Origin of the sequence: Marinobacter sp. 1_MG-2023 (genome assembly GCF_030549045.1) — a bacterium.
Lineage (GTDB): Bacteria > Pseudomonadota > Gammaproteobacteria > Pseudomonadales > Oleiphilaceae > Marinobacter.
On sequence record NZ_JAUOST010000002.1, the window covers coordinates 1 to 461,373 of the forward strand.

Sequence of the window (461,373 nt, forward strand, 5' to 3'; positions counted from 1 at the left end):
GGTGGGTCGTGATGGATTCGAACCATCGACCAATTGGTTAAAAGCCAACTGCTCTACCAACTGAGCTAACGACCCAAAACTGGTGATCAGTGCCTGGGACCCTGATCGATCCCGGAGCGGCTCAGCAACTGCCCCGGAATATCGAATATGGTGGGTCGTGATGGATTCGAACCATCGACCAATTGGTTAAAAGCCAACTGCTCTACCAACTGAGCTAACGACCCAAGCGAGGCGCATATAGTAATGATTTTTCCCCGACGATCAACCCTTTCACACCATCTTCTTTAAACTTTTTTGAATCGCTCAACCTTATCCCTTGTCTGAGCCCAGAAATTTTCTGGCCAGACCGGCTGCATCGCTTTCCGGATAATCACTAATAACCTGCTCCATCTGTAGACGAGCCTCAGCTTTTTGATCAAGCCGGTCAAGCGTTACACCTAATTTGTAAACGGCGTCCGGCGCTTTGCGATGATCTGCATAACGGGTTGCTACAATAGAAAACGCCTGGCGGGCCTGCTCAAGCTGAGGCTTTACCAGATAAACCTCTCCCAGCCAGTAGTAGGCGTTCACCGTAAGATCCCCTTCAGGGTATTTATCGATAAACTCATAAAGCCGGCTAATGGCTTCATCGTATTTCTTCTGGCTATGAATGAGATCCTGAATAGCCTGGTACGCCTTTCGCTCATCGGCCTCAGGCGAGCGATACTCACGGATTTCAGCTTTAGTCTCTTCACTGGTACCGGCTTCACCACCTGGTGCTCCGGAAGCCTGAGGCTGGGCTGAAACCTTCTCAGAAAGATCAAGAATGCGTTGATCAAGATCGATGTAACGATCCCTACCCTGATCCTGCAAACGTTTGATGAGGTGCCGCTGCTCCTCGGTTTCACCCTGGAGCCGCCGAACTTCACCCTGGAGCTGCTGAATCATGTAAAAGAGCTCAGAGGTCGCCTGGCTGGTATTTGCCTTGCGCTGCGCCTCTGAGGCGTTGCTCTGGAATGCGGGCGTAGATGATTGCGCCAGTGTCATTCCCGCGTGCCCGAAGGCAAGCGGAAAGACAACTGCCGCCATGAGCTGTTTTCTCATGGGCTTAACCTGATGTTGTATGTGTGTTTACTCGAATACGAGTTCCACACGGCGGTTCTGTGCCCATGCACTTTTTGACGAACCCATAACCGCCGGCTTCTCTTCACCATAGCTTACGGTTTCCATCTGGCCCCGTGAAGCACCATTCACAATCAGGAAGCGCTGCACGGCGTTGGCCCGACGCTCACCCAGTGCCAGGTTGTATTCCTTGGAACCACGCTCGTCACCGTGACCTTCAAGCCGCACGTTCTGACCTGGGTTGTTGGACAGATAACGAGCGTGAGCCATTAGCACATCCCGGGCTTCCGGCTTGATCTCGGAGGTATCAAAATCAAAATAGAAGGTTGTGATATCCCGCAGGGCTTCCTGCTCGGCTTGCTGCTGAGCTTCCATCCGCTCTTCTTCGGTCATGGAAGAGGAAGAAATACCGTCCTGATCACTACCGCCATAAACGGTAGAGCCGCCATCCTGATCGATGGCCGCAACGTCAGAGCCGTAACCCTCTTCATCCATGTTTTCACCTGTAGTGCTACAACCCGCAAAGAGACCTGCGGAGAACAAAAGAGCGAGTACTTTGGTTTGAGCTGACAACTTCATGGTTCATTCCTTTCGGTTGATTAACTTACACTTCTGTTTTTCAGATGACTGCTCATGCACTCATCCACTACCGAACAATAGGCCCCCAGGCCGGGTCGCGTACGTCACCTTCCGAAGCAGGAAGACTATAAGCGGCACCGCCATCAGCGGAGATAACCGTCAGTACGCTTTCACCACTTTGCTTGGTGGCATAAATCAACATGCGGCCATTTGGCGACACGCTGGGGGACTCATCGGACCCTGTACGAGTGAGAACTGTTTCCTCATCGTTTTTAAGATTGGTACGGGCAATTGTGAAGGCACGGTCACGCTGGTGCACGTAGTACACATAGTTCCCGGAAGCATCCGGACGCGGCCTTGCGTTGTAACGGCTACCAAACGTGATCCGGCGCGGCTCGGCACCCGGTTTTGCCATGTAGTAGATCTGCGGGCCGCCAGACCGGTCTGAGGTAAAGAATATGCCATCGCCCGAGCTATCCCAAGCGGCCTCAGTGTCAATAGCCCAGTGATTAGTGAGTTTCGTCGCTTTCCGGGACTGAAGGTTCATCTGATAGATTTCAGCGTTGCCATCCTTCGATAAGGTCATCAACAGCGACTGCCCATCGGCCGACCAGGCCGGGGCTGAATTCAGGCCCGGAAAGTCAGCCACTTTCGAACGCTCACCAGAACCTATTTCATGCACAAAAATCACGGGTTTTCCGGTCTCGAACGAGACATACGCGAGCTTTTTACCGTCCGGTGACCAGGCGGGTGAAAGAATCGGCTCTTTGCTCTCCAGTCGGATTCGGGCACGCTTCCCATCAATATCACTCACTTGCAGCCGGTAACGGGGCTCCCCACTCGCCCTGTCGAGCGTTACGTAGGCCAGTTTGGTTGAGAAAGCGCCGGGAACCCCAGTAATGGATTCATACACCTTATCGCTAATATGGTGAGCCAGAGACCGCATATTCGAAGCGGGCGCGGCAGCCGTCTCTCCGAGAATCCGCTCTTCGCGGTTGACATCAAACAGCTCGTAGCGAGCCTGTACTCGATCCCCATTGCGGGTGAGTTCGCCTACGAGCACGTAGCGCTGACCAAGCAGGCGCCAATCGCGAAAATATACGTCGGACCGTTTTGACGGAAGGCTAAGCATTTTCTCAGGAGGCAAAGGGCGAAACTCGCCACTCATAGCCAGGTCTGCCTGCACAATGCTACTCACCTTGTCTCCGGCAGGCATGCTGCCATTTTCTGCAAAGGGTACTACGGACACAGGAATTGCTGAGTCGGCACCCTCGGTAACCCGGATCAACAGTTCAGCCTGGGCGCTGGTCACCACAACAAGCATCAGAACAAGCGCTGCAAACATAGCCTTCAAGGGTCTGAACGAAATTTCATGAATCATGATGTTACCCGCATCCTTATCTCAATCTTCGAGGATTGAATTCGATCGTAAACTGGCGGAAATAGGTTTCAAACGTGTCCCGCTCACTCGGCACCGGGTATCGGCTTAAGGACCTTACGGCGCCTAGTGCAGAGTTATCAAACGCTGTGTTTCCGCTGCTGGCCACAAGTTTGACGCCCGCCAACTCTCCGGTCGGCAGCAATGTAATCTGCAGGCGTGCAGTCATATCTTCCGTTGCTGAGGAAGGCGGATACCAGGCCTGACTGAGCCGCTCACGGATAAGTGCCTGATACTTCTCGCTCTCCGACAGCATCTGTGTTTGTCGGGCCTTGGCGGCGGCGGCCTGCTCTTGCCGTCGCGCTTCATCTGCACGCGCTTTTCTGGCTTGCTCGGCCTGAGCTTCAAGCTGCTGTTCCTGCAATCGACGCTCAGCCTCCAGCCGCTTGCGCTCGGCTTCCTGTCGCGCCTGCTCCTCTTTCTGCTTTCGTTCAGCTTCTTCCCGTTTGCGCTGCTCTTCCTGGCGTTGCTTTTCTTCCTCTGCCTTGCGCTTGGCCTCTTGCTGACGCTGTTTCTCCGCTTCGGCTTCTGCCTTACGGCGCTCACGCTCTTTCGCTTCAGCTTCCGCTTTCTGGCGTGCAGCTTCCGCCTCCCGGGCTTCGCGAGCCTTACGCTCTTCGACTTTTTTCTGCTCTTCAGCCTTACGCTCGGTTTCTTTGCGTTTCTTCTGCTCTGCGGCCTTCCTAGCCTCTTCTTCCTTCTGTTGCTGGCGCTTCTGCGCTTCTATCTGCTTCTGTTTTTCGAGCTCTTTTTGCTCTTGCTCTCGATCCGGCTGCTCTACCGGCTCAACAACCGGGCTGGGCTCCGGCTTCTGCTGGGTAATAAGGCGCGCGGAAATGCTGCTCGGTGGCGGCTCCTGTATTGAAGAAGACCACGACCAGCCAGCCAGGGCGACACCTACGATGAGCAGATGCAAAGCAACCGACAGCGCGACCGGCGATTTCCAGGGTGGCACTCCGGTGCTGGTAAACTCCCGCTCCTGACCTGTCACAACAATTCCACCTGAACTGATCTCACGTTTCGTCCGAGGCCGAGTCGGTAATCAGACCAATACTGGTTGCCCCCGCGCCCTGAAGTGTGGCCATCAAACGAACCACCGTGCCGTAATCCACATTCTCATCGCCGCGCACAAGTATGTCGCTCGACGTCCTCTGAGACAGAATTTTGGCCACTTGTTCACGAACTTCTGAGAGCGGCATTGGGTCGCTGCCCTTGTCACCAACTTCCACGTAATAGGCTCCATTCGCATCGACAGAGACGATAATGGATTCCACATTCTTGTCTGCCTGAATCGGGTCTGATGACGTCTCCGGCAGATCAACTTTCACCCCCTGAGTCAGCATGGGCGCTGTGACCATAAATATAATCAACAGCACCAGCATCACGTCGATGTATGGAACGACGTTGATTTCCGACATCGGCTTTTTCCGACTTTCGGGCATCATCCCCATGCCTTTCATAGCGCTGTACCCCGGCTGTTAAGGTTTAGCATCGGTGCTCTCGCCACTGCGCTCTTCACTATTCAGCGCCCCTGTCGGCACTGTTATTTGTACTATGAACACGACGATGCAGAATGCTGGAGAACTCGTCGGCAAAGGTTTCGTAGTTCTTCAGAAGTGCGTCCGACTTGGTAGAGAAACGGTTGTAGGCAACAACTGCGGGAATCGCTGCAAACAAACCCATGGCGGTTGCTATCAACGCTTCTGAAATACCCGGAGCCACCGTTGCCAAGGTCGCCTGCTGCACTTGCGCCAGCCCGCGAAACGAATTCATGATGCCCCAGACAGTACCAAACAGGCCGACATACGGGCTGGTAGAGCCTACAGTAGCCAAAAACGGCAAATGAGCTTCCAGACGCTCCTGCTCGCGGGAAAATGCGACGCGCATGGCGCGCTGGGTGCCCTCCATAACGGCATCCGCATCCCGGCTTTGCTGGCGCAGCCTGGAAAACTCTTTGAAACCCGCTCGAAACAAGGATTCCATGCCAGAGAAGGGGGTCGGTTCGGCATTCACCTCCCGGTAAAGCTGCCCCAGATCCATACCGGACCAAAAGCGCTCTTCAAACGCGAGCTGCGCCTGCCGGGCTTTGCGAAAGACCTGATAGCGCTGAAAAATCAGCGCCCATGACACCACCGATGCGGCCGCAAGTAGCAACATGACCAGTTGCACCAATACACCGGCATTTGAGATCAGACTCCAGACTGATAATTCCGAATCCACCGCTTACTCCTGGCTTGTTTCGTGTTCCGTTTCAGGGTGCGGCCTGCTCTGCTCAAGCAAGCCTCGCATATTTTCAGGTAGGCGCATTGGCCGCCCGCTGTCGAGGGCTATACACGCTACTTTTACATCTGCTTCACACAACAGTTTCTGGTCATGCACCCGCACAACCCTTTGCCTGAATTCCATCCAAACCCTGCCAAAGGCCACAGGTTCCGCTGTTACAACAAGCTCATCATCCAGCTTCGCAGGGGAGGCATAATGAATCGACAAGCGCTGTACAACATAACTTATGTTGTCGGCCAAACCTGCTCTGAGGCCTACCCCGCAGCTGCGAACCCACTCTGTACGGGCACGTTCCATGTAGTGCAGATAACGGGCATGAAAAACAATACCACCGGCGTCGGTATCTTCAATATAAACCCGGACGGGCCAACCGAACGCTGCTGTCACTTCACTGTTAATCAACAGGGCCTCCTTCCGCGTCTGTATCCGCCCTCACAATGCCAAAATGCTGATAAGCGTGAGAGGTCACCATACGACCTCTGGGGGTACGCATCATGAACCCCTGCTGAATCAAGAAAGGCTCAAGCACATCTTCAATGGTGCCGCGCTCCTCGCTGATTGCAGCGGCCAGGCTTTCAACCCCCACCGGACCACCGTCAAACTTCTCGATCATCGCCAGAAGCATGCGCCTGTCCATGTGGTCAAAGCCCTCGCTGTCCACTTTCAGCATGTTCAGAGCCTGATCCGCAATACCTGCGCTGATGTGCCCATCGGCCCGAACTTCCGCATAGTCTCTTACACGCCGCAACAGGCGGTTAGCTATCCGGGGCGTGCCGCGTGAGCGACGAGCTATCTCGTAGGCGCCCTCTTCATCAATATCGACACCTGAAAGCCGCGCCGAGCGAGCAATGATATGAGTAAGGTCCGCCGTATTATAGAATTCCAGGCGTTGCACAATGCCGAAACGATCCCGCAGTGGAGACGTTAGCAACCCTGCTCGAGTAGTTGCGCCGACCAGGGTAAAGGGGGGCAGATCCAACTTGATAGAGCGTGCTGCCGGCCCTTCGCCAATCATGATATCCAGCTGATAGTCTTCCATTGCCGGGTAGAGTATTTCTTCGACTACGGCACTGAGTCGGTGAATTTCATCAATAAAAAGAACATCGTTCTCTTCAAGATTGGTGAGCATCGCAGCCAGATCACCGGCTTTCTCGAGAACAGGGCCGGAGGTCGTCTTTATCGCCACGCCCATTTCATTGGCAATGATATTGGCAAGCGTGGTTTTACCTAGCCCCGGCGGCCCGAAAATAAGAACATGATCCAATGCTTCCCGGCGACCCCGGGCTGCAGAGATAAAAATGTCCATCTGCTCCCGCACCGCAGGCTGCCCCACATACTCGGAGAGCAACGCGGGCCGGATAGCACGATCCTGAACCTCTTCGTTGTCACCGGCCCGGGCTGAGATCAGTCGGTCGGATTCAATCATTTACTTTTCCGTTTATCGGGAATCAACAGATTGCCACTTAAAGCCAGAAGTGCACCAATTGTACAAACAGCCCTGCGCGTGTCACGTTACGCTCTCTACAGGTTTGGCGCTACATAAGCGACACATTAAAGTCATGTCATCATGCAGGGATCATATTTCTCAATGCAAGGCGAATCAGTGCTTCGCTGGACATGCCCTCTTCCGCCACCTTGGTGATTGCACGGGCGGCCTCCTGGGGCTTATAACCAAGCGCTATGAGCGCTGCCTCTGCTTCGTCTGCAGGATTGTGGGTGGCTACTGAAAGCTGGGGGGAATCTGTTATCGAGCCTGTTGTGCCAGCAGACTCAGGCACAAAATGGCCTTCCAGTTGCTTGATGCGGTCGGTCATCTCAATCAGCAAACGCTCGGCTGTCTTTTTACCAACACCCGGGAGCTTGACGAGAGAGTTGATATCACGCCCTTCAACACAACGAATAAACTGCTGGGCATCCAGGCCGGACAGAATACCGGCAGCCAGTTTGGGGCCAACGCCGTTTACTTTGATAAGCAATCGGAACAGATCGCGATCAAGACGCGCAGCAAAGCCGAAAAGACTCTGAGCATCTTCGCGCACCGCAAAATGTGTATGAAGGGTAATTTCCTGTCCGGGTTCGGGCAGGTGAAAGAAGGTGGTGTAAGGAATATCTACTTCATAACCCAGGCCGCCACATTCAACCAATGCCTGCCCGGGAGTCTTTTCGACCAGAATACCTCGGATACGACCTATCAAGGATTGCCTCCTGCCGCTCCGCAGAGCAGTTTATTGTTGTCGCACACGCCCGCTGCGCGCCTTGCCCGTAACACCGGCTACTCTCAGGATACTTTGATTCATGTGCGCATGGCACAGTGCAATTGCCAAGGCATCCGCGGCGTCAGCCTGTGGTTTACGGGAAAGTGACAGCAGCACCTGAACCATGTGCTGTACCTGGGATTTGTCAGCGCCGCCCTTGCCGACCACAGCTTGCTTGACTTGCCGTGCGGAATACTCGTGAACCGCAAGCCCACTGGTGGCTGCGCCAACAATCGCAGCTCCGCGAGCTTGCCCGAGCTTGAGCGCCGAGTCGGGATTGCGCGCCATAAAAACCTGTTCGATGGCAAATTCCTGGGGCCGATACTCACTGATCAGGCTCACCAGGCTCTGAAAAATGATTCGCAGGCGCTCCGCCATGGGCTTTTCGCCCACGCGTATGCACCCGCTATCGATATATTCTATGTGCCTGCCCTCAACACGGACAATACCGTAACCGGTGATCCTTGAGCCGGGGTCGACACCCAGAATAATCGCCACATCAGTGCCCTTCTATTGACCTGTCAGCGCCCCGCTTATTGTTCGCCAGCACCTGACGTGTTCCCTTCAGCCGCTTTCGCTGACTTACGCAAGCGGATGTGCAGTTCGCGCAGCTGCTTCTCATCCACTTCACCCGGCGCCTGAGTCATCAAACAGGTAGCGCTCTGGGTTTTCGGGAAAGCAATCACATCACGAATCGAGCTGGAATCGGTCATCAGCATAATCAGGCGATCCAGGCCAAATGCCAAGCCACCATGGGGCGGGCACCCGTACTTGAGTGCATCAAGCAGGAAGCCGAACTTGGCACGGGATTCTTCTTCGCCGATGCCCAGAATGCGGAACACTTCCTGCTGCATTTTATCGCTGTGAATACGAATGGAACCACCACCCAGCTCGGTGCCGTTCAGAACCATGTCATAAGCGCGAGACAAAGCCGTCGCCGGATTGGCCGCGAGCTCTTCCGGGCTGCAACTAGGTGCCGTGAACGGGTGGTGGATAGCGGTAAGGCCGCCATCCGGCAGCTCTTCGAACATCGGGAAATCAACGACCCACATCGGGGCCCATTCACAGGTCAGCAGGTTCAAGTCGTGCCCAACCTTGATACGCAGTGCGCCAAGGGCTTCATTCACAACCGTGGTTTTGTCGGCGCCAAAGAACACGATATCGCCGTCCTTCGCTCCGGTACGCTCAATAACGGCCATGGCGACGTCATCACCCAAAAACTTGACGATAGGCGACTGCAGCCCTTCAATACCTTTGGCAAGCTCATTTACCTTGATATAGGCCAGACCTTTGGCACCATAAATACCCACAAATTTCGTGTACTCATCAATCTGCTTGCGGCTCAGTGCGCTGCCCTGGGGTACACGCAGAGCTGCCACGCGTCCTTTTGGATCCTTGGCTGGCCCGGCAAACACCTTAAAATCAACACCGGCGACCAGATCGCCCACGTCCTGAAGCTCCAGAGGAATACGCAGATCCGGCTTATCACTGCCGAAGCGATCCATGGCTTCGGCATAAGGCATGCGAGGGAATGACGGCAAATCGACATCCATGACATCCTTGAACAGAGAACGAATCATGCCCTCATTCAGGCTCATCAGGTCTTCTTCATTGATGAACGAAGCTTCGATGTCCACCTGGGTGAATTCAGGCTGACGATCCGCTCGCAAGTCCTCGTCACGGAAGCACTTGGCAATCTGGTAGTAACGATCCACGCCCGACACCATCAGCATTTGCTTGAACAGTTGAGGCGATTGCGGCAGTGCGAAAAATGAGCCTTCATGGGTACGGCTTGGTACCAGGTAGTCCCGCGCGCCCTCTGGCGTCGCACGGGTCAGGATGGGTGTTTCCACATCCATGAAGCCGTTGCTGTCGAGGTAGTTGCGGATATAGCTGGTTACCCGTGAACGGAAGCGCAAACGGTTCAGCATTTCCGGGCGACGGAGATCGACAAAGCGGTAGCGCAGGCGAACATCCTCACCTACATCCACATGCTCATCCAACGGGAATGGTGGCGTAGCTGCTGCGTTCAGGATGGTAACTTCCTTACCCAACATCTCGACTTGCCCCGTGGGCATGTTGTTGTTCTCTGTGCCGGCAGGACGGCGACGTACAAGGCCTGTGACTTTCACCACATACTCGCTGCGTACTTTTTCTGCCAGCGCAAAGCTTTCCTCGGTGTCCGGGTCTACTACGACTTGCGCAATACCGTCCCGATCGCGCAGATCCAGGAAGATAACCCCACCATGGTCACGGCGGCGGTGTACCCATCCGCAAAGTGTAACTTCCTGATCAATGTGAGATTCGTTGATCCCACCGCAATAATGACTGCGCATACCGGTTCCCGTAGTGTCTGATGTTTGAGGTAAATGATGATGTCTGGCAAGCAAGTGGGCAGGGCTTTCCGAAACCGTGCGGAGCCATGGATGGCGGAGCCGAGCGTACACGGACGTATTTACAGCGTGTTTCGGAAAGCCCTGCCCACTTGCTTGTTACGCCAATCTGGCCTGCTCTGTAAACAGGCAGGAACCATACTGGAAAAGCCCGTCATTATAAACATATTGGCGCCGGAAATCAGGCGCGTTTGGACCGGAATAAAAGGGTTCGGGTGACTAGCAACAGGCAGATCGCTAGAATGCGGCATTCACACGTCATTGGAGCCACCACCTTGTCAACCAGAGCCGAGCAGAAACTTGCTACCCGACGCACGCTGATGGACGCAGCACTAAACCAGCTAAGTGCGGATCGTGGCTTCGGAAGTCTGAGCCTGCGGGAAGTCGCTCGAGAGGCTGGAATCGCACCAACATCCTTTTATCGACACTTTGCCGACCTGGATGAGCTAGGGCTGGTACTGGTCGACGAAGGCGGGGTGGCCCTGCGGCAACTGATGCGCCAGGCGCGCAAGAGGATTGCCCGGGACGGTAGCGCCATCTCCACTTCGGTTGAGACTTTCATGGAATATCTTGGCAACAATGCCAACGTATTCCGGTTAATGCTCCGGGAACGCACCGGCGGCTCCAAACCCTTTCGGACGGCCATCAAAGCCGAGATTGATCATTTTGTGACAGAGCTCGCCGACGACCTTCGACGCTTTGCCGAAGAGCAGCACAAGCCTTTGGCTGATGCCCGAGTAGTTGCCGAAGCCATGGTAACACTGGTATTCAACCAGGGAGCGGAAGCGCTGGACGCCACGCCAAAAGAACGGGAAGAACTGAAGATAAAATTGAAAACCGAACTTCGAATGATTCTGATCGGCTCCCAAATGATGGCCAAGCATGCATCGATTCGGTAAGCGAACCTGGCAGACGCAATTACTCAGCTGACACCCAACTCTGACAGAACAGGCGCGAGAGATCGCAGAACCTCTGCCAGGGTGCTTTCGTCGTAAGGGACTGCCGGCTGCTTACCCCACACAGGGCCGGGCCAGGCCGGGTCACCCTCAAAACGGACAATGTGATGCAGGTGCAACTGGGGAACCATGTTCCCGAGCGCAGCAACGTTCATCTTGTCTCCGCCAAACACTTCCATCATGCCACGACTAAGCGCAGAGGATTCCTGAATCAGCAGGTGCTGCTGCTCCGAATCCAGCTCATAGATTTCACGGATGCCGGCAAATGCCGGCACCAGAATAACCCAGGGCCAGGTCTGATCATTCATCAGGCGAATGTCACACAGTCCACTGCGCCCAAGGCTGATGGTATCTGCAGCCAACCGCTCGTGAAGCCTGTATTCCTGACCCTGACTCATCGTTGCCCCCCCTGCCCTGACTAATCAGCAATGAAACTGATTACGGCCACGCCCGATGGCGTAGTAAATCAGGTCGTGACGCTCCAGCATTTCCGGCTCATATAAGTTACGGCCGTCAAATACAGCAGGCTCACGCAATGCAGACGCAACAGCGGCGAAATCAGGCGAGCGGAACTCTTTCCACTCGGTGCAGATTGCCAGCACGTCTGCACCCCTGAGAGCTTGCTCTTTGGTGCCACACAAAGCCAGGCCTTCATGGTCACCATAAATACGCTGAGTCTCTTCCATTGCTTCCGGGTCAAACGCCTGAACAGTAGCGCCCGCCCTCCAAAGGTCATCCATCAGGGTACGGGCGGAGGCTTCACGCATGTCGTCTGTATTGGGTTTGAACGCCAGCCCCCAGATCGCAACGACTTTACCTTTCAGATCACCCCCGAAATAGTGGCTGATTTTGTCGAAAAGCACGTGCTTTTGCGCGTAGTTAACCGCCTCTACGGCATTCAGCAAACGCGCCTCGTAACCGCAGTCACTCGCCGTGCGGGCCAAGGCCTGTACATCCTTGGGAAAACAGGACCCCCCGTAACCACAACCGGGATAGATAAAGTGATAACCAATCCTCGGGTCAGAACCTATACCACGACGAACTGCTTCGATATCAGCACCCAGTCGTTCCGCCAGGTTTGCGATTTCATTCATGAAACTGATCTTGGTAGCCAGTAAGGAGTTAGCCGCGTACTTGGTCAGCTCTGCAGATCGAATGTCCATGAAGATCATGCGATCGTGGTTGCGGTTGAACGGATAGTAGACTTCCCGAAGCACATCCGCCGCTTTATCACTGTCGGTACCAATAATAATGCGATCCGGCTTCATGAAATCGTTGATCGCCGCCCCTTCTTTCAGGAATTCCGGGTTGGACACCACGTCAAATTCCAGCTCCAGGCCACGACTATCGAGCTGGGCCCGAACGGCGGCTTTAACCTTATCGCCTGTACCAACCGGAACGGTGGACTTATCCACGACGACTTTATAGTCGTCCATGTACTGCCCTATAGATCTGGCTACTGCGGTGACATACTGCAGGTCTGCTGAACCGTCTTCGTCCGGCGGCGTGCCCACTGCGATGAATTGAAGTTTACCGTGCTGGACCGCCTCCTGAGCATCAGTGGTGAACGCCAGACGCCCTGCTTCAACCGTGTGCTTGACGATGTCTTCAAGGCCAGGCTCATAAATGGGAATTTGGCCGTTCTTCAGCTTGTCGATCTTTACCTGATCAACGTCCATGCAGAGTACGTCATGCCCAACATCGGCCAGACAGGCTCCAGTAACAAGACCGACATAACCGGTACCAAAAATCGTTATTTTCATCCGTTAAATCCCGACATATCAGAAAGTTAAAATAGATTCTTACTGGCCAACTTCAGCTTTTTTCTTCTGCCAGATTGCTTCCCAGGCCAACGCGGTACCGACAATCGTTTCAAGATCGTCGTAGACAGGCTGCCAGCCCAGGGTCTTTTTAATGAGTGCATTATCTGCCATGAGCGCAGCCGGGTCACCCGCTCGGCGGCCGACTTCGGTCACCGGGAAAGTGCTACCGGACTGCTTGCGCACCACGTCGATCACTTCACGCACGGTGAAGCCGCGGCCATAGCCGCAGTTCATGATTTTTGATTCACCACCATTAGCCATATATTCAAGGGCCATAACGTGTGCGCTGGCGAGATCTTCCACATGAATGTAATCGCGGACACAGGTACCGTCGCTGGTGTCGTAATCCGTACCGAATATACTCATGCCGTCGCGTTGCCCGGTTACACACTCACAGGCCACCTTGATAAGGTGCGTCGCTTCCGGTGTCGCCTGCCCGAGCAAACCATCCGGGTTGGCTCCAGCGACGTTGAAGTAACGCAACACAACATAATTCAGGTCAGAAGCCGCGGCGAGATCTGTGATCATCCGCTCGCTCATCATCTTGGACGCGCCATAAGGGTTGATCGGAGCGAGAGGAAGGTCTTCTGTAAGAACTGTCTGCTCAGGCATACCGTAAACTGCAGCCGTTGAGGAAAATACCATGAACGGCACTTTGTACTTGTCCACAGCCTTAAGCAGATTCAGCGTATTACGGGTGTTATTGCTGTAGTACTTCAGCGGGTTGGTAACAGATTCTGGCACCACAATATTGGCGGCGAAGTGCAAAACCGCCTCAAACCGGTGCTTGGAAAATACCTGATCAATCTCGGCTTCGTTCGCCAGATCCCCTATTACCAGTTCACCCGCCGTGACAGCCCATCGGTAACCGGTCGAGAGGTTATCGAACACAACGACATCGTGCCCGGCTTTAGCCAACTGGCGCACCACATGGCTGCCGATGTATCCGGCTCCACCGGTTACTAGAACTTTCATGCAGAACTACTCCTTCCCTGAATTCTGTTTACGCCGCTGCCGGATCTCCGACCGCCGGCGGCTGAAAAAATCACTGATTATCCGGCTACAATCATCCTGAAGGATGCCACCCACCACGTCTACTTGCCAGTTCAAATGCGGCTCCTCCAGTGTTCGCCGGGCCGATTTAACAGCGCCCGCCTTGGGTTCGCTCGCACCGTAAACAAGCCGACTGATACGGCTATGCACAATGGCTCCGACACACATGGTGCAAGGCTCTAGTGTGACGTAAAGGGTTGCGCCGGTCAGTCGGTAATTTCCTGCTCTTGCCGCAGCATCACGCAACGCCCGCATCTCGGCATGGGCTGTCGGGTCACATCCGGTAATTGGCACATTAAAACCTGCACCCAGCTCTTTGCCTTCACAGACAACAACGGCGCCGACCGGGACCTCCCCCTGAGAAGCCCCGCGAGCTGCCAGTGTCAGTGCCCGGGCCATCCAGTATTCGTCGTCTTTTTCTAACTCCGACATAATTGCGGCTCTACTGAAAACTATCCCTGCGGGCCACCTGCTGGCGTGGCAGTGAAGGGCCAAGAAAATACCATTATTCGCTTTTTTAACCAAGCGGCCCGCTCGCTGGCGCTTATGTGAAACCGGCCAAGGAATAAAAACAGAATTTTATTTGCAGCTGTTTACCTCCCGACTCATTTTCCGATGTATTGATATGAATCAAGGACCAACAACACTGCGCGTGCATGCTTTGAATAGTTGCAGCCAGTACTGGCAACTTTGGCCGTTAAAGGAGAAAGTGTCATGAAAGCATTGGTATTTCACGGTCCCGGCAAACGCAGCTGGGAAGACAAGCCAAAACCCGCAATCGATAAGCCAACAGACGCAGTGGTTCGCATCACTCACACCACCATTTGCGGCACAGATCTGCACATTCTGAAAGGGGACGTACCCGCGGTAACGCCGGGCCGCATTCTTGGCCATGAAGGCTTGGGGGTTGTGGAAGAAGTCGGTGAAGGCGTAAGCAACATCAAGGTAGGCGATGAAGTCCTGATATCCTGCGTCACTTCCTGTGGTCGCTGTGACTACTGCAAACGCGGTGTTTACGCGCATTGCCGCGACGGTGGATGGATTCTCGGCCATCTGATCGACGGCACCCAGGCCGAGTATGTGCGCATACCCCACGCCGACAACAGCCTCTATGTACTACCCGAAGAAATGGATCGAGCTGCGGCCGTCATGCTCAGCGACATTCTACCCACCGGTCATGAGATTGGCGCCCTCAATGGCGAGGTCAAACTCGGGGATACAGTGGCCATCGTCGGCGCCGGACCTATAGGGCTGGCAGCCCTGATGACCTCCCGCTTCTACTCACCAGCACGGATCATCATGATCGATCCCGACGAGAATCGTCTGGCCATGGCAAAAATGCTTGGTGCTACAGACACAATTGCAAGGGATCCAATCGAAGCCATCAAAGAAATGACCAATGGTGAAGGCGTGGATGTGGCGATGGAAGCCGTCGGCATTCCCGAAACTTTCGATATTTGCCAGGACATTATCCGCGCTGGTGGTCACATCGCCAATATCGGCGTACATGGCAAGAGCGTCGAATTCAAGCTACAGGACTTGTGGATCAAGAACATCACCCTGCGCACTGGACTGGTGAACACCGACACCATTCCTGTGCTCATGCGATTTGTTGAAAGCGGCGGCGTAAAACCGGCAGACCTGGTAACCCACCGTTTCAAGCTAGACGATATCGAAAAAGCATACGATATCTTCAGCAATGCAGCGGAGGAGCAAGCTATCAAAATGCTGCTGACTGCAGAATAACCGAAACTTGCAAGACAAGGCTCTCCTGATTATAGTTGCTACTGACAACATATCAGGAAGAGCCTAACGCTATGCCATCCTCTGCGGATCGCGCCGAAGAGCTTTACGAAGCCATCAACCAGCTTATCCGGGTCCATCAGTTTCGGGACCGGGATTGCATCTGCCACCACGACGTTTCGGTAGCTCAGTGCTATGCGCTTGAAACACTTGTAAAGCGCGGCCCTTTGAGGCTTCAGGCTTTAGCCGCAGAGATGTACCTGGACAAGAGCACTACCAGCCGCGTGGTGGATTCACTGCTACGAAAGAAGTACGTACTTAAAGTGACCGATCCGTCAGACCAGCGTGCAATTCAGCTCTCGCTGACACCGGCCGGCGAGGAACTGTATAAAACGATACGACAGGACCTGGTCTCGGAAGAGACGTCAATGATCAAGGATTTACCGCCAGAAATCGTTGATGGGGCACTGACGTTGATTCGCCAATTGACCGTCGCAGCAAGAGCTCGCCTGGGCTCATAGCTCACTTTATTTTAACCATTTAGTTGTTACTAACAACTTGCTTACCGAGGAATCCCACATGCACACCGAATTCAATCACCTGCCTGTTGCTGTCATTGGCGCCGGCCCCATTGGCCTGAGTGCAGCCGTTCACTTGCTTGATCAAGGATATACCCCTATCGTTTTTGAAGCCGGAACGCAGGCAGGCGCCAATCTTGCCCGCTGGGGACATGTGCGAATGTTTTCACCCTGGTCATACAACCTTGACCCCGCAGCAGCCGAGTTACTTGAACAAGACGGCTGGCATGCGCCTGCTTCGGATACCTTCCCCACGGGACAGGAGCTGCTGCAGAAATATGTAACACCTCTGGCCGCGCACCCAGACATTAACCCCCACGTGCATCTGAATGCCCAGGTCAGGCAGGTCAGCCGACTCCACCATGACGTGCTACGAACCGAAGGACGAAATACGGCCCCGTTTGTACTACGGGTGAGCACGCCTGAAGGTGAACGCGACGTTCTCACACAGGCGGTGATTGATGCCTCCGGCACCTACCAAACACCCAACTGGCTCGGGGCTCATGGTATCCCCGCACTGGGGGAAAGCGCTGCAGCGGATGCGATCGCCTATGGTGTTCCCAATATTCTTGGTTCCCTGCGCAATCACTACGCCAACAAGTCGGTGCTTGTAATTGGCGGTGGCCATTCCGCGTTTAATGCTTTACAGGATTTAGTTCTGCTTGCCGACCAAAGCCCAGACACACGCATTCTCTGGGGCTTGCGGGGTGCGTCCGCGCCCAACGTCGTCCGGTCACCGGAGAACGACGAGCTAAAAGAGCGGCGGCAATTGGAAGTTCGCATTCAGGAGCTGCTGGAACAAGGGCGAATTGAAGTCTTCACGAACGTTGAAGTCGACGCCATCCTGCAAGAAGACGACAAGCTGGTCGTGCAAACCAGCTCTATCCAATTGCCGCCGGTGGATCGCATTATTGCTGCAACCGGCTTTCGCCCCGACCTCAGCCTACTTGCCGAACTGCGAACAGCGATTGATCCCGCGACGCAAAGCCCTACGCGCCTCGCACCTTTGATCGACCCCAACATGCACAGTTGCGGCTCGGTTCCCGAGCATGGTGCGGCAGAACTGTCTCACCCGGAGCCCGGACTTTTCATTTTGGGTATCAAAAGCTACGGGCGTGCGCCCACGTTCCTGTTAAGGACAGGATACAAACAGGTTCTTTCCGCAGTCGCCGCACTTGGATGCACCGACATCCCCGAAACAGTCCAACCATGCCCGGCAGCGACCTGCCAAGGATGAACCCCACACCGTCCAGGCGCGGATTCGTTGCTGCGCTAGGCCTTGGCCAACTCGTGTCCTGGGGAGCCTTGTATTACAGCTTCCCATTAATCGCTGAAGCCATGGCCAAGGACATGAGCTGGAGCCGCAACGACATCTATGGCGCCGCCACTCTGGGCTTACTGGCGGCAGCACTGATTGCATACCCTGTCGGCGCCATTATCGATCAAGGCCAGGGCCGCAAGGTTATGGTTGGGGCGACCGCCGCCACCTCCATAACCCTCGTGTTCTGGTCCGCCGTAACAAACATGCCCGCTCTGTATGCAGTGGTAGTTACCTTGGGAATGCTGCAAGCGGCATTGCTCTACGAACCCGCATTTGCGGTCGCCGTGCGCCAACTCGGCACCCTTCAGTCACGCTCGGCGATCACCACAATAACTCTGTGGGCAGGCTTCTCCAGCACCCTGTTTGTACCCCTGGTGCAATACATGCTGGACACCTTGGGATGGCGTGGGGCTCTGCTGGGTTTGGCGGCCATCAATGCAGCCATCGCTGTACCGCTATACCTGTGGGCCATACCGAGCGGCGACATTCAAGAGAAAGGAGACCACAAGGTGTCAGTGTCGGCGGGAAATCATATTCTTCCGATATTCCGAAACCCGGGGTTCTATCTACTGACAGCGTCGTTTTGCGCTTACATGGCCATGTTTTCCGGATTCACCTACCACATTTATCCACTACTCGTAGCCCTGTCAGCGGATACTCAGTCCGTGGTCTTCGCCATTGCACTCATCGGGCCGGCCCAGGTAGGCGCCAGAATTTTCATCTTGCTATTCAGGCAAATAACAATAAAACATCTTGGCTTGCTTACCGGCCTGGCATTTCCTCTTGCCATTTGGCTACTCAAAGCCCCCCCTTCTACCCTAAGCCTTGCAGTTTTGTGTGTGCTCTATGGTGGCGCGAATGGCATATTCACGATCGTTCGCGGCATGGCTGTCCCCGAACTTCTGTCTCGCCGAAACTATGGCAGAATTAATGGAATCATGTTGGTTCCCATGTCGCTTGCACGTGCTGTCGCACCCTGGGCTATTGCTGCCTACTGGACTCATTCAGGCACACCCGAAGGGGCAATTCACGTGATTCTGACTCTGGCCATTCTGGTGCCAGTGCTATTCGGCCTGGCAATCAAAGCCAACCGGATTCGCGAGGAAGGTCCAGCTTCCGGGAGGGAGGATCAAGATGGCTTTCCTGCTGAGAGATGATGCCCGGTGAGTCGCCAGTTACCCGCGCGAACCAGCCACCCGACAAATTCGCCAGCGCTCCATCTATCTCCTCATTGCGCTTCCAAAAGAAGCGGCACACATTGCTTTCGGAAAAGTTTGCGCAGTCTTCAACCGCTTCGGTTGGCTTTCATTACTGGTCTTTCGTGTACTGAAAATCGATCAACTCTCCAGGCCGTACGGGCTTGCTTAAGTAAAAACCTTGCGCAATGTCACACCCAAGCTCTTCCAACAAATCAAGTTGCTCTCGTGTTTCAACGCCTTCAGCCACAACACATAACCCCAAACTATGGGCCATCGCTATTGTTGCAGTTACCAGTGAGCGGTCTTCGCTTTTGTAAGTTATTCCATTGATAAAACTACGATCAATTTTAAGGATATCAAATGAGTACTGCCGCAAATAACTTAACGAGGAGTATCCTGTCCCAAAGTCATCCATGGAAAGCTGTACACCCAGGTCATGGAGTCGGTGTAGCGCGTCATCTACATAGGATTTTCCGATCATTAGAACGCCTTCGGTAATCTCGAACTCCAACCGCTCGGGACTCACGCCCGCTGAATCAAGGCTATTCTTTACGAAACCGATCAACTCCTCATCCCTGAATTGGCGCGGAGACAGGTTGACTGCCATCGTATAATTTCTTTGACTAACGCGTTCCCATTCAACTAAAAACTTAATTGACTGAGCAACTACATACTTCCCAATAGGCACGATTAAACCTGTATGTTCTGCAATTGGGATAAACTCATCTGGCCCGACATTACCCAGTTTTGGGCTGTGCCAGCGTAGAAGCGCTTCTGCACCTATAATACTTTTGTTTTTTAGATCAAATTTGGGCTGATAAAAAACCTCAAACTCGTTGCGCTCCAACGCGCCGTGTAGTTGATCTTCGACCTCAAGGCGGCGCAAGACCATGTCGTTCATGTCTTTTGTAAAAAACGAATGCGTATTTCGCCCTGAGGCTTTTGCCTGATACATTGCGGTATCGGCATTTCTCAACAAATCATTCGCACTGACCCCATTATCGGGATAAACAGCAATGCCAATGCTTATTGTCAGAACAAGCTCCCTCCCATCGATTCCAAAAGGCTCTCTGAATATCTTGAGCAGGTTTTCTACGACAGTTACGGTCTCAGCGTAATCGGTTAACGATCGTAGCAGAATAATAAATTCGTCACCGCCTAGACGACCTACGGTGTCTGATTTCCGAACAGCCTGATTTAATCGATTAGCAGCCTCAATGAGCAGCTTATCGCCTACTTCATGACCAAGCGAATCGTTAACTTTTTTGAAATCATCTATATCCAGAAAAAGAACTGCAAATTTTTCAGAATTTCTCTCCATATCCCGGATCATCTGCGATAAACGATCAAGGCAAAGAAACCGATTCGGTAGCGATGTCAAAGCGTCAAAATAAGCCTGTTTACGAATGAGCTCAGCAGAGTTGTGCTGCTCGGTAATATCGCGAACAATGATCAGAATTTGCTTGTTATCCTTCAAATGGCTAATTCGTGCTTCGAAATAACTAACACCACTTGGAAACTCTAAATCATATTCAAAACTTACAACATCTCCATAATCAATAGCTTTTTTAGTATTTACACTAAGGGTTTCTTTAATTTTATCAGGCAACAAATCTGAAAGATTATTCCCAATAATGTTATTCGGCATAGCGTAAAGCTTTTTACTATCGCCAGCGTGAAAGTTTATTACTACCCCCTCTTCCGACATCAGAAAAAACAGGTCTGGTGTCGCGGAAAAAACTGCTTTTAACAAATTTTCCCTCAAGGTGGCTTGGGCTTTTGCTTTTTTAACATCGGCGAGGTCGATATCGATGCAATACATCTCGCATTCGCCACTGGCATCAAAAAACATTACGTGGCTGGAAAAAACATTTACATCGCGATCGTTTTTATCTCGAAGAATAATTTCTGAAGCAGGGATTTCAACGCCTTTATCGACCCATTCTTTATGTGCGGCGATAATCTCCTCGCGCATGCTGCCAGGAATAATCAGCTCCTCCAGCTTCCTACCGATAGCCTCTTCTTTCGTGTAACCATAAAGCAGCTCACTACCTACATTCCAATAGACAACTCTGCGCTCTTCGTCGTACCCCTGGACAGATATGGCGTCAACAGCATCAAATAATTGATGAACAGAATCTCTGGTAGCTGCTTGGCGGTTTGTCATATTGCTAATCTGCCTGTCTCCTAGCTAAATGAACTATAGACGTTAAACACTCGACTAAAACAATACACAGGATGACTCGTTTTAGCGCTTTATACCGAACCTTAACAGACGCCTCTTACCTTCAGGTATGGTCAAATAGTCACAGCTTGTAAACCATTTCTAACCATTTTTTTACCACGCACAAAAAAAGCCTCCTGCTAAGAGGGCATTTTTCGCCATATTCCATTTTCTCGATTGCTCGACCTCTTCCAGCAAACGCCTGTCACCACCCGACAACAAAAAACAGAAATAATGCACTATAATCATTAACTTATTATCCCATAACTTTACAAGGTCATGGAAGAAACCAATCAACGCTCTAACTGAAGGTAATAGACCTCGACGAGAGAGTAGCACCACATGGATAATTTCTTTTGGATGACCCGTGACACGGCGTGGGATCGCATGACACAAGCCAGGGCACAACCGATGACTTGGTTTGGCACGGCCTGTGAGCTGCATTGTGCCTGGCGAAACGATCTAGAAGGGCTAGGAGCACTGTTCTCCAACCACACCCCCGACTATCGCAACCTGATTACCAGCTTCACCGCTTTAACCAGCGAAGACTGAGTTTTCGTGCCAGACTAAAGGGTGCCGCGCTCCCTTTTTTTCAAAGGTTTTCACAGGTTTTCATAGGAGCTGATTATGAGTAATCTCGCCTCTGAACTGATTCAGGATTGCAGCGTTATCAGTGGCTGCAGCGCGTTAGAGCTGGTACTCAAACCCAAGGATAAAGATCTGGGTGGCTTTCGTGTTCGCCGTACCCTGCCCACCAAGGAGTGTCGTAGCGTCGGCCCTTGGGTATTTTTCGATCATATGGGCCCGGCTCACTTCGAAAAAAATCAGGGCATAGACGTGCGACCTCATCCTCATATTGGCCTGGCAACGGTCACTTACCTGTTTGAAGGTGAAATGCTGCACCGGGATTCACTCGGCACTGAAGCGCGGGTATTGCCCGGAGATATAAATTTGATGGTGGCGGGTCGTGGCATTGTGCACTCCGAACGCCAGCGCGACGAGATTAAAGCGGGCCCGCAGAATATTCACGGCTTGCAATTATGGCTTGCATTACCCACTGACCTGGAGCAAACCGAGCCTGGCTTTTTCCATTATGACAAGACTGAAATTCCCAAGGTGGAACCAAACGGTGTGCCGGTAAGAGTCATGATGGGCTGCGCTTATGGCGTCACCTCGCCGGTAAAAACTTTATCTGAAACCCTGTACATAGAGGCGCGCCTGAAAGCCGGGCAAACCCTCGTATTGCCCGAAGCGGAGGAAAAGGCCCTGTATATTGTCAAAGGAACAGTGGCCTTACGCGAGACCAGATTGGACGAACACAGCATGGCAATCTTTGGCAATGAGTCCGGCATCACAGTGACTGCACAGCGCGATACCATGCTGGCGATAGTCGGTGGTGCACCAGTGGGCAAACGCTATATGGAATGGAATTTTGTCGCAAGCGACAGGTCACTGATTGAACAAGCCAAAGCCGACTGGAAGGCTAACCGCTTTGCCAAGGTTCCTGGCGACGAGCAGGCGTTTATTCCTCTTCCGGAATAACAATAAATATGACACCCGTTGCTCTGATAAAGGGCAGAGCAACGCTTTTGTACACCATCACTACCGAAGCAAAAGCAAATCTCACCAGTCGCCCCCTACCCCGCTTTTCGCTATGGTTAAGATTCGCGTTTCCAGCACACTTTAGGGCAAAAAAATCCGCCGCATACGTTAGATTACGGTTCCATGGATGCAGAAATCGACGCTGCCTAGACGATCGTCACCACGGATTATAAACTGCGGTATGAAAGCCCTTTCCGTTGAACAGCGTATTACAACAATCTATACCAACGAATCCCGCCGGGTGCTGGCCACCTTAATACGCCTATTGCAAGGAAACTTCGACCTCGCTGAGGAAGCCATGCAGGACGCCTTTGTCGCGGCCCTTGCACAGTGGCAACGCGATGGTGTTCCCGACAACCCCCGGGCCTGGCTGATATCTACCGGTCGGTTTAAAGCTATCGACCGGATACGAAAAAACACCAGCCAGGATCATCACCTGCAAGCTTTTGCTCACACACTGAGCGCCGAATTAGCAACCGAGCTCCCGGACGACGATGATGCCATTGAAGACGATCGCCTGCGGCTGATATTTACCTGCTGCCACCCCAGCCTGGCCATGGAGGCTCGTATCGCACTGACCCTACGAGAGGTTTGCGGGCTGACCACCGAGGCCATTGCCGCGGCCTTTCTCGTACCTGTGCCAACCCTGGCCCAGCGCATTGTGCGGGCAAAAAATAAAATCCGCGATGCGGTAATTCCCTACGATTTGCCTGAGCCGGAACAACTGCCAAAGCGCCTGGAAGCGGTCCTTCCGGTTATTTACCTGGTTTTTAATGAAGGCTACTCGGCGTCCAGCGGTGGCAAGGTGGTCCAGCGAGATTTATCGGCGGAGGCTATTCGCCTCGGCAGACTGCTGAGCGACTTACTGCCCCACGCCGACGCCGACGGCCTGCTGGCGCTCATGCTGTTACACGATGCCCGACGCGCAGGTCGCACCAACGCCAACGGTGATTTAATTCCCCTGGAGGAACAAGATCGCAGCCTATGGAACCGCGCACAGATCCGCGAAGGTTGTGAACTTGTGGTACAGGCGCTGAAGGCCGGCCCACCGGGGATCTACACCCTACAGGCTTCCATCGCAGCCGTTCATGCCGAGGCTCCGAGCGCAAAGGAGACCGACTGGGCGGAAATCACCGGTCTTTACGATATTCTTCTGCGCATCAACCCCTCCCCTGTGGTGCAGCTTAACCGCGCCGCCGCCCTAGCCATGCGCGATGGACCAGAGGCCGGCCTTGAAGCCATCGATAAGCTCATGGGGCTGAAGAACTTAAAACACTATTACCTGCTATACGCCGCCCGCGCGGACCTGTTTCGCCGAATGGGGCTGTCACAGGAAGCGACCTGCTGCTATCAGCAAGCACTGGATCTCACACAGCAGGAGCCGGAGCGCCGCTTTCTGCAACAGCGCCTGAGCACACTGCAAAATAATTAAATAAATTTCTCGACACTGTCGAAACTGCGGGTCAACCAACGACTATGAGGTAACAACACACTAATACTGACCCATAGCCAAGGAGGCTCTTGCAATGACCGACATAATTTTCGTCATGTTATTCACCCACGATAAATGGCGTCACTTCACCCGTCGTCCTATCCCGCTTTCCAGTAGCAGCGAAGTAATGCTCTGCGTGTCACTGAGCCGCCACATTATGAATAAGGCCGCCGTCCATGGCGGCACTGCAGACATCAATCCTGTTCAGGACCATGGGTTAATGCTTAGCCAATCCGGATGGCCATCTATGGAAAGCCATGTGGATGGGCCCTGAGACAATCTCCGCATAAGGAAACAATACTTAAAAAATTTGCCCTGTCCTGTCGATTTCCAAGGTGCTTCAACGACTACTTAGGGCTTATTGGTACCAGGTGCCACCAACAACCCGAGGAACCGAAACATGAGTTATATCGACGGAATTATTTTGGCTGTTCCCAAAGCCAATAAAGAAAAGTTTATTCGCCACGCTGAAACCGCCGACCCGGTTTTTTTGGAATGGGGCGCCACCCGTGTTCTCGAATGCTGGGAAGACGACGTGCCCGACGGCAAGGTCACAGACTTTCGCCGGGCGGTACAGGTAGCAGACGGCGAAGCGGTGGTGTTTTCCTGGATCGAATGGCCAGATAAAGCCACCCGAGATGCCGGGATGGAAAAAATGATGGCGGCAATGGATACCGACCCGCGCATCAACCCGGAGAACAACCCTATGCCTTTTAATGGTATGCGCATGATCTTCGGTGGCTTTACTCCCGTGGTAACACTCGAAAGATAGTCACCGCTCATTCACTGGCAATTGCAGGAGAATCCCATGCGCAATCGACATGGCGAGTTTATCTGGTACGAATTATTAACCGACAACTGTGATGCGGCATTCTCTTTTTACCGTGCACTACTGGGCTGGCAGGCTACGGATAGCGGTCAGGCGGGTATGGACTACAGGATTCTCCACGCCCAGGATAAAGACAGTGGCGAATATCACGATATTGGCGGCCTGATGCAGTTAACCGACGAAATGAAACAGGGCGGCGCCAGGCCCTTATGGTTGGGCTATATCGGCGTGGACGATGTGGATCAGACTCTTGCCCGCATCCTCGCCACCGGCGGGCAACTGCAAATGCCGGCCAGGGATATTCCCCGGGGTGGGCGTATCGCCATGGTGACCGACCCGCAGGGCACGCCATTTTATGTAATGGGGAGCCTGAGCGATGAAACCAGCTTGGCTTTTGCTTTCGACAAGCCCCGCGTCGGCCACTGCGCCTGGAATGAACTGGTCACCACCGACCCCGAAGCGGCAAAAAATTTCTACTTCACCGAATTTGGCTGGAGCAAAGATGGTGAGCTGGAGATGGGGCCGATGGGTGTCTACGAATTTATCCGCCACAACGGTGTAATCGGTGCCCTGATGCCCACAACTGACGCAACACCCACACCCATGTGGCACTACTACTTTCGCTGCGTGGATATTGATGACGCTTGCGAGGCTACCATTAAGAACGGCGGGCGAATTCTAAACGGGCCCGATGAAATTCCCGGCGGAGACTTTATCGCCAGAGGTATCGACCCACAGGGTGCACTGTTTGCTCTCGTAGGCACAAGAAGAGCTTAACACCGGGCGACGGTTGCTCCTGAACGAGACTAATAGTAGATAACAAAAAACACATGAGGCCAAAAATGAAATACTTATGTTTAGTGTATTACGACGAAAAGAAAATGCAGCAACTCTCCCAGCAGGACTGGGACACCCTCAATCGCGAATGCATCGAGTGCGTTGAGGGATTGACCCAAGGCGGCCACTTTCTCGATGGCGCGCCTCTGCTGTCCACCGACACCGCTACCACCCTGCGCATGCGGGATAACAAGCCATTGATTACCGATGGACCCTTCGCAGAGACAAAAGAGCAACTGGCCGGATTCTACATGCTTGAAGCCCGGGACATGAATGAAGCCATTCGCCTGGCGGAAAAAATTCCACCGGCACGCTACGGCTGCGTAGAGATCCGTCCTGTGCGGGAGCTGCTGGAGCAGGACAACAACCGTTAGTGAATGGCCAGCAATGTAAACAACAACCTCCGAGGAGAATCTCATGCCAGACCAACAAGAAACCGGCAGGAGTCTCTTGAGCAACTTGCCAAGCTGGTTGGGCCCGAGATTCCTGCTCATCCTTAAGCAATGAAATCGGCTGTCATCTACTGACTAATGCTGGTCACTCCCACTCGATTGTCGCTGGCGGTTTTGAAGACACGTCGTAGGTCACCCGAGAAACACCGGTGATCTCGTTAATAATGCGGTTCGACACTGTTTCCAGCAGTTCGTACGGCAAGTGCGCCCAGCGCGCGGTCATGAAATCGATAGTTTCCACGGCACGCAGTGCAATCACCCACTCATAGCGACGAGCGTCGCCCACTACACCAACCGACCGTACCGGCAGAAACACTGCGAAGGCCTGACTGGTCTTGTGGTACAGATCGGCACGATGGAGTTCTTCGAGGAAGATAGCATCGGCGCGGCGCAGGATATCGGCGTATTCCTTCTTCACTTCTCCCAGAATACGAACGCCCAAACCTGGCCCCGGGAATGGATGGCGGTAGACCATATCGTATGGCAAGCCCAGCTCAAGCCCGATTCGGCGAACTTCGTCTTTGAAAAGTTCCCGCAACGGCTCGACCAGTTTCATTTTCATGGTTTCTGGCAGGCCACCCACGTTGTGGTGCGATTTGATTACATGGGACTTGCCGGTTTTAGAGGCTGCAGACTCGATCACATCCGGATAGATAGTGCCCTGGGCCAACCAGTTTACATCTTTGATGCGCGTGGCCTCTTCATCGAACACGTCAATAAAGGTGTTACCGATAATCTTACGCTTTTGCTCCGGGTCGCTAACACCCTTCAGGTTGGTCAGGAAACGCTCTTCGGCATCGGCGCGAATGACTTTGACGCCCATGCTGCTACCGAACATGTCCATCACCTGGTCGCCTTCGTGCAAGCGAAGCAAACCGTTGTCCACGAATACACAGGTAAGCTGGTCACCAATGGCCTTGTGGAGAAGCGCTGCCGTTACAGACGAATCCACACCGCCAGACAAGCCCAGCAACACTTTGTCGGAGCCAACCTGTTCACGGATCTTTTGTACTGCGTCGTCGACAATCTTGGCGGGAGTCCATAGCGCTTCACAGCCACAGATGTCTCTCACGAAATGCTCAAGAATCCTTTTACCCTGCAGTGTATGGGTCACTTCCGGATGGAATTGCAGGCCGTAAAGATTACGCGACAGGTCCTGCATGGCGGCAACAGGCGCACTCTCAGTTGATGCCAAAAGCTCAAAGCCCTCAGGCATGGCCACAACCTTGTCACCGTGGCTCATCCACACATCCAGAAGGGATTCACCTGTGGCTGTCAGGTGATCAGTAATGTCCTGCAGAAGCGGGCCCTTGGCGCGCACTTTGACCTGTGCATAACCGAATTCACGCTTTTCGGAGCTGGCTACCCGTCCGCCCAGTTGTTCGGCCATAGTCTGCATGCCATAGCAGATACCCAACACCGGAATACCACGATCAAACAACCCTTCAGGCGCACGTGGGCCACCAAGTTCTGTGACCGATTCGGGGCCACCGGCCAGCAGAATGCCTTTGGGGTTGAACGCCTGCAGCTCTTCGTCAGTGATATCGAAAGCGCGAACTTCACAATACACACCGATTTCACGTACGCGGCGGGCAATCAACTGAGTGTATTGGGAACCAAAATCCAGAATCAGGATACGGTGGTCGTGAATGTTATGGGCCATAGAATCCTCGAAGAAAATAAACTGTGCGGCTCCGGTCGGAGCCGCACCCAGGCTGTCTGCTCTTAGCTGACGCGGTAGTTTGGCGCTTCTTTGGTAATGGTGACGTCGTGTACATGGCTTTCACGCATGCCGGCGCCGGTAATGCGCACAAAGCGGGGTTTGGTGCGCATCTCTGTTATATCTGCACTACCTGTATAGCCCATGGATGCACGCAGCCCACCGATTAGTTGGTGGATAATATTGCGCATCGGCCCCTTGCAGGCAACACGGCCCTCGATACCTTCCGGCACAAGCTTCTCAATACCTTTACTGGCATCCTGGAAGTAACGATCACTGGAGCCCTGCCCCATGGCACCCAATGAGCCCATGCCGCGGTACGCCTTGTAGCTGCGCCCCTGATAAAGTTCAATTTCACCAGGTGCTTCATCGGTACCAGCAAGCAGGCTACCGATCATCACACAATGGGCGCCAGCAACTATAGCTTTGGAAATATCGCCGGAGAAGCGTATGCCGCCATCAGCAATCAGCGGAACGTCCCGGTCTTTAAGCGCTTCTGCGACGCTGGAGACTGCCGAAATCTGCGGCACACCTACGCCCGCCACAATGCGGGTGGTACAGATAGATCCGGGGCCAATACCCACTTTAACAGCGTCAGCACCAGCATCGGCCAGAGCCACAGCCGCTTCACCCGTGGCAATATTGCCGCCGATCACCTGTACGTCAGGGTAGTTGTCCTTGATCCAGCGAACACGCTCAATCACGCCGCGAGAATGGCCGTGAGCAGTATCAACAACAATCACATCCACGCCAGCATCGGCCAGAGCAATTACACGGGCTTCTGTATCCCCTCCGGTACCAACCGCCGCGCCTACGCGCAAACGCCCCTGGCTGTCTTTACATGCCAGCGGATAATCCTTGGACTTCTGGATATCTTTCGCGGTAATAAGGCCCCGGAGCTGAAAATCGTCATTTACCACCAGTACTTTTTCGATACGGTTGCGATGCAACAGCTCTTTGACTTCGTCCAGGCTCGCGCCCTCGTTTACCGTCACGAGCTTCTCTTTCGGTGTCATTATCTGATGCACCGGTGTATCCATACTGCTCTCGAAACGGATATCCCGGCCGGTAACTATGCCAACCAGCTCGGTTCCGTCAACGACTGGCAAACCGGAAATGTTGTTCGCCAGGGTGATTTCTACCAGCTCACGAACAGTGTTTTTCGGGCTTACAGTGATCGGGTCTTTTACCACGCCGCTTTCGAACTTTTTCACCTTGCGTACTTCAGCAGCCTGCTGATCCGGGTTCATGTTCTTGTGCATAATGCCAATGCCGCCTTCCTGCGCCATGGCAATCGCCAACTCCGCATCCGTTACCGTGTCCATGGCCGAAGACACCAGCGGAATGTTCAGAGTAATGTTCCGGGTCAGTCTGGTGCGCAGGTCCGCCTGGTGGGGCAAAATATCGGAATAACCAGGCACCAGCAGAACGTCATCAAATGTGAGAGCTTCTTCGGCAATTCGCAGCATTGGGATAGGCCTTTTGAACGTGCTAAATTTGAACCTTCCGTGCGGCACCTATTGATGGAACTTATCCATTAAAAGGGTGCAGCCGCAAAGTAAAATGCGTAATCGAGCTATTATAAAGAGGTGTCGCAGGTCAGTAAACTGCACAGTTCACCGCTACAAACCGCATGCGATTGAAATTCCAGCACTTTACATTCATTATTTTCGGCTATTGCGTATAAGCCGGTCAGGAGTTTTTGGTGAACAACCTGTTTCAGGACACCCGGCCCAGAGCGCTGAGCGTCAGCGAACTTAACCACCAGGCCAGGCACCTGCTGGAATCCAGTTTTATGCAGGTCTGGGTAGAAGGCGAGTTATCAGGCTTTTCACGGCCTTCATCCGGCCACTGGTATTTTTCGCTGAAGGACCGTAAGTGCCAGATTCGCTGTGCCATGTTCCGAGGGCTGAACCAGCGTATTCGCGATATACCGAAAGAAGGTGACCAGGTTCGTATTCGCGGCAAAGTAACCCTGTACGAAAACCGGGGCGACTTCCAGATTATCGTTGAACATATTGAGCCCGCAGGCCTTGGCGCCTTGCAGCAGGCCTTCGAGGAGTTAAAGCGCAAACTACAGGCCGAAGGCCTGTTTGAGGCGGGACGAAAAAAAGACGTCCCTACACTGCCTGCTCACATTGGCGTTGTAACCTCTCCATCGGGTGCAGCCGTACACGATATTCTTACGGTTCTGGCGCGGCGCTGTCCTGCTATACCGGTTACGCTCTACCCGACAAGCGTGCAGGGCAAGCCAGCTACCGCAGAAATTGTTCGGGCTATTGGGCTGGCTCAGGCTCATGGCGTGGCCGATGTATTGATCATCGGGCGTGGCGGTGGCTCCCTGGAAGATCTTTGGTGCTTTAACGAAGAAGCTGTGGCACGTGCAATCTCATCCTGCACCATCCCTACCGTGAGTGCCGTTGGCCATGAGACTGACGTTACTATCGCAGACTTTGTGGCGGACCTTCGGGCACCGACACCCTCCGCCGCCGCGGAAAAAGTATCGCCCGACCAGCGAGATATGCTCCGGCAAATCAATGACCGGGAGTTCCGCTTGGCAAATGCCGCCCGCAGAGCACTCCAGCGACTGAACACAAGGCTTGAGCATCTTGCCGCGCGCTTGCGCGATCCCCGACGGGAACTACTGGAAAAGGCTCAGCGCCTGGATGATCTCGAACTTCGGCTGGGCAAGGCCATGGCACAACGCCTGGACCGCTCACAGGTGCGCAGAACCCACCTGGCCCAACGACTCGCCATGCAATCTCCCGGCAAACAGCTTGCAACCAGTCGCGAAGCACTGGAACGGTCTGCCTCACAGCTGGACAAAGCTCTCCAGCAAATCCTGGCCAGACTCCAGGAACGGCTGGAGTACACGGCAGCAAGCCTGAACCTTGTGAGCCCGCTGGCTACACTGGGACGCGGCTACGCTATCGTTCGCGATGAGCATGACAACATCGTCCGTAATGCAAGCGATGTCTCTACCGGCGACCGGATCTCCGCGCATCTGGCAAACGGAACTCTCGAGGCCGAAGTAAAATCTGCAAATACTGATAACCGGCAATCCCAAAACGCCGGGGACTAAGCCAATGGTCTACTGGATCACTGCCTCAAAGTGCCTACAGTTGGAGCTACTGAAAACAGAATAACAACTGGCACAACGAGGCAGAATGTATGGACTACAACTCTGAGTTCCGGAGATCCATTGATAAACCGGAAGAGTTCTGGCGTGAGCAAGCAGGTCAAATTGACTGGGCACAGTCACCGGAAACTATCTGGCAAGCTACCGACAACGGACATGGCCAGTGGTTTCCCGACGGCACACTCAATACTTCCGATATAGCACTGGACGCCAATGTCCGGGCTGGCCGAGGCGACCAGAAAGCTCTCATATACGACTCCCCCGTTACAGGTGCCAAGCTCAGCTATACCTACAGTGAACTGACAAATGAGGTCGCCCGCTTTGCTGGTGCCCTGAAAGCTCAGGGAATCAAAAAAGGTGATGTGGTCATCATCTATATGCCGATGATTCCGGAAGCGGCTATTGCGATGCTGGGCTGCGCCCGTATAGGCGCCGTCCACTCCGTGGTCTTTGGGGGCTTTGCAGCACATGAGCTTGCGGTACGAATTGAAGACGCTCAACCAAAAGCAGTGATTACAGCATCTTGTGGCATCGAAGTAACGAAAGTAATTGAATACAAACCGCTCGTCGATAAAGCCATTGAGCAAGCCTCACATAAGCCGGATTTCTGCGTTGTTTACCAACGTCCACAGGCGCAGGCCAAGATGCTGGATGGCCGGGATCACGACTGGAGTGATTTGATGGCAGAGGCTGTGCCGGCAGATCCCGTGCCAGTGAAAGCAACCGACCCGCTTTACGTGCTTTACACCTCCGGCACCACCGGCAAACCCAAAGGGGTTGTGCGAGATAACGGTGGGCACGCTGTCGCTCTCAAATACAGCATGAAGCTGGTATATGGCGCCAACCCGGGTGACATTTTCTGGGCAGCGTCGGATGTGGGCTGGGTAGTGGGCCATAGCTATATTGTGTATGCCCCATTGTTCGCAGGCTGCACAACGATACTCTATGAAGGCAAGCCGGTCAGGACACCCGATGCCGGGGCTTTCTGGCGGGTCGTTCAGGATCACGGTGTTAATCTTCTGTTTACCGCGCCTACGGCCTTCCGTGCCGTGCGCAAAGAAGACCCCGAAGCAGACCAGCTTTCACGTTACGACATCAGTTCGTTGCGCAGTATCTTCCTTGCCGGTGAACGCCTGGACCCCCCAACCTATGAGTGGCTCAGGGAGCACACTCAGCTCCCGATACTGGATCATTGGTGGCAAACCGAAACCGGCTGGGCGATATGCTGCAACCCGGTAGGAATCGAGACCATGGCAACCAAGCCGGGCTCGGCAACCGTTCCTTCCCCTGGCTACAACGTGCAGGTTGTGAGCCTTGATGGCAGTCAGATGCCAGCGGGCGAACAGGGTCAGATTGCGGTCAAACTACCACTGCCTCCGGGGTGCCTGACAACCGTTTGGGGTGATGACCAGCGCTTCCGGAACAGCTATCTCGACCCCATTCCCGGCTTCTACAGTTCAGGGGATGGCGGCTTTATTGACGAGGATGGCTATGTCTTTGTAATGGGGCGCACCGACGACGTGATCAACGTTGCAGGTCACAGACTTTCAACCGGCGAAATGGAAGAAGTGGTCGCGTCTCACCCGGCTATAGCAGAATGCTGCGTGGTAGGCGCGCACGATGACATGAAAGGTCAGATTCCGCTTGGCCTGGTGCTGATCAAAGACGGCGCTACTATCGATCATGATGAGCTGGAAGAAGAGCTTGTTGAGATGGTCCGGGACAAAATTGGTGCAATCGCGTGTTTCCGCAGAGCTTTGGTGGTCGATCGGTTACCCAAGACCCGTTCCGGCAAAATCCTGCGCCGGGTTATTCGACAGATTGCTGATGGCGAGGAATACGCCGTTCCAAGCACCATCGATGATCCGGCGATCCTGGAGGAGATCAGTGAACAGTTCGGTCGAGGCTCTTCCAAAAAAATATAAGGCATTGTTTTAAAAGGACTTAAAAGCGAATAAAAAACATTGACGACCCCCAAACTCGGTCTATACTGAAATTGCTGTGGAAAATCTTCAGTGCCCCGTGGGGGGGAAATCTCAGAAATACAGGAAAGATCAATGTCCGATACAAAGACAGGCACAGTAAAGTGGTTTAATGAATCAAAGGGCTTCGGCTTCATAGCTCAGGATGGCGGTAGTGACGTCTTCGTACACTACAGTGCTATTACCTCGAGCGGTTTCCGCACCCTGACAGAAGGTCAGCAGGTGCAGTTCACCGTCACACAGGGCCCCAAAGGCCCCCAGGCGGAGAACGTAACCCCAATTTGAGGCTACACCGTTCGCCCTCTGCCCCTCACGGGCATGAGAAAAAACGCCGGCATTTTTGCCGGCGTTTTTATATTCATATCAAGCGCTTATAGCACGCTCTTTTATATTTTCCTGAATGGGCTTTATCTCTCCCACCTGCCCTGCAACCTGAGCGACGGCGGAAAACAGCGCCTGCAGAGTTGCGGAAGTGGTATCCTCGGCCAGCGCAGCAGCACTGCAATGCTTTCCGTCTGCAGTCAGGCGTATACAAGCCAGAGCATTGGCACCTGTGCCTTCTCCAAGGGCAAATTCGTCATACGCTTCTACCGCTATTTTAAACCCGAAACGGTTCTCGAGCGCAGAAGAAACCGCCTCCACCGCACCGAGACCGCGACCTTCAAGGCGCACAGGAGCCGACTCAAAACCGAACGTAACTTCAGCACGCACGCCCTGGTCATCCCGGTGCAAATCATAGGCACGCAGCGCCCATTCGTCATGGACCTTCAAATAGCGTCGTTCGAACAGGCTGTGAATGGACATTGAGTCAATTTCGCCGCCGTTGGTTTCTGCAGCCTTCTGAACCACCTTACTGAACTCGATTTGCAACCAGCGTGGCAAGCTGATGTTGTAATCCCGTTCAAGGACATAAGCGACACCGCCCTTGCCCGACTGGCTGTTAATGCGCACAACTTCCTCATATCGGCGGCCCAGATCGAACGGATCGATTGGCAGATAAGCCACATTCCAGGTGTCTCCCTCTTTTCTTAGCGCCAGACACTTGCGAATCGCGTCCTGATGACTTCCGGAGAATGCAGTAAAGACCAGTTCGCCAGCGTAGGGGTGGCGTGGATGAGTCGAGATTTCAGTGCAAGCCTCAACAACCTCGGTAATCTCCGACATACCGGACAAATCCAGCTCAGGATCAATACCCTGGGAATACAGGTTCATGGCCATGGTCACCAGGTCCATATTACCTGTACGCTCTCCGTTGCCCATTAACGTTCCTTCAACACGGTCTGCACCGGCCATAACAGCAAGCTCTGCAGCAGCAACACCGCACCCTCTGTCGTTGTGGGTGTGCACACTGATGCTGACGTGCTCGCGCCGAAGAATTTTGTGACAAACCCACTCGATCTGATCGGCGAACACGTTTGGGGTAGCCATTTCTACAGTGGCAGGCAAGTTAATGATAACCGGCTGCCCCTCGTCCGGGCGCCATACCTCTGTCACCGCATCGATAACTTCAACAGCAAAGTCCAGCTCGGTTCCGGTAAAGCTCTCCGGGGAATACTGAAACGTCCATTCGGTGTCCGGATAGCGCGCCGCAAAATCCTTGACTACCTGAGCGCCGCGAACAGCGATATCACAGATGCCCCGACGATCCAGCCCGAACACCTGCTCCCGCTGAACAGTCGACGTAGAATTGTAGACGTGAACAATCGCGCTACGAGCACCGCGCAACGCCTCGTATGTACGTTCGATCAACTCTGGCCGGGCCTGGGTCAGCGCCTGAATTTTCACATCGTCGGGTATACGATTTTCTTCAATCAACTTACGACAGAAATCAAAATCCGGCTGGCTAGCCGCAGGAAATCCGATTTCGATTTCCTTGAAACCCAGCTTTACGAGCAAATCGAACATACGCTGTTTTTGCGCCACATTCATGGGCTTTACCAGAGCCTGGTTGCCATCGCGGAGATCCACAGCACACCAGGTCGGTGCCTTTTCGATAACCTTATCGGGCCAGCGGCGATCTTTTTTTGCTATCGGCCGGAAGGCTGGGTATTTGCGATGATCAAAAGCCATATCCTGGTACTCCGTTACGTTTCTCGGGTTTGCATCAATATGACTTAGCTTAACCTGTTCCTCGGGGCATTTGGTTGCTAAATTGAGGCCGAAAACGTACTTTTAGGGCTATATATTCCAACAATCTCTTCAATGCGGCCATTTTATGTCTCTAAAGCCCGAAATACTTGTTCAAATTGATAAAACCGACCGGCGTATTCTGGCCCAGATCCAGAAAGACGCTTCCCTCACCAACCAGCAGCTTGCAGAAAAAGTGGGGCTATCTCCTTCTCCGTGCCTGCGGCGGGTTCGGGCGCTTGAGGACGCAGGGATCATAGTGCGCACGGTAACGATTCTTGATCATAAAAAACTGGGGCTCTCCCTGACCGCCATTATCCTGATCGGAATGGACAGGCACACGCCTGAACGTTTCGCAGCCTTTGAAGAACAGGTCGGCGAATACCCTGAGGTTCTGGAGTGCTATCTGGTTACCGGGCACGATGCAGATTACATGTTGAAAGTGGTGGTGCCAGATATGGATCATTACCATCATTTTCTGCTCAACCGGATTACCCGGATCCAAGGCGTCAGCGGTGTTCACTCAAGCTTCGTACTAAAGCGTGTTATCGACAGCACCGCCCTGCCTCTTGGGTATCTGTCCTGAAGCCGAATACGCTTGCCCGATAACCACACTTGCCATCTGTACGTTATGCCGTCGGCTCCGTACAATAACCAACACTTTGCGAAACACCCTTCTATGAAACACCAATGAACGGAAACCACGATGCGAGCAAGCCGTTACCTGATTGCAACCCAGAAAGAGACACCTTCTGACGCTGAGGTTATCAGCCACCAGTTGATGCTGCGCGCCGGCATGATCCGAAAACTGGCGGCAGGCCTTTATACCTGGCTGCCCATGGGCCTGAGAACCCTGCGCAAGGTTGAGCGGATTGTACGGGAAGAAATGGACAAGAGCGGCGCGCAGGAAGTGCTCATGCCTGCAGTTCAGCCTGCGGAACTGTGGCAGGAGTCCGGTCGTTGGGAGCAATACGGTGGCGAACTGCTGCGAATGAACGACCGCCATGGCCGTGAATTCTGCTTCGGACCCACCCACGAGGAAGTTATTACCGATCTGATCCGCAATGAGCTGAAAAGCTACAAGGAGTTGCCCGCTAACTTCTATCAGATCCAAACCAAGTTCCGCGACGAACGCCGCCCCCGTTTCGGGGTTATGCGCGCCCGGGAGTTCATCATGAAGGATGCTTACTCCTTCCACGTTAGCGCAGAATCCCTGGATGAAACCTACCAGGTTATGCACCGCACCTACTGCGCCATTTTCGACCGCCTGGGCCTGGATTACCGTCCGGTTCAGGCAGACTCAGGCGCCATTGGTGGCAGCGCATCCCATGAGTTTCACGTTCTCGCTTCGTCGGGTGAAGACGACATAGTGTTCAGCACAGAGAGCGATTACGCTGCCAACATCGAAAAGGCCGAAGCGGTTGCCCCATCCGGCGAACGTGCTGCACCGACAGAAGAGCTTCAGGAAGTAGCAACCCCGGATCAGCGTACCATTGAGGCTATCTCACAATTTCTCAGTATTGACGCTGCCCGAACGGTAAAAACGATATTGGTTAAAGCCGAATCAGACGGCGAAGGCGATGCGGGCCTTATCGCCTTGATACTGCGCGGCGATCACACACTGAACGAAATCAAGGCGGAGAACCTGGAAGGAGTGGCAGAGCCTCTAACCATGGCAACCGACCAAGAGATCGAAGCGGCCGTTGGTTGCAAACCGGGCTCTATTGGCCCGATAAACCTGCAAGTGCCGGTTATCGTGGATCGCAGTGCAGCTCACGTGGCGGATTTCGTTTGCGGCGCCAACAAGGAAGGCTACCACCTGACTGGCGTTAACTGGGAGCGGGATATGCCACTTGGCCGGGTTGAAGACCTCCGCAACGTTGTAGAAGGCGACGCCAGCCCCGATGGCAAAGGCACACTAGAGATACGCAGAGGCATTGAAGTTGGCCATATTTTCAAACTGGGCAACAAATACAGCACCGCTATGAACGCCACGGTACTTGATGAAAATGGAAAAACCGTGATTATGGACATGGGCTGCTACGGTATTGGCGTTTCCCGCATTGTTGCCGCATCAATCGAACAGAACCACGATGACAAAGGCATTATCTGGCCCGATGCGATTGCTCCGTTCCAGGTGGCCATTGTTACGCTCAACGCCCATAAAACACCTGCTGTGGCCGAAGCCGGTGAGAAACTTTACGAGCAGCTAACGCAGGCAGGCTATGACGTGCTGCTGGACGACCGCAAGGAACGCCCCGGTGTAAAGTTCGCAGACATGGAGTTGATCGGCATCCCTCACCGTTTCGTGATTTCCGATCGCGGGCTTACCGCTGGCACTCTCGAGTACAAAGGGCGCAGAGACGCGGACAAGCAGGACATCGCAATCGAGGACGCTCTCCCGCTCCTCACCAAGGCATCGCCTGTCAAATAACCCCTGGTTCCGCCTGGCGGGCGGCTGCGTGTTCAGGTATGGACATTCAGCCGCCTACGATGCCCGGCTCCATTTCCAGATCTACACCAAAACGTTTCTTTACCGACTGGCGAATATCTGAGGCCAGCTCAAGCACATCCTGACCCGACCCACCCGAATGGTTGATTAACACCAACGCCTGGCGGTTGTGAACACCAACGCGGGCATTACGGTAACCTTTCCATCCACTCTGATCTATCAACCAGGCTGCTGCCAGCTTGACTGTCTCTTTCTGGGGGTAGCCGACGACACCAGGGTGCCCGGCCTGCAACCGGCTGAACTGCTCGCAAGAGACCACGGGGTTTTTGAAAAAGCTGCCAACGTTCGGAATAATATCCGGATCCGGCAGCTTGCGACGACGGACAGCCATCACGGCCTCGGCAACTGTCAGCGCATCCAGCCCCTGAGAAAGCGTGTTCCCCAGATATTCTTGAAGGTCTTTATAGCCAAGCTGTAAAGGTTTCTCGCGAGACAGACGAAGCCGGATCTCGGTAATGATGTAACGACCAGGCGAGCGCTTGAACAGGCTGTCACGGTAAGCAAAACCGCACTGCGCGTTATCGAGGCAAACAACTTCAGCGGATTTGCGGTCCAGTGCCGTCACTGAAACCAGCGTGTCACATAGCTCGACACCATAAGCACCTATATTCTGAACCGGCGCTGCGCCAGCAGTACCCGGTATCAAAGCGAGGTTTTCAATACCCCTGTACCCTGCACCAGCGGCATACAACACCGCTTCATGCCAGCTCTCACCGGCACCCAAAACAAGGGTTGCCCCGGTGTCGTCAACCTGTTCCCAACGACGCGCAGCTATCTGCATACGGATAACGAGGCCACTAAAGTCACCCCCAAAAACAAGGTTGCTTCCACCACCAAGCACCAGGGTTTCGAGCTCGTTCTTTTCCGCCCACGCCAGTGCCCGCCGTAAATCATCCAGGCTCACAACATCCATGTAATATCGTGCTGTTGCGGATACGCGCAGAGTATTGAGCTTTGTAAGCCCGACATTTTCCTGCAACTCCGCATGCTGGTTCACGCCAGACGCTCCTGAATATTACGGAGCAAGCCCTCACCTGCCTCTTCAATCAGATCAAGCACTTCTTCAAACCCGTCCTCGCCACCGAAATACGGGTCTGGAACCTCAGCCAGGCCGGAGCGGCCGTATTCCAGAAACAACTTAGGTTGCGTACCACCATTCTGGTGCCAGATGTCTTTCACATCAGCCAGATTTTGGCGATCCATCACAACCACGTAATCGAAGGTATCCAGGTCTTTTTCCGTGAATTGACGAGCCTTGAGCGCGCTTATGTCAAAGCCACGCTTTAATGCAGCTTCCTGTGACCGCTGATCTGGCCCCTTCCCTATGTGCCAGTTACTGGTACCACAGGAATCGATATAAATACGGTCCTGCAATCCGGCTTGCTCTACCAGTTTTCTAAAAACGCCTTCTGCAGTTGGAGAACGACAGATATTACCGAGACACACGAAAAGCACACTGGCAGGCTTACTCATACCCCGTTTTCTCCCTTCTCATCAGCTTTGGTCATCCAGGCTCTGACCCGCTGCAAATCTGCTTCGGTATCAACGCCTGCCGGTGGCGTACCGGCCGCTACCTCCACGTGAATCCTGGCACCATTATAAAGTGCTCGAAGCTGCTCCAATGACTCCACTTGTTCAGCAGGTGCCGGTGACCAGCTGACAAAACGACTGAGTACACTGGCCCGGTATCCGTAAATACCTATGTGCCGGAAATACCCGGCACCATCCCTGAGTGCAGCGCCAGCATTCAGGCCCGAAAGGTTACCTTCGCGCATATCGCTCCAGTGATCACGTGCCCAGGGAATGGGTGCCCGGCTGAAGTAATGCGCCATGCCATCCAGGTCAAACACCACTTTTACAACATTCGGGTTGAAAACCTGGTCGATGTCATGAAGGCGCTCGCAGAGTGTTGAGATGGCAGCCTCCGGGTAGCGCTCAAGGTTATCGGCAACCTGGTCTATCAAACGTGGCGGGATCAAGGGCTCATCGCCCTGAACATTAACAACGCGGTGGTCTGCATCGAGACCGAGTTTACGCACAACTTCTTCCAGCCGATCGGTACCGCTGACATGGTTGGATGACGTCATCACAACTTCGGCACCAAACGACTCGCAGGCGACCTGGATGCGCGGATCATCGGTCGCAACAACGACGCGGCTTGCCCGGCTTTCGGCCGCTCGCTCACATACGTGCTGGATCATCGGCTTGCCGGCGATATCAAGCAGTGGCTTACCGGGCAAACGGGTAGAGGCATATCGGGCCGGAATCACAACCGTAAAAGACATGGGGATTCGATCCTGCAGAGAGCTGTTTCAGTTTTTGTGAAGGCGTTCGTCGGTAGAAAGAGTGCGGGCCTCGGTGGCCAACATGACAGGAATGCCTTCGCGGATAGGAAAAGCCATGGCGTCCTGATAGCAAACCAGCTCAGTTCTGGCCTCATTGAGCTTCAGATCACCTTTACAGACCGGGCAGGCCAACAAGGCCAAGAGTTTTTTATCCATAGTTCAGTCTCACTGACAGTTAAGAAGTCGATGGCCCGCAGCACGCCCGCAATTTCGCAAGGACGGCTTCTGAGAACGCCGTTGGCAATTCAGCTTCAACATAAAGCACCCAGGCATTATCCGGGGCGAAGCCACGGCATTTGACCCCGTCTTTGGCCGTCATCACTAGCATGTGACCGGGCTCTGTGCCGAGATCCTCAGGGCGGAAGCGATGATGATCAGGAAAAGGCACGGCAATTGATTTTGCACCCAGGGCTTTGAGGGTATCGAAAAAGCGCGTCGGGTTTCCGATGCCCGCGATTGCACGAATTTTCTGACCTTGAAGGCTTTCGGGTGATCTGGTCTCACCTGTTTTCAGATTTACCAGGCGCGTTGGCTTGAGCCTCATGGCATACATTTGCGGATGTTTAATGCCTCCGAACGCGTGGGATGGGACAAGACCGTTTTCACCGGCGGTGTCAGTACCATTCACAACAACAAAATCCACGCTATTCAGACGGCTGACGGGTTCACGCAGAGGCCCGACCGGTATCAAGGCGCCGTTTCCTAAACCGCGGGCGCCATCAAAGACAGCCAACTCGATATCTCTCGGCAGCCGATAGTGCTGAAGACCATCATCACTAATGAGGACATCACCCAGGGCATTATCCAGCGCAAAGGCAGCACCCCGGCGGCGATCGGGATCAACCACAACCGGCACAGAGGTTGCCTGGGCGAGCATCACGGGCTCGTCCCCTGCAAGCGACGGCAGGGTGTCTTCGGTGACCAGAAGCGGATAGCCTGTCGCTTTGCCGCCATAGCCACGACTGAGAATAACCGGGCGCCAACCGGCAGACCGGATTTCATCAACAAGCCAGGCCGTTAACGGCGATTTCCCCGTACCACCTGCGGTGATGTTACCCACAACAACGACAGGAACAGGCAGCTTCTTTGAGAATGTATCACGGGCTTTTTGCCGCCGCGCTTCAGAGACCGCCCGGTACATCCAGGAAAACGGCGACAGAATAAGGAGTGGGCGACCCTTACCGTACCAAAGGCGCTCTATGAGAGAAGTCATGACTGCTCACGGAATTGCATCTGATGTAGCTGAGCATAGGCACCGCTACGGGCAAGAAGCTCGTCGTGAGCGCCAGATTCAATAATGCGACCGTTCTCCATAACAAGAATCCGGTCTGCCTTTTCAATGGTCGAGAGCCTGTGGGCGATCACCAGCGTAGTCCTACCCTGAATAACAGTTTCCAGCGCTTCCTGGATATGACGCTCCGATTCGCTGTCCAATGCTGATGTCGCCTCGTCCAGAATCAGGATAGGCGCGTCTTTAAGCAATGCCCTGGCAATTGCCAGGCGTTGTCGCTGTCCGCCTGAAAGCATAACGCCGTTATCTCCGATCATGGTATCCAGGCCATCCGGCATGCGATCGATGAATTCCAATGCATGAGCTTTCGCAGCGGCTTCGCGGATTTCATCCCGGGAGCAATTCCTGAGGGCACCGTAAGCTATATTGGCAGCGATAGAATCGTTAAACAGCACAACGTTCTGAGTGACCAAGGCAATCTGGGATCGCAGCGCCTTGAGAGAAAAGTCTTTAAGCGAATGCCCGTCTATCCTGATATCACCATCGGTGTACTCGTAAAATCTTGGCAGCAGGCTCACCATTGTTGACTTCCCGCTACCTGAACGCCCCACGAGCGCCACACTCTTCCCTGCCGGAATTTCGACAGAAACATCTTTCAGCACATCGTCGAGCTGATCCCGGTATCGGAAGGAAACCTTATCAAACTCGATATCCCCATCGACGCGTTCGGGCGCATAGGAACCCGGATCCTGCTCCGGAACCTCATCAACCGTTTCAAATACATCGTAGGCGGCCGCTACGCCTTTCTGGATCTTGGCGTGAACCGAGGTAACCTGACGGATTGGCTTGGCCATGGTTGTAGCAGCCGTGATAAACGCCACCAACTGACCTGTTGTCATCTCGCCGCGTATCTCTGGTGCAAGCATGGTCCAAACCAGCGCTGCAATCGCAATTGCCACCAGCGTCTGAATCACCGGAATACTGATTGCCTGGGTGGAAGCCATCTTCAGACTTTGCTTTAAGTTATTCTCGTTAACCTTCTGAAAACGCTGTTTTTCATACTCAGTTCCACCAAAAGTACGAACAACCCGATAGCCAGCAATAGACTCCGACGCCACATGGGTGATATCGCCCATAGAGCCTTGAATGCGCTGACTGATCTTGCGAAAGCGCTTGCTCGCATAGCTGACAACTGCTGCGATCAACGGACCAACGGCAAGAAATACCAGCGTCAGTTTCCAGTTTGTGTAGAGCATGAATCCGAGCAGACCTATGATTGTCAGGCCTTCCCTCAGCGTTATGGTTATAGCGTTGGTTGCAGCTTCCGCCACCTGCTCGACGTTAAAGGTCAGTTTTGATACCAGCCTCCCGGCCGCGTTCTCATCAAAATAACGAGATGGGAGTGTCATCAGACGATTGAATACATCATTGCGAAGCGCATTGATAACCTGCCGCCCCACGTAACTGATGAAATACTGGCTCATAAATGTTCCGACACCACGGAAAGAAAACACCCCGACAATCAGAAACGTCAGTAGCAAACGATTCTGATCCGTGGGGTTTTCGATGGCGGCGATGACATACTCCATGGCGGCTGCCATTCCAGTGGAGGCCGCGGCATAGATTACGTTGCCAACTACAGCGAGAGAAAATGCCAGCCAGAAGGGCTTTACATATGTCAGCAGTCGTTTGTAGGTCGGCCAGCTGTCACCAACCTTGAGGCTTTTGGGATCAGATAGCGACTCAGCACGACTCACTGGTTGTCTGCCTCACGCTCGGTGGTAATGCTCAGCCTGGAAAACCCCAGGCGACCTGCGACGTCCATCGCTCTTACAACATACTCATGGGGAGTACGGGCATCCGCAGTGATAATAAACGGCAGACCGGTGTCACCTTCAGCCAATTCTTTCACGCCCCGCTCCAGGGTCTCACGGCGGTTATTGACTAAGGTCTTGCTGTTTAGCACGTACTGACCTTCTGCGTTGATCACCACGTCGATTTGCTCCAACTCCGCGGGCGAAGCGGGCTCGCCACTGGCTTCAGGCAATTCCACCTGCAAATGACTTTCGCGAGTGAACGTCGTAGAGACCATAAAGAAAATCAGCAACAGGAAAACCACATCGATCAGCGGCGTCAGATCTACTCCGACTTCCTGGCTTCTCTGGCGTGTGAACTTCACGGTGCTCAGGCCCCTTCCACGTCGATTTCGCGGTCGCCATGAACAACTTCAACAAGCTTGATAGCTTCCTGCTCCATGCCCACAACCAGCTCGTCTACCCGCCTGATAAAATATCGGTGACATATCAAAGCCGGGATAGCGACACTCAAACCGGCCGCCGTAGTAATCAAGGCCTCGGAGATGCCACCGGCGAGGTTTCCGGCATTCCCTACACCGGCAAGCTGGATTTCAGCAAATACCTTGATCATGCCGATCACGGTACCCAGAAGACCAAGCAGAGGGGTGATTGTTGCAACGGTGCCCAAGGGGTTCAGGAAGCGCTCCAGATCGTGAATGACCTGGCTGGCCTCATGCTCAATGCTTTCCTTCATGATCTCACGGCCATGCTTGGCATTGATCAGGCCGCCGGCGAGAACACGACCCATCGGCGAAGAGCTTTGCAGCGCCTTCAGCTTTCGGCCATTAAGCTCTTTTTTCTTGATCCAGCGCCACAGCTCATTAATTGTCTGAGGCGGTGCAACCCTGGATGCTCTCAGCGTCCAGAAACGCTCCAGAATAATCGCAAGCGCCAAAATGGAACAGGCAACGATTGGCACCATCAGAATGCCACCAGCTTTCAACAGCTCGAACACGCTTGATCTCCCTGATTGTTTACAAGCCGCGCTACTTTAGCATAGCTGCCTGCCGAGGCCACACCCGGAATGTCACAGTATTTTACACTGATCTCTGGCCTGGCCCGGACCGCTGATCCAGAACGCGCTTTGGTTTCGAGTTTCCTCAATTTTAATGGTATCGCCAGTAATCGTCATAGTAAGCGCTCCCGAGCAGGCTGTATTGAATGCCTCGGCACCTGCCGCCCGGTAACGGGCTGTTATGTCCGGATGAGGGTGCCCGTAACGGTGGCGATAACCGGCGGTATAAACCACCTTGTCCGGGTTTAGTGCACTGACCCAGGCAATGGAAGATGAGGTTTTGCTACCGTGATGAGGCGCAATCATTACGAGTTCCGCCGGACGCTTCGCAGCCAATGTACTCTCTCGAGCTTGCAGGTACAGAGACTCTGTTGCCGCGCTGATATCGCCCGGAAAAATCCATTCAATGCCGGACGTCTCATGCCGGGCAGTCAGAACACAGGACGCATCATTGCCGGTCAACCCGTCGTTTGCCTGCCAGAAGTAAAGCGACAGTTCGCTTGTCAGGCTTTCTCCGCCGGCACAGCTTTGTACCTGTACCGATTTAAGCTTCTGATCCTTAGTGTGCCGCTCCAACTTTTCCCGAACAGCCTCAGGCTCACCAGTCAGGATTCGGCCTATGTCGTATGCATCAACAAGCACCCCGATACCGCCTGAATGATCGTTATCAGCGTGGCTTATAACCAACGTGTCAATTCGCCTTATACCCAGCGCCCGGAGGTTGGGCAGAAGTACCGACTCTACAGCCGAGAAAACACCTTCCACTTCGGGACCCGTGTCGTATAGCACTACTTTATCCCCAATTCGAAGCATCGCCGAGAGCCCCTGACCGACATCCCATATCCGCACTTCGGGGCTGGAGACACGAGGGTTTCCGGTATCCGAGGGCCCGCTGGCTAAAACCACCCACGCCAGCACGAAAACAGCGCCTGCAGCGCGAAACAACCTGATCGGAACGGTAATTACCAGCATGACCAGCAAAGCCAGGCCGGCAATCTCCGGTAGAGTCCCCCCAAGATCGGGCCATCTGATGCCCGCAACCCATTCGAGAAAGCTCCAGATCACCCCAAGCACCCCATCCATTGCCGGAATAATCAGGCCCGACAAGCCGGGAAAAAGAGCTACCGCAAGTCCGCCAGCAATCAGTGTCGGCATCACCACCAGCGAGACCCAGGGAATTGCAAGAACATTGGCAAGCAACCCGGCAACCGGCTGTCCCTGCCCCATGCCTTCAAGGATCGGCCAGAGCCCCGCGAACACAGCGCCTTGCGCGAGAACAAGGCCAGCGAGCCAGCCGGTACCGCCCAAACGGCCGGCAAAGACGCAAACAAGAACAGAAACCGCTCCGAAAGATAACCAGAAACCCTGGTCCAGAGGAGCAAAAGGATCAAGCAAGAGCACCAGCCCGAGCGCCACAACAATGGAATACCAGGTGGACACCTGCCTGGCCATCAACAGTAACCAGCCTCCGACCGTCACCATGACAAGCGCCCTGCGAGTAGGAACCGTAAAACCGGCAGCGAGCGCATAGAGCGTGCAACACAGGACAACCGCCAGGAAGACCCCAATACGCACGGAGCCCTCGCTCATGCTGTAAGTGGATACTGCAAGCAGGAGCCTGCGCGCCAAAAAGCCTGCACCCAGGGCCACCAACCCCAGGTGAAGCCCCGAGATAGCCACAAGATGAATGGTGCCGGTTGCTTTAAGCACTTCCCAATGCCGGGAGGAAAGGTGGCCCCGGTTCCCGATTAACAGCGAAGCAATCAACGGATAGTGCCGGGCGGCCGCAAACTGCCCATCAACCCACTGCGCCAGCCTGATATGAAAACGGTGATACTGGCACTGGAGTGAACAGGTTACAGAGGGATCCGGCTGGGCACTGCGCACGCTGCCAGTCGCACGATAGCCCTTCCGAAATAGCCAGTCTTCGTAGCGAAAACCCTCAGGATTCAGAGTGCCATGGGGCTGCTTGAGTACAACCTCCAGGCGCAAGCGGTGACCCGGAAGAGCACCTTCAGGCTGACCGTACCAGGCGAGACGTAGTTTTTTAGGCAGCGTATTGTTAGGCGCCGGGGTCAGTGAATGCCCGTACCATCGGGTTACACAGAAGCTGAAACGAATACTGTCAAAACTTCCGGTTTGGGGAAGATCACAAACGTAACCGGCAATGGCCGTTTTTTGACCTTCAAAACCGGAGGGAAGCCGCTCTTGAAGGCGCTCATACGCCCACAAGCCCGACCAGGCAACACCCAAAACGAGGCCGAACAAAAAGACCCTCACTAGCGGAAATGGTCGCAGATGATTCGGCAAGAACCATAATAAAGTTGGAAGTGTGAACACGAGCAGCCACACTGGAGGTGGCAACACCGTCAATCTATAAAGTAAGATGACGCCGCAGGAAAATGCGAAGGCGCACAGTACTGCACGAAAGACAGAGCCCTGCGAACCAGACCGGCCAGGGCCATTGAAAGAGCTACCGGACAATCCTTGTCCTCCCGATGATTTTATCCGTCGGCGGCATCCTTGGCGCCGGAGTTTCATTCTACTTAAAGGTAGAGCTTCCCAATGCCGAAGAAGTTCATGAAACGATATCTGCCATCACCTGAGAAGGTGCAAGCGATGCAATCGCTTGATTTTCTTGGCGATATCCTTCACGAACCCAACCTATGGCACATAAACCGTCACAGTGTCGCCAGGGCATTTCTGATCGGTGTCTTTTTTTGCTTTATTCCCATGCCCTTCCAGATGCTTGCAGCAGGCTTCTTTGCCATCTGGTTTAACGCCAACCTGCCTTTATCTGTGGTGCTGGTTTGGATCAGCAACCCCATTACCATGCCGCCCATGTTTTACTTCAACTATAAAATAGGCGCCTGGATTCTAAACCGGCCGGTCTTGAGCTTTGATTTTCAGCTTTCATGGTCGTGGATCAGCGAGCGCTTGCTCGACATCGGCATCCCGCTTTACCTGGGCTCACTGATCATAGCGACAATGTCAGCTTGCCTGGCGTACCTGGCAATACAGTTTATATGGCGTCGAAAAATTCGCACAGATTGGCAACTGCGTCGCCGAGCCCGTAAGGAGCTACGGCGCGCATCGCGCGATCAGGCCTCCTGAACCAGCCTGCCCTGCTCCAGCCTCAGTACCCGACCAAGGCTCTTGGCCATCTTCATATCGTGAGTAACCATAACAAAGGCAATCCCGAACTGATCGCGCAGAGACTCTATAAGCTCCCGCACGCCTTCGCCTGTATGCTCATCAAGATTGCCCGTGGGTTCGTCCATCAGCACACAATCAGGCTCATTAACCAGAGCACGGGCAATCGCTACACGTTGTCGCTCACCACCTGAAAGCTCACCGGGCTTGTGCTCCAAGCGCTCTGCAAGCCCTACCCTTTGTAAAATTCTCTGGGCGCGCGAACGTGCATCGCTAACGGCTACGCCGCCAAGGGCACACGGCATCATGACATTCTCAAGCGCTGTAAATTCCGGCAACAGGTGATGAAACTGGTAGACAAAGCCCAGATGACGGTTGCGAAAGCGCGCCCGCCCAGCCTCGGATAGACGGTGAATGTGCTTGCCGCAGATGGAAATTTCTCCGGACGACGGCTTGTCCAATCCGCCAAGGAGATTCAGCAACGTTGTTTTGCCTGCACCGCTGCTCCCCACGATTGCCACGGTTTCACCCGGTGTGACCTCTAACGAGATGTCAGAAAAGATGGTCAGCTTTTCCGGACCCTGAGTGTAAGTCCGCGTTACCTGACGGCAATCGATTACCAGCGGAACATCCTTCATGTCACGGTTTTCCTTATTCATAGCGCAGAGCCTCCGCAGGATCTATCCGCGACGCTCTCCAAGCCGGATAAATGGTTGCCAGCAAGCTCATGGCAAGGCCTGCGCCGCTAATAACCGCCACATCCTGCCATTGCAACTGGGAAGGCAGATAACTGATGAAATACACATCGGCACTCAGGAACTTGTGCCCAAGTGCACCCTCCAGCCAGGAAATAAACCCACTGATGTTAAGAGCACCCAGAACACCAAGACTGGTGCCGATCAATGTTCCGAATACTCCGATCACAGCCCCCTGCACAATAAAAATTCTCATGATGCGACCGGGTGTCGCCCCCATAGTACGCAAAATCGCAATATCCGCTGTCTTGTCGGTTACCACCATGACCAGTGTGGACACGATATTGAAAGCTGCCACCGCCACAATAAACATCAAGAGCAGGCCGATCATGGTTTTTTCCATGCGAATGGCCTGGAACAGGTTGCCATGGGTGCGTGTCCAGTCCGAAATATAGTATCGGCCAGAAAGCTCTCTGGCCGCTTCTTCCGCAACCTTGGGCGCAGCAAAGAGGTCATCAACAAGTAGCCGCACACCTTCAGCTTTACCGCCGGTTCGCATCAGTTTTGCTGCATCATCCATGTGGATGAGTGTGTAATTGCCATCCAGTTCGGCGCCAACACTGAAAACACCTTTAACCGTAAAGCGCTTGAGACGCGGCAAGACCCCGGCCGGTGTTACCGAGGCTTCTGGCAATACCACGGTTACTTTGTCACCTAACTGCAGGCGCAGGCTGGCCGCCATAGTGCGACCGATGATAATCCCGAACTCACCCGAAACCAGATCGTCCAGTTTCCCGTCAATCATGTGGTTCTCAATGATCGAAACCGTACGCTCTTCCTCCGGAAGAATGCCATTGAGCATCACTCCGCGTACATCACCGCCACCGGTAACCATTCCCTGACCCTGAATAAACGGAGCTGCAGCAAGAACCCTGGGATGCTGCTGTACCTGAGCATCCACTGTCTCCCAATCGTCCAGTGGTCCACTTCCCTGGATAATGGCATGGGGGACCATGCCGAGAATCCTCTGTTTAAGTTCGCGATCGAATCCGTTCATCACGGACAACACGATAATCAGTACGGCAACACCAAGCATCAACCCAATCATGGATGTGAGCGAGATGAACGAAATAAAGTGATTACGCCGTTTGGCCGCGGTATAGCGCAAGCCGATATAAAACGATAAGGGTCTGAACATGAAGAGGTGCCTGTCGCTACCTTCGGGTCAATCGTGGTCTGGAATTCCCGGCAGCCTTTCAGCATGACGGGAAACTGCTAAACTTTTACTAATGGCCATCATTCTTGATCCCGGAGTCCTGAATGCACACCCGAGACACACTGTCCGAACCGACCGCTTATGAGCCTGAGCGTCGGGAATTCTACCGAATCGAAGACCGGATTGGCCTGAAAGTCAATAAACTCGCGCTGTCAGCCGGGCTCGAGGAGAATGTTTTTAACGACAATCACCTCGAAATCCTGGAGGCAGAATTCAGGCGCCTGGATCAGGACATCAAATCCCAGCTTGCCAGCCTGGCAGATCAGGATCGCTTACTCACAGGGTTGGTGAAGTCACTGAATGGCAAGCTCGATACGCTTGCGCGCATTATGGCCTTTCAGCAAAATCCCTTGCAACCTGGGGACTGGCAGGACGTCACCCTGAGCGAGGGCGGACTTGCGTTTTGTGCCAGCCCGCAAGCATGGCAGACTGGTGACAGGTTGGCCGTTCACATGACCTTGCCGCCCGAACTTTCCCAACCCCGCGCGATCGCCCAGGTTCTGGATGTACAGGCTGATGAAACAGGCAGAGTAAGGGTTCATACCGGTTTTATCCGAATTCAGGATAGCGATCGCCAACAAATAGCCCGACATGTGATGCGGTGGCAGATTCGCCAGCGGCAAAAAGAGTAGACTGCCGAAAACATGTGACTTTTAACCGATTTTCTCGGATATTACGTTTTATCCATGTCCCCGGAGCATGTACCGGAGACCCCAGTATTAGTGGAGAACCCTAAATGACAGTAAAGCGAGCCCTGACTGGCACACTGGCGACGGCAATACTACTCACTTTGGCCCCGGTTTCCGGCGCGTTTGCTGAAGAGCTTCGTGTACCCGTTGGCAGCCAGGCAGATAGAAGCCAGCAAAGCGTACCCCGGACGGGCATGACTCAAGACTCAGTAAAAGCTTCATGGGGCGAACCGGCTAGCGTCGAAGGCCCTGTTGGGCACCCCCCGATCAGTCAGTGGCATTATGGTAAGTTTGTGGTCTATTTCGAAAATGACCGCGTTATTCACTCGGTACTGTCATCCAAGCGCTGATACTATCAAGCATAGCGATTTTCTCGCCCGCTATTCTGGGCAAACACCCTGACGATATGCCGCCCTTTCTATAGAATGGCGGCATTTGCAATTTTAAGGTGACTGTAAAGTGACATCCCTACGCGTGCTGCCCGCTGAGTGGGCGCCCCAAAGCGCCGTTGTGCTTACCTGGCCCCACCCCGGTACCGACTGGGCAGGGATGCTTGATGAAGTTGAACCGGTATTTCTTGAAATTTCCCGCTCTATTCTTCGCTTTGAGCACCTGGTCATCAGCTGTGAACATGTGATTCGACTGCAGGATCTTGAGCGCGATCTCAATGCCTGGGCAGGCCAACAAGGGCTGCCGGGGCGAGTGTATGCCGTGCCGGCACCAGCAAACGATACCTGGGCCCGCGACCATGGCCCCATAACCGTGCTCACCGATAACACACCCACCTTGCTGGATTTTCGCTTTAACGCCTGGGGAGGCAAATTCCCCTGGGAGAAGGACGATGCACTCAATCGCCATCTCGCCAATTTCGGAGTGTTCGGCACCGCTCCCATGGAAACAGTGGATTTCATACTGGAAGGCGGCTCCATTGAGTCTGATGGAGAAGGCACATTGCTCACCACTAGCGAATGCCTTTTGACGCCGTCGCGGAACGCCTCCATGGATCGCGGAGCCATTGAGCAATCGCTGTCCGAGATGTTGGGCGCAGAACGCATCCTGTGGCTTAACCATGGCTATCTGGCAGGGGATGACACCGACAGCCACATTGACACACTGGCCCGCTTTTGCGCGCCGGATCATATCTGCTACGTGGTCTGCCCAGATGTCGCCGATGAACACTACAGTGCGTTGGCTGCCATGGAAGAAGACCTTCGGGAATTCCGCCAGCGAGACGGGACGCCATACAGGCTTACCGCTCTGCCGTGGCCCGACCCGATATTCGGCGACGATAACGAACGCCTGCCGGCGACCTATGCCAACTTTTTGATCATCAATGGTGCTGTTCTGCTGCCAGTTTATGGAGTGCCCCAGGATGAGAAAGCCATCAGCATCATCAGCAAGATTTTCCCTGACCGGGAAATCATTCCGATAAATTGCCGGGCGCTGGTGCAACAACACGGCAGCTTGCATTGCGTCACCATGCAGATTCCGAAAGGAGTCGTTACTTTATGAGACACAACCCGGACCAATCTTCGCGCTCGGGCCTCCTGGCGGTCGCCGCCGTTCAGCAGGCATGTAGCGAAAACAAGGCTGCCAGCCTGGCAACAACTGAAATGCTGGTTCGCGAAGCGGCCGCAGGTGGAGCTCAGCTGATTGTCCTGCAGGAGCTTCACGCAACTCAGTACTTTTGCCAGACAGAAGACACCAGCATATTCGACTTGGCCGAGCCCATCCCCGGCCCTACCACTGAACGGCTTTCGGCCCTCGCAAAGGAATTGGGTGTCGTGCTCGTTGGCTCTGTTTTCGAGCGCCGCATGAACGGCGTTTACCACAACACCGCAGTAGTCATCGAGACCAATGGCTCGATCGCCGGCCTGTACCGAAAAATGCATATTCCGGACGACCCTGGCTTCTATGAGAAATTCTATTTCACACCAGGTGATGCACAGTTCAACGATGGCCGGAACGGCTTTTCACCTATAGAGACATCCGTGGGCAAACTGGGGGTTCTCGTGTGCTGGGACCAGTGGTACCCGGAAGCAGCCCGCCTGATGGCTCTTGCAGGTGCAGAGATACTGATTTACCCCACAGCCATCGGCTGGGACGTCACTGACGACCCGGACGAACAGGCCCGCCAACTAGAGGCCTGGGTGACCGTTCAGCGCGGCCATGCTGTGGCCAATAATCTCCCGGTAGTCGCTCCCAACCGGGTTGGTACCGAACCTGACCCCACCGGGCACTCCGATGGTATCCGCTTCTGGGGCCACAGCTTTATTTGCGGCCCCCAGGGCGAGTTTCTGGCCCGGGCCGACGACAGCACCGAGTGCATCCTGAGCGTTACACTCGATCGCAACCGCAGTGAATCGATTAGACGCATCTGGCCGTACCTTAGAGACCGACGTATCGACGCCTATGGCGACATTCTCAAAAGAGTAAGGGACTGAAAACGGCATGAAGAACCGGGTAGACACTGTTGTTTCCGAATTGAACCAGATTCTGCTTGGCAAGGAGCGCCAGGTGCGCCTTGCCCTCTGCGGCCTGCTGGCACGGGGGCACTTGCTGATTGAGGACATTCCCGGCATGGGAAAAACAACGCTGTCCCACGCTCTGGCCAAAGTTATGGGGCTCACCTACCAGCGTATCCAGTTCACCAACGACCTGCTTCCAGCCGATGTGCTGGGCTATTCCATGTACGACAAAGAAGCCGGTAGCCTGGTATTCCACCCCGGGCCCATTTTTGCTCAGGTTGTGCTGGCAGATGAGATCAACCGGGCCTCTCCACGAACACAGAGCGCCTTGCTGGAAGCCATGGAAGAGCGTCAGGTTTCCATCGAAGGCGAAACCCGCCCGCTACCCCACCCGTTCTTCGTTATCGCAACCCAGAATCCAACGGAACAAGGCGGTACCTATCCGCTACCGGAATCTCAACTTGATCGATTCCTGATGCGGATACGGCTGGGTTACCCTGATCCCAGAGCCGAGCGAGAACTTCTGGAAGGTGAAGATCGCCGGGTTATGACCGATCGGCTCGGCACACTGCTTTCAGAAGCCGACCTGGCAAAGCTGCAGGATGAAGTAAACCGCGTGACGGCAAGCCCGGCCCTGCTGGACTACATCCAGCGCTTGCTTGAACAGAGCCGCCGGATGCCAGGGCTGCTTTATGGCTTGTCACCGAGAGCCGGGCTAGGGTTGCTCCGGGCCTCAAAAGCCTGGGCCCTGATGGAAGGCCGCCAACACGTTCTACCCGATGATATTCAGGCCGTCTTCCCATCGGTTGCCGAACACCGTCTTGAGCAAGGTGAATCCGGCAAAAGCGCCGAGCGCATACGCCAACTGCTGACCACCGTATCCGTATTGGCATGAATAGCTAAGCTTTATCAGTGGAATTGGCCAAAACAAATGGCAGCCTGCTGCTTTCGTGATAGCCTTTTCGTCTTCCTCGTAATACTGGCCCTGAAAAAGCCTGACACGTACCAAATCAGTGAGAGACATTCATGAGCGAAACCAAGCATTCCCGGCTGATCATCCTCGGCTCCGGCCCTGCCGGATACACCGCTGCCGTCTATGCAGCCAGGGCGAACCTGAACCCGACCCTGATCACCGGTATTGAAGTTGGCGGCCAGCTCACCACCACCACCGACGTCGACAACTGGCCCGGCGATAATGATGGCGTACAAGGCCCGGAACTGATGCAGCGCATGCTCAAACACGCCGAACGCTTCGAAACCAGCATCGTTTACGACACCATTAACGAAGCCGACCTTAAAAACCGCCCTTTCCGCCTCAAGGGCGACGGCGGCGAATATACCTGCGACTCCCTCATTATCGCCACCGGTGCATCTGCCATGTACCTGGGCTTGGAGTCTGAAGAGAAATTCAAAGGCCAGGGCGTCTCGGCCTGTGCAACCTGCGACGGCTTCTTCTATAAAAAACAGAAAGTTGCTGTTATCGGTGGCGGTAACACCGCCGTAGAAGAAGCCCTGTACCTCTCAAACATCGCCGCAGAAGTCACCCTGGTTCATCGCCGTGACAGCCTGCGCGCCGAGAAAATCCTGCAGGACAAGCTTTTTGAAAAAGCCGAAAACGGCAACGTTAAAATCGTCTGGGATCACACCCTCGACGAAGTTCTGGGCGACGGCACTGGTGTGACTGGTATGCGCATCAAAAGCATGAAAGACAACTCCACACAGGAACTCGACCTGGCTGGCGTGTTCATTGCGATTGGCCACAAACCGAACACCAGCCTCTTTGAAGGCCAACTGAACATGGAAAACGGCTACATCCAGATCAACTCAGGCTTGCAGGGCATGGCCACCCAAACCAGCATCCCCGGCGTATTTGCCGCAGGCGACGTGGCAGACCACATATACCGCCAGGCTGTGACCTCAGCCGGTTTCGGTTGCATGGCCGCACTGGATGCGGAGAAATTCCTGGATCAGCAGGATTAAGACAGACTGAAAGCAGGCGAAATAAGAGCCTGACGAAGCCGGAGAGCTGGCCGTTCTGAAACTGTGCGAAGCCATGGATGGCGAAGCCAAGCGTACGGGAACGTATCCACAGCGTGTTTCAGAACGGCCTGCCCTGCGGCTGACACTCTCAAGCAAGCGAACTGAGTGATAGCCGAAGAACAGGATGACCTCACTACCCTGGCTAGACCCCGACCAACTCTGGTTCCCCCCAGCCGAAGAAGCCCTCGATGACCCGGATGGCCTACTCGCCCTGGGCGGTGACCTCTCCTCAGAGCGCCTGATCCTCGCATATCGCAGCGGCATATTCCCCTGGTACAGCGAAGAGCAGCCGATACTCTGGTGGTCTCCAGACCCTCGTTGCGTGCTTTACCCCAAAGACATCCACATATCTCGTAGCCTTCGCAGAACCCTGAATCAAGGGCGATTTCACGTCACCGCGGACCAGGCCTTTGGCCGCATCATTCGCTTGTGCGCTTCCACCCGCAGCGAAGGCACATGGATAACCGACGATATGATCGCCAGCTATTCTGACCTTCACCGACAGGGAATTGCCCACTCCATCGAGGTGTGGAACCGGAAGGGTGAGCTGGCCGGAGGAATGTACGGGATCGCCATAGGGCAATGCTTCTTTGGTGAGTCCATGTTCTCTCTGGAAACGAATGCATCCAAAGTGCTTATGGTTCACCTGGCTCACCAACTGCAAGATTGGGGCTATCAAGTCATAGATTGCCAGGTAGAAAGCAACCACCTTCTCACTATGGGCGCACACACCATACCCAGAAGCGAGTTTTTATCTATAATCGATACATACGCAGACCGAAAACCGGATCAGCCCGACTGGACATTCCAATGGCAATGGCGCAGGCCGGAGGCATGAATGAGTAGTCTCAGAACCCTGGTATTCTTTGCAACACCGGCCCACGATTGCAGCTACCTCCCCGATCGCGAAGCGACCACCATGTTCGTTGATCCGCAGGCGCACGTTGATAAAAAGCTCTACAGCCAACTGACGTCACTAGGCTTCCGGCGCAGCGGCTCCCATTATTACCGCCCTCATTGCGAACTCTGTAACGCTTGTATCCCGGTTCGGCTAAACGTAAACGACTTCCGCCCGGACCGCAGTCAGAGGCGGGTGCTTAAAAAGAACAGTGACCTGGAGTGCAAGCTCGTACCTGCAGCGTTCAGCGAAAGCTACTATACGCTCTACGCCAACTACGTTGAGTTGAGGCACAAAGATGGCGACATGTACCCTCCCTCTCGAGAACAGTTCACCTCTTTTCTTGTAGAGGGATCTACGGATTCCTGGTTTCTGGAGATGCGGATAGACGGGGAGCTGGTCGCCCTGGCGGCAGTGGATGCGCTGGATGACGGGCTCTCGGCCATATACACAGTGTTCGATCCGGCTTTTGAATACCGAAGCCTTGGGACCTATGCTGTGCTATGGCAAATCGAGGAGACCCGACGGCGCAACCTCCCTCACCTGTACCTCGGCTACTGGATAAAACAGTGCAGGAAAATGAATTACAAAACTCGCTTCAAGCCTATAGAGGCTCTACAGAATGGCCATTGGCGAGCTCTAGATGTCACCTAGGTGCCAGTTTCGGGATGCAAGTAGCCTGAAAATCGATGCCGCGGGCACCCTTTTTCCTGCTCTGCCACGCAACTCACTTTGCCAAACGGCTACAAATCAGGCAGAATTGCGCAATTTAAAATTACGGAAAGTATTCCAAATAGAGGTTTTTACTGAATGGCGAAGACAGATGCTATTGAAATGGAAGGGGTTATTCTTGATACCCTTCCAAATACCATGTTCCGGGTTGAGCTGAGCAACGGCCACGTTGTTACCGCTCACATTTCTGGCAAGATGCGTAAAAATTACATCCGCATCCTGACCGGCGACAAGGTCAAGGTTGAGTTGACGCCTTACGATCTGAGCAAAGGCCGGATTGTGTACCGCGCCCGCTAAGACACTAGCGACTGCCAGAAAGCATAAAAAAAACCGCTGCACGAATGCAGCGGTTTTTTTTGGACGGCCTTAAAACCTTTCGGGTAGCCGAATCAAACGGCTTCCGCAGGCTCGTCCTCATAGTCAAATACCAGCTCATCGCCCTTGAGGTGAATGAACACATCTCCGCCCTTCTCGGACAAACGTCCGAACAGAATCTGCTCTGCCAACGGACGTTTTATCTTATCCTGAATCAGACGGGACATTGGGCGTGCGCCCATGGTTACATCGTAACCCTTGCCTGCCAGCCAGGACTTGACCTCGTTATCCACATGCAGAACCACGTGTTTCTCATCCAGCTGCGCCTGCAACTCGGTGAGGAACTTGTCGACCACAAAAGTAATGGTCTCTTTTTGCAGGTCGCCAAACTGGATAATGCTATCCAGGCGGTTGCGGAACTCCGGCGTAAAGGTCTTGCCGATAATTTCCATACCATCGCTGCTGTGGTCCTGCTCGCTGAACCCCATCGAGCGACGGGCCATGCTTTCAGCCCCGGCGTTGGTTGTCATCACCAAAATGACATGACGGAAGTCCGCTTTGCGCCCGTTGTTATCGGTCAGGGTACCGTGATCCATCACCTGCAACAGCAGGTTGAAGACTTCCGGGTGAGCCTTCTCAATTTCGTCCAGCAGCAGAACGCAGTGTGGATGCTTGTTTACGGCTTCTGTTAACAAACCACCCTGGTCGTAGCCAACATACCCCGGAGGCGCGCCGATCAGACGGGACACCGTGTGGCGCTCCATATACTCGGACATATCGAATCGAACCAGCTCGACACCGAGCGCCTTCGCCAGTTGCTTGGTCACCTCTGTTTTACCAACACCTGTAGGCCCTGCAAACAGGAAGGAACCTTCCGGTTTCTCCGGAGCTTTCAGACCTGCGCGGGCAAGTTTAATCGCCATGGTCAGGGATTCGATGGCCGGATCCTGCCCGAACACCACCATCTTCAAGTCCCGCTCGAGATTACGCAGCAGGTCCTTGTCGCTGGTAGATACGTTCTTGGGTGGAATACGGGCTATCTTGGCGACCACTTCCTCAATCTCGGAGACATCCACCGTTTTCCGGCGTTTGTCCTCGGGCATCAGGCGCTGGCGCGCACCGGCTTCATCGATCACATCAATGGCTTTGTCCGGCAAGTGGCGATCTGTAATGTATCGGTCCGCCAGTTCCGCAGCCACGCGCAGTGCCTGGTCTGTATATTTGAGATCGTGATGCTTCTCAAAGTTCGGTTTCAGCCCTTTGAGAATCTGATAGGTGTCCTCAACGCTGGGCTCGTTGACATCAATTTTCTGGAAACGCCGGGCCAGCGCGCTATCTTTCTCGAAAATACCCCGGAATTCCTGGTATGTGGTGGAGCCAATGCAGCGAATTTCGCCTGAACTCAGCATCGGCTTGAGCAGGTTCGAGGCGTCCATTACGCCGCCTGACGCCGACCCGGCACCGATAATGGTGTGGATTTCATCGATGAACAGAATCGCATGCTTCTCTTTTTTAAGATCAGCCAGCAACCCCTTGAGACGCTTCTCAAAATCGCCACGGTACTTGGTTCCGGCAAGCAGGGCTCCAAGATCCAGAGAGTACACCACGCCATCAGCGATGATATCCGGCACCTGGCCATCAACAATACGTTTGGCCAACCCCTCTGCAATCGCAGTTTTACCCACACCGGCTTCACCGACCAGCAAGGGATTGTTCTTGCGACGGCGCACAAGAATCTGCACCACTCGTTCAACCTCATGCTCACGGCCAATCAGAGGGTCAATGCGCCCTTGACGAGCCTGCTCATTCAGGTTGGTTGCATAATTCTCCAGTGGTTTGGACTGGCCACCCTCTTCACCGGTTTCGTCATGAGAGATCTGCTCGTGCCCATCCTGATCTTCCGCTCCTTGCACCCTTGAAATACCGTGGGATACAAAGTTAACGACATCAATGCGTGCAACGCTCTGTTTTTTGAGCACATACACCGCCTGACTTTCCTGTTCACTAAAAATGGCAACCAGAACGTTGGCACCGGTAACCTCTTTCTTACCGGAGGATTGCACGTGGAAAACCGCGCGCTGTAACACTCGTTGAAAACCAAGCGTCGGCTGAGTCTCGCGCTCGTCGTCGCTGCTCGGAATTAACGGAGTCGTGGAGTCAACAAATTCGACCAACTCGTCATGGAGCTGCTTGAGGTCTGCCCCACAAGCTTTGAGCACACCAACCGCCGATTCGTTGTCCAGCAAGGCCAACATCAAATGCTCCACCGTCATAAACTCATGACGCTTGTCGCGGGCACTTTTGAAGGCCGTATTCAGCGTAATTTCAAGATCTTTGCTCAGCATGGGCCACCCCGCCGTCTGTCAGTCCGCACATTCAATCTCGCAAAGGAGCGGATGGTCGCATTCCGAGGAATACTGGTTCACCTGTGCCGCCTTTGTTTCCGCGATATCCCGGGTATACACCCCGCATACAGCCTTTCCCTGCGTATGGACGAGCAGCATCACCTGTGTCGCCTTTTCTTCATTCATCCCGAAGAATGTTGTCAACACATCCACAACAAAATCCATGGGCGTGTAATCGTCGTTCAGAAGCATCACTTTGTACTGAGATGGACGCTTCAGCGCAGGTTTTTCGGGAGCAACGCTGAGGTCATCGTGACGCCCCGGCTGTTCATCTTCTCCCTGGTTTAATATTAGTAGAGAATTTTCGATAGTCCGCATCATTCTTTACCGTTTATCGGTGCCTTTTATAAATGTGGTTGTCAGACCCCGGGTTTTCAAGTCAGATCCCTGCCCGAGGATGAGATAATTACCTATACGTCCATGATACCGCTTCCGGACTCTGTTCAACCACACATTACAGCAATAGAAGCTATTGACTCGACTACAGGTTTCGCCGACAGTTAGCTTGTAGTGTTAAATAATGTAAATACATGAGAGGTTCATGTAACAGGGACCTGACAAAATACGCGATTTCAGGGCTGGTCAGCACTAGGCGCAATTAATTGAACAACAACAAGTGACAGTGAAAGAACAGGGGAGTTCATCATGCCAAAAGGCAAAGTAAAGTGGTTCAACAATGCCAAAGGGTACGGTTTCATCATAGAAGATGGCTGCAGTGACGACCTGTTTGCCCACTTTTCGTCAGTCCAGATGGACGGTTACAAGACGTTAAAAGCAGGTCAGGCAGTCAGTTTCGATAAGAAACCCAGCGACAAGGGTGTGCACGCCGTGAACATCGTACCCGAGGAGCAGGCCGGGGCGCAGACCCAGGCAAACACCTCGGATTCCAGTGAACAGGCGACCCGAACCACAGACGCGGATGGCGGAGATTACCCTTCCCGCGCGGCAAACGCCTGACAGCCATATCACGTCGGCTTTCCGCCACTGAGCAACCCTGCCGGATAGTGCCGGCGGGACGGTGCTCTCAAGCCGGTAAAACGAAGCACAGGCTTTACCTTGCGCTTTCAAACGCAGGCATTTCTACGTACCCTTCCAGCTGATTTTCTTTAAACCTGCCCGGGAGACGCCTCCATGGCTGAACTCATCCTTTTTAACAAGCCCTTTCAGGTACTTTGCCAGTTTACGGATGAGGCTGTATCCGCCGGGCGGAAGCGTCGCTCCACGCTGGCGGACTGGATTAGCATTCCGGAGGTCTACCCGGCCGGGAGACTGGATTACGATTCCGAGGGACTGCTTCTGCTGACCAGTGACGGCGCCTTGCAGCATCGTATAGCCTCACCAGCTCTGAAAATGCCGAAAACATACTGGGTACAGGTCGAAGGTGAGATCACCCCAGGCGCCATAAAAGAGCTCTCCACAGGCGTTAAGCTTAAAGATGGCCACACCCGGCCGGCTCAGGCGCGCAAACTTGAGGATCCGGAGTTATGGCCCAGAGTTCCTCCCGTGCGCCGAAGAGAGACCGTACCTACCAGTTGGCTGGAGCTGACCATCACTGAGGGCCGTAACAGACAAGTACGGCGTATGACTGCGGCTGTCGGATTTCCAACGTTGCGGCTGATCCGCTATCGTATTGGCGACTGGACGCTGCATGGACTAAAGCCAGGCAAACACCGAAAACTTACGGTTAATCTGCCTACCGCAGCCCAGCCAGAAAAGCGTCCGATGCGTGCACGCCCTGCCAAGGTGCCACAGAGGGCCCGAAGATCATGACCTGGACGCCTCACGCCACAGTAGCCGTGGTTATTGAAGATGCGCATGGCCGCTTCCTGATGGTTGAAGAACGCAGCAGCGGACGGGTTGTCTTTAACCAACCAGCCGGACATGTCGAAGAAGACGAAGCCATTATTGATGCGGCACGACGGGAGACGCTCGAAGAAACCGGCTGGGAGATTGAACCGGAACACTTTCTCGGGCTCTACACCTATAAAGCCCCGTCCAATGGCGTAACCTACTATCGTTTCTGCTTCACAGGAAAAGCTCGAAAACGGGTAACCGAAGAGCTGGACACCGGCATAATTGCCGCCCACTGGTTGTCACTGGAAGACATACGCCGGTTGGGCGACAAGCTCCGCAGCCCTCTGGTTATCAAATGTATAGAGGATTACCGAAAAGGTCGATGTTACCCACTGGATGTGATTGTAAATCCGCAGACGTAACCGGCACAAAATGGTAAACTCCCGCGTTTTTCACCGGTGCCCGGAACTGTCATGACAAATCCAACCCCCGAAGCTCGCTCCCCGGAAGACACACACGTTATCGTTGGCATGTCTGGCGGTGTCGATTCGTCGGTTGCAGCCTGGTTACTCAAAGACCAGGGGTATCAGGTCGAAGGCCTGTTCATGAAGAACTGGGATGAAGACGACGGCACAGAGTACTGTACCGCCATGACCGATCTGGCCGATGCTCAGGCTGTTGCAGATGCGATGGGTATCAAACTCCATACCGCAAGCTTTGCCGCCGAGTACTGGGATCGCGTTTTCGAGCATTTTCTTTCCGAGTATCAGGCTGGTCGCACCCCGAACCCCGATATCCTTTGCAATAAAGAGGTCAAGTTCCGGGCTTTCCTGGATTATGCAGTCACACTCGGAGCGGATTACATCGCCACAGGCCACTATACACGGCAGCGGCCGCTCAATGACGGATCCGGGAAAGCGCTTCTTTTAAAAGGTCTGGATGCCAACAAGGATCAGAGTTATTTCCTTCACGCTGTATCCGGAGACCGAATCGCCCGCACCCTGTTCCCGGTTGGTGAGCTGGAAAAACCGGAAGTGCGCAAGATTGCCGAGCAGCAAGGATTCGTCACCCATGACAAGAAGGACTCCACCGGTATCTGTTTTATCGGCGAGCGCAAGTTCAGCGACTTTCTAAAACAGTACCTGCCGGCGCAGCCCGGTGATATTGAAACCCCTGAAGGCAAAAAGATTGGCCGACACCAAGGTTTGATGTACCACACCATTGGCCAACGTCAGGGACTCGGTATTGGTGGGCTCAGTGATTTTGGCGACGACCCCTGGTACGTCGCCGGGAAGGACCTGACGCACAATGTACTGACTGCCGTTCAGGGCAAGCATCACCCCCTACTCTTCTCCCGGGGCTTACTGTCCGATCCGATCGACTGGGTCGCCGGCGAGCCACCAGCACAATCCTTCCGCTGCAAAGCGAAAACCCGTTACCGCCAGCCTGACCAGGATTGCGAGGTAACGGTCATTGAAGGCGGCGTGAAGGTGGTGTTTGATGAAGCCCAGCGCGCTGTCACGCCCGGACAATCTGTGGTTTTCTATATTGATGACAATTGCCTGGGAGGCGGTGTGATCACGGAGACCTGGCGTGACGACGAACCTCTCCCGGCGCGCCTTTCTCACAATGATTCAACTCAGGAAGCCAGCCAATGAGCCGGTCGCTTCACGATCAGACGCTGGCTTTGGCGGGCGTATTCCAGGCTGCCAATCTGGTTCAGCAAATCGCCAACAACGGGCATTGCAACGAAACCAGCCTGGAGGCATGCCTGCGCTCGCTTTTTGCAACAAATCCTGCAACAACGCTCGACGTATACGGCGGCGAACTGACCGATGTGCGAGAAGGGTTGGTTACGCTTTCAACGGTTATGAGCGAACAAAGCAAACAGCAGGATGTTGAGGTTCTGCGTTATGTGCTCAATCTGATTCACCTGGAATCAAAGCTCAACCGAAAAAGTGACATGATGGACGTAATCGGCAGCCGTATTGAACAGGCCAGGCACACCGCCAGCCACTTTGGTTATGTCCACACAAACCTGATCAGTAACCTGGCCTCTATTTACACGGATACCATCAGCACCTTCCGCTTACGTATTCAGGTGAGCGGCAACCCCTCCCTGCTCCAACGCGACGAGAATGCTGCGAAAGTCAGGGCGCTCCTGCTGGCAGGTATTCGTTCGGCGGTGCTCTGGAGACAAAGCGGCGGTCGCCGTTGGCAACTGGTTATGTCACGCCGCAAGGTGATTCAACATGCGCGGGAACTTGCAGAGCAAGCGAACCGTTCATTCGATAAGTAATTGGTTGCCACTGATTCACCGGCGGCGCTGGTGTATTATGGTGCCTCCTTTTTTCTGAACCGATTCTTTGATTATTTGTGAGGTTTTCGATGGAACTCAACGCCCTGACCGCCATTTCCCCGGTCGATGGACGCTATGGCAGTAAAGTCAGCGTTTTCCGTGACATTTTCAGTGAATATGGCCTGATCAGGAACCGCGTGACGGTCGAAATCCGATGGCTGCAGCAATTGGCGGCCCATCCCGAAATCATTGAAGTGCCAGCATTTACGGCGGAGGCCATCGCTTTTCTGGACCAGATGATCAGTGAATTCAGCCTGCAGGATGCCGAGCGCATCAAGGAAATCGAGCGCACAACAAACCATGATGTAAAAGCGGTTGAGTACTTTATCAAGGAAAAAATCGCCGATATTCCCGAGCTGCATGCGGTCACCGAATTTGTTCACTTTGCCTGCACCTCTGAGGACATCAACAATCTCTCCCACGCCCTGATGCTTCGCGAGGGTCTGGATAACGGCCTGCTGCCCGCAATGGGCCGGGTTGTCGAGAAACTGGGCGAGCTTGCCCAGGAGCACGCTGAACAACCAATGCTTTCCCGTACACACGGCCAGACAGCATCACCAACAACCGTCGGCAAAGAACTCGCCAACGTTGTTTATCGCCTGCGCCGACAAATGAAACAAATCCGTGAGATTGAGGTTCTGGGCAAGATCAACGGCGCGGTTGGCAACTATAACGCCCACATCTCTGCCTATCCTGCTTTAGACTGGGCCGCCAACGCCCAGGCATTTATCGAAAGCCTGGGCCTGGACTTCAATCCTTACACCACACAGATTGAGCCTCACGACTACATCGCCGAACTTTTCGACGCGGTCGCGCGCTTCAACACCATCGTGATCGATCTCGACCGGGACGTGTGGGGTTACATCTCACTGGGCTATTTCAAGCAGAAGACTGTTGAAGGCGAAGTAGGCTCTTCAACCATGCCCCACAAAGTCAATCCGATCGATTTCGAAAACTCCGAGGGTAATCTGGGGATTGCCAACGCATTGCTTGGCCACCTGTCCGCCAAGCTACCGATCTCACGCTGGCAACGCGACCTTACCGACTCCACCGTACTGCGCAATCTGGGCGTTGGCTTTGCCCACAGCCTGATTGCCTACGAAGCCACCCTGAAAGGTCTGAGCAAACTGGAAATTAACCCGGCGCGCCTGAATGACGACCTCGACAAGGCCTGGGAAGTTCTTGCGGAGCCGATCCAGACTGTGATGCGCAGGTACAACATCGAGAAGCCCTATGAGAAGCTCAAGGCACTGACTCGCGGTAAGGCCATGACTCCGGAAGTTATCAGAAGCTTCGTGGAAACCCTGGAGATGCCCGATAGCGCCAAAGCGGAACTGATGGACCTGACCCCAGGCAACTACATTGGTAACGCCATCGATCAGGCCCGCAACATCTGAACCCAGGGAGCACAACAATGCATATGCTTGGCGGACTTTCGCCTTCTGAATTTCTGAGGGACTACTGGCAAAAGAAACCCTTTGTCATCCGCCAGGCGTTTCCCGGATTTCAGTGCCCGGTCGACGCTGACGAACTGGCCGGCCTTGCTTGTGAAGAAGGCGTGGAATCACGCATCGTCATCGAAAACGATGACGGCAAGCCCTGGCAGTTGCACAACGGTCCCTTCTCAGAAGAACGCTTCGGCCAACTACCCGACAAGGATTGGACCCTGCTGGTACAAGGGCTTGATCACTGGGTCCCCGAGGTCGCTGACCTGCTCGAACACTTCCGCTTCGTGCCCAACTGGCGCCTTGACGATATCATGGCAAGTTATGCGCCCAAGGGCGGCAGCGTAGGGCCCCATTACGACCAATATGATGTATTTCTGCTTCAGGCCCAGGGGCACAGACGCTGGACGTTTGGTGGCCGTTGCGACCAATCCTCGCCCCGCGTGGAGGGCACGCCATTGCGTATTCTCAGCAGCTGGGAAGGTGAAGAAACCGTTACTCTTGAGCCTGGCGATATGCTTTACCTGCCTCCGGGCATTGGCCACCACGGCATAGCCGAAGACGATTGCATTACACTCTCGATAGGTTTTCGAGCGCCGACTATTGAGGACCTGCTTACCGGCTTCACCGACTTCCTGTGTAACCAATCGGATGCCTCAGATCACATGAATGACCCGGACCTTCAGGTTCAGGACAACCCGGGCACGATTGCACCAGGCGTTATTGACCGCCTGCAATCCGTTCTGACTGAAAAACTTGAAGATAAACGCCAGCTGGCGCTGTGGTTTGGCCAGTATGCAACCGCTCCTAAAAATATGGATGTTGTGGTGCCGGCGGATGAGCCTGCCTCAGATGAAGATTTTGCCGAGGCCATTCGGGCCGGCGAGCAACTACGGTGGAACGAAGGTTCCCGCTTTGCCTACCATGAACAGAACGACGTAACCGCCCTTTTTGCAGACGGTGAGCAGTTTCTGCTCAAAGGTGATGCTCGCCCGCTGGCTCCTCTGTTGTGCGCGGGAGCACGCATCGACATGGGCGCCCTGGCCCAGTTTGCCGGCGACCCGGCTCTGCTTGGCCTGCTAACAAACCTCTATAATCAAGGCTCAGTGTATTTCGAGTGATGCTATGACGGTCCGGATTCGAAAATACAGCTGGCAGCTTGCCCCGGGGCATATTCGGGATATCCGCCAGAAAGTGTTCGTTGAAGAGCAACGTGTTCCACCTGAGCTTGAATGGGACGATACAGACGAAATTGCTGATCATTTTCTCGCAGTTATGCCAGACAATACGCCGGCTGGCGTAGCGCGGCTGTTCTCAACACTGAGCGAAACCGGCCACATCGGGCGCATGGCCATACTGCCGGAATTCCGGGGCCGGGGAATTGGTGAAGCCCTGCTCCAGCACCTGATAGCTGAATCTGCCGGGCAGTATCAGGAACTGAAACTTTCTGCCCAACAACATGCGGTCCCTTTCTACCAGCGCGCAGGGTTCCACGTATGCTCAGAGGCCTATGATGACGCAGGCATACCTCACCTGGATATGCGCTGCCTTGCTCCCGCACTTATTGCACAGCAACCTGGTGGCAATAGACCCCGCCCAATGCTACTCGGCACCGACACCCAGCCCTGGCTGTTCGACAGTGAAAACAGCATGCTCGAACTCATGGACTCCATGGTTGGCCAGGCTGGCCAGCGCCTATGGCTCTATGATCGCGTGCTGGACCATGATCGTTACGACCGCTACAGATTCAGGGAGCTGATATCCAGCCTGGCACGGCGCCACAGGCTTAGCGAGGTTCGCTTGCTCATCCATGATGACCAGCCTCTGATCAAACGTCGCCACCAATTGGTGGAACTGATGCGCCGCTTACCCAGCCGTATAGAGCTAAGGCTGGTCAATGGTGACTATCCCCATGAAGACCAGCCGTTCCTCATCGCAGACAGAGAAGGTGTTGTCTATCGACATGACTTCACTACCCCATCCGGGTTTGCCGGGTTTTCCGACAGCGGGCGCGTCAAGCTGCTGGCGGAAAACTTCCAGCGCATGTGGGACGCCGGGCGCCAATCCCTTGAGCTGCGCGAACTACCGCTCTGACGGATGCTTCAACGGGGCGCTTTCAGGTTCGAAGCGAGCCCCGAAAGGTGCAAATTCTTCATCCACCTCTTCCGCAACGTCTGAAATCAACCGGCGTAGCCACTGATGGTCAGCGTTGTGCTGTAACAAAGGGCTCCAGGCCATTTTAAGCTCGAAAGGCGGGATATCGAAGGGCGGGATCTTTACTACCAGGTTAGTGTTATCTTTTTGTAGCCAGGCCGCCCGGGATGGAAGCGTAGCTATCAGGTCGTGCTGCTCCGCCAGCAACATAGCCGACTGATAATGCCGGGTAAACACCGAGATCTGCCGCTTGCTTCCCATTTTCGACAAAGCTTCATCAACCCAACCCAGGCGTTGAACGTCTTTCGGATTTACCCCTACACCGACACCAAATCCGGTTTTACTAACCCAGATATGGCTGGCATCAAGGTAAGTATCCAGTGTGAAAGGCTCCTTCAGTATTGGATTTCGGGCATTCATCAGACAGGCGAAATATTCGGTCCAGAGCGTTTTTTGGTGAAACGATTGGGGAATCTTGTCGAACCGGTTGATCGCCATATCAAGGCGCCCTTGCTCAACATCCAGAAAACTCACATCGCTCGGAGTCAGTACATCCAGCGTGACGTGTGGCGCCTCCTGGCGAATCCGCCTCAAAACCCTGGGCATAAGACAGGATTCAGCATAATCACTGGCCATGATACGAAATACCCGTTGGCTCTCCAGTGCTGCAAACGGCGTCTTCTCCTGCACTGCTTGCTCAATATCCGAGAGGATACCTCTGACCATGGGCTGCAGTTCACGCGCTCGTTCTGTTGCTGTCATGCCCTCGCTCGTGCGCACCAGTAAAGGGTCACTGAACAGGTCCCGCAAACGTCGCAAACTATTACTCATGGCGGGCTGGGTAATGCCAAGATGGTTTGCTGCTTTGGTGACATTGCGCTCCCTGAGCAACACGTCCAGGTACACAAGAAGGTTGAGGTCGATACGGGAGATATCCATGAACAACTCCAAAGCTGGATAAAAGCAATCAGGCGGTCGCAACCCGAGCGCCCATTCACCAAAACAATATACAGAATAACATTGATTCACAAAATGAATATAATAAGCGGATCTTTCACATTTGATTTCAGCTTCAATGTCAAATTTCTGCTAACCTTTCTGACAGTTGCCGGATGTATCGGCATATCAGGTCGGAGCCCTGAACCAGGCATGACTCGCCTAAAAGCCGGAGCATTACCCAAACATGAATGCCATAACCATTGTCCTTGTCCTGTCGGCCATCGTTGTGATTTCGATCATCGTTCTTGTGATCAGTCAAATGCGCGAGAAAGCCAGGATCGAGCGTATTCGAAAAACAACGGCGCTTGAGGACAGCTACAAAAGATGCAACCGACTGCTCTCTGAGTTGCCAGGGCAATATCTCACATCAGATCTCAAGCTGTTACTGCTCAAGCGTATGGAAGATGTCTGCAATGAACTTGCGGCGCTTAAATCCGGGCTTCCGACCGAGCAATGGCGCGAAGCGATAACACAGAGGAAAATCCTGATTAAGGAAAACCGGGATGAAGTACCGCCGGTAAGGATCGACTCTCCGGAAAAATCCGCATACGTCAAAGAGCTACTGCAAAATCTGTTCAAGATGATCGAAGCCATGCACAAAGGTGGCCGGATAGACGGTGCAACTGCCAAGAAAAATCTGAAGCATGTACTGTTTCTGGTCCATAAAACGCACGCAGACCTTCACGTTTTTCAGGCCCGCGACCAGATTCGCCAGAATCAGATACGAAAAGCCATACACTCCTACCATCTTGCCAGCACCGAAATGGGTAAGTCCCGGGACAACCCACTTGCCATGAGAGCCGTCAAGAGTTTCCGCACCCGGATAAAAGAACTGGAAGCGGCGAGCGCAGGTGGCGACACCAGCGCATCCGTAGAACCCCAGTCAAACATGGACAAACAGTGGGACAGCTTTCTTCACGAGCAAGACTGGAAGAAAAAAGCCGACTACGACGACTGAATTCGTAAGTCCGGCAGATCAGCTACCCGCAAACAGGGACAGTAACACCAGTGACCAGAGGCTTCAGACACCGGCTTTCCTACCGGCTCACCCGCGACACCGTGCTGATCGCAATGCTTTTAGGGCTGGTGCTCAACGTCATACAGATCACCCTGGACTATTTTAGCGCCCGCGAATCCATGGAAGAAGACATCCAGGCGCTGATTGAAATCAGCCACAGTCCGGCCTCCCAGATTGCCTACAACATTGATGTACGCCTCGCTGAAGAGCTGCTCGACGGCCTTCTCCGGCACCCGGCCACCATCGACGCCAGAATTGTCGATAGTGAAAACAGCACTATGGCAGCGGCCAGCAAGAGCAGTCCGGATTCGCCCTATCGCTGGATCAGCGACAAACTGTTGGGCTCAAGCAGGGTCTTCAGCCGGGAACTTCGTGTCTCTCAGCTAAACAACCTACCTCTGGGTCAGCTTGTGGTGACGATTGACACTTTCCATTATGGCCTGCAGTTCCTGCAACGAGCGACTTACACTGTGGTCAGCGGGCTCTTGAAAAGCCTCATTCTTTCCGCTTCGCTACTGGGTATTTTCTACCTGATCCTTACCCGACCAATGCTCAGCGTTATAGGTGCATTGAACGAGGTCAAAGCCAGATCCCCGGAAAAAATCCGCTTGCCGATTCCTGCCGGCCATAAGCAGGACGAGATCGGAACAATGGTTGAGATCATCAATCAGCATCTCGAAACCGTAGATTTCACTCTGGCCCAACTCCGTGTAGCGGAAACGGCCATGAAAAACTACTCCAGCGAACTGGAGCATGAAGTCGAAAGTCGAACACGGGAAATATCGGAGAAAAACCAGGCTCTGCAACGGGGCAACCGGGCTCTGGTAAAAGCCAAAGAAGACGCCATGCGCAGAGCCAGGGCCCGGGCCAACTTTCTGGCCAGCATGAGCCACGAAATACGCACACCATTGAACGGCGTACTTGGCATGCTGGGGCTTATTCTGGAGAGCGAACAGGACTCCGCCAAGCGCCACCGCCTGCAGATCGCACTCTCTGCCGGTGAAAGCCTGCTCGGAATACTCAACGACATTCTGGACATCTCCAAAGTTGAGGCTGGAAAGCTCAAGCTGGAGAACATTCCCTTTGATATGCATGGTCTGATTGAAGAGTGCGCCATGCTGCATACCCAGCAAGCACGCAAGAAAGGAATCGATCTGATTGCAGAAACAGAACCGGGCTTTCCGCTTAGTTTTCTCGGCGACCCGACCCGTATTCGTCAGATACTGAACAACCTGCTGAGCAACTCCATCAAGTTTACCGATTCGGGAAGTGTGAGCATCAACGCTCGCTATTCAGCAGGTGTGCTGACCCTCGATGTGAGCGATACCGGCATAGGTATGAGCAAAGAAGGCCTTCGCCGGATATTTTCTCCTTTTACCCAGGCCGATACGCAAACCACACGGCTATACGGAGGCACCGGATTGGGCCTGACGCTGTGCCGCCAGCTCATTGAGCGTATGCATGGTGAAATAGATGTGGAGTCAAAGGAACACGAGGGAACCCGGTTCACCGTCACTCTGCCCTTGCCGGTCTACAGCAATTTGTCCGCCGGAGGGTCTCAAGAGGATTTTCAACCAAACTACCTGCGGCTTTCCGGACTGGCTGAACTTCATGGCAGCACAGAAACATCAGCAGAACCACCCCAGCATTCGCTAAAAATACTGGTAGTCGAAGACAACGAAGTGAACCAGATGGTGGCAAGCACTTTGCTGAAGAAAATGGGGCATCGTGCTGACGTAGCCGATAACGGTCAGTTGGCGATTGAGGCTCTGGAGCAACAACACTACGATCTGGTGCTTATGGACTGCCAGATGCCGGTAATGGACGGCTTTGAAACAACGCGAGAGATTCGCAAAAAACTGGAGTGGCGTGCCCTGCCTGTGATAGCCGTTACCGCCAATGTAATGCAAGGCGACAGGGATGACTGTCTTGCCTGCGGGATGAACGACTATATTACAAAGCCATATAACCGTAGCCAACTGAACGCCGTCATTATGCGCTGGGCACCGCCTCCTGAGCCTCAATAGCCCTTAGCACTGCATTAAGCTCATCCCTCAGCGCCAGCAACCGTTCGGGCGCAACGTCCAGACCACAGAGTAGCTTCTGTGGCACCTGTGCAGCATGAGCCCTCAGGTCAACGCCCTGCCCGGTCAATGATATGGTCACCACACGTTCGTCATCGACACTGCGCTCCCTGAGGATAAGCCCTCGCAAAGCCAGGCGTTTCAGCAGAGGAGTAAGCGTACCCGAATCCAGCCGCAGGCGCGCTCCAAGGTCAGAAACCCGCGTTACCTGACCTGCTCGGGCTCGCTCCCAGAGAACAAGCATGACAAGGTACTGCGGGTAGGTCAGATCCAGCTCTGCAAGCAATGGGCGATAGCGAGACGTAATCGCCCGGTTGGCCGCGTACAGACTGAAACAGATCTGGTTATCCAGTGCGAGGATGTCGTCCACAAGTCAGCTCACTAGCAGCTTTTCAATATCTGCCTTGATGCTTTCAGGCTTGGTCGTTGGTGGATACCGACGCACTACCGTGCCATCGCGTCCGATCAGGAATTTGGTGAAATTCCACTTTACCTTCTCTGACCCCATAAGCCCTTTCGCCTCTGCCTTCAGAAACTTGAACAGAGGATGTGCACTTTCTCCGTTGACATCGACCTTTGAGAACATAGGAAAATCCACACCGTAGTTCAGACTGCAAAACTGGCTGATGGCATCCTCGTCAGCAGGGTCCTGATTCATGAACTGGTTACAGGGGAACCCCAGAACCTCAAAGCCTCGCTCCCCGAGCTCTGCATGCAACGACTGAAGACCCTCAAACTGAGGCGTAAAGCCGCATTTGCTGGCTGTATTCACGACCAGCAGCACCTTGCCCTGATAGTCGGCCATCTTCTTCTCGTTGCCCTTGATGTCTCGAACCGTAAAATCATAAACCGAGTTACCAGCCATAGGCTTCTCCTACAAAAATTCAATACATGCCCGCAACAGGCAGGATTTTAGGCTCACACACTTAAATTGTGCACAACCTACCCAGAGAGTGTACACGACTATCGGCACATGCAATTGTTTTGTCGAGTATTAATTTATGGAATATAGAGCTACCTCGCCATAATTGATCACAATTCCTCTGTTGCCGTTGGCCCTGCCTCCGCTAGAATAGTGGTTTGCCTGAATCGCAGGCGCCTGTTTTACGTTTACCGACTGAGGAAGCCCGGGTCTTATGCAGAACTACTACAAATCCGCCAAGCTGGATAACGTGTGTTATGAAATACGTGGCGTAGTAATGCGAGAGGCGCGCCGCCTGGAAGAGGAAGGCCACCGGGTACTCAAGCTCAACATTGGAAACCCCGCCGTTTTTGACCTGAACGTTCCCGAAGAGATCCAGCAGGACGTCATATACAACATGCACCAGGCACAGGGATATGTTGAGTCAAAAGGGCTGTTTTCGGCCCGCAAGGCCGTTATGCACTACTGCCAGCAAAGAGGTATCGATAAAGTCGATATTGATGATATTTTTCTCGGCAACGGCGTCAGTGAATTGATCGTGATGACCATGCAGGCCATGCTCAATACCGGGGACGAGGTTCTCATTCCTGCGCCGGACTACCCGCTCTGGACAGCAGCTGTCACGCTTTCGAGCGGCAAGCCCGTGCACTACCACTGCGATGAAGAACAGAACTGGTTTCCCGATATAGATGATATCCGTAAAAAGATAACCCGCCGTACCCGTGCCATTGTGCTGATCAACCCCAACAATCCCACGGGGGCCGTATACAGCCAGGAACTACTGGAACAGGTCATTGAACTGGCACGCAAGCACAACCTGATCGTGCTCTCTGACGAGATTTACGACAAGATTCTCTATGACGGCACACAGCACATCCCAACAGCCTCCCTGGCTGATGACGTTCTGTTCTTCACCTATAACGGGCTTTCCAAGAATTACCGTGCAGCCGGCTATCGTTCGGGCTGGATGATCGTTAGTGGCGCCAAACACCTGGCCACAGATCTGATTGAAGGTATCGACATGCTTTCAAACATGCGCCTGTGCGCAAACGTACCTGCGCAGCTCGCCATACAGACAGCCCTGGGCGGCTACCAGTCAATAGATGATCTGGTGGCACCCGGCGGCAGACTTTTCGAGCAGCGCGATACCGCCTGGCGAATGCTCAATGACATCCCGGGGGTAAGCTGCGTCAAGCCTCAGGGCGCCCTGTATCTATTTCCGAAGCTGGATCCAAAAAAGTTTCCGATTGCGAACGATGAAAAACTGGTCCTCGATCTCTTGCTTCAGGAGAAAATTCTGCTCGTTCAGGGCTCTGCCTTCAATGTGGACGATAAACAGCATCTGCGTGTTGTGTTCCTTCCGCGCAAGGACACGCTGGAAGATGCAATGGGTCGGCTAGGTAACTTCCTCTCCAAATACAATCAATAAAGACAATGGCGGCAAAGGAAACTACACATGGCTGACATCCACGTTGAAGAGTTCTATAAAGACGCAGCCATAGCACTGACTCAGCTATATAGCGCCTTCCCCAGAAGGGTGAACCTGTTTGTAGAAGATATTGCAGGCCCTGATGAACCGGATGAGTTCGGTTTGCACAGCAAACGACATATGGCCTGTTTTGGTGCTCTGCTATGGTTGGCCGAGGAGGGGTTTCTTCGCTACGTCGATACCATTCGCCAAGAAGCCCTCGACCAGGCCGTTCTCTCGAAAGAGGCGTTCATTCGTTTGAGCTCCCCGGCACCGGAGGCTCTCGTGGAGGAGCTCAAAGGACCAGAAGACGACACAGAAACGCCGTTACCGCCTTCTTTGCGAGAGGATCTTTCCAGTCACATCCATTTGGTGCGTACGGCCTTGAAAAGTCGCCATTCTGTACGTATTGGCCACGCCCTGCGTGCGACACTCTTTGCAGACAGACCCAGCCATTAAATCACTGTAATATCGTTGAAGCGCTGAACCCGGACCCTATCTAGCTGTCTGAGACCCGGCTTTCATATCGAACATATCAGGAAAACACCATGCGCATTCTGTTATTTCTGGCTACCAACCTTGCGGTTATTCTTGTCGCCAGTTTTACCTTGAAGCTTCTGGGCGTAGACAGCTACCTCGCCCAGAATGGTATTCAATACGGCTCCCTATTGGCGTTTGCGGCTGTATTCGGTTTCGCAGGTGCCATTATTTCCCTGCTTATATCAAAACCTCTCGCCAAGTGGAGCACCAAAGCTCGCGTAATTGACACTCCCCGCACCCCTGCCGAACGCTGGCTAGTGCAAACTGTCGCGGAAATGTCAAAAAACGCAGGTATTGGGATGCCAGAGGTGGCCATATTCCCGGCAAGCCAATCCAACGCTTTTGCGACGGGATGGAACAAGAACAAAGCCCTGGTTGCCGTCAGTGAGGGACTACTGCAAAGGTTCAGCAAAGAAGAGATCCGGGCAGTCCTGGGGCATGAAATCGGCCACGTTGCCAACGGAGACATGGTGACACTTGCATTGATTCAGGGAGTTGTGAATACCTTCGTGATCTTTGCATCACGGGTAATTGGCTCTTTCGTCGACCGAGTGGTATTCAAGAATAACAACGGCCACGGCATCGGGTTTTTCGTGGTCAGCATGGTGGCGGAAGTGGTATTGGGCATCCTCGCCAGCACCATCGTATTCTGGTTCTCCCGCAGGCGTGAATACCGCGCGGATATCGCTGGCGCCCAACTGGCAGGACGCGCCTCCATGATCAGCGCTCTCGTACGCCTGAAACAGGAAAGCGAAGTACCGGATCAAATGCCCGATAGCCTCCAGGCTTTTGGCATCAATCGGGGAGCACGCAGTGGTCTGGGCGCATTGTTCATGACGCACCCACCTCTTGACGAGAGAATTGCAGCACTGCAGCAAGCGAACCTTGCGTAGTTCTCAGATTTTCAACTTGAAGCCGATGGCACGGAAGCTGTCCTGCAAGGATTTGCTGGAACCTTTGAGCTGCACTTTCAGACTGGAACATTCCCGGCGAACCGGATAATCGCGCCGCAGACGGTCAAACTCGGCACCACGCTCATCTTCCGGCGCTTTCATGATGTGCCTCAGACGCGCATCGTCCTGTCGCGGGTCATAGCAGGCCCGCAACGCTATCCGGATAGCTGCACACTCTTCAGCCGCTCTGGTAAACGAAACTTTACTGAGGGCAGGCTCCGGCAGAAACTGGCCTGCCTGCTTACGCGTCGGCAGCCCAAGAAACCTGCTCATCGCCTGATATATCATTTCCGTTCCCTGAACCTTGCCCTCAAGGCTATAACCCGCGATATGAGGCGTAGCCAGCCATACTTTGTCTACCAATTCCGGGTTTATCTGCGGCTCATTTTCCCAGACATCGAGAGCCAGCACAGGAGCCTTGGCCTGCCCCAGCCTTTCGCACAGTGCCCCAGTGTCGATAACTTCACCTCGCCCGGCATTGATCAACAATTGTGCAGACGTGAGCCCGGCAAGCTCCTGTTCACCAATCATGTGGTACGTGGGATGAGCAGAGTCACGGGTCAGAGGGGTATGCACTGAAACCACATCACACGCGAGCGCCTCAGCGAGATCGACAAAGGAATGCTCACCTTCCGGTTCACGTTCAGCGCGTGGAGGATCACAGAGCTTGATGCTGAAACCGAGTCGGTTGAGCTTGTCTGCCAACTCACCACCCACATTCCCGACCCCGACAATACCTACCGAGAGCCGCGACCAGTCTTCCAGACCACAACGCTCTGCATAAAGAGACAAAACTGAAAGCACGTATTCGGCAACGCTGTTGGCATTGCAACCAGGAGCCGCTGAAAAACGGATGCCATTTTGCTCAAGCCAGTCCAGATCAACATGGTCAGTTCCGATCGTCGTGGTTCCGACAAAGCGCACAGCACTGCCTTCAAGTAGTGCCCGGTTCACGCGGGTGACAGAGCGCACCAAAAGCATATCGGCGTCGCGGACGTCCTCAGCGCTCATGGTCCGGCCGGAGACACGACGAACGTCACCGATATCACCAAAAAAAGCTTCTAGCAGCGGAATATTCTCATCTGCGACGATCAACATAGTAAATTCCCGTCGAATCAGTTCCTGCGTGGCCTAGGGCTGCGTCCACCAGGCCCTCGTCCGCCCTGCCCCTGAGAGGGGCGGCGGCCGCGCTTGCGGGTAATCGGCGGATTATCCATTTCGGCCATCAACTCTTCTTCCGGAACGGTTGTTTTGAGCTTCTGGCCAATGTACTTCTCAATAGCCGGAAGGCCAAATGAATCGTCCTCGCCCGCAAAGCTGACAGATACACCGGTTTTTCCTGCCCTGCCCGTACGCCCTATGCGATGTACATAATCTTCAGCACTATCTGGCAGGTTATAATTAAAAACGTGGGTAACGCCATCCACATGAATACCACGCCCGGCAACATCCGTAGCCACCAGCACCTGTATACTGCCTGCTTTGAACTGATCCAGGGTTTTCAGGCGTTTGGCCTGGGCGATCTCACCGGACATCAGGGCTACTTTAACGCCCTGATTGCGCAGATCCTCTTCAAGATCTCGGCATTGATCCCTTCGATTGGCAAATACCAATGCCTTTTCTACTTCCGGCCGTTTAAGATAATTCACCAGCACAGGTAGTTTCTCGTCGTCACCCACCATGTAAACCGTTTGTTCGACCCGCTCAGCCGTTTTCTGCTCCGGCTCGATTTCCACAAACTCGGCGTTACTCGTCCACATGGATGCGAGATTCAGAACGTCCTGGTTGAACGTCGCGCTGAACAGCAACGTCTGACGCTCATCCTTCGGGGTGCATTTACGGATAATGCGCTTCACATCAGGGATGAACCCCATATCGAGCATCCGGTCCGCTTCATCAAGGATCAGGATGTCGAGCTGGTCAAGAAACACATCCTGCGAACCAAGGAAGTCGATCAGTCGGCCAGGTGTGGCAACAAGAATATCCACAATGCCGTTGTGCAGTTGCTCGCGTTGCTTATCGTAGTGCATGCCACCAACAACCGTGACTACTTTGTGACCGGTATGCTTGCACAGAGCCTCGGCGTCTTTGGCGATCTGCATGGCAAGCTCTCGGGTCGGCGCCAGCGCAAGCACCCGGGGCTCAGAAGCAAAACGGTCGCTTTCGGGTATCGGCGTCTCCAGAAGGCTCTGAATAGCAGTAATGAGAAACGCTGCCGTTTTACCGGTCCCGGTCTGGGCCTGACCAATCAGGTCTTCACACGCCAGCGTCCAAGGCAGAGTTTCTGCCTGTATCGGTGTGCAGTATTCGAAACCTATGGCAGCAATGGCGTCCAGGAGGCGCTTGTCCAGATTCAGGTCGCTGAATCTCAGATCGCCGGTGTGCTTTGGGTCAGATGTCATGGAGTCTCAGTTTGCCTCGTAATGTTCTTTTGCGGAATAAAAAGGAACCACACGCCCCACATCATCATGCCAGGCAGCCTTGAAGGTATCACCGGTTCCATAAAACGATTTCAGCGTATCAAAAAAGGACTGCGCACGCTCAGGAAGACCTTTGATCAGATAGTCTTCTGCCTGAGCAAGCACTTCACGCCGGAAGCTGCTTTCATCAGCCGCACCTTCTCCGGACAGATTATCCACGCTGATGTGAAAGCACGAGCCTGCGGCTACTGAAAAAAGCCACTCGATAGCCTGTGGCTTTATCTCTACCTGCTCGAAATATCGCTGCTCCGTGGGTGTCCGGCCGTCCGGACAGTACCAGTAACCATAATCGTGAAGTGTGCGCCTGTGCTCACCTGCAATACACCAATGACTTATTTCATGCAAAGCACTGGCATAATAGCCATGAGCAAAAACAACCTGCGCCAGTTCTGTGGCACTGCCTGCAGGCAAGTATTCGGGTTCTTCGCCGCCCCTGACCAGAGTTGTCCGGAAATCTTCCCGGAACAGGTCATTAAACAGCATGATAAGATCGTTTGTACTGTGATTCATTGGGAAGCTATTGTGCGACTTTAACGCGCCTATTGCCAGAGGGAACTTTCGCTGGGCTACCGTGTCCACTGGCTTCCTGAACATGACCGGACAGACCGCTTGCCCAATATCGCCGTCTGTTCTTTTCGACAAGACCAAACCGGGAAACCGTGCATTCCATGAGAGCTCTACCCACCATGTCCAGCAGTATCCACCGTCTCTCGCGACCATTCAGCCTTTACCTTCTACTGGTACTTCTGCTTGCAGCGGCAAATACATCCTGGGCTTTTGGCAACAACAGCTCCCTTTTCGGTGGACAGGGCAGTCAGTTTCTCCCGGTAGATGAGGCTCTGCCATTCAGCCACACCACCGACGGCAATGCTGTTGTACTGTCCTGGGACATAACACCCGAGCACTATCTTTACCAGGATCGTATCAGCATCAAAGCGCTGGATGATCGCGTCGGTACTGGCGCTATGGAGTTCTCAAGCCAGGGAACCGAAACTGAAGACGATTATTTTGGCAAAACCACCGTTTTCTTTGACCCTGTCACAGCCAGGGTTCCGGTAACGCTGCCTGACAATATTCGCGAAGCCCGGTTCGAAGTCACATACCAGGGCTGCGCCAAAGCGGGCCTCTGCTACCCGCCCCAAACCCGCGAAGTACTCTTTTACCAGAGCCAGGATTCCGGCACTGGCTCGCAGCAAACGGAGCAGAGCAACACTGCGCCCCAAACAGACACCAACTCTGCAACCGGGCTTGCAGGCTTTCTTTCAGAGCAGTCGACCTTAATGATTGCCGGTGTTTTCTTCCTGCTGGGCCTGGGGCTGACGTTCACACCCTGCGTCCTGCCGATGGTGCCGATCATTTCATCACTGGTGTCCGGGCAGAACACGCGAACAACCGGGCATGCCCTGTTACTTTCAGGCAGCTATGTACTGGGAATGGCTCTGACCTATGCAGGAGCCGGCGTACTGACCGGACTTCTCGGCGCGAGCTTCAATCTGCAGGCTCAACTTCAGTCACCCTGGGTACTCGGCGTTTTCGCGTTAATGTTTGTGGTGTTCGCACTGTCCATGTTCGACCTGTTCGAAATTCAGCTCCCTCGCTTTATCAGCCAGCCTCTGAATGACGCAAGCCAACGACTAACCGGCGGCCGGGTTGTCAGCATTTTCGGCATTGGTGCCCTCTCCGCGCTGATCGTATCGCCCTGCGTATCAGCACCGCTTGCTGGCAGCCTGCTTTATATCTCCACAACGCAGGATGCCGTGATTGGCGGCATTGCGCTTTTATCTCTTGGGCTCGGCATGGGCATCCCGCTTATTCTGGTGGCTGTAGGTGGGCGGACTCTTCTGCCAAAGACAGGGCACTGGATGACCACCGTCAAGCATTTCTATGGCGTTATGCTGATTGCCGTTGCCATCTGGTTGATTGAGCGCCTGGTTCCGGGCTGGCTGGGGCTGACACTCTGGGGCGGACTGCTAGCCATAACCGGCGTTCAACTGGGCGCCTTCGACGCAGCCAAGGCCGGCTGGGAACGTACCCGGAAAGGCCTCGGCCTGATCTTGTTTGCCTATGGTCTCGCCCTGCTGGCAGGGGCAATTGGTGGTGCCAATGACCCACTGGCCCCGCTGGACCCATTCATAGCCAAAACCGGCACGATCATGCCATCAGGCTCGGCTATCACATCCGACACCAGCCACGCTGATTTTACCCGGGTAGAAAATCCTGCCGAAATCGAGGCCATGTTGTTACAGGCCAGACAAGATGGCCGGCCAGTGGTACTTGACTTCTATGCTGACTGGTGCATTTCCTGCAAAGTCATGGAGCGCAACGTATTCAGTGATGCCAGTGTCGTTCGCGCGCTCAGCTCGTTCACACTGCTGCAGATTGATATGACAGACAACACGCCAGCCCAGCAGGCAATGCTGGATAGCATGGGGTTGTTCGGGCCACCAGCCATTCTGTTTTACGACACCACTGGTACAGAAATGACTCAACAGCGGGTTTTGGGAGAGATGGACAGGGATCAGTTCCTGAACCACATCAACGGCCTCAGCCCTGCCACCTGAGCACTTACGCCGCCGGGGAAATCGATTCAGGCGCCACGACGTATGTAATAAATAAAGCGCTCACCCTGCTCCGTGTGACTTACCAATTCATGCCCCAGGAACTGGCAGAATCTCGGCACATCCCGAGTCGTTGAAGGATCTGTTGCAGTAACTCTCAGGACCCCCCCCGGCGCCACGTCCTTGATGCGATTATGAAGCATCATCACAGGCTCCGGGCAAAACAACCCACACGCATCCAGCTCGGCGTCATATTCCACAGCGCTCACAAACCCCCTCCTTCTATTCAGTCTGTATTTTCAAAAATACGTGCTAAATTACTGTTTATACCATTAAAACAGCTGGAGGTTCACATGATCCGGGTTCTGATTGAACGACATATAGCGGAATCACTTGAGACTGCTTACGAGGAACGCTCCCGCAGGGTTCTGCAACGAGCAGTGGCCGCCCCGGGATTTATTTCCGGCGAAACACTGGTTGACAGCCACGATGCCAATCATCGCATCACTCTTGCCAACTGGCGCTCTGAGGCCGACTGGACCCGCTGGTACCAGTCTGCTGATCGTCGCAATCTGATGGCAGAACTGGTGCCGATGATGGACAAGGATGAAACCATAACGGTACTAGAACAAAGCGGTGTCTGACCAGAATAAGCACAGACCGGGCCGGCCATGCTCTCTACGAAACTAAAGCCCGTGGCAAAATCAAGCCGTTACTGCCTAAAAATAAAGCAATTTCTCCCTATAAAGGGGAGCGTCTTTGCTCTTAATCAATTTTACAAAGTTCAACTTGAACTCCTCCGGCGCTATCATAGAGCCTCAGCTTGCAGAGCGTTCCAAAACAACGCCATGCTACTGATTCGGGCGCATTTGATGAATGTCAGGAGTTGATCCGCGTCATTGCAAACAGCTAATGGTTTCTCCATACTTGCGCCCGCATAATTCCCCACTCTGAACCCATTGGTAAGGCTATGAGCACACAAAATCCGAACCTGACATATAACTACAAGGTGGTGAGACAATTCGCCATCATGACAGTGGTATGGGGTATTGTTGGCATGGCGCTGGGCGTGTTGATTGCAGCACAACTGGTTTGGCCATCCCTCAACCTCGATCTGCCGTTTACCCATTTCGGTCGTCTAAGACCGTTGCATACCAACGCCGTCATATTCGGCTTTGGTGGTAGTGCCCTGTTTGCGACATCATATTATGTGGTTCAGCGCACCTGCCAGACACGCCTGATTTCTGACAAACTTGCAGCCTTTACCTTCTGGGGCTGGACCGCGATCATCGTGTCTGCGGCAATTACCCTGCCAATGGGTTTAACCAGCACCAAAGAATACGCAGAACTGGAGTGGCCGATTGATATTGCCATTGCCGTGGTCTGGGTTACCTATGCTCTGGTGTTCTTCGGCACCATTACCAAACGCAGCACTCCACACATTTATGTGGCCAATTGGTTTTACGGCGCGTTCATCATTACCATTGCAGTACTGCATATTGGTAACAACCTGGCGTTGCCAGTCAGTGCATTCAAGTCTTACTCCGCTTATGCCGGTGTAACCGACGCAATGATGCAGTGGTGGTACGGCCATAACGCCGTAGGCTTCTTCCTCACTGCAGGCTTCCTGGGCATGATGTACTACTTCGTTCCCAAGCAGGCCGGACGCCCGGTTTACTCGTACCGCTTGTCAATTGTTCACTTCTGGGCACTGATCGCCACGTACGTATGGGCCGGTGGTCACCACCTGCACTACTCTGCTCTTCCTGACTGGGCCCAGACCGCCAGCATGGTCATGTCACTGATCCTGCTTGCTCCTTCCTGGGGTGGCATGATCAACGGCATGATGACCCTCTCTGGCGCGTGGCACAAACTGCGCACCGACCCTATCCTGCGTTTCCTCGTGGTTTCCCTGTCGTTCTACGGCATGTCCACCTTTGAAGGCCCGATGATGTCCATCAAGACAGTCAACGCGCTGTCTCACAACACTGACTGGACCATTGGCCACGTGCATTCCGGCGCTCTGGGCTGGGTTGCAATGATCAGTATCGGTGCAATTTACCACCTGATTCCCAAGCTTTGGGGCCTCAAGGAAATGTACAGCACAAGCCTGGTCAATGTGCACTTCTGGCTGGCGACAGTCGGCACCGTATTGTACATCGTTGCAATGTGGGTCAACGGCATCATGCAAGGCCTGATGTGGCGCGCAGTCAATGATGACGGCACCCTCACCTACAGCTTTGTGGAAAGCCTTGAAGCATCCTACCCGGGCTACTTCGTGCGCTTCCTTGGCGGTGTCATCTTCCTCGCCGGCATGCTGTTCATGGCTTATAACGTCTACATGACCGTGCGCCAGAAAGAAGCTGCTGCCCAGGACAACGCCGCAGTTCAGGCGGCGTAACGGAGAGAGACCAGATGAAACACGAAATTGTAGAAAAGAATCTAGGTCTGATGATTGTATTTATCATCCTGACCATCAGTGGTGGCTTTCTGGCCGAAGTAGTTCCTTTGTTCTTCCTGAAGAGCGTCAACGAGCCCATCGAAGGCCTGGAGCCGCTGTCGGCACTGGAACTCGAAGGTCGTGACATCTACATCCGCGAAGGCTGTCACGTGTGCCATACCCAGCAGATCCGTCCGTTCCGCGCGGAAACCGAGCGCTACGGGCACTACTCCGTTGCGGGCGAATTTGTCTACGAGCGCCCGTTCCTGTGGGGTTCCAAGCGCACGGGGCCAGACCTGGCCCGTGTTGGTGGTCGTTATTCGGATGCGTGGCAACGTCAGCATCTTTATAACCCGCGCAGCGTGGTCCCCGAGTCCAACATGCCTGCATTCCCGTGGCTGTTCGAAGATGTAGTAGATCACAAAGGCACTGCAGCCAAGCTTTCTACACTGCAAACACTGGGTGTGCCCTACACTGACGAGCAGATCGCAGCGGCAGCAGGTGAACTGGAAGGCACGTTTGAAATCGAGGCCCTGGTCGCATACCTGCAGCAGTTGGGCACCGTACTTTCAGAAAAACGGTGATTTGATGGACATTAACGAGTTACGCGGCATGCATACCCTTTTAGTGATGGCGGTTTTTATCGGCATCATCTGGTGGGCGTTCAGCGCCCATCGTAAAAAGGCAAATGAAGAAGCTGCCCACCTTCCATTCGATGATGACGAAGTGGAAAAGCGTACTCTTGAACAGGAAAAAACGGAGAAAAAACAATGAGTACCTTCTGGAGCATCTGGATCAGTGTGATCGTGCTCGGTACCGTTTTTGGTTGTGCCTGGCTACTCTTCGCAACCCGTAAGAGCCAGACAACCGATGTGGAAACCGACCGTACTATGGGTCACTCCTTCGACGGCATCGAAGAGTATGATAATCCACTGCCGAAATGGTGGTTCTATCTGTTCGTAGCTACCTGCATCTTCGCCCTTGGCTACCTCGCCCTCTATCCGGGCCTGGGCAACTACAAGGGTCTCCTGAACTGGACATCAACCAATCAGTGGGAAGCAGAAGTAGCCAACGCTGAAGAGCAGTACGGTCCGATCTTTGCCCAATACGGTCAAACCCCGGTACCAGAGCTTGCAGAGGACGAAGAGGCACTGAAGATCGGCCAACGCCTGTTTGCAAACAACTGTGCGGTCTGCCACGGCACTGCCGCTCGTGGCCAGGTTGGCTTTCCCAACCTGACCGATGGTGACTGGCTGTGGGGCGGCACTCCCGAGGCTATTCTGGAAACCCTGCATAATGGTCGAATGGGCAATATGCCAGCTAAAGGTGTGATGCCTAATATGACCAACGAACAGGTAGACCAGGTGGTCAACTATGTTCTCAGCTTCAGTGGTCGGGAAAAAGATGCCGATGCCGCTGCTGCCGGTGAAGCTGTATTTGCTCAGGGTTGCGTCGCTTGCCACGGCCCGGAAGGCAAGGGAATGGCAGCGCTTGGCGCACCTAACCTGACAGACAACGTCTGGCTGTATGGCTCCAATTACGAGTGGATCAAAGAGACTGTTCTACACGGTCGCCAGAACGAGATGCCTGCACAAGGTGGTCGCCTGTCCGGCGATCAGATTCAAATTCTGGCTGCGTACGTTTACAGCCTCTCCAACTGACTTTCCTGCCGGGCATCCAGCCCGGCTTGGTCTGTTCAACCCTGTGTCTGCGTGCGGGCACAGGCTTGAAAAGATCAGCACCAGCCAGCCTGAAAAGGCACCTGCGCCGGAATTAAGACTCCATCTGGAGATACCCATGAGCAATGAAATCCCTGTCAAACAGGTTGATCCCTCCTCGGAACCCTCGGGCAAAAAGAAGCCAGAAGAAACCGTAGAGCTATACGCCAGTCGCAAGAAAATCTACGTCAAAGAAGTTACGGGCCTGTTCCAGCGTATCCGTACGATCAGCCTGCTACTGCTCATGGGCATGTACTTTCTGTTCGTCTGGCTCACGCTCGACGGAAACCCGCTGATTCACTTCGACTTGCCGGCCCGGGAATTCCATCTGTACGGGGTTACTTTCTACCCCAAGGACTTTTTCCTGCTTTCAGGCATGCTGATCATCTGTGCCTTTGGCCTGTTTTTTATCACCACCCTGTTCGGCAGAGTATGGTGTGGCTATACCTGTCCTCAAACAGTGTGGACATTCATTTTCATGTGGGTTGAAGAGCGCATCGAAGGCAGTCGCAACAAGCGCATGAAACTGGACAAAGCACCTAACTCCAAAGAAAAACTGATCAAGAAATCAGCCAAACATGCAATATGGCTGGTCATTGCTCTCATGACCGGGCTGACATTTGTCGGGTACTTCTACCCGATTCGTGAGCTGATCGCTGACATTTTCACGTTCGAGGCAAACGGTTGGGCCTATTTTTGGGTGACTTTCTTCACCGTAGCCACCTATCTGAATGCGGGATGGATGCGTGAGCAGGTTTGCCTGTACATGTGCCCGTATGCCCGCTTTCAATCCGTCATGTTCGATCCGAACACCCGCATCGTGTCCTACGACCCCAACCGCGGTGAGCCTCGTGGTGGTCGTCGGAAGGAGGTCAAACCAGAAGAAGTTGGCCTTGGTGACTGCATTGATTGTGGACAATGCGTGCATGTGTGCCCTACAGGTATCGATATCCGTGACGGCCTTCAGTATGAGTGCATCGGTTGCGCCCTGTGTATTGATGCCTGTGACGAAATCATGGACAAAATGGACTACCCTCGCGGGCTGATTCGTTACACCACCGAAAATGAGCTCGAAGGGAAGCCCTCGAAACTTCTGCGGCCCCGTACATTTGGTTATGGTGCAGTTCTGACCGCCATGATCACTGCGATCATATTTGTGATCGCAACCCGTGTACCGGCGCAAATGGACGCTCTGAGAGATCGCGGCGCACTTTTCAATTTTAATGGCGAGGGACGTATTGAGAATTCCTACACCCTGAAAATTGCAAACATGTCAGAAGTTCCGCAGACCTTTACTTTGTCTGTAGCGGGCCTGGATGGCATTCGCATTCTGACGCAGGTGCAGATAACGGTAGACAGCGGCGAAAACCGTTCATTGCCAACCGTTGTGGACGTACCACCGGAGTCCATTCCACAATCAAATAACGAAATAATTTTCCATGCGCAGTCTGAAACGGATTCTTCACTGAAGCTGGAAACCGAAAGTCGATTTGTCGGTCCAACTCAGTGACCCACTTGGTCGCTGTTGGAAACCCGTAAAAAACGAGACTGAGCACTATGAAGCAAGAAGTACCTGTAGCACCCTGGTATCGGCAGCCCTGGTTCTGGTTTCTGACCATAGCGCCGCTATCGGCAATTACCTTCAGTATGTTCATGCTGGTCGTGGCATCGAACATGGACGATACGATGGTTACCGATGATTATTCAAAGGAAGGCCGGGGCATCAACCTTGAAATAGCCCGTGATCAGGCTGCCAAAGACATGGGTCTGAGCGCCGATATGGTGTTCGAGGACCGCAGCATCCTGTTGAACGTTAACACTCAGGAGGGGCCTGCGGATTTCCCCTATGTGGTGCTTAATCTGTTTCATCCAACGCTGTCACAAAAGGATCGAACCATTCAGTTCCGAAGTGACGGAAACGGCCATTATACTGGCACCATGCTGCAAGATATTGATGGCCGATGGTATTACGACCTCCGCGGACCGGACAATCAATGGCGCCTGAAAGGTGAAGCCTGGCTGCCCGCCAAAGCCAACCTTCATATGGGTCCCAAAGGCTCCGCGCAAGGGTGACCCCCCTGGATTGCTTCCATTGCGGCGAACCAGCAGGCGGTGAGCCGCCGATTACACTCCAGATTGATGGCCAGACCCGCTTTTTTTGCTGCCAGGGCTGTAAGGCCGTGTGCCAAACCATTTATAACGAAGGTTTGACCGGCTTTTATCAGCTCCGCACAGAAACAGCTGTCACACCCCGTCAGCTGACCGATTCCGAGCTGGACCGTCTCAGAGAGCTGGATCATCCCCTTGTACAGCAAGCCTTCGTTGCTCCGGTTAAAGGCGGGCAGGAAGCTCAGCTTTTGATCGGAGGCATTACCTGCGCTGCCTGCATATGGTTGCTGGAAAACCATATGAAAAATCAACCGGGCGTGCTCTCCTTTTCTGTAAACCATACAACCCAGCGGGCGCGACTCGTATGGGCTCAGGATAAAGCTGCGCTGAGTGATTTGCTGATCGCCATTCACGAACTCGGCTACACCGCCCGCCCCTATCAGTCAGATGCAGTTGAAGATCAGCTGAAAGCAGAACACCGATCTATGTTGATCCGGCTGGCCATTGCCGGTATTGGCAGTTTCCAGAGCATGATGCTGGCTTTCCCTCTTTACTTTGAACTGATCAGTGGTCTGTCGCCGGAGTTTGTGTCGTTTTTCCGTTGGTTCAGCCTGCTGGTAGCCACGCCGGTTGTGTTATACAGCGCTGCGCCTTTTTTCAAAAATGCAAAACGCGACATCAGAACCCGTCATCTGACCATGGATGTGCCTGTAGCAATCGCAATTGGGCTCGCTTACCTTGCCAGTGCCTGGGTCACCGTCATGGGCGGTGAAGAGGTCTATTTTGAATCCGTTTGTATGTTCACGTTTTTTCTGTTGCTCGGCCGCTATATTGAGGTGCAGGCCAGATATCGTGCGGGGCTCACAGGCAACGCGCTGGCAGGATTCCACCCCACCGTTGCAACGCGGGTGAACGGCGAAGACACTGAAATCATACCAGCCCATCAGGTAAAGCCAGGAGACGTAGTTCGAATCAGGCCTGGCGAAACTCTCCCAGTAGATGGCGTTATTCTTCGGGGGCAGTCCACTCTCAACGAATCCGCACTGACCGGCGAGTACCTGCCGGAAACCCGCGTATCTGGTGACAGGGTCCATGCCGGAAGCATCAATGGGGAAAACCCATTGGATGTTAAGGTGGAAAAATCCGGAGCCCAGACGCGCCTTTCGGGCATCTTGCGAATACTGGATCGCGTGCAATCTGAAAAGCCCCCCGTCGCCCGTATGGCCGACCGCATTGCCGGTAAGTTTGTCGGACGGGTGCTTATTCTTGCTCCCGTCGTATGGCTCGGCTGGTGGCTTGCGGGAGCGGACAATGCGTTCGATATTACACTTTCGGTTCTAGTCGTGACCTGCCCCTGCGCGCTCTCTCTCGCAACCCCTACCGCTATAACCTCGGCTACCGTGAAATTACGGCGTCTTGGGTTTCTGCCCACCCGGGGCCATGCGCTTGAGACCATGAATACTATCGATACGGTGGTTTTCGATAAAACCGGCACCCTGACCCGGGGCGAGCTGAGCCTCATTGATATCCACGTTGTCGGCAGCAAGGACAAAGATACCTGTTTGCGATTGGCAGCCGGCCTCGAGCGCCATTCAGAGCATCCGATTGCAAGGGTGTTCCACAACCGCCCGGCAGCGAGCATCGATCATGTGAGCAACCACCTAGGTGGCGGTCTCTCGGGCCGCTCTGGTGACCAGTCGTTTTTTATTGGCCACAGAGATTTCGTAGCGCAACACATGAGCGCGTCGGAACCTGAGTCTGAAGCGCATACAGGTATGGAAATCTGGCTGGCGTCAGATGATGAGTGGCTGGCCTGTTTCCGCCTGGATGACCAGCCGCGGACAGACGCCGCACAAGCGATTAAAGCCTTACAGGACGCAGGCATTCGAACGATTCTTCTGAGCGGTGACCGGTCCGGCCATGTCCGGCAGATTGCTGACATGTTGGGCATCAACGAAGCGATCGGCCAGGCCTCGCCGGAGGAAAAACTGGATGTCCTTAACAAGCTGAGATCCGAAGGGCGTCAGGTTATGATGGTCGGAGACGGCCTGAACGACCTCCCCTCCATGGCTGGAGCCGGCATTTCTGTCGCCATGGGCACCGCAGCGGATCTCACTCAGCTAAAAGCGGATGCGGTTCTTTTGAACGGACAGTTGATGCAATTGGTGGCAGCATTGAATACCAGCCGCCGCACACGGCGAATTATCCGTCAGAATATGACATGGGCGCTGGTATATAATGTCTGCGCTCTTCCGCTGGCAGCCGCCGGCCTGGTTCCGCCATGGCTGGCAGCAATTGGTATGTCACTCAGCTCATTGATTGTTGTATTGAATGCGTTACGCCTCGGCACAGAAAACCGCTCCGAAAGTCTCGGCAAACTGCGGAAAGAAGATTCGAAATTTGGCGCACAAGCAACGCCCTGATACCGTAAACTCCTGTCCCTAACTATGAGGTTTATTCCGTGGAAATCGTAATGTTCCTGGTCCCGGTGATGCTGATCCTGGTGGTGATGGGCATGCTATTGTTTTCCTGGGCAGTCAAAAATGGCCAGTACGATGACCTTGAGGGGCCGGCGCACCGCATTTTGTATGACGACGACAAAGACATGATCCCGGACGAAGCACGCACAGATAAGCGTGAACGGGCGGAGGCGCAGCCTGATGAGGACGCCAGTGCAAAAGAAACCGGGGAACAGGAAAATAGTACCGGGGAAAAACCTGGCCGCACATGAACCCGGAACTGTATCTTAGCTATCCCAGTGCATTCATTATCGGCCTGTTAGGCAGCACCCATTGCCTGGGCATGTGCGGGGGCATTAGTGCGTCTCTTTCCATGGCTTTGCCGGTCGGAAAGGGTTTTCGCCTGCGTCAGTCCCTGCTGCTAATGGCCTTCAATTCCGGTCGAATCGCAAGCTATGCATTGATTGCAACATTGGTGGCACTATTAAGCACATCCGCCGCGAATCAATGGACCGAACTGGGCCTCGCCTTGCGCACAATTGCGGGCTTGCTGCTGATATTCATGGGGCTATCCATGGGGCAATGGTGGCAAGGTATCCGTTATGTAGAGCGTATCGGAGCTCCGCTCTGGAAGCGGTTGTCGCCGATTACCCGCCGCCTCCTTCCAGTCAATAACGCTGGCCAGGCACTTGCCCTTGGAGCTCTTTGGGGATGGTTACCCTGTGGGCTCGTATACAGCACCCTTGGCTGGGCGGCTCTACAACCGACGGTGGGCTCGGCTGCGCTCACCATGGTATTTTTCGGGCTGGGAACCCTGCCCTCCATGCTGGCGACCGGTTATGCAGCAAGCTGGATCAGTGGTCTGAAAAGCAATCAGATGTTCCGTAAATTCACCGGAGCCATGTTGATTCTTTTCGGGCTATGGACGCTGCCGGTAATGTCTGTAATCGCCCATTAAACCAGACCTCCTGGCTCAACTTGCAACCGAGTTCTCAGCCCTCTTCTCAGATGTTTAAAACATCCAGGCGACCAAAGTTCTGCTCTGGCTCCTGCGTCGGCATGGCCGCCTGCACGGTAGCACCTGACGAGCCTGGGCGTTTGCCGCCACCGAAGTCGTACAGGCTGGTATCGGCGAGGTGTGATGGCTCTACATTGCGCAAGGCTCCGAACATGCTTTCAAGCCGTCCAGGGTGCTGTTTATCCCACTGCTGCAACATATCCTTGATAACCTGACGTTGCAGGTTTGCCTGAGAACCACAGAGATTGCAGGGAATAATAGGAAACTGCCTCAGCTCAGCGTAACGGGCAATATCTTTCTCACGACTATAAGCCAGCGGACGAATGACCGTATTCCGGCCATCATCACTATGCAGCACCGGCGGCATGGTTTTAAGCTTGCCGCCGTAGAACATATTGAGAAACAGAGTTTCCAGAAGATCGTCGCGGTGGTGCCCCAGCGCAATCTTGGTCACGCCCTGCTCTTCCGCGAAATTGTAAAGAATACCGCGGCGCAACCGCGAACATAGTCCACAGGTAGTTTTACCCTCAGGCACCTTGTCCTTGACTATACTGTAGGTATCCCGTTCGATGATGTGGTATTCGATACCCAGCTCAGCAAGATAACCCGGTAGAATCTCTTCCGGAAAACCCGGTTGTTTTTGATCGAGGTTGACTGCAATCAGCTCAAATGAAACCGGCGCACTTTTCTTCAGGTTGAGCAGGATGTCCAGCATGGCATAAGAGTCCTTGCCACCAGACAGGCAACACATTACCTTATCGCCTGCTTCAATCATCGAAAAGTCAGCGATCGCCTGACCAGCTTCCCGGCGCAGTCGTTTCTGCAGCTTATTCTGCTCTACTTTCCGGGAACGTTCGTATTCAGCGTCAGGGGTTTGATTTGAGCTTTCTGTTGTAGCGTCGAGCATATTGACCGTGTTCATCGGGAAAATGGTCACCAGATTATACGCATCACAGCATTTCATGGACAGGACACAGCAATGGATATGTTGAGTTCAAAAAAAGAAGTTATGGGTAAAAGGGAACAGAACAGCTTGCGCAACCGCCAGGCCATTCTGTCTGCTGCACGCGTCTGTTTTAAAGAGCTCGGGTACGAAAATACCACTATCCGCGATCTTATCAGAAAGACAGATCTGGCCTCTGGCACCTTTTACAATTACTTCCGAAGCAAGCGGGATATCTTTGCCGCGTTACTGGCTGACTTTCTGGGTGGTCTGAATGAGCACCTGATTCAATCCCGCCGCACAGCTAATACCGCAGAAGAATTTATTCATCGCTCATATTTGGCCCTCTATAGCGCAACCGCACGGGACCCCCTGGTTTATGAACTGGCTCACCGCAATGACCGTGCACTGAACGAGCTGTTTGGCTCCGGTATCCTCCGACTGATCATGATTTCTCTCGAAGATGATGTACGGGATGCTGTGGAAAGAAAAGTTCTGCCCGACGTAGACCAGGATTACCTCTGTACTGCATTCTTTGGAGTCGCCTATGAAGCCAGCCTGGTGCTTGCAGGGCGGGTTCATGATCATCCGGAACGGGGCGACGAAGAGGTTGCCATGGCAACCTGTTTTTCAACAACGCTGTTTATCGGTGGACTGGAGCGGCTAGCAGCTCTTCCCTGTGAGCGGCCACTGCCCTAACATTAGAGCCATGTTTACTTTCAGTATTACGGTCGAGCCGGGAGCGTGAAGAACACTCCGGCGTCCCCTGAGCGCTCCCGTCAGACCCCGTTAATCGAGTCTGGCGAAATGCTTGAGCAGCAAATCCAGCACCTGCTGATTGCCGTTGAGCATGAACTCCGCGTGTCTCCCAATGGCACAGACGAACTCAATCTGATCAAGCGGCTGCAACGTGCGCCCTGGTGCCTTGTTGGAGACCTCGAATTCAATAACCCCAGCGAGCTCTATCCAGTACACTTTTTACTCTTTCATGTGCTGTATCGCCTGAGGGATACTCTGGCTAAGGCCGGCGAAAGCCTGACCATCTCCCCCATGCGAATCAGTATCGACTGTCAGAAAACAGTCAGCGGCGACGGTCTGCCCGACGCTGTTGATAACCTGCGGAGTTTCTATCTGGATCTTTCTCAGTACGAACTTCCGAAAAATGCGATTGAGCAGATGATGGAGAGGTTCTGGGCTGGCTACCAAGGCGCAGCCCCCTCAGGCCCGGAAGTCCTGGCCGCTGCAAATACTCTCGGGTTCGAAGCAGTTCCAGACAGTTTCTCGACAACAAAGCAGGCGTTTCGACGCGCCGTGATGCAAGCACACCCGGACCGGGGTGGAGAAACGGAGGCAATCCAGACACTCAATGAGGCGTTTGCCGTTCTGAAAACACATTTCAGTCAGATGATGGAGCAGACATGAGACGACAAAAACTCTGGAAACCTGTAGCCCTGTGGTCACTCATGTTGGGGAGTTTTTGCACAAAAGCGGACCTCGTCGTTCTCCAGTATCATCACATCAGTGATGCCACACCGCCATCCACCAGTACCTCTGTATCCCTGTTCCAGGCTCAGATTGAACTGATCAGGGATCTCGGTATTGAGGTTGTCGATCTGCCCTCTGCAACGGAAACGGTGTTCTCCGGAAATCCGCCAGCTGGCCAACGCATCGCTATTACCTTCGATGATGCCTACGAGTCGGTTTACAGCGAAGGCGCAGATATCCTTGGTGAAAGCTCCCTGCCCTACACCATTTTCGTTGATACTCAAGCTGTCGGTAGCCACGGCTATATGACCTGGGATCAGTTACGGGAGCTTGCTGAGCGCGGCGGCGTTACCATTGCAAACCATACCGCCGGGCATGGACACCTGGCGAGAAAACCCGATGAAGCGAAAGAAGACTGGAAAAAACGGATAACCCATAGCCTGGATTATGCGCAGGCTACTCTTGAGAAACAGCTTGGAACAAGCGCGCCTCTGTTCGCGTACCCTTATGGCGAATTTGATCAAGCACTGGAGGCGGAGGTTGCGGAGCGTGGCTGGTTCGGGTTCGGGCAACAATCGGGAGCTATCGGCCCGCTATCGGGCAAGACCCGCCTACCGAGATTTCCCATGGCTAACGCTTACGGAAAACTTGACGGACTCGAAGAGAAGTTGAACAGCAAGTCATTTCCTATAGATACTAACAAGCTGCCCGATGGCATTATAACCTCCAACCCGCCAACGCTGACATTGCCACCTTCAGACGCAATTCAACCCGAAAGGCTGACGTGTTTTGCCTCAGGTATGGGGCGCATAGAATTTGATGCCACAGATAAGGGAGTGAGTATCAAGGCTCCGGAACCCTTCAACAGCCGGCGGTTTCGTTATAACTGTACCCATCCTGCCGAAGACGGGAGCTTCTACTGGCTTTCACAGCAGTGGCTGGATCTCAGCCAACCGGAAGACTGAATCGACTACTCAGTCTCCACCATGATCAGCCCGAACTCGCCGGTGTTTATATGTGGTATTTTGCGGGGGCCATGACGCGTTTCGATAACTGTTTGCCCTTCCAGGTCCTGGCGGCGGGTAAAGAGCACCATCCAGCGTTCTTCTTTGGATACCAGAACGGGAATCCGGGCTTCAAGATAGCCAAGGCGATGCCAGTTTTCGGGCTCAAAATCCGACACCAGATCCGTCACCAAACGAACAGGGTTGAGTTCGCTGTCCAGAAAAACTACCGAAGGCACAAAAACGCCTTTGGAAGCGTACGAACGCAAGCGCAAAATCCGGGCTTTGAATTTATCTCCGCGTGGCAGAGCAATCAGTTGATAGGGGCTTGCTCCGGTAAGAAACTGATGAACAGGAGAGTCGTCGGTCAGGCGGATACCGAATTCACGCCCTTCCTGCCATGATTCGTGATCTTGCGCATCCATTGCCTGGCAGCAAGTGTCGGAAAAATGCTCAAGGTAACCTTTACTACTCTCTTCGATTCCCAGAATCGCAAAGGCATCGGGGTCGCGACCATCTACGGTCTCAATCGCCAAATGCATGTCGCCGGCGCGGTAGACCGTTGCGGGAGTATTCCCGGCGGGAGTCTCATCACCCTCCTGTTTGTCGTCTTTCGGGGTTTCCGGTCGATAGTATGTGGTTCTGACGTTACCCTCGGAATCACGCCAGGTGAAATAGGGCTGGCCATCTTCTTCCCGCACATATCCTTTGCGCCTCAGTTCTTCCGCATCAGGGTAATTCGCAGACGTAAATTCGGTACTGTCTGGGCTCCGCTCAGGTTCGCCCTTGGGCGAGTAACGTACGCGACCTTGTTCATCTACCCAGGTAAAATAGCCTTCTCGGTCTGACACCGTAGAGCCACCAACCTGACAACCTGCCAATAAAGCCCCGAAAGCGGCGCAGATAACAGCTCTCCGTACCTTGTATGCGTTCACTCAGACGCCCTTTTTGAAAGCAACACAGAGTGTCCTCAGAATTTCTTTCTGAAACTTAAACCGGCCATGACAACTCGCAATGAAGTTTTAACATCCAGCCCGGCGTAGGGGTTATAGATAATATTAGTAATGTTATCGCAGTTGAGGTTGCAACTGGTATCTGCCGGAATACTCTCAACAGAGTGTAAATAGCTGAGGTTCATATCAATTTCAGTATTTTTATCCCACTGGTACCCCATACCAACACTATAGAGGTTGGCGCCGCCAAACGGTGCCATCACCGAGCGCTGATCATCCGGTATCACCGAATCACGGATCTCAACACCTGCTCTCAGGTCAAGCCGGGATGAAGCATGAAACTCCATACCAAAAGCCCAGTTCCACTGGCTTTTGAACCCGAGGGGCAGCTTGAGGGTGTTAGGCGTGGCGTTGTCCGGAGACAGAATGCGTGCAGCATTAAGGAATTCCAGGTTCCGGTCAAAGCGAAACAGAAACGCATCCCACTGCGCGTAATCTGTCCACCCAATATCGGCGTTAAGAGTTAGTTTGGGGTGTACATCCACGCTGATACCGGTCTGGAAATGCTGGGGATAGACCAGATCCATACTGACATTACCGGCTTCCCGAGGGGCGCCGGAAGGCAGACTGAGAATGGCCGACGTAATCGCACCCAGAACCGATCCGTTAACACTCTGCCAGAACCCGGACCAGTCATCGGTATACTCGATTTCGAAAGTGCCCTTCATATTCATTTCGGCTTCGGAGGTATAGCTTGCCCCCCAGGAAAACCAGTCTACCGGATCCCACATCACGCCAAGCGTATAGGTGGGCGAAAGTGTTTCCTGAACGTTGATACTCAAGGCGCCGATGTCGTCCCAGGGGCCAACGTTACCGCCGCAAAGCGCCAACCATGGCTGCAGTGGCTCGTCGCCGCTTTCACAGTTGAACGCATCCTGAAGAATTTCTGCCACGCCCAGCAACATATTAGGCGCCCGCATATATTGATCCGCGGCAATACCCATATGGGACAAATGGATTCCGGCGCCCACTGACCACTCGTCATTGATCTTGTAGCCAACCGTTGGCGACAGGTACGTAGTACGTTGCAAGGCCGTTGCCTGGGGCTGGTAGCGGCCTGGATCATCTGTATCGCGGTAGAAACCCGCAGCGAGCGGCATATAAAAAGCGGTACCGAAGGTCAGCTTTGAACCCGGAGGATTGATCGTGAACCCACCCGAAGGTGCTATCGCCGGGCCCGGAGGGGTGCGAAGAATCCCGAACCCGGGAACATAAAGCGCAACATTGTTGGTATGGCTGTGGGAGTTGGCAACAGGATCCCTCTGCTCGCCTGTATCCGGATCGATTTCCAGACCATCAATACCAAATATCTCATACCCATCCGGAGCCGTGAAATCGGCATCAATATCCAGATAGATGCTCATAAGATTCACTTCGAACTGACGACCTTCAAGCTTTGTCAGGCCCGCCGGGTTGTAGTGAATCGCCATGATTCCGGGTGGATCTGCCGTGACCGCATTACCCAAAGCCAATGCCTTCGGATGAATGGTCAGGTTTTGTGCGAGCTGAGCCTGTGCTCCATATGAAAGTGTCGTTGCGACCATTGCCACAAGAAGCTGCCGCTGGTAGCTGTTATGTCCCATGAAATCTTTCCCTTCCCGTTAAATCGTCAGCGGCGCCAATCACTCTTTGAGGCCGGAGAAATTAATGGGCAGGGACACACCCAGGGAGAAGTCCGGAGCGTCCTCAGTCAGGCCGATACCAAGACTGGTGTTCACGATAGTGGTATCACTGACCCGGGTTCCCAGTGACATGCTCAGGAAACCGGTCATCTGGTCCTGCGCCATGGCCCGTTCGCCATTGGAGAAGGTCAGGATAGTTTCATCGCTATAGCTCAGCTGCGCTGAAATACTCAGGGATATGTCGTAGGAAAGTGAATAGGCGAATCCGGCAGAGCCCGAAATGCCAAATCCTGGCTCAACCTCTTGCAGCAGGCGCGCACCGCGAACCTGCTGCAGGTCCTCCGCTGGCAGGTTGTAGGTTGCGCTCAAGGAACCGAATACAACGACAGGATCAAGCACCTTTGACAGGCTCAACCCAGCGCCAAGAGAGTAATACCCACTGCCGCTTGAAAGCTGTTCGGTGATATCTATTTCGTAGGGACTTACACCGGTCTTGGTGGTAAACGTCCCGAACAGGGTCGTCGACATCTTGCCCGGCACATAGGCAAACGGCTGCCAACGTCCGGTAAAGGAGATGTCACCAAAATCGTACAAATTCAGTTCGTCTTCAGTATCGTACTTAACGACCAGGGGAATCCTGGCGCCAACTGTGAGGTTATCCAGAAAGCCATAATCGTACGAGAATGAATTGGTAAAGTTATGGGTTGCCGAGGGCACCACATCAAGGTTGCGTACGGAGCCGTCGGTGATGGCAAGATCCAGTCTCTGATCTGCCGTATAGGAGTAATCAAACGAATAGTTGAGGGAGTGAGTGCCCTTTTTCTGAAGCGAATAGTTCTTTTCGGCCGCCTGAAAAACTTCCTCAAGCTGGCGCGACGAGTCTTTATCTCCCTCCTGTTTAGCGAGTGCGTCCCTCGCCTGATCTACATTTCCGTCCTGCGCCAGGGCCATGCCCGGAAGCAAACCTGTCGCGGAAACAAGGATAAGACCTCGCACAAACCAACGATTCATCCTGACTCCCTTAATTTTTATTGGTTATGATCCTGAACCAGGCAAGCCGCCTGGAAATCGCTAATTGCGACGGTAGTGCAATTGTTTTCGGGTATTTTCGACACTGCCGTCGGGGTTGTTCTTCTGGCGCTCAAGCAAATTCTGAACGCGCCGGGCCGTGGCCTCGTGGAAGTCCGGTATGCGCTCCAGTGCCAGCAGCGTCATCGTCTGATCGTCTATAAAACGCAGGTCTTCTTCTTTTAGTTCGAGGTTATCCAGGGGTTTATCACTGCCCGGGAAAACAATAAAAAGCACATTGTCATCCCACGTTTCTTCGAACTGGGCGAGCGTGAAAGACAGATTTCCAACCGCAGGATCTGCCAGGTATACACGGCCGTCCCGTATGGTTCTGAGCACAACAAAGTGTTTAAAGCCTGCATGCTGGATAGGGACGATTGCGGGGTGGTCCAGGTCAATCAGGTCGTCGATTGTCGCGCGGAAACCACCCGATGGATAACCCAGTGCGGTGACAAGGCGCTTCATATCAAGCATGGAAAAAGCCCGGCGCGAAACGATGCGCTCACTTTCCCCATAATGCAGCAGACCTTCCATCACTTGACGCTCCGAGAGCGTGCGGCCGAGATAGAAATTCAGAACGGTTGTCAGCGCAGCGCTACCGCAGCTGTAGTCATACGCCTGACGCACAATATTGCGAAATTTCTGCTCCACCAGCGGCTCAATACGAAAATCGGTACTCAGCTTTGCAGGACTGGAATCGACTTGCTGCTCAATAACAACGGCCCCCCTTTCGTAGGGCTCTACCACAGTAGCTTCCTGCACCATGGCAAATGTAAGAACGGATCCAGCGAGCACCAGCAGCATGTCGGACGAAATCCCTGTTTTTATTAAATGCGACTTTATCGGGTTACATATTGTTACGGTAAGATACCGAAATAGCAGGGGGCTTAAAGATAACTGTGCCTCAAATCTGGCGGTGCAGCTGCGCGCTGCCCTTCGTATCTATGGAAGGCAGGTGAAACGGGGCTTGGGGTGACGCAGGTGGTAAAAGTTCGGGAGAGCAGGCGCAAGGCATCTCGCGCCTGCCCGACTGTCAGATAGTAAAAATCATGTCCATAAGCAGGTAGCACAGCAGAGTCACCACCACGATGCCGGCTATGTTCAGCGCAAACCCTGCCCGGATCATATCGCGGATCTTCATGTGCCCACTGGAGAACACAATCGCATTGGGCGGTGTCGCAACCGGCATCATAAAGGCACAACTGGCAGCAATGGCAGCAGAGACCGTCAGGAGCAACGGCGAGCCGTCCTGCGACAGTGCAAGCGCCCCGAGTAATGGTAGAAAAGCTGCGGCTGTAGCCGTGTTGCTGGTTACCTCCGTGAGGAAAATAATCACCGTAACAACCAGCATGACCATGACGATCACAGGTAATGCGCTTGCAGCACCCATGCTCGAGGCAATCCAGTCTGCCAAACCGGAGCTACTGATAACACCCGCCATGGCCAAACCGCCACCGAAAAGCAAAAGAACATCCCAGGGAATGCCTTTGGCCGTTTCCCAATCAAGTACAAAACTCTGCTGGCGCACATTGACCGGAATGATGAACATGGCAATGGCCGCCGATACCGCGATCCCCGTATCCGTCAACCAGGGCGCGACGCTGGCCGACAGTAAGGGCCGGAAAATCCAGGCACTGGCTGTCAGTAAAAACACGACCGCAACCAGTTTCTCACCGCGGCTCATTTGGCCCATTGCCGTGAGCTCATCATTAATAGCCGAGCCGGCACCTTGCTGCGCCGTCAGACCAAAATCCGTGCGGGTCAGCCACCACCAGACGATACCCAGCATCACGATTGCAACTGGTACGCCGAGAAGCATCCACTGGGCAAATCCGACTGAAATTCCCTGAGTCTCATTGAGATAAGCTGCCAGTAGCGCATTGGGAGGCGTCCCTATCAGCGTAGCAATACCCCCAATACTGGCGGAGTATGCGATGGACAATAGCAGTGCCGTAGCATAACGCTGTACGTTCTCCGGCTCGCCATTACCCATCATGCCAATAACCGACAAACCAATAGGCAGCATCATGATCGCAGTCGCGGTATTGCTGACCCACATGCTCAGAAACGCTGTCGCCAGCATGAAACCTGCAATCTGGCGCTTTGGCTCGTTGCCAACGGCCTTCAGCGTCATCAGGGCAATACGACGATGGAGATTCCAACGTTGCATCGCAAGACCCAGAGTGAAACCACCCAGGAACAGAAAGATAATTGGGTGCGCATAGGGAGAGGTTGCCTCAGAGATACTTCCGAGGCCAAGCCCCGGCACAAGCACAATAGGCAGCAGAGCGGTTGCGGGAATCGGGATAGCTTCGGTTGACCACCAGGTTGCCATCAGTAGCATCAGACCCATTGCCGACCAGGCCTCCACCGACATGGATTCTGGTGGCGGTAGAATTACCGTCATCAGAAGAAATCCGGCGCCGAGAACCAGGCCGATAAACCGACTTCTGGGGTAACCTCCCGCCTCTTCCTTCATCTGTTGTTCAGTCATGCAAACACTCCACTCCTCTTCGGAACATTCGGAGCCGAATAATGCCTGAACTCAATCGCCAGAGCGATATCCCGCAGGCAGAAACCGGCCAAAACCGGAACTCTTGCCAAGCTCAGAGCCAAGAGCCCCCTCCGTCACCGCAAGCCGACCGTTGATCAATACGTGCTTTACACAGCCAGGCACCCGATTGACCATTCGGTCGAGGTCAAAATTTTCCATTTCTGCCCATTCGACGTCCTCCAGGTTCTGGTCGAGACCTTTTGGATCCAGCACGGTAATATCTGCGCGGTCACCCTCCCGGATACGACCTGCTTCTATTCCGAACCAGTCCGCCTGCTCGCCTGTCAGGCGATGCACCGCCCGTTCAAGAGACATCACGGGCTCGCCCTCTTCCACGCTTTCGAGAACCAGCTTGAGAAACCTTAAAGGCAGGTTGTAAAACGCCATATTACGGATGTGTGCCCCTGCATCCGAAAACGTGATCAGAGCATCAGGCTGGGCAACCATTTTACTTAGCCGATCCTTACGATGATTCCCTACTACGGTATACCAGCGCAGTGCACGCCCGTGGGTCACAACCATATCGAGGAAGAAATCCACCACGTGGATACCGCGCTCCAACGCCAACTCAGCGAAATTCTGGCCAACCACACTATGGTCCGGGCAATCGAGAATAACGGCATCACCAAAATCCCGCTGCCAGACTCGCGGCGAGAGTTTTTCCCGATAGAACTTACGGAATTTTCGGCGATACGCTTCGTCTTTGAGCAGTTCATTTCGTTCAAGTTGGTCTCGAAGATCCAGCGCCATCTCGCCAGCACCGAACTCCTCAAACAACACTATGTCCATGCCATCGGCATAGACCTTGAAAGGGGTAGGTAAAAGCTGCCAACGAAAATTTCCACCAAAGCTGTTTGCGATCCGGCTCACCAGGCTGGCCATGGGTCTGACCGTTGGGTTGCCCTTAAGATCAATCATCGCAATGAGGGTTGTTTTCAGCGGTTTGCGCAACCAGCCCAGGGTTTCCCGAAGATACTGTGTCACCTGTAAGGGGTTAGCGGCATTAGGCGCACCCTGATGCACACGGTCATACCGGCGCAGCAGACGATTAAGCCGGCTGACTTCGTTCCAGCGGGCATAGGTGCTGGGCAAGCTCTTGGACCATTCCCTGTCACCATCTACCTTGTCCCATTTCAGGCACATGGTCGATAAGCCCAGAAAACCTTCCTGCAACGCCTCTTCCAGCAGGTCTTCCATCCGCTGCTGTTCCTGTGGGCTCGGTTTTACTTCCCTATCTGTTGCCCGGTGCAACCCCATCACTGCTGTTCGAAGGTCGCTGTGACCGAGAAAACTGATTACATTGGGCCCCAGAGGGTGATTCCGGATAAAATCGACCCATTGCTTTGGCGTGCTCCAGCTCTTGTGCGCCTGCAGAATCGGCAACACTTTTTCCCGCGGCACTGTTTCGACCCGGGTAAAAATGTCTGAGGCATCTTCCGCCGCCGAACACACCATACTGAGAGAGCAGCTGCCTATCAGCACCGTTGTTACACCATGCCGCACCGACTCCGAAAGCGCAGGAGAAACCAGTAATTCGGCATCATAGTGTGTGTGGGTATCCAGGAATCCCGGCGTTACCCAACAGCCACTTGCATCAATAACCCTGCTCGCCAGGGCAGGGTCCGGCTCCTCTTCAAATACCCGAGCCACCCTGCCATCAAGAACCGCAACATGAGCAATACGCGAGGCGGCACCCGTACCATCGAAATAACGCCCTCCGATAATCAGCGTGTCATACTGGCTCACAGTGTTTGACTCCTTTTTTATTTTTATTGATTTTTAATTCTGAAAATCAGTCTAACCTTCTGCACATGCAACGCAAACGGTGGTGTAAGGCAGTACCTGAAGCCGTCGAGGATCAATAGTTTCACCACAGACTTCACACTCGTCACCCACGCCATGCTCAATTCGTTCGAGTGCTGTTTTTATCTGACTCAGTTCGGCCCGGGTCTCTTCTTCAAGCGAATCAACGACTTCATCGTTCTGTGTCTGCTGAGCACGTTCCTCGGAATCCTTGTCCAAAGCGCCTTCTTTGCGCTGCTGATGGGCTTCATAGCGTTCCAGCCGAGCAGTAAGATCGGCTCTCAGGGTTTCAAGCTCTGCTTTGCGATTACTCATTTCACATCTCCTGGTGTTTCAGACCTGTCGCGGACTCCATATAGACAACATTAGCGCCTAAGCCCTTCGCGAGATTGATGTTCGTCACAATTATGGCAATGTACTCAGGAGAGAATAGTACTTTACCCGCAATCAGAACAAAGGAGCTGCAAATGCTGGGTCTGAACAAGCTGGGAAAAACCGCTAATCGGTTAGTCAGTACATTTGAAACAAAGGTGCGCGACGGGCAGCAATACCTCGAAAAGTTGGTTGGAGATACCGGCGTTATGGATCACGCGAAAATCTCTACCATGTCAGAAATGTCAGATGCCTATCGCACCATGGCAAAAGACCTTCTGCTGAACCCGTGGCGCTTTGTGGGAGCAGAGCTGGACCTGGCCCGTAAACACGCGGATCTAGGCTCTTACACTTTCTCCCGGCTGACCGGGGTTGAGAAAGACCCGGTTGCACCACCAGATATCGATGACCGGCGTTTTAACGCGGAAGAATGGCACAAACACCTGCCGTTCGATGTATTGCACCAGGCCTACCTGATTAACTCCCGCGCTTTTCTGGATTGGGTAGAGAACATGCAAGGCGTTCCGCCTGCAGGCAAGGAACAGATGCTTTTCTACGCTCGCCAACTCACGAGCGCGCTGGCACCCTCCAACTTCCTGGCAACAAACCCAGAAGCTCTGAAAATAACCTGGGAGCGCAAGGGTATGAATCTGGTTGATGGCGGGCGACAGTTCATCGATGATTTCCGCCAGAACCCGAAACTTTTCAACGTCGGCATGACCGATCGATCTGCATTCGAGGTTGGCGAAAATCTGGCAACCACGCCTGGCAAAGTAGTCTTCCAGAACGATTTGATACAGCTCATCCAGTATACGCCAACCACGGAAACCGTCAGCAAGCGACCCTTACTTATCGTGCCGCCCTGGATCAACAAGTATTACATTCTTGACCTGACCACCAAGAAATCCTTTGTTCAATGGCTTGTGGATCAGGGGCAGACAGTCTTCATCATATCCTGGCGCAATCCCGGGCCTGAGTTTAGAGACAAAGGCTGGGACGACTACATGCTGGAAGGCCCGCTGGCAGCCATGGATGCTGTCACAGCCGCTACCGGCGAAGAACGGATGAACCTCCTGGGATACTGCATCGGGGGCACTCTTTTGGGCTCCACCCTGGCCTGGTTGAAGAAGAAAGGGAAAGACCCTGTTGTCAGTGCTACTTACCTGACCAGCCTGCTGGACTTCTCCGATCCGGGTGGCATTGGCGTGTTTATCAACGAGCACTCAATCCGTGGCATAGAACGGATGCTGGACAAAAAGGGCTACCTCGACGGCCGTGCCATGGCCTTTACCTTCAACCTGTTACGGGAAAACGAGCTGTTCTGGTCGTTCTGGACAAACAGCTATCTCAAGGGAAAGAAACCTGCAGCGTTTGACCTGTTGTACTGGAATACCGATGGCACCAACCTGCCCGCAAAAATGCACAGTTTTTACCTGCGGGAGATGTATCTCAATAACCGCCTGGTAGAGCCCGACTCTCTCAGCTTTGCTGGCGAAAGCATTAACCTCGCGGAGATAGAAGTCCCGTCGTTCTTTCTTTCAGCGCGTCAGGATCATATTGCCAAGTGGAAGTCCACCTACAAGGGTGCACTGGTTCATGGAGGGGATGTGCATTTCGTACTGTCTGGCTCCGGGCATATTGCAGGCGTCATAAACCCTCCGTACAAAGAAAAATACGGCTACTGGACAAATGACTCCATGACGCCGGATGCCGATGAGTGGCTCGAAAATGCGGATGAGCACGCTGGATCCTGGTGGCCACACTGGCTGGAGTGGATTCAGCAACACGCAGGTGAACAGGTTGCCGCCAGAATACCCGGGGACGGCAAGCTTGCCGTGCTGGAGGACGCTCCGGGGAGCTATGTTCGGGTAACGGCGGCAGAAGCCGCCAAATAAGCTTCAGACGAAAACAAATGCTGTCCGGCACCAACGGCTTAATCTCAGGCCGTTCGCCGGACAGTAATTATCAGCCAGACAGCAGTTCAATCGGGTAACGAATCGTCGTCTGGTCGACCCCTGGCCGGGCACCAAAGTCTACAAGCCGCAGACGATTACAGATCTTGTTCTCCAGGCCAGGCTCACCCAACGTTGACTCAACCACAGAACACTGCGACACGGCACCACTGGATTCGATTACCAGCTCAGGCGTAATACTGCCCTGAAGCGATGGCTTGCGACGAAGCTCCCGGTTGTAAATGCTGTAGATAGCCGATTTATTGGCATCCATTGTACGTCGCAACTCTTCTTTGCTGCGTGTTCGGGAAGCGGTTTCCTGCTTCTCGCGGCGGACGGCCTCTTTGACCTCCGCAACACGCTCAGTTTCTGCAACTTCCGTTCTTTCGCGCTCTTCCAGAACGACCTGACGGCTCTCACGCTCAAGTGTTGCGTCACTCACACCAGCACTGCGCTCATTTGTGGTGGCGCGGGCTGCCAGCGTGTCCGCTGTTGATTTCCGGGTAATGGATTTAGCTGTGCGCGTAACCGGCGCGTCAAGCTTCACCGAACTGGCCAACTCGCTAAGCTTGGACAGTTCATTGCCCATCGCAAGAATTCCCGTGCTCTTGGCTTTTTCACGAGCCTGGGCGACGGCTTCGGGTTTGGGCTTTTCCTTCACCTCGGGTTTCGGTGGCTCAGGTTTCGGCTTTGGTGCGGGCTTCGGCTCTGGTTCCGGTTCAGGCTTGGGCTGTTCAACCGGTTTCTCTTCGGTTTTTTTCTCAGGCTCTGGTTCTGGCTCGGGCACAACCGGTTTAGGCGGTTCTTTTTTTTCAATAACCAGCTTGGCCAGCTGCGGAGGCAAAGCCTCGCGCTCCTGCCGGTCCCTCTCGGGCAAATCGATCCAAGTGATGTAACCTGCAAAGATCACGAACAGCGGCGCGACAACCAGCGCCACGGATAGCAAGCGCCTGCGCTCGCCCCGCTCGTGACTCCAGGGTAATCCATACCGGTAATCCGTCATGCTCCGGCCCCCTCTTTTGCACGCTGGTTCACCGCCAGAGATATACTTGCGTATCCAGCGTCCACACAGGTAGACATAATTTTCTTGAGCAAATCGTAGGGAAGTTCACGGTCTGCCAGAATGGTAATCGCCCGCCCTGCCTCGGGCTCTGGCTGGCCTGAACGGCTGGCTTGATAGTCCAGTTCCTGTTTCAAACCTGGCTCAACCTGACCATCCAGTGCTTGCAATACATCGCGTTTGATGACCACTCGCCCGTTTACCAGAATATCCTGGTCGGTTACGGTCAGCGCGAGCACATCGCCGGGCGGTTGCACCGCTGACGAGTCTGGTAACTTGATGGAGCTGTTCTGGTTGAGCACCTGCACGTCAGATGAAGAATTTACCATCAGGAAGAACACAAGAATCGTAAAGATGTCCATCAGTGACACCAGGTTCATCTTGCTCTGATTCTTGTTTCGTCTGTGGTGGCGCTTCAGGCGGCGGGCTTTTGCAGATTCTTTCATGACTGCCCCCCTTCTTTCAGCGCCTCTCCAGCCTCTACTGTCGGCGCATCGCCCAGTGAGATTTCAGGGAACAGTTCCGCCTCAACCAGGTTACCGGCGACTACCGCATCATAGGAGCGAACCGTATCCATTACGGAAACCAGCGCCTGATATGACGTTTCCTGAGAGGGCATAATAATAATATCTTTCTTATCAGGAACTCGGCTTTTTATCTCTTTCATAACGTCTTTGAGCGCAACGAAGTCATACTCGCCATCGTTCTGGGCAATGGCCTTGATGACCCCACCCTGGTTATCAGCGACCACCAGTCGGTCCGAATGGATAACCACCTGTATCTGCAGTTCTTCAGCCTGATCCGGGGTAAGGCTTTCACCCGTTGGGAAGTTGAGCTCCAGAACGCTGGTGTGAGCAAACACCATATTCAAAAGCAGCACCGGCACCAGCACAATCATAAGGTTCATGAAGGGCGTGATATCGAGATCCGGCTCACTCTGTAATCGACGATGCTTCCGTCTCATAGCCTGAAATCCTTCAACTGATTATCAGGCCGGAGTACGGGCGGTAGCGCCTGCGAGAGCGCCGGACGGCGCTGCAGACGAAGCACTGGGTGATGTAGCCTGCCCTGCTGATGCAGAACCAGGACGCGTGCCAGAACCATCGCTGAGCAGGTTGAGCACTTTAATGCCCGCCATTTCAAAGCTGTCGACAATTTCATTGGTTTTGGTTTGCAGGACTGAATGAATCAACAGCATAGGAATAGCCGACATAAGACCGAATGCAGTGGTGTTCATGGCCACTGAAATACTCTGGGAGAGCAGGCTGGCCTTTTGCGCAGGGTCTGCAGCTGCAACAGCGGTGAATGCTGCAATCAGGCCGATGATCGTACCCAGAAGACCCAAAAGTGTTGCAATGTTCGCTAGTGTTGCGAGGTACTGGGTCCGCTTTTCGATGCGAGGCATAACATCAAGCAGACCCTCTTCCATGGCGTACTCGATGTCTTCACGTCCCTGTCGGCGAGCCAGTCGCTGCAAGCCAAAACCGATCATTGTTGACATGGCAGTGCCAGATTCCTGGGCGTAATTGAGTGCACCTTTGAAATCTCGCTTTGCAATCATCTGATGAAGGCGATTGAAGTCTCTGCGATTCGTGATCTTCTGGGCAGACAAGTATACATATCGCTCAATGGCTACAATGAGTCCGATAATCAGCACAACGGCAATCGGAAACATAAAAAAGCCACCTTCCTGAAAGAAGCGAACGGCGGTATCGATCATTTTCTAGGCACTCCATGGTCCGGGTTTTGAGTCAGTCTAAGCGCTGCTCTACCCCAAAGGGGTTAAGTTTGCGGAAGTCTTTGTTGCGGTTTGTTGTAGTTTGCACTCGGGCACAGAAACACTGTGACATACGTCTCACTAATTACCCTGTTTCACTTCAACCGGTTCGCTACTGAACGCCTCATGGTAGCGGACAAGTCTTTGAAATTCGTAGCGCTCCAGAGGTGAGAAAGCTTGTTCAACCATCAATTGCTCGTCTGGCGCCCGGAGTTCATCAACCTCCGGTGGTTGCCAGGGCACTATGTACATCACCGTAGGTACCTCCTGGTCGCCCCGAATGCGGGTGCCCTCGATGGTAACTATCCCTGTCTCCTGGGCTTGAGCTGCCGGCAGAGCAACCCATGAAGCAAGAGCCAGCAGAACTGACTTACCCAGTTGTCTCATGATCGGCTCCTTACATCAGATTCTGTTTTTTGCATCGAATATCCAATCGTCCAGCCTCGGATCGGGCTCGACGGCAAGCGCTTTGTACTGTTCATAAAGCAATAGCGCCTGCTCTGGTTCTCCGAGGTAAATATCCAGCAAAAACGCAAGGTTCAGAAGCGCAGGCAAATATTCCGGATTCGCCGCGAGGGCCTCACTGTACCGCTGCCTGGCGGTTGGGAAGTTACCGGCGTTACGCGCAATAACGCCGAGATGATTGAGCGCAACCGGGTGCGCCGGATCAAGGGCAAGCACCTCATTGAATCGCAACTGGGCCAGCTCGGTATCTCCCTCTTGAAACGCAATCACGCCCAGGTTCACCAGCGGGCCGGTGCGTTGCGGATGTTGCGCCGCAATCTGCTCAAAACGGTCCCTGGCGTCTTCGGTATCGCCGTTTTCCATTAATACGACGGCTTCGGAAAAGGCTTGCTTCAGAAGTGCTTCCGATTCCTCTGTGGCGTCTGCCATATTATCCGGTGTGTTCGATCGTTCCGGCCCCAGCGCGCAGCCAGACAGTACCAAAAGGCTCAAAACCATCGCATTCAGCTTTTTATCCCAGATCATGAACCGCTCCGGCTGTGACTTCGGGTTTGTTGTAGCGGCCGGGCAGCAAACGACGCAACGACTCATAGCTGCGCTTTACCCACTCATCGAAGATACCTTCACGGGCACGTCGGATATTCTGTTCATGAATATCAATGGCACTATCTTCGAAGGGATAAGCCTGTTCTTCAAGCAGCAACTCGTATTGGGAAAGCTCCAACTGACTCAGGCCCTCCGGCCGCTCGGAATCCATAAGATCGGCACCAAGACGGCTATAGATATGGGCGATCTGATAACCTGCTTCCGTTGAAAATGACGATAGCCCGTAACTTGCCGTGGTTTGATAGGCCTGCACAGCATCTTCAAGCGCATCTGTTTTGGCCACCATGCTCTCGTTCAGCGGCAGTGTCAGTCGGATACTGTCATAGTAAGACAGCGCTTCCCGGGCGAAGATGGCGGAGGCTGATGCTGCCAAGTAGCGCATGCGATCATCTGCAGCTTCAGGGTTCTCATCAACTTTCTCCATCTGCCTGCTTAGCCAGAAATTACGGCGCTCAATATCGCCACGAGAGTCGTAAAGCTCCGCCAGCCGGTTAGCAGCTTCCATATATTCAGGTGCCGGATCCGGGTAGTTATTGGCATATTCGCGCCAGGTATCGATTGCCTTGCCGTCGTTTCCGGCCTGATCATAGAGCTCGGCTGCAATCTGCAGATTCTCGCGCCGCTCTTCTGGCGTGGTCGCCATGGCAACCATGCGATTGAGCTCGTCGCCGGCTTTTTCCCACTGCCCGGTTTCCCGATAGGCGAACGCCAGCTTTGCCGGAACCGTATCAACCAGCTCGTGTTCAGGAAAACGTGAACGGAAGCCCGTGAGTACCTGTATGGCCTCATCCCAGCGCGCTGCGCTCACTAACAGAGATGCTGCGTCATATTGGGCATTGGCATTCAACACAGATGCTGGCGCTACCGCCCCCACCCGCAAATACTCACTGACAGCTGCATCAATATTGCCCACCTCTGCCAGTTGCTCTGCCTGGCGGAATACAGACGCCGCCATGTTTTCCTGTATCCCCGGCCGCCGCTCATCCTCAACGGACATCATGGCCAGAGCGTCTCGGTACGATTGTTCGGCCTCACCATAACGCGCAAGCTCAAATTGGCTGTGTCCCGCCATCAGCAGCGCCTCTGCAACCAGAGCCGGGTCTGCAGCCGGCTGCCAGGTTGCCAGCCGAGCGGCCATAGGAATGACCTCCTCCAGGTTCTGCTGATCAAATTCCCGCTGCAGGGCTATGTAATACACTCCCGGAGCGCGGGGGTCCTGCGGGAAGGCGTTCACGAATCTCAGGCGATTGAGTTGTTGGATTTCCTGTAGGGCGAAGAGATCTGCGCTGGTTTCATTCAGCCAGGTTTGCGAGTACTCACGAAATGCCAGAACCGAGGCATAGCCTGCCTCTGCGGCTCGCTCCGACACTTTGCCGGCAGCCGGATAATCATAGGCCACGCGCTCAAATGCCTGGATAGCATCCGGCCACTCCTGCAATTCGATGTAGGTTTCTGCCAACAGAAACAAGCGCTCAGGAGTGCGGGGATGATCCGGGAACGTAGCTGCAAATTCCGCGTAATAAGAGGCAGCCTGGCGATAGTGTTCATCCGCTCCAGGCCCGGGTTTCCTGGTGTTGCCGGGTTCACCATTCCCGCTCTTCGGGATGCTTTGCTGTTCCTTTCTGGCTTCGCCTGCCAGCAAATAATGGCGATCTGCCAGTTCCGGCAGCAGGATTTCAAGCTGGGTTTCGATGTAGGCCAGAGTCTCGGGTTCAGCCTGCGGCCAGTAAGCACTATAGATCCCGTAACGCTCGATAAACTTAGCCTTGCGATCAGGAATGACTTTCTGAAAGCCTGCCAGCTCAAGAGTATCGATTATCCGCATGTGATAGCGCGGGGCCCAGGGGCTGTCCGGATGCTCGTCAATGTATGCCTCAAATACCTCAACGGCGTCGCTGTAGCGCTCACGCTCGATCAGCAGCTTGCTATAGCGGTCGTAAACGAGGACTTCATAGGGTCGGCTACCCGTCTCCCGAAACAGAGTTTGCAAAGTCTCTGCGCCGTCAAGATAAGACAGTGAGAGGCCGACAACCCGGAACAAGTCTTCCGTGAGCGTCTTATACCGCTGGTCGGACGCTTCTGCATCCTGTGCACCCGGCATAATCAAATCCAGCACTTCGACGTAGCTGAGTAGTGCCTGCTGGTAATTACCTTGCTTGAACTGGCTCCAACCCTTCATGTAATAGGCATTCATCAAAAAGGTCGGATCGGCGCTTTCTTTGCTGCTGGCGCGTTCACCACCGGCGGAAGCAACCTCATCAAAAGCCTGCTCTGCCTCAGCATATCGCCCATTGATAAAGAGAATATCAGCACGCCGGAACTGAGCTTCGAGCCAGTAATCCGAATCCGGATACTGTGTTACCAGGGTATCCAGAGCAACCAGCTGTTCGCCGGTCATGCCGCGCAACTCCCAGGCTCTGGATAGCTGATAGTAAATCTGGTCGTTGCCCTCACGCTCAGGATATTCCGCCAACAGGTTGGTGTAGGCAGCAATCGCTCCGGACAGATCATCTTCTGCGGTGTCTGTCATGATGCGCTCGGCCCGCGCGAACTCGAGGTCGGCGAGACGGTGCCGGATGGTGACCTGCTTGACGGGGTCATCCACCAGCGGAAGTAAATCCCGGTAACTGCGCATCACTGATTCGAGGGAAACGGCCTCCTGCAGACTTTCATCAGGTTTGCCCTCCACCGCAACAGGATTTGCCTCACTCTTCGTACCTGCCGTGCCTATAGACGCCAGAGTTCCGGGCCGCGCTGCTGGCATTTCGTCGTCACCCTGCCCCCACCCAAGTACCTGGCATCCTGTAGCCAGCAGCGCACAAAACACAGGCGCCAGCATTTTTGCCGGAACCAAAGCTGAGCGCTGGACGTGTCGCAGAGTTTGGAGAGGCGTTTTAATCATTAGCAGCCTCCGCACTCTGGCCTTCCCGAAACAGCTGATCCGCCAGCCGCGCCTGGGCATGTCGGGATGCAACCAGGTAGCGACGTAGCTCACTGCTCTGTTGCTCAAGCGCTTCATCCAAACGACTCATCAGAATGCCCCGCGCCTGCTGCAATGCACCTTGCACCTGGGCTTTCAGTTCCTGAAGTTCGGTAGCTTTGCGGATCCGCCGGCGGGCAAGTTCGTCATGCTCCGCGTCCCCTGAAATCAGAGCTTCGATAGCAGCTCTTTGATTCCGAAACTGTTCCATTTCCCGGTTCAGCTCGCGCAACTGTTTCTGGGCTTCCCAACGATTGACGCCGTAATCGTTCGCCACTGTCCAGTCGAAATAGGCTTGCATCCGCTCATAGCTCGCTCGCTGTCTGGCCGTGTTCTGATCAACCGGAAGTTGCGCGAGCGTCGCCGCAACTTTAGTCAGCCGCGCCTTCAAGTCTTTCTGTTCCGTTGTCATGAAAAATTCAGCGTCTTCTCTGGCAAGTGCGGATTCAATATCCGTACGGAATGAATTCTGTGCATCCACCCAATCGTCTGCTTGCTGTCGCTCAAGCTCATAGCGTGCTTCACGGCTTCGGCGTTCGCGCTGTATCTTTCGTGTCTCGAGCATGGCTTCAAAGGTGCTGAGCTGCTCCTCCCGCTGAGCCAGCAAAGCCTGCATCCGGTAGAGTTCGTTGAGTTCCCCCAAAGCCTGCTGGAAGGCTTCTGTTGCGAGCACCTCCGAAAGCCCGAAATCAGCAGGCGTTACCCGGGGGCGCCCATAGGCATCGGTAATAATGTCATCGCTGTCGCGGAGAAAACTCAACCGCGCCATCAGATTCTCTTCGGTCAGTGCCCGCCGGGCTATTATCAGCTCCTCTCCCCGGTTTTCGTAATGTTCAGCAGCCTGCGTAAACGCGTTCAGCGCCCTGCGCGGCTGATTCATCTGTTCCAGCACATAACCTCGGGCATAAGGAACCTGCTCTCTCCAGGCTAGAAACAGCGTGCGCTGCGACAGGGCATCAAGTGCATCGAGAGCCCGCTGCATCCGGCCCTGACCGGCGGCAGCGACCGCATAGTCAAACAGGGCTCTGTCGGAAAACACTCCATCCAGAGGCATAGCGCCCAAGAGTGCCAGGGCATCATCAAAGCGGGAGTCTCTAAGGTAGAGCCTGGCAAGCGACAACCGGCTTTTATCCAGTAACGCACGATGCTCGGCAACCAGGTCTTCCTTTGGATCCTCATCTTCCATATCGGCAATAAGGGTGTTCAGACTTTGCTGTGCTCCCGTGACATCTCCGGCGGCAATCTCACCCATGGCCAGGTTGTAGCCCAGGTAGTGCGCCCATAAGCCTGATTTCCCTAGCTGCTGTCGCAGGCTCTCGACCAGAGCATTATCACCGAAGGCGTCGGATTTCATGGCTAGCCGGGCTCTCAGATAAAGCCATTCCGGGTAAAGCTCTGAATCACTTTCTTCGAAAACATCTGCATCTACTCGCTGAAGGCTCTCAAAAGCTGGGCCCTGCTCTCCTTCGAGATAGAACACTTTTCCCAGATAAAACCAGGCCTGGCTTCGCACATCAGGCGTCAGGCTTACACGCGGTTTTTTACTATCAGTTTCATCGTTTTCCGCGGTATTCGTTTCTTCAAGCAGTCGGGTGAACAGGTCGCTAGCTTCACGGGTCATGCCATAAGAGAGCATAAGCCCGCCTTCGACTAGTTCCGGGTAGGCGCCATGGCCAACGATGCCGCCGCGCTCTCGCGCCACATCCAGCAATGTCAGCGCATCAAAGGCATCGCCCTGGTAATAGTTGTATAACACCCAACCATATACCGGATCGCCGGCCCTTTCCGGAGCGTCGTCAGCAGTTAGTGCCGGTGCGCCAAGCATGAACGCTGCGGCGGCTGCCAGGCGCACCGCCAAACCGGAATGAAATACCCTTGCGATCAATGCCACAGGTCGTGTCACTCCCACTCCACGATGGAAACCATGGGCTGATAATCTGAGGAACGATCCTGAATACGAATCTCCAGAGCAGCGGTGTCAGTGCCCTTTTCAAAAGCCAGGCTCGCTGCCTGCTTATAGGCACGATTATCCGGCCCGATACCCTCCACAAACGCGGTTACCTCATGGGTACCGGTTTTCAGATTGCCGATAAACAAGCGCTGCATGCCGCCACGCTCAAGGGCTGACACCTGGCGATCTGTGTAAAGATGGGATGCCACAATATCGCCGTTCACCTTCAGCTTCACTGCGTCCAGTTTGAGAAACTCACCCGCATCAACACTGAGGAATACTGCAAATTGGGTGCTGGCCGGGAATAGAAGGTCTTCTTCCAGAATGAAAAGATCCCGATTAAGGCCGATGACTTTCTTTTTCAGGTCCTCTACGCGTTCCGCAACGGCCTGGCTGTCCTCAGCCGTGCCTGACTCTGCGTGCACCGCTGCACTCATGAACAGCATCATTGCTACGCATGCACCAGCCAACAGGGTTTTGAAAAAATCCGTCATAATCATGTTTCCTGCAAACTCAGTATTCGAGAATCAGCGATGCTCTGGTAACCAGCGCATCGAATGAGTAGAGAGGCTCTTCGCCCGGTAGATAGCTACCGCTCGCTGTGACATCCCGGAAGTTGTCATAGTCAAAGTTCAGCCAGTCCAGCAACAAACTGACCTGCACACGTTTGATGCCGGGCAACGAAGGCTGCTTCCATTCGTAGACGGCGCCGGTTGCCAGAGTTGTGCCCGAAAGGGAACTTAATTCTTTATCCCTTGCCAGGTGAGTCTGCGAGTTTTCATAAGCGTAAAGATCGCTGTAGAAGTCGGCCTCACCCTGGCGGTAATAGCGAATCGAGCCCTCGAGCGACCAACGCTCATTCAACGCATGCACATACCCCAGTTCTAAGGTGTGGGCGCTAATCCCCCAGGTGTCACTGAAATACCGGTATTCGCCATGAACCGATGCCCGATAAGGTAGATAGTAAATCGCCCGGGCAGCCACCGAGGTGCTGGTTCTGGTTTCCGGATAACGCTCTGGCTGATAGAGAAACGAGGTGGCGTCATTAGGGTCCAGGTAGCGGTTCTGACGGTATGGGTTCTGCAGGAAACCTTCGTCTGTCACTACCTCCAGGTCCAGGCCAACCAACATGTTTCGGGTGAGTACCTGGCTAAAGCCCAGCTGGTAATTTCTACGATCGGCATCTTCGTTAAAGTTGGAGTTGCCAATCTGGCCGACCTCATCCCAACCGCTCGCATAACCAAGAGTAACGGTCGACATGCCACCGAAGAATTCCTGGCTAACCGTAAAGTAGGCAGTATTTGCTTCGTAATCGTTCTCTGAGCTGTTGGTAAAGCCCAGACTCATGATCGCGCGATCGTAGAGATAATCGACACCGAGGGTGTATTCGGTCCGCTCTTCTGTATAGGCACTGGCCGTTGCAAGTACGTCGACAGAAGCCGCCGACACCGTATCCACATAGTATTGCCCGGTCACGGATAGCTGAGGCCCGGCACTCTTGCGCACCAGCACTGAGGGCCCATCAATCACCATACCGCCGCCGTCGTAGCGATGGTAAAGCACATCCACGTTATCGACCGGTAAGGTAGCGGCCTGCGTAAACGAACAGAAAACCGCCAGGGTAAGAAAAAACCAGGCCGCACGCGCCAGGCGTGAGCGATCAGTTACAACCACAACCACCTCCGGCTCCACCTTCTGCTCCACGGGCGGACTCCCGTGCTTGGTAAACATGGTGCATGTAGGAATCTGCCTTACCATGGCGGCTCAGGTTCATCACCGGATCAGCCAGCCGATCTCGCTCATAAGGCTTCACCCAGGGCTTTACAGAACTGCAGCCGGAGCTTGCTGACACTAACAACATCAACAGCAACGAGATGATGGTTGATTTGCTCATAACGCCTACCTGCCCCGGAATCACTCTCGCACCAGTTCCCTGATCTGGGTTTCATACTCGTCTTCGTAACCGGGCTTATAACCGTAATGAATGTAGCGGGCCTTGCCGTCGCGATCGATCATCACGGTTGTCGGCATGGCGGGCACTTCGTAAAGCTCGCTTACAGAGCTTTCCGGGTCGTAAAGGATCGGATAGTTCACTGGTACTTTATCCAGAAAACGCAACGCCTCGTCGCGGTTCTCGTCGACATTAACCGCAAGAATCGTGAAACCCAGATCCTGATAGCGACTGTAGATATCGTCCATCAAAGGCATTTCCTGCCGGCAGGGCCCACACCAGGACGCCCAGAAGTTCAGCATCACCACCTCACCACGGTGATCTTCAAGCCGAATATTGTCTCCGGAGCGACTTTCCAGCGTGAAATCCGGGGCCGGGACGTTTATAGCGTCCCCCTGGGCCGTGAATGCTGCGCCCGAAAGGGCAAGTGCCAATGCGATGGCTGTAACCGGGTTGTTCATTTCAAAGGCTCCTGTACTCAGAAAAAGACCGACAATCCGGAACTGATTTCGGTATTTATAGACGTCTTCTCGGGACCCACTACATCAATGCGATAGTAGTGCTGGCGCACACCCAGATGAATCGCAACACTGTCTGTCAGCAGAATCTGATAGCCGGCGCCGACATTCACGGTGAAACGGGTATCGCCGGCAAAATCAGTGGCGCCCGCTCCGGCAATCAGATAAAAGTTGGTGTTGAAGGCATAGTTTTCGGTAAGAAATGCCTCACCAGGCAAGACGTTATAACCGAGATTGATGTTGTAATAGCTGTAGTCGCGCTCACTGTCAGTCAGTACCTGCACGTTGCCAGCCAGATTCTCAAAGCTGGTTTCACCGCCCTCCGCAAAACCGATTCCGGCTTCGAAAAAGAACGATTCACTCAAGTGATAGGTGAGCTTGCCACCGTAAACCATTGATGATTCGAAATCTTCGATATTGAGCACCCCTACAAAGGCTCCTACCTCGAAGTTCTCCGTATCAATCAGCGCTTCGTCTACCGGCACCGGTTTTACATCCGGTTCGATCAAAGGCCGGTCATCACGCTCTGTCTCATCAGCCGCAAAGGTCTGAGGCGTAAACGTCATGATTTGTGCCAGGCAAAACCCGGTCAGAAAAAGATACTTAGTCCGATTTTCCATTCTGTCGCTTCTTCGTTGGTTGATCGGCTGGTAAAGACTTTGTAGTCCTTGAACTCGGCCCGGATAAAATAACGATCTGTGATGTAGACACGCAGGCCCAGGCCTGCATGGCCAATAGGGTTGTCACGTTCCTCAGGCTGAGCGAGCGTCGCTTTCGGATCCACCCATATATGGCCCACGCCAAGAGTGAAAAACGGTGAAACCCGCCAGTGAGGAAACGGTTGGTGCACAAGGTTGGCGTTCACCATGAGTATTTCCGAGGCGCTGCCCAGCACCTGTGAACCCCACAATTCTGCGGCCAGATTGGGTGTGAACCACCAGCCTCCATAACCAGAGGTTACCGAGGCCCCTTCAAACTCACCCATCATGATCCCGGTTTCCAGGCTCCGGGTACTGAATGATTCCAGATCCGGCACCTTGAGATCGACAAACTCACCGGTTGCGTCCCGGGTTTGCGCAATAGCCGCCACAGCCACCCAGCCTTCGCGACCTTTTTCATCCCGGACTTTCATCCAGCCAGTCTTGCGCTGTAGAAGCGTGAGCCATTCACCCTGTTCGCTGCTGTGAAAAACCGGATACCCCACCGCCGGGCCAGTTCGCCACTCAACGAAAGGCTCCACAACCTGAACCAAGGAAGCGGGTTCATCCTCACCCCACAACCAGCCGGCCCAGGCAGTTACAGGTAAACAGAGCGTCAGTATCAGAAAGGCAATGGGCATGGTTCTGGTATCAGTCCTGATCAGTCTTCCGGGGCGTCGAAGGGGTTGTTGTAGTACTGGGCGCCTATGTCGAGCCATTCGTATATGAGGCGGAGTTCGGCAGCGGACAGGAAATCCTCATGTGTTCCGCCGGGGGCAAATACAGCCCGGAATCGGGTACTGGCCAAAGCGCCATTCACAGACATGCTTTCTCTGACCGCAACCGGCGCAAAAATGGGCGTTGGCAGACCAGTTACTTCATCCAGTATCGGGTCTCCATTTTCATCCCTGAGGACATCCCCCGTATCAATCATTGTGTCCACCAGCACACCACCTGGAGTGAGCTCCTGCTCGTTATCCGGAAACAGCAGTTCTCGATAAGCCTTGAAATGCAATGGCTCGGCGTCTGAGGGACCATCTGTGAGATCCAGTTGTGCAGCCGCCACAGCATCGGCGCCTGCCGCATCACTGTTGGTATGGCAACCAGTGCAAGTGTAATCATCAATCACCTCTTCCTGACCGGCGACCATACCCAGAATTTCCCGATTCAGGCCCCAGAGCGGATGGATGTGCGATTCATAATTGATAACCGTGCGGCAATTGGCGGCCCAGTCGTTTTCGCACACACCGGAAATCGGCTTTGGAGTATCCAGTTCTTCGTATGCCAGAGAAAAATCCGCAACGCTGTTAGCAAAATCGACCCATTCATCTGCAAAGTACACTGGGTCAGGCGATGGCTCGCGGATACCGTTTACCCGGGAATAAACTTCGGCCATGGTCTCGCCTATATCAGCGAACAGTGTTGAATCTGTGTTAGGGAAAGGTGCACCCGTTGTGCTCGCGCCCGACCAGACAGGTGCCGGGCCGGCGCCCGGTCGGCCATGGGGGACAGGCGATCCGGCGTCGTGGCAGCCCTGACATTCCAGGGTTTCGCCGGGGCGAACCGACAGCCAGTTCTGGTGCCGGTCACTGGTTCGTCGGCCCTCGGCATCCAATACACTGACCGCAAAGGCAACGTTCGCGGGCACAGCTACTTTCACTGAGCCATCTGGCTCAATCGGGACGTAGCCCAGAATTTCCCGCATGAGCTGATTGCGACTGCGACCAAAGGCGCTGTTATCAAAGTCGTATACATTCTCATCGGGCATGGATACCGGTTTTTCCAGGCGTAAAAACCTTGCGGGGCGCTCTGCCGCCGTAGTTTGGACAGGGTCGGCAGTTGCTGCAACCCCATTCGGAGCCGTATCTACGCCATCCATGTCATATACACTTCGTATATGCAGAATACCGTAGCCTTCGTCGGCCAACTGTGCAGCATCATCAACAACCTGGGCATCGGAAATGAATCCTTCCAACGGGCGCTCACGCATCAGCAAAGCCCCATCAAACTGCTCACCCTCTGAAGGCTCCACCACGGGCCGTTGAGTGCCGCTTGCTACATCCAGTAGCCAAAGACCATAAACCGGGGGCGCGGGAACATAGTCAGCAGAAACCAGGCGTTCTTCTGTGCAGTTAACGATCCGGTTTGATGAGACCTCTGTGAGCCTGCAGGGCGTCCAACTTACGAGGTATCGACCAGTGCTATCCATCAATGGTGATATAGACCCGTAGCGGCCCTGCAATGACAGCTCACCGTCAAGCGAAATACCTGAAATCAGAGGGCGCTGCCCCGAACCGGCGCTGCCATCAATGCGCAACCCTGCTTCAACATAGTTTTCAATATCCACCAATGCTGGAGCCGACGCATAGTCGTCGCTTTCAAACGGGCGCAGTTGCACCAACAAATCGCCAGACTCGGTCTTCCGGGACTTCAGGTACTGAACGTTGTTCGCCCCCTCCACGGAATCATGAGAATTGCGTCCATATAAATAAGTAAGCCCGGTTCCGTCGGGATTCACCTTATAGAGATTGACGCCATTGTTACGGGTCTGACCCGCGTTGTCCCAACGGCTGAATACAATACTGCCATCGTCAGTAACCAGTGGATCAAGGTCGTGACTCTGGTTGAACGTTATCTGCTGAATATTTTCGCCGTCGTCATCCATGGTGTGAAGCACGAATGCAGGCGCATCCCGGTTCTCGTCAAGGCCGGCAAACTGGCCCTTGCCCTCATCCAGCAATACCGCTTTGGAGATACGTTGCCGGGTGGATGAAAACACAATGCGGCCATCGGGCAGATAGGCGGGCGCAACATCCTGACCGGCTTTGGCCGTTACGTCTGAAACGATAATTCTGCGTAACAGATCAGTTGTACGATCATATTCCCAAATGTTCCAGGTGGGCTGATCTTCCTCATCGGCGCCTTCGATTTCAGGTGCCCGCATGGCAAACAGAACGCGTTCACCATCATGGGAAACGTGCAGGTCTTTTACGTCGTAACGAAGGCGGCCAGAGTCGTCGAGAAACCCTGCGCCGGAAAAAGCTCTGGAGGAGATATCAACAGCGTCAGCATCTATCGCCGCACTGGACTTCAGAAATAGACGCGCCCCCGGACGAAACCCCGAAGGATCTGCCAGGTTATCTTCAATCAGCGCTCCGCTGTTGTCGTCGAAAAGTAATGGCCGCTTCACATAGGCAACCGGATTCTCAACCACCACGGGATCCGCTTGCTGGCTGTCAGTGCTGGACAGACAGCCGGTAAGTGCCACTGCCATGCTGAGGCAGAGCAGTGACCTGATAATCTCGCTCGGTTTATGAGGCACGTGCCCTGGCTCCGCTAAAAAAACTACGTAATTGCCCTGCGGCGAATGAAATTCATGACATAAATTAAGTCTGTGCCGCACTATAGCTCTACGGGTTTTACGTAAGTAAATGTAATTACGTGGCGCACCCCACAAAAATCCATGTTAATTGCAAGTATAAACTATTAACAATTGTCAAATTGGCCTATTGTGCCGAAGCCAAAAAACAAAGCCATCGAGGACAGCGACATGAAAGCCCCAGAAAGAATGCGCCCGAGCGCATTCAAGGCCTGCAGTATGTCACTCCTGATTCTGTTGACCGCAACCTACGCGGTTACTGCGAGCGCAGGAGCGCGGGAACAGGCCAAGCGGATTCACGACCGTATTGCAGGCGTGCCACCATCCGCAGAGGTTCTTGATGACATGGAAAGCTACATTACTGGGGGTAGTCCTATCGAAGCCGCCAGACTCGCAATGGATGATCCGGCCTTCTACGACGCAACTATCAAAAATTTCGCTGCGCCATGGACCAATGAGGCCATGACCCCGTTCGTGCCGCTTAATGATTACACAGCAACCGTAATCGGCCTGGTGCGGGATGGAGCAGATTTTCGCGAAGTCCTGTTTGGCGACGTGCTTTATGTGGGTGACTCAGCGCTCGGACTGCCCTCCTATTCACCCTCTAATAACACCCACTACGAAGAACTTGAAGAGAGCGGCGAGCCCCTGCAGGACGCCCTTCAGCGGGTAAACCAATCCACTTTTAACGGCCTTCCGCCCGACGCTACCGCCGGTGTTATCACTTCCCGGGCAGCAGCCCGAGCATTTTTCAGTGCCGGCACCAACCGGGCCATGTTCCGCTTTACCCTGATCAACCACATGTGCAGCGATCTGGAACAAGTTGCAGATACTTCTTTGCCCACGGACAGGATTCGTCAGGATGTTTCCCGAAGCCCTGGCGGCGACAGCCGGGTCTTCCTGAATAACTGCGTGGGCTGCCACACAGGCATGGATCCGATGACACAGGCTTTCGCCTACTACGATTACGAATACAACCAGGACAGCGATCCGGACGGGGCCCTTGGCAGGCTGGTTTATAACACGGTCAACGACATTGATCCTGAGACTCAATCGCGGGTGAAGGCCAAGTACCATATTAACTCTGCCACGTTTGAGGGGGGCTATGTGACACCTGATGACCAGTGGGACAACTATTGGCGACAGGGAGCTAATCGTCGCCTGGGCTGGGATGACGCCTTGCCCGGCTCAGGAAATGGTGCAAAAAGTCTTGGCGAGGAATGGGCTCACTCCAAGGCTTTCGCTGAGTGCCAGGTAAAAAAGGTGTTCAAAAACGTATGCCTGCGTCCGCCTTCGAACAGTATCGATCATAACCAGGTCTCGGCGATGGTAGCCAGCTTCGAGGCTAGCAATTTCGATCTGAAGCAGGTATTCGCCGAATCAGCCGTTTACTGTGCCGGGGAGTAAGAGCGCCATGACGACCAAAATCCGTAATCAAAGAAACGCTATGCGCTCTGTGGCAACGATCGCTACGCTGGTAATAACCACATTCCTGCTCAGCGCATGCGGCGGTGAATCTACAGAAACATTACCAAATACCGCCTCCAGCTCAGACTCTATCAACTACACCGGGCCCACCCCGGCAAGCGATGACGTGCAGAACTTCAAGCTCAGCGTCTGGGACAACCTAGTGCAAGACAACCGCTGCGGCTCTTGCCACGGCACCGGAGGGCAGTCACCCACATTCGTTGACAGTGAGAACATCAACACTGCCTACTCCCAGGCGAATTCCGTCGTGAGCCTGTCAAACCCCTCCCAATCTCTGATGGTGACCAAGGTTGCCGGCGGCCACAATTGCTGGACAAGCAGTGATGCAGTTTGTGCTGATATTCTTACAACCTACATATCAAACTGGGCCGGAGGCTCATCAAACTCAGCCAAGACCATCGAGCTTAGTGCACCTGCCATCAAAGATCCGGGGAATACTGTTCCCTTCCCTACTGACACAGATGATTTTGAAACTTACGTCTACACGCCCTTACTCGAGAAATACTGCAGTGATTGCCATGGTGACAGCGGTCAAACGCCCTATATTGCCAGCAGCAATATCGAAACCGCCTATGAGCAGTCCAAGAGCCGGATTAACCTGGCCACTCCTGAAAACTCCAGGTTTGTCGTGCGACTCGCGTTTGACGCCCACAATTGTTGGTCAGCAGACTGTCAGAGCGATGCAGCGGAAATGGAATCAGCTATTCTGGCGCTTTCTGCAGAGCAGGAACTCGAGCCAGTAGACGCGGATCTGGTTACCAGTAAAGCACTGGTTCTGGACAACGATGGTCTGCTGGCAAATGCCGGCGGACGCTTTGAAGACAACATCATTGCCCTTTACGAATTCAAGGCTGGCGATGGCCAGACCGCGTTCGATACCAGTGGTGTATCCCCCGCCCTGAACCTGACGCTCAGCGGAAATGTGGACTGGGTCGGCGGATGGGGCGTAGATATGGGCCCGGCCGTGCAAACGGACCAGGGCGGCACTGTGCCAGCAGGTAAAGCTCAGGGCTCTACCGCAGACAGTCGCAAACTACACACCTTGCTGACCGGTACTGGCGAATACGCCATCGAGGCCTGGGTGGCCCCCGGCAATATCACGCAGGAAGACGCCAGAATCGTCACCTATTCCGGCTCTGCCAGCACTCGTAACATGACACTGAGCCAGTCTCTGCAGCGCTACGAAGTACTGCACCGCAGCAGTACAAGCGACGAGAACACTCCATTCGCAACGCAAGACGGCGACAAACTCCTGCAGGCCACCCTGCAACATGTTGTTGTGAACTATTCCCCCGGTACAGGCCGACAGATCTTCGTAAATGGTCAACAGTCCGGTGATATAGACCCGGATGACGCCGGCCTGCTCTCAGAGTGGGACAACAGTTTTGCACTGGTTCTGGGTAACGAAACCGATGGCAAATCAGCCTGGCAGGGGGCCATCCGTATGGTGGCCATCCACGACCGGGCTTTGACCCCGTCTCAGATTCAGGCCAACTTTGAAGTGGGCGTCGGCCAGAAGTTCTTCTTGCTATTCAGCGTGTCTGAACTTGTTGGACTTAACGACAGCTTTATTGTTTTCGAAGTCAGTCAGTTTGACAGTTTCAGCTATCGATTCACCAGCCCGTTCTTTATCAGCCTTGATGAAACGGTTGAGCCTTCCAACATTCCGCTCCAGGGGATGCGTCTCGGCATAAACGGCAAAGAGGCCACCGTAGGTCAAGCCTGGGCCAATCTGGATCTGGTTCTGGATAGCGAATTCTATGAGCCCGGAACGGGCCAGCCCTTATCAAGACTAGGCACCATTATCGCCCTGGAAAACGGGCCTGAAAGCGATGAATTTTTCCTGACATTTGATCGTTTGGGCTCTGAGGAATACTCACGTACAGAGCCTGTACTGCCACAGACGGCTTCACCGGCCGACCTGCCAGCTTCATCAAGCATTGGTTTGAAAACCTTCGACGAGATCAACGAATCTATGGCTCGCATGACCGGCGTCTCCAAAACTCAGGCCGCTGTTACCAGCACCTTCAACACGGTTAAACAACAGCTACCCACCATTGAGAATATTGATGGCTTCCTGTCCTCGCACCAGATGGCTGTCACTCAAATGGCCATTCAGTACTGCGATGCTCTTATATCGGACGGTCAAGCCAGAGCGGACTTTTTCCCCGGTTTTAATTTTTCTGCTCCTCCCGCAACAGCGTTTGAGCACGGTGGTAAGAGCCTTATAACAGACCGGCTGTTAGAGCGCTTCGTGGGTGTCAATCTATCTACCCAACCTACCGCACTGGAAGTTGAGACGGAAGTGGGCGACCTGATAGCCAAGCTGTCTGACTGTGGAGTAGACGGTTGCGCCGAAGACCGTACCGAAACAATTGTTAAAGCAAGCTGTGCCGCTGTGCTTGGCAGCGCCACAACCCTGGTTCAGTAGAGGACAACGCTCATGTTCATTCGTAAATCCCGTAAACGGCCTCTGGCCAATGGCGAGCCCCTCTTCCACAGCGACCACTCCCGGCCACGCTCCCGCAGGGAGTTCATTGCCCAGGGTATGATGGCAGGCACCGCAACGGTGTTCGGGGCCTCGGTGTTCAGCCTGTTCTCCAGCCCTGCACAGGCTGCAGTTGCGCTTTCCCCGGACCTAGAAAGCCTTAAAAGTGGCTGTGGCATCGCAGTCCAGGGGGCCGGCAAGATACCATTTATCTGTTTCGATCTGGCCGGAGGTGCAAATATTGCCGGCTCCAATGTGCTAATGGGGAAATCCGGTGGTCAGAAGGACTTTCTGAGTACCGCTGGCTACAGCAAGCTGGGCTTGCCCGGTGACATGCTGCCCAACGATCCATCGTTCGTGAATGAAGAACTGGGGTTGGCATTTCACTCAGACAGCGCCTTTCTGCGCGGTATTCAACAGAGCACCAGTGCCGGCACCCGCGCCGCAACTAACGGCGCGATCATCGCGGCCCGTTCGGAGAACGATACCGGCAACAACCCTCACAACCCCATGTACGGAATTCACAAAGCCGGTGCGGATGGCTCTCTGCTCTCTCTGGTTGGTTCGCAAAGCACCGACTCGGGAGGTAACTCTCTGGCACCTATGGACCTGATCAACCCGCAAGCAAGACCTACCAAGATTGACAGGCCATCGGACGTAACCGGCCTGGTCGACGTTGGCGATCTGATTGGCATATTGGATCAGGGCGATGCGGTGGCGGTTATGGAGTCTATCCAGCGCATCAGTGATAAAAAAATGCACAGGATGGACACCGGCATTTCGACAGACGATATCGTTAAGGACCTGGTTCGCTGTGGGTACGTCAAGAGTGCCGACCTGGCTGCCCGCTTTGGCAACCCGTCATCTTTGGACCCGGTGGCCGATACGGACATCGTTGGGCCCGGCGGAATATTCTCGAGCACTGAGTTTAATAGTAATCGTGAGTTCCAGAAAACTGCCTCTGTAATGAAGCTGGTTCTCAGCGGCTATGCTGGCGCAGGCACAGTTACTATGGGTGGCTACGACTACCACACAGGTGAAAGGGCAACCGGCGAGCGACGGGACGAACTTGCAGGCCGCTGCATGGGCGCCTGCCTCGAATACGCAGCAAGGTTGGGAGTACCATTAATGCTGTACGTGTTCAGTGATGGCTCAGTTTCCAGTAATGGCCGCCTGGATGATTCACCGGATGGACGGGGTAAAGGCGAGTGGACAGGCGACAACCAGCAAACGGCCGCCTCCTTTTTCCTGGTTTACAACCCAAACGGACGCCCGACCCCCATCCGTAACCAGGTCGGCTTCATGCGCGCGGATGCGTCCGTGGAAACCGCCTCCAGCCCGGCAGCCAACAATGTAAATCAGCTGGTGCAAACCGTTTTGCTTAATTACATGGCACTGCATGGTGAACAGAATGATTTCGCTTCGAAGTTCATGGGGCATGGCCTCGGCAATTCAGACAGTCGGGACAGATTGATCGCGTTTGAAAATGTAGTCAGCGGTACAATCCCACCCAAAACGCCTACTCCATAGAGCAAGATCGCGATAACCGGGCCTCCTGAATCGACGTCACGATTCGGGAGGCGCCAGGCCCTCAGAAAAATGCATCACCCGTTTATCATCAATGATAATCGCATCAATGCCGGGCAGCCGCTCAATCATCTCCAACCCCTTCTCCGGCCCAAGCACAAAGACCGCTGTAGACAACCCATCCGTTGTCAGTGCATCGTCTCCAATAATCGTAACACTCTGCACGCCGCGCACTGATTTCCCGGTGCCCGGCGACAGTATGTGGTGTACACGCTCACCCTGATCATTGATAAAAAAACGCTCGTAATCTCCAGACGTGGAAATCGCAACGTTAGCCAACGGCAGCACAACCGCATTACGCTCCCCGGACCGAGGGTCACGCACGCCCACAAGCCATGGGCTCCCGCGTTTATCGCCTAACAGGCGCAGGTCACCGCCAGCGCTCAGCCGGGCGTGACGAACACCTGCCCGCACCAAGCGCTCGATACCGAGATCGACGGCGAAGCCTTTGGCAATACCCCCTAAATCAACGAGCAGTCCTTGCTGACGATAGAATACCGTGCGCTCTGCCTCGTCCAGGATAATATCCTGATAATTGATATGACCAAGCTTTGAGCGGATATCTTCTTCGGAGGGCTGCTGGTGCTCACGGTAATCGTAAAGGAAGCCAACGGACCCGAAACTAACATCAAAAGCACCATCGCTGAGTTCCGCCACCTCGCCCGCTTTCTTGAGTACCAAGAAAAGGTCGGGGCTTACGTTGACCGGTTTATCTGCGGCACGGCGGTTAATGGCTGAGAGTTCGGAGTCATCCTTATATCGGCTCATGCTCCGGTCTACCTGATGGAACACCGCCAGAACATCCTCGGCAATAGCGTCAGCAGCGCTACGGTCGCTGAACCAGAACTCCAACTCTACCGGTGTTGTCATCGCGGTATCCGTATACCTGTACCATTGCGCCTGGACCGCAGTAGGCAACAAGGCTAGCAAAAATACCCACGCACACACTCGAAAACGGAAGGGCGCAAAACAAATCAGACGGTTTATGGAATCGAATTTTTCCATCAGCGTTCAGACAACCCCTGCTCATGACTCAGTAGCGCCTGCTTGCGCTTTATCCCCCAGCGATACCCTGAAAGGCTACCATCACCACGAAGTACCCGATGACAGGGCACAACCACAGCAAGGGGATTGGCAGCACAGGCTCCCGCTATTGCCCGCGAGGCCGTGGGTATCCCCATGCGTTGGGCAATTTCACCATAGCTTGACGAGCTTCCCGACGGAATCTCCTGCAGCGCGCGCCAGACCCTGCACTGAAACTCTGTGCCGCGGAGGTCAAGTTGCACAGCTAGCGGCCTGCGACTATCAATCAGATAGCGCATGACCTCAGCAAACCAATCCGCCCGGGAATTATTTGCGTGCTCAAGCGTGGCATTCGGGAAACGACGAGCCAGTTCCATGACCAGTTCTTCACGAGACCCACCCGGCAGCACGGCGCAAACACCGCTCTGGGTGCTCGCAACCAGAATTTCACCGAGGTAACAGTGGCCTGTCTGCCAGGTGATCGTTTCGTCTTGTGCATTACTACCCGCCATGAAAGGCTCCTGTGCCTGGGTTCCTCTGTTTCCCGGTCATTCTGGGTGTGCATTCGCAGTATGGCTCATGTCGGCGCGCGTGCAAACGTACAATACTTTACGCAAATTTCCACTTTAGTCTGATTGCCGGTTTGGCCACAGGCTAAGAAACTAACCCTCTTCACGACCAATAAACAAACAATAATATTCAGAGTACTGAGTCTAAGTGGCAACCGCTTGGCCGTGCCCTGTCACTGGAGACTTCATGAAACCCGTAAACGCACTTTTCACTGCCTGCCTGCTATTGCTTGGCGCAAGCACAGTTGCCGCCGAAACACTCAAAATTGGCCTTAACTATCCGCAAACCGGCCGTTACAAAGATCAAGGCTTGCAACAGAGGCTGGGTGCTTTCCTGGCCGTCGACGAAATCAACAAAACAGGCGGCATTCTGGGGCAGCCCCTCGAGTTGGTTATCCGGAACACTCGTGGAGACCCCTCCAAGGGCGCAGAGAACACAGCTGAATTGATTGATGGGGAAGGAGCTCAAATGGTCTTCGGTGGCGTATCCAGCGCTGTAGCCATAGCCTCTGGAAAAGCCGCCCGCCAGCGCAACAAACTTTATTTCGGCACACTCACCTACTCCAACGCGACGACCGGAAGCGAGGCCCACAGCCATATGTTCCGGGAACCCTACAATGCATGGATGACAGCCAAGGCTCTCAGCCAGTACCTGAAGCGTAATCACGCCGATGAAGGCTACTTCTACATCACGGCAGACTATACATGGGGTTGGTCGGTTGAAGAATCTGTACGCAAATTTTCTGACACCGAAGATGCTCAACGCCATCCTGGTGTAAAAACACCCTTTCCCCGCGCCCTGGTGAGCGACTTCCAGAGTGCCCTGGAGCAGGCAGACGCCAGCGGTGCCAAGGTGCTGATGTTGGTGCTGTTTGGTGATGACATGGTCCGTGCTCTCAACACAGCTTACGAAATGGGCCTGACCCAAAAAATGCAGGTTGTTGTGCCCAACCTCACCCTGGGCATGGCACGCCAGGTAGGGCCCACCATTATGGAAGGTATCGTAGGAGGTAGCCCCTGGGTGTGGAATGTGCCTTATGAATTGGACTATCCCCGCGGCAAGGAGTTTGTCGAAGCCTTTTCCCAACGTTACGAAATGCGGCCTTCCACCGCCGCGGCTTCCGCCTACAGCATTGTATATCAGTACAAGAGTGCCGTTGAACGCGCCGGAACCACCAATACCCGGGCATTGATTCGCGCCCTCGAAGGCCACAGGTATTCCTTCCTCAAAGATGAACAGTACTGGCGCGATTTTGACCACCAGAATGTCCAGTCTGTTTACGTGGTCAAAATCAAACCGCGGGAAACTATTATGGCCGATCAATACGGCTCGGATTACTTCAGTATCATCGATTCCATGTCGGGTGATAATGCCGCCCAGACCCGGGAAGAATGGGAGGCTCGCCGTAAAGAGGCCGGCAAACCGCTGACTTTGTGACAACCTTGCCTGATTTTCAGGCACAATGGCTGCTGTAAAAACTCTCTGATGGAGATTCCTCTTTGCAGCAGCACTCGTTCGACCTTGTCGTTATTGGTGGTGGCGTCAATGGCACCGGAATTGCCATGGATGCCGCAGGGCGGGGGCTAAGAGTCCTGCTCTGCGAAATGAATGACCTGGCCTCGGCGACATCCTCCAGCAGTAGCAAACTGATCCATGGCGGTTTGCGCTACCTGGAGCATTATGAATTCGGTCTGGTGCGAAAAGCTCTGGCAGAGCGTGAAGCTCTTTTGCGAAACTCACCGCATATCATGTGGCCCATGCGCTTTCGTCTTCCCCACCAGCCACATCTGCGCCCCGGCTGGATGATCCGGACAGGCCTGTTTCTGTATGACCACCTTGCAAAGCGGGAACTGCTCCCTGGCTCCCGGTCCATTACGTTTGGCAGTGACAGTCCTCTGAAGCCCGAAATAACCAAGGGTTTTGAATACTCTGATGGATGGGTCGATGACGCCCGTCTCGTTGTGCTCATGGCTCGTAAGGCCCAGCAGATGGGTGCCGTTATCCGGCCCCGGACTCGCTGTACTCAGGCAACCCGTGACAATAAAACCTGGACGATAACTCTTCAGGACAGTCTTTCAGGAGCCGAAACTGAAATTTCAGCAAGTGTACTGGTAAACGCAGCAGGGCCTTGGGCCAGTGCACTCTTTGCCGGGACGATTGCAGCCCCCGCACCAAAACAGATTCGCTTGGTGAAAGGCAGCCATCTGGTCGTTCCTCGCCTCAACAATGGCGACGAAGCCTACATACTGCAGAATGAAGATGAACGCATTGTCTTTGTGATTCCCTACGAAGAACGCTTTTCCCTGATAGGCACAACCGATGTCGACTACGAAGGCGACCCGTCGCTTGCCCGCATTTCTCAGGAAGAGACCGATTACCTTCTAAAAATTGTGAACGCCTATTTCAGGCGTCAGACGAGCAACGAAGACGTTGTCTGGTCCTATTCCGGAGTAAGGCCGCTCATCGATGATGAAGGTGAGGAAAATGCACAGAAAGCATCCAGGGATTACTCCTATGAAGTCGATGACAACCAGGGCCTGGCACCACTAATCTCTATTTTTGGCGGCAAGATAACTACCTACAGAAAGCTTGCAGAGGTTGCCACAGACAAGGTCTGTGAGTTTTTCCCTCAGGCAGGTAAGCCCTGGACCGGGAATGCCGTGTTGCCGGGCGGGGACTTCACCAGTAAAACGCTACTTCTGGCGGAGTTGAAAATCGAATTCCCCTGGCTGCCAACGGAACTGACACAGCGCTACGTACGGACTTATGGCACAGAATGCCGCAACCTGCTTGCCGGCGCGGTTTCAATTGAAGATATGGGGACGCTTTTTGCCGGCAACCTGTTCCAGAAAGAGGTCGACTACCTTATTGCTCAGGAATGGGCGTGGACAGCCGAAGATATACTCTGGCGCCGTACGAAGCAGGGGCTCTATGCATCGGAAGCGCAAACCCTGGCACTGAAAGCCTACCTGTCTGACTCAGACAAAAGCTCGGACACCCGTTTCTGAAGCTCGGGAATCACCTCCTTTTCAAACCAGGGGTTCCGACGCAACCAAAGATTGTTTCGCGGGCTGGGGTGAGGCATGGGCAGGAGGTCCGGCCAATATTTGCGCCAGTTTTTGACGTTTTCAGTAACCGATTTTTTACCATTCGGAAGGTGCCAGGCATGAGCATATTGGCCTATAACCAGAGTCAAGCCGATATTGGTTAAGCGCTCAAGCAAAACGCTTCGCCACGCTGGGGCGCATTCAGGCCGAGGTGGCAGATCGCCGGACTTTCCCGTTCCGGGGTAGCAGAACCCCATGGGCAAAATGGCCAGCTTGCGGTCGTCGTAAAAGGTCTCTCGCGTTATGCCCATCCACTGCCGGAGACGGTCACCACTTGGATCATTAAACGGAAGCCCTGTTTCATGTACCCGCCTTCCCGGGGCCTGCCCCACCACCAGAATTCGCGACGACGGTGACAGCTGCACAATCGGTCGCGGGCCATATGGCAGACTCTCTGCACAAATCGTGCAGGCGCGCACCTCCCGAACCAGTTCATCAAAAGGCAGCTGAGCAAGAATATCCGTCATGGGATCAACGTCACCAGGGCAATTGCATATGAAGGGATTTCCCGTAACCTTATAGCTCTGATGACAATGCGGCAAGCCAACAGAGTGGCCGCGTTAAGTACCCACCGTGGCATACCTGGGAGTATACATGAACGCAAAAGCAGGCCCTCTTCCTCTGCCGGAGATCGATGTTGAAGAATTCCGAAAGGTCGTTCGAAGCCGGCGCTCCGTGCGGCGCTTTAAGGACGAGCCCATTCCGGATGCGGTGCTTGAGGACTGCCTCGAACTGGCCACACTGGCCCCGAACTCCAGCAACCTGCAGCCCTGGGAATTTTTTGTCGTCAGAACACCCGAACTAAAAGAGAAACTTGCCGAGGCCTGCCTGGGACAAAACGCGGCGAGAACCGCTCCGGTATTGATCGCGATTGTTGCGCGCCCGGACACCTGGCGCAAACACGCCCGCCTTGCACTGGAAGACTGGCCAAAAGAGGAAAAGCTGCCCTCCATTGTTGAAAAGTATTACAAAAAGATCGCACCCATCCATTATAACCAGGGCCCACTTGGGCTTATGGGCGCAGCCAAGAAAACAGCAGGACTCATAGCCGGGTTGAAGCGTCCGGTTCCCCGAGGGCCCTACTCAATAAATGAAATGAAGGTCTGGGCCACGAAATCCACGGCACTGGCAGCAGAAAACCTGATGCTGGCGCTACGCGCCCACGGTTACGACTCCTGTCCAATGGAGGGGTTTGACGAATACCGGGTAAGAAAACTCCTGAAGCTGCACCGTAAAGGGCTTGTGACCATGGTTCTGGCAGCCGGCCGGCGCGCGGAAAACGGCGTGTATAACCGCCAGTACAGATTCGACCAGAAAACGCTGATCCACTATCTGTGAACGCTGTTGCCGGAGGGTAATTTTTCGCATAAACGCCCGGGGTATGGCCTTATATTTCGGGATTACCCAGAGCTTCAGCGGCACCCAACAACCCGGTGTAGGGCTCTGCTACCAGGTGAACCGGTGTAAATTCCAATATAGGGCGCATGCGCCCCTTGTCTTCAAAGCCTCGCCGGAATCGGCTTGCAAGAAAAAAATCCGTAATCCGCGGCAAGATACCACCGCACAGATAGACACCACCGGAGCTTCCCAGCGTCAGGACAGCATCGCCCGCTGTCCGGCCAAGCAATTCACAGAAGTGTTGGAGGGTTTGACACGCAAGGGGATCGTTCCGCTCCAGCGCCGCGGCTGTTATTTTCTCCGGCGCGTCCAGCGGCGCCGAGACCTTCTGAATGGCTGCGTGGGCCTGGTATAGATTCAGCAACCCCTGACCACACAGTATTCGTTCCACCGACACCCTTCCAAACCTGGCCTGGAGTATCCGGAGGATTGCCATCTCGGTATCGTCCCTGGGCGCAAAATCGACATGCCCGCCCTCGGTTGTCAACGCCGTCCATCCACTTCTGACCGGCACCAGAGCCGATGCGCCCAGGCCCGTACCAGGGCCCATCACCAACCTGGGGCGGCGCCTGTCACCCGGGCCTCCGCAGACATGCACCAGCTTCCCCTCCGGAACATGGAGCACGCCCAGGGCCATGGCCATAAAATCGTTGATAACCTTGAACGTCTGCCAACCAAACTGCGTGCGGATCTCTTCGATATCAAAGCGCCAGAGATTATTGGTCATCTGCACCCTGGTACCGCGAACCGGTGAGGCAACTGCAAGGCAAGCTTCACGGACTCTGTCGACACCGCATTTGTCCAGATAACATGAGAGCGCATCATCGAGATTAGCGTAATCATCACAAGCCAAAGTTTCGATTGCACACAGCTCAACACTGCCCCGCTCCACCAGCGCAAACCGCGCATTGGTACCACCGACATCACCGACCAGAGAGTATTCGCCTTGTGTCATGCTTCGTGATTCCAGAAAACGCTGGCTCCTTCTTCAGATGTACCTGCCGCACGCCGCATCCAGCCGAACAGTTCTCTGCCATAGCCCTGGTGATACCGGGATAAATCAGGGCTGGCCGGCTCACGCTGTGCAAAGTCCGCCTCATCAGCAATAATCGACAAGGCGCCTTTTTCCGCATCGAGGCATATCAGATCACCGTCCCGAACTCTTGCAAGGGGCCCACCATTCAGGGCTTCGGGATAAACGTGAATAGCCGCCGGAACCTTGCCCGACGCACCGGACATGCGACCATCCGTAACCAGGCCAACGCTGAACCCCCTATCCTGCAGCACCCCAAGATAGGGAGTGAGCTTGTGCAACTCGGGCATGCCATTGGACCTTGGCCCCTGGAAGCGGACAATAACCACGCAGTCTTTGTTCAGCTCACCCGCATCGAAGGCAGCTTTCAGTTCGTTCTGGTCGTTAAAAACCACAGCGGGAGCTTCTATCCTGTAGTGTTCCCGGGCAACAGCGGACACCTTTATAACGCCTCTTCCGAGATTGCCATCCAGGACTTTTAGCCCGCCGTCGGGCGCGAACGGCTCCGATACTGTACTCAATACATCGGGGTGCCGGCTTTTTTCCGGAGCGGGCTGCCAGACCAGTGCACCACCGTCCAGCTCAGGCGTCCGGGTGTATCTCTCAAGGCCGTAACCGACAACAGTCTCTACGTCGTTGTGCAGGTAACCCCCATCCAGGAGTTCACGGATCAGAAATGGCGTGCCTCCGGCCTCATGAAAAGCATTTACATCTTCCTCACCGTTGGGATAAATACGGGTCATGGATGGAACAACGGAAGACAGCTCCGCATAGTCATTCCAGTCAATGATGATGCCGGCGGCACGAGCAATCGCAACCCAGTGCAGCGTGTGATTGGTGGAACCTCCGGTCACCAGAAGCGCGACCAGCGCATTGACGATGCTTTTCTCGTCAACCATATCGCCAAGACCGAGTTCGCCGCCCTGAGGCCTCGACAACCGAATAACCTGCTCCGTCGCTGCACGCGTCAACTGGTCCCGCAATGGCGTGCCCGGATTCACAAACGCAGCTCCCGGTAGATGCAGCCCCATCACTTCAACCAGAAGCTGATTACTGTTGGCCGTACCGTAAAAGGTGCAGGTACCCGCACTATGGTAGGATTTGCTTTCAGCTTCCAATAGTTCATCTTTTCCTAGTTTTCCCTCTGCATAAAGCTGACGGATACGCTGTTTTTCCTTGTTTGGCAGCCCTGAGGGCATAGGACCAGCGGGCACAAGAATACTGGGCAGATAACCGAAGCTGAGGGCACCAATTAGCAACCCGGGTACTATCTTGTCGCAGATACCCAGCAAAACAGTGGCATCAAACATATTGTGGCTCAGTGCCACTGCCGTGCTCATGGCGATGGTATCCCGTGAAAACAGGCTGAGTTCCATGCCAGGCTGCCCCTGGGTCACCCCATCGCACATAGCGGGTGTGCCGCCAGCAAACTGGGCTACGGACCCCATCCCATGAGCAGCCTCGCGGATAATATCCGGATATGTGGCATAGGGATTATGTGCAGAAAGCATGTCATTGTATGCCGACACTATGGCCAGGTTCGCTTTATTCATCAGCTTCAGAGTGTCTTTATCATCCTGATGACAAGCCGCAAAACCATGGGCAAGATTACCGCAGGAAAGAGAATTGCGATGGGGGGATTGGGATTTAAGCTCAGTCATTCGAGCCAGATAATTCTGCCGGGATGGTCGACTGCGATCAATGATTCGCCGGGTGACTCTGTCTACGACAGCATGCATATCAGACTCCTTTGCCCAAGGCAGATTTAATGATATTTGGAAGTAATTTTACGTTCTTTTTTTGCTATCATCACCCTAACGTCACAATTAATTCATAATTTGTTGATACATTTACTACCTATCAAACCCTTGAAGGATAACAGCATGCTCAGGCGTACCAAGATTGTCGCTACCCTAGGCCCCGCTACAGACTCTTCGGAATCTCTGGCTGACATTATAGCCGCTGGCATTGATGTAGCCCGTCTCAACTTCTCTCATGGAAGCGCCGACGAGCACATCAAGCGTGCACAACGGGTTCGCCAGGCTGCAGCAGCTCAAGGTCGTTTTGTAGCCCTGCTTGCAGACCTTCAGGGGCCTAAACTCCGTATTGCCCGCTTCACTGACAATAAAGTTATCCTTAAAGCAGGGCAAACTTTTGTCCTGGATGCCGCAATGGACAAGGAAGCCGGCACAGACGAACGTGTAGGCATTGATTATGAGCAGCTCATTGAAGATGTTTCGCCCGGAGACATTCTGGTTCTGGATGATGGTCGTATCGAAATGGAAGTGCAGTCGGTCGACGATCACAGCATCACATCTTCAGTTCTGATTGGCGGCCCACTCTCCAATAATAAGGGCCTGAACAAGCGTGGCGGCGGGCTTTCCGCCGATGCCCTGACGGACAAAGATAAGCAAGATATCGTGACGGCTGCGCGGCTTGGAGCCGACTATGTTGCGGTATCCTTTGTCCGAACAGCCGAAGATATGCACACAGCCCGCCGGCTTCTTGAAGAAGCCGGGTCAGATGCCGGCCTGGTTGCCAAAATCGAACGCGCGGAACTTGCACACGACGTGGCAGCACTGGACGCAGTTATCGAAGCTTCCGACGTTGTGATGGTGGCCCGCGGCGATCTCGCCGTTGAGATCGGTGACGCTGAGCTCGTGGGTGTACAGAAGCACATCATTGCCAGGGCCCGGGTCCTGGATCGCGCTGTGATTACAGCAACACAAATGATGGAGTCTATGATCACCAGCCCCATGCCGACCCGCGCTGAAGTATCTGATGTGGCGAACGCGGTTATGGACTACACAGATGCGGTTATGCTGTCAGCAGAAACGGCAGTAGGCGATTACCCGGTAGAAGCTGTAGAAGCAATGGTGCGTATTTGTATCGGCGCGGAAAAACACCCGACGATGCACCAGTCCAATCACCGGATTCACGAAAGCATGGAGCTTGTTGATGAAGCCATTGCCCTGTCCGCCATGTATGCAGCAAACCACCTGAACGGAGTTCGGGCGATCATTTGCATGACGGAAACAGGCGCGACGCCCCGGCTGATGTCCCGCATCAAATCCAGCCTGCCAATCTTCGCGTATTCCCGACACCATTCCACGCAACACAGGGTTGTGATGTACCGTGGTGTTCAGACGATTCCGTTTGATTCGGCAAAAATTCCGAATGAGCGAACCAATGCGCTGGCCATATCAGAGCTGGTTAATCGGAACGTGGTAAGCAAGGGCGACCTGGTAGTTATCACCAAAGGTGACTACGTGAACGCCCAGGGCGGAACCAACACTATGAAAATTGTTCGGGTTGGTTCCGAGATCAGCTGATCTCGGAAAGGCTATCACGGGCGATATCGACAATCGCCGCCCAATCTTTATTCGCAATAGCATCCGCGGGCGTAAGCCAACTGCCACCAACAGTCTGCACATTGCGCAAGGACAGGTAGTCCTTAGCAGTGTTGCGGCGGATCCCACCCGTCGGGCAAAAAGTCACATCCGGGAATGGGCCCCCAAAGGCTTTCAGTGCGGAGGTGCCTCCCGCCACTTCTGCAGGAAAAAATTTAAACTCACGGTAGCCTAAACCGTAACCGAGCATCAGCTCGGAAGCTGTTGAAATACCAGGCAAAAGAGGCACCTCGGCGGTTAAAGCAAATTTCAAAAGCTCATCCGTTACTCCGGGAGTCACTATGAACTGGGCACCGGCCGCTACTGCCTCGCGATACTGGGAGACACACGTCACCGTTCCAGCACCCACCCAGGCCTCGGGTATGGCTTCGCGTACACGCTCAATCGCCTTGAGCCCGTGCTCTGTCCGCAAGGTTATCTCCATCACACCAATCCCGCCATCAAACAGAGCCTGACACAATGGTACCGCCTCAGCCAGGTGCTCTATAGTGATAACAGGCATCAAAGGTGAAGCCTCCAAGACAGATCTGATCCGACCCCGCTGAAAATCCGATATCTGGCTCATGCTTCTCTCCATACGTGATTTTAAAGGTCTTAAGGGCTCCAGAAGACCTGTAAGCCCGGATTCAGGAAGCCGCGCACCGGCATTGCGAGAAGATCCTCCGGCAGAGCAAAAGCCCGCTTCAGCGTTTCCAGCTTATCATTGCCTTTAAGGTGTAACGCCGTAAAACGGGCCTCACACATCAAAGCATAGGTCAGTGTGATGCGTGATTGCCCCTGTGATGGCGGTGTCATCGCCGCAACCACTTCCCGGCTTTCTAGATCCATGGCACGAACAAGTTCAGGGGCATCCGGAAACAGGGACGCCGTATGACCATCATTCCCCATACCCAAAATCAACACATCCAACGGACGTGTCAGAGTCGCCAGGCCGGCACTGACTGCCTCAACACCTGCGTGAGGAGTATTCCCGCTCTGCTTCAAAGGAAAATACTTCGCAACGGCTGCGTTATTCCGGAGCAAGTTTTCTTTTACCAGCCTGGTATTACTGACCGCATCGGTTTCATCCACCCAGCGCTCATCTGCCAAAACAACGTCCACCCTGCCCCAATCCAGGCTTTTGAGGGACAATGCATGAAAAAATGGCAGAGGGGTGGACCCACCTGAAACCGCAAGACTTGCCCGCTCAGCTACCAAAAGCCGGGCGTTGAGAAACTCTGCGACTGCATCGGCAAGCTCCAGCGCTACATGTTGCGCCGATTCGCCAATATGAGCCTCGATACCGGCCGGCCAAACTATGTCAGGCATCTTCATACCAACTCCTTCCATCACGAGTGATCATCGCAATAGAAGCAACCGGTCCCCAGGTTCCCGCGGCATATCGCTTGGGCGGATCACCTCCGTCACTCCAGTTCTGGATAATCTGGTCCACCCAGCGCCAGGCATACTCAACTTCATCACGCCGCACAAACAGGTACTGATTCCCTTTCATAATTTCCCACAACAGGCGTTCGTATGCATCGGGAATCCGGTCGGCCTCAAAGGTCTCCGAAAACGTCAGCTCCAGTGGCCCCTGACGCAGCCGCATGCCCTTGTGCAAACCCTGATCTTTGGTGAGTATTTTGAGTGACATTCCTTCATCCGGCTGCAAACGGATGATCAGTTTGTTATTCGCCAGGTGCTTCTGGTCGGGATCAAAAATGTAATGGGGGGCCGGCTTGAAGTGAATAATAATCTGGGACAGCTTTTCCGGCAGGCGTTTACCCGTGCGTATGTAGAATGGAACTCCCGACCAACGCCAGTTATCGATTTCCACTTTCAGAGCCACAAACGTCTCGGTTGCACTTCTCTTGTTGGCCCCCTCTTCTTCGAGGTATCCGGGGACCGGCTTCCCAATACTGGTGCCCGCTGTGTACTGGCCCCGCACAACGTAACTTTCCATCATGTCCGGTGTAATTGTGCGAAGAGCTTTAAGTACCTTCACCTTTTCATCACGGATGCTGTCGGCGGACAGATCGGAGGGTGGGTCCATGGCAATCAGACACAACAACTGAAGCATGTGATTCTGAATCATGTCCCGGATCTGGCCCGCTTTATCAAAATAGCCCCAGCGACCTTCAATACCCACGCTCTCGGCAACCGTTATTTCCACATGAGAAATATGATTCTGGTCCCATTGAGATGCAAAAAGGTTATTGGCAAAGCGCAGAGCAATCAGGTTCTGAACGGTCTCTTTGCCCAGATAATGGTCGATCCGGAAGAGCTGGCTTTCTTTATAGACTTCTGCGAGTTCATCGTTTATGACCTTGGAGGACTCAAGGTCATGACCTATGGGCTTCTCAACAACAACACGTGTCTTTTCTGTGCAACAACTGGCTGAATGGAGGTTTCGGGCAATGACACCGTACATCGCTGGCGGGGTGGCCATATAAACAATCAGCTCATTACTTCTCTCATGGCTTCCACCCTCGCGCCAACTGTTGAGAACCCCAAACGCATCTTCATCCTGGAAGTCCAGAACCTGATATTCCACCCTCTGCAAAAAGGCTTCGGCTACTGAAAGATCAAATTCCTCTGCCTTCACATTCCGCTTCAGCTTTTGAAGCAACTGGCCACGAACTTCTGTGGTGTCGAGGTCCTGACGAGCGAGTGCCAATATTCTACTGTCGCTAGCCAGAAGACCAGCTCGCTCCAACTGGTAGAACGCAGGAAACAGCTTGCGCTGGGCAAGATCGCCCAGAGCCCCGAACAACATAATGTCGCAGCGGTTAATCATCCTGTTGACCATCGGGCACGCCTCTCTGGTGAATCAAGCCATAGAAAACCAAGCTGTATTCACGCATAAATGTAGTAATTTTATCCAAATAATGACATTGCCCATGGATTAAGCCAAGGGCAATATCGGGTTATTGATACGTTTACTACCCAAAACATGTTGAAATCCCGGTATAATCGGCTCGAGTTGAACAACCATCCCACCAAAGATTGAGGGAGTAGCTTTGATGGCTGTAAACCAGTCGCATCGTGACGAGAACCTACTGGAAGATATCCAGTCACGGCTAGACACGCTTAACAAGTCGGAACGCAAGGTAGCAGAGGCTATTCTGCGGGATCCCAGCGCAGCCACCCGGTACAGCATTGCGGCTCTGGCCAGAGCTTCAAACGTCAGCGAACCAACCGTAAACCGGTTTTGCCGTGGATTTTCGGCCACAGGTTTTCCGGATTTCAAGATCCGGCTCGCGCAGAGCATCGCTACGGGCATACCCTATATCGGGCAGAACATAGAGCCGGAAGATACGGTTGCAGAGTTTGCCGACAAGATCATGATGAGCACCATCGCCAACCTGGACAAGGCCCGTCAGGCGCTGAACCCCCGCGCACTGGCAACCGCCATTGACTATCTGATCCAGGCAAAACAAATCAACTTTTTTGGCATGGGGGGCTCAGCGTCTGTTGCGCTTGACGCACAACACAAGTTTTTCCGCTTTAACCTTCCAGTCATGTCCTATGATGACGCCCTCATGCAGCGCATGGTTGCTGCAGGTGCCAGTGTTGGAGACGTCATAGTGATGATTTCCTATACCGGACGCACCCGGGAAACCGTCGATATCGCCCGAATTGCCCGGGACAATGGCGCAACCGTTATCGGCATCACAACTCCGGACTCTCCGTTGGCAGACGTTTGCACCGTTGCTTTGGAGGTTACCGCACCAGAAGACATAGAGGTTTATATGCCAATGTCTTCCAGAATTATCCACCTTACTGTTATAGATATTCTGGCCACCGGCGTAACACTCAAGCGCGGTACCGACTTTCTGGGGCATCTCAAGAAAATCAAAGACAGCCTGATGCCTACACGCTACCCATCAAGCCTTGACTGACGAGAAGTTCAGCAGGCAACAAAAAACCCGGACAACCTGCGTTGTCCGGGTTTTTTGTTAATGCAGTATCCTGGTTATGGCCGGGATACTTCAGCGTTGCTCCTTAGGAACTGCTGATACGCTGCGTATTCACGCTGTCCTTCAAGGGATGCCATGAACCTGCGCAACTGTCCCAGGTCGGCGTCGCTGCCCTCTGCATCACCCTCGTTCACTGCGTCCAGGGCAATAACGGCAACACCGCTGCGCGTCATTGCAATGCCATAGCTCGAACCGCTGTCACCCGGACGGGAGAGCGAGAAAACGGTCTGTACTACCTGCGATTCCACACCTCCAGCATCCCTGGCCTGGTTTTCAAACTGCTCCCAATCACCCGCGTTCAGCGAATCAAGAGACTCACCCTTCTCCAAGCTGGCAAGGATGTTCTGGGCACGCTCATTCAGCGCTTCCCGGATCTTACGGTCTTCCAGGTTGCTACGAATGCTGTCCTGCACATCCGCAAGGGGCAGTTGCTGGGCTTCGCGATATTCACGGGCCCGCGCAACGACGGAAACATTATCGCCCACGTCAATCAGCTCGGTGTTATACCCACTCTCCATAACATCTTCCGAGAAAAGCTGACGAACAAGCCCAGCGTGGTCGAACGGTGCCTGGCCACCCTCTCTGGTAACGGCCTCAGCCACACGAATTTCCAGCCCAAGCTCTTCGGCCGGCCCAATCAGGTCATCTGCAGCATAAGCGGAGTCAGCAAGCTCTGAACGCACCTCTGCATACCTTTCCTGAGCACGTTCGCGGGCGAGCTCGGTCCGAAGCTGCTGCTCAAGCTCTTCCATGGGAGGAACTTCTGATCGGCGAACGTCGTCAAGGCGAATCAGGTGTACGCCAAAACTTGTCTGCACAGGCCCGGAAACTTCACCTTCCTCCAATGCGAACAAAGCCTTTTCAAAAGCTTCGTCGTAGACACCTCGCCCAGCAAAGCCAAGGTCACCGCCCTCTTTTGCAGACACAGTATCAATCGAAAGTTCCTGGGCCAGATCTTCAAAGCTCTCGCCGGCTTCCAGGCGCTCTTGAATAGCCACCATGGTCTGCTCGGAATCCGCGCCATCCTCGATCAGGATATGAGATGCACGACGCTCTTCACGAGCCAGATCGCCAGCACGCTGTGCGTAGTAGGCCTCAAGCTCTTCCTGGCTAATTTCAATTTTTTCAGCCAGGGCTCCCAGGGATAAGGTTATGTAAGCTGCGTCTATCTGCTCTGGCTGACTAAACGCATTTTTGTTTTCCTGGTAGAAAGCCTCAATCTCTGCGTCAGTCACCTCAACTCCTTCAGAAACCGCGCTGGCAGGAATCTGAACAACACGGAAGTTACGGGTCTGGTTCTGGATTCGCAGAAGTTGTGAGGCATTTGCATCGGCAACAAGGCCGCTTTGCATAATGCCACCACGAATTTGATTGACTACATACTGTTTGCGCATGGCTTCACGGAATTCGCCTACACCCATACCCAGGTTGCGCACGGAAGCCACAAAGCGATCACGATTAAACTGTCCATCAACCTGAAACTGCGGCATCTGAGTAATCAGAGCATCGATATCCGCATCAGTGAGTGCAAGCCCCTGGGCGCTGGCATCCTGAATAAGCACCTGCTCCTGGACAAGGGAGTCAAGCACATCCTTGCGAATCTGATCCTCATTCAGCATGGCGGGATCGGGACGCTCCATAGCGGAAAGACGACGCTGGCTCTCCATCTGAACCACGCGCAGGAACTCCCGCTCGGTAATATCCTCACCATTGACTGTTGCCACCTCCGGTTCGCCGGAGAAGCCCCCAACAATGGCGTCCATTCCCCAGATGGAGAGGGACACGACCAACAGACCAATTATGATCTTGGCAATCGTTCCTTGGGAATTTTCCCGTATATCTTGAAGCATGTTTCTCCCGAGCCTCTATTGGTGCTCTCAACGTAAAAAGGCGCACCCTGTTGGAATGCGCCTTGAATTCTTCTTGGCGACTCCGTTTAACGGGAGCCGCCGGAGAAAGAACCGTTACTTAACGGCGTCTTTCAGAGCTTTACCTGCTTTGAACCCGGGCACTTTTGACGCAGCGATCTTGATCTCGGCGCCAGTTTGCGGGTTACGACCAGTGCGCGCAGCACGATCTTTCACGGAGAAAGTACCAAAACCGATCAGAGTAACCTGATCGCCTTTTTTGAGGGCACCGGTGATAGAGTTGGTCATTGCGTCCAGAGCACGGCCAGCGGCTGCTTTGGAAATATCTGCTGATTCTGCAATTGCATCGATAAGTTCGGACTTGTTCACACTAAACCCCTTCGCTTTCAGGTTGAAGATGTTCTAGGTTGGATTGTTTTTTCTCGGACGTTCTCGACTATCGCATAAGCGGTCGGAGAATTCCATTCTTCGGTTTTCTTATTCCTTTCGGCGTTCAACCGGTGTTCGGAATAGGCACATACTGCGCGGGAGCCCTTGGTATTGGCTGCTTCACGGCGAAACAGTTATACCAATGGGCTCTCTGGCATGTCAACAACTCATCCAGGGTTTAATGTGTATTTATGCGTTCTGCACTGTCACTTTCATCGTCATGCGGCTTACCTGAGCTCGCCTTTGACCCTTTACCTGCCTTGTGTGGCTCAGGTGCATAAGCCAGAGCAATATCAAGAACTTCATCAATCCATTTGACTGGAATTATCTCCAGCGACTCTTTGATGTTGCCGGGTATCTCCTTGAGATCCCTAACATTTTCATCAGGTATAACAATGGTTTTTATACCGCCCCGATGCGCCGCGAGAAGCTTTTCCTTCAGCCCGCCGATGGGCAGAACCCGACCCCTGAGCGTGATTTCACCGGTCATCGCAACGTCTGCACGAACTGGAATTTTGGTCAGTGCAGAAACCAGTGCTGTACACATGCCAATACCGGCACTTGGACCGTCTTTGGGAGTTGCGCCTTCCGGTACGTGCACATGCAAGTCGTGTTTTTCATGGAAGTCATCGGCAATACCAAGCCCCGGAGCGCGACTTCTGACGACCGTAAGGGCCGTTTGAATCGACTCCTGCATCACATCACCAAGGGAGCCGGTTTTAACAACCCTGCCCTTACCTGGAGTCAGAGCGCATTCAATTGTAAGAAGCTCACCACCTACCTGGGTCCACGCCAGGCCAGTTACCTGGCCGACCTGATTGGTCTCTTCCGCCAGCCCGTAGTTGAACTTGCGAACACCCGAGTAATGCTCCAGCAACTCTGGCTTAATAACCATGGTCGCTTTCTCATTGGCGACCACGTGCTCTCGCACTACCTTCCTGCAGATTTTCGCGATTTCCCGCTCCAAGCCTCGAACACCGGCCTCCCGGGTGTAATAGCGCACGATATCCCGTAGGGTTTCCTCGGGTAGTGTGAGCTCATCCTTGCGCAGTCCGTTTGCCTTGATTTGCTTGGGCAACAAGTACCGCAACGCGATGTTCACTTTCTCGTCTTCGGTGTAACCCGGAATCCGGATAACCTCCATGCGATCCAGCAGGGCTGACGGAATGTCCATGGAGTTGGACGTGCATACAAACATGACATCGGAAAGATCGTAGTCCACTTCCAGATAATGGTCGTTGAACGTATGATTCTGCTCAGGGTCCAGAACTTCCAGCAAAGCAGACGCGGGATCACCACGATGATCCATGCCCATCTTGTCGATTTCATCAAACAGAAACAGCGGGTTTTTTACGCCCACTTTGGATAGCTTCTGCAACAACTTGCCAGGCAGCGCGCCAATGTAGGTTTTGCGGTGGCCACGAATTTCGGCTTCATCACGCACACCACCAAGAGCCATCCGGGTGTACTTGCGGTTGGTGGCCCGGGCAATAGACTGACCAAGGGATGTTTTACCAACACCAGGAGGCCCCACAAGGCAAAGCACAGGACCTTTAACTTTTTTCACGCGGCTCTGCACAGCAAGATATTCGAGAATGCGCTTCTTGACCTCATCAAGGCCGTAGTGGTCCTGGTCTAGAATCTCACGCGCTTTTTCAATGTCGTGGCGCACCCGACTGCGTTTTTTCCAGGGAACGGCCAGCATCCAGTCTATATAACCACGTACAACCGTGGCCTCCGCAGACATGGGTGACATCATCTTCAGCTTGTTCAGCTCAGCTTCTGTCTTTTTACGAGCTTCTTCGGGCAGGCCGGCTTCTTCAAGCTTCTGTTCCAGCTCTTCAAAATCGTTATTACCCTCGCCAAGGTTACCCATTTCTTTCTGGATAGCCTTCATCTGCTCATTGAGATAGTACTCGCGCTGACTGCGCTCCATCTGCTTTTTAACGCGGCCACGGATGCGTTTTTCAACCTCGATCAGGTCAATTTCTCCATCCAGCTTGCCGAGCAAAAGCTCTACTCGATTATTAACGTTAAGGGCTTCCAGCAGTTCCTGCTTTTCCGGAATACGCATCTCAAGGTGTGCAGCCATGGTGTCCGCCAGGCGTTCCAACTCTTCGATACCGGTCAGGGCATTAGAGACTTCCGAAGGCACCTTGCGGGACAGCTTCACATACTTTTCAAACTCATCCATCAGCGTTTTCAGGAGCACTTCTTCCTCGCGCTCGGGCAGACCTTCTTCGTCCATCAGCGTTGCGCCGCCAGACAAATAGTCAGCTTCTGTAATATTACTGATTGCAGCCCGGGCATTACCCTCAACCAACACTTTAACTGTGCCGTCAGGAAGCCTCAGCAACTGCAGTACGGTAGCAAGCGTGCCCATTTCAAACACATCATCGGGGCCGGGCTCATCAGTTGCGGCATCCCGCTGGGCAACCAGAAGGATTTCCTTGCTTCCTTCCATCGCGGCTTCCAGAGCCTGAATGGATTTCTCGCGGCCCACAAACAGGGGGACCACCATGTGCGGGAACACCACGACGTCGCGGAGAGGCAGCAGCGGGTATTCTTGCACGATATTTTCGGGTGTCCGGGTCATAAGGAATCCTCTGACGGTGTTTCATTCAGCATATCACCCTTCATTGGGGCAGCTGTTTAAATTGCAATATCTTTACCAAACAACACAGCACTGGCGTTTGCTGATACAAACCAACAAAAAAGGGGCGTTTCCGCCCCTTTTTTGTTTATCACTCAACAGTGCATGCCGCCTTAGTCATCCGGCACAGCTTTGGCGTGATCCGTGTTCGCGTATATCTTGAAGGGCTCCGAATCTCCCCGGATAACGCTCTCATCAATAACAACCTTGGATATATCGTGCTCTGACGGTATCTGGTACATAGTGTCGAGCAACGTAGCTTCCATAATCGAGCGCAAGCCACGGGCACCGGTTCTACGCTCCAAAGCCTTGTTGGCAACAGCGCGCAACGCCTCGTCGCGGAAATCCAGCTCAACTCCCTCCATATCGAACAACTTCTGATACTGCTTGGTCAGAGAGTTTTTCGGCTCAGTGAGAATCTGGACAAGCGCATCTTCATCAAGCTCGTTGAGGGTGGCAACCACTGGCAGACGACCAACGAATTCCGGGATCAAGCCATACTTGACCAGATCTTCCGTTTCGACATTCTTCACGACATCTCCAATATTTTTGGAGTCATCGCGGGCAGCCACTGCAGCTGAGAAGCCAATACTGCTTTTTTCAGTGCGGTCGCGGATTACCTTATCCAGGCCGGCAAATGCCCCACCGCAAATAAACAGCATGTTACCTGTATCAACCTGCAAAAACTCCTGTTGCGGGTGTTTGCGACCGCCCTGAGGAGGTACTGAGGCAACGGTGCCTTCGATTAATTTCAGTAACGCCTGCTGCACACCCTCACCCGAAACATCACGAGTTATGGAGGGGTTGTCAGACTTGCGTGAAATCTTGTCGATTTCATCAATGTAAACAATGCCTCGCTGGGCTTTCTCTACATCATAGTCGCACTTTTGGAGCAGTTTCTGGATGATGTTCTCAACATCTTCACCAACATAACCAGCTTCTGTAAGCGTTGTGGCGTCAGCAATAGTAAAGGGAACATTAAGCATCCGCGCCAGAGTTTCTGCCAGCAGCGTCTTACCACTACCGGTCGGGCCAATCAGCAGAATGTTGCTCTTACCAAGCTCAACATCGCCCTTGCCCTCACCGTACCTAAGGCGTTTGTAATGGTTGTAAACCGCTACCGAGAGTACAACTTTGGCGCGATCCTGACCGATGACATACTCATCAAGCGTATTGCGGATTTCAGCCGGCGTCGGAAGACGATCGCTCGGCTCCTCCTGTGCGTTTTCCTGAATCTCTTCACGGATAATATCGTTGCACAGGTCTACGCACTCGTCGCAGATGAACACCGAGGGCCCTGCAATGAGCTTGCGGACTTCATGCTGGCTCTTTCCGCAAAACGAGCAGTAGAGCAACTTGCCGTTATCGTCGCTTCTGCCGTTTCTTTCATCTGCCATTGAAATACCTCTGATCTCGTTTTGCTGGCGCTTAAGATACCCAAGCGCCAGCCAGGGGTGATGCAATTACTTCCAGTATTATTTATTCGGCACGCGCTTATCAAGTATCGAGTCAATTAGCCCGTACTCTTTCGCCTGTGCAGGATCCATAAAATTATCACGATCCGTATCCCTGGAGATGGTTTCCAGATCCTGACCGGTGTGATGGGCCAGAATGGAATTCAGGGTATGGCGAATTTTGAGTATCTCGCGGGTATGGATCTCAATATCCGTCGCCTGGCCCTGATAACCTCCCAAAGGCTGATGAATCATTACCCGGGAATTAGGCAAGCACGCACGTTTACCCTCAGCACCACCAGCCAGAAGAAAGGCGCCCATACTGGCAGCCTGACCTACACACAGTGTGGATACGTCAGGCTTGATGAACTGCATAGTATCGTAGATAGACATACCCGCAGTCACAGAACCGCCAGGACTGTTGATGTACAGATGGATGTCTTTGTCCGGGTTTTCCGATTCCAGGAACAGAAGCTGCGCCACGATCAGGTTGGCCATGTGATCTTCCACCTGTCCAACCATGAAAATCACCCGCTCCTTAAGCAGCCGGGAATAAATATCGAACGAACGCTCCCCGCGGGCAGTCTGCTCGATAACCATTGGCACCAGGGCAGACCTGGCATCCATTGCGGGACCATCAAATGGATTCTGCGTCATGATACGCCTGAACTCCTTATGGACAAATGGGACGTAGCGTTTAACCACGGCATCTTCAATATTCTTGCATCTTATACTTTGCCAGCCGCAAGCCAAGATGAAAACAGCCGGACATGCCGGCTGTTAACTCTGTTCGGCCAGCGGAGCCAGAAACTGATCCGGCTCCGTCACTATTACGCCACCAAACTCAGCGCTGGGGTTGACCCGCCTGAATGGCTTCTTCGTATTTGACCTTCTTTTCTGTGACCTTGGCCTGTGACAGCACATAGTCGACAACCTGATCTTCCAGCACAGAAGATTCGATCTGGCTCTTCTGCTCAGGGTTGCCACTGAAATGCGCAATCACTTCTTCTGGTTGTTCATACGTTGACGCGATCTCTTGGATCTTTTCATCAACTTTGGCCGGATCCACTTTCAGGTCGTTCGCCTTTACAACTTCCTGGAACAACAGACCGGTTTTCACGCGACGTTCAGCCTGCTCCTGGAAGATCTCCTTCGGAAGCTGCTGGAAATCTACCTGGCCGCCGAAGCGCTGAACAGCGTCCTGACGCAGGCGATCAATTTCCTGATCAGCCAATGCTGAAGGAATGTCGACTTCCGTAGTCTCAAGAAGACCGTCTACAACGTCATTTTTGACCTTGTTAGATACCGCCTGCTTAAGCTCGCGCTCCATGTTCTTTTTCACTTCTTCACGGAATGCAGTTTCATCTTCGGCTTCAATACCAAACTTGGTGAAAAACTCAGCATCCAACTCAGGCAGCTGCGGCTCTTCAACCTCGTGAATCTTGATATCGAACTTGGCTGGCTTACCCTTGAGATCTTCGTTGTGATAATCCTCAGGGAAAGTCACTTCGATTTCTAGATCTTCGCCGGCCTTGCCGCCAACGATGGCTTTCTCGAAGCCCGGAATCATCTGACCAGAGCCCAGGGTCAGCTTGTGGCCTTCAGCGGCACCGCCCTCGAACTCTTCACCGTCGATAGAGCCTTTGAAATCAATGGTCAGCACATCCTTGTTCTTGGACTTGCGCTTGACCGACTTCATGGTGGCCTGCTGGCGACGCAGGTTATCGATCATTGTGTCGATATCCTTGTCGGTAATTTCAGAGGTCAGCTTCTCAATGGAAACCTTGCTCAGATCACCCAGTTCAATTTCAGGCATAACTTCGAAAACAGCAACAAACTCAAGGTCTTTGCCTGCTTCCATGGTTTTTGGCTCAAGCTTGGGCCAACCCGCTGGATTAATATCCTGCTCCTGCAGTGCCTTGATGTAGTTGTCACGCATGATGTCGCCAACAATTTCCTGGCGCACGCTGTCACCGAAACGACGCTTGACCACGCTCATGGGCACCTTGCCTGGACGGAAACCATTAAGGCGCACAGTACGCGCGGTTTCCTGCAGGCGTTTCTGGACCGCCTGTTCAATTTCCTGGGCGGGCACACCAATCGTCATGCGACGCTCGATGTTGGAGGTCGTTTCTACAGACACTTGCATGGAAAATCCTCAAATTTCGGGTTCGGTATATGAATGAAATTAAAACCAAAAGTCCTTTCCAGAGCTGATTCCCCGGAAAAGACCCAAAATTAAAAGCCGATAGTTTATCACGGATTGCCCTGACGAGAGAATCACCTCCCTCGTGTAGTTTCAGAGTTCGCGACTGGATCGACGACCCGATACGTGAGTTGGGGGCAAAAAGAGAAAAACAAAGGGGGAAAACCTGGACAACAGGAAAAATTCGAGCACTCACGAACGCACTAAAACAAAAAAGGCCCTCAGAGAAACTCTAAGGGCCTTCAAAGTGGTACTCCGGGAGGGACTTGAACCCCCACGCCTTGCGGCAACAGGACCTAAACCTATCGTGTCTACCAATTCCACCACCGGAGCAAAAAACCTGGAAACAAGCAGAGTATCGGCCGCTACAATCGTAATACCTGATAAAGCGGAAAACACTTAAAGAAATTGGGGTGGACGAAGGGGATCGAACCCTCGACCGCAGGAGTCACAATCCTGAGCTCTACCAACTGAGCTACGCCCACCACATCGTGATATACCTTGCGGTACATTCGACAAACCACTGTTTCTTAACTTTGCTGGCTGCGGTTCCGATCAAGCCGGCGGCTATTATGGCGCGCCCGGCAGGACTCGAACCTGCGACCCTCGGCTTAGAAGGCCGATGCTCTATCCAGCTGAGCTACGGGCGCTTGACCGTTCGCCTAGCTGAACATTCAGAAAATGGTCGGGGTAGAGAGATTCGAACTCCCGACATCCTGCTCCCAAAGCAGGCGCGCTACCAGACTGCGCTATACCCCGTCTGAACTGAACAACACGTGCATCAGCAAAGTTGGTGCGGATATTACTGGCGCCAAATGCTTCCGTCAACAGGGAAATTGAAATTCTCTTACAAATCCGCTGTTTTAACGTTTCACTGATCACTAAACCGCCAATATTCACCAGAGCTCACTGATTGGCGTAAGCCTGCAGGCGTGAGACAATACAAGTCCTCTTACGTTTACCAATGTCCAACCTACAAGACGAATCATGAGCGCCAAACTGATCAACGGAAAAGAAATTGCTGCCGAAGTCCGCCAACAAGTCGCATCCGGCGTAGAAGCCCGTATCCGCCAGGGACTGCGTGCGCCTGGTCTTGCCGTAGTGCTGGTGGGCAACGACCCGGCTTCGGAAGTGTACGTGGGCAACAAACGCAAAGCCTGCGATGCCGCGGGTATCCTCTCACTGTCTTACGACCTGCCGGAAGACACCACCCAGCAGACCCTGGAAGCGCTGATTGACGAGCTTAACGAAAACCCCGTCGTCGACGGCATCCTGGTGCAACTTCCTCTACCACAACATCTGGATGCAGACCCTATCCTGCTGAAAATCCGCCCCGACAAAGACGTGGACGGGTTTCACCCATACAATATCGGCCGCCTGGTCCAGCGTAAGCCGGCTCTGCGGCCCTGTACTCCCGCAGGTGTGATTACCCTGCTGGACAGCGTCGGCACCCCTTACAAGGGCCAGCATGCCGTAATCGTGGGTGCATCCAACATCGTTGGGCGTCCGATGACGATGGAGTTGCTACTCAAAGGCGCAACCCCCACCGTATGTCACCGCTTCACACCTGATCTGGAAAAATATGTTCGTGACGCCGACATTCTTATTGCTGCGGTGGGCAAACCAGGCCTTATCAAAGGCGAATGGGTCAAGCCCGGCGCCACAGTAATTGATGTGGGCATCAATCGAATGGAAAACGGCAAACTTCAGGGCGATGTGGATTTTGAAGCCGCCTCAGCGCGGGCTGCGTACATTACGCCTGTTCCTGGTGGCGTCGGCCCGATGACGATTGCAACACTCCTGCAGAATACCCTGTATGCGGCGAATGAGCTCCACAAGGAGTAATCGAACCGCTTCTATGCTTACCGAGCAGCCGTAAAAAAACCCGCCTAAGCGGGTTTTTTTATACTGCAGACCAATCTTACTGGCCAAACTTCGCTTTCGCCTTCAGGCGATAGGCATGCAACAACGGCTCAGTATAACCACTGGGCTGCTCGCGGCCTTTGAGAACCAGATCCATAGCGGCCTGGAAGGCAATGCTGTCGGCAAAGTCCGGCGCCATTGCCCGGTACGTTGGATCATTGGCATTCTGCTTGTCAACAACCTGCGCCATGCGCTTCATGGTCTCTTCAACCTGTGCCTCGTTGCAGATACCGTGATACAACCAGTTTGCCAGATGCTGCGATGAAATACGCAGGGTGGCACGATCTTCCATCAAGCCGACATCGTTGATGTCGGGGACCTTGGAACAGCCCACGCCGCTGTCAATCCAGCGTACAACATAGCCGAGAATACCCTGGGCATTGTTATCCAGCTCCTGCTGAATAGCTTCTGCAGTCAGCTTGGACGGATCATCCATAACCGGCACAGTAAGAATGTCATCCAGGTTGGCACGGGGGCGACTCTCAAGCTCTTTCTGAATATCTGCAACACACACCTGATGGTAGTGAGTTGCGTGCAGGGTTGCAGCGGTGGGCGAAGGTACCCAGGCCGTATTGGCACCTGCTTTCGGGTGACCGATCTTCTGTACCAGCATGTCGGCCATCAGATCCGGCATGGCCCACATGCCTTTACCAATCTGGGCCACGCCACGGAAGCCGGTTTCCAGACCGATATCAACGTTCCACTGCTCGTATGCACCAATCCAGGCAGCCTGCTTCATCTCGCCTTTGCGAATGAAGGGGCCAAGCTCCATGGAGGTGTGCATTTCGTCGCCGGTGCGATCCAGGAAGCCGGTGTTGATGAACACGGCACGTTCCTTGGCAGCATGAATACAGGCTTTCAGGTTCACGGTGGTGCGACGCTCTTCGTCCATAATGCCGACTTTCAAGGTGAAACGCGGCAGGCCAAGCGCATCTTCAACGCGACCGAAAAACTCGTTAGTAAACGCAACCTCTTCGGGGCCGTGCATCTTCGGCTTAACAATGTACACAGAGCCAGAAGTGCTGTTCTGGAAGCGACCGTCGCCCTTGAGATCATGAATGGCGATCAGCGAAGTCAGAATGCCGTCCATGAGACCTTCAGGCACTTCACTGCCGTCTTTCAACAGAATGGCCGGGTTGGTCATCAGGTGCCCGACGTTACGAATAAACATCAGACTACGGCCTTTCAACTTCAACGAGCCACCATCGGCGGCGGTGTATTCGCGATCCGCTTTCATTTTCCGGGTCAGGCGCTCTCCACCTTTCTCGAAAGTCTCTTCCAGATCGCCTTTCATCAGGCCCAGCCAGTTGCTGTAAGCCAGTGTTTTGTCGTCGGCATCCACGGCTGCAACGGAGTCTTCGCAATCCATGATGGTGGTCAGCGCAGATTCCATCAGCACGTCTTTTACATGCGCCCCGTCGTCTTTTCCAATCGGATGGCTGGCATCGATCTGAATTTCGAAGTGCATGCCATTCTTGACCAGAAGAATCCCTGTGGGCGAATCGGCAGCGCCGGTGTAGCCTACAAAGCCGGACTCATCTTTCAGGCCGGTTACATCACCATTCTGCAGTTTAACGACCAGCTTGCCTTCTGAAACCTGGTACAGAGCTGCATCTTTGTGGCTGCCCGCTGCCAAAGGCGCGGAGCTGTCGAGCAGATTACGTGCAAACTCGATAACCTTGGCGCCACGCACCGGGTTATAGCCACGGCCTTTTTCAGCGCCGTTCTCTTCAGAGATCGCGTCGGTGCCGTAAAGCGCATCGTACAGACTACCCCAGCGTGCGTTTGCAGCGTTCAGTGCAAAGCGGGCATTCATGATAGGCACCACAAGCTGCGGGCCAGCCATGGTCGCAACTTCGGGGTCAACATTAGAAGTAGATATACGGAAATCCGCTGGCTCGTCTACCAGGTAGCCTATTTCCTTCAGGAAGGACTTATAGGCAGCCATGTCCAGCTTCTGACCTTTGTGATCACGATTCCAGCTGTCCATTTTTTCCTGGATTGCATCGCGCTTTGCCAGCAATTCCCGGTTGCGCGGCGCCAGATCGTTGACGATCTTGTCGAATTCCGTCCAGAATTTTTCTGCATCCACTCCGGTGCCCGGAATTGCTTCGTTATTAACGAAGTCATACAAGTTCTTTGCGACCTGAATGCCGCCGAGTTGTACGCGCTCTGTCATCGTTCTTAGCCTCAGTGGGTTAGACCTGTCCCGAAAGCCGCTCAGCGGTCGGGCCTGAAAAATCGAAGGCGCATTATACGGGAAGTTCCTTATAAGGTCATTTCCCTGAATACAACACGACCTTGGTAATAGCGTTAACTGCGCCGCCAGCTCGTTCCCTCGCGGGAGTCGTCCAGAATAATGCCCTGCTCTGCCAATTCATCGCGAATGCGGTCAGCACCGGCGAAATCTTTGGCTTTGCGCGCATCGGCACGAGCCTGAATTTTCGCTTCAATATCTTCTGCGCTCAGCTCGCTGCCGGAGTCGGCCTGAAAAAAGGCATCCGGATCTTGCTGTAAAAGGCCGAGAACCGCGCCAAGCCTGATCATTACAGCGGCTGCGTCTCTTGCCTCATCATCCCTACCCTCACGGCGGTGCTGATTGATGTCGTTGGCGAGGGCATGTAAGACCGAAATCGCCCCGGGACAATTGAAATCATCGTCCATAAGCTCGGCAAAACGCCGGTCATACTCGGTCTCAGGCAACTGTCCGGACTCTGCAGGCGTGATGCCGCGCAGCGCGTGATATAGCCTGGCAAGCGATCGACCCGCCTCAGCCAGGTTATCCTCGGAATAATCGACCTGGCTGCGATAGTGGCTGGAAACCAGAAAGAAACGCACCACTTCGGACGGATAAGTCTCCAGAATTTCCCGGATGGTGAAAAAATTGCCGAGAGATTTGGACATTTTTTCCTTGTTCACTCGAATCGCACCTGCGTGCATCCAGGTATTCACAAAAGTGTGCCCTGTCGCACATTCGGACTGTGCAATTTCATTTTCATGATGCGGGAACAACAGGTCCGGACCACCGCCATGAATATCGAAGGTATCGCCCAGGCAACGGGTCGACATGGCAGAGCACTCAATGTGCCAGCCAGGGCGTCCATTACCCCAGGGAGACGGCCAGCTCACTTCGCCTTCGCCGGCGGCTTTCCACAAGGCAAAATCCGCCGGGCTGCGCTTGGCTTCGTGTACGTCGATGCGCGCGCCAGCAAGCAAGTCTTCAAGCTTTTTCTTGCTGAGCTTTCCGTAGCCTTTGAAGGACTCAACGGAAAAATACACATCTCCGTTATCAGCAGCGTAAGCATGATCAGATTCAATGAGTGTGTTGATCATGGCAGTGATTTCGGAAATATAATCCGTCGCACGGGGTTCGGCGCTGGGCGGCAGCACTCCCAGCCTGGCCTCATCCTCATGCATTGCGGCAATCATGCGCTCTGTCAGGTCAGTAAACGGCTCCCCGTTTTCCTCAGCCCGCCGCAGAATTTTGTCGTCGATATCGGTTATGTTGCGCACATAGGTTACATCGTAACCGCGGTCGCGCAGATAGCGTGTTACCACGTCAAAAGCCACCAGCACTCGGGCGTGGCCCAAGTGGCAGTAGTCATAAACCGTCATTCCGCACACGTACATGCGAACCTTGCCCGGCTCAATTGGCGTAAAGGCTTCTTTCTGCTGGGTTAGCGTGTTGTAAATCCTGATCACAGCTGGTCTCCCGAATGCTGACCCTTCTTCATTCTTCATTTACCCCAGGAATCCCGCAAGGTAACCGTACGATTGAATACCGGCTTACCGGCTTTGGCGGTCAGTTCCTGATCACAGAAAAAATAACCTTCCCGCTCGAACTGGTACGGCAGGTCCATCAGAGGTGTAGCCAGACTCTGTTCGACCCGCGCGCCCTGGAGCACCACAAGTGATTGCGGGTTAATGTGGTCAACGAAGTCGCCTTCCTTGTCGATGTCCGGTGATTCGTGGTTAAACAATCGGTCGTACAGGTTGATGTCACAATCCACACTGTTACTCGCAGATACCCAGTGGATAACGCCATTAGGCTTATAACCCTCGGGGTTCACGCCCAGCGTGGCTGGATCGTATTCGCAACGCAACTCCACGATCTCGCCGCTGGCATCCCGTACGATTTCTTTGCACGTCATCACATAGCCGCCACGCAGGCGAACTGCCTGCTCTGGTGCCAGACGCTTCCACTTGCGCGGTGCCTCTTCCACGAAATCTTCCCGGTCGATATAGAGGGTCTGGCTCCAGGTGACTTCGCGCTGCCCCATTTCCGGGTTCTGCGGATGTACCGGCAATACCAGGGTTTCGGTCTTGTCCGCCGGGTAATTGGTGATCGTGACTTTCAAAGGACGCATCACACACATGGCGCGGGGCGAGCGGGTGTTCAGGTCTTCCCTGATGGCGAACTCCAGCATGCCCATATCCACTGTGCCGCCAGCTTTGTTCACACCGATCATGTCGCAGAAGGTACGCAGGGATTCCGGAGTGTAGCCCCGGCGACGCATGCCCGAAATGGTAGGCATTCGTGGGTCGTCCCAGCCATCGACAAGGTGCTCATCCACCAGGCGCTTGAGTTTACGTTTGCTGGTGATGGTGTAGTTCAGGTTAAGACGGGCAAACTCGATCTGTCTCGGCTGACAGGGAGCACTGATGTTATCCAGAACCCAGTCATAGAGCGGTCGGTGGTCCTCAAACTCCAGCGTGCACAACGAGTGCGTAATCCCTTCCATGGCATCCGAGATAGGATGAGTGAAATCGTACATCGGGTAGATGCACCATTTATTTCCTGTCTGGTGATGCTCAGCGTAACGAATGCGGTAGAGAATGGGATCTCGCATATTGATGTTGGGCGACGCCATATCAATTTTCGCCCGCAGCACCAACTCACCGTTTTGATACTTCCCATCGCGCATATCACGGAAAAGCTTAAGGCTTTCATCCGTCGGCCGATCGCGGTACGGACTGTTTCTGCCAGGCTCTTTCAGGCTGCCACGATATTCCGCCATTTCGTCAGCAGATAACGCACACACATAGGCCTTACCCTTCTCTATGAGCTCTTCGGCAAAGCCATAAATGATGTCAAAGTAGTCAGAGGCGTAACGCACGTCGCCCGCCCAGGTGAAGCCCAGCCATTTCACATCCTTTTTGATGGCGTCAATGTACTCCTGGCTTTCCTTTTCCGGATTGGTATCGTCAAACCTAAGAGTGCACTCGCCGGCAAATGTCTCGGCAATACCAAAATTGAGGCAGATGGATTTCGCGTGACCAACGTGCAGGTAGCCATTGGGCTCAGGCGGGAAGCGTGTCACCACCTGACCGACGTGCTCACCTTTGTTAATGGCGTCTTCAATCAGGCTCTGAATAAAGTTATGGGCTTTCTTCGACTCGGCGCTCATACAATCTCTGTTAAAAGAAGTGGGTCGGAAACCGACTATTATACTCACAAATCAGGGCCGGACTCATGCATCGCCGGAAACTCTTGAGTACAATACTGGCATTAACCGATTAAAACTCAACGAACAGGAAACCCTGATGATTCTGCTGACAACCAATCACGGCGATATCAAGATCGAACTGGATTACGAAAAAGCCCCCGAAACCGCGAAAAACTTTGAGCAGTATGTTCGTGACGGTTTTTATGACGGCCTGATTTTTCACAGGGTAATCAGCAACTTCATGGTTCAGGGCGGCGGCTTTGAGCCCGGCATGAACGCACGTAAAACCCGCGAACCCATCAAGAACGAAGCTGACAACGGTCTGAGCAATATGAAGGGCACCGTCGCCATGGCCCGCACAATGGATCCGCATTCGGCCTCTGCCCAGTTCTTCATCAACGTTGAGAACAATGGCTTTCTGGACCACACCGCAAAAAATGCTGAAGGCTGGGGCTACTGCGTATTTGGCAAGGTAGTGGAAGGAATGGAGACAGTGGACGCCATCCGTGCTGTACGAACCACTATGGCCGCAGGCCACCAGGACGTTCCTCACGAAGACGTGGTAATTGTAAACGCCACTGTTCTAGAGGACGGAGACGCAGCGTGAACACGCTGTTCATCTCCGACCTACATCTGGAAGAGTCACGCCCCGACATTACCGGGGCGTTTCTTGGTTTTCTGGATAAAACCGCTCCGGGCGCAGAGCGGTTATACATTCTGGGAGACTTTTTCGAAGCCTGGATCGGCGACGACGAACGCACCCCGCTACAAAACCAGATTGCAGCTGCGCTACGCAAACTCAGTGACAGTGGCACTGAAATATACCTGATGCACGGTAACCGCGATTTTTTGCTGGGCGAGGATTTTTGCGCCCGGGCCGGCGCGACATTACTGGACGACCCCACGCTGATTGATCTTTACGGTACGCCTACCCTGCTGATGCACGGTGACAGCCTTTGCACCGCCGATGTCGAGTACCAGAAATTCCGCGCTAACATGCGCAACCCTCAAACGCAGAAACTCATTCTGGCCCGCCCTCTCAAAGACCGCCAGCAAATGGCCCGGCAACTCCGGGAAATGAGCATGGCAACAAACCGAGGCAAAGCCGAAGACATTATGGATGTAACGCCAGAGGAAGTGGTGCGCGTTATGGCAGCCTACGATGTGCCGTTACTGATCCATGGCCACACCCACAGGCCTGCCGAGCACAGCCTGGAAGTAAACGGAAAAGCTGCAAAACGAATCGTTCTAGGGGACTGGGGTCAACACCTGTGGTGGTTGGAAGCAAAACCCGGGTTAACGCATGAGTTGAAAAAAGCGTCGCTCTGATCGTTCCCGATAACCTTTCCCAGCAATTAAATCTGCGACACAGAGCCCCTTGGACGGGGCTCAATAGTTGAATGCCTGCACGTCCGACACATACTGTATGAAGACACTGTATGCAGGACACCCATCATTATGAGACTCTTCGCGATCCTTACAGATCGCCGTTTTTTGATCACCCTTGGGCTCGCCTGGTGCTGGCTACTGATAATCCGAGCCGCTCTGGTTATGCAAAGTGGCGTGTGGCCCAGCCCCATCGGAATGGTCGGAGGCGACGTGATCGGTGCGCTTATCCTCGCAATTCTGCTGACAATGGCACGCGGCCCCCTGCGTATTATCATGGTCATCTTACTTGGCTGTGCTGTTTATGTTGCCGGCATGCACCTTGCTGCACACGGTACCTTGTTTCAGCTGGCTTTCGCCGCCAAGAGTATCGACCCTACCTTCATAAGTGGGAGTCTGATCAACGCATATCTGGCCCTACTACCTTTCTATCTCTTTCTCGCATGGCTTCTGCACCGGCTGCATCTGGCGCTGGTTCCCAGACCGCCCCGCGGTACAGCCGGCTTGCTCGCACTTGGCGCTGGAGCGCTCCTGGTATACACAGCGGCGTTCCCAAGCCTGACAACACCTGCGAACAACGTCGTCGCCAGCGCGCTGGCTCAGATCCCCGGCACTGTGATCACCCCCCTGGGCACGGCAATCAGCGATGAAGCCGTCGAGGTTGTCGGACCGCCGCCGGAAACCCCCGAGACACAGCTCAATTTCTTCCATCAGCGGGTCAAGGGCGCACCTGTAGACGACCCTCCTAATGTACTGCTGATCATGATTGAAGGGCTGTCGGCCGGCTATTTTCCCGAAATCAGCCAGTACCACGGGCTCCAGCCTCTGGTGACTCTGGAGAACCTTGAAAGCACCTTGAAAGCACAGGGGTTCCGGATGTATCGCAATCATTTGAGCCTGGAGCGACAGACAGATCGTGGTACGTTTTCCATCGTGTGTGGCCGTTATCCGGATTTCCGGAGAGTCGCTACAAAGCTTTCGGACGTGACTGAGGAGCGTGCCTCGCCGGATTGTCTTCCTGCCAAACTAAGCCACACGGGATATCACACCGCTTACTGGCAGGCAGCGCCAACAGACTACATGCAGAAAGACAAATTTATGCCGAAAGCGGGCTTCCTCGATGTCACCGGCGCCGAGGTGTTCGATAACGCCGAAGATATAGAAGGCTGGGGCCCGGCAGATCCAGTATATTTCGCCAATATTGCGAAACGCTTGAAGCGCCTCGACCAACGCGACTCCCCTTGGTTTGTGACTCTCCTTAACATCGGCACACATCACCCCTTCGATATAGGCGAAGAAGCAGAAGAGCAACTCGAAGAAGCGCGCGCGGAAGATGCAGAGAGCTCCGATGACACTCCGTTGCTACAGCCCCAGCAAGCACGACGAGACGCCATGAAAGTAATGGAGACCTCGCTCGGGCATTTTCTTGAAGAGCTGACACGCAACGGAACCCTGGATAATACCCTGGTCATACTGACCTCCGATGAGTCGGGAGGTTTTGTGCGCGCAGACCATGAAACGCTTCCTCTGAACAGCAACCTGGGAATGCTCGCTGTGCGCCCGCCTGACCCACGGGATCTGGCCGGATATGCGAACGAGAGCGCCATCACGGCACAACTGGATATCCCCATGACTGTTCTGGATGCGACCGGTCGGGGCATGTACGCAGGCGATATGATTGGCCGCAGCCTGCTGGCCGTGAATGACAAAGAGCAGCGAGACATACTCCTGGCAGACACCTATACCGGGCTCAAGTACTTTTTCCGGGACCGGGGCGAACTGCTTGCATGCACGGAGTTGCTGGCTCGCTGTACTTCGTGGACATTCGACCCCGACCGGGTCTTCGGATCATTCAAGGAATCAGACAGTCCACCTTTTCTGACGCTGGACGAACGCCTGACACTGTTCAAAAACGCGACCAAGCTGACACCAGATGATTAGCATGCAAGGCCCGCGAACCAGAACTCTCAACCCCAACAGCTGTTATCTATGAAACCACTGATAGCCAGCACACTGAAGATTATCCACTGCCATCGCCGGGCGCTGCTGACTTACTATCTGTTTTTTTCCGGCCTCGCGCTGGCAGTCATTACCCCAACCCTCACCTGGGCTCTGGCAGTCATGCGGCCGGTAACTGGAGACGGGGCTATCAGTACAGGTGGCATTGTTGAATTTCTGGTTTCGCCGGGCGGAATGCTCTGGGTGGTTGTGAGCCTTAACCTTTCGGCGTTGATCTTCCTGTTGCAACAGGCCGGGATTATCCTCATCGCGGCAGCACCCCGACACCAACAATACCGGACTGCGCTGAGCGCACTCTGGCGCGTCGCCCGCACGTTCGGGAAACTGCTTAAGCTATCAATGCTTCAGGTTTTCGGTCAGTTGCTCGTTGCCTTGCCCTTCCTGGCCTTTGTCGGGTTTGCATGGACATGGCTGATCGACTTATATGACCCCTACCTGTTGCGCCTTGAGAAGCCCCCTGAACTTTGGTGGTTTATCGCTTGCACGACGCTGGCATGCCTGGGAACCCTCTACTGCAACGGCCGTCTTTACTTGCGCTGGATACTGGCAGTACCTTGTCTGATGCTCAACAACCTGTCCGCCACCGGGGCGCTTCGGGAAAGCCGTCGTCTCACTCAGGGCCAGATGAGAGTAACCAGCGGCGTGCTGCTCTTCGGGCTGGCTGCTCTGTTGTTAATGCCGGTGCTGGTCACGTTTACCTTCGGTCGGCTCGCCACGGGCCTATTTGTTTTTTTACCCCCCGACACCGACATACTGGTCGCCGTGCTCCTGGTTTTTATTGCGACCTACATTCTGATCACCATGATGATCACGTTTCTGGGCACAGTGGTCTACGGCACATTCGTTTTCAATCTTTACCACAGAGCGCGCGACAGCCTGCCTGCAGAACACCTCCCGCTGGCAGGCCAACCAACACCTCAATCCGCATTCGACACTGCGCCGAAAAATGCTGGCTTAAAAGCCTGGACCGTCGAGTTCATTGTCATCATGCTTGCGCTGGGGCAGGCCTGGTTTGTGATTGCTACGTTGGAACAACAAGATGACGTTGCAGTAACCGCGCACCGAGGCAGTGCATTCAAGGCGCCAGAGAACACGATACAGGCGATCGAGCAGGCAATCGAAGATGGTGCCGACTATGTTGAAATCGATGTACAGCTGACCTCAGACGACGTTCCGGTACTCTGGCATGATGCCGATATGAACCGGATATTCGGTTTAAAACAACGAATCAGTGAAGTTAGCTACCAGGATATCCGGAATCTTGACGCCGGAAGCTGGTTCAGCACGGACTTTGCAGGTGAACAGGTCGCAACTCTGAGCCAGGCTCTGGAAATTGCCCGTGGCCGCACGAAGCTCTTTATTGAGTTAAAGCCAGACCGGAACACACCGCATCTCACATCAACCGTCGTAAAGCTCCTTCAGCACAAGGATGCGGTCGACGGAACCATCATCGCAGCGGCGGACTGGGTGACCCTTCAGGAGGTAAAGCGCTCAGAACCGGGGCTCAGAACTGCGTTAATTGCACAGTTTGTGATTGGACCTCTGTGGGAAGACAACTACGACATTCTGGCGCTGCGCACAAACCGGGTAACGCCGGCAAGGATCGCCAGAGCCCATCGTGCTGGAAACGAGCTTCATGTCTGGACGGTAAACCAACCGGCCGAGATGAGGCGATTCATCGATATGGGGGTGGATAGCATTATTACCGATCGACCGGGATTGCTGACAGAAATTCTCCAGCAACGTGAAAGCCTCAGCAGCACCCAACTACTGGCGACCAAACTCCAGAGCTGGCTGCATTGATATCGACTAAAATAGGCTTATCGTGAATTGAAACTCAATCGCGAAAACCCACGCAAGGAACGCACGTTCATGACGCAAGGCTCCATCCGTTCTGCATTTACTGCCACACTTTGGCTCTGGGCTCTGCTGCTGTGCTTTTCCACCGCGCCGGCGTTGGCCGAGCGCTCTGAAGAGGCGCCGGAGAAGGCAGAAGAAGCGCGCCCGGCAGTACAGCCAGAGCTGGAGGCCGCTACGGATGCGCCACCGGAAATTAAACTGCCGGCCGCAGACAACTCGGATATTCAGTCGCAGGCTCATGCGCTGCAAACATCGCTTGAGCAGCGCCAGGAAGCTGTAAGGGACAGCCGGGAGCGATTGAATTACGCTGACTCGGTCCTGACCCGCCTCACGGATGAATACGAAAGTTTTGAGCTACGTCTGGAAAAGGCCGGGCTCAACCTGACCGCCAGTTACGCCAACCTGCTAAAACAACGTCTCGAGCGCCTGCAGAGGCAGAGTATCGCCAGTGATCTTATTGAAGGAATCGAGACCAAGCTCTCTAAGGCAAGAGAAGAGCAACTACGACTGGAGGAGTTTGAGGCTATTACCGAACCGAATGGAGACGCGCGTAGCCAGTTGCGTAGCCACCGCTCAGCCTTGTTGCGTGAACTACACAAAGTTGTTACCGAACACATCGGCGTGCTCAATGAATACTACAGCACGGTCACCGCCCTGCAGGATCAGGTTGTACAGTATCAGAAGCTTTTACAGCAACGTCTGTTCTGGCTCCCCAGTGCGTCTGCTATCGATAAAGACACCGCCAGGGAGCTCTACGAATCCGCGAAGTGGTTTATCTCCCAACTGAGTTTCGCGTCATTGAGCCAAGCCATGAACGATTCAATCAGCGAGCGCGGAGCACGCGCGGGACTCGTGGCATTGCTACTCATCGTGCTGCTTGTAAAGCGCAAGACCCTTAAACGTAACCTGGTGTCCAACAGCCGCTATATCGGAAACGTTGGCCACGATCGAACAGCTTTTACCCTGGCGGCACTGATCAACAGCGTACTGCTGGCATTGCCCGGGGTACTTGGTTTTTCTCTTGCGGCCTTACTGCTCATGGAAGGTAATGCTTTCTATGCCGCACTTTCAAAAGGCTTTACAGCCGCTGCGTTTATCATGTTTTTGCTGGCTTTCATCCGCAATGTTGCTCGCAAGCAGGGCCTCGGAGAAAGCCACTTCCACTGGAACGCCAACTCCTTGCGCGTTATTCGTCGAGAATTGCCGTTGCTGATGGCGTTTGTCATACCGGTAGCCGTCATCACTACGTCGACAAGTTCAACACCTGAAGGCACCCAATTTGACGACAGCCTTGGGCGCCTTCTATTCACTCTGGTGTCCATTGCATTGGCCGTCTTTGCATTTCACATCATGAGAGCGGTGCGGGCCGATAAACCTCGCAGTAACCTGTTGCTTATGCTCCACGTCATAGCGGTTGCAGCCCCACTGGTACTGGCCTCGGCATCCTTGATCGGCTATCACTACACTGCTCTGCAACTTGAACGAAACATATTTATAACGATCTGCTGGCTCGCCTTTAATTCACTGCTTTACTATGTGGGCTTAAGAGCGCTGTCCGTTCGCGAGCGCAGGCTCACCCTTGAGCGCTTAAGGGACCAGCGAGCAGCCGAGCAAAAGATGGCGGCAGCCAGAGAGGAGGCTGATTCTACCGGCGACGGCACGCTTCAGAATCTGGACATGCCCGAAATGGACCTGAAAGATATTAGCCAACAGAGCTCTTCGCTGCTTCGTATAATGGTCTCGGCACTAGCGCTGACCGGCCTGTTTTTCCTTTGGGCCAGCGTTATTCCAGCCCTGCAACTGTTCAACGACATCACACTTTGGACGATTGCTACCGACCTGCAGGGGGGCGACCCGTTACCTATCACGCTCGCAGATGTTCTGCTTTCCATACTGGTAGCCGCGGGCACAGTTCTGGCAGCGAAAAACCTTCCCGGCACCCTGGAAGTGACGATACTGAGCAGGATGAACCTTGAGCCTGGCACAGGCTACGCGATCACCACCATCACTACATACATATTGGTACTTTTGGGTGTGGTCATTTGTCTTGGGGTAATTGGCGTTCAATGGTCGAAACTGCAGTGGTTGATTGCTGCCCTGGGCGTGGGCCTTGGCTTTGGCCTTCAGGAGATAGTGGCGAACTTTGTATCGGGCATTATTCTTCTGTTTGAGCGCCCGATCCGCGTGGGGGATACGGTCACTATTGACGGCATCACCGGCACGGTGTCACGCATTCGCATTCGCGCAACAACCCTTATCGACTGGGACAGAAAGGAACAGATCATTCCCAACAAGACCTTTGTTACCGAAGATCTTACCAACTGGACGCTTTCGGATCCGATTACTCGTGTCGTCCTTCGCGTTGACGTTGCGCACGGATCCGATGTCGATAAAGTCCAGGACATACTCACCAACGTTGCCCACAACAACGCACGAGTTGTGGGCGACCCTGGGCCTGAAGTGTTCTGTATTGGGCTCGCAGACAGCAGTATCAACTTTGAAATCCGGGCTTTTGTCAAAGATCTGATCGACATCATGCCACTTTCCCACGAAATACACGCCGCAATCACAATAGCCTTGAAGGATGCAGGTATCCGCATACCCTTTCCGCAGCGGGACATTCATGTTCGCACCCTGCCCGAGTCCGGCCAATAGGATTCCGGCAGGGTGCCCTACCCGGTCAGTGTTGCAGAATCTGTTGCAGGAACTGCTGAGTCCGCGGCTCCCTCGGGTTACCGAAAAATTCACTGGGTGGCGCCTCTTCGACAATTTCGCCGCCATCCATGAAGATCACCCGATCCGCAACCGTTTTGGCAAAACCCATTTCATGGGTCACACAGATCATGGTCATGCCGCTTTCAGCGAGCTCGATCATGACATCCAGCACTTCCTTGATCATTTCCGGGTCAAGCGCCGATGTGGGTTCATCGAACAACATGATTTTTGGTTTCATACACAACGCCCTGGCAATAGCCACGCGCTGCTGCTGACCTCCCGATAACTGCCCCGGATACTTGTTGGCCTGGTCCGGAATTTTCACTCGCTCAAGATACTCCATGGCGGCTGCCTCTGCCTCCCGACGGGGTACCTTGCGCACCCATATGGGCGACAGGCAACAGTTCTCCAGCACCGTGAGGTGGGGAAAGAGATTGAAGTGCTGAAACACCATCCCTACTTCCCGGCGAACACTGTCAATGTGGCGGACATCATCGGTGAGTTCAACGTCATCGACGATAATCTTGCCCTGCTGATGCTCTTCAAGACGGTTGATACAGCGGATAAACGTAGACTTTCCTGAGCCTGAAGGGCCACAGATGACGATGCGCTCCCCCTGATCAATCGTCAGGTTCAGGTCTTTTAGAACGTGGAAATCGCCATACCATTTGTGCATGCCTTCCACTCGAATAATGCCCGGCTTATTCTCAGCCTGTACGTCCATGGATTCGGTGTGTTGTGTCATAGTCTCACCATCAGGTTTTGTGACCGGTATCAAGCTTGCGTTCAAGGTTCTGGCTATAGCGCGAAATGCCAAAACAGAAGACCCAGAAACAGAAAGCCACGAAGACATACCCCTCAATTGCAACGTTCTGCCACGCGGGGTCCGCTATGGTCGACTGAACGGCACCAAGAATGTCGAACAAACCAATGATCAACACCAGGGTGGTGTCCTTGAACAGTGATATGAATGTGTTCACGATACCCGGGATTACCAGCTTCAGTGCCTGGGGCAGAATGACCAGCCCCATCTTGCGCCAGTACCCCAGCCCCAGGGCACCCGCCGCCTCGTACTGACCCCGCGGAATAGCCTGAAGCCCGCCTCTGATCACTTCCGCCATATAAGCCGACTGCCACAGCGTGATGCCAATGAGCGCTCGCACCAGCTTTTCAAAGCTGACTCCGTCCGGAAGAAACAGGGGTAACATCACAGAAGCCATGAACAGCACTGTAATCAAAGGCACCGCTCGCCAGACTTCGATGAACACCACGCAAAGTCCGCGGATAATCGGCATGTCCGACCTACGCCCGAGGGCAAGCAGAACCCCGATCGGCAGCGAGGCAAGAATCCCGATATAAGCCAGAATAAGCGTGAGCATCAAGCCGCCCCACTTCGAGCTCCCCACCTCTTCCAGCCCCAGAACGCCACCAGGAATCAACACGTAGCCAATGATTGGCAAGCCAGTAATACCGAAGATTCCGAGCCATTTCCGACCAGGGAAGCGCTCAATGAATTGGGGCACAAACGCGACCGCCAGCAGAGCGAACATGACATCGACCCGCCACTGAAGCTCATCCGGGTAAAAGCCATAGATAAAGAAATTCAGGCGCTGCTTCACAAACAACCAGCAGGCGCCCGCCCCGACACAGTCGTCCGGGCCATTGCCTAGAAAAGTCGCGTCCAGTATCAGCCAGTTCAACAACGGGCCCACACTTGTGACAAGCAGATAGCCAACCGCCAGAGTCAGCAAGGAGTTGTACCAGTTGGAAAACAGATGCGTCCGCATCCACTTGACTGGCCCGAGGTTTCTTTTCGGGGGTTTCATCATCGGTTCAGTCATCATCGCTCCTTGATGGCCACGGCCCGGTTATACAGGTTCATGAACAGCGAAATCAGCAGACTGATGGTTAGGTACACAGCCATGGTGATCGCCACCACCTCCACTGCCTGACCTGTCTGGTTCAAAGTAGTGCCCATAAACACAGCAACCAGATCCGGATAACCGATGGCGGTTGCAAGTGAGGAGTTTTTCACAAGGTTCAGGTATTGGCTGGTCAGAGGCGGAATGATTACCCGCATAGCCTGGGGAATAACCACCAATCTCAGGGTAAGCCCGTTTGGCAAACCCAGGGCCTTGGACGCTTCGGTCTGCCCCTGACTGACCGACAGGATGCCCGACCGCACGATTTCCGCGATAAAGCTGGCAGTGTAGAGAGAAAGCGCAATCCAAAGGGCTACCAATTCAGGAATCAACGTAATCCCGCCGCCAAAATTAAATCCTTTGAGCGCAGGCACATCCCATTCCAGCGGCTGGCCTGCACTGAAAAACACCATGAGCGGCAGCAAAATCAGAATCGCGACACTAACCTTGAATGTGGGGAATATTTGCCCGGTTGCCATCTGACGTTTCTTCGCCCACATCCGGACGCCCACAACCGCCACAATGGCTACCAGAATTGCCGCCCAAACCAACCCGAAACCCTCCTGGGTTACCGGCCCGGGCAAATACAAACCCCGGTTGTTCAGAAACAGCGCTTCGCCAACCTCCACGCTTTGTCTCGGCGACGGAAGGTTGCTCAGGACTGCGAAGTACCAGAAAAATATCTGTAGCAGAAGGGGTATGTTTCGAATGACCTCGATATACACCAGCGAGATCTTGGCCACCAACCAGTTACTGGACAGGCGTGCAACACCAATTACAAACCCCAGAATGGTTGCGGCCACCACACCCATGGCAGATACCAACAGTGTGTTGGTCAAACCTACCCAAAATGTGCGTCCGTAGCTCATGGTGGCGTCGAATGGCACCAGGTGCATGATAATACCGAAGCCGGCAGACTCACCAAGAAACCCGAAACCGGTACTTATGCCCCGGCTCTGCATATTGGAGAGTGTATTATCGATAAGCACCCAGCCGAACCAGAAAACCACGGCCAGCGAAATAACCTGAAAAAAAAGAGCTCGAACCCGCGGGTCGTACCAGGGCTTCGGCCCGGCAGGTCTGGAATTAACAGTTTGTTTTTTCATGCACCATCCCGAAAAGCTTCCCTGCAAAACACAGCTTCAGAGTTAACGCCGGAGGCGTTACATGAACACCTCCGACGCAGCCTTTCAGGTATCAGCGTACCGGCGGTGCGTACAGAATGCCGCCATCTGTCCAGAGGGCGTTGATGCCACGCTCAAGACCAAGAGCAGTGTCAGGTCCTACGTTACGGTCGTACATCTCCGCGTAGTTACCCACCTGTTTCACAATGGCGTGACCAAAATCATCCGGAAGCCCCAGTTTGGCCCCCATATCGCCGTCGGTGCCCAACAGGCGCTGCACACTAGGGTTATCAGACTTCAGCATCTCATCCGCATTGGCCATGGTAATGCCGAGTTCCTCAGCGTTGATCTGAACGCTCAAAACCCATTTGACGATGTTGAACCACTGGTCGTCACCCTGACGAACAACGGGGCCAAGAGGTTCCTTTGATATGGTGTTCGGCAGGATCTTTGCGGAACTCGGATCGGTGAGCTTGGAGCGCAAAGCCGCAAGCTGGGAGCGATCGGAGGTCAACACATCACAGCGACCGGCCGCAAAACCCTGGACAGTCTGTTCCGATGTATCAAATACGATCGGCTTGAACTCCATACCCTTGGTCCGGAAATAATCCGAGAGATTCAATTCGGTGGTCGTGCCAGCCTGGATACACACGGTTGCGCCATCAAGCTGCGTCGCGTCGTCCACGCCAATGTCTTTATTTACAAGGAAACCTTGACCGTCGTAATAGTTCACGCCCGCAAAGTTGAGTCCCAACGAGACATCACGGGTAAGGGTCCAGGTGGTGTTTCTGGACAGCATGTCAATCTCACCTGACTGCAACGCAGTGAAACGTTCCTTGGCCGTCAAAGGAGTAAACTCCACTGCCTTGGCGTCGCCGAAGATAGCTGCAGCTACTGCCCGGCAAGTATCAACGTCGATACCAGTCCAGGCACCTTTTTCATCCGGCTGGGAAAACCCGGGGAGACCACTGGTCACACCACACTGCAGGTGGCCTTTTTCCTTTACGCTTTCCAGAGTTGTCGCCGCGAAAACGCTTGTGGTCGTCAGGGCACCTGCAACACAGGCCATTCCAAAGGCTACCGATCTCATGCTCTTCATTGTCGTTTCTCCGAACGTTTGCTGGTTACTTCGTAATAACTGCCGGGGAACTACCCCAGCAAATTACGAGCCACGCAGGGCAAGTTATTGTTTATTATGAATTCTTCTTACGTTCCAGGCTCTAACCAATATTCCGGAGCAGTTGAGATACTATTCCGGCCCCAAAATGGCACGCGTCGCCAAACAATACGCACCGTTTTGAGACATCACGAAGGAGCCTTGTTATTACAAGGTAGATCAAAGTTCGGAAATGTAACTAATTTATACCGGTTTTTTCTGCAGAACTGACAACATCGTCCGGTTGCTTGTAGGTTTCCAGGCGTTTCAGCCACCCTTTCAGCCAGCGTGTTTTTTCGATTGGATTGTCGGCATTGTTGGCCCTCGTGGTAAGAACCTGTGCGGCAGCTTCACGGAATCGTGCCAGCGTTACTACGTTCGGGTCGGGCTCCATGGCCAGAAGCACCTGCCTGAGCCCCCAGCCCACGCCGTCATAGCGCTCAGAGGGTGAGAGCCCCTCCCCTTTGAAGTTGACATAATCCATCAATGCATAGGTGCCGCCGGGCGTACGGCTCAGCGCTTTCAGATCGGCCCTTACCTGAGCTTTGCGATCTTCAGGTAGAGACTCGACGATCTCCACCAGCGAGGATTTGGCGCGCCGGAAGATGAACTCTGCCTGAATTCCTTGCGTGCCCGCCAGAAATTCACGAAGTTCAGCCACCCTTACGGAGTCATCGACAGCCTCAAACGATGACTTATCTGGCCAGGGAGCATCAAACGGTTCGAGCTCTCTCAACCATCCAGGGATGTTGACCTGGCGCTGCTTCATATATTCAACCAGCGCTGGAAAGCTCTCTACGAATCGCTCATTTACCCCTTCCGGGTACCAGATAAAGTGGCCAATACCCAGCGAAGGAAACGCCTCCCCGTCATTCCAGTGAACAAGGCACTGAAACTGGCCTGCGCATTCATTCTGAAATATTTTCTGACCAACCCAGTCCATCTGTGCAGGCTTCAGAGCAATAGAAATATCGACGGAGGTCTCCCCGGAAGCCAGAGCAGCAGGATTCGTGTCACCCGCTTCTGCTTCGGTATTTCCAGTATTGTTTTCGGATTCACAACCGGAAAGCACCAACATGCTAACCAGAAAGATCAGACCGAGCGCCTTATTAAACAAGTCATCACCTCATTAGAACGTCGTTTATATCTACTCATGGCGAAGGGCGTCGATAGGATTGAGTCTTGCGGCTTTGCGCGCCGGGAAAAACCCGAAAATAACACCAATCGCAACAGAAAAGAAAAACCCCAGCAACATAACGCCTGGCGCCAGTAAAAACGGCATATCAAGGCGGGACGTTACCAACCAGGTACCTCCAATACCCAGTAACAGCCCGATAAGTCCACCCAGAGTCGACAAAGCTATAGATTCGACCAGAAACTGGGTCAGCACATCGCGGGTTCTCGCGCCGATTGCCAGGCGAATACCTATTTCCCGCGTCCGCTCGGTAACCGACACCAGCATAATGTTCATGATCCCTATACCACCCACAAGAAGGCTAACGGCGGCAATGGCACCCAACAAAATGGTCATGGTATTGGTAGTACTCGCCAAAGCATTTGCAATATCCTGAGTATCGCGGACATAAAAATCATCGTCTTCCGGGGAGGCAATATGGCGTCGCTGGCGAAGCAGCGATTCGATATCTTTCTGGACTCTGCCAGTGCTTCCATCGATGAGCGCCGACACAAAAATTGTTTGCACATCGAGGCTTCCCAGCAATCGTCGTTGCACCGCCTTGACTGGCATAAGAATCGTTTTGTCCCGATCCTGCCCCATGGACTGCCCTTTCTCTTCTAGCACAGCGATCACCCGACAGGCGGTGCGCCCAACTCGAAGCGTTGTTCCCAAGGGCTCCTGGTCGAGGTACATCTCATCAATCAAAGTGGTGCCGATAATGCACACTGCTGACCCGGCGTTCAGTTCGTCGGGATCGAAGGCCCTGCCGTATGCAATCCCGTGATTGCGCACAGCAAAGTAATTGTTATCTGTTCCTACGACCGGTATCGTCTCGTTGGCGTTGCCGATGACCACCGTCGGATTGACGGTAATTGCAGGTGCTACAAGAATTTCCGGTACTTCCTGTGCAATGGCCTCTACATCTTCAAGATCAAAAGGCTCAGCTGAAGTGCGCACTCCCCCCGGGCCACGCTGAGCAGTTCCCGGCATAACGAACAGCAGATTAGAGCCAATGCTGGCAATCTCGTCAGTAACGCTGCGAGTAGCGGACTGGCCCAAGTGAACCATGGCCACCACACTACCGACACCAATGATGATGCCCAGCGTCGTCAGAAACGAACGCAGCTTGTTCCGCACGATTGCCTGAAATGCCATGACAAAGATGTCCAGCCACCTCATGATAAAACCTCGTCCGGGGTTCCATCCTTAACGAGCTTTCCGTCGACGAAGTACAGGACTCTATCGGCATACCGGGCGATGTCCGGCTCATGGGTGACCATGACAATCGTGATACCGCGCTCAGCGCGGATCTGAGCCAGTTGCACCATGATGCTATCTGCCATGCCGGTATCCAGGTTCCCGGTAGGCTCATCCGCCAACAATACAGGCGGCTCAGTGACCAGCGCCCGGGCAATGGCTACCCTTTGCTGCTGGCCACCGGAAAGTTGATTGGGAGTAGCAGGTTCACGCCCGGAGAGGCCAACAATTCGCAACGCTTCCCTGGCCCGGGCTTTGCGTTCTGAGCGCCGGACGCCATCATAGATCAAAGGCAGTTCCACATTAGCCAGCGCGGTGACCCTTGGCAGAAGATTAAAGCTCTGGAAAATAAACCCCATAAAATGGCGGCGTAAGAGAGCGAGTTCGTCACGGTCCAGACCACCCACATTTACGCCCCGGAACAGGTATTCGCCGGCTGAAGGCACATCAAGGCAGCCAATCATGTTCATACAGGTAGATTTGCCCGAGCCACTCGGCCCCATGATTGCGACAAATTCCCCCTCTCGAATGGTCAGATCAACACCATCCAGCGCTCTCACCTCAGCAGATCCGCTTCCATAGATCTTGAAGATGTTACGCATGCGAATAACAGCCGGCGGCAAATCACGCGCATCCAAGTCATGATTTCCAAAACGGGCGCTGTTACTCAACGGAACCGCTCACGATTCCGGTCAGTATTTCGTCGCCTTCGGACAGCTCATCGCTCAGAACTTCCGTGTACCGGCCATCGGTATAGCCGCTGCGGACAAGCACCCGACGGGGCTTATCGCCCTCAAGCACCCAGAGAGTATTTGAGGAGGCCAACGCGTTCCCCCTTGAGCGGTCGGCCGGATGACTGAACATACCTCCACCCTCTGCATCGGTTGTGGGGGGCGTAAAACGGAAAGCGATGTTTGGAACCCTCAAAGCCTGATCGCGCTGCCCTGTGTTGATGGTTGCGGTGGCAGTCATACCCGGCTGAAGGAGATGCTCGGAATTGTCGACCGCCAGTACAGTGGTATAGGTAACAACATTGTTTTCAACCGTGGGGTAAAGGTAAACCTTCAATACCTCGGCCTCAAACTCCCTGCCCGACCAGGCATCCACGGTAAACGTCGCAAGCTGGCCGGCTTTCACCAAGCCCACATCCGCTTCATCCATCGAGACATGAAGTTCCATCTGCCCCAGATCCTCAGCCAGCAAGAAAAGTACAGGTGTCTGGAAGTTTGCAGCCACTGTCGCGCCTGGTTCGATACTGCGCTGAAGCACCACGCCATCAATAGGAGACGTTATTACAGCTTTCTCCAGTCGCGTCTGAGCCTGAGAAACCGTCGCTTCAGCCTGGCGCACAGTAGCCCGGGCATAGGCGGATCTCGCGACAGCACGCTTCCGGGTGGCAACGGCCTTATCCAGCGTTGCCTGGGGCGAGGTTCCCCGCTGCACCAGAGACTCCGTTCTTCGTTCATCTACCAAGGCCTCTTCCTGAGTAGCTGCGGCCTCGGCGAGAGACGCACGTGCCAGTTCAAGGCCCGCGGCGGCTTGCAGCAGTGCGACTTCAAGCTCTTCAGTATCAAAAAGAGCAAGAACCTGACCCCGCTGGATTTCATCATTTTCTGAAACCAGAACCTCGCTCACCAAACCTGAAATTTCGGCGCCGACCGACACTTCACTCTTGGGCTGAAGATTCCCGGTCGCCATGGCAGTGAGGACCATATCGGCTCTGTCGAGCTTGTGAGTCTGCCACTGTATGTGAGTATCCTCTGGCCACAACCACCATGCCAATCCAGCGATAAGGGCCGCACCAAGCACAACCCAGATCACAACAGTGAATCGCCCCCGGTTCTTTTCAGCCCGGATGACCGAGTTCACTTCGTCCGCCATGCTTTGCAAAGAAGGATCGGTTTCAGATGCCATTGGTTACTCGATTCGGTGGTTGGCCAATTGGTTGCGAATTTCCTCAGGGATGGGGACCGCTTTATCAGTTCCATAATCGAAGTGGATCAGAACGGCCTGGCCCCGCGCAATCTGCTTGCCATCCTGCCAGGCTTCCTGAACAGCCTGAAACGAACTGTTGCCGATTTTTCCGACGCCTGTGCGAACCTCGACCGGAAGGTGCCAATAGCTTTGCGCGACAAAATCGATTTCAACGCGAGCAATGATGAGAGGCCAGGTTTTCAAATCCAGCGTCGGATGGAAGATACTGAACAAAGGCATCCTGGCCTGTTCGAACCATACTGGCAGCGTTGTATTACTGATGTGACCAAGGGCATCTGTGTCGCTGAATCGGGGCTGAAGTTCATAATAGAACATGCAAAATTCCTAATGGTTAAAACCAGATACTATACGCTTAGTTTCTGGGTACATAAAAAAACCCGAAGCTTTCGCTCCGGGTTTCGGGTCTAAAATTCAAGCCAGAATGTAAGGAGTTTACTTTTCCACAAAAGCCCGCTCAATCACGTAGTGCCCCATGTCACCACCTCTGGCCTCCTTGAAGCCCATTTCATCAAGGATGGAGCAGGTATCCTTAAGCATGCTCGGACTACCACAAATCATGAACCGATCATCTTCAGGGTTTAAGTCGGGCAGACCAAAATCACCGGTTATCTTGCCACTCTGCATTGCGTGGGTAAGTCTACCCTCATTTCGGAACGGCTCGCGGGTAACCGTGGGGTAGTATTCCAGCTTGCCCTTGACCATCTCTCCAAAGAATTCATTTTCCGGCAATTCTTCAATCTCTTGCTGATAGGCAAGCTCCGAGATATATCGCACGCCGTGGGTCAGAATAACCTTATCGAAGGCATCGTATACGTCCGGGTCTTTGATGATACTCATAAATGGAGCAAGGCCGGTGCCAGTACTGATTAGCCAGAGATTCTTGCCGGGCAGCAGATTATCCAGAATCAACGTGCCCGTAGGCTTCCGGCTAACGAGGATTTCATCCCCTACCTGAATCTTCTGAAGACGCGAAGTGAGCGGACCGTCTTGTACCTTGATAGAAAAAAACTCCAGCTCTTCTTCATAGTTGGCGCTGGCAATGCTGTAGGCACGCATCAGCGGTTTACCTTCAGTTTCCAGACCAATCATCACAAAGTGACCATTCTTGAACCGGAACCCCGGATCACGACTGGTCTTGAAGCTGAACAGAGTATCGTTCCAGTGATGCACGCTGGTTACAGTTTCTTTTATCAGGTTGCTCATTTAAACCTCTGGCCTGTCCGGTTTGTTATCGGCGGCGAATGTTGCAAATATGAATTGCCTAAAGTCTACCCCATCTCTAACCTATCGATGAAATGGGTTATTCTCATAACCTTATTCGGGTACATCGATTTAGAGCATTTTGTTATGAAATACAGCTTCAGGCAGCTCGAAGTATTCCTGGCGGCCGCTCACTTCCAAAACATTACCCGCGCCGCGGAATCTTTGGCCATGTCCCAGTCTGCCGCGAGCAGCGCGCTCAAAGAGCTGGAGAACCAATTCGACATCCAGCTATTCGATCGTGTTGGCAAACGCCTGCAGCTGAACGAACTTGGGCGACTCTACCGACCCAAGGTGGAAGCAGTTCTTGCTCAGGCAACCGAACTCGAACAGGCCTTCAGCAAACATTCTGAAGTAGGTGCCCTGAAAGTCGGCGCCACCTTGACTATCGGTAACTATCTGGCCGTAGGCGTTATGGCCCAATACATGAATACCCCTACCCGGCCACGCGTTTCGCTGGAAGTAGCCAATACGAGCACCATCGCTCGTCGGGTCAAAGATTTTGAACTGGATATCGGCCTGATTGAGGGCGAGCTGCAATCCTCAGAACTTGAGGTTATACCCTGGCGCGGTGACAAACTGGTGGTCTTCTGCTCGCCTACCCACCCATTAGCAGCGAAGAAGGAAATTTCGGACGAAGACCTTCGGAGCGCTACCTGGATTATGAGAGAGCAGGGTTCCGGAACAAGACAGACCTTCGAACGGGGCATGCACGGCCTGCTTCCGGACCTGAACGTACTGCTGGAACTGGAGCATACCGAAGCCATCAAGCGAGCCGTGGAAGCTGATCTCGGTATAGGATGCCTGTCGGAAGTTGTGCTTGCCGACGCCTTCAAGCGTGGCAGCCTGATGCCTCTCAAAACACCGTTAAACCGGAACTTTGAGCGCCAGTTCTATTTTATTTTGCACCGGCAGAAATACCGGAGCGCGGGAATTGATGCCTGGATTAGCCTTTGCCGTGCGCTTGCCTGAAAGACCCTAGCCAAGAGGGCCGCTGTGAAACCTGAACTCGCTATCTGGCTCGAGAATCAGCTCTTTTTCAATAGCCAGAAACTCTGCAACCCTGGCGTCAACAGGTTCACCGTTTGCTTGCTCTGCCAGAGCCAGATAATCGCGGTAATGACGAGCTTCGGATTTGAGCAGGCTACTATAGAAATCCGCCAGCTCTGCATCCAGAAACGGAACAAGTGCAGCAAAGCGTTCGCATGAACGAGCCTCAATGATTGCACCTACCACCATTACATCGACCAGGCGACCCGGATCATCCGTGCGCACGTCTTTACGCAGCCCCGCTGCGTAGCGCGCCGGAGTCAGGTGGCAATAGGATATTCCCCGCTTGTTGATAATGGCCAGAACCTGCTCGAAATGACGAAGCTCCTCCCGGGCCAGACGAGACATTTTGTTAAGCAGGTCGGTGTTATCGACATACCGGTACATAAGGCTGAGCGCTGTAGATGCCGCCTTTTTCTCGCAATGGGCATGGTCGATCAGCATCAGATCCTGATTGGCAAGCGCGTCGTCAATCCACCGCTGAGGCGTTGCGCAAGGCAAAAAGTCGTGGATCTCCTGCAAGGCCTGAGCCATCGTGTCGGTTTTGCTGTTCATGGTGAGTAACTACGTGAATAAATTGGGTGCGCGATTATAACCTAGCTAACAGACTTCTCCGACCTCTGTCCAACTTAACTTTATAAGGGGTTTCCTATAGAATGCAGCGCCAACTTAAGGTCTTTCCGCCAAAGAACTCCCGCCAGGCGTATTGCCAAAGCGCGGGACATACCAACTGATGAGGGTCCATATCGTGTTAGAAGCCTACCGTGAACACGTTGCAGAACGTGCGGCTCTGAATATTCCGCCGAAGCCGCTGAACGCTGAACAGACCGCTGCTCTGGTTGAGCTGCTGAAGAACCCGCCGGCCGGCGAAGAAGAAACACTTGTTGATCTGCTGGAAAACCGTATTCCACCAGGCGTAGACGAAGCAGCGTATGTAAAAGCTGCCTTCCTGAGCGCTATTGTCAAAGGTGAAGCTTCATCTCCACTGATCGACAACAAAAAAGCTGTCCAGTTACTGGGCATGATGCAGGGTGGCTACAACATTGCCACGTTGGTTGACCTGCTCGACAACGCTGAACTGGCTGAACTGGCAGGCAAAGAACTCAAGCACACCCTGCTTATGTTTGACGCATTCAACGACGTCAAAGAAAAAATGGATGCCGGCAACGAAGTTGCTAAATCCGTTGTTGAATCCTGGGCCAACGCAGAATGGTTCACCAACAAAAACAAGGTTGCCGAGAGCACCAAAATGGTGGTTTTCAAGGTAACCGGCGAAACCAACACTGACGACCTGTCCCCTGCCCCCGATGCCTGGTCCCGTCCGGACATCCCGCTACACGCCCGCGCCGCCTATAAAATGGAACGCGATGGCCTGAAGCCAGAGGAGCCAGGTGTAACTGGCCCGATGAGCCAGATTGACGAAATCAAATCCAAAGGACTGCCTGTTGTCTTCGTTGGTGACGTCGTAGGTACTGGTTCTTCCCGTAAATCTGCCACCAACTCGGTTCTGTGGTTCTTCGGTGACGACATTCCTGGTGTGCCGAACAAGCGTGCTGGCGGTGTGTGTATCGGCAACAAAGTTGCTCCTATCTTCTTCAACACCATGGAAGATGCCGGCGCTCTGGTATTTGAAGCACCTGTAGACGACATGAACATGGGCGACGTGATTGAAATCCGTCCATACGAAGGCAAGATCCTGAACGAAGCCGGTGAAACCATCTCCGAATTCAACTTCAAGTCTGACGTTATCCTGGACGAAGTTCAGGCTGGCGGCCGCATTCCTCTGATCATCGGTCGTGGCTTGACCGCGAAAGCTCGTGCAGCTCTGGGCCTGGGCGCAACAGATCTGTTCCGTCTTCCGAACGATCCTGAAGCCGGCACCAAGGGCTTTACCCTGGGTCAGAAGATGGTTGGTAAAGCATGTGGACTGGAAGAAGGCCAAGGCGTTCGTCCGGGCACCTATTGCGAGCCACACATGACGACCGTTGGCTCCCAGGACACCACTGGCCCGATGACCCGTGACGAGCTGAAAGATCTGGCTTGCCTGGGCTTCCAGGCTGATCTGGTTATGCAGTCTTTCTGTCACACAGCGGCTTACCCGAAGCCTGTTGACGTTGAAATGCAGCACACCATGCCGGACTTCATTCGTAACCGTGGTGGCGTTTCCCTGCGCCCGGGCGACGGTATCATCCACTCATGGCTGAACCGTATGCTGCTGCCAGATACTGTTGGCACCGGTGGTGACTCACACACCCGTTTCCCGATGGGCATTTCCTTCCCGGCCGGTTCTGGCCTGGTCGCGTTTGCCGCGGCTACCGGTGTTATGCCACTGGATATGCCAGAGTCTGTGCTGGTTCGTTTCAAAGGCGAAATGCAGCCAGGCATCACTCTTCGTGATCTGGTACACGCAATTCCCCTTTACGGCATCAAACAGGGCATGCTGACCGTTGAGAAGAAAGGCAAGATCAACGAATTCTCAGGTCGCATTCTGGAAATTGAAGGCCTTGAACAACTGACCGTTGAGCAGGCATTTGAGCTTTCTGACGCATCTGCTGAGCGCTCTGCAGCGGGTTGCACCATCAACCTGTCTGAAGAATCTGTCGCTGAATACCTGCGCTCCAACATCACCATGCTGCGCTGGATGATTGCCGAAGGTTACGGCGATGCACGTACACTTGAACGTCGTGCCACGCAGATGGAAGAGTGGATTGCCGATCCGAAGCTGATGCGCGCTGACAAGGACGCTGAGTACGCTCACGTTGTCGAGATCGACCTGGCTGATATCAAAGAGCCTATCGTGTGCTGCCCGAACGATCCAGACGATGCCCGCTTCCTGTCCGAAGTAGCTGGCGACAAGGTCGACGAAGTATTCATCGGCTCATGCATGACCAACATTGGCCACTTCCGTGCCGCTGGCAAGCTGCTTGATCAGAACAAGTCGCCTCTGAAAACACGTCTGTGGATGTCTCCTCCGACCAAAATGGACCAGGCACAGTTGATGGAGGAAGGCTACTTCAACATCTACGGCACGGCCGGTGTACGTACTGAAATGCCAGGCTGCTCACTGTGCATGGGTAACCAGGCACGAGTGGCTGCAAAGAGCACTGTACTGTCTACCTCAACCCGTAACTTCCCGAACCGTCTTGGCGATGGTGCCAACGTGTACCTGACATCGGCGGAACTGGCAGCTGTAGGCGCGATACTTGGCAAACTCCCAAGCCCTGCGGAGTACATGGAGTACGCCAAAGATCTGAACAGCATGTCGAAAGAGATTTACAAGTATCTGAACTTCGACCAGATGGAGAACTACACCACGAAGGCGTCTGAAGCGAACGTTGCTTAAGTCCTGACCTTCAAGGTTCAGCTCCACGAAAAACGCCAGCCTCCGGGCTGGCGTTTTTTTATGACCGGTAAACAAGCTTTGAACTAATAGACCACAAGCCGGATCAGTATCGCGCCTGCCATCACAAGGGTAATCCACTTCACCCAGAGCGCCCCCTTCTGACTCAGATTCACTTTAACCGCCACAAATGCGCCAGTGATATTACCAATCGCTAATACCAGCCCCATACCCCAACGCACCTGGTCGTTGAGGGCAAAAATCAGCAACGCCGGCAAGGTATAAAGCAAAATGATCGACACTTTGAACACATTCACCTGGGGCAGATCAATGCGCAGCATTCGATACAAAACCACAATAAACAACGCCCCTACACCTACCTGAATAAAGCCTCCATAGACACCGATCAGGAACATGGCAATATAGATCACCGGCCCAAGCCGGTCCGGCGTCAGCGGGTTGGTGTCCAGCCTCGGTTGAGGCAACAGCATGAACACTGAAGCACCGATCATGGCAATGATCAGCACCCACTCGAATATCGCGTCCGCAACCCAGGTTGCTACCCAGGCACCCAGTAAAGAGCCCAGAACCGCAGGCACAGCAAGATGTAGGCTGACCCGAAGATTTCCATGACCCATACGCCTGAAGCCTGCCACTGCAGTAGTACTCTGCAGAATGATGGCAACCCGGTTAGTGCCATTTGCGACCTGCGGTGGCAGCCCAAGAAACATCAACAGCGGCAAGGTCAACATAGAACCTCCCGCTGAGAGTACGTTTATAAATCCGGCAATACCGCCCAGTGCGAGCAATGCTGTTACTTCAACTGCAGTCATGTAGAGCTCGAAATTCCCGGCTTGCCAGCCTCATTTACGATAGCTGAACGCTTCCCGCAACGGCTGCTCCAAACCAGAACAATAAGAAAAATCACCAGCCCCGCGCCATCTACCAATATCTGTCCATGGGGCCAAAGCATCAGGGCGCCAAGTGGAAACATCAATAGCCGTACAAGCCAATTAAGTTTGTGTTCAAGGTAGCCCTCTAGCCCGGCAATGATCGCGTAAATACCAAACAGAGCAAAACAGAATACCCGGATCATTTCGGTGAAGTCTCCGGTGATCAGCGGCGAATATGCAAAAAGCAGCGGCACAATATATAACCCCTTGGCCAACTTCCAGGCGGTAAACCCGGTGCGCATCTGAGGCGTGCCCGCGATCGCTGCAGCGGCAAAAGCTGTGAGGCAGACCGGCGGCGTTACGTTTGAATCCTGGGACAGCCAGAAGATGACCATATGGGCAGCCACCAGGAGCATGGAAAGAGCCTCCGCCGATAATGCCTGCTCAAGAAGCTGGCTGCTGAAAGTATCCGGCACCACAGAGAGCATCTGCTGAGCGGTTACAGCATCCATGGGCGCGTCGAGCAGCGACAGTTTTTCGGGTGCAGCCAGCATGAAGATGGCTTTGGCCTGATCTGGCAAATTACCGTTAACCATCAGTTCAACCAATTGGCTCTGCGCGATCAGATTATAGATAGCCGGTGCAGAGAGGGTGGCAAGCACGATATAAGCAGCCGTTACCGGTAATCCCATGCCCAGAATCAGCGAAGCCAGGGCAACCAGAAAAATCGTTATCAGCAGGCTCCCACCGGCCCAATCGGTAATCATCAGTGAGAAGGTGTTGCCGATGCCGGTGGTGGATACAACCATAACGACGAGGCCCACAGTAATCAGCAGGATCGCGGTAGTCGTGATGTTTCGTGTCCCCATCGCAAGAGCATCGAGAATATCCGCAACGCCCATCGGTTGTTTTGATAGCCAGGACGCCACCACCACTGAAACGATTGCAATTCCCGCCGCATAGGTCGGCGTAAATCCATATACAAGAGCGGCAACGAGAACGACCAGGGGCAACAGGTAATGCCACCCCCCCTTGAGAACCTCTCTGAGTGAGGGCGCCGCATCGTCTTCCAGCTTGACCGCGTGACTGCGCTTGGCCTCGATGCGCACAAACATTGCCACCGAAATGAAATAAAGAAGGGCAGGCAAAGCAGCAACGCCAATGATGGTGAGATAGGACACCTGGGTATAGGAAGCCATGATAAACGCACCGGCTCCCATCACTGGCGGCATCAGCTGGCCACCGGTGGAGGCCGCCGCTTCAACGCCTGCAGAAAAACGTGCCGGGAAACCGGCTTTACGCATCAGCGGGATAGTAATGACGCCGGTGGAAACCGTGTTCGCGACGCTGGAGCCCGAGACCGACCCCATAAGGCCGGACGCGAACACCGCTACGAATCCGGGGCCACCGACAAACCGCCCTGCGGCACAGCGTGCCAACTCTATAATAAAGTCCCCTGCCCCGGACTTTACCAGGAAGGCACCAAATAAAATAAACATGAACACGTAGGTCCAGGAAATCCGGGCAATGGACCCAAGCATGCCCTGACCACCGATATAAGAGCGGTAAAGAACGGTCTCCCAGGATAGGCCGGGGAAATTGAAAATGCCATCCACATACTGGCCCCACCAGGCCACATACGTCAGTGCAACCACACAAAGCAGGGGAATAAACCAGCCAACCGTTCTGCGAGCCAGTTCCAGTATCAGCCCGACAGATACAATGGAGACAACCCAGTCACCTGTATCAAAACTGAATCCGCGCTGATACAGATCGTCTTCAAACATAATCAGGTAAAAAGCACAGGCAAGCGCAGCAAACCCAAAGACCACATCAACACCCAGAACGAGCCGCCGCCCGCCGGTTGAACCTGCCTTGAGCATAGGAGTCGTCAGTGTGCATATCAGACCGAAAAGGCCGAAGTGCAAGGCGGAACTCCACAACTCCGACATTGTTGAGATGGTATTGAAGTAGAGATGAACGAGCGCCGTGCCGATAGCAAGCCAGAAGATCACCGGCCCGATCAGCCGGTGCTCCAGACGCTCGCTCGCCTCGCTGGCACTTTCATCACGAACCGCAGCAGCAGGTTCATGCTCTGTATTACCAACAACCATTATTGTGCAATCAAACGATCAGGAATCTTCAATCCCTGTTCCTGATAGAAACGTGCTGCACCGGGATGGAGCGGCATGGGCAGGCCCGCAATAGCCTTTTCCAACGCCATCGCTTTCGTTGCCGGATGAATATTGTTCAGGAACGGCAGGTTTTCGTAAATTGTCCTGGTAATCTCATAAACATCTTTCTCTGGCACATCATCGCGGACGGCCAGAATATTCGGCTGAGCAATAGTATTGATATCCTCATCCTGGTTTGGGTAGGTGCCTGCGGGAATTTTGTATGCTGTCCAGAGCTCAAAATCGCTGTTGACCTGAGCAACTTGCTCCGGGGTGAAGTCCAGGGTCGTGATTTCATCACCCATATTGGCATAAGCCCGTGTTACGGCAGCCGCAGGCACACCTGCCGGTATGTTCATACCGTCAATATTGCCATTCTGCAAAGCATCAGCACTCGGACCATAGCCCTGATACGCAAGGTTTACCTTTTCCAGATCGATACCAACCTTTCCGAGAATGAAGCGGCCGGAACCTTCTGTACCTGAGTTTCTGGCCCCGATGGAGAAGCTTTCTCCATACAGGTTACTCATGTCTTCGATCGTCCCAGTTTTCGTGACTTTTTTGGTCACGACAAAGTGCTCCACGTTTTGCCAAAGCATGGAAACGGAACGGAGGTTTTTATAAGCCTTGGGAACCGGCCCTGACCCATTCCAGGCATAAGCACCATAAAGCCCCTGGAGAATACCGAACTGAATCTGATCCTCATCCATCAGCTTGAGGTTTTCGCCGGAGCCGGCCGAGCTGATCGCCGAAACCGATATACTGGTTGAAGGCTCAAGCTTGACTTTGATGAGCGTTGAAATAGCGACGCCTACGGGATAATAGGTTCCACCCGTTGTGGCTGTGCCCATTACATAATTACCTTCCGCCTGAACGCCGGCAGAAAAAGAAACCACCGCAGCTGTTAACAGCCCCGAGGCATATTTCAAAACACTGTTTTTACTCATGAAGCGGATCCCTTTTATCATTGTTCTGATTCACATCTTGAAGGCTAACCATCTAAAGATAGCTGCATGCTACCGGATCTACCAGCCCAGCCTTAAAGCCTGCCTCATAAACGAAAAAAGGGCCCCCTGAGGAGCCCTTTTCAACATCAAACGTTAAACGTTTTTAGGTGTGATCCACCGCCTGATACTCGTTTGCATCGGAAGTTGCAAGACTCACCACTATAATGGCAATAAAGGAGGCAATGAAGCCCGGAATGATCTCATAGACGCCAGGGCCACCCATGAACTCACCGTTCCAGCCCAGCGACACCCAGATCATTGCGGTGCCTGCGCCCACAATCAGACCCGCCAGCGCACCTGCACCATTGGTACGCGACCACATCAGAGACAGGATGATCAGCGGACCAAACGCGGAACCAAAACCTGCCCAGGCGTTACCTACGAGAGCCAGAACCTGTGAGTTCGGGTCAGAGGCGATAACGGAGGCAACAAGACCTACAAGCACTACACATACACGACCAACGTTTACGCATTCCTTGTCGCCAGCTTCCTTACGCAGGAACAAGCGATAAAAGTCTTCTGTCAGGGACGACGAAGACACCAGCAGCTGGCTGGAAATGGTACTCATTACCGCGGCTAACAGAGCTGCATACAGGAAGCCCGTGATTAGCGGATGGAAAAGCAGGTCCGCAAGAATGATAAAGATGGTTTCCGGGTCGGCAATGTCCATCCCGTTACGCACCGCGTAAGCTCGGCCGAAAATACCCAGACCAATTGCGCCAATCAGTGAAATTGCCATCCAAGACATACCGATGTTACGGGCAGCAGGAACTTCTTTCACAGAACGGATCGCCATAAAGCGAACAATGATGTGTGGCTGGCCGAAATAACCCAGACCCCAGGTTACAGCGGAGAGCCACCCGATAAATGTTAGCCCTTGAGTCCAGGATAGGAGCTTGGGGTCTACCTCATTCAGTGTTTGGGTTGCCTGAGCGAAACCACCACCGCCTTCGCCAAACAGAACAACAGCCGGCATGAGAACCAGCGCAACCATCATGATGCAACCTTGTACAAAGTCGGTCATGCTCACGGCCAGGAACCCGCCAACAACCGTGTAGGCTAATACAACGCCCAGTGTGATAACGATGCCAACGCTGTAGTCACTCAGACCACCAAAGTTGAAGATTCCAGCGAATGCACTTTCAAACAGCTTGCCACCCGCTACCAGACCAGATGCGGTATAAACAGCGAAGAACACGACGATAACGATTGCCGACACTGTTCTCAATGGCAGTGCCTGGGTAGGAAAACGGTTCGCAAGGAAAGCCGGAATAGTTAAAGCATTACCGTAGTGAACGGTTTGCGCACGCAGCCTGGGTGCAACAAGTACCCAGTTAAAGAACGCACCCACAAACAGACCAACGCCGATCCAGGCAGAAGCCAGACCCGAGACATACATGGCGCCCGGCAAGCCCAGAAGCAACCAGCCACTCATGTCAGAAGCACCAGCAGACAAAGCCGCTACTTTCGGACTAAGCCCCCTGCCACCAAGCATATAGTCTTCCGATGAAGACGTAGATGTGCGCATCGCATAAACGCCAATAGCGATCATGAGCGCAAAATAACCAATCAGACTAATCCATACACCAATAGCCATGGGGTTCCTCCGGTTTAAAGAGCAGACAATATCTGCTCACAAAGCACAGACCTGACAGGTGCGTCAGCTTACTGTGTCATTCTTCTTGTGTACTGGAATGCCTTCCGAATCTGAGAGAGGCAAGGTATCGCAAACTCGACCTTAACTATAGTCAAGTGTTGCCAATTTGCGACCGCAACAACCCTCAGCCCGGCAGGATGATATTTGACATAACAAGCCTAGTATTACTACGTATTATCGGCTTACAAAATCCTACGATTTTTTTATGGAATTCTACGGGAGTCAGATACTCACAAAGCAGATCAGGCAACGTTATCGCGAACTTGCAACCTCGTAGGGGTCGTCCCCTTGTGTTTTCTCAGAGCATTGGTCAAAGCGCTTTGTGAAGAGAAGCCAACCCGGTAACTGATTTCCGACACAGAAAGTTGTGTCGAGGCAAGGAGGTTCATAGCTTGATTCAGACGGGCCTGTAACAAGAATTGGTGGGGTGTGGTTCCGACCACGTCACGGAAAACTTCATGAAAGCGGCTTACGCTCAGACAGGCCTCACTGGCCAATTCCTGCACCGTAATTTTTCGATGGAGATTGTCCCTTATGTAAGTCTGCATGGCGTCCGGGCTAAGGCTATGGCGGCTGGGTACGCTCACCTTGCGGTCAACAACCCTGTCTGCCATACAGTAGAGGATACTGGCGGCAAGATGGCCATGCATTGCCAGATTACCGGGAGAACGATCAAACTCTCCGGCTGCAAACTGAACCAGCCCCTGTAAACGACTGTCCATATGAATCGTACGCGGCTTTTCGAAGACACGCACCATACGTTCATAGTCTGCGTGGTGTGGCGAAGTAATAACAGGGGTTGAGGGGTCCAGGTTGATAACCATCACGTGATTCTGGTGATCACCGCAATAGTCGTGCCTTGCTTCCGTCGGAACCAGGCACGCTTTCCAGGTATCAAGGTGAGATCCGGTTCCGTCAACACTCAAATCCGCCTCGCCCCGAACACCAATCACTATCTGATGATGCTCATGGCGGTGCTGATGAGATGCGGTTGGCAGTTTGAGCAAACGGGCATCCAGCATAGACGCGACCGGAACCTTTAATTGAGAATATGACTCAATTAAAGCAGATCTGACTGGAACTTGCACATAAGTTCACTAACTTGGGCACTTACAGCCTCTAATGGAGCAGCAGCGTCCACGATATTGTAGCGAGCTGGCTCGGCAGCAGCACGGGCCAGATAGGTATCGCGAATACGTTGAAAAAAAGACACAGCTTCCTGCTCAAAGCGATCCAGCTGTCCGCGATTCCTGGCCCGGGTCATGCCGGTTTCAACCGGTGCGTCCAGCAAGACCACATGATCGGGGCGCACGTCTCCCTGTACCAGGTTTTCGAGCAGCGCAATCCGCTCAAGCGGAACACCCCGCCCGCCGCCCTGGTAAGCGAAAGTTGCATCGGTAAAGCGGTCACAGAGGACCCACTGCCCCTTTTCAAGCGCCGGAAGAATAAGCGTATGCAGGTGCTGTGCCCTGGCAGCGAACATCAGTAGCAGTTCGGTGAGATCGTTAACAGGTTCATCCCGTGGGGCCAGGAGCAACTCACGAATTGCTTCAGCCATAGGCGTGCCACCTGGCTCACGGGTAACAATACAATCAACGCCAACCGCTTTCAGAGTTTCGGCTGCATTCGAAATCTGGGTAGATTTACCCACACCCTCAGTGCCCTCAAAGGTAATAAACCGGCCAGCTGAACTCATTCTTTTTCCTCCACCTCAGGAGCGGGTGAAGACCGGTAATCGGACCGCCGATTCAGCTGAAACGCCCGCACCGCCTTCTGGTGCTCTGCCAATGTTCTGGAGAACTTATGGGTGCCATCGCCCCGTGCTACAAAATAGAGAGTGTCACCCGGTTCCGGATGCAACGAAGCATGGATTGCCTCGCGCCCCGGCAATGCTATGGGTGTAGGCGGAAGACCGTTAATGCGATAGGTGTTATAAGGCGTGTGAGCACGCAAGTCCCGACTGCCGATCTTGCCTTTGTATTTGTCGCCCATGCCATAAATCACGGTAGGGTCTGTTTGTAAGCGCATACCTTTTTCCAGGCGCCGGACAAACACCCCTGCAACCTGCCCCCGCTCATGGGGAGCGCCGGTTTCGCGCTCAACAATGGAGGCCATGATCAGCGCCTCATAGGCATTGTCGTATGGCAGACCTTCTTCCCGCTCTTTCCACTCTTCCGCAAGAACACCCTCCATACGCTGGAACGATCGCCGGAGCAGGTCGAGATCAGACTCACTACTCGTAAACAGGTAAGTATCCGGGAAAAAGCGTCCCTCTGGATGCTCACCTTCCGCCCCGACGGCTTCCATAATCTGTGCATCCGACCACTCCGAGGTAAGCCCCTCAAGACGCTCGGTTGCTGAAAGCGCCGCGCGCATATCGCTGAACGTCCAGCCTTCAATAAACTGCACAGACCAGTGCTTGGTATCACCTGCCACCATTTTGCCGAGCATCGCTTCCACGGTCATACCGTCAGTAAACTCATACTCTCCGGCCTTGATTCTTGCCTGATCAGGAAACAAGCGACCGTAAATACGCACCCAAAGGCTCTTTTCAATCAGGCCACGCGTCTCCAACTGCCTGGCAACCCCACTGAAAGCCGTACCGCCAGGCACGTTGAACAAAACCGGTTCAGCCAGGACTACCGGCTTAGACAGCGAACCCAGCCCTTGCCAGACCCACAAACCAGTGCCCGCGCCAACCAGCACAGCAGCGCAAATTCCTGCAATCAAAAGTTTTTTAAACAAACGGATTATTCCAGCAGTTCGAGAGGATTAAAGATTGTCGCAAGTCCATCATCGACAGGCAAATCCTGCCCCGCCAGACTGCGCGCAGGTACAACTCCGATAACGCTGTTGAGGAGGAAAAGCCCTCGGCAATGAGCCCCCAATGCATCTTCGACACTCACATCACGCTCGAGGACAAGCTCCCCCTTGGCTCTGAGCCTTTCCAGCGCCCACTGCCGCAGTACACCGGCGACAGCAAGGCTTCTTACAGGCGGTGTCACCCAGCCGTCAGACATTTTCAAGAGTAGATTGGTTCGAGTGCCCTCAACCAGATTACCGGCACTGTCAGACATGATGACTTCGAACAGATCACCCTCAATCTCCCGGGCAGCCATAACCTGTTCCAGCCGGTTGAGCGACTTGATCCCAGCAAGAAGCGAATTTACTGTCAGGGGTACCCGAGAGAAGTCAACCGCAACACCAGAGGCCGTCGGAGCCTCAGGCATTGGCCCGGCAGATACCATAAGATTCGGGCTGACTCCCGGGCCCGGTCGATATCCCCGCCCACCCTCTCCGCGGGTAAGAGTCAATTTGAGTACCCAGGCGCCGTCCTCCTGCTCGCTCGCATACCGGCCAGAATAATGGCTGATTGCGGCAGTAGTGGCTTTTCGAAGCTCTGTCAGAGAAACCGGAATACCCAACCGCCCCGCATCACGAACCATCCGGTCAAGGTGACGGGAAAGCAGCACACCCCGAGTTCCGTGCATTCTTATGGTTTCGAACAAGCCATCCCCGTACGCTGCACCCCGGTCACGGGCAGGGAAACCACCTTCATCAGCCCAACGCAGGTTGAACATACCTACTCAGCCTTCGTAGCGGCTGACAATCAAAGTACCGTTGGTGCCGCCAAAGCCAAATGAATTGGACAAAGCCACGCGGACATCTGCCTTACGGCAGGCATTGGGCACAAGATCGAGATCGCAGCCTTCAGCCGGGTTATCGAGGTTGATGGTTGGCGGCAATACGCCATCACGTATCGCAAGCAGGGAAAAAATCGCCTCCACGGCGCCCGCCGCACCAAGCAAGTGTCCAGTCATGGACTTTGTACTGCTCATGGCCACCCGGCTTGCGTGGTCACCAAGCACACGTTTGACCGCCGCAACTTCAGCCACATCGCCCACAAGCGTCGATGTTCCGTGTGCATTGATGTAATCGACACTTTCAGGCTCCAAGCCGGCATCCCGCAGCGCATTGCTCATGGAGCGTGCAGCGCCTTCTCCATCTTCCGGCGGCGCTGTAATGTGGTGGGCATCATCACTCATACCAAATCCGACCAACTCACCGTAGATGGTTGCACCACGTTTTTTAGCGTGCTCCAGCTCTTCCAGTACCAGCACCCCGGCACCGTCACTGAGCACAAATCCATCTCTGTCTCTATCCCACGGCCGGCTGGCTTTCTCAGGCTCGTCATTACGGGTAGACAGTGCCCGGGCGGATGAAAATGCAGCTATGCCTGTGCGCGTTGTGGCCATTTCAGAGCCACCGGCCAGCATCACGTCTGCATCGCCATAAGCAATGGTTCGGGCGGCGTAGCCAATATTATGCGTCCCCGTGGTGCAGGCGGTAACAATGGCGATATTTGGCCCCCGGTAACCAAACCTTATTGCGGCATTTCCGGAAATCATGTTGATGACGGACGCCGGGACAAAAAACGGTGATACTTTGCGTGGGCCCGATTTCTCCATCGTCAACACGCTCTTCTCGATATACTCCAGCCCACCAATACCTGAACCTATTGCTATACCTGCACGGTCACGATCCAGCTCGTCATATTCAGTAAGCCCACTGTCATCGACGGCTTGCTGGGCCGCAATCAGACCATAATGAATAAACGCATCAAGCTTTCTGGCTTCTTTGGTGGAAAGATAGGGGGCCAGATCCAAATTCCTGATCGCACCACCAATACGGGTGCTGTATTCGGAGGCATCAAAGCGATCGATCTTTCCAATTCCGCTACGACCTGCCTGAATAGCCTCCCAGGAAGAAGCCACATCGTTTCCCAAAGGAGACAACATACCCATGCCAGTGACCACAACCCGCCGTTTACTCATACCGTTTACCCATACCGTTTACCCATACCATTTACCCGTAAGCCGTTCACCTGCTCTTTCAACTTCCGCTGTTACTGAATGAACCCGAAGCACGGATAATTCTCAGGCAATAAAAAAGCCGTCCCTCGCTGAATAACAAGGACGGCTTTTTGCCTGACTTACTTAAATGCAGAGTATCAGGTATGCGCGACGATATAGTCGATCGCGTCCTGTACACTGGCAAGCTTCTCGGCTTCTTCATCCGGAATTTCAGTTTCAAATTCCTCTTCCAGTGCCATGACGAGCTCAACGGTGTCCAGTGAGTCAGCGCCAAGATCCTCTACAAAAGAAGATGAGTTCTGAACTTCGGACTCTTTAACGCCCAACTGTTCACAAACAATCTTCTTCACGCGCTCTTCAACTGTACTCATAATATCCTCACTTTGTGTATCAACCAAGCAACTCAATTGCTGCCAGTTTAGTGTAAACCCTACCTGCAGACAAGCAGGGATTCGGTTAAACATGTTGTGCGACAAGGGGTTGCGCACGAGCCCCGGAACCGGAGCTTATCCCATGTACATTCCGCCATTTACGTGAATGGTTTCACCAGTCACATAGCCGGCAATATCAGACGCAAGAAACGCAACCAGAGCCGCCACTTCTTCAGGCTGACCCAGGCGACCAGCAGGTATAATTCCCAGCATAGCCTCACGCTGCCCGTCGTCCAGTTTTTTCGTCATATCTGTATCAATAAATCCAGGCGCGACACAGTTAGCAGTAATGCCACGGTTCGACATTTCCTTAGCCAGGCTACGGGTAAAGCCTTCTACGCCAGCCTTTGCGGCACAATAGTTAGCTTGCCCGGGGTTTCCCATACTGGCGACCACCGAGCTGACATTGATAACCCTGCCCCACCGGGCCTTTGCCATGCCTCGCAAAACAGCTTTACTGGTACGGTACACGCTTGAAAGGTTAGTTTCGAGCACCGAACCCCAGTCATCATCCTTTAAACGCATCAGCAAGTTGTCACGGGTTATACCCGCATTATTCACCAGAATCAGAGGTGCGCCGGATTTCCCGGCAATCTCTTTCAGCCCTGTTTCGATACTTTCAGGGTCAGCGACATTCATCACTATGCCATAACCGCTAACACCTGCAGCCTGAAGGCTATCCGTAATGGACGCTGCTCCCTCGGCGCTGGTCGCGGTGCCAACCACCTCTGCGCCCTGTTTTCCAAGCGCCAGAGCGATAGCTTTACCAATTCCTCGGGTAGCACCAGTTACCAGTGCTGTTTTGCCTTCCAGAGACATGCGCAACTCCCTTTCTTCAAGACGGTTCAAATGCCGCAAGTGCAGCTGTCAGAGCCTCGGGATCTTCGATCCCGTAAACAGCGAGCCCACGGTCAATTCGCTTGGCCAGCCCGGCAAGCACTTTACCGGTACCACACTCAATTGCGACAGTAACATCGCTATTCACCAGAGCGCGAACCGAGTCGGTCCATAACACCGGGGAATACAGCTGTTTGAGAAGATTGGCTTTCAGTGTAACCGAATCTGTTACGGCTGCAGCGTTAACATTCTGTATAACCGGTGTGACGGCATCATTAAACCGCACCTCATCAAGTGCCTGAGCCAATTCCTCGGCAGCGCCTTTCATCAACGCGCAATGTGATGGAACGCTAACCGGCAAAAGCATGGCTTTACGCGCGCCCTTTGATTTACAGGCCTCGATAGCCCGATCAACAGCAGTCGCGGAGCCGGCAATAACTACCTGGCCTGGCGCGTTAAAATTCACGGCTGATACGACGTCACCGTTAGCCGCCTCTTCACAGGCTGACACAACGTCAGCATCTTCAAGACCGAGAATGGCTGCCATCTTACCCTCACCGGCGGGCACAGCTTCCTGCATGAGCTCACCGCGCAGACGCACCAACTTGACAGCTTCCACGAAATCCAGGCTTTCAGCGGCAACAAGAGCACTGTATTCACCCAGGCTGTGTCCAGCAACAAAATCGGGTTTCGGCCCCCCTGCGACTAGCCACTGACGCCATAATGCAATACTTGCTGTCAGAAGTGCAGGCTGGGTAACCATCGTCTGGTTAAGCTCTTCTGCCGGCCCTTTCTGGCAAAGCTGCCAGAGATCGTAGCCCAGCACATTAGAAGCTTCAGCGAAGGTTTTGTTGATCATGGGCCAAGACTCAGCGGCCGCGGAAAGCATGCCAACTGACTGGGAGCCCTGTCCGGGAAATATAAAGGCTGATTTCATAAGCGGGATCTTATCGTCAATGGGAGTTTCAGGAGATTAGCCAATAGTACAAGCTGGCCTGATTTTGCGCGAGTCTGCCGCAAATGCGATAACGACTTTAGTCTGAGGCAGTCAGAGCATCAGGTCATCAAGGCGCTCATTGATACGCCGGGGCACTTCCAGTTCGACTTCTCGCACGGCTTGCCGGATAGCAGCCAGCATGGCACGCTCGTTGGCATTGCCATGGCTTTTTATGACCACACCCTGCAGACCAAGAAGACTGGCACCATTATGACGGGAGGGATCCATCAGCCGCAGGAGTCGCCCGACGATAGGGCGGGCCAGAGCACCCACAAAACGGCCGTAAAGCGTGCGAGTGAACGCCTGCTCCATGAGCTCAATAAGCAGCCCGGCAACACCTTCGCCGGTTTTCAGCGCAATATTGCCGACAAAACCATCGCACACCACAACATCAGCAACATCGCGAAACAGATCGCTGCCTTCCACATACCCTATGTAGTTAATAGAATCGCACTGGGCAAGCATGTGAGAGGCAAGGCGAACCTGTTCGTTACCCTTTATTTCTTCTTCGCCAACGTTCAATAAGGCAACTCGCGGCTCACCCTGGCTGCAGATTGCTGAGGCCATAAGAGAGCCCATCAGGGCATACTGGTAAAGGTTTTCTGCGCTGGAATCCACATTGGCGCCAAGATCGAGAACATGACACCGTCCTCGAAGCGAGGGAATCAGTTTCGCAATTGCCGGGCGCTCAATACCAGGATACATACGAATAATGGATCGACCGAAAGCCATAAGAGCCCCGGTATTTCCGGCACTGACACAACCCTCAGCCTCGCCATCACGAACCAACCCCAGGGCGATGGCCATGGAAGAATTTTTCTTGTGTCGCAACGCATGGGAGGGGCGCTCATTCATGCGGACAACATCCGCAGCCTCCACTATACGAATTCGCGGGTGCCCTTCACGCAAAAAAGCCTCGAGCTCGCTCCGGATTCCCACCAGAATGAAACTCAAGGCTTTATTTTCACGCACCGCTTCGAGAGCCGCGGCAACCACTACTGCAGGCCCCCGATCGCCACTCATAGCATCAACCGCTATGGTGACCGGCTTCACCGTACTTCCACCCGTCTGAGTGTTGATGCGGCTATGCAACGAGATTACTCGTCGTTAGCTTCGATTACCTGCTTGCCACGGTAGAACCCATCAGGGGACACGTGGTGACGACGGTGAACTTCGCCAGTTGTTGAATCTGTGCTCAGAGCAACAGGGCTCAAAGCATCGTGGGCACGGCGCATGCCACGCTTGGAACGGGTCTTACGGTTCTTCTGTACAGCCATGGTTATACTCCTGACCTGTTAACGTAAACTTTGCTTGAATATCGTTACAAGTAACGTGTGTTCGTTTAATTGCGCCGGCACCCGTGAAGATACCCACGCCCGTATTAATGCTTTGTTTTTCCGAGACCCGCCAGCACGCTGAACGGGTTATCCTTCGACTTCGCCTCGGCCTCTGCCGAGGCGTGGTCTGGCTCGTAGGCTTCCAGATCTTCTTTTGCCGGACACTCGCTCCGATCGTGAAGCGGATACGGGGGCAGAACCAGTAACAACTCGTCCTCCACCATAGACCAAAGGTCTGCACTGAAATCATCCGTCAGAAACGGCTCGAGATCCTTTGGCAACCGTTCTGCCTGCTCATCGCTCGTGACCAGCCCAAGTGTAAACGTGGAGGCCAGCACAGAATCCATGGACCCCATGCAACGCTGACATTCCAGTTTAACCGGAGCCTCCAACTCACCAGAGACGATGCGGCGGCGCTCGCTATCCTGATAAAAGGACAATTTCACACGACAAGCGGCACTGTCTTCGAACCCTAAAACAGATTCACGGAAACGAGACAAAGCACTGATAGGAATTTCTCCCTCCAGCACACTGTTATGCTCCGCCAACCGGTACGGGTCGACTATTTTCGGCAATTCGGCACTAGACGCATTTGACATAGGCGCGCAATTCTAGGGGCCAAGCTCGCTGCTGTCAAAGACTTCGTCGGGTTTTGATCAGGGGTTCCGGTTTCCGTAGGTGTATTCTACGATAAGCGCACTGAAAAATGGTGCACAATCCATACAAGGACCAACCTCATGCTCCGAAACCCTCTGCTGCTGGCGTCTTCATCGCGGTATCGCAAAGAACTGCTAACAAGGCTTGGCCTACCCTTCTCCAGCGCCAGCCCGGATATTGATGAATCACCCCTTGATGGAGAGGCGCCAGAAGATCTCGCTATCCGCCTGGCCACATCGAAAGCCAAAGCCCTGGCCTCCGCTTACCCGAAACACTGGATTATCGGCTCAGATCAGGTGGCCGCCTTGCCAGACGGCACCCTGCTCAGCAAGCCCGGGAATCACCAGAATGCCCGCGAACAACTAGCCCGAAGTAGCGGCCAGAACGTTAACTTCATGACCGGACTGGTGCTGCTCGATGCAAATAGCGGAAAACTGCAAACTTCCTGCGATCACTTTAAGGTCCATTTCAGGGACCTGACTGCCCCGGAAATCGACGCCTACCTTTTAAAAGAGGAACCTTATGACTGTGCCGGCAGCTTCAAGATGGAGGGCCTGGGCATTACCCTGTTCCGGCAACTAGAAGGCCAGGACCCCAACAGCTTGATCGGGCTACCATTAATCACCCTGACAGACATGCTGAGAGCCTGGGGCAGAAACCCGCTGCTTGAGCCTGCCCCGAAATTGCCAGCCTGAACCCTGCCGCTCTAACGCAGCTCCAGTCGAGATTCAACCAGTTGCCCGGCAATTCCCTGACCAAAAGACACTCCCAACTGGTCGACAAGGTCACGCAGCGCACCTTTCCGATGGCTGTAGTCGACGAGATCTTCCTGACCAACCACCTGCCTCGCAACATGTGAAGTGCTGCCAAGTCCATCGATAAGCCCCAACTCCAACGCCTGTTGACCGCTCCAAACCAGACCGCTAAACAAGCGCTCGTCATCTGCGAGGCGATCACCACGCCCCTCCTTTACTGCCTCTATGAACTGCTGATGAGTGTTCTCCAGAACGCTTTGCCAGAAGTCGACCTCCTGCTCCTGTTGAGGCGAAAAGGGGTCCAGAAAGGCCTTGTTTTCGCCTGCCGTATAAAGCCGACGCTCTACTCCCAGCTTTTCCATGGCGCCGGTAAACCCGAAACCACCCGCCACGACACCGATAGAACCCACCAGGCTCGCCCGGTTTGCATAGATTTCATCTGCCGCAGATGCAATATAGTAAGCACCGGATGCCCCGATATCCGAGATCACCGCATAAAGCTTCTTACCCGGGTATTCCTCCCGCAGTCGCTTGATCTCATCGTAAACATAACCCGACTGTACCGGACTTCCACCAGGGCTATTGATGCGAAGAACAACCGCCACAGCGTCCTCCTGCTCGAAGGCTGAACGGAGCGAGCCCACAATGTTGTCCGCACTGGCGAGCTCGTCTGCAGCGATAGGACCGTTCACTTCAACAACCGCTGTATGCTTACCAACAGTTGCGTCCAGACTACCCCCAAACGGCGACCAGACAATCGCCAGCAACGCAAACAGATAGGCAAAAGTGAGAAATTTGAAAAAGATCCCCCACCGCCGACTCCGCCGCTGCTCGGACTGCAGAGACATCACCAATTTTTCAATCAACCTCCAATCACGCCCCGATTCGGGCGGCAAACGCGGTTGATTTCTGCCTGGACGAGGCTCTGCAGGCTTATCACCCCATTCTGGCGATTTGTCGGAATCCCAGTCACTCATGCATTTTTCCCTGTCAGAAATTAAATCACTAAAATTGGCTTACAAACCGAGCACGCTACGCAGGTCCGGCACTGAATCAACAATGGCTCGGGGAGCATATCCACCAAGCACATCACGCTTGTGAACCCCCCACTCAACACCAATAGAGGGCATACCAATGCGCTGGGCCATTTCGAGATCATAGCGGGTATCGCCGATCATAACGGCCTCCGAAGGCTCAGCGCCGTAGAAGAACAGTATCTCTTCAAGCATTTTCGGATCTGGCTTGGACCGGGTTTCGTCGGCACAGCGTGTAATATCAAAATGCGTTCCCAGCCCACTGGAAACAAGTGCTGACTCCAGACCTCTACGACTTTTACCTGTGGCCACTGAACACCCTCGCCCGGCACCACGAAGATCTGCTACCACATCAGCCATACCTTCAAACACGTTCTGGGGCGTCGTAACCTTGCGGAAGAAATAATTCCCGTACCCCTCCCGGATAGCCGTCATTTCTTCGCGAGTGATACCCGGGTAAAGCCGCTCAAGAGCCTCAACCATGCCCAAACCAATAATGTCACGATAGGCCTCTCTCTCCAGCGCAGGATACCCCAGCTCAGTGGCAGCCCGATGCAGGCTGTCCGCAATATGATCTACGGAGTCGACAAGCGTCCCATCCCAATCAAAAATTACAACTTTAACTTCCATCAACCTGCTCCCATTGCACGCGCTTCAAGCCTACTCAACACTTGACTGAATGCTTCATCATAAGGCGCCTCGAATCTAACCGCCTCCCCTGTAACAGGCAGCAAAAGCTCAAGAGCCCTGGCGTGCAGCATGAGGCGCTGACCGCCCACCGACCGGAATGCCTTCAGACTAACATCATCCATATACTTATCATCGCCCGCTATCGGATGACCCGCGCAGGCGCTATGAACGCGAATCTGATGGGTGCGACCGGTAACCGGCGATGCCTCCACCAGACTGTAACCGTCATAGCGCGCAAGGCATCGGAAGGTTGTGAGCGAGGCCTTTCCGGCCTCGTCCACCCTTACCCTGCGCTCGCCATTTGGCATCTCATACCGCAACAGCGGCTCATCAACCCGACCCAACTTGTCTGGCCAACTCCCAGCTACCAGGGCATGGTAGTGTTTACGAATCCGCCTCTGCCTGAGTTCATCCTGCAGATAACGAAGCGCTGATCGCTTTTTGGCTACCATCACGAGCCCGGAGGTATCTCGGTCAAGGCGGTGCACCAACTCAAGAAAGCGGGCCTCCGGGCGAGCGGCTCGCAGCACCTCAATCAGGCCAAAGCTGAGACCGCTGCCACCATGCACTGCAATACCCGATGGCTTGTTGACGACCAACATCTGATCATTCTCAAATACAACAGCAGCCTCGACCACGCCCTGCACCCGGCTACCGGGTGCGGCTTGAGGAGCCTTCTCCTTGCGAACAACCGGTGGAATGCGCACCTGGTCACCCGTCGCAAGTCGTGTGTCGGGCTTCACCCGCCCTTTGTTCACACGCACCTCACCTTTGCGGACAATGCGGTAGATAATGCTTCTGGGCACGCCACGAAGCTGCGCCAGAAGGAAATTGTCCAGGCGCTGCCCATGATTATCTTCGTCAACCGTGACCCAAAGAACCCCCTGCTGAACCACTTCTCGGCCGCCACTTCCCTGCCTTGCATTGGCACTACTGCCCGGGCGTGACACCGGTTTTCTGACCCTGGCACTTGTAGGCTTTCCGGTAGCAGATTTGCGGGACATAAGGTTCCTTTCTCGGGTGGTATAGCTGGTGATACGAGCGGGATTGAACGACTCCCTGAATGCTGTTATATTCCGGCGTGATCTGTCGTTTGTCTACGGCCTGACCAATTCGAGTCAGAAGCCGGAGCGGCAGAAGTATACCGACACTATTCAAGAGTTTGAACGCCGAACGCCCAATCACTATCGGGCCCGGCGCAAGAAATGCTTCCGAAGCGCCAGGGAATACCCGCTCAAAAAACGGCGAACTGGCACCGGAATGATTGCAACCGTGCGGAAAACCGCCGGGCGATATCGCGAAGATTCACTGCCATGCAAGGCCGGGCCGTCCAGCTTACGAATAAGACGTGAGACCCAGGCACTTGTGTGAACCTGAAAACGGATTATATGCGCCAACAGACACGAACCCTACGCGACACTTCCCTGCCAGCAGGCATTAGGGATGTCGGCGGTGGTCTCAGATCAACAGGATCTTACCCCAACAGGGTATGATCCGTCTGTCCGTCGCTTGGCCTCTGATTCAGCGGGGCCCGCGGCACGCACATCCTGCTTCGCAGATGCGACGCCCACTGGTTTTCTGTCAAAATTAAACGACAGGAAAATCCTCTTTCCATGAAAAGAATGCTTATTAATGCAACTCACCCAGAAGAGTTGCGCGTCGCCCTGGTTGACGGCCAGCGCCTGTTCGACCTCGATATCGAATCCAGCTCCCGTGAACAGAAAAAATCAAACATCTACAAAGGGCGCATTACCCGTGTAGAACCAAGCCTGGAAGCAGCTTTTGTTGATTTTGGCGCCGATCGTCACGGCTTCCTTCCCTTGAAGGAAATCTCCAGAGATTACTTTAAAAAATCTCCGGGACAGATCGAAGGCAAGGTCAATATCAAAGAAGTGGTTTCCGAAGGCCAAGAAGTGATCGTTCAGGTCGACAAGGAAGAGCGTGGCAATAAAGGCGCCGCCCTCACCACTTTCATCTCCCTTGCTGGTCGCTACCTCGTCTTAATGCCCAACAACCCTCGCGCAGGCGGCATTTCACGTCGCATTGAAGGCGAAGAACGAGCCCAACTCAAGGAAGCGATGAACAGCGTGCAGGTGCCCAAGTCCATGGGCATCATCGTGCGCACCGCGGGTATTGGCCGTACCTCCGAGGAACTTCAATGGGACCTCGATTACCTGGTGCAGTTCTGGGAAGCCATTACCCAGGCAGCAGGAGAGCGCAAAGCGCCCTTCCTTATCCACCAGGAAAGCAACGTCATTATCCGTGCCGTTCGTGATTACCTTCGCCAGGACATCGGAGAGGTATTGATCGACTCGGAAAGCGTTTACGAGGACGTACTGAACTTCGTCCGCGCAGTCATGCCTACGTTCGAGAACAAGATCAAGCTGTACAAGGACGAAATCCCCCTGTTCAGCCGTTACCAGATAGAAGGCCAGATCGAAACTGCATTCCAGCGGGAAGTCCGGCTCCCTTCTGGCGGCTCTATCGTTATCGATCCTACCGAGGCCCTGGTGTCTATCGACATCAACTCCTCCCGAGCCACCAAAGGCCAGGATATAGAAGAAACTGCCTTCCAGACTAATCTGGAAGCAGCAGAAGAGATCGCCCGCCAGCTACGCCTGCGCGATATGGGCGGCCTGATTGTAATCGACTTTATCGACATGACCCCCGCAAGACACCAGCGCGAAGTCGAGCAAAAGATGCGCGAAGCGCTGGAAATCGACCGGGCCCGGGTTCAAGTGGGCAAAATCTCCCGCTTCGGCCTGCTCGAAATGTCCCGCCAACGGCTGAGACCTTCGTTGGGCGAAACCCGTAGCGAAGTGTGCCCCCGCTGTGAAGGCCAGGGCACAATTCGTGGTATCGAATCTCTGGCGCTGAGCATTATGCGCCTGATCTACGAAGAATCCTCTAAAGAAAAGACCGGCGAAGTACGGGCCATCGTGCCAGTATCAGTAGCTACTTTCCTGCTGAACGAAAAGCGCAAACAACTCGCGGATATCGAAGCGCGCCAGGAAGTCAGCGTCGTGATTGTGCCGGTTCCTCATATGGAAACACCGCACTTTGAAATTCTGCGTATGCGCGATGATGAAACAGCGCCAGAGCATATTTCAAGCCACCAGGTAGCGCAGGAATACAGCGAGCGCGAAGAAGAGGTGCTTGAAGTTCCCGCAGCAGAAAAGCCAGTTCGTGAGCAGGCGGCAGTCAGAGCTATTCGCCCGAACGCCGCCGCACCGACTGCAAAAGCAGAAGAGGTCAACGTCTCTGAAGAGCAGGACGACGGACTGTTCCGTCGCATTGGTCGCAAGATTGCGTGCTTCTTTAACAATGAGGAAGAGGAGCCGACCAATGCCCGTGACAACTCAGAAGCCAGAAGCGGAGACCAGCGTAATCAAGCGCGCCAGGATCGTCGCAAAACACGCGTAGCGCGTGATGGCCAAAGCTCTAGCGGCAACAATCGCACCGGTAACGAGCGCCGTCAGGGCAATAACCAGGCAAACCGCAGCGATGATAACCGCTCGCGGGGACGCAACCGCAACGACGATCAGAACCGTTCAAACCCGAATCGCCAGAATGCCAATAAAGGCGCCGAGAACAAAGGCTCTGACAACCGTGGTGACGATAATCGCAGGGACGGGCGTAAAGAAGGCCAGAGCCGCGGCCAAAACCGCAACCGGCCCCAGCGCGACAACAGAAATAACGGCGATCAAAAAGACACAAATCAGCAGGAAGCCCGTCAAAAGGCACCGACAACCGAAAAATCCGGTTCTGATGAAAGCCGTCGTAAGCCGCGCCGCCCACGTAATCGGGACGGCTCATCGTCCGAGGCTCCCGCTTCCAGCCCTGCAGCTCGCAAGAATGCACGCAATGAGAAGCATCAGAAAGATACTCAGCCTGAAAGAAGCCGGGATAACGCCAGTGCGGATGTGAAAACACCTACCGCGACGGAAAAGAGCGCAGATCAAGCCAGCGCAAAATCCCAAGCGGCCTCACAGAGCCAAAAGAAGCAACCGGAACAGAAGGCATCCGCTGAGCCTAAACCGGCACAAAAAACCGAGACCGTCACTGACACGGCTAACGCCGATGCTGCTACTGACAAGACGAAACTGGCCTCGGCACCTAAACCTGAAGAACAAGAGGCTCCGGAAGCTCCTAAGCCCGCAGTCAAGGCCCCTACCGATGCCCCCGTTCAGGCAGAACCAACTGCGCAAGCGGAAGCACCGGTAGCCAAGCCGAAAGCAGCACCCAAGGCCAAGACACCTGAGCCTGAGGCAAAAGCTGCGGTAAGCGAGGAGACGACCGCAGAAACCACTCCGAAACCGGCCGATAAAGTCAGTGGGGCTACTGAGGCGAGTAAACCCGCTGCCGGGGATAAAGCGCCCTCAGCTCCTGAAAAAGAGCCTTCAGCCGCGGATAAAAAGCCCTCAGCCCCGGGTAAAGAGCCCTCAGCCCCGGAAAAAGAACCTTCAGCTTCGGTAAAAGAGCCTTCAGCTGCGGATAAAAAGCCCTCAGCAGTGGAAAAAGAGCCTTCGCTTTCAGCCGAGACTGAACAAAAGCCGGCAGCCGAAGCAGAGAAAGCACCGGTGGTGCCCGAGAAGCCTTTAGCCAAAGAAGACGAAAAAGAACCTTCAAACGCCGAAGCAAGCTCTTCTGAAGACGAGAGCAAAGCCGCTCCTGCTGCGAAAAAGCAAAGGTCAGTACCCGCCAGAAGCCGGAGAAAAACGCCAGCAGCGGATAAATCTGCAGAGAAAGCACCTGAAGACAAGCCTGAGGCCGAACCGACCAAGACTGCTTCTGAAGCTTCAGAAAAGCCTGTAGAACAAGCGGTGGCTCCGGTAACACCCGGTCGCGCTTACAACGACCCGCGCGAGGTTCGTAAACGCCAGAGAGCAGCTGAAGAAGCAAAAAAGTCCGGGGGTAACTAAAGGATGTTGTCCGATTCCGACATTGAAGCTCTGGAAGACATCCTCTTTGCCGAGCCATGGGGGGATGAAGCACTCGACTTTTTCGGCTTCCATGGCGCAGTTTGCGCCAGCGTTGTAGGGCCAACGAAGCTGAGTGTCGAAACGGTGTTTCGCCTGGTTACAGGCACCGATGAGACACCCGGCGGTGGAATTCCTGAAACCTTCCGTCAGTGCGTTACACAGCTGGCAGCCAGCATGGTCAAGGCGCTGGATATGGGCCAGGCTCTGGAGCTACCAGAACCGGAGGATGGTGATCCGATTAACGCTCTGGAAAACTGGTGCGCGGGCTTCGTGGACACCTTCCTGGAAAACGAGGATGAGTGGTTGGATGCTGCCAGCGAACAGGACACCGCCGACCTGATGGTGCCCATGCTGACGTTGTCGGGTCTTTTTGACGACGAAGACTTCCAGAACGTCCGCAACAGCGAAAAACTGTCACGTCAGATGGCCGACGCTATCCCCGACTCGCTAACTGACTTGTACCTGCTGTTCCACGCGCCGGATTAAACTCGCGCGTCAACGCCAGGAACCTGCCTGAAATGATGCCAGACCGGCTCCAGCCCGTCTGGCATTTTCATAATCCGGCCAAGCTCACACCAGGGGGCCCCCGGAAAGTGGAAATCACTGCCCTGGGAGGCTAACAGCTTTTCCCGCCTACACAGCTCAGCCAGAAACCCGAGATCCCCACTGGATTGTCCTGACGTGGACACCTCAATAGACTGCCCTCCAGCTCGCCGGAAATCAGCAACAAGATCCCGGAGTTTCGTTGCAGTAAGCTGGTACTTCCGGGGGTGAGCCAACACAGCGAGTCCGCCGGCCGAGTTAATCCACTGCACGACCTCCTGCAGCTCTGGCCAGTAAGCCTTGACGTCACCCACCTTTCCACTGCCCAGATAGCGCTTGAACGCCTGCGCGGCATTTTTCACGATACCTGCTTCCACCATTACTTTCGCGAAGTGCGGGCGCCCGGGAACATCACCGCCGGATTCGGCGACGGCACGATCAAGTAAATCCGGAATGGCAAGCTTGTTGAGACGCTCAGCAATCATGGCAGCCCTTGCCCAGCGATTGCGGTTCTGCTGCTTCAGTGCCTCGAGGAAATGGGTATTACTGATATCAAAGTCCAGACCAACGATGTGGATTGTATGGCTCCGCCATAAACAGGAAAGCTCAATACCCGGAACCAGTACTACACCATTGGCTTCTGCTGCAGCCTGCGCCTCTTCCAGGCCATCAATCGTATCGTGATCTGTGAGCGCAAGGTGCGTGACCTTTTGATCCGCAGCGCGGACCACCAACTCCGTAGGCGTGAGCGCACCATCTGATGCGGTGCTATGGCAATGCAGATCAATGCACAAAACAGGGTCTTGCGGTATAGTCACAGAAATTCCAGCGTGAAGTGAGTGGCAGTATGCGCCTGAACCAGCTTACGCAGGCCAGGAGCAACAGTGTATCAGCCATTCCGCTGCATGCATTATTAATCGGTAGCTGCCACAAAACCGGAGAGCAGTATGTACTACGCCATTATCAGTGAAGATATCGACAATAGCCTGCCTCTGCGCCAGGCAGCCAGACCCGCCCACCTCGAACGACTGCAGCAACTCAAGGCCGCAGGTCGGCTCCTGGTAGCAGGGCCCCACCCTGCTGTCGATACGGCTGATCCGGGTGAAGCAGGTTTCTCGGGCAGCCTCGTAGTTGCCGAGTTCGACTCCCTGAGTGCAGCACAGGCTTGGGCAGACAGCGACCCCTATGTTGATGCTGGCGTTTATCAGAAAGTGACGGTTAAGCCCTTTAAAGTTGTACTGCCCTGAAACAACTGAACCTGATCCATGAGCTTATTGTAATGACAGCGCGCTTGAATGGTCGCAGATCTGTGACAAAATTGTTGCTTTAGTAGTTACTCTCTTCCAGAACCACCCTTTTAACCTGAACACCGTGGGAATATTGCCAGTGACGCTTTTTCGCCTTGCCATCAGTGCGCTTTTTATACTGTCTTCTATTGCCGCTGCCCAGGCAAAAACCGCCTGGGTTGATGATCAGCTTTATCTCCCTGTCAGGTCCGGCGCCGGCTCCCAATTCCGTATCATTGAAAACGCAGTTCCCAGCGGCACCGCTCTTGAAGTTATTGAAACATCAGACTCCGGCTATACCCGCGTACGTACCCCTAAGGGCAACGACGGCTGGGTTTCAAGCCAGTATCTTAGCGATACGCCAATTGCCGCAGACCGACTGAAAACTGTTAGCAGGCAACTTGAGCAGGCCCAAACTGAGCTATCCTCTCTAAAAGCGCAGCTATCAGAAGTATCCAATGAAAGAGACTCATTGAGTAACGCGGAAACTACCTTATCTACCCGCACCGAGGAGTTACAGGAAGAGCTCAGGCGCATCAAGAGCATTTCTTCAGATTCGATCAACCTGAAGCGTCGGAACGGCGAGTTGTTGGGTGAGAATCAGAAGCTGCGTAACGATCTGGAAGTGTTAACCGCAGAGAACGAGCGGTTGGAAGCCAGCAAAGAATCAGACTTCATGCTCGTAGGCGCCGGTCTCGTGCTCGGAGGGGTATTCCTCGCTTTGGTTATTCCGATGCTCAAACCGACAAGAAAAACCGATAACTGGGCGTAAACGCTATGAAGGACTATTCAGAAAAGCGTGACTTTCATCGAATGCAGGTTGAGTCGGAAATCGAGATTACCGACAGCAAGGGAAATGTTTTTACAGGCACCTGCAAGGATCTGAGTGCAACAGGAATGCAGCTGCTTGTAAGAAACCCGGTAATGGTGGGGGAAGAGCTGAGCACGGTGCTCCATCCGAGCAACGATCAGTTCCCTCCGCTGGAGACGATCTGCGAGGTAATCCGGTGCGAGCCGGAGGGCGAGGGTTTCTTGCTGGGAACCAATATCAGCGAAGTCACCCGCTAACCTCCCCTCACGCCTGCCCCTGGCTCCGAAAAACCAGGGGTAAGGCAGTTAAACCAACGGCTTTTCTGACACGATGATGCCGTTGTTATCAGCGTATACATAGTGGCCCGGACGGAAGGTCACGCCATGGAATGTCACAGGCACATCCAGATCGCCTAGCCCGCGCTTTTCACTTTTCCGAGGGTAAGTAGCCAGCGCCTGGACCCCCAGATCCGTTTTGCCGATCTCGTCAACATCCCGCACGCACCCATAGATGATCAACCCTGCCCAACCATTGCTGGCCGCTTTTTCAGCGAGCATATCGCCCAGTAGCGCGTGGCGCATGGAACCGCCACCATCAACTACCATAACGCGACCATTGCCAGGCAAGCCAACCTGCTCTTTCACCACAGAGTTGTCTTCAAAGCACTTTACGGTAACGATTTCGCCACCGAAGGCCTTTATACCACCATAGTTATTGAAGCCAGGTGCGACCACTTCAACTTCCGGAAACTCATCACACAAATCCGGGGTAATAATCGTTGTCACCTTATCGCTCTCCTTACGTACAGAGTTAAATCAGTCGATTTTTTCATCGGCCAGGAAGAACCAGGTATCCAACACCGAATCCGGGTTAAGGGATACAGTATCAATGCCCTGATTCATCAACCACTTTGCAAGATCGGGATGGTCCGATGGTCCTTGACCACAGATGCCGATGTACTTGCCTGCTTTTTTACAGGCCTGAATAGCACTGGAAAGCAGTATTTTAACGGCCTCGTCCCGCTCGTCGAAAAGGTGCGCAATAATGCCCGAGTCACGGTCCAGGCCGAGGGTCAGCTGAGTGAGGTCATTGGAACCAATAGAAAAACCATCAAAGTGCTCTAGGAACTTCTCGGCCAGCAACGCATTGCCCGGCAGTTCGCACATCATGATTACACGAAGACCATTCTCTCCGCGCTTGAGACCATTCTCAGCCAAAAGTTTGACCACCTGCTCGGCTTCACCGACAGTGCGCACAAAAGGCACCATAACCTCAACGTTGGTCAAACCCATTACATCGCGTACTTTTTTGAGCGCACGGCATTCCAGCTCAAAACAGTCACGGAATGTTTCCGAGATATAACGTGAAGCACCGCGGAACCCCAGCATCGGGTTTTCTTCGTCCGGCTCGTATAAGGTACCGCCGATCAGGTTGGCATACTCGTTGGATTTGAAGTCAGACAACCGCACGATAACCTTTTTCGGCCAGAAGGCGGCGGCCAGAGTAGAAATACCTTCAACCAGCTTGTCGACGTAAAAATCAACCGGAGAACTATAACCGGAAATACGCTTCTCGACGGTTTGCTTGATATCCCTCGGCAAGCCTTCAAAGTTCAGAAGGGCCTTCGGGTGCACACCAATCATGCGGTTAATAATAAACTCAAGACGGGCCAGACCAACCCCTTCATTAGGCAGGGACTGGAAATCAAAAGCACGATCCGGGTTACCTACGTTCATCATAATCTTGAACGGGATATTGGGCATGGAGTCCACGGTATTTTCACGCAGCTCGAAGTCCAGAGCACCTTCGTAGATCAGCCCGGTATCGCCCTCAGCGCATGACACGGTTACTTCCTGCCCATCCTTCAGGACTTCCGTTGCATCACCACAGCCCACTACTGCGGGGATACCCAGTTCGCGGGCAATGATAGCGGCGTGACAGGTCCGGCCACCACGGTCCGTAACAATCGCGGAAGCACGTTTCATAACAGGCTCCCAATCCGGATCTGTCATGTCAGTCACCAACACATCACCAGCCTGCACGCGATCCATTTCTTTTATGCTGGTAATGATCTTGACCGGGCCGGCACCAATTTTGTGGCCAATACTGCGGCCTTCAACCAGCACGGTGCCGGTTTCATTCAGCAGGTAACGCTCCATTACGTTGGCAGAAGCCCGGCTTTTAACCGTTTCCGGACGGGCCTGCACGATATAAATTTTCCCATCATCACCATCTTTGGCCCATTCAATATCCATTGGGCGCTGATAGTGCTTCTCGATGATCATGGCCTGCCGGGCCAACTCTTCGACTTCGGCATCTGAAACACAGAACAGGCCACGCTCTTCCGGGTCCACTTTAACGGTTTCAACAAGCTGGCCTTCACCGGGCTCGGAGTGATACACCATCTTGATGGCTTTGCTGCCGAGGTTCCTGCGCAAAACGGCTGGCCGGCCGGCATCGAGTGTGGGTTTATGAACGTAGAACTCGTCCGGGTTAACGGCACCCTGAACAACCGTCTCACCAAGGCCATAAGAGCCTGTAATGAATACAACGTCCCGGAAGCCGGATTCAGTATCCAGCGTAAACATAACGCCGCTTGAGGCGGTTTCGCTACGCACCATCTTCTGTATACCCGCAGACAGGGCTACAAGTTTGTGGTCGAAACCATGGTGAACACGGTAAGAAATCGCGCGGTCATTAAACAAAGAGGCAAACACCTCTTTAACCGACGTGCGAACCTGCTCAAGCCCGACCACATTCAGAAAGGTTTCCTGCTGACCGGCAAACGAAGCATCGGGCAGATCTTCAGCCGTTGCTGACGACCGCACGGCGACCGCCATCTGGTCGTTGCCATTGAGTATTTGCGCGTAGGCATCCTTGAGCGCGACTTCCAGTGCATCAGGAAAGGGAGTTTCGATAATCCACTGGCGAATCTTCGCACCTACCCTGGCCAGTTCGTTCACATCGTTTATATCGAGGGTGTCGAGGACGTTATCAATCTTGCCCTTCAAGCCATCTTTGGCCAGGAACTCACGGTAAGCATGAGCCGTGGTGGCGAAACCACCAGGAACCGTTACACCTGCATTGGCGAGATTACTGATCATTTCACCGAGGGAGGCGTTTTTGCCACCTACCCGGTCAACATCGGACATTCCCAGGTGATCAAACCAGATTATGTAATCTTCCAAAGCGTGTCTCCCTTGAATCTGTGAGGCTAAGAATTAAACCGGGCCAGCGGTATCAAGCGCAAAAATCGGATAACAACCACTGCGGAGTATCGAGCATGGCGTGTATGATACTGTAACCATCGGATTTTACCTAGGGAGCCGGACCAACACCATGAAACGTACAGCCTTCTTTATCTCCGATGGCACCGGCCTGACCGCCGAGGCCCTCGGTCACAGCCTACTGGCCCAATTCGAAAAAATTGAGTTTGAGCGTATTACCGTACCCTATATTGACGATGTTGAAAAAGCCCGGGATATGGTCAAACGCATTAACAGCGCCGCTGAAACCGACGGTACCCGGCCTTTGATCTTCGACACAATCCTGGACGGCAAAATCCGTGAAATTATCTCGGATGCCCAGGGGTTCATGGTGGATATTTTTGGAACCTTCCTGAGCCCTCTGGAACAGGAATTACAGTCTTCTTCATCCTATTCCGTGGGCAAGTCCCATGCGATCAATAATGAAGGTGTGTACGAGCGGCGCATACACGCAGTGAACTTTGCACTGGACAACGATGACGGTGCACGCACGCGACATTACGATGAGGCAGACCTGATTCTTGTCGGTGCGTCCCGCAGCGGCAAAACACCCACCTGCCTGTATTTAGCGCTCCAATATGGCGTTAAAGCCGCCAACTACCCGATTACCGAGGAGGATCTGCTGGATCAGCAGATGCCAAAAGCTCTACGCCCCCATAAACAAAAGATCTTTGGCCTGACGATTGAGCCGGAGCGATTAGCCACCATCCGTAATGAGCGTCGACCAAATTCCCGTTATTCGTCCATCCAGCAATGCATGCACGAAATCGAAGAGATTGAATTGATGTACCGGCGAGAGCGCATCTCTTTCCTGAATACGACTGCGTATTCAGTCGAAGAAATCTCGACACGCATCATGGTTGCTACCGGCCTGAAGCGAAACCGATAGCAGTAATTTCTGGGAAAAGAATCGTATCTGGAATAGTTCTTGGGAAGCTGGCAGGCCATAACTAGCCTGCCAGCTTTTTATCTACAGCTCCTGAATATCCAGACCAAGCTCTGTCACAAGATTACGGTTTTCAGGCCCGGTGACAACGGCTGTGCTTGCCTTTTCCGGAGCCAACCAGATTTGCGCAACCCGTTTCAGATCATCCAGCGTTACCGCCAGCACCCTCTCACGGAAACGCATTCTCTGCTCCGGGCTGCGCCCGAACAACTTGTTATGAAACGCGTGGCGCGCAGCGCCAGCCGGAGAACGGGGGCGGTCCAACTGACCAATCACCCCAAGGATAGACTCCTCCAGTTCCTGATATTCGTGATCAGTTTCCTGAAGCCAGGCCAGCGCCTTGTCAAAATCATCCAGGGTTTCAGCCAAACGAGGATCCCGATAAGAAAAGAACCGGAAGTTGCCATTCACGCTGTCCTGGGCGGCACCGCCGCCATAGGCACCGCCTTTCTCCCGAATGGCTCTGTGCAGATACCCGTTGCGCAGGAACCCTCCGAGCACCGTAAGTGCGGCTGCATCCGGGTGGTCAACTGGCACAGTGCTATAGGCCCGGGCGCAAAAGTTTACCTGCGTGGATGTCAGCCAGGCTTCACGGGTTACAAAGCTCACCGGCTCCATGCTCCAACGAGATGATTCAACGCCCTTTTCACTGCCCCAGCAGGTTTTAAGGTCGTCGATCAGCGCAGGAAGGTGCTCATCCTCACCAATGACCAGGAACTCTCGCGCCTGCTCACTGATTCTCTTGTGCAAGCCAGCCAGTTGCTGACAAAAAGCTTCCAGCGCAGCAGGATCTTTCAAGGACTGATCAAGCTTTTTGGTACCTCGGATTCCAGCCAGACCACCCAGCCGGAAGGACAGCCAGGCTCCGGGGCTCATACCCTGGGCTGCAGCCCCCATAGCCAGAGCGTGACCGCTGCCTGTTACCGCCTGCTCTCGGCGGGCACGAATCTGGGCAACAATTTCACGAATGCGATCTTTTTCATCAAACCGGGCACTGGTGTAAACATCCCGGAGCAGCTTGGTGAGAGCCGTACGATTGCGGGACAGCGCTTTACCGCTGAAGATCACATAGCCTGAAAGGTTCTGGACGTCATCAATGCGAGCTTTAGCCGAAAACGAGGCTCCAATACCACCGGATTCCGCCGAGATCCGGTCCTGCATTTGCAGATAATCCAGGTCGCCGCAACCCACCTCTGAAATCAGAGCACCGTAATAGGGTAACAGCAGCAGTTCTTCTTCCGTCAGATCCGGCAGAGGCACCACAACCTGCTCGTACACCAGACCGTTGGTGCCCCGTGCAAATATGCTTGCAGAAATATCACCATCAAAGCGACCTTCAGGTTCCGGCATTTGCAGCGGTACGTCGGTCAGATCCACTTTCGGCAGAATCGAGTCATCATCCTTGCGCATCTGGCGCTCTTCCAACGCTTTGGCGCGATCAACGATATGGGCAACTTCCTCACTGGAAAGCTCAGCCTTGCGTTTTGCAAGTGCTTCGCGGATTGCCTGCTGGCGCCGTGCGTCAAGCTTGTCGTCCGGACGCAAGGTAAGCGTTACCCGATGCGGATTATCCAACAGCTTGCGACGTATCAGGTTCGGAATATATTGCGGATCATGGATCTTCTCGCGGAGACTAGCCAGAACCGGTTCCAGATCCAGCAATTCAACAGGGTCACCGCCGTGAACCATGGGAGCAATGGCACTCATGATCAATTGAAGACCATAGGGGAAACTGTCTCCGGCAATTTCACGCTGATGCAATTCGAGCTGATGAAGAATCGCCTCCAGGCGCTCCTCGCTGACGCCTTCTTCGACCACCTTGTTCAGCGTGCTCTCGATCAGGATTTCCAGATCGCCCTGCTTCTCGGGCTCGCTGCCTTCAATACCGCAAACAAACGTCATTTCACGGTTGGAATCTTCCAGACCGCACATTGGTGAAGGAGCCTGACCAATATCGGTTGTTTCCAGGGCGCGCATCAGCGGAGAGGCGCTGTTTTCCAGCAACACAGCCGACAACAACTGCCCTTCGAGGTTTTCCTGAAGATCAAAGCTATGGCCCAACAGCCAACCCATTACGATATGGGTTTTGTTGGCCGTGTCTTCGCCCTCATTTACCCCGTAGCCCTGCTCAACACGAACCGGCGCGAATATGCGCTTTTCATCCCTGACTGGCAGTTCAATATCCAGCCGGTCGAAACGCTTGAGTGCCAGCTCTTCAAAACGCTCCTGATGCTCATGGGCAGGAATATTTCCGTAGGTGGCAAAAATTGCGTTGCTGGGGTGATAGTGATGCCGGTAAAAGCGGATAAGATCCTCGTAGCTCAGATCAACAATCTGATCCGGCTCGCCACCACTGTTGTAATGATAGGTGGTTGTCGGGAACAAATGGCTGCTCAGGTTCTGCCAGAGCTGTGAGGTGGGCGCGCTCATGGCACCTTTCATTTCATTGTAAACAACTCCCCGGTATACCAGCTCCGTACTGGGGTCATCCGGCTTTTCAAACTCCAGGCGATGGCCTTCCTGTGCGAAATCCAGCGGATCCAGTTTGGAGAAGAACACGGAGTCCAGATACACCGATAGCAGATTATCAAAATCCTTTCGATTCATGCTCGCGAAGGGGTACGCCGTCCAGTCGCTGCTTGTAAAGGCGTTCATGAACGTATTCAGGGAACGACGAATCATCATGAAGAAGGGATCGCGGACAGGATAGCGTTCACTGCCACACAAGGCCGTGTGTTCAAGAATATGGGCAACGCCTGTAGAATCCATCGGAAAGGTTCTGAGCGCCACAAAAAACACGTTCTCGTCGTTATCCGCCGCGAGATGAAGATGGCGGGCACCGGTTTTCCTGTGACGATACTCCTCAACATCGAGATTAAGCGTATCAATCCGGTGACTGCGAAGCTTCTCAAAAGCCGGATGGGTTGCGTTGTCGATCACTGCAGCCATTCAAACTATCCTGTCGTTAAACAATTGGAGAATTGTAGGGTAACACGTAGTATCGATTATCATGCATCCGTCCCCAAGCGATAAGGTAGCCCACTGATCCATGAGCACAACTCCAGGCCCAGCAAGTTCAGGCCCAGCAAAAGCCGAGCAGGCTCCCGAAGTCGCAGCCTATTGGGCGGAGCGACGCCGGTATCTAGAGCGCATAAGGAAATCCCCTGAACTACGACAGAGGTTCTGGCGCGAAGTTGCCATATACCTGGCCCGGCGTATCCTCTGGTCGTTTGGCTTCTTCCCTGTATTCATGGCCTTCTGGGTGCCGCTGGTGCTATCCAGCTTCAACCCGGTAGTTCTGGCGTCCGACCTCATCCCCCTGCTTCAGGATTTTGTAAACTCGAATCCTGAAGTACAGGCTACAACCCTCAGCACTTTCTCCATCGCCTGGGCATCGGTTGGTTTTTTCTTTCTGATCTTCGATTTCGTGTTAACCCCGTTCAAATCACCTTACGAATACGAAGCCGATGTATACATGAGGGCATGGGAACAGCTCAATCATGAACAACTTCCAGCGAAAATGTGATTTGCCCAGCATTCTCAACAAGTTCAGGCACTTTCAGTTACATAACCCGGCCTGCGCTGGGTAAGATAAAACGACGATCAATGTGAAAAGTGCTGGATCAAGAGGTTCCACCATGGTCGACTTCAGACCACTTCTGTTTCTGAATGCCCTGGCTCTTATGCTCTTGGTGACAGCTGGCTTTGCTTCGATTCGCAATGATCAGCCCAGTGGTGAGGTCGTTGAAGCTGCCGCACCTACGATTGAAAATACTGCGCAGACATCAACAGCTGTCATTAAAGCTGTTTCATTGCCTCCAGCCGAATCTGAAGCTGTATACGAGCCACCTAAGGTAAACACTGAGCCATTCCTTATTCCCGAACTGGCGGAAGCCCCCCCGGCAATTGCTTCAGCCGAACTGCCTAAAACCCTGAACACCCACGCTGCCGATACAGCCGAGTCCTCTTCAGAGCCTGTTCCAGCTCCAAAAACAGGCACACTTACCTTGCGCTCAAACGTGGCAGATGATCAGGTTGAAATCAACGGCAAAGCCTATGGTGCAACGCGCCTGGACCTCGAGCTGGCCCCGGGGAAATATGACATCACCATAACTAAAAACGGTTTCCAGCCCTGGCAGCAAAGCGTCGTTCTCAATGCAGGCAAGGAGCTGACGTTGGTGGGCAAACTGGAAGCCTACACTTCCGTCGATCATCAGAACGGGGTATGGCGAGGTAACGTGAAAACCGGCGACGGAACCTATATAGATAGCGACAATCTCCGGTACGAAGGTCACTTTGTTGATGGTGCTTTTCATGGCACAGGTACCGCCTGGTATGCGGACGGCTCCCGCTACGAGGGCGATTGGGAGAACGGCAGGCGTAGCGGTGAGGGTGTATGGCGCGATGCGGATGGCTCCCGCTATACAGGCCAATTCAGTGCGGATGCATTTCACGGCCAGGGCACGCTCACACTTGAAAACGGTGATATTCTTACCGGGGGGTGGTCGCAGAACCAACTTAACGGCCACGGTTCTCTGACCACAGCCGACGGCATGTTATATGTCGGCAGCTTTCGCAACAGCGACTTTCACGGGCGAGGCACTCTCACCTACCCCGACGGCCGCCACTACGAAGGCGATTTTTCCAATGGTTCCTTCCATGGTGACGGATCGGAAGTATTCGCCAACGGAAAGAAATACGAAGGCGAGTACATCGAAGGCAAGTTCCACGGAAACGGTTTGCTGCGCAACCCGAATGGCAGCTCCATCGAGGCGACGTTCCGCCACGGTGAGCCCTACGGGCAGGTTCGCCTGACCACAGCGGCCGGCGAAATATTCACGGCCCGCACCACAGAGCCCGGCGTGTGTTATCGGGACAAAAGCTATCGGGCAACACAATGCCCGACACTGGAAGGCTGGTAATAGCGGCCCGATAACCAACGCGATTGAAGTAACAGCTTGAGGTAGTTAGATGGCGATCAAAAATGCTCTTCTGGTGGATGATTCTAAAGTAGCCCGGTTTGCCCTGAGCAAACTGCTCGAAGGCCGCGACATGAATATAAGCATGGCCAGTTCTGCAGAAGAGGCCCTGGAACTCCTCAACACCGGCGAACACCCGGATGTCATTTTCATGGACCACCTCATGCCCGGGATGAACGGCGTGGAGGCTACCAAAGCCATAAAAGGTAACCCGGACACTTCCAGCATCCCCATCATAATGTGCACGTCCCAGAAATCCTCATCGTTCACGAAAGAAGCCATGAACTTCGGCGTCTACAACATCCTTACCAAGCCGACGCAGCCTGATGGACTGGGCCTGGTACTGGACCAATTGGCGAGTGATCTTCTCCAGGGCGCGCTTCCCGAGGCACCCCGGATTGACCCGGAGCCCGACACCGACGAATACCTTCACGACATGACAGATAATGCAGCGCTGAAAATTCCACCAGAGCAGCCCCATCCGGAGATTACCCAAAACGGCAGCGCTCCCACCAGTGTTGTTCCGCTGACCAGCGAGCTGATTGAACAGATTTCACGCTCCGCCGTCAAAACGCACATCAACAACCGCCTTCATGAGTTGCTGAGCTCTTTGTTTGACGAGCAGTTTGACCATCTGAAACGGGCGCTGGACGAGTCACGAAGCAAACAGGAAAGCGCCATGGAAGCGCGCCTGAATTCGATGAGCGAGATGATCGATGAGCGCACCCGCAACCTTCGAGACGAGGTTGCGGCTGAGGTAAACCTTAACTTGGGCAGGGAGCTGGCAGGCCTTAAAAAAGAGCTCTCACGTAACTCCGGATTCACCAGTGACCATATGGCGGAGCTGAAAGATCATATTACCAGCGTGCAGACCATAGACACCGAGTTCTGGCAAACGCTGCAATCTGAAGCCATCCAACAGGCTAACGAGGTTTCCCGTGAGACAGCTGAAGATATTGCCCAGCGTACTATTGACTTGTTTGTCGCTCAGCAGCGTTCTGCGTCATCCAAAATATATACCATTGGCCTGACTTTGAGCCTTGGGGTATTCAGCCTTGGGATTGCCTGGCTTGCAGGCCTGTTCGGGTAAACTCCTCGCGAATCCTGCGCCAGTCATCCGGAGTGTCTATATCGTCATGAACACCCGGAATGGCCAGCCTCGTCGCATTTGCTCCAACCAACAACTGACCCGCCCCCCGATCACCCTCCAGCGCAAGAATGTCGGGCCATAACCAGCGAGGCAAATAAGCCGGAACGCCCGGGCGGCCCCCGTAGTCTGCTGCAAGAGCCTGGTCCGGAAAACACCGCGCTGTTTCACCCAACGCTGCAAGAGCATGGTGATCCAGCAGCGGCTGATCCGCCAACAATACAAATGCACCTTTTGCATAGGGTCCCAGGCTGCGAATACCTGCCGAAAGCGATGCCGCCATCCCCTTGTGCCAGTCTGCCACGTGGACCCAGCGAGACGGCTGCGCCTGGCAACGAAAGCGAACCAATGGATACCAGGCGCCACACACAACATGAACATCCCGGCTAAGAAGCCTGCCCTGAGCAATGGCGTGATCCAGAAGCGTGCGGCTCTGACCGTTCCCTTCACTCAGGGCCATCATAGCCTTGGGACGCCCAAAACGGCTGGAAGCACCCGCCGCGAGAACAAGTGCCGGAAACTCCTGATCGTGATTATGGCGAGAAGCAGTTATGGTTTCGTTCCTTATAAAATGAGACAAATGGAATCAGTGGCGAGAATAAGCTCAGACTAATACGCTGGCAGGTCACTCATTCCGGATTTTTGCTAGAATCCCCACATCATTCAACCATACCCGCTCGGAAACTTAATGAACCAGCTGTTTGTAGACAACCTCACCGTTATCGATTTCGCTTACCTGGACCCCACCCGGGGATTAGTGGGGGAAAGCTGGATTGCCGACGTTGTACTGGGAGGCGAGCTTGATGACCAGGGCATGGTATTCGATTTCAGCAACGTAAAGCGCACCATAAAGCGCATCATTGATGAGCGTGTGGATCACAGGCTGGTGATACCCCGCGGTTACGAAGGCCTCTCCTGGAACCAGGATACACCCGACACCTTCACCTGGGCCCTAACTGACGGCAGCCACATAGTGCACCGCTCGCCGGATGAAGCCATCGTATGGCTTTCTGCAGAGCGGGTTGTTCCGTCGGCAGTAGCGGCTCTGCTTGAGCGTGAGCTGATGGCGGTACTACCGGCAAATGTGACTTCGGTGGAAATCAATCTTCGGGAAGAGGAAATTGATGGGGCTTACTACCATTACGTTCACGGTCTGAAAAAGCACCTGGGTAACTGCCAGCGCATAGCACACGGCCACCGCTCACCTATTCGCATCGATCGGAACGGACGCAGAGATTATGACCTGGAGCGCTCCTGGGCCAGGCTTTGGCAGGATATCTACGTGGGGTCTGAAGAAGACGTTGCGCGCAGGCAGGTAGCGGAAAACGGCGTCCCGTACATCACCTTTGAGTACGAGGCCAACCAGGGCGAGTTTGCCCTGACCCTGCCGGAAAAGCGTGTTTATATGATGGCCACTGACACCACGGTTGAATTGATTGCCGCGCACATTGCTGGCCAGCTGAAATCAGAATTCCCTGCCGACACGATCCTTGTGAAAGCTTATGAGGGCGTTGGCAAAGGAGCCCTAGCCTCTCGTTAATGCCGGCCACTCCAGAGGCAAGTGACCAGGGCGCCACCTTCCAAAACTGTGTGTTGCCAGGGATGGCAACACCAAGCCCCCATGGATGGGTTTACGGCGTGTTTTGGAAGGTGGCGCCCTGCTCACGGTTCGCGGCACATAACTAGACTGCCTTTTCCATACAGGCACAAAAAAACCGCCCGAAGGCGGTTTTTTTGATGGCTATCCGGTGGACTAAACCGTCAAGCCGTATTGGCGTCCCCTAGGGGGTTCGAACCCCTGTTGCCGCCGTGAAAGGGCGGAGTCCTAGGCCACTAGACGAAGGGGACTAGAAATTGGTGGAGCCAGGCGGGATCGAACCGCCGACCTCAACACTGCCAGTGTTGCGCTCTCCCAGCTGAGCTATGGCCCCTCAACGGATGCGTATATTAAGGATCCACCCCATGGGCGTCAACCTTTCACCCCACTTTTTTCCAGTTTTCTGAACATCCTTGTCCAGACCGCTTACTTCTTCACCAAAGTGGCTATTAAGCACCCAATGCTGCGTACTCTTTTTCCACTTTCTTCGTTTCTTTCTTGGAGAAACCTCCAAGCACTTCAAGAGCCTGCCGCAAACGCGCTCGGGTCATATCCGGGCCCAGCACATCCATGGAGTCCATAACAGACCAGGAGTTCGGCGTGCCTGCAATTGCAACGAACACAGAGAACATGAAGTCGCCCATTTTCAGATCCATAGCCTTGGCCAGGAATTTTATATCGGCAAAAATTGTGTCCTTACTCCAATGGCGTTGAGCCTCAAGCTTCCACAAAGTAAATTGGAGCACCCGTTTAATCTGGCCTTCTTCCAGTTTGTTGTGAACAAAGTCTTCCGGCTTCAGATTAAGCATGCCCGAGAACATGAACTGCGCCATAGGCGCCACATCAGAGAAGACTTCCGCCCTGCCCTTGATATGCGGCACCAACGCCTTGAGTGCGTCTTCGTTGAACCACCATTGGCGCATGCGTTCAATAAACTGTTCTTCCGTAAGCTCATCACGCAGCCACTGGCCGTTGAGCCAGCGAAGTTTTTCCACATCGAAAACCGGCCCGCCAAGAGAGACACGCTGGATGTCGAAGTTTGCGATCATTTCATCCAGAGTAAACTTTTCGCGCTCATCCGGCATGGACCAACCCATGCGGCCAAGGTAGTTGGTAACGGCTTCCGGCAAGAAACCCATGCGCTCATAGAAATTAATGCTCGTGGGGTTCTTACGCTTCGACAGTTTGCTTTTATCCGGATTGCGCAGTAACGGGAGGTGACACAGCACGGGCATTTCCCAGCCAAAATACTGGTACAGCAATTTGTGCTTGGGCGCAGAGTTAATCCACTCTTCGCCACGCAGCACGTGGGTAATTTCCATCAGATGGTCGTCAACCACGTTAGCCAGATGGTAAGTCGGCATGCCATCTGATTTCAGCAGAATCTGGCAGTCCACCTGTGCCCAGTCTATTTCAATGGTGCCACGGAGCATGTCTTCAATTTCGCAGACGCCCTCATCTGGCACCTTCATACGGATCACGTAGGATTCACCCGCCTCCAGGCGACGTTTCACCTCTTCCTGGGACAGTTCAAGGTTGCCCTTGATGCCAGGGTTCAGGCCTTGCGCCTTGCGCTCTTCACGAATCGCATCCAGCTCTTCTGGCGTACGGAAACAATAAAAAGCATGGCCGGCAGTCACCAGGTCTTCCGCGTACTGAGCGTACGAATGCTTGCGCTCAGACTGGCGATAGGGGCCATGTGGACCTCCCACATCAGGGCCTTCGTCCCAGTTGAGGCCCAGCCAACGCAGTGCCTTGAGGATATCCTGTTCAGATTCCGCAGTACTGCGTGCCTGATCGGTATCCTCAATACGCAAGATAAACTGCCCGCCGTGTTGCCGGGCAAAGCAGAGGTTGAACAGGGCCACGTAGGCGGTACCAACGTGTGGGTCACCGGTAGGTGATGGAGCAATTCGGGTACGTACAGTCATGAAACCTTCCTGAAAATCAGTGGCCGTGTGATAAACCCGGCATTATACCGGCCCGGGCATAATTTCGCATGGCCCCAGCGCATCAATGCACGGCCACCCGCCAAGTCAAATGAGGTTTTGCGAACTTTTAATGTTTGGTGTTACATTATAACGTTTCAACCACATAGTAGGACTCAGATAGCCATGCGCATCGCCAAAACAGCTCTTTCTATAACTCTGAGCGCCAGCGCCCTCCTTTACGGAAGTAACACGCTTGCAGATACCCAGATACTTACCTCCATCAAGCCACTGGAGCTTCTGGTACGCGCAGTTGCGACAGATGACATGCACACAACTACACTGGTACCCCCGGGCTCCAGCCCGCACAACTATTCAATGACACCTTCGAAGCGCCGGGCGCTGGAAAGCGCAGATGTCATATTCTGGGTTGGCCCCGAAATGGAGACGTTTTTGACCCGACTCCTGACAGGCAGTGAATTTGGTGAACGCTCAGTCGCACTTATGAGCTCAGATGTCGAAAGTACAGAAGAAGATCACGACCATGCCCACCATGACGACCACGAAGAACATCACGAGCACGAAGCGCATGACGAACACGAGGCTCATCACGAACAGGAAGAACAAGTCACCCACGATGATCATGGGCATGGGCACGATCATGGAGACGGAGAAGACCCACACATCTGGGTAGACCCCCAAATGGCGATTACCATGGCAGAAAGTATCCGGGATGCTCTGGCCCAACTGGACGGTGCAGACCAAACGACTCTGGATCGTAACCTGGAAAAATTTAAAGCCTCCGTAGCACGGAAAGAAGAGCAAATCCGGAAGCAACTGGAACCCTTGAAGGATATAAGCCTGTTTGCCTATCACAGTGCCTTCACCCCTTTCGGAGAACATTACAACCTGAACGTTGAAGGCGTCCTGACGCTCAACCCGGAACTCTCGCCGGGAGCACGACACATAGCTGAGGTTCAAGAGACGCTGCGGAGTGCCAACCACCCATGCCTGCTGACCGAGCCGCAATTCAACCGTCAGTGGTGGCACTCAGTCACTGAGGGACTGGATGTAACATTCAGCACCTGGGATCCACTGGCGACCGACATAGCTGCAACCGCAAACGGCTACGAGGCTTTCCAGCAAAGCATCGCAGATGCCGTGCTCAAATGCTTACCAGAGAATGCTGAGCATTAATGGAACAGACACCATAGCCAGAAGCGTCTGGCCACTGATTATGCCCGCCATAAGCGGCGCATCACCGCCTAACTGCCTGGCCAGAATATAGGCGGATGTCGCGGTTGGCAGGGTGGCCAGCAACACGGCTACCTGTACAAGGGTGCCTTCAAGCCCGAGCAGAACGGCAAGCCCCATTGCCATCAGCGGAAAAAGCAGCAGTTTGAGAACCGATGACAGAATAAAGGGCGCAGACCCGCCCCGCAGGGCCTTCAATTGAAGCCCTGCGCCAACTGTCATCAGCCCCATCGGCAGCGCAAGATTACTCAAAGGCTCAAGCGTGCCCGCGAGAAGCGGATGAAAGCCAATCTCGAAAAAGCTCCAGACTACCCCTAGGACCGACCCGATAATCAGAGGATTCGACACAATGGCGCGTAGCACCGGCTTGATTCTCAACGGGCCCTGGGTTACCACCAAAGAAAACATAAGAATACACATCAGGTTCAACATCGGCACCATGACGGCGACAGCGATCGCGGTCAGAGAAAGGCCTTCGTCACCCAGCAACATTCCTCCTGCCGCTAGCCCCACATAAGAGTTAAACCGGATTGCACCTTGATAGACCGAAGAAAAGACGGGACCTTCCCAGCGCCAGAAAAACTGCACAACCACTAACAACACAGTCATCGCCACCAACATGGAACCAATCAGCATGGCCGTATCGCCGTAGGCAGAAGCCGGCAGGCGAGCCTGGCCAAGCTTGTACACCAACATGGCAGGAAAGAGCACGTAGTAGGTAAACCGCTCGGCCTGTGGCCAGAACTCAACTGATGGGAATGCCCAGCGCCGGAACAGATGACCTAGCACTATCAGCGCAAAAACAGGCACCAACGCCTGAACCATAACCGGCATATCGAAAACTCCAGCATCAGTGATTTTTACGGGGACCCGTCCGGCTCGTAAGCCAGGCAATCGTCAAGGATATCAGATGGCCCCTAAACCGTCTCCGAACTTGGGCTGACAGAACGTCTCTTGCCGCTGATCATCTCGCCCAGTGGTCAGCCTGAACCGGGCCTGCCAGAATAAATCCCACTAAGCCGCCACATCCGGTTGAGCGCCATATTCAGCATCAGGAAGAACCCATGCACCCCGATCCCAAAACGAAACAGGGTAAAGCAACCCGGATTATTCATAACCGCCGCCATAAAGACAGCCTTGGCAGCCCCTATTCTCCGGTGTACAACACCACCACTTACCGATTTGCGGACACAGACTCGCTGCGAAACGTAATTGAGGGGCATACACAGGGAAATCTTTACACACGCTGGGGCAGCAACCCCACCATCCGGGAGCTTGAACAAGGCCTGGCGAGCCTTGAAGACGCAGAAGATGCACTGGCGTTTGCCTCAGGCATGGCTGCCATTTCAGCAACATTATTTGCTCACGGACGCAGCGGCATCGTCTGTATCGGTGACCTTTACGGCGGCACTCAGGAGCTGCTGATCAATCACCTGCGGCCTCTGGGTATTCCTGTTACCTTCCTGCTGAAGAACGAATGCGAACAACTGGCCAGTGTTCTCAACATGCCCGGCATGCTGGTTTACTGTGAAACCCCGGCCAACCCGACACTGGGCATACTGGATATCCGGAAACTGGCACAGCGAACCCACTCCAGAGGCGCCCTTCTTGCAGTCGATAGTACATTTGCCTCACCAGTGAATCAGCGCCCTCTGCTGCTGGGTGCCGACTTCAGTATCCACAGTGCCACCAAATTCCTGGGTGGCCACAGCGACCTCACCGCGGGTGCCGTTATGGCCTCCGCTGACCACGTCAGACCCATTGCCCAGTGGCGCAAAAACCTCGGCCAGATACTGGCACCGGAAACCGCAGCTCTGCTCTCACGCAGCCTCAGAACCCTACCTGTGCGAGTGCGACAGCATAATGAGAACGCTATGGCAGTAGCCTGTGCGATGCAAAATCACCCGGCAATCAAGCGGGTACTCTACCCGGGGTTACCCGACTTTTCCGATCACAGCCTTGCCTCGCAACAAATGGAGGGGTTTGGCGGGGTATTGACGCTGGAGCTAAAGGGAGGCCGCGAACAGGCTGAAAAAGTGGCCGACAGCCTTAAGGTTTTTCTGTTAGCTACCAGCCTGGGAGGCGTCGAAAGCCTGGTGTCCCAACCCTGCGCCACCAGTCACCACGGCATCAGCCGAGAGGAGCGCGAGCGCCGCGGAATAACTGACGGAATGCTGCGACTGTCTGTTGGGCTCGAAGATGCGGATGACCTGATCGCAGACCTGCAACAGGCTTTGAACCAGTTATAGATCACCATTCTTGAGAAAGTCGCGAAGGGCTGCCGCGTTGTTGTGCTCGGTATCCTTTGCGGCAAAAACAAGTGTTATTCGCTTGTGGGCGTTCACGATCGACTGCAACTCTTTCAGATCATCAGCCGCGTCAGTTTTTTTCAACTCCTTCAGATACCGCTGCTGGAATTCACCCCATTTTTCAGGGTCATGATCAAACCACTTGCGCAAATCGGAAGACGGGGCGAGCCCTTTCAGCCAGGTTTCAAGTTCGGCATCTTCCTTGGCAACACCGCGGGGCCATAGTCTATCGACCAGTATGCGTGGTCCATCGGAACGCGCAGATTCTTCGTAAGCTCTTTTGATTCGAATTTCCATCATCAAGCCTCCGTTCTATTGATCAGACAAGGTCACCCGCGTTCAACTGTTCTACCGAATTTTTACCCAAGAGTGCAAGTGTCAACTCTACCTCGTACCGGAAGTTATCCAGCATCCGGGAGACAGCCTCTTCTCCACCTGCCGCCAACGCATATGCCCATGCGCGGCCTACCAGACAGGCATTTGCACCCAGGCAAAGTGCCCGCACAATGTCTTGCCCGGATTGCACACCGCCATCAAACAGAATCTCGGTTTTTCCTGACACCGCTTCAACAATGCCCGGTAGTGCCGAAATAGTTGAAGGCGCACCATCCAGCTGCCGCCCACCGTGATTAGAGACAACGATTCCATCAGCCCCGACATCCACTGCAGAACGGGCGTCGTCCGGGTCCATAATGCCTTTTATTACCAGCTTGCCTGGCCAATGCTGGCGCACCCAATCCAGATCTTTCCAGGTAACGGATGCATCAAACTGTTGGTCTACCCAGGCCTTGAAGTCTTCAGGGTTGCGACCCGAGGGTACCGCATCGGCGAGATTGCCAAAGGTCAGGGGTTTGCCTTTGATGGCCACATCCCAAAGCCAGAGAGGATGGGAAAGTATGTCGGACAACTTCTGAACTTTTCCCCAGGGAGAAAGCCCCCCATTCATGCCGTTACGCACGTCGCGGTAGCGTACACCGAGCTTCGGAAGATCCACCGTAAACACCAGAGTGGAATAACCAGCCTTGTGTGCACGATTGAGCAGAGCTTCGGAGTAACCCCGGTCTTTCAGTACGTATAGTTGGAACCAGTTATCCGCGCCGGCCGCCCCGGCAACCTCCTCCAGTGAACAGATCGAGACGGTACTCAAGCAAAACGGCACGCCACTGCTCTTTGCTCCGCGTGCAGCCTGAACCTCACCTCGCCGCGCAAGCATCCCGGCAAGACCGACAGGAGCCAACACCAGTGGCAGTGACGCAGCCTGTCCCAGGATCTGCGTTGCAGCCGAAACGCTGGATACGTCCCGCATAACACGCTGACGAAAATGCAGGTTCTGAAAGTCTGCCGTGTTCTCTCTGAGTGTCTGTTCAGAGAAAGCACCACCATCAAAGTAGTCGAACATCATCCGCGGCAAACGAGCTTTGGCAAGCTGGCGGTTATCGGTTGTATTTGCAGGTGTAATCATTGTTATATTTTTTCTCCAGAAGACCACTCAGGGTAGGTTTTCCATTCATCTTTCCAGGCGCCCATTTTCTCCGGTTCCATCGGCCTGGAAATGGCGTATCCCTGTGCATAATAGCAACCAAGGCTAATCAGAAGTTCGCCGTGTTCGCGGGTTTCTACGCCCTCTGCAACAAGCTTCCTGTCAAAGGCATGGGACAATCCGATGATACCTTTAAGAATGGAAATATCGTCCTCATTCGACAGTGCGCCTCTCACAAAACCCTGATCTATTTTCAAGGTCTTCACTGGCAATTGCTTGAGATAGGATAACGACGAATACCCGGTACCAAAATCATCAAGAGAAAAGGTAACGCCAAGGCCCTCACAGCTACAAATAATGCTGCTTGCCTTATCAAGTTCGCCAAGTCCAGCCGTTTCGAGTATTTCGAGGTCAAGCCGTTGCGGAGCCACATGAGGATATCGGGCGAGAATTTCTTCGAGTTTCTCCACGAAGCCCGGCTGCTGGAGATGCATCGCCGCAATGTTAACGCCCACATCAAGATGCAACCCTTCGCTATCCCAGACTGCCATCTGCCTGAAAGCCTCTTCAATAACCCACTCGCCAATTTCAATGTTTAGCGGATGGTGCTCCAGCGCCGGCAAAAAATGAATCGGGCTCAACATACCCTCAACGGGATGATCCCAGCGGATTAGCGCTTCAACACCAATAATCTCACCCGAGCGCATGTTTACCTTGGGCTGGTACGCTAACCAGAACTGATTATCAGCCAGCCCGGTTCGGATATCCGCCAGCAGGAGTTGGCGCTCGGCAGACTGACGCTGCTCACTCGCATCCACGAACAGCCAGCCGCCCTTTTGTTCCTGCTTGGCGCGGAACAGCGCATGATCCGCCTGCCTCAATACTGTATCGGCATCGCAAGCGCCATCATGGGGGAACAGAGCAACACCTGCCGTGAAACCCATTGAGACGCTGTCACCACTCAAAACAAACGGTTGCTCCGCCGTCAGCCTCATGGTGTGGAGCTGGGCCTCGACCTTTCTGCTATCCAGCAGCAACACCACAAACTCGTCTCCGCTGATGCGGGCAAGCTGTCCACCTTGCGCCAGGACATCTGACCAACGCTTCGCAAGCAGGCCAAGGAGCCGGTCGGCATATTCCTCCCCGAAACGAGCATTCACCTTGCCGAAATTATCCAGATCAATAGAGACCAGTGCGACGGACTCAGCCTCCAAATGACTTTGCTGCATGACACTCCGGATTTCCCTGACAATGCCATTGCGATTCATCAGGCCGGTAAGCGGATCTGAATAAGCAAGAAACTGGAGCTGGCGTTCGTGGTCCGAAGCCTGCCTTTCCAGAGCCGCATCAATTTTTTCCCTCTGTAAACCTGCCAGTTCATCCTCGGCCCTGAGCCTCGCCATTTTCTCTCGCATAAGCTGTATCGTGCTGGCGGAGAGCTTGCCGTATATTTCGAGAAAGGCCGAGACCATCACGGAGACCGAACCGCTCAGCTGGCCGTCAACCTCTCTTTTCGCCTCTGACATGGGAACACCGCGTTCAAGCGCCTTGGCTGTCAGGGCCATCCTGCGATCCGACTCAAGGATATGAAACGCCAACCAGCGGGTCAGATAATCGAACAGATCCCCCATTACCTTCTCTTCCGGCTCATTGCTGGAGCGATACATCTGAATCTGCACAAAGAACAGCTGATGACCATCGTGATGGTTTTTTACCATTTCCTCTTGCCCAAGCACCGATTTCCAGATGTCTTCCTCGGTTTTGAAGTGATACGCAGCGTAAGAAAGCAGTTCATCCAGGATATGGCCAAAATCAAGCTCCGACGCACTGGACGCGAAGTGCCAGGCAAGACGGTTCAGGATCTCGACGAGCACTTTGTGCTGATCGTCAATCTTCTCGATACCTGTCTCGAAATTTCGGTTCCATGGAAAAATTTCGAAAGCTGTCGAGTCAGCATCAAACATAATGGGAGGGTCCGACGATGAAAGAAGGTATTTTTCAACAGCATAGCTTATGCAAGTGCACCTTACATCGAGCTTATCCGATTTAAGGTGGGGTGGAACAATCTGGCAGAGGCCTTGGCCAGGCAAGGCCTCCCAAAGGTGTCTGATTAACCCACGTCGGTTGGGCTATCCATTTCAGATCCTTCACTTAAAAACAGTTTCTCCAGATTCAGGAGGCCGTCCTGGATAAGGTCGAAACCCTCGTCTATTTCTGCGCCCAGGGTTTCATTCATCATGCCCAGGGCCACAATCTGTTCCCGCGCTTCGGCATAACCTTTTTCAATTCCAGCCCTTGCCTGCTCCATCAGGCCTGCCAGTGTTTCAAGATCTGCACCGGCGTCTGTCTCTTGCTGCAGGCGATTCTGCACAAAGCCTAGAATCACGCCAGCAACATCAGAAGCGGAAGGAGGCTGCGCCTGCGCAGCGTATTGATCGGCACCCGATACGGCTTTGCTCTGGCCGCCCATGGCTTCCTGCAGTCTCTGCTCCATGCGTACGCGCATAACGTTGATTGCGTCCGCTGGCGTGCGGATCTCAGTCTGTTTATCGACACGTACTTCTGTGGAAACCTGGCCTGCAGGCCTGACCTCACCCGGGCCCGTATTCACTCGACCGGTCACATCCGGCCCGCGACCAATGATTGGCGCTACCATAACTTTCTCCTCCTGAAAGGATGTATATGTAATGGTTATCGGCAGATGCTTACCCGGCATTAAGATCGGTTGGTTATAAATCGACCAAACCACCCATGATTCGCTCTACTTCTTGATCCAGTGCTCATCCACCTGGATGTATTGCCCGGATGGCGTCTTCTCAACCGCTTTCTGGCCAGCAACCGTCTCTACCTTGGTTACTGCAATACCGTGTTTCTCTGCGATGGCCTTGTAGGCTTCGCGCCGGGCATCGTTAATAGCACTCACGATCTCTTTCGCTCTCTGGTCCGAGCTTACAGCAGCCAGATACCCCGCCGGTGTCTCACCCACCAAGCCATCGCTCTTGGCAGATTCGAGGGCATTTTTCGCTTCATCCAGGCTCATGGCCATTGCCGGCAGAGCCAGGCAAAGCGCTAGAATCAGGGCACTGAATCGCGTAAATAACGTCATGTTCAACTCCTTAATAATTCGCTAAATACAGAATGCCAAGACAATCAGAACAGGCCCTTTTCACTGAACAGTTCGTCTACGTCTTTATCAACCTTCACGTAAATTTCATGCTGGATTTTCACGTTCAGGTTCACGGTTATCGGCTCCTTGGGCGCGGCTACCTGAACGGTCGGGGTACAAGCTGCCAGCAGACCACCCATCGTCAGACCCGCACACAGGGCGAACACACACCGGGAACACCTGGAACCAGATTGCGTCATATCGTTTTACTCCTTTGTTAGCCTTCACTCTAACAGGTCGCCTGACCTATGGTCAGGATTTCATTCCCGCTTGTTGAATAACTCTTTGACTCTCTCTGTCACAGCATCGTTCACCTTGCCACTCAGTTGCAGGCTCCGGAGCAGCGCCGGAATGTTCTCCTCCAGATTGATATTCAACACCACCGGCTGGCCTTCACCAACGTTCGGGCTGTTGCCTTTCAGATGAAGCGCCAAAACCAGAGTGCCGTTCTCATCGTAATCAATACCGCTGTCCAGAACCGAGTAACGGAAATCCTCAAGGGCTTGAGCCACCAGCTTCATAGAATCATTCTGGCTGGCGAGCGCCTTCAGCCGTTCGGCCGTCAACTGTAACCGCCCGCCGGGCTCCAGGGCAGCAATGCGTCCACTCTCTACTCTTATCCCGGTCGCAGGGTCGAACAGCACGGGCACGGTGCCGCTTAGAATACCAGTGCCTGCAAGCCCTTCGGTTGGGTATAACTGCAAAAGGTAGGCAAGACTGAGCTCCGTGAGCTCAACAGGAATCGTCACTGGTGCCTGCGCCAGATTCCAGCGGCCCGGCTGAATGCGTACCTTACCGTCCAGGGCATTGGTATTGGCCTGCGCCAACACCAAGGTTCCTGCAGCCAGTTGCGCCAGCGGTGCTTCGTAGGTTCCGGCCAAGAGCAAGGGGCCGATGGGGAGCCCGGAGTTCACCTCCTCCACGGTCAATTCCGGCACGGATATCTTGATGTTGTCTTCCTCCAACCGAAACTCCGCAGAGCCGTTCATTTTGCTCCAGGCTGTTCGATCATAGATACCGCTCCAATCGGTAAAAACAAACCTCCCATCCAGCAGCATCGGACCGGCTTGCGGTTGCTTATATGTGGCATTGGCACTGACCGTGCCGCCCGATACCGTAAGCAGGGATGGCCAGGCTGAAAAAATTCGAGACAGCGCCTCGGCTTCCTGCTTGCCACTCACCCTCGTCTCGCCCTCAAGTGTTAAAAGCCCACTGTATGGAAACTTCAGGTCCAGGTTTATCGTAGCCCCTGCATCGGCCCCCAGAACACCTGCAACATCGGTATGAGCGAGATCGCTTTCAACCCTGCCATTGAACTGCCAGGATTGTGGCAACAATTGCGGATGCCTGACCTCTTTGGCATCCACGCTGACGGGCCCTTCAAGATGTAAACTGTCGAGCTGGCTCTTCTCTATCGCGTAGCTTGCATTCAACGTCGTTTTGCCGAGTTCCGCGCGCAGGCCTTTAAGCAGCGACTCATTCGCAGATGCCAAAGCACTTCCGGAAACCGGCTCTAACCTATCAACCTCAAAAAACGTGGACTCACCAAACCTCAGTGTCCCGCTGTTGGTGTCCAGCTGACCGGTCAGCGCAATTTCCACTCTTGGTTTGGTCAGTCGCCAGCCTGCAACCTCAAGTTCTGGCATTGCTGCATTAAGCTGAGTTTCGCCCAGTTGCATCATCCACGGCGCTTTGGTCGTTACCGAAAGATGGGAACGTAAAGAAACATTTGCGCCGCCACGGCTGTTCAGCTCCACGTTCAGTGGCATTTTCGCCTCAGGCGCTTCTCCCGGAGCTGTAGGTAAGATAGCGGAAAGCGGCGCCAATGCAGGGGCTGGCCGTACCGACAAGGTTAGCGAGTCTGGTTGCATCAGCTCTGGCACCGTTCGGATCCACGCTGCCGGATGGCTCAGCACAAGATCTGCCTGAAGAGTTTCGGGCTGCCATCGGCCCTGATTTGCCTTCAGAGCGACTTCCAGATTGCCTCCGATCGTTCCCACCCCGGGCGCAGGCCAGGGCTGCGGTAGTTGTGCCTGAACCTTGGCGCTCCCCGTTACATACGCCAGAAAGTTCTCGTCGCCCGGGCCCTGCAACTCCCAGCTGGCTTCCATAGACCCGGTTTCAGGTTGTTCCGGCCACTGATCCGCGGGAATGCTCTGCCAGGTTTGCAGCCAGGCCAGTAACCAGTCGGTCTGCGGTAAATCGGGTACCGCCACTGAGCCGCGCCAGGACACCAGGCCGTTAACGCCCTGTTTCAGGTAGCCAGACGTTGCAGACAGGTAGCGAGTGCCATCAATCGCCAGCTCTGCAGATAAATCCAGATCCGTATCCCAGACACCATCAAGCGTGGCCAGCAAAGCGACCTGATGGCCGTCATGGTCAAGGTGTACACTGGCAGTGACTGGAACCAAACCGGATTCAGGGCCGGTAATCGACAGGCCTCCGGTCAGAGGACAACGCCCTGCTTCACACGGCAGAGTCACCCTAAACTGCTGAACAGTGATTTCCGAAGGTAACCAGCTGGGCATTTCTGGCGGCCACTGATTCTCTTCTTGCTGGCCACCGGCAGATTGTTCTCCGGGTTTCGTGTGCCAATCCAGCTCAAGATACCCTGCCGTCAGCGCCGTTAGTTGTGGCAGCCACCCCTCTCCCCATTCAGGGCTCCTCCACCCCAAATTCAGCTCCCTGCTTTTCAATTCAAGTTTTCGCGTCGGCAAGGACTGCACGAGTTCCAGTTCACGCACAGACACGCCACTGAACGAAAGGCGCAGCCCCTGCCATTCAAGCGTTTCAATGCCATTCTGTTGCAGCGTCTCGTTCAAGAGATGGCGGGCGGCCAGAATGCCGGACAGTATGGTGAGCACCAATACCGCGAATATTCCCCATCCGATCGGTTTCCATGCAATGCGCATTGCGGGCTATCTCCTGACCCGTTACCGGTTTTATATGAATCCTACCGTACATTGGTTGATATAACTGAAACAGTTACAGTATCGGCATCTGTTGAGCAGGAAACGCATATTCCATGACAATCTCAGACATTGATTTCGGGCAGCTATACCGCGACCAGATGGCTCAGGCCGGCGGCAGAGAAAAGCCCCCCAGCGCATGGGATGCCAAAGCGGCCAGCATGCCGAAAACGCCCATCGACAGCCCCTACAGTCAGGCATTTATCGACCTCACAAACCTAAGCGGTTGCGACACGCTGCTGGACATGGGTTGCGGCACAGGCGCCATCGGGCTGGCACTGGCGCCTAAAATGAAGCAGGTTACGGGCGTGGACTACAGTGCAGGAATGTTGCAGGCTTTTCAGGACAACGCTCTTGCGCTCGGCCTTAACAATACCCGCACGATTCAATGCGCCTGGGAAGACAGCTGGGATAACATCCCCCAGTGCGACCTGGTGATCGCCTCCCGCTCAACGGCGGTGATGGACATGGCGGATGCCCTGCAAAAACTCGATCAAACAGCCCGCAAACGGGTCTGCCTCACCAATCTTGTTGGCGGCAGGTTCATCGACCGCAGCCTTCACAAAGCCATTGGCCGGGAAGTGTGCCCAATACCGGATTATATATATATCCTGAACATTCTCTATCAGATGGGGCGTTACCCCCGCCTGGATTATATTGAAGCAAGAGGCCGTCTTGCGGGAGCGGCGAATGTTGATGAGTTTTTGGCAAAAGCGGAATCCGCTCTGGGCCAGTTGAGCGATACTGAAAAAGAACGTTTGACAGGCTGGTATCATGCAGACCCAGAGCGTGCGCATCGTGGCGGAGAGGATTTTAGATGGGCATTTGTTTCATGGGATACGGATCATAACTGACTTTGCCCGGGCCACCTCGCTCCCTTTGTGTAAAGAGTATTGCCTGCCGGCACCCCAAAGAGTACCGGCAGAGTTGAATCACACCAGGTTATAAAGAAACACGATCGCGATACCCGCCGGTGTCACAAATTTCAGCACAAACATAAAGGCCTTGAAGGCACCACCTTTCAGACCAACATCCTCAGCCAGCCCTTCGCGACGGATAACCCAGCCCGCAAACAGGGCAATCGCAAGCCCACCCAAAGGCATCATGAGGTTGGAGACCAGAAAGTCGAGCAGGTCGAATACCGTTTTACCCTCGAAAAAGCCGAGGAAGCCCAGGGGATGCACATCACTCCAGAGGTTGAAGGACAATACAGTGCCAATACCAATGAACCAGACAGCAAGTCCTCCGCCTACGGCGCTTTTGATCCGACTTGCACCCTTGTGTTCTTCCAGCCATTCAACAACCGGCTCCAGCATGGAAATGGCCGAAGTGATAGCGGCTACAAACAAAAGCGCGAAAAAGATAGCGCCAAAGACAATGCCGCCACTCATCTGACCGAACGCCAGGGGTAGAGTCACGAAAATCAGCCCCGGCCCGGCGCCCGCCTCAAGGCCGTTGGCAAATACCAGCGGGAAAATGGCAAGCCCTGCAAGCAAAGCCACGCTGACATCCAACACCGCAATAGTCATGGCAGTTCTGGCGATGTTGACGTTTTTGGGCAGATAAGAGCCATAGGCCATCAGCACGCCAATACCAATACTGAGCGTAAAAGCAGCATGACCAAGGGCGACCAGAACACCTTCAGCGGTAAGGCGGCTGAAATCCGGTGAAAACATGAAGCTGACAGCACGACCAAAGCTGCCGCTGCTCATGGCATAAAACACCATCACAATCAGCAGAACGAACAGCAATGGCATCAGCATATTGACCGCTTTTTCCAGGCCAGACCGAATGCCCCGCCCCACAATAAACACCACAATAGCCATGAAGACCGTATGCCAGAGCAACAATTCCCAGGGATTCGCCAGCAAATTATTGAACTGCCCGCCGATAGCTTCTGCATCCGCGCCAACGAACAGGCCAAACGCTGCTTTTCCGATGTAAACCAGAGACCAGCCGCCGATTACCGCATAAAAAGAAAGCACCAGGAAAGAAGCAACCACACCGTTCCAGCCGATAATGCGCCAGCTTTTAGATGCGTTCTCGGTTTTCGTCAGGGAGCGCATGGTTGCAATTGGGCTTTGACCGCCACGGCGGCCGATCATGATTTCTGCAATAAGCACCGGCACACCGATCAGAAAAATACAGGCGAGGTAAACCAGAACAAAAGCACCGCCTCCATTTTCACCCGTGATATAGGGAAACTTCCAGATATTACCCAGCCCGACGGCAGAGCCGGCAGCAGCCAGAATGAAGGCCATTTTAGAGGTCCAGAGGTTACTGGCCTGCTGGTGGGGATGAACCGATTCAGTCATTGCGTTCTCCGAATAGTTGTTTTTGTCGGATCGTCATAATGTAGAGCCTCTGAGAAAGAGGCTCTGATTGAATACTTAAAAGGGGGAGCGGGCTGCTACATGACGCTGCGTATGGCGCTGGCAACTTGCGGCAACACCCGTTCATTCAGACCAGCCACGTTCACACGACTGCTTTCCAGCATGTATATGCCGTGTTCTTCCCGCAGCCGGCCAACCTGTTCCGGAGTGATGCCAAGAAACGAGAACATACCCCGCTGCCGTGAGATAAAGCCAAAATCACCCACAGGCGCCAAGGCATCCGCAAAGGCATGCCGCAGGCCCAGAATTCGCTCGCACATGCCACCCAGCTCAAGCTGCCATTCGGCGCGCAATACGTCATCGTCCAGAATGGTTTCAACGATCGCTGCACCATGGGCCGGCGGCATGGAGTAGTGGGCGCGAACAACGCTCAGCAGCTGGCGGGTTGCCGCCTTGTTAATGGCCTCGGTAGCCGAGATTAACACCAGGCCCCCCGTGCGCTCCCGGTACAAGCCAAAGTTCTTGGAGCAGGAGGCAGCAACCACCATTTCCGGAACCTGGCCAGCCAGATAACGCAGGCCTGCGGCATCTGCATCAAGCCCTTCGCCCAAGCCCTGGTAAGCCATATCCACAAAGGGCAATAGCCCCTTACGCAGGATCAGTTGGGTAACGGCTCTCCATTGATCAAACGTAAGATCCGCGCCGGAGGGGTTGTGACAGCATCCGTGAAGCAGAACCACATCCCCCGCTTCGGCACTCTCCAGAGTGTCGAGCATGGCGGAGAAATTTACCGTTAATGTCTCTCGATTGAGATAGGGATATTCGCGAATTTTCAGGCCGGCGCCGCCCAGCAATGGCATGTGGTTCGCCCAAGTGGGCGTGCTGACCCAGACCGTGGTGTCCGGCTGGCACAGCCGCAGAAACTCCGCCGCCATGCGTAAGGCTCCGCAACCGCCCGGCGTTTGAATCACCGACGTGCGGCCATCGCGAATCAGACTGTTGCTGCCTCCCAGAATAAGACGCGCCATGGCATCATTGAAGCCTGCCGCTCCGGCTGGGCCGACATAGCTCTTGGTGGTTTCACCCTCAAGCAGACGCCGCTCTGCCTCATGAACCGCAGTCATAATGGGCGTATTGCCTTCGTCGTCCTTGTAGACCCCGATCCCCAGATCTACCTTGTCGGGCCGGGTATCCGCACGAAACGTCTGCATCAATTGCAGAATCGGGTCCTGAGGTAACTGTTCAAGCGCCTCAAACATGGTCGGCCTCCTTGTGGTCTGCCTGGCTGGTTCGAATCAGTGTCGGCCGGCCGGTATTCAGCGCTTTGATCAGCTGTGAGTGTTTTTCCTGAACAGCTTCAGCCGCCTGTTCACGCACCGGTCCATAGCCCCGGATCTCGCTGCCCAGTTCCGCCAGCTGCAGGAAGGTATCGTAATTGCTGGCGTCCAATTCACTGACAATCCGCTCCACCAGTTGCTGGTACTCTTTCAGCTGGGCGCGGTCCATCTTGCGATCGGCTGAATAGCTGAACGGATCGACAGGCGTTCCACGCAGCACGCGGAACTTTGCCAGCAGCCTGAATACCCGGAACATCCAGGGGCCAAACTGACGCTTCCTGGGCCGGCCCTGGGCATCAGTGCCCCGGTTCATGATGGGCGGCGCCAGATGGAAGTGAACCTTGAAGTCACCTTCGAAGGTGTTGTTCACTTCCTTCATGAAGTCGGTTTCGGCGAACAGACGGGCCACTTCGTATTCGTCCTTGAACGCCATAAACCGATACAACTGCTGCGCCACAGCGCGGGTCAGCAAATTATTGGTCTCACCCAGCTTTTCCTCTGCTTCACGCACCTGTTTTACAAGCGTGGTATAGCGATCTGCCCAGCGACGGCTCTGATAGCCCACCAGATGTTTATGGCGAATGTTGATCAGCTCATCCAGGCCAGGCTCAGCTTTTACTTCTTCTACTCTCGCCTCACCGGTATTCAACAGGTCGGTGATAACCTTCACGTCTGTCGCCGCAACCCGGCCCCAGCCAAAGGCTTCCTTATTGCGCTCGACGGCAACGCCATTCAGCTCAATGGCTTTCATCAGCGCAGCCTGCGACAGCGGCAACAAACCCCGCTGCCAGGCAAAGCCCAACATCATCACGTTGGAGAACACGGTGTCGCCCATCAGCTTCTCGGCGATGCCGTTAGCATCCAACCGCGCGAAATTGTGATCACCGACCGCGTCACGGATCAGGTCCAGACGCTTTTCAGATTTCATGTCCGCATCGCGGAACAGCACGTAATCACCGGTAGGCAGTTCCGCTTCGTTGGCAACCACACGGGTATGATCCGGGCGCAGAACGCTCAGCGCTTTCTGGGACGATGCAACGACAAGATCGCAGGCAATCACTGCATCTGCCTGGCCCTGACTGATCCGGACCTGGTGCAGTTTATCCGGGGAAGGCGCCATGCGAACGTAACTGAGAACCGTGCCACCCTTCTGGGCAAAGCCAGTGAAATCCAGCACCGAAGTACCCTTGGCTTCAAGGTGCGCCGCCATGGTGATGAGCTGCCCTACGGTTACGACACCTGTGCCACCAACGCCACCCACCAGCACATCGTAGGAGCCTGAGAGCTCTGGCCGAGCTGGATCTGGAATATTCGCGAGTTTGCCTGTGAGAACAGAACCGGTATCCATACCCCGGGATTTGCGCAACTGGCCGCCTTCGATGGTGACAAAACTCGGGCAGAAGCCGTTAACGCAGGAATAATCCTTGTTGCAGGAGGACTGGTCGATCTTGCGTTTGCGACCCAGCTCCGTCTGGCGCGGCACCACAGAAAGGCAGTTCGACTGCACGGAACAGTCGCCGCAGCCTTCGCAAACGTGATGGTTAATAAACGCCCGCTTGGCGGGATCCGGGTACAGATTCCGCTTACGCCGGCGACGCTTTTCCGCAGCGCAGGTCTGATCGTAAATCAGTACCGTGCAACCGGAAATGTCGCGCAGCTCTCGCTGCACCTTATCCAGCTCTGAACGGTCGTGGAAGGTTACGTCATCCGGGAAGAGTTTCTTGTGGCCATCGTACTTTTCCGGCTCATCACTGAGCACCACAACCCGGCGCACACCTTCTGCGGCAACCTGCTGCGCAATCATCGGCACGGTAATCTGACCGTCCACAGGCTGACCACCGGTCATGGCGACCGCATCATTGAACAGAATCTTGTAGGTGATGTTGATGCCGGCAGCAACGGCCTGGCGAATGGCCATGGAGCCCGAATGGAAATAGGTGCCCTCCCCCAGATTCTGGAACACGTGAGGATTACCGGTGTAACGGCTCTTGCCGATCCAGTTGACCCCTTCGCCACCCATCTGGATCAGGGATTCCGTGTTGCGGCCCATCCAGGAAGCCATGAAGTGACAACCGATCCCGGCCAGTGCCTTGCTACCTTCCGGCACTTTGGTGGAAGTATTGTGAGGACAACCTGAACAGAAATACGGCAGACGCTTTACGCCACCCGGATCCTGAGCGTTGCTCATGCTGTTGATGGCCATCAGGCGTTCATTGTAGTCCTCGCCGAAAAATCGCCCAAGGCGGGCGGCCAGAAAACCGGCGACTAATTTGGGGCTCAATTCGCCAACATAGGGAATCAGGGGCCGGCCCAGCTCGTCCTGTTTACCGGTAATCAGAACCTCGCCGGGGCGATCCGGCTCAGACATAGCTTCCTTGATCTGGCTCTCGATAATGCCCCGTTTTTCCTCGATAACCAGCACTTCTTCCTTGCTATGAACAAAGTTGAGCATGCCCCGGCGCTCGATTGGCCACACAAGACCTACTTTGTAGATATCCAACCCCATCTCACGGGCACCGTGTTCATCAATGCCCAGCAGGTCAAGCGCTTCGAGTAGATCCAAATGGCCTTTGCCGGTGGTGACAATGCCGAAGCGCGCCTCAGCATTATTGAACAGGCAACGGTCGATAGGGTTGGCCCGGGCAAACGCCTGCACAGCCGCCAGTTTGTGCTCGATGCGGGTTTCCAACTGCGGGCCCGGCAGGTCTGGCCAGCGATAGTGCAGACCGGTTTCAGGCGGAGTGAAATCGTCCGGGGTAACAAACTCAGGCAGCGGCGGCAGCTCAACCGAGGCAGCGCTTTCTACCGTTTCCGAAACTGCTTTAAAACCCACCCAACAGCCACTGTAACGGGACAATGCAATACCCCAGAGGCCAAAGTCCAGATACTCGGCAACGTTGGCCGGATTTATTGTGGGCATGAAAAAGCTCATGAATGCCACATCAGACTGGTGCGGCATAGAGGAAGACACACAACCATGGTCATCCCCGGCAACCACCAGCACACCACCGTGGGGCGAACTGCCGTATGTGGTGCCATGCTTCAGCGCATCACCGGCGCGATCAACTCCTGGCCCCTTGCCATACCAGATCCCGAACACGCCATCCACCTGGCGGTCGTCATCGGTTTCTACCTGCTGAGTCCCCAACATTATGGTTGCTGCAAGGTCTTCATTGATGGCAGGCACAAAGTCGATGCGACTCTCGTCAAGGTAGTTTTTCGCCTGCCACAACGCCTGATCGTATGCGCCCAGGGGCGACCCCCTGTAACCACTCACCATGCCCGCGGTTTTCAGGCCCAACTTGCGATCGAGGGCAGCCTGCATCAAAGGTATGCGCACCAGTGCCTGGGTGCCTGTCAGGAATACCCGCCCTGAGTCTCTGAGGTATCGGTCTTCAAGGCTGTAATTGTCGAGTTGAGAATTGTCTGGTCGAGAGAGATCGGCGGACATGACGCCCTCCTTTTTGTCGATTTTATAACCAAAATTCTAGAGGGAAGTCGGCAAAAGGTGCTTGCTAATTGGAAGGAAATACCGAGAGTTTGCGAAAGGATGTTCGATAAATAACAATATGACCGAATATCCTTTGATAAAAATCAGGTGTTACTAAATGAAACACGTAGAGCTGGACAAACTCGACCAACGCATTCTTGCCATACTTCAGAGCGATGGGCGGATCAGTAACCAGCAACTGGCGGAAGAAGTGGGCCTGTCACCGGCAGCTTGCTGGCGAAGGGTGAGAGCGCTTGAAGAGTCCGGCGTTATAACCGGATATACGGCGCACCTGGCGCCGGAACGTATCGGACAGGGACTCTGTGTACTGATCAACCTATCCCTTCAACGCCACACCATTGACAGCACGGCAGAGATCGAACAACAGGTGAGCAGCTACCCGGAGGTACTTCAGTGTTTCGCGGTGACCGGTAATGCAGATTTTGTATTGCGAGTGATCGTACCGGATATGGCCAGCTACGATCGTTTTCTGAACGAAAAGATTTTCACCCTGCAGGGCATCGCGCAGGTAAATTCCAACTTTGTACTGCGGGAAATCAAAAACACCCAGACAGTTCCGCTGGGAGGCCCTACCTGAATCTTTGCTGGCTCTGAAGCCACATCAGCACCACGACAACCAGAGCTATAAACAGACCCGAAAGCCCAAAGGACAAACGAAAACCACTAACACCGAGAACCGCACCAAACATAAGCGGCGCCACGAAGTGAACAGCCCGATTGGCCATCAGGCGCATGCCCAATGCTCCCGACCTCTGTTCGCGCTCAACGCTTTCAGCCAGAACTACCATCGACAGGGGCTGCGTAAGTCCACCGCCCAGCCCTACCAAAACGGACAAAAGGCCAATAACCAGCGCGTTGCCCGCGAACCCCATACAGACCAGGCCGCCAGACAAAGTGCACAGCGCCAGAATCGTTGCCTTTTCGCGCCCGCCCACAGCGCTTATGATCTTTGGAATAAACGGGCGAATCACCATGGATACGCCCGATCGCAAACTAACCAGCACGCCAATCATCACCGCGCTCATTTCCAGGCTATCAAGATAAACAGGCAGATAGCTGCCGTAGACGCCCAAAGCAAACATTCCTGCAACCGTAATCGCGATGGAAACCTGAACGCCGGTATTATTGCGGATCAGACCCGCCTGAGCGCGGAATCCGGTCTGTTTTCGGGTCACCGATATGCCCAGGGTTGCATCTCCGGTCAGCGCTAGCCCCGACAGCCAACCCAACAAAGCAATGCCTGCCATAACCAGAAACAGGTTGTCGACGCCACCGGCCCAATGAATCCAGCCGCCAGCCAGTAAAGGGCCAACCACCTGCCCGCCAGACAGCCAGGTGGAATACCAGCCAAAATAGCCTTCCAGTTTAGGCCCGGTGGCCAATGAAGAAATGATCGTCTGGGCCGATAACACCATTTGAAGGTGTGCCAGCCCAATTAGCAGCTGGCCACCAATGAGCCCGTAATAACCGGGCAGAATCTGCATCAACAGCAGCCCCCCGGTCATCACAAGCGCGCCGGCCAGCAGTGTAACCCGGCCTCCGTGGCGCGCCACCACGCCGCCCAGAGGAATGGCCAGCAAAAAGGGAAGCAGATACTGGGAGCTGAGAATGACACCCAACATGAGGGGGGACGCGCCAAGTTCAAGCCCGTACACCGGCACGGTTACGAGCAGCATCGAGTAGACAACGAAGCAGAATGTGAGCGACACACACAAAGCTACAAAGTTCTGGCCGGCTTCATCAGCCGGCCGTCTCAGAGCGTTTTTCAGGGTTGGTCTTTTAATAGGTCACCGGGCAGTAGCTTTGAGAAATCCACCAACCCGCAGTTTATTACTTCTGGATTAATATTTCAGAGCGCCGTTGCCCCGCTTCATCGTCGCTACAACAGACCCGGCAACCACCAGCAGCGCGGCCAGGGGCAATCGCCAATCCGGAGCCGCCACGCCGGCAATCACCAGAAATGTAGCCGCCAGAACAGGCACACCATAGGCGAGGCTACCCACCAGCGCGGTCGGCCCGGTGCGAAGTGCCAGGTCCCAGGCCATCATCGCAAGCCCATAGGGCCCGACTCCAAGCGCGACACCTGCAACAAGCGCCAGGCCTGAAGGCAACCCGAAGGGGCTACCAGAAAGAACATCGGCGATTGCAGCGCCGAACGCCGCTAGCAGAAACAGCCCCGGCATCATCGGCGCAATCGCAACAGGTGCCGCCTGGCAGATCCACGAATACAGGGCCCAGCAGCAACCGGCCATCAGCGCCAACGCATAACCTGCCAGGTATTGCGAATGCCCCACACTCTCCGTTTCCGGGGAAAGTAATACCGCAGCGCCAGAAAATGCAATGAGAGCGCCACACAAAACAGGCAACGGCAGGCGGCGATGAAATAGCCACTGACTGATGACAATAAACATCACAGGCCAGGTGTAAGTTATCAATGCCGCTTCTGCCGTCGGCGCCATGCCAACACCCGTAAGATAGCCACCGATCGCTCCGAGTATCAAGGCCGGCAAAAGCCCATAAATCGCCAGCCTCCACTTCAGGGAAACCGGCGCCTGAACCGGTTGGCCACCGCGATGGCGCCGCTTACGAAGACTCACCGGCAAAGCCACTATGGCTCCACTGATTAACGCGATGGCGGTAAGCTGGAAGGGCGGCACCGAACTGGCAATGTCCACCAGCAAAGGCGCGCCGGCCCAGAGCACAACGGCAAAAAGCGCGGCAATGATACTGATGAAAAATGGGCGGGAGGGGTTAGTCAATATGCGCACCGTCGTGGCTCCTGTTGCTGTGGGTGAATTGGATTCGACAGCTACAGGCTATACACTGACCACTCATCACAAAATCAATTATTTTTGATAGAACACATCACAAGGGCTGATACATTGAGAAACCGGATTCTGGACCTGAACATGCTTCTGACTCTGGTTACCATCGCAGACACCGGAACCGTGACGGCCGCAGCGGAAAGACTGGCATACACACAATCCACCGTGAGCATGCAGTTGAACCGCCTTGAGGCTGCTCTCGGTGTTCCGTTGCACGAAAAAGACGGGCGCCGCATACGGTTTACGGCGGAAGGCCAGAAGCTGGTGGGATATGCCAGGAAAATGCTGGAATTAAACAACGAAGCTATTGATGATGTGCAGCAGCGCCAGGTTTCCGGGGAGCTGAACCTTGGCATTCCGGAAGACTATGCCTTCCTGCTGACCTCGGTACTGTCTCACTTCAACCGGCAGTTTCCTGCAGTGCAGCTGCAGGTTACCTGCAGGTCAAGCGTTGAGCTGGTAAAACAGGTGCAGGCAGGAAACATGGACCTGGCTGTGGTGACCCGGCAGGCGCGCTCACCTGGCGGTGAGGTTATCCGACGCGAGCCCCTTATGTGGGCTGTCGGCGCCAACGCCCAGCCATCGCTGACTGACCCGATACCTCTGGCGTTCTACTCACCGGGAGCCGATGTATTCCGGGACGTCGCCGAACAGGCGTTAACGAACGCAGGGCGGGATTGGCGAATGGCCTACTCGAGCCAGTCCATGACGGGCCTGATGCCCGTAGTCGCAGCTGGGCTGGCAGTTGCGGTTATCACCCGAAACATGCTTACACCCCAGTTGCGAGTGCTGGATGAGCGTAGCGGCATGCCCACACTTCAACACGTGGAGATTGCCCTGCACCGGCCAGCCGGCCGGCCCTCAGAACCAGTGAAGCAGTTGGCCGAACTGATTCAGAGCCACCTGGCGACAGGCGATTGAGCGAGCTGGTCGAGGCACTCAGGCAAACGGCGACGGTGCTTCCTTGAACTCAGCATAAAGCTCAGGATAGTCCTCACGAAGCCTCGACAGATTGGACTGCGCACTATCCGGCAGCATTTCCAATAACTCCTGCTGTTCTGCATCGGTCAAGTATAAACGAAGGAACGGAAACAATTTCTCCCGTTCTGCCTTCAGGTACGCTTGGTGAGCATCCAGATAGGCTTTGAAATCGTCAATAAACCGTTCCATAGGCACCACAGCATCCATCAGGATCATATCGAGCGTCTCGGAAAGCAGTTTCAAGCGCTTATGCAAGGCCTGATAGTCTTCAGTCATTCGACGGCTCAACGCCTCACCATCGGGTTTTCCGGACAGCAGGTTCTCACTATACAGACGCTCCAGTGGCTTCAAGAAGCCATCCATATAATCGAGAATATAATCCACAATCTCGCGTATCTGACGAAAGTCCGGGCGCTCGCCCTCCTCCAGCGTCGTATGCCGGAGCGAGAGCACGTACAGCAACCGAGCCATATTGCCGTGATCGCGGCGCAGTTTGTTAAGCGTAGCCATGTGAAAACCTCCTGAGCTAATGGGCCGTGTCTTGCCTATCCTTAGGCCCCATATTGAATCGTTCGTTACTGTAATACCATAGCCAGCAAGTTACGCAATCTTACACTTCCTTTGCTCCTTCAAACAAAACGCTTATCCAGCGTAGGTTTTGACGCTGCCAGTCGCTAATCAACGATTACCCCGTCCTGTTGGATATGCAAGGTTGCATCATTGCCACCATTTGAAGCAGTGTAGACGTCGTAGCCTGCAACCCCCGCCCCCGTCTGAAGCTCCCAGCCACTCGCAGCATCCAGCGAGATACTATCGTCGGCATCACCCGAAATGGTCAAAAGGTTATCTTCATCAGTCATAGAGATAACATCCTCCACGCTGAGGCCTTCGATTTTATTATCGCCAGAACCTTGCATATCGATGGTTTCGATGTCCTTCAGGTTGTTGGCCAGATCGGTGCTGGTGAGAGATTCGCCGAAGCGGAGCTGAATCGTATCCTCGCCACCGAAGGCATCGATCGCCTCTCCGGTCCAGAGCAGGCTGTCATCACCTGTGGTGCCGTACTGTTGGGTTACACCGCTGGTGTCAATATCTTCCCATTCGGTCCAGGCAGAAGCATTGCCATTGCCACTTTCCACGGTTTGCGCCCTGACCTGTACACTATTCAGCTCATTGGCCGCCTGCACAAAGCCCAGGGTCTCCGCCTCTTCCGAGGTCAATCCACTAACGGTATAGCTACCAGCGCCATGATCAGTTACCTGGCTTGTACCACTGATCAGCGTATCGCCCAGGTAAAGGGCGGCATGTTCGCCCATGCCGGAGAGCTCTAGCGTCAGGGTTTCGGTAGATGCGTCACTAGCCCCGGCGGATACCGGGTCTTTGAGTTCATGGTTAAGGTTGAGTGGAATAATATCTCCCTCCTCGCCAAAGCTGGGGGTGGGAGCCAGCGTCAGGCCGTCGGCCTGGGCTTCTACCGTCAGATTGAAGGTTTGAGTGCTCACCTCCTCAGCGGAAAGAATCTCTTCGCCCGAGGTGACCTGAAGAGTAAGTCCATTGACCGTACCACTCCAGTACTGGGGCGGCATAATGCCAATATAATTCGGGATTTCGCCATTCCCCAGCAACCAGGTGTTAGTGGTGCCGCCACCACCGGCGTTGTTAGACAGTTCCGCCGCAGTTGCATTTGCGGCGCTGTCACCCACGTAAACCAGAAAACCATTCGGCACGTTGCTCAACAATACCGCGCCAGGGGCTTCGGAGCCGTCGCTATCCGAGAGGCCGTTGTCCGTCACGGGTATCTGAATAACATTGGGCTTGTCGTCTTCCGCCAACTGGCTGGCGTTTTCTGCGCCGGATATATTCTCCACAGTAAAGTCATAGCCGCTGTTGACTGGCTTGATTACCCCGGTCTGGGTCACCTCGCCGGTCACGATGTCAGTTGAATCGTCTTCCTGGCTCTGAGCCCAGGCCGAGAGGCTGACTGAGCCATTCACATAATCCGTCGATGGCGTGTAGGTCAGTTGAACAGGACTACTCAGGTCAACTGAGTCAATCACGTAATAGTCGCCCCCTGGCAGCCCATTGCCCCCGCTGACGGACGTGGCATTCAAGGCGGCCCCGCCTTGTTTAAGTACGCCTGAACCATCAATACCTGACTCATCCAGCTGCAAATAAAGTTTGCCATCCACCAGAGTCCAGTTGGGATCATCCGCCGTATTGGACAAATCAACGGTAAATACCAGATCGTTGCCTTCATCCACAGCCGGTGCGCTGATGGTGATCTCCGGCTCATCACTGACCGGCTGTACCCCATCAAAACTGGCATTAACGGTCTCGTCATCTCTCAAACCACTAGGCACATAGGTGGTCAGTTTGGCATCAAAGTCAAAGTTGCCCTTATTACTATTCCAGTCAGCCGGCGGGGTTACCGTGATGCTGTCCATAAGGGTCTGCAGCTCGCTATTTCCCCCAGTTCCTGAAGCCGTCCACACCGTTTCGCCACCGATAACGGTTGAGGTCATGCCGGTTACAACCGTGCCTACCGGCAGGTTGGACAGAGTGATATTGAAGCCGTTATCGGTAACACCGTCTTCAATCTCGCCATTGAAGGCTTCATTCAGTGTAAATGCGGTGTCCTCAGTGGGGTCAAACTCACTTTGCTCCCAGGCAACAATCTCCGCTGGCTCCTGGCTTTCATCTCCAGCCGGGAAATTCGTAGTCAACGAGACAGTTGTGCTATCTGTCTTCAGCTGACCATTGCTGGCATCTTCCGTGGTAACCGTAATGGAGATTTCGTGGTCAGTCAGACCACCCGCTTCCGACTGAACTTTAAGACTAATTAACGGAGTCAGAGCTGAATCAAAGCTGTCACTAGTGATAAACAACCACTGATTACCACCGATAAAATCGGCTCCCTCTACGATTACACCTTCAGGTACATTATCCAGCAGGATACGAGTCAGCTGTTCACTGCCATCGAAGTCGCTGCCCTGATTCGCAATATTCAGGTCGATGGTGGCTGTGCCCGGGTAATCCAGATCGATGTTACTACCGGCTGGAACTGTCAGCTCCGGCTGGTCGGTTACGGCGGCCACGCTGACGTTGTAGGTTTGATCCCCGGACATTTCGGATACCGCTGAAACCGTGCCATCATCACCCGGGTCTCCAACCCGGTACTGCACCGTGAAGCTGCCATTGCCGTGCCAGTTGTCATCACCATTGAGGTAGATATTGTCCATGGCGGTGCTATCAAGCTTGTACCAGTCGCCATCAACTGTTACACCAGTCTGTGCTTCCGCCCCCAACGCAGAACCATTCTCACCATAGGTTAGAGTGAAGTTCTTTCCAGCCAGATCACTGGCCTTGATCCAGACTTCGGTGATGGTTTCATCGGTTTCACCGTTCTGCTGCTGGGCGCTGAAGTCCAGTTTTGCAGGCGTATCCTCAACCCCACCAGTGCTCAGATTCATGGTCGCTTCCGGCGACGGAGTGATCCTGACCTGAACTTTGTGCTCTGCCGTGAGCGAGTCACCATCGTTTTCGGTGGTGACCGCAGCCAGAGTGAACTCGGCCGAGGTGCCACTGAAATTGGTCGGGGTGGTGATTTTGACATTACCCAGCTCGCTGGCTGCAAAGACCCATTCGCCATTGCCCAGGGAGGTGGCACCCTCAACGCCGAAGCCAGCCGGCAGATTGGAGAGCTTAAAGCTCAAGGTTTCGGAGCCGTCGGTATCAGTCAGTGAGGGTGTATAGACCAGTAGATCTTCCAGCATCACGCCGCCATTGCTGTCCACGTCGGCTTCGGTGAAGCTCTGATCTTCAACCGCTTTCACAGCAACATCCGCCGAGTCTGCTACCCCTTTGGGGGTTACATTGATAGACAGCTCAAAGGGCGGTGTGGATTCGTGGGAATGCTCAGTACCATTCACCTCCAGAGTGTCTACTGAAACCGTTGCAACCTCTAAGGTAAAGGGTTTATTGGAGTGTTCTGGCGGCGTCAGGGTCATGTTTCCGCCCTTATCCGGATCAAACCCTTCGATCTCTACTTTCCAAGTGTCGTTCCCATTATCCGTAATGGTCATACCCGCTGGCAGGCCTGTAGCCCCCGAACTCAGGATCTGACCATCGTAGACAATCTCCGCCCCATCAGGAATTGCATTGATAGTGACGTTAAAGGTCTCAGACAGATCAGAGCTGCTGGGTCGGATGGACAGCGGCACACTCTCGTCTTCATTACCGTTAACGCGCGCCGTAACGGTGGTGGTCGGAGTATCGGCTGAAGGTTTGATCAGAATATTGGTCAGGGTCGATTCACCACTGATCTTCTCGCTGACTGAGCCATCATCAGGATCCGTATCACGAGTCAACGCTTCAACCTTGATCTCAAACATGCCTGCAAAGTCCGGCGGCGCCAGGAACTCCAGCGTATCCAGATACTCAACAGGTACCTCAATGGCCTCACCACCATAGGTTTGAGTAACTAAGCCACTGCCGTCGTTATATCTGAACTGGGATCCGTTAGCATCCGCCTGGCTGCCATCACCCTCAACAAGTTCAGGCGTCAGTAGAGCGAAGGTCTCCTCGGAATCGTCTGAATCTTCATTGTTCCAGTCGCCTTGCAGGTTAAAACCAGCCTCAGTACCTAAAGTAAACCAGCTATCTTCTTCACCAGCAGAAGAGTAGTCATGATCCCCTACCATGGTGAGATCATTGGTGCTATTGGAATCGCTGTCGCTTCCAATAATTTCGCCTTGCGGGGTTACCGTTACCTTGACATCCTGCTCCACCGTTTTGGTGTCACTGACTTCTGTACCATTGACAGTCTGAGTATCCGTGGTGGTGATATTAAGATTAATCTCTGCATCCGCACTACTGTGAGCTGGCGGAGTGATAGTAAAGCCGTCCAACACGGCTTCGCGTGCGGCTTCATCCAACACGGTAACGCCGCCGGCACCATCGTCATTGAAAGTAATTGTATAAGGATTGCCGGCAGAACCGTCGCCCGAAACACTCCAACCGCTGCTGCTGACAGGCGCGGTGACGACCCAATTTTCCGGAATTTCAAAAGACACTGAATTAATCACTTCGGTGCCGGTTCCCGTATCGGTAACCCGTACATTCTCAAGGAAGTTAACCGCAGTATCTTCTTCGGTTTCGACATCACCTGCGGTGACATCCCCAGCCACCGGGGTGACGGTCAGCTCCAGGTCTATACTGACCGATTCGGTGTCTGGGTTTACGCCAATGCTGTCGCTGTCGCTGTCGAGGGTGTTCAGCGCAATGGTGGCGCTGATCACCTCATCGCTGGAATAATCCTTCGGCGGTGTGATGCTAAAGCTTGGGTCAGCTCCATTATCTCCGCTCAGGTATTCGCCCTCAGGAATACTGATATTGCCGCTGGCGTCCGCGGTATAGTCGTTACCGCCGATGCTCACCTTAGTCCCTTCCGGCAGGCCGCTGATGCTATACCAGTAGGATTCTGAGCCATCTGTATCGGCAAGGCTTTCAATCAGTACAGATTGCAGGTCCAGCGTTGTGTCTTCCGACATGGAGACGGCGATCTTGCCGTTGGTACCACCTGAAGGCTGAGTGACGCTCAGCGAATCGGCTCCAATAGTTGATGGGGCAGGTGCGGCCAGCGTTATTTCCGGTGCATCAGTCACTGCCTGCACATCAACACTTATAGACTGCTGACTGTGGGCGCCATCGACCCCACCCAGTTTCTTACCGTCGCTATCCACTTCATAGCTGGTGACGCTGACGGTCACCTCCACGTTTTCGTGACGATCCTCTGCCGGCTCGATCTTAAGCGCTTCGTATTCATCCTTAGTCAGGTAGTTGACGTTTGCTGTCGGCAGACCCTCGGACAGGTGCAGATCGGTATCCGCAACGGTGTCACCGGAGTTTTCCACGATAACAACGGTGTAACCGCCCTCTGCATCGGCGGTCAGCGACGCACCATCAGATTTTGTCAGCACAGTGCCCGTTGGCGCGTCATCATCCAGCGTCAAGGTAATGGCGCCCAGACGTTCAGGGTTGTCTCCTTCAGTGCCATCACCGTTCTGATCGGTATCATCCACGATCACGGGCGCCGTCAGACCCAGTGCAACTGCAGTGTCTTCCGGAGTGGAGATGGATTTATCATCCTCCAGACCGGGTGCATCGGAGACCGGGTTGACGGTTACATCCACCTCAGTCACTGTGGTCGAACCGTCATCATTGGTAATGGTGACCTGGAAATTATCCATAGACCCCTCATTGCTGTAATCAGCATCCGGGTAAAAGGTCAGTTTTCCATCGGTGTCTACCACAACCACGCCGTGACCCACATCATATCCCAATGTACTGGTAGGGATAGCCGATCCATCAGGCAAGATGGTTACACTTGTGGCCGGATTATCATCAGTATCCTGAATGCTGACATTACTCTGAGTTGAGTCCGCCGAAGTAGTAAAGGGCCCATAAGCCGTATCTTCATCCGTAGTGATAGATACGCTCGTCTTCGGCACATCATCCACGAGGTTAACAACGAAGGTGCCCGTGGCTGAGTCATCATCGGCATCCTGTACCTGATAGGCGAACTCCATTGCCATGGTTCCGTTGACGGAAACCGGATGCGCAAGCGCACCTTTAAGCTCAAAGGTGTACTTACCCGTATTTTTATCCAGGGTTACGACAAAAACTTCTTCACCGCCCCGGGTACCGGTAAGGGTCTCATCGGTTACATCAATCGTAATGCCTGAGTTACCCGTGCTCGCCAGCAGGCTTTGCAGCGCAGTCTGATTCGTAGCGAACGTCAGGCTGCCCATGCCGTCTTCACCGGTATCTATCGGCAAGGACGCTGTAACACTGGTGCTGCCCTGCCCTGCTTCACTGCCTGAATCGAGGTATTTTTCATCAACATTTGTCGCGGTCGGCTGACCGCTGACAGCCGGGCCATCGTCCTGAAATACGAACCGGTCACCAATATTTACTGTATTGCTGATTTCGTCGCCATCGCCATCTTTGGCCGTGGCTTTCAGGTCAATCGCACCGTTGGTGATTTTAACGAAGTCGTTCGGGGTGAGCGGGTCCTCGTGCTCCAGAGCGCGATTTTGAACCAGTGTTACTTGGCCTGTCGCCGCATCCACTGTGATGGTAAAAACCACATCGCCATTGTCATTACGACCTTCAATTACGCCGCTATTGTCAAAAAGCATGACTGCATCACCACTGGCCGTATCCACAAGGCCAGAAGCACTGTTATCAATCACCAATTCATAAGCGACACCGTTGTTTCCATCGACGCCATATTTAATATCGAAAGCCCCGGAGAAATTAACGGTCGCCTCAGCGCCTTGCGCACCAATTTGCGCTTCTTTCACTTGAGCTTCGTCCAGTTCTACGCCAGTAAGATCCACTTCGGGCAGATCATCAATCACCAATACGCCAAGGCTGCCAGAGCCGATAACGCTGTTAGCGGCGTCCTGCGGGTCTGTGGCAGTCACTGTTAAATCAATATCTTTCAGTGCATCATCAGCACCTTGGGCACTGTGCGCTTGTGCGTCGGTTAACTTGTAGTCGAAATCAACTTCCCACACAGCGGGTTGACCATTGGCGGTTTCCACCATGGCAGAGCTGTTCAGGGTGATCACGCCGTGGCCGGAAACTGTGATGGTCTGAGTGCCATCCAGAGCTTCGATGTCCGCCAGGGTGAATTCCTGCCCACCAATTTCGATGGAATCAAGTCCGGACGGTGCGGTAACACGCAGTACGCCACTAACTGTATTTGAGCCATCGCCGGTGTTCAGGCCCTGCTCATGCACGGTGAGCTGGCCATCAGCAGCACCGTTATCGTCCAGCACTTCGATGGTCGGGGCGTCTACTATGTGGGCGGTGGCGCTGTCGTTGCCTGAATCTACTTGCAGGTTTTCAAAGCCGGGATCTATGCCGGCATTATCTACAACGCTTTCAATTGTGGCAGCGACAGGCTCACTCAGTTCAGCTGTCATGTCCGCGGTAGTATTAACTTCGAAACTCGCTGAGGCATTGCCGCCGGTAATGGTAATGCTGGCGGGCAAGGCATCCACGTCACCCGTATTGGCGGCTGCGCCACTCCAGTCAAGGTTCACGGTTACGTCTTTTCCAGACTCAACGTTAACCGGGTCGCCATTTTCATCGACAAGATTAACGGTGTAATTGAGCGTGCCACCTTCAAGGACAGAGTCCTGGTCGACGGTGATTTGTGCGTATACAGGGTCGATGGTGTCGGTGACCGTCACCGTTGACGTATCCGTATCAACGACTTGCTCGAAGTTTCCACCAGTCACGCTATCGATGGAGAGGTCGTAGGTTTCTCCATCTACATAAACGTCGTCGCTCTGAACCTGGAACGGATCAGACGTACCACTGGTCGCGCCCACGGCGATGGTGATGGTTTCACCATTGCTCAGGCTAATGACCAGATCGTTCTCTGTAACCGGGTGATCAACCGTTGCGGTGATGGTCTGGCTTTCGCCTTCTTCACTTGTAATGTCACTCAGGGTGATGGTGACAGGTGTATCTGTATCAGCGATGGTGATGCCCGTACTGTCGTTCACCAAATCGAGTTGCTCAAAGTTCCCGCCATTACCAACGGCAGCGAAATCATCCACGGTCAGGGCAACGTCATCTTCTACGTAAACATCGCCATCAGGGTAACCATCCAACGCCTGGGTGCCAGCTACAGCACCAGTGCCCCAGCCAAAGGCAACTTCACCGCTGGTTGCGCCGGCGGCTATCTGAATGCTGGCTGTCTGGCCATTGCTCAAGGTAATACTGAATGACTGATCTGCTTGCGGCGCGTTATCCAGGTTAATGGTGTAGGTAATGGAACCGTTGTCTTCATCGCCGCTGCCGCTGGAAGTTAGCGTGGCAGTGGTGATGTCGATACTGTCAGTAATTTCAACCGTACCCACACTCGGAGCGCCCAGGTTCTCAAAATCGGAACCACCACTAACCGCTACATCCGTAGCCACCACAATGTCTTGTGGATCGTCTTTATACACCCCTTCAAACAGACTCGGCGGGATGATCACATCCACGGTGCCAGTAGTGTTCCCACCACCGATGGTGATGATTTGATCATCGCCATTAAGGTCTTTGAACGTTACTTCAACGGGGTCGTCACCTGCGCGCACCTCGCCGCCCAAGGTCACGGTATAGGTGAGCGTGCCACCGGATTCCGTCAGACCAGGGCCAGCAGTCAGGCTAACACTGGTGGTATCGATCGTATCGCTAACCACCGTATTTACGGCAGCGCCATTGAAGGTCAGATCTTCGAAACTATCAGCGGCACCCGCATTCTGTTCGCTAATATCCGTAATGGCAGTACTTATGGTCTCGCCATCCACATAAACATCATCACTTTGCATCGCTAAGTTAAAGCTCTCACTGCTGCTACCAGCGGCGATGGTGATGCTGCTGCCATCTGACAAGGTCACTGTTATATCGTTTTTGGCATCTACTGCATTGCCATTGGCATCCATCAGCGTGACTGTGTAGGCCAAGTCTGACCCGCCTTCATTCACTGTTGTGCTGTCTACGCTCAATTCCGCGGTAACGGCATCGATCGTGTCGGCGATCTGCGCTGTGGCAGTGGCGCCAGACAGATCTGTTGCCTCAAAGTTTCCACCATTGATAGCGGTAACTTCTGCAGTCACGCTGTCAGGATCAAGGTAAACGTCCGGGTTCTGAGTGTTGATAAACAAGTCGCCACCGCCATTGGCATCAACGACTACGGTGTGCTCAGTGCCAGCAACGTCTACCGTCAGCGTAACGGTTTCGCCCGTTTGTGGTGGGTTGCTCAGCTGGAAATTAAAGGTAACGCCGGTAGCATCTTCAGTCACATCGGCGGTTGAAACGCTGACGGTGGTTGCATCACCGTTATCGACAACTTCCGTGCTGGTTGTGCTGCCAAAGCTTGAATCATTAATATGTCCGCTGCCACCGCTAGCGCCGACCACTTCAAACTCTGCCGTCGTACTGCCTTGTGTGTAAGCGTCATCCAGGCGGCTATCTACCTCAGCGCTGCCACTAGTCTGGCCCACCGGAATGGTGATTGTCTGGCCATTGTCCAAAATGACGTAGAGCGGATTGTCCTGCACCGGTGTTTCAACAGTTGCGGTGACAGTAATCTTATCGCCTTCATTAACCTGCGCCGGCGCGCTCAAAGTAATGTCCAGTACGGGCTCAACCGTGATATGTAAATCCGCAGTGCTCGTGCCGCCATCGGCATCAGAGACTGTATAAGTCACTGCTGGCACTGTGCCGCTATAATCAGGCTCAGGCACAAACTCATAACTGCCATCAGCATTAAGTGTTAGCTCGCCAACACCGGCAATCGTTGCTGCATCGCCCGCGCTATAAGTTTGGCCATCTACCGCAAATTCGGTAACACCCAGCGGGTTATCGCCATCAGGGTCGGAATCGTTGGCCAGAACACCGTTGGCGCTATCAACCGTAAGCGTGATGCCTTCAACAGCTGTGATGGCGTCGTCTACAGCATCCGGCAGTGGATTGCTCACGCTCCAGGCAAACTCAGTATCTGCACTATTTCCTGATTGATCGGTCACACTGATGGTGACGGTATGCTCGCCGTTGCCGCCAAACTGACTGGCAGATTTGTCGATAGTGCCGCTAATAACGCCGGTATCTGGGTCGATGGTTAGCCCATCGGGCAAGCCGTTGGCGCTGTAGCTGATGTCGCTGCCATCAACGATGTCATTGAAGTTCCCGCTGACATCCAGGTTGATCACATCCGCATCGAGATCACTCTGGTCAGCGATAGGCGTATTGATATCCGGCGCGAGATTGTCTACGAGTTTGCTATCAGTTGCGCTGCTGGTGTTGCCCGCCGGGTCGGTAACGGTGGCGTTCAGTTCCACATCGGTTTGACCGGAGGTGACGGGCACATCTACCGTAATGCCGTTGTCGATATCATCCTGTGTTATTGGGCGGTTGATTAATTCGTTGCCCTGGGCATCGGTAATGACCACCGTATCGCCCGGTTTGGTGGTGCCGGGGTCCAGCGTAACTGTGCCTTCAACCGTGCCATCACTGGTATCGTCTTCGTTGTAGCTGCCGTTAGGGCCACTACCCTGCTCTAGTTCAACCTCAACGGTGGGCGTCACGTTGTCTACAGTTTTGTTATCGGCATCGTCACTGGTGTTACCCGAGGGGTCGGTAATGGTGGCGCTGATCTCTACCTCGGTGGCACCGGATGACACGGAGATATCGACGCTAACGCCATCATTAATATCGTCCTGCGTGACCGGGCGGTCGATCAGGACGCTGCCGGAACCGTCCTGAATCACCAGGCGGTCGCCCACTTCAACGGTGTTCGGATCCAGCGTTACTTTGCCGGTGACTTTACCGTCGGTGATTTCGTCAACGCTGTATACGCCATCACTGCCGGCGCCTTCAAGCTCCGCCGTCAGCGTGGGTGTCACCGCATCGACCGGTTTATCGTCCGATGCATTGCTGGTGTTACCAGCTTCGTCGGTGATCTCAGCGTTTAATTCTAATTGAGTATCGGTGTCGGTAATTGGAACCTGAACGATAACGCCGTTATCAATATCGGCTTGTGTCACTGGGGCATCAAACAGCGTATTACCTTTGCCGTCGGTGACTACAAGGTGGTCACCGACCGAGACCGTTGGGTCCAGGTTGATAGTGCCTTCAACGGTGCCATTATCGGCATCGTCTTTGTTATAGCTGCCATCCGGACTGGAGCCCGTTGCCAGTTCAACCTCAACGGTGGGCGTAACGTTGTCTACGTCTTTGTTGTCGGTCGCCGTGCCGGTGTTGCCTGAGGGGTCCGTCAGTTCAACATTGATCTCAACGTCCGGCTGGCCGGGTTCTACCGGTACCTCCACACTGACGCCGTTGTCGATGTCGTCCTGGGTGACGGGGCGATTGATCAGCTCATTGCCGTTGCCATCGGTGACCACCAGGGTGTCGCCAGGCACAGTCTCTGGTGTCAGGGTGATCTTGCCCGTGACCGTACCGTCGGTGATGTCACCCTCGTTATAGCTGCCACCCGGGCCTGTGCCCGGCGCCAGCTCCACGCTTGCTCCGGGGCCGACGTTATCGACGTCGTTTTCGTCTTTACCACCACTGGTATTCCCCGCCGGGTCGGTAACGGTGGCGTTCAGTTCCACTTCGGTGCGACCGGAGGTGACGGGCACGTCTACAGAGATGCCGTTGTCGATATCGTCCTGAGTCACCGGGCGGTTAATCAGTTCGTTGCCCTGGCCGTCGGTAATCACCACCGTATCACCCGGTTTGGTGGTGCCGGGGTCCAGCGTGATGGTGCCTTCAACGGTACCATCACTGGTATCGGCTTCGTTGTAGCTGCCGTTAGGGCCACTACCCGGCTCAAGCTCTACCTCAAGCGTAGGAGTGATGTTGTCTACCGGCTTGGTATCCGATCCGTTGCCGGTGTTGCCCGCCGGATCAACAACTTCCACGTTCAGGTCGACACTGGTCTGGCCGTCGCTGACTGGCACATCTACGGTAATGCCATTGTTGATTTCATCCTCAGTGACCGGCCGTTCGATAATGACATTGCCATCTTTATCGGTGATTTTGACGGTATCACCCGGTTCAGTGGTGCCGGGCTTAAAGGTGATGGTGCCAGTAACTTTACCGTCGCTGGTGTCGTCTTCGTTATAGGCGCCATTCGGGCCAGAACCGTCTTCAAGTTCTACGATTACTTCCGGAGCTATATTATCTTTCGGGTTTTTATCGAAACCTGTGCTGGTATTACCCGCTGGGTCGGAGACTTCAACATTCAGCTCAACATCGATTTGGCCTTCCGCGACGGGCACGTCCACAACAATGCCGTTGTCGATATCGTCTTCGGTAAGCTCGTAATCCACGATCGGATCGCCGTTTTTATCTGTAATCGGGTTACCGTCGATATCCGTTACTGTCACCTTGTCGCCGGGAAGTGTGGTGTTCGGATCAAAGGTGATCGTGCCCGTAACTTTTCCGTCTTGCGTATCGGCTTCGTTGTAGTCGCCGTTCGGGCCAGAGCCCGGTTCAAGCACTGCATCTACACCCGGGGTAACATTATCCACCGGTTTGGCGTCTGATCCGGTGCCGGTATTGCCAACAGGGTCGGTGATGGTAACGTTGAGTTCGACATCGGTCTGTCCCTCAGACACAGGCACGTCGACGATAATGCCATTGGTGATGTCATCCTCGGTGACCGGGCGTTCAATAATCACTTCACCGTCTTTGTCGGTGATTATGACGGTGTCACCAGGTTCTGTGGTGTCGGGGTCGAAAGTCACTTTGCCCGTGACTTTGCCGTCTTTCGTGTCGTCTTCGTTGTATCCGCCATTGGTGCCAGAGCCTGGCTCTAACTCAACCGTAACCGTTGGTGCGACACTATCCACCTCGTAGGGCCGCTCTGCCTGTTCAGAAACAGGCGTACCATTTGGCTCTACACTGGCAATCGTTGCCTGAACATTATTGTCTTGCGCCAACTCACTGCCCGGCACATCCACTTGCCAGGTTTTGCCATCTGCATTAACGGTTGTTTCATACAGTTGGCCGTTGACAGTTACAGTAACACGATCGCCTGGTTCTACTCCGCCGCCCACTGTCCCTGTCAGAGTAATAGACTGCCCGGCTTCCGTTGCGTCTACGATATCGTTGCCAGCAATCACATCGATGGAAATGCTCAGTTTTGGGAGCTTAGAGCCAGTCTGAGGGTAGTCATTATTTGTTTCGTGACGGTCAGTAGAACCCTGGTGATCACGTATCTCAACACGTACAAACGTTGATTGCGGCAGGCTCATACCGAATGGCCGCAACACTTCCTGAATGCGCGCAACGGTCACCGGCGTGTAACCATCCGCTTCGATAATTTCGCCAATACGAACCAGCTGAACAAAACCATGTCCTTCTGGCGTGGCACTCTGGTATAGCGTAGGGCTCGCATCCGCCGGCGCCTGGTCTGAAGACGGCTGAGGCCGCACGTCTTCATTCTGCTCCATGAACTCGCCGCGCTGGTCGGCTGAGACTTGCTGCTCGCCCACAAACGTCAGTTGCTGGTTATCACCGAAGTCCAAATCAACGCGTGCGCCTTCTTCCATGATCAGCGTTTCATCAACGCCAAGTTGATCACCCACGCTGAGTAAACGACGTTCGCCGTTCGCGTTCTCCGCCCAGGCCTGTCCGATCAGTGAAACAACAATTGCCAGAGTAGTCATAAGGACCTCACAAAGTAGCTATCCATGCGGCATGCGCGCATGTGCAGAATCTGGTTTAACGCTCGCTCAAAGCATTGGCTTTGGCGCGCAGTAAAGGCTTTAGCAGGTACGATAAAATGCTTTTCTTCCCGGTCATGATGTCGAGTTGAGCTGTCATCCCGGGAATAACGGAAAATTTCTGCGCCGAATCTGTGTCATTGGTAACAGCACGCACCAGATAAAAGGTGTTATCGCGCTCATCGGTAATGGTGTCGGCACTGATGTGCTGGAGCGTTGCGGAAATGCCACCATAAACGGAGAAATCATAGGCATGGAGCTTTATGGTGGCTGGCAGCCCGGGGCGCAGGAAGGCAATGTCTTTGGGTGCTATTTTGGCTTCGACAAGCAGGCGATCGTCACTGGGCACAATTTCAACAACTGCATTCCCGGGCTGAACAACCCCACCAATAGTATTCAGGAGTACCCGCTGAACTGTGCCGTTCACGGGAGAACGAATTTCAGAGAGCCTTACCTTATCCGCCAGACCCGCAACACTCCTCTCCAGACTGTTCAATTGGGAACTGGCATCACTAAGTTCCGCGCGCCACTGGTTACGCGCAGTAGACTCAATCTCTAGTAGTCGGGAGTCCGCTTCCTTGATGCTGGCCTTGACCTGCCTGACACGAGCCGCCGCCTGAAGCTGCTCACCGTCTGCGGCGGCCTGGTCTCGTTGCAAGCGCAGAACTTCTATTTCGGAAACAGCACCAGAGCCTAACAAGGGCCGAGTGGCCTGCAACTCCCGCGTCGACATGCGGTAAGACTTCTCTGCCGCAGACAACCGCGCCTGAACTTCTCCCAGCTCTTGCTGCCGCTGGGCGCGCTGTTCCCGCGCGACAGAGAGCCGATCGCTCAGCTCTTTCAGACTGGCCTGGTAATAACCCTGCTCCTGGCGCAGAACCTGCTGTTGCTCGGCGGTTACAGCTTCGCTGAAGTTTAGTTGAAGTGGTTCGTTGTTGATCTGCGCCCGCAACCGCTCAACTTTCGCCGCCAATGCAAACGCCCGCACACTGCCTTCCTGAAAGCTGGCAACAAAGCGGGTGGGATCTATGCGCACCAGAAGGTCGCCCTGCTTCACCGTTGCGCCTTCCTCAACGAAAAGTTCGTCGATAACACCGCCATCCGCAGACTGTATGATTTGCAGTTGCCGCGACGGTATCACCTTGCCTTCCCCCCGGGTTACTTCATCTATGGGAGCAACCGCAGCCCAGATGATCAACCCGATGCAGGTCAGCGCAATACCATATAGAAGGCTACGGGCACGGAGGGTGCTCTGCTGCTCCATTGCCTGGTCTGCATCGTCGGGCCATTGCCTTGAGTTGTTGCGAAACGCTGAGAAAAACGGCCGGAACAGGCGATCAATGAAGCCTCTGCCCCGGGCGCCTACCGCATCAGCCAACTGCAAACGTTCAAATGCTTGTTGTTCAACGTGCTTCTGAGCCGTTTTTTCTACAACGTCGGGCTTGTCTTTCATCTCGCCCCCCGCTGAATACTTCCTTGCTGAAGCGCCTGAAGCACGCTCTGTTTCGGGCCGTCGGCAACGACTTTGCCAGCATCCATAACAATCAGTCGATCAACCAGGTCCAGCAAGCCGGTGCGATGAGTTATCAGCAGCAACGTTTTGCCCTGGCCAAGCTGGCTCAGGCCTTTGCTTACATGGTTCTCCAACATGCTATCCATGGCACTGGTGGGCTCATCAAGCAACAAAATGCTGCTATCGGCCATAACAGCGCGGGCCACCGCAATAGTCTGACGCTGCCCACCCGACAGACGATTACCCCCTTCTCCGACGGGCATCGATAAACCATCGGCGTGATCACCCACCAAACCTTTCAGGCCGGAAATATTGATCGCCTGCATCAGACGTTCGTTGCTTGGGTGCTCTATGCCCAGCGTAATGTTGTCGTAGACAGTGCCACTGAGTAACTGAACGTCTTGAGGGATGTAACCGATATTGCGGCGTAGCTCTGTCGGATCTATCTGCCCGATATTCACGCCATCAACCAGGAGGCTGCCCGAGGTTGGCCGATACAAACCCAGAATGAGTTTTTCCAGTGTGCTCTTGCCGGAACCCACACGGCCAAGAATCCCCACTCGCTCGCCCGCCCGGATATGCAGTGAAACTTCAGACAAAGCGTCACGATCTTCATCCGGATACTGAAAAGAGACGTTGCGAAGTTCTATTTCACCGCGCAGCTTGCCCCGACTGATTAGATGTTTTCCGGGATCTCGGTCCTGCTCAGCGTCCATGATCTGCTCAACAGATGTCAGAGCGGTGGCCGCCTGGTAATACTGAGTCAAGAGCGAGGCTGTTTGCGAAACAGGCGCCATGGCACGGGACGACAACATATAAGCTGCGATGAGCCCGCCCTGGCTCAAATCACCACTTATCACCAGGTAAACACCGGTGATAATCATTACTACCGAGACAACCTGTTGTACCCAGGACGCACCCGCACCAACTGACATACCGAGCATGCGCTGCTTCCCCGAGCAGCCAGACAAAAACCGGGTAGACTGCTCCCAGGCACTTTGCATGCGGCTTGTGGCATTGAAGCTCTTGAGCGTGGGCGCAGCAACCAGGCTTTCAATTAAGCCCGAATTACGCTGGGCGCTGGCCTGGCTCATGGTTTCTGAAAGCTGGTGCATGGTCGCCTGTACCGAAAGGGCGTAAAAAATAATCAGCGTTGCGCCAATCACCACGGGAACCATCATCACTGGCGAAATCAGGGCAATGATGATCACAAAAAGCAGAAAGAACGGAAGGTCAACAAGCGCAGTAACGGTCATCGAGCCGATAAACGAGCGCACGGATTCAAACGACTGTACATTGGCTGCAAACGAGCCTACTGAAGGCGGCGCATGCTCAAGCCGGGCGCCCAGAATCCTCTCCATGATCCGGGCCGACACCTTAATATCAGCCCTGCTCGCAGCCAACTCCACAAACCAGCTGCGCAGCAACCGCAAAGCCAAGTCGGCACATATAATGAAAAGCGCACCCAGAGCGAGAACCCAGAGTGTATCCGTCGCGTGATTGGGAACCACTCGGTCATAGACGTTCATGACGAACAGCGGCATTGTCAGGGCGAACAGATTAATAAAAAAAGCCGCGATCAGGATATCTCGATACACCGGCCGGTTTGCCTTGATGACACTCCAGAACCAATGACCCTTATCTGTAGCAGCGGAGCCTGCACCTGTCTTATTCGAATCCAGGCGAAAATCCGGGCGACAGTACAGGGCGATCCCCGTATAGCTGTCTTTGAAGCTGTCCAGTTCCAGCTCCTGGGGTTGCATACCGAGTTCCGGCAACAGTACCTGAACTTTCTGCTTCTGGACGTCAATGCTTGTTAGCAGGCAAGCGCGGTTACCCTCCAACAAGACGACGCAGGGGAACAGCAGACGGTTAAGGCGACTCAAGGGCTGCCGTACCAGTGTCACCTTCATATCTACCCGCTCCGCGGCGCGGGCAAATACAGAAGGCGACAGGCGTCCGTCCACTAATGGCAAACCTGAAACCAGCGCATCGTGGCTGGTCGCAGTGCCATTTTCAGCGGCCAGCCATAGCAGGCAAGCGCCTAAGGGGTCATCGGTCAGATCCATGACAGCCTTTCATGCCTATTTACGGGCATGAGTAACACGCACCTCAACACGGCGGTTCAATGCCCGGCCTTCGGCTGTGTCGTTGCTTGCATTGGGTTGATACGCACCTACGCCGGAGACCAGCATAACGGTATCCGTAACACCGCTATCAACAAGAGCATCCCGCACTGCTATTGCTCGGGCCAGAGATAGCTCACGATTCAGTGCATCAGTGCCGGTGCTGTCGGTATGACCCACAATATTGATGGACTTCGCCGTTCCACGCTCCAGCAAACGCCGGGCAAACTGCTGCAGGCGAGCCATTGCCTCGGGTTTGAATTCGGCACTGCCGATGTCGAACAGCGTATCGCTGCCCAGATTCAAGACCTCTTCGGTATCTGCCGTTTGCAGGTAGCGATCGAAGCTTACGGCGCCATCATCGGGCAGCGTGCAGTAACGACTGGAGCCAGGGTTAACCGACTGATTGATGTCACCAAGATCTGGAAGCTCTTCACTACCAACGGCAAGGGTGTCCAGCAGCCGCCCCATACTGTGAAGTGTTTGCAGGCGGTTGATTTCCAGGTCGTATGTCCCGTTGATATAAGCACGCTCCGCCTGGAAAAACTCGTTTTCGGAGTCGAGTACATCCAGCAACGAACGACGCCCGATATCGAACTGCTCGCGATAGGCGGCAAGCACTCCCCCTGCTTCTTCGCGGTGATTCGCTAAAGAGGCAAGTTTTACCTGAAGGTTAAGTACATCGCTGTGTGCAATGGTTGCAGTCTGGCGCAAATCGACGCAGGTTTTGTCCCGCATACTTTCAGCCTGGCTGATCCGGCGATTTGCTGCGCGCTCGGCCGCGCGGTCACTGCCACCGCGATACAAATTATAACGCGCACGCAGCTCGATCACTGTTTCATCGCCATAGGAGTGCGGGTCTGATCGCGTATCGAAGCTATTGTTATTTTTATAGGTACCGTGGCGAGCGCCCAGTTCTAGCGTTGGGTAGCGGCCAGACTTGGCTTCACCGTAAGAGGCCTCGGAAGCCTGAATCTCCTCAAACGCTGCAAACAAGGCCGGGTTATTGGCATAGACCGTCTTTAGAACCTGCCATAACCCTTCAGGCACAGCCTGCGCTTCTACTTCGAAAGGGGTTAGATTCTCGGCGGGGAAGCGACCAACCAAACGCTGAAAACGAGCAGTAACACTCTGCAGGTTTGCCACCTCAGTCATTAAATTAGAGCGTGCGAGAGATAAACGCCCATCAATTTGCTGCAGGTCGGCCCGATTGCTAATACCTCGACCGACACGATCGCTCACATGGCGTTGCACCCGCTGATGGTTTGCAACGTTTTGCTGTGCGAGTGCCACCAGCTCGCGGTGGCGGAGAACGCTCAGATAAACCTCACTGGCCTCGAGCGCCTTGGTTTCTGCCTCATCCAGCAGTTCGTAATAGCGCGCACGACTACTATGCTCGGCTCTCGCGACGGCGTTACGCACTCGAAATCCGTCGAACAGCATTTGTGTGAGCGACACTTCTGCATAATTGCGGTTGTAGCTGCCACGGTCATCGTAGTCACGGGCGCCAATACCACCGGACGCACTTACATCAATAGATGGCAAGTATCCGCCGAAAGCTTCACGCTGGTCATAAGTCGAGGCCTGGAACGCATGCAACCGAATCTGCAATTCCGGGTTAGTGTCCAGTGTTTCCTGAACAACACTTAACAAGTCGTCGTGTGGCTTCTCTGCAGCTGAAATAAATGCTGTAAAGCTCAAAGAATACGCAAGGGCAAGTTTGGCGGCAAAGGGTGTTCTGGCCATAAAATCCTCTAAGCAATCCGTTCGAGCTTTTGGCTAAGCAACGGATAAGGTCGTTAGGCTGGTGATTTAGATAAAAGGCCCGCACTCATCAAGTTATGAAGTACCATCAAAGGCATGGAACAGCCTGAAATTGATAGCGTTTCATACAGAGCGACGAACGCAGAGAGACGTAATTAACTGACCGTAACACTGCTTTCATCGCGAACATTTGCCTACGCGAAAAAAGTTGTGTTCGAGGGAAATATCTTTGGCCCGATATCACAAGGCCACTTTAGAGGGATTAGTAAATTCGGCTAAACTTCGCCGTTAAATTGTTTTGCAACAAACACCCTGCATGCTGTGCTGTTAAAATTCTTGCAAGGTTCGACCTATAAACGCGACGCCGAAAAACGCGAAAGGGCAAACATGGGTGCTTTGAGACACACACGGATCCTGATTGTCGAGGATGAAGAAGCAGATCGCATGCTGCTTTCGGCATATCTCCAGCGTCAGGGTTGCCAGTTGTTTTATGCTTGTGATGGCCTTGAGGGCATCGAACAGGCACGCGCAAGACAACCTGACATCATCCTGATGGACTCTGAGATGCCTCGCTGCAATGGCCGGGACGCCTGCAAAATCATCACTCAGGATCCTAGGACCCGGGATATCCCGGTAGTGTTTATTTCCTGCATGACCGCAGCCGAGCAGCGAGTTCGAGGTCTACTCGCCGGTGCTGTTGATTACATCAACAAGCCCTTTGATTTCAATGAAGTAAAGTTGAGACTGGTCATTCATTTGCGCAACCGCGCACCCTCGGCGAATAATAAAGAAGCGCAAAAAACAGATGCACCACCAACAAACAATCTGCATTCGATCCTGTTCCACTCAGCGCGCACCCACCTTCTCAGGTCACTGTCGTCGACTCTATCGATGAATGAACTGGAAACACTGACAGGAACGAACAGCAAGAAACTGAATATGGCGTTCAAGGTTTGTGCCGGGGCAACCGTATACGAATACCTCAGAGAAGAGCGGATGAAGGAAGCCAGGATTCTTCTTCAAGAAACCCGGCTCCCGGTGCAAGATATAGCGCACCAGGTGGGTTTTAAAGACAGCGCCAACTTTTCCACCGCGTTCAAAGAGCGATTCAAATCGTCGCCCAGAGAGTTTCGCCAACAGCATAACTAACCTTAGAGGCTCTTTTGATTCACAGCTTGTGGAAACCCGTTCTTTTAGTCGCCATCGCAACATTGTGTTTTGGCATTACCCCACACACGTTGGCCGATACCAGCGTAGTTCAAGGCACTCCTATAGATCTTGCCACAGCGCCGGACAATCATGAGCTCACAGGCGCGATGACAACCATTTCTGGAAGCAGAAATGTCCAGAACTATCATGATGCCCTGAACTCCACCGACTGGGCTCACCCCGGTGAAGATACCTTCAACGCACCACGACAGCACACGACCACTTGGTTAAACGCCACCCTACACAACAGCAGCGGCCAGGCTTTAACACGCTGGTTGGTACTGGAACCCTGGAGAATGACGCGGGTAGATGCGTTCTTTCTCTCCCCGACCAGCAAGGCACTCCTCTGGCAGAAAACCACAGGTTTAGCCCAGCCCTTGCAGGATCGCACCATAAGCAATGGAAAAAGCGTTATTCCGGTGAAGCTCAATGCAGGGGAAACCCAGCAACTTCTCCTGAAAATTGATAGTGACAGCCTCCCCTTTGTCAGTGTGAAAAGTTGGGAACCAGCCTCATACGCTCAAAGCATCCATGAAAAGCGGGTATTTCAGATCGTTCTTTTTGCATGCATCGTAATGCTGCTGACCGTTCTGACACTCAAATTCAACGCCGGCTTATTCATCACTGGCCTATGGCTATTGATTGCGTTCATATTTGAAACAGAAAAGGATGGTTTTTTCAGCTTATACCTGCTGCCTGTCCTTGAGAATTACTCAACCAATCTCAGAGTTTCCGCATGGGTGTTTACGGAACAGCTGTTCCTGACAACGTCTGTGTTCTTGCTGGGGCTTCACCAGCATCGATTCTGGCGCCGGTTCCTGGCCCTGACGGCCATATCTGCCGTCGTTACAGCGTGTCTCACCTTTGTTCTGGATGGGGTGAGTATCCGCAGCTGGGGAATTCTGATCACGGGCCTGTATGCCTTAAGCTGGCCATTCATGATCCCCCCCACCCTTCAAGCCAAGCGTCCCGGACAGACCCCGATACTGCTCCTGCTCTTCGCATACTGGGTTACGTCTTCATTCTTGTTGCTCGGCTACACATTCAATTTCTATTACACCTCTGCCTTCGCAGGCGTACGAATTTACGTCGAGATCTTTATCGTTCTGGCATTGATACTCACATACAACTGGCAGCAGAAACGTCAACTGGAAATAGCTGCAACCGCGCTCAGGGTAAAAGAATCAGAAAGCCGTGAACTTCTGGAAAAAGCCGTCGAAAACCGGACAAAAGAACTGAACCATGCCCTAGAGACAGCAAAAAAAGCCAACACAGCCAAAGTGAACTTTTTGGGACAGATCACTCATGATTTGCGATCTCCGCTAACAGCCATCCTGGGCTACGCGCAACTGCAGGCGGTTGACGCAGTGAGCCGCCAGAAAGCAAATCAGGTTATCCAGGACCGAGCACTGTACATGAAGGATCTGGTAGATGGCTTGATGGACTATGCGCGGGACATCACAGCGTATAACGATGAGCTACGGGACGTTTACCTGATTGCTTTTATCGACAATCTCGTCAATCAAGCCCACATTATCGCCGGCAAGCAAAATAACGATTTTCAATTCAATATCGAAACGGAATTGCCAACAGTCATCCAGTGCAACAGCACCCAGCTGCAGCGTGTTTTGCTCAATCTGCTGGACAATGCCGCGAAATACACTGATAACGGAAAAATCACCTTATCCATTGCATTCGACAACAATCAGGACGGTGAGCCATCGCTTGTTTTCCGTGTCACTGACACTGGCCGTGGCATAACCCCCCATCAGCTTGAAAAAATCTATACACCTTTTTATCAAAGCTCCAAAAGTAATCCCGGCGCTGGTCTGGGCCTGGCCATCTGCTTCGAACTGACCAAAAAGCTGGGGGGCAAACTTCATCTTGATAGTGAACCGGGCAAAGGAACGACTGCGACATGCACCATTCCCTACATTGCCGGAAACGAGCAGCTTGTGAGCCCCGCACTTCCGGTGATGCATGATTTTCTGCCTGTTTTTGACGCCCAGGGCAAAATAGCCTGGGTGGTAGAGGATTCATTACAGATTCGCGACCTATTAGACGACGAACTCACCAACATGGGATTTCGGGTAGAGCTTTTCACTACAGCAGAAATGTTTATGGAAGCTGTGACGCCTGGCGGCAATGTGCCCGATATTATCATTACCGACTATCACTTACCGGGTGCTTCAGGTGCCGAAGTTCTGAACGCTGCACGATCCTGCTGGCCTGGTGTGTCGGTGATTCTGCTCTCGGGCAAACAGGAACTGAGTTCAGAGCCCATGGAAAATACTTCAGAAACGTTCAACGCATACTTATCGAAACCCGTCGACCTGCGGGAGATGCGCCTGACGCTTGCGGAACTTTGCAATCTTACCTCGTATAACCCAGACCAGTTTGGTGAGATCATCACCAGGTAACACGCATACAATGGTCTGTGTTGCATAATACGCTTGGGACCCGATCCTCCGTGATTTGCATTCTGATACGCGCAAAAAAGGAACGCCCTGCCGATGCCCTACCCCATCGAACAAAAGCTCGTTATTGCGGTTGCATCCAGCGCCTTGTTTGATCTTTCCGGATCGGACCAGGTCTTCCGGGAACAGGGTGAAAAAGCCTATCGGAAATATCAGGAGGCGCATCTGGAAGAACCCTTGCGCAAGGGCGTCGCCTTTCCTTTCGTAAAGCGTTTTCTCAGTGTGAATCAGAAGTTTCCGGAGCAATGCCCCGTAGAAGTGGTTTTACTGTCACGAAACTCGGTGATTACCGGTAAGCGGGTTTTCCACTCGATTCATCATCACGGGCTGGACATTACCCGAGCGGCATTTCTGGAGGGCAAGTCGCCCTATGCGTATATTCCTGCGTTCAATGCTTCGCTGTTTCTTTCTGCTAATGCCAAGGATGTGTCACAGGCCATCGATTACGGCCACCCGGCGGGCACGGTACTGCCGAGTCACGTAGTCGATGATGAGGGCGATGCAGAACTGCGGATTGCTTTCGACTTTGACGGAGTGATAGCAGATGATGCCTCAGAGCGGGTATTCAAGGCAGGCTCCCTGGAAGACTTTCAGGAACACGAGTCCTCCCGATCACAAATCCCCCACAGCCCTGGCCCTCTGGCGGATTTATTCCGCAAGCTTTCACATCTGCAAAAACTGGAGGACCGCGCAGTACTGGATGATCCGGATTACCGGCGGGTATTAAGAATCGCCATAGTGACGGCCCGCAATGCGCCTTCCCATGAACGGGTGATTACAACTCTGGAGCACTGGGGCGTGGATGCCAACGAGGTTTTCTTCCTGGGTGGGATGAAAAAAGACCGGATCCTGAACGTGCTCAAACCCCACATGTTTTTTGATGACCAACGCTCCCACCTGGAGTCTGATGCTGGGGACATTTCAATGGTGCATATCCCGTTTGGGGTGGCGAATCTGGGAGAATAATCAAGAAAAATCCTACCCTGCCTCCACTTCAGGGCCTGCTGCGGCCCAGCGCGAACTGCGCTGCGATAACACCGCCTGCGCCACACCCGAGACGATAATCAACGCACTCCCGGACAACTGCAACGTATTCAGGCTTTGATCAAACAGAAACCATGCCAGCGCGACTACGGTAATAGGCTCCAGATAAGCCAGGGTACCAAAGGTAGCGGCCGGGAGCGCTCTTAACGCGACCACTGCCAACATTATAGCCAGGAACCCCGGAACGATACCCGCTGCAATCAACCAGCCCCACTGCACAGCGCCGATGCTCTCACTCTGCTGAAGCATAAAAGGCAACACGCACATGGCCCCCACAAGCATCTGAAAGCCACTGCGAGTCAGCACATGCACCCGTTCATGGATTAGTCGGTTGGTCAGAATAAAGGCCGCATAGCACAACATGGCACACAGTGCGTAAAAGAGACCGATCGATTCCTGCTTTCGCCCTGTAAGGTTAAAGTTGAACTCCATCATCATGGCAAAGCCAAACAGCGCCACTCCGATCAGCGCCGCACTTGGCCCTGATAGCCGCTCACCCATAAAAAAGTGGGCAACGGCGGACGCGGTTACCGGTGCCAGATACAACAACATGACCGCATTGGCCATGCTCGTATAGTTCAACGCCATTACATAAAAGACGACAAAGCATGCGAGGAACGCGCCCGTTACCAAAACCTTGAAACCCGGCCAGGTAAATATTTTATCTTTCTGGCCTGTAAACAACAGGAAGCAACCCATTAAAACGGCGCCAATAAACAGGCGGTAAAAGGTAACCGTTTCAGCGCTGACATCGGCGTAAACAGAAATTGCGCCAATGGTACCCATGAAAACAGCAGAGAGAACTGCCGCCAGTATGTGCGAGTTCATTCGTTTAACTTTCCTTTAAGGTCTGGACGAACCAAGTTCTGGTGGCGGGAGGGTACCAGTGGTGGGAGCAAGAGGTAATACGTGTTATCCAGAGAAAATCTGAACCGGTCGCTGCCAAAAGGAAATCTCACAAAACGGATTACAAATCAAAATCATTCGCATATCATGCTCCCTGCTTTTCTCTGTGCCCTCCGGGCCAGGTTACTGAAATTTACCAGGAGCTGATTATGCGTTTGAGCCTTTTTTCGATATTCCGAACGATTTCGTTCTTTAGCCTTTTGTTGATTGGCGCGATCGCACCAGCGTATGCAAACGCCCTGTTAACGATTGAACATGCAAAGGGTGAAACTCAGATACCCAAGCTACCAAAGACCGTCGCCGTGCTTGATTGGTCAACCCTGGACACCATGGCTGCGCTGGGGGTTGAAGCCCAGGGCATTCCCCGCTCCAACATCATGCCGCCCATGCTCGACCAATACGACGATGCCCGCTTTGTTCAGATTGGCAGCCTGTTTGAGCCAGACTACGAGGCATTGCAAAACCTCAAACCTGACTTGATCATTCTGGGCCGGCGCGCCAGTAGTCAATATGAAAAGGTTGCTGAATATGGCCCGACTCTCGACCTGACTCCCGATCCAAAAGACATGCTGGGAAGTGTCGTGCGCAACACAGAAATCCTTGGGCAAATTTTCGACCGGGAGGAGCAAGCTGCTGAACTGACCGCCAAACTGAAAGCCTCTGTGAAACAATTGCAAACGCTTGCGGCCAAACAGGGCTCCGGGCTGACGTTGTTGACCTCGGGCGGAAAAATGCGTGCGTTTGGCATTGGCACTCGCTTTGGCATGATCCACGATGTATTCGGGGTAACGCCGGCCGTTGCAGATCTGAAAGTCGGCCGTCATGGACAGGCGGTTTCCTACGAGTTTCTGCTGGAGGCAAACCCTGACTGGTTGTTCGTGATGGACAGGGACGCAGCGATTGGCCGTGAAGGTGTTGCCGCAAAACAAATGATGGATAACGAGCTGGTTCAGGCCACAGAAGCCGGTGCAAAAGGTCAGATCGTTTACCTGGAGCCGGTCAGTTGGTATTTACTGGATAACAGCGGTTTGAGAGTGCTACAGAGCAACGTCGATCGCCTGCTGGAAGTGTTCTCTAACTAAGCACCCACCGTATGAACACAACCTCCACCCGACTCTCCACCACATCATGGCTGGTGGGGCTGGCGCTACTCGTGTTCGCGCTGGCCATTGTCAGCCTGAATGTGGGTGCCAGCCGCATGAACCTGCTGCACCTGTTCACTCAGCCGGATGATCGGATCACCCAGCTGCTGTTCGTCAGCCGCTGGCCGCGAACCCTGGCCCTGGTACTGGCGGGAGCCTCTCTGGCTGTCGCTGGTCTGCTTTTGCAAATGATGGCACGCAACCGCCTGGTAGATCCCTCTATGATGGGGACGGCGGATGCTGCTGCGCTCGGAGTATTGTTCTGTGCCATAGCAGCACCCGGTATGGCCCTGTGGCTGAAGTTTGGCGTGGCGACCCTTTGTGCTGCTGGCGGAACCCTGCTGTTTCTGGCCGTACTCGAACGTATCCCGTTGCGGTCGGCTTTGATTGTGCCCCTGGTCGGGCTGGTTCTGGCAGGCGTAATTCATGCAGGCAGTAGTTTGCTGGCGTACCAGTTTGAGCTGGCGCAGGCCCTGCGCTCCTGGAACAGCGGCGACTTCTCGGCGATTCTGCGCGGGCGCTATGAATTGCTTTGGGTTGCTGCGGGCATTACCGTCCTTGCGATGCTGTTGGCGGATCGCTTTACCGTGATCGGTATGGGCAAAGACTTCGCCACCAATGTAGGCGTTAACTATCGGTGGTTGATTGCCCTGGGGGTTTTACTGGTCTCCATGGTGGTGGCCAGTGTGGTGGTCATCGCCGGCGCCTTGCCTTTTATAGGCTTAATTGTTCCTAACCTGATTCGCCGAATTACCGGTGATCATTTGCGCCACGCCATTCCTCTGGTGGCTCTGGGTGGTGCTGTATTAATGCTCGTGGCAGATCTGCTGGCTCGCGTACTGATTCACCCCTACGAAATACCCTCCGCTAATATTCTGGCCATCTCCGGCTGCCTGGTGTTCCTGGTCATTCTGATACGGGGGCGCAAACAATGGGCCTGAACCTGCGCGCCAAATTGCTGCTGAGCCTTACCACCGTACTGGCCGTGCTGAGCATTGTGGGCTTTATGACCCTGAATGTTCAAAGTGACTGGGGCTTTATCGTCCAGCACCGTGGCAGCCGGTTGCTGGGCATGTTGCTGGTTGCTATCACCATGGGCCTGGCAACAGTCGTGTTTCAGACCATTACTCATAACCGCATTTTAACGCCATCTCTGATGGGCTTTGATGTGTTGTATGTGCTGGTGCATTCACTGGCTTTATTGGTGTGGGGTGTGGGGCAGAATACTGGCTGGCCAGTGGAGTTGCGCTTCATTGTCGAAGTTGCGGTGATGGTAAGCATTGCTCTGGTGATCTTTCGCCTGTTATTCACCGATTCGGTCCGTGGACTGCATGTGCTCATTTTACTGGGCATGGTCACTGGCTTGTTATTCCGGGAGCTGGCGGAACTGGCCCAGAGAGTTTTTGACCCCAGCGAGTTTTCCATTCAGCAAGGCAGTGGTATTGCCAACTTTAATCGCATCAACGTGCAATTGTTATGGGTCGGCTTGATCGGTGTTGGCTTGTGTAGCGCACTGCTGTTTCGGTTTCGCCATCAGCTTGATGTACTAATTCTGGGGCGTGACGTGGCGATCAATCTGGGCATCCCTTACACAAAAACCATCACCCTCCTGATGCTGGCTATCTGTGTGCTTGTCTCCATCAGCACCGCGCTGGTCGGCCCCATGCTGTTTTTTGGTTTGTTGGTGGCCAATCTCGCCTATTGGATAACCGGCAGCCACCAACATCGCTGGACCCTGCCTACGAGTGTATTGGCAGGAATAGTCTGTCTGGTCGGCGGGCAGCTTGTATTCGAGCACCTACTGAATTCGGGACTGCCTTTGGCCATGATCATTGAATTGTGCGGTGGCGTGCTTTTTATTGTTTTGTTGTTGCGAGGAGTCAAACAATGATTGAAGCCCGTGGGCTGAGCAAAAAGTACCAGGATACCCTGGTGGTCGAAGATGTCAGCCTGCAAATCCCCAAAGGTGGGCTAACCTCGATTATCGGCCCCAACGGTGCCGGTAAATCCACCTTGTTGTCGATGATTAGCCGCCTGACACCCATGAGCGTCGGCACGGTGGAAATTGACGGGTTGGACGTAACACGCACATCTGGGCCGGAATTGGCCAGGCGCCTGTCAATCTTGCGCCAGCACAATGAGTCCAGCCTGCGCCTGACCGTTCGGGATCTGGTTGCCTTTGGCCGCTTCCCCCATTCTGGCGGGCGTTTGACCACGGAAGACCAAAAGCATATTGACGAAGCCATCCAGTATCTCGAACTGGAAGAATACCAGCAACGCCATCTGGACGAACTTTCAGGTGGCCAACGCCAGCGGGCTTACGTGGCCATGGTGATGTGCCAGGACACGGAATACGTGCTGCTGGACGAACCCCTGAACAACATAGATATGCGCCACGCTGTTGGCATGATGCAACTGTTGCGCCGCGCTGCGGATGAAAAAGGTAAAACCGTAGTCGTCGTACTGCACGACATCAACTTCGCCTCCTGCTATTCCGACCATATTATTGCCATGCGTCGCGGCCAACTGGCCTACCAGGGCACGCCGGAACAAATTATCCGGAACGAGGTTCTGACCGATCTTTACGATATCCCCACGAGTGTCCACGAACTGAACGGACAAAGGATCTGCACGTATTTCCGCTAATCGCTCTATTTTTATGGCGAGAAACACTCATACTCCGAGGAACCAACAAATCCGATTTCCTGATAGAATCGTCCCCTCATACAACCCGTTCGAGTGAAGGCATAAGACCACAAACCTGCCTTCGAGTTGTGGCCACACACAACCGGTCAGAATTGAGCACTTAATGATCAAAGACGCAACTTCAGAAAGCGCCAGAAAGCCCTCCGGAACCCCTGGTGGAATCGGGTCTGAACCCTCCCGCCGCTTTTGCGTGGCGCCGATGATGGATTGGACGACTCCGCAATATCGCTACCTTGCCCGACTGCTGAGCCGGCATACCCTGCTTTATACCGAGATGGTCACAACCGGTGCGCTGATTCACGGCGATACGGAGCGTTTTTTGCACCACAACTCTGCCGAGTACCCGCTGGCCCTGCAACTGGGTGGTAGTGATGCGGGTGAACTGGCACATTGCGCACGACTGGCGGAGCAATTCGGTTTCAGTGAGGTAAACCTGAACGTTGGTTGCCCCAGCGACCGGGTTCAGAACAACATGATTGGCGCCTGCCTGATGGGGCATCCGGACAAGGTGGCTGAAGGCGTTCGCGCCATGATCGAAGCCACCAGCCTTCCGGTCACGGTTAAGCACCGCATTGGTATCAATGGCCGGGAGTCTTGGGAGGATCTTTGTGAATTCGTCGACAAAGTCAGTGCTGCAGGTTGTCGTACGTTTATTGTCCATGCACGTATAGCCATTCTCGAAGGGCTAAGCCCGAAGGAAAACCGGGATGTGCCGCCATTAAAATACGATTGGGCATACCGGCTGAAACAGGAATACCCTCACCTTGAGATCATTATCAACGGTGGCATCAAAACCTTTGCTGAGTGTCACGAGCACCTGGAACATACTGACGGCGTTATGCTGGGCCGCGAGGCATACCATAACCCCTGGCTTCTGGCGGGCGTGGATCCGGAGTTCTTTGGCAGCGAGGCTCCCGTTGCTTCGCGCCACGACGCACTCAGGGCCATGTATCCTTATATCCAGAGCGAACTGGAACGCGGTGTTTTTCTCGGTCACATATCCCGACACATCCTGGGGCTTTTCCACGGTGTTCCCGGTGGACGCCAGTTTCGCCGGTATATCAGCGAGAACGCTCATAAGCCGGGCGCCGACCTGGAGGTCATCCAGACCGCTCTGGATAAGGTCCGGGAGCCTGCTCAGCCAGCAATGACTGAAACGACGGAGAACGCCTGACCGCGACCTTAAGGCATTATTACCAACACCTTACTTTTTGCTGTCTTGTTCCTGTCTTTTCAGCCCGCTATTGTAGAAGCACAATCCACATCCGGGATTCGGATGTACCGAAAAAATAACTCGGACGACAGCCCTAATGACCAACAAGCTAGACCAACTGAAAACCATGACCACGGTAGTGGCGGATACGGGTGACATTGGCGCCATTGCCCAGTGGCGCCCTCAGGACGCCACAACAAATCCATCACTGCTGCTCAAGGCAGCTGCTTCCGACGCCTATCGCCCTATGCTCGATAAAGCAGTTACGATGGCACGGAAACGAGGCGGCTCTGATACCGAACAGTTAACGGTGGCAACTGATATGTTGGCGGTTCTGGCGGGCCAGGAAATACTCAGTCTGATACCCGGTGTGGTTTCGACGGAAGTTGATGCACGCTTGTCATTCGATACAGAGGCTACGCTCAGGCGCGCCCGGCGCCTTATCGAACTCTACGACCAGCAGGGAGTCGATACCAGCAGGGTTCTTATCAAGATTGCGTCGACCTGGGAAGGCATCCGCGCGGCGGAGATACTTGAGCAGGAAGGCATTCATTGCAACCTCACGCTTCTGTTTTCATTTGTGCAGGCTGCAGCTTGCGCCCAGGCAGGGGCATTCCTGATTTCCCCTTTCGTTGGGCGCATACTCGACTGGCATCTCGCCAGCAGTGGCCGGGATAGTTTTCCCGCCGCCGAGGACCCAGGTGTGCTATCGGTCGCCCGGATCTATAATTACTACAAGGCCAATGGTTTCAGCACGGTAGTCATGGGTGCGAGTTTCCGAAACACCGGGGAAATTGAAATGTTGGCAGGCTGCGATCGTCTGACCATCAGCCCTGCGTTACTGCAGGAGCTGCAAGACGACACCGGCACCCTGGAGCAAAAGCTTTCGGCCTCTGCAGCCACTTCATCCGACGGTTTCGGAGTTCTGGATGAGAAGCGGTTTCGCTGGGAGTCTAATGAAGACGCCATGGCCACCGAAAAACTGGCAGACGGCATTCGGCGCTTTACCAACGACCAGATTGAGCTGGAGAACCAGGTTCGCCAGCTCGCCAGTAAAGCGGCCTGATTTTCAATGCACCGGAATGGTCATGTCCGATTATGATTGAGAGCCTGAAAAAACTGTTTAGTGCACCGAAAACAGAGCATCATGAGTTTGATGCCCACCAGCTTGCGGTCGCTGCAACCGCTTTGATGGTGCAGCTTTCGCGGGTAGATCACCACGAAGACGAACGAGAACTAAAGGCTATCGTAGAGTGTGCAATAAAAGCCCACCAGGTAACCCGGGAAGAAGCGGAAGAGATTCTCAACGATGCACTGGCCCATGCTGAGGATGCTACTTCACTGTATGAATTTACCGGGCAGATAAATGAACACCTGGATCAGGAAGGCAAACAGTCGCTGCTGGAAAATATCTGGCAGGTTGCGCTCGCAGATGACCGCATAGACAAATACGAAGAACACCTTATTCGCCGTATGGCAGATCTGCTGCATCTTAACCATCGGGAGTTCATACAGGCGCGACACAAGGCAGAGAGTGCTCGCTCCTGACCGAGACATAACAAAGGAAATCGCATGCTAGCTATTCTTCATCCCAACACAGCTCTGGACAGTGAAGCTTATCGCCAGACGATGCACTTTCTGGAGAACCTGCCAGGCGTATCGGTGCGGGTGCATGAAATACAGGGCGTCAGCCAGCGTCTGACCGAGATATATCTGCTGGGCGACACCAAACCCCTCGACAAGGCAGAAATCGAAGCTTTGCCGGCAGTAGAACGGGCCATTCGGATATCCGACGACTACCGGATTCTGGGGCGTCATAAAGACGACAACCGTCAGACAGGCTTTAGCTATAACGGCGTGGACTTCAACCAGTCCAACCTGAATATCTTCGCCGGTCTCTGCGCCGTGGACGTGCCCGAGCATGTAGAAATGATGCTGAAAGCCCTGGAAGAGAATGGCCAGGTTTGCACACGCATGGGTGCCTACAAGCCTCGCACCAATCCCTATTCATTTCAGGGGCATGGCAAAGGCTGTCTACCATGGGTATTTGAAAAAGCGGGCAAACACGGTATCAAAGTGGTCGCCATGGAGATCACCCATGAAAGCCACATTGAAGAAATCGATACCTGCCTGGAGAAACTCGGGCGCCCTACGGGTGTCATGCTTCAGGTAGGGACCCGGAACACTCAGAACTTTGAGCTGCTAAAAGCCATTGGTCGTCAGAGTACTTATCCGGTTCTGCTCAAGCGCGGGTTCGGTATTACCTTGAACGAATCCCTGAATGCTGCGGAATACCTTGCCAGCGAAGGCAATGCAAACGTCATTTTTTGCCTGCGAGGGATGAAGACCGAGGCTGGTCAACCGCACCGCAACATGGTGGATTTTGCTCACGTGCCGGCCGTTAAACGGCTTACGCGCATGCCTGTCTGCGTCGACCCTTCTCATTCCGTAGGCACTCGCGAGAAGTCGCCAGACGGCATTCTGGACGTTATGCACGCAACGGCACAGGGTGTGATCTCCGGGGCCAACATGGTTCTGGTGGACTTCCACCCCAAGCCGGAAAAAGCACTTGTAGACGGCCCTCAAGCGCTCTTGATGAACGAGCTACCCGCCTATCTTGAAGATATACACCTCTGCCACGATACCTGGATAAAACGCCAGGCCATTTACCAACGCCTGAAAGGTGAATCATCAAAATGATCGTCTACGGACATCGGGGCGCGAAAGGCGAAGCCCCAGAGAACACTCTTGCCGGTTTCAAGCACGCCTACCGGCAGGGTGTTCGACATTTTGAGCTGGATCTGGTGCTATCGAAAGATGGCAAACCTGTGCTGGTGCATGATCTGACGACCGATCGGACGACTGACCAGAAAGGCCATGTGAGCCAGTATACGGCAGCAGAGCTTGCGGCCATGGACGCCCGTCGCAACACAGTTTCATGGCCGGTAAGAACCGGAATCCCTTCGCTGGAAGACCTCCTTGATGAGTTCGGTGATATTGAGCATTTTCAGCTGGAGGTAAAGAAGGATTCCCGTGCCAGGCTGAACATTCTCTGCAATCGTTTAACGGAAGTTATCCAGCACCGTAACCTCTACCAGACGGCAGCCATTACGTCGGCAGATACCTGGTTTCTGAAAGAAATACGCAGAAGAAACAAACGCATTCGCACCGGGCTGGTAGCAGAGCGGCGGTTCCCTCGCCCCCTGGGCGTAGCAACGCGTTTAGGCTGCGACTACTTGTGTATCAACTGGAAGCTTTGTTCACCAGAGTTGGTCGAGAATGCTCGTAGAAGAGAAATGCATGTCTCCTGCTGGACGGTTAACCGTATTCAGGACATGCTTCAGCTGGAAGCCATGGGCGTAAACAGCATCATTACAGATTACCCCACAAGCACACGCATGTTTTTTGATAACCGCGCACGTGCTGCCGTTTCACTGCCTGACCGCCAGGAAAGCACAGCGGCGGGTAATGAGGCATTACCCGCCAACTGATCATCAGCCCGCTCAGAAGATCCGGTTCAGGCCATTCAATGCAGCTACCCGATAAGCTTCCGCCATGGTCGGGTAGTTAAAGGTTGTGTTGATAAAGTAATCGAGAGAGTTGGCTTCACCCTTCTGGTTCATGATGGCCTGGCCGATATGAACGATCTCGGCAGCCTGGTCACCAAAGCAATGAATGCCCAGAATCTGCTTGGTCTCACGATGAAACAGGATTTTCAGCATACCGACCGCCTCGCCGGTTATCTGCGCCCTTGCCAGATGTTTGAAAAAAGCCTGCCCGACTTCATAGGGCACCTTGGCTTCTGTTAGCTCACGCTCGGTTTTACCAACAGAACTGATTTCAGGGATCGTGTAAATGCCCGTGGGTACATCTGAAACAAACCGGAAGTACTCATCATGCACGATATCCGAGGATGCAGAACGGCCCTGGTCATAAGCAGCACTCGCAAGGCTTGGCCAGCCGATAACATCCCCGGCGGCGTAGACGTTCTCTACCTCTGTGCGGTAATGCTCATCAACGGACAGCTGACCACGGCTATTAGGTGTCAGGCCAATATTCTCGAGCGCCAGGCTGTCGGTGTTACCGCTCCGGCCATTACACCAGAGAAACGCATCCGCGCGAATTTTCTTGCCCGACTGCAACGAGAGGACCACCCCGTGGTCATCTCCATCTACCGATTCGTATTGCTCATTGTGACGCACCAGCACACCGTTGTTACGCAGGTGGTAGCTCAGAGCGTCTGATATTTCATCATCAAGGAACGACAGCAGGCGACTACCCGGATTAATCAGATCAACCTTTACACCAAGCCCGGCAAAAATAGACGCATACTCTGAACCGATTACACCAGCGCCATAGATAATCAGAGTCCGCGGTGTATGGGAGAGATTCAGGATGGTATCCGAGTTGTAGATCCGATGGTGTCTGAAATCCAGATCAGGCGGCAGATACGGGCGTGAGCCGGTTGCGATGATGACTTGCTTGAAGTGCAGCGTCTCAACCGACTTGTTACCACGGACCTCTAGACGATTGTTGTCAAGGAAGGACGCGCGGCCGTTGATCAAATCGACCCGGTTACGGGAGTAAAACTGGGTTCTGAGCTTTACCTGTTTACCAATAACCTTCTGTGCGCTTTGCAGCACCCGGGGAAACGAGAACCAGCGAGGCTCTCCGATATCCCGGAACATCTGATTGGTGTTAAAGGTAATGATTTGTTTGACCGAGTGACGCAAAGCCTTGGAAGGAATCGTTCCCCAATGGGTGCAGTTGCCCCCCACTGTGGGCTTGTCTTCAACGATAGCAACACGCTTGCCATGCTTGGTCGCATTCATTGCCGCTCCTTCACCGGAAGGACCAGCACCGATAACGACGACGTCGTAATGATGTTCTGCCATGCGCGCATTGACTCCTTATTTGCGTCGGAAAAAATAGTTGTGATTATGAAATCTACCAGCGTTTACTACTTGCGACCTGTTTTGGTCGCATCATAAGCCAGTTCCTCGGGAGCCAGTGCCTCCGAAGCAACGCGCTGGTTTTCCTCTTCACACTTCTGGGTGTTGCCACCACAAATATCACAGGACGAGCTGATGCCAAGGGCACCAATACCGCCACAGGTACCGCTGATCGGTTTACGCCCGAAAATCACGCCAACAGACATGCCGGCAACCAATAGAACCACAATCAACAAAACCAGAAGAAAGGTACCCATACTGCCCTCCCCTTACTGAGTAACGTAGGACGAAAACGCTGGAGTCTGATGCCCTTCAAACCCGTTTTCAGTCCGGATAATAAAATAGGCCGGAATATTTTCCCGTGTTGCGAGCGCACTCGCCCGCTCAAAACCCATTACGGTGAAACCGGTCGCCAGAGCGTCTGCACTCATGCTGTCATCTGCGATAACCGTTACAGAAGCCAGGTTATGCGTTATGGGCTTTCCGGTCTCAGGGTCTATTGTATGGGAGAAACGCCGCCCTTCCGATTCGTAATAGTTACGATAGTCTCCCGACGTGGCCATTGCGCGAGAAGGCAAAGAAACAATCAGGTTTATCGTATGCTCAGCAGCTTCCACCGGCTGCTCGATAGCTAGCCTCCACACATTGCCATCAGGCTTAGCCCCGCTGGTACGGACCTCTCCACCGATTTCGACAAGATATGACTCTATTCCCTCGCTATCCAGATAGCGGGCCACCGCATCAACACCATAACCTTTTGCGATGGCGGAAAGATCGATGTACTGGGGCAAAGCCGCCTTTACTGCAGGCGGGCTGGCCCGGAGTGCAAGCTGCTCGTAACCCGTTCTGGACAGAACCTGAGCCAGACGTTGCTCTGAGGGAATCTGTTCTGGTCTTGCTTCCGGTCCGAAGCCCCAGAGATTCACCACTGGCCCTATGGTTACGTCAAATGCTCCATCTGTCAGCCGTGAAATCTCATCGGCTTTAGCCAGAACCTCATAAAGTCCTTTCGATAACGGAACCCAGTCCGACTGATCTTCCCGACGATTCAGCTTCGACAGTTCGGAATCTTTCCGCCAGGTCGACATGGAAGCATCGACATCTTCAAGAGCTTCATCAATACCTTTAGCAAGAACTTCCAGCTTTTTACGATCTTCCGGTGCTACAACACTGATGTGGTAGGTGGTGCCAAACACAGGGCCTGAGATTTCCCAGACTTCTTCGTCCGGCTGAAACGAACAACCCGCCAGGGCCGCCAAGGCCAGCATCATAAAGACACTGGTCAAGACCGCCCTGGCGGGTTGAAGCATGCGGAATGTCATCTGAAAGGTTTAACCTCCGAAGTCATCCAGCATGATGTTCTCGTCTTCAACACCCATATCTTTTAGCATCTTGATAACCGATGCGTTCATGATAGGGGGGCCGCACATGTAGAACTCACAGTCTTCAGGAGCAGGATGATCCTTCAGGTAGTTCTCATAGAGTACGTTATGGATAAAGCCTGTAGGGCCGTCCCAGTTGTCCTCGGGTTGTGCGTCGGACAGGGCAACGTGCCATTCGAAGTTATCGTTCTCTTCGGCAAGCCCGTCGAAGTCTTCCACGTAGAACATCTCGCGGACACTTCGGGCACCATACCAGAAGCTGATCTTGCGCTTCGAATTCAGGCGCTTAAGTTGGTCAAAGATGTGCGAACGCATAGGCGCCATGCCAGCGCCACCACCAACGAACACCATTTCCGCCTCGGTTTTCTTGGCGAAAAACTCACCAAACGGCCCCATCACCGTAACCTTGTCACCTGGCTTCAGGTTGAACACGTAGCTGGACATGATGCCCGGCAGGTGATCAGTTCCCGGAGGCGGAGTAGCGATACGGATATTGAACTTGAGGACACCCTTCTCTTCCGGATAGTTCGCCATGGAATAGGCGCGGATGGTCTCTTCCTTGTTGATCGCTTTGTAGCGCCAAATATCCAGCTTGTCCCAATCACCGTGAAAATCCTTCTCGATATCAAAATCTTTGAAGTCAATTTCGTATGGAGGGCATTCAAGCTGAACATAGCCGCCGGCGCGGAAGTCAACTTCCTCACCTTCTGGCAGTTTCAACACAAGTTCTTTAATAAAGGTGGCTACGTTATGGTTGGAAACAACCTCACACTCCCACTTTTTAACACCAAAGAACTCTTCAGGAACCTCAATTTTCATGTCCTGCTTGACCGGAACCTGACACGACAGACGCCAGCCTTCCTTCTCTTCACGGTTCGTGAAGTGAGTTTTTTCCGTAGGCAGCATAGCGCCGCCGCCATCAAACACCTTGCACTTGCACTGGGCACAGGTACCGCCGCCGCCACAGGCTGACGACAGGAAAATACCGTTGTTAGCCAGGGTACCCAGAAGCTTCCCACCGGCTTCCGTTTTCACGGTATGTTCCGGATCGTCATTGATTTCGATAGTCACATCACCGGTGCTTACCAGTTTGGATCTTGCCGCGAGGATGATCGCCACAAGCGCCAGAACGATAACGGTGAACATGACCACGCCGAGTATGATTTCTGTATACATGGTCTCGCCTTTTCGTTAAACCGAATCACCGGATGAATTACAGGGAAATCCCCGAGAAGGACATAAAGCCAAGGGACATCAAACCTACAGTAATGAAGGTGATACCCAGACCGCGCAGACCATCCGGAACATCGCTGTACTTCAGCTTTTCGCGGATTCCGGCCAGAGCAATAATGGCCAAAGCCCAGCCTACGCCAGCACCAAAGCCATATACCACACTCTCACTGAAGGTGTAGTCACGTTCCACCATGAACAGTGCCGCACCCATGATGGCGCAGTTAACCGTAATCAGCGGAAGGAACACGCCCAGTGCGGAATAGAGTGCCGGGATATACTTGTCCAGAATCATCTCCATGATCTGAACAATGGCTGCAATAACACCAATGTAAGTAATCAACCCAAGGAAACTCAGATCGACATTGGGCAAGCCTGCCCATGCCAGAGCGCCTTCGCGCAGTATGTTGTTGTAGATCAGATTGTTAACCGGAACGGTCAACGTCAGAACCACAATTACGGCAATACCCAGACCGGTAGCGGCCTCTATCTTCTTGGAAATGGCAAGAAAGGTGCACATACCCAGGAAGAACGCGAGTGCCATGTTCTCAATGAAAATAGCCTTGAGAAGCAGGCTGATATAGTGCTCCATCAGAACGCCTCCTTATGGGTGTGGCGGGACATTTTGTAATCCGGCTCTTCTACCTGCTCAGGTTTCCAGGCACGCAGACCCCAGATCGCCAGGCCAATAATGAAGAAGGCACTCGGTGGCAGCAGCAGCAGACCGTTGGTGATATACCAGCCGCCTTCGTTAACCGGAGTCAGCAGGGTTACCCCAAACAGTGAACCAGCACCCAACAGTTCGCGGAAAAAGGCCACGAACAACAGCATAATCGAGTAACCCATGCCGTTACCGACACCATCCAGGAAGCTCAGCCAGGGGCCATTCTTCATGGCAAAGCCTTCAGCACGCCCCATTACGATACAGTTGGTAATGATCAGACCAACAAATACAGAAAGCTGTTTGCTGATCTCATAGGCATAGGCCTTGAGTATCTGATCGACCACAATAACCAGGGAGGCGATAATGGTCATCTGCACAATGATCCGGATACTCCCCGGAATCTGGGTGCGAACCAGTGATACAGCCAGGTTGGAAAACGCGGTAACAGCGATAACAGACAGACACATAACGATGGTAACGTTCATGCTGGTGGTTACCGCCAGCGCTGAACAGATACCGAGGATCTGTAGTCCGATCGGGTTGTTACTGAATATCGGTTCGAAAAGAACCTGTTTGGCATTTACGTCAGCCATGATCAGACCTCCCCTTCACGAAGTTTCTTGAGGAACGGTGCATAACCCCGGTCACCCATCCAGTAGTTAACCAGCTGCTGAACGCCACGACTGGTCAGTGTTGCACCGGAAAGCGCATCGACCTTGTGTTCTTTATCGGCAGCATTGGCACCCACTCCGCCTTTCACAAGACGAATTTGCGGTTCCGTTTTATCATCTCCGTAAAGCTCTTTACCAACCCACTGGCTCTTCCAGCGGGGGTTATCCACTTCACCGCCAAGACCCGGTGTTTCTGCGTGAGCGTAGAAACCCAGACCTTCAATGGTGTTCAGATCACCTTCAAGAGACACAAAGCCATACAGAGTAGACCAAAGCCCGTAGCCATGAATCGGGAGTACCACACGCGTGAGATTTCCGTTCTCGCTCAGAGTGTAAATCTTGGCAATATTCGGACGACGCTTGATGCCTGCCTTGTCTTCTGAGGAAGGTATGTTTGTGGACATCTCGGGATCCGACGCGGCTTTGTACATATCGTACTTCATTGGATCCTGCACATTTACGTAAGACGGTTCCACGTAGTCACCAGTCTCCAGGTCCACCAGGCGCACTTCGAATTGCGAAAAAATCTCTTCGATTTCTTCAGCACCCGCTCCCTGAGGCAACATTCCCGCAGCAGAAAGGATATTGGTTTTGATATCCAGATTCTGGTTCTGGATCTGCGCAGGACGAAGCACTACCGCCGCCGTAGAAACCACAACGGAGAAGACGATACTCAGCACCAACGCAACAATCAGCGTTCTCGAGACAGTTTCTTTACTTTTAGCCACGAGCGAGCCTCCTTTTAACGTTGGCCTGAACCACGTAATGATCCATAAGCGGAGCAAAGAGGTTAGCAAACAGAATTGCCAGCATGATGCCTTCCGGGAAGGCCGGGTTGATGACCCGGATCAGGATGGTCATTACACCCACCAGAATACCGAAGCACCAGCGGCCAGTGTTGGTCATCGCCGCAGAGACAGGGTCCGTCGCCATAAACATCATACCGAAGGCAAACCCACCCATAACCAGATGCCAGTGGGCAGGGATTGCAAACATCGGATTGGTTTCAGAACCAACGACATTCAGCAAAACAGACATGCCGATCATACCGATCAGGACACCGCCAACAATCCGGTAGCTGGCGATACGCATTGCAACCAGCGCCAACCCACCGATAAGCACAGCCAAGGTAGAGGTTTCGCCCATGGAGCCTTGAATAGAGCCCATGAATGCGTTCATCCAGCCGATGTTGTTTTCCAGTGCTTCCATGCCGCCGCTAGCGGCCCAGCTCAGAGCCGTGGCGCCACTAAAGCCGTCAACCGCGGTCCAAACCGTATCACCGGAAATTTGAGCCGGATAGGCAAAGTACAGGAATGCCCGACCGGTCAGCGCAGGGTTCAGGAAGTTCTTTCCGGTTCCACCGAAAACTTCCTTACCAATCACAACACCAAAGGTGATACCCAGAGCTACCTGCCAAAGCGGAATAGACGGTGGGCAGATCAGTGCAAACAGGATAGAGGTTACAAAGAAGCCTTCATTCACCTCGTGACGACGCACGGTTGCGAACAGAACCTCCCAGAAACCACCAACCACGAAGGTCACTGCGTAAACAGGAATGAAGTACGCCATCCCGTATACGAAATTATCCCAGACACCCGCACCAGAGCCTGTGACGGCAAGCGCCTGTATAAAGGCAGCACGCAGGCCACCGTCAGCAATCAGCGCATCAGGGTTGGATGCCAGAAAGCTGTTAGCCTGAAAGCCAATATTCCACATCCCAAAGAACATTGCCGGAAAGGTACACATCCAAACCGTGATCATGATGCGCTTGAGATCAACGCCATCACGCACGTGAGAGGTCGTAGAAGTTACCGAACTGGGCGTGTAGAAAATGGTATCGGCAGCTTCGTAGAGCGCATACCAGCGCTCATACTTTCCGCCTTTTTCAAAATGATGCTCGATTCCATCGAGAAACTGTCTGATAGCCATCGTGTTAGCCCTCGATCTCGATTCGGGTCAGGTTCTCACGGAGAATCGGACCATATTCATATTTACCCGGGCACACGAAGGTGCACAGCGCCAGATCCTCTTCATCCAGTTCCAGAGCGCCGAGCTTCTGAGCCATTTCGGTATCACCGACAATCAGCGCACGCAGCAACTGGGTAGGCAGGATATCCAGAGGCATAACCTTCTCATAAGCACCTACCGGCACCATCGCTCTTTCACTACCATTGGTCGTGGTGGTGAAATTGAACAGCTTGCCGCCAGTGAACTTGGACAGGTAGATATTCAGAACCGAGAACTTGTTAACTCCAGGAGACAACCATCCCATAAAGTGACGCTTGTTGCCTTCTTCGAGCAAAGACACCTGGTTGGCAAAACGGCCAAGGTAAGCGCAGGGTCCTTCGCCACGGCGGCCACCAAAAACCGAACCGGAGATCGCGCGCACGTCGCAATCTGTAGCCACTTCACCGTCAAGCAGCTCTGCCAGGCTGGCGCCCAGACGTGTGCGTACCAGACGCGGCTTCAAGGCTTTAGGCCCACCAAGGGCAACAATCCGGCCAACGTTCAGCTCGCCAGTTGTAAAAAGCTGCCCCACATCAATCACGTCCTGGTAATTGATAGTCCAGACACTCTTGGTGACAGATACCGGGTCAAGGTGATGAATGTGAGTCCCTACGTTCCCGGCGGGATGCACGCCATCAAACTGCTGTACGTCAATGTTGTCCGCTTTTGGAACAGACACATTGGAGCCAGGCCGACCGGTCACAAACACTTTGCCAGAAGTAAGCCTGCCCAGAACTGTCAGGCCGTTCTCGAACGCAGCAGCATTTTCTGCGATCACAAGCGTGGGATCAGCTGCCAGCGGGTTGGTGTCCATGACGGATACGAAAATGGAATGCGGAGCGCTATCGATGGCCGGCACTTTGCTGTAAGGACGGGTCTTGAGCGCCGTCCACAGCCCGGACTCGACCAGGTTATCAACCACCTGTTGACGTTCCAGACCAGCAAGATCCGATTCACTGAAGCGGGCGAAGGTTTCAGCTTCGTCACCATCAATTTCGATGACAACTGACTGAAAAACCCGACGATCGCCGCGATTAATTTCTTTCACCACACCTGCAGCGGGTGATGTATAACGAACGCCTTCGGTCTTCTTGTCCGTGAACAGCAGCGTACCGCGCTTGACACGGTCCCCTTCTTGAACAGCCATCGTCGGCTTCATGCCGGTGTAGTCAAAACCGATTAGCGCCACATGGCGAATCGGCTTGCCGTCTGTAATGGTCTGTTCGGGAGCGCCGCTGATGGGAAGATCCAGGCCTTTTTTGATCTTGATCATTAGCCTCATCCAATCATCAGAAACTATTCGATGCATTTGTATCATCCGCCCCCTGCGGCCCAGAAACGGTCGAGAAACGGGGGGACAGACATACCCAAAATCGCGCCAATTATAGAGTCTAAGGCAAGCTATTTCCACCTGAAACGAGAACAGGTTTATACCGGAGCCTAATCCCTCAGCAGCCAGCCACAGTTAATAAAAAACCCGACGCCTTCCGACGCCGGGTTTTCAGAGTTGCCTGCGCCAACTCAGGCGCATCAATCTCAGTCGCGTGTACGCTTCGGGAAGATGGGGTAATCGATACCGGCCATCTGGTTCACCACCCGGATAACCTGGGCACTGTACCCGAACTCGTTGTCGTACCAAACGTAGAGAATCAGGCGTTTGCCTGCGGCAATTGTCGCCTGAGCGTCAACGACACCGGCGTGCCGGGAACCGACAAAATCGGTAGATACCACTTCCGGAGAATTCACAAAGTCGATCTGTTTCTGCAATTCCGAGTGCAATGCCATCTCACGCAAGTAGTCATTGACACTTTCTACATCAACCTCTTTCTTCAGGTTGAGATTAAGAATCGCCATGGAAACGTTCGGGGTAGGCACCCTGATAGCATTACCCGTAAGCTTGCCCTTCAGCTCCGGCAGAGCTTTGGAGACTGCCTTCGCCGCCCCAGTCTCGGTAAGCACCATATTGAGTGCGGCGCTTCGCCCGCGACGGCTGCCCTTGTGGTAGTTATCGATCAGGTTCTGGTCGTTGGTATAAGAGTGCACTGTTTCAACGTGCCCGTCTTCAATACCGTACTCGTCGTAAATCGCTTTCAGAACCGGAGTAATGGCGTTGGTGGTACACGAAGCAGCTGACAGGATCTTGTCTTCATCAGTAATCCAGTCACTGTTGATGCCGTAAACAATATTCTTGATATCGCCCTTACCCGGCGCAGTCAACAGCACCCGGCTGACACCTTTGGATTTCAGGTGCATACCCAGGCCTTCCTCGTCACGCCACATACCGGTGTTATCGACAACAATAGCGTTGTTAATGCCGTACTGGGTGTAATCCACCTTGTCCGGGCCGTCCGAGTAGATCACCTTGATAAAGTTACCGTTAGCGATCAGCGCCGACTCTTCCTCGTCCACACGAATTGTGCCATCAAAGGGGCCGTGGACGGAGTCTCTGCGTAACAGGCTGGCGCGCTTTTCCAGATCGCTTTCCGCACCACCATGACGAACAACAATGGCTCTCAGCCGCAGATTATTACCGCCACCAGCCTTCTCGATCAGAATACGTGCAAGCAAACGCCCGATGCGTCCGAAACCATAAAGCACAACGTCTTTGGTTTCGTTGCTTGCGTCTTCTTTTGACTGGGATGCATACAGCCCTGCTACAGAGCCAATTTCTCTTTTGAGAAACTCGGCCAGATCACCACCTTCTTCCTTGAATTTTACCGCCAGCTTCCCGATATCAACGTGAGCACGCCCAAGGTCCATAGTGTCCATAACCTGCAGAATCGGCAGGGTATCGTGAACGGACAACTCACTGTGCTCCACCTGACGCACAAATCGGTGGGCGCGGATAATATCGATAACCGACTGGTTGATGATCGCGCGGCCGTAAACGGAGGTAACAACATTGTTTTTACGGTAAAGACGGCCAATCAGCGGAATCATAGCCTCCGCAGTGGATTCTCTGTCCATCCAGTTGGACAAGCACTGGTTCATCTGTTCGTGACTCACGGTAGGGACCCCTATGTTTCGCACGTGGAATAATCAAGGTCGGGCATTATCCAACTTAAAGTGTCTTACGGCAAATACGAACTGGCACGGACATCGTACATTCGCCGCCATGACACCGTCATCTGTGGGCGTTAGAATAGCGGCCTCACCGGCTCCCACAACCTTCCACCAACCCACTGCAGGAGAAAACAGCTGCCCATGAATCAAGGTGCCCCGACTTCCGCTTCACCGCAAACGCTGATTGCGCCGCAATTTCCTGTAAAACAGGCCGATCACCGTACCTGGGGACAATTACATGGAAGCAGCGACGCCCTGGCTATCTGTGAAAGCGCCCGGGCTCACAAAGGGCTGACTCTGGTGATTACCCGCAGCACCGCCGATGCAATACGGCTGGAGCAGTCCATGCGCTTCTTTCTGGGGCTGCCACCAGAAGAAGACGGCGCCACTGTCACAGCAGATGGGCTAGAGCTGCTCTCGCTCCCAGACTGGGAAACCCTGCCCTACGATCTGTTTTCACCGCACCAGGATATAACCTCCAGGCGGATTCGCACCTTGCACCGGCTGCCCGGCATCCGGCATGGCGTGATCGTGGTCCCTGCTCGCACCCTGATGCACCGGCTTCCCCCGGTAGACTACCTCCAGGGCAACACCCTGCTGTTGGAAACCGGCCAGTCTCTGGATATAGATAATTGGCGCATGCAGTTGGCAACCGCGGGATACCGGCACTCTGAAAACGTTTACGAACACGGCGAGTACGCCGTTCGCGGCTCCATACTCGACATATTCCCTATGGGTTCTAACCTGCCCTATCGAATCGACCTGTTCGATGACGAAGTTGAAACACTGCGCACGTTCGACCCGGAAACCCAGCGCTCCATCGACCGGATCGAGCGCATTGAACTCCTCCCGGCCTATGAGTTCCCATGGCACAAAGAAGCCAGATCCGCCTTCCGGGGCCGCTGGTTCGAACAGTTTCCGAACGCAGACAAAGACGCACCTATCTATCAGGACGTCACCCATGGCATCACTCCGCCGGGCATCGAATATTACCTGCCATTGTTTTTCGACCAGACCGCAACTCTGTTCGATTATTTGCCAGACACCACCCATGTCTTTACAGCCGAAGGCCTTAACGAAGCAGTCAACCTCTTCGATACAGAAACCCGTAATCGCCATGAAGACCGCCGACATGACCGAATGCGACCGATTCTTCCACCTGCAAGCCTGTTTTTGCAGCAGGACGAGCTCTTTGGCCATCTCAAAGCTTTCCCCCGAGTAACCACAAAGCTCGGGACCGCAGAAGGCAGCGGCACGGTGAATTGCGCCAGTGAAGCGCTACCGGATATCGCAATGAACGCAAGGGCCGCCGACCCTGCAGGTCGGCTAAAACGCTTTATAAAGGATTTTGCCGGGCGGATACTGATTTGTGCCGAATCTTCGGGCCGGCGCGAAGCCCTGGTCGAAAATCTGGGCGAGTACCAGCTTAAGCCACAGAGTTTTGAGAACTGGAAGGACTTCCTCGCTGATGACAAGGGTTCTCTGGGCATCACCATTGCGCCCATGGAGCAGGGATTGGTGCTGCCAGAACATAACCTGGCCCTGATTACTGAAACGGCTTTGTTTGGCGAACGAGTGCTACAGCGCCGGCGTCGTGACAAGCCCACCGAGGCCAATGATGATGGCTATCGCGACCTGTCTGAGTTGCGAATCGGGTCACCCGTTGTGCATATTGATCATGGCGTTGGGCGCTACCTGGGCCTGGAAACCATTGCCGTTGAAGGTGAATCCAGCGAGTTCCTGATGCTCGAATACGCCGGCGGCTCGAAGTTGTATGTTCCAGTCTCCAGTCTGCACCTGATTTCACGTTATGCCGGCACAGACACAGAGCATGCGCCACTGCACAAGCTGGGCACCGAACGCTGGAGCAACGCCAAGCAGAAGGCTCTGGAAAAAATTCGTGACACTGCGGCCGAACTGCTTGATGTCTATGCCCGCCGGGAGGCTCGCAAAGGCTTTGCCTTTGAAGATCCCAAAGAAGCCTACCGCGCCTTTGCGGCCGGATTCCCTTTCGAAGAAACTCCGGACCAGCAAATTGCCATTCAGGCTGTTTTTGAAGACATGACCAACGAGAAGCCTATGGACAGGCTGGTATGTGGCGATGTCGGCTTCGGCAAAACCGAAGTGGCCATGCGCGCTGCCTTCCTGGCAACCTGGTCAGGAAAGCAGGTCGCGGTGCTCGTTCCAACTACGCTACTGGCTCAGCAACATTACGAATCCTTTCGCGACCGTTTCTCGGATACGCCGGCAAATGTCGAGCTGCTGAGCCGTTTTCGTAGCTCGAGCCAGACATCCAAGGCAATGGAGGCTATTGAAAGCGGTAAAGCCGATATCGTCATCGGCACCCACAAGTTGCTTCAGGGCGATATCCGGTTCAAGAATCTGGGTCTGGTCATCATCGACGAGGAGCACAGGTTCGGTGTTGGACAGAAAGAAAAACTGAAGGCTCTGCGTGCTGAAGTCGACATGCTCAACCTTACGGCGACCCCCATTCCAAGAACCCTCAACATGGCCATGGGGCACCTAAGAGATCTTTCCATCATCGCCACTCCACCAGCCAGACGTCTCTCGGTGAAAACCTTTGTGCGCCAGCGCGACGATGCAATGGTTAAAGAAGCCATCCTGCGTGAGGTTTTGCGTGGTGGTCAGGTATATGTCCTACATAATGATGTAGCAAGTATCGAAAAAACTGCCGAGGATCTGCGGAGTCTTGTACCGGAAGCCCGTGTGGGTGTAGCGCATGGTCAGATGCGTGAGAGACAGCTTGAGCAGATCATGTCGGATTTTTACCACAAGCGTTTCAACGTATTGGTGTGCACCACCATCATCGAAACCGGTATCGATATCCCGAGCGCCAACACCATCATTATTGAACGCGCCGACAAATTCGGCCTGGCCCAGTTGCACCAACTGCGCGGCCGCGTTGGCCGATCACACCACCAGGCCTATGCATACCTGCTAACACCGCCACCGAAAGCCATTTCTGCGGATGCCAAAAAACGGCTCGAAGCCATTTCCGAAGCCCAGGAACTGGGCGCCGGCTTTATGCTGGCTACCCACGACCTCGAAATTCGAGGCGCCGGCGAATTGCTCGGTGACGAACAGAGTGGCCAGATAGAAAGCATCGGCTTTACCCTGTACATGCAATTACTCGATGAGGCGGTCAAAGCCATCCGCGACGGTCGAACGCCCAACGCGGAACTGCCCCTCAGCCATGGAACAGAAATGAACCTTCGGATACCAGCACTGATTCCGGAAGATTATTTGCCAGACGTCCACAACCGCCTGATGCTTTACAAACGCATTGCCAGCGTCAGCAACCGCGATGCATTAAAAGAACTTCAGGTTGAAATGATTGATCGCTTCGGATTATTACCAGAGCCGGCAAAAAATCTGGTTCGGCAGACCGAACTCCGGCTCAAGGCAGAAGCTCTGGGCATAGTTAAAGTAGACGCCGGAAAGGAGTGGGCCCGCCTTGAATTTGGCAGTTCCACCCCAGTGGATCCATTGATACTGGTTAAGAAAATGCAATCTTCACCGGACACATACCGCCTTGAAGGGGCCAACAGCTTTCGTTTTCGGCTGAAGGACACATCAACCAATGGTAAACTCGACGGAATTTCCGGAATGCTGGGCGAACTGGTGCCTGAACCAAGCACCGCTACCGCCTGAAAAAGGCCCTGAATTAACTGGAGCAACCTCTTGCAGACTGATGGTAATCGCTTGTGCCGGCTATTGGCACGCACACTACTGACGGCTTTCTTGCTCACAACCGCCATGGCGGGCTATGCGCAACAAACGCCCGACGACTATTACCGGGCAGAGTTCGTGATTCTGGAGCGCATAATCGATCCGGACGCGGTTAACGAGCGCATGGTTAACCAAAAAGTGGCGGCACCGACAAATACCAACAAGGATCTTTATAGCGTAACCGGTGACGGCAACGTGATCTCGTCGCTTAAACTCCAGCCTCGCAGCCAGCTTCACCTGGGGAGCGCGGCAAACCGCCTTGAAGCGAGCGGGCGTTACCGGGTGCTTATGTCCGCCGGCTGGTACGAAGCCTTCCCACCCAACTACAAAGGTCAGCCGCTTCGGGTGGAAATCGGGGACTGGCTGGCACAGGCAGGCCAAAGAGAGATTGAAGGGCATATCACGATTGATCGGCAACGCTACTTGCACGTCGCCGTTCATCTCAATCACTGGCAAGAAGCAAGCGTTGCGGCCTCTCCTATCGCCCAGGGAAATCCAGATCAGGCCTCCGATAGCAGTACTGCAGCAAACGCAGAGCTGGCTATCAAGCCCGACATACCCTTGGAGCTGCTAACCTGGATTCGCGAAACCCGCAGGATGCGGAGTGAGGAAATTCATTTCCTGGATTCCCCCACCATAGGTGTTCTTGTGTTTTTCAGGAAGATTGAGGCAAATTAGCAAGGGCTCCCAAGCCGGCCATCGAGATTTCAAGCATGCGTCTCACACCAGACATGCCCTGCTCGATGGCCAATTCGATTTCTTCCATTGTAATGATGTGCTCTGATTTCCCTGCTGCCCGATTCACCACCAGACCAAGACACACATAACGCATGCCCAACTCTGCAGCCAGGGCAGCTTCGGGCATTCCGGTCATCCCTACCAGGTCACAACCGTCCCGTTCCATACGCCGTATTTCCGCCGCTGTTTCCAGCCTCGGGCCCTGAGTGGCTCCATAAACGCCAAACCCGGTAAACGCGACTTTGTGAGCTGCAGCTGCCTTAATCAGGATATCCCGTGCTGCCTGGTCGTATGGCCAGGTAAAATCTATGTGGGTGACCGTTTCCAGCTCCCCTTCAAAAAAGGTACCCGCCCTTCCCCAGGTGTAATCAATAATCTGGTCCGGGATAACCACGCAGGCGGGGCCCATATCCGGATGTATCCCGCCCACCGCATTCACGCCGATTACCGTGCGCACACCGGCGTCGTAAAGCGCCTTGATGTTCGCCCGGTAGTTCACCTCATGAGGCGGTATTCTATGGGGGTTGCCATGCCGGGAAAGAAATACAACAGGCTGGCCATCGAGGTGCCCTTCAGTCAACTCGGATGAAGGAGCCCCCCATGGCGTCTCCAGGGTTCGCGTCCCTGAAATTTCCAGGCCCGATAGGGTCGTCAGGCCTGTACCACCAATAATCCCAACTGCACCGCTGGCTTCAGACATCAATCTCCACCCTCTTCTCCATATCCCGCATCCCGCGATTGCTCGCCTACGTCACCCTCTTGAGTATCGTGACGGCGACTACGTTGGCGTTTGGCTGCGTCGTCTTTGTTACGCGACGCCCGTTTTTCATTCTTGTCCTTTTTATCGCCTTCCTTTCCATCACCTTCCTTGTGGTCTTCAGCTTGCTTGCCACGAGCGCTTTCCCGTTCCGGAAGCTGACTATCATCACTGATATGCAAAGTTTGTGTCGGGAAGGCTATCTCGCCACCATAGCCAACAATAACGTCACTGATTTTAAGCAGCACGTCCTGCTTCACCTCGTGAAACCTTACCCACTGGGTGGTCTTGGTGAACGCATAAACCATGATATCCAGCGATGAATGATTGAAAGCCAGAAAATTCACAATCAGGGTTTGATTGCTATCTATATCCTCGTGCTCTTCCAGCATTGAGCGGATGTCTGCAACTATGGCTGCCATTTCACTGACATCCGCATAGCGGATTCCGATGGTCTCTGAGATACGCCGGTTAGTCATCCGCGAGGGGTTCTCTACCGCAATGGTTGTAAATGCAGCGTTGGGAACATACAGAGGACGTTTATCAAACGTCCGGATGGTCGTAAGCCTCCACCCGATCTGCTCCACGGTTCCCTCAATATTACGATCCGGTGAGCGAACCCAGTCTCCGACTTTGAATGGCCGGTCCAGGTGAATGATAAAACCACCAAAAAAGTTGGCCAGCAGGTCTTTGGCCGCAAAACCTACAGCGATACCGCCTACGCCACCAAAAGCAAGCACGCCCGAAAGGCTATACCCCAGCGACTGCAAACTGATCAGTACGGCCGTAATCAACACCACAGCTCTGGACAGCTTGCTGATCGCATTAACCGTGGTGTAGTCCATAGGCTTTTTCATTCTTACCGGAGAGATGAGAATTCCCTCCACTTCTTTGATCATCCGGAGTACGGACCAAACAAAGATAAAAATGAAGCCTACCTGGAGCAGGGTCTCGTTAGCTGTGAAGATCTCTGCCGACGAATAATGGTGCGCCACCTCAGCGGCCCAATAAACCCCCTGAAGCCAAACGAACGCCACAACCGGAGAACGAGTAGCATGAAGCAGCGAATCATCCCAGATATTCTTGGTTTTCGAGAACTTGCGTTCCAGGGCACGGATGATATGGCTGGCAATATACGCAATCAGAGCCGTACCAAACACCAACGCGAAAACCACAATGGCTGCGCGCCACGCCTCAGAAAGCACACCAAAGCTCTCTATCCAGCCATTTACGGTGGACATCATTTCGCCAATCATCGGAATCCTCTAGTCGCTGTCATAAATCTGGTTTCAACGGATCATAACCGGCATACCCGATCGGGCACACTCGAACAGTTCTATAACGTCGGTATTTCGCATACGAATGCATCCATGAGAAAGCGCCAGCCCCATAGGCTCTGTATCAGGAGTACCATGTATGTATATAAAACGTCGGAAGGTATCGACACCAGCACCACGATTTTTCCCCGATTCCAAACCGCAAAGCCAGAGAATGCGACTCAGGATCCAGTCGCGACCCGGGTGCCTGGCTGCGAGTTCCGGGGTATAGATTTCGCCAGTGGGTCGACGGGCTCGAAAAACCGTATTTTCTGGGAGTCCGGAGCCCACCATAGCGCGGATGTAGTGCTCACCTCTCGGTGTACAACCACTACCATTGAGCTCACCTGCGCCGTTAAGCGCGGTAGAAACAGCGTAGCGTTCAATAAGGCGCCCGTTTGCACCAAGCACAGACAGGCTCTGGTCATCCAGGCTGATATCGATTGAACAGGCACTGCAGTTGCTTTGATTCAAAACGGGTTGGGCTCCCTCCGGGACTGTTGGGGAAGCCTAACCGAGAGGGTGCAAGTCAGGCAACCGGCATCTTGTCGGGGGCGGGAGGAACGAGCAAGGCATCCTGCGCCTGCATGCCGGCTGCAAGGAAGGGCACAAGGCGTGCGGCAATTTCCTGTACTGTGGTTTCTACACCCAACTTGTTCCGCAAAATGTCCTGCAGGGCATCGCTGCTGGACATGGTGAACGCGGTAGCTCCAAGCATGAACTGAATGCGCCAGTAACGATCAACGGCGGAAAGCTGCGGTGTAGCTTCCTTTAAAAGCCGCATAAAGCGACTGAAAGGCTGACTGTATTCCTGCTCAAGGAACTTGCGCAGGTGCCCTTGTGACTGGGTATATGCCAGCCCAAGAAGCCTCATGAAAATCGAAATACCCTTTTCATTCCTTTGTGGCATGCGCACGGCACTCTCAGTGAGAGCCCACAAAGTCTGATTCAACGTAGGGGGCGTACCTTTACAGCGGGCTTCCAGCTCATCAAATGCGTTTTCAAGCGTCGCCGAGAACGGCGTCAGAAAACGACCAAAGACTGCATGGATCAGCGCATTTTTGGAACCGAAATGGTAGTTTACGGCGGCCAGGTTTACTTTGGCCTTGCTGGTAATCATCCGCAATGAAGTCTCTGAAAAACCACGCTCAGCGAACAATTCTTCTGCGGCATCAAGAATTCTGTCAACAGTATCTGACTGGGCCATTTTGTTTTCAGTGCCTCTAGCAAACGTCTGTTTGAAACATACGTTTGAAGCACATTTATGTCAAGCTCTCTCCTCCGGCTCCGCCACCGCTTCCTGCCAGCCGCGGTCGATGGCATTCTGATTCCCTTCCAGAAAAGCAGCCTGAACCCGACTGTAAGCCTTTTCAGCTTCAAGAAGATAAATCAGATAGACCCGGACATGCTCACGTCGGGATAAAGCTCGAGGCAGGGCTTTCTGCTCAGACAAACGCAAAAGCCTGCTGAACCGGGTATTTTTCAGGGCGGGATTAAAGTCGGCCATGCGTGCACACTGCCAGATAAGTCCTTCTTTACCCTCCAGATGCTCGGCGTGTTTCCGGGCATCACGTATCATACGCTGGCGCCTGATCAGTAAATCGAGATAAGAAGGCTCCGAGGTGTAAATCCGGCGAACGGCTGGGATACCCAACAGAATTATAATAACGAAGGCACCAAAGCCGCCTCCTGCAACCCAGGCCGGCACGAAACCTGTCAGTCCACTCAGGAATATAACTGCCGCCACCAGCGCACTGAAGATCCACAGGTCACGACTGCGTCGTGCAGACGCAACACTGAAATTATCTGGCCAGTCATTCATTGCCAGCAAGTCAAAATCCATCAATAGCACGCGGTCACACTGACGCAACATCAGTCTAAGCGTGCGCTGCCTGGATTCAACCTGGACGGGATCTGCGCTCTGTGCTTCGACATCGCCGGCCAACCTGCCCTCAGCGTTCGCAAGGACCTCTTTTGGGGAGTCAGTTGCAGAGGTTTCCTGATGGGCATCCGGCTGCTCACTGACGGGGACAGGAACAGGGTCCGCCGACCGCCCGGGATGCAATACAGCCCCCTGCGCGGCACCAGTTAAAGTTTCTGCGGCATTCTGATTTTGAGCCATGACCTTATATCCAGTGCGTTATGGAATCTCGGTAAACAAATCTGTTAAAAAATGTATCGGCAGGCTTGCACAGATCTTGAACCATGATGTTTCCGATGGCACTTCCCGCCTCTGAACTTGGCAACGGCAAGCTTGCTCGCTATCCTTTCCGTCCGTTTTCGCTCTCTACTCTCTATAAGAGGCCTGCTTATGTTCACCGGTATTGTTCAGGGTATTGCCGTTGTTGAAGATATCGCCGCCGCGACCGGATTGAGTACGTTCGCAATCCGCTTGCCGGAAAACAGCGCAGAAGGCGTGGACATTGGCGCATCGGTGGCAATCAATGGCACCTGCCTTACCGTTACCCGCCAAACCGGCAACATACTGTTTTTCGACGCCATGCAGGAAACCTTGAGTTTGACAACGCTTGGCACCCTGGAGCCGGGGCACAAGATCAACTTTGAGCGGGCCGCGCGGATTGGCGATGAAATTGGCGGCCATTTGTTGTCGGGACACATTCACACAACGGCAAATGTTATTAAGATACTGCGGCCGGAAAACAACGTGACGATCTGGTTTGAAGTGCCGGATGAGTGGGCTCGCTACATTTTTGCCAAAGGCTACATTGCGATCAATGGCGCGAGCCTCACCATTGGTGAGGTGGATGGCAACCGCTTCAACGTTCACCTGATTCCCGAAACCTTGAGAGCTACCACCTTTGGTGTCATTGAAGAAGGCATGAAGGTCAATATCGAAATCGACAGCCAGACACAAACCATTGTGGATACGCTGACGCGATTGGGTTACGACAACCAGGCCTCGAAGACCACAAACCTGGGATCAGCATCCAGCTGACGCACCTGCGGAAAGAAACGCCGCAAACTTCGGTGATACCCAAGATGCCGGTTGCCCACCATAATCAGGCGGCCGGTTGCAGACAGATTCTGCGACGCCTGCTCAAACAACCTCAAAGCGATATGGTCAGCGACTACACCACCCTCGTGGAACGGTGGATTTAACAGGATCCGCTCAAACGGTCCCTTGCCTTTGGCAATTCCATCCGCATGCAGAAATGAACCCCTGACATCGGGAAATGCCGCCTCTGTATTACTGCGGGCACTCAAGACCGCCTGGCTGGACACGTCGCTGAAGGTCACTTCAAGATCCGGCCGCATAGCCAAAGCACTCAGGCCAAGCACGCCGTTACCGCAAGCCAAATCCAGTACCTGGGAACCTGCATGGCAGTGCTCCAGGGCAGACTTCAGATGCGGCAGCATCAGCCGCGTGCCTATATCCAGCTTTTCCCGCGCAAAAACAGCGGGCATAGCGGCGACACGAAGGTCTTTGCCGTGCAGTTTGCCCGCCAGGTCATAGCCTTTCCAGGTCCCGGGCCAGCCGTTCAGCGTCGCCTCACCGCAACCACAGGTCATCATGCGAGCTTTCTTTACTGCCCGGCTCACGCTCTGGACTTCCACAGTTTTGGCAAAGACATCAACACTTCGATCTGGAAGATGCTTGATCATTCCTGCGGCCAATATAGTCCCATCCGGCTTGATCGCACCATTAGCCCAGCGCAGCAACCACTCCAGGTAGTCGGTTTCGCGGGGAATCTTCAGCAGAATCAAATCATAAGACTTATCGGGAGGCTGCAACCAGCTGTGTATATCCTCCGGTGCCGAATAGCCAGGGTTCTGCTCCGCATTCTCCGTCAACGCACCGCTGAGTTGAGCCCCATCGGCAACCACATCCGGTGCATACCGGGACAAAGCCAGCGTCAGGGCGCCGAACTGATCATCCACAATCAGTACCCTGGTATCCGGCGACGCTTCCAGCCGGGTGCATGCCTCTTGCAACAGCAGCTCGTCGGCAGCGTTCCAGGCGCGCAAGCTCGGATCATCTGTGCCAGGACGGCTCAGAAGAAGGCTACCACAGGGAAAATCCAGCACAGCGGTTGTCATATCAGGCATCCAGAGGGGAATTCGCTAGAAAGATGCCATTTTAGGCTGATTACTCTAAAAAATAACCCTATCGTTCATTCTGTCTACTTCAAGAAGTGTTCTCTCAATGAGAGCTCTTTTTAAACACTTTCACGGTTAGCTTCGTTGTTACCGGAAGCGGACCTTTTGCCCCTAACCCCTGGGGCTTTTTTCGTTATTGACCACGGAAAGCACGGTAAACGGTAAAACGCTTGTCTTCCCGCAAACGTTCGACGCGCCCAATATAGCGTTTTATCAGAGCCTCATAGGGTAGAAAACTGTTCGCCACCAGCCGCAACTCACCGCCAGGCTGCAAGTGTCGCTTCACGTCCTGAAGAAACTGTTCCGTCATGGAGGTATCGGTTTTTACACCGGTATGAAAGGGCGGATTGCTGATAATTCCCGACCAGAGGCCATCGATGCCGGAAAGGCCGTCAGACGCGAAAATCGTGCCTTCTGCCCTGTTACGCCGGTAGGTTTCCCTCGCGCAGATAACCGCTTGGGACTGGACATCAACACCGTCAACGCTGGCAACAGGCTTCCCCTCAGCGCTCTGGTGCGCCTGGATCCAGGCACCAATAACGCCCGCGCCACAGGCAAAATCCAGTAACCGGTCACCGCAAACCGGCTGTTCTGCAAGCGTTTCCAGGAGCATCCGTGTTCCATCATCCAGGCCATTTTGGCTGAAGATACCCGGCAAGCCGGCAACGTCAATAGCTATTCCCGAACACTCGATTCTGTTCCAGCCCAACCAGTCCTGAACCCGGAATCCGGGTACAGGATCAATCGCCTCTGCACGCCAGACCTGGCAATGACGTGCGCTATCTATCTTGGAAGCCTGCGGGGCAACGGCTTTAAGCTGTTTGATGGCGCCAGCAATGCCTTCCTTCTTTTCACCGATCAATATCATTCGGGCATTTTCAGCTGCCAGTGAACGCGCCAGTGCCAGGCGCATTTCCAGCTCGGCACGGGCCTTGGGTAAAAACACCACCACGCTGTCGTAGCTGCTATCTGCCAGCGCCGGGGCGTCATAACCAAAGCAGGCCTGCCAGTTTTCATGGCGTTCCAGCGCGTGGAAAACACCCGCGTGCTCACTCAAGGCAAGGCCACTAAAAGGAAGTTCTGACAGCAGATGTGCCGATGCGACACCCAGCAATGCTACCCGACCGGATAGCAGGTTACGGTTTCTGAGCAGTGCCTGATGAGAATTAGGTAAGCCGGAGCCGGATAAACTCTGCATGAGTTGAATAGTGCCGTTTTGCGGTGGAGACTAAGTTGTTTGCTGGCGACCCGAACGTACCGGGCGCACTATCAGCTCATCCAGACTGTTCTGCTTGATGGTTTCCCAGCTTTCAGCATCGGAAACCGATAAGCCCATATCCCGGAGTATGCCGTCTGCTACATCATACACGAAGCCGTGAACACTCAGACGCTGGCCGCGCTTCCAGGCTTCCTGAACAATATTGTTCTGGCACACATGCCCGACCTGTTCAACCACATTCAGTTCACACAACCGGTCAACCCGGTCAAGCTCACTGCCACAAACATCCAGTACGGGCTGATGACGATCACGTACGTCCTGCACATGCCTCAGCCAATTGCTTATCAAACCAAAGCCCTCGTTGCGAAGAGCCGCTCGGACACCACCGCAACCATAGTGACCAACCACAAGAATGTGCTTAACCTTGAGCACTTCTATGGCGAACTGCAATACAGACAGGCAATTGAAGTCTGTATGCACCACCACGTTCGCCACGTTCCTGTGGACGAACAGTTCGCCAGGCATCAGGTCAACTATCTGGTTCGCGGGCACACGACTGTCGGCACAACCAATCCACAGATATTCCGGCGCCTGCTGGTTCGACAGACGATGGAAAAACTGCGGGTCTTCGGCCTTGATGCTATCGGCCCAAGACCGGTTTTTTTCCAGCAGATGGTCAAGTTGACCCATTAAAAATCTCCAGTTCATGATTCCCGGTCAGGATTGAACGGGAATCAGGGCTCCAACGCAATACTCAGTTTGTCTGAATCATGTCATGAAGTTTTTTCCAACGGTCCGTCACTGTGGGGCTGATGCAGTGTGCTTTGTGCCAAATCAAGCAGCTCCCTGAGAGCCACGGAGAACATCGCGTATTCCGGCTCCCTTACACTTTTGAGTTCGAGCAGCATAGTTTTCCAGCGCTCGACCATGTGCTCGTGACGCTGCAGCCAACCCTCGACGCAAGCAGGCACATCTTCTGGCTTAGCTGCAAGATTGAGCACGCCACTGGTCAGGGCACGCTGTTGCCAGTCCAGATCCTCACGGAAGCTCTCCCGTGCCAGTGCCTGCCAATGCGATGCGGGCATGAGTTTGGCAATCGCGGAAGCAAACCAGTTCAGATCAAGACGGTCACCCAGCTCATAATACAAATTCGCCACGGTTTTCAGCGGCATGCCCGAGGCTTCTTGCGCCTCAATAATACCCAGTGACGAATACAGATATCCTGTACCGGACACGACGGACGCCAGTTCCGCCGGTAACCCGACGCCGACCAGCGCCTCGTTGCGTTTCTCCCAGTCACTGCGGGCCTGGTCACCCAGGTACTCCGGCAGGCCTGAGGTGATCGCCCAGACGCTATCAGCAAAGCGCTCCATATGGCTCTGGATGCTCAGCTCTGCCCGACGATTACGTAGCAACCAGCGCACAGAGCGGCGCATAAGGCGCATAAGGTCTCGCATCAGGTCCATCTGTAGTTGAGCCGGAATGTGGAAGTCGAGATCTTCAATCTTGTCCCACCAGTTATCAATCCGGAAGACGTCCCGCGTGATCAGCCATGCCAGCGCAATAGATGCGGCATCTGCCCCAGTGGACTGGTTCAGTCGCTCCACAAAGGTAATGCCCATATGGTTAACCATATCGTTGGCGACCTGCATGGCAATAATTTCCCTACGCAACTGGTGGTCACCGAGCTCTTTCGAGAATTTCTTGGTCAGTTCCCGCGGGAACACTTTGTACATTTCACGGGCAAGCAGCGGATCATCCGGCAGGCTACTGTCGATCAAAGCCTGTTTCAGGTCCCCTTTGACATAGGAAATCAGAACCGACAACTCGGGCCGAGTCAGCCCTTTCTTGCTCAGCTTACGCTCGGACAGGGTTTCATCATCGGGCAGGAATTCCAGCGACCTGTTAAGTTTCCCTTCACTCTCAAAGGTATTCATCAGCCGGCGATATTCCTCGAGGCGAGTTGCGACATCCTCGTTAGCAATACTGATGGCCTGGGTTTGACGGTAATTGTTCTTGAGCACCAGCGCCGCCACATCGTCTGTCATCTCTTCCAGCATGACATTCCGCTGCTTGGACGTAAGGTCCCCCATGGCAACGGCGCGATTGAGCAGGATCTTCATATTGACTTCGTGGTCCGAGCAATCAACACCGCCAGAGTTGTCAATAAAGTCTGTATTCAGCCGCCCGCCCTTCAGGGCGAAATCAATGCGGCCCAACTGGGTCATACCCAGATTACCGCCCTCACCTACGATCTTGCAGCGCAGCTCTCCACCGTTGATACGCAGACCATCATTCGCCTTGTCTCCCACATCACTGTGGGATTCGCTGCTGCCTTTGATGTATGTACCGATGCCGCCAATCCAGAGCAGGTCAACCTGAGCTTTGAGGATGTGGGAGATCAGCATGTTCGGAGGTACACGATCAGAATTGATACCCAACAGCTTCTTGATTTCCGGGCTCACCGGAATGGATTTCGTGTTACGGCTGAATACGCCACCGCCTTTGGATATCAACTTGGTGTCGTAATCAGTCCAGGCTGAGCGAGGCTTTTCGAACAGGCGCTTGCGCTCTTTATAACTCCTGGCTGCATCCGGTGACGGGTCCACAAAGATGTGAATATGGTTAAATGCGGCCACCAGGCGGGTTTTTTCGGAGCTTAACAGGCCATTGCCGAATACGTCCCCTGCCATATCGCCAATACCTATGGCAGTGAATTCGTCTTCAGCCGGGTTAACACCCAGCTCACGGAAGTGGCGCTCAACAGAAACCCAGGCGCCGCGGGCGGTAATGCCCATCTTTTTATGGTCATAGCCATTGCTGCCACCAGAGGCAAAGGCGTCGCCCATCCAGAAATTATATTCTGCGGCAAGACCATTAGCGATATCAGAGAAGGTAGCCGTTCCTTTATCCGCAGCAACAACCAGGTAATGATCATCCGAATCGTGACGAACCACGCGTTCAGGGGGCTGGATACCCGCATCCACCAGGTTGTCGGTAATGTCGAGCAACCCCCGGATGAACGTCTTGTAGGCAGCAATACCTTCCGCCTGAAACGCTTCGCGATCCGAGGAGTCCGGAAGGCGCTTGGCCACAAAGCCACCTTTGGCGCCCACCGGAACGATCACAGCGTTCTTGACCTGCTGGGCCTTCACCAGGCCCAGAACTTCGGTGCGATAATCCTCAAAGCGATCTGACCAACGCAAACCGCCCCGTGCGACCTTGCCACCCCGCAAGTGAACGCCCTCAACCCTGGGCGAATACACGAATATCTCGTATACAGGTAACGGTAGCGGCATATCCGGAATTCCGGAAGGATCGAACTTCACACTGATATAAGGCTTGGGGCCGCCTACTTCATCATACTGGTAGAAGTTAGTGCGCAGCGTAGCCTGCATCAGCTCCAGATAGAGGCGAAGCACACGGTCTTCACTGAGGTTTTCTACCTCCTCCAGTCCCGCATTGAATTCAATTTCCAGTTTCTGCTGGGCCGCCTGGCTTTTGCCCGCACTCTGATATCGATCCGGGTTGAAACGTACCTCGAAGTACTCCAGCAAAATCCGGGTAAGTTCAACATGGTTCACCAGTGTATTGGAGATGAACGTCTGGCTGTTTGAAAAACGGATCTGGCGCATATAGCGGGCATAGGTGCGCAGCAATGCAATTTCCCGCCAGCTCATGTATGAGGAAACCAGCATGCGGTTGAAAGCGTCATTTTCCGCTTCGCCGTACCACACTCGATGGAACAGCTCCTCAAAAATAGGCCTTATCTGGTGGATATCCACCACTTTGCCGCTGTGAGCGTAGAGGGTGAAGTCGTGTATCCACACGGTTTTATTGTTGCGATCGGTTACTTCAAACGGATGTTCTCCCAAAACACGGAAACCGAGATTGTCGAAGATAGGCATCACATCGGAGAGCGGCAACTGCCCATCGGGGTAGAACAGCTTGAAATGCAGAGTGCTTTCGTCTTCTTCCAGCGCCCGGTAGAAGCTCATCATCAGGTCTTGGCGAGTCGAAGCCGCCGAAATATGTTCAAGATCTATAGCCGCCCGGCGCGCGGAGAACATCTCGGTGTAGCTCGCGGGAAAACCGGCGGCCCAAAGGCGATAGAGCTCATTACCTTGCTCCTCACCGTAGGTCTCGCTCAGGGAATCCGAAAGACCGTCGCGCCAAGACTGAGCCATCTCGATCACTTTTTCCCGTATTTCTGCAATTGGCAGCTTGCGGTTTTCGACCTGGGGAACACGGATAGTGAACTGGACCCGGGCCAGCACAGACTCCGAGAAGTGCGTAACAAACTCGATGTCTTCAGCTTCCAGCCTGTCCATGAGTACTTTTTCCACCTTCAGGCGAAGCTCGGTGTTATAGATATCCCTCGGGAAAAAGGCGAGACAGGTAACGAACTGGCCGTATACATCTTCGCGCATGAACAACTCGATACGGCGTCGCTCCTGTATGTACAGGATATTTTTTGCTACATCCAGCAACTCATCCTCGGCGATCTGAAACAGCTCGTCGCGAGGATAAAGTGTAAGAATCTGTTCCAGTTCCTTACCTGCGTAGTCCGCGCGCAGAAAGCCGGAGCGTTTCATGACATTCTGGAACTTGCGCTTGAGCAGTGGAATTTCGTCAGGGCGCTCATTGTAGGCACGAGCCGTGTATAGGCCCAGAAAGCGGCGTTCACCAACCACCTCGCCCTTCTTGTTGAACTTCTTGACGGCGATGTAATCCGGGTAGGCAGGGCGGTGAACCCGCGAGCGCTGGGAGGACTTGGCGAAAATAAAGACATCATCGGCCCGTGTCATCTCCTGGCGCGTTCGCTGGGGCAGCTCATTGAGACGAACCCGGTCTGGCCGCTCGTTGTTTACGCGCAGAATGCCCAGCTCGGAATTTTCCACACGGCGAACCACCATGCCTGACTTGTCGCTGGCAAAGTCATACTCATCGTAGCCAAGAAAGGTGAAGTGATCCCGCATGAGCCAGCTCAGAAAGGCCTGCGCCTCTTCCTTTTGCTCGCTGTTGATGCCGGCAGTCGTATTATCCAGTTCTTTAATGGCCTGGCTGACCTTGTCGGTGACAACCGGGAAGTCCGAAACCGCGATTCTCACCTCGTGCAGAACGGTTTGCAGCGTCTGCTCCAGGTCTTTCAGGTCCTCCGGGCTGCTATGTCTGTCGATTTCAAGAACGATGAAAGCTTCATAAGCAGAGGCAGAATCGCTTTTTTTAGTCGCCAGCAATTTTTTGAGCTTGCCGGTATTGTCACGCTCTACCTGAAGTATGGAGTGCTGTATCGAGTGTGTTCCGATTTCGCGTTGGTTAACCGCAATACGCAGAGAATCAATCAGAAACGGTATATTCGGGTGCAGAATAAACACCACGGTATGAGTGGATTGCCACCCATCACTCTCCAGGTCCGGATTGAATACCGCGACAGGACTTTCCTCGGCGCTGCGTTTCTGCAGAAATTGCCAGGCTGCCAATGCTGCGCCGTAGGTATCGGAGAGCCGCCGCCTCATGAGCTCATCCAGTGGAATATGGGCGTAATGTTGTTTTACAAACTCGCTGATTTTCTTGGCTTCGGCCTTGGCGATTTTCCTGGAAAATTCTTCAGCCAAAAGCTCAAAAAACTGATCTTTGCTGGCCACTGTCAGCGCATTCATGGGCGACCTCAAATAGTGTGAAATAAACGTAATCGGGATATCGTGAGATAAGCATAGTCAAACCCTTGATTTTTGCCGGTCAGACACCAAAACTGCGGCAACTACTTACGCACGAGAGCAATCACTTCCAATGTCTTTACAGCATACGTTTGGCGAGTTACGAACACATTTAGCTAAAAGGATCATCGGGCAGGAGAAACTGGTTGACCGTCTTCTCATCACATTACTTGCCGATGGACACCTTCTGGTAGAGGGTGCACCGGGCCTGGCCAAAACCACAGCTATTAAGGCTCTGGCAGATCACCTGACCGGTGACTTTCATCGCATCCAGTTCACCCCGGATCTGCTGCCATCAGATGTCACGGGCAGTGAAATTTACCGCGCGGAAACCGGGCTGTTCGAGTTCCAGCGCGGGCCGATTTTCCATAACCTGGTCCTGGCAGATGAAATCAACCGGGCACCGGCCAAAGTGCAATCAGCTTTGCTGGAGGCCATGGGTGAGCGCCAGGTCAGCGTAGGCATGCGCACCTTCCCGCTTGAACAGCCTTTTATGGTAATGGCAACCCAAAACCCCATTGAGCAGGAGGGCACTTACCCCCTGCCCGAAGCCCAGCTTGACCGTTTTCTGATGCATGTGGTGATTGGTTATCCCTCCGCACAGGCCGAACAGGCTATTCTTCATCTGGCCAGAAACGACTATCGACAGGGCCAGCCTGCCGCTGATGTTCGCTTGACTGCCGATCAGGTATTTGACGCCCGGACAGAAGTAGCGGACATCTTCATGGCCGAACCCGTTGAGCAGTACCTGTTGGCTCTGGTACTGGCAACAAGGGATCCGGGCGCACTCGACCCGGAACTGGCACGCTGGACAGCCTTTGGTGCCAGCCCGCGTGGCACCATTGCTCTTGATCGCTGTGCCCGAGCGATGGCCTGGCTTGAAGGCAGGGACTATGTAACCCCCGATGACGTGCGAGCGGTGTCCTTCGATGTACTCCGACACCGCATTCTGCTTACCTTTGAAGCCGAGGCAGAAGGCGTGACAGCCGACACCGTGATAGAGCGCCTGATTGCCCGTGTGCCAGTGAGCGCCTGAGGCTGGCTATGATCGCAACCGACAGTGATGCAATAACCAGCATCGGCCTGCAGGCACTCATTCGCCTGCAGGCCGATGCCAGGGCTTTGAAACTGCCATCGGCTCGTCCGGCACGAGCCCGGCAGGCAGGCCTTCAACAATCATCGCAACGCGGGCGTGGGATGGCGTTTGCTGAAGTGCGGCTTTACCAGCCCGGGGATGATATACGCAGCATCGACTGGCGTGTAACGGCCCGGCGCCAGGCACCCCACACAAAGCTCTACGAAGAAGAACGGGAGCGCCCGGTATTGCTATTGTGCGATCTTGGCCCCACCCTTTTCTTTGCCAGCACCGGCGCGTTCAAGCAGGTACGCAGCGCCCAACTTGCCGCTATTCTTGCCTGGCTCGCACTTTCAGCAGGCGACCAGGTAGGCGGCATTGTTTTTAACGGCAACGCCTTAACCGTGCAACGCCCGGCTCGACGCAAAAAATCCGTACTGCGGCTGCTGGATACGCTTGCCAGCCAGCAACACACATCCTTGGATGGCTCAGCGCCAGACATCACACTTGATAACGCCCTTGCCGAAGCCCGCAGAGTTGCTCATACCGGCAGCCGGATTTTTGTCATCAGCGACTTCCTTGGTATCTCGGAGAACACCACTTCCCTCCTTGGTGCGCTTGCTCGCCATAACAGCGTAAGTGCACTGCGGGTAGTCGATCCGCTGGAGCAGGAGTTGCCGCAAAGTGGCCGTTTTGCCATTGCAGGAAGCGAAGGCCCGGTCTGGTTTGATGCCTCCAACAAAGGTTTTCAACGCGCCTGGCAGGAAAAGATCACCCGCCATGAAACTGCACTGGCAGAGTGCTTCCGCTTGTCTGGCGTGCGAGCAACCGATGTTTCAACCCGTGAGGCACCCGCTATAAGTCTTCAATCCATACTTGGACCGGGAGGACGGATTGGATGATGCCGGATGATCCCCTGAGCCAACTCCGGGATATTCACCTGCCACATACGGGAGGCTTCTGGCCGCCGGCTTTGGGCTGGTGGGCTCTGGCTTTTGCACTTCTTATCGCACTCGCGGCCCTGGCGTGGCTGGTGCGCCGCCACCGGCGCCGGAACCGCTGGCTGAAACTGGCGAGGGCCGAGCTGGCCGAGCTTGAGCGCACAGCGGCAAAAGAATCACGGTGGTTTACTCAACTAAACACCTTACTCAAACGAGTCGCAAGGGAGCGCTATCCGGAACAGCATCCTGAAGCCCTGTCCGGAGAACAGTGGGCTGCCTATCTGTTACGCCACCTCCCCGAGGGCCAGATTTCACATCAGCCCATTGTCGAAGCGCTGGTCTACAGCCCCTGGCATCCAGTGCCTCTGGCAGAGCCTCATCAGGCTCTCGCCTTCGCCCGAACCTGGCTGGAGGCTCAAAAATGCTGAGTCTTGAATACCCCTGGCTCCTGCTGCTGATTCTGGTACCAATACTTCTGCAATGGCGAAAACCGGCCGCCCATACGGTAGATGCTCCGGTCCTCCCTGTTGGCCACTGGCTCTCGGACCTGCCGGGTGTAACCCGCCAGGGCAACGCTGTGCCTCGCTGGCAAACTCTCGTACTGCTACTTGTGTGGTCTTTACTCGTGCTGGCACTGGCAAGACCACAACATGTCGGCGAGCAGGTGCAAATGCCCATAACCGGACGCGACCTGATGTTGGTTGTGGACATTTCACCCAGCATGGAAGAACAGGATATGGTTCTTCAGGGCCGCAGCATTAACCGCCTGCAGGCCGTCAAAAAGGTACTGAACGAATTCATTGCCCGTCGGGAAGGCGATCGGCTTGGCCTGATACTATTCGGAACAGAGCCCTACGTTCAGGCGCCTCTTACATTTGATCTCGCAACACTCGAAACGCTTCTACAAGAGTCAGGCATTGGTATGGCCGGTCGTGCAACCGCCATTGGAGATGCCGTGGGTCTGGCCACCAAGCGTTTGAGAGACAGGCCCCAGGAGCAACGGGTTGTTGTGTTGCTCACGGATGGCGCCAACACCGCTGGAGAGATCTCGCCTGACAAAGCCACTGAGATAGCCGCTGCCACCAGCATTCGCCTCTACACCATTGGTATTGGCGCTGACTCAATGATCCAGCGAGGGCTTCTGGGCTCACGCAGGGTAAACCCTTCCAGAGATCTCGACGAAGGCCTGCTGACCCGAATGGCACAGCAAACAGGTGGTGAATATTTTCGCGCCCGCAGCCTGCCAGAGTTGGAGCTGATTTACGAAACCATCAACCAGCTGGAGCCCATCGAGTTGGAGGGCAAATCCTATCGCCCGGTTAGCGATCTGTTTTTCTGGCCAGCGGGCCTTGCTGCGTTGCTGTGGTTAAGCCTCTTCCTTTTCCGTCGCATCGCCGGCCGGCTGACTGGCGCCCGTCAGCCGACAGACGGGAGTGTAAACAATGGCTGACTTCCATTTCCTTCGGCCACTCTGGCTGCTGCTATTGCTGGTTGCACCATTGCTTTATATGGTTTTGAAAAAGAAAAACTCCGGCGACAGCGGCTGGTCCGGCCGTATCCCCGAGCAATTTTTATCTCCGGTGATCCGGCGTTACGGCGGCGCTTCAAAAAATCATGGTTCCGCCCTTGTACCTGCAATCAGCGCAGTCGTTATCCTGGCAGTTGCGCTCGCAGGGCCCGCCTGGCGTGAAGCCCCCACACCCCTGAAAAAGCCGGGGGACAGTCTGGTGATAGCGCTCGACCTCTCTCTGTCCATGCTGGCCACAGATATAGAACCCGACCGACTTACCCGTGCAAAGCGCAAGATCCGCGATATTCTGGAAATCCGTGACGGCAGCCTCACCGGACTAGTGGTCTATTCGGGGGATGCAAATGTGGTAGCGCCTCTGACCGATGACAGTAATACTCTTACTGGCATGCTCAATGTGCTCGACCCGATTATTATGCCGGCTCAGGGCAATCGTGCCGACCTGGCTGTTGTCAGAGCCCGGGACCTTCTGGATCAGGGCGCTCCCGGCAAAGGCCGTATTCTGCTGATTACCGATGGCGTGTCCGAACGCTACCTGGCACCCATCAGTAACACTCTGGCTGGCACAGGGTTCACCCTGAGCACGCTGGCGGTCGGCACTCGGGACGGCGGCCCTATTCCCCTTGCACGACGCGGCTTTATCCGCGACAAGAATAAGATCGTCATAACTCGAACTGACTTCGAGACGCTGGCGAAGCTTGCGCGCAACAACAATGGCACAAGCCATGAAATGACTCTGGATGATAGCGATATAGCGGCACTGAGCCTCAGCCCCGAAGAATCAGACGAATGGCAGGACACAAACTCCGAGCTCACGATCGACCGTTGGAAAGACGACGGTTACTGGTTGTTATGGCTGGCACTGCCTTTATTACTGCTCGGATGGCGCCGAAGCGCGTTTACTGCGGTGGCCCTGGTACTCCTGCCAGCGATACCACAACCCGCAACAGCCATGGATTGGGGCGGCCTCTGGCAACGGGAGGATCAGAGGGCGGCGGAACTGATCTCAAAGGACCCGGCTACAGCCGCGAACATGCTTGAATTACCCGAATGGCAAGGTTCTGCGCTTTACAGAGCTGAACGCTACGATGAAGCAGCGGATGCTTTCTCCAGAGCGAACACCCCCCTCGCCCACTACAATCGTGGCAACGCTCTCGCCCGGGCCGGCAAACTGGAGGAAGCCCTCGAAGCCTATGACAGCGCTATCGATAGCAACCCGGAAATGGAAGACGCTCGCGTAAACCGACAGCTTGTGGAGGATCTCCTCGACCAGCAGAAACAGAACTCTGATCAGAATCAGAGCAGCAGCGATCAAAACTCTTCCGATTCCGACAACGATCAAGGCCAGCAGCAGGAACCCAATTCTGATTCATCCAGCAACAATCAGAACCAGAACCAGGATCAGAGCCAACCTCAGAATTCTGGCGAAGAATCTGAGCAGCCCCCAAGTGATGATCAGACACAGGAGCACAGCGGCGAGCAGGAAGAATCTGGCGAGCAAGAGCCTGCCTCCGCAGAAGAAAGTAACGGGGAGAGCAATGACGCAGATGCCGGCAATGCAGAAGCACAGGCACCGCCACCCCTATCCGAAACGCCTCTGACCCAGAGCCAGGAGCAATCGCTGCGACGAGTGCCAGACAACCCGGGCGGCCTTCTACAGCGGAAATTTCTGCAGCAATATCAGGAACGCCAGACACCATCTGATGAGGGCGATACACCATGGTAAAACGGTTCATCATGCCGACAATCTGGCTGCTAATGTTGATGATGCCTGGATTAACGGCACATGCGAGTGAACTCACCGTCGAACCAGACCGGACCCGACTCTACGAAGGCGAAGTCCTGACACTGACGGTAAAAGGCACCACAGAAATTGATATCAACCTGAGCAACCTTTTCGATTTTGACATCTCGAGCCTACCCTCACCAGATATTGAAAAGGTGTCTTCAGATTTTGAAATACTTGGCCGCAATCAGCAGTACAGCATTCGCACGATAAACGGCGACATGGTCGGAGAAATAACCTGGACGTACCAGCTTTCACCCAGATCAACCGGAGAGATCGTCATCCCGGCGCTTAGCTTCAAGGATTCCATATCCCGCCCGGTAACCATAGAAGTGGTCGACGGCAACCCTCCAGAGCAGGCGAACGCCAATCGGGACGTCTTCATTGAACTTTCGGCAGACAAGGCGGAAGTATACGTTCAGGAACAACTGATACTGACGGTGAGGCTGTTCTTCCGGGGCAACCTTATCCGTGGCGAGCTATCAGACCCCCAGCACCCTAATGCAATCATAGAAAGCCTGGGCAAGCAGCGCGAGCTTTCCAGTGATCGTAATGGTGTCAGGTACAGGGTGGTAGAAAGACGCTATGCGCTATTCCCACAAAAACCCGGATCTCTGAACCTGCCCGCTATTCGTTTTGAAGGTCAGACCAGAGATCCTGATGGCTCACTCAGGTTTTTACGAGACAGTGCAGAACTGTTTGAGATTCCTGTTAAAGATGTACCGGCAGATTTCAGCGGCTCCACCTGGCTGCCAGCTACCAGCCTTAGCCTCGCAGAAGCAGGCATGCCGCCAACGCTGAACCTTAAAACCGGAGACAACCTCACGCGGACACTCAGCCTGCAAGCAAACGGCCTACCTTCGGAAGCCCTGCCTCCCTTGCCGGACTCTGTGCCGGATGGGCTGCGCAGCTATCCCGAGGAACCTCAGCGCAACACCAGCGTCGGCCCCGATGGTATTACCTCTACCCTCACGCAGACACGAGCCCTGGTTCCAGTGCAAGCTGGCAAACTCGTACTGCCGGCGATACGTGTTCCCTGGTGGGATACAGAATCCAACAGCGAAAAGGTCGCCGTAATCCCAGCCCAAACCCTGAATGTAACGACTGCAGATGGCGCAGCTATACCATCTGTCTCCTCTACCGATAGCCAGAACACAGCAACGGAAATCGACAGAGAACTAGAGGCTACCGACATGAGCGCTGGGCCTGAAAACAGCAGGTTCTGGCAATGGGCAAGCATCGTACTCGCCGTAATCTGGGTTCTGACCCTGCTGGCCTGGTGGCGAACTCGCAGAATCCCACCCCGGGCACCGGACAACACTGGCTCTGCAGGTGCCGAGACCGAAGACGCTGTATTTGAACAATTACTCGATGCTGCACAGGAAGGCCGCGCGTCAACACCTGGGCTACTAGTACGCTGGGCAAACTTACGTTGGCCAGGCCATAATTTGCGCTCGGCAAAGGACATTTTTGCCGTTTGCCCAGCCGCAGACCTTGCGCAGGAGCTCGACCGGTTGCAGGCGCACCTGTTCAGCCGGAATCACTCAGGCGGCGAGAGAAGCAATAAAACGTGGGATGGTAGCGCCATGACAGACGCACTCAAAAAAGCCAGGAAGAAAGCGGGCAATACACCTTCAGAAGCAGGTTTGCCGCCACTCTACCCCGGCAACCTCTCGGTATAAGGGCAGGCCTGGCGGCAACTCGAAGTGCTTTAAAACTCTATGGGCTTTTACTCGCCAGCTTAGTTAATCAACTGCTGATCAATCACTAGAGCTACTGGCGAATCCGAAACCGCAGAAACGGCAACAGGCGAGTCCGTACTGCCCTGCCAATCGCCAGGCTGTGCGTTGATGTCGCCGGAGCGGGTCAGGCGAGCGGTAACAACGACCTCTTCTACGCCCGATATAACCGATTGTGGCGCCATCGCATGACGGTCATCCAGGCGTATCTCTACAGGCAATGCGCCCGCCGTTAATCTCACAACGGCCAAAGGCGGTCCGCTTTGGGTATTGGCAGCGCGGGCAAAGAGAAACAGCGTGGTATCTTCCGGGATATCCTGCTTGAATGCTTCATCGAGCGTTACCCGTACGGTTACGCCTACGCTTTCCTGTGCTGCGTCATCGGATTGTGGGAGTGCGGAACTTTCAGCCGGTGCCTGTTCACCCAGGCGCGCGTAAGCCTCCCTGATACCACCCTGAATCGAAGCCAGCTGCGGATGGTCGGGAGCCACTGTCTGGATACGCTCCCAATAACCGATCGCCTCACGATAGTTACCTTGGCTGAATGAATGGATTCCCAAAAGCCCAAGCGAGTTAACTTCGTCCGGGTTCAGCGCCCTCGCCTCATCAATCGCAGACGTTACCGCATCGGTCATGGCACCCTGGCTGCGGAAAAACTGTGCCTGAGCCGCAAGACCCAGAGCTACAGCCCGGGAGCCGTCGTCAGAGCGAACACTGTCAGCCAGTTGCCGGAATGCCCAGGCCGCATCTTCATGTCGTTCGAGACGCATGTAGGTCTGGCCCAGCATGGCCCAGCCGTCGGGGTTATCAGGGCTGGCTTCAAGCCGCGCGCGCAGTTGCTGTGTAAGTTCATTCATCTGCGCAACGCGGGCATCATCCGTGTTGCCCAGTTCCTGCATGGCAATGAAAGATTCAACCCTTTCCATTGCGCCCCACTCGTCATAGAGCAGAACCGTGGCCGCAGGAATAAGGAGGATGGAAACCAGGGCAACGCCAATGGCAGCCTTTCGGCCAGGTACGGTTTTGGCCGGGGCTTCATTTTCCGGAACATCGTCCAACATGGCACCGGCAAGTTCGTCGCGAAGTTGCCCGTAAGTTTCCTGATCAATAATGCCTGACTGATGTTCCTTCTCCAGCTCTGCCATCCGGCTGCGATACGCCATCAGGTTCTGGTTTCTGACATCCGTTTGCTGCCGGGCGTCCCGGCGATGGAACATAACGGGGTAGAGTACAAACGCCAGGGCAAAAATGATCAGTACCGTTGCGGCAATCCAGAAAGTTTCAGTCATGGAGATATCGTCACACGTTCAAAAATGAATAAAGCGGCGGGTGTTGTTACCAGGTCAGAAGGCTGCTCTGCACATGCATCACCCGTTATCGTTCTGGTCAGATTTTGCAAGCATTTCATCAATCCGGGCCTGCTCTTCCTTACTCAGTGCTGGCCCTGACGTGCCGGCCCGGCGGGAACGAACAACAACGCCCGCGACCACAAAGAGACCACCCAGAACGGCAATCGCTGGCGTTGCCCAGAGCATGAAGGTGCGGCTATCGAGGTCTGGCTTGTATTTCACAAACTCGCCAAAGCGACCCACCAGAGAGTCGACGATTTCCTCGTTGCTGGCACCATCCTGCATCATCTGATAAACCGCATTTCTCATGTCCTTGGAAATTGGCGCATTTGAATCCGCAATATTCTGGTTCTGACACTTCGGGCACCGCAGTTCCGCAATCAGGTTCTGATAACGCTGCTCTTCACTACGGGTATCAAAATCGTAGACCGCGGATACATCTGCAATAGACAGTCCTGAGGCAAGAACAGCCATGAGAAAACAGATCATACGGAGCATCAGCCATTCTCCTGTGCGTCGTTAATGACCGGCAACAGAATCTCTTCCCATACCTTGCCGTTGACCACTCCCACATGGCGGTAGCGGACCACACCGGAGGCATCAATAACGAAGGTTTCCGGTGCACCATAAACACCAAGATCAAAACCCAGCGTGCCTTTGGGATCATAGATTACCGTACGATATGGATCACCCAGCCGGTCCAGCCAAACCAGTGCATCGTCGCGGTTATCTTTGTAGTTGAGACCAATAATCGTCACGTTCTTTTCCCGCGCAAGCCACAACAGGTCGTCGTGCTCATCCCGACACGCGGGGCACCAGGTCCCCCAAACATTCAGCAGGGTAATCTCGCCACGAAACAGGCTCTCATCGAGGGAGGCATCCGGCGCTTTCAGATTTTTAAGACTGAATGCAGGAACAGGCTTTCCAATCAGCGCTGAGTCCAGCTTTGTTGGATCTTTACCAATCCCCGCAAACAGCACAACACCGACGACAAGGGCTACGATCAAGGGCATGAACAACCAGAAACGCTTCATGAAACCGCTCCGGCGGTACCCTGTGCAGGGGCTTTCGATGGCGGCGATGTCGCTAACGGTTCATTGGCGCGATCACGAATCCGGTACCTGCGATCTGAAATGGCCAGGAACCCGCCGGCGGCCATAAACAAGGCGCCAAGCCAGAGCCAACGGATCAACGGCTTATACTGGAGGCGAATAGCCCAGGCGTCGTCAGAGATTCTTTCACCTACAGCCACAAAGATATCCCGGAAAAGGCCGGCATCAATATCCGCTTCGGTCATAACGCTCATGCCTACAGCGTACTGGCGTTTTTCAGGGTGCAATTCTGCAATACGATCCCCATCCAGCATGACATCGAAACTGCCATACTGCGCAGTGAAGTTCTGCCCACGCCGTTCACCTATGTCTACAAAAACGAACTGATAGTCACCCACCTCGGCCACATCGCCAGGCACCATGCGCACATCACGCTCGATACCATAATTGGAGACCACAGTTGCGCCAGCCATAGTGATCGCCAGCCCAAGATGACCCAGTACCATACCGTAGTAACTGCGTGACTGGCGCTTGAGGCCATGGATTCGGCCTTTCCTCGAAGAGGATTTGTCCCATAGATCCCAGAACGTAGCCATGGTCACCCAAACCGCTGTGAAGACACCAAGAAACGCCCAAGGGGTGAAGCCGCCATAGCCAACCATAACCGCCGTGGTGAGCAGCATGCTCACTGCCAGTGGCCACAGTAGCTTGCGCGCGAGCCAGCCAGCATCCGTTTTCTTCCAGCGAGAGAAGGTACCAACGCCAAGCAAAAGGCCGGTTGCCACTGCAAGCGGGCTGAAGGTGAGATTAAAGAACGGCTCACCAATGGAAATTTTACCCAGCTCGAAGAAATCAAGAACCAGCGGATACAAGGTACCCACTGCGACCAACAGCGTTGCAGAAACCAGCAATACGTTATTCAAAAGCAGGAATATTTCCCGCGAAAGGGAGCCATACCGGGAGCGCACATGAACCACAGGGGCCCTGAAGGCATAAAGCATCAGGCTTGCGAGAACAGTGATCGCGAGCAAAATCAGAAGGAAAGTACCGCGCTCAGGATCCGATGCAAACGCATGAACCGAGGTAAGTACGCCCGAACGAACCAGGAAGGTACCCAGCAGGCTCAACGCAAAGGTGACAATAGCCAGCAGTACTGTCCAGCTTTTGAATACACCGCGCTTCTCTGTGACTGCAAGCGAGTGCATAAGGGCCGTGCCCGACAACCATGGCAGCAGGGAGGCATTCTCAACCGGATCCCAGAACCACCAGCCGCCCCAGCCGAGCTCGTAATAGGCCCACCAGCTTCCGAGGGCGATACCGATGGACAGGAATGCCCAGGCAACGGTTGTCCAGGGTCGGGACCACCTGGCCCATGCGGCGTCCAGGCGACCGTTGATCAATGCAGCAATAGCAAACGCAAACGCTACCGCAAAACCCACATAGCCCATGTAGAGCATAGGCGGGTGGACAATAAGTCCGAAGTCCTGCAATAACGGATTCAGGTCCGCCCCGTCGGCCGGCACATTGGGCAGCAAACGGTCAAACGGGTTTGATGTAACAACAATGAAGAGCATGAACCCGACACTGACCATGCCGAGAACCGACAATACCTGTGAAACCATAATGGAAGGCAAACGGCGACTGAAAATGGCGACCGCCAGAGTCCAGCCGGTCAGCATCAATATCCAAAGCAGAAGCGAGCCCTCATGCCCGCCCCACACAGCGCTGAACTTGTAATACCAGGGCAGCATGCTGTTGCTGTTGTTAGCAACGTAGGCAACCGAGAAGTCGTCCGTTAAAAAGGCATGGGTAAGTAAGGCGAAGGCCAGCCCGACAAACACGAACATGCCCGCCGCGAGAGGCCTGGCAAACGCCTGGAGGTTGTCCCGGCCGGTGAGTGATCCGGCAAGGGGTACAACCGAAAGTAGCACCGCCAGCAACAGCGAAAGTATCAGTGCAAGCTGTCCGAGTTCGGGATACATCAAAGCTCTCCAGGAATCAGGCTGTTGGTTTTTAGGTGTTTAGTAGGATGCCGGTTGGGCGCTGGCGGGCATCGACGAGCCCTCGTTTTTTGACGCCTTCTCCAGGGCATCAGCGACTTCCGGGGGCATGTAGTTTTCATCATGCTTGGCCAGAACCTGATCTGCCACAAAGCGACCTTCGTTATTCAACCTACCCATCGCAACAATGCCCTGACCTTCTGCAAACAGATCCGGCAAAATCCCCACGTACTCAACTGGAACGGATGCGTTGTAATCGGTTACGTGGAATACCACTTTAAGGCTGTCCGGATCTCGCACAACCGTGCCCGCCTCTACCATGCCACCGGCACGAATTCGTACATCCATCGGTGCCTCACCAGCCGAAATCTGGGTAGGATCGTAAAACAGGTTGATATTCTGACGTAACGCATAAGTGGTAAGCGCTACCGCGATGGAAAGCCCTGCCAGAAGAAACAGAACAATGGTCAGCCGCTTTTTACGGATCGGATGCATTTAAGTACCTGTCAGTCAGTCTTGGGAAACGTTCACGCGCGCGAAGGACGCGGAGGGTGGCGGAGACGCCGCTACTTTACTCTTGTCAGCCTGAAACTCGTAACCGCGGCGGCAGGACTCGACAATTGCCTTTCGGCTCCGGACCGACCCGATCATCATCAATAGCATCAATACGAAAAACACAGCGTAACAGGCCCACACATAAGGGCCGTGACCTTCCATCGCGATAAAGGCAGAAAAGGAATCAAATGCCATTGGTCAGACCCTCCCTTTCATAACGAATTCTCTTACCCAGCGGGTTCGTTGCTCCCGGGACAGAATCTCTGTCTGCATACGAACACAGGCCAGCCAGCCAAAAATCAGGTACAAACCTAACACGGACAGCAGCAGCGGCACCCACATTTCCGCCGGCATCGAGGGCTTTTCCGTGAGCTTGAATGTTGCGGGCTGATGAAGTGTATTCCACCATTCCACGGAGTATTTGATAATGGGGATATTCACTACCCCCACCAACACCAGCACCGCAACCGCCCTGGCGGCAGACTTCTCATCATTGATGGCACGATCCAACGCTATAACACCACCATACAGAAACATCAGTATCAGCATGGAGGTAAGCCGGGCGTCCCAGATCCACCAGGTGCCCCATGTCGGCTTGCCCCAGACAGCACCGGTAAAGAGGGCCAGAAACGTCAGAACCAGCCCCACAGGCGCAACCGCCTTGACGAAGACATCGGCAAGCTTCATGCGCCAGACCAGCGTTACAAGAGCCGCGGACGCCATCATGATGTAAACCGACTGCGCCATAAATGCTGTCGGAACGTGAATAAAAATGATGCGGTAGCTATTGCCCTGCAGGTAATCCTTGGGCGCAAAGGCGAGTCCCCATACCACCCCGGCCATCAATAGTATTACGCCACCTGCCAACAGCCAGGGCATGAACCGGGTGGATATCCCGAAAAACCATTTTGGGGAACCCAGTTTGTGAAAAAATTGCCACATCAGATGGTCACCGTCCTAACGTTTACCTTGTTTTACCCGTTCGACAAGCTGATTTTAAGGGCTGCGGCCGCTGCAAACGGCGCCAGTGTCAGCGCCAGCACCAGAAAAGCACCCAGCAGTGCCAGGTAGGCTCCCACAGTTGCGCCCTCCGCTGCTGCTGCAACGGTGCCCGTGCCAAAAATCAGCACCGGAATGTACAGTGGAATGATCAGCAGAGACAAGAGCACCCCTGCCGAACGCAATCCGAGGGTCAGCGCAGCGCCAATAGCACCAATAAGACTCAGTACCGGTGTACCAATCAGCAGCGTTAGACACAAAATACCAATAGAGTTCCCGTCGAGATGCATCATTACACCAAGAACGGGGGTCAGAATGACCAGAGGCAAGCCTGTAAGCATCCAGTGCACCAGGGTTTTTGCCAAAATCAGTAGAAACAGCGGCTGCGGCTGGAGCACAAGCTGTTCCAGAGTGCCATCGTCAAAATCATGGCGAAACAGGTGATCCAGTGACAGCAATACAGAAAGCAACGCCGCTACCCAAAGGATACCGGCTCCCGCTTCACGCAAAAATGATACTTCCGGGCTGACTCCGAGCGGAAAAAGAGTAACAACCATAACGAAAAACAGCAGCGGGTTGAGGAGGTCCTGGCGCTGCCGGAACGCCACCTTCATATCCCGCACAAAAACGCCTTTCATTGCAGCCAGAGCACCAACACTATTACTGGCGAGCCGGACCACCGGGCGGGCTTCAGCGTTCATCAGGCAAGCCTCCCGCGCCAAGAGTCAGTCTTTTCATGCCCGGCAATGCCAGGTCATGGTGAGTGGTAACCAGCACGGCGCCACCTTCAGCTGCACGCTGTTGCAATAGTGATTCGAGTGCTTTGACGCCCTCTGCGTCGATAGCCGTAAACACTTCATCAAGTAACCACAGGGGTTCATCAGCAACCAGCAGGCGCGCCAGAGCCACCCTGCGTTGCTGGCCCGCAGACAGATTACGACAAGGTACATCTTCATAGCCTCCCAGGCCGGTACCTTGCAAGGCCTGCCTCAAAGCTGCATCAGATAGAGGGTTGCGACCGGCCATCAGGGCCCGGAGATTTTCCAAAGGTGTAAGCAAGGGTTTGATTCCCGGGCGATGCCCGAGATAGAGCATGTTCCGAAGAAATGCCTCTCTCTGACTGGCTAGCGGCGCACCACACCACTTGAGTTCGCCTGTCCACGCATCATTCAGACCTGCCAGTATTCTCAGCAGCGTTGTCTTGCCGGAGCCATTCGGCCCCTCGACACGGGTTAGCGTACCGGGCAGTATGGAGAAGGATAACTCGCGAAAAAGTATCCGCTTGTCCCGTTCACACTGAAGATTGACAGCCTGTAGTAACGGCTCGGACATCAGGGCCCCGAAGTCAGGACGATGCACAAATTGCATCGGGTGTATTCACAGCAATAGTTGCCAGCGCGGCGTATTATAACTAAAGCGTTTGCAGATTACTCTTGTCTGGTATCAAGTTAGCAGCGATGAAACTACCCAGCAGCCAACAGCCTCCTACTCCTCCGGCACCGGCCACTGCGCAACCAGCGCAGCCCCGGGATGCTGGTCAAATTGGCCGTGAAACCGCCACGCTCTCTGCCAGACAGCAACTGGATCAGCTCCAGCTTGCAAACCGGGAAACCATACTGGCCCGCGTGGCAGAAGTCATCAATCGCCAGGGCAGTGGTAATGCAGACCTGTTGCTGGACGTGCGAGGAAAATCACTTCAGGTAAGCGCCGCGATTGGTGCGACTGAGTTGACCCCGGGCGACTGGGTAAAAGTGATGCGTGCGGGCAATGAACTGCAATTGATGGGAAAGCTTGCCGCAGCTCCCGAAGCAATCATCACCCGGGCTCTGGCGCAGCGTATGCCGTGGCAGCAAAGCCTGGACAGCGGCCTCGCAAAATTGATGACAGCACTGAACCGGGGCGTGATTCCCGAACTGACACCTGGCCAGCTACCCGGGGCCCGAAGCCCACAGCCGCTGCCAGAAGCCGCCCGCCAGGCGGCCGAAACATTACTTGCGAGACTGCCCGCCAGCAACACATTGGCGCCTGGAGCTGGCACGCAGAACAATAGCGTGCAGCAAATACGACAGTGGGTGGCTGAAAGCGGGTTGTTTGCAGAGTCCCGCCTTACCCAGGCACCCTCCCCCGCGTTGCCGGATCTCAAGCTTGCTATCGGGCGCATGATTACTGCGCTCTTGGCCGAGCAAACCGGAGATGCCACGACCACGTTTAACCGCCTATCACCGCTGGCCAGCCCCGGGCTGGTTCAGGCGCCGCTGCAGTTCCCACAGGTGCCCGCTTCACCGGCACCTGCGAACAACTCAGAACCCACATCGGTGGGCCAGACACTGCGAATGCTCGCCGGTATGCTGAACCGAATAACGGTTAACCAGTTGCACAGCCAGATCCTCACTGCGAGAGGCGGGGCTGATGCGCCTGCCCCGACCTCTACCATGCTCATGGACTTACCCTGGGTGACGCCTCAGAACGAACCCAGGCTGGCACAACTGCGCATAGAGCAACATAAAGATGAATCGCCATCAAAGGATCGCGGACTCAAGCGGGCAGCCATCAGCGAATGGCGCCTCAATCTTGCCATTGATCTGGAACGGGCCGGAGCTCTGAATTTTGAGGTTTCCCTGCGCCAGCAGGATATAAGCGCGCGGGTGTGGGCAGAAAAGCAGGACACGCTGAGACAGGTCAACGAAGAGCTACCGCTTCTGCGGCAAAGTCTTACGGAGCTGGGACTGGAAGTAACCGATCTCGAGTGCCGCCGGGGCAGCCCCTCTTATCCGGCAACAAAGTTGGAGCATAGACTGGTGGATACACGGGCATGAAAGACCAAAATGAACACCCTTCATCCAGCGCAGCCGTTGCTCTTAAATACGACGGCGAGAAGGCTCCGACGATAACTGCCACGGGAACGTACGAACTGGCGGATGAAATCATCAGAATCGCCAGAGAGCACAACGTGCCCCTGTACGAAAATGCAGAGCTGGCCGGCATTCTCGCGCGCCTGTCCCTGAACGATGAAATCCCCGAAAACCTATACCGGGTTATCGCAGAAATTCTTGCCTTCGCCTTCCACATTCGCGGCCGAACGCCCGAAGACGCCGGCCGGGATAATACCGCGCCTTCATCATCACCCCTAGTGGATAAGTGAGCGCAGCGCCCATACCTGAGCCCAGACCTCACCCTCGCGTTGTGCGATTGCGGTCTCAAAATAGTGCTTGAGGCGCCGGCGGTCGTCCGGATGATCCTTGAGTGCCGAGCCGATAATGTGGTGCATCAACTGCTCCACCGTCATGCTTCCGCCACCGTAATACCAGGCATTGAGACTCGCCGCGTGGGCAACGGATACAGCCTCAGCCGTGGATAGCGCTGCGCCCGCAAGCCTGTCAGTGCTTCGGCCATCCATGGTCTGGCCGTTACGCAACTCATGGAACATGGTAACCAGAAACTCAATGATTTCTGCATCCAGATCCACGCTGATACCCGCGCGGTCATTGGCCCTACGCACTTCTCGCAAAACCACACCTATTTCATCCGACAGGCTCTTGATCGGCCGGATTTCTTCGAAGTCCATTCGGCGTTTAAGTGCAGCGCTCATCTGGTGAACGCCTGCGTCGAGGCTGTTGGATGTGGCTACCAGATTGAAGCCTTCACGAGCCAGTATTACGCCATCATCACCGGAAATTTCCGGCACCACCAGAACCCGGTCAGAAAGCACCGACAAGAGTGCATCCTGCAAAGCCTGAGGGCAGCGGGCAATTTCCTCGAAGCGAACTAGCCGGCCCTCTATCATGCCCCGCATAAGCGGGCTTGGAACCAGGGCTTCCAGACACGGCCCTTTGGCAGCGAGAACTGCCTCGTTCCAGCCGTAAAGAAGTTGCCTGACCTGGGTTATGGCACCGCCCTGCAGAGCAAGAGTCGAGTTGCCGGATATGGCCGCCGTAAGCAGCTCAGAAAGCCAGGATTTTGCGGTGCCGGGCTCGCCAACCAGTAAACAACCCCTGCTCGTACACAGAGAAATGATAATACGGACAACCATGGCGCGATCCGCAACAAACTTGCGCTCAATACCCAGGCTGTCATCGCCCAACACAAATTTCTCAACCGCCCTCGGTGACAGTTGCCACCCTGGTGGCACCGGACCAAGATCCATTGCTGCAAGTTTTTTCAGCTCATCCCTGAAAACAACTTCCGCGGGCTGCCGCTGCGCCGCTTTTTTCGGCTGGCTTGCTGCGCTCATAACGGGCTCCTGCGGCCACCACGGACTTCAGGCGCCATGCGCTCCCGGGGCAGAATACGCGGCAATTCAGACATAGGAATAATACCCTCGATAACATGATCCAATGCACTGTCTCGCATGGTGATCAGGCCGGAATCCAACGCGCGCCAGCGCAATTCTCCGATCGGGGGCTGGCTGGAAATAGCATTCCTGATATCGGAATCCACCTCCATATATTCCACAATAGCCACCCTACCGTGAGTTCCCCGACCATTACACTTGGCGCAACCCGCACCTTCAAAACAACGGAAGTTATCCGGCGCGCCATTGGGAAACAGCTCTTCAAGAATGACAGGGTCCGGTGTTGCAGGCTGCCGGCAATGGGTACAGATTCGCTTGGCAAGGCGCTGGGCGATCACGGCCAGCAGCTCACCGGCAATGGAATTCGGGTGAATACCCAGATCGTACAAACGTTGCAGGGAATCCACCGCGTCGTTGCAGTGCAGTGTCGAAAGTACAACGTGGCCCGTCTGGGATGCACGAACCGCCTCCAGTGCCGTTTCATGGTCGCGGATCTCACCGACCAGAATCACATCGGGGTCTTCACGCACGAAAGCACGCATGGCATCCGCGAAGTTGAAACCGATTTCGCCCCGCACACGGGTTTGCTGGATATTATCAATGGAGTACTCGATAGGGTCCTCCACCGTAATAACTTTTCTGCGACCATCGTCTGCCAGCGTTTGCAGGCCGGCGTAGAGTGTTGTGGACTTGCCTGAACCGGTTGGCCCGACGACCAGAACCAGGCCGGCAGGGTTATCGAGCAGGCGCTGGTAGTGGGAGCCAATCATTGGCGACATGCCCAGTTCGGCAATCGTCATGGCCCGGCCGGTCTGCGGCAGTAACCGGATCACCGCATGCTCACCGTGCAGCGACGGCTGGGTCTGTACCCTGAGGTCGTAGGACATGTCACCCAGTTGCAGGCGGGAGCGCCCACCCTGCGGCAAACGGCGCTCGGCAATGTTCAGCTCTGCCCGCAACTTGATAACGTTGATAACACCTTTTATTTCCCGGGGCGTAAGTTGGTACTGGCCCAGATCACGAAGATCGCCATCCACTCGCAAACGGATCCTTACCCGCTCACCATATTGTTCAATGTGAATGTCGCTGGCTTTTTCGCTGACTGCATCCAGCAGAATCGCCTCATATACCGATACCAGATACGGACTGACATGATCGTTAGCCGCTTCACGACCCAAAGGTTTGTCGCGGTGACGGCTTGAACCCTGCCCGGCCGTCGATAACACTGCTTCGTCGGCAGCAAACCGGTTACCCTTGGCCGACAAATCCAAAGACGACCAGATTCTCCGGAAATCCGTAGGCGTAACCAGCCAGAGCTCTACGGCACGTTTGGGGCTCATACGCTCCAGCTGATCGGTGCGCGCATCCGGGTCATCGGTTACAAATGAGACCTTTCCACTACTTTGCGCCACAGGAATGATTCGGGACAAATCCAAAAACGTGCGGGAAAAGGTCCGGAAGAGTTCAACCTTCAGCGTTGGCAGAAGCCCATCGGCATCGACAAAGGTCATGCCTCTTTGCTGGGCCAGCGAACGATAAAGATCGGTTTCTTCGATATTCAGATTACGACGCAAGACATCGAGCACGCGGCAGTTCTCTGCCGCCGCCTCGGTTTTCGCCTTCGCCAGTACACCTTCATCAATCACGCCCAGATCAATCAGAATCTGTTCCGAGTTCCGGTTAAAATCCACCCAGCCAAGCGTGCGGACACGCTCAAGCTTGTCTGCACGTTTTACAAACATCGCCATACTGGGAACTGGTCCGGCCTTACCCTCTAGGCAAATCAGATTGCCGCCCTCGCGAAGGTAGCTCGACAAAACATCACGATCTGCCATAAACGTGGTGCAAAGAACAAGGTCGCAGGGCTGGTCGATGTCAAACCCGCTTTCCGCAGGCTTCGCCAGAACATCTACGTTGTACATGCCCAAACGAAAAAACCTTGCCCTCGCGGCTTCAGCAACGTCCGGGTTTTTTTCAATATAGATAACACGATGAGCCAGACGGGATAACACGGCAGCCAGATAACCAGAGCCGCCTCCCACATGCATCACGTTATCAGCCGGCGTCACTTCCGGCATGATGGACAGAATATGGCTGACGGTTTCTTCGCGGGGAATAGAGTGCCCGGTTATGGAAGGAATCAGATCCGAACCGGTGACAAAATCATGACGGGATACAGAAAGAAGGGCCTCATGGGCCCTTTGGTAAACTTTCTTCATTCAGCAACGTCCATAGCAGCGCAGTTTTCAGGCCGCCTGACGTTTTTTCAACGCTGACACCAGCTCGGCCTCGGGACGGGATATCCCACATGTGTTCATAAGATCGTCGATATCTGCTCCGAGATCAACAAGCCGCGACGCTTCATCGTAGGAAATACGCAGAGGGTCATTTTGACGCATCTCATCCATGGTTGAGCGCAGCTCATGCAGTTGTCGCTCGCATACCACAAGCCGCTGGCCCACTCCCATGCTACCACTCGCAGTGGCATGCAACTCCCGGCCCAGCGTATCGCAGCGTTCTTTAAGTGAGGCTTTCAGTTGTCGGTTCTGGCGACCAAGTATCAGGCCCTGCACAAAAACCAGAGCAAGCGCGACTGAAGTCAGCACCCAGGGAACATAGGAAGGCATTTCAGCAAACATGATGGACGTCTCCGGTTTATTAACCACGGAAGGCGCCCATCATCAGATCCGACCGGTACAACTCCGGTTCACAGCCCTGCGATTTCAGCCCATTCGTGGTCTGTCAGCATTTTGTCGAACTCGACCAATATGATCAGTTCACCATCTTTATTACATACACCCTGGATAAACCTGGCACTTTCCTCGTTACCCACATTTGGTGCGGTCTCAATTTCACTGGCTTTCAGGTACACAACCTCGGCTACAGAATCCACCAGGATACCCATCACCTGATCGGCCGATTCCATTACCACTATCCGGGTCGCGTCTGTAACGTCTGCATCTGCCAAACCGAAACGGCGACGGGTATCGATTACCGTTACCACGTTGCCCCGCAGGTTGATGATGCCCAACACGTAATCCGGAGCACCCGGTACTGGCGCGATTTCCGTGTATCTCAGCACTTCCTGGATCTGCATAACGTTCAGACCGTAGGTCTCGTTATCCAGCCGAAAAGTCACATACTGCAGTACCTGATCGTCCTGGGACTGACTTTGCTGTCCGCTCGGGGATGCCATAACCTGTATCTCCTGTTAGGCCGCCCGGCGCGGGCAACCTGATCGTCAAAAAAACATCATCAGTGCCCAATACTATAAGCAAGGGCACAAACCGTGCCAGCACGGCACCGTTTCATTCAGTAACTGGCCCGACGGGACACCCGCGGTCAGCTCAGATCAAGATGCTGCTCGCGTTCGGCACGCACCAGCAAATTCGCCATGGTGCTCACATCAACCAGAGCACACATCTGCTCAATAACCGTTCCTGCCAGCCAGGGCCGCTTACTACGCGCCGTGCGCCAGCGCACATCATCTGGGCTAAGAGTGAACGACTGAGCTACGTCGTCGCATGCCAGCCCCCATTCGCTGTTATCCAGACGGATCACAAACTGGTAGTTGTCCCGGGCATTGGCCGGGACCCTTCCAGCCATAATCCACTCTGCCGTATCCACAACTCTCAGATTCTGATGAGTACTCGAACGAATACCCATATACCAGCGCGGGCTGCCGGGAATTGGTCGGATACCCTCTTCAATCCGGTGGATAGCACCCAGAAGAACAAGAGGAACCGCAAGCTGCAAGCCGGCCACAGTAAAAATCAGGCACTCAAACGGGCGCTCCGACCACTCCGGGCGCAATACCGGCGAATCCGGCGCAGGCTCCGGTGACGGTTCCGGCGCGGGCTCCTCCACAACAACAGTCTCGCGCACCCGCAAGGGTTGCGGCTGCAGTTCCACTCTGGGCGCCGGTTCGGGTCTCGACACCGGCTTCGACACTGGCGCCGGCTTCCGCTCAGGCTTTAATACGGGCGTAGGCTCCGGCTCGCGGATCTCTTCACGCGATGCAGTGTCCGTTGCCGTGTGCAACAATTCATCCAGATAGCTGGCGATGGCGTTTGCTGGATCCGCCAGCTTTGTCAATTTCTCGTCAGCCATGCTGACGTACCTTCAATGAACCAGTCCTTGCCAGCAAATCATCCAACAGATGCCGGTATGCCCGGACACCATGAGTCTGTGAATCCAGTTTTGACGGTATAACGCCCGCTTGGCTGGCGTCGCGGAATTTTGTGTCAACTGGCACCGCAAACTTCCACAAATTGTCCTGGTAGATTCTACGTAGCTGATTCAGGCTCTTTACCGATGCCTGGGTGCGCCGATCAAACATGGTGGGCACGATGGTATAAGGCAGTTGGTTTTTCTGGGAGCGCATGATCATCTGCAGTGTATGCAGCATACGCTCGAGACCTTTGATAGCGAGGAATTCGGTTTGTACGGGGATAACCAGATGCTGCGCGGCTGCCAGTGCGTTGACCATAAGTACACCCAGTGAAGGCGTGTTATCGAGGATGACGTAGTCAAAATCATCCCATAACTGGGCAAGAGCTCGGGACACAATCAGCCCCATACCTTCAACGCCGACCATTCGGCGCTCCAGCGTAGCCAGCGCCGTGCTCGCAGGCAGCAGAGCCAGCCCGGGGCAGCTTGTTTCCGTAATCAGCTGGGCCGGAAGGCCTTCAGGTACCTTGCCCTGATGCTGAAACAGATCGAAAACACTGTGCGCAAGCGTATCGGGGTCGTACCCGAACCAGCTGGTCAGAGAGCCATGGGGGTCCAGATCTACCACCAGCACGCGCTTACCACGCTCAGCCAGCAGGCCGCCCAAAGCGACTACCGAGGTGGTTTTACCCACACCACCTTTCTGATTGGCTACTGCCCAGATTCGCACGGCTTCTCTCCGGAAAATACGTTATCGCAAACTTCTGAAATCCACTGTATTCCGTTTTAACGGCCAGCGGCGGGACAACTTGAATGGAACCGGAGCACTAGCGCATAACGCCCCGTATACTGGCATCGCGAGAAATAAGAAGCACCACACGCCGGTTACGCCGCCGCCCTTCCTCGGTGTCGTTACGCGCCACAGGCTGGTGCTGCCCGTACCCGACCGCCGCCAGCCGTTCAGGCTCAATGCCTTCCATACCCAGCATGCGCACAACCGCCGCTGCACGGGCCGCCGAAAGCTCCCAGTTGGAAGGGAAGCGGGTAGTACGAATAGGCTGATTGTCGGTGAAGCCTTCAACCTTTACGGCGTTATCCCGGTCTCTCAGAACCCTGGCTATTTTTTCGATCACCTCAAACGAATCGTAGTGCGGCTCGGCATCGCCGCTGCCAAACAACAAGCTGTCAGGCAAGTTCAGCGCCAACCAACGTTCATTGGTTTCGAGAGTAACCACCCCCCGATTAATCAGGTCATCAAACTCCAGTGCAAGCTGATCCGCCATGTCACGCAGATCATCTGAGCGTTCCCGGGTATCCTGTTCATCATTGCGGGGAGCTTCAGTTACCGCAGGAGCAATAACATCTTCTGATTCAGTCACCGCCGCACGCTGCGGCTGGTCGCCTACTGCAATAGGCTGAAAGGACCGTTGAGGCGCATTGAAAACGCCTGTGAGCGTTTCTGAGAGCACCTTGTATTTGCCCTCATTTACCGACGACACCGAGTACATCACCACAAAAAAAGCGAACAAAAGCGTGATGAAATCCGCGTAAGAAATCAGCCAACGCTCTTTGTTGTGTAAATCGTCCTGTGATTGCCTGCGACGCCGCATAAATAGGGACCGGGGGTGATTACTGCAGGAAACCCCGCAGACGCAATTCAATGGATTTAGGGTTCTCACCCTCGGCTATGGCGATAATGCCATCGATCATCATGTCTTCGTACCTGGAACGTTCCTTAACCAGCCCCCTGAGCTTGTTGGCAATCGGAAAAAACAACAGATTTGCCAGAGCCACACCATAGATGGTCGCCACAAACGCGGTGGCAATGCCGCTCCCGAGGGACTCGGGGTCTTCGAGGTTGGTCATTACCTGGATCAACCCCATGACAGCGCCGATTATGCCAATCGTTGGCGAGTAGCCGCCCATGGCTTCAAACACCTTCGCAGATTCCAGATCCCGCTGTTCCCGGCAATCCAGATCAATTTCCATGATGCTACGGATAGTTTCCGTTTCAGCCCCGTCGACCAAAAGCTGCAGGCCTTTACGGGAAAAGTTTTCCGGCTCTTTTTCAGCCAGTCCCTCGAGCCCGAGCAGACCTTGTTTGCGAGCCTTCACGCTCCAGTCAATCACCTTGCCAATGCCATCTTCAATATTGATGTACGGTGGAACAAATACCCATCGAACTTGAGCAGAAGCCCGTTTCAATGTGGGCCAGGAGGTCTGAAGAATAGTTGCGGCAAGCGTACCGCCAATAACGATAATGGCGGCAGGAGCGTTGAACAGCGAGCTGAGCGCCCCTCCTTCAAGAAGGTTGCCACCAAGAATGGCGGCGAATGCCAGAACAACACCAAGCAGGCTAAGAACATCCATCAGCAAACGCCCTCCACCAGTCGTGGACCTACGTCATCGAGAGACAGAACTTCATCACTCAGGCCTGCCTTGGCAACGGCCATGGGCATGCCGTAGATCACTGATGTTTTTTCATCCTGCGACCAGATTGGAGAACCGCTCTGTTTCATCATACGGCAGCCTTCCCTTCCGTCTGACCCCATTCCGGTAAGGATCACTCCGAGGGTTTTTCCGGGAAACGAACGGGCCAGAGAACCAAAGGTAACATCTACACAGGGCCGGTAATTCAAGCGCTCATCCCCCGGCAGAATACGCACCCGTGGCTGGCCACCGCGGTTTTCTACCATCATTTGTTTGCCACCCGGAGCAAGCAATGCCAGCCCGGGGCGCAGAATGTCTCCGTCTTCCGCCTGGCGCACCTCTATCTTGCAAAGTTTATTAAGCCGCTCTGCAAACGCCGGTGTGAAACTCGCGGGCATATGTTGTACAAGCACAATGGGCGAGGGAAAAGATGCGGGCAATGCCGCCAGCACGCGCTGGAGTGCCACTGGCCCACCGGTCGAAGTGCCGATACCGACAACAGCATAGCGCCTTGCCGGACTCTTACGGGAGCCGCGCCCTGACGGCGCAACCTGCGGCCCTGAAGCAGCCGGGCTAGCCTCCGTACGACCAGATACAACAGATCTGGGTCCGGTTTGCCGGTGAGCCGTAGCGGCCTGCTGTGGGGATTGCCGTGGAGCATCCGGTTGAGCGCTCGCTGAGGAGTGCGGAGAGGAATGCTGTGGAGAGGAATGCTGTGGAGAACGAGGGGAAGATTGCTTTAGTGAGCGCTGAGCGCGACTGGCCGGCCGGCTGCGGGCCACGTCCAGTACACGGTCTATCAGAATTTTCTGCAACTGGCTGCCATCCCGGGCAATTTCCTCGAAGTTTTTGGGCAGAAAATCTACCGCCCCGGCCTCAAGCGCGTCCAGTGTAATTCTGGCCCCCTCATAGGTAAGGGAAGAAAACATCAATACCGGCACAGGATGCTTGCTCATGATCTCGCGCACGGCTGAAATACCGTCCATTATCGGCATTTCGTAATCCATGGTAATAACATCCGGGCGCAGTGATTCAGCCAGCTCAACACCTTCGCGGCCATTCGCAGCAGCACCCACCACCCGGATCTGCCCGGACGCAGTCAGTATCTCCGTCAGCCGTTTGCGGAAGAACCCTGAATCATCAACGACCAGGACAGACACTGTCATCCGTTTCTCCTACCAAACATACGTTGTCCCACAGAACCCTTCAGTTGTTGAATAGCCCTCAGCCGCGGTATAGCACCCAGCTGCCATGAGGACCATTCAACTGTAATGCTGGAGCAGGCTGGGAACGTCAATAATGAGTGCGATACGGCCGTCACCGGTGATTGTCGCGCCAGCCATGCCCGGTGTGCCTTGAAGCCCACGCCCAAGAGGCTTTATCACTACTTCTTCCTGCCCCACTAATTGGTCAACAACAAAGCCGACCTGTCGGGTGCCCATGGCCACGATTACAACGTGACCGTTTTCGCGATCAGGAGTACCGGCCGAACCTTTAACCAACCAGCGTTTTATATGGAACAAGGGGAACACTTTATCGCGCACAACAATACATTCACGGCCATCGACAATGTTGGTGCGGCTCAGGTTCAGATGGAAAATCTCCACCACGTTCACAAGAGGCAACGCAAACGACTGATCACCAAGCATGATCATCAGCGTTGGCATGATCGCCAGTGTCAGAGGCACCTTGATGATGATGCGTGAGCCTTTGCCCAGTTCTGAAACAATGCTGAGCTGGCCGTTGAGCTGACCAATTTTGGTCTTGACCACGTCCATACCCACACCGCGGCCAGAGACGTCAGAAATCTGCTCTTTGGTGGAGAAGCCGGCAGCAAAAATCAGATTGAAACACTCAGTATCTGTCAGGCGATCGGCTGCATCCTGATCGTAAATTCCTTTTTCTACCGCTTTGCGTCGGAGCACTTCCGGATCCATACCGGCGCCATCATCATCGATGGACAGAAGAATGTGATCCCCTTCCTGCTCAGCAGACAACGTAACTGTCCCCTGTCGCGGCTTGCCGGCTTTCTCCCGCACATCCGGCGCTTCAATACCATGATCCACCGAGTTGCGCACCAGATGGACAAGTGGATCCGATAGCGCTTCGACGAGGTTTTTGTCGAGATCCGTATCTTCGCCGTGCATGACCAGGTTCACTTCTTTTTTCATATTCCTGGCAAGATCGCGAACAACACGCGGGAAACGACCGAATACTTTCTTGATAGGCTGCATTCGGGTTTGCATTACAGCCGTTTGCAGATCGGTAGTCACAACGTCAAGGCTGGAGACCGCCTTGTGCATATGCTCGTCTTCACTTGCAGAACCCAACCGCTGCAACCGATTACGGACCAGTACCAACTCACCTACCATATTCATGATATCGTCCAGGCGCTTGGTATCAACGCGGACGGTGGTTTCTGCAACCGGAGCTTGTTCTCTGGCGGCTGGGGCCGGGGTAGTTTGTTTAGCTGGCGCTCTGTCAGCCGGCTGCGCGGCTACCTTCTTTTCCGGTTGCCCGGCCTCACCTATTTCAGTTTTTTCCTGCGAAGGCTCTGCTTGCTTGCTACTTGCATCGCTGGTTGTCGGGCTACCGCCCTTGCCGTGTAGCTCGTCCAGCAACTTTTCAAATTCGTCGTCGCTGATCAACTCAGAATCGCTGCCCGCAACCGGCCCTGTCGAAGATGCCGAGTCCTCTGCGTCTGCGCCGGGAGCAGTTGGTGCTACAAATCTGCCTTTGCCATGGAGCTCATCCAGCAAGGCTTCAAATTCGTCGTCGGTGATGTCGTCGCCTGACCCGTCGTTCCCGACAGCTGCAGGCTCCTGAGTCGGGCTGGGCACTGTTGCGGCGGCAGGTGCTTCTCCGTGAAGGGCATCCAGTAGTTGCTCGAACTCATCATCGGTAATGTCACCGTCGTCCAGGCTTGCTCCCGACGGTTCCTCCAGGGGGACAGGGGCCTCGGGAGAAGCCGCATCCTGAGGCAAAGCCAGAGCATCCAGCGCCGCAATCAGCTCATCCGGCGCAGGCGTCAACTCCTCATGGTTGCGCACCTGTTCAAACATGGCATTCACATGATCCAGAACCTCAAGGACAACGTCCATAAGCTCCGAATCAACCCGCCGCTTATGGTTGCGCAGAATGTCGAATACGTTCTCTGCTGAGTGGCAGCAATTAACAAGGGCGTCCAGCTGCAAGAAGCCAGCACCACCTTTAACCGTATGAAATCCACGGAATATGGCGTTGAGCAGATTGCTGTCGTCAGGATGCTGTTCAAGATCGACAAGTTGCTCAGACAGCTTTTCGAGAATTTCTCCGGCCTCTACAAGAAAGTCCTGAAGAATCTCATCATCGGCATCAAACGCCATGGGTTAACCTCTTATATTCAGAAACCGAGACTGGACAACAGGTCATCTACGTCGTTTTGTCCCGAAACTACATCTTCACGCTCTTCAGGCTTTATCTGCGGGCCCACGCCCTGCTCAGCGGATACTTCCTGGCCATCAATGTGATGAACCGTCCCGGTAAGCTGGTCAACATGGCTGGCCATGACAACAAGGCTGAGCATCTGCTCTTCCACGTCCTTGACCAACGTCGTAACGCGCTGAATGACCTGACCGGTCAAGTCCTGAAAATCCTGTGCCAAAAGAATTTCAGACAGGCTCCCATAAATGGTGTCGGCGTCCTGGGACAGGCCCACAAAAAACTTATCGATACGGCCGTACAGCTCACGAAACTCAGCGGGCTGCATTTCACGACGGCGCAAACGCTGCCACTCATCACGCAAGGCAGACGCTTCATCGCGCATTGCGTTGGCAACGGGCATGCTTTCTTCAACCAGATCCATCGTGCGGTTGGCGGCCTGACCTGTCATCTGCACGACGTAGGCAAGTCGGTCTGAAGCATCTGTCATCATCGACAGAACTTCCTTCTGTTCGGGGCTGCGCGGATCTATCTGAAAGTTACGGATTGATTCATGAAGCGTTCGGGTCAACCGACCCACTTCCTGGTAAAGACTCTGATCCCTAACATCGCCCATTTCATTGATCAGGGCCATAGCACGGACATAGTCTTCCCTTTCAACGCATTGATTGAGCTCAGCCGCTTGGTGCCGAAGCTTTTCAGTCACTTCCGGCTCAAGACCCCGGTGGATCTTTTTGTTATCGCTCATACGATCCATCCAATCTCTGCTTACTGGATTCGTTCAAAAATTTTCTCAATCTTTTCCTTGAGAACGGCGGCGGTAAAAGGCTTGACCACATACCCATTAACACCCGCCTGGGCGGCCGCGACGATCTGATCGCGCTTGGCCTCGGCAGTAACCATCAAAACCGGGAGAGATTTCAGATTGTCGTCGGCCCGCACGGCCTTGAGCAGATCGAAGCCCGACATTCCAGGCATGTTCCAGTCTGTCACCAGGAAATCGTACTTGCCGCTTTTCAACATGGGCAGAGCCGTGTTGCCATCATCCGCTTCATCCGTGTTTGTGAAGCCCAGATCACGGAGCAGGTTCTTGATAATCCGTCGCATTGTGGAGAAATCATCCACAATGAGAATTTTCATGTTTTTGTCCAAAGGGACCTCCAGTTAATAACACCCGGAAATGGTGTGACCTTTGTGCTCAAATTTTGGCAGGCCGCTAATTTAAGCACTTATTGTCTGATCTTTATGACGGTTGTAAAGCATCGGTTACCAAATACTACACTCCAGTACGATCCGGAAACCTGAGCCGGGCCTATTCGCCATCCTCATGACGCCATTCCGACAGCCTGCCGCGCAACCGCAGTGCGGCCTGGCTGTGAATCTGGCTGACCCTGCTTTCGCTAACGCCCAGCACTGCGCCAATTTCCTTGAGGTTCAGTTCTTCCTGGTAATACAGGCTCAGAACCAGTTTTTCCCGCTCGGGCAGCTGCTCAATAGCAGCTGCCAAATTGCTCCGAAAAGAATCAGAAGCCAGTCCGTCCAGGGGATTATCACTGGTCTCTGTTTCTTCTATCGGCAGCTCTCCGGATTCATTGAGCTCATCAAGGCTAAAAAGTCTGCCGCTGTTCGAATCAGCCAGAGTGGCGTGGTACTCAGAAAGCTCCATACCGAGCTCTTCGGCAACTTCGGCGTCCTGAGCTTCACGCCCCAGCCTGTTTTCAACAGCCTTGATCGCCTTGGCCACCCGGCGGCTATTCCTGTGAACAGAGCGCGGTACCCAGTCGCCTTTACGGATTTCATCCACCATGGCACCCCGGATGCGGATACCGGCATAGGTCTCGAAGGTTGCGCCTTTGGTTGAACTGTAGCGTTGGGCAGCTTCCAGCAATCCAATCATGCCAGCCTGCATAAGGTCGTCCAGCTGCACAGAGGCTGGCAGCCGGGCCAGAAGGTGAAGAGCAATTTTCTTGACCAGGGGGGCGTGCGTCTCAATCAGTTCTGAAGAACTTTTTACGCCAGCCTGGTGATAGATTCCCAGATTTTTCGTCAATGTCGTGTATCCGGTATTGTTTGACGGGATCCGTTTCAGACTTCGACGAGCCGCTCCACAAAAAACTCCAGATGTCCGCGGGGAGATGACGGCAACGGCCAGCTTTCGACTTTGTCGGCCAATGCCTTGATCGCGAGCGAGGCTTTAGCCCGGGGATAGGCATCCAGCACAGCTTTCTGACGCTGAACGGCTTTCTTTACGGCTTCGTCGTAAGGCACCATACCAACATATTGTAATGCTACATCCAGAAAGCGTTCAGTAACCCGGGTCAGTTTTTCGAACAGATGACGACCCTCCTGCTCGCTACCCACCTGATTGGCAAGGATGCGAAAACGGTTGGTGTCGTAGTCGCGATTCATCAGTTTAATCAGGGCGTACGCATCGGTAATCGATGTAGGCTCATCACACACCACCAGAAGCAATTCCTGGGACGCCCTGAGAAAACTCACCACCGACTCTGAAATTCCAGCCGCGGTGTCCACAATAAGCACATCGATCTGATCACCTAACTCACTGAAGGCGTTAATCAGGCCGGCGTGCTCCATCGAGCTGAGCTGGGTCATGCGTTGGGTGCCGGAGGACGCCGGTACAATTTTGATACCGCCAGGGCCATTGACCAATACGTCCCTGAGGTCACACTCTCCTGCCAGCACATCTTTTAAGGTGCGGTTGGCAGTAATGCCGAGCAGCACATCGATGTTACCCAAGCCGAGATCGGCATCAAGCAAAACCACACGCCTGCCCTTCTGCGCCAGAGCAATGCCGAGATTGACCGACACATTACTTTTGCCGACTCCACCCTTGCCGCCGGAAACTGCGATCACCTGTACCGGATGTGCTTTGCTCATAACTGTTATTATCTCTCGCAACGTTTAGCCGGATATGACTCATAGCTGAAACAAATCAGACCTTCAGAACCTCATGCCATTTCGCGGGGGCGTTCTTCACCCGACAACTGTTCTGCAGTAGCCTGTTGCTGGAGCGCTTTAAGTCGCTCGACAGCCAAACGTACCAGCGGAACCGCTTCGGCGTGGTGCAGATCTCCAGGAATCTTTTGTCCATCTGTGTAATAGGCTACCGGCAATCCGGTTTCCATCACAAAGCCCAGAGATTCGCCCAGAGTCAGCGCCTCGTCGATCTTTGTCATCACGCAGCCCGTGAGACCTGCCATCTTATAGCAATGCCATACGGATTTCATAATACGCGGCTGGCTGGTTGCTGAAACCACCAGGTGCGTACGCACGTTATGGTGACTGCGGGCCAGCTCTGCAAGTTGCTCCTGGTAGCCTTTCTCAGAACTGGTCAGCCCTGCCGTATCGATCAACACCAGATGGCGATCTGACAACTCATCAAGAATATCGTCCAGAGTGTGGCTTTCGTCCACCACTCGAACCGGCACATTAAGAATTCGGCCGAACACGAAAAGCTGCTCATGCGCCGCAACCCGATAGCGATCTGTCGTGACCAGCGCCAGAGAATCGGCGCCATGCTTCAAAACATAACGAGCCGCCAGCTTGCCAATGGTCGTTGTCTTACCGGAGCCGGTAGGGCCGACCAGTGCATATACGCCGCCCTCATCAAGCCACTCCTGCCGGGCTGTACGCACCCCGGTAACAAGCATTTTCAGGGTCTGCTTCCAACCGTCCTCGAGTTTTCCGCTTTTGTGCCGACGTGACAGCGAGCCTGCCAGATCCTGACTCAGACCAAATTCCTGCAAACGCTCTGCAAGTCGTTGCTGGATCGCGTTGGAGCCGGGCTTTTCCGGCTCACCGCGCTGGCTGCTCATGAGATCACGCAAAGAGCTGATTTCTGCACGCATGCTGGCCAGCTCGTCAGAATAACCTGTATTACTGGCGACGTTTGCAGCGGCAGGCTCGTCAAAACCCTCACTCGCGGCTTCGTGGAGTTCCGCGAATGACGCTTCGGCATAGCCCTGGGTTCGCGCTGCCCGGCTTTCACGAACATCACGGATACGTGAACGGGAGCGGCTCAGCTCATCTTCCAGACGGCGGTGCTGCTCTGCCTGCATTTCACCAAGTCGGGCGCCGTTGGTGGCCTCGCTGGCTTTTTCGCCAAGACTCTGGCGCGCCATATTTTCGTCGTAATCCAGCGCGGCGACGATTTCAACGCCGCCATCTACTCGCCGGTTGGAAAGGATGACAGCATCCGGCCCCAATTGCTCACTGATCTGCTTCAGCGCTTCGGCCATGCTCTTGGCAAAAAATCGTTTAACTTTCATGTTATTGCATCCTCCACCGGTAACGCTGCATTGACGTTATCCGTTCTTTCATCCGCACGCTTACTGGCCTACGGACGCCACGATCGTAATCTGTTTGTTATCCGGTATTTCCTGATATGAAAGCACGTGCAACCGCTCCACACCGTAACTGGCAAACTTGGCCAACACCGGCCTTAACGGCCCGGATACCAGCAGGATGGCGGGCTTACCCAGCATTTCCTGGCGCTGCACACTGTCTTGCAAAGAACGCTGCAACTTTTCCACCATATTGGGTTCCAGAACCATCCCGATATCTTCCTGTCCGCCGGATTGTTGACTCTGCTGAACAGACTTTAGCAATAACTGTTCCAGATCCGGATCCAGGGTGATCACCGGTATCTCCTGATCATTGCCACAGATACTCTGAACGATCATTCGACGCAGTGCCTGACGCGCCACCGTAGTCAACAACCTGGGGTCCTGGCTCTTCGGATGCAGGTTCACCATGGCTTCTGCAATAGAGCGCATATCACGGATGGGAACTTCTTCTTTAAGCAGGTTCTGGAGCACCTTCAGTAAAAGGCTGATGGACACAGTCGTCGGTACCAACTCTTCCGCCAGTTTCGGTGAGACTTTTTCCAGCTGATCCAGCCATTTCTGAACTTCCTCGTGCCCTAGCAGTTCATGGGCATGCTTTTGCAGAACCTGGTTAAGGTGCGTTGCAACAACGGTGCTGGCATCAACCACGGTATAACCCAGTGTCTGTGCCTGGTCTTTCTTTTCAGGTTCGATCCAGCTCGCATCAAGACCAAAAGCAGGGTCTTTGCCTTCTATACCCTCTATCTTTCCGAATACCTGACCAGGGTCGATTGCCAGTTCGCGATCAGGGTGTATTTCCGCCTCTGCGATCGTTACCCCCATCAGCGTGATCCGGTACACGTTGGGCATGAGATCCAGGTTGTCGCGAATGTGCACCGAAGGCATCAAAAAGCCCATGTCCTGGGACAACTTTTTACGGACACCCTTGATGCGGCTCAATAGTTGACCACCCTGGGACTTATCGACCAACGGAATCAAGCGATAACCGACTTCCAGCCCGACAATATCCACCGTTGCCACATCATCCCAACCCAGCTCCCGGGTTTCTCCCGGCGCAGGCAACTGACGGCCCGCGTCGCCGCCAGCGTCACCTGCCAGTGGCACATCCCGGCCACCTGAGCCGGGCAAAACAGCAGCACCACCCCGACCCGGGAAAGCGCCACCCTCCTCTACACTCTGCTGATCTTTCTTCCAGATAAACCAGGCTCCCGCAGCGGCGAGGCCTCCCAGCCCCAAAAAAGCAACATGGGGCATACCTGGAATCAGACCCAGAAGCAGGAGAATACCCGCCGCTATCGCCAGAGCCTTGGGTGCGTTGAACATCTGCTGGATAATCTGCCCACCCATGTCCTGGCTGGAAGTAACCCGGGTGACCATGATGGCCGCAGAGGTTGAAAGCAGCAGTGAAGGAATCTGGGCAACCAGGCCATCACCGATGGTTAACAGCGCATAGCGCTCCATCGCGAGCCCGAAACCCAGACCATGCTGAACCATGCCTATGGCAACACCGCCGATAATGTTGATGGCCAGAATCAACAAACCAGCGACCGCGTCGCCTTTTACGAACTTGGACGCACCGTCCATCGAGCCATAAAAGTCAGCTTCTTGCGCTATCTCTGCGCGACGATGTTTAGCTTCTTCCTGATTTACAAGGCCAGCATTCAGATCTGCATCGATCGCCATCTGCTTGCCCGGCATTGCATCCAGTGTGAAGCGTGCACTGACTTCCGAAACCCGGCCGGCGCCCTTGGTAACAACAAGGAAGTTGATGATCATCAGAATGGCAAATACCACGAGACCAACCGCGTAGTTGCCGCCGATCAGCACGGCACCAAAGGATTCGATGACCTTACCCGCAGCATCCCCGCCCTCATGGCCTTCCAGCAACACAATCCGGGTGGACGCCACATTCAACGCCAGTCGCAGTAGAGTGGCTACCAACAATACGGTCGGGAAGGACGCAAACTCCATCGGCCTCAGCGCGTATACACAGACCAAAAGAATGACGATCGAAAGCGTGATGTTGAATGTGAAGAATACGTCCAGCAAAAACGCGGGCATGGGCAGAATCATCATGCCCAGCAAGCCCATCAGCATAACGGGTACACCGAGGTTTCCCCGCGTCAGGGATTTGACGTTATTAAGGACTAAAGCTCTGTCCATGCCGGAAGCTTCTCCGATTCACTGTTTCTGAGGGCGTTTTCAGGGTCGAAATTCTGACGCCGGAGTATCTTTCACAGTGTTACCGCAAGATCCATACCACCGTGAGACGATTTTCAATCGCAAGCTGCCTTTACCTGCCTGACTCACATTCTAAGATGCGGTATCCTTGCGCCACTCAATCGCAAAATTGCACCTTCAATCCAACACCATCAGACCCAAAACAGGTGAGCCCATGCCGATCCACGAGGTAAAACACCCCCTGATCAGACACAAACTCGGCCTGATGCGCCGTGCAGACATCAGTACCAAGAACTTCCGTGAACTGGCGCAGGAAGTTGGTTCGCTGCTCACATACGAAGCTACCAAAGACTTCAACCTGCAGGAAAAGACCATCGAAGGTTGGGCCGGCCCGGTTAACGTGGAGCAGATCCACGGTAAAAAAATTACGATCGTCCCGATCTTGAGGGCCGGACTTGGTATGCTCGATGGTGTGCTGAGCCTGATCCCTGTTGCCCGGGTGAGCGTGGTTGGTCAGATCCGCGATGAGGAAACTCTCGAAGCCAATACCTACCTGGAAAAACTGGTAGGTGAACTGGACCAGAGAATGGCATTGATTGTTGATCCTATGGTTGCGACCGGAGGCTCAATGATCTCCACCATCGACGTGCTCAAAAAGGCCGGAAGTACTGAGATCCGCGCTCTCGTACTGGTAGCTGCGCCCGAAGGTATAAAGAATGTTCTGGATAAGCATCCCGATGTGTCTATCTACACAGCATCTGTGGACGAATGCTTGAATGAGAAAGGTTATATCCTCCCCGGGCTTGGCGACGCCGGCGACAAGATCTTCGGCACCAAGCAGAAGGACGTCTGATAATGGAAGGTCACACCAAAGACCCCATCTGGAAGCAGGCGATTGCCGGTTCCCAGATGCTGCTGGTAGCTTTCGGCGCATTGGTGCTGATGCCGCTGATTACCGGGCTTGATCCCAATGTTGCCCTGTTTACTGCCGGCGTAGGCACGCTGATATTTCACATTGTGACCGGTGGTCAGATTCCGATTTTCCTGGCCTCATCTTTTGCGTTTATCGCGCCGGTTATCGCCTCCAAAGGCAAATTCGGCCTTGAAGAAACTCTGGGCGGTCTGATGGCAGCGGGTATTCTCTATGTCCTGCTCAGCGGTGCGATACGCCTGCGTGGTACCGGGTTCGTAACCCGCCTTCTGCCTCCAGTGGTTATCGGGCCCGTCATCATGGTGATCGGCCTTGGGCTGGCACCCGTGGCCGTCCACATGGCCTCTGGCCGCACCGGCGATGGTGCGGTACAACTGATTCCGCAGGAAACGGCACTGTGGATCGCAATGATCTCGTTGGCGGTGACCATCATTGCATCAGTCTGGTCCAAGGGTATCTTCCGCCTGATTCCGATCATGTTTGGTGTAATAGTTGGGTATATCCTGTCTGCATTCGCCGGCATTGTGGATACCACCCCCGTCCAGGAGGCAGCCTGGCTTGCGGTTCCCAACTTTGTAGCGCCAGCATTCAGCTGGGGCGCCATCCTGTTCATGATCCCGGTGGCTATTGCGCCAGCCATTGAGCACATTGGCGATATCCTGGCGATTGGTAACGTTACCCGCAAAAACTACCTGGAAAAACCGGGCCTGCACCGCACTCTGCTGGGCGACGGCCTGGCTACCAGCACTGCCGCTTTGCTGGGCGGGCCACCAAACACAACCTACTCAGAAGTAACTGGTGCGGTGATGCTGACTCGTAACTTCAACCCGAAGGTTATGTGGTGGGCGGCCTGTACAGCGATCGTTCTGGCCTTTGTAGGCAAGTTCGGCGCGGTCCTGCAGACAATCCCTGTTCCGGTTATGGGTGGCATCCTGTGCCTGCTGTTTGGCTCCATTGCCGTTGTAGGCATGAGCACTCTGATCCGCCATCAGGTTGACCTATCTCAGGCGCGGAACCTGGTTATCGTGGGTGTAACTCTGGTGTTCGGCATCGGCGGCATGGTTCTGGGCCACCTTGAAGGTATCGCCCTGTGTGCGGTAGCGGCCATCATCCTCAACCTGATACTTCCGGGCAGCCGCGAGGCATGGGGCAAGGCTATTTACGAGCACAAAGAAGACTGACTAAAACGTTAATGCTAGCCACTGGTGTCTTCGGGCACTGGTGGCAGTTCTCCTTCCCTCTGTGTGCCCTCGTCTTCTGTAGCCTGATAGTCTCGGTGCCGGCTGCCATGCGGAGCCTCCTCCCAAAAACCGCTACGAGCCCATCCATGGGGGCTTGACGGTGGCCGTCCATGGCCACCGACATTTTTGGGAGGAGGCTCCGCATAACAGCTACCTGAGCTTTTCGATATCGCAAAATAAAGCAAGTACATAGAGTGCTTACTTCTTAAAGCTAGCAAGTATTGCCAGCGATATCGTGAGGCTGAAAGAGTGGTGGTGGGTGGCCTTTTCAGGACTGTCGGTGGCCAAGGACGGCCACCGTCAAGCGCCCATGGATGGGCTCGTAGCGTGTCCTGAAAAGGCCACCCACCATCACTCCTCCCCCAAAACCAGAAAGCTAGGGACCAAACTAAATATCCCGACGCAGGTCAGAAGGAATCGGTAAATCAGGCATCCCCGGCTTGGGCCCACGCCCTTTGCGGAACTGCCGGAGCTGGAACACGTAGGCCAGCACCTGGGCAATGGCCATGTACAGCCCGTCGGGAATTTCATCGCCTATATCGCTGTTGTGGTAAACAGCGCGAGTAAGAGGCGGCGTGCGGAGGATCTCGACTTTATGCTCACGAGCAATTTCCATGATTTTGAAAGCCGTTTCATCATTGCCCTTGGCGACGACCACAGGGGCAGCCATAGAGTTGGAATCATACTTGAGCGCGACGGCGTAGTGAGTCGGGTTGGTGATAACAACATCAGCAGTGGGTACATCCTGCATCATGCGGCGCTGAGCCATTTCGCGCTGGAGTTGGCGGATCTTGCCTTTAACCTCCGGTTTGCCCTCCGTGTCTTTGTACTCGTCTTTGACTTCCTGCTTGGTCATTCGCAGTTTTTTCTGATGATCAAAAATCTGGAACGGCACGTCGATCACCGCGATGATGATGGTGGCGCAAGAGAGCAAAAAGAAGCTCCAGCCCAGTGTCCAGAGCACGTGTTCCATAGCAGGGACGGCAGGCTCTTCGGCGATGGCGAGCAGGTCTTCGGTGCGGAGGTTCAGTATGAGAATTGCCAACGCCATAACCAGGCTAACTTTGGCAATGGCTTTGACCAGCTCAATCAAGGAGCGCATGGAGAACATCCGCCCCAGCCCTTTAATGGGATCCATGCGGTTAAGTTTGGGCGCTATGGCTTTGCCGCTGAACAGTAGGCCCCCAATACCGATCGAGCCGGCGATAGCGGCAACAAGAAGCAGTGCAAGAATGGGTGAAAGAGCCCAGGCAGCTTCTTTCGCAGACGCCATCAGCTGAATACTCATATGCCGGGTGTCGAAGATCGCAGAACGTTCCAGCGTAAAGCTGTCGCGCATGATAGCTTCCAGAGAAGCACCCAGATGGGTTCCGAACACCAAGAGTCCACCGGCGCCAGTGATCAGTACGGCCATGGTGGCCAGCTCTTTTGATCGGGCGGTCTGGCCATCCTCCTTCGCTTTTTCAAGCCTTCGGGGGGTAGCCTCTTCGGTTTTTTCCTGACTGTTGTCGTTCTCTTCTGCCATGCTTCAGGGTTGTCCTTGAAGGCCCCTCATGAACTCAAAGGTCTGCCGTGTGTATTGTTCGAAGTGCGGCAGAAAATTGGCGTGCAGCACCCATATAGCAAACAATCCAAAAATCAGGCCAATCGGGAAGCCCAGTGCGAAGATGTTCATCTGGGGCGCAGCCCGAGTCATTACGCCAAAGGAAATGCTCACAATGAGCACGGCGGTCACGGCCGGCAATGCCAGCAACATGGCGGAGGCGAACATCCAGCTAATGCGATGCGCGAGCTCCCATACTCCGGCCTGGCCCAGGCCTTCCATTCCGATGGGCAAGGATCGGAAACTTTCAATGAACACTTCAAACGCGACCAGGTGGCCGTTCATCGCAAGAAACAGCAAAGTCACAGTGATGGTGTAGATCTGGGACAGCACAGGTACGTTAACACCGTTGGCCGGATCAACCATGGACGCAAAGCCGAGACCCATTTGCATCGCGATCATCTGACCAGCAACGACAAACAGCTGCCAAAGGGCTGTCAACGCAAAGCCCATCCCGACACCAATCAGGATCTGCTGCAAAGTAATGATTACCGCATCGGCACTCAGGGCTTCAACCTGCGGCACTTCCGGGATCATGGGGACAATCAGGATGGTCATTAGCAAGGCCAGCCCGAGGCGCACCCGGGCGGGCACAAGCTGGGTACCGAAAATTGGGATAACCATCAAAAAACTGGCCAGACGAAACAATGGCCAGAGGTGCTGCCCGACCCACTGGCCGAGCACGTCTGCACTGAGTTCGGCAGGGATCATAGGTCAGCCAATCAGGAAGGGAATGCTGGATATAAGCCGGTGTGCATGATCCAGTAGTTTGGTGAGCATCCATGGCCCCATCACGATAATAACAATGAGCGTGACCAGCAGCCGTGGCAGGAAACTGAGCGTTTGTTCGTTGATCTGAGTGGCAGCTTGAAACGTGCTTACCACCAAACCAATAACCAGCCCCGGCCCGATAATGACAGAAGCCAGGAGCACAATCATCCACAAGGCTTCCCGCAGAATATCGATAACGGTTTCCGGAGTCATGACTTGCTCCCCTTTCCCATAACCGGACTATATTCCATAACTGGCGGCCAGAGTGCCCATAATCAGGGCCCAACCATCCACCAGAACAAACAGCATTATCTTGAATGGTAGCGAGATAATGATGGGTGACAACATCATCATACCCATTGCCATCAGGACGCTGGCGACCACCATGTCAATTATCAGAAACGGAATGAACAGAATGAACCCTATCTGGAACGCAGTTTTGAGTTCGCTGGTCACGAACGCAGGCATAAGAATCCAGAAGGAAACATCCTGTGCGGTATCGTACTGAACGTCAGCGATACGCATGAACAACGCCAGGTCATCTTCCCGGGTCTGTTCCAGCATAAACTTCTTGAAGGGCTGGCTGGCGAGCTCAACCGCCTCCAGCGATGTAACTTCTTCCTGAAGATAAGGCTGTAACCCGACCTGATTGGCCTCCTCGAGGACCGGTTTCATAATAAAAATACTGAGAAACAGGGCCAGGCCGAGCAGTATCTGGTTTGAGGGAGTTGCCTGCAGGCCGAGCGCCTGGCGCAGAATCGCAAACACCACGATGATGCGGGTGAAGGATGTCATCATCATCAGCATAGCCGGCAAAAACGTCAGCGCGGTCATCAGCGCCAGAATCTGCAGAGTTACCGAGTATTCCTCAACACCCTCACCTTCACCTGGCTGTACGGTAAACGCCGGGATGCCTGGCAGGTCTGCAAGTGCCAGCGGCGCCCAGAACAGGCCGCCGAGCAGAACAGACAGCGGGATGAGTTGTCTAAGCGTTGCCACCATCATGGGCCTGTTCATTCCTTGTTCGGGGCTGTCCAGGATTTACCGATCATGCCTTGCAGACGGCGGGCAAAATCTCCGGAATTCGGGTTGCTCGCATCCACGATTGGCTCTTCAAATACCTGCAGCGTGCGGATAGCCGATGGAGTAATGCCCAAAAGAATCTGCTGCCCGCCCACCTCAATCAGAGCGATCCGTTCGCGAGCGCCGATCGCCATTACAGACACAACTTTGATCGCATTATTGTTCATACCCGTCATCCCGTTCATGCGACGGATAATCCAGGCACAACCGTATATCACGGCGATCACTGCAACCAGGCCGGCACCGAGGCTGAACAGAGTGCCAAGTGTGTCCGGTGCCCGCCCAGGGCTCCCCTCCACTGCCCTGGAAGTTTCTTCGGCAAGCACCGGCATGGCTGCAAGCAGCAAGAATAGACCCGCGGTTTTCATCACCATTCTATTTCTGCAGCCGTTTGATGCGTTCGCCGGGGCTGATGACATCGGTCAGACGAATACCGAACTTTTCATTAACCATAACAACTTCGCCATGGGCAATAAGCGTGCCGTTGACCAGAACATCCAATGGCTCACCGGCCAACCGGTCCAACTCGATAACCGACCCCTGGTTCAACTGCAGAAGGTTACGAATGGGGATCTGGGTATTCCCCACCTCCATGGAAATACTGACAGGAATGTCGAGAATGACGTCAAGGTCCGGTGGCGGCCCGCTAGCCTGAGTCGACGCTGAAACCTCATCAAACTCTTCCATCGGGGCTGTTCGCACATTGCTTTTAGCGCCAGCGCCGCTCTCCCCGGCCTCTTCCATAGCCTCGGCCCACTCGTCATCCCGGGACTCTTCTGCCCCTTCCTCACCAGTCTCTTCCATGGCAGCCTCCCATTCGGCTGCCAGCTTTTCGTCCTCGCTCAGCTCCTGACCGTCTTTTTTGTCGTCAGCCATTGCGTCCTACCTTCGGTTGTTTTTTTAACTTGGGCCGCGTCGCCCGCTCATGAATTCTAAGCGCCAGTTTTCCGTCCCGTGTTCCCATGGTTGCCTTGTACACGGGAATACCATTGGCAGTTACGGTCAGATACTCAGGCACCTCTACGGGAATAATATCGCCGGTTTTAAGCTTGGCGATCTCTCTCAAGGAAATCCTGCGGCGGCAAACGGTCGTGTTAACTGGAACATCTACCTCTCTGATATCCTCCTGCAACGCATTGACCCAACGCTCGTCCACATCATCTACGTCACTCTGTACACCAGAATCAAGAACATCCCGGATTGGCTCGATCATTGAGTAGGGCAAGGCAAAATGCAACTCACCACCGCCGCCATCCAGTTCAATGTGAAAGGTGCTGACAACCACCACTTCGCTGGGGCTGACAATGTTTGCCATCGCGGGGTTTACTTCGGAGCTCAGGTAGTCAAAATCGACGTTGACGACTGCTTGCCAAGCCTCCTGCATGTCCTTGAAAACCTGGTTAAGCACCATCTGAACAATTCGGTTTTCTGTGGGCGTAAACTCCCGACCCTCGATTTTGGCATGCCGCCCTTCACCCCCGAAAAAGTTGTCCACCAGCTTGAACACCAGCTTGGCGTCCAGAACAAACAGGGATGTGCCGCGCAAGGGGCGAACCTTGCACAGATTCAGACTGGTAGGCACATAGAGAGTGTGAATGTACTCGCCGAATTTCATGATCTGGACGCCACCGGTGGAGACATCCGCATTGCGGCGTAGAAGATTGAACAGACTGATGCGAGTGTAACGCGCAAAACGCTCGTTGATCATCTCCAGTGTCGGCATCCGGCCGCGGACGATGCGATCCTGGCTAGCCAGATCGTAGTTTTTTACACCGGTTTCGTCAGCTTCTTCATACGTATCAATGTCACCGTCATCCACGCCGTGGAGGAGCGCATCGATTTCGTCCTGTGACAGTAAATCCTGCATACTTTGTCCTGCCGCTGAAAAGCCTTGCCCAAATCAGGGGGCTGTTACACCCGTTGTCGTATTCTTTATTGAACTACAAAGTTCCTGAACAAAACCTGGTTGACGCCGGGCTCGCCCTCCTGCTCCAGCACCTCGTTCACCGTTGCAAGCATAGTTTCCGCCAGGCCTTGCCGACCCTCGGGCGTCTGCAGTTCGATAAAGCCGCTGCTACCAAGCACCATAACCAACTGGCTTCGAATCAAAGGTAAATGTAGCTTGGCTGCGGTAAGCGCTTGTGGATCAGTTGCACCCAAAGCCACATAGGCCTGCGCATAACGCTGACGGCCCTCACCTTGTACCGTTGTCACCAGGGCTTTCTCAATCTCCAGATAGACAGTTGGAGAGAAGGTTTCACCCGCCACCTCTTCCTCAGTTTCAGTGTCATCACCCATTCCAGGCAATCCGCCACCAAGAAACCACAGGGTGCCCGCAACCGACAGGGCAATGGCCAGTATCAACCCCACCGTAATGAGGATGATCAGTTTCAGTTTACCTTTCTTGGCCGGTGCAGCCTCAGGTGCGCTATTTTCTGCCATAGTGTTTTCGCCAGAAATCCGTCAGTGAAAATGCTTTTCCATGACTTTTAGAGATTGACTGCAAAGGGCGGGCCAGAAGGCCCACTCCTCCCGCTAAGAACCGCAGTTTAGCGTTGCATGAAGGGATGGGCAAAGCAGATTGGCGAGGAACGCTCAGCAGGGTGGTTCGGCCATTCAGGCAAAAATGTCAACCGCGCCATTCCAGCTCAGGTCAAGACTGCCGCTCTGATTATCCATGTCGCTTCCGCCTGCAGATGCGAACTCTGCGCCTGAACCCGACGATGCGCTTTCTCCGTCACCTGAACCCTGCTCTCCACGCTGGTTTTGTGAATTATCAGAGACGTCGAACTGAGCCAGTGAAAGACCTTGTTCGCCCAACATGTCTCGCAGGCGTTGCGAGTGCAATTCAAGTTGATCCCGCACCACCGGGTTAGCCGCATGAACGGTAATGTTAGCCTGCTCATTTTGAACACGAACCCGCACCTCCATAGGCCCCATGTCAGGCGGAGTGAGGTGAATCTCGGCTACCGACAGATTTTTGGCTGTCAGCCAGCTAAGCTTCCCCATCAGCTTGTCACCCCACTCTGCATGGTTTACAGGAACATCAACCGATGTAGCATAGCTCCTCAGAGGCACCTGGGCTTCGGCTGCAAGCTTGCCGGCGGAACTATGGGTGCTTTGTTGAGAAACCAGCTCCATGGCAGCTTCCAATCGAGTGCCGGTGAAGAGGCTGGAGGTATCAGCGACTCTGGCACTTTCTCCAGAACCCGGCATAAGCGCGTCGGTCAGTTGCAGTCCAGCCACTGCCCCACCATTACCGACATTCATTAGCTGACCTGTCTGGCCTGGCTTACCGCCCGTAAGCCCGGCAAAAAGCTCAGTGGCCGGGCTGCTCGTAGCAGTACCTCCGGCACTGCCAGCGACCCCAACCTGGCTGGCCGCAGGCAATAACAGAGCCTGCAATTCCGCAAAGGTCAGCGGAGTTGTAACGGCTTCCATTTCAGTGGCTGGCTCTGCATTCTTGCCAGCCCCAGGCTTATCAGCCGCTTTGTCCTTGCCTGCCAAAGCCGGCTTATCTGGCTTGCCCGCTTCAGCGGTTTTGCTCGCGGAATCAGCCCGAGTTGCTGATTGCGAGTTTTCTTGGCGCTCGGAGTTTCTGGCGTCGGCTTGCCGTTTGTCGAGACGTTTCTGCTCCGCACGGGAGACGGCTTCATACCGGCTTTCATCCGCGCCACTATCTCGAGCAGAATCAGGTTTCGGTGCGCCGGCATCTTTCTGAGCCCCGGGCGCTGGAGTCTGGGGAAGAACCATCTGTGTCATGGCAACCTCTTGCCGCTTTTGATCGGAAGTCGCACTGTTCAGTCCGTTTCAGAGCTGATTTTCAGGCTGTTTCCCAAATAGCTGCAAAAGCGATGCCAGCCACCGTCTCTGCCAGGCCCGCCATTACCAAGGCCCCAAGTTCCTATCCTGTTCCGCGCTCCATCAGAGCACCAAATGCCTCGGTAACCTGCTGAAATTCATATTCAATTGCTTCGAGAACGGGCGGTACTTCGGCCAGATTCTCATTCTGCCCAATTTTTTCCGCATTCCGACAAAGTTCTCCAAGGCGCGGCGCCCCGATATTAATGCAGCTGCCCTTGAAACTGTGGGCGGTTTTAGCGAACGCGTCTGAATCCCCAGCCATCGCAGCCCCCTTCAGGCTATCAATTCGCTCTTTCGAATCGACAAGGTAGGTCTGGATCAGCATCTCGAATTCATCTTCCATTACGTCTCGAAGCTCTGCCAAAGCTTCTTTATCAAGGTGTGGTTTATCAACCATGACCAACTCCCTTGTTCCTGTATAAATGCCGATTAAAAGTACCAGTCATAAATAATATCCACCCGGCTCCCCTGTTCATGAAACCTGATGGATTCAGCCAGCCGTTTCAGCAGAACCAATCCGCGCCCCGCATATCGGGGCCCACTCTGCGCCATCTCCGTGGCTTGCAGAACCGGGTGATTCTCGAAGTCAAACCCCTGGCCGCTATCTTCACACACAACCCTCAACCGACCGCCCCACTGCTTGGGCTCGTGATGAAAACTGAACCGGATGTAATGGCCACTCACCATGCTCAAACGTGCGGTACGCTCAGAATAATAGCGGCCAAATCCCTCCGGAGTGTATTTCCACTCTGAAGGTAGCTCAAGTACACCATGTTCCAGAGCGTTATTGTACAGTTCTGAGAGCAGGGTATAAATTTCTCCACTTTTTCTCCGAAGCCCGGGTACCTCCATACAGATGTGCAACAGAAGTGGCAGGGGGCTGAACTCCCCCAAGGTGCGCTCCCGGATTTCATAAACACACTTCCACTCAGTAGGCCCGGCGAGCGTAGAAGGCGCAGTTCCCTCGGGCAGCGCCGACAGTCCCTCCTGATCAACCATTTCCAGACAGCAAAGCGTGAGGTCGTCTCCGAATTTCTGGCGCCCGGTAAAACCTTGTATTGCGTTCATAAGAGCATCGAATGGGTGCTGCCCGGCAGCAGCACTCTCGACTGCACGCCGCACCCCCTGTTCTCCAAAAGGCTGACCCTCCTCGCTGCTGCATTCAAGCACACCATCCGTCATCAGTATCAGACGGTCTCCAGGCAGGGTCCTGATGATCTCCATATCAGCATTGAACTCATCAGCGTTAAGTATCCCTAGCGGCAAGTGGCGTGATGGCAAGCTAAACCCTTCCCCAGAGGCGCGCACCAGCCATCCGTCGGGCAGACCACCGTTCCAGACTTTCAGTTGGCTGAGTGTGAAGTCCGCCTCAAGCATCGTTCCGCAGCAGAACATATCCTTCGGCAGAATGCGTACGAGCTTTTGGTTGATCTCCTGCAGAATATCGGAGCCATCAAACCCCTTGCTTGCCATGCCATAAAATGTTTCTGCAACGGGCATGGCGCCAATAGCCGCTGGTAGGCCATGGCCTGTAAAATCACCAGTAAAAACAAGCATTCCACCAGCAGGGCGAGGCGAAGCGAAGAGCACGTCACCACTGAAAACCGAAAGAGGAGACGCGTGATAGCGGATGTTGGGTGCATCCAGACAGCCAGTGTGAGCAACGTTATCAAAGACTCGCCGCGCCACATACTGCTCCTCGAGCAGTTGCCGATTGCGTTCATGCATCAGGTCTCTCTGATCCGACAAGGCCTGATGCATCAGGCGCATCCGGTTAAACGCGTTGATTTTGGCTTTTATCATTACCCGGTTATAGGGTTTGCTGAGAAAGCCATCGCCACCTGCCTCAAGACACCGGGCCAGATCTTCCGCTTCCGATAGCGAGGAAATAAAAATCACCGGAACCATGCGCTCACCGGCAAGTCGTTTGATCTCCTGCGCTGCCTCCAAGCCATCCATTGCAGGCATCATCGCGTCCAAAAGAACGAGGTCCGGTGCGCCGGAGCGAAAAAGCGCAACAGCCTCCTCACCATTGGCTGCATCCAGCACCAAATGGCCGAGGCGTCGCAACAGTGTTTTCAATATCAGCCGATCGCTGTCGCTGTCATCTGCTATGAGGATTTTCAGCGGGCCACTTTCTACAGCAGGCTCATCCATGAAAGGTTCCGGCGGCCTGAGCAATCACCGAATGGTGAAAAGTTGCTCGAAATTGGAAATGGTCAGAATCTTGCGGACATCGTTATTGCAGTTCTCAATAGCAATACTGGCATTGTCACCCCCGGCATAGTCCCTCAGTAACAGAAGCATGCCGAGGGCTGAGCTGTCGAGATAGGTTGCATCGGACAAATCCACAACATAGTTGCGGACATCCGTTCCGCCATGCTCGTAAGCATCGCGAAAGGCTTGATGCGTACTGAAATCGAAGCGCCCTTCAATTCTGATAATCAGAGCCTGACCGTCGTGACTGCGGCGGGTATGGATAGGCATCCGCAAAACCTCCGGTGGTATTCACTTCAAGATTCAGCGGCTCGTTTTGAAGCCGCCCAAGTTCTTACAAGGATAGCTCAGCGCAGTCAGTTTGCATGGCATCACCATTGATTCCGCACAAATTCAGCGACGACGCCGCGAAAAAGCCCGGCCTGCGGCTTCATCGGACAGTTTCTGTTCTTGCGCGTCCTGTGCGACCTGCTCTTGCTTACGACAGGTTTCGATGTATTTCTCCATCCCTCGCCGACGCTCCCAGGCTTGCTGCCACTCCAGTCGGCGGGACTCGAACACGGCTTCAGCCTGATCCAGCTGCTTTTGTTGCTGCAGGATAACCTGGTCAAGCTGAGCTATAAATGCCTGCCAGGCTTGTAAACGACTGACCTGAACCACACCATGCTGGCTGCCACGAATCTGATCCCGGTATTCCTGCTGATAGCGGTTGAGGTTTTCGACCTGGCTGCTGTGCTGCTCCATGATTTCGCGGGCTTTACCCATCCGCTCGAGTGCCGCCTGCTCCTTGCGCTCTTCCACCGTGAGCACTACGGCCAGACGTTGCGAGCGCAACATTAACCGGCACCTCTACTGGTGTTGATGGCGGACGGGTCCGGAACGGCTGACTTGCGACGCTCCGGCGAACGGCGCTCGGGAACCACAGCCAATAACCCTTCGATGCTTTCGGCCAGCGAGGCCCGTTCGTTCAGGCCCTGCTGCAAAAACTGGCGCATATTCCCGATATGAGTAATAGCGAAGTCAGTTTCCGGATCGGAGCCCTTCACGTAGGCACCTACGCTGATCAGATCCCTGGCCTGCTGATAGCGGGAATAGACCTGCTTGAAACGCTGCGACCGGGAAAAGTGCTCAGCTTCGGTAACCTGTGGCATAACCCGGCTGATGGAAGCTTCCACGTCGATAGCTGGGTAATGTCCTTCTTCTGCAAGCCTGCGAGAAAGTACAATGTGACCATCGAGAATTGCCCTGGCAGCGTCCGCAATCGGGTCCTGCTGGTCATCACCTTCGGTGAGAACGGTATAAAATGCGGTGATGGAGCCACCTCCGGGCAAACCATTGCCGGTGCGCTCAACCAACTGCGGAAGTTTAGCAAATACGGAAGGTGGATAACCTTTGGTGGCCGGTGGCTCACCAACCGCCAGCGCAATCTCACGCTGGGCCTGTGCGTATCGGGTTAGCGAATCCATCAGCAACAGAACGCGCTTGCCCTTGTCCCGATAATACTCAGCAATACGGGTAGTCAGCATGGCCGCTCGCAGGCGCATAAGGGGGGAGTCATCCGCTGGCGCGGCAACCACAACCGACCTGGAGAGGCCTTCTTCGCCCAGAATGTCCTCTATAAATTCCTTGACCTCCCGGCCCCGCTCACCTATCAACCCTACCACGATGACATCGGCATCCGTGAACCGGGTCATCATGCCAAGCAGCATACTTTTACCAACGCCACTGCCAGCAAAAAGGCCCAGACGCTGCCCCTGACCAACGGTCAGTAAGGCATTGATAGCCCGGATACCCACATCCATGGACTGCCTTACCGGAGCACGGTTGAGGGGGTTGATAATCTCTCCCGTAAGCGGAACTCTGGATTCGGCCTGAAGCGGGCCTTTGCCATCAAGAGGTTCGCCACTGCCATCGACCACCCGGCCCAGCATAAGAGGGCCAACAGGAACACGGCTTGCGGCAGATAAGGGAACCACCCTGGCGCCCGGTTTGAGGCCTTCGATAGCGGTCAGGGGCATTAGGTAGACCTTGTCATCCTCAAAACCTACAACCTCGGCTTCAACCGTTCCGGCACCCTGGCCTTTAATCACACAGCGGTCGCCCACCACCATGGGGCATCCAACGCACTCCAGCGTCAGCCCTACCATTCTGGTCAGGCGCCCGGATAGTTCTGGCTCAGGATCAGTTTGCAGATAAGCTTTGTATCGATCCAGACGGTCAGCCAGGGAGGATGTCATCACGCTCACCTTCGGTGGGATCATCTTCGTCAGAATCTTTGCCAGTGCTTTCGACAGCGTCGTCCTTTGGGGAGTGACCCGGCGTACTCAACACATCCCTCTGGAAGTCCGTCAGATCATCCATTATGGCATTCAGCTCTTCAGCCTCACCCACTTCACCGTCATCCGTCTGCCGTTCCAACATACTCTGGACAGCGCGCTGAAAGCGTTTTTCAACGGTAAAGTCGACCAGGCTGTTACGGGTTTCAACCCGGCATCCGCCAGGTAACACTTTACTATCCTCCACAACTGAAGCTGTTGCCTCCAAACGCTCGGCCACATCGCGAACCGCACTGAAGTCGTCCGGATGAACATGAATCCGGACGTTATCCGCCGTTGAAGGCAGAGCTTCTACGGCCTCGCGTACCACCTGACGTATCTGTGAGGAATCGATAGTCAGCTCGCGGTAAACAACGGCGCGAGCAAGGACCATGGTGAGATTGAGTAGCGAGGTTTCAAGTTCATCCTGATGTTTTCGGATGGGCAACAACAGCTCTTCCAGTATGGGTTCGAGGCGATCCAGGCTTGCACTTACTTCCGCACGGGTTTCGTCATAGCCTTCAGCCTGCCCCCGTTCCCTTCCCTCGGCAAGGCCGGTTTCCAGCCCTTCCTTGTGGCCCAGTTCGTAACCTTCAGCCCGCCCCTCCTGCAGCCCCTGATCCCGGCCTTCGTTAAAGCCATCTTCCCGTGCCGCCTGACGAATTTCCGCAAGATCAGCTGCCGTCAGAGGTTTGACATCCCGCTCCTCTTCACGCGCAACCTCATTGCCACTGGCATCCAGTAACGGAAGTTCCCAGCGCTCATAGGCAGTCAACTGCTCCTTGGGAATGCGGCTGGTGTCTCTGGAGGAATCGTTGGAGGAGTCTTTCATCACATCATTTCTTCACCGGCACCGCCAAGCGTAATTTCTCCCGCTTCAGCCATGCGACGGGCAATGGTAATTATGTCTTTCTGGGCAGCTTCCACATCGCTGACCTTCACCGGGCCCTTCGCCTCAAGGTCATCCTGCAGCAACTCGGCAGCGCGCTTGGACATGTTCTTGAAAATCTTTTCCTGAACCGCATCATCGGCACCCTTCAGAGCGACTACAAGCACTTCAGACGACACTTCACGCAGCAATGCCTGAATACCTCTGTCATCAATGTCCTTGAGGTTATCAAATACGAACATGAGGTCTTCGATGGTGGTGGCCAGATCGGGATCCATATCCTTGATCGAATCCAACAGAGTGCCCTCGATGCTGCGGTCCATAAAGTTCATTATATCCGCAGCACGCCGTACACCGCCTATCCGGCTGGTCTGGGCCGAGGCTCCTCCGGAGAACTGCTTCTCCAAAATGTCGTTCAGTTCCTGCAAAGCCTGGGGCTGAATGCTTTCAAGCGAAGCAACCCGCATCATGACATCGAGACGCACCTTCTCATCCAGCGTTGCGAGAATTTCAGCCGCCTGATCAGGATCAAGGTATGAGATAACAATGGCCTGAATCTGTGGGTGTTCATAGCGGATTATGTCACCAACCGCTCTTGGCTCCATCCATTTGAGCGTATCCAACCCGGTGGTATTGCCGCCGATGAGAATGCGGTCAATGAGGCTGGCGGCTTTGTCGTCACCCAGAGCCTGAGTGAGCATGGCGCGGATGTAGTCGTCATTGCCAACGCCCAGTCCGGTCTGGCCACCCACAGCGTCCACGAACTGATTCAATACGTAGGTCACTTCATCTTTGCTAACGTCTTTCATCTGGGCCATGGCAACGCCTACCCGTTGGACCTCTTTCGGGCCCATATGCTTGAGCACTTCGGCGGCATCCGCTTCGCCCAGAGACATCAGCAAGATCGCAGCCTGCTCTACCCGCGGAATCTTCCGCGCAGGTTTTTGGGGCGTATCACCGCCCGACTGCCTGGATTGATCAGTCATCAACATTCACCCACTGGCGCATTACTTGAGATACCCTCGCCGGGTCTTCGGCAATCAAGCCTTTAAGAGCATTCAGCTGCCTATCATAACTATCTGTAGCGCCGGGCAAAAGCAAGTCATCCTGAGAAGACATCGCCTGGCGCAAAGCATCATTGCCGCCAACGTCGTCGTACCCGTCATAGCCTGCGGAGCCAGCTTCATCGTCGCGCTCACGACGCCCACCACCGGAAAGGCTCTTCAGCGTCGGACGCAGCAAGCCAAGCACGAGTACCAGGATAACCAATCCGGCCAGTACCTGCTTCATCAGGTCCCAGAACCAGGGCTGTTCCCAGAACCCCGGGGTTTCAAACTCAAATGCTTCTTCCGGAGCAAACGCTGTGTTCATTACGGTCACGCTGTCACCGCGTGCGGCGGAATAGCCGACGGCATCGCGTACGAGCATACTCAGGCGTTGCAACTCCTGCTCGGGCCAAGGCTCATAAGTTACCGCGCCGGTTTCCGGGTTAACCACTTTCATATCATCGACTGCGAGCGCGACGGTCACACGCCTTATGCGTCCCAACTCCTGCCGGGTGTAGCTGACCGTTCGATCCATCTCATAGTTTCGGGTAGATTCCGTGCGCACATTAACCGGTGGGGCCGCCGGCGCGCCTTCATCAGCATCGCCCGCTTGTGCGTTCGCCTGTTCAGGCACTGTTGCATCTGCAGGAGGCTGATTGGACAAGGCCCCGGGTATACCGCCATTGAACCCGGCAACGCGCTGCTCTGTTAGATCACGTTCACTGCGAACGGCCTGTTGTTCGGGATTAAACAGCTCTTCGGCCTGCTCCACAGACGAGAAGTCCAGGTCCGCAGACACTTCTGCCCGGTACCGACCTTCGCCCACAATGGGAGCAATCAACGAGGAAACGCGGCGGGTCAGCCCCTCTTCCAGACGCGAGGTATAATCGTACTGATCCTGCATGCGCTCGCCATCACCCCGGTTTTCTTTCCCGGTAAGCAGGTTCCCGTTCTGATCAACTACCGTTACGTGATCCTTATTCATCATCGGAATGCTGCCGGCAACCAGATTCACAATCGCTGCAATTTGCTCCTGCTCGGGGCGACGACCGGCAAAGACTTCGAGAAAAACCGAGGCTGTAGGATCTCTGGCATCCCGCACGAACACGGAGCGCTCTGGAATCGCCAGGTGAACCCTGGCACCACGAACGCCACGCATGCTGCTGATGGTTCGCGCCAGTTCGCCCTCGAGACCACGGCGATAGCTTACGGTTTCCATGAACTGCGATGTACCTAAACCGCGATCTTTGTCGAGAAGCTCGTAGCCCATGGTTTTCTGGTCTGTTACGCCTTCAGCAGCCAACTTGAGCCGCGCATTGTAGACCTGATCGGAAGGCACTAATAAGGCGCCTGAACGCGTATCCATTTTGTAATCGATGCCGTTGCTATCGAGGATAGTGGTGACATCCTGAGGGTTGTAAGCCGACAAGTCGCCCACGACTGGCTGGTAATTCGGCTCCTGAGCCCAGAGCACAACCGCAACACCCAACGCAACGCTGGCAGCGAGGCCGACCATCAGGCCAACCTGGCGCAGAAGGTTCAATCGGTTAAACCCCAGAAACAAATCGCTGTTGCTGTCGGAGCCAGCACCATCTTGAGCGGTTGGCATGTTTGAGGTAGTTTCGGCGGGAACGCTGGCCATGTCTGTGCTCCGTTATCAGATAGGCATATTCATGATGTCTTCGTAAGCCCTGACCACGCGGTTACGCACCTGGGTCAAGGCTTCAAAAGACACAGAAGACTTCTGGGCAGCAATCATCACCCGAGTGATGTCCACATTGGGGTCGCCCATATCGTATGCCGTGCGCAGCTCGCTGGCATTTTGCTGAACTTCATTGACACTATTAACAGCCTTACCGAGCATATCGCCAAAATTCGATGTCTCCCGGGCCTGGTCAACCTGACGCGGTCCATCAATGCGGCCACGCACCGACTGGTCCTGCTCAACACGCTGGTTCTGCATCATTTGTGAACGCAGTGAACGGATATCGGACAGTACACTGTTGATGTCGGCACGCTGAACCATAAATTTCTCCTGACACCACCCCGTTAGAGGCAGGATTGCTGGACTGACTGTAATAGTTAAAACTAAGCAATGGTCAGGCCAAAATTATTTTTTTAATGTTTAACAGATAGTTAAAGGAGACTCCAAACCAAAACCAATCTCTACCGACAAGGTTTTGACAGAAGCAAATGGGCGATTTTACGATGACTCAGAACTGGAATATCCAAGCATCAAGGTTACCCACAATACCTGTGGATAAAGTTGTTAGCACGATGAGGATAGGTGCCCTACAACCCCAAAGAACGAGGATTTCCGGAGACTGGCGCAAAACTGATCAGAGTGCGCGCCGCACTGGAGCACATAAAAAAAGGCACCCATGAAGGGTGCCGCAATGAAGGGGTACTACGATAAAGAGCTACTACAATCAAGGATCACTACAAAAAAAGACTACTGAAGAACTCATCACGCAATCGCTAACTCTGCATCCAGATCAATGCCCGCTTCACGCATCTGGGCCAGTTTATATCTCAGAGTTCTCGGGCTGATGCCCAATTGCTCCGCTGCCCTGTTACGACGCCCGCGCTCATTTCTGAGTGTCTGAATGATTATACGGAACTCCTGCTGGCGTAGATCATCACCAAGCGAGCCGGCTTCGATCGATGCCGGTGCCAGGGCATCCGCCTCACCAACTGCAGCTTGCTCAGCGGATTGCGTATACGCCTCGTCAAAGGGCTCGGAAGTACGAGGAGATGCCATAGGTGCTTCGGCAAGGCCATCGAAACGTCGGCTGGTACCAATATCAAGGCACAGGTCGTCAACGTGAATCACATTACCCTGGTGCAAAACCAATGATCGCTGGATGGCGTTATCCAACTCCCTTACATTACCAGGCCATGAGTGTTGCATCAGCGCATTGCGGGCATCAGCAGCAAAGCTGATGCCGGTAAGCTTCATCTTGCGACAGTGCTTTTTAAGCAGCGACATTGCCATCGGAAGGATATCCAGTGGGCGCTCTCGCAGCGGCTGCCAGTGCATAGGAAATACGCTAAGCCGATAGTAGAGATCTTCCCGGAATCGCCCTTCCCGCACAAAATCGGCCAGATCCCGGTTAGTGGTGGCAATCACACGAACATCCAGCGCGATGGTTTTGCGCCCTCCTACCCGCTCAACTTCCCGCTCCTGCAATACGCGAAGCAGCTTGGACTGCAATGCCGGATCCATTTCAGACACTTCGTCCAGAAGAATCGTTCCGCCATTAGCCTGTTCGAACTTCCCTGGTGCAGATGCAACCGCTCCGGTAAAGGCACCTTTCTCATGGCCAAACAGGATCGCCTCAAGCATATTCTCGGGAATAGCTGCACAGTTAATAGCAACAAAGGGCTGATCTGCCCGAGGCGACTGCTGATGAATATACCGTGCCAAAACTTCTTTGCCGGTCCCACTTTCCCCGGAGATCATCACTGTAGATTCACTGCCAGCCACCTTGGCTGCCAACTGGAAAACACGCCTGCTGGCTGGATCCTCCGCAACGGGCTCATCGCCGGATTTCTGACGGCTACCACCCACTACCTTGGTGACTGCATCAACCAGCACCTTCGGCTCAAACGGTTTAACCAGATAATCCACCGCACCGGACTGCATCGCAGAAACCGCATGACTGATTTGCCCGTACGCCGTGATCAGCATCATCGGCAACCCCGGATGCAGGCGTTGCACCTCGCTCAGCAACTCATGACCGGAAAGCCCGGGCATATTGACATCACTGACCACCATATCAACTGGAGCTTCTGCAAGCCGTGCCAGGGCTTCGTGAGCATTCGAGGCCTCGCGCACGCGAAACTTCGCCAGTTCCAGGGTAGTCACCAGCGCCTCGCGCAGGTCACGATCATCTTCAACAATCAGAATCTGTGCCTTGGCCATGGTTGCCTCCGATCAGACTTTATTATGCAATAGCGGCAGACGCAGAGTAGCGACAGCACCACCCTGCTCTGGCGACTCAATAAAAAATTTACCCTGGTGGGCCTTAACAACCGCCTGCACAACCGCCAGGCCAAGCCCGGTACCATGGGATTTAGTGGTATAAAAAGCTTCAGATAGCCGGCTTGCTTCAGCCTTGCCAAACCCCGGGCCGTTATCCATAACCCGAATCAACAGCTCACCAGCTTCTGATACAACCTGCACGACAACCGCAGTGGCGCCCGCTTCAACACTATTGTTCACGAGGTTGGTACAGGCTCCGACCAGCGCATCCCGGTTACATAACAGCCGGCAATCTTCCGGCAGGTCGGTTCTCAAAATCACATCAGCACCGGCAGCGGTCTTAATCCCTTCCAGGGCAGACTCCAGAGCCGAAACCAGCGTTTCTGCAGACAGCTCTTCCGCCAGCCGGGTTTCGCCCCGGGCGAAAATCAACATATCCCGCACCTGTTGCTCAAGATGCGTAAGCCGGGACATCAGGCGCGAGGCACAGCGCTGGCGCATCTCCTCATCCAGGTCATCCTGCGTCAAATGGCCACCATAAAGAATGGCTGCAGACAGGGGCGTACGAATCTGGTGCGCAAGCGAAGCCACCATCTTGCCCATGGCCGAAAGCCGCTGGGCATGAGCGAGTTGCGACTGCAAATGACGGGTTTCCGTCAGGTCGGTAAGCAGAATCAACTGGCCTGGCTGGTTATCCATAGTACGAATTTCGATACTCACACGGCGTCCATCTTTCAAAGACACCTCATGACCGTCATCCCGGCGTGGCGAGAAGCAGCGGCGAATCACATCCACCCAGCGCTCACCGTCCAGCGGTTCACCCAATAACGCGATAGCCGCAGGATTGCTCTGCGACACAACCCCCTGACTATCAAGAACCACCACACCAGCTGGCAGCGCTTTCAGAAGCGTAGAGAGACGGTCAGCCAACTGCTCTTTCTCTTCCAGCTCCTGCTGGCGCTGTAAAGACTCCTGGCTCAGTTCGCCGGACAACTGATTAACCCGAGACTCCAGAGTGCGATAGGAATCGGTGATCTGCCTAGACATCTGATTGAACATTTCTAACGCAGAATCCACCGCCTCATCATTCTGCTGCGGAAACAGCGCCCTCACCTTATCGTTAGCATCCGCCGCTGCATTGGCCCGCGCCTCATGCTCTGCTGATGAAATGACAAACTGTGCCTGACTCATAACCTGACTCCCGATCAGTCCGTTACATCGGACCACACCCATAGGATGATTCGTTTACAAGCCACTAAGCCAGCTTCGTGCCAACTCATATTTTTTCATAAATATCAGAAGCTAAGAAAAGCAACAGAAAGGTGAACGACAGTTTTACGTCGCCCGTAACGAAAAAAACGCCAAGGGCCTGGGACCCTTGACGTCTTATTGTCACAACCAGCAACAGAATAAAAATCAGACACCGCAGCGGCAATAAAATATGTACAGGTGGGATTGGGGAGGTCTTTTTAAAAAGGGCCGCTTGTCTGAGCGAAGCGAGTTGTACGGCACTTTTTCAAAAGACCTCCCCAGTCCCGCACCACCGCGACCACGCCGCCACCTAACTGTAATTGGTCAGGACTCCTCAGACTCCTCCTCTTCCCGAAGCCCATACTTCCGAACCTTCTCCACAAGCGTAGTCCGCCGAATCCGCAGCTTCTCCGCAGCCCGAGCAACTACCCCCCCTGCCTCGTCCAAAGCCTGCTGGATCAGTTGCCTCTCCAGGTTCGAAAGATAATCCTTGAGATCAATACCATTCACTGGCAATAAAGCCGGAGAATCCAGTCCCACAAGGCCAGGAATACCAGAAGGCATCCCCGAATCCTCAACCGGCCGATTCTCATCGAAATCATCTACATACCTGAACTTCTTTGGCAATTCCTGCACCCCGATTACCGAGTAAGGATGCATGATTGCCAGCCGCTCAACCAGATTCGCCAGCTCACGAACATTACCCGGCCAGTCGTGCCGGCACAGGCTCATGATCGCCGCCGAATTCAGGCGTAAGGAACCGCGTTTTTCCTTCTCCATGCGGGAAATCAGCTCGTTGATCAGCAGTGGAATGTCCTCCACCCGATCCCGCAATGACGGTACCTCAATCGGAAAAACGTTCAATCGATAGTAGAGATCCTCTCGAAACTCACCCGATTCAATCATGTCCTCAAGGTGCTTGTGAGTCGCTGCGATAACACGCACATCGGCAGAAATTGTCCGGTTACTGCCCACCCGTTCGAATGTCCGCTCTTGCAGCACACGAAGTATTTTTACCTGCATATTGAGCGGCATATCGCCGATCTCATCCAGAAACAGGGTGCCCCCTTCTGCCAGTTCGAAACGGCCGACTCGCGCCGTAATTGCACCAGTGAACGCGCCCTTTTCATGCCCGAAAAGCTCGCTCTCAAGCAGCTCTGCGGGAATGGCGCCGCAGTTAACGGGCACGAACGGCTTGTCACGACGTGAAGAGTGATAATGAAGGTTTCTTGCGACAACTTCTTTGCCGGTCCCCGACGGCCCGGTAACCAGAACGCTCACATCCTTATCCGCAACCTGTTCCATAAGCTGGCGAACTTGCTGAACCTTGCGACTGGTACCCACCAGACTGCGGAACAACTGCAGACCACGCTGCTGGCCCCGCTCCTTTGAGCGCCGGAACTGATCATAGAAAATTTGAGCGCGATAAAGTGAATCTACAAACTTCGTGTAATGCAGAGGCCATTCCAAGCGGGCAATTATGCGGGCAGAATCTGTCTCCGCCAGGCCTTTCAGTTCGGGATCACCCACCACCAGCAACGGAACACCCTGGGCAGCCCGACAAAGAGATTCAATCGTCTTTACAACACCGGTGTCGACACCGTTAACGATGGCAACGGAAATGTCCGCAAGACTCTCTTGATCTCCAGATTCAAGGAGCGCCCAGGCATCATCGCCTGCAACCACTTGCTCTTCGCCAATGAATTCCAGGATCGTCGCCAAGTCATGAAGCCTCGACTCATCCTCACTCAGCACCAGAACCTTGTTATTTTTGGACATTCACAAGAATCTCTTTGGGGATTTGTGCGGTATTTAAGACGGTAAAGCCAGTAGAGTCAATTTTATGACACTATTTAGGTCGAGACGTTGAAATATTTTGGTAGGCCTTGGCTGCACTGCGGTTACGGTTCATGCCTTTTAGAGCCAGCTCCGCTTCAGCTTTGGACCGAGCGGCACCTTCTCCGGCTGCGTCCAGAAACTGACGCAACTCTTCAATCCGTGTCCGGACGGGCTCCGGTTCTACCTGCCCAGCCTCAAGCGCAACCATCATGGGCTCTATAGTGGTCTTTATCCCGGAGTTGAGACTGACCAGAGCATCCCAGTCCTCTTTGGCCAGAGCGCGACCCAGTTTCGCCATAAGTTGATCGAAACTTGCCAGACAGGCCTGCGGATCGGAGTGAAAAGTATCTTGAGCGTCGGCCATGACGTTTTCTCCTTGCACAAAGAGATGAAGAACGAACGACCCCGAGGAGCGCCAGCGATTGCCGGCGCTCCATACCGCTACAGCTCAATCAGCGGCGAGCAGCCCTTCTCGCAGAGGAAGCAGTAAACTCACTGCCACGAAAACCGGGGTTGTAATCGTAGGCCGGATAATTGTCATCCAGACCATCAATGTAATAACGCTTCGACTTGAGGTCGTACGTCATCTCCATAGTAGTCCAGAACACAGGCTCTTGGTAATAGCTGATATTGTGAGCTTCGGAAACCCGCCACAAATCACCGTTTTCGTCATACTCTTCGGACATGAGGATCTGCCAGCTATCTTCATCTACATAGAACACACGACGGTCGTAGATATGTTTGATACCAGTGCGACGCTTTGCCTCAACTACCCACACCCGATGTAGTTCATAACGTGTGAGCTGCTGGTTAATGTGACCGGCGCGAATCACATCATCCGGGCTGACATCTTCATCGTGTAACTTGTAAGCGTTATAAGGAACAAAGAGCTCACGCTTACCTTTCAAAACCCAGTCATACTGGTTGGGAGCACCGTTATACATATCTTTCTGGTCAACAGAACGCAGAGAAGACGAGTTCGGTAAATCTGTCTCATAGGCCAGGTTCGGAGAACGCCTCAGGCGCCGAGATCCAGAATCATAGCGCCAGGCTAAACGCGGCGAGCGAACCTGATCCAGTGTTTCGTGCACAAGCGTGATAGTACCTGCCAATGTTGAGGGCGAGATCGTATCGGTCTTGAGGTAGAAAATTTTGTTATCGATATCGGCAAGTTCTGTATTCTTCTTGCTGTAAGCAAAGTAATAATCGTATTGATTTACTACCGGGTTAAAAGAACCGTCCACCTGAGGCGTGGCTGAGCCACTTCGGAACGAGACCTCTTCACCACGGTAACGCAGAATATGGTTCCATATAACTTCGAGCCCGTTTGCGGGGATCGGAAACGGACTGGTCATGATCGTGTTGCGAACACCATTTCCGTTATCCAGTACTTCAGCGCTCAGAGCGTTCTCGTAGAATTTGTCGTACACATGCTCCGGAAACGCCGCTGTGCGACGAGTCTGGTAAACCGGCATGAAAAAATCCGGGCCATACTGACGGAGCATCTGGAGAGAGCCTTCGGAGAGCTTATCCTTGTAGAGGTGCATATTGTTCGATGTTATTACGAACAACGTCTCATCTTGAGGAAACGGATCTGTCTCCACCTGACCCTTGCGCCAGCTTGCAGGTGCTTCTGACAGCCCACCTGTCCATTCGGGAATGCTGCCAGAGGCATTGGCCAAACGCTCGGCACCAACCGGCGTCAGATCCTGCTTGAGCCGTTCTGCTTCCGCTAACGATACTCCTGACAGCGCCTGCCCGGAAAACCCGAGCGAAAGCACTGCAACACATGCGACAACTTGGCCCCGCATTTCAAACCCTCCAGACAATCGAAAACCCAAAATTCAATGCTGCTTTTTCCCAAATTCAAACAGCCGTTTCAAGTGAATGTTTGTGTTTTATTGTCACCTGGGGGCTTGGAGCTAAGGGTTGAAGAAATCTGCGCGCTGGAATGCTACAATGGTGGGCTGTTTTATTCACGGGCAGTTCGGGCGGAGAAATTCCCGCAATCGAGAACGCACGAAAGCCCCCAAATGCACGGCAGACACGATCAATGGCATCTCAATGGTATTCGCTGGTTTCTCAAAAGCTGTTTCTTGCAAGAACGCTTCTGGAAATGCCGGAGAAGCTTGCCGATAGCGGAAATGCTAATCATGCTCCAGCGCAGAAACTGCAGCATGAGGCGGCTATTCAGGGCTCTATCGAGCTCCTGCTAAGGGCAAGACGGCTATTATTGATAATGATTACCAGGTTCTACCAGAAGCGTTCGGAGGAGCCTTCGACATTGGGGGAGTTGGCAAATCTGATCGGCGAACAAGCCACCGAAATCAGAAGATTAAGAGCTCTTGAGCAGGAGGCGGATAGTTGGTGGAACTATCTTGACCAGCTGGAAGCCACTCAAAGCAGGCCGCCCGCAGCACGAAAAACGGTTAATGCAGAAAATATCATTGCCGTATCAGCTGACGCAGGACCCGACCGTTCCGCACAAACGCTCCTGAAGACTATGAATGCGATAAAACAGTTTGCCGACAACCTGGAAGAGCAACACGGCGAGTGGTAACTACCCTCGATCACTGCAGCAATCACCGCTACTTCCGGTTCTCAACATGATAAAGGTTAATGAAATGTCACCATCGTTTTTCGAAATTGTACAACTAAGCAACGGCGACTATGCCCTGCGACGCATCGACGATGACAGTGAGCCGCTGGTCAAAATTTCCTTTTCAGGTGAAGCTCGCGAAATGCTGGAAGATCGGGATATGTCTGTTGCCAAAGCCATGATTGCCGCGGGAATAGAAGCCGCTGGCAACATCACTCACGACATTGACTGGGAAGAAGACGAGCTGGACGCTTCAGACGCTCAGCCCGCATACACTCTGCACTGAAGGCAGGCTTTACCGCTGCCGGAGCACAACACCATGGCTGTTGCCCTCCGCCGCAGCCTTCTGCAGAGAGTCAAAGGCTGTCTTACCCAGTTTACGGGTCCACATCACTACCGCATGACAGGTACCTGCGCTCAGGGCTCTTTCCGCAAGCTGACGTGCCGGGTACTCTGCGGTAGAGCGCAGCACCAAAAGCTCTCCAGCAACAATCCCGTGCATTTTCTGCCACTTGCTCACGAGCGCCTGGGGAGGATCAATCCAGGCCAGCCAGCGCTTTTCCTGGTTAAGCTGAGTCAGCATCGGCAACAGTAATTGAAAATTCTCCACCTGCCCTTCTGGCATTATGATTTCCGTAACGTTGCCAGCAGGCGCGGATTCCCTGATATCCGGTTTATGCCGGGCCCGAATGACTGTGCGCTGCTTTCGGGCGGTATACTCCGGCACAGGGCAAGGTAAAATAGCTTGCTGCCACGCCATGTTCTGATTAAAGCTTAGCTGTTCCATAATTCACCCGTTTTTCAATGCGTCTGTGGTTTATACCAGCCCGATCAGTGCAGATCAGAGCGCCGGATAACACCTACACCCAGCCCTTCAATGAACAGCTCCTGCTCCGTAAGATCGACTTCAATCGGCGCAAACTCTTCATTTTCGGCAATCAGATAGACCTTCGAACCCTCTTTCCGGAAACGCTTTACAGTCACTTCCTCACCCACTCTGGCGACAACAACCTGCCCGTTATGCACATCCTGAGTGCTGTGAACTGCCAGAAGATCGCCGTCAAGAATCCCGATGTCCTTCATACTCATGCCCCGGACCCGCAGGAGATAATCGGCCGAAGGCGAGAAAAACTCCGGCTTCAGCGTACAATGATCTTCAATATGTTCCTGGGCCAGGATCGGACTGCCCGCCGCCACCTGACCGATCACAGGCAGCCCCAGATCTTCAGCGGCTTCTGGCAGACGTATGCCCCGGCTCGCACCCGGCACCATCTCAATAGCGCCCTTACGTGCCAGTGCCCGCAGGTGTTCCTCAGCGGCATTCGCCGAACGAAATCCAAGCTCTGCGGCTATTTCTGCGCGAGTGGGCGGGTAACCGGTTTCATCCACGGATCGGCGAATAATTTCCAGTACCTGAGTCTGTCTTGCTGTCAGCTTCATTGTTGCGCTGCTCCGCTTGCTGCATGCAGGGCTTATACATGCCGGGTCTGATATCTGCTGGCAGATACGGCCCGCCAGCATTCCTGTTTGTTTATACAGTGTTTTGACTATATACAGTGTTTTATCCAGTGTAAAGTCGCGCACCCTAATTTCTTTCAACCCCTTAACCGACGCTCTTAAGTGAGTGTGATATGGTAAAAAGATCGCAAATTCATCCCAGTGAGTCCTATGAACAACGCTACGTCCTGCAAAATGCCAGACATACTGAAAACAACCGATGGAAAAGAACGCCGTGTCGGTGTTGAAATCGAACTGTCCGGGCTTGGGTATGAGCAACTTGTCAGTATCGTTGCGGAACTTCTCGATGGAACCCCGACACTCGAATCCCGCTATGTGAGCAAGCTTCAGACATCGATGGGTGATTTCATCATTGAACTTGATTCCGAGCAGGTGAAAGAGTTCGATCTTACGGATGACAGAGTTCCAGAGGTACTGCGTGAACTTGGCGGGCAAGCCATGGAGGTTATCGACGCGGCAGCTGAGCGCATTGTTCCGCTAGAGATTGTGAGTCCTCCTTTACCGTTCTCCGAAATTCAACAGATCGAATATCTGGTCAAGGAGCTACGCGAAGCCGGCGCACTGGGTAGCCGGGAGGCTATCTATTTTGCATTCGGCTTACAGTTGAACCCGGAACTACCGGATCTTACACCAGCAACACTGATTCGCTATTTCCAGGCTTTTGCCGTGCTCTATGACTGGCTCAAAGCTCACCACCAACTGGATATCAGCAGAAAGTTCACGCCCTATATCGAACCCTGGAGCAGCCGCTATACAGACCTACTGGTGACGGAGGGCTATTCGCCGGACCAACACCAGATGATGGTTGACTACCTGGAATCCAATCCTACGCGCAACCGTGCTCTGGACCTTTTGCCTTTGTTTGCCCATCTGGACAAACCCCTTCTCGATCAGTACGTCAAAGATCCACGCATCAAGAGCAGGCCTACTCTGCACTACCGATTGCCGGACTGTGACATCGACAATCCGGAATGGAACTTCTCCAGTGTGTGGAATGACTGGGTGGTGGTCGAGCAGATCGCCAATAATGCAGACGATCTGGCGGAGCTGAGAGCCTTGTTCCGGGAAAGCCGAAAGATCAGCCTGCGCAATCTCACACATAGCTGGCAGGAAACTTCAGCAAAGTGGCTACAAAGCAAAGGCTATGTCTGAACAGGACCTTACAGAAAACAACTTGCCCGGCCTGACAATTGGCATCAGCGGTCCCGCCCGCAGGCGCGTCGCGCAACAGTTGATCAGTTTCGGCCTCAGATTGCAGGGTGTTCGCCCTTACTACATCCGCCCCGGCACCCGCGTAGACGTATCGATGTTAGACGGGCTGGTGCTCTCAGGTGGCACACACGTTCATCCGGGGCGTTACGGCCAGGAACCCCAAGTGAGCGCCCATTACGACAAGGCCCGGGATAAAACCGATTTTCAATTACTGGAACAAGCTGAGTCTGTCGGCATTCCGGTGCTGGGTATCTGCCGTGGCGCTCAGTTTATCAACATATTTCACGGTGGCTCGCTGTGCCAGAACGTAACGCCTCTCAGGGTAAATACCCGCCACAGGCCACTTTTACTGCCCATGCAGACTGTCCGGCTAGTAAAGTCCAGCCGGCTGGGAAAGCTCATGCGAGCCCCGGTAATCGGAGCCAACCGGATCCACAGTCAGGCCATAAAGCGCCTTGGCAAAAATCTGCAGGTAACAGCCGTAGACAATGATCTTTTCGTCCAAGCTATAGAAAGCACCCGTGGCCAATGGCTTATGGGGCTGCAGTGGCATCCCGAGTACCTGCTTTATCACAGTGGCCACCGGCGGATCTTCAGCGAGTTCGTGCAAGCAGCCCTCTCATTCAAACTGGCCCGACTGGAACCTGCATCCTGACGAGCCTGACGTTAAACCCGAATTCGGAGACCAAGTGTTATGGCGAGAAACAACAGGAAAACCCGTTCTCTTTGGGTCCTGCCACTGTTGGTGCCAGGTTTGGCCCTGGCTGGCGAGGTTACACTCACCGGAGAGGGAAGTGTCCGGTATGAGCCGGACAGTGCACGCCTGAAGTTTACCGCCAGCGCGGAGCATGAACAGCCGCAGCAAGCTACTGCTCAGGTAGCATCAATGATAGAACAATGGCACCAGGGGATCAGCGAGTACAGGGCGCAACTCCATGAGTACACGGATGCATCGGTCAACCTTTATAGCCGCACACTGCCTGCCGAAACCCGGGAGGCAGAGCCGGAAAAACGGGCAGTTGCCTCCCAGACCGTCAGCTTCACCGTCACTGACTTATCACTGCTGAACCCGGTCCTACAACAGGCACAAGCTCTGGGGCTTAATTACAACCTGGGCCCGCATCAGTTTTTCCACTCTGAAGAAGCTCGCATGGAACGCGAAGCGCTGGCACTGGCACTGGCCGACGCGAAATCCCGTTGCGATTTTGTTGCGCAGCAAATGAACCAGCGCTGCGGGGAGGTGGTATCTCTCAACATTAACGGTGGTCACCGCCCCATGCCAATGATGATGGCGGCCGAAACAAGGGGCGCGGACTCCATTTCGAGTGTTGGAGAACGGGAAATCAGCGCATCTGTAAGCGCAACCTTTGAACTGGACTGAGGCTAGAAGTCCCGGGTGTAGAAGATATCCAGAGAAGCTGCCAACCCACTGGCAGCTTCTAGATAGAAGTATTTGCCCAGATCATAACGCAACGCCACGGTACTTATGGGTTCAAAAATACCCACTCCGTAACGAATGCTCAGGTCGTCTGTCAGGTAACCACTGGCTACAACGGATGTCTGGTCGCCGCTACCCTCCGCCTCCAGCATGAGCTCGCGAATACCAAAACCTTCTCCAATCTGGCCGGTAACCTTGTTTACCTGGGTCAGTCCCAGAGAAATGGCTGCTCGCCCCATTTGACCATCATCAGCCTGTCCTCCCGGAGCCCGCCCAAGAATCACATAAGATAAGGCATCGGATTGCGGCATATCGGGGCTGGAGAACACCTCGGTCGTAGGTGACTGAATCGGGCCACTCAGTCGAATTCCGGCGACCACAGTGTCCACCTGCCTTACGGCTTCAATGTCCAGGTACGGCTGAGCCAGGTTACCGACAAACAGCAACCTGGCCTGCCGTATTTCAAGCTCCTGGCCATAGGCATCGTATTGACCGTCCACCAACTGAAGGGTACCCCGGGCGTCCATGTCGTTACCGATCCGCAGTGTACCCTCCAGATCGCCGGTCACACCAAACCCGGCAAAGGTCACCTGATCAGCACCTACAACAACCGTAACATCCATATTGATAGACCGAACAAAAGGCTCTCCCTGCTCCACTCCGACAATGACTTCATCTTCAGATACTGAGACAGCCTGCGCCGGCAGCGCTTCTATTAAAATGTCCCCCCGGGGCACTTCAATACGGCCTTCAACACGCAGCCCTCCATCACGGAATGCAATGGTCAGGTCGGGTGCCACTTCGAGATGGGCGTAGGGTTCAATACTAAAGGGTAGTCTTTCACCAGTAATGCGAACCTCACCGCCCGGGGTATCCTGCCAGTCAATATCGCCCCGGATAACGGCTTCGCTTCGAGCGTTGCTACTTACCCGCCCCCGAATATCCGCAGAATATCCGTCAAGCTCAACACTGATAACCACTTCATCCATGGGCAGAGGCAAGCGCGGATCTACCACGTGGCCGTTGGTTAAAGCCACCTCCCCGTGCACAGCAGGCCTCATCAGCGGGCCAGATATGGTCCCTTCACCGTTTACTTCCCCGGCAACTTCTTCAAGACCGGTAAACAAACCGGCTAGAGCAATATCGAGATCACTCAGTTTGAAGCTTCCTTCAACCTGGCGGTCTTCGCTCATAGGGTCCAGCCTCATATCCACAGCAAGCTTACCAAGCTCAGGCCCAGACAAGCGCACCGCGAGATCCGCCTGATCCGGCTTGAGGTCCAGCTCCGTTGTCAGAGTCTCGTAACTCAGGTTCTCCCACTCACCATCCAGCAGCAGCGCAAACCTGCCCTTACCCGCATCCAGCGTTATACGGCCATCGGGGCCATTTCCGTTTGAGGTGAAGTCAATTTTGCCATTGATATCGGAATGCCAACGCATCGTCTCCGGCAGAACCGGGGCCAGAGCTGCAGCAGGAAAATCGTTAATTCGATAGGCTATATCAGGTACAGGCAACAGGGTCTGGTCATCCGCGCAAACAGAACTTTGCTGCCAGCGCCAGCAATGGGCCGCAAAATTAAGTTCGCCATCATCGCCGTATTCCAGCCCTGCGGGAGCCTCCAGCACCCAACTCTGCTCCTGACCGGGTAGATCAATCACGCCCTGTGCGAGCTCACCTTTCCAGGTCGCCCAGCCATCACCCGCAGAGCCTTCAAAGTCCAGCTGCAACCCCATTTCTTCGCGCCGGGCATCAATAGCTACTTCGTGCTCACCCGGGGTGCCCTCAACCCTGACGGCAAGCGACTCGATATTTTGCCCAGCAACGCTAATTCCTTTGCTCTGCAGCTCGGTGTTGAGGCGGAATCCGGAGTCCAGCCTCGCATCAAGACTCAGCGCATCAACCACCAGAAAGTCCTGCCAGCGCAGCTCGGTCGCACTTGCGCTTAATGCCCCAAGGGGGTCATCAGACGTTCCTGTAAGCTCCAGCTGTAGCTCAACCTTGCCACCAAGGCCTGGCAGAACTTTTCCAGGATCTGGCAGTTCCAGGTCCAGGTCAGCTTGCAACTCCTCGCCCCATTGGCCGCTGCCTTCCAGGCGATTATCACCAACAACCAGCTTCAGCTCCGGCACGACCCAGGCACCGGTTGAGGTATCAAGTCGACCGGCCGCAACAGTGGGGCTGGAACGCCATTGGCCCTCCAGGTCCCAGCTGGCTTCCATCGTCGGCACCGACCCATCGGTAAGCTGCCCCTCTGTGGTGACCTGACCACTAAGACTGGCCTCAAGAACCGGCACCCAGTAGCCGGGATTAAAGTCTTTTGCCTCCAGCGCCGCACGCCAGCTCAGCGGCCCGGAAAAATCTACTGCGCCCTCGCCAGAGAGAGAGCCGGCACCCGTCACTGCTGAGAACTCTGTCAGCCGTGCCTGGCTGGCATCGCCTTCAATAACTGTTGCCAACTCCGCGAGACCCTGAGGACCATCTACTTCAGCCGTCAGATTGGCCTGATAGCGACCATCACGCCAGGAAGCACTTCCGTCCAGTGTATGAAGCGAAACAATCGGCTCATTCAGGCCAGGTAGCAGTGAATACCAGGGGAAATCTCTTAGCTGGATATCAGACTGCGCACTGACACCGCCCTGCCACCGCGTGTTGCCGGCGAGCACCAGGGTTTGAGGCGATTTACCGGCCTTATCCTGTGTGGAAAGTTGTAACCGAATATCCCGTGCCTCAGCGGCTGTCACCAAGCCTGCAAGCGCCAGGTCTATCGGCCCTTGCGTACCCTCAAGCATGGCCTGCCCTTGGGTTTTAAATCCGCCCTGCAGGCTACCTGAAGCTTCGACAAACCAATCGTTCAGAACCAGTGTGTCCGGCAAAGCTTCGGCCGCACGGAACTGTTGTGACTCGACTCGCACGCGTGCCGGCAGACTCGAGGCCAGCGGCTGGACCTCCCCCTCTAGTGTTGCATCGAGATAGCCGCGACTCTGGCCCGCGATCGAAAGATCCCGAACGCTGCCGGAAAGCACCAGATCGATTGCCCAGGCATCTCCATAGGGCGGCGGCAAATTCGCGCTTATCTCAAGGCTGACCGGCCAGTCCCGGCGGGTTTCCACGCGACCAGACGCAGTTACGGTATAGTCATCGAGCTGGTAGAAGACGCGTTCAAGTTGCCAGTCAGCTCCCGAACCATCTGCCTCTAACTCAAATCTGTCCCAAACCTTACTGCCATTGAACGTGAAAGTGCCCAAGCTTACATTGTTGACCCTCAGTCCCAGTGGTAGCTCAAGCTCCGGCAGGCTGATATCTCCACTCGAGCTCTGCCCCTCCTCGGATGGCTGCACGCTAACATCCAGCTGCTCTACCTGAAGGGTCTCAAGGCACAGGTGCAGATCAAAAAGACAGGAGGGAGACCAGTCTATGAACGGTGACTCAACCGCCACATCAACACCATACCCCCGCCACTGGAGGCTATCCGCCTGCCAGATTCCGAACAGGGAGCCACGATCATTAACCGCTTCAAGCCCGGGTATCTGATTGATAACCCAGGCGGTCCCCGTCTCGGAGCGCAACGCCAGCAAAATTGCCGACACCAGTACAACCGGCAAAAGCACCAACAATCCAAGCAGCAAAAGAAGCCAGAACCTGATGCGACCACCACGCTTGCGCTGAGGCTTCTGTGCGCCTTCCGGAGTCCCGTGGCCTTCAAGAGCTTTGGTCACAGTTCAGGCCCCATCGAAAAGTGAATCCGCCACCCACCACCGAATTCGGGGTTCAAACCCTTGGCGATATCAAGACGCAGGGGCCCAAGTGGGCTGAGCCAGCGAATACCGGCACCCGCGCCAGTAGCAAGGGGATCAAGCAGATCATTGATAGCGTTGCCATGATCAACAAACAACGCGGCTCGCCATTTGTCTGCGAACTGATACTGATATTCAGCACTACCCACCAGAATGTAACGCCCGCCAACTTTGACACCGTTCTCGTTCTCCGGGGACAGGCTCTCGTAGGCATACCCGCGCACACTCTGGTCACCACCGGCGAAGAAGCGCAGTGAAGGAGGCACATCCTCAAACCGGCTAGTCGCAACGCCGCCCAACTGAAAACGGGATAAAAAGCGGTGCTTGTCAGCCAATGTGAACAAACCCTTGGCAATGGCGTTCACGTGCAATATGTCCACACTGGAAAGGACTGCCCTGTGAGAGCCGCTCACATCGGCCTGCAAACGATACCCCTTGGTCGGGTCCAGCGCAGAGTCAACATGCAGCTTGGAATAGCCGACACCCGGCAACAGCAGCGAGCTCGTTCCTTTTTCATCATCGCCAATATTGAAGCGCTCCCCCTCCCAACGCAGGGACAACACCTGCAACCACCCATGATCAAGTTGGTGTTGCCATTGCTGCCCAAACGTCAGCAGCTCAGACTCGACGTTCTCGATGTCTTCGCGCTGATAGCCTGCAGTAAAACGAATCAGGTCCGTCATGGGAGGGTCCAGCGGCAGCTCATACCAGGTGCTCAGGTTCTGCCTGGGTTCGGATAACTCTGTTTCGGCCCCACGCCGGTGCCCCATCGGGTTGATCCAGTGCTCGCGCCAAGTGCCCCGAAAGCGAGGCCCGACATCCGTGGAAAACCCAAGGCCAGCTGCCAGCGACCGGGGATCTCTTCGGGTCACGTCGACCCGCACTGGAATAACACCATCCTCTGCGCTCCCCGGTGTCGCATCGATATCCACGCCCGAGAAATAACCGCTGCCGAGAAGATCACTGTTGAGCTTGGCGATTTCGTCCGCGTGATAGGGAATGCCTGGCTCAAACGTAACAAAATCATCAAGAAGACCAGTTTCAAACCAGTGTCCTTCCCCATACGTAACGTCACCGAGCCGATAGCGTTCACCGCTTTCAAACACAATAACAATATTGGCAATGCCAGCCTCCGGATCAACCTCCAGAGTACGAGTCTCGAAGCGGCCATCAAAGTACCCGCGACGCCGGGCCCGGGTCTGAAGCGCATTCCTGAGGTTAGTGTATTCACCATGATTGAGAATATCGCCTTCTGCAGGGTGCACAGGCAGATCGTCGGTAAAGCTTTCGTCTGAAGCTCCCGCACCTCGAATCTCGACCACTCGGGATTTGATTCGCACCGGATCTCCGGGAGTAATATCCAGGACCAGTCGGGCAAGTTCTTCTGACTCGCTCTCTTCGACTTTCCAGTTCACCGTTGGGCTGTAATAGCCCAGAGCGCGCAATGCCTTACTGGCCTGCTTCACTGCCGTCGATGCATAACGGCGCAAATTGTCAGCACTTCGACCCTCGACCTCGCCAATAAACGCTTCAGCGTTATCCTCAAGCCCCGGATAGTCACCTTTAACCTGAACTTCAACTTGTTGCGCCTGGCTCAAAGAGGACCACAGGAGCAGCAGCCCAAAAAGCCGGATTCGGCCCGATTTCAAATTGTGATCAAGTGATTGCATCCGGCTGTTTCAGTGTTGGTCGTGATGGGAACGATGAAAGTGATTATCGGTCAAGCGTGAGAGTTTAATGCCAGGCGGTCAAGTTAATCCACGCTCGAGCAAGTCGTCCGCCGGGTTCAAATACGCTAACCTGTCAGATGAACGATAACCGCTATTACACCACAGAGGACGGATGCCAGCGAATGCTGAAAATTAACCGCGAGAACCTGAAGTCCAGCCATCAACTTATCTGGTTCATTATTGACTTCCTGATGCTGGGACTGCTCATCATCAACCTCGCATTCATTATCTGGGACTCCGTCTATAACTTCGTTGCCATCCAGAACGCGTTAAAAGAACATCTGCCAGCATTCCAGGCCGCTTATCACCCAGTGCACGAAAACTTCATCCTATACGATGCAGTGTTCGTTGCGATCTTCCTGACCGAGTTTTTCGTGCGCTGGGGCTATGCAATCAGGGCCAAGGTGTACGACCGCTGGTACTTTTATCCCTTTATCCACTGGTATGACGTGATTGGATGTATACCCGTAGGAAGCCTGAGGTTCTTAAGGATTCTGCGGGTTATTTCCATTATCTACCGCCTGCATCAGTACAAGATAATCGATGTTACCAGCACCGGAGTTTTCCGCTTTGTAAATTTCTACTACGAAGCTTTTATGGAAGAACTTTCCGATCGCATCGTGAACAAGGTATTGAGCGGCGTTCAACACGAAATAACGCTCGGCTCACCTCTCTTCGAGAAAGTCCAGAACGAGATCCTCTACCCGCGGCGAGACATGCTGACTGAATGGATCTCCCAACGCGTGGCTCAGGCCGCAAAAGAAGGTTATGTCCCCAACCGCGGTGCACTGAGAACTTATCTTGAGGACAGGGTTGACCATGCATTGAAGCAGAACGTGGAACTTTCACGGCTGAAATACCTACCGGTTGTGGGATCAACGATCAAGGAAACCCTTGAAGATGCGGTGGGCGATATTGTTGCCAATGTTATCCAGCAGATTCTGGAAGACCTGGCCTCTTCTTCGAACCATGCGTTTATCGAGGACATAGTAAACGCGTTTATCCGCGGGCCGGGGCAACCTGATAGTAAAGACGCAAGGAACGAAGCGCTGATCGCACTCATTATTGAAATTATTGACGCCATCAAAGGGCAGGTCAGAGTCAAGCGCTGGCGAGAGCAGCTTCCCTAGAGCCTGAACCTGAATCAAACCCCGCTTCTTGCATATCGGGAACAAATAAGCGCCTAATGCAAGCTGGTTTCCGGAACAGCGAGCAATCGACCTATGGATTACCGCACCTACCGTAAAAGACTGCAGAACCAGTTTCCCGAGCCCGTTCTCGCATTTGAGCCTGGCGAATATGAGGCACGGCTTGCTTCAGTTCGCCGAAAAATGGCTAAAGCCGATCTTGACCTATTATTGCTGACGGAAGCCGGAGAGTTGTGTTATCTGACCGGGTACACCACCTTCGAGGTTTCGGTTCAGTGCGTTCTTCTTGTTTCAGCTGATCGAACCGTGCTGTTCGTACCGGCCATCGAAATCGGGCCCGCGGTTTATCTGAGCCGGGTGGACGAGGTTATCGGTTATCCATGGCAGGCACCCGAGACGGTAGCCCGCGAACTCGCTGTGCAGGTACGTCGAGCGGCCACTAAACCTGCCCCTCGAATAGGGTTCAATCCTTGGGCGGGTTCCTTTCGACCAGGGCTGCTTGTGGCTCTCAAAAATGAGTTGGACACAGCAAAGTTTATGGATTTCGGCACGCTGATCGATCGTGTCCGCCTGGTGAAATCCCCTGCCGAAATAGACTATCTCGCTGAAAGCGCAACCATCACAGGTGCCGGCCTGGACGCGGCAGCGGCTGTCATACGAGCAGGTATCATTGACCACGAAATCGCGCAGGCTGGTGCCAGCACCATGCTGGGGGCTGGCAGCGAGTTCATGAGCATGCAACCCATTGTGACGACCGGCGCCCGTAGCGGAATCATTCATACCAACCATGCCGGTTATGAGGTCGCTCGGGGTGATGTGGTATTCACCGAATTTGGTGCGGTTCGCCGGCGCTATACCGCACCAATGATGCGAACGGCCGTAGTCGGTGAAGCTTCGGCTGAGATTCGTGAATTCCATGAAACTTGTATACAGGTGCTCGAAGCGGTGATGTCAGCCGCACGAGCCGGTTCAAGCTTCGCCTCAGCTGCCCGAGCCGGAGAGACCGCACTCGAGCCGATTGCCGATCGAGCCTTTTTCTCCGGCGTATTTGGCTATCCGGTCGGCGTGGCATTTCCACCATCCTGGGTGGCCGGTTCGATGTTTATCGCAACTGACAACGAGGCCATTCTGGAAGAAAATATGGTATTTCATTTGCCGATCTGCCTGCGCAAGCCGGGGGAATTTGGCATTGGATTCAGCGAAACTGTGCGGATCACCGCAACAGGGGCCGAACGGATCACAACAAATTCCCTGTCCCTCCAGGAGATTTTTTTATAGCCACGGGAACTCTGACAGGCAAATTTGAACCCTGCCTGGTAAGACAGGATACGGACGGAGAGGAAATTCGAGACTCGAAAAGCAAAAAGGCAGATCAGTAAGTTACTGATCTGCCTTTTTATATGGTAGCGGGGGCTGGATTCGAACCAACGACCTTCGGGTTATGAGCCCGACGAGCTACCAGACTGCTCCACCCCGCATCAAACTGGTTGTTGCCGGGTTGCCCCGATCAACGTGCGCGTATATTAAGGACTCGTGAGAGCTTTGTCAACTCAAGTTTTCAAACAGGTCATTGGGGTAATGCAGAGCTTCCTCAACCGTTGCAAGGTAAGGTTTACAGAACCCCACTTGCTCTATCGCTTCTTGCACAGGCCGAAAAGATTTTCGGTGTTCTGGCGTCACGCCCAGACGGAATAAGGCTTCCAGATGCACAGGGGTGGGATAGCCTTTGTGTTGTGCAAAACCAAAGCCCGGGTATTTCAGCTCGAAAGCTTCCATCTCCCTGTCGCGGGTTACTTTGGCAAGTATGGATGCCGCACTGATCGCTTCTACCCGGCTATCCCCTTTTACCACGGGTTCTGAGGGCCAGTGCCACTCCGGGCACTTGTTTCCGTCCACAAGCACATATTCAGGCGATACACCAAGGCCTGCGACAGCCCGTTCCATCGCGATCATCGTGGCCTGATAGATATTGATCTGATCAATCTCGCTTGCTTCACAGCGGCCTAGACTCCAGGCTGTGGCGTGCTCGAGGATTTCGTCATAGAGCGCATTGCGCTTTTTCTCTGTGAGCTTTTTCGAGTCCGCCAGCCCCGTAATGGGCCGCTCGGGATCGAGAATCACAGCGGCAGTTACCACCGCGCCTACAAGGGGCCCACGACCTACTTCATCAACACCGGCCAGAAGCCTTCCTTGATAGGCACATTCAAAAGGTGGTAGCGCTGGAGCCTTGGCCATCTAGTGAACCCTCTCTTCAACAAGCCGGGAAATTGCCTGGGCCGCCTTCTCATCGGCATCCTGTCTCAAGGTATGGTGGAGCTCTGTGAACGCTTCGACAAGTCGTTCACGCTCCTGCTGATTCTCCATGCATTCCAGCACAGCTGCGCCAAGGGATTCGGGCGTTGCGTCATCCTGCAGGAGCTCCGGAACCAAGGGTTTCCTTGCCAGCAAATTGGGTAATGAAACGTGAGGCACTTTAACCAGACGGGAAACGAGCGCGTAGCTGAAGTTGCTCAGCCGATAACCCACCACCATAGGTTTCTTCAGCAACATGGCTTCAAGGGTCGCGGTTCCGGAAGCGAGCAACACAACGTCTGAAGCAGCCATAACTTCACGCGAGCGCCCCCTCACTATGGTGACCTGTAGTTTTACCTCAAGTGCTTCGATAAGGTCGCGCACTTGTTGCTCCCGCTCACGGTTAACACAAGGAATGACCAGCTGCACATCCGGGCGCTTACTCTGAATCCAACGCGCAGCTTCCAGAAATAGAGTCCCCAGGCGCTCAACTTCTCCAGCTCGGCTTCCTGGTAAAACAGCCAACAAGGGAACATTCTCATCAAGTCCCAGTTCCTGGCGAGCCCTGCCCGTCTCTGGAACGATAGGGATTCGGTCTGCAAGCGGATGCCCTACAAAAGCAACGGGCACCTTGTGCTCTTCATAAAACCTGGCCTCAAATGGCAACAGGGTGAGCATGAGATCAACGGATTTGGCAATTTTAAATATCCGCTTCTGCCGCCATGCCCAAACAGACGGACTGACGTAATGAACAGATGGGATACCCGCTTCACGGCAACGCCCCTCAATGGCAAGAGTGAAATCCGGGGAATCAATACCAATAACCACATCTGGCGGCGTAGCAAAGAAATAACTTAAAAGGCGGGCCCGGATACTGAAGAGTTCTCGTATGCGGCCAAGAACTTCCACCAGCCCCATTATGGACAGGCGTTCCATGGGAACCAGAGAGTGAAAGCCTTCGGCGATCATCTCATCGCCGCCGATGCCGACAAAGCGCGCATTCGGATACCGGTTGCGAAGCGAGCGAATCAGGCCTGCGCCGAGAATATCCCCCGACGCCTCACCTGCAATAATTCCAAAGGTTATCCTACGATCACTGACAACCGGGGTCAGAGGCTGGTCCATCTAGAAGGGCTCCTGCCCGCTCAGCGGATTATTCCGCGATGAGCTCCTCGCAGGGAGTCAATTAGCACGCGCACTTCCGGCGTATCCGAATAAGCATCTTCCAGCGCTTCGACGGCCTGTTCTGTGGTAAGACCCTGACGGTAGATAACCTTATAGGCACGCCTCAGGGTCATCAGTACTTCTTTACTGAATCCGCGCCGCTTTAGACCTTCGACATTCATACCGTGGGGCTCCGCTGACTGTCCAGCAGCCATGACGTAGGCCGGAATATCCTTCAGAACGATACTTCCCCCCGCCGCCATGCTATGAGGCCCTATATGGCAGAATTGGTGCACCATGGTGCCGCCACCAAGAATAGCGTAATCGCCGACCGTTACATGGCCAGCAAGCGTTGCGCAGTTGGCAAGAATTATGTTGTCGCCGATAACACAGTCATGGGCCACATGCACATAGGCCATCAGCAGATTGTCACTGCCAATACGGGTTTCACCCTGATCCTGTACAGTACCCCTGTGGATCGTACAATTTTCGCGGATCACGTTATTGTCGCCGATAATCAGCGTGGTCGGCTCTCCGGCGTATTTTTTGTCCTGGCACTCTTCACCGACACTGCAAAACTGAAAAACCCGGTTATTCCGACCAATTACGGTTGGCCCTTTAACAACCACATGGGAAAGAATTTCTGTACCTTCACCAATCTCTACATTTGGGCCGATATAGCTCCACGGGCCAACCGTTACGTTATCCGCAAGTTTGGCTGACGGGTCTACAATCGCCTGTGGATGGACACCCGACCAATCATTTGTCGCCATCAAACTTCTCTCTCAGCGGTCAGTATCTCTGCCACACAAACGACTCCACCGTCGACCAGTGCGCGGCAATCGAATTTATAAATTCCACGTTTGCCCGAAATAAGTTCCGACTCCATACACAGGCGGTCGCCCGGCCGCACCGGGCGCTTGAAGCGCGCCTTACTGGACCCGGCTAAATACTGTACCACTCCGTCTGCAGGTTTCCGACCCACAGTCACAAAACCAAGAATACCGGAAAGCTGAGCCATGGCCTCAATAAGCAATACACCCGGCATAATCGGGTTTTCCGGGAAATGACCAGTAAAGAACGGCTCGTTAAAGGAGATATTTTTGTAGCCTTTGATCGATTTGGACTTTTCAATCTCGGTAACCCGATCCACCAGCAAAAACGGGTAGCGGTGCGGCAGATACTCCAGTATTTCATTGATATACATCATTTTATCGGCCTCAGCCCTCTAATTTCTTTTCCAACTCTTTAATGCGCCGCGCCAGAGCATCGAGCTGGCGGAAACGAACGGCGTTTTTACGCCATTGCCGGTTCTTGTCTGCGCTGGTTCCGGAGGAGTAGACACCAGGCTCCCGAATGTCGCCGGTCACCAGAGTCATACCCGTCAGGTGAACCTGGCTTGCAATATCCAGGTGCCCAGCCACTCCGGAGGCTCCTCCGAACACACAGTGGCTGCCAATCTTCGTGCTGCCCGCAATCCCGACCATAGCCGCCATCGCGCTATGATCACCGATACGAACGTTATGAGCGATCTGAATAAGGTTATCAAGTTTGACGCCATTTCCGATCACTGTGTCATCAAGGGCGCCACGGTCAATCGTAGTATTCGCACCAACTTCAACGTCATTACCAAGAATAACGCGCCCGAGTTGCGCGATCCTGTGCCACTGACCTTTTTCATTAGCAAAGCCGAACCCGTCGGAGCCTATCACTGCGCCGCTAAGGATATGGCACCGCTCCCCTACAACCACATCGTGAGCCAGGGTGACCCTGGAACGGAGAACAGAACCAGCTCCGATCCTGCTCCGAGCCCCGATTACACTGCCAGGTCCAATAACAACTTGCTCATCAACCACAACGCCGGCTTCGATAACAGCATTGGGGCCAACACTGGCGCTGGCCGCTACTTTTGCCGTCGCATCAACCACGGCGGCAGGATGAATACCTGGCGGCGCGACGGGGGCTGGGTCGAACCAGTGGCTAAGACGAGCATAGCCCAGGTACGGATTATCGAGTAACAGGACATTGGTCTGACCGTCACCCGCGGCCACAGGCGACATAATAACGGCCGCAGCCCGGGTATCTGCCAGGTGCTTGGCATAGGTAGGATTCGCCAGAAAACTGATCTGCTCGGGGCCAGCTGCCTGAAGAGTCGCAAGGCCCGAAACCCGGATCTCAGGATCTCCGCGAAGCTCTGCCCCCAGAGCATTTGCGATCTCTCCAAGCCGGTAAGACTGTTCTGTCATCACTCGCTCCACAAGCGCTCGCAAGCCCGAGGGCTCTCCGGCAGGAATTAACGGTTCAGCTTATCCAGAAGCTGTGAGGTCAGGTTCATGTCCGGCTTCACGTAAACAACGGCTTCGCTCGGCAGAATCAGATCAAGATCGTTTTCGTCTACCAGCTCTTTTACCGCCGCGTCTACTTCCGGACGAGCCTCTTCAAGAAATGCTTGTTTGCGCTGATTAACAGTAGAATCCAGACGCTGTTTGAGAAAGTTAAACTCTTTGACCTTCTCCTGGAATTCACTTGCAAGCTTGTTACGCTCACTTTCGTTCATCATTGCACCGTCTTTTTCCAGACGCTCTTTGAGTTCGCGAGCAAACTCCTGGGTTGCGCGAACTTTTTCCTCATCGCCAGCAAAGTCTTTCTGAAGACTTTCACTGAAAATCTTGGCATCGTTCGAAGAGAACAGAGCCTGACGCAGGTCTACAACGCCAATGCGGGTTTCAGCCATTGCGGGTAATGCCAGCGCCATCGCTGCAACAAACATCAACACGGTTCTGAACATAATGGGTCTCCTGAGTTTCACTCGTTATTGTTTCACGTATTTCTGGTTCAGAATGTCTGACCAAGCGAGAATTGGAATATCTGGGTATCGTCACCATCCTTGTCGTTGAGCGGCTTGGCAAGGCTGAATGCCAGAGGACCTACTGCCGTAATCCACTGAAACCCAATACCTGCGGACAAACGCAATTCCGACAATTCCGCGTCATAACCTCGATCCGTATCAAATACCTGCCCTGCATCGACAAAGAACGCCGTGCGCATAGACCGGGTATCACCGGCAAATGGAGTCGGGAAAATCAGCTCCATAGAACCTTCGGTGAGAAAATTACCACCAAAAGGATCCGGGTCCGAAAAATCATTAGCCGCATTGGTGGCGAGTGGACCGAGCGAGTTAGCCTGATAACCTCTTACCGAACCATACCCGCCTGCATAGAAGTGTTCGTAGAACGGCATCACCGAACGGTCACCGTAGCCATCACCATAGCCGATATCCGTTCTTGTCCGAAACACCCATCGACCAGTGTCTGACAGAGGGAAGTAGAAGTCGGTTTTGTGGCTGGCCTTGTAGAACGTAAGGTCGCTTCCGGGCACAGCAACATCCAACGACAGCGAGTGACTGTAACCTTTTGTCGGCAACACACCCCGGTTGAGGGTACTGCGGCGCCAGCTACCGAACAAAAAGTAATTGTTAAAGGAGTCGCCCTCCTCCTCTATGAAGTCAGTCACTTCTTGCGAAGTATATGTACCGCCTTTGACTTTAGAAAGTGTGTATCCAACGCCGAAGTTCAGCCGCGTAATATTGTCAGTAGGATAGCCAAACGTAAGGCGACCACCGTACTCATCCAGGAGGTAGGAAGTAATGTCTTCTTCTTCGAAGTCGGTTTCACGACCAAAGATACTGAACCCGCGGCTTACACCATCTACGGTGTAGTAGGGGTCTGTATAACCAATATTGGCACTCTTGACCGAATCACTGACATTCACACCGAACGACACACGTTTACCCGTGCCGAAGAAGTTATTTTCGGAAACGTTGGCGCCAAGAATCACACCGGAATCCTGAGAGAAACCCACGGATGCGGAGAGACTGCCCGTAGGCTGCTCTTCTACCGAATAGTTCACATCGACCAGATCGTCAGTTCCAGGCACCGGAACAGTTTCCACATTGACCGTCTGGAAGAAACCCAACCGCTCCAGCCGGGTCTTGGAAAACTCGATGCGATCCGAGGAGGCAATCCCGCCCTCCATCTGGGTCATTTCCTGGCGCAGGACGTCATCGCGAGTGGAAACGTTGCCGTCGAAGTTAATGCGGCGAACATAAGCCCGCTTACCTGGCTCAACATAAAACGTAACGGCAGCGGTGTTACCTTCACCTGGTTCAGGCACGGCATTCACATTGGCAAAGGCATAACCTTCTCTACCCAACCGGAACGACAGTGTTTCAGAAATTGCGGTCATGCGGGCACGGGAGAAAACATCTCCCTCACTCACGGGAATCAGCTCACGCAGCTCCTCTTCATCAACAATGAGATTACCGCGAAGCCGGATCTCGGATATTGTGTACTGAGGCCCTTCGTTCAATGCTATTGCGATAAAGACCTGGCGTTTGTCCGGCGAAATGGACACCTGGCTGGACTCTACATTGAAATCCAGGTAGCCGCGATCGAGGTAGAACGAGCGCAGTGTTTCAAGGTCGCCACTCAGGCGTTCCCGGGCATACTTGTCTGCGTTGGTTAGAGAATTCCACCAGCTGCTGGTTTGCAGCTCGAACAGGTCGCGCAATTGCTCATCGCTGAATTCCTGGTTACCCACCAGGTTGATGTGCCGGATAGCAGCAACCGTACCTTCGTTAATATCCAGCCGAATGGCTACTCGATTACGCGGCAGCACTTCAGCGGATGCCTTTACCCTGGCGTTATAGCGACCTTGGCCAATGTAGGAGCGCAAAATCTCCAGCTCAAGTCGCTCCAGCGTTGCCCGCCTGAAAACCTGGCCTTCCTGAAGGCCGGCACCCGCCAGCGCATCCATAAGCATGTCGGTTTCGATATTCTTGTTACCTTCGATTTCGATCGAAGCGATCGAAGGCCGCTCGCGTACCGACAGGATAAGAATACCGGCGTCACGGCTGGCCTCTATATCGGTGAACAGCCCGGTCCGGAACAGTGATTTGATTGCATCTGCCAGTTCGGCTTCGTCCATCTGTTCGCCGATATTGACGGGAAAAGCGGAAAACACAGAACCCGCAGAAACACGCTGCAAGCCTTCCACCTCGATGTCTGCAACCGTAAATTCATCTGCAAGTGCTGGCGTCATGCCGGTTGCGGCAACAGCGAGGCCAACGGCTAAACCTAGAAGAGAACGTCTCATTCAATTATTTCGCCTGGTTAATGCGCGTAAGGAGCCCGCAATTCTCACAACCGCATCAGGTCGTTGTAAAGAGCAAACACCATTAATGTAAGGATCATTGCCATACCAATTCGTAATCCTATGGCCTGAACCTCGTCCGATAGCGGTTTTTTGCGGATTGCCTCGATCGTGTAGTAAACGATGTGACCACCATCCAGAACCGGTACAGGCAACAAATTAAGAATACCCAGACTGACACTGAGATAAGCCAGGAAACGAATAAAACCTTCAAACCCGGAACTGACACTGGCCTCTGCCACCCGGGCTATCGTTATCGGGCCACTGAGGTTACTGGGGGAAAGTAGCCCTGTAACCATTTTTTTGATGGCAACAAGCGTGAGGCGGGTATCCGCCCAGGTTTCATCCAGAGCAACGGGAATTGCCGCCAGAGGGCCATAGCGGACATCGCGCAACACATGTTCAGGCCAGGAAACAGTCTCAACCCCCGCACCGACAAATCCGATTATTTCTCCATTATCCTGTTTTTTTGCTTCTGGCGTAATCTGCACAGATTGCTCAGAGCCTGCTCGCTGGATGACAAGGGCCAGTGTTTGCCCAGGCGCATTGCGAATAAAATCAACGAGCTCAAACCAGTTTGCCACGGGCTGTTCATTCACAGCCAGAATACGATCTCCAGTGCGCAAGCCTGCCGCCTGGGCACGACCGCCATCTGAAATTTGCCCGAGAACGGCTGGCACATCCGGTCGCCAGGGCGTAATGCCGAACTCTGCTAGTGGGTCAGGTGTATCTTCACTCAGACGCCAGCCGCCAAGTTCACCACTCACGGTTCCACGAGCGCCACCACTGGATACATCCAGAGTTATCACTCCCTGCTCACCCGCTCGCTCAAGAATTCGCATGTTCACGTCGCGCCAGGAACTTATCCGGTGCCCGTCAACCGCGTGAATCTCCATACCTTCCTGCAACCCAACCTGCCGGGCAACGCTTTTATCAGCAACATCCCCGACAATTGGTGCAATGTGAGTAACGCCCACTACACTGAGCAGCCAGTATGCAAAAATTGCGAACATAAAATTAGCAACAGGGCCAGCTGCCGCAATGGCAATCCGCTGGGATGGAGGCTTGGAGGTGAAAGCCTGATCTCTGAGCTCTTCAGGAACCGGCCCTTCTCGCTCATCAAGCATTTTGACGTAACCGCCCAGCGGGATAGCCGCTATGGCGAACTCGGTACCATGACGGTCAAACCACGAAAACAGCGGCTTACCAAAGCCCACTGAAAAGCGAAGTACCTTCACACCACAACGACGCGCTACCCAGAAATGGCCATACTCATGGAGGGTGACGAGTATGCCCAGGGTAAGCGCAAGGGCGAGTACGGTTTGAATAATTTGCATATCTTTCCTGGTATTGGCGCCAGCCCGGTGAAATTCTTTGCCTTACATCAGACAGTTAACAAAGCTATCTGTTCCTGCGCCCTTTGCCGCGCTTCTGAGTTTTTCGCGAAGATGATATCAAAACTGTCTGCGGGCACCACCGGCGTTGCCGCAAGAGTTCTCTGAATAACAACCGGTATGTCCGTAAAAGCCAGATTTCCCTTAAGGAACTCAGCTACCGCAACCTCATTTGCTGCGTTCAGTACCGCAGGCGCTGTGCCACCCACCTCAAAAGCTTCAGCCGCCAAGCGCAGACAGGGAAACCGTTCCAGATCCGGCCGCTCAAAGTGAAACCGTCCAATACGGAACAGGTCCAGCGGCGCTACCCCGGCATCAATACGTTCGGGCCACGCCAGCCCATTGGCAATCGGTGTACGCATATCCGGGCTGCCCAACTGAGCCAGCACAGAACCATCGGCATACTCTACCATGGAGTGAATGATACTTTCCGGATGTACATGAACCTCGATCCGGTCTGGCGTGACGTTAAACAGCCAGCAAGCCTCAATCAGCTCAAGCCCCTTATTCATCAGGGTTGCCGAGTCCACGGAGATCTTCTGTCCCATGGACCAGTTCGGGTGAGCGCAGGCCTGAGCCGGCGTAACAGAGCGCAGGGCTTCTGAGGTGTGCTCGCGGAAAGGCCCTCCGGACGCTGTCAGCAGAACGCGGGTGATGCCCGCGGCGTCTGGATCCCGGATCTTATCGGGGGGCAAACACTGGAAGATGGCGTTGTGCTCGGAGTCGATGGGCAACAACTCGGCGCCAGAAGCAGATACAGCGTCCATAAAAAGCTTGCCGGACATCACCAACGCTTCTTTGTTGGCCAGCAAAACCCGTTTACCAGCGCGAACAGCTGCAAGAGTAGGCGCAAGCCCCGCTGCACCCACTATGGCCGCCATAACGGTACAGGCTTCCGGAGCGGAAGCAACGTCACACAACCCGGGCTCACCACTCAGGACGGAAATATCTGGGAGATCCCAAAGCAGTTCTGTCAGTTTTTCCGCCGCTTGCGCATCTGCCATTACAGCTACTTTGGGACGGAACTCACGGCATAGCGCGGCGAGTTCCTCAGAACGGGTTCCAGCCGTCAGGGCATAAACGGAGAATCGTCCGGGGTGACGGCGAACAACATCCAGAGTGGAGAGCCCGATTGACCCTGTGGCCCCGAGAATCGTAATAGAGCGAGAGGCCATGCTCAAAAGTGCCCGACCGTCGTCAGCCAGCCAATTTGAATAATAATGAGCGTAAATACCGGAATTGCAGCGGTAAGGCTGTCGATACGATCCATAATTCCCCCGTGCCCAGGTAGCAACCGACTACTGTCCTTTATGCCCCTGAAGCGCTTGAGCATGCTCTCGAGCAGATCACCAAGCACGGAGACCATTCCCGTTATAAGGCTCGCGACCACCAGCATAATGGTTTCGGCTACGCCAGCGGAGGCCAGAATACTGATAATGACTGCAAATGTGCCAACAGCGACGAGCCCGCCCCAAACGCCAGCCCAGGATTTTCCGGGGCTTACCCTCGGGGCCAGCTTGGATTTACCAAAGGCCCTACCGGCGAAGTAAGCACCAATATCCGCCACCCAGACAACACAGAGCACATATAGAATAACCAGAAGATTGTTGTCTGTATTTCCGAACTGAAAGTCCCCTGCCCTGAGATGATTCAGACCAACCCATGCGGGCACCAGAACAAACACTCCCATAAGGGCTCTGATTGGGACGCTGCCCCAGCGTGCTGAGCCCGAAGGATAACTGCGAACCAGCAAAAAACAGACGACCCACCAGGCCAGCGCGAGCCAAAGCACCGCAACGCCAGGAATATCAAGAAGGCCATATAGGATGAGTGCAATCACTGCCGCATAGCCTATGCGCCCTGCCTGATGCTCGAAACCAGACATGTTGGCCCACTCCCAGGCACCCAGCGTGATAATCGCAGCGGTAAAAAGCGCAAAGCCCAGAGGCGGCAGGAAAAATATGCCACCAATAGCGATGGGAGCAAGGATAAGAGCGGTAATAACTCGGGTTTTTAGCACAATGGGGGTCGCTATGGTTCGTTATTGTTGTAACGGCCTGGCCGTAATCTGGTCATCCGTCTGACCAAAGCGGCGCTGACGGCCGGCATAGGCCTGCAACGCTTTACACATCTCGTCTTCTTTGAAATCGGGCCAGAATACAGGCGAAAAGTAAAGTTCGGTATAGGCCAGATGCCAAAGCATGAAATTACTTATCCGCTGCTCGCCCGCGGTGCGAATCATAAGATCTGGCATGGGGAGATCACCGATGCTCAGGTGCTGCTGAATCAGATCATCGGTGATATCCGATGGCTGGAGCCCACCCTCTTTCACCTTTTCGGCCACCTGCCTGACGGCCTGGGCGATATCCCAATGACCTCCGTAGTTGGCGGCAATAACGAGCGTCATTCGGGTGTTGTTGCTGGTGAGCTGCTCCGCCTTGGCCATTAGCTCTTGCAGAGTCGAATTAAAAGCAGAACGATCCCCGATGATGCGCAGGCGTATGTCGTTGCGGTGCAGCTTTCTGACTTCCCGCTCCAGCGCAAAAACAAACAGCTTCATCAGAGCCGACACTTCGTCCTTGGGCCGGCGCCAGTTTTCGCTTGAGAAAGCAAACAACGTGAGCACCTCTACCCCTTCGCGGGCACAGGTTTCCACAACAGCTTTTACCGCATCCACTCCAGCCTTGTGCCCTGCAACCCCTTTCAATCGGCGTGCCTTGGCCCACCGATTATTACCGTCCATGATAATGGCGACATGCCGGGGCCGGCTATCAGCCGACACCGGAATCTCTGCGGATACTGTTCCCGTCATGAAATCCCCTGTACAGCCAGCAGAAATACCCCGCCAGCCGCATGTTTCGCTTGTAAGTGAACCCAGGCGATCAGACCGCCATCAGATCCTCTTCTTTAGCTTTGAGCATCTTCTCGATTTCAGCGATATAGCGATCGGTCAGCTTCTGGACTTCGTCTTCGCCCCGGCGCTCGTCATCTTCATTGATTTCTTTGTCTTTCAGCAGCTCTTTCATCATGCTGTTTGCATCACGACGGGCGTTACGGATAGAGACACGACCGTTCTCTGCGTCTGCTTTTGCCTGCTTGACCATGCTCTTACGGGTTTCTTCCGTCAACATCGGCATGGGGATACGGATCAGGTCGCCACTTGTGGCCGGATTCAGGCCCAGATCGGCAGTCATGATCGCCTTTTCAATGACCGGAACCAGATTCTTCTCCCAGGGAGACACGGCCAACGTACGGTTATCTTCCACGTTAACGCTCGCAACCTGCTTCAGCGGCGTTTCCTGACCGTAGTAGTTAACCATCACGCTGTCCAGAATAGACGGGTGGGCACGGCCAGTGCGGATTTTGTTGAACGCCGAGTGCAGAGCCTCAAGGCTCTTTTTCATCTTCGTTTCGGCTTCGGCTTTAATATCGTTAATCACGTAGTCATCCTCAATTCGTTCATCAGGGTGTTGTGATACCCGCTATTCAATCAGTGTACCTTCTTTCTCACCAGTCACGATGCGCGTCAGGGCACCAGCCCGGTTCATATCAAAAACACGCAGTGGCATACCATGATCCCGCGCCAGGCAGATGGCAGTCAGATCCATCACGCCCAGTTTTTTGTCGAGCACTTCATCATAAGTCAGTTTGTCGTACTTTTCTGCCGTCGGGTCAAGATGCGGATCTGCAGAGTAAACACCATCTACTTTGGTTGCTTTCAACACTGCGTCGGCTTCAATCTCGATGCCACGCAGGCAGGCCGCCGAATCTGTTGTAAAGAAGGGGTTGCCAGTACCTGCACAAAATATAACCACATCGCCGTCTTTCAGATCGCGAACCGCACGGCGGCGATCGTAATGCTCAACAATACCGCTCATGGGAATGGCTGACATAACCCGGGTGCGGATGTTCGAGCGCTCAAGAGCATCGCGCATGGCCAGACCATTCATAACGGTTGCCAGCATACCCATGTGATCTCCAGTAACCCGATCCATACCGGCAGCACTGAGAGATGCGCCCCGGAACAGATTACCACCACCAATAACGAGCCCGACCTGAATACCGATGCCAATCAGCGCACCGATTTCGAGAGCCATGCGGTCAAGAACTTTAGGATCAATGCCAAAATCGTGCTCGCCCATCAGGGCCTCGCCACTGAGTTTGAGCAAAACACGATTGTATCTTGGTGGGTTTTTCGGTGTTGTCGGCATACTGATCCCCTTTTCGTCTGTTAACTGCTATCCGGCGTGATACGCATTGCAGGCTTGCATCTGACATACCCCTTGGAAAAGGGGGATCTCAGATACAAGCCCGCCACGAGAGCCGGAAAAATCCAACTAACGTGGCAGACTCAAGGGGCACTGCGACTGGCTGTCACAGCGCCCAGAAAAATCAGGCTTTACCTGTACCGGCTGCCGCAGCAACCTCAGCAGCAAAGTCTACTTCTTCTTTTTCAATGCCTTCACCCACTTCCAGGCGAATGAAACCGACCAGTTCGCCACCGGCGGACTTGATCAACTCACCCACGGTCTGCTCAGGGTTTTTAACAAAAGGCTGCTCTACAAGGCTGTGCTCCTTGAGGAACTTTTTGATACGCCCACCCATCATTTTTTCAACGATCTCAGCGGGCTTGCCTGCCATATCCGGCTGGGCCTTGATGACGTCTTTCTCTTTCTCGAGCTCGTCAGCTGGCATATCTTCTGGCCTTGCAACACGCGGGTTAACCGCAGCAGCGTGCATAGCGATGTCGCGAGCCAGCTCGGCGTCGCCTGCTGTCAGCGCAACAACAGCGGCAATTTTATTGGTGCTGTGAACATAGCCACCAACAACCGCGCCTTTGATTTCAACAATACGACGTACGGTGATGTTTTCACCGATTTTCTGAACCAGAGCTTCGCGCTTGGCTTCAAGATCGCCATCCATCAGTTTCGCAACATCAGTCTCGCCTTTCTCGAAGGCAACGTTCAGAACGTCGTTGGCGAAGTTGATGAAGTTATCGTCGCGTGCAACGAAGTCGGTTTCGGAGTTGACTTCGATGATGTAAGCAGCAGTGTTGTCATCAGAAATCTTGATCAGCGACACACCTTCAGCGGCTGTGCGACCAGCTTTTTTGGCGGCTTTGAGGCCGGAAGACTTACGCAATTCTTCAATTGCGGCATCTACACTGCCTTCAGATTCAACCAGAGCCTTTTTGCACTCCATCATGCCAAGACCAGTGCGCTCGCGCAGTTCTTTGACCATTGCAGCGGTAATTGCAGCCATGTTCAATCCTCTTAACTTGTTCGAATACGGTGGGAAGCCCGCCCAGAGAAACCTCCGGACGGGCCTTACATCTCAAACGTGACGCTGAAGCATCACTCAGCAGCCGGGGTGGTTCCTGCAGCTTCTTCACTGACTTCTACAAACTCGTCAGCGCCTGCGCCGCCGGCCTGTGCTGATTCAAGGCACGTATCAGCTACAGCTTTCACATAGATCTGGATCGCACGGATGGCATCGTCGTTGCCCGGGATCACGAAATCTACGCCGTCAGGGTTACTGTTGGTATCGACTACACCGATAACGGGGATACCCAGCTTGTTCGCCTCTTTAATGGCAATGCGCTCGTGATCAACGTCGATAACAAACAACGCGTCAGGCAGACCACCCATGTCCTTGATACCACCGATGGAACGCTCGAGCTTGTCCATTTCACGGGTGCGTTCAAGAGCTTCTTTCTTGGTCAGCTTATCGAAGGTACCGTCTTTGCTCTGGGCTTCCAGATCACGGTAACGACGAATGGACTGGCGAATGGTCTTGTAGTTGGTCAGCATGCCACCGAGCCAGCGGTGATTAACAAAAGGCTGGCTGGAACGCTCTGCTTCTTCCTTGATGACCTTGGCCGCGGCGCGCTTGGTGCCAACGAACAGGATCTTGTTCTTGTTCTCTGTCAGTTTCTGAACGAAGTCGAGTGCTTCATTCATGGCAGGAACAGTCTGTTCAAGGTTGATGATATGAATCTTGTTACGGGCGCCGAAGATGAACTTCGACATTTTCGGGTTCCAGTAGCGAGTCTGGTGACCGAAGTGAGCACCTGCCTTTAGCAGGTCACGCATATTTACCTGAGCCATGATATTACCTTAGTTTAGCTTCGGGTTAGTCCTCCACGCGTCCGATTGCCCCAACCAGACTCCTTTACAACTCTAAAGCAGGAGCAGGCACCCTGGGACAACGTGCTGACACGTGTGCGAATTTGCCGGATTCGTTTCCAGCGGGCGCGTTTATATCACAAAACACAGGCATCCCGCCATTATTTTTGCGCTCAAGCTTCCTTGTACCCTGAGCCCCGCCCCCTTAAAATACCGTTTTGACACAAATCAACAGGAAACCCAATGCAGGTATCGATCAAGACTCCGGAAGAAATTGAAAAGATGCGCGTGGCCGGTCGCCTGGCAGCTGACGTTCTCGAGATGATTGGAGAACACGTCAAGCCTGGTGTTTCCACCGAAGAGCTCAACCAGATATGCCACAACTATATTGTTAACGAGAGGGAAGCGATTCCGGCTCCACTTAATTATAAAGGTTTCCCCAAATCTGTTTGCATATCCGTTAACCACGTTATCTGCCACGGCATACCTTCAGAAAAAAAGATCCTGAAAGATGGCGACATCGTCAATATAGATGTCACTGTAATCAAGGATGAATACCACGGCGATACCAGCAAGATGTGGATTGTAGGCAAACCCAAGCCGGGAACAGAACGACTGATCAAGATCACCCAGGAATGCCTGTATAAAGGCATCGAACTGGTCAAGCCCGGCACGCGCCTGGGAGATATCGGCCACGTGATACAGCAGCACGCTGAAAAACATCGGTATTCCGTGGTGCGGGATTACTGCGGCCATGGCATCGGCAAGGTGTTTCATGAAGAGCCGCAGGTTATGCACTATGGCAAGCCTGGCACCGGCATGGAGCTCCAGGAAGGCATGACCTTTACGATCGAGCCAATGATCAATCAGGGCAAGTACCAAACCAAACTGCTCCCGGATCAGTGGACCGTCGTCACCAAAGATCACAAGCTTTCAGCCCAGTGGGAACACACCATCCTTGTTACCGCTGATGGCTATGAAGTGCTGACCAAGCGATCGGAGGAGTCCTTCTAAGTGGACCGTCAGGAACTGGAAGCCAGGATCAGCGGTGACACATCCCCTGTCATGGCAGCCAGGGAGTTGCTGAAACAGCGCTACGATGCAGATGCCGAGGCCTTTCGACAAGGCGCCGACGTGAGGGCTCTGGTTCACTCCAGAGCCGATACTGTCGACACAGCACTCAGACTGATATGGAACCGGTACCCTTTCTCCAGCTCACCCGATATTGCCTTGGTCGCTGTGGGCGGATACGGCCGCGGCGAGCTGCACCCACACTCTGACATCGACCTGCTGATTCTGACCCGCGACGGTATTGATCCCGGCTGGCAGGACGACCTTGGCGCTTTCGTTACTCTGCTGTGGGACCTGAAACTCGACATTGGTCACAGCGTCCGCAGCATTGAAGAAAGTAAAGCAGCGGCACGAGATGATATATCGACACTGACCAACCTTCTGGAAACCCGCACGATTGCCGGCCCGGACGAGCTGCGCGAAGAGCTCAGTGAACAAGCCTACTCAGACAACATCATTACCGACCGCGACTATTTTATAGCCAAGCGTAAAGAGCAAGAGCAACGCCACAAAAAATACAGCGACACCGAGTACAACCTGGAGCCTAATGTAAAAAGCTCCCCGGGTGCCCTGCGAGACATCCAGACCATTGGGTGGATTACCAAACGGCACTTCGGCCTGCAGAACATTGCCGACCTCACCCGCTTCAGCATCCTCACCGACGAGGAACACCAGATTCTGGTTCAGGGTGAAACCCTGCTTTGGAAACTGCGCTACGGACTGCAGCTGATCGCGGATCGGAACGAGAACCGGTTGCTGTTCGATCATCAACGAGCCCTGGCGCAAATGCTGGGCTATAAAGATGAAGGCAAGAGGCTGGATGTCGAGCTCATGATGCAGTCCTATTATCGCACTGTACTGGCATTGGCAGAGCTCGCCGACGTTATCCTTCAGTTTTACGACGAAGCCATACTCGGCTCAGGCACTGAAGACAATATTCAGCCAATCAATAAACGCTTTCAGATTCGCAACAACTATATAGAGGCAGTAAACAACCAGGTATTTGCTTACTCCCCCTATGCAATCATGGAAATCTTTGTGTTGATGGCCCAACACCCGGAAATCAAGGGTATCAGGGCTACAACCATAAGGTCTTTGCGGGCGCACAGGCATCTGATTGATGATGCATTCCGGTCTGACCTGGCGGTGACTTCTCTGTTTATGGAACTGCTGCGAACGCCCCATGCGCTGGATGAAACCCTCTCAGCCATGAAAAAATACAATGTTCTGGGCCGCTATCTGCCGGAGTTCGGCCAGATTATCGGCCAGATGCAGCACGATCTTTTTCATATTTACACTGTTGATGCCCACACCATGCGGGTTGTGCGCAATATGGTGCGGCTGAATGGCAAGGATGCCCGAGACGACTACCCACTGGCAGCGCGACTGATTCACGGCCTTCCAAAACGCGAAATTCTTTATATTGCGGGTTTGTATCACGACGTTGCCAAGGGCCGTGGCGGAGATCATTCAGAGCTTGGCGCCGAGGATGCCGAATCCTTCTGCAAGCGCCACCACCTTAGTGAGCGAGATACCCAGCTGGCATCCTGGTTGGTGGAGAACCACCTGCTCATGTCCATGACGGCCCAACGCAAGGATATTTCCGACCCGGATATCATCCAGTCCTTTGCTCGTTCCATACCCAGCCAGGCCCACCTGGATTACTTGTATATCCTCACTGTGTGCGATATCAGCGCTACCAACCCCAAGCTATGGAATACCTGGCGGGCTTCCCTTCTGCGCCAGTTATATATAGAGGCCAAACGTGCCTTAAGACGAGGCACAGAGATCCCTGTTGACAGACAGGCCTGGGTTCAGGCCACCCAGTCCGAGGCCAGGGGAATTCTCCATGCCCAAAGCATTACCGATGAACAGATAGATGCCATCTGGGATACGGTCGATGAAGACTACTTCCTGCAGGACTCAACCATTGATATTGCCTGGCAAACTGCGGCGATCATCAACCATGGCGATACGCCAGGACCGCTTGTGCTTATCCGGGATACCCACGGCGGTCCTACCGATGGCTACTCCCAAATCATTATTTACATGAACGACCGGCCAACGCTATTTGCCGCAACGACCGCGGTGTTGGAGCAGCTCAACCTGAACATTGTGGATGCTCGCATCAGCTCGAACGAAGGCCCCTACACCATCAGCTCTTATGTAGTACTGGATGAAAAAGGCCAACCTCTGGGAACGGATCCGGCCCGCAAAGAACGAGTGCGCAGGCGCCTGATCGAAGAGTTGGACGACCCGGAAGACTATCCCGACATAATCCACCGCCGCACACCACGGCAACTCAGGCACTTCTCGTTTCCAACGGAGGTGGTGTTTTCCAATGATACTGTCAACGATCGCACGGTCATTGAAGTGGTTACACCAGACCGCCCCGGTCTTCTGGCGTGGGTCGGACAAGTTTTCCTGCACCATCATATACGCCTGAGCAACGCTAAAATCGCAACGCTAGGTGAGCGGGTGGAAGACGTGTTCTTTGTTACCGACGAAGATGGGGAACCGATCAGCGACCCTGCCGTGTGCCACGCCCTGCAACAAGACTTATGCAAAACGCTGGATGACATCCAATGAATCCGAACCTGAACAAGCTTCACCCCTATCCATTTGAAAAACTGGCAAAGCTCAAGGCTGACATATCGGTACCGGCTAACCTGCCACCTATTTCCCTTGGTATTGGAGAGCCCAAGCACCCTTCTCCTGAATTCGTGAAGCAAGTGATTGCCGCCAACCTCGACCGGCTGGCAAATTACCCTACAACCAAGGGCATGGATGAACTCAGGGAGGCCATTGGTGAATGGGCTACCCGCCGATTCCACCTGCAACCAGGATCCCTGAGCCCGGATCACAACATCGTGCCGGTGAACGGTACCCGGGAAGCAATATTTTCGCTGGTACAGGCCGTGGTCGATGCAAGCAAACAGGCAACGGTTGTAAGTCCGAATCCGTTTTATCAGGTATATGAAGGGGCGGCATTCCTGGCCGGCGCTACACCCGTGTACCTGCCGTGCGATGGATCCAACGGTTTTATTCCGGATTTTGACGCAGTACCAGAAACGGTATGGAGGGAATGCCAGGTTCTGTTCCTGTGCTCCCCGGGTAACCCCAGCGGCGCAGTGATGCCTCGGGCAACTCTGAAAAAGGTCATCGAACTGGCGGACAAGTATGACTTCATTGTTGCTTCCGACGAGTGCTACTCCGAACTGTATCCTGATGAAAACAAGCCGCCAGAAGGTTTGCTGCAAACCTGTGCAGCGATTGGCCGGCATGACTTCGCCCGCTGTGTTGTTTTTCACAGCCTCTCGAAGCGTAGTAACCTTCCAGGCCTGAGATCGGGCTTTGTCGCCGGAGATGCGAATATATTAAAAGGCTACCTTAACTATCGCACCTATCATGGTTGCGCCATGCCAGTTCACAACCAACTTGCCAGTATTGCTGCCTGGCAGGATGAAAGCCATGTACGGGATAACCGGGCGGCTTACCGCGCTAAATTTGAGGCCGTGGTACCCATATTACGCGAAGTCATGGACGTGAATTTCCCCGACGCTGGCTTCTATCTCTGGCCGGTTACTCCAATGGATGATGAAACCTTTGCAAAAGAGCTGTCTGCCCAGCAGAACGTTCATGTGCTCCCCGGCCGCTACCTGTCCCGCACAGTGAACGGCCACAACCCGGGAGAAAACAGGGTGCGCATGGCATTGGTTGCGCCACTGGAGGAGTGCGTTGAAGCCGCAAAGCGCATTGTTGAATTTGTAAAGGCGAACTGATTTATGAAGTTATATGGCATCCGAAACTGCGATACCGTCAAAAAGGCCCGCAAGTGGCTTGATGAACAGGGCGTTCCCTATGAGTTTCACGACTTCAAAAAAGATGGGCTCAATGAGGCCCGCCTTAGCGAATGGGAAAAAGCGGTTGGCTGGGAGCTTCTGCTGAACCGCCGCGGCACCACCTGGCGTAAACTCAGTGAAGAAGTTCGTGATACCATTAGCGCCCAATCTGCCCACGACATCATGCTGGAAAACACCTCCATCATTAAACGGCCAGTGGTCGAGCATGAGGGATCCGTTTATGTCGGCTTTAACGCCGACGACTGGGCAACACTGATTAACTAAAACAGGAGCAACCACTACATGAGCTTTGCATTCGGTATCGGTATCGGCACCCAAAACAATCAGGGCGAATGGCTGGAGGTTTTTTACCAGCAGCCGACAATGACCCCCGAAAGAGAGCTAATCGATGTGGTAGAAGCTACTCTCGACTACAAAGGTGGCAACCAGGCTATCCAGGCAACCACCGAGCAGCTGACACAGCTTGCCAACGCCCTGCGCCAGACCGGCGCAACGGATCAGGCCTCCCTAGCGGAAAAAGCATCCGGCAGCAAACGCCCGGTGGTCGTTACAGTTCTGGAGACAGATGACACTGCATCCAGCACACCGGAGGTCTACCTCAAGCTGCACCTGATTTCCCATCGCCAAGCCAAGCCTCATGGTCTTAAACTCGATGGCATCTTCGGACTGCTGCCCAACCTGGCCTGGACGAATGAAGGCGCTATCGACCTGAACGAACTGCCAGAGCGTCAACTGAAAGCACGTTTGGAAGGGCGCACTCTGGAAGTCAAATCCGTAGACAAGTTCCCGCAAATGACAGACTACGTGGTGCCAAAAGGTGTTCGTATTGCAGACACCGCCCGCGTGCGTTTGGGTGCCTATGTAGGCGAAGGCACAACCGTCATGCATGAAGGCTTTATCAACTTCAATGCCGGCACCGAAGGTACCAGCATGATTGAGGGCCGTATCTCTGCAGGCGTTATGGTAAGCAAAGGATCCGATCTTGGTGGCGGTTGCTCTACCATGGGCACCCTGTCTGGCGGCGGCAATATGGTGATTGCTGTTGGCGAAAACTGCCTTATTGGCGCCAATGCAGGTATCGGTATCCCACTGGGCGACCGCTGCAAAGTTGAGGCTGGCCTGTACATAACTGCAGGTACCAAGGTTGCCCTGTTGGATGACAACAATGCGCTCGTGGAAGTCATCAAAGCTCGTGACCTATCCAACAAGCCCGACCTTCTTTTCCGCCGCAATAGCCAGACCGGCGCGGTTGAATGCAAAACTAACAAATCCGCCATCGAGCTGAACGAAGAGCTGCATGCAAACAACTGATTCTCAAACACTCGAACTGGCTATCGACCTGATCAGCCGGCCATCGGTAACACCGGATGACGCCGGCTGCCAGGAACTGATGATGTCCCGGCTGGCGCCTCTGGGTTTTACCGGGGAACACATGCGCTTTGGCGACACAGACAACCTCTGGGCCCGCAAGGGTTCAGAGGGGCCAGTGCTCGCTTTTGCCGGGCACACTGATGTGGTGCCCACAGGGCCTGAAAGCAAATGGGCAAACCCACCCTTTGACCCTGTCATCAAAGATGGTTTTTTGCATGGCCGTGGCGCCGCTGACATGAAAGGAAGCCTTGCGGCTTTCATCACCGCCTGCGAGCGCTTTGTCACTAATCATCCAAACCATCACGGCTCTATTGCCTTGCTGATCACAAGCGATGAAGAAGGCCCTGCCCAGAACGGTACCGTGAAAGTGGTTGAAGCTCTGGAAGCCCGCTCGGAAAAAATGGACTGGTGTCTGATAGGCGAGCCCTCCAGCACTCGAGACGTCGGCGACGTGATTAAAAACGGCCGTCGCGGCTCACTGCACGGCTATCTTACGGTGCAAGGGGTTCAGGGCCACGTGGCCTATCCGCACCTCGCGGAGAACGCCGTTCATGCGGTTGCGCCTGCCCTGCATACGCTGGCCAATGAGTTCTGGGACAACGGTAACGATTATTTCCCGCCAACGACCTTTCAGATTACGAAAGTGGAAGCAGGCACGGGCAGCAATATCATTCCTGGTGAATGCCTTGTGCACTTCAATTTTCGGTACTGTACGGAAAATACAGCAGAGAGCCTTGAGGAGCGGGTAGTAGCCGTTCTTGACAGGCACAACCTTAAATACGACCTGCAATGGCATCTCAGTGGCCGCCCCTTCCTGACGGACAAGGGCGCACTGGTTGCAGCCTGCCAAAGCGCGATCCGAAATGTAACCGGGCGTGAAACGGAATTATCCACCTCAGGTGGCACATCCGACGGACGCTTTATTGCTCCTACGGGAGCCCAGGTTGTGGAACTTGGCCCGATCAACGCGACTATCCACAAGATAGATGAGTGCGTGAAAGCCGATGATCTGGATACCCTGTCCCAGATCTACGAACGCATACTTGAAGAGCTGCTGACCTGAACAGGTCCTTCGCAGGATGACAGAAGTACCCGAAATGCCGGAGCAATTACTCCGGCATTTTCGTTCACTGGATCAATAGTGAGGCGGAGGTGTTTCTTCCTCTTCCGTTTTCAAGTTGGAAGGAGACACATCTTTCAACTGGTTATGCAACAACCGCTTTGCATTCCAGAGTTCGCGGATATCCATTTCCTGTTTAGTCACCTGTTCGCTCAGGGTATTAATAATGTCGTCCTGAAACGCCAGCCGCGTTTCTAGCTCGTCCAGTCTGGCTTGCAGATCGTTATGGCTCATCGGGTACTGAAACTCCCTCGCATCAATCGCCCACATGGATGATTGAAGAATGTGATCAAAAGCACTCTATAAAAGGCAATGCGTAGTATGACAGCTTGGTAAGCGGTCGGGATAATCTGTTATCATGCCGCTTTTGACCGCCAGCGCTTCCGTTTTCCCGGAAACCAAGCGGTATTCACTGGCCGGATGTGCGATTTTACCCGATATCCGGTTTTTTATCGTCAGCGTTAATAAATAACGGAGAATTCTCAATCAATGCGTAATCCAGCCAAAGCGATCCTTGTTGCTCTCCTGATCGCTATTCCAGCACCGTTGGTACTTGCTCTGCTGCTCTCGTTTACTCCTGAGCCACTCCGCCTGATCGCCGTGGGCGAATTTGTAGAGGCCCTGGGCAGCACTCGCGGCATAGCCGCATACATCATCACTTTCATCGTATTCGGCATTGCAGGCTTTCTGGCCGTTACATTTTCCGCCAAGCAACAAACGGCCCGTAGCACATCTCAGCGCGGGAGTTCACCGTCACGCAGCCAGAGCTCCAATCAAAGCTCCGGCCAAAACTACATCGACGAAGATGACGGCTACGACGACAACAGCCCGGAAGGCGACGAGGAAGGCACTGTTAAGTGGTTCAACGTTAAAAAGGGCTTCGGCTTTATTGTTCGGGAAAGTGGAGACGAAGTCTTTGTACACTTCCGCGCCATTCGTGGAAGTGGTCGTCGGGTACTACGCCAAGGCCAACTGGTTCGTTTCAGTGTGGTTGATGCGGATAAAGGCTTGCAGGCAGATAACGTTTCTATTCTGAGCGAATAAAACGTCGATTGATGTAAAAAAGGCAGCCCTCTCGTTAAACAAGGGGCTGCCTTTTTTCGTTCGCGGGTGGTCAATTCCCAGCTATTCAATTCCAGACTACGAGTTGTTCGCCCCGAGCATCCAGTCGCCACCATTTCTCATCTTCCGCAGGCTCGCCCTCTTTCCATTCTCCGGGGCTGCAGCGCACCTCCGTATCAAGAGTTCTCCAGGCACTGCGCGCGCACTCCAGATCACTGTTCCAGGGCAGCTGTGTGCCTTCAATAATCAGTGAGGTATACCGCTTACCAAATGCTTGCGGATACAGCGTTATTTTCAAGGGGGCGTCGTCGAAAGAAGCAGAGCCTTTGACGACGGATGAAACATCGCTGTCATCAAGAACTAACTGATCAACGTGACTTTCCAGCCAGCGGCACACCATGCCCGCTTCCAGGTCACGAATGTAGATTTCCAGGTCCTGCACTCGCAGATTCTCCATACTGATGATCACAATGCAGCACATAGTGAACCGGCCCGCGTCGCGCTGCAACCCAACGCTCCAGTTCCTGGCGCATGTCATCCAGGGTAAGACAGCGCAGCGTACCCGCAGCTTTGCGTTCATGCCATGCCACTTCAGTGGCAGCATGTAGCAGACTTACCTCTGTAAGTGAGGCTTCTATCTCGCTCACAGACTCCTGCCGTGCCATGGCGACCAGACTTTCACGCCGAAGAGTATGCGCCTGACCGGAAAGCGCTACCGAACTGGCAGAGCCGCGCCGTGCAAAAAGGTCGAGCCGTGCCGCTGCGCGCTCGACCCACTGCAACATTCCGCCCGGCGAACTGACGCAGCGACTGCGCCGGGAAGATGCAAACTGGGTGACCGGATCCGGTAGCTGAATGTTCCAGCGACGTTCAATAGCTGCCTGGTGGGCGACCAGAATAGCCTTACGCTGCCCAACACTCGAAAGCGGCATATCGAACGTTTCCAGCGTGCGGCCCAGGCGCTGCTCCAACAAACTGCAACATTCATCGCTGCCTGAGGCATCAGGCCCCAGAAGCACCACCGGCCCCTTCCAGCGTAGAACCAGTTCCGATGCAAGGCCGCAAGGGAGGCTCATCAGGGACAACAAGTCCGCAGGTGTCACGTTATCAAGGACAAGAGCAGGCCAGGAGCTCCCGGCAGCCCTTGGAATCACTGCGAGATCACTGTCCATCAGCTCAGCTTCACGGCGTAAATCTATTTCGATATAAGGTTGCGCCAGTGACGACAGCAGCGACCTCAGCCATGAGGACTTGCCGGCGCCCCGCCCCCCTCTGACCCACACCAGCGCGTGTGGCGTTGCGGCAAGTGTTACAGCCACGTCTTCCGCCAGTTCAATCCACTCCGGATCGGTAATCACAACTGGCGCGTCGTCATGCTCTTCAATACCAGATTGCTCGGTATTTGCGTCGATGTGGGCAGCACCCGGGTCAGGCCAGCGTGAAACCAGTTCAAGCACCGCAACATAAGCTTTTCCCTGCAAACGCTCCGCATTTCGCGCAAGCACTTCCAGAAGTTGCGGCCAGTCCAACCAGGCGGGCGTGCCAAAAGCTTCGCGCGCCGTCGCCAGCCAGTAGATCAACTGGGAGGAAAGCAGATCTTCACCGCCCACCTCAGTCACAATGGGTTGCTCGCACTGGATCGTCCGGATCAGCTCATCCATATCCACGCCGGAGCCTCGCAGAAAGCCAGTTATGCAGGGGCTGCACTCCAGTAGTGCTAGCAGGAAATCTTCAACCGTGATCACTGCTCCACCGCGGCGATCAACATCATCACGGGCGCTCAGTAACGCAGCCTGGCATTGAGGTGTGAGGCATCCTTGCCAATCTTCCATAAAACGTTTCCCTGTTTAATCGCATCATCCTGATGCTATAAGATTTATTCTGATGAAGTTTGCTTTAAAGACTTGGTGATTTCTGAACGATTCCCGAATTCTTCAGCGCGTTCAAACTGAACAGCCGCTTTTACCAGCTTCCCGTATTTTCCATACTGGCCCAAGGTTCTCTGGAGGCCAGCGCTTCGCCTTTCTGCAACAATTCAATCGATACATTATCGGGACTGCGAACGAACGCCATGTGACCATCCCGAGGCGGCCTGTTAATGGTTACGCCATTTGCCTGCAGAGTCTCGCACAAAGCATAGATATCATCCACGCGGTAAGCCAGATGACCAAAGTTACGACCTTCGGAGTATTCTTCCGGGTCCCAGTTATAGGTTAACTCAAGCATTGGTGCCTTGTTTTCACGAGCACAGGATTCATCTTCCGGCGCCGCTAGAAACACCAGCGTGAAGCGGCCCTTCTCACTGCTTTTTCGGTCGATCTCAACCATACCGAGTAGATCGCAGAAAAAATGCAAGGTTTGATCAAGATTACTTACACGGATCATTGTATGTAGGTATTGCATATTTTCTCCTGTCAGCTCGACTTTATTAAGTAACAGTTTACGGTACTCTGGGGGAATGAATGCAAACCTTGCCTCTGAGCTGATTAATTCTTACCACACGCCAGCGATACGACACCTTGCGTGGTTGTGCCAGGCGCCGCAGTTGATACACTCGCCAATCACCTTTGTGCCTGCCCGGTATCTGCCAGCGCACTACGCTGACATCCTAAAAGCCTGGGACCGAAACATCGAGCCTGCTCCGGCATTGCTCAGTGAACCACCACAACGCCGCCTGGGCTTCTACTTCGAGCGACTCTATCAGGTTTTGCTGGAAGACCTGATTGGCTGGCCCATTCTGCTGAAAAACCAGCAGATTCAGTCAAGCGGGCGCACCATCGGCGAACTGGATTTTGTGGTGCACAACGTGAAAGACAATCGCGTCGAGCACCACGAAATCGCAATCAAATTCTATCTCGGTGTTTCAGAGCTCGACGGTTCCACGCTCTGGTACGGCCCAAATGCCCGAGACCGGCTGGATTTGAAAACAACCAACCTGCTCGAAAAGCAGAGTCGCCGAACGGAACTACCCGAAACAATCGCACTGCTTTCGGAATCCCATATAACCGGCCCGTTAACAGCTCGAATTTTCATGCCCGGGTATCTGTTCTATCCCGACGACCAACCCGCGATAACGCCTGAGTATGTTCCGGCGGATCACCTGCGTGGGCGCTGGATGTATGCCCATGACGCGAGGGCGAAAGACACCTCACAATGGGTTGTACTCAACAAACCGCACTGGATTGGCAACTGGTTCCAGACAGAGCCACCGGATACTGAACACACTCAGGAAGCCCTGGAGCGTGTCGAGAATAAATCTGTCCCGCAACTGTTTGCTGTGATGCGGCAAGACCAACAAACGGAGCACTGGCTTGAGACAGACCGGGTGTTCGTGGTGCCGGGAACCTGGCCGTGAGTTCTCTCATTTGGGACTTAAAGCCAGCAGGTATATTCAAATAGGCCAGGCTTCCGCCGGACGCTGTTTTCGATATTCCTCCATGGAAATTTTGCCAAGCTGCGGTGTCAGCCTGCAGCTACGTTTCCCCCAGGGGTACTCCGTTTGCCGCTTCAGCCATTCAGCCCCATCGCCTTGCATCCAGGCTTCCAGATTCAGGTCGCGCCAAAACCGGGGATTTCGTCCCGTGCGCTGATCATGCTCCACGGTTACCGGATCAAGGTGACGGAAGGGTTCTAGCCTTGGCACATCAGGCAAAGGCTGGGACACATCCATGTAGCGTTGGAGCATGTCCCAAAGCGCCATCACTTCTTCTTTCGACGGCTCTACACGGCTCAAGGACGTTTGACTGAATTGCTTACCGGTGTAGCGATGCACGAACATCAGGCGATAAAAGATACCACCCGCTTCGATCACGCGTTCCACATAGGCATCGAACTCTTCAAAGGGGGCCGTCAGTTTCTTGCCCCCCGATACAGCGAAACTCACTTCGCCGGTCTCGCGACTGAAAAAGCTTTCGCCTGCATCCAGGCCTCGATCCAGAAGCTTGGCAAGGAATTTGTCGAAAGGCCTGAGTAGTAGAGCAAAGGCGCCCATGATCCAGGGCATGGTTTTTATGAGGATATATATGGAGCTGGGTATCCAAATAACCACGGCAAGCAGCATTGCCAGCATAAAAACAATATCGGATGTATCAACCACCAGAAGATACAAATAGTAATAAAATAACCATCCCCCCCCAACTAGAACTAATCCGCCCCATATGTAGGGCACTAGTAATAACACAACAGAGAGACCAATGAGTGCCTTTCCATTGAGGAACTGAATCCGTCGCTGATCCCACCAATACTCACCGGATGTAAATGCCTCGGGTTCGCTCTGCTCCTGATGCTGGACGTTACGAACATCCTCACACACACGGTAATAGGGTTCGATTCCTGCGTAATCGCCGACGGGTTGAATATCCTGACCTAGCTGTTTTCTGCTTCTTTCAGGGTTAGGAAGATTCGGAATTTGCCCTGCGCCAGCCTTCTTTTGTTGACTGATATTTTCACGGTTTCCGTTCACAAGGTGACCTCTTTGACGAGCCAATAGGGAACGGGATCATTTTTGAATGGATTGAATTGCTGAAACATCTTATCTGGCAATTCCTCATGACGTGTTGCATCAAACGGCTCGTAATCATCAAGTACCGGCATGGGAAACCTGAAGTCTCCGATCTCACTCTGGATACGTGCCTGCAAGACAACCCTCAAACTAATGGAGCGTTGTTCCCGACGACCAAATGCCTGGGTTTCACCACCAACAAGACCCCGTTCTATCAGAAAATGCACTGCGTGATCTTCCGGCAGGGCAACCCACGTTGTTATCTTTTTCAACGCCGCTTTGCGGGTTATATTAACCTCATCGACTCTGCCAACGGGCGTTTCAATCGTGCTATAAGTGTACTCAAGCTCTTGAACTCCTAATCTCAAGCCTGGTTTTTCACCCTTGGCACTGCTTTCTTTCTGGCTCTTCTGACCAAGTTTAAAACGACTGATCAGAGGGGAAGTCACCGTCACTCGGTAGTCGTTTGCGGATGGGTTGTGATCGGAAAACATTGCCTTTTCAGCATCACTCAAGTCACCGTAACGCTTAGCGGATACAGATATCGGTGAAAACAGGCTAAGCAACTGCGGATAGTAAACCGCATCGTCGTTTGGCAGCCCATCATGGCTTGGACCACGACCCAAGGGCCCTTGTTTTAGCACCCTTTCCATTTCACTGTCGGTGGCAATGGCTGCAAACACACTGCCTCCAACCACGAGCCCGAGTCCCAACAAAGCCCAACCCCAGCCGGGTAGCGCCAGCAGCCCGCTCATCAACTTCGAAACCACAAAAATGCTGCCCCCAGCTACTGCCAGTCCGTGCCCTACCGCAGCATCCAGATCTCCACGGCTTACACTATTACGGTAATCCCAGGCACTAATGCCAACCATCACGCCACCCGCAAAGAAATTAACCAATGACATAGAGCGCACAATGGTACCCGCTCCAACATGCAAAAGTCGTTTCTGGATAAGCGGGCCAAATATTGGCAGGGATTTTATTTCAAAGAGTGGTCGGAGTATTACTTTTGAAACCAGTTTACTGTCCGCCGGGGAGCTAACAATGTGAAGCTTCATCAATGCAGCGGAAAGATCTAATCCCGCACTCAGAAACCTGGCAATAGAATAATTAACTTCGCCAGACCTTAACTGTCTTAGCATCCGAATTTCGGAAACAAGGTTAAATACAGCCAACCCCACCAAAACCCGAGACAATCCCGGCCCATCAGCAATGGCCTTCGCCTTATTCGCCCAATCAAATTTGAATGCACTGAATTTAAGCGCCTCAGGGTGATCGACGGGCAACACAAATACCCAAGTATGAGCTGCAGCCTTCACAGCGGCTTCGCCGATCTCATCAACCAGTCGCGCCGGACTGGTAGACGCCACCGTTTGGCCTGCCGCGTTTGCCCTATCCGCGAACAAATAGTCATTGCGCCTTGTTAGCGCTTCGCTTTGGAGGTCTGCATCGGTCAAGCCAAAAGAGAGCCCTTTCCCATGCAGACCCACGATACTGTATCGGTTGAGATCTACGGACCCTCGGCGCATTACTCGCAATTCGCCACCCAGGTTGGGGTCTGCTATATCGGCCACTTCTGCTACAGACGTAAAAACTCGATCCAGCTTTATAGCTGTCAGGTCACCACTTTCACGCAACTGCTCGGCAGCTTTCAGAACAGCGCCACTCCACCCTCCCAGCGCAGTTTGAATCATTCCTCCAACGGTTCCCGCTGCACTGCTGGGGACTGGTGACCCGTTATTGCCATTGGCGATGGAATCGCTGTCGTCCTGTGGCAGTTGCTGTGCCAAAGCACCGATGGAAGAAAGGCCTACTTCATTCAGGTGGTCTTCCGTGAGGGTATCTTGCGTCCGGGCCAATTCCTTTAATTGAGTCAGCATGGAGGAGAGTTCATTGTTTACGCTCGCGCCTCCTGCCAAAGCCTCTATAAGAAGACTCTTGTCCAAACCCAGCTTTAGCAATCGTGGCACGATGGTCGGCGATTCCAGACCATTGGCACTCAGCACCCCGGGTATTTGCTGAGTCAGATCGAGCAGGGTCGCATGAAGAGAAAAAGCTTCACAAGGCCCAAGGCCCTTCTGATGAAGGTAATCTCCCCAGGTCACATCAAGCTCGCTGCTATCAAGTAATGCTTCCAGCGCTTGCATGTGAACCGTCATTTTTTCAAGCACCGCCCGGCGCTCGGAGTGCTCCAGAATTTTGTGGAGTTTCTCCTGATCCACGGCCGCTCGCAGCGCCCTAACGTCGTTACTGGCTGTCGGTGTTTTTGGGTCAAACAAAGCCTGCCGTATCAACATGGCCGAATGAATCAAAGGCTTGTCTTTTATCGATACATCAATGGCATCAAGATAATGCAAAGCCAACTGTAACTGAGCTAAAGAATGTCGCAGATTGAACAGCGGGTCCGGCAAAGCAACACAGGCCAGCCCTCGTTGTCCTCTCAGTCCAGCCAATCGGTCTTCTTCGGGATCACAACGGATGTCGAGCTCAACAGGTTCTTCATCCGCTTCTTGCACCTCCCGTAGCCGGGCTGTTAGCTTTGCGCAGAGCTCTGCGTCAGATGGCTTTTCGAATGTAGGGATGAAATCCCTGGGGTTCTCCAGCATCAGCTCAACACCCAGATCCCTTGTGCGGAGTTCTGGTACATCTTCCACCCTGGATGCCGGAAATCCGGTCTGGAATCTAAGGCCCTCCACGGTAGTCACGGCCCAGGCGTGCCCTATGCCTGTCGTGCGGGTATTTCTGGCCTTTTCGTCTGCTTCCAGCTTCTGAATATATCCCCAATCCCACTGCACTTCGCTGTAAGCCATGCGGATATCATGCATTACCGCTTGCCCCTGTAGAAAAACCGGAACAAGCACATCATCAAGCCATTCACCTTCCGCTGGCCTTACTATCCGCAACTGGCTTTCCGGGGTATCTACAGCTTTCCGAACGGTAGCCAGATCCACATCACTCACCTTCGAATCAGCCCCGATCTCCAGTTCACGCCAAAGCCTGTTCCGGCGATAGATATACAAATAACCCGGCCGAAGCATTGCTACGCCCTTGCCCTGAAAAACCGGAGCACCACCGGTGGAGACGGGCAATGCGCTTTCAGTTTCCGCCAAAGGTTTAATTCTTATCAGAGTATTCTCCTGGTGCTCTTCCTGTTCAATATTTGATCGGGCACTTTTCAGGAGAGGGATAGTGATCTGCCCACCCTCACGCTTGTTTACTGTGAGAACCAGATCGTGAGGATTGCTGTCATCGTATTCTGCTTTGCGCCGAATTGAGCGATCTTTGGGCTCGTCTGCAAAAGCTACGGAATCCGTCATAGCCCATCTCCGTCTGAAGACTCTTTGATGACATCAACGGAACCCCTGCTAGCATTCCCCCCAATCACATCAACAATCAGCTTTCGGTCAGTAATTGGCAGCTCCTCCATAAGAAGCGCATCTGCAAGAGCACTTGTGCGAGCATTGACATTCCCATGAGTGGCTGCCGACGAAGAAACGGACGGGGCGCCATCTAACCGGTTTGGCAAATCTGCGAGTTCAGGGCTCGCGCCACTTCCACTACCGGCGCTCCCGCCCGAATTAATCTTTATCCCCGGCCCACTCAGGGTTACCCCACTGGGGTCCAGTTTGATAAAGCTGCCGCCACCGGCAATGGTGAGTTCGACGCCGGCATCCAGCACTACTTTGGCTCCGGCCTTGTGGTGAATCTCATCGCCGGCCTCGCACAAGGTGGCGCGGCCGGACTTTTGATGGAACGTGCCACCAATGGTCTGGCTGCAATCGGCTCCGATGAACTGGCGTTTTTCGCCATCTATGGTGTTGTGATCGTTGCGCTTTACGTGGGTGAAGCGGCCAGTGCCAACCGTCAGATGACTATCATTGTTGATAACTTCCGTGCGATTGTTTTCGATAAGCAGGTCCAGGTCTTTCTGAGCGTGGATGTAAATCTGTTCCTTATCGGCTTCGTCTTCAAACCGCAATTCGTTGCTGCCCTCACCCTTGTGAGTCTGGGTTTTCAGGGTAGTGCGGGTTTTGTGTTCTGGCAGCGCGTAGGGCGGCATGTTGGCAGCGTGGTAGGTTCGCCCGGTGATGATGGGCTGGTCCGGGTCGCCGTCGAGAAAGGAAACGATGACCTCGTTGCCGATCCTGGGTAACGCCATAAAGCCATATCGCCCGCCGGCCCATCCCTGACTGACTCGCAGCCAGGCACTGCTGTGCTCATCATATTGACTGTATCTGTCCCAGGGAAACCTTACCTTTACCCGGCCATATTCATCGCAGTGAATTTCTTCTCCTACTGGGCCGGTCACGATGGCAATTTGCGGGCCGTCCATCAGTGGGCGATGGGTGGGCTTGGGCCGCCATGTTTTGTCGGCGGGCACGGCACCGAAGGTGTTGTGATAGGTGGTCGGTTCACAACCACCCTCTTCTTCCATGGCCTGTGGCTGTTTGCCCGTGTGAGTAACGGCCGTGAGCAGCCAGTCCAGGTTCAGGCTGGGGCTGTCGTGCTCGGTCAGGGCGACTTTGGCGCCGCAGGTGAAATCTGCACGATTGCTTTCTCCGAAGGCCGTGCTGGCATCGTTCCTGAGAGCGTCGAGGCGGGATTCGGTATACGGCTGGCCGGTGGCGTCCGCTTTGAACCGGCCCGGGTAATCGAAGTGCTGATAGTCATGGCGTTGGTTCGCACTCACGCCCTGTTCGTGCAGCAAGTCGTACGCGGGGTTTTTGAAGGTGTAATCTTTCAGGGCGACGGAGCCAGCCCGAACTCGCTCTTCATAGCGGAAACGGAATACCACAGGTTGGTGGGTGCTCCCACCAGCTTTGCCGTTGTATTCGGCGCCCCTAAGGCGAGGTGCATCACCATGGTGGTCAGCAAAGATCAGGCCCGGCTGCTCGTTTCCGCCGACGCTGCTGTGTTGGTAGCGGTAATGCCAGCCCTCTTCTGCAGCCAACCGCTCAAGGAACGCCAGATCGCTTTCCCGATGCTGGACGCAGTATTCCCGTTCCCGTGGTGCGAGCTTGAGGTCAAACACCGAATCCAGGATGCCCCGCTCTGCCAGGAGGGTGCTCAAGATCGTCTTCGTAGTTTGGGTCTGGAAGATGCGACTGTTGTGCATTAACCCTGAACGCCACATCGGCGGCTGGATAATCACTTCATAACGGGTGCGACGATAGCCGGAATCACCCAGGGCAAACTCGTTTACCACGCCTGTGAAACGGCGAAGGGGCACGCCATCCTGCCAGAACAACAGGTCCACTGGCTGCTCCAGAACCTCGGACGCATCAATAGCAGGATCAGTACTGGTCAGCTCAAGGCGGCCATAAAAAAGCTCGGATAGCCGCTCAGTCAGCGTAAAGCCTACAACGGAAAATAAATCAGAGGGGAGTTCGCCAACACGGGCGGTAAACTGCAGTCCGCTTGCCTGGGGCATATCTTCGTTCCCTGAAGATTGGAGTATTAATCATGCTCTTCCTGAGCCAGCGTTCAATTATAACCCTCAGATTCCGTAATGGAACCCCACTGTAAAGACGCACAGCTAACATGAGAGGTTGACCACAAGACCAATCTGCTTCACGCTAATCTGGTTTCGTTATGCAACCCAAGGAGCAGAATGGCTCCTAACGACCTCACTACAGATAGGGAGGAACACCATGAGCAACTATCAAAACCGCGCCATTGTTCTGAAGAAACGCCCCAACGGCGAAATCCAGGAAGGCGATCTGGTTATGGAAGAACGGCCTGTACGGGAGCCGGAAGAGGGCGAAGTCGTTGCACAGATTTTATGGCTGTCGCTGGATCCGTATATGCGCCCGCGCATGAATGATGCCAAAGGGTATATGGACCCTATCGCCATTGGTGACCCCATCACCGGCGAAAGTGTCGCGCGAGTAGTAGAGTCCCGCTCAGACAAGCTGAAAGTCGGCGATCTGGTAACGTGCTATTCCGGATGGCAGGAATACGTAACCTTCCCTGCAGATGCGCCGATGGTTTATAAAATCCACCAAAAAGAAGGCGTTCCCCTTCAGACATATCTTGGCGTTGCCGGCATGCCAGGCCGCACCGGATACTGTGGCCTTACCTACGTGGGCAAGCCCAAAGCGGGCGAAACCGTTGTGGTCTCCGCGGCGTCCGGCCCAGTGGGTACCGTTGTTGGCCAAACCGCCAAAACGAACGGCTGCCGCGTGGTCGGTGTTGCCGGCGGCCCGGAAAAATGCAGTTATGTGGTAGATGAGCTCGGATTTGATGCCTGCGTGGATTACAAGGCAGGGAATCTGGAAGCCGACCTGAAAGCAGCCTGCCCCGACGGGATCGACATCTACTATGAAAACGTGGGTGGCGACGTTACCAGGGCCGTTGCTCCGTTACTGAACGCAGGCGCACGGGTACCCATTTGCGGTTATGTCTCGGCTTACAATGCAAAGAGCACAGAAAAAGTGGAGACTCCGTTCGATATTCTCAAGCGCCTCGACCCGGTTCCAGAGCATCGTTTTTTCCTGGTAACCGAGTGGCAGGATAAGCACCAGGAGATTACCGACATCCTTACAAGCCGCATTGCTTCAGGTCAGATCAAATACCGGGAAACGGTTGCTGAAGGCCTCGAAAACGCAGTTGAGGCCTTCAAGGGCATGCTGAAGGGGAAGAACTTCGGTAAGCAACTGGTACATATCGCCGACTAAGACAAATTAACGCTTAATGCCGGGAAGGTTATTCTCCTATATTCAGGAGCACCTTCCCGGTGTTTCTATTGGCTGCCACATGCGCCATAGCGTCTTCAACTCGCTCGATGGGCCAGATGCTGTCAATCAGAGGCTCTATCTGCCCTGCCACCAGCAAAGGCCATACATTGCGATACAGCGCCTGCATAACACGCCCTTTATCCTCTACTGAGCGGGATCTCAGTGTAGAGCCAATCAAACGATGGCGCTTCATCAACATGAGCCCCAGATCAACTTCCGCAAAGCGACCTCCCATTAGGCCGATCAGATTGATTCTTCCATCGGCACTCAGAACTTTCTGGTTCTCTTTGATGTAACTTCCACCAACCGGGTCCAGCACCATATCGACGCCGCCCCACTTTTTAACCGCCTCTACAAAAGAACCGTGTTTACGATTCCAGGTACCCGTTGCACCCAGCTTTCGGCACACATCAAGCTTTTCCTCATCTCCAGCTGTCGCAAATACCGGGTTACCAAACGCTGTGGCAATCTGGATGACAGTGGTGCCCAAACCACTGGCCGCTGCATGCAAAAGCACTCTCTCACCGGGCTTAAGATCCGCTTCCTGGTATAGGTTCAGCCAGGCCGTCGCAAAAACCTCAGGAAGAGCCGCTGCTTTTTCCAACGAGAACCCCTTTGGAACCGGAAGTACCTGAACGGCAGGAACAACAACCCTGGTCGCGTAACCGCCCCCCGTGAGCAATGCACACACGTCATCGCCGGGCTTGAAAGTTGTCACGGCTTCGCCAACCCTGGCAATGCGGCCGCTCACTTCCAGCCCAAGAATGTTCGACGCACCTGGAGGTGGGGGATATACACCAGCCCGTTGCGAAAGATCTGCACGATTAACCGCAGTCCAGACAACATCAATCTCTACGGAATCTGCCGGCAATTCCTCAAAGCCCGCGCAGGTTTCCCATACCAGGGCGTCACCGTCTATCTTGATTGCTTTCATCATGTATCAAATCTCGGCGCTTTCGAGTATCCAGTCATGAAGCGAGTGACCGGTCAGGAATATCCCGTCAGGATACCCCATGTAGCTGGAACGATGTAATGAGTATGTTTTCACAATCCTGTAACCACCCGAACCTCCCACTCAGCCCTGGAATCAGGCGCTGCCTGTAATTGTTTTTGCCAGCAAAGCCTTGTATTTCGGCATCAATGCGCCTCCACTGAAACGCTGCACATCCGGCACGGTTAATCGTTTCGGGCCAGTGCCCGCAGCCTGGTTTTCAATCAGCGCCGCTGCGTAGGCTGCCTCGGCGGGAATGTCGTCACCACAGTCCGGATACAAATATTCCGGTGCAAATAACTCGGGATAGACTTCCCTTTCCGGGGCAATGGGGACACAACCAGCGGCTACCGCCTCAAGCACCGCCAGCCCTTGAAACTCATGCAACGCGGTCGAAAGAATGACGTCTGCACTCCCTAACCACCCGTAATATTGAGTGCGGCTTGACGCGTATCCGAATTGAACCAGCCGGTGGGAAAACTGCTCCCGGATTGATGCCAGTGCTTCGGGTATTTTTCGGAAGCTCTCTCCAAGGATGCACACCTGAAAGTTCACAGCCCTGCGGTCAAGTTCCTGTAGAATCGCGAGCAGCCGATCAGGGCCCTTGTCATATTCCCAGCGGGCTGCCCATAAGATCCTCAGCGGTGAAGAACAAAGCCTGGGTTGGTGATCATTGCCCCATAAATGCTCGCCCGGTTCAGGGTACCGGCGCCCTGCCTCTGCCTCGTTGATAAACGCGTGATCATCGATAGGGACGGGCAAGACACAGGACTTCCCAGTAAGGCGTTCAAGTGTTCCCTGCGGAATGCCATCGGGCAGGCGGCGGAAAAGTTTTTGGATGCCGTTAAGAAAGCTACGCTGATTCCACTCGCTGTTGAACACAACGGCATCTGCGGCAATAGCGCTGTAAAGGTTTACCATTTGGGGGTCGACACTGCTGTGCTGATCATCAGATGCCGGATAGGCAAACTGATTTTCATGCATATAGAGAAGCGCCGGCGTCGCGGCCAGGTTCGGGTGAAATCCCCGGATCGACGCCAGGTCGACCATCGATGTTACAAGCAGGAGGTCCCAGGCTTCCTTCAACAAGGGTTCGTTCAACCAGGTAAGCGCGTTACCCCGGATTCGCCAGCGAAAAAACCTCGGAGACAAAGAAAGCACATGCCACTCGAATTCCGGCTGGCTGTGTACCACCTGCTCTCTCCAGCGGCGATGGCTGCCAGCGTCGTAGGCAGAGAGCAGGAGTATTCTGGGTTTTCGGAAGGAAGGCGTGTTGAGCATCCGGGCATTCTGCCCTACTCCCGATTAGACAACCAGACGCTTTGGTAGGGCTTGAGGGTAATACAGCCTGAGAGATCGTCAATCGTCGCACCCGCAATAAGATCAACCCAATGATCAGTACCGATAAGGTTGATGTCACTCAAGGCCACCTGCTGCACCTCGTCGCTGATATTGTGAATGCAGAAAATAGACTGATCCCGGCGCATACTCTGACGCCAGAAACCAAACAACTGCAGCCCCAGGTGCAGGGTGAACTGGGTCGCATTGGGGTGGAAGGCCGGCTGCCTGCGGCGAATGGCAATGAGGCGCTTTAGTTCGTGGTAAGCCTTGCTGTGATGACTCAAAGGGTTATCCAGTGCCTGCTTCAGATCTGCAAGCTGCCACTGGCTGCGATTAATGGAACGCAGGCGCCCGGTGTGTTCAACCCGTTCAGTATCATTTTCGGTTGCCAGCAGGCTGTGCAGGTAAAAGGCAGGAATTCCTTCAAGTGCGAGCATCACCGTGTGGGCGCAAATGAACCGCTGCAGTTGCCAGTGGTCCGCGCCGTTCCCTGCGGTGCCCTTCAATGCATCATAAAGGGCGATATTGATTTCATAGGGCTGATCCCGGCCATCCGCTGTCCGCCGATAGGAAACCTTGCCCCCGAACGAGTCCATGGTGTTGATCAACCGCTGCTTTTCCTCTTCACTCAGCAAGCCGTCCGTAGGGCGCATTCCTATGCCATCATGGGAGGCTATGAAATTGAGGTAAGTGGTGCCCATCTGGGCAGGCGGCATACTCATCAGCCAGGTTTTGAGGTGCTTGCAGTCACCTGTAACCAAGGTGTTGATCAGGAGTGGCGGCAGCGAGAAATTGTAGACCGCATGAGCTTCGTTGGCGTTGCCGAAGTATGTGAGATTCTCACGGTTTGGTACGTTCGTTTCGGTTATGATCACAGCATCCGGGCTGTGGTGCTCAATCAACAAGCGCAAAATCTTGATCAGCTCATGGGTCTGCTGCAAGTGAATGCAGGCAGTACCTGGCTCTTTCCAGAGGAACGCCACGGCATCCAGCCGGAAGATCAAAACGCCGCGCTCAAGGTAATAACGGATGATAGCCGCAAACTCGATCAGAACCCTGGGGTTGGCAAAATTGAGGTCGACCTGATCCTCACTGAAAGTGCACCAGACATAGCGTTCACCATCGTCCGTCTGGACCGGCGTCAGTAGCGGTGAGGTGCGAGGTCTCACCACTGCGCTCAAATCGTCCCGCGGATTACCCTCGTAAAAATAGTCTTTGCCTGGATCAATCCGCTTCTTGAAATTTTCAAACCACCGGCTGCGGGCTGACATATGGTTGATCACCAGGTCCGCCATGAGCTTGAAGTCCTTCGCGATGTTTTCAATATCGTCCCAGCCTCCGTGGGATTCATTAACCGCGAGATAGTCCATGACCGAAAAGCCGTCATCGGAACTGTAAGGAAAAAAAGGCAGGATATGCACGCCCGAAATGGTGTCAGACAAACACCGATTCAAAAACTGATGCAAGGTCGCCAACGGCTTTTCGTCAGCTTGCTGCACCGTATCTGCATAGGTAATCAGAATTATATCCGACTCACTCCAATGATTCTGGTGTGCAGGTGGCGCCGGCTGATCCGGGCTCAGACCCAGCGTAGCGAGCAACTCCTCTGCGAGAAAATTGCAATCCAGTGCCGGATAGACCACTTCAAGCATGCTGAGGAGTTTTGCCTTAAGCGGATGGCTCATGGTCGGTATTCCTCATTATCCAGTTCCACCGCCTCAAGCAACTGCTGCTTGATATCAGGAATCGCACTGGTGACCCTGTTCCAACTCGGAATGAAGGGCGTATCCATTGGATTATCAAGAAAGTAAGCACCTGCGCTCATTACATTCTGGGCGAACAGTTCAACGGCTTTCTCTTCCTTATGCCGATCAAACTCTAGCCCGTTGATGATCGCATCGTTCTGATAAGTCTCCACAAAATCCAGAGCGATACGGAAATAAGTCGCCTTGATGGTCCGGAATTTCTCGCTTGAGAATATCTCACCATTCGTTGCCAGTTTTCTGAACAACGCCTTGGAAATATCCACGCTCATCTTGGAAAGACCCTGGTTGGCATCCTCCGGTGAGAGGTCCTGGTGCTTATGATCATAAACATCCGCAATATCTACTTGGCAGAGCCTGTTAGTGGCATAGTTCCGCTTCATTTCCGATAGCACGCCAATTTCCAATCCCCAGTCACTGGGGATGCGAAGATCATTAATCACATCGGTGCGGAAGGAAAACTCTCCTGCCAGGGGATAGCGGTAACTGTCGAGATAATCCAGAAAATCGCTCGGGCCACATACCTTTTTCATGGCGCGAATCAACGGAGTGACCAGCAGCCGACTGACACGCCCGTTCATCTTTCCATCTGCCACTCGGGCGTAGTAACCCTTGCAGAACATATAATTAAAGTTGGGGTTAGCCACCGGATAAATCAGGCGGGCCACCAGATCCCGCGAATAGGTAAGAATGTCACAATCGTGCAGTGCGACTGATTCACTCACACCAGAGGCCAGGACATAGCCGAAGCAGTACCAGACGTTGCGGCCCTTCCCCATTTCCGTGGGTGCCAACCCCTGCTCCCGAAGCTTTAGATCAATGGCACGAAGGCGCGGTCCATCGTTCCAGAGTACTTTGAAGTTTTGCGGGAGCCCGGAGAAATATTCAAGCGCATGGCGGTATTGCGCTTCATTAGCCCGGTCCAGACCGATGATAATCTCATCCAGATAAGGCACCTTCGTGAGTTCCTGCACAATGTGCTTTAGTGCCGGCCCCTCCAGTTCGGAGTAGAGCGACGGCAGCACAAGTGACATGGGCCGGGTCTCGCGAAAGGTCATCAGTTCGGCTTCCAGATCTTCCACTGGTCGGCGAACAAGGTTGTGCAGTGTGGTTACAATGCCATTCTGGTAAAAGTCGCCCATGGCGATGCTCCTTTGCAGTACTAGTATCCGTACTCAAACAGGAGATTGAGTACACACTCATTCCAGCCCGCCGGGCCGGGTTTGAGAGAGCGCATGGCGTGTTTTTCCGAGGGCAGCTGCACCTCACTGCTGTTCACCCCGCGGATGACGACCGGAATGTCTGCTTCCTCCAGCATTTGCTGGTCGTTGGGGCTGTCCCCCAACGCAATAGCCGTCACTCGCTGGTTGCCATAACGCTCCAGGTATAGTTCTCTATATTTGTTTAGCAAAAAGCGGGCCCCATCGGCTTTATCAAAGATTCCCATTGCGTGATAAAACCGACCACCTTTGACCAGGCGCAGGTTTTCAGTACCCAGCGCGGCTTCAAAACGTATCCGTTCTTCTTCGCTCCCCTGCCAAACCAATGGCTCGGTTCCCAGACGCTCACGGGCGCGGGCGGCTGAAGGTGAATCCAGCCCCGTGAGCTGCGCCAGTTCGTCATCAGCCATATCCGCAAAGCCCCGAAAGCGTGCACCGCTGTCCCTTTGCGCAGTGAGCACCTTCAGCACCTCTTCCCGGGACGCACCAAAATGCACAATCTGCTCACTATCATTCCCGAACGTGTCCGGCGGAATAACCACGGCTGCACTGTTTTCGACGATGAAAGGGTCGGTGTTTCCAAGTTGCTGCCGCAATACCCGGATTTCCGCAGCGGTTTTACTTGAGTTCAGGATCAGCGGAATACCCGCCTCCGCGACCCGCTCCAGCGCCGGCAATGCCTGCTGCCAACGATAGTTTTCATGGTTGAGTAAGGTTCCATCCAGATCTGAAAATATGACCAGGCGTGACTTGGGCATGGGAACCTCCTTTAAGATTGAGCCTGGAAACAAGGGCGACTCAGGGAATGATCATTGGAGACCTCAATCAGCACATCCGCGCGACCTGGCAGTTCCTTAAGGCAGGATCGGGTCACCCGCTCATAGTGCATGATGAAGCGGGCCACCTCCTCATCGCTCATGATGCGCAAATCCTGCGCAGTTTGTGCCGGGCCGCCCTCATTTGGTGCACGGCCTGTTTTCTCTGCCAACTTATGCTCCTGCAGTGTGCGCCATTCCAACACCCGGGACATTGACGGCGCTTTAAGCATAATCAGGCTATCCAACTCGCCAAAAAACGCTTGATACTCGCCCTTGAGACACTGATTTACATACCTGCGCCAAATGCCCAAAGGGTCCTCCTCCGCTTCCAGTGTATTGAGGGGTGCCGCCAGAGCCTTGTCGTCTTCAGGTAAAGCTCCGAGACACCAGCCTTCAATCAAAACCACCTCTGCCCTGCCCTCAAAAACTGGCCATTCGTTCGGGGGCACGCGGTCGTCACGTGATTTGTCAAAGGCCGGGATACGGGTGTGGTCGCACGGTCCTGCCGTTCGAAGCTGATCAATAATATGCTCGCCAAGTTCTACGTCGTGCGTTCCCGGCACCCCTCGGGTTATAAACAAAGGATGCACGCGCTCAGCGAGTGCCCGCCGCTCCTCTCTGGTAAGGTAAAGATCGTCCAGTGAAATGCTTACGGTCGGGTATTGATAGTGATCGTAAAGTAGCTTGCTCAGAAACAACGCCAAAGTGGATTTTCCAGTGCCCTGAGCACCGTGAATCCCCACAACAACGGTTCTGTTCTTTGCGTTCCTTAACGAGACAATATGCTCTATCAGAGGCAGGATGGTCTGTTCTACGGTAGCCGCGTAATTTTGAGGAAGCCCCTCTTTCTCAATCAGGACATCAATAGTTATTCTAAGCTCAGTGTCAGACACGTTAGGTTCCCGTCTTTTCTGGATCGGTTAATCAACTATTCGATAGATCAGCAGAATTCATACCATATGGGAGTATAGGCTTTTATGAGTAGCAACGATTTTCGTGTAGAACACCGCTACCTGGAGCTCCCGGACAGCTTCTACACCCGAGTGCAGCCCACTCCACTTAAAGATGCAAGAATGGCCTGCTTCAACCACAAGCTAGCTCAGGAAATGGGTTTTCATGTCACCAATGAAGCCGACTGGGCCGGAATCGGCGGGGGCACGGAACTGCTGGAGGGCATGGACCCGGTGGCCATGAAATACACCGGCCACCAGTTTGGCATGTATAACCCCGAACTGGGTGATGGCCGAGGCCTGCTTTTATGGGAGACGGTAGGCCCCGATGGCCGCCGCTGGGACTGGCACCTGAAAGGCGCCGGCACGACCCCCTACTCCCGCTTCGGGGATGGCCGGGCGGTTTTACGCTCCACCATTCGCGAGTACCTGTGCAGCGAAGCCATGAATGGCCTGGGCATTCCAACCACCCGTGCTTTGTTTATGGTCAGTGCCCGGGATCCGGTTCGCCGTGAATCCATTGAAACCGCCGCAGCCCTGGTGCGCGTAGCTCAGAGCCATATCCGCTTCGGCCATTTCGAGTTTGCTACCCACCACGAAGGGCCGGAAGCGCTCAAAACCTTGCTTGAACATGTGATCGCTTTCCATTTTCCGCATCTGATCAAGCTGGCCGAAGAAGAGCGCTACGCCCGCTGGTTTGAAGAAGTGGTAGAGCGAACGGCTCGCCTGATTGCAGATTGGCAGGCGGTAGGTTTCTGCCATGGTGTTATGAACAGCGACAACATGTCCATTATTGGCGATACCTTCGATTATGGGCCTTTCGCCTTCCTGGACGACTTCGATGCGGGTTACATCTGCAACCATACTGATCACGGCGGCCGCTACGCTTACAACCGCCAGCCTCAAGTTGGCTTTGCGAATTGTCAGTACCTTGCCAACGCTCTACTGCCCGTTATGGATGAAGACACCATACGCAGCGGTTTGCAGCGCTATGAGAATGCTTATAACGAGCGTTTTTTACAGAACATGCGAGACAAACTGGGGTTGGCGCAGGAAGACGAAGCCGACCTTGGCCTGATCATGGATACCTTCAGCATGATGCAGGAGCAACACACCGACTACACGGCCTTCTTCCGCGCGCTTTCAAATCTTTACGCCCAGGGTCATTCACCCGTTCGTGACCTGTTTGTAGATCGCGAAGTCGCTGATGAATGGCTGGTGCGTTATGAGCAGCGGCTGGAAAAAGAAACCCGAGCCCATGATGAACGTGAATACGAAATGCGCAGGGTAAACCCCAAGTACGTCTTGCGGAATTATTTGGCACAGCAAGTGATTCTGGAGGCACAGAACGGCGATTACGAACCCATGAAAGAACTGATCAAGGTTCTGGAAAACCCCTTTGATGAACAACCAGCCCATGAGAAATACGCTGCATTGCCACCGGACTGGGGCAAACACCTGAACATCAGCTGTTCAAGCTAATAATGCAGAAGCAGAAGGGAAAACGGAGGGACAGATTTAAAAATCTGTCCCTCCGCCTTTAAAACGTGACTAACTTCAGACGGCCTTGGCAGCAATGATCTTGTCGTGCCACTCGGCAGGGCCAGTCTGATGCACGGACGAACCGCGGGAGTCCACCGCGACCGTTACCGGCATATCTTTTACATCAAACTCATAAATGGCTTCCATACCGAGTTCCGGGAAAGCGACGACTTCGGCATGTTTGATAGCCTTGGAGACCAAATAAGCTGAACCGCCGACCGCCATCAGGTATACAGCGCCAAATTCCTTGATGGCATCAATGGCTACCTGACCACGCTCCGCCTTACCAATCATGCCAGTGAGGCCGGTTTTTTCCAGCATGGTATGAGTAAACTTGTCCATGCGAGTTGCGGTAGTGGGGCCTGCGGGACCAACGACTTCTTCACGCACCGGATCAACCGGGCCAACGTAATAGATAAAGCGGCCTTTAAGATCCACTGGCAGCTCTTCGCCGTTGTTGATCATGTCGACCATTTTCTTGTGGGCGGCATCGCGACCCGTCAGCATCTTCCCTGTCAGTAGAACCGTTTCACCAGGCTGCCACTCCTTCACGTCTTCCGGCGTAACCGTATCCAGGTTTACCCGGCGGGTACCCTCACCCACTTCCCAGGTGATTTCCGGCCAGTCTTCCAGGCTCGGCGGCGTTTGCAAAGACGGGCCAGTGCCGTCCAGCGTGAAATGCGCGTGACGGGTAGCGGCACAATTCGGAATGATCGCCACGGGTTTATTGGCTGCGTGAGTTGGGTAATCCATTACTTTTACATCCAGAACCGTTGTGAGACCACCCAGGCCCTGAGCACCAATACCCAGATCATTCACCTTGTCGAACAGTTCAAGGCGCAACTCCTCGGCACGGTTGGACGCACCACGTGCCTGCAGGTCGTGGATATCAATCGGGTCCAGAAGCGACTCCTTGGCCATTTCCATCGCCTTCTCGGCCGTCCCGCCGATACCAATACCCAGCATACCTGGCGGACACCAGCCAGCGCCCATCTGTGGGACCATTTTTAACACCCAATCCACCACGGAATCGGACGGATTCAGCATGGCGAACTTGGACTTGGCCTCGGAACCGCCGCCCTTGGCTGCCACGTGGATTTCAACCGTGTCGCCCGGCACCATCTTGTAGTGGATGATTGCGGGTGTGTTGTCGCCAGTGTTCTGTCGCTTGCCATCCGGGTCCGCCAGAATCGATGCACGCAGCACGTTATCTGGGTTCTTATAAGCTCGGCGCACACCTTCGTTGATTACGTCATCCAGTGGCATTTCGCAATCCCACTGCACGTTCATACCAATGTTCACGAACACAGTCACAATGCCGGTGTCCTGACACAGAGGCCGATGGCCCTCGGCGCACATGCGCGAATTAATCAGGATTTGCGCCATGGCATCTTTGGCCGCCTGCGACTCTTCCTTCTGATAGGCCTCGTAAACAGCGTCGATAAAATCTTTTGGATGATAGTAGGAAATGAACTGCAGCGCGTCCGCTACGCTTTCAATCAAGTCATCCTGGCGGATTACGGTGGTCATAGGCGCCTCATCAGGTTGGTCTGGTTATGGTTGTATCGTCAAAAAACAGGAGCCACAGTTTACCAGAAATTCGCGAGCACGAGGACTCGACAGAAGGCGAAGCTTTTCTTAACAAACACTGTTAAAAAGGTATCATCCTAATCAAATCATAAAAAAACACTTCTGGAGAGATCGTGACTGACTTTGTTCTTACCGAAACCAACAACCAGGTTCTGACCGTTCGCATCAACCGCCCGGAACGCAAAAACGCCCTCACCCATGCCATGTACACCGCGCTGGGCGATGCGCTTGAAAAGGCCGACTCCGATGCTGATATTCGCTGCGTACTGTTTACTGGCAGCGAAGAATGCTTTACCGCAGGCAACGACCTGAGTGATTTCGCCAGCGGCTTGACCGGAGCCTTTACAGAAACACCTGTAGGCCGATTCCTGTTGCTCCTGGCGAAAGCCAGAAAACCGGTTGTTGCTGCGGTAAACGGTCCAGCCGTGGGCATTGGCACCACCATGCTACTGCACTGCGACATGGTATTTTCCGGCACCAATACCCGCTTCCAGATGCCCTTTGCCAGCCTGGGGCTATGCCCCGAAGGCGGCTCCAGCCTTCTGTTACCCACCTGGATTGGCCGGGTTAGAGCGGCCGAGCTTTTGATGCTAGGGGACACATTCAGTTCAGAAGACGCCTATCGCCTTGGGCTGATCAACCGCGTATGCGATCCAGCAGATACAGAGCAAACAGCCATTCAGGTATGCCAGCGACTCGCCAGCCAGCCACCAGCGGCAATCCGCGCGACCAAAAAGCTGCTGAGCAGCCCGACTCACGACGAACTTGCCGCAACCATGCTGGCCGAAGGAGAGTTGTTTTCCGAGCGCCTTAAATCCCCCGAAGCAGCCGAAGCTTTCGGCGCCTTCATGCAAAAGCGCAAGCCAGATTTTTCAAGCTTTAAATGACTGCATCAACCTCCGGCACAACCGTTCCGGTAGGCAATTGATACGAATTGTAAAAATCGTGACGTATCGCCAGTTACGACTCGACAAATAACGGCCGGACAACTATTTTTCATAGTGACCATTCTTCGTGTTTTCGGGGTAGAGAGAACTGTGCGAGAAGCTTCCAAAACAGCAAGAATCACACTTTCGGCTGATCAACACTGGCTATAGCAGCGTTATAGTCATAAATACGGAAATTGGCTTGAAGCGCTGGCTACAATTTCAGACAACCGTTTAAGCAAAACAGGCCTCTGACATCGGGCTTACCGGATCAGACCGGCCCCGTTAGTTGCCTAACATAACGATACAACAACAGGAAAAGGTTCCACCCATGTTCAAGAAAACTCTAATAAGTCTTGCCGTGGCGTCTTCCCTTGGGCTAACAGGCTGCCTCAGTGGCGGTGATGAGGGGGCGAATGCTAATCCGGATTATTTGATTGATGATACAACCATCGACAAATCAATTGTTCGTCCGGTTTACAATCCGAATCCAATTGCGGCAGAGCCGGCGTTCCCAATTAATGCCGACCTGATCCTGTTGCTGGGCGCGACTCAGAGTGCCAACTATGACTTCACCGGCCTTTCCACTGGTACTTCACCAGCAGATGACGCGGTAAACGAGCTTTCCGGTTTCTCGGCCTCCGGTGCATTTACTCTGAAGTTCGATGGATCACTCAACCCGTTATCCGTTCAGGCCGGGGCTTCTGTTTTCCTGTTACCGCTTAACGTTAACGATCAAGTTGAGGGTGTTCCTGGAGCGCTCCCGAACACCAATCCGTCAAATATCGACGGAGAAAATCCGTTTGACCTCGCATCAATCCCCAACTTCCGTGCAGACGTAGTCAGCATCGATGGTGGTAGCGATAACGCTATCCGGGTGGTTCCGCTCGAACCTCTCGCCGAGGGCCAAAAATACCTGGTGGTGGCTACAAACAGTATCGTTGGCGCTGACGGCCAGCCCATTGAAAGATCCGTTGAAGACGTCAATCTGGCAGATGGTGTTTTGGGCAATTCGGCCCTCGCCAACGTTAAATCGATTCTCCAGGCTTCAGATGACTTGGCAAACGGTTTCCTAGCCCAAGCGGTTCCGCAGGACACTCCCGAATCCGCACTGGCATATACCTTTACGACCAACTCCGATACGGACGTGCTGCGCGCAATGATGGCGCCTGCCGCGTTTGGAACGGCTCTTGGTGAGAAAATCGGTTTTACAGCACAGCTGAAAGCCGTAAGAGACAACTACCCTGAGCTGAACTTTTCTGAACTGACGACAAAGCTCGGTGAAATCGCTGAACTAGCGGCAAAACTCGGCGCAGGCCAGCTTGATCCGGCAACGTTGACCGCTCAGGAACTTGCATCCATCACTGCACTGGCGACGATAACACCCCTCACCGAGCCGGCTGACTTGCAAGCGGCCATCGGCGCAGAAATTGGCGATACACTACACCTACCGGTCCCGCGCCCATCTTTCTTCTACGAGGCCGAGCAGGCAGCTGACCTTGCTACTATTCAAGGTCTTGCAGCTCTGGATCCAACCAATGCAATCGCCCAGGCTGCGCAACAGGTCGAGGTCTCTCAAGGTGCAATCACCCTGCCTTATTTTCAGTCACTCCCGGGTGAAACCGGCGCTGGCATCGTTGCCGGGAGCTGGAGCGGCAGCACAAGCTTAGAGGCTGACCTTAATGAGAATCTGGCTCCTGGTCAGACTATCTTCTCCTTCTTGCGGGACATCGACGGCACCTTGAACGTGAATGGTTACTTCCCATTCCCGCAAAAGAACGCTGACACGACGGTGCCTGTGGTTGTTTTCAACCCATCATCCACTTCCCGCCCTGCAGCTTGTGTTGACGGCGCCAAGCCAAATGGCGTAACAATCTTTCAGCACGGGATTACTGTAGATCGTAGCGTTTCCATGCTGCCAGCAATCCTGTTGGCCCAGAGTGCATGTCAAACTGTCGTGGCGATCGACCAGCCCCTTCATGGCTTGGCAGGAGAAAGCACGGGGACAGTTGCCGGCCTGGCAGAGCTTGATGAAGCAACGCTGACCACAACCGTTCAGGCAACCATCCAAGGCCTCGAATTACAGAACAACCCTGCCTTGGCACCTGTGATTGCCCAGCTCAATGCGCTGATTTCTGCTGACTACATCGGTGAAAGACACTTTGGCTTCACCGCCAATGCGTCACTACAGCCCGTGGCGGCAGATCTGGCTTCGTTATCATCCGGCAGTCTGTTTATCAACCCGCTGAACATGATGAACAGCCGTGACAACCTGCGTCAGGGTGTCGTTGATCTGTTGAACGTTGCAGCGTCGATCCAGACCTTCGACATTAATAAAGATTTCATGCCGGGAGACCTTGCGGGAGTTCCTGTGAACTTTATTGGCCATTCATTGGGCGGTATTTCAGGCACTGTATTTTCCGCTCTGGCAAATGATCCAACGCTGAACGGAACCCTGAACGGAATATACGCGCAAGCCGGGGCTCCGCTGAGTAGCTTTGAGTTCCCAACCCTTGACTCGGTCGTTCTGCACAACACCAGTGGCCAGGTCACTCGTTTGATTGAGAACTCACCGGCCTTCTCCGGTAGAGTGCTGCCTGGGCTAGCGAATGCCGGCGTGCTCCAGGAAACGGCTGACTTTGAGAGTTTCTTCTATGTCTTCCAGTCCATCGTTGATGCCGGCGATCCTGTGAACTTTGCAAAGTCGCTGGGCGGATCCACAAGCAACCTGTTGGTAACAGAAGTTGTGGGCGACACCACGGTTCCCAATGAGGCCAACGTAAATCCTCTAAGCCCGGCATTCTCTGCCCCGCTGACCGGAACCGAGCCTCTGATGGCGTTGCTGGAGCTTGGCGCTGGCGGCACAAACCTTGCTGACGGCAATGATCTGAACTTATTGCAAGCCGGAGACACCTCAAGCCCCAATACTCCCGTTGCAGTCTTCTTCGATGGCAGCAATCCGTGCTCAACCGCAAACCATGGCACCTTCGTTGTGCCGCAAGCGCCCAACAGTGCCTGCCCTGGTGGTTTTGCTGTAACCACCGATGCATTCACTGTCATGGTTACTCAAACAGCTAGCGCATTAAGCGGCCTTGCGGTACCAGCAACACCGAGCGGCATTGATGCATTGGGAACCAGCCCAACGCTGGCCAATGCACTTGATCAGGACGAGCAGCTTGTTCCTTAAGCACTAACTTCTGATAATCAAGCCCCGGCGTCGCCGGGGCTTTTTTTTGGGTATCCGATCGTGGCGATAAATAAACATTCAGCACCTGGCGAACTCCCCATATAATTCAGGGATCTTGCAACAAGGTAGAAGCTCACATATCTGAGAGACGGTTTTATGAGACCTCCTGGCGTTCCTCCAATAGCCAGTCAAGACGAAGGGAAAGGGGTAGCGCCTAATTTTGGGTCAGGACCATCGGGGGTGCCGACGCGCCCTTCCTGGAAGTAAACCGCATGACTAAGACCCACAAAAAAACGCCGCACCCGTTAGAGTGCGGCGTTTTCATTCTGCTCCAACCTTTAGTCTGTAGAGATCACTGTTTCGCCCTGCGGCAACAGATTCGTCTGAATATCTTCTTCCGTGAAAAACAGCTGGCGGTAGTCCTTATCGGAATACTGCTCGCTCTGATCGCTAAAGTACGGTGACATTGAGTCTGTAGATTGCGAATAACTCACAAGTCCGTAGGCTTCCGGACCATTATCGGTAAACTCCAAGCCGAAATGCCAGCTCGTGCCTCTGGCCATCAGCCAGCCATCAATACCATCAGTGCCGTCCGACAGCCCGGCCGTATTGTCGATAGTTGATGGTGCAATACGCGGGAAGCGGGTGTCTTCCAGGAACGGATCGGTCACTACTCCGATTGCATTGAAGGCGCCATCAATGTTGCCATCGCCGCCATGCCATGGAATGGGCTGGGTAAGGAATGAAGGTGTACCACCTGAACCAGGGACCACACCGCCTGAGGCACGATAGTATTGGAGGTCACTCAAAGCATCGGTCGGTGCAATGCCCTGGGACTGAAGAGCTGCAACACCATCAGCAAGCGCGAGCAGCATTGTGTCGTTAACCGTGCCCGCATTCTCCTGCGATGGCTCAGCAGGTGTACCCACGGGGTCAGCAGGGCTGAAAGGTGTTGTCAGGTCGGTATCCACATCGTCCAGGTAATTCGCCATGAACACCCGGAATACATGGGCACCCATGCTATCCAGATTATAGAGTCCATCCCAGTTGCTCAAGGACTGACACCAGGAAGAAAGATCCACTCCATTGACCGCTGTGCTACCAATGTCATCGCAACGCTGGAGAAGCTCCGGCAGGAATTGCTCTGCATACCAGGCCCGGTTGTTCCAGATCACTCCGATCAACTCTTCCGCGCTGAATTTTCCGTCCTGCCCGGCTGGGAGTGGCGCACCGGGGAAACCCGGGTCCATCAGATTCTGAAGCATCTTGATACCCAACCGGGTTCGCGCATTGATCGGCGCTCTTTCATCCCCGAAAAGAGGCGAGAAGCCGGTCAGGAACTCATCAGGATTCGTGGACCAGTGGCTGCTGTTCGAGTTCTGAACCCAGTCTGAGCGCAATAGTTTGGGTTTCTGGTCGTATGTAGTCAGCGAACCACAGGCCGTTTCAACCCAATCCTCCTGCGAGAGCCGGCCGTCGAGCAAGGTTACACCCTGATCAAAGAGGCCTGCGTAGGCTGCACTCCCGGCCCTTCTGAAATTGATAAGCGCTATGGCCTTCTCGGAGAGGTTCGGTACCGAGCTGCTGTCGATGTAGAACGCGTTGCCCTGATCATCCGCATAGGTTGTGTTTGTCCACAGAGTAGAGCCGCAGCTCTGGAAGACACTTTGGAACTCCTCAAGATTGCTCGCCAGGCTCATTCCCAACCAGGTATCCAGAAGACCCCCGGTGTTTGCATTAGCATCTCGATAGGTGTGAGCGACCATTGAGGACGTGTTCAAGGCTCCATTACTACCCCATGCAGGAAGTTGATCGCTCACAGCGTTGGCAGCGATCATTGGTCCGTACTCGGAGAAGTAAAAATTCCTCTCAAGAACCAGAGGTTCTGGCATACCGTCCATTTTGACTTCGATCTGGTATGTCTCGGTGGTGATTGGCTTTTCAACACCATCCTTTACATAAGTCAGGTTATCCCCATCCTTCAACACCAATTCATACCAGGTAAAACGACGACTGGTCGTTACCGTGTGAGACCAGGCAAGATTCTCATTGAAGTTGATCAGCGGAATAGCCGTTCCAAGCAGGCCGGCTCCGTGAACATTCAGATAACCCGGCACGGTCATCTGAACCTCATAGAGCCGCCGGTGCCCTGTATAGGGAAAGTGTGGGTTTGCTAGAAGAGCACCACGCCCCTGCTCAGTCAGGGTACTACCAATACCCCACGCATTGCTGGCGAGCCCCATATCTGCAAAATTCGTCTGTGAGTTCGCGCCAGCTTCCGCGGTCGCTACCACGCTCTTGAGGAGTTTGTTAACTGCCTCGACGTTGGTAACTGAGCTTACTGGCGAAGGCGCCGGACTTTCCCCTGGAGGAACCGCCAGAAAAACGGCGCCGGTTGCAAACAGAGCACCACTGGCGTATTGACCAACAATACGATAGTGCGCCATGAGGTCCACCGGTGTTATCGGTTTGACCCACTCCTGATCAGCGCATTCTGCAGGGAATTGAGAGGTATCGGTTTCATTGATATAGCGGTTATACCCTTCCGTAAAGCCTTCAATAAGTGCACGGCTCTCCGCACTCAGAGTCGGGAACTCCGCCTCAGCTCCGGAATAGATTTTTTGGGCCTTGTAACTGAAGTCGTTGATAATATTGAGACCAACGCTTGCTCCGGGGGCGAACTGGACATCAGGCCCCGGCCCAAAATATTTGGCACGCTCGCTTCTTGCCTTAACAATCGCTTCCGCCAACAGACAAACGTTATCCTGCGCCTGAGCATAGCCATGCCCGAACGCCGCAGACTTCAGGTTGTCCGCTTTAATATGGGGCACCCCCCCTTCCGTTCTCCGTATCGTCGCCTCAAGCTTCCCATCGGCCGGGAACAGGTTGGTATCGAGTTCAGACTGAGACGACCCTGATGATGAGCTATCGCCATCAAAACAGCCGGTAAGCATCGTGCTACCCAATAGCACTAGCGCTACGCCGCGCGCTGTTCGCGCGGCCCGTTTATTCCAGGTTTTCATAGTGTCACCCTTGTAATTATTGACTACGGGATTCGCCGTTACCGGCGACACTATTAACCTAGCAGAAGGAGAATAAAACTGAATCTATATTCAGGATATTTCTCGCAAAATCATACTTTTTAGCTACTTCCCTAGCAGTGGCTGTCCAATCAATGTTGTAGCTGCCGGCGTTTTCTCAAACTTGATCGGAAACCCAATCTGCCTTTGTAGGGTTCCATCACCCCGGTCAACACCAATCACCATATCCCGCGCTTTCAGCTGCGGGTGCTCGGCAGCCTCATCAATCGTCAATACCGGCTCCACGCAGGCATCCACATCAGAAAAAACAGACTGCCACTGCTCCAGTTTTTTCTGCTGTATCTTTTCACTGAGCGCAGCTTTGAATTTTGCCTGGTCTTCCGGCTTCTGGCTCAGCGCCAGGCTTTTCATTTCTGCCAGCTCAAGAATGTCGCACAGCCTCGCGGAGAACTGGGGTTCCAGGCTTCCCACAGAAAGCCAGCGGCTATCCTGGGTCTGGTAGTAGTCGTAAAAGGATCCACCGTTGAGCAAGCTGGACTCGGGTTTCTGTCTCTGACCACCCGCCAAACACGCTGCGCCGGCCATGCCATTAAGTGCAAAGGCTGCGTCGGTCATGCTGATATCAACAAACTGCCCTTCTCCTGTTTGTTGGCGATGAATAACGGCTGCGAGTATTCCCATTACCGCATGGTGAGAGCCACCTGCTACGTCAGCAATCTGGATGCCCATAGGTGGAGGACCGCTTTTTTCGCGGCCACAATGACTGCTCACGCCCGAAAGGGAGAGATAGTTGATGTCATGGCCGGCGCGGTCTTTGTATGGCCCCGTCTGGCCATAGCCTGTAATCGCACAATAGATAAGCCTGGGGTTGATCGCTTTCAGGGTTTCATAACCAATTCCAAGTCGATCCATCACGCCGGGGCGGAACTGTTCGATCACAATGTCATAATCCTTCACCAGCTCCAGAACCTTTTCCTTGCTGCCTTCTTTTTTGAGGTTAAGCCCAAGAGATTGCTTCCCTCTATTCAGAAACCCATGGGCGGTGCTTACGCCTGCATCATGAGGTGGCATTACACGGGTAAGGTCTACCCGGTCTGGCGCCTCAACTCTCAGCACTTCTGCTCCCATGTCTGCCAGTAGCATGGTGGCATAAGGCCCGGGTAACAGAGTGCTGAAGTCCAAAATCTTCATCGAGTTCAAAGGACCTGCCATGGTGTTCTCCTTATTATGTGGTGTGCTGTTCTGACTATTTTTGGGAAGGGTTCCATGCTGCACGGTTTTACCATTGAGGCCAACTGCCGGTTACGCCATTACAATTAGCCGATTCTTACAGCCACTTCGGTTGCATTGTAGGTAGGGGGTTTTATGATAGGTTTCGTTTTCAGGAATCGGCGGGTTAGATGTCTGATCTGACAGTTTCACGGCACTTCGTGCTGGCCGCTATGGCCGGTGCTGAACACTTGGGGTTTGATACCGGTGAAATGCTCCGGGAAGCAGGTATTTCCCCGGATCTTCTGCGTATCGAGATGGCGAGGGTTAGCAGCGATCAATTCAGTTCGTTGTTGCAGATTGCCTGGAATCGCATGAATGATGAATTCATGGGCATGGGCCCAAGGCGGGCGCAGGGCGGCACCTTTGCCACTATGTGTGCTCTGGTGATTGACTGCCCTACGCTGGAAGCTGTTTATCGCAAGGCGTACCAGTTTTCCCGGCTGTTTGACCCTATGGTTGCCATGAAACTGGAAACCGACAAGCAGAAGGTGCGGCTTGTTACTCGTATGGAAGGCGAGATCCACGACCCTCATTACTTTCTGCGAGAGAGCATACTGGTTATCTGGCACCGATTGGGAAGCTGGCTTATCGGCCAGCCGGTGGAGCTGGAGAAAGCCGAATTCGACTACTCACGGCCAGCCCACGGCGATGAGTATCGCCATATTTTTCATTGTCCTCTGGAGTTCGAATCCGATTGCACCGCCCTGACGTTCGATAAACGCTTTCTGACGGCACCGGTTATTCGGGACAAGCCGGAAATGCTTCAGTTTCTGAAAACGTCACCAGCCGATCTTCTCTCCCGCCCAGACGAGAGCAATACGTTCACTGGACGAATCAGGGGGCTGATAGGCCGGGATTTTTCAAAACCGCTACCGGACTTTAAATGGATTGCGACTGAGCTGCACACTAGTCCGCAAACACTGCGCAGGCGTCTGAAACAGGAAAACACGTCGTTCCAAGAGATCAAAGATTTATTGCGCAGAGATATGGCAATTTACTATCTGAGCCGGCAGGAACTCTCAATAAACGATATCGCAGAGAAAGTCGGGTTTACAGAACCCTCGACCTTTCACCGTGCCTTCAAGAAGTGGACAGGCGTTACCCCGGGCGCCTATCGCGAAGGCGAACGGGGCAATCTGAAAATTGAACGCTAGGAGCCCGAGGGGGCCTGGAGATTCCTTATCAGTCTACCCAGCGTCTGCGCTATCTCTTCCGCCTGGCTTCGGTTTGGAGAAAGCTGAAACAAGCGAGAGCCGTCTCGTGGATCATATACCCAACAGGTCGCCACTGCTTGCTCGCAGCCCCACTCCACTTGCGGGTTCACTCCAAAAACTGGGATCCGCCCGGTTTTCCGTGTAACACCACCTGAGCTGCTGCGCCGGAGTTCCTGAATGGAGATGGCGTCCTCGCTGCTGCTCAAGCGATATTCAACATCCGCAGGCCTATCGAGTCGCACTACCGCCTGATCCTGTCGCCAACCGGCAACACTCAGCAAACTGTTAAGGTGCAGAACAAGCGCTTCGCGATCTGAATCTGCCAGATACAATTTACGCAAAGAAGCAGCTTGCTCGTCGCCGGCAGGTTCAATTACCGCGACCTGGGCATCCTCCCCAACCTGGGTTACCAGAGCTTTCTCCTTTCTTGCACGCTCAATTCCAGTGATCAGTTTCAGAGCACTCTGGTAATGACTACCCTCAACGCCGGCGCTGGTCACGTAGGTTTCAAGTGCCGCCTGAGCTTCATTGAGATGAGAAGACTGCAGCATCACTCTGCCACGGTAATAGTGGTAATCGGCCGGCTTTTCCGCCTCCAGAAGCTGCATACGGTTCAAGTATTCACTAGCCTCGCCCCAATTTTCGGCGGCCACCGATTCTTCGATCGCCAGCATCAAACGGCGGGCTTCATGCTCTGGTGCAAGTGCAGCAGCCTGCCCTGCCACAAGCGCAGAGCTGATAACCACAACCCTGGCCAGCTGCCGGCCTTTAATTCTCAAGGCCGATAAACGGCTATTCCCGAATTCTACTGCCATGGTACTTACTCCTGCTCGTTATCTGCACCAATTGCCTGTTCATCCGCATCCACCTCTGCCTGATCCGTAATGGCTTTTGGCAGCTCCTTCTTTACTCGCACGCCAAGCTCAACAAACCGGTTAGCCTGGGAAATCAGATTGCCCCGCCCTCTGGTTAGCGTGCTCATGGCTGAGTCATACGTAACCTGCGCAGTGTGGAGTTGTCCGCCAAGGCGCTCCATGGCTTCCACAAACACCCTGAGTTTGTCATAAACTGCGCCCGCGCGCTCGGCTATCAAACGGGCATTCTGGCTCTGGCGCTCGTATCGCCATATATTTTCAACCGTGCGCAGTGTCGCCAGGAGTGTTGTTGGTGTTACTACAATAATCTTTCGTTCAAAGGCTTCTGCGAAAAGGTTCTCGTCCTGCTGAAAAGCCGCCACAAATGCCGGCTCTATGGGCATAAACAGGAACACGAAATCAGGCGAATGAAGACCTTCGAGCTGGCTGTAATCTTTTTCACTGAGTGTTCGGATATGGGTGCGAACCGCCTCCACATGGCTTTTCAAAGCCTCTTGCCGGTCTGTGTCCTCTTCCTCAACCACCCACTTCTGATAAGCCAACAAGGAGACTTTGGAATCGATAACCAGGTTTCGGTTATCTGGAAGATGAATTACCACATCGGGCCTTAACAGCTGGTTTTCACTGTCTCTGTAGCTGCCCTGGGTGTGATATTCAATACCCTTGCGTAGCCCGGATTTTTCCAACACTCGTTCAAGGATCAGCTCACCCCAGTTGCCCTGAATTTTTTTATCGCCTTTCAGAGCCCGGGTCAGACTAGCGGCCTCTTCAGTAATTTGCCGGTTAAGTTCCTGAAGAGATTTTATCTCGCTGCGAAGGGCCTGCCGGTCCCGGGTTTCGGAGGTATATACGTCTTCCACCCGCTTGCGAAAATCCTGCAGTTGATCCCGGAAGGGGTTGAGCAAGCTATCCAGGCTTGTGCGGGTCTGCTGGGTGAAGCGTTCACTTTTCTGTTCGAAAATCCGGTTTGCGAGGTTTTCAAATTCCTGCTTCAAGGCGTCGCGGTTATGCTCCAACAATGTGAGCTTCTCAGAAGCAGAGCGCCGTTCTTCCTTAAGAGTCACCTGCTGCTCTCTCAGCACGGCACGTGCTTCCCCCAACTCCCTCGCAAGCTCATCGATCTTCACTTGCTGGTTTTGGCGTTCGTCCGTCAGTTCTTCAATCCGCCGGCTTTGGGCTGCCAAATCGGCTTGCAGGCCCGCAGCCCGATTCTCTGCCCTGGCCTTTGCCAGGACTACGGCAACAATTATCGCAGTTGCCAAAAGTAGAGTCACAAATGCCGCCACCGATCCCGGCTGGGAGTTTATATATTCACTGATGGCTTCAGGCACAAACAAGGCTCCTCTGGGTTTTCGTATTTTTTCGGATTAACGTGAACTTACGCACGCATTACATTCTATCGGAACACACCTGGCTTTTCTTTGATGCTCTTCGGCGATCGCGCATATGCAGCCTGTATCGCGACTGATTGGCAATTTGGTAATGCGCCTCAATCCACCTCTGGACGCGCGACGTAATATCTATTACAACGATAAAGTAGCCTGAGATTAATAGCACTACGCTTTATTAACGGTATTCAGGCTTACTCAGAGTCAAAAGCAGAGCCAAAACGGAAGAACGATCATGCTCAAAGAACTCTGGCGAAAGCTGGGAGAGGATTTTCTGCAGACTGATTGCTCTGGCAATGAGTGCAGGGAGCGCAACCCTGACTTGTACGGCTCACGCGGGTTTCGCATTCTCCCCCACATTACCCACACAGGAGAACTCCACCTGGAGCGGCTGACATCGCTGCTTAAAAGCCGGTACGGCAAGACTTCGGCAGACACTGAAGCCAGCAGTGACGACGATGCAGTACGTGATCTAATCACCTTTGCTGCACGGGTACAGGATCAGGACATTCAACGGGAGTTGCTTCTGTTCTACCTGAATTGCTCTCCGGTTATTCAGGAGTACCTGCGCTCCGACGAGGTGCTTGGAAACAGCCATTTCCTATCCCCTTAACCAACTGTAAAGCAAATACACAGGTCGATTGTTGTATACTTCGGCTCCGGATATTCTTTGCCATACACTTTCAAACCGTCACACCTATTCCATTCCGGGTGTGACCGGTAACCGGCTCAGGGGTTTTTCATGTGTTCTAATCGATTTCGAGCTGGTCTGCCGACGCTCTCCGTTCTGGTTATTGCAGGTACTGCTCTGCTGACGGGGTGCTCTGCAGACAGGTACTTCATGGTCCCCAAGTCCGACCTGAGTGATATGAACGCCTCGGTTCAAAGCCAGCGTGCCACTCTGGTAACCATGGAGCAAAACGCAACCGTTCGTCATGACAAACTTTTAGAGCATAACGAAGCCGCCACACAGAAGGTCCTGGAGGCGATCTCAACTCAGGTTGCGAAACCTTCCTGTCCGCCTGTACAGGCCCAGAAAGCCTGCCCCGCCGCTGAGAATACCAAAGGCCGGGCCGACCGACTCAAAGGGAAAGTAGTGGTTGGAGAGGTCGAGAATTTTTACCTGGCCGGCCCGGGGCTTATCTACAAAGCACGCATCGACAGTGGAGCGGAAACCTCTTCCCTCGACGCACGCAACATTACACGCTTCGAGCGCGACGGGAGCAACTGGGTCCGTTTTGACGTTCCTGTACCCGGCACAGAAGAATTCGTCACTCTTGAGAAAGAAGTTTCTCGACGTGTAAGAGTGATTCAGGCGAGCGCGGATGAAGCAGAGCGGCGCGTCGTCGTTGAGCTTCAGTTCTCGATAGGCGATCATCAGCAGGTTGCAGAGTTCACGCTTGCAGACCGAAGCAACCTTACTTATCAGGCACTTATAGGCCGAAACGTGCTCCGCGATGTCATGCTGATTGATGTAGGCAAGGAGTATGCAACGGAACTGCCAGAATCAATCCGCACTGATAACGGGAACTAATAGTGACTAGCCCATCGCGTTTACCGTTTTACATTGCTGTTTTCCTGCTAATTTCTGCAGGCATCTCACTCGCCGTATGGCGGCACATAGAACTTGGAATCCCCTGGCTCACGGGCGAGCAACGCCCTGTCTGGATGGTAGAAGCCCGGGTTGATTTCGATGGAGCAAACGATTCCGTTGTAGCAAGCCTGAACATTCCGGAACAGCCTCCCGGGTTCCATATTCTTACAGAACAGGCCGCATCACCCGGTTATGGTTTCTCGATTATTGATAAGTCCGGAAGCCGGCGCGCAGAATGGACGAAGCGGGAAGTAACAGGTCCTCAAACCCTGTACTTCAAGGCACAATTCATACCCGACCCTGGTGCGGTATCCACACCGCCGTCCCAACGGCCAAAAACCCAGAGGCTTTTCTGGGAAGAGCCCCAGGCGACGGCCGTTCGAGAGATTCTGGCTCAGGCAGAGGCACGTTCAAGCACACCTGAAAGCATGACACGGGAACTGATTCGGTTGATGCAGCCCGATACCCGAGTTCAGAACACAACGCTGCTCGTTGCAGAGGAAAACTATCTTCAGTTGTTGGTCGACATGCTCAACCACTCCGGCATCCCTGCCAGAACAGCCGATGGCTTGAAGCTCGAGGATGCGCGCCGACGGCAGCAATTGATACCGTTCCTGCAGATTTACAATGGCGAGCGCTGGCTCACGCTGAACCCGAAAACAGCCGCTCAGGGTGTACCGGAGGACATTCTGCTCTGGCGCCAAGGTTCCGAGTCGCTTCTGGATGTGGTCGGCGGTGGCAACTCGGAAATCAGCTTTTCCATGCTCAGGCAAACCGTGCCAGCTCTCCAGTTGGCAGCCATGCAGTCCGATGGCAATGGCCTGGGTTTTCTGAGTTTCTATGAACTACCAATCGAAGAACAAAGCATGTTCCGCATGCTCCTTCTGCTGCCACTCGGAGCGCTGGTGGTTGCCTTTATGCGTATCGTGATCGGTATTCGCACGTCAGGTACTTTTATGCCAGTGCTGATTGCCGTCGCTTTTGTTCAGACCACACTGGTACCCGGCCTGATTGCCTTCCTGTCAGTAGTTTCCATTGGTCTGGCAATGCGGGGATATCTCTCCAGCCTGAACCTCCTGCTGGTCTCCCGAATATCGGCACTGATCATTCTGGTGATTTTTATTACTGCGGGCCTGAGTATCTTTGGCTACCAGATGGGCTTCAATACAGGCATGACAGTGACGTTCTTCCCCATGGTCATTATCGCCTGGACCATTGAGCGTATGTCCATCCTCTGGGAAGAAGAAGGCGGCCAGGAGGTTCTGGTTCAGGGCTCCGGCAGCCTGTTTGTCGCCATCTGCGCCTATTTGCTGATGAGCGCGCCGTTAGCGGGCCACCTGACGTTCAACTTTCCCGAACTCCACTTTGCAATTCTGGGTCTGATTCTTCTGATGGGTCAATACACCGGCTACAAACTCACGGAGTTGAAACGCTTCACGCCGATGAAGGCCTACGACTGATATGGACTGGATCTCGCCGCGCACACTAAAAAGGCTGGGCATGCTTAACATGAACCAGCGCAATGTGGACTATATAGCGCGTTACAACGAGCGCTCGTCCTATCCGCTGGTCGACAACAAGCTCAAAACGAAGCTCGTAGTAGCTGAATACGGTGTAAAAACGCCTAAGCTCCTGCAGGTTGTAAAGCAACAACATGAGATTTCCCACTTCAGGGAAATGGCTGAAGAGCTCAACGGCTTTGCTATCAAGCCAGCCAAAGGCTCGGGCGGTAAAGGTATTACCGTCATAACGGGCCGGGATGAGGACAACTTTGTAAAAGCTTCCGGAGCCCGCGTGGGTGCGCCGGTGTTGGAGCGTCATCTGACCAACATCCTGGCCGGCCTGTACTCATTAGCAGGAACACCGGATGTTGCCATTGTCGAAGACCTGGTGGAATCGTCGCCAACACTGGCTCGCTATTCCCATCAGGGCGTGCCCGATATACGGATAGTGGTGTTTCAGGGGTACCCGGTTATGGCTATGTTACGGCTTGCGACCACAGCATCGGATGGCAAGGCTAACCTGCACCAGGGCGCTGTAGGTGTCGGCCTCGACATCGGCACGGGGAAAAGCCTTAACGCCGTTCAGTTTAACCGCCCGATTACGCTTCATCCGGATACGGGGCTGGCCCTGGAGAACATCGACATAGATGATTGGGCTGAAATGCTCGAAATGGCATCACGTTGCTACGAAGCGACCGGGTTGGGCTATATGGGCGTTGATCTGGTGGTAGATGCCAACCAGGGGCCTTTACTGCTCGAACTCAATGCCCGGCCAGGCCTGGCCATTCAGATGGCAAACGGTCGTGGCCTGCTCCCTCGGTTACGTGCTATTGAAAGCCTCAAGCGCCCTCATTTCACTCCCGAAGAACGGGCGAAATATGCAATGGAAACCTTCGCCAGCTTTTGAGTTGCACACGCTCAGTTCGGCATCTGATTTCTTGCTTTCAACGTGATAAACAAAAAAACCGGAGCTCGCAGGCTCCGGTTTTTTTTCGCGACTGCTTTTATCTCAGCCAGCCATTACAACTCGCCTTTAGCGATTAACAGCTTACGCTCATGAGTGAGGCCTTTCAGCAAGCCCCAGGTCATAATCAACAGAATCAGCGTAAACGGCAGGCCGGCACTGACTGCCGTGGCCTGAATAGCGCCCAGAGCATCGGCACCGCCGCCAAAGATCAGTGCGGCAGCGATCGCGCCTTCCATAACAACCCAGAACACACGTTGCGCTGTAGGCGCGTCCGTTTTACCACCGGCGGTTATGCTATCTATAACCAGTGAGCCGGAGTCCGAAGAAGTTATAAAGAACACGAGCACCAATATAATGCCTATGAATGACAGAATGCCGGTAAAGGGCAAGTTTGCAAACATCTGGAACGTAGCAAGAGAAACCTCGGTGATACCATTTTCGGCAAGCGCACCAATACCTTGGTCAATCTGCTCAAGCGCCGAACCACCAAATGAACTCATCCAGATCGATGTGATCACAGTCGGAATAATCAGTACCGCAGTTACGAACTCGCGAACGGTCCGGCCTTTGGATACTCGAGCGATGAACATACCCACGAATGGCGACCAGGAAATCCACCAGGCCCAGTAGAACACGGTCCAACCACGCATCCAGGCTTCGTCATCACGACCAAACGGATTACTGAAAGACACAATATTTGTTACGTAGCTGGATGCCGTAACCCAAAGCGTTTCCAGAATACTCATGGTCGGGCCGGCAAAAATGATGAAAAAGAGCAAGATGCCAGCCAGTGACATGTTGATATTACTCAGAATCTTCACCCCGCCGTCAAGGCCCCGGAGCACAGACATAAGCGCAACAGCCGTGACACCAACGATGATAGCCATCTGTATGTTGATACCAGAACCGGTATCGAACAGGTAATTCAGGCCAGAAGCGGCTTGTTGGGCGCCGAAACCAAGAGAGGTTGCAAGACCAAAAATTGTGGCAACCACCGCCAGAATATCAATAATATGGCCCGGCCAGCCCCATACCTTGTCCTTCAGCAAAGGGAAAAAGGCAGAACGAATCGTCAGGGGCATACCCTTATTGAATGAGAAAAACGCTAACGAAAGCGCAACAATAGAGTAAACCGCCCAGGGGTGGAGGCCCCAATGGTACATGGTCGCACCCATGGCGAGATCACGAGCTTCAGGACTATTGGCTGCCACATCAAAAGGCGTCCCGAACCATCCGGTGTAGTAGGCCACAGGCTCTGCAACTGCCCAGAACATCAGGCCGATACCCATGCCCGCTGCGAAAAGCATCGCGAACCAGGACAGCGTGGAAAACTCGGGTTTGGCATCCATACCACCGAGGCGGATCTTACCCACCGGCATAACGATCAGCGCCAGGCAAACCAGCACGAAAATGTTGGCACTGAGCAGGAAAAACCAGTCAAAGGTTGCAATAATGTCCAGTTTGGCGCCGTCCAACAATTCTTTGGCCGCCTCCGGGAACATCAGCGTTCCTATAACAAAAACGACCACCAGTATGGCGGTGATCGGAAATACCGGAGCATGTAGATCCAGCCCGAACGGATTGATATTGTCCTGACCGGCTACGTAATCCGTTTGATATTCGTCTTTAATTACGTCGCCCACGTTTTGGCGCCTCCTGGTTCTGGATTTAGTACCAGATACGATTAAAAATCTGGATTCGAACATTACAGGCGCGCCATAATAATGTTTTGAGCTCAAAACATCAAAACAGTCGCTTTCCGGTACACCCAAACGCAGCATAGACCAAAGCTGATAAGCCACCAGCGAAAAGTCTCGTCAATCGAATATAAGTTTAGAGCCGGATGGCTATACTAGGCGGCCATATCAAGAAGCAACTCATCCAACGCACCCACGGAGCCAGGCGAAATATTCATGGAGAAAACAACTACTTTCCCGTTGCGCTACTCGGCCTATATCATCAGCATTACAGGCTTTCTTGTATCGCTGGTTCTGACCCCATATTTTGAGGCTAGCTACCTGTTCGCGGGTATATTCGGTGCATTGGCCATCCTTGGCACCTACGACGTGCTTCAGAAAAAGCACACGGTCAGCAGAAACTATCCGATCATGGTGCACTTCCGTTATCTGTTTGAGTCCGTAGGGCCGGAAATCCGGCAGTACTTCATTCAATCAGACACGGAAGAACGTCCCTTCTCCCGGGAACAACGCACCATCATTTACCAGCGCGCAAAAAACATTCTGGACAAACGCCCGTTTGGCTCCCAACTGGGAATGTATGAAGAAGGGTTCGAGTGGATAAACCACTCCCTGAAGCCAACAAAAATTCAAGGCAGCAACTTTCGGGTGCAAATCGGATCGCGCTGCGCCAAGCCTTACAGCGCCAGTGTTTTCAATATCTCTGCCATGAGCTTTGGCTCTCTTTCAGCCAATGCAATTCTGAGCCTGAATACTGGCGCCAAAAAGGGTGGTTTCTATCACGATACGGGCGAAGGCTCGATTTCCCGCTACCACAGGCAACCCGGGGGCGACCTGGTTTGGGAAATCGGTTCAGGCTACTTTGGCTGCAGGAATAAAGACGGATCCTTCAGCCCTGAGCGATTTACGGAAAATGCCACCCTCGATCAGGTAAAAATGATAGAGCTCAAACTATCTCAAGGCGCAAAACCGGGCCATGGTGGCATCCTTCCTGGCGCAAAAGTCACCCCGGAAATTGCCGAAGCCCGTGGTGTATCCATTGGTGAGGATTGCACCTCCCCCGCTCTACACTCCGCCTTTTCCACGCCAATAGAAATGCTTGAGTTTATCGACCAGCTAAGAGAGCTGTCCGGAGGCAAGCCCGTAGGCTTCAAGCTGGCTATCGGCCACCCCTGGGAATGGTTTGCCATAGTGAAAGCAATGCTGGAAACAGGGCGCAAGCCCGACTTCATTGTTGTCGATGGCGGTGAAGGCGGCACTGGCGCAGCGCCACTGGAGTTTATCAATCGCATTGGCACGCCAATGACTGAGGCATTACTGCTTGTCCACAACACTCTGGTGGGCACTAATCTCAGAGAAGACATAGCCATTGGCGCTGCCGGAAAAGTCACCTCCGCCTTTAACATTGCGCGTACACTGGCGCTGGGCGCTGACTGGTGTAACGCGGCCCGTGGCTACATGTTTTCGCTGGGCTGCATCCAGGCCCTGAATTGTCATACTGGCCTCTGCCCCAGCGGTGTTGCGACGCAGGACCCCAGTAGAAGCAGTAAACTGGACGTGGAAGACAAAAGCCAGAGAGTATATAACTTCCACAAAAACACCCTGGATGCCCTGCAAAACCTGCTGGAAGCGTCCGGCCTGCGCCACCCTTCAGAACTCGGGCCTGAACATATTATGCGCCGCGTTTCAAAAACGGAGGTTCATGCCTACCTGGACCTGTTCCCTTTCCTGGCACCCGGCTCCTTGCTTGAAGGAAAAACCGGCCTCACGGTATTCGATAAATACTGGGCAGAATCGAAGCCGGACAGCTTTGATCCACCAGAGTTCGTTCAGCAACTCAGGGAAACCAAACTACGATAGGAATATGAGCGCGAAACCCACAAATCCTGTTTATTTTTATTTCTGGCTGGTGTAGACTTCGCTCCCGCTAAGCCACTGAGATTCCTCTTTAAGTCTCACCGGCACACGCCATCAAAAGCACGGCTTTGAAAAGGCAGTAGTTAGCGAATCGGGGCGTAGCGCAGCTTGGTAGCGCACTTGCATGGGGTGCAAGGGGTCGTAGGTTCAAATCCTACCGTCCCGACCATATTCAACGCAAAAAGGGCACATCTTCGGATGTGCCCTTTTTGCGTTTTTGGCCAGAGCCCCTCTCATCAGACCTTTCTTCGAGGGACTGGTCGAGGCTTGTAGCGTTTCATGAGTTCCTGATTATCCCTACATTTTAGTCCGCAACCTGGAAAACCAGGTTAACTGTCACAGGGACGGCGATGGCAATGGACGACAGCCCAGCAATTTCGCGCAGGGCCTCAACACCCTCAGCCAAGTCAAAGGCCTTTGCTTCAACCAGCAGCGGTTCTTCTGTACTAACAGCAACACCGCCATCCGCCAGCTTGATGATTTTCATGACAGTATCGAAACCCTGCTCCTGACCATGGAGAGACAGGGTCAGGCGGACATCTTTGCTTCCAATCGAACCTTCCGACATTTGCTGGATGGACGCGACATCAATCTGAGCCGTTACTGTTGCCGTTGGCATTTTTTCGATCTCGAACAGCATCTCTCGCATGCGCTCGTCGCGGATAGCAATATTGGTATCGACGCTATCCAGGTAAACATCCAGATTCACCTTTCCATCGTCCCCAACCGTTCCTTTGAGCTCCGCAAAGTTATGTACTTCTGCCGTTGTACCATTCTTGATTGATACGAAGTGCAGTGACGACCTCTCCGAGTCGAGCGCCCAACCAGCATGGGCACTCAAAGACATCAGGCCAAGCACTGCCACCAAAAACCTGAGTAAAATTAATTTATTCAGCATGACGTCATCTCCGGTTTGCATTGTTAATCTGAACATCGGCGAAAGCCGCACGAAGATTTAATTGAGAAACAAACTTAACCGTGATGTTTAATACAGTAGTCCAGTTTTCCCGCACATGCATTACAGCTCATCAATGAGCAGCCGCAACAACGCGAGGGTCGCATATGATTTTCGGAATCGCCTGGTTCGCCATGATGTGGTTTAGCCTGGTAGTGGTCACACTGGTGGCTTTGGTGGTGTTTTTCCTTCGTCGGAAACACGGGGAAGAACGCACAAAAGAAGCGACCAGTCTCCAGCAACAAACCGAAGCCCGCCGCCAAGCGCTGGAGAAGATAAAGGGCATGCACACTGTAACTGACGGCGTTCGTGGACAGGCACGAATCAGGGCTCTGCGACACTACATGGATACCATGAACGACGACCTGACGTTCGTTTCGGAAATCCGTCCCTCAGCAAACGGTGCACCAAAGGGAGAGTGGGTAATTGCACCGGGATCGCTCCCCAGCCGTCGGATTCTCTACATTCATGGCGGTTCATGGATCGCCGGCAGCCCCAAAAGCCACCGCGCTATCACTGACCGTTTATCGAGATTAGCGAAGGCCAGTGTGTTCGCCCTTGATTACCGGCTAATGCCCGAAAACCGCTATCTGGATGGTATTATCGACTGCCAGGAGGCTTACCGCTGGATACTTGAGAACGGCCCGGACGAAATGGCACCGGCCAATTTCGTGGTGGTCGCCGGGGATTCTGCAGGCGGCAGTCACACTCTGGGGCTTGCTGCCTGGATAAGAGACCAGGGACTGAAACCACCGAATGCTGCTATTGCCCTGTCGCCTTCTACCGAGCTTATGCTCACATCGCTGGGTAAACGCGCCAATCTGAAAACCGATGCCATGCTGGGGCCAACCATTGAGAAGCTGGCGAGAATACCTTTGCCATTGCTGTGGTGGGGAACCGTTATGGGCTTTCGGGTATTGCCAACGAGTCCGATAGCCTCCCCCTTGCGAGGAAACCTACACAATCTCCCGCCCACCCTGATTCATGTCAGCGAGTCAGAGCTGTTGCTGGAAAACGCTCAAAAATATGCGGAAAAGGCGCGGGCAGCCGGTTCACCAGTGGAAATAGAAACCTGGTCCGACATGGTTCATGTGTGGCATTTGTTTACGCCCCTATTACCGGAGGCAGAAGAGGCGTTCGAGCATATAGGGAAATTTCTGGAGCGAGTGGAAACGGGTTCAAAAGCTCTTTAACTCAACAGTCGCTCTTTGGCCTCATTAACACGGGCAGCCAGATAATTGCTGCCTCCACGATCCGGGTGTATTTTCTGCATCACCCGACGATGGGCCTGAATGATCTCATCCCGGCTGGCACCGGCTTCCAGCCCCAGAATATCAAGGGCATCGCTCTCGCTCAGTGCGCCACCGCTGCCCGATTTTTCACGCTCACTTTCACTCTCGCCGTGGTTTTCATCCGGATCGTCAGCCCGCCAGGAGTCACCGAAACGCCGATCCAGATAGGTTTCCAGCAATCGCGCAGAGTCCTCGTCGTGATCCCGACAATACTGCAGTAAACCAATAAATTCGGTTTCACCGAGATCTGCCAGAGCTCGCCCGGCCATAGGCCCCTTTAACACTTCCCCGCTCATGTTTCCGGAGTCGTGATCCAGAGTCATGTCAAGGATTTCACTGGAGACATGGGATTGATTCCCGGGTTTAGCCTTTGCTCCACCCTCCCTCAACCCCGGCATCCGACCCATTAGCAGAGACGGCAACACGCGCCGCAGCAGGGGGAACAAGAAAACCAACAGGGCAAACAAGATATTCAAGCGACCGGTAACGGCCAGAAGAACCAATATCAGAACGCTGGCAATCAGCGCCAACTTGAGAATGACGGGTTTTCGTTGGCTGGTCGGCTGATTACGTAGCCAGACCCACGCAACAACCACTACTATAATAACCAGAAACGTAAGGGGCACTCGGATACTCCGGGCCAATTGGCCCACCGGTTGATTGAATCAAGCGCTATCTGATCTGTTGGGTCAAACGTTTCACCTCCGGGGAGCTGCGGCTGGAATAGTCCTGCAAGGCCTTGGCTCCCCCGGAAGCATAGACCGCAACAGCGGCCATAAGATCCTTAAGTACTTGCGGGCTGTTACGATCAAAAGGGGCATAGGCACCTCCCGACAGTTTGCTCACCTGCTGAAACACCGCTCTGGCATGAGCATCGGCACCTTCATGGAACATAAACACCGGGGTTCGCAGCATGCCCAGTTCTCCGGCAATATGGCAAAGCTCATCCACAGGCTCTTCACAAGAATCCCCGATAAACACAACGGCCTTAACCGCGTTTGCGCGTGTCTCTTCCCTTGCATGCGCCAACACTCTGCAGATCTGGGTTTGGCCGCCCAGGCAGGAAACACCGTTCATCAGGTTGAGCAGTTGACCAGTCCCGTTAACAAACCCTGTGGCTTTGAACTCCCTGAAACCGCGGTAGTAGCAGAGCTGAATTGCGAGCCCGCCCAAACCTTTGGTCGCAAGGAAAAGCTCACTTTGCAAGTGACAAGCCTGATCCCAGGTAGCTCCGCGACTGGCAGTAGCATCCAGCGCGAAAACCAGCCGACCCTGCCCTCCACCTTGCTGAGGCAGCTTGCGGACCTGCTGGATAAACTGATCGATAGACTGCTTATTGGACTTGGTACGGAGCTCTTTATCAGACATACGCTTTTCCACCCGCTTCACCCTGCCAGGGTATTAATCCAAGCTTAGGGGAAAGACTACTCAATTCACAGGTCAAGCCATGCAATGCGCAACTCTCACCTGAGCAACCTCTTATTCCAAAAAAGACGCAATTAATTAGCTTATATTCTTTCCGGTTTTATGTTGGCTTTGATAAATTACCCTCCAACACAACATCTGTTTCAGGGGAATGTCATGCCAAGTATATTCAAAGGCCTGGTTACCGGCCTTGCGCTCAGCGCGTCACTCTTCGCACAACCGGCGGTGTCGGCCGATCGCGAACTGCTAAACACCTCTTATGACATTGCCCGGGAACTGTTTGCTGCCTACAACGTACATTTTAATCAGTACTGGGAAGAAAAAACCGGTGAAACGCTGGAAGTCAGCCAGTCCCACGCTGGTTCCTCAAAGCAGGCACAAGCCATCATTCAAGGTTTGAAAGCTGATGTAGCTACCTTCAATCAGGTCACCGACATCAATATTCTGCACACTCGCGGCGGCCTGATTCCGGAGAACTGGGCCGAGCGCTTGCCGAATAATAGCTCGCCCTACTATTCCACCATGGCGTTTCTGGTTCGCAAGGGTAACCCTAAAGACATACAAAACTGGGACGATTTGATTAAAGAAAATGTCGACCTGGTTATGCCCAACCCGAAAACCTCTGGCAACGGCCGCTATACCTATCTTGCCGCATTAGGTTACGCCCAGGATCGTTTTGGCGATGATCAGCAGAAAATAGACAGCTTTTTGCAGGACTTTCTGGGTCATGTGAAGGTTTTTGACAGCGGCGGGCGCGGCGCCACCACCACTTTCATAGAGCGTGAGATTGGCGACGTGCTTCTGACATTCGAATCAGAAGTACTGAATCTGGCCGACCGTTACGACAATGGCGAATATGAAGTTGTAACACCGAAGGTAAGCTTTCTGGCGGAATTCCCGGTTACCTGGATTGACGAATACGTGCAGCAGAATAAAACCGAGGATCTTGCAAAAGCCTATCTGGAACACCTGTACAGCGAAGACGCCCAGCGCCTGCTGGCCGGGTTCAACTACCGGGTTCACAACGAGGCGGTAAAACAGGAAACGGCAGACCGTTTTCCAGAGGTAAAACTGCTGCCCATTGATGCCATTGCGGGCAGCTGGGAAAACGCCACTAAAGAACACTTTTCCAGTGGCGGCAAACTTGACCAACTGCAACGCCGGCGGTAATTCATGTCCACGGCCAAACAGGCCAGCGCTTTAAACTCTCAGCGCTGGCCACTGAGCGGAATCCGCAGCAAGCGGGTACTACCGGGGTTCGGTTTGAGCCTCGGTATTTCGCTTTTATTTATCAGCCTGATATTGATGCTGCCACTCACTGGATTAGTGATGGAAGTATCCGCCATGAGCTTCGACCAGTTCTGGTTTGTGATCACCGATCCGCGGGTGGTCGCCTCCTACAAAGTCACTGCCCTTGCAGCACTCGCTGCATCTCTGTTTAACGGCGCCTTCGGATTGCTTCTGGCCTGGGTGCTGGTGCGTTACGACTTTCCTGGCAAGCGATTGATTGATGCGGTCGTTGATTTGCCGTTTGCGCTACCTACCGCGGTTGCAGGTATTACCTTGGCCACTCTGTTTGCCGCCAATGGCTGGTACGGACAATGGCTCAGTAAACTGGGCATTGAAATCGCTTTTACACCCGTAGGTATCGTTGTCGCCATGGCCTTCACCAGCCTGCCCTTTGTGGTGCGCACGGTTCAGCCGGTACTGGAAGAGCTGGCACCCGAAGACGAAGAAGCGGCTGTCAGTCTGGGCGCCAGTGACGGTCACGTATTCCGTCGCGTAATTTTCCCAGCTTTGTGGCCGGCACTACTAACCGGTGTGGCCCTGTCGTTTACCCGCAGCCTTGGCGAGTTCGGCGCGGTTATATTTATCGCCGGCAACATGCCCTACGTAAGCGAAGTAACCAGCCTGATGATTTTTGTCCGACTGCAGGAATACGACTACGCCGCCGCCAGTGCCATTGCCTCAGTGATCCTGGCGGTGTCGCTGGTGATGCTTTTCGCCATTACCCTGTGGCAGGCCCGCTATCTCAAACGCATAGAAGGACGCTAGCTGCATGCGCACCTCCCATTCAGCCCAGCACCGTCGTGTCGGCGATGGCCCGCTTATAAAGTGGTTGCTGATAGGCGCCGCCATAGTCATCACTACTGCCTTGCTGATAATGCCGTTGTTGGTCATTTTTTTCGAAGCTCTGGGTGCTGGCTGGGGAACTCTGGCCGATAACCTGCTGGACCAGTACACCTTACATGCGATTGGTTTAACGCTGTTTGTTGCCGCTCTCACAGTGCCTCTCAACCTGATATTTGGCACCGCGCTGGCGTGGCTGGTCACGCGCTTTCGTTTTCCTGGCCGCAAGTTGCTGATCACACTGATCGATATCCCGTTTGCAGTATCCCCTGTTGTCGCCGGCCTCCTGTATCTGCTGCTTTACGGTCGCAACGGTTGGGTTGGCAGTTGGCTGGCAGATTACGACGTACAGCTGATGTTTTCATGGCCCGGCATTGTGATGGTCACTGTGTTTGTAACCTGCCCGTTCGTAGCCCGTGAGCTGATACCCCTCATGCAACAACAGGGTAGCGAGGAAGAAGAAGCCGGCGTGGTACTGGGCGCGTCGGGCTGGAGAATATTCCGCACGATCACTTTGCCTAACATCAAATGGGCGCTGATTTACGGTGTAGTACTCACCAATGCGCGAGCGGTGGGTGAATTTGGTGCTGTGTCGGTGGTATCCGGGAATATTCGCGGACAAACCAACACGCTTCCTCTGCACGTAGAGCTGCTGTATCAGGATTACAATATTGTTGGCGCTTTTGCCAGCGCTTCCCTGCTGGCTGGCATTGCCGTCTTTACGTTGGCAGCCAAAGGTTTTGTGGAGTGGCGACAGGCTAGAACTCTGAACCGTCTGCAAACAGAGGAGACCGCATAATGAGTATCACCGTAGATAGTATCAACAAGCGTTTTGGGAGCTATCAGGCGCTGAATAACGTGTCCCTCGATATTCCGGAAGGCAAACTGACTGCCTTGCTTGGGCCTTCGGGCTCCGGTAAAACCACCCTGCTGCGTATTATTGCCGGGCTGGAATCTGCCGATAGTGGACGGATCAGTTTTTCAGGAAAAGATGTGACCGGTGTGCACGTGCGTGACCGTAATATCGGCTTTGTGTTCCAGCATTACGCCCTGTTCCGACACATGACGGTTGCACAGAACATTGCCTTTGGCCTGGATTCAGTGCCACGCAAACAGCGTCCACCCAAGGCTGAAATCAAGAGGCGCGTCAGTGAACTGCTGGAAATGATCCAGTTGCCGCATATGGCACAGCGTTTTCCCGCACAACTCTCCGGGGGTCAGAAACAGCGTGTCGCTCTTGCCCGTTCTATTGCAACGCGGCCAAAAATCCTTCTGCTGGACGAACCTTTCGGTGCGCTTGACGCCAAGGTACGAAAAGACCTTCGGCGCTGGCTGCGTAATCTGCACGATGAATTCCATTTCACCAGCATTTTCGTAACCCATGACCAGGAAGAAGCTCTGGAGCTATCCGATCAGGTGGTGGTTATGAGCCAGGGCAATGTGGAACAGGTTAACGAGCCTACCGAACTTTATGCCCGCCCCGATAGCCGCTTCGTATTCGATTTCCTCGGACAGGTGAACGTTCTGTCCGGTGATGTTAAACACAGTCGCTTAAGTCTTGGCAGCGCCTGGGTAACAGTTCCTGGCATCAAGCATCAGGGCAAAGCGCAGCTGTATCTGCGCCCCCACGAAGTACGCTTGGCCACAACACCTGCCGCCAATGCCAACCTGCCATTACGCATCGAAGCGGTCAGCCTCATAGGCTCAGAAGTGCGCATTGAGCTTCGCCCGGAAGGCTGGCACAGCACAGGTTCGGATAACATCTGGGAGGTCGGCATCAGCCATGCCGAGTTCAACCAGCAACGCCCTGCTCGTGGAGATCTGCGTTACGCAGTGCCAGAGATCGGGCATTTGTTCACTGGTGAGGATACGCAGCCAGAAACCGTCAACTGGGCCGAAGCAGAATCGGCTCCACGGGTTCGCTTAATCAACTGAAGGCCAGTGCCCAGGCTCAATAATCTCTCAATCTGTTACCATGGCTCAAATTCCCAAATAACGAGCTGAACTACGATGGATGCAACCAAGTTTTACATTAACGGGAAGTGGATCACCCCCGAAAGCACCCAGCACCTGGAGGTGATAAACCCTTCTGACGAAAAAGGGTTTTCTACGATTACTCTAGGCTCACAGGCTGATACGGACAAGGCTGTCAGTGCTGCAAAAAAAGCTTTCCCTGCCTGGTCGGCGTCGTCCAAAGAACAACGTGTTGAACTGTTGGAGCGCTTGTTCGAAACCTATAAGGCGCGCGCTGAAGAAATGGCGCAAACCATCAGTCAGGAAATGGGCGCCCCCATTGATCTTGCGAGAAGCGCACAGGTTGGTGCAGGTGCCGCACACCTGAAGAACACTATCCGTGCACTGAAGTCTTTCAACTTTGAGCACCCCCTTGGCGACCACGCACCGGACAACATCATTTTGCACGAAGCCGTAGGCATCTGTGCATTGATCACACCCTGGAACTGGCCGATGAACCAGGTAATGCTCAAGGTCGCTCCAGCACTTGCCGCAGGCTGCACGGTGGTTCTCAAGCCCTCTGAGATCTCTCCCCTGTCGGCCATGTTGCTTGCTGAGATGATTGATAGCGCAGGCTTCCCGGAAGGCGTTTTCAACCTGGTTAACGGCGATGGCGCAGGCGTTGGCTCGCAACTGTCCGAGCATCGGGATATCGACCTGGTCAGCTTTACCGGGTCCACACGTGCAGGCAAGGCCATCACCATTGCTGCCGCAGACACTATGAAACGAATCGGCCTCGAATTGGGCGGCAAAGGCGCCAATATCATCTTCGCTGACGCCGACGAAAAAGCCGTCACCCGTGGTGTACGCCACTGCTTTGCAAACTCTGGTCAGTCGTGCAACGCACCTACGCGAATGCTGGTGGAAAAGTCCGTTTACAAGCAAGCCGTTGAAACCGCAACGATGATTGCTGCCAAGACCGAGGTGGGTCTTGCAGGCGAAGAAGGCCGGCATATCGGACCAGTGGTTTCAGAGCCCCAGTTCCTGAAGGTTCAAGCGCTGATCAAAAAGGGCATAGAGGAAGGTGCTACCTTGGTGGCGGGCGGTGAAGGTCGGCCAGAAGGGTTCGAGAAAGGTTACTTCGTTAAACCAACCGTTTTCGCTGATGTAACGCCCGACATGACCATCTGGAGCGAAGAAATTTTCGGCCCGGTTCTGGCTATCACGCCTTTTGAAACAGAAGAAGAGGCAATAGAGCTCGCCAACGATACACTTTATGGGCTGACCAACTACATCCAGACATCCGACAAAGAAAAGGCGCACAGGGTTGCCAGACAGGTCAGATCAGGGATGGTCGAGATCAACGGCAAATCCGGGTCAGCCGGCTTTCCGTTCGGCGGTATGAAACAGTCCGGTAACGGCAGCCGCGAAGGCGGTGTCTGGGGTCTGGAAGAGTTCCTTGAGGTTAAATCCGTTACTGACTGGTAACGCTTACCGCAGTTACCAAAAGGCTGACCAATCGCCCCGGAGCTCCAGAGCGGATCTCCGGGGCGATTGCCTTACAGGCCCTTCACATCAATTCTGCCTCGTGACAACTGCACCCTGTCCTTACGCTCAAGCTCTTTCAATAACCGGCTGACAACTTCCCTGGCGGTTCCCAGTTCGACGGCAAGCTCTTGATGAGTGATGTGAATAGGGCTGCGCCGGGCCTCCAACCATTCCTCAAGCCGCTCATCCATACGGCGAAAAGCCACCTCCTCGACGAGCAACATGAGGTCATCGAGTCTGCGCCCATAGGACTCCATAATCCCCAGGCGAAAAGCAGCAGATTGGTCCATCAGCCGGTCGAATAGCCCCCTGGGCACCATAGCGGCTTCGGATTCCTCCTCTACAAAGGCCTCAGCCCGATAACCATAGCCTGTCATCAGGCAGCCAATCGACAAGGTACAAATGTCATCGGCGCCCATGCGGTACAGCACGATACTGTTTCCGGAAACACCGGTCATCTGCACTTTTACCGCACCACTGAGCATCAGTGGTAGGCCCTGGCAATGCTCACCGGCCCGGAACAGAATCTTGCCGGCCGGGAAGCGCATAACCTGAATCCTTTCAAGAGCTTCCTTTTGAAGTTCCCGAGGCAGGGTTTCCAGAATGCTGTGGTGTAACATATATCTTCCTTGGGCTTTTAAAACTGATACCACCAGTGTGACTTTATCACTGAACTGCTTTGCAACGAGCGCTAAAGTTACAACCCTAGCCTCATACCAACACAGGAGAATGGATCATGAGCGTTAATATGGGTTCTGCAGACCGGATCATTCGTGCCATTGTAGGCATTGTACTTCTGGCGCTGGTGTTTGTCGGCCCTCAAACACCTTGGGGTTGGATTGGCATTGTGCCGCTGGCTACCGCGCTGATGGGCAACTGCCCTGCGTATTCGCTGCTGGGTATAAAAACCTGTAAAAAGCAGTAGAATTCAGCCAGACACAAAAAAGCCGAAGTGACGGGGAATCGCTTCGGCTTCTTTGTTTGGGAGGCTGGTTACTTTACTGGCGCGTTAAGTGCGTCCAGAACCTCTTCCAGTTCAGAGATCATCTGACGGATAAGCTGCTTGTAATGAGTGGTGTCATCCTTCACTTCATGGCTACTAAGCTTCTGCTTGGCACCACCGATGGTATACCCCTGCTCATACAGCAAGCTTCGTATCTGCCGGATGGTAATAACATCCGCACGCTGATAATACCGGCGGTTACCCCTGCGTTTTACAGGCGATAGCTGTGGGAACTCTTGCTCCCAATAGCGCAGAACGTGGGCTTTTACCGCACACAGATCTGCCACTTCACCGATCGTAAAGTAACGCTTCCCGGGAATAGCAGGGAGTTCGTTGTTATGACTGGGTTCCAACATACGCTTCTACTTTCTGTTTCAGTTTCTGTCCCGGGCGAAACGTAACGACACGTCGTGCGCTTATCGGAATCTCTTCACCGGTTTTCGGGTTCCGCCCTGGGCGTTGTTTTTTATCGCGCAAGTCAAAATTACCGAAACCCGACAGTTTTACCTGTTCATTGTGGCTGAGTGCGCCCCTGATTTCATCGAAAAAAGCTTCTACCATTTCCTTGGCTTCGCGTTTGTTCAGGCCCAACTCCTCATACAAGCGCTCTGCCATTTCCGCTTTCGTCAAAGCCGCCATCTCTCAACTCCTCAGTGTTGCCCCCAACTCTTCCTTCAGTGCGTCAATGACACCGTTAAAGAGCGAATGCACCTCATCTTCATTCAACGTACGTTCAGGATGTTGCCAGAACAGACTCAGAGCCAGGCTTCGGTTACCCTTGCCAATGCTCTCTCCTTCGTAAACATCAAACGCACGCAACGCTGTCAGGCGCTCACCAGCGTGTTTTCGGGCTACACGCTCAACGTCGGCGAACGCAACTTCACCACCAATAATAATAGCCAGATCCCGGCGAACTTCCGGGAATTTCGAAATTTCTTTGAAATTAGGCACATATCCGGTAATGATCGAATTCAAGGATAGCTCAAACATCAGGATCGTGCCATTAAGTTCAAGATTTTTCTGAACTTGTGGGTGCAAGGTGCCTAACCACCCAACGTGTTCACCATCCCGCAGGAGTTCAGCTGTCTGTCCCGGGTGCAAGGCCGGGTGGCGGCTACTCACAAATCCGACTTGAATACCCAGCACACTGAACAACCCCTCCAATTCACCTTTTACATCAAAAAAGTCCGCTGTTCTGCGACCATTCACCCAGTTTTCGGGATTCTGGGAACCAACAACCACGCCCGCAAGCATAGGCTGCTGATCAATGCGCTGACCATCCTGCAGAAAGCGCAAGCCCGTCTCGAACATACGGATTCTCGGCTGCTGGCGATTCTGGTTATGAGCAACTGTTTTCAGCAAGCCGCTCCAGAGACTTGTCCGCATCACTGACAAGTCCGATGAGATCGGGTTCGCCAGAGCAATGCCTTCACGCTCAGGGTCTATCTGCGCCTGCACCTTGGGGTCAACAAAGCTGTAAGTAATCGCCTCCTGGTAGCCCTGGGAGACAAAGTAATCACGTATTGCCGAAACCGGGCGAACGGCTTCTTCGTTCACTCTAAGACCAAGGGAACCCGTCGGCTCGGTAACCGGCAGGTTGTTGTAGCCGTAGATTCGGCCCACCTCTTCGATTAAATCTTCTTCGATTGAAATATCGGGGCGAAAGCTGGGGACATTGATGCGCCAACCGTTCTTCAGCAACTTGCCGACGGTCAAGCCAAGCCGGATCAGGATTTCTTCAACGGTGGTGCGGTCGATGTCGAGGCCCAAAACGTCGGCCAGGCGCTGTGAGCGAAGATCAATGGTGCGGGCTTTCGGCAAATGATCAGCACTGGCCACTTCAACAATCTCGCCAGGCTCGCCGCCTACAATATCCATCAGCAGACGGGTTGCACGCTCCATGGCATCACGGGCAAGCTCATAGTCAACACCACGCTCGAAGCGGTGCGATGCATCCGTATGCAGGCCGTAATAACGAGCCTTGCCTGCGAGGGTGATCGGATCAAAGTAGGCCGCTTCCAGCACCAGATCGCGGGTCTTGGGGCTCACACCAGAGTGCTCGCCACCCATGATGCCAGCAATAGCTATAGGCTTCTCATGATCCGCAATAACGAGCGTTTGGTCCGTCAGCTCAACTTCCTGACCATCAAGCAGCACCAGCTTCTCAGCCGGTAGTGCCATACGCACAACAATACCTTTGTTTATTTCTTCGCGATCAAACGCGTGCAAGGGCTGGCCCTGCTCCAACATCACGAAGTTGGTTACATCTACGGCCGCATCAATGGATCGAATGCCGGAGCGCCGGAGTTTTTCTTGCATCCACAAGGGTGTCTCGGCCTGTAGATTCACATTGCGAAGTATACGACCCAGGTAACGCGGACAGCCCTCAGAAGCATCAACTCGTATATCCGGCACCTCTGAGTGGACGGCTTCAACCGGATCGATCTGTGGCGCTTGAGGAACCAAGCTGTTCAAAACACCAACTTCACGTGCAATACCTTTGATAGAAAGGCAGTCACTGCGGTTAGGCGTCAAGTCCACATCAATGGCAACATCGTTCAGCTTGAGATAATCACTTAATGCTGACCCCACCGGCGCATCAGCAGGCAACTCCATAATGCCGTCATGGTCTTCAGACAACCCCAACTCGGATCCTGAACACAGCATACCCTCAGATGGCTGACCACGAAGTTTTGCCTTCTTGATCTTGAAATCGCCGGGCAGAACCGCACCAATCACAGCAAAAGGCACCTTCATGCCTTGGCGAACATTCGGGGCACCACACACCACCTGAACGGTCTGACTCCCATCACTAACCTGGCATATGCGCAGCTTGTCAGCGTCAGGGTGAGGCTCTGCAGACAGAACCTCTCCGACCACCACGCCCTGAAACTTACCGGCCACCGGCTCGAAGCCATCGACTTCCAACCCTGCCATCGTTATTTGATCCATCAGCTCCTGAGAGCTGATTTCCGGGTTAACCCACTCGCGCAGCCACTGCTCACTGAATTTCATGGTAATTGCCTTGTTCTGATGCGGTTTCGGATATTGATTTGAATGCCGTAAAGCGCCGTATTAACGGAATTGGCGTAAAAAGCGCAGGTCGTTCTCGAAGAACATACGCAGGTCATTTACGCCATAACGGAGCATTGCCAAACGCTCTACACCCATACCGAATGCAAAGCCGCGATATTCTTCGGCATCAATACCGCAGTAACCGAACACCTTTGGGTGCACCATGCCGCAACCCATGATTTCCAGCCACTTGATGCTGCCATCGGCTTCCCGCCCCCACTCAATATCTACCTCCGCAGAGGGTTCAGTGAACGGGAAGTAAGACGGTCGGAAACGAACCTGAAGATCACGCTCAAAAAACACCCGCAGGAACTCTTCAACCGTACTTTTCAGATCAGCAAAACTGACATTCTTTTCAACCAGCAATCCCTCAATCTGGTGAAACATGGGGGTATGGGTCATATCCGAATCACAGCGATACACCCGGCCCGGACATATCATGCGAAATGGGGGCTTCCCGGCTTCCATGGTACGAATCTGCACTGGAGAGGTGTGAGTACGCAGCAAAGTACCGGGATTGAAATAAAAGGTATCGTGCATTGCCCGGGCAGGATGGTGGCCAGGAATGTTGAGGGCTTCGAAGTTATGATAGTCGTCTTCGATTTCAGGCCCCTGCTCCACGGTGTAGCCAGCCCTGGCGAAGAACTCCTCAATGCGTTGGAGGGTTCGGGTTACCGGGTGCAGACCACCAAGATCCTGGCCACGGCCAGGCAGGGTCACATCTATGGATTCAGCTGCGAGCTTCTGCTCAATGGCGACTCGCTCGAGATCGCTGCGTCGGGCATTAATCGCTTGTTCGACTTGTCCTTTTGCCTCATTGATCTTCTGGCCGGCTGCGGGACGCTCTTCTGCAGAGAGCTTACCTAGCGTTTTCGCCTGTTGCGTAATAGCGCCTTTCTTGCCTAGGTACTCCACACGAATGTGATCAAGCGCCTGCAAACTGTCGGCTTTCTCTACTGCCGCCAAGCCGTCCTGAACCAGTTGCTCCAGGTTTTCCATTGACCCTGCTCCAAACCAGAAGTGAGGATTTCAAAATTTGAAATCTTGAAACAAAAATAGGGGAAGAGCGTGCCCTTCCCCTATTAAACGATGCCTTTACGCGCTTAAAAATCTGCGACCGGCACCGGTTCGATTCGTAATCGATGAAAGAGCTAAGCGATCAGAGAGATGCTTTTGCCTTCTCAACCACAGCTGAAAATGCCTGCTGCTCGTTCATGGCCAGATCAGCCAGAACCTTACGATCGATTTCAACGTTTGCCTTTTTCAGGCCAGCAATCAAGCGGCTGTAGGACAGGCCGTTAGCCCGAGCGCCAGCGTTGATACGGGCAATCCACAGAGCGCGGAAGGCGCGCTTACGGTTACGACGGTCGCGATATGCATACTGACCGGCTTTGATAACCGCTTGCTTGGCAACGCGGAATACACGGCTACGAGCTCCGTAGTAACCCTTGGCCTGCTTTAGAATCTTCTTGTGACGACGACGTGCAACCACGCCACGTTTAACACGAGCCATACTATAATCCTTCTACCTTAAAACCGTTGTGAGTGTATTGCTGCCTTACTTACGGAGCATACGCTTTACGGAAGCCACATCAGATTTGGCAACCAATGAAGTACCACGCAGCTGACGCTTACGCTTGGGGGTCTTCTTGGTCAGGATGTGACTGGTGAAGGCTGACTTGTGCTTGAAGCCGGTAGCAGTTTTTTTGAACCGCTTGGCCGCTCCACTTTTCGTTTTCATCTTAGACATTTTAAAACTCCGCATTCTGTTTTTTTAAATACATATATATGAACCTGAACGACAAATCCCCCGCCGTTGGCAGGGGATGAATCATTGAATCAGATTCACTTCTTTTTGCGGGGAGCCACTATCATGGTCATCTGGCGGCCTTCCATTTTTGGCCGCATTTCTACCTGAGCCAGCGCCTCAATATCTGCTTCAATGCGTTCCATGAGCTTCATACCGATTTCTTGGTGTGCCATCTCACGGCCACGGAAGCGGATAGTGATTTTGCCGCGGTCCCCGCCTTCAAGGAAACGTACCAGGTTGCGTAGTTTTACCTGATAATCCCCTTCTTCAGTTCCTGGTCGGAACTTAAGCTCTTTGACTTGCGTCTGTTTCTGCTTTTTCTTGGCAGCGGCCTTCGCTTTCTTCTCGTCGAAGACCTTTTTGCCATAATCCATTATCTTACAGACGATCGGATCGGAATCTGTAACCTGTACCAGATCCAGTGTCGCCTCCTCTGCCATCTTGAGGGCGTCTTCGATCGGAACTACACCTACCTGATTGCCTTCGGCATCGATCAGGCGGACTTCAGTTGCATCAATATTCTCATTGATCGGCGCCTTTGGAGTACGCCCACCCCGATTCGTTCGCTGTTTAATAGTCAAATCTCCGTCTTGATTCTGCTCTTGCGTTCAACATCTTCCTGCAGAAGCTGCTCGAACGCTTCGAGCGATAGAGTTCCCAAATCTTCACCTTTGCGGGTTCTCACCGCAACGGCATTGTTCTCGACTTCTTTATCGCCGACAACGACAAGATAAGGAACTTTGTTAATAGTATGCTCGCGGATTTTAAAGCCGATCTTCTCGTTTCTCAAGTCAGCATTAACCCTGAACCCCAAAGAATCGAACTTTTTCGCCAAATTCTCACAATATTCACGCTGATTATCGGTGATATTGAGAATTGCGACCTGCGTCGGAGCAAGCCAGGTCGGAAACGCACCCTCGTACTCTTCGATCAGTATACCAATAAACCTTTCGAACGAACCAAGTACAGCGCGATGCAGCATAACCGGCGTTTTTCGCTCGGAGTTGTCAGCAACGTATTGTGCTCCGAGGCGCCCAGGCATGGAGAAATCCACCTGAATAGTGCCACACTGCCACACCCGGCCAATACAATCCTTAAGAGAAAATTCGATTTTCGGGCCATAGAAAGCACCTTCGCCCGGTAACAGCTCCCAATCTACGCCTTCGCGATTCAGGGCTTCTTCCAGTGCAGCTTCGGATTTGTCCCAAACTTCGTCAGAACCCACACGCTTTTCCGGGCGGGTGGACAGCTTGTACAGAATCTCGGTGAAGCCGAAGTCCTTGTAAACCTCATGCAGCAAATCAATGAACTTCGACACCTCGTGCTGGATGGCGTCTTCTTCACAGAAGATGTGAGCATCATCCTGGGTAAAGCCGCGCACCCGCATCAAACCATGCAACGCACCGGAAGCTTCATTGCGGTGGCAAGAGCCAAACTCGGCCAGGCGCAGGGGCAGGTCTTTGTAGCTTTTCAGACCCTGGTTGAACACCTGAATGTGGCATGGGCAGTTCATGGGCTTGATAGCGAAGTCGTGTTTTTCCGACTCGGTGGTGAACATGCCTTCTTTGAACTTATCCCAGTGGCCGGATTTTTCCCAAAGTGTGCGGGACACGATCTGCGGAGTTTTTATTTCCTGATACTCGTGCCGGTGCAGGATATCGCGCATGTACTGTTCCATTTGCTGATAAATGGTCCAGCCCGCCGGATGCCAGAACACCATACCCGGAGCTTCTTCCTGCATATGGAAGAGGCCGAGTTTCTTGCCAACTTTGCGGTGGTCACGCTTTTCGGCTTCTTCAATCCGGTGCAAGTAAGCTTTCAGATCTTTTTTATTAGCCCAGGCTGTACCGTACACACGCTGCAATTGCTCGTTTCCGGTATCGCCACGCCAGTACGCACCAGCCACTTTGGTAAGTTTGAAGGCTTTCATTTTCCCTGTGCTGGGCACGTGTGGACCACGGCAGAGGTCAATAAAGTCACCCTGGCGATAGAACGACAGATCTTCCTCACCGGGGATGTCTTCTATAATGCGAACTTTGTATTCCTCACCCATCTCGGTGAACAGCTGGACGGCTTCGCTGCGGGACAGCACAGAACGGGACACTGGAATGTCCTGCTTGGCCAACTCCGCCATGCGCTTTTCAATACGCGCCAAATCTTCGTTAGTGAAGGGGCGATCATATTTGAAGTCGTAGTAAAAACCGTCATCCACCACCGGACCGATCGTAACCTGGGCTTCCGGGAACAGCTCTTTTACCGCCATCGCCAACAGATGGGCGGTGGAGTGGCGGATAACTTCAAGACCGTCTGCATCGCGCTCGGTGATAATGGCTAACTCAGCGTCGTGTTCGATCATATGACTGGTATCGACCAGACTACCATCAACTTTTCCGGCCAATGCCGCCTTGGCCAGGCCGGCGCCAATGTCGGCTGCTACATCGTGCACGCTAACGGGTTCAGCAAAACTGCGGTGGCTGCCATCAGGCAGAGTTACTACGGGCATGGGAGTCTCCAGGGAGCTGCTCAGCGGTGATCTATACCAAAGATCACTTGGGTGAATGGCAGCCACGATACAAACCGCGGTGCCAAGAATGGCGGGAAGTTTAACAGAAAAAAACCCGGCAGGTTAATGCCGGGTTTTGCTTAGGGCTTCAAGCGATGCTCACTGGGTTACCGTGAGGGAACAAACGCCGGTCGCTCACCCTCACTGGCCCGTCGTCGCAGCTGCCCAAAAGCCAGCAGCCCCAGTAACAGCAAAGCCGGAATGAACATCAACTCTTTTGGCGGACGGGGGTTCGCTACTTGCACAGTATCAATGGTCCAACCAAAGCTTAGCCCGGCTTTTTCCGCATCGCTACCGAAGTTGACGAACTCGACATTCATTACCTCTCCTGCCTCCGATACTTCCAGCCCGGCTGCAGCCAACCGCTCCTCCGGAGTATCGCCTGCTGGCAAAGGAAGCTTCATGTACTTGGATACATCATCACCCGCCAGGGACATTCCAGACGCCTGTAGAATGATGGGCTGATCTGCCGCCACCTCATCCACGTGTTGCAATAACTCCACACCCGGGCGGTCATTCGTGGGCGGGTAAATTTCATCCCACCAGAAGCCTGGGCGAAACAGCGTGAACGTTATCAGCAGCAACCCAATGGTTTCCCACCATCGGGTTTTGGTAAACCAAAATCCCTGAGTCGCCGCAGAAAACACCAGCATGGCCGTTACTGCACTGAACACCGTAACCAGCAGGTCAAACCAGCCGGTAAGCCCGATCAACAACAACTGAGTATTGAAGATGAACATAAACGGCAAAATGGCGGTACGTATGTCGTAGGTGAAACCCTGGATACCCGTTCGAATCGGATCGGCGCCCGAAATGGCTGCGGCTGCATAGGCCGCCAGCCCCACTGGCGGTGTATCGTCCGCCAATATACCGAAGTAAAATACAAAGAGGTGAACGGCAATCAACGGCACCAGCAACCCGTTTTCGGCACCGAGAGTAACGATAACAGGTGCCATCAGCGTGGACACAACGATGTAGTTCGCAGTAGTAGGCAACCCCATGCCCAATATAAGGCTGATAACAGCGGTGAACGCCAGCATCAACAGGAGGTTACCCCCGGAGATGAATTCAACAAACTGAGTCATCACCAGACCGATACCGGTGAGCGTCACAGTGCCTACCACAATGCCAGCAGTCGCAGTGGCCACACCAATACCCACCATGTTCCGCGCGCCAGTGACCAGCGAATGCATCAGGTCTGAGCCGCCCTGCTTCAAACCATCCAGGTAATGACCACCGTTTTTGAAAAATGCTTTCAAAGGCCGCTGGGTAATGATGATAAACACCATAAATACAGTGGCCCAGAACGCAGACAGCTGCGGCGAAAAGCGCTCGACCGTCAGGCACCACACTAGCACCACGACAGGCAACAGGAAGTACAGCCCGGTTTTAACCGTTGGCCCCACCGGAGGCAGCTTTTCCATCAACGCATCGGAGACATCGTCTTCCAGATCGGGGAAACGCGAGCCATAACCCACGAGAGCAACGTAAATCGCGACCAGCAATGGAGTAAGCACCCACATGGCCGCATTGCCAAACAGGTCTTTCGTCCAGCCTATGCCGTAATAGACCGCCAACGAGAGTACGCTCAGCCCCAGCAAGAGCATGACCCAGACGAGCATGCGCTGAGCCAAAGTCGGTTTGTTCAGCCGCTCAACGCCTTTCATATTCAGTTTGCAGGCTTCCAGGTGCACGATGTAGATGAGCGCTACGTAGGAAATCATTGCCGGTAGAATGGCGTGTTTGATTACTTCGAGGTAGGAAATACCCACATACTCGACCATGAGAAATGCTGCAGCCCCCATGATCGGCGGTGTCAGCTGGCCGTTAGTTGAAGCCGCCACTTCCACAGCACCGGATTTTGTGGCTGGGAACCCTACTTTCTTCATCAGAGGGATGGTAAAGGTGCCGGTTGTAACAACGTTGGCTATGGAAGAGCCAGAAATGATACCGCTAAGCCCACTGGCAACTACCGCTGCCTTGGCGGGACCGCCACGCATGTGGCCAAGCATGGCGTAAGCCACTTTTATAAAATAGTTGCCGGCACCGGCGCGCTCCAGCAAGGCTCCGAACAACACAAACAGGAAAACGAAACTGGTGGACACACCAAGAGCCACACCAAAAACCCCTTCAGTACCCAGCCACTGGTGTGAAGCCAGTTTGTTCAGACTCGCACCCTTGTGGGCAATAACATCAGGCATGAAAGGCCCGCCCAGGGCGTAAATGATAAACACGGTGGCGACAACCGCCAGCGGCAGACCCAGTGAGCGCCGAGTCGCTTCCAGCAAAAACACCAGACCAGACAGGGCAACAACCAGATCCTGGGTTTCAGGCGCACCGGGTCGTGCAGCAAGCTGATCATAGAAGACGTACAGGTAAGAGGCGGTGAACGCCGCCCCAAGGGCAAGTATCCAGTCGTAAAAAGGCACGTGGCCCGTGTGCCTGCCCTTGAACATAGGGAAGGCAGAAAACGCCAGAAACGAGGCAAACGCCAAGTGGATAGAACGAGCTTCGGTGGAGTTAAATACTCCGAACTCCAGAATAAACGGCAGTGGTGAAGCTATCCACAGCTGAAAAAGAGACCACAGCAAAGGCACCGTGAACAGAATGATGGCGGCGGTCCCTGTGGCCGCCCTTCCCCCGGTTTCGGTTTGAAGGAATTGTTCCACGTTCTGTTTATCGATGGCACCTCCGGCCCTCGGCTCGCTATCGGTCATAGCAATGTCCTGTCAAAGAGGAATCGGGAAAACGGAATGGCCGCGGGGCACCCAGAGGGTGCGCCAGCGGCTGGGATAAGGCTTACTTGATCAGACCGGCCTCTTTGTAGTACTTGGCTGCGCCAGGGTGCAGTGGCGCGCTCAGTGCATCAGAAACCATCTCTTCTTTCTTCAGGTTGGCGAAAGCAGGATGCAGGCGTTTGAAGCTGTCAAAGTTTTCAAACACCGCACGAACTACCTGATACACCACGTCATCCGGCACATCGGTCGATGAGACGAAGGTCGCCGCGACACCGAAGGTTGCAACGTCATTGTCGCTACCGCGGTACATGCCACCCGGAATGATCGCTTTACGGTAGTACGGGTTCTCTTCGATCAGCGTTTTTGTAGCATCGTTTTCAACACTTACAACAACACTGTCGCACGAGGTGGTAGCTTCCTTGATAGCACCGGAAGGGTGTCCCACGGTGTAGAAGAATGCATCGATGTTACCATCGCAAAGTGCCTGGGACTGCTCAGCGGCTTTTAGCTCCGCTGCCAGAGAGAACTTGTCCATGGTCCAGCCCATTTCGTCCATCAGCACTTCTGCTGTAGCGCGCTGGCCAGAACCCGGGTTACCAACAGACACACGCTTACCTTCCAGGTCCTCAAAGTTTTTGATGCCCGAACCTTTGCTGGCAATTACGGTGAACGGCTCCGGATGCATGGAGAAAACAGCACGCAGCTTCTCGTTGGGGCCATCATCCTTGAACTGACTGCTGCCATTGTATGCATGGAACTGCCAGTCTGACTGAGCAACCGCCAGATCCAGCTCGCCCTGTGCTATAGCATTCAGGTTGTATACAGAACCGCCGGTGCTTTCAACAGAGCAACGAATGCCGTGCTCTTTCCGGTCCATATTGACCAGACGGCAAATCGCACCACCAGCCGGATAATAAACTCCGGTCACGCCGCCGGTTCCGATGGTTACGAAACGTTGCTCCTGCGCGGAAACAGCGGTAGAAGCAGCGCCCAGGCTGACAGCCGCTGCAACTGCAAATGCGGAGGCTTTTAGTTTCAATGTCATGTGAATCATCCCTTATTTTCATCGTTGTCTTTGACAGCCCGCCCAAGCGACCGGGCAAGCGTTGTGCTCAAGATAGAACATAGACCACTTCACACGATAAATAAAGTATGGAGTAGGTCGCTAACCAACTGAGTAAGCAACAAAAAAACCCGCGATGCGGGCTTTTTTGTCATTGACTACAGCTCTGTTTATTTTGCTGCTCGTGCTTTCGCTATCATTTTTTCCGGCTTCAGCAAGAACCTCGCAAGCGCCGGCAACAACCAGATAGCCCCAACCATATTCCAGAGGAACATGAAGAACAACAGGAAGCCCATATCCGCCTGGAACTTGATTGGCGAGAAGATCCAGGTAACAACACCCAGCCCAAGCGTTACGCCGGTAAACATCACAGCTTTACCCGTTGAGAGCAGCGTCTGGAAGTAGGCTTCTTGAAGAGGCTTGCCTTCCAGCAGATATTTTTCCAGCTTGCTGTAGATATAGATGCCGTAGTCCACACCTATGCCCACACCGAGCGCGATAACCGGCAAGGTCGCCACTTTAATACCAATACCCGAAACTGCCATGATTGCTTCACAGAGAATCGAAGTCAGGCCCAGAGGCACCACGATACACAACACAGCCCGTATAGAGCGGAAGGTCGCGAAGCACAAAAGACTCACCACGCCGTAAACCATGATAAGCATCATATCCTTGGCGTTAGCAATAACCTCATTGGTCGCCGCTTCAACGCCTGCGTTACCGGCCGCCAGCAGGAATGTGTGATTTTCATTGCTGTTTGCATTGGCAAACACTTCGACGCTTTCAACCACTGTTTCCAGAGTCTCCGCCTTGTGATCTTCAAGGAACACAAGAACAGGGGTCAGGCTACAATTGGTATTTATAAGACCGGTCGGTGCTTCACGGATGGACGCATTAATAATCGTCTGGTTGCGCGATATCTCATACCACTTCCAGTTGCCCTCGTTAAGAGCCTTGGTGACGATTTTAGAAACATCCGCGAGCGAAGCGGAGGACTGAACCCCCGGCGTGTTCTGCAACTCCCACTGCAGTGAATCCATCGCCCGCAGCACATTATATTGGGTACATTGCTCTTCGGGTGTTTTGACCATCACGACCAGCACGTCGGCACTGGTCGAGTAGTTATTGATGATATAGGCGTTATCCAGGTTGTAGCGTGAGTCGGCTCGAAGCTCGGGCGCACCCTGATCAAGATCCCCTACCTTCAGATCCTGCTTGTAGTAAAGGCCAAGACCCAGCCCTATCACCGCAATCAGCAATGAAATCGGTGCAACTCCCGGGTGAGCAAAGTAGGACATCAAACGCCATTTGCGATCCTGCTTTTCGCCATGATTCTGCACGTGGCGAATGCCACCTTTGGAAATACCAAGGTAAGACATGATCAGAACGTGAAGCACCAGATTGGTGATAATCACGAACGCCACACCCAGTCCCGCTGCTACTGCAAGGTCACGGATAACATCGATTTCGATGAAGAACAGAGTCAGGAAACCGAAAGCATCGGAAATAAGCGCCAGCATGCCGGGAATATAGAGAGCCCGGAATGCAAGACGGGCTGAAGTCTCTGCATCGAAACCTTTGGCTGCCTCGACCGCCATGGCATTTACGATCTGGACACCATGGCTGATGCCAATAGCAAAGACCAGGAAAGGCACCAGTACCGAGTAGGGATCCAGACCGTAGCCCAGCAGCCTGAGTGCTCCCAATTGCAGGAATACCGCCACGATTGAGGTAAACACCGGTACCAAGGTGCCAGTGACGCTCCGGGAGTACCAGAACAAGAGCAAGGTTGTCAGCAGAATGGTGATGCCCGCAAACCAGGCAATGGAGCCAATTCCCTCAATCAGGTCGCCGACTTTCTTGGCAAAGCCCACAATATGAATATCAATATTGGGGTTCTGCTCCCTGTATTTGTCCCTTATCTTTTCTTCAAGTTGGCGAGAAAAGGTTGCGTAATCAAGCGGCTCCCCCGTCTCCGGGTTCTTTTCATACAATGGCGCATAGACGATCGTCGATCTGAAGTTATCAGAAACCAGGCGCCCCACTTCGTTCGAACGCAAAATGTTCTGGCGCAACTGCTCCAGGCTTTCCGGGGAGCCATCATAGCCATCCGGAATAACAGTACCCCCCTGGAAACCCTGCTCGGTTACTTCCACCCAACGGACGTTGGATGTCCAAAGGGTTTTCAGACCAGAACGGTCAACACCATCAAGATAGAAAACCTCATCGGTAATCTGCTTCAGAGTCTCCATGTACTCTGCAGAGAATATATCGCCGGTTTTGGTTTCCACGGCAATGCGCACGAAGTTACCGAGGTTTTCCAGGTCGTTGCGATGGTCCAGCATGTTAATAATGTAAGGATGCTCAAGCGGAATCATGCGCTCGAAACTGGCATCCGGCTGGATTTTTACCGCGTTGTAGCCCAAAAACGCCGTTAGCAGCAGAAAGCCGATCAGGATAACGACCCGATTGTTAAAAATCAGACGTTCCAGAAATGGCTCAGCTTTGGGCGTTGTCAGGAAGTGATCACCCCTGTCATGGTTCGGGTTGGACATTCAAAAGCCCCTCTATTATTTTTTCGATTGTTGCCACATCAGGGCGTTATTGAAGGTTTTTTCCGCGCGCATCAGTAATCTTTACGCCGCTTTCACCTACGATAAGAAGATTGGTTCCTGATACCGGGACAACACTCATAATTCCCGCCCGATCCCCTCGGAAATGCTCACGAAATGAATCGGCACCATTGCCGCTCATCAGCACGGTGCCCCCGTTACCCACTAGAGTTATCCGACCGTCATCAGCAACGGCGCCATCATTAAGTGTCGCTCCGGCACTGTTAGGAACCATGCGCCAACTTTTCCCAAGATCACTGGAAAAGAGCATATTTCCTCGCAAACCAAAGGCCAGGATCTCATTCACCTGGCCCGTTCCGATAACACCGAAAAGAGAACCGGGGTAAGGGCTTTCTCGCCGCTCCCATGTGCTCCCGCCATCCACAGACACATGGATCTGCCCGGCCTCTCCAACAATTACAAGTGCACCGCCGGCGATACGGGCAATACCGTTAAGATGGAAGTTCTGGCCATTATCAATTTGTGGCGCCCAGTCTTTCCAGGTGTCACCGCCATCTTGCGTGCGCAGGATCATGCCATAGGCGCCCACCACGAAGCCGTGCTGATCATTTTCAAACCAAACACCCAGCAGCGGGTTTACCGGCCCGATATCCAAATCCGACTGCATATTCTCCATGGCAAAAAACAGGTCATCCAGCGCCCATTCCAGATCACCTACTTCTGATTCAGGAGCCTCCTCGATGCGCTCTTCCATCGCCGCAATCTGGTCTTCCTTGCTGGCGATAGCCAGTTCAGACGCTCCTATACCGGTTAACTGCAAGCTCCAGTTCTCCCCGGCGTCCTCAGTATGGAGAACTACGCCGCTGTGGCCTACTGCCCAGCCGTGCGTCTCGGACCCGAAATCCACAGCAGTCAGCGTAACAGCAACTGGGACATTGCCCTGCGCCCAGGTTTGTCCGCCATCATCCGAGTAAATAATGTGCCCCCTTTCCCCGACGGCAACAATGCGATCACCCGCGCGTACTGCGTCATTCAGGAGGTTGGTGGGAGCCAGGTCGGTTTGCCGGGCCGGCGTTTCGATGATATCCGCAAGCGCGAACGCAGCTGGTGTAAACCAAGCCATGGAAAGCCCGAGGCAGGCTGCCCCCAGTGTCTTGCACGTCAACCTTATAGCCATTCAGATTGCCTATTATGTTGTTTTAACTGTATATCTCTAACCGCTACTGAAAGTTACCCTTCTTAGCGGACACTCCTGCGACGCAGAGAGGATGGAGAAAAATAGCGCTTATTCCGAACTTCTTCAGTAAAGACCCGGGTATTGGGTTCTTCCGTATCCAGGCCAAGCACATGATAACGACGGGCCTGTAAGTCATGATAGACGTCCAGTACAGTCCACACACCCGGAAGCTCATAATAATTTTTCGC

398 protein-coding genes, 10 tRNA genes and 2 pseudogenes (1 of these 410 only partly in view) are annotated in these 461,373 nt (G+C 54.0%); 146 read left to right on the forward strand and 264 right to left on the reverse strand.

Annotated elements, in window-relative coordinates; all coding sequences use genetic code 11:
* Nucleotides 1-2: 2 nt before the first annotated feature.
* The 13 genes from Q4606_RS06200 to aspS form a co-directional block, all read right to left on the reverse strand.
* Nucleotides 3-75: transfer RNA gene (locus Q4606_RS06200), tRNA-Lys, on the reverse strand.
* Between the two features lie 73 nt (nt 76-148).
* Nucleotides 149-224: transfer RNA gene (locus tag Q4606_RS06205), tRNA-Lys, on the reverse strand.
* A gap of 85 nt (nt 225-309) precedes the next feature.
* Entirely contained in the window at nt 310-1,083 is a 774-nt protein-coding gene (gene ybgF, locus Q4606_RS06210) for a tol-pal system protein YbgF (RefSeq protein WP_303593093.1), read from the reverse strand.
* A gap of 27 nt (nt 1,084-1,110) precedes the next feature.
* Complete coding sequence (gene pal / locus Q4606_RS06215) at nt 1,111-1,680, reverse strand: peptidoglycan-associated lipoprotein Pal (RefSeq protein ID WP_303607023.1); 570 nt, start codon at nt 1,678-1,680, stop codon at nt 1,111-1,113.
* Nucleotides 1,681-1,747: 67 nt separating this feature from the next.
* Complete coding sequence (gene tolB / locus Q4606_RS06220) at nt 1,748-3,025, reverse strand: Tol-Pal system beta propeller repeat protein TolB (protein WP_303607356.1); 1,278 nt, start codon at nt 3,023-3,025, stop codon at nt 1,748-1,750.
* Nucleotides 3,026-3,077: 52 nt separating this feature from the next.
* The gene (gene tolA / locus Q4606_RS06225) at nt 3,078-4,109 is read right to left on the reverse strand and encodes a cell envelope integrity protein TolA (RefSeq protein WP_303607024.1); all 1,032 of its coding nucleotides are present in this window, start codon (nt 4,107-4,109) and stop codon (nt 3,078-3,080) included.
* Nucleotides 4,110-4,131: 22 nt separating this feature from the next.
* A complete protein-coding gene (tolR, locus tag Q4606_RS06230) occupies nt 4,132-4,578 on the reverse strand; it encodes a protein TolR (protein WP_303593099.1) in 447 nt (148 codons plus the stop codon).
* A 58-nt stretch (nt 4,579-4,636) separates the two neighbouring features.
* Nucleotides 4,637-5,338: a protein TolQ gene (gene tolQ, locus Q4606_RS06235; protein WP_303593101.1), complete on the reverse strand. Its 702-nt coding sequence runs from the start codon at nt 5,336-5,338 to the stop codon at nt 4,637-4,639.
* A 3-nt stretch (nt 5,339-5,341) separates the two neighbouring features.
* Nucleotides 5,342-5,800 (reverse strand): tol-pal system-associated acyl-CoA thioesterase, encoded by a 459-nt coding sequence (gene ybgC, locus Q4606_RS06240; protein WP_303607357.1) that lies wholly within the window; start codon nt 5,798-5,800, stop codon nt 5,342-5,344.
* On the reverse strand, nt 5,796-6,827 hold the full coding sequence (ruvB, locus tag Q4606_RS06245; protein WP_303607025.1) for a Holliday junction branch migration DNA helicase RuvB: 1,032 nt from the start codon (nt 6,825-6,827) through the stop codon (nt 5,796-5,798). The genes ybgC and ruvB overlap by 5 nt, the downstream gene beginning before the upstream one ends.
* A 139-nt stretch (nt 6,828-6,966) precedes the next feature.
* Complete coding sequence (gene ruvA, locus Q4606_RS06250; protein ID WP_303593107.1) at nt 6,967-7,596, reverse strand: Holliday junction branch migration protein RuvA; 630 nt, start codon at nt 7,594-7,596, stop codon at nt 6,967-6,969.
* 30 nt (nt 7,597-7,626) lie between these two features.
* On the reverse strand, nt 7,627-8,154 hold the full coding sequence (gene ruvC, locus Q4606_RS06255) for a crossover junction endodeoxyribonuclease RuvC (RefSeq protein ID WP_303593108.1): 528 nt from the start codon (nt 8,152-8,154) through the stop codon (nt 7,627-7,629).
* Between the two features lie 35 nt (nt 8,155-8,189).
* Complete coding sequence (gene aspS, locus Q4606_RS06260) at nt 8,190-9,992, reverse strand: aspartate--tRNA ligase (protein ID WP_303607026.1); 1,803 nt, start codon at nt 9,990-9,992, stop codon at nt 8,190-8,192.
* A 332-nt stretch (nt 9,993-10,324) separates the two neighbouring features.
* On the opposite strand from aspS, the gene fabR reads away from it, so the two are divergent.
* Complete coding sequence (fabR, locus tag Q4606_RS06265) at nt 10,325-10,948, forward strand: HTH-type transcriptional repressor FabR (protein ID WP_303593111.1); 624 nt, start codon at nt 10,325-10,327, stop codon at nt 10,946-10,948.
* 23 nt (nt 10,949-10,971) lie between these two features.
* Here the strand turns inward: fabR and Q4606_RS06270 are convergent, their stop codons facing one another.
* Genes Q4606_RS06270 through tadA form a run of 4 tightly spaced genes read right to left on the reverse strand, consistent with a single transcriptional unit; the run spans nt 10,972 to nt 14,313 of the window.
* Nucleotides 10,972-11,403 (reverse strand): HIT domain-containing protein, encoded by a 432-nt coding sequence (locus Q4606_RS06270; protein WP_303607027.1) that lies wholly within the window; start codon nt 11,401-11,403, stop codon nt 10,972-10,974.
* 24 nt (nt 11,404-11,427) lie between these two features.
* Entirely contained in the window at nt 11,428-12,768 is a 1,341-nt protein-coding gene (locus Q4606_RS06275; RefSeq protein WP_303593114.1) for a UDP-glucose/GDP-mannose dehydrogenase family protein, read from the reverse strand.
* 39 nt (nt 12,769-12,807) lie between these two features.
* Nucleotides 12,808-13,803, reverse strand: a complete 996-nt coding sequence (galE, locus tag Q4606_RS06280; protein WP_303607028.1) for a UDP-glucose 4-epimerase GalE — start codon at nt 13,801-13,803, stop codon at nt 12,808-12,810.
* Between the two features lie 6 nt (nt 13,804-13,809).
* Nucleotides 13,810-14,313: a tRNA adenosine(34) deaminase TadA gene (gene tadA, locus Q4606_RS06285; RefSeq protein WP_303593116.1), complete on the reverse strand. Its 504-nt coding sequence runs from the start codon at nt 14,311-14,313 to the stop codon at nt 13,810-13,812.
* 282 nt (nt 14,314-14,595) lie between these two features.
* On the opposite strand from tadA, the gene Q4606_RS06290 reads away from it, so the two are divergent.
* From Q4606_RS06290 to Q4606_RS06305, 4 genes are all read left to right on the forward strand, one after another.
* Nucleotides 14,596-15,627, forward strand: coding sequence for a zinc-dependent alcohol dehydrogenase family protein (locus tag Q4606_RS06290; protein WP_303593117.1), 1,032 nt, complete (start codon nt 14,596-14,598; stop codon nt 15,625-15,627).
* A 71-nt stretch (nt 15,628-15,698) separates the two neighbouring features.
* Nucleotides 15,699-16,145, forward strand: coding sequence for a MarR family winged helix-turn-helix transcriptional regulator (locus tag Q4606_RS06295; protein WP_303607029.1), 447 nt, complete (start codon nt 15,699-15,701; stop codon nt 16,143-16,145).
* Between the two features lie 58 nt (nt 16,146-16,203).
* The gene (locus Q4606_RS06300) at nt 16,204-17,439 is read left to right on the forward strand and encodes an FAD-dependent oxidoreductase (RefSeq protein ID WP_303607030.1); all 1,236 of its coding nucleotides are present in this window, start codon (nt 16,204-16,206) and stop codon (nt 17,437-17,439) included.
* Entirely contained in the window at nt 17,412-18,680 is a 1,269-nt protein-coding gene (locus tag Q4606_RS06305; protein ID WP_303607031.1) for an MFS transporter, read from the forward strand. Before Q4606_RS06300 ends, Q4606_RS06305 begins: the two co-directional genes overlap by 28 nt.
* A 151-nt stretch (nt 18,681-18,831) precedes the next feature.
* On the opposite strand, the gene Q4606_RS06310 is transcribed toward Q4606_RS06305, so the two are convergent.
* Nucleotides 18,832-20,889 (reverse strand): bifunctional diguanylate cyclase/phosphodiesterase, encoded by a 2,058-nt coding sequence (locus Q4606_RS06310; protein WP_303607032.1) that lies wholly within the window; start codon nt 20,887-20,889, stop codon nt 18,832-18,834.
* 417 nt (nt 20,890-21,306) lie between these two features.
* Between Q4606_RS06310 and Q4606_RS06315 the strand changes: the two are divergent.
* The 7 genes and pseudogenes from Q4606_RS06315 to Q4606_RS06345 all read left to right on the forward strand — a co-directional run.
* Nucleotides 21,307-21,498, forward strand: a pseudogene (locus tag Q4606_RS06315) (hydrolase); the annotation flags it as partial.
* 75 nt (nt 21,499-21,573) lie between these two features.
* Nucleotides 21,574-22,488, forward strand: coding sequence for a pirin family protein (locus Q4606_RS06320; protein ID WP_303607033.1), 915 nt, complete (start codon nt 21,574-21,576; stop codon nt 22,486-22,488).
* Nucleotides 22,489-22,729: 241 nt separating this feature from the next.
* Nucleotides 22,730-23,980: an RNA polymerase sigma factor gene (locus Q4606_RS06325; RefSeq protein WP_303607034.1), complete on the forward strand. Its 1,251-nt coding sequence runs from the start codon at nt 22,730-22,732 to the stop codon at nt 23,978-23,980.
* 94 nt (nt 23,981-24,074) lie between these two features.
* Nucleotides 24,075-24,314 (forward strand): hypothetical protein, encoded by a 240-nt coding sequence (locus Q4606_RS06330; RefSeq protein WP_303607035.1) that lies wholly within the window; start codon nt 24,075-24,077, stop codon nt 24,312-24,314.
* Between the two features lie 126 nt (nt 24,315-24,440).
* The gene (locus Q4606_RS06335) at nt 24,441-24,812 is read left to right on the forward strand and encodes a DUF1428 domain-containing protein (RefSeq protein WP_303593129.1); all 372 of its coding nucleotides are present in this window, start codon (nt 24,441-24,443) and stop codon (nt 24,810-24,812) included.
* A gap of 36 nt (nt 24,813-24,848) precedes the next feature.
* Nucleotides 24,849-25,646 carry a VOC family protein gene (locus Q4606_RS06340; protein ID WP_303607036.1) on the forward strand — a complete coding sequence of 266 codons (798 nt, stop codon included), beginning with the start codon at nt 24,849-24,851 and terminating at the stop codon, nt 25,644-25,646.
* A gap of 65 nt (nt 25,647-25,711) precedes the next feature.
* Nucleotides 25,712-26,080: a YciI family protein gene (locus tag Q4606_RS06345; RefSeq protein WP_303607037.1), complete on the forward strand. Its 369-nt coding sequence runs from the start codon at nt 25,712-25,714 to the stop codon at nt 26,078-26,080.
* A gap of 163 nt (nt 26,081-26,243) precedes the next feature.
* On the opposite strand, the gene guaA is transcribed toward Q4606_RS06345, so the two are convergent.
* A complete protein-coding gene (gene guaA / locus Q4606_RS06350) occupies nt 26,244-27,821 on the reverse strand; it encodes a glutamine-hydrolyzing GMP synthase (protein WP_303593135.1) in 1,578 nt (525 codons plus the stop codon).
* A gap of 62 nt (nt 27,822-27,883) precedes the next feature.
* Nucleotides 27,884-29,347, reverse strand: a complete 1,464-nt coding sequence (guaB, locus tag Q4606_RS06355) for an IMP dehydrogenase (protein WP_303593137.1) — start codon at nt 29,345-29,347, stop codon at nt 27,884-27,886.
* 236 nt (nt 29,348-29,583) lie between these two features.
* On the opposite strand from guaB, the gene xseA reads away from it, so the two are divergent.
* The 3 genes and pseudogenes from xseA to Q4606_RS06370 all read left to right on the forward strand — a co-directional run bounded on the left by xseA (nt 29,584) and on the right by Q4606_RS06370 (nt 33,284).
* The gene (xseA, locus tag Q4606_RS06360) at nt 29,584-30,960 is read left to right on the forward strand and encodes an exodeoxyribonuclease VII large subunit (protein ID WP_303593138.1); all 1,377 of its coding nucleotides are present in this window, start codon (nt 29,584-29,586) and stop codon (nt 30,958-30,960) included.
* An 86-nt stretch (nt 30,961-31,046) separates the two neighbouring features.
* Nucleotides 31,047-32,942: pseudogene (locus tag Q4606_RS06365) on the forward strand (propionyl-CoA synthetase); the annotation flags it as partial.
* A gap of 132 nt (nt 32,943-33,074) precedes the next feature.
* A complete protein-coding gene (locus Q4606_RS06370) occupies nt 33,075-33,284 on the forward strand; it encodes a cold-shock protein (RefSeq protein ID WP_303593140.1) in 210 nt (69 codons plus the stop codon).
* Nucleotides 33,285-33,362: 78 nt separating this feature from the next.
* On the opposite strand, the gene leuA is transcribed toward Q4606_RS06370, so the two are convergent.
* The gene (gene leuA, locus Q4606_RS06375; protein ID WP_303607038.1) at nt 33,363-35,069 is read right to left on the reverse strand and encodes a 2-isopropylmalate synthase; all 1,707 of its coding nucleotides are present in this window, start codon (nt 35,067-35,069) and stop codon (nt 33,363-33,365) included.
* A 145-nt stretch (nt 35,070-35,214) separates the two neighbouring features.
* Here leuA and Q4606_RS06380 point away from each other — a divergent pair, with 145 nt between their 5' ends.
* Nucleotides 35,215-35,712 carry an Lrp/AsnC family transcriptional regulator gene (locus Q4606_RS06380; RefSeq protein WP_303593144.1) on the forward strand — a complete coding sequence of 166 codons (498 nt, stop codon included), beginning with the start codon at nt 35,215-35,217 and terminating at the stop codon, nt 35,710-35,712.
* Nucleotides 35,713-35,832: 120 nt separating this feature from the next.
* The gene (locus Q4606_RS06385; protein WP_303593146.1) at nt 35,833-37,560 is read left to right on the forward strand and encodes a proline--tRNA ligase; all 1,728 of its coding nucleotides are present in this window, start codon (nt 35,833-35,835) and stop codon (nt 37,558-37,560) included.
* A gap of 46 nt (nt 37,561-37,606) precedes the next feature.
* On the opposite strand, the gene murB is transcribed toward Q4606_RS06385, so the two are convergent.
* From murB to Q4606_RS06430, 9 genes are all read right to left on the reverse strand, one after another.
* Nucleotides 37,607-38,635: a UDP-N-acetylmuramate dehydrogenase gene (gene murB / locus Q4606_RS06390; protein WP_303593148.1), complete on the reverse strand. Its 1,029-nt coding sequence runs from the start codon at nt 38,633-38,635 to the stop codon at nt 37,607-37,609.
* Complete coding sequence (locus Q4606_RS06395) at nt 38,632-39,111, reverse strand: low molecular weight protein-tyrosine-phosphatase (protein ID WP_303593150.1); 480 nt, start codon at nt 39,109-39,111, stop codon at nt 38,632-38,634. Before Q4606_RS06395 ends, murB begins: the two co-directional genes overlap by 4 nt.
* Nucleotides 39,108-39,923, reverse strand: a complete 816-nt coding sequence (kdsB, locus tag Q4606_RS06400) for a 3-deoxy-manno-octulosonate cytidylyltransferase (RefSeq protein WP_303607039.1) — start codon at nt 39,921-39,923, stop codon at nt 39,108-39,110. Before kdsB ends, Q4606_RS06395 begins: the two co-directional genes overlap by 4 nt.
* Before the next feature lie 27 nt (nt 39,924-39,950).
* The gene (locus tag Q4606_RS06405; RefSeq protein WP_303593153.1) at nt 39,951-40,139 is read right to left on the reverse strand and encodes a Trm112 family protein; all 189 of its coding nucleotides are present in this window, start codon (nt 40,137-40,139) and stop codon (nt 39,951-39,953) included.
* A 19-nt stretch (nt 40,140-40,158) separates the two neighbouring features.
* Nucleotides 40,159-41,196, reverse strand: coding sequence for a tetraacyldisaccharide 4'-kinase (lpxK, locus tag Q4606_RS06410; RefSeq protein WP_303607040.1), 1,038 nt, complete (start codon nt 41,194-41,196; stop codon nt 40,159-40,161).
* A complete protein-coding gene (gene msbA / locus Q4606_RS06415; RefSeq protein ID WP_303607041.1) occupies nt 41,193-42,971 on the reverse strand; it encodes a lipid A export permease/ATP-binding protein MsbA in 1,779 nt (592 codons plus the stop codon). Before msbA ends, lpxK begins: the two co-directional genes overlap by 4 nt.
* Complete coding sequence (locus Q4606_RS06420; RefSeq protein ID WP_303593160.1) at nt 42,968-43,393, reverse strand: biopolymer transporter ExbD; 426 nt, start codon at nt 43,391-43,393, stop codon at nt 42,968-42,970. The genes msbA and Q4606_RS06420 overlap by 4 nt, the downstream gene beginning before the upstream one ends.
* A 5-nt stretch (nt 43,394-43,398) precedes the next feature.
* Nucleotides 43,399-44,025: a MotA/TolQ/ExbB proton channel family protein gene (locus Q4606_RS06425; protein WP_303593162.1), complete on the reverse strand. Its 627-nt coding sequence runs from the start codon at nt 44,023-44,025 to the stop codon at nt 43,399-43,401.
* A 72-nt stretch (nt 44,026-44,097) separates the two neighbouring features.
* A complete protein-coding gene (locus tag Q4606_RS06430; RefSeq protein ID WP_303607358.1) occupies nt 44,098-46,503 on the reverse strand; it encodes a DNA internalization-related competence protein ComEC/Rec2 in 2,406 nt (801 codons plus the stop codon).
* Nucleotides 46,504-46,650: 147 nt separating this feature from the next.
* Between Q4606_RS06430 and Q4606_RS06435 the strand changes: the two genes are divergently transcribed.
* The gene (locus tag Q4606_RS06435) at nt 46,651-47,199 is read left to right on the forward strand and encodes a DUF2062 domain-containing protein (protein WP_303593163.1); all 549 of its coding nucleotides are present in this window, start codon (nt 46,651-46,653) and stop codon (nt 47,197-47,199) included.
* Here the strand turns inward: Q4606_RS06435 and lolD are convergent.
* Both lolD and Q4606_RS06445 read right to left on the reverse strand, forming a co-directional pair.
* The gene (lolD, locus tag Q4606_RS06440; protein ID WP_303607042.1) at nt 47,187-47,897 is read right to left on the reverse strand and encodes a lipoprotein-releasing ABC transporter ATP-binding protein LolD; all 711 of its coding nucleotides are present in this window, start codon (nt 47,895-47,897) and stop codon (nt 47,187-47,189) included. The two genes, Q4606_RS06435 and lolD, sit on opposite strands and share 13 nt — an antisense overlap.
* Nucleotides 47,890-49,131, reverse strand: a complete 1,242-nt coding sequence (locus Q4606_RS06445; protein ID WP_303593167.1) for a lipoprotein-releasing ABC transporter permease subunit — start codon at nt 49,129-49,131, stop codon at nt 47,890-47,892. Before Q4606_RS06445 ends, lolD begins: the two co-directional genes overlap by 8 nt.
* Nucleotides 49,132-49,253: 122 nt before the next feature.
* Here Q4606_RS06445 and Q4606_RS06450 point away from each other — a divergent pair, with 122 nt between their 5' ends.
* The 9 genes from Q4606_RS06450 to infA all read left to right on the forward strand — a co-directional run bounded on the left by Q4606_RS06450 (nt 49,254) and on the right by infA (nt 56,333).
* Complete coding sequence (locus Q4606_RS06450) at nt 49,254-49,841, forward strand: PilZ domain-containing protein (RefSeq protein WP_303607043.1); 588 nt, start codon at nt 49,254-49,256, stop codon at nt 49,839-49,841.
* 104 nt (nt 49,842-49,945) lie between these two features.
* Nucleotides 49,946-50,248 carry a hypothetical protein gene (locus Q4606_RS06455; RefSeq protein WP_303593169.1) on the forward strand — a complete coding sequence of 101 codons (303 nt, stop codon included), beginning with the start codon at nt 49,946-49,948 and terminating at the stop codon, nt 50,246-50,248.
* Between the two features lie 109 nt (nt 50,249-50,357).
* Entirely contained in the window at nt 50,358-51,410 is a 1,053-nt protein-coding gene (locus Q4606_RS06460; RefSeq protein ID WP_303607044.1) for an agmatine/peptidylarginine deiminase, read from the forward strand.
* Nucleotides 51,407-52,342, forward strand: a complete 936-nt coding sequence (locus Q4606_RS06465) for a carbon-nitrogen hydrolase (protein WP_303607045.1) — start codon at nt 51,407-51,409, stop codon at nt 52,340-52,342. Before Q4606_RS06460 ends, Q4606_RS06465 begins: the two co-directional genes overlap by 4 nt.
* Nucleotides 52,343-52,349: 7 nt before the next feature.
* The gene (locus Q4606_RS06470; protein WP_303593175.1) at nt 52,350-53,261 is read left to right on the forward strand and encodes a MoxR family ATPase; all 912 of its coding nucleotides are present in this window, start codon (nt 52,350-52,352) and stop codon (nt 53,259-53,261) included.
* 131 nt (nt 53,262-53,392) lie between these two features.
* Nucleotides 53,393-54,346 (forward strand): thioredoxin-disulfide reductase, encoded by a 954-nt coding sequence (trxB, locus tag Q4606_RS06475; RefSeq protein ID WP_303607046.1) that lies wholly within the window; start codon nt 53,393-53,395, stop codon nt 54,344-54,346.
* Nucleotides 54,347-54,530: 184 nt separating this feature from the next.
* Entirely contained in the window at nt 54,531-55,244 is a 714-nt protein-coding gene (gene aat, locus Q4606_RS06480; protein ID WP_303593179.1) for a leucyl/phenylalanyl-tRNA--protein transferase, read from the forward strand.
* Nucleotides 55,245-55,958, forward strand: a complete 714-nt coding sequence (locus Q4606_RS06485) for an arginyltransferase (RefSeq protein WP_303593181.1) — start codon at nt 55,245-55,247, stop codon at nt 55,956-55,958.
* Between the two features lie 156 nt (nt 55,959-56,114).
* Nucleotides 56,115-56,333: a translation initiation factor IF-1 gene (gene infA / locus Q4606_RS06490; RefSeq protein ID WP_071263575.1), complete on the forward strand. Its 219-nt coding sequence runs from the start codon at nt 56,115-56,117 to the stop codon at nt 56,331-56,333.
* A gap of 92 nt (nt 56,334-56,425) precedes the next feature.
* Here the strand turns inward: infA and clpA are convergent, their stop codons facing one another.
* Together clpA and clpS are read right to left on the reverse strand one after the other, a co-directional pair.
* On the reverse strand, nt 56,426-58,696 hold the full coding sequence (gene clpA, locus Q4606_RS06495) for an ATP-dependent Clp protease ATP-binding subunit ClpA (protein ID WP_303593186.1): 2,271 nt from the start codon (nt 58,694-58,696) through the stop codon (nt 56,426-56,428).
* An 18-nt stretch (nt 58,697-58,714) separates the two neighbouring features.
* Nucleotides 58,715-59,074: an ATP-dependent Clp protease adapter ClpS gene (gene clpS / locus Q4606_RS06500; RefSeq protein ID WP_303594307.1), complete on the reverse strand. Its 360-nt coding sequence runs from the start codon at nt 59,072-59,074 to the stop codon at nt 58,715-58,717.
* A gap of 327 nt (nt 59,075-59,401) precedes the next feature.
* On the opposite strand from clpS, the gene cspD reads away from it, so the two are divergent.
* The 8 genes from cspD to Q4606_RS06540 all read left to right on the forward strand — a co-directional run bounded on the left by cspD (nt 59,402) and on the right by Q4606_RS06540 (nt 66,448).
* Nucleotides 59,402-59,713: a cold shock domain-containing protein CspD gene (cspD, locus tag Q4606_RS06505; protein ID WP_303593187.1), complete on the forward strand. Its 312-nt coding sequence runs from the start codon at nt 59,402-59,404 to the stop codon at nt 59,711-59,713.
* Between the two features lie 174 nt (nt 59,714-59,887).
* On the forward strand, nt 59,888-60,526 hold the full coding sequence (locus Q4606_RS06510) for a pseudouridine synthase (protein WP_303607047.1): 639 nt from the start codon (nt 59,888-59,890) through the stop codon (nt 60,524-60,526).
* A complete protein-coding gene (locus Q4606_RS06515; protein WP_303607048.1) occupies nt 60,523-60,972 on the forward strand; it encodes an NUDIX hydrolase in 450 nt (149 codons plus the stop codon). The genes Q4606_RS06510 and Q4606_RS06515 overlap by 4 nt, the downstream gene beginning before the upstream one ends.
* A gap of 51 nt (nt 60,973-61,023) precedes the next feature.
* Nucleotides 61,024-62,208, forward strand: coding sequence for a tRNA 2-thiouridine(34) synthase MnmA (mnmA, locus tag Q4606_RS06520; protein WP_303593203.1), 1,185 nt, complete (start codon nt 61,024-61,026; stop codon nt 62,206-62,208).
* The gene (gene hflD, locus Q4606_RS06525) at nt 62,205-62,849 is read left to right on the forward strand and encodes a high frequency lysogenization protein HflD (RefSeq protein WP_303593205.1); all 645 of its coding nucleotides are present in this window, start codon (nt 62,205-62,207) and stop codon (nt 62,847-62,849) included. The genes mnmA and hflD overlap by 4 nt, the downstream gene beginning before the upstream one ends.
* A gap of 89 nt (nt 62,850-62,938) precedes the next feature.
* On the forward strand, nt 62,939-64,306 hold the full coding sequence (gene purB / locus Q4606_RS06530) for an adenylosuccinate lyase (RefSeq protein ID WP_303607049.1): 1,368 nt from the start codon (nt 62,939-62,941) through the stop codon (nt 64,304-64,306).
* Nucleotides 64,307-64,323: 17 nt separating this feature from the next.
* Nucleotides 64,324-65,475 (forward strand): cupin domain-containing protein, encoded by a 1,152-nt coding sequence (locus Q4606_RS06535; protein ID WP_303593209.1) that lies wholly within the window; start codon nt 64,324-64,326, stop codon nt 65,473-65,475.
* A 4-nt stretch (nt 65,476-65,479) separates the two neighbouring features.
* Nucleotides 65,480-66,448 (forward strand): GNAT family N-acetyltransferase, encoded by a 969-nt coding sequence (locus Q4606_RS06540; protein ID WP_303607050.1) that lies wholly within the window; start codon nt 65,480-65,482, stop codon nt 66,446-66,448.
* On the opposite strand, the gene Q4606_RS06545 is transcribed toward Q4606_RS06540, so the two are convergent.
* Nucleotides 66,437-67,447 carry a LysR family transcriptional regulator gene (locus Q4606_RS06545; RefSeq protein WP_303593212.1) on the reverse strand — a complete coding sequence of 337 codons (1,011 nt, stop codon included), beginning with the start codon at nt 67,445-67,447 and terminating at the stop codon, nt 66,437-66,439. The genes Q4606_RS06540 and Q4606_RS06545 overlap by 12 nt on opposite strands.
* Before the next feature lie 244 nt (nt 67,448-67,691).
* Here Q4606_RS06545 and Q4606_RS06550 point away from each other — a divergent pair, with 244 nt between their 5' ends.
* Both Q4606_RS06550 and Q4606_RS06555 read left to right on the forward strand, forming a co-directional pair.
* A complete protein-coding gene (locus Q4606_RS06550) occupies nt 67,692-68,465 on the forward strand; it encodes a hypothetical protein (RefSeq protein ID WP_303607051.1) in 774 nt (257 codons plus the stop codon).
* A gap of 50 nt (nt 68,466-68,515) precedes the next feature.
* On the forward strand, nt 68,516-70,552 hold the full coding sequence (locus Q4606_RS06555; RefSeq protein ID WP_303607052.1) for an ATP-binding protein: 2,037 nt from the start codon (nt 68,516-68,518) through the stop codon (nt 70,550-70,552).
* Here the strand turns inward: Q4606_RS06555 and Q4606_RS06560 are convergent.
* The gene (locus tag Q4606_RS06560) at nt 70,518-70,979 is read right to left on the reverse strand and encodes a MarR family winged helix-turn-helix transcriptional regulator (protein WP_303593217.1); all 462 of its coding nucleotides are present in this window, start codon (nt 70,977-70,979) and stop codon (nt 70,518-70,520) included. The genes Q4606_RS06555 and Q4606_RS06560 overlap by 35 nt on opposite strands.
* A gap of 3 nt (nt 70,980-70,982) precedes the next feature.
* Entirely contained in the window at nt 70,983-71,474 is a 492-nt protein-coding gene (locus Q4606_RS06565) for a glutathione peroxidase (protein ID WP_303593219.1), read from the reverse strand.
* 271 nt (nt 71,475-71,745) lie between these two features.
* Between Q4606_RS06565 and Q4606_RS06570 the strand changes: the two genes are divergently transcribed.
* The 3 genes from Q4606_RS06570 to htpX all read left to right on the forward strand — a co-directional run bounded on the left by Q4606_RS06570 (nt 71,746) and on the right by htpX (nt 74,432).
* Nucleotides 71,746-72,960: a pyridoxal phosphate-dependent aminotransferase gene (locus Q4606_RS06570; protein ID WP_303607053.1), complete on the forward strand. Its 1,215-nt coding sequence runs from the start codon at nt 71,746-71,748 to the stop codon at nt 72,958-72,960.
* Between the two features lie 27 nt (nt 72,961-72,987).
* Complete coding sequence (locus tag Q4606_RS06575) at nt 72,988-73,458, forward strand: hypothetical protein (protein WP_303607054.1); 471 nt, start codon at nt 72,988-72,990, stop codon at nt 73,456-73,458.
* An 89-nt stretch (nt 73,459-73,547) separates the two neighbouring features.
* A complete protein-coding gene (gene htpX / locus Q4606_RS06580) occupies nt 73,548-74,432 on the forward strand; it encodes a protease HtpX (protein WP_303593225.1) in 885 nt (294 codons plus the stop codon).
* Nucleotides 74,433-74,435: 3 nt separating this feature from the next.
* Here htpX and pdxB read toward each other — a convergent pair whose 3' ends face one another.
* From pdxB to Q4606_RS06595, 3 genes are read right to left on the reverse strand one after another with little or no spacing between them, the layout of a single operon-like run.
* Nucleotides 74,436-75,590, reverse strand: a complete 1,155-nt coding sequence (gene pdxB, locus Q4606_RS06585) for a 4-phosphoerythronate dehydrogenase PdxB (protein ID WP_303593226.1) — start codon at nt 75,588-75,590, stop codon at nt 74,436-74,438.
* 17 nt (nt 75,591-75,607) lie between these two features.
* Nucleotides 75,608-76,894 (reverse strand): DEAD/DEAH box helicase, encoded by a 1,287-nt coding sequence (locus Q4606_RS06590; protein WP_303593227.1) that lies wholly within the window; start codon nt 76,892-76,894, stop codon nt 75,608-75,610.
* Between the two features lie 6 nt (nt 76,895-76,900).
* Nucleotides 76,901-77,482, reverse strand: coding sequence for an elongation factor P hydroxylase (locus tag Q4606_RS06595; protein WP_303593228.1), 582 nt, complete (start codon nt 77,480-77,482; stop codon nt 76,901-76,903).
* Nucleotides 77,483-77,658: 176 nt separating this feature from the next.
* On the opposite strand from Q4606_RS06595, the gene dsbD reads away from it, so the two are divergent.
* Nucleotides 77,659-79,533: a protein-disulfide reductase DsbD gene (dsbD, locus tag Q4606_RS06600; RefSeq protein ID WP_303593229.1), complete on the forward strand. Its 1,875-nt coding sequence runs from the start codon at nt 77,659-77,661 to the stop codon at nt 79,531-79,533.
* 26 nt (nt 79,534-79,559) lie between these two features.
* Here dsbD and tusA read toward each other — a convergent pair whose 3' ends face one another.
* A complete protein-coding gene (gene tusA, locus Q4606_RS06605; RefSeq protein ID WP_303593230.1) occupies nt 79,560-79,799 on the reverse strand; it encodes a sulfurtransferase TusA in 240 nt (79 codons plus the stop codon).
* An 84-nt stretch (nt 79,800-79,883) separates the two neighbouring features.
* Here tusA and Q4606_RS06610 point away from each other — a divergent pair, with 84 nt between their 5' ends.
* The 10 genes from Q4606_RS06610 (at nt 79,884) to Q4606_RS06655 (ending at nt 89,214) form a co-directional block, all read left to right on the forward strand.
* Nucleotides 79,884-80,174, forward strand: a complete 291-nt coding sequence (locus Q4606_RS06610; protein WP_303593232.1) for an antibiotic biosynthesis monooxygenase — start codon at nt 79,884-79,886, stop codon at nt 80,172-80,174.
* 326 nt (nt 80,175-80,500) lie between these two features.
* Nucleotides 80,501-81,931: a cytochrome-c oxidase, cbb3-type subunit I gene (gene ccoN / locus Q4606_RS06615; protein ID WP_303593234.1), complete on the forward strand. Its 1,431-nt coding sequence runs from the start codon at nt 80,501-80,503 to the stop codon at nt 81,929-81,931.
* Between the two features lie 14 nt (nt 81,932-81,945).
* Nucleotides 81,946-82,554, forward strand: coding sequence for a cytochrome-c oxidase, cbb3-type subunit II (gene ccoO / locus Q4606_RS06620; protein ID WP_216009182.1), 609 nt, complete (start codon nt 81,946-81,948; stop codon nt 82,552-82,554).
* 4 nt (nt 82,555-82,558) lie between these two features.
* Nucleotides 82,559-82,744 carry a cbb3-type cytochrome c oxidase subunit 3 gene (locus Q4606_RS06625; RefSeq protein WP_216009183.1) on the forward strand — a complete coding sequence of 62 codons (186 nt, stop codon included), beginning with the start codon at nt 82,559-82,561 and terminating at the stop codon, nt 82,742-82,744.
* Nucleotides 82,741-83,631 (forward strand): cytochrome-c oxidase, cbb3-type subunit III, encoded by an 891-nt coding sequence (ccoP, locus tag Q4606_RS06630; RefSeq protein ID WP_303593236.1) that lies wholly within the window; start codon nt 82,741-82,743, stop codon nt 83,629-83,631. Before Q4606_RS06625 ends, ccoP begins: the two co-directional genes overlap by 4 nt.
* A 136-nt stretch (nt 83,632-83,767) precedes the next feature.
* Nucleotides 83,768-85,198, forward strand: a complete 1,431-nt coding sequence (ccoG, locus tag Q4606_RS06635; protein WP_303593237.1) for a cytochrome c oxidase accessory protein CcoG — start codon at nt 83,768-83,770, stop codon at nt 85,196-85,198.
* A 47-nt stretch (nt 85,199-85,245) separates the two neighbouring features.
* Entirely contained in the window at nt 85,246-85,761 is a 516-nt protein-coding gene (locus Q4606_RS06640; protein WP_303593238.1) for a FixH family protein, read from the forward strand.
* The gene (locus Q4606_RS06645) at nt 85,758-88,220 is read left to right on the forward strand and encodes a heavy metal translocating P-type ATPase (RefSeq protein WP_303607055.1); all 2,463 of its coding nucleotides are present in this window, start codon (nt 85,758-85,760) and stop codon (nt 88,218-88,220) included. The genes Q4606_RS06640 and Q4606_RS06645 overlap by 4 nt, the downstream gene beginning before the upstream one ends.
* A gap of 50 nt (nt 88,221-88,270) precedes the next feature.
* Nucleotides 88,271-88,528: a cbb3-type cytochrome oxidase assembly protein CcoS gene (gene ccoS, locus Q4606_RS06650; RefSeq protein WP_368496880.1), complete on the forward strand. Its 258-nt coding sequence runs from the start codon at nt 88,271-88,273 to the stop codon at nt 88,526-88,528.
* A complete protein-coding gene (locus Q4606_RS06655; RefSeq protein WP_303593242.1) occupies nt 88,525-89,214 on the forward strand; it encodes a sulfite exporter TauE/SafE family protein in 690 nt (229 codons plus the stop codon). Before ccoS ends, Q4606_RS06655 begins: the two co-directional genes overlap by 4 nt.
* Before the next feature lie 46 nt (nt 89,215-89,260).
* Here Q4606_RS06655 and ttcA read toward each other — a convergent pair whose 3' ends face one another.
* A complete protein-coding gene (gene ttcA / locus Q4606_RS06660) occupies nt 89,261-90,181 on the reverse strand; it encodes a tRNA 2-thiocytidine(32) synthetase TtcA (RefSeq protein ID WP_303594309.1) in 921 nt (306 codons plus the stop codon).
* A 78-nt stretch (nt 90,182-90,259) separates the two neighbouring features.
* Between ttcA and Q4606_RS06665 the strand changes: the two genes are divergently transcribed.
* From Q4606_RS06665 to Q4606_RS06675, 3 genes are read left to right on the forward strand one after another with little or no spacing between them, the layout of a single operon-like run.
* Nucleotides 90,260-90,916, forward strand: coding sequence for a TetR/AcrR family transcriptional regulator (locus tag Q4606_RS06665; RefSeq protein WP_303607056.1), 657 nt, complete (start codon nt 90,260-90,262; stop codon nt 90,914-90,916).
* Nucleotides 90,917-90,961: 45 nt separating this feature from the next.
* Nucleotides 90,962-91,639 (forward strand): DNA-J related domain-containing protein, encoded by a 678-nt coding sequence (locus tag Q4606_RS06670; RefSeq protein WP_303607057.1) that lies wholly within the window; start codon nt 90,962-90,964, stop codon nt 91,637-91,639.
* Nucleotides 91,636-92,667 (forward strand): polysaccharide deacetylase family protein, encoded by a 1,032-nt coding sequence (locus Q4606_RS06675; protein WP_368502308.1) that lies wholly within the window; start codon nt 91,636-91,638, stop codon nt 92,665-92,667. The genes Q4606_RS06670 and Q4606_RS06675 overlap by 4 nt, the downstream gene beginning before the upstream one ends.
* Before the next feature lie 5 nt (nt 92,668-92,672).
* Here Q4606_RS06675 and Q4606_RS06680 read toward each other — a convergent pair whose 3' ends face one another.
* The 7 genes from Q4606_RS06680 to Q4606_RS06710 form a co-directional block, all read right to left on the reverse strand.
* A complete protein-coding gene (locus Q4606_RS06680) occupies nt 92,673-93,641 on the reverse strand; it encodes a MalM family protein (RefSeq protein WP_303607058.1) in 969 nt (322 codons plus the stop codon).
* Between the two features lie 35 nt (nt 93,642-93,676).
* On the reverse strand, nt 93,677-95,302 hold the full coding sequence (locus Q4606_RS06685; RefSeq protein ID WP_303607059.1) for an OmpP1/FadL family transporter: 1,626 nt from the start codon (nt 95,300-95,302) through the stop codon (nt 93,677-93,679).
* 39 nt (nt 95,303-95,341) lie between these two features.
* Entirely contained in the window at nt 95,342-96,352 is a 1,011-nt protein-coding gene (locus Q4606_RS06690) for a transporter (RefSeq protein WP_303607060.1), read from the reverse strand.
* A 60-nt stretch (nt 96,353-96,412) separates the two neighbouring features.
* Nucleotides 96,413-97,213, reverse strand: coding sequence for a C39 family peptidase (locus Q4606_RS06695; RefSeq protein WP_303607061.1), 801 nt, complete (start codon nt 97,211-97,213; stop codon nt 96,413-96,415).
* Nucleotides 97,214-97,442: 229 nt separating this feature from the next.
* Entirely contained in the window at nt 97,443-98,903 is a 1,461-nt protein-coding gene (locus tag Q4606_RS06700; protein ID WP_303593256.1) for a DASS family sodium-coupled anion symporter, read from the reverse strand.
* A 51-nt stretch (nt 98,904-98,954) separates the two neighbouring features.
* Nucleotides 98,955-100,709, reverse strand: coding sequence for an amidohydrolase family protein (locus Q4606_RS06705; protein ID WP_303607062.1), 1,755 nt, complete (start codon nt 100,707-100,709; stop codon nt 98,955-98,957).
* Between the two features lie 51 nt (nt 100,710-100,760).
* Complete coding sequence (locus Q4606_RS06710) at nt 100,761-101,081, reverse strand: TraR/DksA family transcriptional regulator (RefSeq protein WP_303593260.1); 321 nt, start codon at nt 101,079-101,081, stop codon at nt 100,761-100,763.
* 152 nt (nt 101,082-101,233) lie between these two features.
* Here Q4606_RS06710 and Q4606_RS06715 point away from each other — a divergent pair, with 152 nt between their 5' ends.
* Nucleotides 101,234-103,033: an alpha/beta hydrolase gene (locus Q4606_RS06715; RefSeq protein WP_303607063.1), complete on the forward strand. Its 1,800-nt coding sequence runs from the start codon at nt 101,234-101,236 to the stop codon at nt 103,031-103,033.
* 70 nt (nt 103,034-103,103) lie between these two features.
* On the opposite strand, the gene Q4606_RS06720 is transcribed toward Q4606_RS06715, so the two are convergent.
* The 15 genes from Q4606_RS06720 to Q4606_RS06790 all read right to left on the reverse strand — a co-directional run bounded on the left by Q4606_RS06720 (nt 103,104) and on the right by Q4606_RS06790 (nt 118,418).
* Entirely contained in the window at nt 103,104-104,093 is a 990-nt protein-coding gene (locus tag Q4606_RS06720) for an AgmX/PglI C-terminal domain-containing protein (RefSeq protein ID WP_303607064.1), read from the reverse strand.
* Entirely contained in the window at nt 104,090-104,596 is a 507-nt protein-coding gene (locus tag Q4606_RS06725) for a biopolymer transporter ExbD (RefSeq protein ID WP_303593266.1), read from the reverse strand. The genes Q4606_RS06720 and Q4606_RS06725 overlap by 4 nt, the downstream gene beginning before the upstream one ends.
* Nucleotides 104,593-105,114 carry a biopolymer transporter ExbD gene (locus tag Q4606_RS06730; RefSeq protein ID WP_303593268.1) on the reverse strand — a complete coding sequence of 174 codons (522 nt, stop codon included), beginning with the start codon at nt 105,112-105,114 and terminating at the stop codon, nt 104,593-104,595. Before Q4606_RS06730 ends, Q4606_RS06725 begins: the two co-directional genes overlap by 4 nt.
* 24 nt (nt 105,115-105,138) lie before the next feature.
* Nucleotides 105,139-105,870, reverse strand: coding sequence for a MotA/TolQ/ExbB proton channel family protein (locus Q4606_RS06735; RefSeq protein ID WP_303593270.1), 732 nt, complete (start codon nt 105,868-105,870; stop codon nt 105,139-105,141).
* Between the two features lie 138 nt (nt 105,871-106,008).
* Nucleotides 106,009-106,314, reverse strand: coding sequence for a hypothetical protein (locus Q4606_RS06740; RefSeq protein WP_303593272.1), 306 nt, complete (start codon nt 106,312-106,314; stop codon nt 106,009-106,011).
* Nucleotides 106,315-106,329: 15 nt separating this feature from the next.
* On the reverse strand, nt 106,330-106,917 hold the full coding sequence (locus Q4606_RS06745; protein WP_303607065.1) for a tetratricopeptide repeat protein: 588 nt from the start codon (nt 106,915-106,917) through the stop codon (nt 106,330-106,332).
* Nucleotides 106,904-109,900 (reverse strand): tetratricopeptide repeat protein, encoded by a 2,997-nt coding sequence (locus Q4606_RS06750; protein WP_303607066.1) that lies wholly within the window; start codon nt 109,898-109,900, stop codon nt 106,904-106,906. The genes Q4606_RS06745 and Q4606_RS06750 overlap by 14 nt, the downstream gene beginning before the upstream one ends.
* Entirely contained in the window at nt 109,893-111,881 is a 1,989-nt protein-coding gene (locus Q4606_RS06755) for a tol-pal system YbgF family protein (RefSeq protein WP_303607067.1), read from the reverse strand. The genes Q4606_RS06750 and Q4606_RS06755 overlap by 8 nt, the downstream gene beginning before the upstream one ends.
* Nucleotides 111,878-112,423: an AraC family transcriptional regulator gene (locus Q4606_RS06760; protein WP_303593278.1), complete on the reverse strand. Its 546-nt coding sequence runs from the start codon at nt 112,421-112,423 to the stop codon at nt 111,878-111,880. The genes Q4606_RS06755 and Q4606_RS06760 overlap by 4 nt, the downstream gene beginning before the upstream one ends.
* A gap of 19 nt (nt 112,424-112,442) precedes the next feature.
* Nucleotides 112,443-113,579, reverse strand: a complete 1,137-nt coding sequence (locus Q4606_RS06765; protein WP_303607360.1) for a DUF3570 domain-containing protein — start codon at nt 113,577-113,579, stop codon at nt 112,443-112,445.
* A 10-nt stretch (nt 113,580-113,589) separates the two neighbouring features.
* Nucleotides 113,590-113,823 (reverse strand): DUF4266 domain-containing protein, encoded by a 234-nt coding sequence (locus Q4606_RS06770; protein ID WP_303607068.1) that lies wholly within the window; start codon nt 113,821-113,823, stop codon nt 113,590-113,592.
* A gap of 20 nt (nt 113,824-113,843) precedes the next feature.
* A complete protein-coding gene (locus Q4606_RS06775) occupies nt 113,844-114,341 on the reverse strand; it encodes a TlpA disulfide reductase family protein (protein ID WP_303593282.1) in 498 nt (165 codons plus the stop codon).
* A 17-nt stretch (nt 114,342-114,358) separates the two neighbouring features.
* Nucleotides 114,359-115,018 (reverse strand): outer membrane beta-barrel domain-containing protein, encoded by a 660-nt coding sequence (locus Q4606_RS06780; RefSeq protein ID WP_303593284.1) that lies wholly within the window; start codon nt 115,016-115,018, stop codon nt 114,359-114,361.
* Nucleotides 114,988-115,737: an SH3 domain-containing protein gene (locus Q4606_RS06785; RefSeq protein ID WP_303593286.1), complete on the reverse strand. Its 750-nt coding sequence runs from the start codon at nt 115,735-115,737 to the stop codon at nt 114,988-114,990. The genes Q4606_RS06780 and Q4606_RS06785 overlap by 31 nt, the downstream gene beginning before the upstream one ends.
* A gap of 20 nt (nt 115,738-115,757) precedes the next feature.
* On the reverse strand, nt 115,758-118,418 hold the full coding sequence (locus tag Q4606_RS06790) for a hypothetical protein (RefSeq protein WP_368502309.1): 2,661 nt from the start codon (nt 118,416-118,418) through the stop codon (nt 115,758-115,760).
* A gap of 228 nt (nt 118,419-118,646) precedes the next feature.
* Between Q4606_RS06790 and Q4606_RS06795 the strand changes: the two genes are divergently transcribed.
* From Q4606_RS06795 to Q4606_RS06805, 3 genes are read left to right on the forward strand one after another with little or no spacing between them, the layout of a single operon-like run.
* Entirely contained in the window at nt 118,647-119,882 is a 1,236-nt protein-coding gene (locus Q4606_RS06795; RefSeq protein ID WP_303607069.1) for a hypothetical protein, read from the forward strand.
* A gap of 7 nt (nt 119,883-119,889) precedes the next feature.
* Entirely contained in the window at nt 119,890-122,394 is a 2,505-nt protein-coding gene (locus Q4606_RS06800; protein WP_303607070.1) for a LamG domain-containing protein, read from the forward strand.
* A gap of 12 nt (nt 122,395-122,406) precedes the next feature.
* Nucleotides 122,407-123,981 (forward strand): general secretion pathway protein GspF, encoded by a 1,575-nt coding sequence (locus Q4606_RS06805; protein ID WP_303607071.1) that lies wholly within the window; start codon nt 122,407-122,409, stop codon nt 123,979-123,981.
* A gap of 36 nt (nt 123,982-124,017) precedes the next feature.
* Here Q4606_RS06805 and Q4606_RS06810 read toward each other — a convergent pair whose 3' ends face one another.
* The gene (locus tag Q4606_RS06810; protein ID WP_303593294.1) at nt 124,018-124,908 is read right to left on the reverse strand and encodes an FAD:protein FMN transferase; all 891 of its coding nucleotides are present in this window, start codon (nt 124,906-124,908) and stop codon (nt 124,018-124,020) included.
* A gap of 134 nt (nt 124,909-125,042) precedes the next feature.
* Nucleotides 125,043-125,573 carry a methylated-DNA--[protein]-cysteine S-methyltransferase gene (locus Q4606_RS06815; RefSeq protein WP_303593296.1) on the reverse strand — a complete coding sequence of 177 codons (531 nt, stop codon included), beginning with the start codon at nt 125,571-125,573 and terminating at the stop codon, nt 125,043-125,045.
* A 244-nt stretch (nt 125,574-125,817) separates the two neighbouring features.
* On the opposite strand from Q4606_RS06815, the gene Q4606_RS06820 reads away from it, so the two are divergent.
* Together Q4606_RS06820 and glpD are read left to right on the forward strand one after the other, a co-directional pair.
* Complete coding sequence (locus Q4606_RS06820) at nt 125,818-127,068, forward strand: substrate-binding protein (RefSeq protein WP_303593297.1); 1,251 nt, start codon at nt 125,818-125,820, stop codon at nt 127,066-127,068.
* Nucleotides 127,069-127,130: 62 nt separating this feature from the next.
* Nucleotides 127,131-128,639 (forward strand): glycerol-3-phosphate dehydrogenase, encoded by a 1,509-nt coding sequence (gene glpD / locus Q4606_RS06825; protein ID WP_303607072.1) that lies wholly within the window; start codon nt 127,131-127,133, stop codon nt 128,637-128,639.
* Here the strand turns inward: glpD and Q4606_RS06830 are convergent.
* Entirely contained in the window at nt 128,597-129,205 is a 609-nt protein-coding gene (locus Q4606_RS06830) for a uracil-DNA glycosylase family protein (protein WP_303607073.1), read from the reverse strand. The genes glpD and Q4606_RS06830 overlap by 43 nt on opposite strands.
* 127 nt (nt 129,206-129,332) lie before the next feature.
* Between Q4606_RS06830 and Q4606_RS06835 the strand changes: the two genes are divergently transcribed.
* On the forward strand, nt 129,333-130,076 hold the full coding sequence (locus Q4606_RS06835) for a nitroreductase family protein (RefSeq protein WP_303607074.1): 744 nt from the start codon (nt 129,333-129,335) through the stop codon (nt 130,074-130,076).
* 49 nt (nt 130,077-130,125) lie between these two features.
* Here Q4606_RS06835 and glk read toward each other — a convergent pair whose 3' ends face one another.
* Together glk and edd are read right to left on the reverse strand one after the other, a co-directional pair.
* Nucleotides 130,126-131,091, reverse strand: a complete 966-nt coding sequence (glk, locus tag Q4606_RS06840; RefSeq protein ID WP_303607075.1) for a glucokinase — start codon at nt 131,089-131,091, stop codon at nt 130,126-130,128.
* Entirely contained in the window at nt 131,088-132,908 is a 1,821-nt protein-coding gene (edd, locus tag Q4606_RS06845) for a phosphogluconate dehydratase (RefSeq protein ID WP_303607076.1), read from the reverse strand. The genes glk and edd overlap by 4 nt, the downstream gene beginning before the upstream one ends.
* Before the next feature lie 144 nt (nt 132,909-133,052).
* On the opposite strand from edd, the gene pyk reads away from it, so the two are divergent.
* The gene (gene pyk / locus Q4606_RS06850) at nt 133,053-134,501 is read left to right on the forward strand and encodes a pyruvate kinase (RefSeq protein WP_303593309.1); all 1,449 of its coding nucleotides are present in this window, start codon (nt 133,053-133,055) and stop codon (nt 134,499-134,501) included.
* Here pyk and Q4606_RS06855 read toward each other — a convergent pair.
* Genes Q4606_RS06855 through zwf form a run of 3 tightly spaced genes read right to left on the reverse strand, consistent with a single transcriptional unit; the run spans nt 134,494 to nt 137,367 of the window.
* Nucleotides 134,494-135,144, reverse strand: coding sequence for a bifunctional 4-hydroxy-2-oxoglutarate aldolase/2-dehydro-3-deoxy-phosphogluconate aldolase (locus tag Q4606_RS06855; RefSeq protein WP_303593310.1), 651 nt, complete (start codon nt 135,142-135,144; stop codon nt 134,494-134,496). The genes pyk and Q4606_RS06855 overlap by 8 nt on opposite strands.
* A gap of 29 nt (nt 135,145-135,173) precedes the next feature.
* Complete coding sequence (gene pgl, locus Q4606_RS06860; protein ID WP_303607077.1) at nt 135,174-135,887, reverse strand: 6-phosphogluconolactonase; 714 nt, start codon at nt 135,885-135,887, stop codon at nt 135,174-135,176.
* Entirely contained in the window at nt 135,880-137,367 is a 1,488-nt protein-coding gene (gene zwf / locus Q4606_RS06865; protein WP_303607078.1) for a glucose-6-phosphate dehydrogenase, read from the reverse strand. Before zwf ends, pgl begins: the two co-directional genes overlap by 8 nt.
* Before the next feature lie 214 nt (nt 137,368-137,581).
* Between zwf and hexR the strand changes: the two genes are divergently transcribed.
* Entirely contained in the window at nt 137,582-138,460 is an 879-nt protein-coding gene (gene hexR / locus Q4606_RS06870; protein ID WP_303593315.1) for a transcriptional regulator HexR, read from the forward strand.
* 74 nt (nt 138,461-138,534) lie between these two features.
* Here hexR and Q4606_RS06875 read toward each other — a convergent pair whose 3' ends face one another.
* The 10 genes from Q4606_RS06875 to Q4606_RS06920 form a co-directional block, all read right to left on the reverse strand.
* Nucleotides 138,535-140,388, reverse strand: coding sequence for a SurA N-terminal domain-containing protein (locus Q4606_RS06875; RefSeq protein ID WP_303607079.1), 1,854 nt, complete (start codon nt 140,386-140,388; stop codon nt 138,535-138,537).
* 114 nt (nt 140,389-140,502) lie between these two features.
* Nucleotides 140,503-140,775 carry an HU family DNA-binding protein gene (locus Q4606_RS06880; RefSeq protein WP_044386154.1) on the reverse strand — a complete coding sequence of 91 codons (273 nt, stop codon included), beginning with the start codon at nt 140,773-140,775 and terminating at the stop codon, nt 140,503-140,505.
* A gap of 238 nt (nt 140,776-141,013) precedes the next feature.
* A complete protein-coding gene (gene lon, locus Q4606_RS06885; protein ID WP_303607080.1) occupies nt 141,014-143,431 on the reverse strand; it encodes an endopeptidase La in 2,418 nt (805 codons plus the stop codon).
* Nucleotides 143,432-143,601: 170 nt separating this feature from the next.
* Nucleotides 143,602-144,885: an ATP-dependent Clp protease ATP-binding subunit ClpX gene (clpX, locus tag Q4606_RS06890; RefSeq protein WP_303593322.1), complete on the reverse strand. Its 1,284-nt coding sequence runs from the start codon at nt 144,883-144,885 to the stop codon at nt 143,602-143,604.
* 78 nt (nt 144,886-144,963) lie between these two features.
* Nucleotides 144,964-145,599: an ATP-dependent Clp endopeptidase proteolytic subunit ClpP gene (clpP, locus tag Q4606_RS06895; protein WP_303593324.1), complete on the reverse strand. Its 636-nt coding sequence runs from the start codon at nt 145,597-145,599 to the stop codon at nt 144,964-144,966.
* Between the two features lie 187 nt (nt 145,600-145,786).
* Nucleotides 145,787-147,091 (reverse strand): trigger factor, encoded by a 1,305-nt coding sequence (gene tig, locus Q4606_RS06900; protein ID WP_303593326.1) that lies wholly within the window; start codon nt 147,089-147,091, stop codon nt 145,787-145,789.
* 305 nt (nt 147,092-147,396) lie between these two features.
* Nucleotides 147,397-147,481 (reverse strand) — tRNA-Leu (locus tag Q4606_RS06905).
* Between the two features lie 76 nt (nt 147,482-147,557).
* Nucleotides 147,558-147,633: transfer RNA gene (locus tag Q4606_RS06910), tRNA-His, on the reverse strand.
* Nucleotides 147,634-147,721: 88 nt separating this feature from the next.
* Nucleotides 147,722-147,798: transfer RNA gene (locus tag Q4606_RS06915), tRNA-Arg, on the reverse strand.
* A 32-nt stretch (nt 147,799-147,830) separates the two neighbouring features.
* Nucleotides 147,831-147,907 (reverse strand) — tRNA-Pro (locus Q4606_RS06920).
* Nucleotides 147,908-148,135: 228 nt separating this feature from the next.
* Between Q4606_RS06920 and folD the strand changes: the two genes are divergently transcribed.
* A complete protein-coding gene (gene folD, locus Q4606_RS06925; RefSeq protein WP_303607081.1) occupies nt 148,136-148,993 on the forward strand; it encodes a bifunctional methylenetetrahydrofolate dehydrogenase/methenyltetrahydrofolate cyclohydrolase FolD in 858 nt (285 codons plus the stop codon).
* Between the two features lie 76 nt (nt 148,994-149,069).
* Here folD and Q4606_RS06930 read toward each other — a convergent pair whose 3' ends face one another.
* The 3 genes from Q4606_RS06930 to Q4606_RS06940 form a co-directional block, all read right to left on the reverse strand.
* On the reverse strand, nt 149,070-151,250 hold the full coding sequence (locus Q4606_RS06930) for a malate synthase G (protein WP_303607082.1): 2,181 nt from the start codon (nt 151,248-151,250) through the stop codon (nt 149,070-149,072).
* Between the two features lie 134 nt (nt 151,251-151,384).
* Nucleotides 151,385-152,773, reverse strand: coding sequence for a cysteine--tRNA ligase (cysS, locus tag Q4606_RS06935; protein WP_303607083.1), 1,389 nt, complete (start codon nt 152,771-152,773; stop codon nt 151,385-151,387).
* Nucleotides 152,774-152,808: 35 nt separating this feature from the next.
* Nucleotides 152,809-154,479: a glutamine--tRNA ligase/YqeY domain fusion protein gene (locus tag Q4606_RS06940; protein WP_303607084.1), complete on the reverse strand. Its 1,671-nt coding sequence runs from the start codon at nt 154,477-154,479 to the stop codon at nt 152,809-152,811.
* A gap of 136 nt (nt 154,480-154,615) precedes the next feature.
* On the opposite strand from Q4606_RS06940, the gene Q4606_RS06945 reads away from it, so the two are divergent.
* The 5 genes from Q4606_RS06945 to Q4606_RS06965 all read left to right on the forward strand — a co-directional run bounded on the left by Q4606_RS06945 (nt 154,616) and on the right by Q4606_RS06965 (nt 162,438).
* A complete protein-coding gene (locus tag Q4606_RS06945; protein WP_303607085.1) occupies nt 154,616-155,125 on the forward strand; it encodes a peptidylprolyl isomerase in 510 nt (169 codons plus the stop codon).
* On the forward strand, nt 155,122-155,847 hold the full coding sequence (gene lpxH, locus Q4606_RS06950) for a UDP-2,3-diacylglucosamine diphosphatase (RefSeq protein WP_303593337.1): 726 nt from the start codon (nt 155,122-155,124) through the stop codon (nt 155,845-155,847). Before Q4606_RS06945 ends, lpxH begins: the two co-directional genes overlap by 4 nt.
* Before the next feature lie 129 nt (nt 155,848-155,976).
* Nucleotides 155,977-157,845, forward strand: a complete 1,869-nt coding sequence (locus Q4606_RS06955) for an LTA synthase family protein (protein ID WP_303607086.1) — start codon at nt 155,977-155,979, stop codon at nt 157,843-157,845.
* Between the two features lie 48 nt (nt 157,846-157,893).
* Nucleotides 157,894-159,726: a glycerophosphodiester phosphodiesterase family protein gene (locus tag Q4606_RS06960; RefSeq protein WP_303607087.1), complete on the forward strand. Its 1,833-nt coding sequence runs from the start codon at nt 157,894-157,896 to the stop codon at nt 159,724-159,726.
* Between the two features lie 69 nt (nt 159,727-159,795).
* Nucleotides 159,796-162,438: a mechanosensitive ion channel domain-containing protein gene (locus Q4606_RS06965; protein ID WP_303607088.1), complete on the forward strand. Its 2,643-nt coding sequence runs from the start codon at nt 159,796-159,798 to the stop codon at nt 162,436-162,438.
* A gap of 25 nt (nt 162,439-162,463) precedes the next feature.
* On the opposite strand, the gene Q4606_RS06970 is transcribed toward Q4606_RS06965, so the two are convergent.
* The 10 genes from Q4606_RS06970 to Q4606_RS07015 all read right to left on the reverse strand — a co-directional run bounded on the left by Q4606_RS06970 (nt 162,464) and on the right by Q4606_RS07015 (nt 172,332).
* On the reverse strand, nt 162,464-163,222 hold the full coding sequence (locus Q4606_RS06970) for an amino acid ABC transporter ATP-binding protein (protein ID WP_303607362.1): 759 nt from the start codon (nt 163,220-163,222) through the stop codon (nt 162,464-162,466).
* A 31-nt stretch (nt 163,223-163,253) separates the two neighbouring features.
* Nucleotides 163,254-164,342 (reverse strand): amino acid ABC transporter permease, encoded by a 1,089-nt coding sequence (locus Q4606_RS06975; RefSeq protein ID WP_303593344.1) that lies wholly within the window; start codon nt 164,340-164,342, stop codon nt 163,254-163,256.
* Nucleotides 164,339-165,526: an amino acid ABC transporter permease gene (locus Q4606_RS06980; RefSeq protein WP_303607089.1), complete on the reverse strand. Its 1,188-nt coding sequence runs from the start codon at nt 165,524-165,526 to the stop codon at nt 164,339-164,341. Before Q4606_RS06980 ends, Q4606_RS06975 begins: the two co-directional genes overlap by 4 nt.
* A gap of 91 nt (nt 165,527-165,617) precedes the next feature.
* Nucleotides 165,618-166,613, reverse strand: a complete 996-nt coding sequence (locus Q4606_RS06985; RefSeq protein ID WP_303594324.1) for an amino acid ABC transporter substrate-binding protein — start codon at nt 166,611-166,613, stop codon at nt 165,618-165,620.
* 286 nt (nt 166,614-166,899) lie between these two features.
* Nucleotides 166,900-167,817 (reverse strand): hypothetical protein, encoded by a 918-nt coding sequence (locus Q4606_RS06990; RefSeq protein ID WP_303607090.1) that lies wholly within the window; start codon nt 167,815-167,817, stop codon nt 166,900-166,902.
* A gap of 30 nt (nt 167,818-167,847) precedes the next feature.
* Nucleotides 167,848-169,056, reverse strand: coding sequence for an ABC transporter permease (locus tag Q4606_RS06995; protein WP_303607091.1), 1,209 nt, complete (start codon nt 169,054-169,056; stop codon nt 167,848-167,850).
* Nucleotides 169,053-169,772: an ABC transporter ATP-binding protein gene (locus Q4606_RS07000; protein WP_303607092.1), complete on the reverse strand. Its 720-nt coding sequence runs from the start codon at nt 169,770-169,772 to the stop codon at nt 169,053-169,055. Before Q4606_RS07000 ends, Q4606_RS06995 begins: the two co-directional genes overlap by 4 nt.
* A gap of 25 nt (nt 169,773-169,797) precedes the next feature.
* Nucleotides 169,798-171,048, reverse strand: coding sequence for an efflux RND transporter periplasmic adaptor subunit (locus tag Q4606_RS07005; protein WP_303593353.1), 1,251 nt, complete (start codon nt 171,046-171,048; stop codon nt 169,798-169,800).
* Nucleotides 171,049-171,051: 3 nt separating this feature from the next.
* Entirely contained in the window at nt 171,052-171,444 is a 393-nt protein-coding gene (locus tag Q4606_RS07010; protein ID WP_303607093.1) for a thioesterase family protein, read from the reverse strand.
* A 117-nt stretch (nt 171,445-171,561) separates the two neighbouring features.
* Nucleotides 171,562-172,332 carry a ferredoxin--NADP reductase gene (locus Q4606_RS07015; protein WP_303593356.1) on the reverse strand — a complete coding sequence of 257 codons (771 nt, stop codon included), beginning with the start codon at nt 172,330-172,332 and terminating at the stop codon, nt 171,562-171,564.
* A 144-nt stretch (nt 172,333-172,476) separates the two neighbouring features.
* Between Q4606_RS07015 and Q4606_RS07020 the strand changes: the two genes are divergently transcribed.
* Nucleotides 172,477-173,361, forward strand: coding sequence for a LysR family transcriptional regulator (locus Q4606_RS07020; protein WP_303593358.1), 885 nt, complete (start codon nt 172,477-172,479; stop codon nt 173,359-173,361).
* A gap of 6 nt (nt 173,362-173,367) precedes the next feature.
* On the opposite strand, the gene Q4606_RS07025 is transcribed toward Q4606_RS07020, so the two are convergent.
* Entirely contained in the window at nt 173,368-173,973 is a 606-nt protein-coding gene (locus tag Q4606_RS07025) for a tRNA-(ms[2]io[6]A)-hydroxylase (protein ID WP_303607363.1), read from the reverse strand.
* 214 nt (nt 173,974-174,187) lie between these two features.
* Between Q4606_RS07025 and Q4606_RS07030 the strand changes: the two genes are divergently transcribed.
* Complete coding sequence (locus Q4606_RS07030) at nt 174,188-176,782, forward strand: bifunctional aconitate hydratase 2/2-methylisocitrate dehydratase (protein WP_303593360.1); 2,595 nt, start codon at nt 174,188-174,190, stop codon at nt 176,780-176,782.
* An 83-nt stretch (nt 176,783-176,865) separates the two neighbouring features.
* On the opposite strand, the gene Q4606_RS07035 is transcribed toward Q4606_RS07030, so the two are convergent.
* The 15 genes from Q4606_RS07035 to Q4606_RS07105 form a co-directional block, all read right to left on the reverse strand.
* Nucleotides 176,866-177,612 (reverse strand): sulfite exporter TauE/SafE family protein, encoded by a 747-nt coding sequence (locus Q4606_RS07035; protein WP_303607094.1) that lies wholly within the window; start codon nt 177,610-177,612, stop codon nt 176,866-176,868.
* Nucleotides 177,609-179,786: a TRAP transporter permease gene (locus Q4606_RS07040; RefSeq protein WP_303607095.1), complete on the reverse strand. Its 2,178-nt coding sequence runs from the start codon at nt 179,784-179,786 to the stop codon at nt 177,609-177,611. Before Q4606_RS07040 ends, Q4606_RS07035 begins: the two co-directional genes overlap by 4 nt.
* Nucleotides 179,786-180,793 carry a TAXI family TRAP transporter solute-binding subunit gene (locus Q4606_RS07045; RefSeq protein ID WP_303607096.1) on the reverse strand — a complete coding sequence of 336 codons (1,008 nt, stop codon included), beginning with the start codon at nt 180,791-180,793 and terminating at the stop codon, nt 179,786-179,788. The genes Q4606_RS07040 and Q4606_RS07045 overlap by 1 nt, the downstream gene beginning before the upstream one ends.
* 163 nt (nt 180,794-180,956) lie before the next feature.
* Nucleotides 180,957-182,450, reverse strand: a complete 1,494-nt coding sequence (gene putP, locus Q4606_RS07050; protein ID WP_303593368.1) for a sodium/proline symporter PutP — start codon at nt 182,448-182,450, stop codon at nt 180,957-180,959.
* Between the two features lie 302 nt (nt 182,451-182,752).
* Entirely contained in the window at nt 182,753-183,532 is a 780-nt protein-coding gene (locus tag Q4606_RS07055; RefSeq protein WP_303593369.1) for an AraC family transcriptional regulator, read from the reverse strand.
* 38 nt (nt 183,533-183,570) lie between these two features.
* A complete protein-coding gene (gene tmk / locus Q4606_RS07060) occupies nt 183,571-184,206 on the reverse strand; it encodes a dTMP kinase (RefSeq protein ID WP_303593370.1) in 636 nt (211 codons plus the stop codon).
* Nucleotides 184,203-185,255 carry an endolytic transglycosylase MltG gene (gene mltG / locus Q4606_RS07065; protein ID WP_303607097.1) on the reverse strand — a complete coding sequence of 351 codons (1,053 nt, stop codon included), beginning with the start codon at nt 185,253-185,255 and terminating at the stop codon, nt 184,203-184,205. The genes tmk and mltG overlap by 4 nt, the downstream gene beginning before the upstream one ends.
* Nucleotides 185,256-185,260: 5 nt before the next feature.
* Nucleotides 185,261-186,091: an aminotransferase class IV gene (locus Q4606_RS07070; RefSeq protein WP_303607098.1), complete on the reverse strand. Its 831-nt coding sequence runs from the start codon at nt 186,089-186,091 to the stop codon at nt 185,261-185,263.
* Between the two features lie 6 nt (nt 186,092-186,097).
* The gene (gene fabF, locus Q4606_RS07075) at nt 186,098-187,345 is read right to left on the reverse strand and encodes a beta-ketoacyl-ACP synthase II (RefSeq protein ID WP_303593373.1); all 1,248 of its coding nucleotides are present in this window, start codon (nt 187,343-187,345) and stop codon (nt 186,098-186,100) included.
* A 176-nt stretch (nt 187,346-187,521) separates the two neighbouring features.
* Complete coding sequence (acpP, locus tag Q4606_RS07080; protein WP_012136033.1) at nt 187,522-187,755, reverse strand: acyl carrier protein; 234 nt, start codon at nt 187,753-187,755, stop codon at nt 187,522-187,524.
* A 135-nt stretch (nt 187,756-187,890) separates the two neighbouring features.
* A complete protein-coding gene (fabG, locus tag Q4606_RS07085) occupies nt 187,891-188,634 on the reverse strand; it encodes a 3-oxoacyl-ACP reductase FabG (RefSeq protein WP_303593375.1) in 744 nt (247 codons plus the stop codon).
* Nucleotides 188,635-188,650: 16 nt separating this feature from the next.
* Nucleotides 188,651-189,589, reverse strand: coding sequence for an ACP S-malonyltransferase (fabD, locus tag Q4606_RS07090; RefSeq protein WP_303607099.1), 939 nt, complete (start codon nt 189,587-189,589; stop codon nt 188,651-188,653).
* Nucleotides 189,590-189,700: 111 nt separating this feature from the next.
* Nucleotides 189,701-190,702, reverse strand: a complete 1,002-nt coding sequence (plsX, locus tag Q4606_RS07095) for a phosphate acyltransferase PlsX (protein ID WP_303594328.1) — start codon at nt 190,700-190,702, stop codon at nt 189,701-189,703.
* Nucleotides 190,703-190,746: 44 nt separating this feature from the next.
* Complete coding sequence (rpmF, locus tag Q4606_RS07100) at nt 190,747-190,926, reverse strand: 50S ribosomal protein L32 (RefSeq protein WP_303593377.1); 180 nt, start codon at nt 190,924-190,926, stop codon at nt 190,747-190,749.
* 104 nt (nt 190,927-191,030) lie between these two features.
* Nucleotides 191,031-191,585 (reverse strand): YceD family protein, encoded by a 555-nt coding sequence (locus Q4606_RS07105; RefSeq protein WP_303607100.1) that lies wholly within the window; start codon nt 191,583-191,585, stop codon nt 191,031-191,033.
* Nucleotides 191,586-191,723: 138 nt separating this feature from the next.
* On the opposite strand from Q4606_RS07105, the gene Q4606_RS07110 reads away from it, so the two are divergent.
* Nucleotides 191,724-192,338, forward strand: a complete 615-nt coding sequence (locus Q4606_RS07110) for a nucleoside triphosphate pyrophosphatase (RefSeq protein ID WP_303607101.1) — start codon at nt 191,724-191,726, stop codon at nt 192,336-192,338.
* 11 nt (nt 192,339-192,349) lie between these two features.
* On the opposite strand, the gene Q4606_RS07115 is transcribed toward Q4606_RS07110, so the two are convergent.
* The 3 genes from Q4606_RS07115 to rluC are packed head-to-tail and all read right to left on the reverse strand — an operon-like array spanning nt 192,350 to nt 195,126.
* The gene (locus Q4606_RS07115) at nt 192,350-193,375 is read right to left on the reverse strand and encodes a S49 family peptidase (protein ID WP_303593382.1); all 1,026 of its coding nucleotides are present in this window, start codon (nt 193,373-193,375) and stop codon (nt 192,350-192,352) included.
* Between the two features lie 39 nt (nt 193,376-193,414).
* Nucleotides 193,415-194,062 (reverse strand): HAD family hydrolase, encoded by a 648-nt coding sequence (locus tag Q4606_RS07120; protein ID WP_303593383.1) that lies wholly within the window; start codon nt 194,060-194,062, stop codon nt 193,415-193,417.
* Nucleotides 194,062-195,126, reverse strand: a complete 1,065-nt coding sequence (gene rluC, locus Q4606_RS07125) for a 23S rRNA pseudouridine(955/2504/2580) synthase RluC (protein WP_303593385.1) — start codon at nt 195,124-195,126, stop codon at nt 194,062-194,064. Before rluC ends, Q4606_RS07120 begins: the two co-directional genes overlap by 1 nt.
* A 43-nt stretch (nt 195,127-195,169) precedes the next feature.
* Between rluC and Q4606_RS07130 the strand changes: the two genes are divergently transcribed.
* The 3 genes from Q4606_RS07130 (at nt 195,170) to Q4606_RS07140 (ending at nt 199,590) form a co-directional block, all read left to right on the forward strand.
* Nucleotides 195,170-195,493, forward strand: a complete 324-nt coding sequence (locus Q4606_RS07130; RefSeq protein WP_303593387.1) for a hypothetical protein — start codon at nt 195,170-195,172, stop codon at nt 195,491-195,493.
* Between the two features lie 242 nt (nt 195,494-195,735).
* Nucleotides 195,736-199,044: a ribonuclease E gene (gene rne, locus Q4606_RS07135; RefSeq protein WP_303607102.1), complete on the forward strand. Its 3,309-nt coding sequence runs from the start codon at nt 195,736-195,738 to the stop codon at nt 199,042-199,044.
* A 3-nt stretch (nt 199,045-199,047) separates the two neighbouring features.
* Nucleotides 199,048-199,590, forward strand: coding sequence for a YecA family protein (locus Q4606_RS07140; RefSeq protein ID WP_303593390.1), 543 nt, complete (start codon nt 199,048-199,050; stop codon nt 199,588-199,590).
* Here Q4606_RS07140 and Q4606_RS07145 read toward each other — a convergent pair.
* The gene (locus Q4606_RS07145) at nt 199,587-200,465 is read right to left on the reverse strand and encodes a PHP domain-containing protein (protein WP_303607103.1); all 879 of its coding nucleotides are present in this window, start codon (nt 200,463-200,465) and stop codon (nt 199,587-199,589) included. The two genes, Q4606_RS07140 and Q4606_RS07145, sit on opposite strands and share 4 nt — an antisense overlap.
* Before the next feature lie 129 nt (nt 200,466-200,594).
* Here Q4606_RS07145 and Q4606_RS07150 point away from each other — a divergent pair, with 129 nt between their 5' ends.
* The 3 genes from Q4606_RS07150 to Q4606_RS07160 all read left to right on the forward strand — a co-directional run bounded on the left by Q4606_RS07150 (nt 200,595) and on the right by Q4606_RS07160 (nt 202,001).
* Nucleotides 200,595-200,894 (forward strand): YciI family protein, encoded by a 300-nt coding sequence (locus tag Q4606_RS07150; protein ID WP_303593392.1) that lies wholly within the window; start codon nt 200,595-200,597, stop codon nt 200,892-200,894.
* Nucleotides 200,895-201,033: 139 nt separating this feature from the next.
* The gene (locus tag Q4606_RS07155) at nt 201,034-201,705 is read left to right on the forward strand and encodes a TIGR04211 family SH3 domain-containing protein (RefSeq protein WP_303607104.1); all 672 of its coding nucleotides are present in this window, start codon (nt 201,034-201,036) and stop codon (nt 201,703-201,705) included.
* A 5-nt stretch (nt 201,706-201,710) separates the two neighbouring features.
* Complete coding sequence (locus Q4606_RS07160) at nt 201,711-202,001, forward strand: PilZ domain-containing protein (protein ID WP_303593396.1); 291 nt, start codon at nt 201,711-201,713, stop codon at nt 201,999-202,001.
* 48 nt (nt 202,002-202,049) lie between these two features.
* Here the strand turns inward: Q4606_RS07160 and rraA are convergent, their stop codons facing one another.
* On the reverse strand, nt 202,050-202,529 hold the full coding sequence (gene rraA, locus Q4606_RS07165) for a ribonuclease E activity regulator RraA (RefSeq protein WP_303593398.1): 480 nt from the start codon (nt 202,527-202,529) through the stop codon (nt 202,050-202,052).
* Between the two features lie 30 nt (nt 202,530-202,559).
* The gene (gene ppsA, locus Q4606_RS07170) at nt 202,560-204,932 is read right to left on the reverse strand and encodes a phosphoenolpyruvate synthase (protein ID WP_303593400.1); all 2,373 of its coding nucleotides are present in this window, start codon (nt 204,930-204,932) and stop codon (nt 202,560-202,562) included.
* Nucleotides 204,933-205,083: 151 nt separating this feature from the next.
* On the opposite strand from ppsA, the gene Q4606_RS07175 reads away from it, so the two are divergent.
* Nucleotides 205,084-205,899: a pyruvate, water dikinase regulatory protein gene (locus Q4606_RS07175; RefSeq protein ID WP_303593402.1), complete on the forward strand. Its 816-nt coding sequence runs from the start codon at nt 205,084-205,086 to the stop codon at nt 205,897-205,899.
* 81 nt (nt 205,900-205,980) lie between these two features.
* On the opposite strand, the gene Q4606_RS07180 is transcribed toward Q4606_RS07175, so the two are convergent.
* The gene (locus tag Q4606_RS07180) at nt 205,981-208,905 is read right to left on the reverse strand and encodes an insulinase family protein (protein WP_303607105.1); all 2,925 of its coding nucleotides are present in this window, start codon (nt 208,903-208,905) and stop codon (nt 205,981-205,983) included.
* 100 nt (nt 208,906-209,005) lie between these two features.
* Here Q4606_RS07180 and Q4606_RS07185 point away from each other — a divergent pair, with 100 nt between their 5' ends.
* From Q4606_RS07185 to Q4606_RS07195, 3 genes are all read left to right on the forward strand, one after another.
* Nucleotides 209,006-209,482 carry a hypothetical protein gene (locus tag Q4606_RS07185; protein WP_303593407.1) on the forward strand — a complete coding sequence of 159 codons (477 nt, stop codon included), beginning with the start codon at nt 209,006-209,008 and terminating at the stop codon, nt 209,480-209,482.
* Nucleotides 209,483-209,594: 112 nt separating this feature from the next.
* Nucleotides 209,595-210,878, forward strand: coding sequence for a PEGA domain-containing protein (locus Q4606_RS07190; RefSeq protein ID WP_303607106.1), 1,284 nt, complete (start codon nt 209,595-209,597; stop codon nt 210,876-210,878).
* A gap of 49 nt (nt 210,879-210,927) precedes the next feature.
* Complete coding sequence (locus tag Q4606_RS07195; RefSeq protein ID WP_303607107.1) at nt 210,928-212,025, forward strand: response regulator; 1,098 nt, start codon at nt 210,928-210,930, stop codon at nt 212,023-212,025.
* Here Q4606_RS07195 and Q4606_RS07200 read toward each other — a convergent pair.
* On the reverse strand, nt 211,985-212,662 hold the full coding sequence (locus Q4606_RS07200) for a nucleotidyltransferase family protein (protein ID WP_303607108.1): 678 nt from the start codon (nt 212,660-212,662) through the stop codon (nt 211,985-211,987). The genes Q4606_RS07195 and Q4606_RS07200 overlap by 41 nt on opposite strands.
* Nucleotides 212,663-212,770: 108 nt before the next feature.
* Between Q4606_RS07200 and Q4606_RS07205 the strand changes: the two genes are divergently transcribed.
* A complete protein-coding gene (locus tag Q4606_RS07205; RefSeq protein WP_303593414.1) occupies nt 212,771-213,622 on the forward strand; it encodes a 6-carboxytetrahydropterin synthase in 852 nt (283 codons plus the stop codon).
* A gap of 232 nt (nt 213,623-213,854) precedes the next feature.
* Here the strand turns inward: Q4606_RS07205 and Q4606_RS07210 are convergent.
* The 3 genes from Q4606_RS07210 to gltX form a co-directional block, all read right to left on the reverse strand.
* Nucleotides 213,855-213,930: transfer RNA gene (locus tag Q4606_RS07210), tRNA-Glu, on the reverse strand.
* A 7-nt stretch (nt 213,931-213,937) separates the two neighbouring features.
* Nucleotides 213,938-214,013: transfer RNA gene (locus Q4606_RS07215), tRNA-Ala, on the reverse strand.
* 115 nt (nt 214,014-214,128) lie between these two features.
* A complete protein-coding gene (gene gltX / locus Q4606_RS07220) occupies nt 214,129-215,610 on the reverse strand; it encodes a glutamate--tRNA ligase (protein ID WP_303607109.1) in 1,482 nt (493 codons plus the stop codon).
* A 183-nt stretch (nt 215,611-215,793) separates the two neighbouring features.
* Here gltX and Q4606_RS07225 point away from each other — a divergent pair, with 183 nt between their 5' ends.
* Nucleotides 215,794-216,804, forward strand: coding sequence for a zinc ABC transporter substrate-binding protein (locus tag Q4606_RS07225; RefSeq protein ID WP_303607110.1), 1,011 nt, complete (start codon nt 215,794-215,796; stop codon nt 216,802-216,804).
* Here Q4606_RS07225 and Q4606_RS07230 read toward each other — a convergent pair.
* Nucleotides 216,781-217,695, reverse strand: coding sequence for an AEC family transporter (locus Q4606_RS07230; protein ID WP_303607111.1), 915 nt, complete (start codon nt 217,693-217,695; stop codon nt 216,781-216,783). The two genes, Q4606_RS07225 and Q4606_RS07230, sit on opposite strands and share 24 nt — an antisense overlap.
* A gap of 230 nt (nt 217,696-217,925) precedes the next feature.
* On the opposite strand from Q4606_RS07230, the gene Q4606_RS07235 reads away from it, so the two are divergent.
* Nucleotides 217,926-219,110, forward strand: coding sequence for a PLP-dependent aspartate aminotransferase family protein (locus Q4606_RS07235; RefSeq protein ID WP_303607112.1), 1,185 nt, complete (start codon nt 217,926-217,928; stop codon nt 219,108-219,110).
* Here the strand turns inward: Q4606_RS07235 and Q4606_RS07240 are convergent.
* From Q4606_RS07240 to Q4606_RS07270, 7 genes are all read right to left on the reverse strand, one after another.
* A complete protein-coding gene (locus Q4606_RS07240; RefSeq protein ID WP_368496918.1) occupies nt 219,105-219,470 on the reverse strand; it encodes a DUF488 domain-containing protein in 366 nt (121 codons plus the stop codon). The two genes, Q4606_RS07235 and Q4606_RS07240, sit on opposite strands and share 6 nt — an antisense overlap.
* A gap of 19 nt (nt 219,471-219,489) precedes the next feature.
* A complete protein-coding gene (locus Q4606_RS07245) occupies nt 219,490-220,632 on the reverse strand; it encodes an L-lactate dehydrogenase (protein ID WP_368502310.1) in 1,143 nt (380 codons plus the stop codon).
* A 2-nt stretch (nt 220,633-220,634) separates the two neighbouring features.
* A complete protein-coding gene (locus Q4606_RS07250; RefSeq protein WP_303607113.1) occupies nt 220,635-222,614 on the reverse strand; it encodes an EAL domain-containing protein in 1,980 nt (659 codons plus the stop codon).
* Between the two features lie 146 nt (nt 222,615-222,760).
* Nucleotides 222,761-223,306, reverse strand: a complete 546-nt coding sequence (locus Q4606_RS07255) for a DUF5610 domain-containing protein (protein ID WP_303607114.1) — start codon at nt 223,304-223,306, stop codon at nt 222,761-222,763.
* A gap of 105 nt (nt 223,307-223,411) precedes the next feature.
* Nucleotides 223,412-223,756 (reverse strand): YdbL family protein, encoded by a 345-nt coding sequence (locus Q4606_RS07260; RefSeq protein WP_303607115.1) that lies wholly within the window; start codon nt 223,754-223,756, stop codon nt 223,412-223,414.
* Nucleotides 223,757-223,800: 44 nt separating this feature from the next.
* A complete protein-coding gene (locus tag Q4606_RS07265) occupies nt 223,801-223,956 on the reverse strand; it encodes a YnbE family lipoprotein (protein WP_303594333.1) in 156 nt (51 codons plus the stop codon).
* Between the two features lie 120 nt (nt 223,957-224,076).
* Nucleotides 224,077-226,728, reverse strand: a complete 2,652-nt coding sequence (locus Q4606_RS07270) for a YdbH domain-containing protein (RefSeq protein ID WP_303607116.1) — start codon at nt 226,726-226,728, stop codon at nt 224,077-224,079.
* A 113-nt stretch (nt 226,729-226,841) separates the two neighbouring features.
* Between Q4606_RS07270 and Q4606_RS07275 the strand changes: the two genes are divergently transcribed.
* Entirely contained in the window at nt 226,842-227,639 is a 798-nt protein-coding gene (locus tag Q4606_RS07275; protein WP_303607117.1) for a methyltransferase domain-containing protein, read from the forward strand.
* A 78-nt stretch (nt 227,640-227,717) separates the two neighbouring features.
* On the opposite strand, the gene Q4606_RS07280 is transcribed toward Q4606_RS07275, so the two are convergent.
* From Q4606_RS07280 to Q4606_RS07290, 3 genes are all read right to left on the reverse strand, one after another.
* Complete coding sequence (locus tag Q4606_RS07280; protein WP_303607118.1) at nt 227,718-229,100, reverse strand: sodium-dependent transporter; 1,383 nt, start codon at nt 229,098-229,100, stop codon at nt 227,718-227,720.
* A gap of 95 nt (nt 229,101-229,195) precedes the next feature.
* Entirely contained in the window at nt 229,196-230,377 is a 1,182-nt protein-coding gene (locus tag Q4606_RS07285) for an amino acid aminotransferase (RefSeq protein ID WP_303607119.1), read from the reverse strand.
* The gene (locus Q4606_RS07290; RefSeq protein ID WP_303607120.1) at nt 230,370-233,906 is read right to left on the reverse strand and encodes an indolepyruvate ferredoxin oxidoreductase family protein; all 3,537 of its coding nucleotides are present in this window, start codon (nt 233,904-233,906) and stop codon (nt 230,370-230,372) included. The genes Q4606_RS07285 and Q4606_RS07290 overlap by 8 nt, the downstream gene beginning before the upstream one ends.
* A gap of 157 nt (nt 233,907-234,063) precedes the next feature.
* Between Q4606_RS07290 and Q4606_RS07295 the strand changes: the two genes are divergently transcribed.
* The gene (locus Q4606_RS07295; RefSeq protein WP_303593437.1) at nt 234,064-234,543 is read left to right on the forward strand and encodes an Lrp/AsnC family transcriptional regulator; all 480 of its coding nucleotides are present in this window, start codon (nt 234,064-234,066) and stop codon (nt 234,541-234,543) included.
* Here Q4606_RS07295 and Q4606_RS07300 read toward each other — a convergent pair.
* The gene (locus Q4606_RS07300) at nt 234,536-235,675 is read right to left on the reverse strand and encodes an MFS transporter (RefSeq protein WP_303607121.1); all 1,140 of its coding nucleotides are present in this window, start codon (nt 235,673-235,675) and stop codon (nt 234,536-234,538) included. The two genes, Q4606_RS07295 and Q4606_RS07300, sit on opposite strands and share 8 nt — an antisense overlap.
* A 132-nt stretch (nt 235,676-235,807) precedes the next feature.
* Nucleotides 235,808-236,734 (reverse strand): DMT family transporter, encoded by a 927-nt coding sequence (locus Q4606_RS07305; protein ID WP_303593439.1) that lies wholly within the window; start codon nt 236,732-236,734, stop codon nt 235,808-235,810.
* Between the two features lie 141 nt (nt 236,735-236,875).
* On the opposite strand from Q4606_RS07305, the gene Q4606_RS07310 reads away from it, so the two are divergent.
* Nucleotides 236,876-237,712, forward strand: coding sequence for a LysR substrate-binding domain-containing protein (locus Q4606_RS07310; protein ID WP_303607122.1), 837 nt, complete (start codon nt 236,876-236,878; stop codon nt 237,710-237,712).
* 18 nt (nt 237,713-237,730) lie between these two features.
* Here Q4606_RS07310 and Q4606_RS07315 read toward each other — a convergent pair whose 3' ends face one another.
* From Q4606_RS07315 to Q4606_RS07335, 5 genes are all read right to left on the reverse strand, one after another.
* Complete coding sequence (locus Q4606_RS07315; protein ID WP_303593444.1) at nt 237,731-238,282, reverse strand: hemerythrin domain-containing protein; 552 nt, start codon at nt 238,280-238,282, stop codon at nt 237,731-237,733.
* Nucleotides 238,283-238,446: 164 nt separating this feature from the next.
* On the reverse strand, nt 238,447-252,012 hold the full coding sequence (locus Q4606_RS07320; RefSeq protein WP_303607123.1) for an immunoglobulin-like domain-containing protein: 13,566 nt from the start codon (nt 252,010-252,012) through the stop codon (nt 238,447-238,449).
* A gap of 55 nt (nt 252,013-252,067) precedes the next feature.
* Nucleotides 252,068-253,522: an HlyD family type I secretion periplasmic adaptor subunit gene (locus tag Q4606_RS07325; RefSeq protein WP_303607124.1), complete on the reverse strand. Its 1,455-nt coding sequence runs from the start codon at nt 253,520-253,522 to the stop codon at nt 252,068-252,070.
* Nucleotides 253,519-255,651, reverse strand: a complete 2,133-nt coding sequence (locus tag Q4606_RS07330) for a type I secretion system permease/ATPase (RefSeq protein WP_303607125.1) — start codon at nt 255,649-255,651, stop codon at nt 253,519-253,521. Before Q4606_RS07330 ends, Q4606_RS07325 begins: the two co-directional genes overlap by 4 nt.
* Before the next feature lie 15 nt (nt 255,652-255,666).
* The gene (locus Q4606_RS07335) at nt 255,667-257,454 is read right to left on the reverse strand and encodes a TolC family outer membrane protein (RefSeq protein ID WP_303607126.1); all 1,788 of its coding nucleotides are present in this window, start codon (nt 257,452-257,454) and stop codon (nt 255,667-255,669) included.
* Nucleotides 257,455-257,859: 405 nt separating this feature from the next.
* Here Q4606_RS07335 and Q4606_RS07340 point away from each other — a divergent pair, with 405 nt between their 5' ends.
* From Q4606_RS07340 to Q4606_RS07350, 3 genes are all read left to right on the forward strand, one after another.
* Entirely contained in the window at nt 257,860-258,621 is a 762-nt protein-coding gene (locus Q4606_RS07340) for a DNA-binding response regulator (protein WP_303607127.1), read from the forward strand.
* 167 nt (nt 258,622-258,788) lie between these two features.
* Nucleotides 258,789-261,101, forward strand: a complete 2,313-nt coding sequence (locus Q4606_RS07345; protein ID WP_303607128.1) for an ATP-binding protein — start codon at nt 258,789-258,791, stop codon at nt 261,099-261,101.
* Between the two features lie 93 nt (nt 261,102-261,194).
* Nucleotides 261,195-262,124, forward strand: coding sequence for a 5'-nucleotidase (locus Q4606_RS07350; RefSeq protein WP_303607129.1), 930 nt, complete (start codon nt 261,195-261,197; stop codon nt 262,122-262,124).
* Between the two features lie 12 nt (nt 262,125-262,136).
* Here Q4606_RS07350 and Q4606_RS07355 read toward each other — a convergent pair whose 3' ends face one another.
* A complete protein-coding gene (locus tag Q4606_RS07355) occupies nt 262,137-263,030 on the reverse strand; it encodes a DMT family transporter (RefSeq protein ID WP_303593459.1) in 894 nt (297 codons plus the stop codon).
* A gap of 227 nt (nt 263,031-263,257) precedes the next feature.
* Here Q4606_RS07355 and Q4606_RS07360 point away from each other — a divergent pair, with 227 nt between their 5' ends.
* The 9 genes from Q4606_RS07360 (at nt 263,258) to Q4606_RS07400 (ending at nt 271,660) form a co-directional block, all read left to right on the forward strand.
* Nucleotides 263,258-264,190, forward strand: coding sequence for a siderophore ABC transporter substrate-binding protein (locus Q4606_RS07360; protein ID WP_303607130.1), 933 nt, complete (start codon nt 263,258-263,260; stop codon nt 264,188-264,190).
* Nucleotides 264,191-264,201: 11 nt separating this feature from the next.
* Complete coding sequence (locus Q4606_RS07365) at nt 264,202-265,191, forward strand: ABC transporter permease (protein ID WP_303607131.1); 990 nt, start codon at nt 264,202-264,204, stop codon at nt 265,189-265,191.
* Complete coding sequence (locus tag Q4606_RS07370) at nt 265,182-266,141, forward strand: iron chelate uptake ABC transporter family permease subunit (protein WP_303607132.1); 960 nt, start codon at nt 265,182-265,184, stop codon at nt 266,139-266,141. The genes Q4606_RS07365 and Q4606_RS07370 overlap by 10 nt, the downstream gene beginning before the upstream one ends.
* Entirely contained in the window at nt 266,138-266,896 is a 759-nt protein-coding gene (locus Q4606_RS07375; protein ID WP_303607133.1) for an ABC transporter ATP-binding protein, read from the forward strand. Before Q4606_RS07370 ends, Q4606_RS07375 begins: the two co-directional genes overlap by 4 nt.
* Nucleotides 266,897-267,059: 163 nt before the next feature.
* Entirely contained in the window at nt 267,060-268,130 is a 1,071-nt protein-coding gene (dusA, locus tag Q4606_RS07380) for a tRNA dihydrouridine(20/20a) synthase DusA (protein WP_303607134.1), read from the forward strand.
* A gap of 136 nt (nt 268,131-268,266) precedes the next feature.
* Complete coding sequence (tal, locus tag Q4606_RS07385; protein ID WP_303593470.1) at nt 268,267-269,235, forward strand: transaldolase; 969 nt, start codon at nt 268,267-268,269, stop codon at nt 269,233-269,235.
* A 32-nt stretch (nt 269,236-269,267) separates the two neighbouring features.
* A complete protein-coding gene (locus Q4606_RS07390; RefSeq protein ID WP_303607135.1) occupies nt 269,268-269,717 on the forward strand; it encodes a TerB family tellurite resistance protein in 450 nt (149 codons plus the stop codon).
* Nucleotides 269,718-269,741: 24 nt separating this feature from the next.
* Nucleotides 269,742-270,869 (forward strand): 3-deoxy-7-phosphoheptulonate synthase, encoded by a 1,128-nt coding sequence (locus Q4606_RS07395; protein WP_303607136.1) that lies wholly within the window; start codon nt 269,742-269,744, stop codon nt 270,867-270,869.
* Complete coding sequence (locus Q4606_RS07400) at nt 270,866-271,660, forward strand: glycerophosphodiester phosphodiesterase (protein WP_303593474.1); 795 nt, start codon at nt 270,866-270,868, stop codon at nt 271,658-271,660. Before Q4606_RS07395 ends, Q4606_RS07400 begins: the two co-directional genes overlap by 4 nt.
* Before the next feature lie 12 nt (nt 271,661-271,672).
* Here the strand turns inward: Q4606_RS07400 and sthA are convergent, their stop codons facing one another.
* The 10 genes from sthA to Q4606_RS07450 all read right to left on the reverse strand — a co-directional run bounded on the left by sthA (nt 271,673) and on the right by Q4606_RS07450 (nt 282,066).
* Nucleotides 271,673-273,064, reverse strand: coding sequence for a Si-specific NAD(P)(+) transhydrogenase (sthA, locus tag Q4606_RS07405; RefSeq protein ID WP_303607137.1), 1,392 nt, complete (start codon nt 273,062-273,064; stop codon nt 271,673-271,675).
* A gap of 65 nt (nt 273,065-273,129) precedes the next feature.
* Nucleotides 273,130-273,378, reverse strand: a complete 249-nt coding sequence (nqrM, locus tag Q4606_RS07410) for a (Na+)-NQR maturation NqrM (protein ID WP_303607138.1) — start codon at nt 273,376-273,378, stop codon at nt 273,130-273,132.
* A 12-nt stretch (nt 273,379-273,390) separates the two neighbouring features.
* Nucleotides 273,391-274,443, reverse strand: a complete 1,053-nt coding sequence (locus Q4606_RS07415; protein WP_303607139.1) for an FAD:protein FMN transferase — start codon at nt 274,441-274,443, stop codon at nt 273,391-273,393.
* A gap of 9 nt (nt 274,444-274,452) precedes the next feature.
* On the reverse strand, nt 274,453-275,679 hold the full coding sequence (gene nqrF / locus Q4606_RS07420; protein WP_303593481.1) for an NADH:ubiquinone reductase (Na(+)-transporting) subunit F: 1,227 nt from the start codon (nt 275,677-275,679) through the stop codon (nt 274,453-274,455).
* A gap of 37 nt (nt 275,680-275,716) precedes the next feature.
* Nucleotides 275,717-276,325, reverse strand: coding sequence for an NADH:ubiquinone reductase (Na(+)-transporting) subunit E (gene nqrE / locus Q4606_RS07425; RefSeq protein ID WP_303593482.1), 609 nt, complete (start codon nt 276,323-276,325; stop codon nt 275,717-275,719).
* Entirely contained in the window at nt 276,325-276,990 is a 666-nt protein-coding gene (locus Q4606_RS07430) for an NADH:ubiquinone reductase (Na(+)-transporting) subunit D (RefSeq protein WP_303593484.1), read from the reverse strand. The genes nqrE and Q4606_RS07430 overlap by 1 nt, the downstream gene beginning before the upstream one ends.
* 2 nt (nt 276,991-276,992) lie before the next feature.
* Nucleotides 276,993-277,796, reverse strand: a complete 804-nt coding sequence (locus Q4606_RS07435) for a Na(+)-translocating NADH-quinone reductase subunit C (RefSeq protein ID WP_303593486.1) — start codon at nt 277,794-277,796, stop codon at nt 276,993-276,995.
* Nucleotides 277,789-278,997: an NADH:ubiquinone reductase (Na(+)-transporting) subunit B gene (locus Q4606_RS07440; RefSeq protein WP_303593488.1), complete on the reverse strand. Its 1,209-nt coding sequence runs from the start codon at nt 278,995-278,997 to the stop codon at nt 277,789-277,791. Before Q4606_RS07440 ends, Q4606_RS07435 begins: the two co-directional genes overlap by 8 nt.
* Before the next feature lie 4 nt (nt 278,998-279,001).
* Nucleotides 279,002-280,348 carry a Na(+)-translocating NADH-quinone reductase subunit A gene (locus Q4606_RS07445; protein WP_303593490.1) on the reverse strand — a complete coding sequence of 449 codons (1,347 nt, stop codon included), beginning with the start codon at nt 280,346-280,348 and terminating at the stop codon, nt 279,002-279,004.
* A 263-nt stretch (nt 280,349-280,611) separates the two neighbouring features.
* Nucleotides 280,612-282,066 carry a glyceraldehyde-3-phosphate dehydrogenase gene (locus Q4606_RS07450; RefSeq protein ID WP_303607365.1) on the reverse strand — a complete coding sequence of 485 codons (1,455 nt, stop codon included), beginning with the start codon at nt 282,064-282,066 and terminating at the stop codon, nt 280,612-280,614.
* A gap of 213 nt (nt 282,067-282,279) precedes the next feature.
* On the opposite strand from Q4606_RS07450, the gene mfd reads away from it, so the two are divergent.
* Together mfd and Q4606_RS07460 are read left to right on the forward strand one after the other, a co-directional pair.
* Nucleotides 282,280-285,810, forward strand: coding sequence for a transcription-repair coupling factor (gene mfd, locus Q4606_RS07455; protein WP_303593492.1), 3,531 nt, complete (start codon nt 282,280-282,282; stop codon nt 285,808-285,810).
* 30 nt (nt 285,811-285,840) lie between these two features.
* Complete coding sequence (locus Q4606_RS07460) at nt 285,841-286,566, forward strand: CsiV family protein (RefSeq protein ID WP_303607140.1); 726 nt, start codon at nt 285,841-285,843, stop codon at nt 286,564-286,566.
* Here Q4606_RS07460 and Q4606_RS07465 read toward each other — a convergent pair.
* From Q4606_RS07465 to Q4606_RS07485, 5 genes are all read right to left on the reverse strand, one after another.
* Nucleotides 286,544-287,326 (reverse strand): S-methyl-5'-thioinosine phosphorylase, encoded by a 783-nt coding sequence (locus tag Q4606_RS07465; protein WP_303607141.1) that lies wholly within the window; start codon nt 287,324-287,326, stop codon nt 286,544-286,546. The two genes, Q4606_RS07460 and Q4606_RS07465, sit on opposite strands and share 23 nt — an antisense overlap.
* On the reverse strand, nt 287,326-288,639 hold the full coding sequence (locus Q4606_RS07470; RefSeq protein ID WP_303607142.1) for a mechanosensitive ion channel family protein: 1,314 nt from the start codon (nt 288,637-288,639) through the stop codon (nt 287,326-287,328). The genes Q4606_RS07465 and Q4606_RS07470 overlap by 1 nt, the downstream gene beginning before the upstream one ends.
* Nucleotides 288,640-288,672: 33 nt before the next feature.
* Nucleotides 288,673-289,137, reverse strand: a complete 465-nt coding sequence (locus Q4606_RS07475; protein ID WP_303607366.1) for a L,D-transpeptidase — start codon at nt 289,135-289,137, stop codon at nt 288,673-288,675.
* 91 nt (nt 289,138-289,228) lie between these two features.
* On the reverse strand, nt 289,229-289,906 hold the full coding sequence (locus tag Q4606_RS07480; RefSeq protein ID WP_303593499.1) for a TetR/AcrR family transcriptional regulator: 678 nt from the start codon (nt 289,904-289,906) through the stop codon (nt 289,229-289,231).
* Between the two features lie 60 nt (nt 289,907-289,966).
* Nucleotides 289,967-290,821 carry a hypothetical protein gene (locus Q4606_RS07485; protein WP_303607143.1) on the reverse strand — a complete coding sequence of 285 codons (855 nt, stop codon included), beginning with the start codon at nt 290,819-290,821 and terminating at the stop codon, nt 289,967-289,969.
* 189 nt (nt 290,822-291,010) lie between these two features.
* Between Q4606_RS07485 and Q4606_RS07490 the strand changes: the two genes are divergently transcribed.
* A complete protein-coding gene (locus tag Q4606_RS07490) occupies nt 291,011-291,655 on the forward strand; it encodes a riboflavin synthase subunit alpha (protein ID WP_303607144.1) in 645 nt (214 codons plus the stop codon).
* On the opposite strand, the gene Q4606_RS07495 is transcribed toward Q4606_RS07490, so the two are convergent.
* The 4 genes from Q4606_RS07495 to Q4606_RS07510 all read right to left on the reverse strand — a co-directional run bounded on the left by Q4606_RS07495 (nt 291,604) and on the right by Q4606_RS07510 (nt 299,700).
* Nucleotides 291,604-292,758 (reverse strand): methyltransferase, encoded by a 1,155-nt coding sequence (locus Q4606_RS07495; protein WP_303607145.1) that lies wholly within the window; start codon nt 292,756-292,758, stop codon nt 291,604-291,606. The genes Q4606_RS07490 and Q4606_RS07495 overlap by 52 nt on opposite strands.
* A 193-nt stretch (nt 292,759-292,951) precedes the next feature.
* The gene (locus Q4606_RS07500) at nt 292,952-294,016 is read right to left on the reverse strand and encodes a class I SAM-dependent methyltransferase (protein ID WP_303607146.1); all 1,065 of its coding nucleotides are present in this window, start codon (nt 294,014-294,016) and stop codon (nt 292,952-292,954) included.
* Nucleotides 294,017-294,046: 30 nt separating this feature from the next.
* Nucleotides 294,047-294,727 carry a carbonate dehydratase gene (gene can, locus Q4606_RS07505; protein WP_303593507.1) on the reverse strand — a complete coding sequence of 227 codons (681 nt, stop codon included), beginning with the start codon at nt 294,725-294,727 and terminating at the stop codon, nt 294,047-294,049.
* An 83-nt stretch (nt 294,728-294,810) separates the two neighbouring features.
* Nucleotides 294,811-299,700: an NAD-glutamate dehydrogenase gene (locus Q4606_RS07510; RefSeq protein ID WP_303593509.1), complete on the reverse strand. Its 4,890-nt coding sequence runs from the start codon at nt 299,698-299,700 to the stop codon at nt 294,811-294,813.
* A 130-nt stretch (nt 299,701-299,830) separates the two neighbouring features.
* Between Q4606_RS07510 and Q4606_RS07515 the strand changes: the two genes are divergently transcribed.
* From Q4606_RS07515 to Q4606_RS07540, 6 genes are read left to right on the forward strand one after another with little or no spacing between them, the layout of a single operon-like run.
* A complete protein-coding gene (locus Q4606_RS07515) occupies nt 299,831-300,793 on the forward strand; it encodes a MoxR family ATPase (RefSeq protein ID WP_303607147.1) in 963 nt (320 codons plus the stop codon).
* 8 nt (nt 300,794-300,801) lie between these two features.
* The gene (locus Q4606_RS07520; RefSeq protein WP_303607148.1) at nt 300,802-301,734 is read left to right on the forward strand and encodes a DUF58 domain-containing protein; all 933 of its coding nucleotides are present in this window, start codon (nt 300,802-300,804) and stop codon (nt 301,732-301,734) included.
* Nucleotides 301,731-302,201 (forward strand): DUF4381 domain-containing protein, encoded by a 471-nt coding sequence (locus Q4606_RS07525; protein ID WP_303607149.1) that lies wholly within the window; start codon nt 301,731-301,733, stop codon nt 302,199-302,201. Before Q4606_RS07520 ends, Q4606_RS07525 begins: the two co-directional genes overlap by 4 nt.
* A complete protein-coding gene (locus Q4606_RS07530; RefSeq protein WP_303607150.1) occupies nt 302,195-303,223 on the forward strand; it encodes a VWA domain-containing protein in 1,029 nt (342 codons plus the stop codon). Before Q4606_RS07525 ends, Q4606_RS07530 begins: the two co-directional genes overlap by 7 nt.
* The gene (locus Q4606_RS07535; protein ID WP_303607151.1) at nt 303,216-305,027 is read left to right on the forward strand and encodes a VWA domain-containing protein; all 1,812 of its coding nucleotides are present in this window, start codon (nt 303,216-303,218) and stop codon (nt 305,025-305,027) included. The genes Q4606_RS07530 and Q4606_RS07535 overlap by 8 nt, the downstream gene beginning before the upstream one ends.
* Nucleotides 305,021-306,769 (forward strand): BatD family protein, encoded by a 1,749-nt coding sequence (locus Q4606_RS07540; RefSeq protein ID WP_303607152.1) that lies wholly within the window; start codon nt 305,021-305,023, stop codon nt 306,767-306,769. The genes Q4606_RS07535 and Q4606_RS07540 overlap by 7 nt, the downstream gene beginning before the upstream one ends.
* A gap of 59 nt (nt 306,770-306,828) precedes the next feature.
* Here the strand turns inward: Q4606_RS07540 and ccmI are convergent, their stop codons facing one another.
* From ccmI to ccmA, 9 genes are all read right to left on the reverse strand, one after another.
* Complete coding sequence (ccmI, locus tag Q4606_RS07545; RefSeq protein ID WP_303593521.1) at nt 306,829-308,115, reverse strand: c-type cytochrome biogenesis protein CcmI; 1,287 nt, start codon at nt 308,113-308,115, stop codon at nt 306,829-306,831.
* 78 nt (nt 308,116-308,193) lie between these two features.
* The gene (locus tag Q4606_RS07550; RefSeq protein WP_303607153.1) at nt 308,194-308,673 is read right to left on the reverse strand and encodes a cytochrome c-type biogenesis protein; all 480 of its coding nucleotides are present in this window, start codon (nt 308,671-308,673) and stop codon (nt 308,194-308,196) included.
* Entirely contained in the window at nt 308,673-309,209 is a 537-nt protein-coding gene (locus Q4606_RS07555) for a DsbE family thiol:disulfide interchange protein (protein ID WP_303593525.1), read from the reverse strand. The genes Q4606_RS07550 and Q4606_RS07555 overlap by 1 nt, the downstream gene beginning before the upstream one ends.
* A complete protein-coding gene (locus Q4606_RS07560; protein ID WP_303607154.1) occupies nt 309,206-311,209 on the reverse strand; it encodes a heme lyase CcmF/NrfE family subunit in 2,004 nt (667 codons plus the stop codon). Before Q4606_RS07560 ends, Q4606_RS07555 begins: the two co-directional genes overlap by 4 nt.
* Before the next feature lie 39 nt (nt 311,210-311,248).
* Nucleotides 311,249-311,722: a cytochrome c maturation protein CcmE gene (gene ccmE, locus Q4606_RS07565; RefSeq protein WP_303593529.1), complete on the reverse strand. Its 474-nt coding sequence runs from the start codon at nt 311,720-311,722 to the stop codon at nt 311,249-311,251.
* A 15-nt stretch (nt 311,723-311,737) separates the two neighbouring features.
* On the reverse strand, nt 311,738-311,977 hold the full coding sequence (gene ccmD, locus Q4606_RS07570) for a heme exporter protein CcmD (RefSeq protein WP_303593530.1): 240 nt from the start codon (nt 311,975-311,977) through the stop codon (nt 311,738-311,740).
* Nucleotides 311,978-311,980: 3 nt separating this feature from the next.
* Nucleotides 311,981-312,724, reverse strand: coding sequence for a heme ABC transporter permease CcmC (gene ccmC / locus Q4606_RS07575; RefSeq protein ID WP_303607155.1), 744 nt, complete (start codon nt 312,722-312,724; stop codon nt 311,981-311,983).
* Nucleotides 312,725-312,756: 32 nt separating this feature from the next.
* Nucleotides 312,757-313,482: a heme exporter protein CcmB gene (ccmB, locus tag Q4606_RS07580; protein ID WP_303607156.1), complete on the reverse strand. Its 726-nt coding sequence runs from the start codon at nt 313,480-313,482 to the stop codon at nt 312,757-312,759.
* On the reverse strand, nt 313,472-314,113 hold the full coding sequence (ccmA, locus tag Q4606_RS07585) for a cytochrome c biogenesis heme-transporting ATPase CcmA (RefSeq protein WP_303607157.1): 642 nt from the start codon (nt 314,111-314,113) through the stop codon (nt 313,472-313,474). Before ccmA ends, ccmB begins: the two co-directional genes overlap by 11 nt.
* 125 nt (nt 314,114-314,238) lie before the next feature.
* Between ccmA and Q4606_RS07590 the strand changes: the two genes are divergently transcribed.
* Together Q4606_RS07590 and Q4606_RS07595 are read left to right on the forward strand one after the other, a co-directional pair.
* Nucleotides 314,239-315,597 (forward strand): flagellar hook-length control protein FliK, encoded by a 1,359-nt coding sequence (locus Q4606_RS07590; RefSeq protein ID WP_303593535.1) that lies wholly within the window; start codon nt 314,239-314,241, stop codon nt 315,595-315,597.
* Complete coding sequence (locus Q4606_RS07595) at nt 315,594-315,923, forward strand: EscU/YscU/HrcU family type III secretion system export apparatus switch protein (RefSeq protein WP_303593536.1); 330 nt, start codon at nt 315,594-315,596, stop codon at nt 315,921-315,923. The genes Q4606_RS07590 and Q4606_RS07595 overlap by 4 nt, the downstream gene beginning before the upstream one ends.
* Here Q4606_RS07595 and Q4606_RS07600 read toward each other — a convergent pair.
* From Q4606_RS07600 to flhA, 16 genes are all read right to left on the reverse strand, one after another.
* On the reverse strand, nt 315,909-317,012 hold the full coding sequence (locus Q4606_RS07600; RefSeq protein WP_303607158.1) for an AAA family ATPase: 1,104 nt from the start codon (nt 317,010-317,012) through the stop codon (nt 315,909-315,911). The two genes, Q4606_RS07595 and Q4606_RS07600, sit on opposite strands and share 15 nt — an antisense overlap.
* Nucleotides 317,009-319,291 (reverse strand): ATPase, T2SS/T4P/T4SS family, encoded by a 2,283-nt coding sequence (locus Q4606_RS07605; protein ID WP_303607159.1) that lies wholly within the window; start codon nt 319,289-319,291, stop codon nt 317,009-317,011. Before Q4606_RS07605 ends, Q4606_RS07600 begins: the two co-directional genes overlap by 4 nt.
* Nucleotides 319,292-319,318: 27 nt before the next feature.
* Nucleotides 319,319-319,711: a DUF2802 domain-containing protein gene (locus Q4606_RS07610; RefSeq protein ID WP_303593541.1), complete on the reverse strand. Its 393-nt coding sequence runs from the start codon at nt 319,709-319,711 to the stop codon at nt 319,319-319,321.
* Nucleotides 319,712-319,779: 68 nt separating this feature from the next.
* The gene (locus Q4606_RS07615; protein WP_303593543.1) at nt 319,780-320,268 is read right to left on the reverse strand and encodes a chemotaxis protein CheW; all 489 of its coding nucleotides are present in this window, start codon (nt 320,266-320,268) and stop codon (nt 319,780-319,782) included.
* A gap of 146 nt (nt 320,269-320,414) precedes the next feature.
* On the reverse strand, nt 320,415-321,182 hold the full coding sequence (locus Q4606_RS07620; RefSeq protein ID WP_303607160.1) for a chemotaxis protein CheW: 768 nt from the start codon (nt 321,180-321,182) through the stop codon (nt 320,415-320,417).
* Nucleotides 321,175-321,972: a ParA family protein gene (locus Q4606_RS07625; protein ID WP_303607161.1), complete on the reverse strand. Its 798-nt coding sequence runs from the start codon at nt 321,970-321,972 to the stop codon at nt 321,175-321,177. Before Q4606_RS07625 ends, Q4606_RS07620 begins: the two co-directional genes overlap by 8 nt.
* Before the next feature lie 97 nt (nt 321,973-322,069).
* Nucleotides 322,070-322,852: a flagellar motor protein MotD gene (gene motD, locus Q4606_RS07630; protein WP_303593546.1), complete on the reverse strand. Its 783-nt coding sequence runs from the start codon at nt 322,850-322,852 to the stop codon at nt 322,070-322,072.
* Nucleotides 322,853-322,871: 19 nt separating this feature from the next.
* The gene (locus Q4606_RS07635) at nt 322,872-323,612 is read right to left on the reverse strand and encodes a flagellar motor protein (RefSeq protein WP_303607162.1); all 741 of its coding nucleotides are present in this window, start codon (nt 323,610-323,612) and stop codon (nt 322,872-322,874) included.
* Nucleotides 323,612-324,838: a chemotaxis response regulator protein-glutamate methylesterase gene (locus tag Q4606_RS07640; RefSeq protein WP_303607163.1), complete on the reverse strand. Its 1,227-nt coding sequence runs from the start codon at nt 324,836-324,838 to the stop codon at nt 323,612-323,614. Before Q4606_RS07640 ends, Q4606_RS07635 begins: the two co-directional genes overlap by 1 nt.
* A gap of 96 nt (nt 324,839-324,934) precedes the next feature.
* Complete coding sequence (locus tag Q4606_RS07645) at nt 324,935-327,037, reverse strand: chemotaxis protein CheA (RefSeq protein WP_303607164.1); 2,103 nt, start codon at nt 327,035-327,037, stop codon at nt 324,935-324,937.
* 17 nt (nt 327,038-327,054) lie between these two features.
* The gene (locus tag Q4606_RS07650; RefSeq protein WP_303593549.1) at nt 327,055-327,840 is read right to left on the reverse strand and encodes a protein phosphatase CheZ; all 786 of its coding nucleotides are present in this window, start codon (nt 327,838-327,840) and stop codon (nt 327,055-327,057) included.
* Nucleotides 327,841-327,860: 20 nt separating this feature from the next.
* Nucleotides 327,861-328,244 (reverse strand): chemotaxis response regulator CheY, encoded by a 384-nt coding sequence (gene cheY, locus Q4606_RS07655; RefSeq protein WP_303593550.1) that lies wholly within the window; start codon nt 328,242-328,244, stop codon nt 327,861-327,863.
* 160 nt (nt 328,245-328,404) lie between these two features.
* Complete coding sequence (locus Q4606_RS07660) at nt 328,405-329,142, reverse strand: RNA polymerase sigma factor FliA (RefSeq protein WP_303593551.1); 738 nt, start codon at nt 329,140-329,142, stop codon at nt 328,405-328,407.
* A gap of 35 nt (nt 329,143-329,177) precedes the next feature.
* The gene (locus tag Q4606_RS07665; protein WP_303593553.1) at nt 329,178-329,990 is read right to left on the reverse strand and encodes a MinD/ParA family protein; all 813 of its coding nucleotides are present in this window, start codon (nt 329,988-329,990) and stop codon (nt 329,178-329,180) included.
* Between the two features lie 71 nt (nt 329,991-330,061).
* Nucleotides 330,062-331,381, reverse strand: a complete 1,320-nt coding sequence (flhF, locus tag Q4606_RS07670) for a flagellar biosynthesis protein FlhF (RefSeq protein ID WP_303607165.1) — start codon at nt 331,379-331,381, stop codon at nt 330,062-330,064.
* A gap of 60 nt (nt 331,382-331,441) precedes the next feature.
* Nucleotides 331,442-333,622, reverse strand: a complete 2,181-nt coding sequence (flhA, locus tag Q4606_RS07675) for a flagellar biosynthesis protein FlhA (RefSeq protein ID WP_303607166.1) — start codon at nt 333,620-333,622, stop codon at nt 331,442-331,444.
* Nucleotides 333,623-333,854: 232 nt separating this feature from the next.
* Between flhA and upp the strand changes: the two genes are divergently transcribed.
* On the forward strand, nt 333,855-334,493 hold the full coding sequence (gene upp / locus Q4606_RS07680; RefSeq protein WP_303593557.1) for a uracil phosphoribosyltransferase: 639 nt from the start codon (nt 333,855-333,857) through the stop codon (nt 334,491-334,493).
* Between the two features lie 2 nt (nt 334,494-334,495).
* Nucleotides 334,496-335,752, forward strand: coding sequence for a uracil-xanthine permease family protein (locus Q4606_RS07685; protein WP_303607167.1), 1,257 nt, complete (start codon nt 334,496-334,498; stop codon nt 335,750-335,752).
* 448 nt (nt 335,753-336,200) lie between these two features.
* On the opposite strand, the gene flhB is transcribed toward Q4606_RS07685, so the two are convergent.
* The 23 genes from flhB to Q4606_RS07800 all read right to left on the reverse strand — a co-directional run bounded on the left by flhB (nt 336,201) and on the right by Q4606_RS07800 (nt 358,486).
* Entirely contained in the window at nt 336,201-337,337 is a 1,137-nt protein-coding gene (gene flhB, locus Q4606_RS07690; protein WP_303593559.1) for a flagellar biosynthesis protein FlhB, read from the reverse strand.
* Nucleotides 337,338-337,340: 3 nt separating this feature from the next.
* On the reverse strand, nt 337,341-338,126 hold the full coding sequence (gene fliR / locus Q4606_RS07695) for a flagellar biosynthetic protein FliR (protein ID WP_303607168.1): 786 nt from the start codon (nt 338,124-338,126) through the stop codon (nt 337,341-337,343).
* A gap of 3 nt (nt 338,127-338,129) precedes the next feature.
* Nucleotides 338,130-338,399 (reverse strand): flagellar biosynthesis protein FliQ, encoded by a 270-nt coding sequence (gene fliQ, locus Q4606_RS07700; protein WP_303593561.1) that lies wholly within the window; start codon nt 338,397-338,399, stop codon nt 338,130-338,132.
* Between the two features lie 27 nt (nt 338,400-338,426).
* Complete coding sequence (fliP, locus tag Q4606_RS07705) at nt 338,427-339,191, reverse strand: flagellar type III secretion system pore protein FliP (protein ID WP_303594343.1); 765 nt, start codon at nt 339,189-339,191, stop codon at nt 338,427-338,429.
* 8 nt (nt 339,192-339,199) lie between these two features.
* The gene (gene fliO, locus Q4606_RS07710; RefSeq protein ID WP_303594345.1) at nt 339,200-339,601 is read right to left on the reverse strand and encodes a flagellar biosynthetic protein FliO; all 402 of its coding nucleotides are present in this window, start codon (nt 339,599-339,601) and stop codon (nt 339,200-339,202) included.
* Between the two features lie 43 nt (nt 339,602-339,644).
* A complete protein-coding gene (fliN, locus tag Q4606_RS07715) occupies nt 339,645-340,145 on the reverse strand; it encodes a flagellar motor switch protein FliN (RefSeq protein ID WP_303593563.1) in 501 nt (166 codons plus the stop codon).
* On the reverse strand, nt 340,138-341,136 hold the full coding sequence (fliM, locus tag Q4606_RS07720) for a flagellar motor switch protein FliM (protein ID WP_303593565.1): 999 nt from the start codon (nt 341,134-341,136) through the stop codon (nt 340,138-340,140). The genes fliN and fliM overlap by 8 nt, the downstream gene beginning before the upstream one ends.
* A gap of 65 nt (nt 341,137-341,201) precedes the next feature.
* Entirely contained in the window at nt 341,202-341,711 is a 510-nt protein-coding gene (locus Q4606_RS07725) for a flagellar basal body-associated FliL family protein (RefSeq protein WP_303607169.1), read from the reverse strand.
* A 174-nt stretch (nt 341,712-341,885) separates the two neighbouring features.
* Complete coding sequence (locus tag Q4606_RS07730; protein WP_303593569.1) at nt 341,886-343,031, reverse strand: flagellar hook-length control protein FliK; 1,146 nt, start codon at nt 343,029-343,031, stop codon at nt 341,886-341,888.
* A gap of 142 nt (nt 343,032-343,173) precedes the next feature.
* Nucleotides 343,174-343,530 (reverse strand): Hpt domain-containing protein, encoded by a 357-nt coding sequence (locus Q4606_RS07735; protein WP_303593570.1) that lies wholly within the window; start codon nt 343,528-343,530, stop codon nt 343,174-343,176.
* Between the two features lie 32 nt (nt 343,531-343,562).
* Entirely contained in the window at nt 343,563-345,290 is a 1,728-nt protein-coding gene (locus Q4606_RS07740; RefSeq protein ID WP_303607170.1) for a SpoIIE family protein phosphatase, read from the reverse strand.
* Nucleotides 345,291-345,314: 24 nt separating this feature from the next.
* The gene (locus Q4606_RS07745; RefSeq protein ID WP_303593572.1) at nt 345,315-345,620 is read right to left on the reverse strand and encodes an STAS domain-containing protein; all 306 of its coding nucleotides are present in this window, start codon (nt 345,618-345,620) and stop codon (nt 345,315-345,317) included.
* Nucleotides 345,621-345,743: 123 nt separating this feature from the next.
* Nucleotides 345,744-346,187 (reverse strand): flagellar export protein FliJ, encoded by a 444-nt coding sequence (gene fliJ / locus Q4606_RS07750; protein WP_303607171.1) that lies wholly within the window; start codon nt 346,185-346,187, stop codon nt 345,744-345,746.
* The gene (gene fliI, locus Q4606_RS07755; protein ID WP_303593574.1) at nt 346,187-347,587 is read right to left on the reverse strand and encodes a flagellar protein export ATPase FliI; all 1,401 of its coding nucleotides are present in this window, start codon (nt 347,585-347,587) and stop codon (nt 346,187-346,189) included. The genes fliJ and fliI overlap by 1 nt, the downstream gene beginning before the upstream one ends.
* Nucleotides 347,568-348,497 (reverse strand): flagellar assembly protein FliH, encoded by a 930-nt coding sequence (locus tag Q4606_RS07760; protein WP_303607172.1) that lies wholly within the window; start codon nt 348,495-348,497, stop codon nt 347,568-347,570. Before Q4606_RS07760 ends, fliI begins: the two co-directional genes overlap by 20 nt.
* The gene (gene fliG / locus Q4606_RS07765; protein WP_303593578.1) at nt 348,497-349,540 is read right to left on the reverse strand and encodes a flagellar motor switch protein FliG; all 1,044 of its coding nucleotides are present in this window, start codon (nt 349,538-349,540) and stop codon (nt 348,497-348,499) included. Before fliG ends, Q4606_RS07760 begins: the two co-directional genes overlap by 1 nt.
* A complete protein-coding gene (gene fliF, locus Q4606_RS07770) occupies nt 349,533-351,242 on the reverse strand; it encodes a flagellar basal-body MS-ring/collar protein FliF (protein ID WP_303593579.1) in 1,710 nt (569 codons plus the stop codon). The genes fliG and fliF overlap by 8 nt, the downstream gene beginning before the upstream one ends.
* 15 nt (nt 351,243-351,257) lie before the next feature.
* The gene (gene fliE / locus Q4606_RS07775) at nt 351,258-351,626 is read right to left on the reverse strand and encodes a flagellar hook-basal body complex protein FliE (RefSeq protein ID WP_303593580.1); all 369 of its coding nucleotides are present in this window, start codon (nt 351,624-351,626) and stop codon (nt 351,258-351,260) included.
* Between the two features lie 441 nt (nt 351,627-352,067).
* Nucleotides 352,068-353,525 carry a sigma-54 dependent transcriptional regulator gene (locus Q4606_RS07780; RefSeq protein ID WP_303607173.1) on the reverse strand — a complete coding sequence of 486 codons (1,458 nt, stop codon included), beginning with the start codon at nt 353,523-353,525 and terminating at the stop codon, nt 352,068-352,070.
* A 12-nt stretch (nt 353,526-353,537) separates the two neighbouring features.
* Nucleotides 353,538-354,776 (reverse strand): PAS domain-containing sensor histidine kinase, encoded by a 1,239-nt coding sequence (locus Q4606_RS07785; RefSeq protein ID WP_303607174.1) that lies wholly within the window; start codon nt 354,774-354,776, stop codon nt 353,538-353,540.
* A 384-nt stretch (nt 354,777-355,160) separates the two neighbouring features.
* Entirely contained in the window at nt 355,161-356,615 is a 1,455-nt protein-coding gene (locus Q4606_RS07790) for a sigma-54 dependent transcriptional regulator (protein ID WP_303607175.1), read from the reverse strand.
* A gap of 70 nt (nt 356,616-356,685) precedes the next feature.
* A complete protein-coding gene (locus Q4606_RS07795) occupies nt 356,686-357,039 on the reverse strand; it encodes an SOS cell division inhibitor (RefSeq protein ID WP_303593588.1) in 354 nt (117 codons plus the stop codon).
* 88 nt (nt 357,040-357,127) lie between these two features.
* Entirely contained in the window at nt 357,128-358,486 is a 1,359-nt protein-coding gene (locus tag Q4606_RS07800) for a DUF1329 domain-containing protein (RefSeq protein ID WP_303607176.1), read from the reverse strand.
* A gap of 242 nt (nt 358,487-358,728) precedes the next feature.
* Between Q4606_RS07800 and Q4606_RS07805 the strand changes: the two genes are divergently transcribed.
* Nucleotides 358,729-359,235 carry a DUF6586 family protein gene (locus Q4606_RS07805; protein WP_303607177.1) on the forward strand — a complete coding sequence of 169 codons (507 nt, stop codon included), beginning with the start codon at nt 358,729-358,731 and terminating at the stop codon, nt 359,233-359,235.
* 64 nt (nt 359,236-359,299) lie between these two features.
* Nucleotides 359,300-359,560, forward strand: a complete 261-nt coding sequence (locus tag Q4606_RS07810; RefSeq protein ID WP_368497096.1) for a hypothetical protein — start codon at nt 359,300-359,302, stop codon at nt 359,558-359,560.
* A 9-nt stretch (nt 359,561-359,569) separates the two neighbouring features.
* Here Q4606_RS07810 and Q4606_RS07815 read toward each other — a convergent pair whose 3' ends face one another.
* Together Q4606_RS07815 and lexA are read right to left on the reverse strand one after the other, a co-directional pair.
* The gene (locus Q4606_RS07815) at nt 359,570-360,061 is read right to left on the reverse strand and encodes a cell division inhibitor SulA (RefSeq protein WP_303593594.1); all 492 of its coding nucleotides are present in this window, start codon (nt 360,059-360,061) and stop codon (nt 359,570-359,572) included.
* A gap of 44 nt (nt 360,062-360,105) precedes the next feature.
* Complete coding sequence (gene lexA, locus Q4606_RS07820; RefSeq protein WP_303593595.1) at nt 360,106-360,714, reverse strand: transcriptional repressor LexA; 609 nt, start codon at nt 360,712-360,714, stop codon at nt 360,106-360,108.
* A gap of 228 nt (nt 360,715-360,942) precedes the next feature.
* On the opposite strand from lexA, the gene Q4606_RS07825 reads away from it, so the two are divergent.
* The 3 genes from Q4606_RS07825 to Q4606_RS07835 are packed head-to-tail and all read left to right on the forward strand — an operon-like array spanning nt 360,943 to nt 363,385.
* Nucleotides 360,943-361,944 (forward strand): amidoligase family protein, encoded by a 1,002-nt coding sequence (locus Q4606_RS07825; RefSeq protein ID WP_303607178.1) that lies wholly within the window; start codon nt 360,943-360,945, stop codon nt 361,942-361,944.
* Nucleotides 361,937-362,659, forward strand: coding sequence for a gamma-glutamyl-gamma-aminobutyrate hydrolase family protein (locus tag Q4606_RS07830; protein ID WP_303607179.1), 723 nt, complete (start codon nt 361,937-361,939; stop codon nt 362,657-362,659). Before Q4606_RS07825 ends, Q4606_RS07830 begins: the two co-directional genes overlap by 8 nt.
* A gap of 39 nt (nt 362,660-362,698) precedes the next feature.
* Nucleotides 362,699-363,385, forward strand: a complete 687-nt coding sequence (locus Q4606_RS07835) for an SIMPL domain-containing protein (protein WP_303593599.1) — start codon at nt 362,699-362,701, stop codon at nt 363,383-363,385.
* 2 nt (nt 363,386-363,387) lie between these two features.
* Here the strand turns inward: Q4606_RS07835 and Q4606_RS07840 are convergent, their stop codons facing one another.
* Together Q4606_RS07840 and Q4606_RS07845 are read right to left on the reverse strand one after the other, a co-directional pair.
* Nucleotides 363,388-367,158 carry a translocation/assembly module TamB domain-containing protein gene (locus Q4606_RS07840; RefSeq protein ID WP_303607180.1) on the reverse strand — a complete coding sequence of 1,257 codons (3,771 nt, stop codon included), beginning with the start codon at nt 367,156-367,158 and terminating at the stop codon, nt 363,388-363,390.
* Nucleotides 367,155-368,906 carry an autotransporter assembly complex family protein gene (locus Q4606_RS07845; RefSeq protein ID WP_303607181.1) on the reverse strand — a complete coding sequence of 584 codons (1,752 nt, stop codon included), beginning with the start codon at nt 368,904-368,906 and terminating at the stop codon, nt 367,155-367,157. Before Q4606_RS07845 ends, Q4606_RS07840 begins: the two co-directional genes overlap by 4 nt.
* A gap of 182 nt (nt 368,907-369,088) precedes the next feature.
* On the opposite strand from Q4606_RS07845, the gene Q4606_RS07850 reads away from it, so the two are divergent.
* Together Q4606_RS07850 and Q4606_RS07855 are read left to right on the forward strand one after the other, a co-directional pair.
* Nucleotides 369,089-370,096, forward strand: coding sequence for a hypothetical protein (locus Q4606_RS07850; RefSeq protein ID WP_303607182.1), 1,008 nt, complete (start codon nt 369,089-369,091; stop codon nt 370,094-370,096).
* A 93-nt stretch (nt 370,097-370,189) separates the two neighbouring features.
* Nucleotides 370,190-371,392 carry a Xaa-Pro peptidase family protein gene (locus Q4606_RS07855; protein WP_303607183.1) on the forward strand — a complete coding sequence of 401 codons (1,203 nt, stop codon included), beginning with the start codon at nt 370,190-370,192 and terminating at the stop codon, nt 371,390-371,392.
* A gap of 123 nt (nt 371,393-371,515) precedes the next feature.
* Here the strand turns inward: Q4606_RS07855 and Q4606_RS07860 are convergent.
* From Q4606_RS07860 to rpsB, 16 genes are all read right to left on the reverse strand, one after another.
* Nucleotides 371,516-371,592: transfer RNA gene (locus Q4606_RS07860), tRNA-Met, on the reverse strand.
* A 67-nt stretch (nt 371,593-371,659) separates the two neighbouring features.
* Entirely contained in the window at nt 371,660-372,349 is a 690-nt protein-coding gene (gene rnhB, locus Q4606_RS07865; protein ID WP_303607184.1) for a ribonuclease HII, read from the reverse strand.
* Nucleotides 372,350-373,531 (reverse strand): lipid-A-disaccharide synthase, encoded by a 1,182-nt coding sequence (lpxB, locus tag Q4606_RS07870; protein ID WP_303607185.1) that lies wholly within the window; start codon nt 373,529-373,531, stop codon nt 372,350-372,352.
* Between the two features lie 20 nt (nt 373,532-373,551).
* A complete protein-coding gene (lpxA, locus tag Q4606_RS07875) occupies nt 373,552-374,343 on the reverse strand; it encodes an acyl-ACP--UDP-N-acetylglucosamine O-acyltransferase (protein ID WP_303593611.1) in 792 nt (263 codons plus the stop codon).
* Entirely contained in the window at nt 374,343-374,780 is a 438-nt protein-coding gene (gene fabZ / locus Q4606_RS07880; protein ID WP_303607186.1) for a 3-hydroxyacyl-ACP dehydratase FabZ, read from the reverse strand. Before fabZ ends, lpxA begins: the two co-directional genes overlap by 1 nt.
* A 10-nt stretch (nt 374,781-374,790) precedes the next feature.
* Nucleotides 374,791-375,816 carry a UDP-3-O-(3-hydroxymyristoyl)glucosamine N-acyltransferase gene (gene lpxD, locus Q4606_RS07885; protein ID WP_303593614.1) on the reverse strand — a complete coding sequence of 342 codons (1,026 nt, stop codon included), beginning with the start codon at nt 375,814-375,816 and terminating at the stop codon, nt 374,791-374,793.
* Nucleotides 375,817-375,863: 47 nt separating this feature from the next.
* Nucleotides 375,864-376,358, reverse strand: coding sequence for an OmpH family outer membrane protein (locus tag Q4606_RS07890; protein ID WP_303593616.1), 495 nt, complete (start codon nt 376,356-376,358; stop codon nt 375,864-375,866).
* A 47-nt stretch (nt 376,359-376,405) separates the two neighbouring features.
* A complete protein-coding gene (gene bamA, locus Q4606_RS07895; protein WP_303607187.1) occupies nt 376,406-378,724 on the reverse strand; it encodes an outer membrane protein assembly factor BamA in 2,319 nt (772 codons plus the stop codon).
* Between the two features lie 44 nt (nt 378,725-378,768).
* The gene (gene rseP, locus Q4606_RS07900; RefSeq protein WP_303607188.1) at nt 378,769-380,118 is read right to left on the reverse strand and encodes an RIP metalloprotease RseP; all 1,350 of its coding nucleotides are present in this window, start codon (nt 380,116-380,118) and stop codon (nt 378,769-378,771) included.
* A gap of 47 nt (nt 380,119-380,165) precedes the next feature.
* Complete coding sequence (ispC, locus tag Q4606_RS07905; RefSeq protein ID WP_303607189.1) at nt 380,166-381,350, reverse strand: 1-deoxy-D-xylulose-5-phosphate reductoisomerase; 1,185 nt, start codon at nt 381,348-381,350, stop codon at nt 380,166-380,168.
* Between the two features lie 2 nt (nt 381,351-381,352).
* Complete coding sequence (locus Q4606_RS07910; RefSeq protein WP_303607190.1) at nt 381,353-382,195, reverse strand: phosphatidate cytidylyltransferase; 843 nt, start codon at nt 382,193-382,195, stop codon at nt 381,353-381,355.
* Between the two features lie 21 nt (nt 382,196-382,216).
* On the reverse strand, nt 382,217-382,987 hold the full coding sequence (gene uppS / locus Q4606_RS07915) for a polyprenyl diphosphate synthase (protein ID WP_303593621.1): 771 nt from the start codon (nt 382,985-382,987) through the stop codon (nt 382,217-382,219).
* Nucleotides 382,988-383,057: 70 nt separating this feature from the next.
* A complete protein-coding gene (gene frr, locus Q4606_RS07920; protein ID WP_303593623.1) occupies nt 383,058-383,615 on the reverse strand; it encodes a ribosome recycling factor in 558 nt (185 codons plus the stop codon).
* Between the two features lie 42 nt (nt 383,616-383,657).
* On the reverse strand, nt 383,658-384,386 hold the full coding sequence (pyrH, locus tag Q4606_RS07925) for a UMP kinase (protein ID WP_303593625.1): 729 nt from the start codon (nt 384,384-384,386) through the stop codon (nt 383,658-383,660).
* A 181-nt stretch (nt 384,387-384,567) separates the two neighbouring features.
* On the reverse strand, nt 384,568-385,437 hold the full coding sequence (tsf, locus tag Q4606_RS07930; protein WP_303593627.1) for a translation elongation factor Ts: 870 nt from the start codon (nt 385,435-385,437) through the stop codon (nt 384,568-384,570).
* A 92-nt stretch (nt 385,438-385,529) separates the two neighbouring features.
* Nucleotides 385,530-386,282, reverse strand: coding sequence for a 30S ribosomal protein S2 (rpsB, locus tag Q4606_RS07935; RefSeq protein WP_303593628.1), 753 nt, complete (start codon nt 386,280-386,282; stop codon nt 385,530-385,532).
* 261 nt (nt 386,283-386,543) lie between these two features.
* On the opposite strand from rpsB, the gene map reads away from it, so the two are divergent.
* Genes map through dapE form a run of 6 tightly spaced genes read left to right on the forward strand, consistent with a single transcriptional unit; the run spans nt 386,544 to nt 393,668 of the window.
* The gene (gene map / locus Q4606_RS07940; protein ID WP_303593630.1) at nt 386,544-387,314 is read left to right on the forward strand and encodes a type I methionyl aminopeptidase; all 771 of its coding nucleotides are present in this window, start codon (nt 386,544-386,546) and stop codon (nt 387,312-387,314) included.
* Nucleotides 387,315-389,960, forward strand: coding sequence for a [protein-PII] uridylyltransferase (locus tag Q4606_RS07945; RefSeq protein WP_303607191.1), 2,646 nt, complete (start codon nt 387,315-387,317; stop codon nt 389,958-389,960).
* Nucleotides 389,957-391,153 carry a succinyldiaminopimelate transaminase gene (gene dapC, locus Q4606_RS07950; RefSeq protein WP_303593633.1) on the forward strand — a complete coding sequence of 399 codons (1,197 nt, stop codon included), beginning with the start codon at nt 389,957-389,959 and terminating at the stop codon, nt 391,151-391,153. The genes Q4606_RS07945 and dapC overlap by 4 nt, the downstream gene beginning before the upstream one ends.
* Nucleotides 391,154-391,156: 3 nt before the next feature.
* A complete protein-coding gene (locus Q4606_RS07955) occupies nt 391,157-391,498 on the forward strand; it encodes an ArsC family reductase (RefSeq protein ID WP_303607192.1) in 342 nt (113 codons plus the stop codon).
* Between the two features lie 18 nt (nt 391,499-391,516).
* Nucleotides 391,517-392,545, forward strand: a complete 1,029-nt coding sequence (dapD, locus tag Q4606_RS07960; RefSeq protein ID WP_303607193.1) for a 2,3,4,5-tetrahydropyridine-2,6-dicarboxylate N-succinyltransferase — start codon at nt 391,517-391,519, stop codon at nt 392,543-392,545.
* On the forward strand, nt 392,532-393,668 hold the full coding sequence (dapE, locus tag Q4606_RS07965; RefSeq protein WP_303593638.1) for a succinyl-diaminopimelate desuccinylase: 1,137 nt from the start codon (nt 392,532-392,534) through the stop codon (nt 393,666-393,668). The genes dapD and dapE overlap by 14 nt, the downstream gene beginning before the upstream one ends.
* A gap of 72 nt (nt 393,669-393,740) precedes the next feature.
* Here the strand turns inward: dapE and Q4606_RS07970 are convergent, their stop codons facing one another.
* Nucleotides 393,741-393,959, reverse strand: a complete 219-nt coding sequence (locus Q4606_RS07970) for a SlyX family protein (protein ID WP_303593640.1) — start codon at nt 393,957-393,959, stop codon at nt 393,741-393,743.
* 255 nt (nt 393,960-394,214) lie between these two features.
* Between Q4606_RS07970 and Q4606_RS07975 the strand changes: the two genes are divergently transcribed.
* Nucleotides 394,215-394,769 carry a cold-shock protein gene (locus Q4606_RS07975; protein ID WP_303593642.1) on the forward strand — a complete coding sequence of 185 codons (555 nt, stop codon included), beginning with the start codon at nt 394,215-394,217 and terminating at the stop codon, nt 394,767-394,769.
* An 85-nt stretch (nt 394,770-394,854) separates the two neighbouring features.
* Here Q4606_RS07975 and Q4606_RS07980 read toward each other — a convergent pair whose 3' ends face one another.
* From Q4606_RS07980 to Q4606_RS07990, 3 genes are all read right to left on the reverse strand, one after another.
* A complete protein-coding gene (locus Q4606_RS07980; protein WP_303593645.1) occupies nt 394,855-395,229 on the reverse strand; it encodes a hypothetical protein in 375 nt (124 codons plus the stop codon).
* The gene (locus tag Q4606_RS07985; RefSeq protein WP_303607194.1) at nt 395,201-396,619 is read right to left on the reverse strand and encodes a hypothetical protein; all 1,419 of its coding nucleotides are present in this window, start codon (nt 396,617-396,619) and stop codon (nt 395,201-395,203) included. The genes Q4606_RS07980 and Q4606_RS07985 overlap by 29 nt, the downstream gene beginning before the upstream one ends.
* A gap of 130 nt (nt 396,620-396,749) precedes the next feature.
* The gene (locus Q4606_RS07990; RefSeq protein WP_303593649.1) at nt 396,750-397,190 is read right to left on the reverse strand and encodes a VOC family protein; all 441 of its coding nucleotides are present in this window, start codon (nt 397,188-397,190) and stop codon (nt 396,750-396,752) included.
* Nucleotides 397,191-397,245: 55 nt separating this feature from the next.
* On the opposite strand from Q4606_RS07990, the gene Q4606_RS07995 reads away from it, so the two are divergent.
* The gene (locus tag Q4606_RS07995; protein ID WP_303607195.1) at nt 397,246-398,142 is read left to right on the forward strand and encodes a DUF1853 family protein; all 897 of its coding nucleotides are present in this window, start codon (nt 397,246-397,248) and stop codon (nt 398,140-398,142) included.
* 36 nt (nt 398,143-398,178) lie between these two features.
* On the opposite strand, the gene Q4606_RS08000 is transcribed toward Q4606_RS07995, so the two are convergent.
* Genes Q4606_RS08000 through Q4606_RS08010 form a run of 3 tightly spaced genes read right to left on the reverse strand, consistent with a single transcriptional unit; the run spans nt 398,179 to nt 404,719 of the window.
* Nucleotides 398,179-399,249, reverse strand: a complete 1,071-nt coding sequence (locus Q4606_RS08000; RefSeq protein WP_303607196.1) for a hypothetical protein — start codon at nt 399,247-399,249, stop codon at nt 398,179-398,181.
* Nucleotides 399,246-402,605 carry a toxin VasX gene (locus Q4606_RS08005; RefSeq protein WP_303607197.1) on the reverse strand — a complete coding sequence of 1,120 codons (3,360 nt, stop codon included), beginning with the start codon at nt 402,603-402,605 and terminating at the stop codon, nt 399,246-399,248. The genes Q4606_RS08000 and Q4606_RS08005 overlap by 4 nt, the downstream gene beginning before the upstream one ends.
* Nucleotides 402,602-404,719 (reverse strand): type VI secretion system Vgr family protein, encoded by a 2,118-nt coding sequence (locus tag Q4606_RS08010; protein ID WP_303607198.1) that lies wholly within the window; start codon nt 404,717-404,719, stop codon nt 402,602-402,604. Before Q4606_RS08010 ends, Q4606_RS08005 begins: the two co-directional genes overlap by 4 nt.
* Nucleotides 404,720-404,939: 220 nt before the next feature.
* On the opposite strand from Q4606_RS08010, the gene Q4606_RS08015 reads away from it, so the two are divergent.
* Nucleotides 404,940-405,965, forward strand: a complete 1,026-nt coding sequence (locus Q4606_RS08015) for an NADP-dependent oxidoreductase (RefSeq protein ID WP_303593656.1) — start codon at nt 404,940-404,942, stop codon at nt 405,963-405,965.
* Between the two features lie 28 nt (nt 405,966-405,993).
* On the opposite strand, the gene Q4606_RS08020 is transcribed toward Q4606_RS08015, so the two are convergent.
* The 6 genes from Q4606_RS08020 to Q4606_RS08045 all read right to left on the reverse strand — a co-directional run bounded on the left by Q4606_RS08020 (nt 405,994) and on the right by Q4606_RS08045 (nt 413,051).
* Nucleotides 405,994-406,962 carry an NAD(P)H-quinone oxidoreductase gene (locus Q4606_RS08020; protein ID WP_303607199.1) on the reverse strand — a complete coding sequence of 323 codons (969 nt, stop codon included), beginning with the start codon at nt 406,960-406,962 and terminating at the stop codon, nt 405,994-405,996.
* 150 nt (nt 406,963-407,112) lie between these two features.
* Entirely contained in the window at nt 407,113-408,297 is a 1,185-nt protein-coding gene (locus Q4606_RS08025) for a DUF3524 domain-containing protein (protein WP_303607200.1), read from the reverse strand.
* A gap of 14 nt (nt 408,298-408,311) precedes the next feature.
* A complete protein-coding gene (locus tag Q4606_RS08030) occupies nt 408,312-410,042 on the reverse strand; it encodes a sugar phosphorylase (RefSeq protein ID WP_303607201.1) in 1,731 nt (576 codons plus the stop codon).
* Nucleotides 410,039-411,262, reverse strand: a complete 1,224-nt coding sequence (locus Q4606_RS08035) for a glycosyl transferase (RefSeq protein ID WP_303593661.1) — start codon at nt 411,260-411,262, stop codon at nt 410,039-410,041. The genes Q4606_RS08030 and Q4606_RS08035 overlap by 4 nt, the downstream gene beginning before the upstream one ends.
* 20 nt (nt 411,263-411,282) lie before the next feature.
* Nucleotides 411,283-412,098: a mannosyl-3-phosphoglycerate phosphatase gene (locus tag Q4606_RS08040; protein ID WP_303607202.1), complete on the reverse strand. Its 816-nt coding sequence runs from the start codon at nt 412,096-412,098 to the stop codon at nt 411,283-411,285.
* 11 nt (nt 412,099-412,109) lie between these two features.
* Complete coding sequence (locus tag Q4606_RS08045; protein ID WP_303607203.1) at nt 412,110-413,051, reverse strand: hypothetical protein; 942 nt, start codon at nt 413,049-413,051, stop codon at nt 412,110-412,112.
* Nucleotides 413,052-413,135: 84 nt separating this feature from the next.
* On the opposite strand from Q4606_RS08045, the gene Q4606_RS08050 reads away from it, so the two are divergent.
* Nucleotides 413,136-414,590 carry a YdiU family protein gene (locus Q4606_RS08050; RefSeq protein ID WP_303607204.1) on the forward strand — a complete coding sequence of 485 codons (1,455 nt, stop codon included), beginning with the start codon at nt 413,136-413,138 and terminating at the stop codon, nt 414,588-414,590.
* A 75-nt stretch (nt 414,591-414,665) separates the two neighbouring features.
* On the opposite strand, the gene Q4606_RS08055 is transcribed toward Q4606_RS08050, so the two are convergent.
* Nucleotides 414,666-416,180 (reverse strand): fumarate hydratase, encoded by a 1,515-nt coding sequence (locus tag Q4606_RS08055; protein ID WP_303607205.1) that lies wholly within the window; start codon nt 416,178-416,180, stop codon nt 414,666-414,668.
* A 173-nt stretch (nt 416,181-416,353) separates the two neighbouring features.
* Between Q4606_RS08055 and Q4606_RS08060 the strand changes: the two genes are divergently transcribed.
* Nucleotides 416,354-417,127 (forward strand): enoyl-CoA hydratase, encoded by a 774-nt coding sequence (locus Q4606_RS08060; RefSeq protein WP_303607206.1) that lies wholly within the window; start codon nt 416,354-416,356, stop codon nt 417,125-417,127.
* 370 nt (nt 417,128-417,497) lie between these two features.
* Nucleotides 417,498-420,353, forward strand: a complete 2,856-nt coding sequence (locus Q4606_RS08065; protein ID WP_303607207.1) for an MECDP-synthase — start codon at nt 417,498-417,500, stop codon at nt 420,351-420,353.
* 338 nt (nt 420,354-420,691) lie between these two features.
* Here Q4606_RS08065 and Q4606_RS08070 read toward each other — a convergent pair whose 3' ends face one another.
* Together Q4606_RS08070 and Q4606_RS08075 are read right to left on the reverse strand one after the other, a co-directional pair.
* Nucleotides 420,692-423,376: a penicillin acylase family protein gene (locus Q4606_RS08070; protein WP_303607208.1), complete on the reverse strand. Its 2,685-nt coding sequence runs from the start codon at nt 423,374-423,376 to the stop codon at nt 420,692-420,694.
* Nucleotides 423,377-423,499: 123 nt separating this feature from the next.
* On the reverse strand, nt 423,500-424,606 hold the full coding sequence (locus tag Q4606_RS08075) for a CaiB/BaiF CoA-transferase family protein (RefSeq protein WP_303607209.1): 1,107 nt from the start codon (nt 424,604-424,606) through the stop codon (nt 423,500-423,502).
* A 188-nt stretch (nt 424,607-424,794) separates the two neighbouring features.
* Here Q4606_RS08075 and Q4606_RS08080 point away from each other — a divergent pair, with 188 nt between their 5' ends.
* On the forward strand, nt 424,795-425,820 hold the full coding sequence (locus Q4606_RS08080; RefSeq protein ID WP_303607210.1) for an AraC family transcriptional regulator: 1,026 nt from the start codon (nt 424,795-424,797) through the stop codon (nt 425,818-425,820).
* Here the strand turns inward: Q4606_RS08080 and Q4606_RS08085 are convergent.
* Nucleotides 425,817-426,695 carry a hypothetical protein gene (locus tag Q4606_RS08085; protein ID WP_303593680.1) on the reverse strand — a complete coding sequence of 293 codons (879 nt, stop codon included), beginning with the start codon at nt 426,693-426,695 and terminating at the stop codon, nt 425,817-425,819. The genes Q4606_RS08080 and Q4606_RS08085 overlap by 4 nt on opposite strands.
* Nucleotides 426,696-426,700: 5 nt before the next feature.
* On the reverse strand, nt 426,701-428,086 hold the full coding sequence (gene rmuC, locus Q4606_RS08090) for a DNA recombination protein RmuC (RefSeq protein WP_303607211.1): 1,386 nt from the start codon (nt 428,084-428,086) through the stop codon (nt 426,701-426,703).
* A gap of 292 nt (nt 428,087-428,378) precedes the next feature.
* On the opposite strand from rmuC, the gene Q4606_RS08095 reads away from it, so the two are divergent.
* From Q4606_RS08095 to Q4606_RS08110, 4 genes are all read left to right on the forward strand, one after another.
* On the forward strand, nt 428,379-428,756 hold the full coding sequence (locus Q4606_RS08095) for a hypothetical protein (protein WP_303593683.1): 378 nt from the start codon (nt 428,379-428,381) through the stop codon (nt 428,754-428,756).
* Nucleotides 428,757-428,885: 129 nt separating this feature from the next.
* Entirely contained in the window at nt 428,886-429,677 is a 792-nt protein-coding gene (locus tag Q4606_RS08100; protein WP_303593685.1) for a RimK/LysX family protein, read from the forward strand.
* A 2-nt stretch (nt 429,678-429,679) separates the two neighbouring features.
* Nucleotides 429,680-431,197 carry an inactive transglutaminase family protein gene (locus tag Q4606_RS08105; protein ID WP_303593688.1) on the forward strand — a complete coding sequence of 506 codons (1,518 nt, stop codon included), beginning with the start codon at nt 429,680-429,682 and terminating at the stop codon, nt 431,195-431,197.
* Nucleotide 431,198: 1 nt separating this feature from the next.
* Complete coding sequence (locus Q4606_RS08110; protein WP_303593690.1) at nt 431,199-432,146, forward strand: alpha-L-glutamate ligase-like protein; 948 nt, start codon at nt 431,199-431,201, stop codon at nt 432,144-432,146.
* Nucleotides 432,147-432,259: 113 nt separating this feature from the next.
* Here the strand turns inward: Q4606_RS08110 and Q4606_RS08115 are convergent, their stop codons facing one another.
* On the reverse strand, nt 432,260-433,849 hold the full coding sequence (locus Q4606_RS08115) for a BCCT family transporter (protein WP_303593691.1): 1,590 nt from the start codon (nt 433,847-433,849) through the stop codon (nt 432,260-432,262).
* Nucleotides 433,850-434,119: 270 nt separating this feature from the next.
* Here Q4606_RS08115 and Q4606_RS08120 point away from each other — a divergent pair, with 270 nt between their 5' ends.
* Together Q4606_RS08120 and Q4606_RS08125 are read left to right on the forward strand one after the other, a co-directional pair.
* Nucleotides 434,120-435,763 (forward strand): FMN-binding glutamate synthase family protein, encoded by a 1,644-nt coding sequence (locus Q4606_RS08120; protein WP_303607212.1) that lies wholly within the window; start codon nt 434,120-434,122, stop codon nt 435,761-435,763.
* A 149-nt stretch (nt 435,764-435,912) separates the two neighbouring features.
* Nucleotides 435,913-435,989, forward strand: a tRNA-Pro gene (locus tag Q4606_RS08125).
* Nucleotides 435,990-436,124: 135 nt separating this feature from the next.
* Here the strand turns inward: Q4606_RS08125 and Q4606_RS08130 are convergent.
* Nucleotides 436,125-436,718, reverse strand: a complete 594-nt coding sequence (locus Q4606_RS08130) for a YceI family protein (protein WP_303593695.1) — start codon at nt 436,716-436,718, stop codon at nt 436,125-436,127.
* Between the two features lie 164 nt (nt 436,719-436,882).
* Between Q4606_RS08130 and Q4606_RS08135 the strand changes: the two genes are divergently transcribed.
* Nucleotides 436,883-437,968 (forward strand): alpha/beta hydrolase, encoded by a 1,086-nt coding sequence (locus tag Q4606_RS08135; protein WP_303607213.1) that lies wholly within the window; start codon nt 436,883-436,885, stop codon nt 437,966-437,968.
* Here Q4606_RS08135 and Q4606_RS08140 read toward each other — a convergent pair.
* Together Q4606_RS08140 and Q4606_RS08145 are read right to left on the reverse strand one after the other, a co-directional pair.
* Nucleotides 437,965-438,693 (reverse strand): molecular chaperone DnaJ, encoded by a 729-nt coding sequence (locus Q4606_RS08140; protein ID WP_303607214.1) that lies wholly within the window; start codon nt 438,691-438,693, stop codon nt 437,965-437,967. The genes Q4606_RS08135 and Q4606_RS08140 overlap by 4 nt on opposite strands.
* Nucleotides 438,694-438,739: 46 nt before the next feature.
* Nucleotides 438,740-439,435 carry a VWA domain-containing protein gene (locus tag Q4606_RS08145; RefSeq protein WP_303607215.1) on the reverse strand — a complete coding sequence of 232 codons (696 nt, stop codon included), beginning with the start codon at nt 439,433-439,435 and terminating at the stop codon, nt 438,740-438,742.
* A gap of 213 nt (nt 439,436-439,648) precedes the next feature.
* Between Q4606_RS08145 and cysP the strand changes: the two genes are divergently transcribed.
* The 5 genes from cysP (at nt 439,649) to Q4606_RS08170 (ending at nt 445,063) form a co-directional block, all read left to right on the forward strand.
* Nucleotides 439,649-440,662 carry a thiosulfate ABC transporter substrate-binding protein CysP gene (gene cysP, locus Q4606_RS08150; RefSeq protein ID WP_303607216.1) on the forward strand — a complete coding sequence of 338 codons (1,014 nt, stop codon included), beginning with the start codon at nt 439,649-439,651 and terminating at the stop codon, nt 440,660-440,662.
* Nucleotides 440,663-440,665: 3 nt separating this feature from the next.
* A complete protein-coding gene (gene cysT, locus Q4606_RS08155) occupies nt 440,666-441,547 on the forward strand; it encodes a sulfate/thiosulfate ABC transporter permease CysT (protein WP_303593704.1) in 882 nt (293 codons plus the stop codon).
* Nucleotides 441,548-441,551: 4 nt separating this feature from the next.
* Nucleotides 441,552-442,421: a sulfate ABC transporter permease subunit CysW gene (cysW, locus tag Q4606_RS08160; protein ID WP_303593706.1), complete on the forward strand. Its 870-nt coding sequence runs from the start codon at nt 441,552-441,554 to the stop codon at nt 442,419-442,421.
* Nucleotides 442,421-443,557, forward strand: a complete 1,137-nt coding sequence (locus Q4606_RS08165; RefSeq protein WP_303607217.1) for a sulfate/molybdate ABC transporter ATP-binding protein — start codon at nt 442,421-442,423, stop codon at nt 443,555-443,557. The genes cysW and Q4606_RS08165 overlap by 1 nt, the downstream gene beginning before the upstream one ends.
* Nucleotides 443,558-443,632: 75 nt before the next feature.
* Nucleotides 443,633-445,063, forward strand: coding sequence for an aldehyde dehydrogenase family protein (locus tag Q4606_RS08170; RefSeq protein ID WP_303607218.1), 1,431 nt, complete (start codon nt 443,633-443,635; stop codon nt 445,061-445,063).
* Between the two features lie 71 nt (nt 445,064-445,134).
* Here the strand turns inward: Q4606_RS08170 and Q4606_RS08175 are convergent, their stop codons facing one another.
* Nucleotides 445,135-445,743: a Crp/Fnr family transcriptional regulator gene (locus tag Q4606_RS08175; protein ID WP_303607219.1), complete on the reverse strand. Its 609-nt coding sequence runs from the start codon at nt 445,741-445,743 to the stop codon at nt 445,135-445,137.
* 116 nt (nt 445,744-445,859) lie between these two features.
* On the opposite strand from Q4606_RS08175, the gene Q4606_RS08180 reads away from it, so the two are divergent.
* Complete coding sequence (locus Q4606_RS08180; protein ID WP_100689467.1) at nt 445,860-446,048, forward strand: DUF2892 domain-containing protein; 189 nt, start codon at nt 445,860-445,862, stop codon at nt 446,046-446,048.
* Between the two features lie 68 nt (nt 446,049-446,116).
* On the opposite strand, the gene Q4606_RS08185 is transcribed toward Q4606_RS08180, so the two are convergent.
* The 13 genes from Q4606_RS08185 to Q4606_RS08245 form a co-directional block, all read right to left on the reverse strand.
* Nucleotides 446,117-446,482 carry a MerR family transcriptional regulator gene (locus tag Q4606_RS08185; protein WP_303593715.1) on the reverse strand — a complete coding sequence of 122 codons (366 nt, stop codon included), beginning with the start codon at nt 446,480-446,482 and terminating at the stop codon, nt 446,117-446,119.
* Nucleotides 446,463-446,765, reverse strand: coding sequence for an integration host factor subunit alpha (ihfA, locus tag Q4606_RS08190; protein WP_071264800.1), 303 nt, complete (start codon nt 446,763-446,765; stop codon nt 446,463-446,465). The genes Q4606_RS08185 and ihfA overlap by 20 nt, the downstream gene beginning before the upstream one ends.
* 3 nt (nt 446,766-446,768) lie before the next feature.
* Nucleotides 446,769-449,141: a phenylalanine--tRNA ligase subunit beta gene (gene pheT, locus Q4606_RS08195; RefSeq protein ID WP_303607220.1), complete on the reverse strand. Its 2,373-nt coding sequence runs from the start codon at nt 449,139-449,141 to the stop codon at nt 446,769-446,771.
* A gap of 60 nt (nt 449,142-449,201) precedes the next feature.
* Nucleotides 449,202-450,200, reverse strand: coding sequence for a phenylalanine--tRNA ligase subunit alpha (gene pheS / locus Q4606_RS08200; protein ID WP_303593723.1), 999 nt, complete (start codon nt 450,198-450,200; stop codon nt 449,202-449,204).
* A gap of 160 nt (nt 450,201-450,360) precedes the next feature.
* Nucleotides 450,361-450,714: a 50S ribosomal protein L20 gene (gene rplT / locus Q4606_RS08205; protein ID WP_106765605.1), complete on the reverse strand. Its 354-nt coding sequence runs from the start codon at nt 450,712-450,714 to the stop codon at nt 450,361-450,363.
* Nucleotides 450,715-450,759: 45 nt separating this feature from the next.
* Nucleotides 450,760-450,951, reverse strand: a complete 192-nt coding sequence (rpmI, locus tag Q4606_RS08210; RefSeq protein WP_303593725.1) for a 50S ribosomal protein L35 — start codon at nt 450,949-450,951, stop codon at nt 450,760-450,762.
* Nucleotides 450,952-451,046: 95 nt separating this feature from the next.
* On the reverse strand, nt 451,047-451,592 hold the full coding sequence (gene infC / locus Q4606_RS08215) for a translation initiation factor IF-3 (protein WP_096783168.1): 546 nt from the start codon (nt 451,590-451,592) through the stop codon (nt 451,047-451,049).
* Nucleotides 451,589-453,514: a threonine--tRNA ligase gene (gene thrS / locus Q4606_RS08220; protein WP_303593730.1), complete on the reverse strand. Its 1,926-nt coding sequence runs from the start codon at nt 453,512-453,514 to the stop codon at nt 451,589-451,591. The genes infC and thrS overlap by 4 nt, the downstream gene beginning before the upstream one ends.
* Before the next feature lie 167 nt (nt 453,515-453,681).
* Nucleotides 453,682-456,291: a TRAP transporter permease gene (locus Q4606_RS08225; RefSeq protein ID WP_303607221.1), complete on the reverse strand. Its 2,610-nt coding sequence runs from the start codon at nt 456,289-456,291 to the stop codon at nt 453,682-453,684.
* An 82-nt stretch (nt 456,292-456,373) separates the two neighbouring features.
* Entirely contained in the window at nt 456,374-457,357 is a 984-nt protein-coding gene (locus tag Q4606_RS08230; protein ID WP_303593732.1) for a TAXI family TRAP transporter solute-binding subunit, read from the reverse strand.
* A gap of 188 nt (nt 457,358-457,545) precedes the next feature.
* Nucleotides 457,546-459,930: an RND family transporter gene (locus Q4606_RS08235; protein ID WP_303607222.1), complete on the reverse strand. Its 2,385-nt coding sequence runs from the start codon at nt 459,928-459,930 to the stop codon at nt 457,546-457,548.
* 46 nt (nt 459,931-459,976) lie between these two features.
* Entirely contained in the window at nt 459,977-461,071 is a 1,095-nt protein-coding gene (locus tag Q4606_RS08240) for a YCF48-related protein (protein ID WP_303607223.1), read from the reverse strand.
* Between the two features lie 116 nt (nt 461,072-461,187).
* A protein-coding gene (locus Q4606_RS08245) for a DUF1329 domain-containing protein (protein WP_303593738.1) crosses the window boundary here: on the reverse strand, nt 461,188-461,373 show its end. The gene runs 1,203 nt beyond the window's last position; 186 of the gene's 1,389 nt are visible here — the last part of the coding sequence; its start codon lies off the right edge, out of view; its stop codon occupies nt 461,188-461,190.

Coding starts and splice junctions, on each gene's coding strand:
- ybgF (WP_303593093.1), bottom strand. CDS start 1,083: ATGAGAAAACAGCTCATGGCGGCAGTTGTCTTTCCGCTTGCCTTCGGG.
- pal (WP_303607023.1), bottom strand. CDS start 1,680: ATGAAGTTGTCAGCTCAAACCAAAGTACTCGCTCTTTTGTTCTCCGCA.
- tolB (WP_303607356.1), bottom strand. CDS start 3,025: ATGTTTGCAGCGCTTGTTCTGATGCTTGTTGTGGTGACCAGCGCCCAG.
- tolR (WP_303593099.1), bottom strand. CDS start 4,578: ATGAAAGGCATGGGGATGATGCCCGAAAGTCGGAAAAAGCCGATGTCG.
- ruvB (WP_303607025.1), bottom strand. CDS start 6,827: ATGATTGAATCCGACCGACTGATCTCAGCCCGGGCCGGTGACAACGAA.
- aspS (WP_303607026.1), bottom strand. CDS start 9,992: ATGCGCAGTCATTATTGCGGTGGGATCAACGAATCTCACATTGATCAG.
- Q4606_RS06270 (WP_303607027.1), bottom strand. CDS start 11,403: ATGAGTCAGGGTCAGGAATACAGGCTTCACGAGCGGTTGGCTGCAGAT.
- Q4606_RS06275 (WP_303593114.1), bottom strand. CDS start 12,768: ATGAAAATAACGATTTTTGGTACCGGTTATGTCGGTCTTGTTACTGGA.
- galE (WP_303607028.1), bottom strand. CDS start 13,803: ATGAAAGTTCTAGTAACCGGTGGAGCCGGATACATCGGCAGCCATGTG.
- tadA (WP_303593116.1), bottom strand. CDS start 14,313: ATGTCGGAGTTAGAAAAAGACGACGAATACTGGATGGCCCGGGCACTG.
- Q4606_RS06290 (WP_303593117.1), top strand. CDS start 14,596: ATGAAAGCATTGGTATTTCACGGTCCCGGCAAACGCAGCTGGGAAGAC.
- Q4606_RS06295 (WP_303607029.1), top strand. CDS start 15,699: ATGCCATCCTCTGCGGATCGCGCCGAAGAGCTTTACGAAGCCATCAAC.
- Q4606_RS06300 (WP_303607030.1), top strand. CDS start 16,204: ATGCACACCGAATTCAATCACCTGCCTGTTGCTGTCATTGGCGCCGGC.
- Q4606_RS06305 (WP_303607031.1), top strand. CDS start 17,412: ATGCCCGGCAGCGACCTGCCAAGGATGAACCCCACACCGTCCAGGCGC.
- Q4606_RS06310 (WP_303607032.1), bottom strand. CDS start 20,889: ATGACAAACCGCCAAGCAGCTACCAGAGATTCTGTTCATCAATTATTT.
- Q4606_RS06320 (WP_303607033.1), top strand. CDS start 21,574: ATGAGTAATCTCGCCTCTGAACTGATTCAGGATTGCAGCGTTATCAGT.
- Q4606_RS06325 (WP_303607034.1), top strand. CDS start 22,730: ATGAAAGCCCTTTCCGTTGAACAGCGTATTACAACAATCTATACCAAC.
- Q4606_RS06330 (WP_303607035.1), top strand. CDS start 24,075: ATGACCGACATAATTTTCGTCATGTTATTCACCCACGATAAATGGCGT.
- Q4606_RS06335 (WP_303593129.1), top strand. CDS start 24,441: ATGAGTTATATCGACGGAATTATTTTGGCTGTTCCCAAAGCCAATAAA.
- Q4606_RS06340 (WP_303607036.1), top strand. CDS start 24,849: ATGCGCAATCGACATGGCGAGTTTATCTGGTACGAATTATTAACCGAC.
- Q4606_RS06345 (WP_303607037.1), top strand. CDS start 25,712: ATGAAATACTTATGTTTAGTGTATTACGACGAAAAGAAAATGCAGCAA.
- guaA (WP_303593135.1), bottom strand. CDS start 27,821: ATGGCCCATAACATTCACGACCACCGTATCCTGATTCTGGATTTTGGT.
- guaB (WP_303593137.1), bottom strand. CDS start 29,347: ATGCTGCGAATTGCCGAAGAAGCTCTCACATTTGATGACGTTCTGCTG.
- Q4606_RS06370 (WP_303593140.1), top strand. CDS start 33,075: ATGTCCGATACAAAGACAGGCACAGTAAAGTGGTTTAATGAATCAAAG.
- leuA (WP_303607038.1), bottom strand. CDS start 35,069: ATGGCTTTTGATCATCGCAAATACCCAGCCTTCCGGCCGATAGCAAAA.
- Q4606_RS06380 (WP_303593144.1), top strand. CDS start 35,215: ATGTCTCTAAAGCCCGAAATACTTGTTCAAATTGATAAAACCGACCGG.
- Q4606_RS06385 (WP_303593146.1), top strand. CDS start 35,833: ATGCGAGCAAGCCGTTACCTGATTGCAACCCAGAAAGAGACACCTTCT.
- Q4606_RS06395 (WP_303593150.1), bottom strand. CDS start 39,111: ATGAGTAAGCCTGCCAGTGTGCTTTTCGTGTGTCTCGGTAATATCTGT.
- kdsB (WP_303607039.1), bottom strand. CDS start 39,923: ATGTCTTTTACGGTTGTGATTCCGGCCCGATATGCCTCTACCCGTTTG.
- Q4606_RS06405 (WP_303593153.1), bottom strand. CDS start 40,139: ATGGATAAAAAACTCTTGGCCTTGTTGGCCTGCCCGGTCTGTAAAGGT.
- lpxK (WP_303607040.1), bottom strand. CDS start 41,196: ATGACTTCTCTCATAGAGCGCCTTTGGTACGGTAAGGGTCGCCCACTC.
- Q4606_RS06435 (WP_303593163.1), top strand. CDS start 46,651: ATGCCGAAGAAGTTCATGAAACGATATCTGCCATCACCTGAGAAGGTG.
- lolD (WP_303607042.1), bottom strand. CDS start 47,897: ATGAATAAGGAAAACCGTGACATGAAGGATGTTCCGCTGGTAATCGAT.
- Q4606_RS06445 (WP_303593167.1), bottom strand. CDS start 49,131: ATGTTCAGACCCTTATCGTTTTATATCGGCTTGCGCTATACCGCGGCC.
- Q4606_RS06450 (WP_303607043.1), top strand. CDS start 49,254: ATGCACACCCGAGACACACTGTCCGAACCGACCGCTTATGAGCCTGAG.
- Q4606_RS06455 (WP_303593169.1), top strand. CDS start 49,946: ATGACAGTAAAGCGAGCCCTGACTGGCACACTGGCGACGGCAATACTA.
- Q4606_RS06465 (WP_303607045.1), top strand. CDS start 51,407: ATGAGACACAACCCGGACCAATCTTCGCGCTCGGGCCTCCTGGCGGTC.
- Q4606_RS06470 (WP_303593175.1), top strand. CDS start 52,350: ATGAAGAACCGGGTAGACACTGTTGTTTCCGAATTGAACCAGATTCTG.
- trxB (WP_303607046.1), top strand. CDS start 53,393: ATGAGCGAAACCAAGCATTCCCGGCTGATCATCCTCGGCTCCGGCCCT.
- aat (WP_303593179.1), top strand. CDS start 54,531: ATGACCTCACTACCCTGGCTAGACCCCGACCAACTCTGGTTCCCCCCA.
- Q4606_RS06485 (WP_303593181.1), top strand. CDS start 55,245: ATGAGTAGTCTCAGAACCCTGGTATTCTTTGCAACACCGGCCCACGAT.
- infA (WP_071263575.1), top strand. CDS start 56,115: ATGGCGAAGACAGATGCTATTGAAATGGAAGGGGTTATTCTTGATACC.
- clpA (WP_303593186.1), bottom strand. CDS start 58,696: ATGCTGAGCAAAGATCTTGAAATTACGCTGAATACGGCCTTCAAAAGT.
- clpS (WP_303594307.1), bottom strand. CDS start 59,074: ATGCGGACTATCGAAAATTCTCTACTAATATTAAACCAGGGAGAAGAT.
- cspD (WP_303593187.1), top strand. CDS start 59,402: ATGCCAAAAGGCAAAGTAAAGTGGTTCAACAATGCCAAAGGGTACGGT.
- Q4606_RS06510 (WP_303607047.1), top strand. CDS start 59,888: ATGGCTGAACTCATCCTTTTTAACAAGCCCTTTCAGGTACTTTGCCAG.
- Q4606_RS06515 (WP_303607048.1), top strand. CDS start 60,523: ATGACCTGGACGCCTCACGCCACAGTAGCCGTGGTTATTGAAGATGCG.
- mnmA (WP_303593203.1), top strand. CDS start 61,024: ATGACAAATCCAACCCCCGAAGCTCGCTCCCCGGAAGACACACACGTT.
- hflD (WP_303593205.1), top strand. CDS start 62,205: ATGAGCCGGTCGCTTCACGATCAGACGCTGGCTTTGGCGGGCGTATTC.
- purB (WP_303607049.1), top strand. CDS start 62,939: ATGGAACTCAACGCCCTGACCGCCATTTCCCCGGTCGATGGACGCTAT.
- Q4606_RS06535 (WP_303593209.1), top strand. CDS start 64,324: ATGCATATGCTTGGCGGACTTTCGCCTTCTGAATTTCTGAGGGACTAC.
- Q4606_RS06540 (WP_303607050.1), top strand. CDS start 65,480: ATGACGGTCCGGATTCGAAAATACAGCTGGCAGCTTGCCCCGGGGCAT.
- Q4606_RS06545 (WP_303593212.1), bottom strand. CDS start 67,447: ATGGATATCTCCCGTATCGACCTCAACCTTCTTGTGTACCTGGACGTG.
- Q4606_RS06550 (WP_303607051.1), top strand. CDS start 67,692: ATGAATGCCATAACCATTGTCCTTGTCCTGTCGGCCATCGTTGTGATT.
- Q4606_RS06565 (WP_303593219.1), bottom strand. CDS start 71,474: ATGGCTGGTAACTCGGTTTATGATTTTACGGTTCGAGACATCAAGGGC.
- Q4606_RS06570 (WP_303607053.1), top strand. CDS start 71,746: ATGCAGAACTACTACAAATCCGCCAAGCTGGATAACGTGTGTTATGAA.
- Q4606_RS06575 (WP_303607054.1), top strand. CDS start 72,988: ATGGCTGACATCCACGTTGAAGAGTTCTATAAAGACGCAGCCATAGCA.
- htpX (WP_303593225.1), top strand. CDS start 73,548: ATGCGCATTCTGTTATTTCTGGCTACCAACCTTGCGGTTATTCTTGTC.
- pdxB (WP_303593226.1), bottom strand. CDS start 75,590: ATGTTGATCGTCGCAGATGAGAATATTCCGCTGCTAGAAGCTTTTTTT.
- Q4606_RS06590 (WP_303593227.1), bottom strand. CDS start 76,894: ATGACATCTGACCCAAAGCACACCGGCGATCTGAGATTCAGCGACCTG.
- Q4606_RS06595 (WP_303593228.1), bottom strand. CDS start 77,482: ATGAATCACAGTACAAACGATCTTATCATGCTGTTTAATGACCTGTTC.
- dsbD (WP_303593229.1), top strand. CDS start 77,659: ATGTCCAGCAGTATCCACCGTCTCTCGCGACCATTCAGCCTTTACCTT.
- Q4606_RS06610 (WP_303593232.1), top strand. CDS start 79,884: ATGATCCGGGTTCTGATTGAACGACATATAGCGGAATCACTTGAGACT.
- ccoN (WP_303593234.1), top strand. CDS start 80,501: ATGAGCACACAAAATCCGAACCTGACATATAACTACAAGGTGGTGAGA.
- ccoO (WP_216009182.1), top strand. CDS start 81,946: ATGAAACACGAAATTGTAGAAAAGAATCTAGGTCTGATGATTGTATTT.
- Q4606_RS06625 (WP_216009183.1), top strand. CDS start 82,559: ATGGACATTAACGAGTTACGCGGCATGCATACCCTTTTAGTGATGGCG.
- ccoP (WP_303593236.1), top strand. CDS start 82,741: ATGAGTACCTTCTGGAGCATCTGGATCAGTGTGATCGTGCTCGGTACC.
- ccoG (WP_303593237.1), top strand. CDS start 83,768: ATGAGCAATGAAATCCCTGTCAAACAGGTTGATCCCTCCTCGGAACCC.
- Q4606_RS06640 (WP_303593238.1), top strand. CDS start 85,246: ATGAAGCAAGAAGTACCTGTAGCACCCTGGTATCGGCAGCCCTGGTTC.
- ccoS (WP_368496880.1), top strand. CDS start 88,271: ATGTTCCTGGTCCCGGTGATGCTGATCCTGGTGGTGATGGGCATGCTA.
- Q4606_RS06655 (WP_303593242.1), top strand. CDS start 88,525: ATGAACCCGGAACTGTATCTTAGCTATCCCAGTGCATTCATTATCGGC.
- ttcA (WP_303594309.1), bottom strand. CDS start 90,181: ATGCTCGACGCTACAACAGAAAGCTCAAATCAAACCCCTGACGCTGAA.
- Q4606_RS06665 (WP_303607056.1), top strand. CDS start 90,260: ATGTTGAGTTCAAAAAAAGAAGTTATGGGTAAAAGGGAACAGAACAGC.
- Q4606_RS06675 (WP_368502308.1), top strand. CDS start 91,636: ATGAGACGACAAAAACTCTGGAAACCTGTAGCCCTGTGGTCACTCATG.
- Q4606_RS06685 (WP_303607059.1), bottom strand. CDS start 95,302: ATGGGACATAACAGCTACCAGCGGCAGCTTCTTGTGGCAATGGTCGCA.
- Q4606_RS06690 (WP_303607060.1), bottom strand. CDS start 96,352: ATGAATCGTTGGTTTGTGCGAGGTCTTATCCTTGTTTCCGCGACAGGT.
- Q4606_RS06695 (WP_303607061.1), bottom strand. CDS start 97,213: ATGCTGCTGGTGCTCGCTGGATCCGTTCTTACATTTGCCATGGTGCAG.
- Q4606_RS06700 (WP_303593256.1), bottom strand. CDS start 98,903: ATGACTGAACAACAGATGAAGGAAGAGGCGGGAGGTTACCCCAGAAGT.
- Q4606_RS06710 (WP_303593260.1), bottom strand. CDS start 101,081: ATGAGTAATCGCAAAGCAGAGCTTGAAACCCTGAGAGCCGATCTTACT.
- Q4606_RS06715 (WP_303607063.1), top strand. CDS start 101,234: ATGCTGGGTCTGAACAAGCTGGGAAAAACCGCTAATCGGTTAGTCAGT.
- Q4606_RS06720 (WP_303607064.1), bottom strand. CDS start 104,093: ATGACGGATTACCGGTATGGATTACCCTGGAGTCACGAGCGGGGCGAG.
- Q4606_RS06725 (WP_303593266.1), bottom strand. CDS start 104,596: ATGAAAGAATCTGCAAAAGCCCGCCGCCTGAAGCGCCACCACAGACGA.
- Q4606_RS06730 (WP_303593268.1), bottom strand. CDS start 105,114: ATGAGACGGAAGCATCGTCGATTACAGAGTGAGCCGGATCTCGATATC.
- Q4606_RS06735 (WP_303593270.1), bottom strand. CDS start 105,870: ATGATCGATACCGCCGTTCGCTTCTTTCAGGAAGGTGGCTTTTTTATG.
- Q4606_RS06740 (WP_303593272.1), bottom strand. CDS start 106,314: ATGAGACAACTGGGTAAGTCAGTTCTGCTGGCTCTTGCTTCATGGGTT.
- Q4606_RS06745 (WP_303607065.1), bottom strand. CDS start 106,917: ATGATCTGGGATAAAAAGCTGAATGCGATGGTTTTGAGCCTTTTGGTA.
- Q4606_RS06750 (WP_303607066.1), bottom strand. CDS start 109,900: ATGATTAAAACGCCTCTCCAAACTCTGCGACACGTCCAGCGCTCAGCT.
- Q4606_RS06760 (WP_303593278.1), bottom strand. CDS start 112,423: ATGACGGATTTTTTCAAAACCCTGTTGGCTGGTGCATGCGTAGCAATG.
- Q4606_RS06770 (WP_303607068.1), bottom strand. CDS start 113,823: ATGAGCAAATCAACCATCATCTCGTTGCTGTTGATGTTGTTAGTGTCA.
- Q4606_RS06775 (WP_303593282.1), bottom strand. CDS start 114,341: ATGAACAACCCGGTTACAGCCATCGCATTGGCACTTGCCCTTTCGGGC.
- Q4606_RS06780 (WP_303593284.1), bottom strand. CDS start 115,018: ATGGAAAATCGGACTAAGTATCTTTTTCTGACCGGGTTTTGCCTGGCA.
- Q4606_RS06785 (WP_303593286.1), bottom strand. CDS start 115,737: ATGCCCATTGCCTTTCTGATACTGACGCTCTGTTTACCTGTAACTGCC.
- Q4606_RS06795 (WP_303607069.1), top strand. CDS start 118,647: ATGAAAGCCCCAGAAAGAATGCGCCCGAGCGCATTCAAGGCCTGCAGT.
- Q4606_RS06800 (WP_303607070.1), top strand. CDS start 119,890: ATGACGACCAAAATCCGTAATCAAAGAAACGCTATGCGCTCTGTGGCA.
- Q4606_RS06805 (WP_303607071.1), top strand. CDS start 122,407: ATGTTCATTCGTAAATCCCGTAAACGGCCTCTGGCCAATGGCGAGCCC.
- Q4606_RS06810 (WP_303593294.1), bottom strand. CDS start 124,908: ATGACAACACCGGTAGAGTTGGAGTTCTGGTTCAGCGACCGTAGCGCT.
- Q4606_RS06815 (WP_303593296.1), bottom strand. CDS start 125,573: ATGGCGGGTAGTAATGCACAAGACGAAACGATCACCTGGCAGACAGGC.
- Q4606_RS06820 (WP_303593297.1), top strand. CDS start 125,818: ATGAAACCCGTAAACGCACTTTTCACTGCCTGCCTGCTATTGCTTGGC.
- Q4606_RS06830 (WP_303607073.1), bottom strand. CDS start 129,205: ATGACGGATATTCTTGCTCAGCTGCCTTTTGATGAACTGGTTCGGGAG.
- Q4606_RS06835 (WP_303607074.1), top strand. CDS start 129,333: ATGAACGCAAAAGCAGGCCCTCTTCCTCTGCCGGAGATCGATGTTGAA.
- glk (WP_303607075.1), bottom strand. CDS start 131,091: ATGACACAAGGCGAATACTCTCTGGTCGGTGATGTCGGTGGTACCAAT.
- edd (WP_303607076.1), bottom strand. CDS start 132,908: ATGCATGCTGTCGTAGACAGAGTCACCCGGCGAATCATTGATCGCAGT.
- pyk (WP_303593309.1), top strand. CDS start 133,053: ATGCTCAGGCGTACCAAGATTGTCGCTACCCTAGGCCCCGCTACAGAC.
- Q4606_RS06855 (WP_303593310.1), bottom strand. CDS start 135,144: ATGAGCCAGATATCGGATTTTCAGCGGGGTCGGATCAGATCTGTCTTG.
- pgl (WP_303607077.1), bottom strand. CDS start 135,887: ATGCCTGACATAGTTTGGCCGGCCGGTATCGAGGCTCATATTGGCGAA.
- zwf (WP_303607078.1), bottom strand. CDS start 137,367: ATGGTCAACAGGATGATTAACCGCTGCGACATTATGTTGTTCGGGGCT.
- hexR (WP_303593315.1), top strand. CDS start 137,582: ATGGCTGTAAACCAGTCGCATCGTGACGAGAACCTACTGGAAGATATC.
- Q4606_RS06875 (WP_303607079.1), bottom strand. CDS start 140,388: ATGCTTCAAGATATACGGGAAAATTCCCAAGGAACGATTGCCAAGATC.
- lon (WP_303607080.1), bottom strand. CDS start 143,431: ATGACCCGGACACCCGAAAATATCGTGCAAGAATACCCGCTGCTGCCT.
- clpX (WP_303593322.1), bottom strand. CDS start 144,885: ATGGCAGATGAAAGAAACGGCAGAAGCGACGATAACGGCAAGTTGCTC.
- clpP (WP_303593324.1), bottom strand. CDS start 145,599: ATGACGCAGAATCCATTTGATGGTCCCGCAATGGATGCCAGGTCTGCC.
- tig (WP_303593326.1), bottom strand. CDS start 147,091: ATGCAAGTGTCTGTAGAAACGACCTCCAACATCGAGCGTCGCATGACG.
- folD (WP_303607081.1), top strand. CDS start 148,136: ATGAGCGCCAAACTGATCAACGGAAAAGAAATTGCTGCCGAAGTCCGC.
- Q4606_RS06930 (WP_303607082.1), bottom strand. CDS start 151,250: ATGACAGAGCGCGTACAACTCGGCGGCATTCAGGTCGCAAAGAACTTG.
- Q4606_RS06940 (WP_303607084.1), bottom strand. CDS start 154,479: ATGAGCGCCGAGTCGAAGAAAGCCCATAACTTTATTCAGAGCCTGATT.
- Q4606_RS06945 (WP_303607085.1), top strand. CDS start 154,616: ATGATTCTGCTGACAACCAATCACGGCGATATCAAGATCGAACTGGAT.
- Q4606_RS06955 (WP_303607086.1), top strand. CDS start 155,977: ATGAGACTCTTCGCGATCCTTACAGATCGCCGTTTTTTGATCACCCTT.
- Q4606_RS06960 (WP_303607087.1), top strand. CDS start 157,894: ATGAAACCACTGATAGCCAGCACACTGAAGATTATCCACTGCCATCGC.
- Q4606_RS06965 (WP_303607088.1), top strand. CDS start 159,796: ATGACGCAAGGCTCCATCCGTTCTGCATTTACTGCCACACTTTGGCTC.
- Q4606_RS06970 (WP_303607362.1), bottom strand. CDS start 163,222: ATGGACGTACAGGCTGAGAATAAGCCGGGCATTATTCGAGTGGAAGGC.
- Q4606_RS06975 (WP_303593344.1), bottom strand. CDS start 164,342: ATGATGACTGAACCGATGATGAAACCCCCGAAAAGAAACCTCGGGCCA.
- Q4606_RS06980 (WP_303607089.1), bottom strand. CDS start 165,526: ATGAAAAAACAAACTGTTAATTCCAGACCTGCCGGGCCGAAGCCCTGG.
- Q4606_RS06985 (WP_303594324.1), bottom strand. CDS start 166,613: ATGGCCTGTGTTGCAGGTGCCCTGACGACCACAAGCGTTTTCGCGGCG.
- Q4606_RS06995 (WP_303607091.1), bottom strand. CDS start 169,056: ATGAGGTGGCTGGACATCTTTGTCATGGCATTTCAGGCAATCGTGCGG.
- Q4606_RS07005 (WP_303593353.1), bottom strand. CDS start 171,048: ATGGCATCTGAAACCGATCCTTCTTTGCAAAGCATGGCGGACGAAGTG.
- Q4606_RS07010 (WP_303607093.1), bottom strand. CDS start 171,444: ATGTTCTATTATGAACTTCAGCCCCGATTCAGCGACACAGATGCCCTT.
- Q4606_RS07015 (WP_303593356.1), bottom strand. CDS start 172,332: ATGAGCAACCTGATAAAAGAAACTGTAACCAGCGTGCATCACTGGAAC.
- Q4606_RS07020 (WP_303593358.1), top strand. CDS start 172,477: ATGAAATACAGCTTCAGGCAGCTCGAAGTATTCCTGGCGGCCGCTCAC.
- Q4606_RS07025 (WP_303607363.1), bottom strand. CDS start 173,973: ATGGCTCAGGCCTTGCAGGAGATCCACGACTTTTTGCCTTGCGCAACG.
- Q4606_RS07035 (WP_303607094.1), bottom strand. CDS start 177,612: ATGACTGCAGTTGAAGTAACAGCATTGCTCGCACTGGGCGGTATTGCC.
- Q4606_RS07040 (WP_303607095.1), bottom strand. CDS start 179,786: ATGGTTGTTGGTAATACAGAGCATGAACCTGCTGCTGCGGTTCGTGAT.
- Q4606_RS07045 (WP_303607096.1), bottom strand. CDS start 180,793: ATGAGTAAAAACAGTGTTTTGAAATATGCCTCGGGGCTGTTAACAGCT.
- putP (WP_303593368.1), bottom strand. CDS start 182,450: ATGGCTATTGGTGTATGGATTAGTCTGATTGGTTATTTTGCGCTCATG.
- Q4606_RS07055 (WP_303593369.1), bottom strand. CDS start 183,532: ATGCTGGATGCCCGTTTGCTCAAACTGCCAACCGCATCTCATCAGCAC.
- tmk (WP_303593370.1), bottom strand. CDS start 184,206: ATGAGTTCAGCTGGCCGGTTTATTACCTTTGAGGGCACTGAGGGTGTG.
- Q4606_RS07070 (WP_303607098.1), bottom strand. CDS start 186,091: ATGTTCAACCTGCGTTGGGCTGATGAAGGTGGTTTCCCTGCCCGTGAC.
- fabF (WP_303593373.1), bottom strand. CDS start 187,345: ATGAGTAAACGGCGGGTTGTGGTCACTGGCATGGGTATGTTGTCTCCT.
- acpP (WP_012136033.1), bottom strand. CDS start 187,755: ATGAGTACAGTTGAAGAGCGCGTGAAGAAGATTGTTTGTGAACAGTTG.
- fabG (WP_303593375.1), bottom strand. CDS start 188,634: ATGTCTCTGGAAGGCAAAACAGCACTGGTAACTGGTGCTACCCGAGGA.
- fabD (WP_303607099.1), bottom strand. CDS start 189,589: ATGAAATCAGCCTTTATATTTCCCGGACAGGGCTCCCAGTCAGTTGGC.
- rpmF (WP_303593377.1), bottom strand. CDS start 190,926: ATGGCTGTACAGAAGAACCGTAAGACCCGTTCCAAGCGTGGCATGCGC.
- Q4606_RS07105 (WP_303607100.1), bottom strand. CDS start 191,585: ATGTCAAATGCGTCTAGTGCCGAATTGCCGAAAATAGTCGACCCGTAC.
- Q4606_RS07110 (WP_303607101.1), top strand. CDS start 191,724: ATGCTCCGAAACCCTCTGCTGCTGGCGTCTTCATCGCGGTATCGCAAA.
- Q4606_RS07115 (WP_303593382.1), bottom strand. CDS start 193,375: ATGAGTGACTGGGATTCCGACAAATCGCCAGAATGGGGTGATAAGCCT.
- Q4606_RS07120 (WP_303593383.1), bottom strand. CDS start 194,062: ATGGAAGTTAAAGTTGTAATTTTTGATTGGGATGGGACGCTTGTCGAC.
- rluC (WP_303593385.1), bottom strand. CDS start 195,126: ATGTCCCGCAAATCTGCTACCGGAAAGCCTACAAGTGCCAGGGTCAGA.
- rne (WP_303607102.1), top strand. CDS start 195,736: ATGAAAAGAATGCTTATTAATGCAACTCACCCAGAAGAGTTGCGCGTC.
- Q4606_RS07140 (WP_303593390.1), top strand. CDS start 199,048: ATGTTGTCCGATTCCGACATTGAAGCTCTGGAAGACATCCTCTTTGCC.
- Q4606_RS07150 (WP_303593392.1), top strand. CDS start 200,595: ATGTACTACGCCATTATCAGTGAAGATATCGACAATAGCCTGCCTCTG.
- Q4606_RS07160 (WP_303593396.1), top strand. CDS start 201,711: ATGAAGGACTATTCAGAAAAGCGTGACTTTCATCGAATGCAGGTTGAG.
- Q4606_RS07175 (WP_303593402.1), top strand. CDS start 205,084: ATGAAACGTACAGCCTTCTTTATCTCCGATGGCACCGGCCTGACCGCC.
- Q4606_RS07180 (WP_303607105.1), bottom strand. CDS start 208,905: ATGGCTGCAGTGATCGACAACGCAACCCATCCGGCTTTTGAGAAGCTT.
- Q4606_RS07185 (WP_303593407.1), top strand. CDS start 209,006: ATGAGCACAACTCCAGGCCCAGCAAGTTCAGGCCCAGCAAAAGCCGAG.
- Q4606_RS07190 (WP_303607106.1), top strand. CDS start 209,595: ATGGTCGACTTCAGACCACTTCTGTTTCTGAATGCCCTGGCTCTTATG.
- Q4606_RS07195 (WP_303607107.1), top strand. CDS start 210,928: ATGGCGATCAAAAATGCTCTTCTGGTGGATGATTCTAAAGTAGCCCGG.
- Q4606_RS07205 (WP_303593414.1), top strand. CDS start 212,771: ATGAACCAGCTGTTTGTAGACAACCTCACCGTTATCGATTTCGCTTAC.
- gltX (WP_303607109.1), bottom strand. CDS start 215,610: ATGACTGTACGTACCCGAATTGCTCCATCACCTACCGGTGACCCACAC.
- Q4606_RS07225 (WP_303607110.1), top strand. CDS start 215,794: ATGCGCATCGCCAAAACAGCTCTTTCTATAACTCTGAGCGCCAGCGCC.
- Q4606_RS07230 (WP_303607111.1), bottom strand. CDS start 217,695: ATGCCGGTTATGGTTCAGGCGTTGGTGCCTGTTTTTGCGCTGATAGTG.
- Q4606_RS07235 (WP_303607112.1), top strand. CDS start 217,926: ATGCACCCCGATCCCAAAACGAAACAGGGTAAAGCAACCCGGATTATT.
- Q4606_RS07240 (WP_368496918.1), bottom strand. CDS start 219,470: ATGATGGAAATTCGAATCAAAAGAGCTTACGAAGAATCTGCGCGTTCC.
- Q4606_RS07245 (WP_368502310.1), bottom strand. CDS start 220,632: ATGATTACACCTGCAAATACAACCGATAACCGCCAGCTTGCCAAAGCT.
- Q4606_RS07250 (WP_303607113.1), bottom strand. CDS start 222,614: ATGTTTGATGCTGACTCGACAGCTTTCGAAATTTTTCCATGGAACCGA.
- Q4606_RS07255 (WP_303607114.1), bottom strand. CDS start 223,306: ATGGTAGCGCCAATCATTGGTCGCGGGCCGGATGTGACCGGTCGAGTG.
- Q4606_RS07260 (WP_303607115.1), bottom strand. CDS start 223,756: ATGACGTTATTTACGCGATTCAGTGCCCTGATTCTAGCGCTTTGCCTG.
- Q4606_RS07265 (WP_303594333.1), bottom strand. CDS start 223,956: ATGGGTGGTCTGCTGGCAGCTTGTACCCCGACCGTTCAGGTAGCCGCG.
- Q4606_RS07270 (WP_303607116.1), bottom strand. CDS start 226,728: ATGCGCATTGCATGGAAACCGATCGGATGGGGAATATTCGCGGTATTG.
- Q4606_RS07275 (WP_303607117.1), top strand. CDS start 226,842: ATGACAATCTCAGACATTGATTTCGGGCAGCTATACCGCGACCAGATG.
- Q4606_RS07280 (WP_303607118.1), bottom strand. CDS start 229,100: ATGACTGAATCGGTTCATCCCCACCAGCAGGCCAGTAACCTCTGGACC.
- Q4606_RS07285 (WP_303607119.1), bottom strand. CDS start 230,377: ATGTTTGAGGCGCTTGAACAGTTACCTCAGGACCCGATTCTGCAATTG.
- Q4606_RS07290 (WP_303607120.1), bottom strand. CDS start 233,906: ATGTCCGCCGATCTCTCTCGACCAGACAATTCTCAACTCGACAATTAC.
- Q4606_RS07295 (WP_303593437.1), top strand. CDS start 234,064: ATGAAACACGTAGAGCTGGACAAACTCGACCAACGCATTCTTGCCATA.
- Q4606_RS07310 (WP_303607122.1), top strand. CDS start 236,876: ATGCTTCTGACTCTGGTTACCATCGCAGACACCGGAACCGTGACGGCC.
- Q4606_RS07315 (WP_303593444.1), bottom strand. CDS start 238,282: ATGGCTACGCTTAACAAACTGCGCCGCGATCACGGCAATATGGCTCGG.
- Q4606_RS07320 (WP_303607123.1), bottom strand. CDS start 252,012: ATGACTACTCTGGCAATTGTTGTTTCACTGATCGGACAGGCCTGGGCG.
- Q4606_RS07325 (WP_303607124.1), bottom strand. CDS start 253,522: ATGAAAGACAAGCCCGACGTTGTAGAAAAAACGGCTCAGAAGCACGTT.
- Q4606_RS07330 (WP_303607125.1), bottom strand. CDS start 255,651: ATGGATCTGACCGATGACCCCTTAGGCGCTTGCCTGCTATGGCTGGCC.
- Q4606_RS07335 (WP_303607126.1), bottom strand. CDS start 257,454: ATGGCCAGAACACCCTTTGCCGCCAAACTTGCCCTTGCGTATTCTTTG.
- Q4606_RS07340 (WP_303607127.1), top strand. CDS start 257,860: ATGGGTGCTTTGAGACACACACGGATCCTGATTGTCGAGGATGAAGAA.
- Q4606_RS07345 (WP_303607128.1), top strand. CDS start 258,789: ATGACAACCATTTCTGGAAGCAGAAATGTCCAGAACTATCATGATGCC.
- Q4606_RS07350 (WP_303607129.1), top strand. CDS start 261,195: ATGCCCTACCCCATCGAACAAAAGCTCGTTATTGCGGTTGCATCCAGC.
- Q4606_RS07355 (WP_303593459.1), bottom strand. CDS start 263,030: ATGAACTCGCACATACTGGCGGCAGTTCTCTCTGCTGTTTTCATGGGT.
- Q4606_RS07360 (WP_303607130.1), top strand. CDS start 263,258: ATGCGTTTGAGCCTTTTTTCGATATTCCGAACGATTTCGTTCTTTAGC.
- Q4606_RS07365 (WP_303607131.1), top strand. CDS start 264,202: ATGAACACAACCTCCACCCGACTCTCCACCACATCATGGCTGGTGGGG.
- Q4606_RS07370 (WP_303607132.1), top strand. CDS start 265,182: ATGGGCCTGAACCTGCGCGCCAAATTGCTGCTGAGCCTTACCACCGTA.
- Q4606_RS07375 (WP_303607133.1), top strand. CDS start 266,138: ATGATTGAAGCCCGTGGGCTGAGCAAAAAGTACCAGGATACCCTGGTG.
- dusA (WP_303607134.1), top strand. CDS start 267,060: ATGATCAAAGACGCAACTTCAGAAAGCGCCAGAAAGCCCTCCGGAACC.
- tal (WP_303593470.1), top strand. CDS start 268,267: ATGACCAACAAGCTAGACCAACTGAAAACCATGACCACGGTAGTGGCG.
- Q4606_RS07390 (WP_303607135.1), top strand. CDS start 269,268: ATGATTGAGAGCCTGAAAAAACTGTTTAGTGCACCGAAAACAGAGCAT.
- Q4606_RS07395 (WP_303607136.1), top strand. CDS start 269,742: ATGCTAGCTATTCTTCATCCCAACACAGCTCTGGACAGTGAAGCTTAT.
- Q4606_RS07400 (WP_303593474.1), top strand. CDS start 270,866: ATGATCGTCTACGGACATCGGGGCGCGAAAGGCGAAGCCCCAGAGAAC.
- sthA (WP_303607137.1), bottom strand. CDS start 273,064: ATGGCAGAACATCATTACGACGTCGTCGTTATCGGTGCTGGTCCTTCC.
- nqrM (WP_303607138.1), bottom strand. CDS start 273,378: ATGGGTACCTTTCTTCTGGTTTTGTTGATTGTGGTTCTATTGGTTGCC.
- Q4606_RS07415 (WP_303607139.1), bottom strand. CDS start 274,443: ATGACATTCCGCATGCTTCAACCCGCCAGGGCGGTCTTGACCAGTGTC.
- nqrF (WP_303593481.1), bottom strand. CDS start 275,679: ATGTATACAGAAATCATACTCGGCGTGGTCATGTTCACCGTTATCGTT.
- nqrE (WP_303593482.1), bottom strand. CDS start 276,325: ATGGAGCACTATATCAGCCTGCTTCTCAAGGCTATTTTCATTGAGAAC.
- Q4606_RS07430 (WP_303593484.1), bottom strand. CDS start 276,990: ATGGCTGACGTAAATGCCAAACAGGTTCTTTTCGAACCGATATTCAGT.
- Q4606_RS07440 (WP_303593488.1), bottom strand. CDS start 278,997: ATGGCTATCAGACAGTTTCTCGATGGAATCGAGCATCATTTTGAAAAA.
- Q4606_RS07445 (WP_303593490.1), bottom strand. CDS start 280,348: ATGATCAAGATCAAAAAAGGCCTGGATCTTCCCATCAGCGGCGCTCCC.
- Q4606_RS07450 (WP_303607365.1), bottom strand. CDS start 282,066: ATGAACCAGTGCTTGTCCAACTGGATGGACAGAGAATCCACTGCGGAG.
- mfd (WP_303593492.1), top strand. CDS start 282,280: ATGAATCAAGGTGCCCCGACTTCCGCTTCACCGCAAACGCTGATTGCG.
- Q4606_RS07465 (WP_303607141.1), bottom strand. CDS start 287,326: ATGTCTGAAGCCAGCGGTGCAGTTGGGATTATTGGTGGTACAGGCCTG.
- Q4606_RS07470 (WP_303607142.1), bottom strand. CDS start 288,639: ATGATTGGCGAAATGATGTCCACCGTAAATGGCTGGATAGAGAGCTTT.
- Q4606_RS07480 (WP_303593499.1), bottom strand. CDS start 289,906: ATGGCCCAGTCAGATACTGTTGACAGAATTCTTGATGCCGCAGAAGAA.
- Q4606_RS07485 (WP_303607143.1), bottom strand. CDS start 290,821: ATGGCTCAAAATCAGAATGCCGCAGAAACTTTAACTGGTGCCGCGCAG.
- Q4606_RS07490 (WP_303607144.1), top strand. CDS start 291,011: ATGTTCACCGGTATTGTTCAGGGTATTGCCGTTGTTGAAGATATCGCC.
- Q4606_RS07495 (WP_303607145.1), bottom strand. CDS start 292,758: ATGACAACCGCTGTGCTGGATTTTCCCTGTGGTAGCCTTCTTCTGAGC.
- Q4606_RS07500 (WP_303607146.1), bottom strand. CDS start 294,016: ATGCAGAGTTTATCCGGCTCCGGCTTACCTAATTCTCATCAGGCACTG.
- can (WP_303593507.1), bottom strand. CDS start 294,727: ATGGGTCAACTTGACCATCTGCTGGAAAAAAACCGGTCTTGGGCCGAT.
- Q4606_RS07510 (WP_303593509.1), bottom strand. CDS start 299,700: ATGAATGCGCTGACAGTGGCCAGCAAAGATCAGTTTTTTGAGCTTTTG.
- Q4606_RS07515 (WP_303607147.1), top strand. CDS start 299,831: ATGTCTTTACAGCATACGTTTGGCGAGTTACGAACACATTTAGCTAAA.
- Q4606_RS07520 (WP_303607148.1), top strand. CDS start 300,802: ATGATCGCAACCGACAGTGATGCAATAACCAGCATCGGCCTGCAGGCA.
- Q4606_RS07525 (WP_303607149.1), top strand. CDS start 301,731: ATGATGCCGGATGATCCCCTGAGCCAACTCCGGGATATTCACCTGCCA.
- Q4606_RS07530 (WP_303607150.1), top strand. CDS start 302,195: ATGCTGAGTCTTGAATACCCCTGGCTCCTGCTGCTGATTCTGGTACCA.
- Q4606_RS07535 (WP_303607151.1), top strand. CDS start 303,216: ATGGCTGACTTCCATTTCCTTCGGCCACTCTGGCTGCTGCTATTGCTG.
- Q4606_RS07540 (WP_303607152.1), top strand. CDS start 305,021: ATGGTAAAACGGTTCATCATGCCGACAATCTGGCTGCTAATGTTGATG.
- ccmI (WP_303593521.1), bottom strand. CDS start 308,115: ATGACTGAAACTTTCTGGATTGCCGCAACGGTACTGATCATTTTTGCC.
- Q4606_RS07550 (WP_303607153.1), bottom strand. CDS start 308,673: ATGCTCCGTATGATCTGTTTTCTCATGGCTGTTCTTGCCTCAGGACTG.
- Q4606_RS07555 (WP_303593525.1), bottom strand. CDS start 309,209: ATGAAGCGTTTCTGGTTGTTCATGCCCTTGATCGTAGCCCTTGTCGTC.
- Q4606_RS07560 (WP_303607154.1), bottom strand. CDS start 311,209: ATGTATCCCGAACTCGGACAGCTTGCACTGATACTTTCGCTGTTGCTG.
- ccmE (WP_303593529.1), bottom strand. CDS start 311,722: ATGCATCCGATCCGTAAAAAGCGGCTGACCATTGTTCTGTTTCTTCTG.
- ccmD (WP_303593530.1), bottom strand. CDS start 311,977: ATGGCATTTGATTCCTTTTCTGCCTTTATCGCGATGGAAGGTCACGGC.
- ccmC (WP_303607155.1), bottom strand. CDS start 312,724: ATGTGGCAATTTTTTCACAAACTGGGTTCCCCAAAATGGTTTTTCGGG.
- ccmB (WP_303607156.1), bottom strand. CDS start 313,482: ATGAACGCTGAAGCCCGCCCGGTGGTCCGGCTCGCCAGTAATAGTGTT.
- ccmA (WP_303607157.1), bottom strand. CDS start 314,113: ATGTCCGAGCCGTTACTACAGGCTGTCAATCTTCAGTGTGAACGGGAC.
- Q4606_RS07590 (WP_303593535.1), top strand. CDS start 314,239: ATGAAACTACCCAGCAGCCAACAGCCTCCTACTCCTCCGGCACCGGCC.
- Q4606_RS07595 (WP_303593536.1), top strand. CDS start 315,594: ATGAAAGACCAAAATGAACACCCTTCATCCAGCGCAGCCGTTGCTCTT.
- Q4606_RS07600 (WP_303607158.1), bottom strand. CDS start 317,012: ATGAGCGCAGCAAGCCAGCCGAAAAAAGCGGCGCAGCGGCAGCCCGCG.
- Q4606_RS07605 (WP_303607159.1), bottom strand. CDS start 319,291: ATGAAGAAAGTTTACCAAAGGGCCCATGAGGCCCTTCTTTCTGTATCC.
- Q4606_RS07610 (WP_303593541.1), bottom strand. CDS start 319,711: ATGTTTGCTGAAATGCCTTCCTATGTTCCCTGGGTGCTGACTTCAGTC.
- Q4606_RS07615 (WP_303593543.1), bottom strand. CDS start 320,268: ATGGCATCCCCGAGCGGACAGCAAAGTCAGTCCCAGGACGATCAGGTA.
- Q4606_RS07620 (WP_303607160.1), bottom strand. CDS start 321,182: ATGGCTGACGAGAAATTGACAAAGCTGGCGGATCCAGCAAACGCCATC.
- motD (WP_303593546.1), bottom strand. CDS start 322,852: ATGCGGCGTCGCAGGCAATCACAGGACGATTTACACAACAAAGAGCGT.
- Q4606_RS07635 (WP_303607162.1), bottom strand. CDS start 323,612: ATGGATGTTCTTAGCCTGCTTGGTGTTGTTCTGGCATTCGCCGCCATT.
- Q4606_RS07640 (WP_303607163.1), bottom strand. CDS start 324,838: ATGACAGTGTCTGTCCTGGTCGTTGATGATTCAGGGTTCTTCCGCAAA.
- Q4606_RS07645 (WP_303607164.1), bottom strand. CDS start 327,037: ATGGCGTTTGATGCCGATGATGAGATTCTTCAGGACTTTCTTGTAGAG.
- Q4606_RS07650 (WP_303593549.1), bottom strand. CDS start 327,840: ATGAGCGATAACAAAAAGATCCACCGGGGTCTTGAGCCGGAAGTGACT.
- Q4606_RS07665 (WP_303593553.1), bottom strand. CDS start 329,990: ATGAGCAAAGCACATCCGGTACAGGTGATCGCAGTTTCCGGCGGCAAG.
- flhF (WP_303607165.1), bottom strand. CDS start 331,381: ATGAAAGTTAAACGATTTTTTGCCAAGAGCATGGCCGAAGCGCTGAAG.
- flhA (WP_303607166.1), bottom strand. CDS start 333,622: ATGGACAGAGCTTTAGTCCTTAATAACGTCAAATCCCTGACGCGGGGA.
- upp (WP_303593557.1), top strand. CDS start 333,855: ATGCCGATCCACGAGGTAAAACACCCCCTGATCAGACACAAACTCGGC.
- Q4606_RS07685 (WP_303607167.1), top strand. CDS start 334,496: ATGGAAGGTCACACCAAAGACCCCATCTGGAAGCAGGCGATTGCCGGT.
- flhB (WP_303593559.1), bottom strand. CDS start 337,337: ATGGCAGAAGAGAACGACAACAGTCAGGAAAAAACCGAAGAGGCTACC.
- fliR (WP_303607168.1), bottom strand. CDS start 338,126: ATGATCCCTGCCGAACTCAGTGCAGACGTGCTCGGCCAGTGGGTCGGG.
- fliQ (WP_303593561.1), bottom strand. CDS start 338,399: ATGACTCCGGAAACCGTTATCGATATTCTGCGGGAAGCCTTGTGGATG.
- fliP (WP_303594343.1), bottom strand. CDS start 339,191: ATGATGGTGGCAACGCTTAGACAACTCATCCCGCTGTCTGTTCTGCTC.
- fliO (WP_303594345.1), bottom strand. CDS start 339,601: ATGCCGGTGCTTGCCGAAGAAACTTCCAGGGCAGTGGAGGGGAGCCCT.
- fliN (WP_303593563.1), bottom strand. CDS start 340,145: ATGGCTGACGACAAAAAAGACGGTCAGGAGCTGAGCGAGGACGAAAAG.
- fliM (WP_303593565.1), bottom strand. CDS start 341,136: ATGCAGGATTTACTGTCACAGGACGAAATCGATGCGCTCCTCCACGGC.
- Q4606_RS07725 (WP_303607169.1), bottom strand. CDS start 341,711: ATGGCAGAAAATAGCGCACCTGAGGCTGCACCGGCCAAGAAAGGTAAA.
- Q4606_RS07730 (WP_303593569.1), bottom strand. CDS start 343,031: ATGACACAGATGGTTCTTCCCCAGACTCCAGCGCCCGGGGCTCAGAAA.
- Q4606_RS07735 (WP_303593570.1), bottom strand. CDS start 343,530: ATGGTTGATAAACCACACCTTGATAAAGAAGCTTTGGCAGAGCTTCGA.
- Q4606_RS07740 (WP_303607170.1), bottom strand. CDS start 345,290: ATGGATGAGCCTGCTGTAGAAAGTGGCCCGCTGAAAATCCTCATAGCA.
- Q4606_RS07745 (WP_303593572.1), bottom strand. CDS start 345,620: ATGCCTATCCATACCCGCCGCAGTCACGACGGTCAGGCTCTGATTATC.
- fliJ (WP_303607171.1), bottom strand. CDS start 346,187: ATGTTGCGCTCGCAACGTCTGGCCGTAGTGCTCACGGTGGAAGAGCGC.
- fliI (WP_303593574.1), bottom strand. CDS start 347,587: ATGACATCCTCCCTGGCTGACCGTCTGGATCGATACAAAGCTTATCTG.
- Q4606_RS07760 (WP_303607172.1), bottom strand. CDS start 348,497: ATGAAAGACTCCTCCAACGATTCCTCCAGAGACACCAGCCGCATTCCC.
- fliG (WP_303593578.1), bottom strand. CDS start 349,540: ATGACTGATCAATCCAGGCAGTCGGGCGGTGATACGCCCCAAAAACCT.
- fliF (WP_303593579.1), bottom strand. CDS start 351,242: ATGGCCAGCGTTCCCGCCGAAACTACCTCAAACATGCCAACCGCTCAA.
- fliE (WP_303593580.1), bottom strand. CDS start 351,626: ATGGTTCAGCGTGCCGACATCAACAGTGTACTGTCCGATATCCGTTCA.
- Q4606_RS07780 (WP_303607173.1), bottom strand. CDS start 353,525: ATGGCCAAGGCACAGATTCTGATTGTTGAAGATGATCGTGACCTGCGC.
- Q4606_RS07785 (WP_303607174.1), bottom strand. CDS start 354,776: ATGAGTCAGGCACAGTTTGTCATTTCATCAGCAGAGCATGAGGCGCGG.
- Q4606_RS07790 (WP_303607175.1), bottom strand. CDS start 356,615: ATGTCCAAAAATAACAAGGTTCTGGTGCTGAGTGAGGATGAGTCGAGG.
- Q4606_RS07795 (WP_303593588.1), bottom strand. CDS start 357,039: ATGGCCGACGCTCAAGATACTTTTCACTCCGATCCGCAGGCCTGTCTG.
- Q4606_RS07800 (WP_303607176.1), bottom strand. CDS start 358,486: ATGCGGGGCCAAGTTGTCGCATGTGTTGCAGTGCTTTCGCTCGGGTTT.
- Q4606_RS07805 (WP_303607177.1), top strand. CDS start 358,729: ATGGCATCTCAATGGTATTCGCTGGTTTCTCAAAAGCTGTTTCTTGCA.
- Q4606_RS07810 (WP_368497096.1), top strand. CDS start 359,300: ATGTCACCATCGTTTTTCGAAATTGTACAACTAAGCAACGGCGACTAT.
- Q4606_RS07815 (WP_303593594.1), bottom strand. CDS start 360,061: ATGGAACAGCTAAGCTTTAATCAGAACATGGCGTGGCAGCAAGCTATT.
- lexA (WP_303593595.1), bottom strand. CDS start 360,714: ATGAAGCTGACAGCAAGACAGACTCAGGTACTGGAAATTATTCGCCGA.
- Q4606_RS07825 (WP_303607178.1), top strand. CDS start 360,943: ATGAACAACGCTACGTCCTGCAAAATGCCAGACATACTGAAAACAACC.
- Q4606_RS07830 (WP_303607179.1), top strand. CDS start 361,937: ATGTCTGAACAGGACCTTACAGAAAACAACTTGCCCGGCCTGACAATT.
- Q4606_RS07835 (WP_303593599.1), top strand. CDS start 362,699: ATGGCGAGAAACAACAGGAAAACCCGTTCTCTTTGGGTCCTGCCACTG.
- Q4606_RS07845 (WP_303607181.1), bottom strand. CDS start 368,906: ATGCAATCACTTGATCACAATTTGAAATCGGGCCGAATCCGGCTTTTT.
- Q4606_RS07850 (WP_303607182.1), top strand. CDS start 369,089: ATGCTGAAAATTAACCGCGAGAACCTGAAGTCCAGCCATCAACTTATC.
- Q4606_RS07855 (WP_303607183.1), top strand. CDS start 370,190: ATGGATTACCGCACCTACCGTAAAAGACTGCAGAACCAGTTTCCCGAG.
- rnhB (WP_303607184.1), bottom strand. CDS start 372,349: ATGGCCAAGGCTCCAGCGCTACCACCTTTTGAATGTGCCTATCAAGGA.
- lpxB (WP_303607185.1), bottom strand. CDS start 373,531: ATGGACCAGCCTCTGACCCCGGTTGTCAGTGATCGTAGGATAACCTTT.
- lpxA (WP_303593611.1), bottom strand. CDS start 374,343: ATGGCGACAAATGATTGGTCGGGTGTCCATCCACAGGCGATTGTAGAC.
- fabZ (WP_303607186.1), bottom strand. CDS start 374,780: ATGATGTATATCAATGAAATACTGGAGTATCTGCCGCACCGCTACCCG.
- lpxD (WP_303593614.1), bottom strand. CDS start 375,816: ATGACAGAACAGTCTTACCGGCTTGGAGAGATCGCAAATGCTCTGGGG.
- Q4606_RS07890 (WP_303593616.1), bottom strand. CDS start 376,358: ATGTTCAGAACCGTGTTGATGTTTGTTGCAGCGATGGCGCTGGCATTA.
- bamA (WP_303607187.1), bottom strand. CDS start 378,724: ATGAGACGTTCTCTTCTAGGTTTAGCCGTTGGCCTCGCTGTTGCCGCA.
- rseP (WP_303607188.1), bottom strand. CDS start 380,118: ATGCAAATTATTCAAACCGTACTCGCCCTTGCGCTTACCCTGGGCATA.
- ispC (WP_303607189.1), bottom strand. CDS start 381,350: ATGGCCTCTCGCTCTATTACGATTCTCGGGGCCACAGGGTCAATCGGG.
- uppS (WP_303593621.1), bottom strand. CDS start 382,987: ATGACGGGAACAGTATCCGCAGAGATTCCGGTGTCGGCTGATAGCCGG.
- pyrH (WP_303593625.1), bottom strand. CDS start 384,386: ATGCCGACAACACCGAAAAACCCACCAAGATACAATCGTGTTTTGCTC.
- tsf (WP_303593627.1), bottom strand. CDS start 385,437: ATGGCTGCAATTACCGCTGCAATGGTCAAAGAACTGCGCGAGCGCACT.
- rpsB (WP_303593628.1), bottom strand. CDS start 386,282: ATGGCTCAGGTAAATATGCGTGACCTGCTAAAGGCAGGTGCTCACTTC.
- map (WP_303593630.1), top strand. CDS start 386,544: ATGCAGGTATCGATCAAGACTCCGGAAGAAATTGAAAAGATGCGCGTG.
- dapC (WP_303593633.1), top strand. CDS start 389,957: ATGAATCCGAACCTGAACAAGCTTCACCCCTATCCATTTGAAAAACTG.
- Q4606_RS07955 (WP_303607192.1), top strand. CDS start 391,157: ATGAAGTTATATGGCATCCGAAACTGCGATACCGTCAAAAAGGCCCGC.
- dapD (WP_303607193.1), top strand. CDS start 391,517: ATGAGCTTTGCATTCGGTATCGGTATCGGCACCCAAAACAATCAGGGC.
- dapE (WP_303593638.1), top strand. CDS start 392,532: ATGCAAACAACTGATTCTCAAACACTCGAACTGGCTATCGACCTGATC.
- Q4606_RS07970 (WP_303593640.1), bottom strand. CDS start 393,959: ATGAGCCATAACGATCTGCAAGCCAGACTGGACGAGCTAGAAACGCGG.
- Q4606_RS07975 (WP_303593642.1), top strand. CDS start 394,215: ATGCGTAATCCAGCCAAAGCGATCCTTGTTGCTCTCCTGATCGCTATT.
- Q4606_RS07985 (WP_303607194.1), bottom strand. CDS start 396,619: ATGGAAGATTGGCAAGGATGCCTCACACCTCAATGCCAGGCTGCGTTA.
- Q4606_RS07990 (WP_303593649.1), bottom strand. CDS start 397,190: ATGCAATACCTACATACAATGATCCGTGTAAGTAATCTTGATCAAACC.
- Q4606_RS07995 (WP_303607195.1), top strand. CDS start 397,246: ATGAATGCAAACCTTGCCTCTGAGCTGATTAATTCTTACCACACGCCA.
- Q4606_RS08005 (WP_303607197.1), bottom strand. CDS start 402,605: ATGACGGATTCCGTAGCTTTTGCAGACGAGCCCAAAGATCGCTCAATT.
- Q4606_RS08010 (WP_303607198.1), bottom strand. CDS start 404,719: ATGCCCCAGGCAAGCGGACTGCAGTTTACCGCCCGTGTTGGCGAACTC.
- Q4606_RS08015 (WP_303593656.1), top strand. CDS start 404,940: ATGAGCAACTATCAAAACCGCGCCATTGTTCTGAAGAAACGCCCCAAC.
- Q4606_RS08020 (WP_303607199.1), bottom strand. CDS start 406,962: ATGATGAAAGCAATCAAGATAGACGGTGACGCCCTGGTATGGGAAACC.
- Q4606_RS08025 (WP_303607200.1), bottom strand. CDS start 408,297: ATGCTCAACACGCCTTCCTTCCGAAAACCCAGAATACTCCTGCTCTCT.
- Q4606_RS08030 (WP_303607201.1), bottom strand. CDS start 410,042: ATGAGCCATCCGCTTAAGGCAAAACTCCTCAGCATGCTTGAAGTGGTC.
- Q4606_RS08035 (WP_303593661.1), bottom strand. CDS start 411,262: ATGGGCGACTTTTACCAGAATGGCATTGTAACCACACTGCACAACCTT.
- Q4606_RS08040 (WP_303607202.1), bottom strand. CDS start 412,098: ATGCCCAAGTCACGCCTGGTCATATTTTCAGATCTGGATGGAACCTTA.
- Q4606_RS08050 (WP_303607204.1), top strand. CDS start 413,136: ATGAGTAGCAACGATTTTCGTGTAGAACACCGCTACCTGGAGCTCCCG.
- Q4606_RS08055 (WP_303607205.1), bottom strand. CDS start 416,180: ATGACCACCGTAATCCGCCAGGATGACTTGATTGAAAGCGTAGCGGAC.
- Q4606_RS08065 (WP_303607207.1), top strand. CDS start 417,498: ATGTTCAAGAAAACTCTAATAAGTCTTGCCGTGGCGTCTTCCCTTGGG.
- Q4606_RS08070 (WP_303607208.1), bottom strand. CDS start 423,376: ATGAAAACCTGGAATAAACGGGCCGCGCGAACAGCGCGCGGCGTAGCG.
- Q4606_RS08075 (WP_303607209.1), bottom strand. CDS start 424,606: ATGGCAGGTCCTTTGAACTCGATGAAGATTTTGGACTTCAGCACTCTG.
- Q4606_RS08080 (WP_303607210.1), top strand. CDS start 424,795: ATGTCTGATCTGACAGTTTCACGGCACTTCGTGCTGGCCGCTATGGCC.
- Q4606_RS08085 (WP_303593680.1), bottom strand. CDS start 426,695: ATGGCAGTAGAATTCGGGAATAGCCGTTTATCGGCCTTGAGAATTAAA.
- Q4606_RS08095 (WP_303593683.1), top strand. CDS start 428,379: ATGCTCAAAGAACTCTGGCGAAAGCTGGGAGAGGATTTTCTGCAGACT.
- Q4606_RS08100 (WP_303593685.1), top strand. CDS start 428,886: ATGTGTTCTAATCGATTTCGAGCTGGTCTGCCGACGCTCTCCGTTCTG.
- Q4606_RS08110 (WP_303593690.1), top strand. CDS start 431,199: ATGGACTGGATCTCGCCGCGCACACTAAAAAGGCTGGGCATGCTTAAC.
- Q4606_RS08120 (WP_303607212.1), top strand. CDS start 434,120: ATGGAGAAAACAACTACTTTCCCGTTGCGCTACTCGGCCTATATCATC.
- Q4606_RS08130 (WP_303593695.1), bottom strand. CDS start 436,718: ATGCTGAATAAATTAATTTTACTCAGGTTTTTGGTGGCAGTGCTTGGC.
- Q4606_RS08135 (WP_303607213.1), top strand. CDS start 436,883: ATGATTTTCGGAATCGCCTGGTTCGCCATGATGTGGTTTAGCCTGGTA.
- Q4606_RS08145 (WP_303607215.1), bottom strand. CDS start 439,435: ATGTCTGATAAAGAGCTCCGTACCAAGTCCAATAAGCAGTCTATCGAT.
- cysP (WP_303607216.1), top strand. CDS start 439,649: ATGCCAAGTATATTCAAAGGCCTGGTTACCGGCCTTGCGCTCAGCGCG.
- cysT (WP_303593704.1), top strand. CDS start 440,666: ATGTCCACGGCCAAACAGGCCAGCGCTTTAAACTCTCAGCGCTGGCCA.
- cysW (WP_303593706.1), top strand. CDS start 441,552: ATGCGCACCTCCCATTCAGCCCAGCACCGTCGTGTCGGCGATGGCCCG.
- Q4606_RS08165 (WP_303607217.1), top strand. CDS start 442,421: ATGAGTATCACCGTAGATAGTATCAACAAGCGTTTTGGGAGCTATCAG.
- Q4606_RS08170 (WP_303607218.1), top strand. CDS start 443,633: ATGGATGCAACCAAGTTTTACATTAACGGGAAGTGGATCACCCCCGAA.
- Q4606_RS08175 (WP_303607219.1), bottom strand. CDS start 445,743: ATGTTACACCACAGCATTCTGGAAACCCTGCCTCGGGAACTTCAAAAG.
- Q4606_RS08180 (WP_100689467.1), top strand. CDS start 445,860: ATGAGCGTTAATATGGGTTCTGCAGACCGGATCATTCGTGCCATTGTA.
- Q4606_RS08185 (WP_303593715.1), bottom strand. CDS start 446,482: ATGTTGGAACCCAGTCATAACAACGAACTCCCTGCTATTCCCGGGAAG.
- ihfA (WP_071264800.1), bottom strand. CDS start 446,765: ATGGCGGCTTTGACGAAAGCGGAAATGGCAGAGCGCTTGTATGAGGAG.
- pheT (WP_303607220.1), bottom strand. CDS start 449,141: ATGAAATTCAGTGAGCAGTGGCTGCGCGAGTGGGTTAACCCGGAAATC.
- pheS (WP_303593723.1), bottom strand. CDS start 450,200: ATGGAAAACCTGGAGCAACTGGTTCAGGACGGCTTGGCGGCAGTAGAG.
- rplT (WP_106765605.1), bottom strand. CDS start 450,714: ATGGCTCGTGTTAAACGTGGCGTGGTTGCACGTCGTCGTCACAAGAAG.
- rpmI (WP_303593725.1), bottom strand. CDS start 450,951: ATGTCTAAGATGAAAACGAAAAGTGGAGCGGCCAAGCGGTTCAAAAAA.
- thrS (WP_303593730.1), bottom strand. CDS start 453,514: ATGCCCGTAGTAACTCTGCCTGATGGCAGCCACCGCAGTTTTGCTGAA.
- Q4606_RS08225 (WP_303607221.1), bottom strand. CDS start 456,291: ATGACCGATAGCGAGCCGAGGGCCGGAGGTGCCATCGATAAACAGAAC.
- Q4606_RS08230 (WP_303593732.1), bottom strand. CDS start 457,357: ATGACATTGAAACTAAAAGCCTCCGCATTTGCAGTTGCAGCGGCTGTC.
- Q4606_RS08235 (WP_303607222.1), bottom strand. CDS start 459,930: ATGTCCAACCCGAACCATGACAGGGGTGATCACTTCCTGACAACGCCC.
- Q4606_RS08240 (WP_303607223.1), bottom strand. CDS start 461,071: ATGGCTTGGTTTACACCAGCTGCGTTCGCGCTTGCGGATATCATCGAA.